Raw genomic sequence first — 461,373 nt, 5'->3', positions numbered from 1 at the left:
CGACTCCGCCTCCGGGCCCTCGGGGCGCTTCACCGTCTCCGCCGCGACCGCGGGCGGCGGCTCCCAGAAGGTCTTCGGGGCGGCGTGCCGGTAGAGGGTCTGATTCAGCCGGTCGGCGACGCCGTAGGCCACGTCCTCGGCCCACGCGACCGGGGCTGGACCGACCACGGCGCGCACGCCGTCGGCGAGCGCCGGGCCGAAGCCGCGGATCTCGTGGATGCCGTACCAGAGCGCCTCGACGGCGATCGCGCAGATCGCCACGCAACGCAGCGCGCGCTCGGGCAAGCGTGGGCGGGATCGCCGCCTGCGCAGGGACCCGCTCGCAGAGGGGGGCGAAGGGTTGTCCAAGGCGACTCCGAGGCTACCCGATCGAACGGGCAGCCCCAAGTTTCGGGCTGCGAGCGAGCGCCGCAGGTCTCGTTAAGGCTGCCCGTGCGCCATCGTCCGGGGGCCGTCCTTGAACAGGATCTCGATCTTGCCCCGATCGATGACCTTCGCGACCACGCCGTCGCCGAACTTGCTGTGGTGGATCAGCTCGCCCTCGCCGAACGTCAGGGTGACGCGGTACGGCTTGAACGCTCCGGATGGCTGTCCCGCGATGGCGCGCTCCCACGCGAGCGTCTGATCGCGCTCGGCGCGCTGGGCGGCCGTGAGGCGCTCCACGCCGCCGCGCGGCGACGCCGACGCTGCCCTCGGCTCGCTGCTGCTCCGCGCGGCGACGCGCGCCGCCGCGCGGCTCTCCCGCTCGCTCTTCGGCTGGCGGTAAAGGTGGTGCGACATGCAGGTCTTGCACTCGACCTTCTTCACCACGTCGCCGACCATCGCGATGATCCGATGGGTGAGATCGAGGCGGCACTTCGTGCACCAGGCGTCGACTTCGCCGCCCGTCCTAAGCTTCTTCGTCGTCACTTCTCCTCGCGGCGCCGGTCTCGCCCGGTCTCTTTGCTTCGGTCCTTGACGTTCACCTGGGCGGTGACCTCCGGCTTCGGCAACCCGGTCCTCGGCTCGTCCTGGCTGTCGTCTCTCTTAGCCGCCTCGTTGGGAACGAAGCGGATCTCGGTCTTGATCTCGAAGGAGAGCTTCGTCAGCACCTTCGTGATCTCGTCCGCAAACTGGGTGTGCTCGAGCACGTCCCGGATCTCCTTCGCGACGACCCGGTAGAGACCGTTCTTGGTCTCGTCGATCTGGGTATAGAGGTAGTGGAGGACTTCTTTGGGCAGCTTGAGATCGCCCACGAAGTGTCGAAGGTTCTCGGGGCCCTCGCTGAGCTTGTCGATGCCGCTCTCGACGGCGCGCTCGACCACGCGCTTGAAGATCTCCGGAATAGCGCGCTCGAAGAGGCGCTTCTTCTCGCCTTCGCCTTCCACCTTGTCCCCTTCGTCCTCGCGGAGCGGCTCGGTGTCGTCGGCCATGGCTCGGGCTCCCCTAGCGGGACGGGGCGGCCACGTCAATGCAGGGGTGCGTGCAGGGTGCCGGCGTCGCGCCATGGTCCATGGATCTGCCGGATTTTGATGACGATGGGGAGCCTTTCGCGCGCGTCCAGCAGCCGGTAGAGCTCTGCCTTTGGCCTCTCCGTAGCGGACGCTGCAGTGACCCGGACGGAAGTCGCAGCGCCACGACGTTCGTGGATCGGCCGATGGGCCGCAGCGCCGCCGGCTCAGAGCTCCTCGTAAGCGTCCGGCTCGCTGTTCATTTCGTACGTGTCATCCGCGTCCGCGCCGGCGTCGCCTTCGCGGACGCGTTTGTAGGATTTGAGCATCCAGACCTCGGCGGCGAACCGGCCGCTGCCGCGGCGAGCGCTGATCTCCACGGTGGCGTTGTCGTCCTCGAGCGGGCAGAACGGCCGATCCGGCTGGACGATCGGCCATGCGTCCTCGGTGCCGTCGCTCGCGATCATCGTCCCGCGGCTGCTTCGCACGGCGACGTCCAGGTTGAGGACCCCCGGTCCGCCGACGGCGAACACCCGGTAACATGCGCCCCGGACCGCCTGCAGCGTCTCCGTGACGATCGCGCCGCCTTCGGCGACCTTCCCCTCGATCGGCTTGGGCGAGACGCGGCGCATGCCGTTCTCGGGGCCGCAGAGCAGCGACAGGCGCGTCACGTCCTTCAGGGGATCGCCGCTGATCCTGAAGTTCCCGTAGCAGCGCACCCAGGGACCGCCGACGCGCACCGGGAGGACCGGCAGATCGAGATCCGTGCGCGCTCCCGCGTCGCCCTCGCCCTGTCCCGCGTCGACGTCCGCGAGCCCGCTGGCCCCGACCGTGACGGCGGGGTGCGGCGGAGCTGCCGACAGCACGACCGCGGGGCCTGGCTTGCCCTCCCAGGGGCGCGGCTCGTCGCGACACCCAGGCGTGACGAGCCCGAGGAGCAGCGCGGCGCAGAGGCGCGCTGCCCGAGGGAGCAGCCGGGGTGGGCAGGGGCGCCGGGACGACACCGCGGTCGGCTCTTGCGCTAGAGTCCCGCGCGATGGAAGCGTTTTCTGAGCGCAGCGAGCGGCAGCCGCGCAACCTCAGCGATCCGCGCGATCCCGGCGATCCGTGCAATCTGTGTGGACAGCGTGGACAGCGTGGACTGCACCGACAGCGAAGGCCGCGCAGGGGTAGGGCCCTTCGCGCGTGAGCACCGCGTCCCGCCCGCCCGCGCGCGGCAGCGCGGGCACACGAGAGCGCGCCACGCGCAGCCGTGCGGGCGCGCGCCAGGACCCCGCGCGCAAGCGCGCGAGCGCGCTCGACGATCAGGATCAGCAGCGCTCCCCGCGCCGCCGCGCCTCGTCCGGCGAGCGGGGCGCGGGCGCTCCGCCGCAGGCAGCGCCGGAGCCGGGCGAGCGCGACCGGGAGATCGCGGCCGCCCTGGGGGCCTGGTTCGACCGCGTCGCGCGCGACCTGCCGTGGCGGCGGACGCGCGATCCCTACGCGATCTGGCTGAGCGAGGTCATGCTCCAGCAGACGCGCGTCGAGACGGTGATCCCGTACTACGAGCGCTTCCTCGCCCGCTACCCGACGATCTTCGCCCTGGCCGCCGCCGAGATCGACGACGTGCTCTCGCTGTGGAGCGGCCTCGGCTACTACCGCCGCGCCCGCGTGCTCCACCTCGCCGCGCGCGAGGTCACCGCGCGTCACGACGGCGCGCTCCCGCGCGACGTCTCCGCGCTGCTCGCCCTGCCCGGCGTCGGCGCGTACACCGCGGGCGCGATCGCGAGCATCGCGTACGATCAGCCGGTGCCGCTCGTCGACGGCAACGTCGCCCGGGTGCTCTCCCGCATCGACGGCATCGACGACGACATCCGCAGCGCCTCGGGCACGCGCAAGCTCTGGTCGGCGGCCGAGCGCCTCGTGCGGGGCGCCGCGGACAGCGTCCATCCCGGACGCTTCAACCAGGCGTTGATGGAGCTCGGCGCCACCGTGTGCACGCCCCGGAATCCCCGCTGCGATGCCTGTCCCGTCGACGGCGTCTGCGTCGCGCGCGCCACGGGGAAGGAGGCGGATCTGCCGGTGATCGCCCCGAAGCGCGACGTCCCGGCGGTCGCGATGGTCGCCGCGGTGGTGCGGTCGGGCGATCGCGTGCTCTTCGTCCGGCGCGCCGAGGGAGGTCTCTTCGGCGGGCTCTGGGAGCCGCCCATGGTCGAGGCGCGCGCGCTCGCGGACGCCCGCGCGCTCCTCGAGCAGGTCGGCGTCCCGGGTGACGCGCCGCTCCGCGAGGTGGGCCGCGTGCGCCACATCCTCACGCACCGGCGCCTCGACGTGACGGTGGCGCGCGCCGAGGTGGCGGCCCCCTGGCGCTTCCGGGCAAAGCTTGCCTCCCCCTACGAGAAGGCGGCGTGGCTCGATCCGGGTGCGCTGGATATCGGCGTTTCCAAGCTCGCGCGAAAGGTCCTGTCCGCGGCGTCGGCGCCGGACGCTGGAGCGGCGCGAAGACCGCGTTGAACGCGCGCGGGCGGGCTGAACGCCCGCGCGCCTCGGCCCTCGGAGAGGCCGGAGACCGCTCGAAATCGCGGCCTTGCGGCGCTCCGGGCGCGCCGCGCCAGAGCCGCGCTCCGCTGCGGGCGGGGAGCGGCGTCGCCTCCGGCTGAGCCGCGGCGACGCAGCGTCGCGGGCCAGGGCGAAACCCATATGTCGCCGTGGAACGTCGCGGGCTCCGGCACAGCTGCGCCAGCGTCGTGGCACGGAAGGCGCTTGGTGTGATGGCGGGCAGGCCCTCTAGCCTCGCAGCGCCGGCGGTGGCCGGAGCTCGATTCAAGCCTGGGAGCTCAAGCGACATGGATGCGCGACGACGGACCACAGAGACGCTGCCCACGGCGAGCGCACCTGTGCGATCCATGACGGTGATGGCGGACGACGGAGCGCTGTACGTGCTGCCGCTGTGCGAGCGGATCGTGCTCGACGTCCTGGCCTACGAGGACGAAGGCCTGCTGGCCTTCATCCGCATCGACGGAGAGGTGGTGGCGGAGCTGCCCGTGCTCGGTCAGGCGTGACCGGGTCAGATCTCCGCGCGCGCCACGCGTGGCGGCGCGCGGAGACCTCGCGCCGTCACGCGCGGCGCGCGCCGCCTGTCAGCCCGCGTGCCGCCGCATCCGCTGGGTCACCGGTTGCTCGTCCTCTGCTTCGACGTCCGGCTCTACGGACTCGACGTCCTCGTCTTCCAGGAGATAGGGCAGGTCGCCGTCGTCGTCGTCGTGGGACATCACGACGTCGCTGATGTCCTGGCCCCTCGTCGCGCCTTCCAGGAACTCCGCCCCGAGATCGCTCGCCAGATCGGCGGCCGCGTCGGCGGCGTCGGGGTTCACCTCGAACTCGGTGCTGCCGGCGTCGTTCGGGTGGTGGTGGTAGCCGCGGACCTCGTCGTCGAGCGTCGGGATCACGTCGCTGATCTCGCTGCGCGGGTTCACCTTGCCCCGCAGCGGGGGCGCCGCCGCCGCGTCGACCATATCGACGAACGGCTCGTCCAGCTCGCTCGCGCCGGCCCACGTCGCGTCTCCCGGCGCCGGCCTGCGCGGCCTTCCCGGATCGCTGAGATCTTCTCGTTCTCGACGCCGCGTCGCGCTGGGGCGCGACGCCCGCAGCGCCGACGAATGTGCGGCGGTGCCTTGCCTGCCTCGGGTGCTTGAATTGCTCACGGTGGTCTCACCATGCAGGGTCCGGTCCGCAGGTGAAGCGGGCGGATACGCAGCGGCGCCGAGCCCCGTGCCGACGGGTACGCGGTGCCGTCGCCAGGCGGCGGCGAGGCGGAGCGCTCCGCGCGGCGCGCGGGCGGGACGCAATTGAGCGTGCCAGCGGGCGCTGCCTCGGGGTAGAAGGCTCGTGGCAATGCTGGAACTCCGGACCGGGCTTGCGCTGGTGGCGGTTCTGCTAGGGGCATCCGCGGGGCGCGCCGCCGCGGCCCAGCCCGCTGCCGACCCAGGCCCGGGGGCGGTCGCGGCGCCGTTGCCCGGCGAGGATCGCGGCGACGCCGAGCTCGACGCCTACCGCGCGCTCGCGCGGCCGCCGGGGATGGCGGGGCGGGTCGTGTCGACCCTCGCGATGGGGAAGGGGATGCGGTTCAACAACCCCTACCGCTTGCAGGCGCAGCTCGGCGAGACGGCGGAGTCGCCCTCGCTCACCGCGGGGTACCTCGATCTCGGGATCGCGCTCGCGCTGGGGCCGGCCGACGGCGTTCAGCATGGCGGGGCGCTGCGCTTCTCGGTCGCGCTCGACGGCGTCCCGCAGGAGTCGCTCACCCCGAGCTACTTCGTCGCTTACCGCGGCCTCTCGCGCGTGCTCGGGTACGGGCGGCTCGGCGCGGCGATCCTGATCGAGCCCGACGCGAACGTCGGAGGCGAGCTCGCCCTGGGGCTCGGGTACTCCCTCCTCGCGGGCGTCGCGCTCTCGGGCGAGATCGTCGGGGATCTCTTCTATGGCGCCGCGACGTACGACGCGGCGTACACCGTCTACCCCGTCGTCTCGGCGCAGCTCGGGCTCATGATCGATCACGAGCTCCTGCCATGAGCCTGCCGGAGCGCGAGCTTCGACGCGGGCGCCTCCGGGCGAGTGAGATCGCGGGCGCCGCGGCGCTGCTGCTCTTCGTGGGCATCGCGCCGGTCGTGGGGGACATCGGCAGCTGCGGGCAGTCGCCGGAGGAGCTCGATCCCTACAAGTTCTTCGCCCTGAAGGCGCAGATCGACTGCGCCCAGTGCGACGGGTGCGGCCTGCGCACGCGCGCCTGCGACGCCGCCTGCGCCTTCGAGGCCGCGCCGGAGCTCCCGGCCGGCTGCTATCCGCTGATCCACGACGGCGAGGTGTGCCTGCGCAAGCTCAAGTTCGCGAGCTGCGACGAGTACCGCGGCCACATGGCCGACGAAGGCGCGTCGATCCCGACGGAGTGCAATTTTTGCCCATTGGAAGAGGCGCCGTGAGCGCGCGTGGCGCAGTCGCATCTTGGAGGCGCCTTGCGAGGTCCGCGCGGGGGTTCTCGTGCGCGGCGCTCGTCGCGGTCCTGTCCGGGTGCGCCTCGAAGCCGGCGCTCCTGGCGGGCTACGACGACTACGCGGCGTACCGGGCGACCCGCGTGTCGAGGACCTTCGAGGGGAGGCTCGCCGCGGCGTCGGCCTACCTCGATCGCCACCCGGACGGGGCCTTCGCCGGCGAGGTGCGCGCGTACCTCGCGCGGGCCGAGCCGATCTATTACGCCGCGAAGCGCGGGACCGCCGCGGGCCTCACCGCGTACCTCGCGACGCTGCCGAAGGGCGCGTTCCGCGGCGAGGCGACCCACCGGCTGCGCGAGCTCGTCCGCGAGCGCGACGCCGGCGATGTGCTCTCGCGCGCCGCTCAGCAGACGGAGGCGCACCTCGCGACGCAGCGCGCGGCGCGCGCGCGCGTCGGCGAGGAGGTCACCGCGTGGCTGCGCCGGTTCCTGGACAGGCGGGCCTGGGGGCGGCCCCTCGCAGAGGCGCCCGCGGAGATCATCGTCCCGTTCAGCCTGTCGCTGCCGCCTCCCCGGTGCGCGCCCGCCGACGAGCGCGCGGGCCCGGGCGCAGCGGTCTGCGCGAAGCGGATCGCGCTCTGGTTCGTCGTGACGGCCGAGGGCGAGAGCGCGCCGCGGCAGGCGGAGATCGAGGTCGCCGTCCTCGAGGACGCGGCGGGCCGTCCGGTCGAGGTCGCGATCCACGGGCCCGCGCTCTTCACGCGCCTCGAGGAGGCGCGCTCGGCGCGCGAGGTCGCGCCGGACGACGCGATGGGTCGCATCGGAGGGATCGCGCTGGCGGTCGAGCTCGCGCGCGGCGCCTTCGCGGCGCGCGTCTCCGGCGATCCGGCGTGCGGCCGCCAGGCGGTGGCGCCCGTCGTGCTCCACCTCGAGTGCGAGGGCGCCCGCCTCGTGGCGCGCGCCGGGATCGACGAGGGGGAGGACGACAGCGTGACGCTCACCGTCGCCCGCGTCGATCCTGGCGCGCGCTAGTCGTCCGCGGCGCGGAGGCCCGCCCCGCGCGCTAGCACCGCTTGTTGCTCTTCTTCCCCTTCAGCTTCGCCGTGTTCTTCGGGCACACGTCCTTGATGGCCGCGGAGCGCTCCTTGTAGAGCGCCTTCATCTCCTCGAAGACCGACGCCTGCGCTCGCTTGAGATCCTTCGTCTCCCCCGGATCCGCGACGACGTCGAACAGGTCGAACGCGTCGTCGTCCCCGTAGGCGATGAGCTTGTACTGCCCGTGGATGAGCGCCCTGCGCCGGTCGTTGTCGCTCGTGCGCGGAAGATCGACGATGACGTCGCGCGGCTCCGGCGTCGCGCCGTGGAGCTCGGGCACCAGGCTCTTGCCCGGGAACGACGGCTCTGGCGGGGCGCCGGCCAGCTCCAGGATCGTCGGCGCCAGGTCGATGGAGCTGCGAGGCACGTCGATCCGGCGCGGCGTGATCCCGGGCGCCTGGATCATCAGCGGCACGTGGGCGAGCACGTCCCACACCTCGAAGCCGTGGCGGAACATCTTGTGCTCGCCGAACGCCTCGCCGTGGTCCGCGGTGATGATGATCGCCGTGTCCTTCGCCCAGGGCTGCTGCGCGACGAAGTCGAGCAGCTTGCCGACGTGCATGTCGGTGAACCTGACCTCGCCGTCGTACTTGTCGCGGGCGCGCTTGCCGAACGGCGGGATCCCCTCGTGCGTCATGTACACGTCGTGCGGATCGAGGAAGTGGAAGAACGCGAAGAAGGTGCCCGACGTGTTCGCCTTGTCGGAGAGCATCTTGATCGCGAGATCGAGGTGCGCCGGGCTCGTCACGTTCCGGTCGGTCGTGTTGTCGGCCGAGAGCCCAGGCACGATCTCGTACACGTCGAAGCCCTGCCGGAAGCCCGCCTTCTGGTCGAAGTAGAAGTGCGCGTGCGCGCTCATCGTCCGCACCCCGGCCTTCTGCAGGAGCTCCGGGAACATGAGGACGCTGTCGGGGTAGTTGCCGAAGAAGTAGCCGCTGCGATCGACCTCGCTCGGGTACCGGCCGGCGAGGAAGCCGCCGATGCTCATCGAGGTGTACGACGAGATCGCGTAGTGGCGCGTGTAGCTGACGGCCTTCTTCTCGAACGCGGTCAGCGTCGGTGCGATGTCGCGCTCGTAGCCGTTCCACGGCATGTCCGCGCGCAGGCTGTCGATCGAGACCACGAGGACGTTCAGCCGCTGGCGCTGCCCTGCCGGCGCCGCCGCGGTGCTGTCTTTCTTGTCCGTCGCGGCGGCGGTCGTGGTGCCCTCCGTCGCTGCGGCCTGCGGCGCCGCCGCGGCGGGCTCCTGCCGTGCCGCGGGCTCAGGCGTGCGCGCGGGCGGGGGCTGGCCGTCGCCGTCGCGAGAGCAGCCCGCTCCGACGCTGGCGAGCGCGAGCGCGAGCGCCGCCGCGAGGCGCCGCCGGACGAGGCGCGGGGGCGTCATGGACGAAGGCGCCGACGGGGAGAGCGCCCGCGGGCCCTTCGGTTCCCAGGCGCACATAGGTGAAGCGACCGTGTGCATGGCCGCCGTCTTACTCCGACTCGCGCCGCTCCGCCAAAACCGCACACCGCCGGCGAGTTCCGGTATGCTCTCGGTTCATGGCCCCGGTCCCTCGGAACCCTCCGCCGCTGCCGCCCTCGGGCCGATCGCAACCGGGGGCGAGGCCGGGCGAGCGGACGGCGCCCGAGCCGTCGAGGCCGCTTCCGCCCGACGCGCCGCGCCGCGTCGGCGAGCACGTCAGCCAGGCGCTGAAGGACCACATCACCGAGATGGCGCTCGGCCTGCTCGAGGAGCAGATGCAGGCCCGCATCGTCCACTACCGCGCCGATCTCGAGACAAACCCGGAGCTCGACGCGGTCACCGCGCAGGTCGTCGCCCAGCTGAAGGTGATCCAGGCCTCGGCGAGCACGGCGGAGCGCGGGACGAAGAACCGCGACGCGATCCGCGAAGCGCACGAGAAGACGCTCTGCGCCCTGCTCGAGCGGGTCATCCGCGAGGACGGCATCTCGCTGCTCGTCGAGCGGCGGCTCAAGAAGATCCACAGGAACCTCGCTCGCCTGTTCTTCCAGTCCGAGCTCCACGAGAAGACGCGCGGCCGCGACGGCGCGCCGAAGGTGATCCACCACGGCGAGCAGGCGCTCTTCTACGTGCTGACCCGCTACAAGAACCGGATCGAGGCCGAGCTCGACGGCTTCGAGTTCGCGTCCGAGGACGCGCGGGAGCAGTCGTTCGAGCTGCTCGCGAAGCTCACGAAGGACATGCAGGACGCCTTCCTCTCGCGCCGATCGAGCGAGCTCAGGCGCATCGTCTCGGTGGTGCACGCCGTGCTCGTCGACTTCTTCAGCGTGCAGCTCGCCCAGAGCCTCGGCGAGATCGCCGCGCGGGTCGTGCAGGACGCCCGCACGTTCGAGGGCAGGGCGTACTCGTACAAGGTGACGAGCGAGACGTTCCCTCGCTTCCGCTCCGCGTTCGAGCGCCACCTCATGGTGATGCTCGTCGGCTTCGCCGAGGACGAGCTGGTCGCCCAGCTCGCGGACACGGCGGGCGCCGAGCGCGACGAGACGATCCGCTTCATCACCGATCCCCACCTCTTCAGCATGATCTGCGGCGAGGTCTGCGAGGGGCTCTACGAGTTCCTCTGCAACGAGGGCTTTCTCGACCTCCCGCCCGACTGGCGTCGCGCCTCGACGGCGCCCTCCGACAGCTGACGCAAGCGAACCTTAAGGGACATTCATGAGACGGTACGACGTCGCTCGGGCGGGCTCCGGCCTGCTCCTCGCTCTCACGCTGCTCGCCGGCTGCGTGCGCGGCCCCGATGTGGACGCATCGGGCCTCGCGCTGAAGCGCGTGGTCATCTACAGGAACGGCGTCGCGTATTTCGAGCGCCGGGGGCTCATCGACGCGGATCAGGTGACCTTCAGGGTCCGCAAGGAGAAGGTCGGCGATTTCCTCGCGACGCTCGCGGTCATCGAGGCCGGCGGCAGCAGCGTCCGGAGCGCGTCGTTCCCGGTCGAGGTCGACGACCGCTCCGGCGAGGACGAGGCGCCGCCGGAGCCCGGGCCCGAGGTGACGACCGCGCCGCCGCCGAAAGGCAAGGGCGCAGCGGCGGGCGAGAAGAAGCGGGACGAGGACGAGCTCGAGAAGGTGAAGCTCACGCTCGACGGGCGGGAGCACGATCTCGTGGTCGGCTACGTGGCGGAGACGCCGGTGTGGCGGCCCTCGTACCGGCTCGTGATGGGGGCGGGCGGGGCGCAGGGCGCCGCGCCGCGCGCGGACGCGAAGCAGGCGCACCTCCAGGCGTGGGGCATCGTGCAGAACCTCTCGGGCGAGGACTGGAAGGGGGTGAAGCTGTCGCTCGTGGCGGGCGCGCCGCTCGCCTTCCAGGCGACGCTCGACCAGGCGGCGATCCCGCCGCGCCCCGTCGTCAGCGACCAGGGCGAGGTGATCGCGTCCGTACCGACGAGCGAGACGACGCTGGCCGCCGAGGCCGCGCCGCCGCCGCCGCCGCCCGTCGCGCCCGCGCCCGCGGCGCCCGGCGACGCCGCCGAGACGTACGCGTTCATGGACGAGGCCGAGCCCGAAATGGAGGGGGGCGGCGGCAAGATGCGGTCCGCGAGGCGGAGCGCGACGGCGCCCGCCGCGAAGCCGAGCTCGATGGTGGGCGGTCGCGTCGGCGGGCAGCACGCCGTGCCGCAGATGAAGCGGATGCCGTCGGCGGAGGCGCCGGCGCCCATGGAGGAGAGGCCGATGAACCCATCGCCGCCGCGCAACATGAGCGCCCTCGCCGCGGTCGCGATGGAGGCCGGCACGACCCGCTACGACATCCCGTTCCCTGTCGACATCCCCGACAAGAGCGCGACGATGGTCCTGCTCCTGGCCAGGCAGGTCCCCGGCGAGTCGATCTTCCTGTTCGCGCCCGACGGCGGCGTGCCCGCGTCGAGCTCGCACCCGTTCCGGGTGGCGCGCTTCACGAACGACACGAAGGGGCTCCTGGAGCGCGGCCCCATCGCCGTCTTCGAGAACGGCGCGTTCCTGGGGCAGGGCATGGTCGAGCCGCTGCCGCCGGGGGCCACGACGACGGTGCCGTTCGCGCTGGAGCGGGGCCTCGCCGTCGACACGTCGCGCGAGGAGAACGCGGAGGGCGCGCGCCTCGCGAAGATCGAGGCAGGCGCGCTCGAGATCGAGCGCGACTGGGTCACGCACACGAAGTACGCCGTCCGCAACGGCGGCGACCTCGCCGCGAGGACGCTCGTGAAGCACCCCCGCCTGCACGGCACGCGCCTGCACGCGCCCCCGAAGGGCACGGAGGACAACGTCGGCACGGGCAGCGCGCTCGTGCCGATCGACGTGCCGCGGCGGGGGACGGCGGTGCTCGACGTGGACGAGCGGCGGCTCTTCCGGCAGCAGATCGACTGGCTCGACCAGCTCGCCGACGACGCGGTGCAAGGCTACCTGAAGGACCCGCGCGCCGACGCGGGCGTTGTCAAGCAGCTCGGTCAGGCCTGGGACATCCGGGGCAAGCTGCGCCCGGCGATCGACGAGCGCGACAGGATCCTCGCCGAGCAGCAGCGCCTCGAGCAGCAGAGCCACGAGCTCCGCCAGAACCTCCGCGCCATCGAGAAGAACAAGACCGCCGACGAGCTCCGCCGCGACCTCACGGATCGGCTCGCGAAGGCGTCGGCGCGCCTCGACGAGATCACGAAGCGCGTCATCGTCCTCGAGATGCAGATCAACGAGCAGCAGATCCGCTTCCGCGATCTCACGAACGAGATCAAGCTCCTCGCCCCGCTCGCCCCCGTGCGCGCGGCGCCCTGATCGCTCGGCTTCGGGTCGGCGTTTCCCGGTGAGAGGCGGCCCCGCTCGCGTGGGAGCGGCCTCGCCACCGGGCGCTCGACCCGGCTATCTGGCTGGTTTGCTCGCGCTGGGCGGCTGCCGCACGGTGCCTGCGTGGGTCCAGCTCCGCTCCATGCCGGTCGCGAGCCAGGCCACCTCGACGCGCTCGCTCCCGAAGATCGCCGCGACGCGATCGCCCCACTGCGCGGGGGCGGGGAGCTCCACGCTCTTCTGCTCCTTGATGCTGCCGAGCGCCTCCGTGCCGACGAGGAACGTGGCGATCCCCTCGCTCGCGAACGCTGACACCGCGGTGCTCGGGACGAAGGGCGCGACCACCGCGCGCACCGTCGAGAGATCGGTCGCGCGCTCCGCGACCGCCCGCACCTCGTCGAGCGTCGACAGGACGAGCGCCACGCCGCCGGCCGTCTTGCCCTCCGCCGGCGCGGCCTGTCCCTGCTCGTCCGCGGCGGCCGCCGCGGGCGCCTCGACCGGGGCAGCGGCCGCGCGCGCGCGCGCGCCGACCGCCGCGTGCCCGTTCACCTTCGGCACGCCGGCGAGCACGTCGAGCGTCAGCGGCCCCTTCCACGGCACCGCCGCGGGCGCCGGCGGCGGCTTCTTCGTGCTCACCTGCTCCCCCTTCTTGTCGCGGAGGATCAGGACGTCGTCGGTCGGCAGCGCCCGCGGCACGGTCACCCGCACCGGCCGCTTGAACGAGCGCGGATCGCCGACCGCGCCCGTGGCCACGGCGTAGGCCAGCGTCTCGGCCGAGGCCACGACGAACGACGGCGCCCCGGCGATGCGCGGCTCCGGATCGGCCGTGCGCAGCGACAGGCTGCCGGGCGGCGGCGGGTAGATCTCCGACGTGACGACGCGCCTGTCCGGCTCGACGATGCGGGCGCCCGTCGCGACGAGATCGACGAGCGCGCCCGACTGCGCGAGCACCTCGAGCACCTGCCGCGACGGCGGCGCGACGAGCAGATCGAGCCGCGACGGGACGCGCTTCGACTTGAGCAGCAGCGCCGCCGCGAGCATGTCGCGCAACGTCACGCCGGAGTCGCCCCCGAGCACGACCTGCGCGACGGGCTTGCCGGCGAGGTCGCGGACGGGCCGGACCACGCCGTCCTCGTCCATGAGCAGCGGATCGACCGTGCCGAGGTCGATCGAGACGACCTCCTCGCACGGCGCGCCCGGGTCCGGCACGAGCGCGCGGTGGGCCTTCGACCTGCGCTGATCGCGGAGGAAGACCTCCGTCTTCTCGTCGCTCACGAACAGCGCCGCCGCCGCGCCGACCTGCGGCGCGATGCCGCAGAGCACCGCGCGGTCGCCCACGGAGAGGAGCCGCGCGCTCGGCCCGGCGAACTCGAGGATCACCGGCGCGTGGTGCTCGCCTTCGATGCGCCGCACCACCTCGTCGAGGTTCCTGCGGAGCAGCTCGAGGGCGACGTCCCTGGCGCAGACGAAGGGCCGCACCCTGCCCGAGAGGTGGATCTGCACGCTGCGGGGCGGCCGGAGCCAGACCGAGCCCGTGGCGAGCGCCTGCCCCAGCTGGCTCGGCGAGACGACGAGCGACAGCATGCCGATGCCGCCGACGGTCGTGAGGCGCGGGTCGTCCGTGAGGGCCAGCCGCGCCGGCGCCGCGAAGCGCTCCAGGTGCACGGGCGCTGGAAAGCCGATCCCGGGCCGCGCGATCGGGATGTTGTAGGTCGGGAACTCGGGCGACACCGAGTGCGGGCTCCCCTCGTCGATGTCCGCGAGCGAGCTCGCGTCGGCCACGCAGGTGCCGTCGTAGGCGACGGCGACTTCGACCGGCGTCTTCTTCATGCCCGTGGCGATGGCCTCGGCCAGCGCGCGCGACGGCGCCCTGGAGAGGATCACCTGGTCGACCTTGACCTGGACGAGATCACCCCGCAGCTGAGGATCCGTCGCCCGCCCGGCGAGGATCTTCTGGGGCATCGTGCGGGGGGGATCCCCGGCTCGCGCACGCATAGATGTTGGGCCGTCCTTGTTTTTTCTTGATGAGATGGCGGATGCGGCGCGTGCCGCTCCCGACCACGTTTGACTTCGTCCCGCCGGTGAGATGCGCCGGCGGCATCCGCCTCGGGGCCTTGCCGCGAGGCGAAAGAACGGCCGCACGTTAGCCGCTCGCCGGGACGAGGGTCAAGGCGTGCTTTGGAGCGGGTCCCCTGGGGCGGGAATCGCCTGGCTGGGACCAGGATGCAAGAGGCAAAGCGCCCTCCCGGTTCAACGTTTGCCGCGCTTGGTCCCTCGCGCTTGTCCGCGCTGGCGGGCGGGCAGCGCGAGCCGCTTTCTCCGAGCTGCTGCGCCCCGCGCCGCCGCTCGCGCCGCCTGTGTCCGCCGCGCGCGGCGGGCTGGCGTCACGCCGGCCGCGCGCGGCCGGCCGGCTCGGGCGATGGTAACGAGCGCCGGCTCTCCCGGGCTGCGGCACGGGACGCCGACCCAGGTTCGTTTGTTTTCCCGATCGTGCCGCGCTTGGGTAATCTCGGCGCATGTTCCAGGCCGTGCTGAAGGAAGTCGTAGAGAACACCGAGGGCGGCATCGCGACCCTTCTCATGGATTTCGAGGGGATCCCGGTCGACAGCTACTCCAAGCCGGGGGCCGCGTTCGACATCACCACCATCGGCGCGGAGTTCAGCGTCGTGTTGAAGTCGATCCAGCGCGCCGCCGAGATGCTCGACGCGGGCAACGCCGCCGAGATCGCGATCCAGGCGGAGAAGGTCACGACCCTGATCCGCGTCGTGAACAACTCGTACTTCGTGGCCTTCTCGATGACGCCCGACGCGAACATCGGCAAGGCCCGGTACCTGTTGCGCACCAAGGTGCCGGTGCTGCTGAAGGAGCTCGCCTGAGCGCCTTCAGCGTCTCGGTCATCTCCGGGCCGAACCTCGATCGACTGGGCAAGCGCGAGCCAGCGATCTATGGCACGGCCACGCTCGATGACATCCACCGCGCCGTCGAGGAGGCCGCGAAGGCCCGCGGCGCCTCTGTGTCGTGCATGCAATCGAACTGCGAGGGAGAGCTCGTGACGGCGATCAGCCACGCTGGTGATCGCGGCTTCCACGGCATCCTCCTCAACGCCGGTGCTTACACGCACACCTCGATCGCGCTCTACGACGCGATCCGCGCGAGCGCGCTTCCTACCGTCGAAGTGCACATCTCCAACCCGGACGGCCGAGAACCTTTCCGCCGTCGTTCCCGGATCGCGCCTGCTTGCATGGCGCGCGTCGCGGGTTTCGGCCCGAGCTCGTACGTCCTCGGGCTGATCGGGCTGCTCGGGCATCTGGAGAAGCTGCGATCCGACGAAAGAGGTTGAACATGCGCCGTCACTCTGGTTGAAAGGCGGCAAACATCGATGGCCGAACGTCCTTCCATGAACATCAACCTTAAGCAGTTGCGGGCGCTGGTACGCATCTTAGAGAAGCGCAATGTGAGCGACTTCGAGTTCGAGGACGAACACGTTCGCATTCGCCTTACGCGTGGTGGCGTCGTCCCGCAGGGCGCGGCGCCGCACCTCGCGCCAGCCGCCTTCCAGATCCACAGCGCGCCGGTCGCGGCGCCGCCGCCCGCGGCGGCACCCGCGTCGGCTGCAGCGCCCGCGGCGCCTGCGGCCCCTGCCGCGCCCGCCGCGGCGAGCGACGAGGGGGTCTCCTACGTCACGTCGCCGTTCGTCGGCACGTTCTATCGGTCGCCGTCGCCCGATGCGCCTCCGTTCGTCGACGTGGGCAGCGCGATCCGCGTGGGGCAGGCGCTCTGCATCATCGAGGCGATGAAGCTGATGAACGAGATCGAGGCGGACGCTCCGGGCACGATCGTCGAGATCCTCGTCGACAACGGCAAGCCGGTCGAGTTCGGGCAGCGTCTCTTCAAGGTGCGGAGCAGCTAGCGCTGCCCGGGCGAGGGTGCCGTGTTCCAGAAGATCCTGATCGCCAATCGCGGCGAGATCGCGATGCGTGTCATCCGCGCCTGCCGCCTGCTCGGCATCCGCACGGTAGCCATCCACTCCGAGGCGGACGCCGCGGCGCTGCACGTCCGGTTCGCGGACGAGGCCGTGTGCGTAGGCCCGGCCGAGGCGTCGAAGAGCTACCTCAACATCCCGCAGATCATCGCGGCCGCCGAGGTCACGGGCGCCGACGCGATCCACCCGGGGTACGGGTTCCTCTCGGAGAACGCGAAGTTCGCCGAGCTTTGCAAGAAGTGCCGCCTCACCTTCATCGGGCCGACCGCGGAGGCGATGCGGACGTGGGGCGACAAGGTGTCCGCGCGCGAGGTCGCCAAGCGCTTCGGCATCCCGATGCTCAGCGGCACCGGCGTGCTCAAGAGCGCGGCGGACGCGGCCGAGCAGGCCGAGCGCGTCGGTTATCCGGTGATCCTGAAGGCGTCCGGCGGCGGCGGCGGCAGGGGCATGCGCATCGTGCGCGAGGCCAGCGAGGTGCAGCGCTCGTTCGAGATCGCGACGCAGGAGGCCCTCAGCGGCTTCAAGAACCCGGACGTCTACCTCGAGCGCTACGTCGAGGCGCCGCGCCACATCGAGTTCCAGGTGCTCGCGGATCAGCACGGGGGCGTGTGGACGCTCGGCGAGCGCGAGTGCTCGCTGCAGCGCCGGCACCAGAAGGTGATGGAAGAGTCGCCCAGCCCGGCGATGGACAACGAGAAGCGCTCGCAGATGGGCGACGTCCTCCGGAACGCGATCCTCGAGACCGGCTACACCGGCCTGGGCACGCTCGAGTTCCTGATGGATGAGCGCGGCGAGCTCTACTTCATGGAGATGAACACGCGCGTCCAGGTCGAGCACCCGGTCACCGAGATGGTGACCGGCGTCGATCTCGTCGCGCAGCAGATCCTCGCCGCTGCCGGCGAGCGCCTCTCGCTGCCCGACACGCGGCCGTGGAGCTTCCGCGGTCACGCCATCGAGTGCCGGATCAACGCAGAGGATCCTCGCTCGTTCGTGCCGTGGCCGGGCCTCATCACCGAGTACCACTCCCCCGGCGGCGTCGGGATCCGCGTCGACTCCGGCGTGTACGGCGGCTTCCGCGTCCCGAGCTCTTACGACTCGCTGGTGGCCAAGGTGATCGCGCACGGCTCGAACCGGGCCGAGGCGATCGCCAGGCTCCGGTGCGCGCTCGACGAGTTCATCATCGGCGGCATCCGCACCAACATCCCGCTGCACCAGGCGCTGCTGCGCGATCCGGACGTCGTCGCGGGCAACATCTCGACCCACACGATCGAGCGCGTCGTCTCGCAGGGATTCTGACGCGACGCACCGGCGGTCATCCTCGCCGATGAGCGCGCAGCCGTTGCGCGCGCGCCCCGCTGGTGAGCGCGGGGCGAGGCCGATGAATGTTGCCCGAGCGACAGGTCGCAGGTGCGGCCCGTGCTACTTTAGGTCGCTCTCGAGGCTGCGTGGGCAGGCCCCTCGTCGGGTGAGCTAACCACTTGAAATAGAAAGCATTTGCCGCGGGTATGGAAGCGAACGCTGGAGTGCAGGCTGACTTCTCTTCGTGGGTGCAGGCGACCTCCGATGCCTCCGAGCTCGAGCTCGGGCTCCCTGGTTTCGGCTACGCCGATCTCTTCGACCCTGCGAAGCTCGCCGAGCTGACGGAGCGCTTCGAGGAGTATTTCCACGCGGCGGACGAGGGCGCGTTCGCGCGCTTCGACGCGTACCGGGCCTCGCTGCGCGCGGCGCAGGCGGAGGGCTCCCGCGCCGAGGGCGGCGGCGCGGGCCGGCCAGCGCTCACGCCGGAGCAGGTCTCCGAGGCGCTCCTCGCGGCGGCGCCCCACGTCGGCCGCTTCGTGGCGATGCTCTTCCGGGTCGAGCGGGAGACGCAGGCGCAGATCGACGCGACGCTCGAGCGGAGCGCGCTCTGGGACTTCAAGCGCGAGTTCTCGAAGAAGCGGCTTTTCAAGCCGAGCCCCGGGAAGGCGTGGCGGGGCACGCACGTCGAGGCGGCGCACGCGGCGCGGAGGTCGCTCGCGGCCATGGGCGCGCCCGCGAGCCTGCTCGACGGCGGCTCCGCCGCGGAGGAGCTCGCGATCGCGCGCGCGACGCTCGCCCTGATCGAGGTCGACGAGATCGCGCGCAAGGCCGCGAAGGCGGGCGGCGCGAGGTGGACCGACGAGCTCCGCGAGCGGGCGGCGAAGGTGCGCGCGGCGCTGCGGGAGGACCCGGCGCTCGCCGAGAGCGTGGCGCCGGCGGCGGCGGTCGCTGGCGCGGAGCCGACGGAGGCCGAGGACGGGGCGGTCGTGGCGCTCGCGCTCGACGCCGTCGAGGCGTGGCTCGCGGCGCGCCGCGCGGACGAGCACGATCCGGCGCGGCGGTGGCCGACGCTGAAGGCGCCGCGCACGCTCGACTACCAGGAGCTCGTCCAGCTCCAGAGGAAGGGCGCGGACGGCGGCCCGGGCTCGGCCGAGCTCCTCGTCGGGCCCGAGCACGAGCGGAGGGAGCGCGACGGCTTCGTGCTGACCGACCGGCGCGCGCCGCCGCGCGAGGTCGAGAGCCAGGTCGACTACTGCCTCTTCTGCCACGATCGCGACAAGGACTCGTGCTCGAAGGGCCTGCGCGACAACAAGACCGGGGCGATCAAGGCGAACCCGCTCGGCGTCGAGCTGAACGGCTGCCCGCTCGACGAGAAGATCAGCGAGATGCACACGATGCGGGGCCGGGGCGAGTCGATCGCCGCGCTCGCGCTCGTCTGCGTCGACAACCCGATGTGCCCCGGCACCGGCCACCGCATCTGCAACGACTGCATGAAGGCGTGCGTCTTCCAGAAGCAGGAGCCGGTGGACATCCCGCAGATCGAGACCGCGGCGCTCACGGACGTGCTGTCGCTCCCGTGGGGCCTCGAGATCTACGGGTTCCTCACGCGGTGGAACCCGCTCGACGCGCTGCGGCCCCACGCGCTGCCGTACAACGGCAAGAACGTGCTCGTCGTCGGCCTCGGCCCGGCCGGCTACACCCTGTCGCACCACCTCACGCGGCAGGGTTTCGCGTGCGTGGCGATCGACGGGCTGAAGATCGAGCCGCTGCCGGTCGAGCTCACGGGCGACGAGGCGCGCCCGCCGCGGCCGGTCAGGGATTTCAAGCGGCTCTACACCGAGCTCGACGAGCGCGTCCTCCTCGGCTTCGGCGGGGTGAGCGAGTACGGGATCACGGTGCGATGGGACAAGAACTTCCTCACCGTCCTGTACATCACGCTCGCACGGCAGCGGCTGCTCCGGATCTACGGCGGCGTGCGGTTCGGAGGGACGATCGATCTCGACGACGCCTTCCGGGTCGGGTTCCACCACGTCGCGATCGCGGCGGGCGCGGGGCGTCCGACGATCATCCCGCTCAAGAACAACCTGGCGCGAGGCATCCGCAAGGCGTCGGACTTCCTGATGGCGCTCCAGCTCGCCGGGGCCTACAAGCGCTCGGCGCTCGCGAACCTCCAGGTGCGCTTGCCGGCGGTGGTGATCGGCGGCGGCCTCACGGCGATCGACACCGCGACGGAGCTCGCCGCGTACTACGTCGTGCAGGCCGAGAAGACGGCCGACCGGCTCGACGCGCTCGTCGCGGAGCGCGGCGAGGCGGCCGTGCTCGCGATGTTCGACGAGGAGGAGCGGGAGTTCCTCGCCGAGCAGCGGCGCCACGCGGAGGAGCTCCGCGACGAGCGCGCGCGCGCCGCGCGCGAGGGGCGTCCGCCGCGGTTCCAGGGCCTCATCGACGCCTGGGGAGGCGTCTCGCTGGTCTACCGGAAGCGGCTCATCGACTCGCCGGCGTACCGGCTGAACCACGAGGAGGTCGCCAAGTCGCTCGAGGAGGGGATCCGCTACGTCGAGAACCTCGCCCCGGTCGAGGCTGTGCTCGACGAGCGCGGGTGCGTCTCGTCGCTCGTCTTCGACCGGCAGGAGATCGTGGACGGCAAGTGGCGGAGCGCGGGGCAGGCGGTCTCGATCCCCGCCCGCACCGTGTGCGTCGCGGCCGGGACGAGCCCCAACGTCACGTACGAGAAGGAGCGCCCGGGCTCGTTCGTGTTCGACAAGTGGCGGCAGTTCTTCCAGCCGCACCGCGCCTACGTCGACGAGGGCGGCGCGCTCAAGGTGGAGCCGGCCAGGCCGAAGGAGGGCTTCTTCACGAGCTACAACGACGGCGAGCACGCGGTGAGCTTCTACGGCGACAACCACCCCCACTACGCGGGGAGCGTCGTGAAGGCGATGGCGAGCGCCAAGGACGCGTACCCGTCGGTCGTCGCGCTGTTCCGCCGCGACATCGCCCGGCTCGGCGAGGAGCCGCAGGCCGCGCGCGACGCGCGGCGGCGCGACCTGTTCGCCCGCCTCGATCACGACCTCTGCGCGGTGGTCGAGCGGGTCGAGCGGCTCACGCCGACGATCGTCGAGGTGGTCGTGCGCGCGCCCGCGGCGGCGCGGAAGTTCGAGCCAGGGCAGTTCTACCGGCTTCAGAACTACGAGGTGCGCTCGCCGGTGATCCGCGGCACGCGCCTCGCGATGGAGGGCCTCGCGCTCACGGGCGCGTGGGTCGACAAGGAGAAGGGGCTGCTCTCGCTCATCGCGCTCGAGATGGGCGCGTCCTCCCGCCTGCTCGCCGCGCTGCGCCCGGGCGAGGACGTCGTCGTGATGGGGCCGACCGGGACGCCCACGGACATCCCCGAGGGGGAGACCGTGCTGCTCGCCGGCGGCGGGCTCGGCAACGCCGTCCTGTTCTCGATCGCGAAGGCGCTGAAGGCGCGCGGCGATCGCGTGATCTACTTCGCCGGCTACAGGCGGGGCGAGGATCTCTTCAAGCAGGACGAGATCGAGGTGGCGACCGACCAGGTCGTCTGGTGCACGGACGGCGGCGCCGAGATCGCCCCGCGGCGCGCGACGGACCGCCACTTCCGCGGCAACATCGTCCAGGCGATGAGGGCCTACGCGGAGCGGCAGCTCGGCGGCGAGCTGGCGGCCCTCGCGGAGGTCCGGCGCATCATCGCCATCGGCTCGGACAAGATGATGAACGCCGTGCGCGAGGCGCGGCACGGCGTGCTGGCGCCGCACCTGGATCCGAAGCACGTGGGCATCGCGAGCATCAACTCGCCGATGCAGTGCATGATGAAGGAGGTCTGCGCGCAGTGCCTCCAGCGGCACGTGGATCCGGAGACGGGCAAGGAGACGCTGGTCTTCTCGTGCTTCAACCAGGACCAGCTCATCGACCACGTCGACTTCAAGAACCTCGCCGCGAGGCTCCGGGCCAACACGGTGCAGGAGAAGCTGTCGAACGCCTGGCTCGATCACCTGCTGGCCGAGCGCCCCACGCTCCGGCACGTGTGATGGTGCGCGGGGACCTCGGCGGTCCGAGGCCCCCGCCGCCGCGGGACGTGTGAAGGCGGCCTCGGCGGCGCCTCGTCCGATCGAGGCGCCCGAGGCCGCGCACGGGGCGGGCGTGCGCGGGCGCTCGCGGTCAGCCGCGCGCGGGCAGCGTGATCTTCGGCTCCTTGGGGTGGCGCCGGTACAGGAGGATCGTCCGACCCAGCGTCTGCGCGACCGCGGCGCGGAGCCGCTCGGAGAGGGTGTCGGCGACGTCGTCGAGCTCGTCCGGGCACTCGGTGCCCAGGCGTATCTTCACGAGCTCGTGCCGCTCCAGGGCGGCGTCGGCGGCCGTAACGACGCCGTCGGTCAGGCCGGCCTTGCCGAGCTGCACGACCGGGTCGAGGTGATGCCCCAGCGCGCGGAGGTGGCGGCGCTGCTTTCCTGTCAGATCCAAAGCGTTCGGCCTTTCTTGAGGCGCTCGCGCGATTCGGGCGCTCGATGGTCGATGGGACGCCCCTGTCGCGGTCGCGCGCGGGGTCATACCGGCCTCCGGGCCAAGCGAAAAGGGCGCGCCGCGCGGGCGCCGCATGCAACGTGCGAATCGCCCCAGGCACCGGAGCCGGCAGACCCGGGCATGCGTGAGTGATGGGTGGGTTTGCAGGGGTATGTGTGCGACAAGGCCCGGCGTGACGCAAGCGGGCGCGGCTCTCCAGGGGCTCCGGGCCGCTCTGGGTTTTGCTTGACGTGGCCGAGCAATAGGCATCCCCTTGATCTAGCGGCCGGCAGCTCGAGGGGAGCTCGAGCGCCCGGACGACACCGACATGGGCTCATCGAGCGAGCGAGATGCGGTAGCGGGGCAGGACGCCGAGCTCCTTCGGCCGGACGAGGGAGCAGACCCGATCGAGCTCACGGTCCACGACGAGGTGAGCCCCTGTCCGTACCTGCCCGAGGCCGAGGCGCGGATGCCGCTGCGCGTGCCCATCCGTCCGCTCACGCGCGCGGAGTTCGACCGGAGGCTCGTCGCGGGAAACCGTCGCCACGGCAAGCTGCTCTACCGCACCCAATGCCCCTCGTGCCGCGCGTGCGAGCCGATCCGGATCATCGTGCACGACTTCGTTCCCGGCCGGACGCAGCGCCGTGTGCTCCGCCGCGGCGAGCAGGTGGTCGACGTCGAGATCGGCCCGCCCGTGACCACGCGAGAGAAGATCACGCTGTACAACCGGCACAAGTACGGCCGGGGGTTGATGCGCGACGACGGCCCGCTCGGCGCCGCGGGGTACGAGGCGTTCCTCGTGGACAGCTGCTGCGAGACGTTCGAGATGCGCTATCGCGTCGGCGGCCGTCTCGTCGGGGTCGCCGTCGTGGATCGGGGGCTCGAGTCGCTGTCTGCGGTCTACTCGTTCTACGAGCCCGAGCTGGAGCCGCTCAGCCCCGGCGTGTTCTCGATCTTGAAGCAGCTCGAGCTGTGCCGTTCCTGGGGCCTCCGGTACCTGTACCTCGGCCTGTACGTCGAGCGTTGCTCGCGGCTTGTCTACAAGGCCCAGTACCTGCCGCACGAGCGGCTCATCGATGGCCGCTGGCGGCGCTTCGAGCGGCGGCCGCTTGCGGCGCCCTAAAAAGAGCTCGCCGCTGGATTTCGCGAGCGCTCCGCTTCAAGAAAGCTCCCATGTTGAATCGCGCGCTCGCGTTCACCTCGTGCGCTGTGCTCTGTGCCCTGCTCGCCCTCGCGTGCGGCGAAACGAGGCCGCTCTACGACGCCGTGGGCGGCGCCGGGGGAGCCGGCTCGCCGTCGAGCGGGGAGGGCGGAACAGGCGCTGGGTCGTCCGGTGAAGGAGGTCAGACCGGCGGCGGCGGTGTGGCCGGCAGCGACGGAACGGCGGGCGGCGGCGTGGCCGGCGGCGACGGAACGGCTGGCAGCGGTGGTGTGGCCGGCGGCGACGGAGCGGCGGGCGGCGGAGAGGGGTAGGCAGGCAGGCGCCGTGTCGCCCGCGGGCCGGTTGTGTCCCGGCATCGCCGGGCCTAAGCCGCTCGCGTGCATCCGCTCGCAGAGAAGGTCCTCGCCCGCGACATGCGCGCCACGGCGCGGGTCTGCCGGCTCGTCGACGACCGGGCCGGCGACCATGCCGTGATCCTGAAGGATCTGTTCCCTCATACCGGCCGCGCCTGGGTGCTCGGCGTGACGGGGAACCCGGGGGCAGGCAAGAGCACGCTCACGGATCGGCTGATCAGCGTGTTCCGGGGGCAGGATCGCCGGATCGCCGTGGTGGCGGTCGATCCCACGAGCCCGTTCACCGGCGGCGCCATCCTTGGCGATCGCATCCGCATGCAGGCCCACTTCGGCGATCCCGATGTGTTCATCCGGTCGCTGGCGACCCGCGGCGCCCTCGGCGGGCTGTCGCGCTCGGTCGTGGACGTCGTGCGGGTGCTCGACGCGTGGGGCGCGGACGTCGTGCTTGTCGAGACCGTCGGCGTGGGGCAGGACGAGCTCGAGATCACGCGCATGGCGCACACGACCCTCGTCGTCGCGGCGCCGGGGATGGGCGACGAGGTGCAGGCGATCAAGGCGGGCATCCTGGAGTGCGCCGACGTCTTCGCCGTGAACAAGGCCGACAGGGACGGGGCCGACGCGGCCGTGCGCGATCTGGAGCTCATGATCGCGCTCGGGGGCGAGGTCGCCGCGGCTTCCGGGCGGGCGCGCGGGCACAGCGCCGCGGCGCTCCACGCCCGCGCGCCGGGGTCGCCACCGCCGGGCAACGCGCCCGTCGAAGGGCCGTGGGAGCCGCTGATCGCCCGGACCGTGGCCACGCGGAACGAGGGCGTGGCCGCGCTCGTAGACAAACTGGAGGGGCACCGGGCGTGGCTGTTCGGGACCGAGGCCGGCGCGGCGCGCCGTGACGCGCGCCTGCGCGAGGCGATGCACGTGCAGCTCCGCGACGCGCTCACCGACGCCGCGGTCGCCGCGCTCGGTCCCGCGCTCGATGCGGCGGTGCACGCCGTCGCGCGGCGCGAGGTCGACCCCTACACGGCGTCGGAGCGGCTCGTCGAGGCGTTCCGCAGCGCGGGCGCCGTCACGCCCGCCGGCGCGGCGGCGCCGGGCGGCGGGACCTGAGCCAGCGGCGAGGGGGCCGGGTGGCTGTCACCGGGCGAGCGCGCGGCAGCTCTAGTCGATGCACCGATCCAGCGCCTCCCTCTCGTACTTGCAGGAGGTACTCCACTTATCGCCGTCGCAGCTCCAGGTATCGTCCTCGCAAGCGAGGAGATCGTCGTACCGGTCGACACAGTCGCGGCGATCGGCGTCTGCATACCTGTCATCGTAGCGATTGAGGCAGTCGCCGTACTCGCGGTCGCTGCACCCCTCGCAGTCGCATTTGTAGTCGCAGAGATCGTCCTCCTGAGGGCTGCACGCGGCAGTGAAGAAGCAGGCAAGGGCGAGGATCGTGTGCGAGGCCTTCATTCGCCCAAGGCTATCCCGCGTCGTCGGCGTCAGCGCGACAAACAGCTCGCTGGGCGGGCCGAGCGACGGTGAGCCGCGCTTGCCTGCTTCCACCGTCCGTCTGTGCGCTCGACACCCAGCAATGCGCACAGCGTGGATGACGCTCACGGCGCCGCGTCGCGGCGGCGCGGCGGCTTGCGCCCCACGTTCTCCGCGTGGAACGCGCTCGGGCACGCGTCGCTGATCCCGCAGCCTCCACACGCTGGCTTTCTCGCGAAGCAGATCCGGCGGCCGTGGAAGATCAGGGTGTGGGACAGCATGTCCCAGTCACGCCGCGGGAAGAGCGCCGCGAGGTCGCGCTCGATCTGGTCCGGCTTGTCGCTCGTCGTCCAGCCGAGCCGCTGCGACAGGCGCTGCACGTGGGTATCGACCACGACGCCCTCCGGCGCTCCGAAGGCGACGCCGAGCACCACATTGGCGGTCTTGCGCCCGACGCCAGGCAGCTTCACGAGCTCCGCGAGCGTCCTCGGCACCTCCCCGCCGTGCCGCTCGATGAGGCCCCGCGCGAGCCCCACGATGTTCCTCGCCTTCTGGTTGAACATGCCCATCCCGAGCCGCCTAAGGAGCGCGCCCACCTCGGCGGCATCGGCGCTGGCGAGCGCGCGGGCGTCCGGATACGCGCCGAACAGGTGGGGCGTCACCTTGTTGACGAGCACGTCCGTCGTCTGGGCGCTGAGCACCGTCGCGACGAGCAGCTCGAACGAGGATTTGTGATTCAGCTCGCAGTGGGCGTCGGGGTGCAGCGCGCGAAGCCGCGCGAAGGTGGCTTGCGGTGCGCTCGACCGCGCGCGGGCTGGCGTCGGCTGAGCCGCGTCGACGACCGCGGCCGCCTTCTTGGGCTTTGGCGCGCGCGTCTCTGCCGCCGCGGATGCGGCCTTGTTCGGCCGCTTCACCGGAGCGGCGCCGCGCTCGCCCCGGTGGCGGCCTGCGGCGCGGACAGCGCCGGATTCGGGCGGTCGGCGCGCGCCCCGCCCAGCCGGGACGAGGTCTCGCGCGCGACCGCCCTCCGCCGTCTCAGCTGACGAAGGCGCGCTTCCGCGTCTCATGCTCATCGAGGAGCTTCTCGACGCTTGCGAGCGCGTTTTCCACCGACTCTTGCACCATCTGCAGCACCGTCGTCGCCGAGCCCTTCAGCGCCTCGTAGTAGCGCTGCCGCTCGGTCGAGTGGATGATCGACGGAGGCAGGCCGGTGCGGAGCAGCAGCATGTTCATGAACAGCCTCGCGACCTTGCCGCTGTCGTTCGGGAACGGATAGACCCGCAGCAGATCGTAGTGCGCGCGCGCCGCGATCCGGATGCCGTTCCGCGTCTTGCGCGTCTCGGGATCGTTCAGCCAGTCGATGATCTGACGCACCTTGTAGGCGATCTTGTCCGGCGGAGCGTACTCGTGGAAGTAGAGCCGGTGCTGGGGGATATCCTTGCGGTATTTCACCGTCTTGAGATCCCCCTCCTCCGGATGGAGGATCAGGTACAGCTTCTTCATGCAGTCGAGCGTGATCGGGGCGCGCTTGTTCTCGCCCTGCTCGCGCACGTACGCGATGGCCTCCTTGTGCCGCCGGATGTCATCGTACGTCGGCTGAAGGCTCGAGTCCGTCACGAGCGGAGCCGGGCCGGCGAGGGCCGCGCGCAGCTCGTCGAACGTGTAGACCACCCCCTCGAGCGCGCTGTCGTGGTAAATCCACGACATATCGAGGCTGTCGATGTAGCGCCGCCGGAAGTCCTCGGACTGGGCGTTCAACCGCTGCTCGATGATCGCGCTGCGCTCCTCGATGGTGGCTCGCCGCGGCGGCGGCAGCATCGGCAGGGGCAGGGTGACGACCCGCGGCGCCTCCCGGAGCGGAACGCGGCGGCGCTCGATCGGCGCGCCCGCGCTCTTCCCCTTCGCCCCGCCCGGCCGCACGCTCTTCTTGTCGGCGACCGGCTTCTCGCTCGCGCGCTGCGGCCTGTCGCTCGCCCGGCGCGGGCGCTCGGCCTCGACCGGCTCGGCCTGCTCCCTGCCGTCCTTCAGCTTCAGCTTGTCCTTCAGCTTCAGCTTTTCCTTGAGCTTCGGCGGTTCGTCGAGCTGCAGCAGCTTCTTCTTGCGGAGCTTCGTCGGCTCCGCCGCCGGCGCCTCGATCGCCCTCTCGGAGCGGGCCGCGATCTTCCTCCTGACGAGCCTCGGCTTGGCGACCTTGACCCGCACGAGCCTCGGCTTCGTGGCCTTGACCCGCGCGGTCTTCGCCTTTGCGGCCTTCGCCTTGCGTGTCCGCCCGGCGACCGCTCTGGTCTTCGCGGCCCTGGTCTTCGCGGCCCTGGTCTTCGCCGCCTTCGGCTTCGCGACCCTGGCGCGCGTCACCCTGGCCTTCGTGGCCTTGGCCCTCGCCGTCTTCGCCCGCGTCGCCCTGGCCTTCGCCGCCCTCGCCTTGACCTTCGTCGCCCTGGCCTTCGCCCTGGCTTTGGTGGTCCTCAGCTTGGCGGCGGCGCGCGTCGACTTGGCCTTCGTCCTGGCCGCTGCCTTCTTCGCCTTGGAAGCGCTGGTTCGCTTGGCGGCCGCGCGGGTGGCCTTCTTCGCCCTCCCCACCGCCGCCTTTTTCCTCGCGCCCGTACGGGTTGCCCGCGCCGGTGTGCGCGCCGCCTTGCGCCGCGCCGGGGCCGCCGACTTGCGGGCGGTTGCCCGTTTCGTCGTGGTTTTTCGGCGCTTTGCCGCCTTTACGGCAGCGGTGCGTCGCGCAGCAGGACGAGAGGACGCGGCCTTCCGCTTCGGTTTGCGGGCAGCAGAGCGGGCGGCAGGCTTCGCCTTCCGCGTCCGCGCTGTCGAGGCAGCTCGCCTCGAGCTTGCCGCGCTCGCCTTTGTCGCTCTCTTCCGGTCTTTTTTCGAAGTTTTTCGGGTCTTCTTTGCCGCCATGGGCGTGCTTTCACACAATCGCTCAGGCTGCCCGCTGCCACGCTGCGGCGAGCTAACATACGATCGAAAGGGCCTAATGCCGGCCAGCAGCCTAGCAATTTGAGGATTTATCCGTCAACCAGTCCGGTGCGGAAGTGGGCAGGAAGCGACATGCCGCCGCTGGATCGTCGATGATCCAGTGCACCCGCCCCGCCAGGCCCGGCTCGCGGCGGTCCCGGCGCGTGTACCGCGTGATTCCCGAGCGGGAGCGAGCCCGAGGCGGCCGAGGCCCGGAGCTCAGCTGTCGATGTTGATGCCGAGCCGCCGGCGGATGGCGAAGTACTCCTCGCTGGCCGCGTAGAGCGTGAGCTCCTTGAGCCTCTCCTTCTGGGGCACGGCGGCGCTCGCCTCGTCGGCCGCCTTGATCATCTCCTGCGCCAGCTCGAGGTCGTTGGCGAGGAGGAACCCCGCGCGGTCGGCCGTCAGGTCGACGCCGGACACCCAGCGCTTCAGGTCGATGGCGCCGGCCTGGAGCAGCTTGGTCACGGCGCTCGCGAGCTGATCGCGCGCCGGCCCGACGAGGATGGGCTCCAGGACCGCCAGGTCGTCCATCACCGGCCCCTCCAGCTCCTTCGTGATCGGGAACGTGGGCGAGATGAGCTTGATCGCCGCGAACAGCCAGGCGCGCAGGCCAGTGCCCGTCGGCACCAGGTGGCGGAGGTACATGCCCGGCCGGTAGTACGTGAGGTGGCGGGCGGCGATGAACGCGGCGGCTTGCGTGGGCAGGTCCATCTGGAGCGCCGCGGCGCCGAGCACGATCGCCGGCACGTGCGCGTGGAGGAACGAGACGCCGCCGCCGTCGTTCGGGTCCTGGAACGTGAGCGGCGGCTCGAGGCCGAGGACACCCGCGGCGTAGTAGAGCGTCTGCGACATCGGGTAGGGGTGGCGCGAGAGATCGAGCTGGTAGGCGAGCTGGTAGCCGAGCGCCTCCAGCGGCTGCCCGTTCTTCCTGAGCACGGCCGGCTCGATGACGCCGAAGACCGAGGTCAGGAGCGGGTCGGCGTCGGGGTGGACGAGCCCGGTCGCCCATGCGTCGTCGTCGAGCGGCTGCTGCGCGGCCGCGGCCGTGTCGGGGCGCAGGCGCCGGAAGAAGCGCTCCTCGTCCGGCTCGGCGGCGCTCAGACAGCAAAGCACCTGGCAGAGGCAGAAGGCCGCGTCGGCCTGCTTCGCCTCCGTGTACAGCTTCCGCAGCAGCCGGTACGCGTCCGGCTTGTACGGGTTGCGCCTTACGATCGGGATCTGCGCGGCCACCGCCTTGTCCAGGTACTCCGCCGGGTTGCTCGCGTAGAGGTTCGCCAGGAGCTCGTTCCGCTCCTCGCTGTCCGGATCGAGCGTCTGCGCCGCCTCGTAGGCGTCGATCGCCTCGCTCGTCCAGCCGAGCTTGTCTTTGTAGAGGGCGCCCAGCCGGTCGAACGTCTCGAGCATCTTCGCCGTGTCGTTCTCCTCGGTCGCTCGGTCGAGCTCGACCTTGAGCAGGCGCTCCACCTCCTCGTGGTCGCCCTTCTCGCCGCGGAGCTCGATCGCCTCCGCGAGCGCCCGCGTGAGGGACGGGTCGAGCGCCAGCACCTCGTCGTAGAACGCGGCGGCCCGGTCGAGATCGCCGAGCTGCCGCGCGCTCACGATCGCCGCCGTGTGCAGGTACTTCGCCTTCTGCCGGCTGTCGTCGATCTTCGCGGCGAGCTTGAGGACGATGTCGATGAGCTTCGACCAGTCCTTCTCCTCGCTGTAGAGCTGCATCAGCTTGGTGAGGATCTTCCGGTCGTCCGGGCGCTCGTCGAGCGCGGCCACGTAGCTCTTCGCGGCGCGCGCGCGATCGTGGAGGTGCGCCGCGAGCAGGTCGCCGATCTCGAGCAGGATCGCGCTCCGCTCCTCGCCGGTCACCACGTCCAGCCGCCGGTGCTTGAGGCGCACGACCTCTTCCCAGTCCCCCTTGGCCTCGAAGACCCGGGAGAGCAGGGCGAGCGGGGCAGGGGACTCCGGGAGCAGATCGGCGGCGTCGTTCAGCGCGGCCACCGCGCCGTCCGGGTCGCCGGCCGCGAGCCTCGCCTCGCCGAGCCCGAGGAGCGCCTCTGCCCGCTCGCGACCCGGCAGGCCGGCGCCGAACCGGTCCACGAGGCGGCCGTAGAGCTCTGCGGCCTGCTCTGTCCGACCCGCGTCGAGGTTGACCTTCGCGGCCCGCGAGATCGCCGCGGGGTCGTCCGGCGCGAGCGCGAGCAGCGCCTGCACGGTGCCGATCGCCTTGCCGCTCGATCCTGTCTTGCCGAGCGCGTCGACGTAGCGGAGGAGCAGCTTGAGCCCCTGCTCCTTCGGCAGGGCGTCGACCCGGCTCGCCAGCAGCTCGTAGTGCCGCGCCGCCTCGAGGAAGCGACCCGCCTCGAACGCGAGATCACCCGAGATCACGAGCCCCAGCACGCTCGTCGGATCGAGGTCGACCGCCCTCGTCGCTGCCTCGACGGCGCGCGCGTCGTCCTTGAGGCGCTCCCGGAGCAAGAGCGCCATCTCGCCGTAGAGGCGGCCCTTGGCGAGGTTGCCCTCCGCGACCTCGGCCTCGCGCGCGATGAGCTCGACGGCGCTCGTCGCGTCGCCCCGCGCGAGGTACGCCGCGCGCAGCGCCGAGGACGCGCCCGCGTTCTGCGGCTGCGCGTCGAGGGCCATCTTGTAGCGCTCGATCGCCCCGTCCCGATCGCCCTTCTCCTCGAGCATCTTCGCCGCGCGGATCCAGAGATCGGCCCTGCTCTCGGCGGTCTTGGCCGCCGCCGCGAGCGACTCGATCGCGCTCAGCGCCGCCGCCGCGTCGCCCGTCGCCGCCCGCACGTGCGCCAGCGACTCCAGCGCCCCGGCGTGGTGCGGATCGATCGCGAGCACCCGCTCGTACGCCTTGCGGGCGCGCTCGGGCGAGCCGATCTGCTCCAGGAGCACGCGCCCCATCGCGAGCAGGATCTCCTCCCGGCGCTTGTCGTCCGGCACGATGCCGAGGTGCCGCTCGTAGAGGGCCACCACGTCCTCCCACCGATCGAGGGCGCGGTAGTGCCGCCCGAGCGCGGCGAGCGAGCCCTCGTGGGCGCCGTCGATCGCGAGGATCGCCTCGAGGGCCTCGGCCGCCCGCGCGTGGTCGAGGAACTCCTCGTCGTAGATGCCGGCGAGCCGCTCGTAGAGGTTGATCTTCTGGCGCGGCGTCGCGCTGACCTCGATCTGTCGCTGCAGGTTCTCGAGGAGCGCCGCGTAGCTCCCGGCGCGGCTGTGGATGCGATCGAGCCCGCGCAGGGCCGTCAGGCTGGCCGGATCGAGCTCGAGCGCCGCCTCGTAGCGGCGCGTCGCCTCGCCCAGATCGCCGAGGCGGTCCTCGTAGAGCTCGGCGAGCTTGCACATCGTGTCGACGCGCTCCTCGCCCCGCAGCGCCTCCGCGCGCCGCTCGAGGATCTTGGCGTAGCCGGCGTGGTCCTCGGCGCGCCGGTAGATCCTGAGCAGCGCCTCGCAGGCCCTCGTGTGCCCGGGGTCCTCGGTGAAGATCTGCTCGTACAGGTCGCGCGCGCGGCCCGCGTCGCTCAGCTTCGTCTCGAGGAGATCGGCCGCCGAGGCGCGGAGGTCGCGCGCCTCTCCCGGGGTCGCGGCGCGATCGGCCCGCGAGAGCAGGACCTGGACGAGCTCCTGCCACTGCTGGGCGCGGCGGTAGACCTGCGAGAGCCCCTCCAGCGCCTTCTCGTTCGCGGGGTCGAGCCCGAGCACGAACTGGAAGCACGGGATCCCGAGGTCCGCCCGCGCGACCTTCTCCGCATACCAGGGCCCGAGCCGGTTGAAGAGCGCGAGCTTCGCCTCGGCCGGCATCGCCTCGTCGGTGCTCGCCTGGCTCAGGATCTGGAGCGCCTCGGACCAGATCTTCATGTCGTTGCCGGCCGCGCGCTCCAGGTCGACGGCGTACGCGTCCTGCTCCGGATCCTGGGCGAGCGCCTGGGCGAAGGCGAAAACCCCCTGGTCCTTGTCGTCGAGATCGCGCACGTACAGGTGCCCGATCTCGTTCAGCGCCCGGGCGCGCTCCCCGGCGCCGTCGGCGCGCTCGCTCCGCTGGAGGAGCATCTCCACGAGCTCCTCGTGCTTGCCCAGCGCCTTGCGGAGCTCCTCGAGCGCGCTGAAGGCGATGTCGTCGCCCGGGGCGAGCTCGAGGAGGCGCAGGTAGACCGCCTCCGCCTTGTCGTGGAGCCGTCCCTTCTCGTAGATCCTGGCGGCCCGGAAGTGCAGGAGCTTCTTCGCCGCGGCCGCCTGGTCGTCGCCCTGGCCGGGCGCCGAGGCCGCGTCGATCTGCTCGGAGGCCATCACGAGCGCCTCGGCCACGCGCCCCGGGTCCGCCCCCCGATCGACCGCCGCCTCGACGGCGAGCGCGAGCTCCGTGTCCGTCGGGCTCGCGACGAGCCGATCGATGAGGTCGTTCAGCTGCGCGTCGTCGATCGCCGCCTCCTTCTGCTGCGGCTTGCCGAGCGGCTCGATCGCGTCGAGCGCCGCGCGCGCCCCCCTCGGCCGGGCGTCCGGCGATTTCGCGAGCAGGCGCCCCGAGAGCTCGTCGGCGTCCTTGCCCACCCAGCCGCGCGGCGCGACCGCGCTCGGCGACGGCGGCGGCTCGATGAGGTGGGCGACGGCGATGTCGACCGCGGCGGCGCCCGAGAACACGGGCTTGCCCGTGAGGAGCTCGAAGAGCAGCGCGCCGAAGGCGTAGAGGTCGGTCGCGGGGCCGACGCTCTCGCCGCGCAGCTGCTCGGGGCTGGCCGCCTTGACGAGCTCAGGGCTTGCCCACCCGGCGCCGAGGCGGTCGCCGCCGATGTCGACGAGGACGGGGTGCGGTTGCCCGTCTTCGCCGCGGGTCACGAGGACGTTCTCGAGCTTGAGCGCGCCGTGGACGAGGCGCTGCTCGTGGAGCGCGGCGAGGCCGCTCAGGACCCCGCGGAGCAGCGGCTTCGCCTCGTTGATGTGGAGCGGCCCCGAGCGCGCGAGGCGCGCCGAGAGCGGCAGCCCGTCGACGTGCGTGTACGCCACGAACGCCCGGCCGCCCACGATCCCTGCGTCGACGCCGCTCGCGAGGTTCTCGTGGTGCACCTGCGCGGCCAGGCGGACGTGGGTGAGGTACCTGCGCACCGCCCGGCCGTCCCGCGCCGCCTCGCGCCGGAGCACCTTGAGCGTCCGCGGCTCGGTCCCCCGGGTCGCCGCGTAGACGAGCCCCCGGGGACCCTCGCCGATTTTTCTCGTGATGATGTAGTCGCCGAACGCCTCGCCGGGCCCGATCTCCTCGGGCAGGCCGAGCCCATGGGCGCCGAGGGCGCGGACGCGCGCATCGACCTCCGCGCGTGAGGCGATGACGGCATCGATCAACGCGTCGATGGCGTCGAGCTCCACGCAATGATCCGTGAGCGCGCGCGCGAAGGAGGCCTTGGAGGCGCTACCCCCGATCTCGGCCGGGCTGAAGCCGAGGAGGTCGGACGACAGGGCCATCATTTCATCGAGCGAAAAGAGGCGCTCGAGCTCGCCTCGGACGATATCAAGGGACATGGGACTCCTCGGGCCGAGCCCTCGTGCCGGCGTTGCGCGCGCAGCGGACCTACCGGACGGCGGGACGTGGGTCATGCTAGCGAAGCTTGCGGCTTCCTGCGACATCGGGCGTTCCCCTGCTTTGAAGGGCGCTCCGGCGGCGCGCAGCGCGACGGCGGCGCTCGACGTGGGCGAAATCGCCGCGGCGCGCGGGGCTGTGCTCACCGCGCCTGCCCGGCCGCGAGGCCAGCTGAAAGATAACGCGGAGTTGCAGGAACCCTGGAGGAAAGTTGACAGGAGCGCAGGTGACGTGCGAGCGGATGTCTGTGCGTCGATTAGCGCAGTTCCTGGAGCGGACCCTCCCCATCGCGGTGCTCATCGTGGCCGTCGTGGGCGCCCCGATCATGATCTTCTCGCCGCAGGGGCTGCCTCGCTTGCGGGAGCTCGAGAGAGAGCTCGCCGACGTCGAGGAGGAGAATGCCGAGGTCGGGCGGCAAATCGAGGCGCTCCGCGGCAAGGTGGCGCGCCTGCGCGACGACCCGACCGCCGTGGAGAGGATCGCGCGCGACAACCTGGGTCTCGTGCGGCAGAGCGAGGTGGTCTTTCAGTTCTCCCGCTGACGACTCCGGGCTTCCTGCCTTCCCCAGCCTCGCTGTGACCTCGAGGCGGTGCGGCTCTCGGAACCCTCACGCCGCCGCTGTCTCCTCATGCAGGGGGCCTGCATCTCCTTACAGGCGGATCCGGCGAGCCGTCCTCGCGACGGCGCGGCGTCCGTCTCGACCGAACGCGGGGCGCAGCACGCTGGCAGCGTCCTTTCTGGTATTGTGCAGCGAGTGTCGCTAGACCTGGGCCGCCTCCTCATCTCCGCTGGCGCCGTCTCCAAGGCTGAGGTCGAAGCCGCCCTCTTCGTGGCGGTCCTGCGGGGCATCCCGTTCCCCCGCGCCCTCATCGATCGCGCCGCCATCAGCGAGCGCGCCCTCGAGGAGGAGCTCGAGCGCCACGGCGGCCTCGCGCTCCGGCAGGTCGTTGGCGCTCGCGAGCTCGTCGCGCGCTTGCCGCGCGCCATGTGCCGCCGCCTCGGCGCCGTCCCGATCCGCATCGATCCGGGCGCCGGCACCGTCGACGTCGCGGCGGCCGATCCGCTCGACCGCCACATCGCCGACGAGTTCAGCTTCCACCTCGGCGCGCCGGTGCGCATCTTCCGCGCGCCCGTCACGGCGATCGAGGAGGCCATCCGCGCCCTCGAGCTCGACGAGCGGGAGCAGGTCCCCTCCCGCGCGCGGCGCGCGACCCCGGCGTTTCCGCACGGCGCGCCGCAGTCGACCATCCCGCCGCCGCCGTCGTGCGACGTGCCCATCCCGCTGATCCGGCGCGCCTCGGTGCCCTCGTTCGACGAGCCGATCCTTGTCGAGACGCCGAGCGGCAAGCCAGGCCACCGCAGGGCGGCGCACAACGGGCACGCCCTGTCGGCGGACGCGCCTGCGGCGCAGGAGGACCCGATCCTGCCGCTCCGCCACGCCAAGGCGGCGCCTGGCGCGCGCGGCCCTCGCTCGAGCGCTCGCCGCCCACCGGACACCGAGCGCGGCGCGGGCGGAGGAGCGACCGGGCGTCAGGCGGCGGCTCTGCGCGCGCCGGCGGCCCCGCCGCCCGCCGTCTCGTTCCCGCCGCCTCCGCCCGTGGAGATCTCGCCGCCCTTCAAGCTGCTCGCCTCGATCTTGCCCCAGGCCTCGCCTGGTCCCGACCGCGCGCCGGACAGCGCTGGGAGGGAGCCGGCGCCCTCGACCCGACGCGTCGGTCGGCTGCCGCTCGACGCGCCCTCCGGCCTCGCGCCGCTCTCGCGCCGTCGCTCGGTCGACCCGCGCGCGGAGGTCCCGTCGCCTGGCGGTCCAGGAGGTCGCCCCGAGGGCGCCGCGCCCCCGTCGAGCAGGCGATCCGGGCGGCTCCCGGCGCTGCCCCCCGCGCCCGAGCCGGAGCTCACCGATGCCCTCGACGACGACCCGCCGCCGCAGCCGTTCGTCGACCTGAGCGACGTCATCGACGCCCTGTACCTCGCGCGCACGCGCGACGACGTCATCCGGCTCGCCCTCCGGGGGATGCGGCTGTTCGCGTTGCGCGTCGCCATCTTCGCCGCGCACCGCGGGGTCTTTCGTGGGTTCGCCTGCAACGCGGAGTTCGGCGACCAGGAGGCGCTGCGGAAGCTCACCCTCCCGATGGATCAGCCGAGCGTGCTCGCCACGGCCGTGGCGACCCACCTCTACGTCGGCCCGATCCCCGGCACCCCCACCCACGCGCCGTTGCTCGACGTCATGGTCAACCCGAGCCTCGACGTCGCCGCCGTCGCCGTACAGGTCGTCGGCCGGCCCGCGATGATCCTGGTCGCCGATCGGATCATCGACCCCTCGAGCGGATCGCGCCGGCTGGTCGAGCTCGCGGGCGCCGTCGGCGAGGCGTTCAGCCGGATCCTGTCCGCGCGCGGGTGAGCGTCCCGCGCGGCGCGCCGCGCGGGGTGTGATCTCGATCGGTGGCGATCCCGTCCACCGGGCAGGGCGCGACGGCGCAGGCGCTCGTCGTTTTCTTCTTCATCCCGCACGCCGCGGCGCTGCGCGCGCCAGGCTCGACCTGCGCGACACCGGCGGCGCGCAGCGATCGCTTCGTCGACCTCCGTCGCCGGCCGCGCCGGCGTTCGCGAGGTGGTCGCGCGTCTTCGGCCGCCGCTGCACCTGCGGCTGCACCCATGCGCCCGTGCCGCAGCCATGGCGTTGCAGGAGTGCGTGGCAAGGCTTTCATCCACGCAACATCGGCAGGGAGATCCTGATGCCTGTCGATGTGCAAGTGCGCGTTGCTGGAGCTCGCGGAGTATTATTTTCCAGTGTATCTGTTCGGTACGATCTGCTGATTTCGCGTGTGAAAAGAATTTTCCTGTGACGTGAGAACCTCGTCCACTCTCTTCGAAATTTTTTACATTCGTGAACCCTTTTTATGAACGGCGGTCAGATTTGGCTATCCGACTGAGGGTCAAATCGGGTTAAGGCATTTGGGTCTCATCGAGTTCGCGTGGACAGCGTGATTCGCCACCCCCGAAAGGAGCTCCAAATGCATCCTGCAAAGCCGCAAGAGAGCAATGTGATCACCCGTAAGCTCGCTCTGGTGATCGCTGGTTTGACCGCTGCCGCGGCCGGTTGCTCGGCAGACGTCGGCGGCGCCGACACCGAGGAAGTCGGCACGAATCAGCTGCAATTTGAGCGCTTCGAGCGGACGGTGTTCCGCGAGCCTGACACGGGCATCTACATTGTTAACGGGGACACGCCGGTCGTAGATATCAAGCATCTGCGCGAGTTCTGGGAGATGCATGTGCGCGATGGTGCGCTGATCGTCAACCAGGAGGGCGGGCAAGACGTCATCTGGACGGCGGAGCAGCGGCGCAACCTCTCCTACTGCGTGAGCCAGAGATTCGGGGGCAACTACGAGGCGGTGGTCACTGCGATGGCGGATGCCGTCAAGGCGTGGGAGGACGTCACCGACGTCGACTTCATCCATGTCGAATCTGCCGACTCGAACTGCACGGCGAGCACCAGCGGGGTCCTGTTCGACGTGAACCCCGTGAACACGGGCGGCCAGTACCTGGCGCGCGCCTTCTTCCCCGGCCAGTCGCGGTACTCGCGGAACGTGCTGATCGACGGGACCGCCTTCGACAGCACCCGGCCCACGCTCACGGGCATTCTCCGCCACGAGCTAGGGCACACCCTCGGCTTCCGGCACGAGCACACCCGTCCTGAGTCCGGCACCTGCTTCGAGGACGACAACTGGCGTGCCCTCACCGAGTACGACGGCGCGTCCGTCATGCACTATCCCCAGTGCAACGGCACCGGCGACAGCACGCTCGTCCTCACGGAGAAGGACATCGCGGGCGTCCAGTCGCTCTACGGCGCTTCGAGCGGAGACGGCGGAGGCGACGGAGGAGGCGACGGAGGAGGCGGCGGAGGCGGCGGAGGCGGAGGCGGCGAGCCGACTGGGAAGCCGACCACCGAGAACTTCAGCGGCCACCTCGACCGGGGAGCGTTCGAGACGGTGGGGCCCGCCGACGGGTTCGAGGTCGTGCCCGGGACGACCCTCACCGTCGCCATGACCGGGAGCGGAGACGCCGATCTCTTCGTGAAGTTCGGCGATGCGCCGACGGCGAGATCGTTCGATTGCCGGCCCTACCTCAGCGACGCCAACGAGACCTGCACGCTCGACGTGCCCGAAGGCGAGACGAGGGCCTTCGTCAAGGTGCACGGCTTCACGGCGTCGACCTATGAGATCGAGGTGCGCTACTCCGCGCCGGCGGCGCCCGAAGGCGGCGGCACCGCGACGTCGACGAGCTTCGAAGGCAGCGTCGCGCGGCGCGAGACGGCGTCCCACGGGCCGATCTCGGTCGTCCCGGGCACGACCTTCAAGGCCGTGATGAGCGGCACGGGGGATCCCGATCTCTACGTGCGGTTCGGCGAGCAGCCCACCCTGAGCAGCTTCGACTGCCGGCCTTACCTCGACGGCGCGGACGAGACGTGCGAGCTGACGGTCCCGGAAGGGCAGTCGGAGGCCTTCCTCCTCGTGCAGGGATACTCGGCCAGCACGTACACGGTGAAGGTCGACTTCACGACGCCGTGAAGCGGCGGCCCCTCGGCCCGCAAAGGCGGAGCGGGCGCCGGACCTGACAGAAACAGAAGAGATCGTCGCGGCGGAGAGGCACCGAGGTGCGTGGGCTCATACCCACTCTCCGCCGCGCGTCGTGCTTCTATCCTGCTCGCGTCCCGTTCACGGACCGGGCGGCCCGCGCGGGCGGCGTGAGCGCCGCAAGGGCAGACACGGACAGCCGGGCGCGCGGGGGGAACGAAGCGGCAGGCGGCCGCGATGGGAGCTGCTGCGCGAGGTGCGTGCGAGGAAGTCGACCCCGGCGCCCCGGTGGATGATAGGCTGCTGGCCCGGATCCTCTCCAGGCGCCGCCGCTTGCCCATGCCGAACAAGACCCCTCACGTCCTTCGCTTCACCTGGCTGTTGGCCGCGCTGCTCGTGGAGTCCATCACGCTCGCAGGGTGCGTTGGAGAGCCCTTTCACATCGGGAACGGCTCCGTGGGAACGACCGGCGGCGGCGGTGGCAGCGAGCCGATAGGCGGCGGCGGCAGCGAGCCGATGGGCGGTGGCGGCGCCGGCGGAGGGACGGGCGGAGGGCCGCCGCCCGTGCCGGTGACGTGGCCGGACTCGCCGACGACGCACTGCTCGGACGGGACGGCCGTGCTGGAGGTGTGCCCAGGACCCTCGGCGCCCTTCTTCGGGCAGGACGGGAACTACGAGATCGCCGTCCCCTCCTACACAGAAGCCGACGGCGCGGTGAAGGACTCGGTCACCGGGCTCACCTGGGAAAAGGTGGCGGAGAACGGGATGTTCACGCTGGTCGGCGCGCAGCAGCACTGCGAGGCGCTCGGCGCCCAGGGCATCGGCGGCCTCTCGGACTGGCGCCTGCCGACGCGGCGTGAGCTCGTCTCCATCGTGGATTTCGGCCATACCACGGCGTTTCCAGACATCTTCTTCACGTCCACCCAAGAGAGCTTCTACTGGTCCGTGACCGACGTCGCCGCGGACAGCTCGTTCGCATGGGGCGTGCTGGCCGGCGATGCATCCCTGGGCTTCTTCCCGAAGGACGATACGGCCGGCGCGCGGGCGCTGTGCGTCGGAGGCGTGAAGGGGATCACGCCGCCCGAGCTGTCGATCGGCGAGGACTCGGTGCTCGATCAATCGACGGGGCTCGTCTGGCAGCGCCACGCCTCCCAGACCCGGTTCATCTGGAGCGACGCGCTCGCGCACTGCGAGGAGCTCGCCATCGCCGGCAAGAGCGACTGGCGGCTGCCGAGCGCGAAGGAGCTGCTCTCGATCGTCGATGATCGGCGATCCGGGCCGGCGATCGACCCGGAGGCCTTCCCGGGGACGCCGTCCGACGTCTTCTGGTCGTCGACGCCTGCGATCGCCAGCGCGGAGAAGGCCGTCCTCGTCAACTTCGCGAACGGCGCATCGCAGGACCACACGGTCCGCGATCGGCGGCTCACCCGCTGCGTTCGCTCCGACGGGTGAGCGCCGCCCACGCCCCGAAGGGTGGACCGGATTCGCGAGCGCCGTCATCGCCCGCCCGCCGCCACGGATGAGCCAGGCCGCCGCGGCCGCTCAGCCCCCGGGCTTGACGAACTTCAGGACGAAGCGGTCGCTCGTGCCCCGCTTGTCGCCCGCCACCATGGGCGAGGCGTTCCAGTCGCGCGTGTCCGCGGCGCTCCGGAGGAAGGTCGCCTCGGCCGCGAGCCGGAAGCCGGCCCGCTCGATCTCCTCGCGCACGACCTTCTCCTCGATGCGGTGGAGCGTCTTCACCTCGGTGACGCCCGTCCCGTCGCGCCCGGCGTGATCGATGATCGCGAAGACGCCGCCGGGCTTGAGCGCGCGGAAGACCGCGCGGTTCATCGCGGCCCGATCGGCCTCCATCCACACCGTGTCGTGGTAGAAGAGGACGAGGAACACGGCGTCGAGATCTCGCGCCTCGGGCGGCAACGGATCGTCGAGCTCGCGGTCGACCCGGACCACCGGCTTCATCACGGGCTTCTTGAGCCGCTCGCTCCACGGCTTCTCGGCGAAGCGCTCGAGGACGAAGCGGTTGTTCTGCGCATAGACGATCCCTCCCGGTCCGACCGCCCGCGCCAGGAGCTCGGCCGAGTAGCCGCCGCCCGCCGCGAGCTCCGCGACCTTCATCCCGGGTTGGATGCCGAAAAATGCGAGCGTCTCCGCAGGCTTACGACCGGCATCGAGCGCCCGGTCGGCGTCGGCGCGATCGGCGGCATCGACGACGGCGCGCACGGCAGCAGGCACCTCGACCGAGGTGACCTGCGACGGCGCCGAGGCGACCGCGTCGCCTGGGGCGGCGGCCGCCGCGGCAGGCGCCGCGCTCGGCTGAGCCGGAGGTGCAGCAGGCGGAGGCGGCGGAGCAGCGGGCGGCGTGGCGCTGCACCCGGTGAGCGTGGCGAGGGCCAGGGCGAGGAGGGCGTGAGAGCGTCGCATGCCGCGCTGCTACCCGAGCGGGTCGAGCGCCGCAAGCGAGGGGAGGCTCACGGGGCGCCAGCGGCCGGCGCGGCGCCCGCGGTGGAGCCGGTGGCCGGCGCGGCGCCTTCGGTAGCGCCGGCGGCCGGCGTGGCGCCTTCGGTAGCGCCGGCGGCCGGCGTGGCGCCTTCGGTGGCGCCGGTGGCCGTCGCGGCGCCCGCGGCCGGCACGGCGCCCGCGGCGGGGCTCGCAGGGGAAGCCGCTCGTCGCAGCGGCAACAGCGCGGCATGCACCGCGGCGGCGATCTGCGGGTGCACCGCACGAGCGGCGCGCTGCGCTGCTGCGGAGGGAGCCACGCTCGGTCCGCCGCCGACGCGCACGCTGGCGACCGCGATTCCGGCGAGCGCGACGCAGGCGATCGCCCCCGCGAGCAGGCGCTGCCGCGTCGCCCCGGTGGGCGGCAGGACCGCGCCCGGCGCCGACGACGGCGGCCGCACCTCGTCCCGCGACCTCGGCGCCAAGGAGACCGCCCCCCTATGGCCCGACGCGAGGAGCGGATCGAGCGAGCTCTCCTCGCCGGACACCGGCGCCACCGCGTGGAACCCGCCGCTCAGCGGGGCGCTCGACGGCGCCGGGAGCGCCGCGTCCACGCCGTCGCGCGCATCGAGCGTCTCGCCCTCGGCGCCCAGCACCTGCTCGCCGCCGAGCCCCTGCGACGCTGCGCCGGGGCGCCGCGTCGCGCGCAGGGTGAAGGGGCTGTCCGCGTCGGCGCGCGTCAGCTCCCCGCCTTCCAGGTCGTCGTCGTCCTCGGGGAGCTCGGGCGTGTGGGGGCCCGGCGGCCGCGACTCCGGCGACTCCTTCAGCGCCGCGCTCACGAGCGCCCCGAGGTCCTCCGGCGTGCCGATCTCGTGGCCTGCCTCGCGCAGCGCGCCGATCGCCTCCAGCATCGCGCGCGCGTCGGGGAACCGGTCGTCCCGGCGCGGCGCGAGCGCGCGCGCGAGGATCGCCTCCAGCGCGGGGCTCACCTCGGGGCGCAGCTCGCTCGCTCGCAGCATCTGCCCCTCGCGCGCCGCCGCCATCCGCGTGGTGGCGCTGCTGCCGGCGAAGGGCCGCGTCCCGGTGAGCATCTGGAAGAGGACCACCCCGAGGGCGAACAGATCGGCGCGCGCGTCGACGCGCTCCCCATCGAACTGCTCGGGCGGCATGTAGCTCGGCTTCCCGACGAGATCGCGCCTGGCGGCGTTCCCCACGTCGCCCCGCGTGGCGATCGCCACGCCGAAGTCCGCGATCTTCACCGCGCCGTCCAGCGAGATGAGCACGTTTCCAGGGCTCACGTCGCGGTGCACCATCAGCCGCCCCTCGGCGGCCGAGCGCTCGTGCGCATAACCCAGCCCCTCGAGCACCTGGGCGGCGACGAAGAGCGCGACCGGCACCGGAACGGACTCCCCGCGTGCCCAGAGCCCCTTGCAGAGGCGCCCGAGATCCGTTCCGGACACGAGCTCGAGCACAAGGTAGAAGTCGCCCGCCTCGTCGACGCCGAAGTCGAGCACCTCATCGATGTTGGGGTGCTTGAGGCGCGTCATCATGCTCGCCTCGGCGATGAAGAGCTGCTTGAGATCGTCGCTGCCGGCGTGCATCGGGACGATTCGCTTGATGGCGACCGGGACCTCCTCGCCTTCCGGCCCCAGCGCCGCCGCGCGAAACACCTCGCCCATCCCGCCGCGCGCCACCCGCGGCCCGATGGCGTAACGCCCCAGAACAACTCCCCTCGATGGCGCGCTCTCCACGGTGCCCCGACTCTAGATGGCACCGAGGGGCGGGGTAAAGAGGCGACAGCGCTCCATCTTCCAGAGACGCTGCGGTCGATTGCACAAATCGACTCGTGGTGTTCCCCTCTGCACGAAACATTGCTGTCACGATCGCCGCGAGCGGCGGCGAAACGTCCACGACGAGCGCCCATCGCACACGTGGCCCGGGTGCTCCTGGAGGTAGAGCCAGGTGGATGTCGCTGGATCTGCGTGCGTCTGGTACAAGTCCGCTCAGGACATGATGCACGCTGCTTCGAACCATCCCGCGCCGGTCGTATTCATCACGGGCGCTTCCGCTGGATTTGGCGCCGCCATCGCCCGCCGCTTCGCCGGCCTGGGCGCCCGGCTCGTCCTCGCGGCGCGCCGCTACGAGCGCCTGGAGGCGCTCGCCGCCGAGCTCACGGGCGGAGCGGGCTCATCGAGCGACGACGGGCGGCCGCGGGCTGCAGCGGTCCACCTCGTCCGGCTGGACGTCCGCGATCGGGCCGCGGTGGACCGGGCGATCGCGGAGCTCCCGGCGGAGCTCTCGGAGGTGTCGGTGCTCGTCAACAACGCGGGCGGCGCGATCGGCCTGTCGCCGGCGCACACGGCGGATCCCGACGACTGGGAGCAGATGGTCGACACAAACATCAAGGGGCTGCTCCACTGCACCCGGGCGCTTTTGCCCGGCATGGTGGCGCGCGACCGGGGGCACGTCATCAACATCGGCTCCGTGGCGGCCGAGACGCCGTATGCGGGGAGCAACGTGTACGGCGCGTGCAAGGCGTTCGTGGCGCAGTTCTCGCTGAACCTGCGCGCGGACCTCCTGGGCAGCCGGGTGCGCGTCACCGACATCGAGCCCGGCCTCGCCGAGACGGAGTTCTCGCTGGTGCGCTTCAAGGGCGACCGGGACAGGGCCGCCGCCGTGTACCAGGGGGTGAAGCCGCTCTCGGCCGAGGACGTGGCCGAGGCCGTCGTCTGGTGCGCGACGCTCCCGGAGCACGTCAACGTGAACCGGCTGGAGCTGATGCCCGTCATGCAGGCGTTCGCCGGCTTCGCGGTCAGAAGGAGCTAGAGCGGGTGACCGCCGCTCGGCGGCGTGATTCAGAGCTCACGCCTGGTGGAGCAAGATCGCGAGGAGCCCGAGCGACGCCCGCTTGCGCTTCGCGTCGATGGTCTCGGTCGCGCCGACGCAGAGCGGACAGCCGGCCTCGTCGCAGCCGCACCCCGCGATGAGCTGCCGCGTGCGCGCGAGCAGCTCGTCGCGCTGCTCGTAGATGCGCTCGGCGAGCCCGACCCCGCCCGGCACGTTGTCGAAAAGGAACAGCGTCGGATCGAAGACCCCGGCCGCCTCTCCGCCGGCCGGGACCTCCCGCGCCTCGCTCCCGTCCTCGAGCGTCTGGCCGATGTCGCGCGGATCGCACATGAGCGAGAGCGTCGCGACCGTCTCGAGCGCCCGCGCGATCCCGCGCAGCCCGTCGATGGCCGTCGCGCGGCCGAGGCCGAGCTCCTCGCAGAGCGGCTCGGGCACGGTGAGCCAGAACGAGGTCGTGTGCATCTGGATGTCGGGCAACCGCACGTCGCCATACCCCGTGTTCTCGTGCGTGTAGAACTTGATCTTCTTGTACCCGACCACCTTCTCCACGATGCTCACCTCGCCGAAGGCGGCCGTCGCCCGGCCGAGCGGGGCGGCCGCGCTCTCGTCGAGGATGCTCACCTTCCGGTGGGTGAGCGCGGTCGTGAAATAGTCGGGGACGACCTTCGTCACGAAGGCCTTGTGGTTCTCGTAGTCGAGCCGCTCGACCTGGTACTGCTCGCCGTCGTGCTGGTAGATGGCCTGTTCGTGGAGCATCGTCGGCGCGGCGCGCCAGTCGAGCTCCGCGAGCGTCTTGCCATGGGCCTTGTCGATGATGACGAAGTTGTCCCAGCCCACCGAGCGCAGGCTCACGTGGTTCGCCGGGTAAGCGTCGGTCGCCCAGTGGAAGCGATCGTTCGACTCGTGGACGACGCCGTTGTCCTGCAGGAAGCGGAGCGCCGCCACGGTGTCGTCGGGCGGCATCGCGGCGTAGGGCTCCCCCTTGAGGAACGGCAGCTCGAACGCCGCGCACTTGAGGTGCTGCACCAGGATCTCGGTGTTCTGCGGATCGATCCGGGCCGACTCGGCCCCGCGCTCCAGCAGGTACGCCGGGTTCCTCGCGAGGTACTGGTCGAGCGCCGCGCTGGTGGCGCACAGGACCGCGATGCTCGTCTTGCCGCGCCGGCCCGCCCGGCCGAAGCGCTGCCACGTCTCCGCGACAGATCCGGGGTAGCCGGCGCAGATCACCGCGTCGAGCTCGCCGATGTCGATGCCGAGCTCGAGCGCGTTCGTGGCCACGACGCACAGGATCTCGCCCTCGCGCAGCCCCCGCTCGACACGCCGGCGCGTCTCCGGGAGGTAGCCGCCCCGGTACGCCATGATCGCGTCCTCCGCCCCGATCTCCTTGCCGACGCCCTCGCGCAGGTACTTCAGCATGATCTCGACCGAGTTGCGCGACTGGCCGAACACAAGCGTCGGCACGCGGGCGCGGGCGAGATCCCCGGCCAGGCGCACCGCGCTCTTCAGGGTGCTGGCGCGCACCCCGAGCTCCGCGTTCACCACCGGCGGGTTGTACAAAAAGAAGCGCCGCGGCCCGCGCGGGGCGCCTGACTCGTCGATGAGCTCGAGCTCGTCCTCGGCGACGCCGAGCAGGCGCGCGGCGTGCGCCCGCGGGTTGCCGATCGTCGCCGTCGCGCAGAGGAAGGTCGGGCTCGACCCGTGGAACGCGGCGACCCGGCGCAGCCGGGCGAGGACGTGGGCGACGTGCGACCCGAACACGCCGCGGTAGGTGTGGAGCTCGTCCAGCACGACGTAGCGCAGGCGCTGGAACGTCCGCGCCCAGTGCGCGTGGTGCGGCAGGATCCCCGCGTGGAGCATGTCGGGGTTGGTCATCACGATGGGGCTGCGCTCGCGCGCCGCCCGCCGGGCGTCGCCCGGCGTGTCGCCGTCGTAGACGATCGCCGGGATCGAGAGCCCGGCCTCGCGGATGAGCGCGTGCAGGCCGGCCTCCTGGTCCCGGGCGAGCGCCTTGGTCGGGTACAGGTAGATCGCGCTGCCGCCCTGGCCCGACGCGGCGCCCTCGGCGAGCGCGTCGAGCACCGGGAGATGGAAGCAGAGGCTCTTGCCGCTGGCGGTGGGCGTCGCGACGACGACGTGCCGCCCGGCCCGCGCCGGCTCCGCCGCGGCGCTCGGGATCGTGGGCGCCGCGCGGGCGGCCGCGAAGGCCCGCGCCTGGTGGTCGTAGAGCCGGGAGATGCCGCGCCGCTCCAGGGCGCCGCGGAGCGCCGGCGAGAGCGCGTCGGGCATCGGCGAGGTGCGCGCGTCGGCCGGCGGCAGCTCGCGATCCGCGGTGAAACAAGGGCGGACGTAGCCGGAGGCAAGCCACGACGAGATGACGGTCTCGACGCCGGTCTCGATCTTCCAGGGGGGCGACGGCATGACGCAGGCATACTAAACAGATGCGCCGTGTCGCTCAACCGGATCGGGCTCGAGGAGCACATCGTGTGGATCTTCGATGATCCATGCGTTCGGGATCGCGGCAGGCAGCCCGAGCCCGCCGGCGAGGGGAGGGCGGCACGCGGGTGAGGGGGCAGCACGCCGGTGAGGGAAGGGCGGTACGTGGGCGAAGGGCCGGCGCGGCAGGCGTGGCGGATCGGCGCGGCAGGCGGGCGTGGCGGACCGGCGCGGAACGCGGTCGCTGCGCGCCGCCGCGGCAGGCGGGCGTACAGCGAAGAGAGGGCCTCTCCCGTCCTCGAACGAGATCCGGTGTCTGGGGCTCTCCTGTGGTCCAGTCGCTGCTCGCGCCGCACACGGGCGCTCCGGCGAATGGCTCGTTTGCGCGCAACGGATGGGAAGCGCGGATACGGCGCGTGAGGTGCGGTCTCAGTGTCGTCGTGATGCCTCCTGCACCGACGGACGCAGGGCGGCGCCGCTCGCGGGCGCGCTCAGGCGCCGCCCCGGGGCCGTAAGACCTGGTGTGCTGGTTGCCTGAGGACGAGCCGATCGACGACGGAGATCCGGAGTCGGTGATCCCATCCGCTCTTTGACCCGCCTCCTCCGGGCGACCTCTCGCCCGGGGCTGGCAACGAGGTGTCGCACATGAGAAACGCAGTGTTCTTGGCGCTCGTCGGAGCGTCGGTGGCGGGGTGCGCCGCGCACGCTCCGAGCTTCGGCGAGCGTCTCGGCGCGTCGGAGGCGATGATCCGGGCTGCCGAGGAGGACGGAGCCGACGAGGACCCGCGGGCGGAAGCCCACCTCCGCCTCGCCCGGGAGCAGGTGCAGCGAGCGACGCGGCTGTCGGCCGACGGCGTGCCCGACCGGGCGCGGCGTATGCTCCTGCGCGCGCAGGCGGACGCGGAGCTCGCGCTCGCCCTCGCGCGCGAGGCGCGGGCCCAGGCCCGCACGCACGAGGCGCTCGAGGGGGTCGAATCCATCCATCGGCAGATCCGCTAGGGCTCGCGGAGGAGGCGCGGAATCATGCGAACCAATCACGGGACGGTGACCATTCTGCTCGTCGGCGGTCTCCTGGGGTGCGCGAGCGCTCCGCTCCCGCCGAAGGAGCTCATCGAGGCAAGGAAGAGCTACGAGCGCGCCCGGACGAGCGCCGCGGCAGAGCTCGCGCCCGCCGATCTGCGCGGCGCCGGCGAGGCGATGGAGCGCGCGGAGCGCGCGTTCGCCGGGGGGAACGAGCTCGCCGAGGCGAGGGATCTCGCGTACCTCGCGGGGCGCCGGGCGCAGCTGGCCGAGTCGCTGGGGCGCACGGCGGCCACGGAGCGGCAGCGCGGCGCGGCCCTCCAGGCATACGGCGAGGTGCACCTCGCGCTGCGAAGGAAGGGGGCTCCGGCGGTCGATCCGGAAGCTCCGGCCGATCCTCCCGGACGGGAGAAGGCGCCGGTGCGGTCGCGCGCCCCGGAGCGCCCGCTGGTGATCCTGAACCGGAGGTGAACCGGCGCGGCGTTCGGCGGCGGAGGCGCGGGCGACGGTGGAAAGCGGAAGAGGCGGAAGAGGGGGCGTCGCACCGCCCCAGGCCGTTTGCTCCGCGCCGCGCCATCGCGTAGAAGCGAAGACGATGTCCCCGGACGCACCGCAAGGGTCGCCCGCCGCGCACCTTCCCGACGACCTCCCCAGCGAGCAGCGCGCCTCGCTCGGCTTCTTGGCCGTCGTGGCGCTCGTCTCGTGCGCCGCCGACCTGGCGACGAAGGGGTGGGCGCACGCGCGCCTCGCCGGGTTCGACCCGAAGCGATCGGGCGCGAAGGTCGTCACGATCATCCCGGACCACCTGGATTTCATCTTCGCGCAGAACCCCGGCGGCGCCTGGAGCTTCTTGCGCGGGCTCCCGGACGGCCTGCGGCGGCCGTTCTTCCTGTTCGTCTCCGCCGCGGCGATGGTCTTCATCTTCTCGATCTACCGGCGCGTCCACAGGGACCAGACCGGGATGAAGTGGGGGCTCGCGCTGGCGCTCGGCGGCGCGATGGGCAACCTGGTCGACCGGATCCGCTACGGCTGGGTCATCGACTTCATCGACATGTATGTGATCCGCGGCGGTCGGGAGTTTCACTGGCCGACGTTCAACGTGGCGGACATCGCGATCGTCGCGGGGGTCATCCTGATGTCCAAGGACATGATCACCGCCACCCGAACGGCAAACGCGCCGTCTCCAGACGCTCGCGGCGCCTCGGAGGGCCCGCCAGGCGACCCCGCCCCTCCGTTATCGACGGAGGCCCCTCCGCCTGTACCGCCGGCCAGCTGAGCGACGCGAGCGGGCGGCTCGACCGGAGCAGAAGGCGCGCGGCTCGGCCGGTGCAGAAGGCGCGGTGTACGGCGCGGGCCGGGCGAGACGCGCAATCGGTGCAAGACGCGCAAGGCGCGCAAGACGTGAAAGACGCTCGAGGCGGCGCCTGCGGCGGGAAGCCTTTGCCGGAGCGCTCGGTTTGTCGTACAGGAACGCGCTCCGCATGACTGAAGACGCGACGCCGCGAGACGCTGCCGTTGAGACCGAAGGTGCCGATGCGGAGTCGCATCGCTCCGCCCCCGTGAACGCGCCGGCAGGCGAGCCGCTGGCCGCCGGCGAGCGCGACCACGACGGGCGCGGCGCCTCGCAGGAGGGGGACGCCGACGACGTGGTCGCGCCGGCCAAGCCGGTCTACCGCCCGTCGTACGTGTTCCTGCTCGCCGTCTCGGCCGTCACGCTGGCCGCCGATCTCGGCACGAAGTGGTGGGCGAAGGACCGGTTGGAGCCGCAGGCGCTCACGGATCTCGCCACCGCGCCGCGGCCGCTCGCGTTCCGGAAGATCGAGGTGATCAAGGATCACCTGAACCTGATCTTCGCGAAGAACCACGGCGGGGCGTGGGGCATCCTGGGCGACGAGAGCGAGGCGATCCGCCGCCCGTTCTTCCTGCTGGTCTCGCTCGCCGCGATCGCCTTCATCGTCTCGCTGTACCGCAAGCTCCACCCCTCCCAGGTCGCGCTCCGGTGGGGGCTGCCGCTCGTGCTCGGCGGCGCGCTCGGGAACCTCGTCGACCGGATCCGCTACGGGTACGTCATCGACTTCATCCAGGTCCGGATCACCTCGACGTTCGTGTGGCCGACGTTCAACGTGGCCGACATCGCGATCGTCGTGGGCGTCGGGCTGATGGCGATCGACATGTTCTCCCCCCACCGCCCCGAGCTCGCCAGGAAGGCGCCCGGCGCGAAGGCGTCCGCGGGCTGATCATGCGGCCCGAGCTGTTCCGCCTGCTCGACGTCGCGTTCCCCGCCTACTTCCTGCTGCTGCTGACAGGCTTCCTCTTCGCGACGGCGATCGGCGCGCTGTGGGCGCGGCGGATCGGCGAGGACCCGGACGTTGTCGTGGACCTGGGGCTCGCCTGCCTGCTCGCAGGCGTCGTCGGCGGCAGGCTCCTGCACGTCGTCGCCGACGGGTACTTCTGGGATTACGTGCACCTCTGCACCGACCCGTCGCAGGTCGACTGGAAGGTCGAGCAGGCGCTCTGCGCGTCGCGGTACCACGGCGTCTGGGACGCCGCGAAGGGCGTCTGCCACCCGACCGAGAGCGACTGCCTGGCGTGGGCGAAGTTCTGGGCCGGCGGCCTGACGTACTACGGCGGCTTCCTCGGCGCGTCGGCGATGGCGTTCTGGCTGCTCAAGCGCGATCGGTTCCCGTTCTGGAAGGCGGCGGACATGGCGGGCTTCGCCGTCCCGCTGGGCCTCGGGTTCGGCCGGATGGGGTGCCTGCTCGCCGGCTGCTGCTTCGGCCTGCGGACCGAGGGGGCGTTCGGGCTCTCGTTCCCGCCGAGCAGCCCCGCGAGCGAGGCGCAGTTCAAGCTGCACGAGCTCACGAGCCCGCGCCTGCCGTCGCACCCGGTGCACCCGACGCAGATCTACGAGTCGGCCATGTCGTTCGCCATCGCGGCGATCTGCATGCTCTACGTTCACGGGCGGAAGCGATACGACGGGCAGGTCTTCGCGACGTTCCTCGGCCTCTACGCGCTCGGGCGCTTCGTGCTCGAGTTCGCGCGCGCCGACGATCGGGGGGGCCTCATCGGCATGTCCACGTCGCAGCTCATCGGGCTCGCGATGGCCGGCGCTGCGATCGCGATCCACGTGGCGCGGAGCCGGAAGGCAGCGCCCGCGGCAGCCGCGCCCGCCGCCTGATCTGCGCCGCCGCCCAGGATGGCGCGCGGAGGAGGCAGCGCAGCGGTCTGCTATGCGCTGCGTCGCCGCCGGGTACTGGTCAAATTTGAACGGGGAGGCGGGAAGGCGGGGAGAAAACCTCAGTAACGCCCCGTCTCCCTGTGATCTTTCTCGGGCAAAGTTGACCACCGCCCGCCGCCGAGGGCTGCGCGTGGAGGAGGCGGCGCAGGCGGCGCGAGCTGGGCCGCGCCGCCCGTCAGCCCTTGGAGACTTCCTTTTCCTTGCGTGACTTGTACGCCGCGCGCTGGGCGTCCGTCGGCGGCTTGCCGAAGACGTACGCGAGGCCGATCGAGAGCACGTAGAGCAGGCACATCGGCACGGCCATGACGAGCTGGCTCGTGATGTCCGGCGGCGTCAGGACGGCGGCCACCACGAAGGCGGCGAACACGAACCAGCGGCCGAACATGATCAGCTGGAGGTAGTTGACGATGCCGGCGATGGAGAGAAAGAGCACGATGAGCGGGATCTCGAAGATGATCCCGAAGCCGAGCAGGAGCTGGGCGACGAAGTCGAGGTAGTCGCCCATCATCACGGTCGGCGTGATCGTCACCCCGTCGCCGCCGACCGTGCCGGCCAGGCTGAGGAAGTAGCCGAACGAGATCGGGAAGGCCGCGCGCCAGCCGAACAGGCCGCCGCCGACGAACAGGATCGTCGAGAACAGGACGAACGGGATGACGTAGCGCTTCTCGCGGGAATAGAGGCCGGGCGCGATGAACGCCCACAGCTGGTAGAAGATGATCGGCGAGGCCATCGCCGCGCCGCCGATCATCGACAGCTTGAAGTAGGCGACGAACGCGGCCGCGGGCGCGCCGAAGTGGAGCGAGGGGTTGCCCGGCAGGTTCTGCTCCCGCCACGCCTGCACGAACGGGATGGTCAGGTAGTGCAACAGCTCCTCGCGCACCTCCCACCCCACGATGCACGCCAAGAAGAAGGCAAGGATGCTCCGGACGAGCCGCTTGCGAAGCTCGTCGAGGTGCTCCCAGAACGACATCGGCTTGTCTTCGCCGGCGTCCTCCGCGGCGTCGCTGGACGCGCCGGTCGCCTCGGGGGAGCCGTTCTTCACCGCCGCCGCCTGCTCCTGGCTCATGACGCTGCTCCGTTCCCGGTCGCCACACCCTGCGCCGCCGCGACGGTCTCTCCCGCCACGATCCCTGTCGCCGCCGCGGACCCCGCGCTGGCCCCGCCAGCCGTGGCGTCCGCGCCGGCCACGCTAGCCGTGCTTTCCGCGCCGGCCACGCTAGCCGTGGCATCCGCGCCGGCCCCGCCAGCCGTGGCGTCCGCGCCGGCCCCGCCAGCCGTGGCGTCCGCGCCGGCCCCGCCAGCCGTGGCGTCCGCGCCGGCCCCGCCAGCCGTGGTTTCCACGCTGGTCGCGTCCGCCGCGTTCGTGGTCTCCGCGGTCTCCGCGGGGGGCGCGTTCTCCGGTGCGGCTGGCAGGGCGGGCGCGCCCTCCAGCTCCGCTCCATAGGCGTCGCAGCCGAGGACGGGGTACTCGCGCTCGCGGAGCGGCTGCACGTCCGGCGGCGGGGGCGGCTCGGGCTCCGGCGGCCTCACGCGAGGCGTGGAAGACATGACCGTACCGGCGGTCACGGCGCCCATGACGGGCTGCACCAGCGTCTCGATCACGTTGACCCGCGACAGGGCGCGCAGCTCGCGGAGCTCACGCTCGAGCCCCTCCTGGCGGATGAGATCGTCGATGCCGCTCTGCGTCCGGAGGTCCGTGGTCATGCGGCGGAGCTTGGCGACCCAGCTCCCTGCCGTTCGCATCATCGCGGGCAATCGCCGGGGACCGACCACGATGATGCCCACGATGGCGAGCACCATGATTTCGCCGAAGCTGAAGCCGAACACGCGCGCAAGCTAGCGCGCGCGGGAGCAGGGATCCATAGCGACGCTCACCCTGGCCCAGGCGGCGCGCTCGGCCCGACATCGGCCGCACCCGCTGTCGCCCCGGCGCGGGGCGACGCCCGGCGGCCGCCCGGCCGCTGCGCCTCCGCCGAAGGCCGCGCCAGCTGCCCGCACGCCGCGCCGACGTCGCCGCCGCCGGAGTAGCGCACGATCGAGCCGACCCCGGCGGCGGAGAGGACCGCGCGGAACGCGTCGAGCCGCGCCGAGCGCACGAACGGATCGGCTGACGCGCCGCGCTCGTCGTCGCCGCCGGGCGAGGGCAGGGGAGCGTCGGCCGCGCCGATCGCGTTGTAAGGAATGAGGCTGAGCCGGGGAGAGATGCCGTGCTGCGCCGCGAAGCCGCGGACGAGCGCGGCCAGGCACGCTGCGTCCTCGTCGGCGTCGTTCCGATCCGCGAGGAGGGTGTATGCCCACATGGGCGCGTGCCCGGTCGCGCGCGCGTGCTCGCCGACGGCGGCGAGGACCTCCTCGAGCGGGTGTGCGCCGTCGATCGGCATGAGCTGGCGCCGCTTGCCGGGGCGCACCGAGCCGAGCGACAGGCCGAGACGGACCGCGGGGACCTCGGCCGCGAGCCGCCGGATACCGGACGGGAGCCCCGCCGTGCAGACCGTGATGTTGCGCATGTCGATGGCCTGCGCGCTCGGCTCGGAGAGCACCCGGATCGCCTGGATGACCCGATCGGCGTTGGCGAGCGGCTCGCCCATGCCCTGGAACAGCACGCCGTGGACGCGCGCCCCGCCGCCCACGGTGGCGCCGAGATCGCGCCGGATGAGCCGCACCTGCTCGACGATCTCCCAGGCCTCCAGGTTGCGCGTGAGGCCCATGCGCCCGGTGGCGCAGAAGGCGCACGCGAGCGCGCAGCCGACCTGCGAGCTCACGCACGCCGAGTAACGGCCCGGCCTCTCGAGCGGGATGCGCACCGACTCGACCGTCGCGCCGTCCTCGAGGCGGAAGGCGTACTTCACGAACGGATCCTCGGCGCTGGCGCGGCGCTCGACGAGCGCGAGCGTCCTGATCTCGCCCGCCGAGCGTGCCGCCTCGAGCGCGGCGCGCCGTACGGTCGCGGGCGCGCGGGCAGGCAGCTCGCCGAGGCGGTGCGCCAGGGAGACGATGCGGCGCGCGTCGGTGAGGTCGATGCCGCACGCGCCGGCGAGCTCCTCGGGCAGCACGGCCTGGAGCGCGAGGCGGGGGCGGCGTTCGTCCGAGCTGCTTCGAGGGCTGAGATCCACGGCGGATACCGACTAGCGCGCCAGGGCGGCCCAGTCTACCGTCGCTCGCGCATGCTTCGCCGGATCCGCCGGAGGTGGCGCGGGTTCGCGCCGCTCTCGGCGGCGGGGCTCGCCCTCGCGCAGGCCGGCGCGGCGCAGGCGTCGCCGGAGGACGTGCTCGGCTTCGGCGCGCGCGCGAGCGCCATGGGCGCGACCGGCGCCGCGGTCGCGGAGGGCTACGAGGCCGTCCACGCGAACCCGGCGCTCCTGTCGCTGTCGCGCGAGCGCCGGCTCACGCTGGGGCTCGCGGGCGCGGTCTTCGATCTCCGCGCTGGCGACGGGAGGCTGTCGTACGCGCCGCTGCGCGGCAGCGTGATCGGCGCGACGGTGCCGATCCCGTTCGGCGGCTCGCTCGCGGATCGCGTGACGATCGGCCTCGGCTTCTTCGCGCCGTTCGACGTGGTGGTCCGCGGGCGGATCCTCTACCCGGAGACGCCGCAGTTCCCGGTGGCGGATCGCGTCCAATCGGTCGCGGTGCAGGCGGCGCTCGGCGCGCGGGTAGGCCGCGGCGTCCGGGTGGGCGCCGGGTTCGCCGCGCTGGCGGCGCTGTCCGGCGCGGTGACGGTCGCGACAGACGCCTCCGGCCGCGTGGGCACCCTCGTCGAGGACACGCTCGTCGCGAGCTACGGGCCGATCCTCGGCGCGAGCTACGACGTCGGCGCTTACCGCGTCGGGGCCACGTTCCGCGGCGCGCTCGTCGGGCGGTTCAACGTCGTCATCCACGCCGAGGATCTCGGGGGGATCGCCGTGCCGCCGCTCCACATCGCGGGGATCGCGCAGTACGATCCCGCGCAGATCGCGCTCGAGGTGGCGCGCGTGAAGGGCCCGTGGAAGGTGGCGATCGGCGCGACGTACAAGCGCTGGTCGGACTACCCCGGCGCGCTCGAGGCGACGGTGCGCTGCCCGGAGGTCGACCCCGAGACGGGCGAGCCGTTCGCCGGCTCGTGCGCGGCGCCGGCGGTCGAGGGCCCGGGGTACTCGGACACGGTCGTGCCGCGCGCCGGCGTGGAGCGCAGCCTCGCGCTGGGGCCGGGGGCCACGGCGCACGCGCGCGCCGGCGCGTTCTTCGAGCCGTCGCCCGCGCCCGAGCAGGCGGGCGCGTCGAACCTCTACGACAACGCGCGCGTCGCGCTCTCGCTCGGCTACGGGCTCGCCCTCGCCGCGCCGCTGCCTCGGCTCACGCTGGACCTGTTCGGCGAGATCCAGCTGCTCCTGCCGCGCGCGCACCGGAAGCAGGGGGAGGCGCCGGCGGGCGACGTGGAGCGCGGCGCCGGCGCCGTGCGCACGCGGGGGGTCCTCGTCGCGGGCGGGACGACGGTCGGGGTGGCGTTCTGATGCGCCGGCTCTCCTCTGGCGCGGCCGCGCTGCTCTCGCTGGTCGCCGCGGCGCCGGCGCGCGCGCGCGCGCCCGACGCGTACGGCTTCGGCTCGCGCGGCGCCTCGATGGGCGGCGCGCTCGTGGCGGACGCGACCGATTTCTCGGCGAGCTACTACAACCCGGCGGGCCTCGCCGGCGCGTCCGGCCTCGGCCTCTCGATCGGGTACGCCTACGCGTCGAACCGCCTGCGCACGAACGATCGCGACAGCGGCGTGCGCGACGTCCACGGGCTCGCGGGCGGCCTTGTCGCGCCCGGCGAGGTGCTCGGCGTGCCGTTCGCGCTCGGCCTGGCGGCGTTCCTCCCGGACGACGGGCTGTCGCGGATCGAGGCGATGCGCCAGGAGACGCCGCGCTGGGAGCTCTACGACGACCGGCTCTCGATCCTCTTCCTCGCCGCGTGCGTCGCGGTCCGCCCGCTCCCGTTCCTGGAGCTCGGCGGCGGCGTCGCGTTCCTGGCCTCGACGCGGGGCCGCTTTTCGGTCACGGGCCGCGCCGACGCGCTGTCGCCCTACGACTCGGCGCTCCGGCACGAGGTGGACGCCGATCTCACGTCGATCCGCGCCCCGCACCTCGGCGCCCGGGTGCGCGCCGGAGATCTCGGCTTCGTCGGCGTCGCCTACCGTGGGGAGGCGAAGCTCCCCCTCGCGATCGACGCGCGCCTGCAGGGGGTCGTCGACTTTGCGGGCATCGAGGTGCCGCTGCTGTACGAGCTCGAGTCGCGCACCGTCGACGCGTTCGTGCCGCGGCAGGTCGTGGTGGGGGCGAGCTTCCAGCGGATCCGCGGCCTGCGCGTGAACCTGGACCTGACGTGGGTGAACTGGTCGGCCTACGAGAGCCCGGTGGCGAGGACGCGGGCGCACCTCGAGGCGGCGCCTCCGCCGGAGGTGCCGATCGACCTGCCCGACGATCCGAGGCCGACGGCCGTGGTGCCGCTCCGGTTCGCCGATCGGGTCGTGCCGAGGCTGGGCGTCGAGTACGTCGTCCCGGCGGCGGGGGGTCTGCGCAAGGTGGCGGGGCAGGGCGAGCGCCGCGCGATCGAGATCCCGCTCCGCGCGGGCTACGTCTACGAGAGGTCCCCGGTGCCGCCGCAGGAGGGCGTGACGAACTATATCGACGCGGACCGGCACACGATGTCGCTGGGGGCGGGCGTCGTCCTGAACCGGCCGCTGGAGGAGCTGCCAGGGTCGCTCCGGATCGATCTGCACGGGCAGCTGTCGGTGCTGCCGGAGGTGGTGATCGAGAAGGACAACCCGGCGGATTTCGTGGGGGATTACCGGGCGGGCGGGACGATGCTGAACCTGGGGGCGACGGTGACGGCGGCGTTTTGACCCCGTCACGAGGACTCGAGCGAGAGAAGTCTGCGATGGAGGTACTCCATCGGGTCCTCACCCAGCGTGTCCACTTCATCCAGTATCCAATCGTGCCGAAAGAGGGTGCCCTCGGAATTCATGTAGAGCGTTGCTTCGACGTCGCTGCCGACGGGAATGAGCGGCTCGCCGTGGAAGCGTATGCGCGGCCATTCGGTGCCGTCCTCGAGCGTGGCGCTGTCCTTTGCCCATAGCGCGTGGTCCTGGGCCTCTCTCTCGAATGCGAGCAATTGGAATGCACCGAAGGACAGCGACGCGGCCCCCTCGCGCAGGGGACATAGGGGCCCTCCGAGCCGGAGCTCGAGCGCATGCACCATCGAGGTCGACGGCAGTCCATGGCGCGCGAGCAGCGCGTCGAGCTCCTCGACATGGCACGTGCGCCGCAGATCACGCCGAAACCCAAGTCGGATCAGTCGTGTCGTATCCTCATCTGGCAGACCTTCGACCCAAGGCGCTACGTGCTCGACGGCGCGCCCGCTCGGCCAGTCCGTCTCGCTGATCCGATACCCATCGATAGTGCAGACCGAGCGCGCCGCCACCGACGAAGCGGCCTACAATGACGACCGTCCCGCTGTCTCCGGGGAGCGTCGCCTGCGCGGCGCCCGTGGCCACGGTCCCGAAGCACGTGTCCGACAGCTCGAGCAGATAAGGGGACTCCACGGATCCTCCCTCGCCGAGCGAATGAAGAGCGCGCTCCCATGCGACAACGATCTCGGAGCAAGGAACGCCGCGCTCTTCGAGGAACCCGCGGAGCAGCGGCTCGTTCCACGAGCGGCTGAATTTGGCATGGTGCTGGATCCAGGAGAGGAGCGAAGAGGGGAATTCTTTTAGAGCACCGATCATGTTGGAGTCCCGAGGAAATCAACAGAAGGGAAGAGAAACCGCAAGGGCGCAAGGGGCGCAAGCGAAGGCAAGAAAATATCTCGTCTCTGGTCCCTTGCGCCCCTTGCGCCCTTGCGGTTTCTCTCTTTCCTGCATTCTTTGCCCTTGGAGCTCGCTTCCTGGCAGATCGGTCGGGCCTCGCAACCCATTGAATTCAGGCAACTTTCATCCTCGACTGGAGCCCCCGCCGACGTGCTCCTGCCGCGCCCGTGCGATGGATTCGGACTGCCGCCCCCGCTGCCCGGACCGCAGGAGCCGGCGCTCTTGCCGCCGCCCTGCGCCGCCTCGCCGCCACCACCCCCGTTCGCGCCTTGCCCGGCTCCACGCCCCCGACCTCCGCGCCCCCCACCGCCACCCCCACCGCCACCTCCGCCCAGGATCCACGTGCCGGGGTTCATGCCAGGTATCGCAGGGATGTTCGGAACCGGAGCCGTGCGCGCCATGGCGCCATGGTTTCCAGCAGGCGCGTGCAGTCAACCTCTCGGTGTGCGGGGAGGTGGCAGCCACCAGCGTAGGATGCCGTCGTGATAGACTCGGCACACACGTAGTGTCATTTCGCACGCAGATCTGTAAACGTTGGGGCACACGTAGTGTCATTTCGCATGCAGATCTGTAAACGTTGGGGCACACGTAGTGTCATTTCGCATGCAGATCTGTAAACGTCGGTACACACGTAGTGTCACAGGCCATCCAGGGTCTGGATTGCGCCAGGCGCTGCCCCTGTCGCTCCCGTCGTCGGAGCGCGCGCTCGCCCTCGCGGCCCTGGGGGTGCTCGCCTCCTGCGCGACGCTCCCGTCGGAGGGCGACGAGGGCAGCCTGCCGAACGCCCACGCCGGACCGTTCCGGGAGATCGCGGGGGAAGAGCTCGGCAACGCGCGGACGGCCCCGCACGTCATGGAGGACGACGAGCGCTCCGTGCGGGACGCCTCCGTCGTCGATCTCGACGGCGACCCCTCGACGCTCGCCGCCGCCGGCTTCTTCGCCGCCACGCTCCACCCCGAGGACGCCGCGCCAGACCCCCTCGCTCCGCCGAACGCCATCGTGCGTTACGACGCCGCGGACGGCCGCTCGTTCGAGCGATCGTCCGCGACGGTCCTCGCGCCGGAGCTGCCTTGGGAGGGCGGCACGGTGGCGGCCCCCTCGGCGCTGCTCGTGCGCGACGAGATCTGGCTCTACTACGCGGCGGCGGGCGGCATCGGGCTCGCGCGCAGCGCCGATGGGCTCGCCTTCGCGCGCGAACCGGCGCCCGTGCTCACGCCGGGCGCCGACGGCGACGGCTGGGAGCGCGGCGCGGTCCCGAGGAGCCCCGGTGTGGTCCGCCTGCCCGACGGCTCGCTGCGCATGTTCTACGAGGTCGCCGGCGAGGCGGGCGCCTCGTCCCTGGGCGAGGCGCGCAGCGACGACGGCCTCGTCTGGGAGCGCATCGGAGGCGGTCCGGTGCTCGCGCCGGCGTCCGTCGTCGGCGCCGGTGCGCCGGAGGGCGCCGGTGCGCCGGAGGGGGAGGGCGAGCCCTTCGACAGCGCGGCCGTCTCCGATCCCGCCCCGGCGCTCGCCGTCTCCGCCACGGGCCGACCGCTCCTTCGCGTCTACTACGCCGGAAGGGACAGCGCAGGGCGCTCGGCCATCGGCCTGGCCGCCCGCCTGGGCTACGACGGCCCGCTCCAGCGCGCCGTCGCGCCGGTGTTCGGCGCGTCGTCCGCGCTCTCGCCGCGCGCGCCCTCGGCGGCGATCTACCCCGGGTTCTCGCTGCTGTTCGTCACGCAGGCGGCCGGGGCGCGCGACGGCCAGGGCTACCCCGTGGTCGCCGCCGGCGTCGCGCCCGCCGACGCCGCGCTCCCGCCCCCCACGCGGTGAGCACGACCACGCGTTGAGCACGAGAGGCGCGCGCTCCTGGCCCGATGCCGTGCCGGAGCCGTCGACCCTCGAAGCGAGGCCTCCGGCGATCCGACGGCCAAGCGATGGGCAGGGGCCGCGATGGGCAGGGGCCGCGATGGGCAGGGGCCGCGCGCGAGGCCCCTCTTGCGAGAGCCTCGAAAGAGCTGGAAACTTAGGGCTCGGACGCCCAAGACGGAGCATAGAGAACACGAGCCTGACGAGCTCTCGCCCAAGAGACGAAAATGGCACTCAAAAGCGCGATCATCGGCCACACGACGCAGACAACCAGCAGGATCCTGGCCGTCTTCGAGAGGCCCAAGGCGAAGGCGAGGTTGGCGTTCGTGGATGACAACGGCGTTCACACGCTCGACGCGCCGATCACCAGCGCACCTCCGTACGGGCTCGCCACGTTCGAGCTGACGGGGCTGAGCGGCGAGAGGATCCGTTACGGCATCGTCGAGCACGACGCGGGAGATCCGCTCCCCACACCATCGGACAACCTGAGCATCAACTGCTCCTCCTTCCGCACCATCGCGAACGGGCCGATCCGGATCGGCCTCGTGAGCTGCAACGACATCGACAACCACGAGTTTCCCAAGGAGAGGCGCGGGGCGATGTGGCGCGCGCTCAGGGCGCTCGTCGACGAAGGCAAGGTGGACCTCCTCGTCCACGCCGGAGATCAGATTTACGGCGACGGCGACCCCACAGGGTGGTCGCCCTCGGAGGGACGGACCGCCGCGTACCGCAGGCACTACGCGCAGACGTGGTCGCACCCCGACGTGGCGGCGGTCCTCGGTAGCTGCCCGAACGTCATGATGTGGGACGACCACGAGATCTACGATGGCTGGGGGTCGAACAACAACGACGGCACGCCCCAGGCCGTGGAGCGCTACAGGGCTGCGGAGCAGGCCTTCAAAGAGTTTCAAATGGCGCTGAGCCCAAAGGACCGCCTCAGCAGCTCGGGGTTCGGCTGGATCGCGAAGTATGGAGACATGGCCATCCTCGCGGTCGATGGGCGGTCGCAGCGCTCGTGGAAGAACGGGACGATCCTGGGCAAGCAACAGCTCGACGACCTGGAGATCAAGCTCAACCAGCTCGCCAAGCTCGAGCTCAGGCACCTCCTTGTCGTGGTCGGCACGCCCGTCGTCTACGTGCCGCTCGCGGCCGCCGAGACGCTCACGAGCGTGTTCGCCAAGGCCGCTGTCGACGACATCCGCGACGGCTGGGCAGCCTCCAACAACCAGAACGAGTGCAGGCGCTTCCTGATGTCCCTCATGAATTTCGCTGGCTTCAGCCCTGGCACCCAGGTGACGCTCCTGGGCGGCGACATCCACGTGGGCACCATGGCGCATATCGACACGATCCTCGGGTTCGGGCAGCCTCGCTCGCGACCGCGCATCTATCAGGTGACCGCATCCGGCATCGCGCGACCCGCCCCCAAGGGGATACTCGCCATGGTCCTCTCGCTGTTGACCAACGGCGGGAGTCAGAACCTGTTCAACGGCGACATCAAGGGATTCCTCCGGGAGATCTCGGGGTCCGAGCACAAGTACTGCGTCACGCAACGCAACTTTGCGATCCTGGATCCGAGCGACGGCGGAGCAGACTGGGACAAGAACAACAACCTGGTGGTCCGCTTCCACGTGGAGAGGGACAACGGCACCGTCGGGGTCCTCGAACAGGTCCTCCCGAGGGTGCACACGTAGGCGGCACGCCACGCGCGACGAGCGGGCGGCACCGACCGGCCCGCGGTCACACGAGGTGACGGCGGGTGGTCGTGAGCATTTCCTGCACGCCTGTCAAACGGGCGGCCGCTCGTTGCCGCCTTGCCCGCCTTGCTCAGAGATGGTGTCTCTCCTTGCCACGGCAGTCGTCGCGGCGTGGCACGGCCGATGCTCCGGCGCTCGCGTTCGTCGCGGGGGTGCACGCAGCGCCGGCACCGGACCGGAGGCACAATGAACACGAGAACGCCGTCCCTTCTCTTCGCCGTCGCCCTCTCGCTGGTCGCCTGCAAGAAGGAGCCTCCCTCGCGCTGGGACGAGGCGGCGACCAAGGCACCCGCGCCTGCCGTGAGCGCCGCCTCCGACATCAAGCCAGGATCCGCGTTCAATGCGCTCTTCCCCTCGGAGGGGACCGAGGGGATGAGCCGCGTCTTCACCGCGGAGAAGCCTGGCTACGCGGAGGCCAAGCTGCGGAAGGACGGCGGCGACGTGGCCGTCCTATCCATCTCCGACACGGCGGGCGATCCCCAGGCCGTCGCCAAGTTCGCGAACGCTACGGATCACCTCGCCGGCATGCCGGTCGTGACCGTCGGGAAGAACCAATCCGCGCTCCTCGTCAAGGATCGTTATCAGGTAAAGGTGTCATCCCAGACCCTGGACCCCGAGGCGCGCAAAGCGTGGCTGAAGCGATTTGACCTGAATGGTCTCGCGAGCCTCTGAAAGGCCCCCCATGACGCGCGAATCGATTCACTCCATCCTCGAAGGCCTCCCGAAGTCGAATATGACCACGCGGCTGCTGGGGGCGCTCGACTACATCGTGCCGGGCGAGTGGCAGAACGTCACGAGCTTCGAGGAGATGATCAAGCTCGTCACCGGCGAGGAGGACCAGGGCCTCATCCAGCAGGTCGGCGAGCGCGCGATCGCCCTCTACGCGGGCTCGGAGCAGGGGTACCAGCGCGCGGTCCGCATCTTCCGGCTGGTCGACGACACGGGCGGCCTCGCCGGCGTGGCGACGATCGCACGCAAGATCGGCGATGCGTCGGAGTTCTTCTCCTTCCTGTCGAAGATCACGCCCAAGGCCGACACCACCCAGGCCATCGACGCGGGCGTGAAGCTCGTCGCCGAGCTCGCGGCGTTCTGCTCGATCAACGGGCTGCCGGGCGACAGCATCGGCGACTTTGCCGCCTCGCTCGCCAGCTACGAGAAGGACGACGCGATGCGCCTCGCCGCCTGGATCGTGTGCGACGGCATGATACCGCTCGGCCCCGACTTCCTCTCGCGGGTGCTGGACTCCGTTTCGAGCGCGACGAATGAGCAGCTCGGCCAGCAGAGCCGCTTTGCGCGCCTCCTCGGATACCTGCCGGGCGGGAGCGTCGATGCCAAGCGCGAGATCATGAAGGAGAGCCTCGGCGCGTCGCAAACGGCGATCGCCGGGTTCATCGCGAAGAGGGGCATCGAGCGGCAGGGCGCGCTCGAGCGGATCAGCGGACACCTCGGCGCGGTCGGCGGCAAGCTCGATTGCCTCGCCGCGGCGATCGATCTCGCCACCAATTACTTCGAGCACACCGGCATCCAATCCGTGGCTCGGCGGGTGATCTCGCGGGCCTACGGGGAGATCTGACGGGCGGGCGCGGGCCGCGCTGCAGGCCGGCGCCGGCACCCTGCTTCCGCGTACCGCGGGTCAGAAATCCTGCCAGGAAAGCCGGTCGAACCTTACGTGATCCGCGTCCGCCGCGACGTGGGCCTGCGCTCGGGCGGCGATCATCCGCACCGTCGTGCCGCCCCTGCCGTGATCCGCGAAGAGCAGCTCCGCGGCGTCCAGCTGCGCGTCCTTCGTACCCTTGGCCATGGGCTCCGTCCCGGATCGTAGCACACCGCCGTCGATTGAAACAGTTGTTTGATTTGGTTGCCCGAGACTCAAACAGGTGTCTGACTCCGACCGCTGGCGCCGCCCGCGGGTCCCCTGCGGCGCACGGAGGCGAAGTTGGTCGACTACCCGATCGGTTACCGGTCCTTTCACCGCGACGTGGCGCTCAACTACCAGCTCAACCGCTGGCTCCCGGTGATGGAGGAGGCGGAGGTCACGAAGCTCGCCGGGGAGGTGAGCTCCGCGGCCGACTTCAGCCGCGCGATGCGCACGCTCGCCGAGCGCACCGCGGCGGAGGGCCGGCACCTCCACGCCTCGAGCTACTTCCGCGCGGCGGAGTTCTACTTGCCCTTCGGCGATCCGGAGAAGGGTCGCTGCTACGACGCCTATCGGGAGCACTTCGATCGCGTGGCCGCGGCGCTGCCGCTGGAGCGGCGCGACGTCCCGTTCCGGGGCGGGGTCCTCCCCGCCGTGCGCTTCGCCGCGCGCGGGCCGGCGCGGGACACGATCGTGCTCCACGGCGGCTTCGACTCCTACATGGAGGAGTTCTTCTTCTGGGGGCCGGATCTCGCGGCCCAGGGCTTCGACGTGGTCATGTTCGAGGGGCCGGGCCAGGGCGCGGCGCTGCGCCGGCACGGCCTCACCATGAGTCCGGCCTGGGAGGAGCCGGTGGCGGCGGTGCTCGACCACCTCTCCATCGAGCGCGCGAGCCTGATCGGGCTCTCGCTGGGCGGCTGCCTGGGGATCCGCGCGGCGGCCCACGAGCCGAGGATCGAGCGCGTTGTCGCCTGGAACATCCTCTTCGACTTCTACGACTGCTTCGCCGCCCGCATGCCCCCGGCGCTGGCCCGCGCCCTCGCCGAGAAGAGCGACGCCGGGGACGACGACGCCGTGAACGCGACGCTCGCATCGCTGGCGAGCGCGGGCCCGGAGGTGGCGTGGGCCCTTGCGCACGGGCAGCACATCAGCGGCTCGCGGACGCCGGCGGACTTCGTGCGCTGGCTGCGCGCCATGAACACCCGCGCGGCCTCGCCGCGCGTGCGGCAGGACGTGCTCCTCCTGGCCGGAACCGCCGACCACATCGTGCCCCTCCACCAGCTCACGCAGCAGATGGAGGCGCTCACGGGCGCGCGGTCGGTGACGGCCCGCATCTTCACGGCCGCCGACCACGCGGCGAGCCACTGCCAGGTGGGGAACCTGCCGCTCGCGCACGAGGTGATCGCGCGGTTCCTCGACCTCCAGCTCCGCCCCCGCGACGAGCAGCGCTGACGGCGGGCGCGCTCGGGTCTCCCAGTCCGCGTCCCCTGGCGAAGACGTGGAAGCGGCCGTCGCCGCCGCGCGGGCTTGGATCATCGGGCGCTGGACGTCACGTCGCGGGCGGCCTGCTTCTAATAAGGAAAATCAGTTTCGAGTGACCCACGGCACGCGCGTACACGACTGTCAAGCGAATTCCGGTTCTGTCTCGGGTGTGCGTCGCTGGTGGGCCCGGGGACGGAGCGCGCTGGGCTCTCGCTTCTGCGTTGACATCCTGCGTGACGGGTGCAACGTGTCGCCCCGCCATCGGTGCTCGTCCGGCCAACACCTGGCGAGCTGAAAAGGGAACCCGGTGAGAATCCGGGGCTGCCCCCGCAGCGGTGAACGGGAACGACCATCACCAACAAGCACTGGGACGCACCCGAGCGGCCTGGGAAGCGGTGATCAGTAGGAGAGCGGCCGGCGACGGCCGCAGCGCCCGTGAGCCCGAAGACCTGCCGAAGGTGCGCGCGCCGGTGGTCTGGCGCGCGCTGACCTGAGCCTTCGAGGGGAAGGCGCGCAGGCTCTGGACCACCTCGCTCGCGCGCGGTGCCGCAGCCGTCACGCAGCCCCCTCGCTTCGGCTCTCAGCTCACCCGGAGCAGCGCTGGGTCGACGCGGGCAGGCGGCGTGTGAATGGTGGATTCCTCTGATCGTCGGTCGCATGGCCGCCGGAGCGCCGGCGCGGCGTGCGGGCTCGCGCTCGCGGTCGGCTGCGCCGTGGCAGGCCTGCGGGCCGCCCGCGCCGACGAGCTGCGCGGGCCGGAACCGGAAGGAGCGCAGGCAGGCGATCGCGCTGCCGCTCCGCCGCTGGAGGTGCGCGTCGAGGGGGACCGCGTGCGCGCGCCCGCGCCGCCCAAGGACAGGTCCGTCGCGGGGTCGGTGCTGAGCCGCGATCGCCTCACCGGCGCGGGGCTCGGGGCGGCGGACGTGCTCCGCACGCAGCCGGGCGTCCACGTGACCGAGACGGGCGGCTTCGGCGGGCCGGCGACCGCCGCCCTCCGGGGAGCGACCGCCACGCAGACGCCGGTGTACCTCGCCGGCGTTCGCCTGAACGACGACGTCGTGGGGACGGCGGATCTCTCGCTCGTGCCCCTCTGGCTCATCGAGCGCGTCGAGATCTACCGCGGCAACGCGCCCGTCGAGGCCGACCGCCTCGGCCCTGGCGGCGCGATCTTCTTCGAGCCGCGGCGGCCTTCCCGGACGACGGCCGGCGTGGGCGCGATGGCGGGCTCGTTCGGCGCGCGGCGCGGGTGGGCGTTCGCCGGCGCCAGCGCGGGCCCGGTGAGCGCGATCGTCGGGGTGAGCGCGGAGGCCGCCGAGAACCGCTACGCGTTCGCCAACGATCGCGGGACGCTCTTCGACGCGAGCGACGACACCCTGGAGCGCCGGCAGAACGCCGACGTGCGCACGATCGACGCCTGGGCGCTCGCGCGCGTCGAGCTCGGGGGCGGCGCGAGCGTCGACGTGATCGCGAACGGCACCGATCGCGAGCAGGGCATGCCGAGGCTCGCGCTCCTGCCGTCCCGGAGGGCGCGGGGGGAGTCGCGGCGCGCGCTCGCGTCCGTCGTGGCGCGGGTGCCCTTCGGCGGCGAGGCGCAGCACACGCTCGAGGCGCGCACCTCGTTCATCGACGCGCGCTCGGAGGTGCACGATCCCCTCTTCGAGCTCGCGCTCCTCACGCCGGAGCTCCGCCTCGCGGGCCGCCGCCTCGAGCAGACGCTCGGGGCGACGCTCGCCTTCGCCGACCGCCTCCGGGTGCGGCCCGTGGTCTCGGTCGCGCGCGAGGGCATCTCGCGCGCGCCGGACGATGTCCCGCTCGCGCGCGCGCGGCGCTCGTTCGCGCGCGGCGCCGTCAGCGCGGAGGCGCGCCTCGGCGAGGGGCTCGCGCTGCACGCCCTCGCGAGCGGAGAGTGCCACGCCACCGGCGCGGACCGGGAGCGCGCCTGCGACGTGCTGGTCCCGACCGGCCGCCTCGGCGTGGAGGCGGGGAGCGACCGGCTCCGGTTCCTCGCGACCGTGGGCCGCTACGTTCGCGTCCCGACGCTCGGCGAGGTGTACGGCGTCTCGGGCGTCGTCCACGGCAACGTGGAGCTCGAGCCGGAGTCCGGCGCGACGATCGAGGCCGGGATCCGGGCGCAGACGGGGCGCGGCGCCGTTGTGCGCGGCGCCTTCATCGACGTGTTCGCGTTCGGGAGCGCGGTGTCCGGGCTCGTCGCGTACGCGCGCTCCGGCCAGGGGTACGTGACCCCGTACAACGTCGGCCGCGCCCGCGTCGTGGGCGCGGAGCTCCTGGCCGGGGTCGAGGTGACCCCGTTCCTCCGCGCGGAGATCGCCGCGACGGCGCTCGATCCGCGGGACACGACGCCCGGGCGGACGATCAGGAACGACGTCCTCCCGTTCCGATCGCGCCTCGTCGTCGCGCCGCGCCTGCACGCCGAGTGGAAGCGCCCGGACGGCGCCGTGCTCTCGGGCGCGTCCGGCGAGCTCCGGGCCGTGTACCAGTCGAGCCGGTACGCCGACCCCGCCGGCCTCGGCGTGATCGCGGAGCAGGCGACCGTCGACGTCGACGCGGAGGCGATGTGGCTCGGCGGGCACCTCGCGGTGAGGGGTCGCGTCGCGGACCTGCTGGACGCGCGGCGTACGGATGCCGTCGGGTTTCCGCTCCCAGGACGGAGCGTGTTTTTCACACTGGAGTCAACATGGTGAAGGTCAGTCTATTTGCGATCGCGATCTCGATTCCGCTCCTCGGGTGCAACGTGGATTCGCCGCCGCCGTCGACGGGCGGCGTCCCCGGCGATGGTCCGGGCGCGTGTGAGAGCGGCGTCGTCATCGTGACGAGCGACTACGAGTCGACGAACATCGTGGTGTCGGAGCTCGACGGGACCACCCTGTCTCCCTCCTTCGTGTCGAGCGGCGCGGCGAAGCCGGGGCTCAGCCTCGCGCTGTCCGGCGACGTGGACGTCCCGGGGGCTGCGCCGGCGTCCGGCCGCGTCGTCCTGCTCGATCGGTTCGGCACGAACGTGATCACCTGGATGGATCTCGAGACCGCCGAGGTCCTCGCGCAGCTCCCGGTCGGGCAGGGGTTCGAGTCGAACCCTCAGGACTACATCGAGGTGGGCGCGGACCGCGCGCTCGTGTCGCGCTACGGGAGCAATCCGAGCCCGGGTGCGGAGCCGTTCGACGAGGGCGGCGATCTCCTGATCGTCGACATGAAGGACTACTCGATCGCGGGGCGCATCGCCCTGCCGGAGGAAGAAGAGGGGCTCCTGCCGCGCCCGTCGGGGATGGCGCGCGTCGGCGACGACGTGGTCGTGGCGCTCGGCCGGCTCGCCGCGGACCTCTCGACCGTGGGTGAAGGGCGCCTCGTGGGCGTCTCGCCGAAGGAGAGCGCCGTCGCGTGGACGGTCGACCTCCAGGGGCTCTACGGCTGCGGCCGTGTCGCCGTGTCGCCCTCGGGAGAGCGGCTGGCCGTCGCCTGCTCGAGCCGCTTCAACGCTGAAACGATGGAGTACGATCCGGCGACGAGCGATATCGTGATCTTCGACGCGCGCACGTCGCCGCCGGAGGAGCTCAAGCGGCTCGGCGTGGGCACGGCGCTCGGCGCCGCGGTCCAGCCCTCGCTCGACTTCGCCTCCGAGGACGTCCTCCTCGCGACGGCCTTCGCGGGCGGCGCGGCCGCCGGGGACCGCGCCTTCTCCGTGAGCATCGCCACGGGCGAGGTCACGCCGCTCGCCGAGGCGACCCAATCGTACGCCTTCGGCGGCGTGCATTGCTCGCCCGGCTGCGGCGACGTGTGCCTGCTGAGCGACGCGGAGAAGAACAAGCTTCGGCGCTGGAAGGTGACCGCGAACGGCGCGCTCGAGCCGCTGGAGGACGCGACCGTCGACACCGAGATCGGGCTCCCGCCGCGAGGGATCGGCGGGCTCTGATCGGCCCCTGCGGGCGGTACGTCGATCGACGTCAGAACGAGGCGTCGAGCACGACCTCCCCGGAGACGCCGACCTGATACGCGGAGACGCGGCGCTCGAAGAAGTTCGTGACCTCCTGGACGTCCTGCAGATCCATGAAGGAGAACGGGTTCTTCGCCCCGTAGCGCCTCTGCATGCCGAGCGTGGCGAGCCGCTGGTCGGCGCAGAACTCGAGGTAGCGGCGCACGTCGCGCGCCGACATGCCCGCCACGCCGGCGCCGAGGAGATCCTCGGCGAACCGGGCCTCGCAGGCGATCGCCTCATCCATCATGTCGAGGATCGACCGCGAGAGGCCTGCGTCGAAGAGCTCGGGCTCCTCGCGCCGCACCGTGTTCACGACCTCGAAGGCGAAGCGCATGTGCGCGCTCTCGTCGCGGAAGACCCAGCTCGTCCCGGCGGCGAGCCCATGGAGCAGGCCGCGCGAGCGCAGGAAGTACACGTACGCGAACGCGCCGAAGAAGAAGAGCCCCTCGACGCAGGCGGCGAAGCAGATGAGGTTCAGGAGGAACCGCCGCCGCTCGGCGCGCGAGTCCAGCCGCCCGAGCGATTCGATGGAATCGAGCCACTTCATGCAGAAATCGGCCTTCTGCCGGATCGAGGGGATGTTCTCGACGGCCGCGAAGGCGCGGTGACGGTCCTCCGGATCGGGGATGTACGTGTCGAGGAGCGTCAGATAGAACTGGACGTGGAGCGCCTCTTCGTAGAGCTGCCGAGACAGGTACATCCGCGCCTCCGGGGCGTTGATGTGCCTGTACAGGTTGAGCACCAGGTTGTTCGCCACGATGGAGTCTCCCGTGGCGAAGAACGCGACGAGGCGCTGCACGAGGTGCCGCTCGGCGTCCGTCATCCTCCGCAGGTCGCCCACGTCCGTGGAGAAGTCGACCTCCTCCACGGTCCACGTGTTCTTGATGGCGGCGCGGTACATCTCGAAGAAGGCCGGATAGGCCATCGGGCGCAGCGTGAGGCACTGGCCCGGATCCAGGAGGCGCGCGGGGCGGCTGACGCGGCTCACTGGCAAGCCTCGCACGCTTCGGGGTTCTCGAGCGCGCAGGCAACGTCCGCGGCCGCCTTCGCCGGCGGCGCGGTCACCCAGCCGCCCTGGCGGCGCGGCCCGGCGTCGCCCTCGGGCGCGCGGTCGGGCGCCGCCTCCACCGTGGCCTTGGCGATGCGCGTCGCGGGGCGCGATCGCAGGTAATAGGTCGTCTTGAGCCCCTTCTTCCACGCGTGGAAGTACATGCTCGAGAGCTGACCGATGGTGGGGTTCTCGACGAAGAGGTTCAGCGACTGGCTCTGATCGATGAAGGCGCCGCGATCCGCGGCCATGTCGATGAGCGAGCGCATCGGGATCTCCCACGCCGTCCGGTACACGGCGCGCAGCTCCTCCGGCAGCTCGTCCATGCCCTGGACCGAGCCCTCCGCGAGCTTGAGCCGGGCGCGCGCCGCGTCGTTCCAGGCGCCGAGCCGCTTGAGCTCCACGACCAGGTAGCGGTTCATCTGCAGGAAGTCCCCCGAGAGCGTCTCGCGCTTGAAGAGGTTGGACACCTGCGGCTCGATGCACTCGTAGCAGCCAGCGATCGACGCGATGGTGGCCGTCGGCGCGATGGCGACGAGCAGCGAGTTCCTGAGCCCCTCGGCCTGGACGCGCGCGCGGAGCGCGTCCCAGCGCGCCGTGTCCTCCGGGACGGCGTCCCACGCGTCGAACTGGAGCTCTCCGCGCGCGGCGCGCGTCTCGTCGAACGCCGGGTGTCGCCCCTTCTCCGCCGCGAGGTCCGCGGAGGTCGAGAGCGCGTGATAATATACCTCTTCCGAGATCCGCCTGGAGAGGTCCCGCGCGGCCGGGGCGTCGAAGGGCAGGCGCATCTGGAAGAACACGTCTTGCAGGCCCATGAGCCCGAGCCCGACAGGCCGCCAGCGGAGGTTCGATCGCCTCGTCGAGGCGATGGGGTAGTAGTTGAGGTCGATGACGCGATCGAGCTGCCGGACCGCGGTCTGCACCGTGCGCGCGAGCTTCTCGAAGTCGAAGCCGACCACGCAGCCTTCCCGCGCGATCGTGTGGCGAGCGAGGTTGATCGAGCCCAGGTTGCAGACGGCCGCCTCCTCGTTCGAGGTCACCTCCAGGATCTCGGTGCAGAGGTTCGAGAGGTGGACGACCCGTCCCGGCAGCGCCGTCTGGTTGCAGGCGCGGTTCGACTTGTCCTTGAACGTCATCCAGCCGTTGCCCGTCTGCGCGAGCGTGCGCATCATCCGCGCGTAGAGCTCGCGGGCCTTCATCGTCTTCTTCGCGATGCCCGCCTGCTCGGCCTCGACGTAGCGACGATCGAACTCCTCGCCGTAGAGATCGGGGAGATCGCGCACGTCCTTCGGGTCGAACAGGCTCCATTCGCCGTCGGCCTCGACCCGCCTCATGAAGAGGTCCGGGACCCAGCTCGCGAGGTTCAGGTTGTGCGTGCGCGCGGCCTCGTCGCCGGTGTTGTCGCGCAGCGAGAGGAACTCCTCGACGTCGGCGTGCCACGGCTCGAGGTAGACGCAGCAGGCGCCCTTGCGCTTGCCGCCCTGGTTCACGGCCGCCACGGACGCGTCGAGCGTCTTGAGCCACGGCACGATCCCGCTGGAGTGCCCGTTCGTGCTCTCGATGAGCGAGCCGCGCGACCGCACCCGGTGGTAGGCGAGCCCGATGCCGCCCGAGAACTTCGAGAGCATCGCGACGTCGGTGTAGCGCTGGTAGATGGTCTCGAGGTGATCCTCCGGCGAGTCGAGCAGAAAGCAGCTCGAGAGCTGCTCGTGGCTCGTCCCGGCGTTGAACATCGTGGGTGAGCTCGGCAGGTAGTCGAGCGACGAGAAGAGCCGGTAGAGCTCGATGGCCTGCGCCGCCGTCTCGGACAGCGCGCACGCGATGCGCAGAAAGAACTGCTGCGGCGTCTCGATGACGAGGCGCGCCTCGGGGTGCTTGAGGAGATAGCGGTCGTAGAGGGTCCGCAGGCCGAAGTACTCGAGCTCGTGGTCGCGCCCCGGTTCGATGGCGTCGTTCAGCTTGCGGGCGTTCTGCGCCACGAAGGCGTGGAGCCGATCGTTGATGAGGCCCAGCCGCCGACCCACGGCGATGGACTGCGAGAAGGCGTGGATCTCCTGATTGCGGACCTCCTTGTCGATGGTCGTGGCGAGCAGGCGCGCCGCGAGCTTCGCGTACTGGGGCTCATCCGCGATGAGCGACGCCGCGGTCTGGATCGAGAGCTGATCGAGCTCGCGCGTCGTCGCGCCGTCGTAGAGGCCGCTGATGGTCTTCGTCGCGACGCGGAGCGCGTCCACGTCGGACAGGCCGGCGCAAGAGCGGCTCACGGCCCGGACGATCTTGTTGACATCGACAGGCTCGCTCGCCCCGCTCCGCTTCTTCACCCGCATCGTCGTGTGCGGGAGCGTCTCCTCCGCGCCGGCGCTCCTCAGGGCGGGCGCGTGGAGCGCGCGCAGCGGCGCCGCGCCGTTGCTCTTCACCAACGGTTCGTTCAGCATGGCATCCTCCTCGTGCTCGTTCCGAGCGGTCCCGGACCGCTCGCGTCCATGCCGCGAGAGCGAAGAGGCCAGCCGATGCGCACGCGTGCGCCAGGCTCGTTGGAGGAGCCCTCGGACCGACCGCTCGCCCCCGCGGGCGAAAGGAAGACAACGCGGGAGGGGGTCGGAACCGGGACAAGCGCGAGAGTCTGCGCCAGCTCGGACCTACCCGCCTCCCTCGAGGCTTCCAGGTCAAACCCGCGCGGGATGTCTCCCCGACGCAGGATGTTGGCAGGTCTTCGGACTTGCGAGCGCTCCGGCTCTCGCCGGCTTCCTACGGTCCACCGCTTCCCAGCCCGAGGGCCAGTGCGCGTCGTGGAGATCGTTCTCGCTTACCGCTGCGGGGCAGCCCCGGATTCACACCGGGTTCCCTTTTGAGCCCCGGGCCGAGCCCGAGGCACCAACATGGGGCACTACATATGGTGGTGCGGTGAGCCGGTCAAGCGAGATGTTGTGGGGGAGCTCGTTGGCGTGGTCGCGTGGTCGCGTCGTCAAACGCTGGCGGTGCGCTCCGCGGCGGGCCACAACCCGGGTGTATGCCGCTCAGCGAAGCGCGCTCGGCCGATCCGCTCGACGACCTCGTCGCGCTCCTGCGCGGCAGGCGGATCGTGGCGCTGACGGGCGCGGGGTGCAGCACCGAGTCCGGCATTCCGGACTATCGAGGGCCCGAGACGCGGCGCCGCGCGCGGAACCCGATCCAGGGGCGGGAGTTCTCCCGCTCGGCCGAGATCCGGCAGCGCTACTGGGCGCGCGCCGTGATCGGCTGGGAGCGGTTCTCCAGGGCCGAGCCCAACCCTGCCCACCGCGCCCTCGCGCGGCTCGAGCACGGCGGGCCGCTCGATGGCCTCATCACGCAGAACGTCGACGGCCTGCACCAGGCCGCGGGCAGCCGCCGCGTCATCGAGCTGCACGGGACGCTCTCGGAGGTCGCCTGCCTCGAGTGCGGCGCGATGGAGCCGCGCGCGGCCGTCCAGGAGCGGCTCCTCGCGCAGAACCCCGGCTGGCTGCGCCTCGCGGCCGACCTCGCCCCCGACGGCGACGCCGATCTGCCCGCCGAGCACGTGGCCGGCTTCCGGGCGCCGCCGTGCCTCCGCTGCGAGGGGCTGCTCAAGCCGCGCGTCGTCTTCTTCGGCGAGAACGTGGCGCGGCCGATCGTCGACGCGGCGTTCGCGCTCGTGGACGCGGCGGACGCGCTCCTCGTCGTCGGCTCCTCGCTGGCGGTCTTCTCGGGCTACCGCTTCGTGCTGCGCGCCGCGCAGCGAGGCATCCCGATCGCGATGATCAACCTCGGCGCCGCGCGCGGCGAGGAGCTCGGCGCGCTGAAGATCGATGCCCTGGCGGGCGAGGTGCTGCCGCGCCTCGCCGACGCGCTCGGCGCCGCGCCCCGGTGAGGCGCCGCGCGGGCCGCGCTGGGCGTCACCCGCGCCGGTACATGACGTCGGAGCGGAGCACGTACTTGCTCCCCCGCGTCACCGGGGCGCCGCGGTGGAGCCGGCGGTGCTCGAACAGGAGCGCCATCCCGCGCCGGGGGGCGATGCTCTGGCCGCCCCAGAAATCGGTCGTGCCGCCCTCGAAGCCGTCGTTCAGGTAGATCATCGCGGTGAACAGGCTCCGCTCGCCGTCGGATCGCACGAACGACCCGTCGCCGTGCCAGTTGAAATATTCGCCCTCGGTGTACCGGTAGTAGCGGAAGCGCTCGTTCAGCCCGACGGCGCGGTGGAGGCCGAAGCTCGGCGGCGTCCACCGCGCGAGCCGCTCCCAGAGGCGCGCGGCGAGGTCCGCATCGTCGATGATGACGCGGCCGTTGTTGCGCACCTCGAGGTGGACGATCTCGGTGCCTCCGATCGGCGCCTGCTCGAAGCCTCGCGCCTCGGCGAGCTCGATGAAGCCTTCGCACTCGTCGGGCGACAGGACGTTCGTCACCGTGAAGATGCGGAGATCGTCGGTGTAGGCGGTGCGCTGGGCGGGTCGTTCGGCGTGCATCGTGCTCATGCCGGGAGCGTGTGTCCTGGCGGACCGGATCCGGAAGGGCGCGACCGGGCAGGACCGGGCAGGACCGGGCGGCGCGGTGGACACGAGAGCGCGGCATCGCCGATGATCGAGCGCTCGCACCGATGGCACGGGTCTCCAGGGCGGGCCGCGGCGTGGAGCCCGCGGTCCGCTTCAACCACACGCTCCTCCAGCGGGCGCGGCTCGAGCTCGACCTGACGCAGGAGCAGGTCGCCGCGTCGATCGGCGTCGACGTGCGCACCTACCGCCGTTACGAGTCGGGCGACGTCAACGATCCGCGGCTCGGCTTCTCGGTCCGGAGCCCGTCCCGGCGGCGCATCCTCGAGAGGATCGGCGCCGAGCTCGGCCTCGCCGAGGCGGAGCTGCTCGTCGTCGAGGCCGGGGTGGCGCCGGTGGATCCCACCGCTGAGGAAGCGGGTGCAGCGAGCCAGGGCGTGGAGGCGCCCGCCGGGGTCGAGAGGGCGCCTGCCGGGCCGGCGGAGGCGATCGCGGCGGCTGACAGGGCGCCTGCGCGGGCGGCGGAGGCGCTCGCGATGGCTGACAGGGCGCCTGCCGTGGCCGAGAGGACGCTTGGCGGGCCGGCAGCGGAGGCGACGGCCGGCGCGCCCATGGCGTCGCAGGGAGCCATCCCGGGCTGGCGCCCGCTGCACGCGCACACGCTCCAGCGAGCGCGGCACTTCGTCGGGCGCGTGGAGATCCTCGATCGGCTCGCCGCGTGGGCCGACGTATCACCGCCGTGCCCCCGGGTGATCGCGCTCCTCGGCGTGGGCGGGGCGGGCAAGACCGCGATCGCCGAGCGCTTCCTCCAGGGGCTCGGCGACGCCCCGCGGCCCGGCGGGGTGCTCGTCTGGAGCTTCTACGACGACCCCAGGACCGAGGCGTTCCTCGACCAGGCGGCGGCCTACTTCGCGCTGGGCGCGGGCGCCTCGGGCCCGGCGGCGCCGCGGCCGCCGGCGGCGCCCGGAGAGCAGCTCGCGCGGCTGAAAGAGGCGCTGGGGCAGGGGCCGCCGCACCTGATCGTGCTCGACGGGATCGAGACCGTGCAGGCCGAGGGGGGCGCCGGGCGCGCGCACGGCGAGCTCCACGACGCGCTCCTCCGGCGGCTGCTCTGCGCGATCGCCGCGGGGCTCGGCGGCGCGCGGGCGCTCGTCACATCGCGCTTCGAGCTCGCCGATCTGTCCGCCTGGGCCGAGGGCGGGCTCGCGACGATCCGGCCGGGGTCGCTCTGCGAGGGCGACGCCGCGTCGCTCCTGCGCCGCTGGGGCATCCGCGGTGACGACGGCGCCCTCGGCGCGCTCTTCGAGACGACGGGCGGCCACGCGCTCTCGGTCGCCGTCCTGGGCTCCTACGTGGGCGCGTTCCTCGGCGGCGACGCGCGCCGGCTCACCGCGGCGCACGCGGCGCACCTCGCCGAGGCCGAGCAGGACGACGTCCTCGCCCGCCGCCTGAGCTCGGTGCTCTCGGCCTACGCGCGCGCGTTGCCGCCGGGCGAGCGGGATCTGCTCGCGCGCCTCTCGGTGTTCCCTGGCGGCGCCGGCGAGGAGGCGCTGCTCCAGCTGATCCGGGCCGGCGGCGAGATCGCGGGCGCCATGGCGGGGTGGGGCGCCGCGGAGCTCGCCCGCGGGCTCGCGCGGCTCGAGCGGCTGGGGCTCGTGTTCGCGGCGCGCCCGGACGAGCGCTGCTACTCGACGCACCCCTTCGTGCGGCAGCACTTCAAGTCGCTGCTCGGGGTCTCGCCGGAGCGCGTCCACGCCGCGGGGAACGCCGCGCCGCCGCCGCGCCTCGACGAGGCGCCGCGCCGGGCGCCGCAGGAGGGCCGGGCGGTCGACGCGTACGAGGCCATCCTCACCGAGCTGCTCGGCGCGGGGCGGGCGCGCGAGGCGTACGAGATCTACGCGCTCGGCCTCGGGGGCTTCGCGCACCTCGGGCTCAAGCTCGGCGACATGGCCCGCGGCGCCCGCATCCTGCGCGCGTTCGCCGGCGGCGACGACCCCCGGGGCATGCCGGCCTCGCTGCCCGCGCGGGTACGCGCGTCCCTGGCCTACGACGCGGGGCTCTACGCGGGCGCGCTCGGCGACCTCGCGTTCGCCTGCGCCTGTTACGAGGCGCACAACGAGCTCGCCGGGGCGCTCGCCGACCCGGCGATGCTCGCGACCGGCCTGCGCACGCTCGCGTACACGGAGCGGCTTCGGGGCGGCCTGACCGGCGCGCGCGGCCTGCTCGAGCGGTCGGCGGCGATCGCGGAGCGCGCCGCGGATCGCGCCCACGCGGCGCGCGCGCAGGCGCTCCTGGGCGCAGTGCTGCACGATCTCGGCGAGGTCGACGCGGCGGGCGAGCGCTTCGCGATCCTGCGGCGGCTGGGCGACGCGCCGGTGGCGCGCCGTGCGCTCTGGGAGGCGGAGCACGACCTCGCGCTCGGGCGCCACGACGAGGCGCGCGAGGCCACGGAGCGGAACCTCGCCGAGTGCAGGCGGCGGGGCTGGGAGGGGCACGTCGCTCACGGCCACACGCTGCTCGGCCTCGCGCTGCTGGAGGGCGGCGGCGGCGTCGCGTCGGCCGAGGCGCACCTCGTCGAGGCGCGCCGCTGGGCCTCCGCGACGGGCGAGGTGGAGGTCGCGCTGCGGTGCCACGAGCTCGCGGCGCGGATCGCGCTCGCGGCCGGCCGGCTCGACGACGGCGCGCGGGAGGCGCTCTCGGGGCTGCACGCCGCGGAGGTGTGCGGGTTCGGCCCGTTCCGCGCGCGGCTCGCGATCGTCGCCGCGCGGTGCGCGCTGGCCCGCGGCGCGGGGGACGCGGCGTCCGCGGCGGCGCTCGCCGACGCGGCGGTGGCGTGGGCGGGTGAGGACGCGTGGGCGCGGGCGGACGCGCTGCACTGGGCGGGCGTGGCGCGCGCGGCGACGGCGCGCGGCGAGGAGCGCGCGCGAGGGCGGGAGCTGCTCGCCGAGGCGGCGGCGCTGCGGGAGCGCCTGCGCCACCCTGGGGCCGGAGCGTCGCGGGAGGCGCTCGCGCGGCTAGTAGGTTGATGAGGGCCCGGCGCGCGCGCCGGCGAACGGAACGGCGAGGGCGGACACTCCGCTGTTCACCGTCGGGATCGTGCCGGCGAGGGGGATTTCTGGGCTCCGCCTTACCAGCGCGGGATAACGTGGCGTCCAGTGAGCCGCGGGGTGTCCGCGAGCGGCCGCGTAGTTGTGCTGTCTCCCTTGCTCGGAGCGACAATGTTCCACCGACCTTCCAGACTGACGATCTCTTTCGTACTCGCCCTCTCCATTGCGCTGGGGGCATCGGGCTCCGCGAGCGCCGCGCCGGTGATCATCGCCGGAGATCCGGTAGCGCCGCTCCCCGCCGAGCCAGGCACCGGCCTGTGCGGCGCGCAGCGGTTATCGACGGACCCGGAGGGCGACTTCTACGCCCCGTTGGCCGGTGCCGCGGAGTTCATCGAGAAGATGACCACGTTCTTCGATGCGGGGCAGGAAGAGCTCGTGAGCTCCGTGGTGCGCACACCGCTCGATTTATCGAACAACTACGAAGCTGGGAGCGAGTGGCGCTTCGGCGATTTCCTTGATGCTGTCGACGGGTGCCCGACAGGAGGGTGCGCCTTCAATGCGAACGAACCCGACGTGTCGTTCGGCATGCGCTTGCGCGGCTACCTGGCCGTGCCGCCCGAGAACGTCGACAAGCCGGTCCACTTCGGCCTCTACGCCGACGACGCCGTGGCTCTGGTGATCTACGACGCGGCCCAGGCCGCCTATCCGGTGCTGGTGCAGTCCCCCGCGCTCGGCCGCCCGAGCTGGCGCATGACGAACACTGTCACGTTCGCCCGGGAGGGCCTTTACCCGGTAGAGCTCCTCTACGCCGGGATCGTCGAGCATTCAGAGCTCGAGATGTCTCTTCTGGTAGGCGAGTTCCAGGACTTTCAGCTCGGTGCCGGCGAGCTCGCCGGCACGAGCCTTGCGATGGCCGGCTTCACGCTCCTCGAGCCGGCGGCGTTCCATCGGAGCGTGGCGGGCGACGCCTCCGCGTCGGACGAGGACACGTGTTCGCAGTGCGGCCGCGATCAGGCCGGCATGGTTGGAGAGGCGACCGGCTGCGAGCCGGGCTCTTACTGCAACGACGCCGCGCTGTGCGCGCCGTGCGCCATCGACGCCTTCTGCGGGCCTTCGTGCAGCCCGTGCGGCGCCCAGACGCCGCGCTGCGCCCTCGTGGAGGGGACGCCGGCGTGCGTCGCGTGCGTGAGCGAGGCGGACTGCGGTGCCGGTGAGGTCTGTGACCCCGCGGCGCACGCCTGTGTGGTGCCGCCCGGCCCCGATACGGGCGCCGGCGGGGCCGGGGGCGGCGGCGGCGGCGCGGCGCCCGAGCCGGGCTCGACAGACGGCGAGAGCGGCTCCGGATGCCAGTGCCAGATCGGCGGCGAGGGGCGGCCGGGCGGCGGGCTCGCGTTCGCGCTCGCGGGGCTCGGGCTCGGGCTCGCGCGCGCTCGTCGCCGGACGCGCGCGGCCTGGCGGTGGAGCGCGCCCGCGGAGCGCGGATCGCGCTGAGCTCCGGCCGCGCAACCTCGCCGCGCGTCAGACGGCTGCCGGGCCGCGCCGCGGCAGCCGCTGCAGGATGTCCGTCGTCTCGGCGCTCTGCTTGAGCCCTGCGAGGCGCTGCTCGATGTCGCGCTTCAGCACGGCCGCCATCACCGGCTCCAGCACCGGGGCGAGGACCTGCGGGCGCGCGGTGAAGTTGTAGCGAAAGGTGACGCGCGTCCGCTGCGGCGACAGCGCCTTGAAGAGCCATGCGCCCGAGAACTGGCGGAAGATCCGCGGCCCCTCGACCATGGTGACGGCCACCTGCTCCGGCGGGTTCAGCGTGATGTAACGGGCCTCCATGGACATCCCGTTCTTCGCCCGCACCCACACCCTCACGCCGACGGCGGGCTCGGTCGCGCCGTCGCGGTAGCGCATCTCGCGGAGGAACGGGTCCCACTCGAGCCGGAGGTCGTAGTCCTGGGACAGCGCGAAGAGCTCGTCGGAGGCGGCGTCGATCTCGGCGGTGCTCTGGATCGTGGGCATGGCGCTGAGGATAGGGGCGCGACGCGCTGGCGTGGCATACTGCCGGACCATGAACGAGCCGGCGCGCGGGATCGTCCGGACATACGCCGAGTACCTCGAGCAGGAGCGGGCGAGCCCGACGAAGCACGAGTTCCTGAACGGCGAGATCTTCGCGATGGCAGGCGGAACGCCGGAGCACGCGCGCCTGTGCGCGTGCGTTGGCGCCGAGCTCGGGGCGCAGCTCCGCCAGGTCGCGGCAGCGGCAGAGGGGTGACCCCGTTGCCGTGATGATGAGCTCCCAGCCATCGGCTGGATGAGCAGCTTGCTCCGAGCGTCGTTGCGCCGCGCGCCGATGGGGGCTCGCGCATTCATCGACCCGGAGGCGGTCTGCGAGCAGTCGTGCCAGTGAGGGGGTCGCGGCAATCCGATGGGTTGCTCATTATGGCACGCATGGGGCGGCACACTTGCCCGTGGATCAGAATCCGGCAGGATTCAATGCGTGGTACTTATTTTGCGTAGCTCCGGAGGTGCCGAGCTGGGTGGCACATGATGGCAGCATTTCGCGGCCCTGCGACTTGCCCTCGGTAGCGAGGTCGCCTTGATCATCGTGAATCGAGCTCGCGCCAGGTGGCTGGCGCTTTCTGTGATCGCCGGGTCGGTTGCGCTGGCCGCCTGCAACGGCAGCACGACCGGGGGCACGACATCCACGGGTCCCTCCACGGACACCGATCTGACCGGGTTCATCTCGGCCAATCCATTGGCTCCCCTTCCGGCACCTCCTGGCGTCGACGCCACCGGCGGCGGCGCCGGTGGCGCCGCGCCCGCCGATGACGACGACGGCAACTACGTGGTCTACGTCATCGAGGCGGCGGATCTCGTCCAGGTGGACGGCGGCAAGCTCTACGCGCTCTCGCGTTACGGTGGGCTGAGCGTCGTCGACGTCTCCCGGCCCGAGCACCCGAGCCTCCTCGGTCAGCGCCGGTCGAGCGGCAGGCCGTTCGAGATGGTCGTTCGTGATGGCGTCGTCTATGCCCTGTTCTCCTCGGCGGAGGAGCGCGTTCCCGGTGACGGGTCGGAGGGGCCCCGCACCGTGAACGTGAGCCGTGTCGAGGCGCTGGACGTCGCCGACCCGACGGACATCCGGCCTCTCGGGTCGTTGGCCCTGCCGGGCACCCTCACCGACGTCCACCTCGTCGGCGACGTGCTCTATGCGGTCACGGCGCAAGACGGCGCGTGCTGGGGGTGCACCGGCGATCCGAATACAACCGTCACCTCCCTCTCGATCGCCGACCCGACCGCGATCCACGTCGTGGACGAGCTCCGCTACGACGTCGATGCCTCCGCGGGCTACCGGCGGGGACCCAGCACCGTGAGCGCCACCCAGGAGCGCCTGTATGTCTCCGGCGCGCTGCGGGGAGCCTCCAACCCGCGAGGGCGCTCCAACATCCAGGTCATCGACATCTCCGATCCTGGCGGCGATCTCGTCGGGGGCGCGATGGTGGGGGCCCACGGGCTGATCGAGAGCCCCTGGCAGATGGACGAGCACGCCGGCGTCCTCCGCGTCATCAGCCAGCCTGGGTTCCCCGCGGGCGAGAGGGTGCCCAGCGTGCAGACCTTCTCCGTCGCGTCCTCTGCGGAGCTCGCCCCCCTTGCGACCACCGAGCTTCGCTCGCCCCAGGCCGAGCGCCTGCTCGGCGTCCGCTTCGATGGCGATCGCGCCTACGCGGCCACGGCGCAGGCGGCGAAGACGTTGTTCACCATCGACCTCAGCGACCCGGCGAGCCCCGCGCTGCGCGGAGAGATCGCGCTGCCGGCCGGGGGCCTCTACCTGGAGCCGCGCGGCGACCGCCTCCTGACCGTCGGGCCCGCCGACCGCGACGCGGACGGCTCTCTCGGCGTCTCGCTCCTCGACGTCTCGGACCTCGCGGCCCCCACAGTGCTTGATCACGTCGCCTTCGGCGATCATCAAGCGAGCGTCGGTGATGACTGGACAAGGATCCACAGGGCCTTCGCCGTCCTCGACGCGCTCGGCGCCATCGTCGTGCCCTACGAGAGCTCCGAGGTCGTGAGCCAGGAGGGCGCGGAGTGCGACGTCCGCACGGGCGGCGTCCAGCTCATCGACTTCACGGGCGACACGCTCACGAAGCGCGGCGTCGCTCGCCACCGCGCGCCCGTGCGGCGCGCGCTCGTGCACGAGGGGCAGCTCCTCGCCTTTGACGGCGAGCAGCTCGCGGCCTTCGACCTCGCGGACCGCGACGCGCCGGCCGAGCTCGCGGAGATCCCGTTCGCGATGGACATCCGGCGCACGAGGGTGGTCGGTGACGTGGTGGCGCGGCTTGTCGCCGACTGGCCGTCATACCACCCGCGGCTCGAGGTGGTGCCGCTCTCCGACCCCGGCCGCGTCGAGCCGCTCGGCGCGCTCGACCTCACGTCCGTGCTCGTCGAGGCCGCGCCGTGGTCCTGTGGCAGCACCTTGTCCGTCGCCTTGCACATGTTCACGCACGGACAGCACCTCTACCTGCTCTGGTTGACGTCGCCGGGCGCGCAGGACAGGCGTGCGCGCCTGGCGGTCATCGACGTGAGCGAGCCGGCCGCTCCGCGCATCGCGAGCCAGCTCGATCTTCCGTTCGGCGAGAGCCCCCTCTACTTCGGACTTCCCGACGCGCTCCTCAACTCGGGCGACAGCGTGGTCCAGGCGGGCAGCACCCTCGTCCTCCTCCACGGCGGCGTCGAAACAGGCGTCGAGGGCTCGCCTGGGGGCGAGACGCCGTGGCTCACGATCGTGGACATCGCAAATCCTGCGCGGCCGACGATCTCCGCGAGGGTCTCGCTGCCGGCGGGGGCCGGCCGCACGAGGCTCCTCCTCGACGGCACCACCGTGCTGACCTCGCACTGGACGCCCCTGCCGGGCGACCCCTCGAAGGCGCGCTTCTATTTCGACCGGGTCGACGTCTCGGACCCGTCCTCGCCGGTCGTGAGCGCTCCGATCAACGTGCCTGGATCGCTCCTCCTGTTCGATCGCCCCTCGAGCCGGCTGCTCACGACCGACTACGAGCGGATCGAGCGCCCGGCGTCGACGAGCGGAGAGTGCTCGCGCAGCCTCGGAAACGGCGCGAAGTTCGTGCCGGCGCCCCGGGGCGACTCTTCAGGGGGCGGGGGCACCTGCCTGGGGTTCAGGCGGACGCTCAAGCTCGTGGACATCGACGGAGCGAGCGCGACGCTCCGGGACGCAAGCCCGATCGACGATGCCGCCTCCGGGTTTTATGCGCTCGTCGGCGACGATCGCGCCTTCATGCCGATCACGAGGGAGCGCGCGGAGAGCTCGGGCAACGGCGATCGTGACGGCACGGAGCGAGCGCTCCTGGTGGCCGGGGGGCTGCGGGACGGCGCGATCCGGCGTGCCGAGCGCAACATGGATGAGTTCGAGATCGACGACGCGCGCGCAGTGGACGGCGCGCGCCTCGTCCTCGTCGACGATGCCCCTGCCTCTCTCTCGGTGCTCGACGCGACGGACCTGGACAACATGACGCTCGGGACACCGATCGCTGTCTCCGGGGACGTGAGAGAAATCACGCTCCACGGGGGCGTCGCGATCTGCTCCCTCGGGATGTCTGGCGTGGAGGTGGTCGACCTCGGTCCGTGAGCCGCGGGCACCCTGTCGGGCGCGTTCAAACGTTCGTCGCCCGCCATCGGTGGCGTCCTGAAGAGAAATTTCGTCTCGGGACATGAACGATCCTCGCGAGCCCGGGAACAGAGCTCCGAAATCGAGCGGCGCTCCTCGATCGACATCGCGATGTGCGGCGGCGCGATCCGCCGGTTCGCGGCGGTGATCCGAGGAAGCCGGCGCGCGATCAGGAGCTGAACATGAAATCATCGCACCATCGCTTCGCTTCTCCGAGAACATCGATTGCCGGCGCAGAACCGATGCGCTTGCGAAGCGTGGTATCGATGTTCCTCGTTTCGGCCCTCCTCGGGTCCTCGACCCTGCTGGCGGGCTGCTCCGACGGCGGCGGGGCGCCGGTGAGGACGGAGGCCGAGAGCGGCGCGGGCGGTGGGGGCGCCGGGAGCGGCGCAGGCGGAGATGAGAGCGGCAGTGGCGGCGAAGATGCCGGCGGCGGCGGGGGCGGGGACGAAGGCGGAGGAAGACCCTCAGTCGAGTGCACCGGCGATCCCTCCCTCCTCGCCAACACCGATGCCGACGACGTCGTGCAGCAGGGCGCGGAACGTTTGGTGCGCGACGACAAGTTCCCTGCCGTCCTTGTCGCGGTCCGCGATCGCGATGGGCAGACCCGTCACTACACCGCGGGTGTCGGCGACCTGGAGACCGAGGCGAAGGTGCCTGTCGATGGGCAGGTGCGCATCGGGAGCAACAGCAAGCCTTTCACCGCGGTGGTCGTCCTGCAGCTCGTCGGCGAGGGCCAGGTCGATCTCGACGCGCCGATCGAGACCTACCTGCCCGACCTGATCCGCGGCGACGGCATCGACGGCCGAGAGATCACGGTGCGGCAGCTGCTGCAGCACACGAGCGGGCTGCCCGATTACGTCGGGCTGGCCCTGGGCGACGACGTCTTCGAGGTCCTGCACACCTACTTCCAGCCCCGCGCCCTGCTCGATCTGGCCCTGGCGCAGCCGGGGAAGGCAGCTGGCACCGAATGGGCGTACAGCAACACCAACTACATCGTCGCCGGCTTGATCGTCGAGAAGGTCACCGGCCGCCCTCTGGCCGAGGAGATCACCCGGCGGGTCATCGAGCGCATCGGGCTGCGCAGCACCTATATCCCCGACGTCGGCGAGCAGGGCATCCGGGGGTGCCACCCGAAGGGCTATCACGCGGCGCTCGGTGAGCCGCTGCGCGACGTCACGGAGCTCGACCCGTCCCAGGCGGGCGCCGCCGGAAACATCATCTCCACGCCGGGCGACGTGAACCGCTTCTTCACCGCCCTGCTCGGCGGTGAGCTCCTCGACGCGGCGCAGCTCGAGGAGATGCGCGCGACCGTCGACGCTTCCAGCATGTGGCCCGACTACCGGTACGGGCTCGGTCTGAGCAGCAGCCCGCTGAGCTGCGGCGGCGTCCTCTGGGGCCACGGCGGCGACATCTTCGGCTACGAGACCAGCGGCGGCGTCACCGAGGACGGCCGCGCCGTCACCGTCGCCGTCACGGCGCTGCCCTCCGCCGTGCCGAGCGTCCACACGCGCGACGAGGCCTACGCCGCCTACGCCAAGGTCCTCGCGCTCGTCGACGCCGCGCTGTGCGAGTGAGCCGCGGGCGCGCTCTGGCGCCGGTGGTCACGACCGCCGCGTCGGCACGATCCAGAGGATGAGTTCTTACGACAGACTCGTGGGAGGTATGAACGAACCTCACGAGTCAGGGAACAGCGTTACGAAAACGAGGGGCGCTCTCCGATGAACGCGGCGATGCCCGGCGGCGCAAGCTGCCGGCTCGCGGCGGTGAACCGAGGGCGCCCGCACGCGACCAGGAGCCGATCATGAGATCTCTGCACCGTCATTTCACTTCTCCGAGAACCCGGGCTGCCAGCGCAGCAGCGTTGAGCTTGCGAAACGTCTTCTCGATGGTCCTCGTCTCGGCGCTGCTCGGGTCCTCAGCCCTTCTCGCGGGCTGCTCCGACGCCGCCGGGACGCCGGAGAACACGGACGCCGGTGCCGGCGTGGGCGGAGACGCCGGCAGCGGGGGCCAGGACGCCGGCAGCGGGGGCCAGGGCGCCGGCAGTGGCGGTCAGGACGCCGGCAGCGGCGGTCAGGACGCCGGCACCGGCGGCGAGGACGCCGGCACCGGCGGCAGAGGCGAACCGTCGGGCGAATGCACCGATGATTCCACGAGCGGCGCCAACACCGATCCCGACGATCCGGTGCAGCAGGGCGCCGATCACCTGGTGAGCGATCGCGAATTCCCCGCCGTCCTGGTCGCCGTCCGTGATCGAGACGGGCAGACCCGTCACTACACCGCCGGTGTTGCCGACCTGGAGACCGAGGCGAGCGTGCCTGTCGACGGGCAGGTGCGCATCGGGAGCAGCAGCAAATCGTTCACCGCCGTGGTCGTCCTGCAGCTCGTCGGCGAGGGCAAGGTCGATCTCGACGCGCCGATCGAGACGTACCTGCCGGACCTTGTCCGCGGCGATGGCATCGACGGCCACGAGATCTCCGTGCGCCAGCTGTTGCAGCACACAAGCGGGCTGCCCGACTACGACGATGTGCTCCTGGCCGAGGGCGTCTTCAAGGTACAGCACTCCTACGTCGACCCCCACACTCTCCTCGATCTGGCGTTCACGCAGCCAGGCAAGGCACCCGGCACCGAATGGGCGTACAGCAACACCAATTACGTTCTCGCCGGCATGATCATCGAGAAGGTTTCCGGCCGCCCTCTGAACGAGGAGATCACGCGCCGGATCATCGATCGTATCGGGCTGCGCCACACCTATCTCCCCGGCGTCGGCGAGCAGGGCATCCGCGGGTGCCATCCAAAGGGCTATCACACGGACGTGCCCGGGGAGCCGCTGCAAGACATCACCGAGCTCGACCCGGGCTGGGGATGGGCCGCCGGACAGGTGATCGGGACCCCGAGCGATCTCAACCGCTTCTATAACGCCCTCTTCGGCGGCGAGCTCCTCGAGCAGGCGCAGCTCGAGGAGCTCCGTACCACGGTCGACGCCCCCGCCATGTGGCCCGGCGCCCGGTACGGGCTCGGCGTGGTCAGCACCCCGCTGAGCTGCGGCGGCCTCGTCTGGGGCCACGGGGGTGATATCCCCGGCTACCATACCCGCGGCGGCGTCACAGAGGACGGCCGCGCCGTCACCGTCGCCATCACGGTCCTGCCCTACTTCGTGTACGGCGAAGAGGGCGCCGAGCAGGCGTACCTGGACGTCCTCGACCTCGTCGACACCGCCCTGTGCGAGTGACCGCCCAGGCGAGCTCGCGCACGCCGGGAGGCGGCGAGCCGACGGGCGAGTCGGCGCCGGCCGCGCCGTCCGTTCGTCCGGCGCTCGCCCTCCCGCTGGTCGTCGCGGCACGCGGTTTGCGTTGCGTGCGGCGTGGGGGACGAGGCCGCCGCTCATGGCGGGATCGCTCGACCCTGGAGCAGGGCAATGGATGGCGCAGCCAGGGATATCTTCGTCATCAGCGATCTGCACCTCGGCGACGGCGGCGCGCGCGATAACTTCGACGCGGGCAGGAAGACGCCGCAGCTGCGGGCATTTCTCGACCACGTGGGCAGCGAGGGAGGCGAGCTCTTCGTCCTCGGCGACCTGTTCGAGCTCTGGCAGATGAACCTCAGCCTCCTGCTCGTGAAGCGGCGGGCGCTGCTCGACCAGCTCGCCACGCTGAGGCTGGTCTACGTGCCCGGCAACCACGACATCGACCTCATCCACTTCATCGAGACGGACTTCCTCCAACACCCCTTCTTCACGTGCATGCGCGCGCCGTTCGTCCGGGAGCTCGGGGGCAAGCGGTTCCGCTTCTGCCACGGGCACGAGACCGATCCGTTCAACGCCGGGGACCATCCCGGCTTCGGCCGCATGCTGACCATCTTCGCCGGAATCTTCGAGGACGAGAACGGCTCTCCCCTCCTCACGAGCGGCGAGAGCGTGGAGGACATCCTCGAGCAGTTCGGCGACTCGATGTTGGCGATCTGGAGACGCGCCCTGGCGACGATGGACCATCGCGGAATGAAGGGGGACGTGTGCCCCAAGGTGGCGCTCACGCCGGCGCAGAGCCCGGATCGGCTCGGCGAGCACGTGGACGGGATCCGAGCAGCGCTCGACGTGGGCGCCTATGACGTGACGGTGCTCGGGCACACCCACAAGGCAGGTCGTATCGGTGGCTGGTACTTCAACAGCGGCTCGTGGACCGGTCCCCGCAACTCGTTTCTTCGCATCTCTCCCGACGGACACGTTCGCTATCTCGAGTGGAAGGACGGTCGCGCCGTGGAGCGCGAGATGCCCGTCGTGCTCCCGGATGCAGCGCCTCGCCGCTCGCCCTCGGCGAACCCGGTGACCGCGGCCATCTCCGCCGTGAGGACGCTCTTCCCGAGGCCGACGCGCCCGGAGCGCTCCCGGTGGATCCTCCTCGCGCAAGGCGCCCTCGCGATCTCCCTGGGCGCCGGCGCCCTGACGATCTCCGTCGCACAGGGATCCTCCGCGGGATGGCGCCTCCTCGTCTCGGCCTTCGCTGCCTACGCGCTCATCGATGGCGCCCTGTCGCTCCTCGGCGCGCCGCGCGAGCCGCCCGTCCGACGTCTCCTCTCCCGCGTGCGCGGCGTGGCGAGCGTCCTGCTCGGCCTCGTCGTGCTCCGTCGCGGTTACGTGGTCGAGATGTTCGTGGTCCTCGTAGGGCTCTGGGCGTTCATCTCCGGCGCGCTGCGCGTCGCTGTGTCGGTCGTGCTCAAGGGAATGGTGGAGTCGAGGTGGCTCTTCGCCGCGGGCGCCGGCTCGATGCTCGCCGGCCTCGTCCTGCTGCTCTTGCCCGCGTCGGCGGTGCCGCTCAAGTTCGTGCTGGCCGGCTATCTCTGTTACTACGGCGCGGGGGAGCTCCTCGCCGGTGTCTTCGGACAACGGCTGCCCAGGACGGCAGGTGTCCGCCCCTCCGCATGAGGCCGCTCCCGCGCCGCTGGACAGCGCTCCTACCCGCGCGCAGAAACACCCCCTCTTCGCGCGCCGTTGATCTACGCTCCCGCACGTCTGGCAGTCCGGCGCGCCGGTCGCGCGGCGAGGCGTCCTCGCGGCGCGACAAGGGCGCCGGCCGCTCTCGCGGCGCGCCTCCTCTCGCTGGTCTCCCGGCCTTCCCGCGCGCCTCGTAGGTCAAGGGCCCCTCGGAGCTCCAGCCATGAAGATCCCCCTCCCGATCCCGCCGTCCCGCCGCGCCCCGCTCGCCGCCCTCGCCGGGCTCGCCGCCCTCGCCGCGTGCGCCGCTCCGCACCCCCCGCCGCCGGCCGAGCCGCCCCAGGTGGCTCCACCTGCGCCCACACCCGCCCAGGCCGCGACCCCGGCGCCGCGCTTCGATCAGATCCCCCGGCTCGACTTCAACCGCATCGCCGTGGAGCTCGATCTCCCGCTCTTCTGGATCTCCGACCGCAACGGCTCGGGCGCCGTCGACCCCGATGAGGTCTCCGCCCTCTGGTATCACACCCCGGCGCCAGCCTGGGTCGCGGCCGGGGCGTTCACCCCGGCGTTCACGTCGGCCTATGCCGCGATGTCCAAGGTCAAGGCCGAAGGCCACGTGCGCGCCGGCCTCGACGAGGCCGAGGCGCGCCGCCGCGATGCCGTGCTCGCGGAGCTCGCGGCCGGCCGCCCCTCGCTCCTCCGCTCCGATTTCCGCGGCGCGCCCGCCGAGGACCGCGCCATCGTCGGCCACCTGCTCAAGGTGGCGGAGCTCATCGAGCAGATCCACGCGAAGCAGCTCGGCTCTGCCGGCATGGCCGACAAGATCCCGCCCGACGACCCCGCCAGCCGGGCGCTGTTCTGGCGCAACCAGGGGCCCTGGTGCCAGCAGCCCAAGACGCGCAGCGATCCGAACTGCAGCGCGCTGCCGGACAGGCCGCCTCACATCACCGGCGTCTATCCGGCGCGCCTCCAGCAGGACAAGAAGTTCTGCGCCGCGCTCGAGGCGCGGCCGGATCAGCAGGCGCTCCTCTCCCCGTTCTCCGTGGTGGTCGAGGAGCGCGGCGCCCTCAAGGCCGTGCCCTACAGCGAGGCCTACAAGCCCGAGATGGAGGCGGTGAGCCGGGAGCTCAAGGCGGCTGCCGAGGCGATCCAGAGCCCGAATGAGGCCGCCTTCAAGGCCTACCTGCTCGCGGCGTCGCAGGCGTTCCTCGACAACCGCTGGGAGCTCGCGGACGAGCCCTGGGCGAAGATGAACGCCGAGAACTCGGCGTGGTACCTGCGCGTGGGGCCGGACGAGACCTACTGGGAGCCGTGCAGCCGCAAGGCGGGCTTCCACGTGAGCTTCGCGCGCATCAACCAGGAGTCGCTCACCTGGCAGCAGAAGCTCGACCCGGTGAAGTCCGACATGGAGGCGGCCTTCGCGAACCTCGCAGGCGCGCCGTACAAGACGCGCAAGGTCGCGTTCCACCTGCCCGACTTCATCGACATCGTCTTGAACGCCGGCGAGTCGCGCGCCGCGACCGGCGGGACCGCAGGGCAGAGCCTGCCGAACTGGGGGCCGGTCGCGACCGAAGGCCGCGGCCGCACCGTGGCCATGGTGAACCTGCTGCAGGACGACGACAGCCGCGCCGCGCTCCGGGAAGCCGCCTCATCGCTCCTCTGCAAGACCACGATGGAGAGCGTGTCCCTCGAGCGCCCCGTGGCCACGCTGGGGACGGTGCTGCACGAGGCCTCCCATAACCTGGGCCCGGCGCGGGGCTACAAGGTGCGCGGCAAGACCGACGAGGAGCTCTTCGGCGGGCCGCTCGCCGCGATGCTCGAGGAGCTCAAGGCCCAGAACGGCGCGCTCTTCTTCCCCGGATGGCTCGCGCAGAAGGGCGTCCTCGACCCTGCGCTCGCGCGCATGTCCGAGGTGAGGGACGTGATCTGGGCGTTCGGGCAGGTGGGGCAGGGGATGTACACCGCGGGCGGCGAGGCGCGTCCCTACGGCCAGCTCGCGGCGATCCAGCTCGGCAGCCTGCTCGACGCGGGCGCGCTCGGCTTCTACCGCGGCGAGACGGCGGCGAACGGCGCGGACAAGGGGTGCTTCGCGATCCAGGCGGACAAGATGCCCGCCGCGGCGGAGGCGCTCGCAAAGACGGTGCTCGGGATCATGGCGCGCGGCGACAAGGCCGGCGCGCTGCGCCTCCGTGAGACGTACGTCGACAAGGCCGGCGCCTGGAAGGCGCTCCGCGGCGTGATCGAGGAGCGCATGCAGCGCATGCCGCTCGGCAGCGTCGTCTACGCGATCGAGCTATAGGCGCCGCCGTGATCTCGGCGCAACCCCGCGAGACCGCCCCCGCGGGCGAAGCGGCGAGCGCGCGCGGCCGGCGCCGCGCGTTGGGCCTGCTCACCGTCCTCGGCCTGCCCGCGCTCGGCCTCGGAGAGCTCGGAGCGCACCTCTACTTCAGCCAGCGCGCTCCCGACTTCGACGCCTGGCGCGAGGTGAAGGCGCCCCTCACGGCGATGAAGCAGCCCGGGGATCTCGTGGTCGTCGCGCCCGGATGGGCCGATCCTGCCGCGCGCCGCGCGCTCGGGGATGAGCTGATGCCCCTGCGCGACGCCGCCCGCCCCGACGAGAGCCGCTATGTGGCCGCCGTCGAGATCAGCGTCCTCGGCCAGCGCGCCGAGGAGCTCGCGGGCTTCCGCGAGGAGGCGCGGCAGGAGCACGGCCGCTTTCTGCTCCGGCGCCTCGTGAACCCGTCGCCCGCGCGCGTCGTCTACGACTTCGTCGACAACGTCGCGCCGGCGTCGGCGGACGTGCGCGTCACGGATCCTCCGGCCGCGTGCCGCTGGAACCCGCGCGCGCCGATCGTCGCCGGCGGGCTCGGCGGGAACCCGACGTTCCCCGCGGAGCGCTTCGAGTGCCCCGGCGGCCCGTTCTTCAACGTGGGCGTCACGGTGATCGCGGACGAGGAGTTCCGCCCTCGCCGGTGCATCTGGTCGCACCCGCCGAGGGACGGCGAGATCGTCACGCGCTTCCACGGCGTCCCGCTCGGCTCGGTGATCCGAGGGCACGCGGGCATGTACTGGATCATCGAGCGGGAGCGGCGGGGCGCGCCGGTCACGCTGTCCGTGCGCGTGAACGGAGAGACCGTGGGCGAGGCGACGCACGCCGACGGCGACGGGTGGGCGGCGTTCGAGCTCCCGCTCGCGGCGCACGCGGGCGCGGCCGCGGCCGAGGTGGAGTTCGCCGTGAGATCCGCCGACTACACGCACCGCCACTACTGCTTCGAGGCGGACACCCGATGAAGCGAGCAGCGCCCCTCGCGCCCTCGGACGGCCTGATCGCGCTCGCGTTCGCGGCCGCGTACGTCGCCCTCCTGCTCGCGACCGCCGGCGATCTCGGCTACGCGCGCGACGAGGGCTTCTACTTCTTCGCCGCGAACCGCTATGGCGCGTGGTTTCAGGCGCTCCTCGACGCGCCGCGCGCTGCGCTCGATCCGCAGAGCGTGGACGCCGCGTGGTCGGTGAACCACGAGCACCCCGGCCTCATCAAGTCGCTCTTCGCGCTCTCCAACCTTGTCCTGCAGAAGCGGCTCGGGCTCTTCGCCATGGAGGGCACGAGCTACAGGTTCCCTGCGATGGTCCTGTCGGGCGCGGGGGTGGCGCTCGTGGTTCTCTGGGGCACCCAGGCGCGCGATCGCCTCGCCGGCGCGTCCGCGGCCGCGCTCTTCGCGATGCTGCCGCGGTACTTCTACCAGGCGCACCTCGCGTGCTTCGACGCGCCGATCGTGACCGTCTGGGCCCTCTGCGCCTACGCCTACTGGCGCTCGCTGCGGGACGGCGGCGCGCTGTGGCCCGTGCTCACCGGCGTCGCCTTCGGCCTCGCGCTCGACACGAAGCACAACTCCTGGTTTTTGCCGATCGTCTGCGTCGCGCACGCCGTCGGCCTGGAGCTCAGGGATCGGATCGTCGCGCGCGCGATCGCGGCGGGGGCCGTGCCGGCGGCCTGCGCCGCGGCGTCGCCTGAGCCGCCCGCCGGCGCCCGGCGAGCGGTGACCGCGCTCGCCGCGATGGCGACGATCGGCCCTCTCGTCTTCTACGCGCTCTGGCCGTGGATCTGGCGCGACACGCTCCCGCGCCTCCGCGAGTACGCGTCGTTCCACCTGAACCACGAGTACTACAACATGGAGTTCCTCGGCCGGAACTACTGGACGCCTCCGATGCCGAGGGCCTACGCGCCCGTGATGACCGCGGCGACGGTGCCCGTCGTGACGCTCTGCCTCTTCGCCGCGGGGCTGTGCGCGGCGGCGCGCGAGCGCCTCCTGTATCCGCTCGCGTGCGCCGCGGCGTTGCTCGCCCCGGCAGGCGGGCACCGCGCGCGCTCTCTCTCCGCGGCGCGGGCGCTCGCCGCGCGGCTCCGGCCGCCGGCGCACGATCCAGGCGGCACGGCGCTCCTCTGGTTCCTCGCCATCGCCGCCATGTACGGCGCCTGGCTCTCTCCCAGCACGCCGATCTTCGGCGGCACGAAGCACTGGATGACGGCCTACCCGTTCATCGCCCTGTTCGCCGGCGCCGCGTTCTCCGCCGCCGTGCGGCGCGCGCGGGTCGGGCTCCGCGCGCTGCTGCTCGCCCGGCGCGGATCCGACGCGCGGGCCGGCGCCGCCGTGCGCGCGGCCGCGCTCGCGCGCGGGCCGCTGGTCCCGGCGCTGCTCGGCGCGGCGGTGGTCGCGGCGCCCACCGCCGAGACGCTGCACGCGCACCCCTGGGCGCTCTCGAGCTACACGCCGCTGGTCGGCGGCGCGCCCGGCGCGGCGAACCTCGGGCTCAACCGCACCTTCTGGGGCTACACCACGGGCGCGGTCGTGGCGTACCTCAACGAGCACGTCCCGCCGCGAGGGACGGTGTACATCCACGACACCGCCGGCCAGGCGTGGGAGATGCTGCTGCGCGACGGGCGCCTGCGAAAGGACATCCGCGGCGTAGGGACGGTCGCGGGCGCGGACTTCGCCCTCTACCATCACGAGAAGCACATGCTGGGGCAGGCGTACCAGGCGTGGGTCGCGTTCGGGACCACGAGCCCGGATCACATCGCCGGGCCCGATGGCGTTCCGGTGATCCTGGTCTACCGCAACCGCGTCCGCTGAGCGCGATCAGCGCTTCTTCGCCGCTACCTTCTTGGCGGGGGCCTTCGCCGCCTTCTTGGCGGGGGCCTTCGCCGCCTTCTTGGCAGGGGCCTTCGCCGCCTTCTTCGCGGAAGCCGGCGCCGCGGCCTTCACCGTCGCGGACTTCTCTGCCGAGGCGCTCGCTTTCCTTGTCGTGGCGGCCGCCTTCTTCGCAGGCGCCTTCTTCCCACCTCGGACCGCCACGGCCGCGGGCTTGCTTGCCGCGGGCCGCTCCGCCGCCGACTCGAGCGGCTTGCTGGGCTTCGCGCGCGAGGCGGGCTTCTTGGCGGGCGCCTCCTCCTCGTCGAGGTCTTCAGCCTCGTCCTCATCGAGGTCTTCGTCCTCATCCTCGTCGAGGTCTTCGGCCTCCTCTTCGACGTCGAGGTCCTCGCCCTCCTCGCCGTCGAGGTCTTCGTCCTCGTCCTCGCCGTCGAGGTCTTCGTCCTCGTCCTCGTCGTCGAGGTCCTCGTCCTCGCCGTCGAGGTCCTCGTCCTCCTCCACCGCCACCAGAGCAGGCTCCCGGCGTCGCGACGCCGGAGCGTCCTGGCGCAGCGGAGCCGCGGCCGGCTTCCTGGGAGCGTCGACCTCGTCGAGCGGGTCGCCGAGCAGCGCGGCGATCTCGCGCTTGAAGTCGGTCATGTGGCTGTCGACCTCGAGCGCGTCCTGCTCGGACAGCGGCGTGAGCTTGAGCCTGAGGACGCGGTCGCCCGCGAGCTCCCACGACGCGGCGCAGCCGCCCTCGCGCAGCATCTTGGACGCGATGGAGTCGATCCGCTGGCGCAGGCCGCCGCGCGCTCCGGCCTCGATCCTGCGCTGCAGCTCGAAGCGGCGCTCCATCATCGGGAGCGTCACCACCTTCGCCTCGACGAGGTCGGAGAGCTCGTCGGCCACCGCCTCCTCGATCTCGAGCCGCGCGTCGGGATCGCTGCTCTCGAGCGAGAACGTCGCCTCGCGGAGCTCGGGATCGTAGCCCGTCAGCTTGCCGCCGGAGCTCTGGGCCGCGCGCGCCAGCGACTCGCGCAGCACCTGCACCGGCGCGCGCTTTCCGACCGTCGAGGCGACGTACCCGAGCATGTCCAGGCGCACGTGCACCGGGCCGTCGTCCTCCAGCCCGAGCTCGGGCCGCGGGCCGAGCAGCGCGTCGCGCATCACCCGGAAGACATCCCGCTTGATGACGTTGTCCTCGGTGAAGATGTCCTCGACGTGCTCGGACTCCATCAACGTGCTCGTGAGGCTCGCCACGAGCTCCTCGACCTGGTCGTCGATCTCGTCGGTGCCGAACGTGGTCGTGGGCTCTCCGTCGACGAGGGCCCACGGCTCGAGCCGGGGCGCGATGGCCGCGATGGCCGCGGACATCTTGTCCTCGAGCTCGCGCGCGAGCGCGGTCGCGCCGCCCCTGGCCACGAGGATGTGCCCGTGCGCCTTCAACGCGTCAACGATGCTCGTGGAAAGTCGGCGGGAGAGATTGCGCTCGTTCACGAGGCGCGCAGCTTACACGGTTTGCGCGGTATGGCGATATGAAGACCGCGGATCGGCCGTGCTCAGGGGTCGTTCTCGATCACCTTGATCAGCACGCCGCCGATGCGCGCCGGGATGACCGCGCGCGCTGCCTCGGCCCCTCCGGACCGGATGCTGACGCGGACGATGAAGCCGACCCCGTCCTCCCGCTCGACCCCGATGCCGACACACCACGGCTCGCCGCTGATCTTGGCCTTGAGCTCGTCCTTGGCCCGCCGGGCCGATCCCACGTCGCTCATCTCGTTCACCTCTCCTGAATTGGAGCGCGCAGCTGCAACCTCTCGCGCTCACTCGCTGATTCCGACCGCCAAGACCTGCCACGTCGCGGGCGCGTCGGCGATGCCCGCGGCGCCCGCTTCAGAGGTGCCTGCGCGCGATCTCGGCCCACGTGCCGGTCGGCTCGATCTCGAGGTACCTCCGCCAGCACGGGCGCGCCTTCGTCGGATCGCCGATCTGCTCGTACGCCATCGCGAGGTTGTAATAGGCGTCCGCGAAGCGCGGGTCGCTCTCGATGGCGCCGCGGAAATAGTTGATCGCCTCGGCCGCCCGGCCGCGCTCGAGCATCACGTAGCCGAGGTTGTACTGCGCCTCCGGCTGGGCCGCGTCGAGATCGAGCGCCTTCATGTAAAGCGCCTCCGCCTGCTCCTCGGCGTTGCGCCGGAAGCAGATGTTGCCGAGGTTCGTGTACGCGATAGCCAGCCAGGGGTCGATCTCGAGCGCGCGGCGGTAGAGCGCCTCGGCCTCGTCCATCGTCGCGGGATCCTCATCGAGCTGGCTGGCCTGCATGTAGAGCTCGTAGGCCGTGCGCGCGCGATCCCGGCCCACCTTCGGGCGGAGCACGCGCACGACGTCGTCGCGCAGGTCCTTCACCTCGAAGTCGAGCACCATCTGCCCCGTGAGCGGCTCGAACGCGCCGGACGCGCCCCGGACCACGACCGCCTTGCCGTCGAAGGCGACGCGGAGCTCGGCGAGGGGGCGCGTCACCTTGGGGAGCGCGGCGCGGATGTTCTCGATCGCCCGAGCGACGTCGCGCAGGCGCACCTTGCGGGCGATGAGGTCGCGCGCGGCGCGCAGCGCGATCAGGTCCGAGAAGGTGTACGCGCGCCGCCCGCGCCGCCGACCGCTCGGCGACGCGATGCCGGCGCGATCGAGCGAGCGCAGTCGCCCGGGCGAGATGCCGAGCAGGCGCGCGACCTCGGTGCCGGTGAACATGTCGGTGACCGGCTCACGGGCGCCCGGCGCAGGGAGCGGCGCCTCCGTCGCGCCCGCGTGCGGCGCGGGCGGGGGCTGCGACACCCGCCCGCCACCAGGGCCGAACACGACGTGGATCACCTTGTCGGAATTTTCCGAGGCGGAACGGTCCTTGTTGCTCATCGCAGCGTCACCGGCTCCGCGCCGAGGATCGGCGGAGGCAGAGCGCGTTGTGGGGAGCGTACCCCGGCTCGAGCCGGAGCGCTCCCGTTCTCCACGTGGACACGCGCGTCAAGAGGGCACGGCGCTGCGCGCTCGCGCTCGCGCTCGCGCTCGCGGCGCGCGCCGGCGAGCGGACTTCGGAAGGGGGGCGCATCACCATCACGCGCGCACCGTCCTGCCCGTCGTTACCATCACGCGCGCCGTGACGTCCACGGTCAGCGCGAACGAGACCACGGCCGCGCGCGGCGCGAGGCCGCAGCGGATCTCGGCCTGCATCGGCCCGAGCGGGCCCCCTGCGCGCGCGGCCGCCTCGCGCTGCGCCACGCGGAGCGCCCGCAGCCTGAGGTGCGGGTCGAGCGTGAGCGCCCGGTCGAGCAGCCCCGCCAGCGGCGCGTCCGGCGGCAGCGCGACGTGCAGGCTGGTCGACCCGTAGTAGACGAGCGCGCCCCCCTCGTGGCGGGTGCTGCCCTCGCTCAGCACGTCGGCGCTGTCGAACAGCGCGTGGAGGCGCCCCGTCGAGCAATTCACGAGCTCGATGTGCCTCCGCTGGAGGAGCGGGGGGCGCTGGACCTTCGCCAGACCGGGACCGGGTAGACGCTCGCTGCGCGACATGGCGATCGCGATCGTGGCACCGCTGCGCGCCGCTTCCCAAAAGCGCGCGGAGATCCGCACAAAGTTGCTGCGGCACCCGATTTCGTGCGGGACGCCGGGTGCCGCGCGGCCGCGACGAATTTGGCCATGCGCGGCGCGCCTTGCCACGATACGCGCCGCGCCGAAGGGCGCGAAGGAGCGACGAGCGAGCATGGACTACACGGGTACGGAGCGCCGCAGGCACCGGGTCTTCATCACCCGGAACACGGAGTATCACGTCCGCGACAACATCTGCGTCGCGGTCCGCGATCGGGCCGCGCGCAAATTCAGGCCAGCCCACCTTGCGCTGCACCTGAAGCTCCAGGGCGCGGTCCGGATCAACCCGAACGGCGTCGTGATCCCGGAGCCGCAGAACGCGCGCATCGGCTCCCCCATCTATTTTACCCAGATGGATCAGGACGGGATGGAGCGGCAGATCGTGACGAGCCGGGTGGAGGCGATCGAACGGCCCGAGAAGACCACGGTGCTCCAGTACCCCTCGTGACCCGGCGAAGCGCCCCCGCCGTGCGGCGCGGGCCCTCGTGATCGCGGTCGAGCGCGCGTCGCAGCGCGGGCGCTCGTTCCTCGAGCGCGCCGCGCCGGGTGTGTCCGCTCAGCCGAGCGTGCAGAAGCCTTCGTAGTCGATGTAGCTCGTGATGGTCGGCGACTCGCCGCAGGCGGGGCAGTTCTTGTCGCGGCGCAGCTTGAGCTCGCCGAACTTCATCCGCAGCGAGTCGTAGGTGAGGAGCCGGCCGATGAGCGGCGTCCCCTTGCCGAGGATCAGCTTGACCGCCTCGGTCGCCTGGATCATCCCGACGAGCCCCGGCAGGATCCCGAGCACGCCTGCTTCCTGGCAGCTCGGCGCGAGGTGAGGGGGCGGCGGCTCGGGGTAGAGGCACCGGTAGCAGGGGCCGACGCCCGGCATGAACGTCGTCACCTGGCCCTCGAAGCGGAAGATCGAGCCGTGGACGACGGGCTTCTTCTTGAAGACCGAGGCGTCGTTCACGAGGTAGCGCGTCGGGAAATTGTCGCACCCGTCGACGATGATGTCGAACTGGTCGAAGATGCGGTCGACGTTGCCGCTGTCGACGCGCTCCTGGAACTTCACGACCTTCACGTCGGGGTTCAGGTCGCGGATCGCCGTCTCGGCGCTGTCGACCTTGGGCATGCCCACGCGCGAGGTCGCGTGGAGGATCTGCCGCTGGAGGTTCGAGTTGTCGACGACGTCGGCGTCGACGAGGCCGAGCGTCCCGACGCCGGCGGCGGCCAGGTACAGGGCCGCCGGGCTGCCGAGCCCGCCGGCGCCGAGCAGGAGGACCTTGGAGGCGAGCAGCTTGGCTTGCCCCGCCTCGCCGACCTCGGGCAGGAGCAGGTGCCGGGAGTACCGATCCCGCTGCGCGTCGGTGAGGTTGGGCGGCATCTCGACCGGGAAGGCCATGTCCTTCCAGCGGGAGAACCCCGGGTTGGCGCTCTCGACGTTTGTGTAGCCGAGCTCCTGGAGCGTCTTTGCGGCGAGCGCCGAGCGCGTTCCGCCGGCGCAGTAGGCCACGATGTGGGCCGACTTGTCCGGCAGCCTCTGCTCCACTTGCATCTCCAGGAAGGCTCGCGGGATCGAGATGGCGCCCGGGATGAAGCCGGCGCGGTACTCCTCCTTCTCGCGCACATCCAGGAGCACCATCGGGACCTTGTCGTCGAGGCGGCGCTTAAGCTCAGTCAACGAGAGCTCGCGGATGGTCTTGCGGACGTCGGAGATGAGGTCGCTATAGGTCGTAGGCATCGTGGCTCCTCAGGGATGGAGAGACTTAGGTGCCCGGCGCTACGAGTCAACGACGGACGGCCGGCGGTCGATGATTGCTGCCTCGGGGGCAGCGCGCAGCGCCCCCGTCGGCGGAGGCGGGGCGGCTCGGTCTGGCGGCGCGGCGCAGCCAGCCGTGCGGCGGCGGCGGGAGGTCCGGCGGGGGGCCGCTCTAGCGGCTGCGGGGCAAGAGATCGGGCCGCGATCGGAGCGAGGCGAGGGGCTCCTCCTTCTGCATGCCCCCTTCGCACTGGATGCGCGCCACGCGGCCTGCGGGCGGCACGTCGACGATCGTCGCCAGCTCGTTCTCCGACTTGCAGAGGGCGAGGACCTTGGTGCCGGGGGCGAGGCGTCCGCTGCGGAGCTGCTTCCGCGGCAGCTTGATCTCCGCGTCGTCGGCGAGCCGTCGGACGGTGATGTCGGCCCCCTGGACGTCGCTCACGACGCCGAGCTCGAGCGTCGGCTGCTTCTCGCGGAGCGGGCCCCACACGCGCTCGCCCTTCAGCTGATCGTTCGGCAGGAGCCAGTCGTCGGTCGGCTCCTGGGCGAGTCGGGGCAGCGGCACCCACCCGATCGCGACGTCGAACGCGGCGGTGATCACGGCCGTGCCGGGATCGACCTCGGTCACCAGCGCGCGATCCTTTGTCTGGCCGATGACCCACACCGGGGTCGAGGGCGCGAGGCTCCTCGTCGGCTCGCCGTCGCTGTCCGACGCGGGCGAGACCGCGACGGTGCCGTGAGACCAGCGCTTTTCCGGCTTCTTCATGGGCTTCATCCGGACCTTCTGCGCCTCGACCCACGCCGCGAGGGCGGCGCGCTTCCGCGCGAGCGACTCGGGCAGCGCGCTGCTCCCCGGCAGCTCGGCCACGTCCAGCCCGAGCGCCTCCCAGCGCAGGAGCGCGATGGTCGCGTCGAGCTGCCCCAGCGTCGCCGCCGCGTTCTGGGTGCCGAGCGCCCTCCCGGCGAGCTCGGCCAGCCGCGGCGCCGCGGCCGCGCGGACCCGCCCGAGGATCGCGCGCCCTTGCTCCTCGGACGCGTCTCCACGTTTGACGGCGGCGTCGAGCTTCTCGACCACGCTCGCCCAGCGTCCGGCCGAGACGTCCGCCTCGACCTGGCCATAGAGGACCTCGGCGATCGTGGCGTCGAGCTCCTCGGTGAGCCGGTTCGCGGCGTCGTCGCCGAGGACCGTCCTCGTCGGCGGCGCCGCGAGGAACGCGCGCGCGTCCGCGAGCTTGCCGGCGATCGTCGCCTCGTCGACCTTCCCGCTCGCGCACGCCACCGCCTCCGACGCCAGGAGCCGCCGGATCTCGTGGGTGAACGCCTCGCTCTTCAGCTCGTCGATCCGCGCCGACAGCTTGTGGAACGCGGCCTCGCACTCCTTTTGGCCGAGCAGATCGGCGGCGTCGTTGGCCCAGAGCTTCGCCTCGCGCCTGTCGACCTTCTCGCGGAGCTCGCCGATCTGGTACCGGTGCGAGTCGACGCCGAGCGCGCTCGCCTTGTCGAGCAGCGCGCGGGCGTCAGCGTAGCGCTTGTCGGACAGCGCGCGGCTCGCCTCGTCGACGCGGCGCTGGCTCTCCTGGATGCGCGCCATCTCGGCCGTGACGGCGGGCTGTGGCGCTGGTCGCGCGGGGGCCTCGGCGGCGCAGCCCGCCGCGACGGAGAGCGCGGCGAGGACGAGGGCGATGGGGACGGGAGGACGGTGCAGCGGCCCTGCTGAGCGCATAGGAACAGGACTCTTCCACTTCCTCTGGAGGATCGTCAATGTCGCCTCTCCAGCGGCGTTTCTTGACCCTCGGTGGCTCACGCTTTACGTGGACGACCTGTGAGCGATGACGATACGCGCGGGACGGGTGCCCAGCGACCGGACGCCGTGGAGAGCGGCGGCGAGCGCGTCTTCAAGGCGCCGAAGATCACGATCAACCGCGTCTACACGCGGCAGGGGGACGGCGGGCTGACCCGGCTCGTCGGCGGGCAGCTCGTCCCGAAGGACGACGCGCGGATCGAGACCTACGGCACCGTCGACGAGCTCAACTCGCTGGTCGGCGCCGCGCGGCAGACGTTGATCGAGCTGCTCCCGGGCGCGCCGAGCGAGGGCGCCGAGGGGCTCATGGAGCTCGGGCGCACGCTGCTCCGCGTCCAGCACGAGCTCTTCAACCTCGGCTCGATCCTCGCGACGCTCCCGGAGGACGTCCACCCGCGGCAGCCCCGTGTGACGCAGGCGGAGATCGATCTCCTCGAGGCCGAGATGGACCGTTGCCAGGCCGACCTGCCGGCGCTGCGCTCGTTCGTCCTCCCCGGCGGCTCGCGGCTCAACACGGATCTCCATGTGGCGCGGACGGTGTGCCGCCGGGCGGAGCGCTGCTGCGTGCGCCTCGCCCAGGCAGGCCACGCCGATCCCGACGCGGTCCGCTACCTGAACCGCCTGAGCGACGCGCTCTTCGTCTGGAGCCGCTGGGGGGCCGCGCTCCTCGGCACGCCGGAGATCCTCTGGGAGCCCGACGCGTCGGCGAGCGGCGGCAAGGCGCCGGCCACCTGAGCTGGGCGGCCCAGGCCGGGTTCACAGGGGCGCGCTGGTGGCCTTGCCGCCGCGGAGCAGGCGCGGGTGCTCTCCGCCGGTGCGCGCGGTCGTCCTTGGCTCGGGCAGCTCGGGCAGCTCTGCCGCGTCGGCCGCCGCGAGCGTGGCGCGCGCGCGCTGGACGAGCCGCAGGCCCGCGGCGAGGCCGAAGCCCGCCACGAGGGCGAGGCAGGCGAGCGTGATCGGGAAGGGGAGGGCGCCGGTCAGCCGCGTGCTCGGCACGGCGGGGCCGAAGACGAGCGCCGCGACGAGGTAGGCGAGCCGCTCGTGCCGGCGCATCAGCCCGTTGGGCAGCGAGATCCGGTAGGCGTCGGCCTTGGCGCGCGCGTAGCTCACGAGCGACGAGGCGACCATCGCGACGAGCGGGATCGCGAGCGCGGCGGGGTGCTCGCGGTAGAAGACGGCGAGGCCGATGAGCGGCGCCGCGTCGGACAGGCGATCGAGGCACGAGTCGAGCACCGCGCCGGCGCGCGACGCCGTGCCGCCTTCGCGCGCCACCATGCCGTCCAGCGCGTCGAGGACGGCGCTCGCGACGAGCAGCGCGGCGCCGGACCGGAAGCGGCCGGTCGCGAGCAGCGGAGCGCAGGCGAGCGACAGTCCGAGCGAGAGGTAGGTGAGGGCGTCCGGCGAGACGCCTAGGCGCACGAGCGCGCGCGCGGGGGCGTGGAACGACCAGTAGAAGGCCTCGACCACCGGCCCGGGGAGCAGCGCGCTCCCGGGAGAGGCGCCGAGCCGCGGCATCGCGGGTCGGCCGCGGCGGGCGACGCGCACGGCGTAGGCGCCGAGCACGGCTGTGCAGATTAGGATCGCAACGACGCAGGGGAGGACGGCCACACCGAGGCGGTTGCAGGGTTCGATCCGGAACCGCCGAAGGCGACGCGCCGGGCCGCGCCCGCGACGTGGTGAAGGGCCGCGGAAGCGCGCGCCGGGCGGGCGGGCGGAGCTAGGGGCAGCTGACGCGCGAGAGCCGGATGCCCTCGTCTTGCTCCGCGTAGGCGATACCGAGCTCCTGGCCTGTCCAGGCCACCGCCGGGTACCGGCCGGTCGCGCCGCCGCTCACCTCGAGCTCGGCGCCCATGGGCTCGAGGTCCCGGCTCAGCAGCGTGACGAACACGCCCGGGGGGCCGTCGCGGAACTGGTAGTAGGCGACGGCCAGGCCGTGCCCGGTCCACGCGAGCGCCGGCCAGTTCGCGCTGCCCTCGCCGCGCGAGACGACGGTCTCGGGAGACACCTCGTCCTGCGCGGAGATACGGAGCGCGCGGATCTGCTCGGCGCCGCTGCGGATGTCCTCCCAGACGAGGAAGGCGTCGCCTCCGCCGAGCGCGACGCGCGACATCTTCGCGGTCACGCCCTGGTGCGCGATCGGATCGAGCGGAGCGCTCTCGTGGCCCGGCCTGGCGAAGCTGAGCGTGTCGCCCTCCGTCCAGATCAGCGCGGCCTTCTCGCCGTCCGTCGCGACGGCCGGAAATTGCGCCTGCTCCAGCGGCGTCGAGCTGCTGAGCGCGCCGCTGTCGAGGTGACCGAGCAGCGACCCGCCCGTGTCCATCCACGTGATGAGGGTCCCGTCCTCGCTCGCCGCCGCGATGGGCCAGGACTCGGCGGTTCCGCTCATGACCAGATCGAAGGCCGCGCCTTCGGCGGCGCCTTCCAGCGTCGCGTAGCGGCCGCGAACGACGCTGCCCGCGCCGTCCAGGTCCTGCCAGACGACGAGCAGGCGTTGCCCGTCGCGCTGAACGCTCGGGTGGCTGGAGACGCCTGGCCCGTCCTCGAGCACCTCTTCCCGCAGCATGTTGCCGTCTGCGTCGACGGCGGCGAGGTGGATGTCGCCCTCGTCGGCGTTGCGCTCTTGCCAGGCGATGGCGAAGCCCGACCCGGTCCACGCGATCGAGGGCGTGGTCCCGCGGCCGCTGCTCATCTTCAGGCCTTGCGCCGCGACCGTGCACGCTGCGGCATGGCTTCCGCTCCCTCCCTCTCCCGATGCGTGCCCTCCGCCTCCCGCCTCTTCTGCTTTGCCGCCTCGTTCTCCGGAGCCGCAGCCCCAAGCCGCGGCGACGATCGCCGCGCTGATCGAGCCAAGAACCCAGTGCCTCATTGTTCCCCCGTCGTGGTGATGGGAGGCGCTCGGCGCGGCGCGCGCCGGGCGGCGTTCACACCGAACGCCTCGATTCACGGGTCCGGCGCGGCGACGTCCTCCGTCTCGGGGACGGCGCGGAGCGGGTCGCCGTGCGGGACGACCGCGGTTTCTTTGTTCGATGTCCGGACGGGCGCTGGGTCGCGGTCGAGCCCCGCGCTTCGCGCAGATGACGCAGCGCGCGCCGTGTCTCCGGGCGCGAAGCGCCGCTCGCCCAGCGCGCGCGGGCCCGAGCGCCCTGCGCGCCTGCCAGGCGTTCACGGACCGCCGCTGCCCTGACTGGATCGCGCCCCGCGCGCGTCGATCCGACCGAACGCGCTACTCGTCGCCTTCCTGCGGCTGCAGCGCCTCGGCGACGGCCGCGAGCACGTCCTGCGCGGCGTCGAGCTTGCGTCGCGGCACCGACTTCAGCGCCTGTCGCACGGCCGCCTCGACCGTGCCGGTGCGGAGGCTGTCGAGCTCGCGTCCGCGCGCGGTGAGGCCCAGGAGCGCGCGGCGGCCGTCGTTCGGATCGACCCGGCGCTCGATGATGCCGCGCTCCTGGAGCCGCTTGAGCACGCCCGTGAGCGTGCTCGGGTGCAGCTGCATGATCTCGGCGAGCTGCCCGGCGGAGATGCCGGGGTAGCGCCCGACGATGCGGATGACGAGCCGCTGCGGGCCCGTCACGCCCATCTTCGCCTCCATGCGCTTCGACGTCGACTGCAGGCCGTGATCGACGGCCCACAGCAGCTTCATGAAGTCGAGCACCTCGCCCAGCCGAGAGCTCTTCTCTGAAGGGGATCCGGCTTGAGACGAGCGCATCGCCGATGCTTGCTAGCTCGCCCGGACGCAGGCGGCTAGTGCTGGGCGCACGGAGGGCGACCGGCGCCGGGGCGAACAGGGGGCGCGGCGCTCTTGGGGCGCGGCGCTCTTGTGGATCACCGATGAATGGGCCGGAGCGGGCAGCTCGCGGGGAGCCGCGGGCGCGCCGGGAAGCCGGGGAGGCGAGGAAGGTGAGGAGGGCGCGTGACGTCGAGCAGCGCACAGCGTGGCCGTCGTCTCCGCGCTTTGCCGTAGCGCTGGTGGGCGGTTTCGGAGCAAGATCCAGGTCCATGAGCAGGGCACGGCGAGCCGCTCTCTGGACCGGGCTCGGCGCGCTGCTGTGCATCTCCGGCGCGGCCGTCGGCCAGGTGCCGTCGGTGCGCGCGTCCTTCTCGGCGGCGTACCGCGCCTTCCGGGATCCCAGCCTGCTCGACCCCGCGCCGGCTGGCGCGGCCGCGGCCGACGCCTGCCCTCCGCCCATCGGCGACGCGCCGCCGGCCCTCACGGCGCTCGTCGTGCGCGAGTTCGAGCCCGCGTCGGACGAGGATCTCGAGGATCCCGAAGGGGCGGTGCTGGCCACGCTGGCGATGCCGGATCTCGACGTGCCCCTCACGCGCCGCACGATGCGGTTCGTCCGCTTCTTCGCGCAGTCCGACGAGGGGCGCGCGGTCTTCCAGCGGCGCTTCCGGCGCGCCGGCGCGTACCGCGAGATCATCGAGCGCTCGCTCCGCGACGCGGGCCTCCCGGAGGATCTGCTCTGGGTCGCGGCGATCGAGAGCGGCTTCGACCCGCGGGCGGTCTCGCCGGCCGGCGCGGCGGGGCTCTGGCAGTTCATGCCGAGGACGGGCGAGGCCTACGGCCTGGAGCAGTCCGAGTGGATCGACGCGCGCATGGGCCTGACGCGCGCCACGGACGCCGCGACCGCGCACCTGCGCGACCTGTACGAGCGCTTCGGCCGCTGGGACCTCGCGCTGGCGGCGTACAACCTCGGTTACGAGGGGGTCCTCCGCGCGCTGTCGAAGGTCGCGGCGACGCGCGATCTCGAGGCCCGCGGGCCCATCGGGCTCGCGGAGCTCTCGCAGGCCGGCGCCATCCCCAAGGAGACCTCCGACTACGTGCCGCAGATCATGGCGTTCGCGATCGTCGCGGCGAACCGCGGGCGCTTCGGGCTGGACCTGCCCGACGTCGCGCCCCTCCCGCCGCTCGATCTCGGCGAGGTCGCGGTGCCGCCGGGGACGCGGCTCCGCACCATCGCGCGCGCCGCGGGCGTCTCGACGGCCGTGCTGCGCGAGCACAACCCGGAGCTCCTGCGCGACCGCGTCCCTCCCGGCCGCGTCGACCACCTGATCTCGCTGCCCGCCGATCGCGTCGCGCGCGCCATGGCTCTCTTTCCCGCCTACCTCGCCCATGAGGAGCTCGACGCGGAGGAGGGCGACGGCGCGGCGGGCGCTGCGCCGTCGGGTCGGGACGAGCTCGGCGCGCTCGCGCTGGACGGCGCGTCGCTGCCGCCCCGCCCCGTGTCGCTCGGTCGGAACCGGCTCCCGTCCTTCACCCCGCCCGGCCAGGCGCCGGCGCCCATGCCGCTGCTCGGCAACCCGGAGGCGCTGGAGGCGAGGCTCCCGATCGTGATGATCGGCGGCGGCGGTGGCTCTCGCTCTGCCTTCGAGGACGACCCGCTCGGCATCAGGAGCGGGCGCCTCGTCCCGACGTCGCCGTTCGACGACGTCGAAGGCCCGAGCGCGCGCCGCGCCCTCAAGGGTCGCGAGGCGGCGATCGAGAAGCAGATAGGGCTCCTCGCTGGGCTCGGCCAGGAGCAGGTGCAGCGCTTCCGTCTCCCGAACGGCATCGCGGTCGACCTCCGGGAAGATCCCGCGGCGCCGCTCGTCTCGATCAGCGCGGCCGTCGCCGTCCCCGCGCGGTCCGCGAGCGACGCCGGCGCGGCGGCGCCAGCCCTTGCCAGCGAGGCGCGCGTCGCGATCACCGTGCCTCCGCGCGATCTCGAGGTCGGCGTCGATCTGGTCGCCGCGCGCCTCAGGATGCTGCTCGGCGAGGCGAGCGCGGCGCGCGTGGCCGAGCTCAGGAGGGAGGCCAGCGCGGCCTCGCGGCGCGCGCTCGAGCGGACGCCGTATGGCCCATCGTGGCTCGCGCTCGGGGACGCGCTGTTCCCCGCCGGCCACCCGCTGGAGGGCACCTTGATCGGGGCGCGCGGCGACGCGGGCGCGGCGAGCGAGCTCCTGCTCACCGAGTCGCTCCGGCGCGAGCGCGCGGCGGCCCAGGCGACGATCGCGCTCTCGGGCGACGTCTCCCGCGCGGCGGTCGAGCAGGCGCTCTCGCGCTCGCTCCAGCGCGTCGTCGTGGAGCCGGAGCGGCCCATCGGGCCCCACCCGCGCGAGGAGCGGATCGTCATCGAGGACGCGGTCCCAGCGCCGCGGCTGCTCTATGGCTGGATCGCGCCGCCGGAGGGGGGCGCGGACGAGGCGTCGCTCCGGGTGGCGATGGAGATCCTCACGGGCCCGCGCGTCGCGCGGCTCGCGAAGGCCCTCGTGACGGAGGGGCAGCTCGCGTCGGACGTGACGGGGCGGCTGTCGCTCGGCGCGCAGGCGAGCGTCGCGGCGGTGGAGCTCACGCCTGCCCCGTCGCGCAGCGCCGCCGAGCTGGAGCAGCGCCTCGACGCCGAGCTCGCGTCGCTCGCGGCGTCCGGGCCCACCTGGAAGGAGCTGGCCCTCGCGAAGGCCTTGCTCAAGCTCGATCTCGAGCGGGAGCTCACGCGGCGCGCCGCGGTCGCGCCGCCGCCTGCGTCTCCTCGCCCCGTCACGGATCTGCGGCTGCGCGCCGCGCTCGATCCAGGCAGCTTGCCGAGGCTGCTCCGCGCGCTCGAGGAGGTCGAGCCGGCCGACGTGCGCGCGGTCGTCGCGCGCACGTTCGGCCGAGAGCGAAGGGTGAGCGTCACGACATGGCCGCGCGGCGGAAGCACTGTTGCGACCGCCGCCCCCTCAACGCCCCCGCCGCCCGCTCCGTAACAGCGTCAACAACGTCCGCGAGGCCGCCGAGGCCTGTCGAACGCGGCCGGACGCGGCCAAACGCCGCTGAACACAGGCCGAACGCGGGCCGAACATGGCCGATGAGGACCCGCGTCGCCCGTTCAGCACCCCGCGTGCCAGCGGGCTTTCTTACCATGGACTTATGGACAGGTATGGACAGCTGGTAGCGATTGGAGATAGCACGGGAGAATGACGACCCCTGTAAAGCCGCTGATGGCTGCGGCACCAGCGAGCGAGCACGCCGCCCATTTCCAGGACGGTGTCTATCGGCCTTCCCTCTCGTCGCCGGCCGAAGCGCCGGGGCCGGCGCTCCGCGTGACGCGAAGCGGCGTCATGGAGCGCGCAGCGCGGCCCGCCACGAGGGCGAACTCCGGCGTGCGGTTCGTGGAGGCGTCCGAGCGGCCTTCGCTGCTCGACCAGGTGCACGCGGTCATCGCGCTGGAAGGGCAGCCGGTGCTGCGCAATCTGCTCATCACCCAGTGCTACTACGAGATCTCCGCGGAGCTCGTGGAGCTGCTCGGCGGGCGCAACGCTCACTGGTGCACCTTCGCCACGTGGGCCTCGAAGACCGCGGGGCGGTTCATCCGCAACGAGGAGGTGCCGGCGGTGCTCCGGCAGCTGATCCTCTCGGACGAGGACGAGCGGGAGGCGATCTCGCAGCGCGCCGGGCTCAACAGGGGGCGCGGCCAGGGCGAGCCCGAGCGGGAGCGCGCCCCGCGCATCAGCGGCATCGACCTGCTCACGCCCTGGTGGGGTCATGGGCTCGATCTGATGGAGATCCCGGAGCGGATCTTGCGCGAGCTGAGCTCGGACATCGCTATCGGCAACCTCAAGGTCTTCGAGGAGCTCGGACCGATGTTCGTGCGCATGATCCAGATCTATCGAGAGTGCCCGCAGCCCGGCGACGCGCAGCTCGCGGCCCTGCTCGATGGGCTGCAGCCAGGCCCGTCTCCGGAGGGCGGTCAGGGGCTGCTCCGCAGCGCCGCGGCGCACTACCACGCGGCGATGCTCACCGAGGACAAGGACAGGAAAGCGGAGCTGATCCTCCTCGCCAACGCGCGCGTCGGGCTGCACGAGCAGGTGCGGCTCCAGCCGTACATCGCGCGGGCGCTCAACGCGCCCGTCCGCTGCATGCTCGACTCGATCGGCCTGCGCGGGCGGCGCCTGCCCGAGGCGCTGGAGGCCATCGTCCTCGATCAGGTCGAGAAGGTGCAGGCGCTCTGGCGCCTCCTGGCCACGAAGGAAATGATGACGATGCGCTTGCCGGACGAGATCCTCGATCTCGGTCACGACCTGCCCGCGCCGCCCGGCTTGCCGCTCCACTGCGCGGAGCTCGCGACCATCGAGGATCGCGAGCTCCGCGAGCTCCTGAGCGAGTACGACGCCCACGACCAGACGACGGCCGGCTGCGGCGCCGAGGACTGGGCGTCCCTGCGCGAGCGCATGAGCTACATCCTCGAGCTGTTCCGCTCACGGCAGTCGTGCGCTCGGCTCCTCGAGCGGCCCTTCAGCAGCGAGCAGCACGCCGACATCGTCGCCTGGCGGGTGCCGATGCCCATCTACGGCGATCTCTAGCGCCGCGCTCCAGCGATCCGGCGGGGATCCCCGACGGCGGCCTCTTACCCTTCCGGCGCGTCGCCCGCCGCGTCGGGGCACGCCGCGCGGCGCTCGGAGAGCTGCGCCAGAAGGCCGAGCGCGCCCTGGCGCTCCGCGATCTCGCGCCCGCGCCGGAAGGACGCCTCGGCCCGAGCTCGCGCCTCCTCGGCCGTCGGCGTGCCGCGCGCGAGGGCGACCTCGCCCTCGAGGCGATAGAGCTCTGCCTCGAAGTAGCGCTCGTCGCTCTTCTCCACGAAGGCGAGCGTGTCGGCGAGGAGCGCGCTCGCCTCGTCGACGTTGCCCGCGCCCAGCTCGGCCTCGATGAGCGCTGACCGCCAGTAGGTGAGCGACACGCGGCTGCCGACGCCCGTCAGCATCGCCAGGCCTCCACGGATGCGCGCGGCGCCCTCCGCGAAGCGCGCGCGCGCCGCCTCGCCGGCCGGCCCGTCGGCGGCGTGCGCCGCCGTCGCCCAGCCGAGGTCGATCTGGCTGAGCGCCGTCCAGTGGGGCATGCCCACCTCCCCGGAGAGCTTGCTGAGCGCGTGCGCGTGCGCCTCCGCGCCAGCGAGATCGCCGAGCAGGCAGCACAGCACGGCGGCGAAGTGCTCGACGAAGCCGCGGCTCACGGGCTGGTTCAGCTCTTCGCACAGCGCGATCGCCTCGGCGATCGAGGACCTGGCGCGCTCCGGCTCGCCGAGGTGGAACGCGATCCAGGCGAGGTGGGACAGGGAGAACGCCGCGGCGTCCTGGCCGAAGAGGAAGGCGAGCGGCAGGTGACGCGCGGGATCGTAGAGCGCGAGCACCTTGTTGAAGTGCTCTCGGGCCTCGCGGAGGCGCCCTCGGAGGAAGCGCGTCGCGCCGAGCGCCTGGTGGGCGCCCAGCGAGATGCCGGCGTCGCCCGTGCTCTCGGCGAGCGCGAGCAGCTGCTCGCCGTGCTGCTCCGCCAGCGCGTAGTCGCCGCGGACGTGGAAGAAGATCCAGAGCCCCCACAGCGCGGGGAAGAGCTGCGGCGAGGAGCCCGCCTCGCGGCAGAGCGCGTGTGCGCGCGCGTACGCCGCCTCGACCTCCGGGGCGGCGTAGCCGCGCGTGATCATCAGCGGGACGCCGAGCGTGGTCTGGAGCGTGATCTCGTCGCGCATCCGCTCCTTGGTCTCGGGGAGCTGCTTGAGGAGCTCGAGCCCGCGGCTGAGCTGGATGATCGCCTCGGCGTGCGCGGACGAGAACAGCGAGGCCTCGCCTGCGCGCTGCCACGCGGCGACGGCAGGGCCGATCAGCGCGGCCTCGGTGTAGTGCCGCGCGAGCAGCTCGGGCGGCGTATCCCGGGTGCGCTCGGCGAGGACGGCGGCGATGCGCGCGTGGTACACCTGCCGGGTGCTGCGGAGCAGCGACTGGTACGCCGCGTCCTGCACCAGCGCGTGCTTGAACGTGTACGTCGCGCGCGGCGGGCGCCCTCGCTGGAAGAGCAGCTCGGCGTCGACGAGCTGCGCGAGCGCCTCGCGCAGCGACTCGGGGCTCGACGCCATGAGGAGCGGCTCGGCGCTCGCGCCGCCTGCCGCGCAGAGCTCGAGCGCCTCGTAGCCGAACGAGCGGCCGAACACCGCGCCGAGCTGCGCCACCTCCTTGGCCGGGCCGAGGCGATCGAGGCGCGACATCAGCGAGTGCTGGAGCGTGGTCGGGATCTCGAGCGCGCCCGTCCACTGTCGCGCCGCGCCCGGCGCCCCGGTCGACTCCCCAGCGGCCGCCTGCGCGGCGGCCGACTCGACCACCATGCGCGTGAGCTCCTCGGCGAACAGCGGGACGCCGTCGCTGCGCTCGGCGAGCGTCCGGATCACCTCGTCCGGCAGCGGCGCCTGCATGGCCGACGCGCCGCTCGTCGCGTAGGCGCCGGCCAGCTGCTGGACGAGCGCCCGCATCCGCTCGGCGCTGAGGGGGGCGAGGTAGATCTGGGTGAAGTGCGAGCGCACCGGCCACGGCGGCGCGAACGTGGGGCGCGCGGTCAGGAGCAGCAGCAGCGGAGACGGCCGCCCCTCGTCGATGAGCCGGCCGAGCAGCTCCAGGGTCGACGGGTCGGCCCAGTGCAGATCCTCGGCCGTGAGCACGAGCGGCTGTCGATCGGCGAGCCCGAGGAAGAGCTGAAGGAGCGAGGAGATGGTCTCCTGCCGCTGGCGCTGCGGCGTGAGCGCCGGCACGGGGTGGCGCCCCTCGGTCGGGATCGACAGCAGCGCCGCGAGCAGCGGCACGGCGAGCGGCCCCGCCTCCGCGTCGGCGAGCAGCTTCTCCAGCCGCGCGAGCCGGTCTTCGCGCGGCGCGATCCCCGCGCCGCGCTCGGTCGACGGCGCGGAGCCGCTCAGCGTGCTCGCGCGCTCGCGGTCGCCTGCGAGCAGCGCGTTGAGCAGCTCGATCACCGGATAGAAGGCGCTGTTCTGGAGCTGGGGCGAGCAGCGCGCCTCGAGCCACAGGTGAGGCGTCCCGGCCAGCCGATCGCGGAAGGCGCGCACGCTCCGCGACTTGCCGATCCCCGCCTCGCCCGTCATCAGCACGACCTGCCCCGCGCCGCCCGCGGCCCGCGTCCACCGGGCGGCGAGCTCGTCGAGCTCGCTGTCTCGCCCGACGAGCGGGGTGAGCCCGTGCTGCATCCTCGCGTCCAGCCGGTCCCGCGCGGTCGTGCGCCCGTGCACCGCGAAGACCTCGATCGGCTGGCGCGCCTCCTTCGGGCTGATCTCGCCGAGCGCGTCCACGTGATAGTAGCCCTCGACGAGCTTCAGCGTGGCGCGGCTCACGAGCACCGTGCCCGGCTCGGCGTGGCTCTTCAGCTGCGTCGCGGCGTTCAAGGTCGGCCCTGCGAGCGACGGCGCGGCGTCGCTGTCCGCCACGACGACGAGCCCGGTGTGCACGCCGACCTGCACGGACAGGGGCACGGACACGAGCTCGCGCGTGCTCAGGCGGGACATGTGCTCGACCAGATCGAGCGCCGCCTGCACGGCGCGGAGCGCGTCGTCCTCCCTCGCCACGGGGTGGCCGAAATAGGCGATCGTCTCCTCGCCGGGGGAGCGGAGGAACACCCCCTCCTGCGCCTCGATCACCTGGGCGCACACCGCCTGATACATCTGGACGAGCTCGTGGAACGCCTCGCTGTCCACCGTATCCGCGATGCGCTCGGCGCCGGCGAGCCCGCAGACCAGCACGGTGAGCTGGCGGCGCTCGCCGCGGCCGGTGGCCGCCACCGGCCGCGTTCCGGGCGCGACGCTCGGGCGGGAGCTGAAGCTCGCGGCCGGCGGCGCCTGCGGGCTCCCGGACGCGCCGAGGTGGATCGACGCGTCGCGGATCGGCCTCGCCGGCGCCGCGGCGGGCGCGAAGCTGCGGCCTGGGATCGCGAGCGTCGGCGCGGCGCCGAGCCGCTCGTCCTGCCGCTGCTGCTCGGGCGATTTGCGCACCGTGCCCGGCAGCGACTCGGGCTGCTCGGACGGCACGAGCTGGGTCTCCTGCTCGGCCTCGACCTGCTGCACCGCACGCGTCGCGATCGCCCGCTGCTCCACGCCGCCGCGCTCCTTCAGCGAGGCGGCGTGACCTGGGTCGAGCGGCAACGGCCACGGGATCGCCGACACGTCGCACTCCTCCAGCAGCTCGTAGGCCTCGCGGGCGGACCGGAAGCGGTGCGCCGGCGACTTGGCGGTCGCCTGCTCGAGCAGCGCGCCGAGGGGATGGCCGCGGAGGGCGCGGGGGATCGGCACCGGCTCGGGGCTCAGCTGGCGGAAGATGACCTCGGCGACCGTCGCCTCGTGCATCACGGGCGCGCCCATCAGGCACTCGAGAAAGGTCAGCCCCCATGCGTAGATGTCCGCCGCGGTGGTCGGGGTGGACTGCACGAGCTGCTCTGGGGCCATGTAGGCCGGGGTCCCGTTGAACTCCCCGGTGGGCGTGAGCGCGCGGTAGTCGGCGGATCGGGCCTCGCCGATGAGCGCGGCGATGCCGAAGTCGAGCACCTTGGCGTGTGTCCGCTTGCCGGATCCGGCGACCATGATGTTGTGCGGCTTGAGGTCGCGGTGCACGACGCCGCGCTCGTGGGCGAAGCCGATGGCGTCGAGCACCTGCAGCATCAGACGCTTCGCCTCGTTCGGCTCGACCCCCCTCGTGCGCTGGCAGCGCGCGGTCAGCGTCTCGCCGTCGACGTACTCCAGCGCAAGGTAGAGCTCGCCTTCCGGCAGGCGTCCGGCGTCGAGCAGGCGGACGATGTTCGGGTGGCTCAGCTGGGCGATGACCTGCATCTCCCGCTCGAAGCGCGCCTCCTGCGAGCTCGACTCGCGCGAGCGCCGCAGCACCTCGGGCCGCAGCAGCTTGAGCGCCACCCGCTGGGTGGTCACGATCTGGCGCGCCTCGTAGACGACGCTATGGCCGCCGCTCCCGAGGTGGCCGAGCACCTGATACCGGCCGTCCACGAGCGCGCCGACCTCGAGCAATCCATGGCGAGCGGACATCTCTTGATCTCTTACCGCCGAACGCTGCCGGAGTGGATCGTGAACGCCGCTGACGGCCCAGGTTGATCGCTCGCGGCGCCTCGAGCCCGGCTGAAGCGACACGAGGCAGGGCGGGGGGCTGGCCGGCTGCCGGGCCGACGCGGCGCACACCTCCACCAGCCTTGCCGCGGCCCGTTCCGCGGCACAGCGTGCTTCGCTGCCGTGCGCTGAGCGTGATGCAGGCAACCGGATCGCCACGGCTTGAGCGCGTGGTGCGGGAGGGAGAGGTCTGATACCCTCGCGATTGATGGGCAATGCCCCGCACTCCGGCAGCATGCCGCCACCTTCGAGTGGTCGGGGCCAAGGAGCCCTCCTTTACGCGGTAGACGATGAGGAGCTCAACCTGGACCTCATGGATCGGGCGCTCCGCTCCGGCTACCAGGTCCGCACCTTCGGGGATCCTCGCCGCGCGCTCGCGGCCGCCGTGAAGGAGCCGCCCGCCGTGGTCGTCGCCGATTATCGGATGCCTCACTTCAGCGGGCTCGCGCTGCTGCGCGAGCTGCGCCGGCAGGGGCTGAGCTACGTCCCGGTGCTCGTCTGCGCCCCGACGGACGTCGAGCAGATCCAGAAGATCTCCCGGGAGAGCGCGGCTTTCCGGATCATCACGAAGCCCTGGATCGCCTCGGATCTGCGCCGCCAGGTCGACCTGGCGGTGAGCCTCCACCAGCTCCAGGTCTCGCGGAACCCCCGCTGATCCGAGGGCACGCGGTGGCTTTGCGGCGCGCTGTCCGGGGTGACGCGACCGGATCGCCGCCGGGCGGCGCGGGCGCAGGGGCGCGGCGCGGGGGCGCCCGGTGCTGGCGTTGAGCGCTCGCTCCCTCGATGTGGTCGCGCTCGAGCTGCCGCAGCGCTTCGGCGATCGGCGGGGCGCGCTCGCCGAGATAGACGTCCTCCTGGGCTCGCCTGCGCTGGCGGGGGCCGAGCTCGTGGTCCTGCCCGAGCTCATCCTCACGGGCTACGTCTCGCCGAGGGGTGAGAGCGATCTGCGCCGCTTCGCGGAGCCGCTCGACGGGGAGTCGGCGGAGGGGCTCGCCGAGCTCGCGCGAAGGCACGGGATCGCGCTGGCCGGCCCCCTCGTCGAGGAGAGCCGGGGCCGCTTCTACAACAGCTTGCTCGTCTTCGACCGCGATGGCCGGCGCGTGGGCCATTACCGCAAGCGTCATCCGTGGTTCCCGGAGCGCTGGGCAGCGCCGGGCGATCTCGGCACCCCGGTCCTCGATCTGCTCGGCCTCAAGCTCACCGTCGCGATCTGCTTCGACGTTCACTTCCTCTCCGAGGACGCGGGCGACGCGCTCGACGAGGCCGATCTGCTGCTCTTCCCGACGGCGTGGGTCGACTCGCCAGGGGAAGGGGACGCGCGCGCCGACCTCTTGCCCGCGCTCGCGCGGCGCCATCGCCTCTCGATCGTGAACGCCAACTGGGGGCCGTCCCGCCCCGCGCTGGACGGCCAAGGCGGCTCGCGCATCCTCGACGCGCGAGGGCGATCGGTCGCGGTGGCGTCGCCCGGCCCGGGGCCGAGCGTGGTGCGCGCCACCTTGCGGTTCGGCGGAGACCGGCGCGCCACCTGAGGGCGATCCGGGAACGCGAGCGCGCCAGCGCCGGGAGGCTCGAACGCTCGGTGGCGCGGGAGAAGGATCGAGCCTCCCCGCGCGGGCGCAGCGCGGCTGGGGAGGCGGCGCGGCCCCCGCGAGCGCGCTCAGGTGAAGGGGAGCGTTGTCAGGTCGACGTTGCCGCCGCTCAGGATGACGCCGATCCGCGCCCCTTGGACCGAGCGCCGCAGGACCGCCGCGACCGGCACCGCCGCGCTCGGCTCGATGACGAGCTTCATCCGCTCCCAGACGACGCGCATCGCCTTGACGATGTCCTCTTCGCTCACGGTGACGATCTCGACCCCGCGCCCTCGCAGGACCGCGAAGGTGAGCTCGCCGAGCGAGCTGCGGAGGCCGTCGGCGATCGTGATCGGGTCGTTCGAGGGGATGATCCTCCCTTCGCGCAGCGATCGCGCGGCGTCGTCCGCGGCCTCGGGCTCGGCGCCGATCGTGCGGGCGCGCGACAGCGAGCCGGTCGCGATGGCGGTCCCGGAGAGCAGCCCGCCGCCGCTCACGGGCGCGACCACGGCGTCGAGGTCGTCCACCTGGGCGGCGAGCTCCAGCGCGGCCGTGCCCTGGCCGGCGATGACGCGCGCGTCGTTGTACGGATGGACGAGGATCGCGCCCGTCTCCGAGAGCACGCGGGCGATCGTCTCTTCGCGCGACCGCAGCGTGGGGGCGCAGCCCACGACCCGGGCCCCGTAGCCCTCCACGGCGGCGCGCTTCACGGCGGGCGCGTTCTCGGGCATGACGATGTACGCCGGGACGCCGCGGATGCGGGCCGCGAGCGCCAGCGCGGCAGCGTGGTTGCCCGACGAGTGGGTCGCGACGCCGCGCCGTGCCTCCTCGTCCGAGAGGGAGAGGACCGCATTGCACGCCCCGCGGAACTTGAACGCCCCGACCCGCTGCAGGTTTTCGCACTTGAAGAAGACACGCGCCCCCGCGATCCCGTCGATCGTCCGGCTGGTCATGACGGGCGTCACGTGGGCGTGCGGCGCGATGCGCGTCGCAGCGCCGCGGATGTCCTCGATGGCAGGCAAGGGGCTCATGGGACGAGCATCGGAGCGCGGCCGCGACCCGGCGTCCACCGCGAGCGCCGCGCGCCCGGGCGCCGCGCCGCTTCAGAACAGATCGGCCGCGATGCCGTCGGCGAAGACCCAGGCGGCTCGCGGGACGCTGAGCCTCCCGCCGGCCACCTCCAGGCGGCCTGCGCGCTCGAGCCGCTCCGCGGCCCTCCGCCGCGAGGGCGGCCACGCCGGCACCCCGAGCGCCTCTGCGGCGGCCTCGAGATCGAGCCCCTCGCGCAGCCGCAGCCCGAGCATGATCCGCTCGGACAGCCGCGTCTCCGGGCCGAGCCGCTCCTCGCTCTCCACGGCGATCGCCTCGCCGCCCTCGGCCATCGCGGCCATGTACCGCTCCGGGCTCACGATGTTCCGGTACCGGACCGCGGACGCCTCTCCGTGGCCCTCCGCGCCGGCCGAGCGGAGGCCCCAGCGCGGATCCGGGCGCGACACCGTCCCGTAGGCGGCGCACCCGAGCCCGACGTAGTCGACGCCTCGCCAGTAACCGAGGTTGTGGCGCGCCTCGTGGCCCGGCTTCGCGTAGTTCGACACCTCGTAGTGGGCGAGCCCCTCGGCCTCGAGGGCCGCGTCGATGGCGAAGAACGTGTCCGCCACTCCATCGTCCCCGGCCAGCGGCAGGCGGCCGCGCCGCGCGAGCTCTCCGAACGACGTGCCGGGCTCGACGGTCAGGCTGTACGCCGAGATGTGGGTCACTCCGGTCGAGGCCACGGCGCGCGCCTCGGCGGCGGCGTGCTCGGGGCGTTGCTCCCGCGCGGCTTCGGCCGTTCCGACCGCGACACCGTAGATGAGATCGCCGCTCACGCGCGGCATCCCGGACCGGAGGGCCGCCGAGAGCGCGCTGAGCCCACCGTCTGGGTCGTGCAAGCGACCGAGAAACCGGAGGCGCTCGACATCGAGGCCCTGAACTCCCACGCTCAGCCGGTTCACCCCGACCGATCGGAACGCTCGGGCCCGCTGCTCATCGAGCGAGGTCGGGTTGCATTCGACGGTCACCTCGAGGTCCGGCGAGAGCCGGCCAGCGGCCGCGGTGATGGCCGCCAGCACCCTGCCCATCTCGTCCGGCTCCCACAGGGACGGCGTCCCGCCGCCGAAGAAGATGCTCCGGAGCTCGCGCTCGCCCAGCACATCCGCTCGCTTCCGGAGCTCGGCCAGCACCGCGTCGGCATAGCCGCGATGATCGATCGCCTCCCGCGCCTTCGCGAAAGAGACGAAGTCGCAGTAGGGACACTTCTTGAGGCACCAGGGGAAGTGGACGTAGACGGTGATCGGCTCCATGTAATCCATGAATCCGTGACAACAGGGGACCCGATGCGAGCGGGCGAAGCGGAATAACTGAAATGAACCTAGGCGAGGACGAGCATGACGACGATGACGAGGTCACGCGGCGGAGCGCGCGTGCTCGGCGCCGGGCAACGCGCGTGGGCGCCGGGCGCGCGGCGCATGGTGACACAATTGCGGGGTCTAGATCTGGGTGTTAGCGTGCGAAAGGGAGGGGGCGCAATGCGCCCACCGAACTCTTCATGCTGACGTTGACGGAGCTTGTCGATCGGGTCCGGACCTATCAGCCGGCTGCGGACGTCGATCTCATCGCCCGGGCTTACGCCTACAGCTCTGACGCCCACAAGGGGCAGACCCGCAAGAGCGGCGACCCTTACTTCTCCCACCCGGCGAGCGTCGCCGCGATCATCACCGAGCTCAAGCTGGACACGGCGAGCGTCTGTGCCGGGCTCCTGCACGATGTCGTCGAGGACACCCTCGCGACGACCACCGACATCGAGAACAGCTTCGGCCAGGAGGTGGCGTTCCTCGTCGACGGCGTGACGAAGCTCTCGAAGATCAACTTCGCCTCCAAGGAAGATCGGCAAGCCGAGAACTTCCGCAAGATGCTGGTGGCGATGGCGCGCGACATCCGCGTGCTCCTCGTGAAGCTGTGCGACCGCCTCGACAACATGCGGACGCTCGAGTTCATGAAGCCTGAGGCGCAGGACCGGATCGCCCGGGAGACGATGGAGATCTACGCGCCGCTCGCGAACCGCCTCGGCATCGCGCGCTTCAAGAGCGAGCTCGAGGACCTGTCGTTCAGGTACATCGAGCCGGAGGCCTGGTCGGATCTCTCGCAGAAGGTCAAGACGACCGCGAAGGAGCGCGACAGGTACATCCACGAGGTCTCGAAGGTGCTCGCGGGCAAGCTGGCGGAGCAGGGCTTCGCGGTCGACGTCACCGGCCGCGCGAAGCACCTCTACTCGATCTGGCGCAAGATGCAGGCGCAGCAGTGCGACTTCGATCAGGTCTACGACGTCATCGCGTTCCGCGTCCTCGTCGAGTCGGTGGCGGACTGCTACGCGACGCTCGGCGTCATCCACTCGCAGTGGACCCCGGTCCCCGGCCGCTTCAAGGACTACGTCGCCCTGCCCAAGCCGAACATGTACCAGTCGCTGCACACGACGGTCATCGGGCCCGGGCGCGAGCGGATCGAGATCCAGATCCGCACCCACGAGATGCACCGCGTCGCGGAGCAGGGCATCGCGGCGCACTGGAAGTACAAGGAGAACAACTCCGGCGGCATCGACCCGAAGGACGCCGCGCGGTTCGGCTGGCTCCGTCAGCTGATGGAGTTCCAGAAGGAGCTCAAGGATCCGGCCGAGTTCCTGGAGAGCGTCAAGGTCGACCTGTTCCAGGACGAGGTGTACGTCTTCACGCCGAAGGGCGACGTGCGCGTCTTCCCTCGCGGCTCGACGCCCATCGACTTCGCTTACGCGATCCACACGCAGGTCGGAGAGCACTGCTCTGGAGCGCGGGTCAACGGCGCCATCGTTCCGCTCCGCTCGAAGCTCCGGAACGGCGACGTGGTCGAGGTGATGACCAACCCAGGCCAGCACCCGTCGAAGGACTGGCTCGATTACGTCTCGACTAGCCGCGCGCGCTCGAAGATCCGCAACTACCTGCGCACGGAGCAGCGGGAGAAGTCGCTCAAGCTCGGTCGTGAGCTCCTCGAGAAGGAGATGCACCAGCGGAGCATGAGCCTGACTCGCCTCACGAAGAACGAGGCTGAGCTGCGCAAGGTCATGGAGCGCTTCGGGGTTACCTCGGCCGACGAGCTCTTCATCTCTGTCGGCTACGGCAAGGTGAGCGTCCGCGCGGTGTGCGAGTTCCTGGCGCCCACGCCCAAGGAGAACGAGAAGGGCACGCCGACCCCGCCGCCCGAGTCGATCAAGGAAGGGCGCATCGAGTCGCTCGTCCGCAAGGTCACCGGGCGCGACAGCCACGGCATCCGGCTGAACGGCATCGACGACGTCCTCGTCCGCTACACGAAGTGCTGTAACCCGCTCCCAGGCGACGAGATCGTCGGCTTCATCACGCGCGGCCGCGGCATCACGGTTCACCGCCGCAACTGCGCCAAGGCGTTCGACACCGACCCGGAGCGCCGCGTGGAGATCTCCTGGGACGCGCGCGCGAAGATCAACCGCCCGGTGCAGATCAAGGTGATGACGGCGAACCGGCCGGGCATCCTCGCGACGGTCGGCCACACGTTCCACGAGCAGGGCATCAACATCAGCGAGGCGACCTGCCGGGCGGGCGACGACGGCCGGGCGATGAACACGTTCACGTTCCTCTGCTCCGACCTCGCGCAGCTGAAGAGCGTGATCCGGCGCCTCCAGCGGATCCCCGGCGTGATGGCCGTCGAGCGGACCTGAGCCGCGAGGCCGTCAGCGGCCGCGGCGAGAGCGCGCCGCGCTGCTCGCCCTGGGCGGCCCGCCCGCGGTGCTCGGTCCAGCCTCCGCCAGGGCGCGGGTGAAGGGACGGCCGAGGTCGCCGCCCGGTGCGTGCCTCGCGGCGATCTCCTGCACCTTGCGGACGAGCCCGGTCACGTCGTGGTGGCGCACCGGGGATCCGGCGGAGGCGCGATCGCAAAAGAACGTGCGGCACCCGAGGGGCCTCGCGGCGTAGATCGCGCAGCGGCCGGCGTCGGTGAGCATCGGGCACCGCCGCTCCGACGCGTGCGGCAGCGCGCGTCGCCGGCTCGGTTCGCCGCCGGATGCTCCCGGCGCGTGCGCACCGGCCCCGTCCGCCCGCACGATGCCTTCCAGCGCCCGGCGGCCCCCGCGAGCCGCGATCGCACGCTGGACGGCGGCGAGCTCGATGGACGTCACGTACGGCTCTCGGCCCGTGACGCCGAACCGACAGCACTCGGTCGAGGCCTCACACGTCCAGCCACTGAAGACCTCTTCCGCCTCTCGGTACACGGCCGAGAGCTCGGCGAGCAGATCGGCTTCACGGACGGGTGGATCGAGGGGCGTGGGTCGACGCATTCGTTCGGGGGCGCTGTCGTGGTGATCGCGCGTGCTGCCCGGCCCGAGGCGGCCGCAAAGCAGGGGCAGGGTCGGAGCGGGGCGGAGCTCCGAGGAGCGAGCCTAGTGCCACGTGGCGCCGCTGCGAAGCCGCAATTCGCGATCCTGACAGGCGCTCTGACGCGTGGCACCAGCGCTGTCCGTTCTGGAGCGAGCTCCCGCCGCGACCGCGGAGTTCGTCGGCGCCGTTCCGGGACGTGTGGTGCTGCGAGCTGGGCGACGAACGCGCACGCGCTATTCTCGCGCTGGATGTCGGTGCTGCGCCCGAAGCTGCGAGCTCTAGAGATCGTCGTCATCCAGGATGAGCGCCACGGCCGCGCGTTGATGCTGCGCGACACCGAGGGCATCGCGCCGTCTTCCGTCATCGTTCCCGCGGCGAGCTCTGCCGTGCTCATGCGCTTCGACGGGAGGCGATCGATCGACGAGATCGCGCGAGACGTCGCCCGGTCGACGGGCCAGGTCGTGGATGCCGCCCATGTGTCGCAGCTGGCCGACGAGCTGGAACGCGCGTGGATGCTCGACAGCCCGCGATTCCACGCGCGCCGGCGGAGCGTCGTGCAGTCGTTCGACGCGTCGCCGATCCGGGTCGCTGCCCACGCGGGCGGCGCGTACCACGGCGATCGGCGGAGGCTCTCCGACTTCATCGAGCGCCAGTGCCTCCAGGTCGCGCGTCCGCAGGGCGGAGCGACGCTCGCCGCGGCGCCGCGAGGCGCGCAGCAGCGCATGGTCGGGCTCTGCGCGCCGCACATGGATCTCTGGCGCGCCGCGGCGGGCTACGGGCACGCCTACGCCGCGCTCGAGCAGGCGCTGGCGGCGCCAGGCCTGGAGCAGGTCGACACGTTCGTTCTGCTCGGGACGTCGCACGCCGCGATGCGCCGTCCGTACGCCGTCTGCGAGAAGACGTTCGCGACGCCGCTCGGCCCGCTCGAGCCCGATCGAGCGATGATCGCGGAGCTCGCGGAGGCGAGCCGCTTCGACGTGCGCGAGGATCAGTACCTGCACAAGAACGAGCACTCGATCGAGTTCCAGGCCGTGTTTGTCCGGCACCTCCTCGGCGATCGCGCGGCGTCGATCGTGCCCATCCTCTGCGGCCTTTCGGAGTGCCAGGCGCGGCGTCGTGATCCCGCGCAGGACGACGGCGCCGAGTCGTTCCTGAGAGCGCTCCGCGACGCCCTGGCGAGGCGTCCCGGTCGCGTCCTCGTGATCGCAGGAGCGGACCTCGCCCACGTCGGCCCGCGCTTCGGTGATCCCGCGCCGCTCGACGAGCGCCAGCGGAGGGCGCTGCGCGACCGCGACCTCGCCTCCATCGAGCGCGCGACGTCGATCGATGCGCCGGGCTTCTTCGTCGACGTCGCTCAGGATCTCGCCACCCGCCGCGTCTGCGGCCTTGGCCCCATCTACACGTTGCTCCGCGCGCTCCCGCCGTCGTCGCGCGGCGAGATGCTCCACTACGAGCAGTGCGTCGATCCCGAGGAGGGATCGATCGTCAGCCATACGTCGCTCGGATTTTACGGTGGATGATCGGCGCCTGGGCGTCCGCCTGGCGCGCGCTGTCGCTTCGTCATGAATCGCGCCGAGCCGCCCCGCGGCGCTGGCGTACCGAGAGCCCGCTCGACGCTGGTGCGCCGCGAGGCTCCCGGACGTGCGACAGGCGCCAGCTCAGCCGCGCGGGACCCTGCGGCGCGCGATGTCGAGGCCGAGCCGGTCGGCCTCGCGGTAGATCGCCTGCCGCGACATGCCGAGGGCACGCGCCGCCGATGCGACGGAGCCGTTGGCCCGGGCGAGGGCGTCCTCGAGGCGGGCGCGCGCGAGCGAAGGATCCGTCGCGGGCGGGAGGTTCGGCTTCACGCGCGGACCGCGCGCGAGCGAGCCCGCGATCGGCGTGACGGAGAGCGGACCGTCCGGCGAGGCCTGGGCCGCGGTCACGATGGCGGACTCGAGCTGCGGCACGCCGCCCGGCCAGCCGGCGCGGACGAGCGCCTCGAGGAGCTGCGGGGTGAAGCGATCGAGGCCGATCGCGTTGCGCTCCGCGATGTCGCGCACGATGAGGGGCACGTCCTCGCGCCGCATCTCGAGCGTCGGGATCGTGATCCGCTTGCCGGAGAAGAGCGAAGCGAACCACGGCGCGACGCGCCCATCGCCGGCGGCACGGTCGAGCGGCTGCCCGGTCGTGGCGATGATGCTGACGCCGTTCGCGCGACCGACCGAGTGCGCGATCTCCAGCTGCTGCGGGCGCGGCAGCCGATCGGCATCGAGGACGAGCCAGGTCATCGGCCGCGCGCCCGGCGGGATGGCCGGCTTCGTCTCGGCGCTGCCGTCGACGACCAGGGTCTCCCCCAGGCCCTCGCGTACCGCGGCAGCGAGGCGGGCAAGCGTCCGCTTTCCGACCCCGGGTGCGCCCTCGATGCAAACGCTGGAGCCCGACTGAACGAGCTTCATCACCGGGTCGATCCAGTCCTTGCGCTGCTTCGTGCCGAACACCAGCGACCCGAGCCGAGACGGCGCGCCGTCGTACAGCGCGAGGTGCCGCTCGACGAAGATCGCGAGCTGCTGTCCGAGGCGCACCACGTCGCCGTGCATCACGCCGATGCGCCGGGCGCGGACGCCGTTCACCCACGTGCCGTCGTGGGTGTCCATGTCTTCGATGTAGCAGCCGTCCGAGCGGACGCTGATCTTGGCGTGCTCCGGCGCGATCCCGTTGCCCTCAATGCGTCCGTCGCGCGCGGCGCTGCCGATCACGGCGCCGTCCATGAGGCTTACGATCCGCGGCGGAGCGTCGAGACCGATCAGGACGAGCCCCCACCCGCCGTCGTCATCCTGTCGCTTGGCGTGGACTCCGGACCGGTAGTCTTTCTGAAGGACCGGCGCCGTTGTCTCCGCAACGTCCACTCGCAAAGCAGTCTGTTCGTTCATGCTCCCCCCCCAAGTCCAAAGGACCTGCCTGGTCGACCCAGGCCAACCAAGAGCGCGCCGAGTGGCGGGCACCCTTATGATGTAAGAGCCCCCCACACGGTGCCGCTGTCGCGAACGCGAAGGCTTTTGTGAGCGGCACCGTGCCCGGTGCTGCTTGGCGAGCCCCCTCGCTCGCAATGGCCACACAATACTCGACCAGAGCGGCCGTGCAACCTGCCGGCGACGGAAGTTTTGAGGTTTTGTTCTTGAGAGCTTGACTCTCACCACGCCGATTGGTACTCATCCGCCACGCATCGACGGAGCGGACCTCCGGTGATGACCGGGCGTGAATCAGGATTTTTCTGACAAACGCCCTCAGAAGTGGTTTCCTGAATTAAGTGATTGACATCTGCGGGAGTAACTCAGTGGTAGAGTGCAACCTTGCCAAGGTTGACGTCGCGGGTTCAAATCCCGTCTCCCGCTCCACAATATAAGTTCTGCGACAGCGAGCAGACCCTGCGAGGCCGGTGTGACCCACCGGCCTCTGTGTTTTGTTTCGCCTGTGTTTCGCTCAAGCGCTCGGCGTGGGCGTCGAGGGGAACGCACGTGGCGATGCGCCGATCGGTGCGCCGGGCGGCGGGCCTGTGATACGAGGATTCGCCTCATGTCGGCTCCGCTCCACGAGCGCCTGCGCCTGCTTGCCCATAGCCTCGAGCGGCAGTTCCTGGGCAAGGACGAGATCATCCGCCTGCTCATGATCGCGGTCGTCGCGGGCGAGCACTGCGTGCTCCTCGGCCCGCCGGGGACCGCGAAGAGCGCGCTCATCCGCACGCTCGCCGAGCTGATGCAGGCCCGGTACTTCGAGTACCTGCTCACGCGCTTCACCGAGCCGAACGAGATCTTCGGCCCCGTCGACATCGGTGCTTTTCGCGAGGGCGTCTACCGCCGGAACACCGCGGGGATGCTCCCCGAGGCGGAGATCGTCTTCCTCGACGAGGTGTTCAAGTCGAACAGCGCCATCCTGAACGCGCTGCTCACGCTGCTGAACGAGCGCAAGTTCGCGAGCGGCGGCCAGGTGCTCCGCTGCCCGCTCATCAGCGTCTTCGCGGCCTCGAACGAGGTGCCCGGCGACGAGACGCTGACCGCGATCTTCGACCGCTTCCTCCTGCGGGTGCAGTCCGACAACCTCGACGCCTACCACTTCAGCGAGCTGCTCCAGCGCGGCATCCAGCAGGAGATCCGGCACATGGCCGGTGAGCCGCTTCGCCCGCTCGTCGCGGCGCGCGAGCTCGCCGAGCTCGGTCGAGGGTTCGGCGCGCGGATGAACTTCGGCGATGCGTTCCTATCGGCCTACAAGGGGCTGGTGTTCCAGATCCGCGCGGAGGGGATATCGCTCTCGGATCGCCGTGTCGTGAAGATGCTCAAGCTCTTCGCCGCGAGCGCGTACCTCGATGGGCGCCAGACGACGGACGCGAGCGACTTCTTCGTGCTCAAGCACATCTGGAACAACCAGGATCAAGCGGCGATCCTCGAGGGCATCGTGCAGCCGGTGCTGGAGGCCTTCTTCCGCGAGCACCCGGATCGGCGCCGCGTCGGCGCGCTCGGCGTCGGCGTCGAGGCGCTCGCCGCGGAGATCGATCGGATCCGGCAGATCCTCACGGGCGGCGCCTCGCTCGGCGACGTCCAGCTGTTCAGTCAGCTGAAGGCGCTCGGGGAGATCAAACAGGCGCTCGCCGGAATCAACGACGCTCGCGCCCGCGAGCTCGAGGCGCGCGTGTCTCAGCTGCTCGAGGCTTCGTTTCGGAGCGGACGCTTCGCGCAGATCTAGCGGTGTCCGGTCCGGGCGCGCTCGGGCCAACGTCGGTCCTGGATCGAGCGCTCCGCCCACCCGGGCTCCTGGCAGGCGCGCTCGGGGCGACGTCGGTCCTGGAGCGAACGCTCCGCCCACCCGGGCCTCTGGCAGGCGCGCTCGGGGTGGCGTCGGTCCTGGAGCGGGCGCTCCGCCCACCCGGGCCTCTGGCAGGCGCGCTCGGGGCGGCGTCGGTCCTGGAGCGAGCGCTCCGCCCACCCGGGCCTCTGGCAGGCGCGCTCGGGGCGGCGTCGGTCCTGGAGCGAGCGCTCCGCCCACCTGGGCCCTGCCCAGGTGCGCTCGGGACGTCGGCGTCGGCTCTGGAGCGAACCCTCGGCTGCGCCGGGCCCCGGCTGCGCGCCGCCGGACCAGCTGTCTCCGGCGCAGGCCGAGGTGATGCCTTTGCACCCGAGCGGGCCGAGCTGGCAGCGCGTCGGTGGTCGACCGGTCCAGACGACGCGCCCATCACGGCGCCGCGGATCCGCTTGGGCACCCCGAACGCCTCGCGGATGCGGAGGAGCTCATCCACCGATAGGGCGCGCCACTCTCCCGGCCGGAGGCCCTCCGAGCTCACGCCGGCGAACGTCGTCCGGGCCAGGCGCATCACGGGCCAGCCGGTCGCCTCGCCCATGCGCCGGATCTGCTGGTTGCGGCCCTCGCGGAGGGTCACCTCCAGCCACGTCTTGTCGCCCTCGTGGCGGAGAAGCCGCGCCTCGGCCGGCAGGGTGACGCCATCCTCGAGGCGGATCCCCTCGCGCCACGGCGTGAGGTCGTCCTCGCTCATGACGCCCTGCACCTTCAGCACGTAGGTCTTCGGCACGCCGCCGCGCGGATGGAGCAGCGCGTTGGCGAAATCGCCGTCATTTGTCATAAGGAGGATGCCGCTTGTCGCGAAGTCGAGGCGACCCACGGGGTAGAGGCGCGCGGCCGCGCCGCGCACGTGGTCGGCGACCGTCGGGCGCCCCTCGGGATCGCGCAACGTCGAGACGACGTTCCGCGGCTTGTGCAGCGCGACATAGACCGGCGCCTCGGAGACAAGGCGCTTGCCGTCCACCTCGATCCGGTCCTTTTGCCGGTCTGCCTTCAAGCCGAGCTCGGTCACGACGCGCCCGTTCACGCGCACCCGACCGGCGAGGATGATCTCCTCAGATGCGCGGCGCGAGGCGACGCCGGCGCGCGCGATGATCTTCTGCAGACGTTCTTCCATGGTGTGCTCGGGACCTACGCCGACGCGGCGCTATCGGCCGACGGCTCTGATAAGCACGCCCCTCGCGCCGCGTCGACCGACCTCGGGGCGGCGCGCTGCTGGGACCCGAGGCCGACGCCGGTGCACCTGCGCGTCCGCCCTGGCGCGCGCCTGCGGCGGCACGAGCTCCAGGGCGCGTCAGGCGCCGTGAGGGCAGGGGGGCGAGACAGACCCCCCTCCTCGGTCGGAGGAGGCGCGCTCTATTTGTTCTTCTTGTCTCCGGAGGGCGCCGCGCTTCCGCTGTCGCCCACGTCCTCGTTCGCCTTCTCCGCCGCGGCCTGATCTTCCGCGGCCTTCTTCGCGGCCGCCGCGGCGGCTTCCTCTTCTTTCTTGCGCTCGTCGTCCTCGAAGCGGCGCTTCAGCTCGTTGTCGTGATCCCACCGATCGACCCGCTCGTCGGCGTCGACGTCCACGCCCATCCGCTCGAGCCGGCCCATGCGGTAGATCTCCCAGACGTCCGGCTTGCCGTCGCGGTTCGTGTCGCGCTTGATGCGCGCGAGCTTGCCGCCGCTGTAGTACTTCCACTCGTCGGGGTTGCCATCGCGATCGGAGTCGATCCTCACCTCGGCCAGCCTCCCGCCGGCGAACGTGAGCCACGTGTCGATCCGGCCGTCGTAGTTCGAGTCGGACTCCTCGTGAAGGCTCTCGCCCTTGTCGTTGTACTTGCGGACGACGTCCTTCACCCCGTCGAAGTTGGTGTCGATCTCGCGGCAGACGAGCGCCTTGTGACGGTCTTCGCCGGTGCCCACGATCTGCCAGACGCGCCTCACGTTGGGCTGGATCGCGCCCGGCCCCGCGGTCTCGCTCATCTCGCGATCTTCTTTGCCCTTCCAGTCGCACATCGAGCGATCGTCGATGCTGCCATCGGCGTTGCGAGCCGCCGCGACCTTCGGCGCCTTCGCGCCCTCGAACCCTGGATCCGAGCCGCACGCTGCGCCGAGCAGGCTGAGCGTGGCCAGCGCGATGAGCCCTTGTCTCCTCATGTCACGGTCCCTTCTTGGCGGCCGGCTGGCCCGGCGCGGACCCGGCAGGCGCGGCGCTCGTCGCCGTGGCCGCACCCGCGGCGCTCGTCGTCGTGGCCGCACCCGCGGCGGGGGCCGACGCAGTCGCGGCGCCTGGCGCCCCGGCGGCCGCAGGCTGCTCTGCGCCCGCCGCGCCCTCCGCGCCCTCCGCGGGCGCCGCGCCGCCCGGCGGGGGCACGGTCGCCTTCGGCGCGCCGTACGACTCGGCGCAGAGATCCACCACGCTGCCGGGATCGGCCTTGCCGTCGGCGTTCTGATCGCTCGCCACGACCGCGCACTTCGCGTCGTTCGGGTTGTTGAACTGCCACCACTGGTCGATGATTCCATCGCCGTCGGAGTCGCGCTCGCGGCGCACGAGGCGCGACCCCTCGTAGTGGTCCCAGGTGTCGAGCTTGTCGTCGAAGTTGGTCTCGCGCTCCTTCAGCACGACCACTCCTCGCTCGAAGTGCGCGATCTCGTCCGCCCGCCCGTCGCGGTCGAAGTCCGACTCGCGCCGCCGCTCCACCCCGTTGCCGTCGTAGTAGATGAAGGCGTCGATCGCGCCGTCCAGGTTGAGGTCGACGACACGACAGATCTCCCGGCCATCTTTCTTCACGTGGATGATGTCGGGTGTCCGGTCGCCGTTCACATCGACCTTCTCCGCAGAGGCGGAGTCCTTGTCGCAGGGCTCGTGGACGACCGCCGTGTCCCGCTCCCCAGCGTGGCTCTTCGCGCTCGAGGGCTCCGGCGTCGAGGACGCGCAGGAGGCGACGGCGACGGTCATCAGGGCGACGAACCAGCACCTGGACGACGGCCAGGTGAGCGGGAATCGCGTCATCAAGAGATTCCTCCGGCCAGCCCGTGACCCTCGGGACAGAAGCTCGACGCGCCGGACGAGCCGTCCCGACGCGGACCAGCTTCGGCCGCAGTGTAAACCGCGGTCCTCGCGCACATCAAGAAGACCCCTGGGCGCGCCCGGCGCCCGCCGCCCAGCCCGGCCGATCCCCGAACGCCCGCGCCGGCGAGGGCGTGGCGCCATTCCGATTGACATCATACGTACCGGCATCTAGGGTAACGTCTTGTCAGTCGTACCCTTCGAGACTGGCGGGTTACCCTCCCGGGCGTGACATGTCGCGGAAGAAAGTCTCGACGACCATCTACATCACGCCCGAGCAGGCCGAGCGGCTGAAGATCCTGCACGAACGCACCAAGGTCCCGATCGCCGTCTACATCCGCGAAGGGATAGATATGGTCCTCAAGCACTACGAGCACGTGCTGCCAGGGCAGATGTCCCTGGAGAGCTCGCCGGTCGCCGCGCCGACGACCCCGAAGAAATGACCGGCGCCGGGGGCCGTGAGGCTCTGGGCCCGGGAGACCGGTCGCGTGGGCGCCGGTCGCTGTCGGGGTGGATAGCTTCGCGGCGCGGGTCGCGCTAGGAGCAGGCGCGCCGCGGTCCACCATTTCCCTCGGCGCTCGTAGAGCCGCGTGCCGCGGCTCGCTCCCCGGAGGGGTGCGGACCTTCGAGTCCGCTCCCTCGCACCTCGGTCGAGGCCGCGCGCTGCGGCCGCTAACGCTGGTCAGGTCGCTGCGCCCTGAAGCTCGCTATGCCCGTTGATTCCAAGCTCATCCGCAACTTCTCGATCATCGCCCACATCGACCACGGCAAGTCCACGCTCGCCGACCGCATCCTCGACGTGACCGGGGCGCTCACCGCCCGGGAGCAGAAGGAGCAGTTCCTCGACAAGATGGACATCGAGCGCGAGCGGGGGATCACGATCAAGGCCCAGACCGTTCGCCTGGACTACACGGCGAAGGACGGGCAGACGTACCGGCTGCACCTCATCGATACGCCCGGGCACGTCGACTTCAACTACGAGGTCTCGCGCAGCCTGCAGGCGTGCGAGGGCGCGCTGCTCGTCGTCGACGCCACCCAGGGCGTCGAGGCGCAGACCCTCGCGAACGTCTTCCTCGCCCTCGACAACAACCTCGCGATCATCCCCGTCCTCAACAAGATCGACCTCCCCTCGGCCGACGTCGAGCGGACGACCCGCGAGATCGAGGACGTGATCGGCCTCGACTGCTCCGGCGCCATCCCCGCCAGCGCCAAGACGGGGATCGGCATCGCGGAGATCCTCGAGGCCGTGGTCGCGCGCATCCCCGCGCCGAAGGGCGATCAGAGCGCGGCGCCCCGCGCCCTCATCTTCGACAGCTGGTACGACAGCTACCGCGGCGCGGTCGTCATGGTGCGCGTCGTCGACGGCGTCATCAGGAAGGGCCAGAAGGTCCGCTTCATGGCGACCGGCCGCGACTACGAGGTCACGGAGATGGGCGTGTTCACGCCCCACGCGACCGCCATCACCGAGCTCGGGCCCGGGGAGGTCGGCTTCCTCGTCGGCAACATCAAGAGCGTGGTCGACACGAAGATCGGCGACACGGTGACGGACGCCGTCCACCCCGCGACCACGCCGCTGCCCGGCTTCAAGGAGGTCAAGCCGATGGTCTTCGCCGGGATCTTCCCGACGGACTCGGCCCAGTACGAGGACCTCCGCGACGCGCTGTCGAAGCTCCACATGAACGACGCGGCGTTCGTCTTCGAGCCCGACACGTCCGAGGCGCTCGGGTTCGGCTTCCGGTGCGGCTTCCTCGGCCTGCTCCACATGGAGATCATCCAGGAGCGGCTGGAGCGCGAGTACAACCTCGATCTCATCACGACCGCGCCGAGCGTCGTCTATCACTGCTACCTGAACGACGGCTCGATGAAGTCGATCGAGAACCCCGCGAAGCTCCCGCCGCCGAACCTCACCGATCGCATCGAGGAGCCGATCTTCCGCATGACCGTCCACGTGCCCTCGACGTACGTCGGCGCGGTCCTCGCCCTGTGCCAGGAGCGGCGCGGGGAGCAGAAGTCGATCCAGTACGCCTCGGCCGACCGCGTGATCATCACCTACGACATGCCCCTCAGCGAGGTGCTCTTCGACTTCCACGACAAGCTGAAGAGCGTGTCGCGCGGCTATGCGTCGATGGACTACGAGCTCATCGGGTACCGCGCCGACGATCTCATCAAGCTGGACATGCTGGTGAACGGCGACCCGCTCGACGCCCTGAGCGTCATCGTGCACCGAGACAAGGCGTACGCCCGGGGCCGGGACCTCGCCGTGAAGCTCAAGGACATCGTGCCGCGCCAGCAGTACGAGGTCGCGATCCAGGCGGCGATCGGGTCGAAGGTCATCGCGCGGACGACCGTGAAGGCGATGCGCAAGGACGTGACCGCCAAGTGCTACGGCGGCGACATCAGCCGCAAGCGCAAGCTCCTCGAGAAGCAGAAGGAGGGCAAGAAGCGGATGAAGATGGTCGGGAGCGTCGAGATCCCGCAGGAGGCGTTCCTCGCCATCCTGAAGATCGACTGAAGCGCGCGGCGCTCAGGTGGCCGCGCGCCGTGTGTGCGGCCACGCGAGCGTGGCGGCGCGCGGCGCTCGCTCGTATAAGCCGCCCATGCAGCCCGCCCCCGTCCGGCCGCGCGAGCTCCGCGCGGCGCACCCCGCCTTCGCCCTCGCCCTGGGCCTCGCCGCCCTCGCATGCGACGATCCGCGCCCCCCGGCGCCGGCAGCGTCCGCCTCGGCCGCCGCGACGCCGGGCGCGGACAGCGCCGCGGAAGCCCCGAGCGCCGCGGCGACCCCCGCGGCCACGGCGGCCGCGAAGCGAGAGATGCCGCCGCGGCCGATCCCGATCGGGTCGAGCGGGCCGATCCAGCCGAGCGCCCCGCCGGAGCAGCAGATGATGGCGATCCAATACACGCTCGCCATGGTGTCGCCGGGGCCGACCGACCCGCTCGTCGACAAGGCCTACCTCGAGGGCATCCTGCCGAAGCTCGCCACGGCGGTGCGCACCGCGGACAAGGGCAAGACCCCGCCGAACCCCGTGAAGGCCACGAAAGGGAACAGGAAGATCGAGGTCGACATGGGCAAGGGGTGCACCGAGCGCACCCCGTCCAACCTGCTCGCGCAGCGGGCAGGCTCCTCTCTGAAGGAGGCGTACGAGGCGGGGATCCTCGTCGTCTCCTGCCACGACGAGCGGTGGGAGTGCCACCAGTCGACGCGAGATCCGAGCGACGTCCTGTGCCACGCAGCGCCGCGGCGCTGAGCGTGGTATGGGCTGCGCCTGCCATGCAGGAGACGCTTGCCTACTCGGTCCCCGGCGCCAACGCGCTCCCTCGAATGGGTCCGCTCGCCGAGATGCTCGTCGAGCTGAACCGCGAACGCCCGCCGCTCGCCCGGCTCCGCCACGACGCCACCGTCGCGTTCGGTCCGACGATGCGCGTCGAGCGCTTCATCCTCGGGAACGGGCTCAAGGTGCTCGTGCTCGTCGACGCCGCGGCGCCCGTGGTCTGCCTGCAGACCTGGTTCGGCGTCGGCTCGCGCCACGAGCGCGTGGGCAAGACCGGCATCGCCCACCTCTTCGAGCACCTCATGTTCGGCGAGACGGAGAGCACCGCCCACGGCGCGTTCGACCGGATGCTCGAGGAGGCCGGCGCCGAGACGAACGCGGCGACGTTCCTCGACTGGACCTACTACCACACGAACCTGCCGAAGGACGCGCTCCACCTCACCCTCCGCCTCGAGGCGGAGCGCATGGCGCGGCTCGTCCTCCGTGACCCCCAGGTGTCGAGCGAGAAGGAGGTCGTCGCCAACGAGCGGAGGCAGCGGGTCGACGACGACGTCGACGGCGCGGTGAGCGAGCTGCTCTACAAGGAGGCGTTCACAAAGCACGCCTACGGATGGCCGACCATCGGGTGGATGGAGGACATCAAGGGCTTCACGACCGAGGACTGCGTCGAGTTCTACCGGACGTACTATGCACCCAACAACGCGGCGCTCGTCATCGTCGGCGACGTCGCGCTCGACGAGGCGCTGCGAGGGGTGCAGGACCACTACGGCGCGCAGGAGCCGTCGAGCATCCCGGTCGAAGAGGTGTCCCCCGAGCCGCCGCAGATCGCGGAGCGCCGCGCCGAGGTGGCGAAGCCGACGGCCACGCACAAGGTCGCGATCGGCTACCGCGCGCCGGCGCTCGGGGACTTCGACCACGCGCCCCTCACCCTGCTGAACGAGATCCTCTTCTCCGGGCGGTCGTCGCGCGTGCACCGCGCGCTCGTGCAGGAGCAGGAGATCGCGAGCGAGATCCGCGGCTGGGTCGGCTCGTTCCGTGACCCGGCGCTCTACGACATCTACCTCTCGGCCCGCGGCGAGCACACCGGCGAGGCGCTGCTCGCGGCCCTCGATCCTCTCCTGGAGGCGGTGCGGCGCACCCCCGTCACCGAGGCGGAGCTCGATCGGGCGAAGGCCCGCATCGAGCTCTCGGTCCTGCAAGGGCTCGAGACCGTCGCGGGCAAGGCAGAGCAGATCGGCTTCTACGAGACGGTGCTCGGCGATCCCGCGGCGCTGTTCGAGCGGCTCGCCGCCTACCGGCGCGTCACCGTGGGGGATCTGCTGCGCGTGGCGCGGCGCTACCTGGTGAGCTCGGCGCGGACCGTGATCCACGTGATCCCGGACGAGTCGAGCGCCGAGGACGACGAGGACGGGACGGACGCGGAGAGCGAGGAGGCATCGTGAGCCAGAGCGTGAAGAGCGGCCTCGCCTGGGACGCCGAGGGGCAGGGCAGGGGAGCGACGGGCGGGCGCGCGACGCCCCGCGACGGCGCGGTGCTCGTGGAGACGAGCCACGCGCTCCCCATCGTCAGCATCGTGGTCGCGTTCCCCTCCGGCTCGGCGCACGACCCGGCGGGGCGCGAGGGGCTCGCGCGCATCACGGCGCGCATGCTCCGCCGCGGCGCGGAGGGCTACAGCGCGAACGAGATCGAGGAGACGATCGACGCGCTCGGCGGGGAGTTCGGCACCGACGTGGCGACGAGCGCGACGACGGTGCACTTCGAGGTGATCAAGCGCTCGCTCGATCGGTTCATCGAGCTCGGATCCACGCTCCTCGCGCGCCCGACGTTCTCGCCGCCCGAGCTCGCGCGGCTCCTGCGCGAGGCCGAGGCCGAGCTCATCGAGGCGCGGGACAGCGATCGCTCGCTCTGCAGCCGCGCCTTCCGGCGGACCCTGTTCGCCGGGCACCCCTACGGCCGCCGCATCGCGGGCACCATCCCGACGCTGCGGGAGATCACGCGCGACGACGTCGCGGCGTTCTACGCGCGGCACTACACGCGGCGCAACGCGATCGTGGCCATCTCGGGAGACATCGAGCCCGACGAGGCGCACGCCGTCGCCGAGCGCCTCCTGTCGGGCCTGCCCGAGGGCGAGGCGATCCCCGATCCGGTGACGGATCCCGGGGCGAGGCCGGGGCGTTGCCTCGTGTTCGTCGACAAGCCCGAGCGGACGCAGACGCAGATGGTCATCGGCGGGCTCGGCACCGACGCCCACGACCCCGACCACATGGCGCTCCTGGTCGCGAACACCGCCTTCGGAGGCACCTTCTCGTCGCGGCTGATGCAGGAGGTGCGCGCGAAGCGTGGCTGGTCCTACGGCGCCTCGTCGCGCGCGGGCTTCGATCGGCACCGCGACGCCTTCACCATGTGGACCGCGCCCGCGGCGCAGGACGCCGCCGCCTGCCTCTCCCTGCAGCTCGGGCTGCTCGAGGCGCTGCGGCGCGATGGGATCACCGAGGATGAGCTCACGTTCGTGAAGCGCTACCTCGTCCGCTCGCACGCGTTCGAGATCGACACGGCCAGGAAGCGCGTGCACCAGAAGCTCGACGAGCTCCTGTACGACCTGCCGGAGGGGTACCACGAGACCTACCTGAAGCGGATCGAGGACGTCACGCTCGACGAGGCGAACGCCGCCGTGCGGCGCCGGATCTCCGAGGACGATCTCGTGATCGGCGTCGTCGGCACGCACGAGGAGATCGGCGAGGCGATCGCCGCGGCCGTCCCGAAGCTGGCCGAGGTGAAGGTCGAGCCGTACGATCTCGAGTAGCCGGCGCCCCGCCGCGGGGCGATCGCGTCGCGGCGCGCAGGCCGCGAGGCCTGGCCCGCCCGCCTCGGACGGTCTCGCGCCACGGCGGAGAGGCCTCGGCGCTGTCCGCAGCGGGGCCCGCGCGAGCGGTGTCGGGAGATCGTGAGCGCGATCGGAACCACCCGTCGGCCGCCGGCATCCAAGGCGCTGCTCCTTCACGAGATCGTGGCAGGGCGCGCGGCCCGCGCGAGGCGCTCCGGTGCCTCCGGCCGCGATCGCTCAGCGCGATGTCTGCTCCGGCGCCTCGCGCTGGCTCGCGGGAGCGAACGAGGGGAGCTCGCGATGAAGGCACGAAGCATCCACGCACCGGTCCTCGCGGCGGTGACCGCGCTGTGCGCGTCCGCTGCCGCGGCGGTCCCCATCACGATCACCCATCAGGGGCGCCTCTTCGATACGGAAGGCCAGCCCATCGACGACACGCTCGACGTCGTGTTCGCGTTCTACGACGCGCCCGACGCGACCGTGCCCGTCTGGAGCGAGGTCCACACGATCAGGTTCGACCAGGGGTATTTCTCCGTCGAGCTCGGCGAGGCCGCGCCCGTCGACAAGCCGGTCTTCGACGGCACGGCGCGGTACCTGGGGATCACCGTGGGGGACGACCCCGAGATGTTGCCGCGCGCCAAGATCACGAGCGTTCCGTATGCGCTCCAGGCCAGCAACGTCGCGGGCGACATCACGCCGAACTCGATCTCGATCGGCGGCCGCCTCGTCGTCGACAGCAGCGGCGTGTGGGTCGGCGATCCGGTCGGCCTGCAGGGCGCGCCGGGGCCGGCGGGCCCGCCCGGCGCGGTCGGCCCGATCGGTCCAAGCGGGCCAGCCGGGCCAGCCGGGCCAGCCGGGCCGCCCGGCGTCGCGGGGCCCGCTGGTGTGCCGGGGGCAGACGGTCCACAGGGACCCCCTGGCGTCATCTCGAGCACCTCCGTTACCGGCGAGGGCAACGATCCTCGGACAGCGCTGCAGTTCCTGGCGGTGCCCGCCGCCGTGAGCGTGACCGCCCCGGGGCAGCGCGTCGTCGTCACCTCCAACAAGGCGCTCGGCGCGGACTCGACCCCAGCGGATCGGCTCTTTCTCTGGATCTGCTCCCAGCCGCTCTCGCCCCTCGGAGAGATCAAGAGCGCGGGGACCGGCGTCTACGCCGTCCAGGTCCCGGCGAACACCAGCATCGTCATGGGGCTGAGCGCGGTGCTGTCGCCGCCCCCCGGCCAGTACAACGTCGGTCTATGTGGGAAGTCCGAGAGCCCCTTCTGGACCAACAACGATTATTCGTACACCTCCGCTGTCGTCACGATGCAGTAAGGTCGGGCTGGGCGGCCAGCCTCGCGCGCCGCGAGATCGCAGCGCCTGCCCTCCGATCGCCACCATGCAGAAGGAGCTGTTGACCCCCGCGGCGATCCTGCTCGGCAGCGTCGTCATCGCGGCAGGGCTCTACCTCGGGCTGCAGCGTCAACCGCCGCCCCCTGCGCGTCCATCGGCCAGCGTGGAGGCCTCGACAGCGCCCGCGGGCGCGCTGCCCGCGGCGGCGGCCGCTTCCGCCCCTTCGCAGCCCGCGCTTCACACGGCGCCGGCAGGGGCCTCGCCGCTGACGAGCGAGCTCTACAAGCGTGTCGAGGGGGACGCCGCCGAGGCGCTCGAAGCGCGCCGGTCGCTCTTCGTGAAGCAGTGCTGGGAGCCTTCGTTCAGGAAGAACCCATCTCCGGCGCGCGCCAGGTACATCTTCAACATGACCTTCGATGAGTCCGGTAAAGAGATCGCCCGCGGCATCAGCGAAGTGCGAGGGATGGACCGCCCCGACGCGGCGCACTGCCTCCGGATGATGCCGCTCGGGCTCGGCGTGCCGCCGCCTGGAACGCGGGTCTCCGTCGAGGTCGAGATGACGCTGCCGTGAGCGCCGTCGCCGTGAGCGCGCCCTCATCGCCGCGGCCGCGCTGGCGCCATGCGCTCGCCGCCGTTTGGTCCGCGATGAGCGGTGGGCTAAGGTCACGCCGTGCCTTGGCTTGCTGAGCTCGCCCTGCACCTCTGCCGCGCGCTGCACCTCCTGGTCCTCGCGATCGCGCCCACGTGGCTCTCGCCCGAGCCGCTCCCGCCGGGCGCGCTCGCGCTTGCGGGATCGCTCTCGGCGGCCGCGCTCGCCGCCGTGCTCGGCCTGTCGGCGTGGTTGGCCGCGCGCCTCGATACGCGGCTCGCGAGGAACGGCGCGGCGCTGCTGTGGGTCGCGATCGCGGCGGCGATCGCGGCTGCGCTCTACTACCGCGGGCCTCGCGCGCCGCTCGCGCAGGGGGTCGTGCTCGTGGCCGTGCCCCTGTGGGCGGCGCTCGCGACGCTCGCCGCCGCCGCCGCGGAGCGCTGGCTCGGATCGAGCTTCAAGCACCGGCGCATGGGGGCCGCGATCGCCGTGATCGGCCTCGGCGTCGTCCAGCTGAACGGGGCGGCGCCGCTGCTCGGGTCGCGCGAGCGGATGTGGTGGGCGGCGATTCGCCGCGACGGCGCGCACCTGCGCGCGATCGACGAGCTCGCGAGGCCGCTCCGCGAGCGGCGCAAGCTCGACGAGCTCGACGGTATCGCCGCGCGCTGCCTGAGGATGCACCCCGCCGCCGCCGCGCCCGCCGAGCCGGTCACGTGCGCGTGCCTCGCGCTGCGCGCCGAGGCGAGGCTGCACGCTCGCAACGCCGGCGCCGCCCTCCGCGACGCGGAGGCCGCGCGCGAGCGGTGCCCGGAGCAGCAGAGCGCGCGCGCCGTCCTGGCCGAGGCGCTCGCCGTCGCCGGTCGCCCCGAGCGCGCCGAGGCCGAGGCGCGGGCCGCGCTCGAGGAGGGCGGCGACCCGTCGCAGCTCCGCTACGCGCTAGCGCTCGCGCTCGAGCGCGCGGGTCGCATGGCCGAGGCCAGGGCCGAGGCAGATCGCGCGATCGACGCCGGCGCTGGCCGGAAGGCGCAGCTCCTCGCGGGAGCGCTCGCGATCCTGGCCGGGGATCTCGACGGGGCGAAGGCGCGCCTCACACCGCTCGCGGAGCAGGACCCCTCGGACGCCGAGGCGCTCTACAACCTCGCGCTCATCGCCGACAAACGCGGCGACTACAACGGCGCACGTCAAGGCTACCTCGCCGCCCTGAAGGCCGATCCCAGGAGCGCCGACGCGCGCTACAACCTCGCGCTCCTGACGTTCCGCGCGGGCATCACCGACGAGTCGCGCCACCACGTGCGCAAGTTCCTCGACGCTTTCCCGGACGACGCGCGGGGCAGCCAGCTCGCGCAGACGACGGGCACGCCGCTCGGCACGGCGGGAGGCGGCGCGCTCCCGGGCCGCTCCGGCGCGAAGCCGTCTGCGCAAGAGCCCCCCGCGAGCTCGGGCTCTCGCTGACCTCTGCCGCGAAGCGTCGCAAACGACGCCGACGTCGCAAACACCTGGCGACAGATGGTGCGACTTCTGCGCTACTTTGCGCTGGTGATCCGATTTCACTTTTGCACGGCGCGAACGTGACCCTGGACGGCGACCTGTGATAATTCAAAAGGTCTGGGAGGCTGCGTGACACCCGCCGCGGGGAACACCGTTGCCGATCGCTTTCGCCTGGTGCGTCCGCTCAGGCAAGGCGGGATGGGCTCGGTGTGGCTCGCCCAGCACATCGGCCTCGACATCCCGTGCGCGATCAAGTTCATGAACGCGCAGGGCGTCTCCAAGGAGGTGCGGCTCCGGTTCGAGCGGGAGGCGAAGATCGCCGCGCAGATCCGCAGCCCGCACGTCGTGCAGATCCTCGATCACGGCGTCTGGCAGGGGACGCCCTACATCGCGATGGAGTACCTCGAGGGGGAGGACCTCGATACCCGCATCCAGCGCGTGGGGCGGCTCGACCCGCACGACACGATGGCGATCACGGCGCAGGTGGCGCGCGCCCTCACCAAGGCCCACGCGAGCGGCCTGGTCCATCGCGATCTCAAGCCCGCCAACATCTTCCTCGTCCTGGACGACGACCGGGAGATCGCCAAGGTGCTCGACTTCGGCATCGCGAAGGACAGCACGCCGCAGGTCACCTCCACCACGAAGACCGGCTCGCTGCTCGGGACGCCCGCGTACATGAGCCCAGAGCAGGCCCAGGGGACCAAGAGCATCGATCACCGATCGGACCTCTGGTCGCTCGCCGTCGTCGTGTTCGAGTGCCTCACCGGCAAGCTCCCGTTCAACAGCGAAGCGTTCGGCGACCTGCTCCTCAAGATCATGGTCAAGCCGCTGCCCGTGCCCTCGCAGCTCGCCCCCGTGCCGCCCGGCTTCGACGCCTGGTGGGCCCGAGCCGCGTCGCGCGAGCCGGATGCGCGGTTCCAGAGCGCGAAGGAGTTCTGCGATGCGCTCGCGATCGCCCTCGAGATCGCGAGCGATAGCTTCGAGGCGAGGACGAGCATCGTCGGCCCGTTCCGCCCGTCCGGCGAGCGCATCTCGGTGGAGATCGGGTTCGCCCCTCGCTCGAGGGAGAGCGCGGCGCTCCCCGATGCGGGGCCGGACAGCGCGGCCCCGTCGTTCGGCGACGCGGTCACGCTGATCGCCTCGGCAGAGGCCGAGGCCGCGCGGACCTCGACCGGCCCCGGCATCCCCGGCATGACGGTGGCCTCGCCGGGAGCGGCGGAGGCCGCGTCCGCGATGGTCGGCCGCCAGATGCGGTCGCAGACCGCCAGCGCGCTCGTCTCGGTGGTGTCTCTTCCGGTCCGGCGGCCTGTCGTAGGACGCGCGCTCGCCGCCGCGGCGGCCGGCGCGGTCGTGCTCGTGGCCGTCGCGTTCTTCGCCCTGCGCGGCACGAGCCCTGACGCGACGGGGCAGCCGCTCGCACAGCCGGATCCCACGGCGTCGGCGTCCGATGCGCCGCAGGGGCCCGGCGTCGTGGCGCCGGCCACCGACGCCGCGAAGATGCCTGAGCCGCCCGCCTCGGTGACCCCCATGGCTCCGGCCTCTGCAACCCCTGCGGCCTCGGCGATGACACCTGCGGCCTCTGCGACGCCGCCTGGCGGCCGGCGTGTGCCTTCGGTGCAGCCCGCTCAGGCGAAGCCGCGTGTCCCGGCGCCGCCGGGGAGCGCGCGCCGCAAGCCGAAGCCGACGGACTTCGGCATCTGACGTTCACCTGCAGCACTTCGCACGGACCTCCTTCGTATGGCTCGTCGACTAGGGATCGCTTCCTTGCTGCTCGCCCTGACCTGCGCGCCCGCCGCGCTGGCGCAGGTCTCGGACGCCGATCGCGCGACCGCGCGCTCGCTCGCCGTGGAGGGGCAGGAGGCGCTTGAACAAAAGGACTTCGCGGCCGCGCTCGATCGGTTCAGCCGCGCTGACGCCATCATCCACGCGCCGACGCTGCTGCTCGGCGTCGCCCGCGCCCAGGTGGGCGTGGGCAAGTGGATCGCCGCCCAGGAGTCGTACAGCCGCATCCTCCGCGAGGGCGCGCCGGAGAAGTCGCCCGAGCAGTTCTTCGAGGCGATCGCGGCCGCGCAGCGGGAGCTCGACGCGCTCGCTCCCCGGATCCCGCAGGTGCTGATCTCGGTGCGCGGGCCGGACACCGCGACCGTCACGATCGACAATGAGGCGGTGCCGCGCGCAGCGCTCGGGGTCCGGCGGCCGGTCGACCCAGGCGACCACGTCGTCCGGGCGGCGGCCGCGGGGTTCGCTCCGGTCGAGGTGAAGGTGACCCTCGCCGAGGGCGCCAGCGAGACCGTCGCGCTCGAGCTCAAGCCGGTCGCGCCGCCGCCTCCGGTCAAGCCGCGCGCGCCGATCGCGCCGCCCGATCAGGGCCCTTCCACCTCCGGTTCGGGCGGCAGCAGCCGCACCGTGCTGGGGATCGTCGCGCTCGGGCTCGGCGGCGCCGGGCTCGCGGCAGGCGCCGTGGGCGGCGTGCTCGCGCTCGGCAAGCACAGCCACCTCTCGGAGCGCTGCCCTGGCGGCCGGTGCGACCCGTCGCTCAAGGGCGATGTCGACAGCTACCACGCGATGGGCACCCTCTCGACGATCGGGTTCGCGATCGGCGCGGTGGGCGTCGGCGCGGGGACGCTCCTGCTCCTCACAGCGCCGAGGTCGCCGCAGCGCGCCGGGATATCGATCACGCCCGTGATCGGGATCGGCTCCGCGGGAGCGAAGGGGAGTTTCTGATGCGCCAGGCGTTCGGAGTCGGCTCGATGCTCAGCGTTGCCATCATGACCACCGCGGCGTGCACCAGCGTGCTCGGCGATTTCACGGTGAGCGAAGCCGGCGCGAGCTCGACCGGTGGACCCGACGCATGCTCGCCCGGCTGGGCGGACTGCGACGACAACCCCGGCGACTGCGAGGTGAACCTGCGCGACGACCCCCAGAACTGCGGCGCCTGCGGCGCGGTGTGCCTGGACGGCGGGACGTGCGGCGCGACCGGCTGCAGCAAGGCCACGGAGATCGCGCGCGGGTACCCGACCACCGAGGCTCCGAACGCGAACCTCCTCACCGTCTACCAGGCCGAGGTCTACTGGACGGCGGGCGAAGGCACGGCTGGCAGCGTGCAGAAAGTGTCGGTCCTTGGCGGAGCGGTCACGACGCTCGCCGTCGAACAGAACCATCCGTACGGGATCGCCGTCAACAAGCACGGCGTCTTCTGGGCCAACCTCAACGACAAGGACGTCTTGATGGTGGATCGCGACGGAGAACGCACGCCAGAGGTGCTCTTCGACTCGGACTTCGCGACCCTCGGCGTGGCTGCGGACGATAACGCGGTGTTCTGGGCGCAGCGCGCGGCCGACGTCGGCACGCCGGGCGAGGGGAGCCTCATCGGCCAGATCACGATGCCCGACGGGGTGGCGGACGACAGGTTCCACGAGGACAACAATGCGTCGCCGCACCTCATCGCGATCGACCAAGAGAACGTGTACTGGGTCGATCGGAGCCTGCGCGGCTCGGTGAACCGGACGCGGCGGCAGAACCGGGACACGCGGCGACTGGCACGTGAGCAGCCGTTTCCGTACGCCATCGCCGTGGACGCCGACCACGTCTACTGGACCAACAGCCCGCGCAGCGATCTCGGCAGCGTGTCCTCCGCCGTGATGAGGGCGCCGAAGGACGGCTCGGCGGAGGCGGCGGTCGTCTGGACGTCCGCCGAGGACGACGACGTGGCGCATGCGTCTCCCGACTGCATCGCCGTGGATGCGCTCGATGATTTTGTCTACTGGACCGATCAGGGGTCGCCCCGCGTGATGCGGAAGCGCAAGGACGGCACCGGGAGGCCGCAGACGCTGTACAAAGGCGGCACCCCACGCGGGATCGCGCTCGCCGGCGGGTTCGTGTTCTGGACGGATGAGGGCAGCGGCACGATACGCAAGCTCCCCCGCTGAGGGGCGGCGCGCGTGCGCCGCGCGGCGTCGCCCCGCCGCTCAGCCTGTGGCGTCGCGCAGCTGCTCAGCCTGCGGCGTCGCGCACCCGGTCGACGTCGACGCCCAGCCGGCCTGAGGTGTCGTCGGCGGCCGAGACGACGCGCGCACCCTGGATGATGTCGCGCGCCATGAGCTGCGTGGAGAGGATCGCGCAGAACGCCATGTCGTCGGTGTTGCTCATCGACTTGCCGCCTGTCTTGCGGCACTTCGCGACGAGCGACGCGACGGGCTGCGCCTGCCAGATGCCGGCGTCCTTGATGGCGTCCGGCGACAGGCACGTCTCGACGTAGTCCGGCGACCCGCCCCCGAAGAACGGCTGCACCACGGGCGCGCGGTACGGCTGCTTCTTCCGCTCGAGGACGCCGGGCGGCAGGAGATCGCCCATCGCGCGCTTCAGCACGTGCTTCTCGTCGAGGGTGCGGAGCTTGAGCGCGTCCGGCAGCGCGTCCGCCACGTCCATCACGTTGGGATCGAGGAACGGAAAGCGCCCCTCGACCGAGTTCGCCATCATCATGCGCTCGCCCTGGGAGGAGAGCAGGTAGCCGGAGAGCAGCGTCGTGATCTCCAGGTACTGCGCGCGCGCGAGCGGCGTCCAGCGCATGAAATCGCGCGGCAGCTGCTCCCTCAGGCGATCGGCCGCGGCGGTGTCGCCGATGCCCTCGCGCATCGCGGGATCGAGCATCAGCTTGATGCGCGCCGTGGCATCCCACCGCGGGCGGTGGGAGTAGAACGGATCGTCCGTCTGGGCGAGGTTCCGCCCGAAGAAGGCCTTGGCCATCTCGACCTGCGCGACGGGCGACCGCTGCAGGTAGGGGTAGAGCCGGAGGAGGAGCTGCGGCCGGAGCTTGCTGCCCGGGTGGCGCGCCCAGAAGCGGCGCACCCGGTCCTCGCGGAAGATGTCGTAGCCGGCGAAGAACTCGTCGGCGCCCTCGCCCGTCAGCACCACGCGGTAGCCGCTCTGCCGGACGAGGCGCGCCAGGATGAACAGCGGCGCCGGGGCGGTGCGCAGGAGCGGGGACTCGGCATGGTAGACGACGTCCGGGAAGACGCCGGCGATGTCGGCGTCCCCGCACTGGATCGACGCGTGGGACGTGCCGAGGTGCGCGACGGCGGCGCGCTGGTACTCGGCCTCGTCGAACTCGCGCTCGGAGAACTCGACCGAGAACGTGCGCAGCGGCACCTCGCGGTTCGAGGCGATGAGCGCCGCGACGATCGTCGAGTCGAGGCCGCCGCTCAGGTAGCTGCCGACGGGGACATCGGCGCGCAGGCGGATCGTCGAGCCGCCGCGGACCGCCTCGCGCACGCTCGACACGAGGGCCGCCTCGTCGCCGCCGGGCGCGCGTCCGACGGGGAACTCGGGGCGGAAGCGGACCGAGACGCGCGGCGCCACGTCGCGATCGAGGTCGAGCGTCGCCACCGCGCCCGGCGGGATCTGCTGGATGCCCTCGTACGGCGTGAGCGGGGCGACCGGCGCCCAGAACGTCAGGGCCTCGTCGAGCCCCTCGCGGGAGATCGCGCGGGGGATGCTCGGGTCCTGGAAGAGCGACTTCACCTCGCTGGCGAACCGGAGGACGCCGCGGTGGACCGTCCAGAAGAGCGGGTTGATGCCGACGCGGTCGCGCGAGAAGAACGCGCGCCTCCGCTGGACGTCCCAGATGACGAACGCCCACTGGCCGTTCAGCCGATCCACCATGGCCTCGCCGTACTCGGCGTAGGCGTGGATCAGCGCCTCGGTGTCGCTCTTTGTCCGGAAGTGGTGGCCCTTCGCCGTGAGCTCCTCGCGGAGCTCGATGTAGTTGAAGATCTCGCCGTTGAAGCAGACCCAGAGCGTCTCCTCGGCGTTGGCCATCGGCTGCCAGCCGCCGTCGAGGTCGATGATCGACAGGCGCGAGTGGGCCAGCGCGACGTGGCGATCGCGGTAGATGCCGAAGCCGTCGGGGCCGCGGTGGCGGAGCGCCCGCGCCATCCTGAGGGCCAGCTCGCGGTCGGGGTTCGGCGCGTCGGTGAGTAGGTTGATGAGGCCGGCGATACCGCACATATCAGATGAGCTCGCTCTTCTTGACTTTGCCGCTCGCCGTCTTCGGGAGCGAATCCATGAACTCGACGAACTTGGGGACGGCGACCTCGTCGAGCTCGGACCGCACCTTCTTGCGGACGTCGTCGGCCGTCACCGCGGCGCCTTCGGCCTTCACCACGGCGGCCTTCACCGCGACGCCGAGCACCTGATCCGGCACGCCGACGACCGCCGCCTCGACGACGCCCGGGACCTTGCAGATCACGGACTCGACCTCGAGAGGGCTGACCTTCTCGCCGCGGGTCTTGATGATGTCGTCCTTGCGCGCGACGAAGTAGAGGTACCGGTCCTCGTCCATCTTGAAGAGGTCGCCGGTGTGGAGCACGACCTCGCCCGGGAGGGGCCCAGGCCGGAGCGCGCGCGCGGTCGCGTCGGGGTTCCTCCAGTAGCCGCGCATCACGTTCGGCCCGCGCACGACGAGCTCGCCCACCTCGCCCGGCTCCGCCTGCGTGCCGTCTTCCCGCTCGATCCAGAGCTCCTCGTTCGGCATCGCGATGCCCACGGAGGACGGCCGCTCGAGCGCCAGGGAGGGCGGCAGGTAGCAGACGCGCGTGCACTCGGTCTGCCCGTACATCGCGAAGAAGGAGACGTTGGGCAGGAGCTCGCGGAGGCGCAGGAGCTGCGGCGCCGGGAGCCCGTACGCGGCGTTCGTCATGTACCGGAGCGCCGAGAGATCGGCCTTCGCGAAGTTCTTGAGCGAGAGCATCGACGCGAAGATCGTCGGCACGCCCGCGAAGCCGGTCGCGCGCTCCTCGGCCATCCGCTGGACGATGGGCCAGGGCATGGAGAAGCCCTTCTCGAGCACGACCGTCCCGCCGAACGCGTGGGTCACGAGCAGCTGGAAGAGCCCGTAGGTGTGCGACAGCGGCAGCACGCAGAGGATCACGTCGTCGGCCGTGTGCTCGAGGTACGCGCCGATGGCCGCGGTGCTGTTGCGGAGGTTCTGGTGCGTCAGCATGACGCCCTTCGACTCGCCCGTGCTGCCGCTCGTCCAGCAGAGCGTCGCCAGATCGAGCTCGATCGCGCGGCGGGCGGGGGGCTCGCCGGGCGCGCCCGCCAGGGCCTCCTGGAAATCGCGCCCGTCCGGCGCAGGGCCGGCCGCCGCCGGGGGAGCCGCGCCGCTCAGGAACGTCGCGGCCGGCCTCGCGCCGGGCGGGAGCTCGGCCACGGCGGCGAGGGCTTCGCGCATGCCGCGCGCCGCCACGAGCACGCGGGGGCCGGCGAGCTCCATCACCTGGCCGAGGCGCCGCGGTCGCATCGCGGTGCCGAGCAGCGACGGCACCCCATCGGCCCGGAGCGCGCCGTAGTACGCGACGACCGCGTCCACGCCGTTGTCGAGCGCGACCATGACGCGATCGCCGCGCTGCACGCCCGCCTCGCGGAACAGGGCGGCGCAGCGATCGGCCAGCGCGTCGAGCTCCCGGTACGTGAGCCGCCGCCCCTCGGAGACCAGCGCGATGTGGTCGGGGCGCGAAGCGGCGAACGATCGCAGCCCGGAGTCGATAAGGAAGCGATCCGAGCGCGGATCGCGACGAGCGGTGTGCTGCGTGCTCATGCGCCCCCCAGGGGTTCGGGCTAGTTGCTGCTCTTCTTCCCGCTCACGTAGGTCACGAGCCGGGCGATCGAGCCGAAATTCTCCGGCACCATCTCCTCATCGGCGACCTGGATGCCGAGGTCCTGCTCGAGGAACTGAACGATCTCGAGGACGGCCGTCGAGTCCAGGATCCCTTGATCGAGCAAAGCGACCTCGGACCCGAGATCGGCGGTAGCGCCCCGGTATCCGAACGAGGTGACCAGGAAATTGCGAATCGTCGATTCGATGTTGGAAGTGCTCATGGAGGTAGTCTCCACGTCTATCACCCCCCCGGCTTTCCTGTCGAGGACACTCCGCGGAGCGATGGTCAACGCGCGGATCGCGGCAGGACGCGCTGTTTGTCGTCCGCGCCGTCCGCGCCGTCCGCGCCGTCCGCGTTGGTGTTTGCGTCCCGCGTCCCGCGTCCGAAGGCGCCGTCAGGGCGCGTCGCTGAGGTGAGATTGGCGACTCGCGATCTCGCCGCGAGCCCGTCGGTCATCGTCGCATCGTCGCATCGTCGCATCGTCGTCGATGTGAGCGAAGGTCAGCGCGGGTCCACGCTGTTTCCGGTGGGTTTCACGCCCGGGGGACGGCGTCGCACGCGGCCGATGCTGTTGACATCGGCGCGCGTGGTGCGACTGCGCGGATCGTCAGGCGTGACCCTGCTCGCGGACGAGCTGCGGCTGCGCGTGGAGGTACTGCGCCACCCGGCGCTTCGCTTCGATGTCCTTGAATACGCGCTCGACCTGCTGCGGCGTGATGCCGACGGCGGGCGCCGCCTCCGCCGCCGAGACGTTGTTGTTGTAGGCGTACAGGCAGAGGTCCATCTTGTCGTACGGGAGCGCGAAGTAGAACTCGTCCTGCCCCTGCGGCATCGAGAACGTGTCCGTCGTCGGCGCGCGCCTGCGGATATCGGCGGGGACGCCGATGTACTCGGCGAGCGCGTAGACCTGGCTCTTGTACAGGTGCGCGATCGGCTTGAAATCCGCGGCGCCGTCGCCCTGCTTGACGAAGAAGCCCTGATCGTACTCGAGCAGGTTCGGCGTGCCGGCGACGGCGTAATTGAGCCTGTCCGCGTGGTAGTACTCCATCATCTTGCGGATGCGCTGCTTGAAGTTCGTCGCCGCGACGAGCTGCAGGTAGGCGTTCAGGGGCATCCGCTTCACGCGCGGCTCCTCGCCGGGCGGCTGCGCCGTCAGCTGCGAGACGTTCAGCCTGTCGCTCTCGAGGATCGAGGGGAGCGTGATCTTGAACTTCCAGCTCTCGTCGTAGTCCGGGTAGACCATCCGGATCGCCTCGTCCTGCCGCTCGTAGCAGCGGAGGCCGGTCAGCGCGGGCTTGATGTTCTCGATGACCGCCTCGATGCCGAGCTGCTCGGCGAGCATCTTGCCGAGGCGGAGCGCGTCATCGGAGGTGTCGCGCTCGGGCATGAAGATGCCCAGCACCTTGTCCTTGCCGAGCGCGCGGACGCACAGCGTCGAGACGACGGAGCTGTCGATCCCGCCCGAGATCCCGACCACGGCACCGCGCCGCCGAAGCGTACCGAACACCTGATCCCGGATGGCCTTCTCGATCTCTTGCGCTATCGCCGGGGCATCGATCCTGAGGACGTCTCGCGAAAACATGGTTGCTCCACCCTTTCAGAAAGATGGACCAGCCTATTAAAACGGGGCCCGACAGGGAACCCCGTTCGCTGTGGGCGGCCGCGCGCGCGGATAGCTGGGTGGGTGGGAGCCGTGACCGGGCGCCTCGGCACACACGGGCCAAAGCGCCCGTTCGCGCCGTCTGTCTACGAACCGCCGCGGCGCGCTCGGGCGGTCGGGCGGTCGTCAGGGCGCTGGCCGCGGCTCGCCGGTCGCGGAGAACTCGTTGGCCTCCGCGGCCAGGATCCAGAGCACGGCCATCCTGACCGCGACGCCGGCCTCGACCTGGTCGAGGATCACGCTCTGCGCGCCGTCTGCGACCCGCGGATCGATCTCCACGCCGCGGTTCATGGGGCCCGGGTGCATCACGATGGCATCCGGCTTGGCGAGCGCGAGCCGGGCCGGGTTCAGCCCGAACGTGCGGCTGTACTCGCGCGTGCTGGGCAGGAAGCTGCCGCTCAGCCGCTCGCGCTGCACGCGCAACATCATCACGACGTCGGCCCCCTCGAGGGCGGGCTCGATCCGATCATAGAGGGTCGCGCCGAGCGACTCGCCCGCGATCGGCAGCAGCGTGCGCGGGCCGGCGAAGCGGACCCGCGCGCCCATCGTCGTGAGCAGGTGCGCGTTCGAGCGGGCCACGCGGCTGTGGACGATGTCGCCGCAGATGGCGACCTCCAGCCCCTCCAGGCGGCCCTTTGCGCGCCGGATCGTGAACGCGTCGAGCAGCGCTTGCGTCGGGTGCTCGTGCGTGCCGTCCCCCGCGTTGACGACCGCGGCCCGGGTGTGCGCGGCGACGTGGTGCGGCGCGCCCGACGCGGCGTGCCGGATGACCAGCAAGTCCGGCTGCATCGCCTGGAGGTTCTGCACCGTGTCGAGCAGCGACTCCCCCTTGACGGCGCTCGAGGTGGAGACGCTGATGTTGATCACGTCGGCGCTGAGCCGCTTGCCCGCGAGCTCGAACGACGTCCGCGTGCGCGTCGAAGGCTCGTAGAACAGGTTCACGACCGTCTTGCCGCGGAGCGTGGGCACCTTGCGGACGCTGCGCCGGGAGACGTCGAAGAGCGACTCGGCGGCGTCCAAGAGGGCCACGATCTCGGTGCGCGAGAGCCCCTCGATGCCGAGCAGGTGTCGGTGCGGGTAGATCCTCCTCATGCGCTGGCTTACATTCCTTCCGGTGGCGAGGGGGGCTCCGAGAGCTTTGTGCCGGCGGCGGTGACGAGAGCCCAGAGCTCGCCCGCGCGCTCCACGACGTCGATGCGCTGCCCGGGGGCGAGATCGACCGCGCGGACGATGTAGTCGGGGTGAATCGGCAATTCCCTGCCGCCGCGATCGACGAGCGCGACGAGCTCGATCCGCTGCGGTCGCCCGTAATCGAGCACGGCGTCGAGCGCCGCGCGGATGGTGCGACCGGTGTAGATCACGTCGTCGATCAGCACGATGCGCTGCCCGTCGACGGGGAAGGAGATGTGGCTTGGGCCGATGCGCGGGTTCGGCAGGGCGGTCGCGGCGTCATCGCGGTAGAGCGTGATGTCGACGGCGCCGACGGGCGGCGCGTGCCCCTCGATCTCGAGGAGCAGCGCGGCGAGCCGCTTGGCCAGCGGCTCGCCGCCGCGCCGGATTCCGATGAGCGCCAGATCGTCGATGCCGCGGCCGCGCTCGGCGATCTGGAGCGCGATGCGCCGCAGGCCGCGCCCGATGGCGGCCGGGTCGAGCAGAGCTTCCATGGCGCGGCGAGGGCTAGCACGGCGAGCGCCCTGCACCCAAGGCCCGCGTGCGTCGCCCGCTCGATCGCCCGCGCGCGCGGGCGATCGAGCGGAGCGCGCCCCTCTCCGGTCGAGCTGCCGGGGAGGAGCGCGCTCCGCCGGGCGCGCGGCGTCCCGGCGGCGACCGGCGACGCGGTCGGCCTCAGTCGGGCTGGTGCAGGACGCGCTGGGTGCGCTCGACGAAGTAGAACCGCTCGAAACCCGCGCGCTGGAACGTGAGCGCGCCGAACCCGTTGACGGCGATCGCGGCCGCGCCGAGGGCGTAGAACGGCACGCCGAAGCGGCGGCCCGAGACGGCGATCATGGCGAAGAGAAACGGGGCGAAGTCGTTGGAGAAGCGGTAGCCGAACTGGAGCCAGCCGGTGTTCTGGTAGAGGAGGCTCGGCAGCGCGACCGCGGACGCCGTGACGGCGAGCGCCCAGAACGGGGGCAGCGTGCGTCGGGGCCAGAGCGCCCACGCGTAGATCGGCGTGGTCACCCAGAGCGCGAGCCCGTGGGCGTTGATCTGGAAGGGCGCGCCCTGCACGTGGGTGTACGGCAGGCCGGTGAGCACCACCGCGAGGTTGCGCGGCAGGTAGTGGTACGAGAAGAGCCCCCACCTCTCGATCCGCGCGCGCCAGGCGATGTTGAGGTATCGATGACCGAACTCGGCCGCGTCGCCGAAGCGCGCGTGGTTGTGCCAGAGCAGCGCCGAGAGCACGAGCGCCGCCGGCGCGGCGAACAGGGCGAGCCGGCGCAAGAGGGCGCGCGGGTCCGAGCGATCCACGCGGAGCGCCTCCAAGATGAAGAGCGGCAGGGCGAAGCCGAGCGGCGTGCGGGTCGCGAAGCCGAGGCCCAAGGCGAGGCCCGCCGCGAGCGGGTGGGCGGCGTCGAGCGCGCAGTAGAGATAGACGCACGCCAGCGCGACGCCGACGACGTGCGCCGCGAACCACACCGTCCCTTGCACCGCGCTGAACCAGTAGACGCTCCCGAGCGCGAAGAGCAGCGAGAGCGCGACGTTCTCGGCCTGCGTGCGGCGGCTGCGCCGCGAGGCCGAGAGCTTCTCCAGCGCGAGGAACAGGACCGCCGGTCCGACGCCGGCGAACGCCAGGAAGAACTGCCCGTCGCGCACGCGCTCGGCGCTGCCGGCGAGCTGGACGAGCGGCGCGATGAGGACCGCGGGGAAGGGGGGGAAGCTGACGTAATAACGGTCGCCGAACACGGCGAAGTCGTTGCCGCCGGCGTATGCCGGAGGCGGTCCGCCGAGATCGAGGCGGCCGTGGAGCCACGCCTCCGCGAGCAACGCGTAGTGGTTGTAGGGCGTGTGGGCGGCGAAGATCTCGCGGGAGGAGCTCGCGGCGTACGCGAGCGTCACGAGCGCGTAGAGGGCGATTGCGACCGCCGCTCGGCGGCCTGCTCGCCGCGCGTCCCCTGAAGGTTCCGGCCGCCGATCGGCGGCGCCCGCGGCCGGGGCCTCGGGCGTGGCGCTACGGTCCATGCGCGGGCGACGCTACCATGCGGCCTGATGCGACGGCGGCCGTGAGTCGGTCTTGCGAGCCAACGCACCCCGCGCTAAACGCTCCGCTTTCACTGGCTCGGAACCCATGTCCCAGTTTGCCGTTTCCGCCAACGACATCGACATCTCCGGCATTTCGCTGGACACAGCGCTGCCGATCGACTGGATGAACTCGGCGCTCGCTGACGCCGACGTCACCGGGCGCGCGCCAGGCCACCTCTCGGCCCGACTCTCCCGAACGGGGAACGAGATCGTCGTGCGCGGCCGCGTCAAGGCGCCTGTCGCCACGCCCTGCGCGCGGTGCCTCGCCCCCGCCGCGCTGGACATCGACGCCGAGCTCTCGCTCCTCTTGCGTCCGGCCCCGAAGGCCGACGGCCACGGCCACGGCCACCGGCGGGACGACGCGGCCCGCAACGGCGCGGCGAAGTCCGTGGCCGCCAAGGTCAAGGAGCCCGAGTACGAGTTCACGTCGGAAGAGGCCGACGTCGACACGTACGATGGCGAGACGGTGGAGCTCGATCCGTTCATCCGCGAGGCCATTCTCCTCGAGATGCCGAACTTCCCCTTGTGCTCGGAAGCTTGCCCGGGTATCGGTCCTGCCGCGTCCCGAGAGGACCGCGAAGGCGGCTCCTCGACCCTCGCCCACGGGGCGGCGGAGGAGGATGAGGTCGCTCCAGGCCTCGACCCGCGGCTAGCGCCGCTCAGCGCGCTCCGAGAGAAGCTTGGACAGAAGCCCAGCGGCTCTGACAAGCGCGCCCAACCTACCTCGACCTCCCCGGCCAAGGCCGGGACACCGAAGAAGAAGACCAAGAAGGAGTAGCTCCGTGGCCGTCCCCAAGAGGAAAACCACCCCCAGCAAGCGCGACATGCGGCGCGCCAACCACGACAAGGTGACCCCCGTCCAGCTCGTCTCTTGCGAGAACTGCGGGGAAGCCCGTCTCCCGCACCGCGCCTGTGGCGCCTGCGGGCACTACAACGGGCGCAAGGCCAAGGCGACCAAGGCGACCGCGGCCACATGACGGGCGCAGGTGCGCCGGCGCGCGCGAACGCTGCGCCCGCGCACCTGGGCGCGGCGCCCGCTCGCGCGGACGCGCGAGAGGCCATCGCATGAGCTCCGCACAACCGAGGAGCCGCATCCTCGGGACGGGCAGCTACGCGCCCGCCCGGGTTTTGCACAACACCGATCTCGAGAAGATCGTCGACACCTCCGACAGCTGGATCAGCGAGCGAACGGGGATCCGCCGACGCCACATCGCTTCCGAGGGAGAGCTCACGAGCGACATGGCCGCCGCGGCCGGTCGCTCTGCCCTGGACGCCGCTGGGCTCTCGGCGGCCGACCTCGACATGATCATCGTCGGGACGATCAGCGGCGACATGCCGATGCCCTCCTGCGCCGTGTACGTGCAGCAGAAGCTCGGCGCTCAGGAGATCCCCGCGTTCGACATCTCGGCGGCCTGCGCCGGCTTCGTCTACGGCCTCACCATCGCCGATCAGTTCATCGCGAACGGCGTGGCCCGCCACGTCCTCGTGATCGGCGTCGAGCTGCTCTCGCGCATCCTGAACTGGAAAGATCGCACGACGTGCGTCCTGTTCGGCGACGGCGCGGGCGCGGTCGTGCTCGGGCCTGCGTCCGGCGACGGCAGGGGCATCATCTCGACGCGGATCTTCAGCGACGGCGCGCTCGCGAACTCGCTGGTCATCCCGGGCGGCGGCACGGCCGAGCCCCTGACCACCGAGGGCATCGAGCAGAACCGCAACAAGGTCCACATGGTGGGGCAGGACATCTTCAAGGTCGCCGTGAAGAACCTCTCCAGCGCCTCGCTCATCGCGCTCGACGCGGCGGGCGTGGCGGCCACCGATCTGGACTGGGTCGTCGCCCATCAGGCGAACCTGCGGATCATCAGCCAGGTCGCCGCGCGGCTTAGCCTTCCGTTGGAGAGGTTCGTGCTCAACATCGAGGAGTACGGCAACACATCGAGCGCATCGATCCCCATCGCCCTCGACGAGGCGGTCCGAGACGGGCGCATCAAACCGGGGCACAACGTGCTGTTCTGCGCGCTCGGCGCCGGCATCTCCTGGGGCGCGTCCGTCATCCGGATGTGAGCAGGCCATGCGCGTGTGCCCGCGTCGGGGTCGAGGTCTGCGCGTCCTGGCGGTCGCGCTCGCCGCGCGATCCGGCCTGAGGTAGTCTCGCGCGCGCCGGTCGGTGACGTGGTGCGGGGGGACGGACCACGTCCGCCTCCCTGGCTTGGAATTGAGGGCAAACGTGAAAATCGCTTGGCTGTTTCCAGGGCAAGGGGCGCAAGAGGTGGGGATGGGCAAGGCCCTCGCGGAGGTCTCTGCGGCCGCGCGCGGCGCGTTCGCGCGAGCGGACGCGGCGCTCGGCGAGCCGATCTCGCGGCTTTGCTTCGAGGGGCCGATGGAGGAGCTGACGCAGACGAGCAACACCCAGCCCGCCATCGTGGCGACGAGCTGTGCCGTGGCCGCGGCGCTCATCGAGCACCTGCCCAACATCGATCCGCCGCTGTACGCGGCTGGCCACTCGCTCGGCGAGTACAGCGCGCTGGTCGCCGCCGGCGCGCTCGAGATCGAGGATGCGGTGAGGCTCTGCCGGATCCGCGGCAGCGCCATGCAGGAGGCCGTGCCGGCGGGCGAGGGGGCCATGGCGGCGCTCATCGCCCTCGACCAGGAGGTGGTGCTCGCGATCTGCGCCGAGGCCGCGCAAGGCGAGGTGGTCGCGCCGGCGAACTACAACGGGCCCGGGCAGATCGTGATCGCCGGGCACTCCGGCGCGGTCGCGCGCGCGGGCGAGCTCGCCGTCGCCCGCGGCGGCAAGGCCATCCCGCTCAAGGTGAGCGCCCCGTTCCACTGCGCGCTGATGCGACCCGCGGCGGAGCGGCTGCGTCCCGAGCTCGAGCGCACGCAGCTGATGCCGCTCGCTTTCCCGGTGATCGCGAACGTCGACGCCACCCCGAACGCCGATCCGGAGCGGGTCCGATCGCTCCTCCTGCGTCAGATCGACGGCACCGTGCAGTGGATGAGGACGATCGAGCGCATGGCGGAGGATGGCGTGACGCACGCCCTGGAGATCGGCCCTGGCAAGGTGCTCGCCGGGTTGGTGAAGCGGATCACGAAGCAGATCAAGGTGCTCAGCGTGAGCGACATGGCGGGGATAGAGCGCGTGAGCGCGTTCCTTTCGGAGGCATAGGCATCGATGTTCGACCTTACGGGCAAAGTTGCGATCGTCACGGGTGGATCGCGGGGAATCGGGCGTGCCGCGTCGGAGGCGCTCGCGGCGCAGGGGGCGCACGTGATCGTCAACTACGTGCGCGGAGAAGCCGAGGCGCGCGCGGTCGTCGAGGCGATCACCGCGCGCGGCGGCAAGGCCGAGGCGCTCGGCTTCAACGTCGCGGATCTGCCGGCGACCGAGGCCGCCATCGCCGAGGCGGCGAAGCGCCTCGGCCGGCTTGACATCCTCGTCGCGAACGCCGGGATCGCGATCGACGGCCTGCTCCTGCGGATCAAGGAGGAGGACCTCGACCGCCTCTTCGCCGTCAACGTGAAGGGCTCGATCGCGTGCGCGCGCGCCGCGACCAAGGTCATGATGCGCGCGCGCACCGGCCGCATCGTCTTCCTCTCCAGCGTCGTGGCGGAGATGGGCAACGTGGGCCAGACGGCGTATGCCGCGACGAAGGCGGCCCTGCTCGGCGTGACGAAGTCGCTCGCCCGCGAGTACGCGGGGCGCGGCATCACGGTAAACGCAGTGGCGCCCGGATACATCGACACCGACATGACGACGACGATCAGCGCGGAGATGAAAGAGGGGCTGACCAAGATGGTCCCGCTCGGGCGCACGGGCCGAGCGGAGGAGGTCGCCGCGGCGATCGCATTCCTATGCTCCGACGAGGCGAGCTACGTGACGGGCGAGACGCTGCGCGTCAACGGTGGGATGTACGTGTGAGAGCGCTGGTTTGAAGACCCCGGCTGCCAGGCGTCACGCACAGCGGCAAACCAGGCGCACACGAAAAAAGCGGTCGCAGGTAATTCGATGGTGCAACGCTGATGGCGATGGGCTACTAGGGATTCCGTTTTCCCGGGAGGAATACCATGGCTGAAGGTCGCGACATCACGGCCGAAGTAAAGCGGATCATCAAGGAACAGCTCGACGTCGACGAGAAGGACATCAAGCCTGAGGCGAGTTTCATCGACGATCTGGGCGCCGATTCGCTGGGCCTGGTGGAGCTTGTCCTCGCGTTTGAGGAGGCGTTCGAGATCGACATTCCGGACGAGGACACGGAGAAGATCCGGACTGTCCAGGACGCGATTGACTACATCGAAAGGAATGCCAAGGACAAGAAGTAGCGTCCCCACCGCCCTACCGGACGCGGCGTCACCATGGAGGTGGGTTGGCGCGTGAGCCAGCGAAGGGTCTGTTCTTCGCCGATGCACGTGCTCTCACCTCTGTGGTGGCGCTAGGGCAAGAAGAGCCATGGAACGCGTTGTCATCACCGGCCTCGGGCTCGTCACGCCCAACGGCCTCGGGACGCAGGCCACCTGGCAATCTTTGCTGGCTGGTCAGTCTGGTATTGCCCCTATCACCCTCTTCGACGCGAGCACGTTTCCGACGCGCTTCGCCGGCGAGGTGAAGGGCTTCGTGCCCGAGGAGTACATCCCCAAGAAGAAGGTGAAGGAGATGGGCCGCTTCGCCCAGCTCTCCGTCGCTGCGTCGCAGATGTGCATGCGGGACGCGGGGATCGAGCTCACCGACGAGGACCGCGATCAGTGCGGCACGTTCATCGGTGTCGGCCTCGGGGGCCTCGAGTACCTGTTCCAGCACTCGATCACGCTGCACGAGAAGGGCCCTCACAAGGTCAGCCCCTACTTCATCCCGACGGTCATCGCCAACCTCGCCGCAGGACAGGTGGCGCTGGCGCTCGACCTCCGGGGCGCGAGCTACTGCAACACGAGCGCGTGCTCGTCGAGCGCGCACTCGCTCGGAGAGGCGTTCGAGTGGATCCGCCGAGGTCGCTCGCACATCATGCTCACGGGCGGCGCGGAGGCGACGATCACCGGCCTCGGCATCGGCGGCTTCTGCGCGATGTTCGCGCTCTCGCGGCGCAACGAAGAGCCGCAGCGGGCGAGCCGCCCCTGGGACAAGGGGCGCGACGGCTTCGTCTGCGCCGAGGGCGCCGGGTCGCTGCTGCTCGAGTCGCTCTCCCACGCGAAGAAGCGCGGGGCGAAGATCTACGCCGAGGTCGTCGGGTACGGCGCCTCGTGCGACGCGTACCACATCACGAAGCCGGCGCCCGACGGCGCCGGGGCGCAGCGAGCGATGAAGATGGCGCTCGGGGACGCCAAGCTCGCGCCGGACGCGATCGACTACATCAACGCTCACGGCACCTCGACCCCGCAGGGAGACGTCGAGGAGACCCGGGCGATCCTCAAGACCTTCGGCGATCACGCGGCGTCGAAGCGCCTCTGGGTGAGCTCGACGAAGTCCGCCATGGGTCACCTGCTCGGGGGCGCAGGTGGTGTCGAGGCGGCGCTCTGCGCCCTCGCGTTGCACCACGGCGCCGTGCCGCCGACGCTCAACCTGGACGATCCCGACCCCGAGTGCACCCTGGATTACGTGCCGTTCACCTCCCGTGAGCGCCGCCTGAAGCACGTGATGTCGAACTCCTTCGGCTTCGGCGGGACGAACGTCTCGCTCGTGCTCTCTCAGTTCGACGGCTGATCGCGCGCTGCGCTGGATGGCTCGATGAAGTGCCCATTTTGCGGCCATCTCGAGGACCGGGTCATCGATTCCCGCGCGGGCGGCGCGGGTGAGGTGATCCGGCGTCGGCGCGAGTGCGCCTCGTGCGAGCGCAGGTTCACGACCTACGAGCGCGTCGAGGACATTCTGCCGACCGTCGTCAAGAAGGACGGTCGGCGCGAGACGTTCGACCGACAGAAGCTCGTGCGTGGGCTCCGGATCGCCTGCAACAAGCGGCCCGTGTCCACCGACCAGATCGAGGCCATCGCCGACGCCATCGAGCGCGAGGCGCAGGAGTCCGAGCGGCGTGAGATCTTGTCGACCGAGCTGGGCGAACGGGTAATGAACCACCTGCGCACCCTCGATGAGGTCGCCTATGTCCGGTTCGCAAGCGTTTATCGTTCCTTTCGGGACATCGACCAGTTCATGGTCGAGCTTGGCAAGCTTGTGAAGGCCAAGGCGCCCTAGTAGATCCGGCACTTCCGATGTCTGCGAAGCCCCCTAGCCCAGATCCCGAGCTCGACGCCTCGATGATGCGCCTCGCCATCGAGGAGGCGCACAAGGCGATGCCGTCGCCGAACCCCCCTGTCGGCGCGGTGGTGGTGAACGCCGCGGGGGAGGTGGTCGCCGTCGCGCACCACGCGCGCGCTGGCGAGGAGCACGCGGAGGGGCTGGCGCTCGCGGCCGCCGGGGACGCGGCGCGCGGGGGGACGCTCTACGTGACGCTGGAGCCGTGCAATCACGAGGGGCGCACGCCGCCCTGCGTGGACGCGGTGCTGAGCGCCGGCATCAAGCGCGTCGTCGTCGGTGCGCCCGATCCGAACCCCGCGGTGGTCGGCGGCGGCGCGCAGCGGCTCAGCGATGCCGGGCTCGCCGTCGAGCTCGGCGTCGCCGGCGCCGAGGCTCGCGCGCTGATCGCGCCCTGGACCAAGTTCATCACGACGGGCATCCCCCACATCGCGCTCAAGCTCGCCCTGTCGCTGGACGGTCGCATCGCGACCCGCACGGGGGCCTCGAAGTGGGTCACCGGCCCCGAGGCGCGCGCCAAGGTGCAGGAGCTCCGCTCGCGCCACGACGCGGTGGCGATCGGGATCGGCACCGCGCTCGCCGACGACCCTCGGCTCACCCTGCGCGAGCCTGGGCTCGCTCCTGGGGGGCGGAGCCCCGTCCGGCTCGTCTTCGACACGCGGCTCAGGCTGCCGCTCCACACGCGCCTGGCGCAGACGGCGCGGGAAGTGCCGACGTGGGTGCTCACGGGCGCCGACGCGCCAGAGGCGGCGGAGCAGGTCCTCGTCGACGCGGGCTGCGTCGTCCTGCGCGCGCCGACCTCGGCGGAGGGCCGGGTCGACGTGACCGCCGCGATGCGCCTCTGCGCCTCGCAGGGGATCGTCTCCATCCTGGTCGAGGGCGGCGCCGAGCTCGCCGGCAGCCTGCTCGCGTCGCGCCTGCCGGACGAGCTGCACGCCTTCGTCGCGCCGATCCTGCTCGGCCCCCGCGGCCGGCCGGGCGCGGTCGACTGGGCGGGCCCGGACACGCCGGGCGACGCGCCCCGGATCGTCGATCCGCGCTGGGAGCTCTGCGGCCGCGACGCCTACGTCAGCGGCCCTCTCGCCTTCCCGGCGCGCAGCTGAGCGGGGCGGCCAGGCCGGTCAGCTCGCGGCTTCTGCGCCGCGCTTCTGCATCTTCCGCTGGACGATGCGCTTCTTGAGCGTGCCCATCCGGTCGATCATCAGCACGCCGTCGAGGTGATCGAGCTCGTGCTGGATGGCCACGGCGAGCAGGCCGTCGGCCGCGATCTCGAACGTCGCGCCGTCGCGCCCACGGGCGCGGACGGTGACGCGCTCGGCTCGCTTGATGTCCTCGCTGACGCCAGGAAACGAGAGGCACCCTTCGGGGCCGGTCTGCTGCCCGTCTTGGCGCACGATCTCCGGGTTGATGAACACGAGGAGGTTGCTCGGCTCGTTGTCCGCGGCGATGTCAACGAGGAAGATGCGGTGTGGCTCCCCGATCTGCGTGGCCGCGAGGCCGACGCCGGGCGCCGCGTACATGGTCTCGGCCATGTCGTCGATAAGCTTCGTGATTTCGGGCGTGATGTCCCCGACCGGCTGCGCCTTCTGGCGCAGGCGCGGATCGGGATAGTGGAGGATGGTGCGGATGGCCATGGCTACTCAGCATCATAACCTCCGTTCCTAGCTGACGCCCGTCAAGACGCTCTCGTCTCGCGGGTTGCGCGGGTTGCGCGGGTTGCGCGGGGTGCGTGTCTGGCGCGCGGTCGCACGCGAGAGATCCTCCCGGCTTTCTGGGCGAGCGCGCTGCGCCCGGGCTCGTCCCGCCTCGGAGCTCGGAGCGCCGCTGCGCGCCCTCTCGCCCGCTGCGCGCCCTCTCGCCTGCTGCGCGCCCTCTCGCCCGCTGCGCGGCCGCCCCTCGTGCGGCCTGGCGTTAGCGATTTCGGCGGAAGGAGGTCGATGTATCGACGCTGAGCCCGCGGGACTGAAGATCTTCCACGATGTCCGGCACCAGCCCGGAGGGGTGGAACGTCCCTTCGAGCGCGCCGCCGGCGGCCGTCCGCTCGACCACGAACGTGAAGACGTCGCGAATGGCGATCTGCCCGCCCTCCACCGCGAGCTCCGCGATGCGGAGCACCCGGTGGCGACCGTCGCGGAGCAGCGCGATCTCGATCGCCAGATCGAACGACGAGGCCAGCCATTCGCGCGCCGTCTCCGGCGTGATCCCCGGGCGGGTCGCGGCGATGTCGGCGGGGAGCCTCGTCACGGCCTGCCGCAGCGTCGGGGCCCGGGAGGCCGCGAGCACTCCGTCCATGCCGCCGCCGATGGCGTCCACGATCTCGGCCGCGACAGTGCCCGAGAACGAGCTCACAACGACCCGCTCCGGCCGGATGCGCACGGCCGCCCGCACCGCCCTGGTGCGTTCGTCCGCCGTGGCGCCGAGCGCGATGGACAGCGTGTTCGGCTGATCGAGGGCCAGCTCGTCCTCCTCCTGGAGCACCACGACCCGGTCGTCGGGCTGCGCCGCGGCCGCGAGCGCGCCGAGCAGCCAGCCCGTCCCGGCGTCCCGCGTCCCCGTGACGAGGAGGTTGCCGCGCCCGAGCACGCACTGGGAGAGCAGCCCGGCCATCGCGCGCGAGATCGTCCCGTTGCGCACCAGGTCATCCAGCGTGACGTCGGGGCGCTGCGGCTTGCGGATCACCAGGGTGGAGGTCGCGGCCGGGGGCAGCACGGCGAACAGCCGCCGCCCCTTCGGCAGGGTCCGCTCGATGAAGCTCGCGCCCGCCTCGATCGGCTGACCGGCCATCATGCAGAGCCGGCGGATGGCCCGGCCGACCGCGCGCTCGCTGCTGAAACCGACCTCCGCGATGACGCGCCGGCGCCCGTGCATCGCGATCACGTGGTCGTAGCGGAACACCTGGATCTCGCTCACCTCGGCGTCGTCGAGCAAGCGATCGAGCGGGCCGAGCGTGAGGAGCTCCCGCTGCGCGTCGGCCATGAGCGCCTCGGCGTCGACCTCGGGGGTGAGCTCGCCCGCCGCGCGCAGCGCCTCAACGCCTGCGGCGATCGCCTGCGCGATCCGCTGGGCGAGCGCGCTGTCCGGCGGAGCGCCGCTGTCGAGCGGCGTGAAGTCGATCACATCGGCGAGCCGATCCATGAGGCGCCCGAGCGCCCGGCGGTGCGCCACGGCTTGCGCCGAGTCGCCCTGTCCCCGGTCGACCCGATCCGAGACGGGCGGGATGGCTCGCCGGCTCGGAATGGGGACCACGCTGGGGTGGACGGCGACGTTCGCGGCGCCCTGCGGCGACACCGCGGAGGTGCTCGTTGCGCTCTGCGCCGGCAGCGGGGTCGCGGTCGCGTACGGGCGCGCCGGCTGAGGGGGCGGGATGGCGGCGTTGACGGCGCGGCCGTCGCGCGCCGGCGGCGCGGTGGGCATCGCCGGGTGCGCGAGCAGCGGCGGAACGGACGCGCCGCCCTGCGAGCCCGGCGAGAGGGGCGGGCGAGGCGAGGGGATGCGCGGCGGACCGGGGACGGGAACGGCCGCAGCCGCGTCGACCGACTCGTCAGGATCGTTCTCGAGGGGGAAGTGGCTGATCACCCCCTGGCTGGTGCGCGACGGCTCGCCCCTCTCGTTGATCAGGGGCAGCGGCGCCGACCGGTGCAGCCCCTTCTCGGCGGACGGCGGTGGCCCGCGATCGGGCAGAGGCCCCGGCTCGCCGGCCATCTCCTCCGGCAGGCGCGGAGGTGCCGTGCTGTCCGGCGGGGCCGTCCCGGCCGCCGCCGTCTCGATCCGCAGCACGAAGTCGCCGATGTAGATCTTGTCGCCCTCACGAACGATCGTCGCCTGGGCGATCTTCCGGCCGTTGACGTACGTGCCGTTCGTGCTCTTGAGATCGGTGACGATGAAGCGCCCGTCGCGGAAGAGCAGCCGAGCGTGCCGCTTCGACACGTTGCCCTTCGGCAGCATCAGGTCGTTGCCCTGCACGCGGCCGACGTTGATCTCTGTCCGGTCGAAGGTTTCGCGGCGCTCCGCGCCCCCCTTCTCGCTGATGATCACCGAGAACATCTCGTCGCCTCGCGGGGCCAGGGCGGAGGTGAGACCCGATGCCCTCGCCACGCCATACGAGCAAGCTCGAACAGACATGTCAACGAGATGCCTTCAGTTCCTGTCCTGCCTCCCGGGGCAGCGAGCGGGCTCGAGGTGGGGGCTGCGCCGGCCGCGTTCCATCGGCACGTCGGCGGCACGTCGGCGGCACGTCGGCGAGCAGGCTGAGCCGGCCGCCTCCAGGTGCGTGACGTCCTCCACGCGGGTCGCCTGCTCAGCCGCGGCGCTCGATCGATGGTGTCGGTAAGTCGCTCGGTAAACGCCTGGCCCGCGCTCGGCGAGCGCCAGGCGCGCGCTGCGTCGCTCGCTCCCCGCCGCGCGCAGCGAGGAGCGCGCCCGAGTCGCCGCGCCGTCCCGCCGGACGCCAGGACATCGCCGCGCGCAGCGCGACGCCCGCCGCACGGCGAGGCCCTCACGGAGCGCGCGACGCCCTGCGCGGGCCAGGAGGACAAGGCTCTTCGATAAGAGCGCAAATCTTGACGGTCGCGCGAATTCTGCTTCGCACCGCGCGGCGCGCCTTCATCGCTCCTGCTGGCGTACTCGCCGTCGGGATCCGCTGTACGGCGGGGAAATGTCATCGGAAGCTGCTGCAACGGGAGATTGCCGGTGAAGCGGCACTGCCTTCCGCAAGCTCCGCCGATCCATCATCGCTGCTTGACCTTGGCGTATCGAGCCGTTTACGTTGGCGCCCGCTCGGACCGGGGAGAATCGTCGAAGTCGCCGCGCATGCACATCAACCAGCGGCTGGGCAGCCGCCCTGCGCAAGCTGGATTTGTCTACGAGGGGGGTTTGCTGCATGCAGCCAAGCCCGCATCGGAATCAGGGATCGCGACCGCAGCCGTCGTCTTCCCCCGACTGCCAGCCTGCGCGCCTCGGGTATCGACGAGCTCTGAAGTGGAGGAAATATGGCAGTTGGCAAGGTAAAGTGGTTCAACGACGAGAAGGGTTGGGGATTCATCAAGCAAGAGACTGGCCCCGACGTCTTCGTTCACTATTCGCAGATCAACGGGGAGGGGCGCCGTCGTCTGTTCGAGGACGAGACCGTTGAATTTGAGATCAAAGAAGGTCCCAAAGGTCTGCAGGCGGTCAACGTGATCCGCGCCACCGCCTGACTTTCCTCCTGACCAGAGCCCCACCGGACTGCCCGCGCAGCGTCCCCCGCTGCGCTCGAGCCACTGCATCACCGAGCCCCGATCATCGCGCGCCCGCATGGAGGGCCCTGCGTGTGACGGATGGATCGCGCGCGGCTCCGGTGGGGCGCTCGGCGGAGCGCCGAGCGCGCGGCGAGCTCATCGCTCCGGGACCGGGACCTCGCGGAACGCGTCTTGACCGGGGACGTAGCGGTGGGACGTGATGCCCTCGATCGCCCCCGCGTCGTCGATCTCGTACACGTTGAACCCGGCCATGCGTTCGTCGCTGTCGTGAAGCAGCGACGCGCTGGTGGCGCCCACGGCGTCGATGTGACCCCGCTCGGTGTGCAGCTTGCGGTGAATGCGCCGGTGCAGGTGGCCGTGCAGCAGCAAGCCGCGGCGCACCTGCCGCAGCAGCCGCTCCTCGTCCGCGGCGTCGCCCAGGCCTTCCAGCAAGGTCTTCGCCCGGCTCGCCGGGTTGTGGAACGGGTGGTGCTGGAGCACGACCGGCGTTCGCCGTCGCACCTCCGGGTGCGCTAGCGCTCGCTCGAGCGCGCGCAGCTGGACCGAGCCGAGCCGCCCCGACGCCACGAGCGGGGGACGCGGCCACGCGGTCGAGAGGCCGATGATCGCGACCGGCCCGCGCAGGTGCACGAAGGGGAACGCCGAGCTCCCGCCGTCTCGGCCGGCCCCGCCGTCGTCGCTCTTCCCCGGCGCCTCGAGGGCGAGGTCGGAGCGCAGGTACGGCGCGAAGTACTGAGAGAACCGCTGCGAGCGGTGCGCGCCCTTCGTGTACGCGTCGTGGTTCCCCGGGACGATGCTGACCCGGTCGGGAGGAAGCCCGAGATCGTTCTGCAAGAGGTCGCGGACAAGGACGAACTCTCGTTCGAGCGCGAGGTTCGAGACATCGCCCGTGATGACGACGTGGTCCACGCCGAGCCGCCGTATCTCCCTCGCCGCCGCGTGCACCGCGTGCGGCTTGTGGATGGCGCGGCGCCGGAAGCGGAGGTTGAGGTAACCCGTGAGACGCTTGTTCAGGAGCCGGAACGGGATGGCCCCCTCGAGGGAGAGGAGGTGCAGGTCAGAGAGGTGCGCGATCCTCACGGACGCAGTATGGGCTCTTCCCGCGCGGCGGCCAACCGCCGCGCGCTCATCGCGCGGCTCGGCTCGGGCCTCGCGCGGCGGACGAGCCGCCTCGGCTCAAGCGTCGCGCGCGCAGCGGAAGCCGCGCCACGCGCGGCGGCTGACCGGCGAGTCGTGGCCCCGCGCGGCGCCGCGCAGCCAGGGCCGCCCCAGGACGTAGCTGCCGCCCCGCAGCACGCGCTCCTCCCCCATGTCGGGCCCCCGCGGGTTCTTCGCGCTGCCGCTTGGATACTCGGGATGGTAGTAATCGGCGACCCACTCCTCGACGTTGCCGGCGAGGTCGTCGATGCCGTCGGGGGTCCGCCCGGCCACGAGCGAGCCGACGGGCGCGAGCTCGAGGAAGCCGTCGCCGTCGTCGAGCTCGTCGAACGACAGCCTGCCGTGGTTCGCGTGGAAGGGGTTGTACACATGGCCCCACGGGTAGCGGCGCCCAGCGACGCCGCGCGCCGCCCGCTCCCATTCGGCCTCCGTGGGGAGGCGACCTCCGGCCCAGGCGCAGTAGCGCTGCGCGTCGCTCCAGGAGACGAGCACCACCGGAACCTCGGGCCGATCGAACCGCTGCCCGCCGGAGGCATAGGGGGGCTCGGTGCAGACGCCGGCCGAGACGCACCGACGGTAGCTCGCGACGGTGACCTCCGTTCGGTCGATCCAGAAATCCGACAGGTACACCTCGTGCGGCACGAGCTCGTTCGCGAAGCCCGCCTCGGTCTCGTCGACGCACAGCTCACCGGCCGGCTCGAGCTTGCAGAGCGTCACCGCGTGCGCGATCTCGGCCTCGCTCGAGCCCATCATGAAGCTCCCCGCGCGCACGAGGACGGCGGCCGGGCCGGGCGCGCGCAGCGCGACGACGCTCGCGGGCGAGCGCGCGCGCTCGCCCCCGGCGCCCGCCGAGAGCGCGGCGTCCGTGTGCGCAGGGAGGCGCGGGGCGCGGCGCGCGCGGGGGGGTGGAGCTGCCACGCCGGCCAGGGAGACGGCGACGATCGAGGCCAGCGTGGCCAGCGTGAAGAGAGCCGCCGGACGCATGTCGGAGACGTAGCATGCTCCAGCCTCGCGGACTGTTTCCGCCTGTTCCGGCTTCGCCCGAGGCGGCGTCGGTCGTCTGGGACGTCGCGTCTGGGACGTCGTGATCCGCGATCGCAGCGGGTCGCCTGGTCGAGCGCCTGACCTCGCGTCGCGCGGCGAGCTCCGCGAGGAGGAGCGCGCGACGCGCCGCAAAAGTGCGCCGGGCGGCGAGGAGCGATAGACTCGAGGGGCTCGATGTCAACCCTTATGGACAACGGGAACACGGTGAGCGCGGAGGTCGACGCCGCGGTGATCGAAGAGCTGCATGAGGCGCTCGAGAGCGGTGAGCTCGTGCTCTTCGTGGGGGGAGGCATCTCGGCCGCGGCCGGGCTGCCCACGTGGCGCCAGCTCGTCGACCTGCTCGTCGAGAGGGTACGCGAGCAGGCCGGCGACGAGGTCGCGATCGCCGAGGTCGCGGCGCTCGCGCGATCGCAGCGCTACAGCGAGGCGCTTGGCGCGGCCGAGCAAGCGCTCGGCGCAGCCGAGTTCAACGCGTTCGTCGAGGATGCCCTCGACGACGAGGGGCTCGAGCCGCCGCGGATCGCGATCGCGATCGCGGCGCTGCGAGACAAGCTGCGCGCCGTGCTCACCACGAACCTCAACCACCTGCTCGAGCGCGCCTTCGGCTTCGAGTGGGACACCATGTGGCAGGTCACCGATGAGGTCGCGTGGCGGCGGCGGTTCATCCTCAAGCTGCACGGCACCCTGAAGGAGCCGTACAGCTGGGTGTTCGCGCGCGAGCGCTTCCACGCGTCGATCGCGGCGCCCGACGTGCGCAAGTCGCTCACGGCGGTGCTCTCGAAGTGCCCCGTGCTCTTCATCGGCTTCGGGCGCGCCGACAGCAACTTCGACGAGATGCTGTCGGACATCCACGCGCTCTCGGGCAGCTCTCCGCCGCCCCGCTTCGTCATCGCCCCGGGCGCGAGCCTGACGCCGCACCGCCGTGAGGCGCTCTCGGAGATGGGGTTCCAGCTCCTGCCCTACGACACCGCCGACGGCAGCCACGACAGGGTGCTCGCGATCCTCGATCGCATGTGCGCGCCCCGCCCGCGCGCGGTGACGTCGCACGCTCGCTCGATCCTCCCGCCCCCGATCCCCGATCTGGAGCTCCCGCCCGCCTCGTCGCCCCTCGGCCCGTCGTACGACCTCCGCCCCGACTCGGCTGCGTACGACGACGCGGTCGCGATGCCGGGCGTGTTCGAAGCGTCGCGGCGCGAGCGCGCATCGGAGCCTCCGGCGAGCCCGATCGAGGTGTTCTTCTCGTACTCGGAGAGCAACCGCGAGCTGCGCGACAAGCTCGAGACGCACCTCGCGATCCTCAAGCGCAAGGGCGTCATCCGCGGCTGGCACGACGGCGAGGTCGGCGCGGGCGAGGAGCGCGAGAGGATGCTCGCCGAGCACCTCGAGACCGCGAAGGTCATTCTCCTGCTCATCAGCGCGGACTTCCTCGCGTCGGACTTCTGCTACGACGTCGAGATGCAGAAGGCGATCGAGCGCCACAACCGGGGTGAGGCGCGCGTCATCCCCGTCATCCTCGACGCCTGCGACTGGGAAGGCGCGCCGTTCGGCAAGCTGTCCAGCCTGCCGCGCGGTGGGCGCCCGGTGACGAGCTGGGTCAACCAGAGCGAGGCGTTCACCGACATCGCCAAGGGCATCCGAAAGCAGGTCGAGCAGCTCACCCAAAACCCCCCGTAAGCTCACCGACCCCCGGCACCCAGCCGGTGAGCCATTCAGAGGTGCCACCACCGCCCGGGATCTGGAGCATCCCCGCGTCGACCAGCCGGAACCTGGCTGCGCGCGAAGATCTGCTCGCCGAGATCGGCGCCACGCTCGCCAAGCGCGGCGTCGCGCCGCTCTGCGGGCTCGGCGGCACAGGCAAGACCAAGCTCGCGATCGAGTACGCGTACCGCAACGCCAGCGCCTACGACACGGTCTTCCTGATCGACGGTCAGAGCCCGGCGACGATCGACTCCTCCTTCGTCACGCTCGCCGCGGAGATGCGCCTGCCCGAGCACGAACAGCCCGATCCGGCTCGCGTTGTCGCGGCGGTGCGCAGCAAGCTCGGGCGTCGCGGACGCTGGCTCCTCCTCTTCGACGGCGTGCGCGATCCGAGCGAGGTCGAGCCCTACGTTCCGAGCGTCTCCCACGGCGGCCACATCCTCACGACGTCGCAGAACCCGATCTGGCGCGGTCTCACGACGGTGAACGTCCGCGGCATCGAGCGCGCCGAGTCGGTGCGCTTCCTGCTCCGGCGCACGGGCGAGACCGACGCGGAGTCGGCCGACGCCCTCGCGGAGGAGCTCGGCGACCTGCCGCTCGCCCTGGCGCAGGCTGGCGCTTACATCGAGGAGACCGGGCGCCCGCTCGCGGAGTACCTCGCCCTGTTCCGCCAGCGGCCCGCCGCGCTCCTGGAGCGCCCCGTCAACTTCCCGGTCACGGTCGCGACCGCCTGGGAGAGCGCGCTGGCGGCCGTGTTCAGCCACCAGGCTGCGGCGGAGCTCCTCAGCCTGTGCTCGTTCCTCCCGATGGACGCGATCCCTCGGCGGGCGCTGAGCGAATACGATCCGCTCGCGCTCGACGACGCCATCGCGGTGCTGCGGCTGCACTCGCTGCTCGAGGTGCGGCCGCACGCGCTCAGCGTCCACCGCCTCGTGAAGATCGTCGTCCGCAACCAGCTGCGGCGGGACGATCGGCGGCGCTGGATGGAAGCGGCGCGCCGCATCGTCCAGGCTTCCGGCCAGGACTCCCTGAGCACAGAAGAGGATCGCGAAGGCAGGACGGAGCCGGAGTCGGGGTAAGCCAAGCCCCCGCGAGACGATGGAGGTTCGACCCGCATGTATCCGCCGAGAGCGTCAACTAGCGTCTCTTCCTGGGTCTTTCCCGACCGCGTATTCTCGTTGCGCGTCAGGTCCGTGGTGAGACTTTAAGGCCCGCGAGAGGAACTATGGTTGCCTTGGCGACGAGCCCCGCCGATGTGTTCTTCTCCTACTCTCCAAGGGACGAAGACCTGCGGCCCAAGATCGAGACCCACCTCGACGCGCTCAAACGGCAGGGGGTCATCCGGAACTACCAGGGTTTCGTGCTCGGCGGAGGGAGGGAGCGGAGAGAGGCGACCGCGGCGAGGCTGCGCGAGGCGCGGGTCGTGCTGCTGCTCGTGAGCGCGGACTTCCTCTCCGCCGACGCGTGGCTCTCTCCGGAGCTCCGGGAGGCGATCGCTCGACACGAGGCGGGCGAGTGCCGGGTCATCCCCGTCATCTTGCGGCCCTGCGCCTGGGAGAAGACGGCGCTCGGCAAGCTGCAGCCGCTGCCGAGCCGCGCGCGGCCCGTGACGAGCTACCCCAACCAGAGCGAGGCGTTCACCGAGATCGCAAAGGGGATCCGGAGCGCCGTCCGCGAGACGGAGCCGCCGACGCAGCGGCCGGCCGCGCGGCGACCGGCGAGCTCGCCCGATCTGGAGCCGCACATCAAGAAGCTGCCGCCGCGCAACCCGGGCTTCACCGGGCGCGACCAGCTCCTGAGCGAGCTGCGGAGCGCGCTCACGGCGGGTGGGCCCGCGACATCCACGCAGGCCATCAGCGGGCTCGGCGGCGTCGGTAAGACGCAGCTCGTCGCCGAGTACGCGCACCGGTACGCGAGCCAGTACAACGTCGTCTGGTGGGTCCGCGCCGAGGAGCCGGCCACGGCGGCCGAAGACTTCGCTCGCCTCGCCGCGGCGCTCGACCTGCCCGAGCAGTACGAGGCCGACCAGCGGATCGCGATCGAAGCGGCCAGGTCGTGGCTGTCGCGCAACGACAGGTGGCTCCTCATCTTCGACAACGTGAACGACCCGAGGGACGTCGCCCCGTACCTCCCGCACCCGCGGACCGGGCACACCTTGATCACCTCGCGCAACCCGAGCTTCCGCGGCATCGCCGCGCCGCTCACCGTGCCGGCGCTGGATCGCGCCGACTCGGTGAAGTTCCTGCTCGATCGGACCGGGCAGAGCGACGAGCGCGCCGCGGAGAAGCTCGCCGAGACGCTGGGCGATCTCCCCCTCGCGCTGGTGCAGGCGGCGGCGACCATCAAGGAGACGGGATCGTCGATCGCGACCTACCACGCCGCCTTCGGCGACCATCACCGCGGGCTCCTGCTCCGCGGCGTGCCGATGGACTACCCGACGCCGATCGCCACCACGTGGGGCCTCGCGTTCCAGGAGGCGCAGCGCTTCTCACCCGTCGCCGTCGACCTCCTGAGCCTGTGCGCGTACCTGGCGCCCGACGACATCCCGCGCGAGGGCCTCGCGGACGCCGCTCCGCACCTCCCGGCGGCGCTCGCGGAGGCGCTGAGCGACCCGCTGATGCTCGACGAGGCCGTGGCCGCGCTCCGCCGCTACTCGTTCATCGACGTGCACGAGGGCGCGCTCTCGGTGCACCGGCTCGTCCAGGCGGTGGTCCGCGATCGGCTCTCGCCCGAGGACCGGCGGGTGTGGGCCGAGGCGGCGGTCCGGCTCGTCGACCACGCGTTCCCCGAGAGCAGCGACGACGTGGAGACGTGGCCCTTCTGCGCCCGCTGGCTGCCGCACGCGCTCTCTGCCGCGGGCCACGCCGAGGCGCACGACGTCGCGAAGGACGTGCGCGGGCGGCTCCTCGCCCGGTTCGCCGTCTACCTGCAGGGGCGCGCCGCGTTCGCGGAGGCGAAGGGGTACCTGGAGCGGGCCCTCGCGCTCCACGAGGCGGTGTTCGGCCACGACGAGCCGAAGGTCGCGGCCGTGCTGCGCAGCCTCGGCAGCGTACTCCACGATCTCGGCGATCTCGGGGGCGCGCGGGCGCACCTCGAGCGCGCGCTGGCGATCGACATCGCGAGCTTCGGCCCCGATCACCCGGACGTCGCGCGCGACGTGAACGACCTCGGCAGCGTGCTCATGGATCAGGGCGATCTGCCCGGCGCCCGCAAGCACCTGGAGCGCGCGCTCGCCATCGACGAGGCGACGTACGGCCCCGATGACCCGAGCGTCGCGATACGGCTCAACAACCTGGGCGCGCTCTTCCGCGATCTCGGCGACTTCGCCGGGGCGCGCGTTCACCTCGAGCGGGCGCTGGCGATCGACATCCGCGCCTACGGACCCGACCACCCCACGGTCGCGATCGGGCGCACAAACCTCGGTCGGCTGCTCCACGATCTCGGCGACCTCAAGGGAGCGCGCGAGCAGTTCGAGGAGGCGCTCAAGATCGATGAGCACAGCTACGGCCTCTACCACCCGCGCTTCGCGCTCGCGCTGAACAACCGCGGCCGCGTGCTGCGCGATCTCGGAGACCTGGCCGGGGCGCGCGCCGACTTCGAGCGCGCGCTCGCGATCGTCGAGGACACCTACGGGCCGGATCACCCGGACGTCGCGCGGGACATCAACAACCTCGGCAGCGTGCTGCGCGACCTCGGCGATCTCGAGGGGGCGCGCGCGAACTTCGCGCGCGTGCTGAAGATCGCCGAGGCGACTTACGGTCCGGACCACCCGGCGGTGGCGATCGGCTGCAACAACCTCGGCAGCGTGCTGCAAGCGCTCGGCGAGCTGCCCGGGGCGCGCGAGCAGCTGGAGCGCGCGCTCGGCATCGCGCAGGCCACCTACGGTCCGGATCACCCGGTCGTGGCGAGCATCGTGAACAACCTCGGGCGCGTCTTGCAGGCGCTCGGCGACCTGTCGGGCGCGTGGCAGCAGATCGAGCGCGCCGTGGCGATCGCCACGAAGGCGCTCGGGCCGTCGCACCCCTCCGTGCAGATCTTCGCGCGGAACCTGGCGCGCCTCGGCGACGCCCTCGGAGGCGGCGCCGAGGCCACCTGAACGTCACGCGGCCGACGCGCGCCGCGGCTGGCAATGGCGAGGCCGTCGCGCGCTGCCGTTGACGAGACCGTCGCGCGCCACGCACGTGGACGCCAAGGCGAAAGCTGCCCGGCGTCCACTGCGTCTTGGCTGTTGCTTCAGCTTGGGTGTGGGGAGCTAGCCGAGGAGGATCTGCGTCGGGTGCTCCAGGAGCTGCCGGAGGACCTTGAGGAAGGTCGCGCCGACCGCGCCGTCGACGACCCGGTGATCGCAGGAGAGCGTCATGCTCAGGCGGCGGCCCGGCACGATCTGCTCTCCGCGCACCACGGGCTCGCGGCGGACCTGGCCCACGGCGAGGATCGCGCCCTCGGGCGGGTTGATGACCGCGCCGAAGTTGTCGATCCCGTACATGCCGAGGTTCGAGATCGAGAACGTGCCGTTCGCCATCTCCTCGGGCCGCAGCTTCTTCGCCTTGGCCCGCGCGGCGAGCTCGCGCACCTCGGCCGCGATATCGAGCACCGGCTTGCGATCGACGTCGCGCACCACCGGCGTGACGAGGCCCTCGGGGACGGCGACCGCCACCGAGATGTCGACGCGCTGGTGAACGAGGATCGCGTCCGCGGTGAACTGCGCGTTGCACTCCGGGACGCGTACGAGCGCGACGGCGCACGCCTTGACGAGGAGATCGTTGAAGCTGACCTTGGCCGGCTTGTCCCCCTCGGCGGCGGTCGCCGCGAGATCCGCGTTGATCTGCTCGCGCAGCGCGTTCAGCGGATCGGCGTCGACGTCGATCGAGAGGTAGAAGTGCGGGACCGTCTGCTTGGACTCGGTGAGGCGCCGGGCGATCGCCTTGCGCATCATGCTGAGCGGCCGCACCTCCGGCGCAGCGAGCTCGCCGGGCGCGGTCGCCTTGGCCGCCCCGGCGGCCGGCGCCGGCTTCAGCCCCTCGAGGTCGCGCGCGACGATCCGCCCGCGCGGACCGCTGCCTGCGACGCTGCTCAGGTCGAGCCCTCGCTCTCGGCCGAGCTTCCGCACGTAGGGCGACGCCTTCACGCGCCCGTTCGACGACGGCTGCGGCGCCGCCGGCTGCGTGGGCGGCGAGATCGCCTCGCCGCGCGCCGCGGGCGGCGGGCTCGTCGCGGGCGCCTCCGCGGCGCGCTCCGCCTTCGGCTGAGCCTCCGCCGCGCTCGGCTTGGGCGCGGGCGCGCCGCCCCCCCCGGCGAGGGCGCTTACGTCCTCGCCTGGGGCGCCGATGATCGCGACAGGCTGGCCGAGCTGCACCACGCTGCCCGCAGGCACGAGGATCTTGAGCAACGTCCCTCGATCGAAGGACTTGTACTCCATGGTCGCCTTGTCGGTCTCGACCTCTGCGAGCAGATCGTCGATGTCGATCGCGTCGCCTTCCTTCTTGTGCCAGGCGCTGATCTGCCCCTCCTCCATGGTCGGGGACAGCTTCGGAAGTTCCAGAACCTTCGCCATGGGTCTATCAACCTTGATCGGGGAGTTGGGTCCGCTCAGTCAGCTTTTGTAGAGAACGCGGTGAACATTTTCGATGATCCGCGACGCCTGCGGGATCACGTACTGCTCCAGCCGCGCGTTGTAGGGCATCGGGACGTCGAGCGTCGTCGCGCGTAGCACCGGCGCGTCCAGGTCGTCGAACGCGAGCCGCTGGATGCGATCGGCGATCTCCGCGCCGACGCCGCCGTACGGCCAGCCCTCGTGCGCCACGACCGCGCGGTGCGTCTTGGTGACGCTCTGCACGATCGTCTCCTCGTCGAGCGGGCGCAGCGAGCGCAGGTCGACGATCTCCGCGCTGATGCCCTCCTTCTCGAGCTCCGCGGCGGCCTCGAGCGCGACGTGGACCATCCGGCTCCACGCGATGATCGAGACGTCGGACCCCTCGCGGACGATCGAGGCGACCCCGAGCGGCACGGTGAAATCGGGGTCGTCGGGCACCTCGCCCTTCACGCCGTAGAGCGTCTCGCTCTCCATGAAGAGCACCGGGTTGTCGTCCCGGATCGCCGACTTCAGGAGCCCCTTCGCGTCCGCAGGCATCGCCGGCGCGAGGACCTTGAGGCCGGGGACGTGCGCGTAGAAGTGCTCCATCGCGTGCGAGTGCTGCGAGCCGACCTGCTTCGCCGAGCCGTTCGGCGCGCGCAGCACGAGCGGGATGCTGAGCTGCCCGCCGGACATCTGCCGCAGCTTCGCCGCGTTGTTGAGGATCTGGTCGAACGCCACGGCGGAGAAGTTCCACGTCATGTACTCGACGATCGGCCGGAGCCCGACCATCGCGGCGCCGATCGAGATGCCGGTGAACCCGCTCTCGGTGATCGGCGCGTCGATGACGCGCCTGCTCCCGAACTTGTCGAGCATCCCCTCGGTCACCTTGTAGGCGCCCTGGTAGTGCCCGACCTCCTCGCCGACGAGGTACACACGCTCGTCGCGCTCCATTTCCTCGACCATGGCGGCGCGAACCGCCTCACGGAATCTTAGGACGGTCATCGCGCAAAAGGTCCTGCATAGGTTGTGGGCTCGAGCACCTCGGGCCCAGGTTCGGGGCTCTCCTCGGCGAAGCGGATCGCGTCGGTGATCTCGTCTTCGACCTCTTTCTCGATCGCCTCGAGGGCGGCCTTGTGGCCCTTCTCCTCGAGCTCGACGCGCGAGCGAAGGAGGACGTCCTTCTTCTTGCGCTCCTCGAGCTCCTCCTTCGTCCGGTACTTGCCGGGATCGCTCATCGAGTGGCCGCGGAAGCGGTACGTCCTGATCTCGACCAGCGTCGGCTCCGAGTTCGTGCGCGCCCGCGCGACGGCCTCGGCCAGGCGGTCGCGCACCTGGAGGACGTGCTCGGAGTTGAAGCGATCGCGCTCCATCCCGTAGGCGAGCGCCTTCAGCGAGACGTCCTCGACCGAGAGCGTCCGGGAGAGCGGCGTCCCCATCGCGTACTCGTTGTTCTCGCAGACGAACACGATCGGCAGCTTCCACAGCGCCGCGAGCGACATCCCTTCGTGAAAGTCGCCGATGCTCACCGCGCCCTCGCCGAAGAACACCATCGAGACCCGGTCCTCGCCGCGGTACTTCGACGCGAACGCGGTCCCGACGGCGATGGGGATGTGCCCGCCGACGATGCCGTAGCCGCCGAGCATGTTGTGCTCTTTGTCGAAGAAGTGCATCGAGCCGCCGAGCCCCTTCGAGCACCCGGTGACCTTGCCGTAGAGCTCGGCCATCGCGGCGCGCGGGCTCATCCCGCGAGCGAGCGCGAGGCCGTGATCGCGGTAGGTCGTCATCACGTAGTCGTCGGGGCGAAGCGCAGCGGAAGCACCGACCGCGATGGGCTCCTGACCGATGTACAGGTGAAGGAACCCACCGATCTTGCTCTGCGCGTACGCGCGGGCCGCTTCCTCTTCGAAGCGGCGTATCTGAAACATCTTTCGATAGAGCGACAGATGGAGATCGTCGCCGTTTGTCAGGGTAGTCATCGCGGAGATCTCAAGGGGCAGAACAGCAATCGAGACAGTCGCCAGCGCGGCGGTCGGCGTGATTTCAGGGCGGCTCGCCGGGGCCTTTGATGGACCCGGCGCGCCGCTTGACGTCGGCCGTTCAGGGCAGCGGCGTTGCTTACCCGGGGTCCTTTACGGGAGTTTTTCCCGCGTGACAACGCATCCGCGATGTCAGCCGTTCAACGCGCAGCAGCATCGGCCACACCGGCGTCCTGCGCGCCCGGCTCGGTGGTCTCGGGCACGCCGAAGTCGTCGGTCTCCGGTGTCCCGGCGTCCGCGGCTTGCTCGTCCTCGGGGAGCGCGGTCGATGTGGGCGAGCTCGGGGCGCTGCCCGCCGGGGTCGCGCTGGGCTCCGCGGCGCTGGGCTCTGCGTTGACCGTCGCGCGCGTCGCGGGCGACCCGGTGTCGGTGGCGTCGTGCTTCGGGCGCGCAGGCCGCGTCGACGGCGCGGCGCGCGGCCGCGCCACCGTGGCTGCGGACGACGCGACGGGCGCTGCGCCGACGGCGGGCTCGTCGGCGGGCGCGTCTGCAGATCGCAGCGCCGTGTGGGCGAGCAGCGCGGCCGTGGCCACGACCACGACGGCGCCCACGACGATCTGCCCCGCCTTCCGCTCGCGGGGAGGGAAGTCGTTGTCGATCGGATGCGCGCGCGTCGCGTCCGGCTCGGTGGACAGCGTCGGCGTCGCCGTGACGGGGGTGTCCAGCATCCGCCTCGGCATCTGGCTGGACGCGGCCCACTCGAGGCTGCCGGCGAACGCGGCGCCGAACTCGTCGCAGCTCGCGTACCTGTCCTCGGGTCGCTTCGACAGGCCGCGCGCGAGCACCTGATCGAGCGACGGCGGAAGGCCGAGCTCCCTCGCGATCGGGAGCGGATCGTCGCTCGCGATCTTCGACGCGACCGTGACCGCGTCGTCGCCGGGGAACGCGCGGCTCCCGGAGATCGCCTCGTACATGACGGCGGCGAGCGAGAACTGATCGCTCTCGGGTGAGAACTTCCCGACGCGGAACGTCTCCGGCGCGCTGTACGCGGGCGTCCCCATGAGCCCGCCCTGGTGCGTCAGCGTCGAGTCCGGGATCCGCGCGATGCCGAAGTCGGCGATCTTGCCGCCGTTCGTGGAGAGGATGATGTTCTCCGGCTTGATGTCGCGGTGGACGATGCCCGCGCGGTGCGCGATCGTGAGGGCCTCGCCGAGCTCGCGCGCGAGGCGCGCCGCCTGCGCCGCCGAGAGCGGCCGCTCGAGGAGGTGCTGCTTCAGCGTCGGCCCCTCGACGTACTCGAAGACGAGGTAGAGCCCGAAGTCCGGGTCCTCGCCGACGTCGTGGAGCGTCACGAGGTTCGGGTGCGTCACGCGGGCGGCGGCGCGCGCTTCGTGGCGCATCCTCACGATGAGCTGCTCGCGGACGTCGCGCGGGATGCGGAGGTCGTCGCGCAGATGCTTCAGCGCCACGTCGCGATCGAGCAGCGGATCGTGCGCGAGCAGCACGCGCCCCATCGCGCCCTCGCCGAGGAGGCGCTGCACGTGGTAGCGGCCGAGGGCGGCGGGCAGCACGGAGCTGTCGCCCGGCTGTGCGAGCGCGCCGCCGCCATCGGAGGACGAGGATCGAGGCACGTCGCGTCGGTTCTATCCGTCCGGCGGCCCCGGCGGAAGGCCTGGCCTGCGTCCCGCTTCCGGTTATGCTCTGCGGCACCGTGCCCGGGGTCCATGAGCGGCGCTCGCGGCTCTGCGGAGGCGGTTTCCGCAGGGCCGTTCCGGCGTGCGGCATCCCAGAGAGGGCGCAGCGAGCAGAGATGAGCACCGAGAGCGCGTCGAAGCCGGTCCAGGTCGCCGGAGCGACAAAGAAGCGAGGCAAGGCCAAGTACATCGTGCTCCTTGGCCTCGTGCTCATCGTCGTCCTCGCCCAGCAGACGGGGCTCCTCGGCTTTGGCGTGGCGCACCTCCGCGCCGCCACGTTCCCGAGAGACGAGTCGCTGCTGGAGTACGTCCAAGGCAGCGTTCCTGGGGTGGTGATCGTCGACCCTCACCAGATCGACCTGAAGGCGCTCGGCGCGGAGGGGGGCTCGGTGCGGCAGCACATCGAGCGCACCCGCGACGACATCAAGAAGGCGACCGGCATCGATCTCGGGTTCGACGTCGACAAGCTGGTCGTCGCCCCGTCGCTCGTGGTCGCGCGCGGGCGTTTCAACGAGCAGAAGCTCGCGGAGCGCCTGGCGACGCACAACTACGTCCAGGCAGAGTACAAAGGCGTGAGGTACCTGCTCCGCGCCGGCGAGGACGCGATCGCCGTGCGCGACGGGTCGATCCTGCTGTATGGCGCCGAGCCGGAGATCCGCGCGAGCATCGACGCCGAGGAGGCCGGGACGTCGCTCGCGAGCCGGGACGAGGCGACGTCGCGCCTCGCCCACATCGGCTGGGATCGCCCCCTCCTGGGCGTCGCGCTGCTCTCCGAGAGCAAGCCGAGCCTCCGCGCCATCCTCACCGGCTCCACCGGCCCGCGCGCCGTCACCGTCGGCGTCTCGCTGAAGGGCGGGCTCTCGGCGACCGTCGCGATCGACGCCGCGTCGGCCGAGGCGGCCGAGGAGCTCCGGAAGCTCCTCGAGGAGAAGCGCGCGAACGTCGACGCGCTGAAGGCGCTCGCCGGCCCGGAGCCCGGGGCAGCGCTCGCCGAGATCGCGAAGCGCGCGACGCTCGCGGTGGAGCCGGCCTCCGGTCGGCTGACGGTGCAGGTGGACGTCCACCCCGAGGAGATCGAGCCGCTCGCGAAGGCCGGCCAGGCGGCGGCGGGCTCGCTCGGGGAGATGTACAAAAATGTGCGGTTGCTTCAGCTCCTCGCGCCGGGTCCCTGACGCCGTCGTCTGAGAGGAAGACGCGCTCTAGAGCTCGGCGCAGCGCGGGCACTGCGCCTCGACCCGATCGGTCGCGCTCTTGACCCGCGTGCGCGCGGCGTCGCACCGCTGGTCCGCATCGCCGGCGAGGCCGCAGAGGTGCTGCGCGGCGCGGCTCATCGACGCGAGCGCGCGGCACGCGGTCTCGCACGGAGGCGCGGACGCCGTCTCGGCTTCCATCTTCTTGGCAGGCCGCTCGCTGCCGGCGGCCGTCGGCCGCGGTGCCTGCGCGACGCGGCCGTCGGACACGTCCGGAGCTTTCGGTGAAGCCGCTGGCGCAGGTGCTGCCGGCGGCGCCGCCTCCGCCACGGCTCGGCCCTCGTCGCGCCGTGCGGGCGCGCCGAGGGCCTGATTGAGCTCGTCCTCCGCGCGCCCGAGCTCCGCGAGCGCATCATCGGCCGTCTCGATGGAGCTCCCCTCGTTCGACGCCGCGGAGGCCGCGCCGGCCGGCTCCGGGGACGCGGGGGCGTGCGCGACGGCGGCGCCGCCGCAGCCAGAGAGCGCGGCGGCGCTGATGAACAGGGGGGCGGCTGCAGCAGACCAGGCACGGTGTCGGTTCATCGGTCCTCCTGCGCCTGACGCCCGGCGCACGGCTTTCGGCTCATCGCGGCGCCGCGCGGTCGTTGCGCACCGCGCGCCGCGGTCGTTGCGCGCCGCGCGCCGAGGTCGTGCGCGCGGCGCGGTTGACCCGCTCGCCGTGCGCTATGCTCGCGGCGATGAATCTGCTTCGACCGATCGGCGCCCTCGTTCTGGCTCTCGGACTGGTCGCAGGCTGTCAGCGGGGCAGCTCGCGCCGGCCTCCGGCTCAGCCATCGTACGGCCAGGCCTATCCTCCGTATGGCGCGCCCCAGCAGGGAGCTCCTCAACAGCCCGGGTACCCGCAGCAGCCCGGGTACCCGCAGCAGCCCGGGTACCCGCAGCAGCCCGGCTATCCGCCGGCGCAGACCGGGCCTGTGCCCGCGCCTACGTTCAACGTTCCCACGCTGCCGGGGCTGCCGGTGCTCGGTGATCCCATCAACGACATCAACATCGGCTGGCTCCAGTCGGAGGCCGGCGTCGTCATGGGCGCGTTGATCGGCGCGCTGCCGTCGGCCGCGCAGCAGAAGGTGAGGGGCATCCCGTTCATCGCCGACCCGACGGTGGGCGAGGTGAACGCGTTTGCCGGCTGCGACGACCAGCGGATGCCGTTCATGGCGATCACCGACGGGCTGCTCGAGGTCCAGGCGCAGATCGCGCAGTTCAAGGCGACCGACGAGATCTTCGGGACGAAGAAGCTCGACGAGTTCCTGCGGATGCTCGCGCAGCAGCAGCGGCCTGGGCAGCCGATCGTCCGCCCGCCGATGGGCTTCGTCGATCCGGCGCAGCACACGGACGCGCGCAAGGTCCAGCGGCAGCGCCAGCTCTACGACGAGCAGCTCGCGTTCGTGCTCGGCCACGAGCTCGGCCACCATCACCTCGGACACACGGGTTGCGCGAACGGGCAGGGGGGGAGCCGGGGCGTCACGCCCGCGGATCTCGGGCGCTTGCTGTCGCGCACGCTCCCCCTCTTCAACCAGCCGAACGAGATCGCGGCGGACGTCGCGGGCGTGAACAACCTGCTCTCCGCTGGAGCGCGGCAGCAGGGCTACCGCTGGACCGAAGGCGGCGCGATGCTCACGCTCGGCTTCTTCGCGTCGCTCGATCAGCTCACGCCCGCCACGATCCTGTTCGCCTTCGAGCAGACGCACCCGCACCCGCTGCTGCGGCAACCTGTCGTCCAGCAGACCGCCAACACCTGGCGGATGACCGGGGGCGCGCCCGTGTTCACGTTCCCCGGGTTCGGCGGCTGAGCCTCGATTTCCCGAGAGCCTTTGTGCTCGCGGGCGCTCGTCCGGAGGGCTCGCCTGCTGCTTCGGCTTGACGCGACCGCGCCGCGCTCCTCCCATCGCGCCGAAAGGAGTCGACCATGCAAGCAGGGCTCGAGATCGAGGACCTCAAGGAAGGCACAGGCGCAGAGGCGAAGCACGGCCAGCTCGTGACGGTGCACTATGTCGGCACGCTGACCGACGGCAGCAAGTTCGACAGCTCGCGCGACCGCGGCCAGGGCTTCTCGTTCAAGCTGGGGGCCGGGCAGGTGATCAAGGGATGGGATCAGGGCGTCGCCGGCATGAAGATCGGCGGCCTCCGCAAGCTGACGATCCCGCCGGAGCTCGGCTACGGCGCTCGCGGCTTCCCGCCCGTGATCCCGCCGAACTCGACCCTCGTCTTCGAGGTCGAGCTGCTCGCGGTCAAGTGACGTGCCGCGTCGCCCCTCCGGCGCCGGCCGCTGAGCGCGATCAGCGCGCGGGCGGCGCCGGCGGGGGCGTCGCGCATCGCGCGTTGCCCCCCGGCGCGCTGCTCACGGCTTGATGGGAGCGCCGCACTCGACGCAGAACCGGTTGCCGATGAAGAGCTCGTGCTTGCAGTGCGCGCACCGCGCGACCCGCACCTCGGTCTGGCGCTTCGCGGGCCTCGACGGTGGAGCTTCCTTCACGGGGGGCCGCGCCGCCGTCGTGACCGCGGCGTAGCGGCCGGAGCCGGCGGCCGCCCGGGAGCGCCGATCCGTGAACGAAGCGGCGGCGGCGCGCGACACCGCGCCTGGCGCGCCGTGGGCCTGGCTCCGCAAGCTGCTGTCCCCGATCGCGTGGATTTGCTGCCCCGCGATGCGCTCGCCGCCCGACGAGGCGGCGGCGTCCAGATCGATCTCCTCGACCGGGAGCTGCGCCTCGTGGACCGCCGCGGGCGGCACCGTCTCGCCGAACTCGTCGACGTGGAGGGGCCGGGTGTCGTCGAGCTCGATGCTGTCCGGCTGCCGCTCGTCGTGTACCTCGGGCTGGATGCGGATGATCAACGCCGAGATGTTGTCGGTGCCGCCCGCCTCGTTGGCCATCTCGATGAGGAGCTCGCAGGCCTCGTGCGGATCCTGCGTGATGTCGAACACATCGAGCATCTGCTGCTCCGAGATCATCCCGCTCAACCCGTCCGAGCAGAGCAGGAAAACGTCGCCGGGCTGGGTGTGCTCCGAGCGGATGTCGACCTTCACGGCGTCCTTCATGCCGAGCGCGCGCGTGATGATGTTCTTCGGGAGCCTCGCCAGCTCGTCCTGGCTCAGGTCGGGCTTGAGCGCGAGGGCGTCGTTGATGAGCGAGTGGTCCTTCGTCAGCTGCTCGATCTCGCCGTGCCGGATCCGGTAGCAGCGGCTGTCGCCGACGTGTCCGACGTGGATCTGCGCGGTCTCGCACGACACGTAGGCGGCGACCACCGTCGAGCCCATGCCCTGGTGCTGGGTGTATGTGTTCGAGATGACGAACACATCGTGGTTCGCCTTGCGGATCGCCGCGACGATGCGCCGTGCTTCCGGATCGAGCTCCTGCTCGTCGGCCGGGATGGGACCTGGCAGGCTGCCGGCGCGGGTCGCCTCGAAGAAGTTGTCGAGCGATTTTGTCGCGAGCGCGCTGGCGACGTTGCCCGCGTTGTGCCCGCCCATGCCGTCGGCCACCACGAAGAGGCCGAGCTCGGACTTCACGAGGACGTTGTCCTCGTTGTGCTTTCGCTGGCGGCCTACGTCGGTCACGGCAGCCGCGACGGGTCGGGTGCGGCTGCTCGTCCTGAACTCGCCCATTCGCGGCAGATTATACCTGGCCCCCGCTCAGGACCGCCCACATTCCGGCTGCTTTACCGGCGGGCCGCTCGCTGGGAGCCGGCCGCCTGAGCGGTGATCCTCGGCGATGTACCGGCCGAGGCGGCGGGTGTACGCGTACCCCGAGGTAGGGGATCCAGCGCGAGGCGCACACCGAACTGGAAGAATCCGTAGGCCGTGGGATCGGAGCCCTCGCCTGGGCGCGAGAGGTAGGTGCCGGCGTCGAGCTCTGCGAACACGCCGACGCCGAGGGTCGACACCGGGTAGAAGTCGCCGCCCAGCGCGACGCGGGCGAAATCGAGCCCGTGGAACACATGATCGGTCCCTGTGGGGCCGGCGGCGGGGGCCTCCGACCATGTAAAGGCCGCTCGCCGGTATCCCACGCCGTAGCTGACCCAGGGGTCGAACGCGAGCCCCTGGGCGACGTGGTAGACGAACCCCAGGCCCAGGTCGAGGCTTCGGCCGGAGCAGTCGCTGCACCCTGACGCTGCCGAGAGCAGGGTGTACGAGCCGCTTGCTTCCAGTACGGTCACACGGCTCAAGCCGATGCCGAGGTTGGCGCCGAAGGCGAGCCCGCCCGAGACCTTGTCGCTGACCGGCTGACCGGCGGCCATGCCGCCGAAGGGGTAGCTGTACCCGGCCCGCCCCTGGAGCAGGAAGTGTCCGGTCCGCTCGTCAGGCCCGGCGGGGCGCTTCACGCCGGCTTCCGGTCCGGCCTCCTCTTCAACGTCGGCTGCGGCTTCCTCGGCTGCGGCCGTACCTGGATCTGCGGGCTGGGCGAGGGCCTGGTTGGCCGGGAGCACCCATGCCGCTGCCGCCACGCCGAGGGCCGGCGCGGTCCACCTTGTCGAGCGCGATCTCACGAACGGCCTCTAGAACAGCGCGCTCCCGAGCGCAAAGGGGGCGGCGTGTCGACGAGCAGGAATGTCACCCGGGCGGCGCGGACGACGCAACTGCGCCTCGCGCGCCGACGAGAGACCTCCTGGACATGGACAACGCACCGACCCGCTGCGACCTCGACAGCCGTTCCAGGCTCCTGACCTCTGCTCACGGCGATCCGGCGCCACCCGCGGGGTCGGTCACGCCGCCCGCCGCGCCGGCCACTCCGCTCGCGGCTCTTCCGGGAGAGCTCGTCGGATCGCCCGGCGATCGGTCGGGCCCTGGCGCCCGTGCCGGCGAGGCGCTCTCGACCCGGGACATCACGCTCGAGCTCGCGGACGATCGCGACGTGCTCGCCACCGTCTGGCTCCGCTGCGAGCACGGCAGCGGAGGCGCTCCAGCGCGCTTCGCCGTCGCGCCCGGGGCAGAGCTCATCCTTGGCAGCGCTCCGGATGCGGACATCCAGCTCGACGACGCCACGGTGAGCGCCCGGCACTGCCGCGTCGCGCACCGCGGCGCCTCGATCGAGGTGACGGACCTCGGCTCTCGCAACGGCGTTCGCGTCGGCGGCGTCCGCGTGCAGCAGGCGATGCTCGTTCCTGGCGGGTGCTTCGAGATCGGCCGCACGGCGATGTACGTCGAGGCGGCGCGGAGAGTGCCGGTGATCGAGGAGGATGGGCCGCCGCTCCCGGGGCTCATCGGCCGCTCGCGGCCCATGCGGCAGCTCGCCGCGACGGTGCGGCGGGTCGCGCCGCTCCACCTCCCCGTGCTGCTGCGCGGCGAGTCGGGTACGGGCAAGGACGTCGTGGCCCGGGCGATCCACGCGGAGAGCACCCGGGCCGACCGGCCGTTCGTCGTCCTGAACGCCGCGACGATCCTGCGCGAGCTCGCCGAGTCCGAGCTGTTCGGCCACCGTCGGGGCGCGTTCACCGGCGCGGTTCGGGAGCGTCAGGGGGCGTTCGTCGAGGCCAACCATGGGACGCTCTTCCTCGACGAGATCGCGGCGCTCTCGCTGGAGGTCCAGGCGAAGCTGCTGCGCGTGGTGGAGGAGGGGATGGTCCGTCCGCTGGGCGCGGAGAGGGCGACGCAGGTCAACGTGCGGCTCGTCGTCGCCACCTGCGAGCCCCTGGAGACCCTCGTCAGCGAGCGTCGCTTCCGCGCGGATCTCTACGAGCGCCTCGCGGTGTGCCGTATCCAGCTCCCCGCGCTGCGGGATCGGCCCGACGACATCCCGCTCCTGGCCGAGCACCTCCTGGCGAGCTCCGAGATCGGCCGGCGCCAGCTGTCCCCCGGGGCGCTCGCCGCGCTGAGGGCGCACCGCTGGCAAGGCAACGTCCGGGAGCTCCGGAACGTGCTCATTCAAGCCGCGCTGCGCGCGCACGGCGGTGTGCTGCCCGAGCACATCACGGCGGTCCTCGCCGATCGCGAGCCCCCGGTCCGCCGGAAGATCACGCCCGCCGATGCGCTCCGCGCCTTCGAGGAGGTGGGCGGCAACGTCAGCGCCGCGGCGCGGCTCGCGGATGTCCCGCGGTCGACGATGCGGGATCTGCTGCGCGTTGCGAAGGAGAGGTGAGGGCGGCGCTGGGGCGCTTTCCGGGGAGCACGCGCCGAGGGGAGGGTCTGCGCGGCGGCCGCGGGGGGGCGCTCGCCATCCGCCGAGGCGGGGACGGGGGAGCTCGCGCATGAAACACCACCCGGCATGTCTCCCTTCGGGCCATGCCACCTGGGACGTTTCGTCGCGCGCCACACAAGGCGCGCCTGAGACGTGGAGCCCGCTGGGACCTGATGGCACCTCGGTCGGTGCTGGATCGCGCCCACCCGCGGCCGCCGCGCAGACCCTCCCCTCGGCGCTACGGGCGTGGATGGGGGTCGGCGGGGCCCCTGCCGAGATCGATTGCGGGCGCCTTCACGCCACAATCCGCGGGCGCCGTGCACTCAGGGCGGCGAGGGCGAGCACGAAGAGCGCCGCCAGCGTCCGGGGCGAGCGGGGAGGGGTGTCGGGAGCAGCGAGGGCGCAGCCGCTGGTGTCGTGGTGGTATGCGTCGCGCGGCGCATCGGCGCATTGATGCGTCCGATCGCAGACCTTGCCGTCCATGCAATCGCGGGCCGACTGGCAGCGGGTCAGGCATTCTCCTGTGGCCTTGTCGCACGCATACGAGGCGCAGGTCTTCGGCTCGCCGGCCACGCACACGCCGTCCTCGCAGTGGTCGTCTGCCGTGCACGGGTCGCCATCGCTGTCGCAGCTGGCGCCCTCGTCCTTTGCCGGGTTGTCGCACGTCCCCGTCGACGGATTGCAGCTGCCCTGCCTGTGGCACGCATCGGGCGGCGGGCAGAGGACCGCGTCGAGCCCCGCGCAGATCCCGTCCTGGCACGCATCGCGTCGGGTACAGAGGCTGGCGTCATCGCAGATGGCGCCCTCGTCTTTGGGCGTCTCCGGCGAGCAGCGCCCAGTCGTCTCGTCGCACTTGCCCGGCTTGTGGCAGTCGTCGGATGGGGTGCACTCCACGGACGTGCCCCGACAGACGCCGCGCTGGCAAACGTCGCGCTGCGTGCACTTTTTGCCGTCGTCGCAGGGAACGTCGTCAAGCGGCTCGCAGGTGCCCGGGTGCCGGGCGCCAGTGGGGATGAGGGTGATGTCGGTGGTGGCCGCGCAGACGTAGCAAGGGCCGCCGTCGCAGGCCGTGTCGCAGCAGACGCCGTCGACGCAGAAGCCGCTCAGGCAGTCGGCCGCCTGGTGGCACAGCGTGCCCTTGGGGAAGAGCTCGAACAGCTCGGCGGTGGCCAGCGGGATCTCGCCCGTACCGGCGCCGCCGACCACGAGCACTGTCCCCTCGTCGAGCAAGAGCCCCGATGGCTCGCTCCGGCGCGTCCCTAACGGGCGGGCCTCGTGCCATACATTCGCGGTCGGGTCGTAGAGCTCCACGCTCGCCAGTGGGCCGCCGGCGTCGGTGCCACCCGCGACCAGCACCCGCCCGCCCGGCAGCTCCGTGGCCACATGGCCCGTGCGCGCATGGCGCATGGGCGCCGCCGGCGAAAAGGACAGGGTCGTCGGATCGAAGAGCTCGGCCCGGGCAAGAACGCCATCGCTGCTCGCGCCTCCGGCGATCAGTACCTGACCCGTCTGCAGAAGCGTGGCGCTGTGGCCGGTGCGGGCGTTGCGCATCGCTGCGGGAACCAGCTCCCAGCGGTCGGTGCTCGGGTCGTACAGCTCTGCGTCCCTGCGAGCGCCAATGTGTCCCCAGCCTCCGACCGCCAGCACCTGACCGTTCGGCAGCCGCGTCACGGTGAACTGCCAGCGAGCCGCCTGCATGGCGCCGCCGGGTGTCCATCGGTCGGCGTCAGGGTCGTATCGCTCAACATCGCTGAGCGCGCCGCCGCTCCCCCAACCCCCGGCGACCAGCACCTGCTCGTTGTCGAGCCGGACCGCAGCGTGGTAGGTGCGGGCGCTGTTCATCGCGCCGGCGGGCAGCCAGGTTTCCTCCGCCGGATCGTACCGCTCCGCGCTCGCGAGAGGGCCGCCGGAGCTGTTGCCGCCCGCGACGAGCACCTGGTCGTTCGGCAGCAGCGTCGCGGTGTGAGCATGACGGGCGCTGTTCATCCCGGCGGCCGGGAGCCAGGTTCGGCTGGCTGGGTCGTACTGCTCCACGCTCGCCTCGTAGCCGGCGTTGCTGAGCCCCCCGGCGACCAGCACGCGATGGTCGGGCAGCGGCGTCACGGTGGGGTGGACACGGCCGGTGCGCATCGCCGCCGCGATCGCCCAGCGCCCAGCCGGGTCGTACAGCTCTGCGCTCGCGAGAAAACCCTCGAAGGCGTAGCCGCCCGCGACCAGCACCTTCCCGCTCGGCAGCTGCGTCGCGGTGTGACCATCGCGGGCGGTGTCCATCGAGCCGGCGGGCTGCCACCTTCCCGTCGCCGGGTCGTACAACTCCGCGCTCGCGAGAGAAACATTGAAGGCGTAGCCGCCGGCGACGAGCACCTTCCCGCTCGACAGCAGCGTCGCGGTGGGAAGAGCGCGGGTGGTGCCCATGGATTCGGCGGGCAGCCACGTTCCCGTCGCCGGGTCGTACAGCTCCGCGCTCGCGAGATAACCAGGGGAGGCGTGGTATTCAACGCCGCCCGCGACCAGGACCTGCCCGCTTGGCAGCAGCGTCGCGGTGTGATGATAGCGGGCGGTGCCCATGGAGCCGGCGGGCAGCCACGTTCCCGTCGCCGGGTCGTACAGCTCCGCGCTCGCGTCACCGGCGCCCGCGACGAGCACCTTCCCGCTCGGCAGCAGCGTCGCGGTGTGAGCAGTGCGGGCGGCGCTCATCGAGTCGGCGGGCAGCCACGTTCCCGTCGCCGGGTCGTACAGCTCCGCGCTCGCGAGAAGACCCCCGGAGGCGTAGTCATAGCCGCCCGCGACGAGCACCTTTCCGCTCGGCAGCAGCGTCGCGGTGTGCACCTGGCGGGCGGTGTCCATCGAGCCGGCGGGCTGCCACGTTCCCGTCGCCGGGTCGTACAACTCCGCGCTCGCGAGAGAAACAGTGAAGCCGTATTTATGGCCGCCCGCGACGAGCACCTTCCCGCTTGGCAGCAGCGTCGCGGTGTGATCATAGCGGGCGGTGCCCATGGAGCCGGCGGGCTGCCACGTTCCTGTGGCCGGATCGTACAGCTCCGCGCTCGCGTCACCGCCGCCCGCGACGAGCACCTTCCCGCTCGGCAGCAGCGTCGCGGTATGACCATGGCGGGCGGTGCCCATCGCGCCGGCGAGTTGCCACGTTCCCGTCGCCGGGTTCGGGTCGTACAGCTCTGCGCTCGCGACAGGACGCTCGAAGGGCCAGCCGCCCGCGACGAGCACCTTCCCGCTCGGCAGCAGCGTCGCGGTGTGCTCAGCGCGTCCGGTGCCCATGGATCCGGCGGGCAGCCATGTTCCCGTGGCCGGGTCGTACAGCTCCGCGCTCGCGAGAAAATCGTCGAAGATGTAGTCACCGCCGCCCGCGACCAGCACCTTCCCGCTCGGCAGCAGCGTTGCGGTGTGACGATAGCGGGCGGTGCCCATGGATCCGGCGGGCAGCCACGTTCCCGTGGCCGGGTCGTACAGCTCTGCGCTCGCGAGAAAACCCTCGAAGGCGTAGCCGCCCGCGACCAGCACCTTCCCGCTCGGCAGCAGCGTTGCGGTGTGACGATAGCGGGCAGTGCCCATGGATCCGGCGGGCAGCCATGTTCCCGTCGCCGGGTCGTACAGCTCTGCAGAACCATCGTAGATGTTGCCGCCCGTGACCAGCACCTTCCCGCTCGGCAGCAGCGTCGCGGTGTGACCATAGCGGACGGTGCCCACGGAGCCGGCGGGCAGCCATGTTCCCGCCGCCGGGTCGTACAGCTCCGCGCTCGCGTCACCGCCGCCCGCGACCAGCACCTTCCCGCTCGGCAGCAGCGTCGCGGTGTGACCATCGCGGGCGGTGCCCATGGAGCCGGCGGGCAGCCACGTTCCCGTCGCCGGGTCGTACAGCTCCGCGCTCGCGAAAGAAACACCGGAGGCGTATTCAGCGTATTCAGTGCCGCCCGTGACCAGCACTTTCCCGCTCGGCAGCAGCGTCGCGGTGTGACGATAGCGGGCGGTGCGCATGGAGCCGGCGGGCAGCCACGTTCCCGTCGCCGGGTCGTACAGCTCCGCGCTCGCGAGAGAACCATGGGAGCCGTATTCAGAGCCGCCCGCGACCAGCACCTTCCCGCTCGGCAGCAGCGTCGCGGTGTGACCACGGCGGATGGTGCCCATCCCCCCCGTCGCCTCCCATACCGGATCCACCAGCACCGCCTCCCCGCTGGCCTGCACCCACAGCTCGATCCGCTGCCCCCGCGCCGCGAGCCGCGCCGCGATCGCTCTCCCCCCTGCGGCATGCGCCTCGGGCGCCGTGACCCGCATCCGCGCGCTGCCGCCCTCGTCCACCACCGCCACCGCCTCGCCCTCTTGCCGCAACGCTGCCCCGTCCACCTCCCACACCGCGACGGGCGCATCGCTCGTCACGTGCTCGGCCTCGAGCAGCAGCCACTCCTCCGCGCCCCCGCCGGCCATCGCCGTCCAGTACGACCGACCTCCCGGTCGTGCATAGGTCACCGCGCTCCCTTCGAGCGCCGCGTCGCCCGCCGCGCCGAGCTCGCGCACCGCGAACGCAAACCCTCTCTGCCCGCGGAAGCGCAGCCCCTGCTCGCCCTTCACAGGCAACACCGCCTCGATCGTCTCTCCCGCGGGCCGGAACCGTCCCGGCATCTCCCCCTGCGACCTCGCCACAAACCCCTGACCGGTCGCCACGAACCCCGCGCCCGCCGCGAGCACCTGCGTCACCTGCTGCGGAAAGCGCGCGCGCAGCACCTCGCTCGGCCTCTGCGAAGGCTCGCCCGTGTCGCTGTCGCTGCATCCGACCAGCGCCCCGAGCGCCAGCACGAGCAGCACCACCCAGCAGCCAAGCAGCCCGCACCTCGGCAAGAACGCGAAACGCATGAGCCCTCCCGCAAGCATGTAAGCGTCAAAGATCGAACCGCGCCCCCACGGTCGGCGCCACGCCGACGACGACACCGCCCACGAGCGTCTCCGCGCTGAACCACCCATAGCCGTCGGGACCGGCGTGGATCCCGTCCGCCTCGCGCGACGCCGGCTGCGGCACTGCGAACATCGCCCGCGGCGCCCATCGCGCTGGAGAAGATGCTCTGGGAGCACGATCTCCACGTCACCCGCGTGGACCTCGCCGACATCATCGACATGCACTCGCATCGAAACGGCAGCCTTCACGCCACAGCGCGCGGGCGCCGTGCACCCAGGGAGGCGAGGGCGAGCACGAAGAGCGCCGCCAGCGTCCGGAGCGAGGGGGGAGGGGCGCCTGGATCAGCGAGGGCGCAGCCGCTGGTGTCGTGGTGGTACGCGTCGCGCGGTGCATCGACGCATTGATGCGTCCGGTCGCAGACCTTGCCGTCCGCGCAATCGCGGACCGACTCGCAGCGGGTCAGGCAGTGTCCTGTGGTCTTGTCGCACGCATACGAGGCGCAGGTCTTCGGCTCGCCGGCCACGCATACGCCGTCCTCGCAGCGGTCGTCTGCCGTGCACAGATCGCCATCGCTGTCGCAGCTGGCGCCGTCGTCCTTCGCTGGGTTGTCGCACGCCCCCGTCCGCGGATCGCAGCTGCCCTGCTTGTGGCACGCATCGGGCGGCGGGCAAATGATCGGGCTGCCCTTGCAGTCCGCGTTCTGGCACTCGTCGTCCAGGGTGCAGAGGTCGCCGTCATCGCAGCTGGCGCCCTCGTCCTTTGCCGGGTTGTCGCATGCCCCCGTCGACGGATTGCAGCCGCCCTGCTTGTGGCACGCATCGGGCGGCGGGCAAATGACCTGGCTGCCCACGCAGACCGCGCTCTGGCACTCGTCGTCCAGGGTGCAGAGGTTGCCGTCATCGCAGCTGGCACCCTCGTCCTTCGCCGGGTTGTCGCAGATCCCCGTCGACGGATCGCAGCGGCCCTTCCTGTGGCATGCATCGGGCTCTGGGCAGGGGACCGCGTCGAGTCCCGCGCAGATCCCGTCCTGGCACGCGTCGCGGCGGGTACAGAGATTATCGTCATCGCAGGTGGCACCCTCGTCTTTGGGCGTCTCCGGCGAGCAGCTCCCCGTCCTCGTGTTGCACACGCCTGGATCGTGGCAGCCGTCGGATGCCGTGCAGACCACGGGGTTCGTGCCCTGGCAGGCGCCGTCGTGGCAAACGTCGTTCTGGGTGCAGGCGTTACCGTCGTCGCAGGCGACGTGGTCGACCGGCTCGCAGGTGCCCGGGATCCGGGCGCCGGTGGGGATGAGGGTGATGTCGGTGGTGACCGCGCAGACATCGCAGGGGCCGCCATCGCAGGCGGCGTTGCAGCACACGCCGTCGACGCAGAAGCCGCTCCGGCAGTCGGCCGCCTGGTCGCACAGCGTGCCAATGGAGAGGAGCTCGAACAGCTCGGCCGTCGCCAGCCGGATCCCGCCCGCACCGACGCCGCCGACCACGAGCACCGTCCCATCGTCGAGCAAGAGCCCCGCGGGCTCGCTCCTGGGCGTCCTCAACGAGCGGACCTCGTGCCAGACGTTCTCCGCCGGGTCGTAGAGCTCCACGCTCGCCAGCGGGCCGCCGGCGTCGGCGCCGCCCGCGACCAGCACCCGTCCATCTGCCAGCTCCGAGGCCACATGGCCCGTGCGCGCATGGCGCATGGGCGCCGCAGGCGAAAAGGACATGGTCTCCGGATCGAAGAGCTCTGCCCGCGCAAGGACGCCATCGCTGCTTGCGCCTCCGGCGATCAGGACCTGACCCCTCCCCAGACGTGTGAGACGTGTGGCCGTATGGCCGGCGCGGGCGTTGTTCATCGCTGCGGGAACTTGTCCCCATCGGTCGGTGCTCGGGTCGTACAGCTCTGCGTCTCTGCGAGCGCCGACGTCGCCCCAGCCGCCGACCGCCAGCACCCGCCCGTCGGGCAGGAGCGTCGCGGTGAACTGCCAGCGGGCCGCCTGCATGGCGCGGAGGGTTGTCCATCGGTCGGTGTCCGGGTTGTATCGCTCGACATCGCCGAGCGCGCCGCCGCTCCCCCAGCCCCCGAGGACCAGCACCTCTTCCGTGGTGAGACTGACCGCAGCGTGGTAGGTGCGGGCGCGGTTCATCGCGCTGGCCGCCAGCCAGGTGTTCGTCGCCGCGTCGTACAACTCGGCGCTCGCGAGAGGACCGCTGGAGCTGCTGCCACCCGCGATGAGCACCCGGTCGTTCGGCAGCAGCGTCGCGGTGTGAGCATGACGGGCGCTGTGCATCGGGGCGGCCGGGAGCCAGGTTCGGTTCGCTGGATCGTACTGCTCCACGCTCGCCTCGTAGCCGGCGTTGCTGCGCCCCCCGGCGACCAGCACGCGATGGTTGGGCAGCGGCGTCACGGTGGGCTGGACACGGCCGGTGCGCATCGACGCCGCGCTAGCCCAGCGCCCAGCCGGGTCGTAGAGCTCCGCGCTCGCGACAAAACGGTTGGAGCTGGAGCCGCCCGTGACCAGCACCTGCCGGCTCGGCAGCAGCGTCGCGGTGTGCGCATAGCGGTCGGAGCTCATCGAGTCGGCGGGTTGCCAGCTTCCTGTCTCCGGGTCGTACAGCTCCGCGTCCGCGCGCGCGCGATAAGCATCAGCGGAGACGTAGTACAAGCCGCCCGCGACCAGCACCTGCCCGCTCGGCAGCAGCGTCGCGGTGTGGAAGCTGCGGGCGGAGCTCATCGAGTCGGCGCGCAGCCAGGTTGCCGTCGCCGGGTCGTAGAGCTCCGCGCTCGCGGGAACACCAAGGGAACCATAGCCGCCCGCGACCAGCACCTGCCCGCTCGGAAGCAGCGTCGCGGTGTGCGAAGTGCGGGCGAAGCTCATTGAGCCGGCGGGTTGCCAGCTTCCCGTCGCCGGGTCGTAGAGCTCCGCGCTCGCGAGAGAATCACCGGAGCCGTCGTCATAGCCGCCCGCGACCAGCACCTGCCCGCTCGGAAGCAGCGTGGCGGTGTGCGCAGCGCGGGCGGAGCTCATCGATCCCGCGGGTTGCCAGGTTGCCGTCGCCGGGTCGTACAGCTCCGCGTCCGCGCGCGAGAGAGGAGAATGAGCGGGGACGTAGTGCAAGCCGCCCGCGACCAGCACCTGCCCGCTCGGCAGCAGCGTTGCGGTGTGATACATGCGGTCGGAGCTCATCGAGTCGGCGGTCAGCCAGGTTCCCGTCTCCGGGTCGTAGAGCTCCGCGCTCGCGAGAACACCAAGGGAACCATAGCCGCCCGCTACCAGCACCTGCCCGCTCGGAAGCAGCGTGGCGGTGTGCGCAGCGCGGGCGGAGCTCATCGATCCCGCGGGTTGCCAGGTTGCCGTCGCCGGGTCGTACAGCTCCGCGTCCGCGCGCGAGAGAGGAGAATGATCGGGGACGTAGTACAAGCCGCCCGCGACCAGCACCTGCCCGCTCGGAAGCAGCGTGGCGGTGTGATACATGCGGTCGGAGCTCATCGAGTCGGTGGGTTGCCAGCTTCCCCTCGCCGGGTCGTAGAGCTCCGCAGGGCTGCCCCTGCCACCCGCGACCAGCACCTGCCCGCTCGGAAGCAGCGTGGCGGTGTGATCCGCGCGGGCGGAGTTCATCGGGCCGGCGGGTTGCCAGCTTCCCGTCGCCGGGTCGTAGAGCTCCGCGCTCGCGAGATTACCAAGGGAACTGCTGTCATCGCCGCCCGCGACCAGCACCTGCCCGCTCGGAAGCAGCGTGGCGGTGTGCCAATAGCGGGCGAAGCTCATTGAGCCGGCGGGTTGCCAGCTTCCCGTCGCCGGGTCGTAGAGCTCCGCGCTCGCGAGAGAACCAACGGAGCCGTCGTCATAGCCGCCCGCGACCAGCACCTGCCCGCTCGGAAGCAGCGTCGCGGTGTGCCTAATGCGGGCGGAGCTCATCGAGTCGGCGCGCAGCCAGGTTGCCGTCGCCGGGTCGTAGAGCTCCGCGCTCGCGAGAGAACCAACGGAGCCGTCGTCATAGCCGCCCGCGACCAGCACCTGCCCGCTCGGAAGCAGCGTGGCGGTGTGATAGCGGCGGGCGGAGCTCATCGAGCCGGCGGGCAGCCAGGTGTCCGTCGCCGGGTCGTAGAGCTCCGCGCTCGCGAGAACACCAAGGGAATTATCGCCGCCCGCGACCAGCACCTGCCCGCTCGGAAGCAGCGTGGCGGTGTGATAGCGGCGGGCGGAGCTCATCGAGCCGGCGGGTTGCCAGCTTCCCGTCGCCGGGTCGTAGAGCTCCGCGCTCGCGCGAGAATCACCGGAGCCGTCGTCATAGCCGCCCGCGACCAGCACCAGCCCGCTCGGCAGCAGCGTCGCGGTGTGAGCGCGGCGGGCGGAGCTCATCGAGCCGGCGGGTTGCCAGCTTCCCGTCGCCGGATCGTAGAGCTCCGCGCGCGCGAGAACAACACTGGAGGCTCCGTCGTAGCCGCCCGCGACCAGCACCAGCCCGCTCGGCAGCAGCGTCGCGGTGTGCTCCTCGCGGTAGGCGTCCATCTCCCCCGTCGCCTGCCACACCGGATCGACCAGCACCTCCTCCCCGCTGGCTTGCACCCACAGCTCGATCCGCTGCCCCCGCGCCACGAGCCGCGCCTCGATCGCTCTGCCCCCTGCGGCATGCGCCTCGGGCGCCGTCACCCGCATCCGCGCCCTGCCGGCCTCGTCCTCCACCGCCACCGCCTCGCCCTCTTGCCGCAGCGCCGCGCCGTCCACCTCCCACACGGCGACGGGCGCATCGCTCGTCACGTGCTCCGCCTCGAGCAGCAGCCACTCCTCCGCGCCCCCACCCGCCATCGCCGTCCAGTACGACCGACCTCCGGGTCGCGCATACGTCACCGCGCTCCCTTCGAGCGCTCCGTCGCCCGCCGCGCCGATCTCGCGCACCCCGAGCGCAAACCCCCTCTGCCCCCCGAAGCGCAGCCCCTCCTCGCCCCTCGCACGGAACACCGCCTCGATCGTCTCTCCCGCGGGCCGGAACCGTCCCGGCACCTCGCCCCGCGGCCTCGCAACAAACCCCTGACCGGTCGCGACGAAGCCCGCGCCCGCCGCGAGCACCTGCGTCACCTGCTGCGGAAATCGCGCGCGCAGCACCTCGCTCGGCCTCTGCGAAGGCTCGCCCGTGTCGCTGTCGCTGCATCCGACCAGCGCCCCGAGCGCCAGCACGAGCAGCACGACCCAGCAGCCAAGCAGCCCGCACCTCGGCAAGAACGCGAATCGCATGACCCCTCCCGCAAGCGTCAAAGATCGAACCGCGCATCCACTGTCGGCGCCACGCTGACGACGACACCGCTCACCAGCGTCTCGGCGCTGAACCACCCCTAGCCGTCGGGACCGACGTGGATCCCGTCCACCTCGCGCCACGCCAGCCGCGACACCGCGAACATCGCCTGCGGCGCACATCGCGCTGGAGCAGCTGCCCTGGGAGTACGACCTCCACATCATCCGCGTGGACACATCATCCGCGTAGACCTCGCCGACGTCATCGACATGCGCTCGCATCGAAGCGGCCGCCTTCACGCCCCAGCGCGCGGGCGCCGGGCACCCAGGGCAGCGAGGGCGAGCACGAAGAGCGCCGCCAGCGTCCGGGGCGAGGTGGGAGGGGAGCCGGGAGCAGCGAAGGCGCAGTCGCTGGTGTCGTGGTGGTACGCGTCGAGCGGCGCATCGACGCATTGATGCGACCGGTCGCAGACCTTGCCCTCCACGCAATCGCGGACCGACTCGCAGCGGCTCAGGCACTTCCCGGTGTGCTTGTCGCACGCATATGATCCGCAGATCTTCGGCTCGCCGGCCACGCACACGCCGTCCTCGCAGTGGTCGTCTGCTGTGCACGGGTCGTGATCGCGGTCGCAGCTCGCGCCGTCGTCCTTCGCTGGGTTGTCGCACGTGCCCGTCGACGGATCGCAGCTGCCCTGCTTGTGACACTCATCGGGCGGCGGGCAGGGGACCGCGTCGAGTCCCGTGCAGATCTGGCCCTGGCACGCGTCGCGCCGGGTACAGAGGTCGCCGTCGTCGCAGGTGGCGCCTTCGTCTTTGGGCGTCTCCGGCGAGCAGCTCCCCGTCCTCGTGTTGCACGCGCCAGGCTCGTGGCAGCCGTCGGATGCCGTGCAGACCACGGGGTTCGTGCCCTGGCAGGCGCTGCCATGGCAAACGTCGTTCTGGGTGCAAGCGTTGCCGTCGTCGCAGGCGACGTCGTCGATCGGCTCGCAGGTGCCCGGGATCCGGGCGCCGGTGGGAATGAGGGTGATGTCGGTGGTGACCGCGCAGACGTCGCAGGGGCCGCCATTGCAGGCGGCGTTGCAGCACACGCCGTCGACGCAGAAGCCGCTCCGGCAGTCGGCCGCCTGGTCGCACAGCGTGCCAATGGAGAGGAGCTCGAACAGCTCGGCGGTCGCCAGCCGGATCCCGCCCGCACCGACGCCGCCGACCACGAGCACCGTCCCATCGTCGAGCACGAGCCCCACCGGCTTGCTCCGGGGCGTCCTCAACAAGCGGACCTCGTGCCAGACAGTCGCGGTCGGGTCGTAGAGCTCCACGCTCGCCAGCGGACCGCCAGCATCGGCGCCGCCCGCGACCAGCACCCGCCCGTCCGGCAGCTCCGCGGCCACATGGCCCGTGCGCGCATGGCGCATCGGTGCCGTAGGCGAAAAGGATCCGGTCGCCGGATCGAAGAGCTCTGCTCGGGCAAGAAAGCCATCGTCGTTCGCGCCTCCAGTGAGCAGGACCTGACCCGTCCCCAGAAGCGTGGCGGTATGGCCGGCGCGGGCGTCGCTCATCCCCAAGGGAACCGGCTCCCATCGGTCGGCGATCGGATCGTACAGCTCCGCGTCTCTGTGCGCGCCGACGTCTCCCCAGCCTCCGGCAGCCAGCACCTGCCCGTTCGGCAGCAGCGTCGCGGTGAGCTGCCAGCGGGTCGCCTGCATGGCGGCGCGGAGTGTCCATCGCTCGGTGCCCGGGTCGTATCGCTCGACATCGCCCAGCGCGCCGCCGCTCCCCCAACCGCCGGCGACCAGGACCTGATCGTCGTTGAGCCGGACCGCTGCGTGATAGGCGCGGGCGCGGTTCATCGCGCCGGCGGGCAGCCAGGTTTTCTCCGCCGGGTCGTACCGCTCCGCGCTCGCGAGAGGACCGCCGGAGCTGTTGCCGCCCGCGACCAGCACCTGGTCGTTTGGCAGCCTCGTCGCGGTGTGAGCATGACGGGCGCTGCTCATCCTGGCGGCCGGTAGCCAGGTTCGGCTCGCTGGCTCGTACAGCTCCGCGCTCGCCTCGTCGCCGGCGCTGCTGAGCCCCCCAGCGACCAGCACGCGATGGTCGGGCAGCGGCGTCACGGTGGCGTGGACACGGCCGGCGCGCATCGACGCCGCGGCCGTCCAGCGCCCAGCCGGATCGTACAGCTCCACGCTCGCGAGCCGACGACCGACGGCGTAACCGCCTGCGACCAGCACCTGCCCGCTCGGCAGCAGCGTCGCGGTGTGGTCACCGTGTCCGGTGCCCGGCGAGCCGGCGGGTAGCCACGTTCCCGTCGCCACGTCGTACAGCTCCGCGCTCGCGAGAGAAGAGTTGTAGTCCGTGCCGCCCGCGACCAGCACCTGCCCGTTCGGCAGTAGCGTCGCGGTGTGAGCAGCGCGGGCGGTGCGCATCGAACCGGCGGGCAGCCACGTTCCCGTCGCCACGTCGTACAGCTCCGCGCTCGCGCGAATACCACCGAAGGCGAAGTCACGGCCCCCCGCGACGAGCACCTGCCCGTTCGGCAGCAGCGTGGCGGTGTGAGCAGCGCGGGCGGTGCGCATCGAGCCGGCGGGCTGCCAGGTTCGCGTCGCCACGTCGTACAGCTCCGCGCTCGCGAGAGAATCGCCGGAGGCGTCGTCCCAGCCGCCCGCGACGAGCACCTGCCCGCTCGGCAGCAGCGTGGCGGTGTGACGATAGCGGGCGGTGCGCATCGAGCCGGCGGGCTGCCAGGTTCGCGTCGCCACGTCGTACAGCTCCGCGCTCGCGAGAATACCACCGGAGGCGAAGTCACGGCCCCCCGCGACGAGCACCTGCCCGCTCGGCAGCAGCGTCAGCGTCGCGGTGTGACCATCGCGGGCGGAGCCCATCGAGGCGGCGGGCTGCCAGGTCCCCGTCGATGGGTCGTACAGCTCTGCGCTCGCGAGAGAACCATCGGAGGAGTCGTCCCAGCCGCCCGCGACGAGCACCTGCCCGCTCGGCAGCAGCGTCGCGGTGTGAGCAGCGCGGGCGGAGCCCATCGAGGCGGCGGGCTGCCAGGTTCTCGCCGCCGCATCGTACAGCCCCGCGCTCGCGAGACAATCGCCGGAGACGTGGTCTAGGCCGCCGGCGACGAGCACCTGCCCGCTCGGCAGCAGCGTCGCGGTGTGAGCGGCGCGGGCGGAGCCCATCGAGGCGGTGGGCTGCCACGTCCCCGTCGCCGGATCGTACAGCTCCGCGCTCGCGAGATACTCGCCGGAGGCCTCGTTCCAGCCGCCCGCGACGAGCACCTGTCCGCTTGGCAGCAGCGTCGCGGTGTGAACATCGCGGGCGGTGCGCATCGAGGCGGCAGGCTGCCAGGTCTCCGTCGATGCGTCGTACAGCTCTGCGCTCGCGTGAGCACCAGAGCCGTCGCCCCAGCCGCCCACGACCAGCACCTGCCCGCTCGGCAGCAGCGTCGCGGTGGAACCACGGCGGACGGAGCCCATCGAGGCGGCGGGCTGCCAGGTTCTCGCCGCCGCGTCGTACAGCTCCGCGGTCGCGAGATTACCATCGCCGCCCCAGCCGCCCGCGACGAGCACCTGCCCGCTCGGCAGCAGCGTCGCGGTGTGAGCGGCGCGGGCGGAGCCCATCGATGCGGCGGGCAGCCACGTTCCCGTCACCGGGTCGTACAGCTCCGCGCTCGCGAGACCATCGTTGGAGGTGTCGCCGAAGCCGCCCGCGACGAGCACCTGCCCGCTCGGCAGCAGCGTCGCGGTGTGACCAAAGCGGGCGAAGCCCATCGATGCGGCGGGCAGCCAGGTTCCCGTCTCCGCGTCGTACAGCTCTGCGCTCGCGTGAGCACCAGAGCCGTCGCCCCAGCCGCCCACGACCAGCACCTGTCCGCTCGGCAGCAGCGTCGCGGTGTGACCAGAGCGGGCGGAGCCCATCGAGCCGGTGGGCAGCCAGGTTCCCGTCTCCGCGTCGTACAGCTCCGCGCTCGAGAGAGAAGCATTGGAGGCGTCATAGCCGCCTGCAACGAGCACCTGTCCGCTCGGCAGCAGCGTCGCGGTGTGATAAGTGCGGGCGGAGCCCATCGAGGCGGTGGGCTGCCAGATCCCCGTCACCGGGTCGTACAGCTCCGCGCTCGCGAGAGCACGACCCTCGGCGAGGCCGCCCGCGACGAGCACCTGCCCGGTCGGCAGCAGCGTCGCGGTGTGCACACCGCGGGCGGCGCTCATCTCCCCCGTCGCCTGCCACACCGGATCGACCAGCACCGCCTCCCCGCTGGCCTGCACCCACAGCTCGATCCGCTGCCCCCGCGCCGCGAGCCGCGCCGCGATCGCTCTCCCCCCTGCGGCATGCGCCGCGGGCGCCGTGACCCGCATCCGCGCGCTGCCGCCCTCGTCCACCACCGCCACCGCCTCGCCCTCTTGCCGCAACGCTGCCCCGTCCACCTCCCACACCGCGACGGGCGCATCGCTCGTCACGTGCTCGGCCTCGAGCAGCAGCCACTCCTCCGCGCCCCCGCCGGCCATCGCCGTCCAGTACGACCGACCTCCCGGTCGTGCATAGGTCACCGCGCTCCCTTCGAGCGCCGCCTCGCCCGCCGCGCCGAGCTCGCGCACCGCGAACGCAAACCCTCTCTGCCCGCGGAAGCGCAGCCCCTGCTCGCCCTTCACAGGCAACACCGCCTCGATCGTCTCTCCCGCGGGCCGGAACCGTCCCGGCATCTCCCCCCGCGACCTCGCCACAAACCCCTGACCGGTCGCCACGAAGCCCGCGCCCGCCGCGAGCACCTGCGTCACCTGCTCCGGAAAACGCGCGCGCAGCACATCGCTCGGACCCTGCGAAGGCTCGCCCGCGTCGCTGCATCCGACCAGCGCCCCGAGCGCCAGCACGAGCAGCACCACCCAGCAGCCAAGCAGCCCGCACCTCGGCAAGAACGCGAAACGCATGAGCCCTCCCGCAAGCGTGCAAGCGTCAAAGATCGACCCGCGCCCCCACGGTCGGCGCCACGCCGATGACGACACCGCCCACCGAGCGTCTCGGCGCTGAACCACCCCTAGCCGTCGGGACCGGCGTGGATCCCGTCCGCCTCGCGCGACGCCGGCTGCGGCACTGCGAACATCGACCGCGGCGCCCATCGCGCTGGAGAAGATGCTCTGGGAGCACGATCTCCACGTCACCCGCGTGGACCTCGCCGACATCATCGACATGCACTCGCATCGAAGCGGCCGCCTTCACGCCCCAGCGCGCGGGCGCCGGGCACCCAGGGCGGCGAGGGCGAGCACGAAGAGCGCCGCCAGCGTTCGAGGCGAGGGGGGAGGGGCGCCTGGATCAGCGAAGGCGCAGCCGCTGGTGTCGTGGTGGTACTGGTCGCGCGGCGCATCGACGCATTGATGCATCGGGTCGCAGACCTTGCCGTCCATGCAATCGCGGACCGAGTCGCAGCGGGTCAGGCAGTGTCCTGTGGTCTTGTCGCACGCATACGAGGCGCAGGTCTTCGGCTCGCCGGCCACGCATACGCCGTCCTCGCAGCGGTCGTCTGCCGTGCACAGATCGCCATCGCTGTCGCAGCTGGCGCCGTCGTCCTTCGCTGGGTTGTCGCACGCCCCCGTCCGCGGATCGCAGCTGCCCTGCTTGTGGCACGCATCGGGCGGCGGGCAAATGATCGGGCTGCCCTTGCAGTCCGCGTTCTGGCACTCGTCGTTCAGGGTGCAGAGGTCGCCGTCATCGCAGCTGGCGCCCTCGTCCTTCGCCGGGTTGTCGCAGATCCCCGTCGACGGATTGCAGCCGCCCTGCTTGTGGCACGCATCGGGCGGCGAGCAAATGACCGGGCTGCCCACGCAGACCGCGCTCTGGCACTCGTCGTCCAGGGTGCAGAGGTCGCCGTCATCGCAGCTCGCGCCGTCGTCCTTCGCTGGGTTGTCGCACGCCCCCGTCCGCGGATCGCAGCTGCCCTGCCTGTGGCACGCATCGGGCGGCGGGCAAATGACCGGGCTGCCCACGCACACCGCGCTCTGGCACTCGTCGTCCAGGGTGCAGAGGTCGCCGTCATCGCAGCTGGCGCCGTCGTCCTTTGCCGGGTTGTCGCACGCCCCCGTCCGCGGATCGCAGCTGCCTTGCTTGTGGCACGCATCGGGCGGCGGGCAAATGACCGGGCTGCCCACGCAGACGTCGCTCTGGCACTCGTCGTCCAGGGTGCAGAGGTTGCCGTCATCGCAACTGGCGCCCTCGTCCTTCGCCGGGTTGTCGCACATCCCCGTCGACGGATCGCAGCTGCCCTGCCTGTGGCACGCATCGGGCATAGGGCAGCGGACCTCGTCGAGTCCCGTGCAGATCCCGACCTGGCACGCGTCGCGCCGGGTACAGAGGTTGTCGTCATCGCAGGTGGCGCCCTCATCTTTGGGCGTCTCCGGCGAGCATCTCCCCGTCCTCGTGTTGCACACGCCCGGCTCGTGGCAGCCATCGGATACCGTGCAGACCACGGGGTTCGTGCCCTGGCAGGCGCCGTCGTGGCAAACGTCGTGCTGGGTGCAGTCGTTGCCGTCGTCGCAGGCGACGTCGACGACCGGCTCGCAGGTGCCGGGGAACCGGGCGCCAGTGGGAATGAGGGCGATGGCCGTGGTGACCGCGCAGGCGTCGCAGGGGCCGCCGTCGCAGGCCGCGTCGCAGCAGACGCCGTCGACGCAGAAGCCGCTCCGGCAGTCGGCTGCCCAGCGGCACAGCGTGCCATTGGGAAGGAGCTCATACAGCTCGGCGGTGGCCAGCGGGATCCCACCCGCACCGGCCCCGCCGACCACGAGCACCGTCCCATCGTCGAGCAAGAGCCCCGCGGGCTCGCGCCTGGGCGTCCTCAACGAGCGGACCTCGTGCCAGACGTTCTCCGCCGGGTCGTAGAGCTCCACGCTCGCCAGCGGGCCGCCGGCGTCGGCGCCGCCCGCGACCAGCACCCGTCCATCTGCCAGCTCCGAGGCCACATGGCCCGTGCGCGCATGGCGCATGGACGCCGCAGGCGAAAAGGACATGGTCTCCGGATCGAAGAGCTCTGCCCGCGCAAGGACGCCATCGCTGCTTGCGCCTCCGGCGATCAGGACCTGACCCCTCCCCAGACGTGTGAGACGTGTGGCCGTATGGCCGGTGCGAGCGTCGTTCATCTCCAAGGGAACCGGTTCCCATTGGTCGGCGATCGGATCGTACAGCTCTGCGTCTCTGAGAGCGCCAACGGGTCCCCAGCCTCCGGCAGCCAGCACCTGTCCGCTCGGCAGCAGGGTCGCGGTGAACTGCCAGCGGGCCCTGTGCATGGCGCCGTTGCAGGGAATCCATTCGTCGGTGCTCGGGTTGTATCGTTCGGCGTCGCCCAGCGCGCCGCCGCTGCCCCAACCCCCGGCGACCAGCACCTGCTCGTTGTTGAGCCGGACCGCAGCATGGTAGGCGCGGGCGCGGTTCATCGCACCGGCGGGCCGCCACGTTCCCGGCCACGGGTCGTACAGCTCCGCGCTCGCGAGAGGGCCGTCGGAGCTGTTGCCGCCAGCGACGAGCACCTGGTCGTTCGTCAGCAGCGTCGCGGTGTGATGATGACGGGCGCTGTTCATCCTGGCGGCCGGGAGCCAGGTTCGGCTCGCTGGATCGTACTGCTCCACGCTCGCCTCGTAGCCGGCGTGGCTGAGCCCCCCGGCGACCAGCACGCGATGGTCGGGCAGCGGCGTCACGGTGGGATGGACCCGGCCGGTGCGCATGGACGCCGCGGTCGCCCAGCGCCCAGCCGGGTCGTACAGCTCCGCGCTGGGGCCGCCGGAATCGTTGCCGCCCGTGACGAGCACCTGCCCGTTCGGCAGCAGCGTCGCGGTGCGAAGATAGCGGACGGTGCCCATCGAGCCGGCGGGCTGCCACGTTCCCGTCGACGGGTCGTACAGCTCCGCCGCTCTCGCGTTATGGCCGCCCGCGACCAGCACCTGCCCATTCGGCAGCAGCGTCGCGGTGTGACCAGCGCGGTCGGTGCCCATCGAGCCGGCGGGCTGCCACGTTCGCGTCGACGGATCGTACAGCTCCGCGCTCGCGGCAGAAACTTCGGAGGCGTAGCCGCCCGCGACCAGCACCTGCCCGTTCGGCAGCAGCGTCGCGGTGTGATAAATGCGGTCGGTGCCCATCGAGCCGGCGGGCAGCCACGTTCTCGTCGACGGGTCGTACAGCTCTGCGCTCGCGAGAAGAAAGGCACGGGAGGCGTAGTCGGCGCCGCCCGCGACCAGCACCTGCCCGCTCGGCAGCAGCGTCGCGGTGTGATGCGCGCGGGGGGTGCCCATCGAGCCGGCGGGCAGCCACGTTCTCGTCGACGGGTCGTACAGCTCTGCGCTCGCGAGAGAAACATGGGAGATGTAGTCGGCGCCGCCCGTGACCAGCACCTGCCCGCTCGGCAGCAGCGTCGCGGTGGGATCACGGCGGGCGGTGCGCATCGAGCCGGCGGACAGCCAGGTTCCCGTCGCCGGGTCGTACAGCTCCGCGCTTGCGAGATAAACACCGGAGAAGGGGTCATAGCCGCCCGCGACCAGCACCTGCCCGCTCGGCAGCAGCGTCGCGGTGTAACCACCACGGGCGGTGCCCATCGAGCCGGTGGGCAGCCAGGTTCCCGTTGCCGGGTCGTACAGATCCGCGCTCGCGGAGGTGCTGCCCGCGACCAGCACCTGCCCGTTCGGCAGCAGCGTCGCGGTGGAACCACCACGGGCGGTGCTCATCGAGCCGGCGGGCAGCCAGGTTCCCGTCGCCGCGTCGTACAGCTCCGCGCTCGCGGGAGAAACACCGGAGGTGTGGCCGCCCGCGACCAGCACCTGCCCGTTCGGCAGCAGCGTCGCGGTGTAACCACCACGGGCGGTGCTCATCGAGCCGGCGGGCAGCCACGTTTCCGTCGACGGGTCGTACAGCTCTGCGCTCGCGAGACGGGCAGCGTAGGCGTAGTCGCCGCCGCCCGCGACCAGCACCTGCCCGCTCGGCAGCAGCGTCGCGGTGTGAGAAGCGCGGCCGGTGCTCATCGCACCGGCGGGCAGCCAGGTTCCCGTCGCCGGGTCGTACAGCTCCGCGCTCGCGAGAGAAACATCGGAGGCGTAGTCGCCGCCGCCCGTGACCAGCACCTGCCCGCTCGGCAGCAGCGTCGCCGTGTGACCAAGGCGGGCGGTGCTCATCGAGCCGGCGGGCAGCCAGGTTCCCGTCGCCGGGTCGTACAGCTCTGCGCTCGCGAGACGGGCACCGGAGGCGTAGTCTCCGCCGCCCGCGACCAGCACCTGCCCGTTCGGCAGCAGCGTCGCGGTGTAATCACCACGGGCGGTGCTCATCGAGCCGGCGGGCCGCCAGGTGCCCGTCTCCGCGTCGTACAGCTCCGCGCTCGCGAGAGAATCACCAGCGTAGGCGCCCCAGCCGCCCGCGACCAGCACCTGCCCGCTCGGCAGCAGCGTCGCGGTGTGAGAAGCGCGGCTGGTGCTCATCGCACCGGCGGGCAGCCAGGTTCCCGTCGCCGGGTCGTACAGCTCCGCGCTCGCGAGAGAATCACCGGAGATGGGGTCATAGCCGCCCGCGACCAGCACCTGCCCGTTCGGCAGCAGCGTCGCCGTGTGACGCGCGCGGGCGGTGCTCATCGCACCGGCAGGCAGCCAGGTTCCCGTCGCCGCATCGTACAGCTCCGCGCTCGCGAGAAAACCACCGAAGAGTAAGTCAAGGCCGCCCGCGACCAGCACCTGCCCGTTCGGCAGCAGCGTCGCGGTGTGACCACGGCGGCGGGCGCCCATCGCCCCCGTCGCCTGCCATACCGGATCCACCAGCACCGTCTCCCCGCTGGCCTGCACCCACAGCTCGATCCGCTGCCCCCGCGCCGCGAGCCGCACCTCGATCGCTCTCCCCCCTCCGGCATGCGCCTCGGGCGCCGTGACCCGCATCCGCGCTCGGCCGCCCTCGTCCACCACCGCCACCGCTTCGCCCTCTTGCCGCAGCGCCGCGCCGTCCACCTCCCACACGGCGACGGGCGCATCGCTCGTCACGTGCTCGGCCTCGAGCAGCAGCCACTCCTCCGCGCCCCCGCCCGCCATCGCCGTCCAGTACGACCGACCTCCCGGTCGCGCATAGGTCACCGCGCTCCCTTCGAGCGCCGCCTCGCCCGCCGCGCCGAGCTCGCGCACCGCGAACGCAAACCCTCTCTGCCCGCGGAAGCGCAGCCCCTCCTCGCCCCTTGCAGGCAACACCGCCTCGATCGTCTCTCCCGCGGGCCGGAACCGTCCGGGCACCTCCCCCCGCGACCTCGCCACGAACCCCTCGCCGGTCGCCACGAAGCCCGCCCCCGCGACGAGCACCTGCGTCACCTGCTCCGGAAAGCGCGCGCCCAGCACCTCGCTCGCCCCCTGCCAAGGCTCGCCCTCGCCGCTGCACCCGACCAGCGCCCAGAACGACAGCACGAGCAGCACCACCCAGGAGCCACGCAGCCCCCACGTCGGCAACAACGCCAATCGCATGACCCCTCCCGCAAGCGTCAAAGCTCGAACCGCGCACCCACGGTCGGCGCCACGCCCACGACGACACCGCCCACCAGCGTCTCCGCGCTGAACCACCCATAGCCGTCGCGACCTGCGTGGATCCCGTCCGCCTCGCGCCACGCCGGCCGCGGCACCGCGAACAGCACCGGCACCTCCAGCCCCGCGTTCAGCTCGACATGCTCGCCGAGCGACCACCCGACGCGCACCTCCGGCGCGACGAACACGAAGCGCGCCGCCTGCGTCCCGACGACCGTTCCCACCCCATAATCCGCCGCGCTCGCCGTGCGCGCGTCGAACGATCCGCGCCGCGCGTCGGACATCGACCCGAAGACGCCGCCCGCGCCGAGGCGGACGTGGATCGGCAAGCCCGCGTCGAGCGCGTAGCCGACCCACGCGCCGAGGATCAGGCCGCGCAGCCGGAGCACGTCGTCGACCTGGCCAGCGGCGGTTGTATCGCCCGCGGCGCCCATCGCGCTCGTCGCGCGCGCTGGGTCCCCGACGAGGTTGAGCGACGTGCTCCGCCCGCGCATCGTCTGCGTCACCCAGAGCGCGCCGAATGACGCCCCGAACCCGATGCCCGAGCTCAGCTGGTACCCGCCGCGGAGCACGCCGTAGCTCCCGGCGCCCACCCCCGCGCTGCACCCCGTCCCGCACGTGCCCGCCACGTCACCCCCGAAGCCCGGCACGATCAGCATCGCCGTCCCCAGCTCCACGAGGAAGCGCGGCGGCGGCGGCGGCTTGCGCCAGAACGGCGACCCGGGATCGCGCTCGAGCTCCACCGAGAGCTCCTCCCGCCCGCCGCGCGCGAGCGCGATCGCGCGCGTCGCGGGCAGGAACCCCTCGGCCGTGGCCTCGACGGTGTGCTTCCCCGCGCGGACCTGCCCTTCCCACGGACCCCGGCCGAGCGACACGCCGTCGAGCGACACGAGCGCGTCCACGGGCACCGGCGCGATGCGCAGCGCGACGTCCAGCTCCTCCGCCTCGAGCCGCAACTGCTCGACCTCATCCACCCGGAGACTCACGCGGACCGGCGCGGTGCCGAGGCGGCCCGCGCCGCGCAGGAGCACCACGTGCGCGCCGGGCGCGAGCGGCACCGAGAGCGGCGCCGCCGAGGTCTTGCCGACCTCGACGCCGTCGACGACCACCGAGAGCTCCCGCCCGCGCGCCTCGACGACCCGGAGCGTCCCCACCTGCTTCAGCCGGACCAGGCGCGCCGCGACGCGCGCGGTCTGCCCGCCCGCGACCTCGACGCGCGTCTCGAACGGCTCGAAGCCCTCCTTGTACACGCGCACGCCGTGGCTGCCCGCCGCGACCCGGAGCGGCGCGACCAGCGGAAAATCCCCCCGGCGCTGCCCGTCGACGGTGATCGTCGCGCCAGGCTCGGCCTGCGCGATCTCGACGGTGCCGACGAGCCCGCGCAGCGCGATCACCTCGCGCTGGATCGCGTCCCGCCTCGGCGCCTCCAGGGCCTCGGAGAAGTCGCGCAGCACGACCTCGAAGAGATCGAGCGCCTCGTCGAAGCGCTGGAGGCGCTTCAGGCTCTCGGCGGCGCCGACCGTCGCGCTCTCGTTCGGGTAGAGCGTCCTCGACGCCTGGAACTCCGCGAGCGCGGCGCTCCAGGCCCCCTCCTGGTAGAGCTTCCTGCCCTTGAAAAAGCGCGCCCTCGCTTCGTCCTTCGCGTCCTCGGGCGGCGCGCTCTCGCCGGCCGGCGGCTCAGGCTGAGCGAGCGCAAACCCCGGCGACACGAGCGAGGCAGCGAGCAAGACCGCTATCGCTCTGGCTCGGCGTCTAAACACGGTGGGGGAGAATACAGCTTATCGGAAGGTGTCGGGGATCAACGACCCCGCCGTGGGGGACGCATTCGGGGGCGCGGGCGCCGCTGTCGCCTTCGGCGCTCCCGTCGCCTTCCCGACCGGCGGCGCCGCAGGCCTCGGCTTTGCCGTGTCGAGCTGCATCCTGGACGGAGAGGCGCCGGCCTCGGTCAGGATCACCTCGCCCCGCACCTCGTCCTTGCCCTTGAAGAGCCGGACGCGATGCCGGCTCCCGGGCGCGCCCTCGATCGTCACCTCGCCGCCGTCGACCTTCGCCGGTGCCCCGTCGATTTCCACCGATACGTCGGCCGGAGACACGGCGAGCCTCGCGTGCTGGAGGGCAGGGGGAGGCGCGGCGGCGATGGACGCCGTGCTCTCCGGCAGCGCGGCCGGCGCCGGCGCCATCGCAGGGACCGAGGGCGCCGCGGCCTCGCCGGGCGAGACGCTGTCCTGCTGGTTCGCCGCCCTCGAGAGGGTGAAGGCGATGACCCCGGCGGCCGCCGTGACCCCGAACACTGCGACGCCCACGCGGCGCGCGCGAGCGCGAGGATCGCTCCGGCCGTTCGACCGCGCCCTCGCGTCGCCGCTACCCGTGGTGACGGTCGACTGCGCGGTCGTCGTGGAGCCGGCGGCGGCGGTTTCTCGCGGCATCCCAGACGCATCCTCGGTCGTCGCCGACGCGGAGGCCGGGCGCCCTACGCGCACCGCGAGGCGCGTGATCATCTGCCGGCGTGCGTCGCCCGGTGGGAGCGATAGGGGGCGCTTCGGCGCGATCACGGCGCACGTCGCCTCGCTGATCGGGACCAGGTGCTCCTCGCGGAGCGAAGAGCCGTGGGGGAGGAGCGGTCGGATCGCGTCGAGCATCGCCGCCGCGCTCGGGAAGCGATCGCCGGCGTCGAACTTCAGCGTGCCATGGACCACGGCCGCCACCTCGGGGGCGACCCAGGGCGCGAGATCCTGGATCGGCTCGGGGCTCACCGAGCAGATCGCCATGATCAAATCGCCGAACGCCTCGATGTGCTCGTGCGGAACCCTCCCCGAGAGCGCGCGGTAGAGGACCATGCCGAGCGACCAGAGATCGGTGCGGTAGTCGATGTCGCTGACGCCCCGCGCCTGCTCGGGCGACATGTAGAGCGGCGAGCCGAGGATCCCTCCGGTGCGGGTGAGGCCCGTGGTGGGGCCGCCCTGGTGCGGCTCCGGCTTGATCTTGGCGATGCCGAAATCGAGGATCTTGACCACGACCTCACCGTCCCCGCGGCGCGCGAGGAAGAGGTTCCCGGGCTTGATGTCCCGGTGGACGATGCGCGCCTCATGGGCCTTCTGGAGGCCCACGCAGACCTGCGCCGCGATGCGAAGGGCGGTGTCGGGCTCGAGCTTGCCGACCCTGTCGAGCAGGCGCTGGACGTCTTCCCCTTCCAGGAGCTCCATCACCATGTAGGGCGCCCCCGTCGCAGGATCGGTCCCTGCGTCGCGCACCCGGACGATGTGCTCGGTGTCGAGCGCTCCCATCGCCCTCACCTCGCGCTGGAAGCGCCCGACGCTGCTCTTGCTGCGGCTCAGCAGCTCGCTCTCGACGCACTTGAGCGCCAGGCGCTCGCCGGTATCGACCAGCTCGACCTCATAGACCGACCCCATCCCCCCTTGGCCGAGCAGGCGGAGCACCCGGTACTTGCTGTTGAACAGCTCCCCGATCAAAGCCCACGCAGCATACGCGATGGCTGAATGTCGGGGAACGAGGGGACGGCAGACTGGCAACGCCCCATCGTCCCCGCGCTCCTCGCCGTCCTGAGCGAGCTCCCCCCTGCGATGCGCCCGCAGGTGCTCGCCGCGCGGCGCGCGAGCGAGGCGTCGATGGCCGCGCGGCGCTCGAGCGGGTAGGGGTCGCGGCGCAGATAGGCGCGCTGTCGGAGCGCGCCCCCTGGAGGTGCTGGGGCGACGCGTCCATCCATCGCTCGCAGCCAGACACAATCAGCACACGTCTGGCCGTCGGAGCGCACCGCCCGGCGCAACGCTGTGCCCTGCCAGCACCTCCCGGCGCCGCGCCAGCGCCTCCTAGCGGCTCCCCAGCAACCCCGGGATGCCTGCCGGCACCCGCTGGTACGGCTCCTCGGAGCTGCTGGTACGGCCCCTCGGAGCCGCTGGTACGGCCCCTCGGAGCCGCTGGTACGGCTCCCTGGAGCTGCTGGTGCAGCTCCTCGGAGCTGCTGGTACGGCTCCCTGGAGCTGCTGGTGCAGCTCCTCGGAGCTGCTGGTACGGCTCCTCGGAGCTGCTGGTACGGCTCCTCGGAGCTGCTGGTACGGCTCCCCGGCGCTGCGGACACGATCCCCGGCCGTCTCGGCGGCGCGGGCCGCGTTCCCGGGCCGCTGGACTCTCGCGCCGGTCGGCTGGGGCGCGCTCCGGGCGCGCTGGCGCAGCTCCATCACGACACAACCGTGCTCTCCGGATCGCCAGAGCCTGCGCGCACTGCGGCGAGCTCTGCCGTCGTGCTACGCCTGTCCGATCGCCACCCCACTGGAGGTAGGTTATGCGAATCGAACTCTCACAAGAGCAGCACGCCGTTCTGAAGGAGACCCGCGCGGTCGCGACCCCCGCGGAGTTTCAGGCCCTCCTCGATACCGCGCGGCCCGAGATGGATCGCATCGTCCGCGAGGTCATGGAGCCGAGCCAACCCATCTCGACCACCCTCACGGAGCTCCGGGACCTCTATCTGGCCGTCGTCCAGTACGAGGCGCAGCTCGCCAGCAAGGCCTACGGCCCCGAGCGCCGCGCGCTGCTCCGCGGCGCCATCCAGCTGCTCGACACCGCGAACCTCTGGTTCGGCGAGGGCAAGCGCACCGGCGCCTATCAGGTGCGGCCCATCGACCAGGTGATCAAGGCGAGCCGGCCGTGGCGCGCGCGGCTCAAGGCGTTCGCCGATCAAGCGTTCGCGTTCGAGCCGGACGTCGCCGAGCAGTTCGCCGACGTCAACACGAGCGGCACGCTCACCGAGGAGACGAGCGATCTCGCCATGCTGCTCCGGCTCGCCAAGCAGCACCAGGCCCGCCTTGCGCCCGTCGGCCTCACCGAGGACTTCCTGCGCGAAGGCGGCACCCTGCTCGACGAGGTGAGCGGCCGCGACCTGCTCGGCATCCTCGGCCTGCGGAACCGGGAAGAGGCGATGGTGCTCCGCAACTCCATCGTGACGTATGCGACGCTGCTCGGGAACGAGGCGCGCGCCGCCGGCGTCAACGCCTGCTGGGACATTCCCGAGGCGAAGCGCCGCTTCAGCGCCACCTCGTTCCGCAACGCTCTGCGGAGGCTCCGCCCGAAGCGCCGCGGCAGCGCCGCCGCGCCGGACGAGCTGGCGCCCGTCGAGGCCACGCCCGCGGAGCCGAAGCCCGTCGAGCCGAAGCCCGTCGAGCCCGCGCCGGTCTGAAGCCACTCCCGATCGAGCCGAAGCCCGTCGAGCCCGCGCCGGTCTGAAGCCACTCCCGATCGAGAACGCGGCGTGCCAGCGCTGCGGACGCACCGTAACCCCGCTGTCACGCTGGCAGGACGCCCGACTCAACCGGTCGCGCTCCGCCAGGGCTGGGCTCTCTGCCGGGAAGACCCGATGCATGGCTCGATGCGCTGGCTCATGCGCATCAGGTATCGCTGCCCCTCCGTTGTTCCACGAGACCATGCGACCATCCCCGGGCCGCTGATCGCACACCTGGATCAAGCGGGCGAGGTCGTCCTCGAGGGCGCATCCAGTGGGCCTTGCTCTCGCGATCCGCGCGTCAATGGGCGGTGCCCCGGAGGCGCTTCTTGATCGTCTCCTGAACGTCGGCGGGGAGCGAATGGAGATGCTCCTCGGAGAGCATGCGCAGCACCTCCACCGGGAGCGCGAGGATCACCTGCTCGGGGGCGAGCCCGGCGAGCCGCTGCTCGGGGGCGAGCCCGGCGAGCCGCTGCTCGGGGGCGAGCCCGGCGAGCCGCTTTTCCACAGGCATCGCCTCGACCAGCTTCTGGAACATCTCCTCGTACCCCGGGAGCTCCTCGATGTCCGGCTGCTTCATCCTCGTGTCCCTCATCCACTGCTTCAGCCACCGTGCTGCCTCGCCCGGCTGGGCGGGCCGATGGCTGAAGAGCCGCAGGTAGTCGTCGCGTTCCGCCTCGGTCACCTCGTCCGTGCTGGCGAGGTACGTATCGTACATCGGCCCGTCGATACGCGCATACCCTCCGCCGAGCGGGCTCAGAGTCCAGCCCTTGCGCGTCAGATCCTCGCGCAGCGTCGGCGTCACCGACGCGACCACCAGCACCAGCGTTAGGTCCCCTGGCGCCGGTAGCTCGTCGAGGTGGGCCGTCTCGTACAGTCCGCCATAGGTCACGAGCCGCACCAGATCGCCGGGCCGGAACGACGACTCGACGGGGCTCTTGTACTCCACGATCGCCGCCCGCCCGAGCCGCGCCCAGAGCGCGCGCAGCACGAGCGCCTGGTCATCCTTCCGCTCGGCGCCGACCCGGCGAAGGAGCAAGAGGTCCGCGCGCTGAGGCTCGATCGTGAGCCGCACCTCGGACAGGACCTCGAAGTTTGGCGGAGCCCGGTCCGCGACGAGGCTCACGAAAGCCAGATGCGAGAGGTCGAATCGCAGCTCCACCGACGGCGAGGCTACCTAGCGACGAACACAGGTCAACCGAAGTGGACGGCTTGCGCGGCGGTCCGCTGCGCGAGCTGCCCTACGCGCTGAACGTCCCGCTCCAGGCCCACGTCATCGTCACGCCCGGCGGGCGCTACGCCGCCGTCCTCGAGTAGGTAGCGACCCGGGCCGGGCTCCTGGGGGTCGAGCTAAAAGGTGCCCGCGACGCTGAGGCTGGCCTGGCCGGGCGCCACGAACGGCGCGATCGCGGTGACGCGCGGACCTGTGGCAGCGGCCTGCTGTTTGTTGGGGTACCAATCGATCATCGCATACGTCGCGGTGCCGACGACGCCGACGCCGAACAGCACCCACCCCGTGATCGCCCAGGGGACCGCGCCGTCGAAGCTGTCGAGCTCCTCGCGGAGGCGTCCGCAGGCGTTCCTGAAGTCGGGGAGGTCGCCCGAGGGATCTTCGCGCGCGCCGCAGGGCTGAGACCTGCGGTTCGCGGGGATCCCGCCCTGGTGACCCGCGACGTACGCCTCGATCTGCCGCCCGATGTCGTCCGCGTTGCCGCGCGCGTTCAGGGTGATGGACGAGCCCACGATCCCCATGACCAGGCCGACGCCGGCGACGCCTGTCCCCGCCCAGGCGAGCGGCTTGCGCGCGTACCAGTGGAAGAACGGCTCGCGCCCGCCCGAGGCCTGCGCTGGGCCCATCGAGCCCAGCGTGCCGCTCGTCGAGACGCTGAAGCCGCCGGTGCCCGTCGGCGCCGCCGGTGCTGGGCTCGGCGCGGCCGCGCCAGGAGCCACCGCGCCGGGAGCGGCCGCGCCTGGCGCCGGCTGCGGGGTCGCCGTCGCTGGAGGTTGGGCTGGCTGCGGCGGAACGGCGGCCGGGGAGGCTCCGGTGGGCGCCGTGGGCGGCACGGCCGGCGTCGGCGCGCCGACAGCCGGCGCCGCGGGCGTCGCGCCGGTCGTTCCCAGGGTGAGCGTCGCGGGCGTGGGCGTGCCGACCTTCGCGTCCACCTGGGTGGTCGCCGATCGGTCCTGGTAGGTCGCGAACAAGGTGTGCTTGCCCGGCGTCACGAACACCGGATCGAGCAGCGGCGCCTTGCCGACGAGGACGCCGTCCACGCTGATGTCCGCGCCGTTCGCGTCGGCGGTCACGACGATGAAGCCCGTCTTCCGCTTCACGTCGGCGATCGCCTTCTCCGCCGCGACGCGCTGATCCGGGGTCGCCGCGGCGTGCTCGCGCAGGAACTGCTGCAGGTGCTTGCCGGCGTCCGCGAGGTGATTGGAGCGAAGCTCGCTCTGTCCGAGGTTGAGCAGCACCGCCGGGTGTTGCTTGAGCGCGTAGACCTGAGCGAAGGCCGTACGCGCCTCCTCGAAGCGACCGGCGTCGAACGCCTTGACCCCTTCCTCGTAGCGCTGGCGCGCGACCTCCGTCACGGGATCGGACGGTTGCGCGAGGCACAGCGGCTCGCCGAGGAGAGAAGGAGGGAGCCCGGCCTCTGTGAGCACGGCAGGACCGATCAGCGAGAGCAGGAGGACTGGGGCGCAGGCGCGTGTTTTCATGGCTCCTCAGAGCGGGCTTCGCCTCGTCGGCGTCCGCGGAAGGTGACGACTGCAGCAGGCCTCGCTGCCGAGGCGGGAGAGAGGTGCGCTTCAGAACGGAGCATCGCGGATGATGCCGCCGCTCTTGCTGCCTCCGGTCGAGCTCGTGCCGCGGTGCGCCGGTGCTGGAGGCGCGGGCTTCGGTGCAGGGGGCGCCGCCTTTGGCTTGGCCGATGGTGCCGCGGGCGTCGCTGCGCTCCCGGTGGAGGCGGCGGATGCCGCGGCGGCAGATGTCGGCGCCGTCGCACCAGGTGTCGTCGCCGCGGGAGACGGAGGAGGCGCCGTCGCGGAGGCGCTCGGCGCCACGGAAGCGCCGTCGTCCGTAGCCGCGGCAGCAGGCGAAGCCGCAGGGAGCGCCTGTGAAGCGGCCGTGGGGAGCGTGGGCGTGGCGGCAGCGGGCGGTGTCTCCGCTGCCGACGAGGCAGCCGGCTTGGGATCGGCCCCACCGTCGTCTTGGAGCAACGTGCGAACAACGAAGAGCAGCAGGGCCACGCCCGCGAGGGCGATGACGACCCGCACCGCCGTCTTGCTCGACGTGGACACGGGGATCTCGATCGGATCCTGGTCTTCCGTGCGGGCGCCGGATGCGGCCACGGGCTCGCCGCTCTCCCTGGCCGGACGCCCCGCGCGAGAGCGCGTGCGTGCAGGCCGCGCCGACGGCGGTTCGTTTTCCGGGGGCGGGGAGGGGGCCCGGTCCACGCGGGTCTGCGGCTCAGCGGCACGTGCACCGGCCACGGCGTCCGGTTCGGCCGTCGACGCGCCAGCCAAGGCCGCCGGTTCACCCGTACCTGCCTTTGTTTTCCCGGCAGGCGCGGCGTGCTGGCCCTGCACCGCCGCGACGCCCGCCAGCGCGATCGGGGCGCTCGCATCGGCGGCGGCGCCGGTCGTCTGGACCTCCGTGGGCGGCTGAGGCGAGGGGCTGGCCTGCTCACGGGCAGTCGCTGCTCTTCCCGCATCGCGGGACGTCGTCCCCGCTGCGGGCGCTCCCGGCGGGTCGTCGCCGATCGCGATGGTCGGGACCCCCTCGATGACGGTGTCGGACACGCCGGACGCGCCGGCTGGGGGCGCCTCGAGCACGCGCGTCGCAGGCGCCGTCGGCGCAGCAGAGGTCGCAGGCGCCGTCGGCGCAGCAGAGGTCGCAGTCGCCGTCGGCGCAGCAGAGGTCGCAGGCGCCGTCGGCGCAGCAGAGGTCGTAGGCGCTGTCGCCGCCGCAGGGGAAGACGCCGCCGCGGGTCCAGGCCCTGCTGCCGGCGCTTCGACGGCGGCGGCCGGCTGGGCTGCCGGCGGCTTCGCAGCGGAGGCGCCGAGCTCCGGCGCCGGGGCGCTGCCGCGCGCGTCGCCCCGGCCGGCCGACAGCTCGTCGAACGCCTCCCAGGACGGCCGGATCGACGCCGCGATCCGCTCCGCTTCCTCAGCAGAGAGGGAGCGCTCACCAGGTTCCGCGGTCGTCGGTTGCTCCCCCGCACTCATCGCGGTGAGGAACTTACCATCCGCGTCTGCTGCACCGCAATCTCGCGACAGATCGGCGCATCACGGCGTGCCGCTCCACGGCGGGAGCGCGACCCCTGGCGCCCCGGGAAACCACAGCGAACGGGTCATCCGCCGCGCACTTCGCGCAGCAACGCGTCATCCCAGGTGTCGGCGACCTGGCTCACCGTCGCGACGATATCCTCGAACTCTTCGTACTCGAGCGCGCTGAGCCGTCGCAGGCAGCGCACCACGACCTCGTTGCGCGCCTTGTCGATCGCGAAGGCTGCATCGGAGGTGATGACGAAGCTGAGCTCCAGGAGGCGCCTGTAGAAGGCCTCGCGCCCGCTCAGGGGGACGGCCATGATGGGCGAGAAGACCATCAGCACGCCTTGAGCCTCCAGCACGTTGACGCCGATCGTCGCGCTCCCGTGCTGGAGCTGCGCGTACCCGGTCTCGTCGAGCGTGCTCGCGCCAGCGCCGCCCGGCGATCCGGCCCCGCCTTGGGAGCTCGCGGCGTACCGGGCGAGATACGCGTTGACCATGCTCGTCGCGTCGGCAAACCTCTCCCCCGACGCACGGTCCGCGTAGAGGGGTCCTGTGGATGAAGTGGGCGTGAGGTCGGGCACGTGAAACCTCCTGGACGCATCGCCAGTCGCTCGGCGCGCGGGGCTGAGCTGGCGAGCCGACAGCACTCCAGCCCGGCGCGGCTGCATCGTAACGCCCCGGCGTTCGCGGCGATCGCGCTTTTTGCAGTGGTGGCGCACGCTGCCTTCGGGTGCAGCGCCGAGGGCGACGCGCCGGCCGCGCCGGCCGCCGTCTCCGAAGAGCAGCGCGCCGCCGCGCTGCTCGATCCGGCCGCGATCCTCCCCCCCCGCGCCGAGACGGTCGCCCTGGCCGATGCCGTCGCCATCGCGTCGTCGCGGGCCGGGGCGCCGGCGCAGGCGGCCTCGCTCGCGGAGCTGGCCGGCGATCTTCGCGTGCGGCTCTTCCGCCTCGATCAGGCGGCCACCGACGCGCGCGAGGCGATGGAGCTCTACGGCGCGGCGGCGACCGCCTTCCGCGCCGTGGCCGATCCGGTCCACGTCGAGCGCGCGTGCCAAGCCGAGCGCCGCCGCGCGCTGCTCGCCGGCGAGCTCGCCCACGACGCGGCCGTCGCGTACCGCGAGCTCTACCTCGTCTCGCGGCGCTACGCCGCCCTCGCCCCGCCCGCGCCGTCCGGCGGCGCGCCCCGCTCGCAGTGCCTGGGCGCGATCGCGGTCGCGCTGGCGCAGGCCGCCGCCTACCGGCCCAGCGGGGACGCGCTGCGCGCGCTGGAGCAGGAGGGGCACCGCGTCGAGGGGGTTGCGCTCGCGCTCGCGCCGGGCTCCTCCGCCGCGCCCGCGAGCTCCGCGAGCTCCGCGAGCGCGGCGCCGGTGCAGGTGACGACCGCCGAAGCCACCGGCGATCTCGTCGTCGCTCCCCGCGCGCCGGCCGCGACGACCGGCCCGGTGAAGATCACCTCGATCGAGCGGCACGGCTCGGACAAAGGGGCGCGCGTCGTCGTCGAGCTCTCGGCGCCGACGACGTTCGACGTCGGCACGCTCGCGGCGGACCAGAGCGCCGGCAAGGACGCGCGCGTCTTCGTCGACATCGCGAGGGCGACGTCGCGCGGCATCGCTCGGGAGATCGAGGTCGGCGGCGTCCTGCGGCGGGTGCGCGTCGGCGTCCAGCCGAATGGAACGCGCGTCGTCCTCGATCTCGCCGCCAACCTGCACCGCCGGATCTTCTACCTCCCCGATCCGTTCCGGATCGTCGTCGACGTGACCACCCGCGCTCCGGTTCGCGACGACAAGGACAACCCCGGCGGCGCGCGGGAGGTCCGGCGTGTCGCGATCGACCCGGGGCACGGCGGCAACGACACAGGCGCCGTCGGCCCCACCGGGTTGAAGGAGAAGGACGTCACGCTCGACGTCGCCCACCGCGTCGCCCCGCTCCTCGCGCGCGAGCTCAAGATCGAGACGCTCCTCACGCGGGACAGCGACACCTACGTCCCGCTGGAGCTCCGCACCGCGCGCGCGAACGCGTTCCACGCCGACCTGTTCGTGTCGATCCACTGCAACGCGAGCGACAACGGCCGCGCTCGTGGGGTCCAGACGTTCTCGCTCGCGGCCCCTCACGACGGCGAGGCGACGTCGGCGCAGCTCGCGGCGCGCGAGAACGCCGCCCGCGCCCAGAGGGGAGGGCAGGGCGCCGACCTGGGTGATCCCGACGCCCGCCTCGAGGTGGCGGCGATCCTGTCGAACCTCAACGTCGGCGACATGGCGGCCCGCTCGCGCCACTTCGCCGAGCTCCTCCAGCGGTCGTCGCTCGCCTCGCTCTCGCCCCGCTACCCCGACACGAAGGATCAGGGCGTCCGGGGCGCGGGCTTCTTCGTCCTCGCGGGCGCCGACATGCCGGCCGCGCTGTTCGAGACCGCGTTCATCTCGAACCCCGAGGACGAGGCCCGCCTCGCCACCGCCGACTTCCGGCAGAAGATGGCGGACGCGGTCGTGAACGCGATCCGCGCCTACCGCGAGGGCAAGTGACGGGCGCCGCCGGCCTGCGCAGGCGTCGCCCGGGTCGGCGTCACCCGCGCTCGAGGCCCATGAGCCGCTCGAGCGAGTCGCGCAGCTCGCCGGCTTCGCCCTTCTTGATGAAGTCGTAGGCGCCGGCCTCGGTGGCGTTCTTCTTCATGTCCTCGTGGTTCGAGTACACGATGCAGCGGATGTGCGAGGTCGCGTCGATGGACCGGAGCCGCTCCAGGCACCGCACGCCGTCGAGGCCCGGCATCATGATGTCCAGGATGAGCGCGTCGGGCTGGAGGTTGCCCACCGCGACGAGCGCGTCGAACGGATCCTGGAACGTCGTGAGGTCGAACCTCCGCGACAGCGTCTTGCGGAGCGCGGCGAGGACGGAGGGGTCGTCGTCGACGACGACGACCTTCGGCTTGCCCATCCGCAGGATCTCCGGGATCGGGTAACCGTATTTTCGGAGGAAATCGAGCACGTCCAGCCGCCGGAAGCGGAGGTGCCGTCCGGGCGTGCGGAAGTGGCGGATCTCCCCCTTGTCCGCCCAGTTGTGGATGGTCTTGAGGTCCACCTGGCAAAAGCGCGCGACGTCGCTCGCGGTGAACAGCTCGGGCTGCGTCGTGTTCTCTTTCGGGTTCGTTTCCATGGCTCACTCCTCGAGATCAGGCGTCGCCGGCACGGAGGGGGCATTCGTCTGGGGGGTATCGAAGCGGGTCGGCACGGGTGGATCTGGCTCTCGTTCCTGTTTGATGTGGATCAGGGATCCATGTGCGCAGCATTCTTCGGCGACGAAGCGCCCGTTGCGCAGGACATAACGGGTCGGCCCCTCGGTGCGGCGATCGCGGGCCTCGTGCGAAGGGTCGCCTGGCAGCGCCAGGTAGGGCGGCTCGGCCCCATCGCCCGGGACGAAGCGCGGGCAGATCGGCAAGAGCGACTGGCTTTCCGCGAGCGCCACGGCGCTGCGCACGTCCGCGACCGTGGCGAGGAGCTCGAGCGTGCGTGAAGTCGGCGGAGCGAGAAAGATCTCTCCACGCTCGGCGCGCTCCAGGACCTCGGACGGCGCGGCCCAGAAGCTCATCGTCGTCTCGTGTCCGTCGTGCCGCCCGATCTGGCCGGGCGGCAGCGGCAGCAGGAAGAAGCGCGCGTCGAAGCGGCGTGTCTCCGCGGCGGGCGTGATCCAGCGGGCCCACGGGACGAGCGCCGCGAGAGCGAGCTTCAGGCCACGCCGCGCGAGCACCGCATCGAGCGGCGCCCCGGCGGCGAGCTCCCGCCTCGCCGCGTCGACCTCGTCGCCGGACAGCGGCAGATCGGTCGGCAGGATGCCCCCTTCCTCCAGCGTCTCGCGGCACGCGGCCACGCACAGCGCCCGCGCCGTCGTCTCGCCCGTCGCGAACGCAGCGGCGCGCGCCGGTGGCTCGGCCGCCCGATCCCCCCAGACTTCCGCGCCGTCCTGCGCGTCCACCTTCCCACCGGGGAACACAACGGCGCCCCCCATGAAGCTCGAGCTCGCGTGGCGGCGCACGCAGAACACCTCGATTCCAGCGTGACCGTCACGGAGGACGATCACCGTCGAGGCATCGCGGGGACGGATTGGGGTTCGGTTCTGATCGAAATCCAGCAATATGGGATAAATTTGTTCCACGTGAGCTGCCTTTCGTCAAACCGTCCGCTGCGTCTCATTTCCGGCGTGCTCTGGGGTCAGCATGCGGGTTTGAGGCCAAGTCCGCCGCCTTTTCCGGTGGCTCGGGGCCTTCCCGCAGATGCTTTCCACGCTCTCCCGACACCGATGCCGCAGCGTGCGCTCGGTCGCGGGCATGAGGGCGACCAACGACGAATCACGAGGCGATCGGCCGCAGTGATCACCGGGCGATCTCTGCCTACGACGGAGGTGTCGTTGACGGGCTCGGCTCCCACGCTTAGAATCCCGCGCCTCGCAATTTCGGGGGGCTATCTGGCCTCTCCGGACATGTCGCGGAGCCGTAAGCCCCGTCCCGGCAGCCGGGGTCAGCGCCCCGCGGCTTGCATGCGCCAGGGAGCTCAGACGGCAGCGCCGAACGGCGCATTCGACGCGAGAGGACCTATGAACAAGGCCCAGCTGAAAAAGTTCAAGACCCTGCTTGAGACGAAGCGCGACGAGATCGTCAAGAAGGCCAAGCAAACGCTGACCGAGGACATGATGCTCGACGCGAACGATCTCCCTGACGAGATGGACCTCGCGTCGAGCGAGTACCTGCAGTCGTTCACGTTCAGGCTCCGTGGCCGCGAGAAGTCGTTCCTCGACAAGATCCAGAAGGCGCTCGTGAAGATCGAGGACGGCTCGTTCGGCAAGTGCGAGGAGTGCGAGGAGGAGATCTCGGCGAAGCGCCTCGAGGCGCGCCCCGAGACGACCCTGTGCATCCGCTGTAAAGAGGACCAGGAGAGGGTCGAGAAGGACTACGGCTGACGTTGTGCTGCGCGCGGAGGCCTCCATCGGTGGCCTCCACGCGCGGTGGTGCCTCCGCGCCGTCGGGCGTGCGCTCCCGCTCCCGGTCCACGTCGCGCGGACCGGAGGGGGCCACGCCCGTTCTGCTATTTGCGGGCGGTTGCGCGGCCGCGGGGCTGCTGCGGGGCGCGGCGCTTCGCCGCCGTGAGCACGTCGCGCAGGTACGCGCCGGTGTACGACGCCTCCTCCTGCGCGATCTCCTCCGGGGTGCCGGCGGCGACGATCGTCCCCCCGCGCTCGCCGCCCTCGGGGCCGAGGTCGATCACCCAGTCGCTGCAGGCGATCACGTCGAGGTTGTGCTCGATCACGAGGACGGTGTTCCCGGCGTCGCGCAGGCTCATGAGGCTCGCCGTGAGCACCTCGATGTCGGAGAAGTGGAGGCCCGTCGTCGGCTCGTCGAGCACGTAGAGCGTGCGGCCGGTCGCCTTGCGCGCGAGCTCGCGCGCGAGCTTCACGCGCTGCGCCTCGCCGCCCGACAGCGTCGTCGCGGGTTGACCCAGCGTGATGTAGCCGAGGCCCACGCGCGCGAGCGCGGCGAGCCGCTCCCGGACGCGGGGGAGCGCCTCGAACTGGTCGATCGCCTGCTCGACCGTGAGGTCGAGCGCGTCGGCGATCGACATCCCGCGGTAGAGCACCTCGAGCGTCTCGCGGTTGTAGCGGCGGCCCCCGCACGTCTCGCACGTCACGAAGATGTCGGGCAGGAAGTGCATCTCGATCCGGAGCACGCCGTCGCCCTGGCAGGCCTCGCAGCGGCCGCCCTTCACGTTGAACGAGAAGCGGCCCGCCTTGTACCCGCGCGTCCTCGCCTCCGGGAGGCCCGCGTAGAGCTCGCGGAGGAGCCCGAAGACCCCCGTGTACGTCGCGGGGTTCGACCGCGGCGTGCGGCCGATCGGGGCTTGATCGATCGAGATGACCTTGTCGATGTGCGAGAGGCCCTCGATGCCGTCGCACGCGCCGATCGGGGCGGAGCTCCTGTAGAGCTCGTTCTTCGCGGCGGGCAGCAGCGTGTCGACGATGAGGCTCGACTTGCCCGAGCCGGACACGCCGGTGACCGTGCAGAAGAGGCCGACGGGGATCTCGGCCGTGACGTTGAGGAGGTTGTGCGCCCGCGCGCCGGTCACCCGGATGAAGCGCCCGTCGGGTCGGCTGCGCTTCGTGGGGATCGCCAGCTGCTTCTTGCCGCTGAGGTAGGGGCCCGTGATCGACGCCGGGTCGGCGCTCAGCTCCTCCGGCGTGCCCTGCGCCACCACGTTGCCGCCGTGCACGCCCGCGCCCGGACCCATGTCGACGACGTGGTCGGCCGCGAGGATCGCGTCGCGGTCGTGCTCGACGACGACCACGGTGTTGCCGAGGTCCACGAGCCGCCTGAGCGCCTCGAGCAGGCGCGTGTTGTCGCGCGCGTGCAGGCCCACCGACGGCTCGTCGAGCACGTAGAGCACGCCGACGAGCGCGGCCCCGATCTGCGTCGCGAGGCGGATGCGCTGCCCCTCGCCGCCGGAGAGGGTCTGCGCGGAGCGGTCGAGCGTCAGGTAGTCGAGCCCGACGTCGATGAGGAACCCGAGGCGGGCGATCACCGCCCGGAGCAGCGGCTCGGCGATCGCGCGCTCGCGCGGCGCGAGCGCCCCTTCGGCCGGGGCTTCGCCCGCGGCGGAGGCCCGCGGCGCCCCTTCCTTCGGCGGCATGAGGCCCTCGAGGAAGACGCGCAGCGTGCGCAGCGGCAGGGTGCCGACGTCCGCGATGTTGCGATCCCCGAGGCGCACGGCGAGCGCCTCCGGGCGCAGGCGCCTCCCGTCGCAGGCGTCGCACACCCGCGTGATGACGAAGCGGCCGATCTCGTCGGAGAGCGCGGCGCTGTCCTCATCGGGATCGGCCTCCTCCTCGTCGGCGAGGGCGGGCTCGCCGCTGCTCAGCAGGCGCTCGAGGCGCGGGATGATCCCCTCGTAGGCGGCCTTCTTCTTCCCCCGGCCGCCGGCGCCGTGGGCGTCGCTCCCCTCGAGGATCGCCTGCCGCACCGCCGCCGGCAGCTTCGCCCACGGGACGTCCGGATCGCAGCCGAGCGCGCTGACGGCCCGCTCCGTCTCCGTGGCGAGCGAGAGCGAGCCGCGGCGGCCCCAGGCCACCACCGCGCCCTCGCGGAGCGTTCGCCGAGGATCGGGGACCACGCGGTCCGGATCGATGCGGGTCCTCGCGCCGATGCCGTCGCAGGCCGGACAGGCGCCGTGCGGGCCGTTGAAGGAGAACATCCGCGGCTCGATGGGCGGCAGCGAGATGCCGCAGTCGATGCACGCGAAGCGCTCGCTCATCCAGAGCGGCTCGATCTTCATGCCATCGCTGGAGATGTCGACGAGCAGCCTGCCCTCGCCCAGCTTGAGGGCGAGCTCGACGGAGTCGGTGAGCCGGCCCTTGATGCCCTCCTTGACCACGATCCGGTCCACGACCACATCGAGATCGTGCGCGCGCGTTCGGTCGAGGACGATCTCGTCGCCCAGATCGACGATCTCGCCGTCGATGCGCGCGCGCACGAAGCCCTCGCGGCGCAGCCGCTCGATGTCGAGCTTCAGCTCTCCGCGGCGGCCTCGGGCGATCGGCGCCATGATCGTGACCCGCGTCTTGTCGCCGAAATCGAGGATGCGGTCGACGATCTGCTGGACGGTCTGGGCCTCGATCCGCTTGCCGCACGCGGGGCAGTGCGGGGTGCCGACCCGCGCGAAGAGCAGGCGGAGGTAGTCCGAGATCTCGGTCACCGTGCCGACGGTCGAGCGCGGGCTCTTGGCCAGCGCGCGCTGCTCGATCGCGATGGCGGGCGAGAGGCCCTCGATCGACTCGACGTCCGGCTTCGACAGCTGCTCGAGGAACTGCCGCGCGTAGGCGGAGAGCGACTCGACGTAGCGACGCTGCCCTTCCGCGTAGATGGTATCGAACGCCAGGGACGACTTGCCCGAGCCGCTCGGGCCGGTGATCACCACCAGGCGGTCGCGCGGAAGCGACACGCTGACGTTCTTGAGGTTGTGCTGCCGGGCGCCTCGAACGACCAGTCGATCCATAGGGGGAACCGGAGAGCTATCACACACGGAAGCGGGCGTGGCGCCGCTCCTGCTCGCCGCTCGCTGCTCGGTTGGCTCTGTCGCCTCTGTCGTCCCGGTTGCCCCAGCTGCCCCAGTTGCCCCCGTCGGCTCTGTTGCCTGTGTTGCCCCGCCTTGGCGCGTCGCGTGCGGTGTCCCTCGACGCGCCGCGCACAGCGCGGGCGAGGCCTTCCGGTTGTCTTGCAATTCTTCTCACGTCGCTGCGTTGCGAGCTGGACTATGAGAGGGCGCGCAGGGGTGATGTGGAAGCGCGTGCAAGGAGTGTCCTGATGGCGATCGGCGCCGGCGTTGCGCTCGGCGCGGTCGCGCTCCTGGCGCGGTACGCGCCTGAGCTCGACGCGCTGCTCCTCACGCCGCCGTCTCCGCCCGAGCGCTCCGAGCCCCGTCCCGCCGCGCCGCGCTCCACCGGGGCCGCGGCGCCGGCGTCCTCCACGCCAGCGCCCGCCACGACCGCTGGCCCGGGAGAGGCTGCAGCGCCCGCTCCGGGATCGCCTCCCGACGCGGTCCCGGTCTCGCGAAGCGCGAGCCCGCGGACCTCCGCGGCGGCCCCGCTGGTCGATCCCTTCGCCGCGGATCCGGTGGCGAGCGCTGCGTGTCCTGCCGACATGACCCTCGTGGAGGGCGATTTCTGTCCATCCCTCCCGTATGTCTGCGCTCGCAGCGGCGACGGGGCCGGCCACGGCTGCCCCGAGTACGCGCGCGGCGCCCGCTGCCGGGCCGCGGTGGATCACCGGCGCTTCTGCATCGACCGCCACGAGTGGCCGAACCGGGTGGGCGAGCTCCCGCGCGTCTACGTCGACTGGCACGAGGCGAAGTCGCTCTGCGCCTCGATCGGCAGGCGGCTGTGCCGGCGCTCCGAGTGGATGCTCGCTTGCGAAGGACCGAAGCGCCTGCCGTATCCTTGGGGCTTCGTGCGCACGCCCAGCCCTTGCAACATCGACCGCGCCGCGATCGCGTTCGACATCGACGCCATGGTCGACGAGACGACCCGCGAGGGCGAGATCGCACGGCTGTGGCAGGCCGATCCCATCGGATCGCACCCGAACTGCATCAGCGCTTACGGGGCGTACGACCTCTCCGGCAACGTCGACGAGTGGACCGACAACCTCGCCGATGATCCGGGCACGTCTCGCCCGGCCACGCTCAACGGCGGCTACTGGGGACCTGTTCGGAACACCTGCCGCCTCACGACCGGGGGGCACGGGCCGACGTTCAAGTTCTACCAGGTCGGCTTCCGCTGCTGCGCGGACACGGTCGACGGCGTCGTCACGCCGCCGCCGCGGCCCTTCATCGAGCGCGACCGCGAGAAGGACGGCGTGTACGACTGACATGCGCGAGCGCATCGCCTTCATCGCCGCCCTCGCCGTCGCCGCCCTGGTGAGCGCGCTCCTCTTCGCTCCCCGCTTCCAGATGGCGCCTGGGCCGCTCGACGCGGCGAGCGCGGCTCCTGCCGAGAGCGTCACCCCGCCGGAGCCGGCCCCGCCCGCGCCCGCGCTCGCGCCGCCGGCGCCTCCGCCGCTGCCCGCGTACGTGCGCGTCGACCCGGAGAGCGGCAAGGCGTGCCTCGGGGGGATGGTGCTCGTGGACGGCATCTATTGCCCCTACGTCGGGCACCACTGCGCCGCATACATCGACGAGGAGAAGGACATCTGCGCGCGGTTCGAGCCGGAGGTCCTCTGCGAGGGGCGCCTCCAGCACCGGCGCTTCTGCATCGACGTCTTCGAGTACCCGAACATCGAGGGCGTCCGCCCGGTGGTGATGGTCAACTGGCTGGAGGCGAAGCGCGCCTGCGAGATCGAGGGCAAGCGGCTCTGCTCCGGCGAGGAGTGGGAGTTCGCGTGCGAGGGCCCCCAGATGTGGCCCTATCCCTACGGGATCGCGCGCGATCCCGACGCGTGCAACATCGACAGGAAGATCTCGATGCCGGTGCTCGAGACGTTCGCTGATCCATGGAAGATCTCCGCGGAGGTCGAGCGGCTCGATCGCCGGGTCGCGTCTGGCGAGATGCACCGGTGCGTGAGCCCCTTCGGCGTGCGCGACATGACCGGCAACGTCGACGAGTGGGTGAACAACGAGCTCGGCACGCTGGACGAGAAGCCGTTCCGGTCGACGCTGAAAGGGGGGTACTGGGGGCCGATCCGCTCGCGATGCCGCCCGGTCACCTCGACGCACAACCGGTGGTTCCGCTTCTATCAGGTCGGGTTCCGGTGTTGCTCCGACGCCCTCGACGGGGGCAAGGCCGTCGCCCCGGCGGCCAAAACGGCCCGCATCCCGCGCCGCAGCCCGATGGTCGATCCGGGCGGGCGGCAGGGGCCGTGAGCTCCGCCGCCCGAGCGGGGACCTCTGGTGCGGCCTCTGGCGTCGGCGGTGTCGGCCAACCGCGCGCGCCGGCGCGATGTCCTGGCGCGACGTCCGGCGAGGCCGCCGCCGCGCTGAGCGCCGTCCGCGGACGGCGCTCCCTCTCGGCCGAGCCGCGCCACCCAGGGCCCAGACCGCCGTCGTGCGCGATCGTGAAACCGTGGAACCCGGTCCGGTCGAACCGCTCCCCTTCCAACTGCGCGCCGCTTGGACTACGTTGTCCGCCGGTGCGACAGTGGGCGGACCCGATCGGGGGTTCGCCCTTGTACCAGGGCCTATAGCTCAATCGGTCAGAGCCCCCGGCTCATAACCGGGCTGTTCCTGGTTCGAGTCCAGGTGGGCCCACGAAAGCCACGAAACACAAGGAGACAAGGAAGCACGTGAGCATCCGCGAGCAGATCGCATTCCTCGAAGAGCTGTCGGCCATCGACAGCGAGATCCGCCGCATCGATGAGCAGCTCGACAAACAGCGCGGCAGCCTGGAAGGGATGCGGTCCGACCTGAAGCGGCTAGAGGACCGGCTGAAGAGCGATCGGGAGACCCTGGCGGCGATGGAGAAGACGCGCTCCGAGCTCGTCGTCGAGCTCCGCCAGATGTCGAGCCAGATCGAGCGCTCGCGGGAGAAGCTGCAGCGCTCCCGGAACGAGCGCGAGTCCAACGCGGCCCAGCGGGAGATCGAGGAGCTCCGCAAGCTGCACCGCGATCGCGAGGAAGAGATCGAGCGGCTGAACTCGGCCTCCGAGGGGGCGCGCTCGGCGATCGACGTGGCAGAGGCGAAGCGCGTCGAGCTGGCGGGCGCGATCGACGGCAGCGCGCCGGGGACGCAGGCGTCGCTGGCCTCGCTCGAGGCCGAGCGCAGCCAGCGCGCCGACGCGCGCCAGCAGGTGGTCGGCAAGCTGCCGGTCGTCCTGTACCGCCGCTACGAGTCGATCCGGACGCGCAGGCCCGTCGCGATCGCCCGCACCTACGACGGCACATGCCTCGGCTGTCACCTGTCCGTCCCGCCGATGATGTTCCAGAAGATGCGCCGCCAGGACGAGTTCGAGCGGTGCCCGAACTGCAACCGGATCCTCTATTACATGCCGCCGGAGCCCGCGACGGGCAGCACGCCGGCCGCGGATCCCTCCCGCGCCTGATCCCGGGTGCGGCTTGAAGACGTGCTCCGCCTGCTTCAGGCTCTTCTCGCACGACAGCGGCTTCTGTCCGGTCGATGGGCAGCGCCTCATCCCGGTCGCTGAGGCATCGCCGCCGGTTCACCCGGAGGACCGGCGCGTCGGCGCGACGCTCTGCGGCGGGCGCTACCAGGTCTGGCGCATCGTCGCCGACGGGGGCATGGGGCGCGTCTATCAGGCGCTCGATCTTCGGACCGGCCGCAGCGTCGCCCTGAAGATCCTCCACCCCGAGGTCGCGCTCGACGAGGTGAGCGTCGAGCGCTTCCACCGCGAGTTCGAGGTCAGCGCATCGCTGCCCCACGAGCACATCGTCGAGGTGCTCGCCTTCGAGAAGACCGAGGACCACAGCTTCGCGCTGGTCATGGAGTACCTCGAGGGCGAGGAGCTGCGGACGGTCCTCAAGCGCGACAAGGTGCTTCCCCCGGAGCGCCTGGTGCGGATGCTGTCGCAGATCGCGCTCGGCCTCGAGGAGGCCCACAAGCGCAAGGTCGTGCACCGCGATCTCAAGCCGGACAACATCTTCCTGGTCGGCACGCACGACGGCGACACGGTGAAGATCCTCGACTTCGGCAGCGTGCGCGACAACAGCGAGGGCGCGAAGAAGCTGACCGTCGTCGGAACGACGATCGGATCGCCCTTCTACATGTCCCCCGAGCAGGCGCAGGGGCTGCTCGCCCTCGACCATCGCGCCGACGTCTGGTCGGTGGCGGCGATCGTGTTCGAGTGCGTCACGGGGAAGGTCCCGTTCCACGCGCCGACCGGCCCGATGATCCTCGTCGCCATCATGGGCAGCAATCCGTTGCCTCCAAGCGTGGCGGGCAAGGCCTACGGGGCGCCGGCCTCGCTCGATCCGGTGATGGAGGAGGCGTTCATGAAGAACCCGGAGGCGCGCCTTCCCTCGGTCGGTCAGCTGGCCGATCGCGTGGGGCAAGCGTACGGGCTCGTCGGATCGCACCGCGACTGGGCGTACCTACCGCAGAAGGAGCTCGCGGCCCGGATCCGTGCGGCGCCGCCGTCGGTCCTGTCCCGCCAGCAATACGCCCCCGCGAACATGGGCGCGAGCCCCGCCGCTGCGAGCGGCGCCGCCGCTGCGAGCGGCGGGCCGATCGCCGCCGCGGTCGCCGCGCCCTCGCCGGATGCTGCCGATGCGTTCGCCGAGGACATCGTGATGGGCGTGCCTCAGCGCCTGCCGCGGTGGGTCATCCCCGCGGCGGCGGGCGCGGCAGTTCTGCTCTGCGCGCTCGTCGCCCTGCTGCTCTCGCGCTGACAGCGGCGCCGGGCCGCGCGCTCGTGCGCTGTGCGCTGTGCGCAATCGATCGACCGCGCGCTACGCGACCGCGCTACGCCGCAACGCGTAGCGCGCCGAGGTGCCAGGCGCTGTCGTCCCGGGCGCCACGAGAGCCCCACGTTCGCGCTGGCGCCGCCCCTGTGTTATTTGTGTTGACCATGAGCACTGATCCTTCAACTCGGACCCGCAAGCCCCTCTCCGCCGCGATGTGCCTGATCGCGCTCTCCGGGCTCTCCCTCGTCGGAACGGGGTGTAGCCAGAGCGAAGCGGCGACCTCCCGCGGCGCAGCCGAGGCACCAGCGGCTCCACCCAAGGGCGGACAATCGAAGGTCGAGGATGCGGTCTACACCCTCGAAATGAAGCCGACGGGGACGTACAAGGCCGGCCAGGAGGGGCTCGTGGAGGTGTCGCTCCTGTCGAAGGGCGACTACCACATCAACGACAAGTACCCCATCAAGTTCAAGGTCGCTGAGGCGGCCGCCGAGGGCGTTTCGTACCCGAAGCCCTTGCTCAAGCGCGAAGACGGGGCGTTCGAGGAGAACAAGGGCGTCCTCAAGGTCCCGTTCGTGGCGGCCAAGAAGGGGAAGACAAAGGTGGCGGGCGTCCTCTCCTTCAGCATCTGCAGCGCCGCGAACTGCCTGATGCAGAAGCAGGAACTCGAGGCGGTCGTCGACGTGCAGTAGACAGAACGGTAAACTCAGCCCCACGTGAACAACGACACCTCCGGTTGCCGGGGGGGCCAACCCAGCGAGGTCGGCCCCAGCCAGACAGTCCAAGGCAGTGCGGCTGAGCGGGCCCGAAAGGCCCTCTCCGAGCTCGACGCCATCGCTACCTCGATGGCCCGGCGCTTCAACGAAGAGCAGCGGGTCCTCTCCTTCCAGCAGTACCTGGAGCTCTTCGCTTCCAATCCGGTCCGCTTCGGACGCGACGCGGCTCGCTACGTCCGCGACATGTTCGACCATTTCGGCACGCGGACGATCAAGAAGCCCTGGGGTGAGCTGACCCGATTCCAGCTCTTCGATTTGCCGTGGGAGCTCCCCGCGACCGAGGCCGTGCAGCAGGGCGCGCCGCCCGCGGCCTCCTACCACGGGCGGGATTTCGCGCTGGTCGGCCACGAAGAGCTCCAAGCCGAGGTTTACCGGGTGCTCTGCAACTTCGTGCGCGAGGGCAGGGCCAACCGGCTCGTCTTGATGCACGGGCCGAACGGGTCGGCGAAGAGCACGCTCGCCGCCTGCATCCTGCGCGCCCTGGAGCACTACTCGACCCTCGATGAGGGCGCGGTGTACCGCTTCCACTGGGTGTTCCCGAGCCGCAAGACGATGCGCGGGTCGATCGGCTTCGGCGGCGACGTGAAGGCGAGCGCCGCGGACGGGACGAGCTACGCCCACCTCGAGGACGACCAGATCGACGCCCGGCTCGTGATCGAGCTCCGGGATCACCCGCTGTTTCTGCTCCCGGTGCGCGAGCGGCGGGCGCTCATCCTGAAGCTCTACGAGGACGCCGGCGCGACGGAGCCGCCGCCCGAGTGGCTGATGAGCGGCAAGCTGTCCCACAAGAACCAGCAGGTCTTCGAGGCGCTCCTCGTGGCGAGCGGCGGATCGCTCGTCGAGACGTTGCGGCACGTCCAGGTCGAGCGGTACTTCATCTCCCGCCGCTACCGCGTCGGCGCCGTCACGATCGGCCCGGAGCTGTCGGTCGACGCCGGCGAGCGGCAGATCACGGCGGATCGCTCGCTCGCCTCGCTCCCGACCTCGCTCCAGGCGACGACGCTCTTCGAGGCGCACGGTGAGCTCATCGAGGCCGCCGGGGGCGTGCTCGAGTTCAGCGATCTCCTCAAGCGACCGCTCGACGCGTTCCGGTATCTCCAGCTCACGCTGGAGACCGGGGAGGTCAGCCTGCCGCAGCAGACGCTGCAGACGAACGTCGTCATGATCGGCAGCGCCAACGACGTGCACCTCAACGCCTTCCGGGAGCACCCCGAGTTCCCGAGCTTCCGCGGGCGCTTCGAGCTCCTGCGCGCGCCCTACCTCCGGAGCTACCTCGACGAGCAGGCGATCTACGACACGCAGATCGTCCCCTTCGTGACCCGCCACGTCGCCCCGCACGCGACGCGCGTCGCCGCGCAGTTCGCCGTGCTGACGCGCATGCGGCAGCCGGAGGCCAAGCGGTACCCCGACGCGCTCGCGCCGCTCGTCTCGAGCCTCACCGCCGTCGAGAAGATGGAGCTGTTCGCGACGGGCACGGCGCCGGAGCGGTTCGACGCCGAGGCGCAGAAGGTCCTGCGCGCGGGCATCGAGGCCATCTACCACGAGAGCGACGCGTCCGTGGACTTCGAGGGGCGCCTCGGCGTCTCGCCGCGGGAGGTGCGGACGCTCCTGCTCGACGCGGCGCAGAGCGAGGACCACGCGTGCCTCTCCCCGTTCGCCGTCCTCTCGGAGCTCGACGCGCTCTGCAAGCGGCAGGCGGAGTACGACTGGCTCAAGGAGAAGCAGCTCGCGGGCGGCTACCACGATCACCGGCTCTTCCGCGAGGTCGTGCGCACGCGCCTGCTCGACGCGACGGAGGAGGAGATGCGCACGGCCAGCGGCCTCGTCGACGAGACCCGCTACGCCGAGCTGTTCGATCGGTACGTCTCCCACGTCGGCGTCTGGGTGAAGGGGGAGAAGATCAGGAACCCGCACACGGGCGACTTCGAGAACCCGGACGAGCGCATGATGCGCGAGGTGGAGGCGCTCCTCGGGGTCCGCACGAAGCACGACGACCACCGGCGCGGCCTGATCTCGGCGATCGCGGCGTGGGCCATCGACCATCCGGGCCAGAAGATCGTGAACGCGGTCGTGTTCCCGCAGCAGATCCGCAAGCTGCGGGACGCGGTCTTCACGGAGCGGCGCAAGGGCGTGGCGCTCCTGGTCCGCGATCTCGTCGCGCTCCTCCGCGATGCGCAGGGCGACGGCAAGTCCGAGAAGGGCTGGGGCGAGCTGCGCGAGGAGGAGCGCAAGAACGCGACGCGCGCGCTCGAGCGGCTGCGCGGGATGGGCTACTGCGACCGCTGCGCGCTCGACGCCGCGAGCGCGCTGCTCCGCGCGCGCTTCGCGGAGCTCGTCACCTGAAGCGAAGCATGATCATCGACTCGCACTGTCACGTCGATCCGCGCCATTTCCACGAGGGAGCGGACGCCGTCCTGGACCGCGCGCGGGCCGCCGGCGTGGGCGCGTTCGTGGTCGTCGGCGTCGACGCGGATCTCTCCGCGGCGCGCTTCGCCGCGGATCTCGCGGCGCGGCGCGCCGACGTGCACGCCGCGGTCGGCGTCCATCCGCACGACGCCTCCGCCGTGGACGACAGGATGCTCGCGGAGCTCGAGGCCCTCGCGCGCCGGCCCGAGGTCGTGGCCGTCGGCGAGATCGGCCTCGACTACCACTACATGCACTCGCCGAAGGACACACAGCAGCGCGTCTTCGCCGACCTCGTCGCCCTCGCGCGGAGGGTGGAGAAGCCCATCGTCATCCACACGCGCGAGGCGCCGGAAGACACGCTCGCGATCCTGGAGCGCGCGCAGGCGAGCGACGTGGGCGGCATCATCCATTGCTTCTCCGAGGATCGCGCGTTCGCCGAGCGGGCGCTCGCGCTCGATTTCGACCTCTCGTTCTCCGGCATCGTGACGTTCAAGAGCGCGCGCGCGATCCAGGACGTCGCCGCCTGGGCTCCGGAGGATCGGATCCTGGTCGAGACGGACAGCCCTTACCTCGCGCCCGTGCCGTTCCGGGGAAAGCGATGCGAGCCAGGGCACGTGCTGCACACGGCCCGCTTCGTCGCGGAGCTCCGGGGCGAGCCGTTCGAGGCGCTGGCCGCGCGCACCGCGGAGAACACCCGCAGGCGATTGCGGCTCCCGCAGGGCGGCGCGCTCACCGGCTGAGGAGCGCCGCGCGGTCCGCGCCTCCGGGCTCGCCCCAGGCGCGTCTCGAGGCATAGTGACAGCACGATGGCGCAGAGGTCCCGCGACGGCCGCCGGATCGCCTCCGCGTGGGCGCTCTCCGTCGCGGCCCACGCCGGGCTGGTAGGCGCAGGAGCGCTGCTCGTCGCGGGCTCGCTCTCGAAGCGGGAGGTGGCGCTCGCGCGGACGGTCGCGTCGCCGGCCGCGATGAGCGCGCCGATCGAGATCGAGCTGCCCGTCGTCTCGGACGGCACGCTCGACGGCGCGGCGGCGACCGCGCCCGAGCTGGCTGCAAGCGTCTCGCGCGGGGGAGGGGAACACGCGCCGCGGCCGGACACGGGGACGAGCGGGCGCGGCGGCACCGATGCGGCGGAGCTGCCTGCGTTGAACCTCGCCGACAGGGACGATGCGGCGTTCCTCTCTCCAGAGGTCCGCTCGCGCCTCGACAGGAGCCAGATCCAGCGCATCCGCTCGTCGTCCCATCGTGCATCGCGCGAGGACTGGCGAGCCAGCCGGGAGCCGATGGAGCTCACGTTCCTCGCGGGCGGGCGGGTCGGCCATCGGGCCGAGCGACGCACGTCGGCCGAGCGCGATCCGTCGCTCGGGGCGCGCGACGGCGGCGCGCCCCAGCGCCGCGGCGTCGCGCTCGGCGCTGCGGCCCGGCCCGCGGGCATCGAGCGCGCGACCGACGCGACCGACGCGCCCGCTGCGCCCGGCGCCATGGTCGCCCCGAGCGCGACCCCGCGCGCCGCCGGCGGGGCCGTCGAGGGAGGCGAGCGCGCGTCCGCGGGGCTGGGCGTACGCGACAGGCGGGCCGGCGAGGATCACCGCGAGAGCGCGGCGGTTCCGCTGGCGCGGCCGATGGTCGCTCTGGGCACGCCGTCGGTCCCCGCCGACGCCGTCGGGCGCCCGAACGACATCGTGGACAGCGAGCAGGAGGTGGCGACGGCGATCCAGTCGCTCGTTCATGCCAGCTCGGCAGGAGGTCCGCGAGGACCCGGCCCAGGCGGACAGGCAGGACCGGGCCCGACCGGCTCGGGCGGCGTCGCGGGCCGCGGTGCGCGTTCCAGCGCGCTCGGCTCAGGGCATGGCCGGTCGCTCGACAACGATCCGCTCGATGGCAGGCGCAGCCTCTACATGCGGCAGGTCATGGCCAAGCTCAACCCGCTGTGGGCCGACGCGTTTCCCAAGTGGGCCGCAGGCGAGGGGCTTCAGGGGATCGTGATCGTGACCTTCGTGATCCGCGCGGACGGGACCGTGGGGAGCGCGTCGGTGACGCGGCCGAGCGGCATCCCCGAGTTCGATGAGAACTGCCGGCGCGCGGTGCTGCGCGGCTCACCGTACCCTCCGGTGCCGCCCGAGCTCGGCGAGAGCTTCCGGTGGTCGATGCCGTTCGAGGCGAGAAACCCCGCCGTCCTGCCGAAGTACAGAGATCGCGAGCGGTGAGCCCGAGCGATCTGTGGTGATGGTGATGAGGAGGCGACGAGATGGCGAAGATGGCGAAGATGGCGAAGACGACCGCGCGTCGCAACGCGCACGACCTCGCTTGACAGAGTGGAGACGGGGCGGTACTAGTCCGCCCTCACTTTTGCCGAAGTAGCTCAGCTGGCTAGAGCAGGCGTTTCATACGCGCCGGGTCGGGGGTTCGATTCCCTCCTTCGGCACCAGAAATGGTGACAGTCGGCCGCTGGCACTCCTTGGAGCGCCAGCGGTAGCTCACGCGATCGTCAAGGCCGAACGTGAACGACGGTTCCTTCCTCGTCGTTGCCGTACACCGCGTGCCAGCCCTCAGGTAGCTCCGGCTCGGCCCACAGGAAGATGCGCCGCGCGTCGATGGGCGTCAGCGCGATGTCGTGGAAGCCCTGTGCTTGGCCGACCCCGGCGCTCCAGTACATGCCGGTGATCGCCTGGCCCGGATCGAGGCTCATCACCCACGGGGCGTCGGTGACGTCGAAGCTGTCGGCGACCTCGCGCGGATCGATGTTGCGCGTCACGTGCTTGCTCCGCACGCGGAAGGTGCCGCGCGCGGTGGACGCGCTCGATTCCGGGTCGCGCAGCTGATCGCGCCCGGACGAGATCAGCGTGGCGTAGATCGGCTTCTGCCCCTCGTAGGCCGTCAGCGTCTGGTTCACCAGGCTGACGTCGAGCCAGCGCTGCGAGCCTTTGGCGAACTCGGGGAGCTTGGTGCGGCGCACGATGACGACGAGGTCCTGCGAGCGCATCCAGTAGCCGTCGCGCGCCTCCTCGAAGCGGACGCCGTCCACCGTCCTGAACTTGCCCGTGAGCGGCACGCCGGTGTGGCGCTCGAGCTCCTCGTCATTGGCGTTCGCCTTGCCGCGGCCGAGCGTCCACGTGTGAACGTCATGGCGATGGACGAACGCCACAGGCAGTCCGACCTTCTCGACATCGAGGCCGTGCCACGGCGATCCGAGGGCGGCCTGGAGCCGGTCCGTCGGGATGAGCCGTCCCTCCGGCGTCACGCCGAACCTGCGTCCGTCGGTCGCTCCCGCCGTGAACGTGCGGGTGATCGCGACCCCGCTGCCCTTGCGCAGCGCCGTCGTCTTCAGCGTGGCGCGCAGATCGACGCGAGCGCCGTCCCTTCCGCCGATGTCGATGCCGAGCGCGGCGAGGGGCGGGAGCGGCGCGATCGCGTCGGCGATCGGGAAGGCGAAGTATCCGGCCTCGGTCCTGCGCCCGTCCTCACCGACGCCGTCTCCTCGCGGCAGCAGCACCGGGGGCCCCGAGGAGACGCCGCGCGCGTCCAGCGGGACGTCGTTGGCCGACGCCCCGAGCTGCGCGTCGCTGCGCTGCACGCGCTCGAGATGGCGATCGAGATCGGGCTCGGCGTGCTGCAGCTCCTCGCGGCTCGGCACCCCGAAATACACCGGCGCGCCCTGGGTTCGCGCGCGGCCGTAGCGGTAGGGGAGGGCCTGCGACGTGTCGGGCGGAGCCGGCAAGAGCGCAAGCACGTCGGTGTGCAGCGTCGCGCCGTCGCCGGCGCAGACGAACCCGCGTGGGCGGACCGCATACCATCCGCCGCTGCACCCCGCGCGTCCGTACGGCTCCGCGGACCTCACGACGGCGGCGCCAGGATAGAGCTCGCCGAGCTTGCGCGCGCCCGCTTGCGGGCGCGCGAGCACGGGCGTCCCTGCGCGCAGCGCGACAAGCTTGGGACCATCCGCGGGCAGCGCGGCGACCTGCAGCGCGCCGTCGTCGCCCGCGCCCTCCTTCGACAGTTCCACCGTCGCGCCTGCCGGCTTGCACCCGCACACGGTCAGCGCGACGAGCAGGCTTGCGAGCCACCCATCGACGGCTCGTGAGCGGGGATTGTCGTCGGGGCGCCGCGACGCGCAGGGCAGGGGCGCCCGGAGACGCGGACGCGAAACCGACCGGGAGAGTTCCGTCGGCAGGAAAGCGGGCGGCATCTGCGGATGCATGCCCGGCCCGCGCGCGGCGGGCCAAGTTCCATGGGGCCCCAAGGGGACGCGCGACGCACGCGCATCCTCCGTTCCCGAGCGGCGCCTGCTCGGTGCGCGTGTCATGGGCGCGCGTGCCGCCCGGCCGCTGGCGCCGCGCCAGCGTCGACGCCATGAGGTGGGCGTGCGCCTTCGCCCTGCGCTGGTGTTTCTCCTGATCGCGCCGTATGCCGCTGTTTTCTATGCGTTCCTGGCGCTGCGCCGCGCCACCGCCTCGCTCCGGCCACGGCACCCGTGGCGCACGTGGGTGAGCCCGAACCTCCTGATCGGGGGGTTCCTTCTCCCCGGCGATGTCGCCGAGCTTCGTCGCCTCGACGTCCGCGCCGTGATCAACGTCTCGCGCGAGCTGTACGATCCGGTGATCGCGCTGCGCGCGGCAGGGGTCGAGTACCTGCGCATCCCCTGCTGGGACATGTGCGCTCCCACGCTCGAGGAGGCCGCCCGCGGCGTGGCGTTCCTCGAGCGGCATATCGTCGCTGGCCATCGCGTCCACGTCCACTGCGCGAGCGGCGTCGGCAGGAGCGTCACGCTCGCGCTCTGCTACCTCGCCACCCGCGGTGGCCTCGAGGTGGGCGAGGCGCTCGCCCTGATCGAGCGGCGGCGCCCGCGCGTCGCGCTGAACCGCGCGCAGCGCGAGTTCGTCGAGCGTTACGTCGCGTGGCACCGGACGCTCGCGGGGGGCCGTGCGCGCGCGGCGGCGCCCGCGATCACCGCCGGCGCAGCAGGGACTTCAGGCTGAAGAGGCCGAGCGCGGGCGCCGCGATGGCGAAGGCGCCGCCGCACGCAGCGAGGATCAGCGCCGCACCCCACGGCGTCGCGGCCATCGCTTCGGGCAGCGCCGCCCTCAGCGCCACGCCGCAGCCGACGGAGATCACCGCGAGCAAGGCCACGCGGCCGATCCGGATCTGATCCAGCCCGAGCCCGCCGATCTCGCGCCGCACGCGGCGCCCGAGGGCGATCGCCTCGACCCATCCCGCGATGACAGCGCCGAGCACCACGCCGAGCACGTCGAGCCACTGCATCAGGACCAGCGCGACGGCGGTGCTGACGACCACGCGATAGAGCGCGTAGCGGGCCGGGGTCTTCGTGTCCCCCAGCGCGAACGAGGCGGTGATCAGGACGCGTCCGGCGGCGTTCCCGAGCAGCGCGAGCCCGTAGGCGCACACCAGCGGCTCGACCCGCGCCGTCGACGCCCGATCGAACGTCCCGGTCTGCAGCAGCAGCGTGATGAGCTCGCGCCCGAGCACCATGAACACGGCCGTGGCCGGCAGGGTCAGCACCGTGATCCGCGCGAGCGACGCCCCGAGCCGGCGCGACAGCGCCTCGTTGCGCCGCGCGACGTCCGCCTCTGCCGTGTCGCGCGCCATCTCGGGCAAGGCGACCGCGGCCTCGCCGGTGCCGAGGATGCTCATCGGCAGGAGGTAGACCGTCTGCGCGTAGTTGAAGGCCGCGTTCGCGCCGGTGCCGAGGAAGCTCACGAGGAGCGTGTCGACGAGCCCGGACACCTGGATGATCCCGCGGCCGAGGAGCGCGGCGGGCAGCTTCTGGCCTGCCTCTCGGACGCTCGGGTCGCTCGCGTCGAGGCGCGGCGTGAGCCCGCCGAGCAGCGCGCGCGCCGACGGGAGCAAGAGCGCAAGCTGCAGCGCCGCGCCCGCGAGCGCGCTCCACGCGAGCGCCTCGGCGAGCGGCTCCCCGCGCATGCCGAGCCACGCCCCGCACGCGAGCAGCCCCGCGATCTGAGCGGCGCTCCACGCGACCGGCGCGGCGTACGGCAGGAAGAACCGCCGGTGCGCGTTCAGCACGCCGAGCCCCCACGCCGACAGCACGAGCAGGCCGGTCATCGGGAAGATGATCCGGACGAGCCGGGTCGTGCTGGCGAGCTTGTCCTCGTCGAAGCCCGCGGCGACCAGGAAGGACAGCCACGGCGCCGCGAGCACGCCCGCGAGCGACGCGGCCGCGGCGGCGACCAGCAGGATCCCGAGGGAGGAGAGGGCGAAGTGCGCCGCGCGTCGCGCGTCGCCGCCCGCGCGGAGGCGCGCGTAGACGGGGATGAAGGTCGCCGAGAGCGTCCCTTCGCCGAGGAGGTTCTGGGTGATGTTCCCCGCGCGGAACGCCGCTGCGAGCACGTCGGCGAGCTCGGATGTGCCGAAGAAGTGCGCCGTCACCCGCTGACGGAGCAGCCCGACGAGCCGCGAGAGGATGATCCCCGCGGTGACCATCGCCGACGAGCGCGCCGCGCTGGGCGCCGCCTCCTGCCTCGCCGCCGGCGGGCTCGCGCTCGCCGCCGGGGGTGCGCCCGGGGCTGCGCTCTCCGGCGTGGTCCCTGCCTTTAGGGTGGCGGGCGGATCGAGATGAGGCGGCACGGCGGCGCTTCTATCAGACCTCCCGCCCCCGGGCGACCTCGGCGCCGGCTGGCCGGTGGTGGTCGGCGCCTCAGTCCATGAGCCTCGCCGTGCCGAGCCGCTCCGCGTGCGCCAGCACCCGTCGCGCGATGTCCGGACCCTCGCTCCGGCGATCGAGGTGCCGCGGGATGAGCCCGCGCTCCGCGGCCTCCCACAGCTCCGGCTGGGAGATCCCTGTCTCGGGCCGCGAGCGCAGCCGCGACAAGGAGATCTCCATCTCGGGCAGGACGATCGGCCTCTGGGGATCGCGGAGCAGCGCCGGGTCGATGCAGCACGAGAGATCGTTCGCGCCAGCGGCGCGCGCGTTCAGCGAGGGGAGGCCGAAGCGCGCCTCCAGCGTGCGGATCACCGACGCGTGGTCGAGCACGGTGCTCACCGCGCAGCCCCTCCGGACGAACGGGCCCGCGACGATCGACGGCACCCGGAACCCGAGCTGGGTGAACAGCGGATCGTCATCCGCCGTCGTGGGCGGCGCGACGTGGTCGAAGAAGCCGCCGTGCTCGTCGTAGGTGATCACGAGGAGGCACTGGCCCCACTGCGGGCTCTTCGCCAGCGCGTTGTAGATGCTGGCGATGAGCACCTGCCCGAGTTGCACGTCGTGGTCCGGGTGATCGTCGTTCGCTGTGGCCCCGAAGAACTGGGGATCGATGACGGAGAACGAGGGAAGGTGCCCAGCGGTCGCGTCCTCGAAGAACCGCTCGATCCCGGAGACGCCCTTGAATCTGAAGTACGCGCCCGAGCACCACGGGACGTCGTGGAAGTAGTTCCTGCTCGAGATCCCTGCGTCGCTCAGCAGCTCGAACACGCTTGTGAACCCGGGGACCGGCACGTTCCTGGAGACGCCCCTCGACGTGGCGCCGTGCAGGTAGAACCGGTTCGGCCAGGTCGGGCCGAGCACCGAGGAGAACCAGCGCTCGCACACCGCCGACGCGTCTGCGAGCGCGTAAAGGACCGGTAGTTGCTCCCGCACGTGATAGCCCATGACGTCGCGCTGGTTCGGCCCCGCGTGAGCGATGACGAACCCGTCGTTCCTCCCTTGATTCCACTGCGTGCGGGCTGCGTCCCAGCTGTGCGGCGGGTCGGCGGGCGTGAAGTCGTCGAGCTTGAAGGATGGCACCGGTGTCCCATCGAGCGCTCGGTTCGATTCCGTGCCTCTCAGGCCGTCGATCTGCCGGCCCTCCTTCAGCAGCAGCGAGCCGAGGTAGTGGTCGAAGGAGCGGTTCTCCATACAGAGAACGACGATGGTGCTGATGGGCGCCAGCAGCTCCGCGGGGCTCAGGCCTCCTGTGTCGGCACAGCGATCCTCCAGCGCGCCGCCGGCCTCGCCATCGCCCGGCTGTCCTTCGCCGCCCGCTCCTCCAGCGCCGCCTGCCCCTCCGGCGCCGTCGCTCCCGTCCGCGCTGCCCGCGCTCGGCTCGGCATTCTCGAGCGACATCGCGCCCTCCGGGGTGCTGCATCCGAAGGTCGCAGTGCCGATCGCAGCGCCGAGCCCCGTCAGCACATGGCGGCGGGTCAGAGGATCACGTGTCGAACCATTCCGTTTGTTCATCACACACAGGATCCCCATGAACACGGGGCTGAGGAAGGAGTTTTGAGCTCCTCTTGGTGCGACAACCCCCGCTGCTCAATCGACGCAGCGGATGTAACGGACATAATCGATGTAAATGCTGTAACCAATGTAATTGGCATAACATTTATCAAGGACATGATCGACGCAAACAGGATCAGTTGAGCAAGCGGGAGCAGTGGGAACAGTCGATGTAACGGACGTAACCGATGTAACGGACGTAACGGACGTAACGGGCGTAGTGGACGTAAGTGGACGTAGCCGACAGGACTGACGTAATTGACGTAACGGAGAAAGCCATTCTTTTCGCGAGGTCAGCGGGGTGGTATGGGTAGAAAACGTGGGGGTCTACGTTTGCACCCTGTCACCTTCCGATGAGCTCGAATCCACTTCCATCTACGCCCGGTCAGGGAGCTACCGTCGTGAACGGTCGGCCGCTGCGGTTGTGCATCGTGGACATGAACAATGGCCACGTGAACCAGGCGATGCGCTGTCTACGCGGGCTCGCCATGGGGTTCTTCGAACGCGTCCAGGCTTACAATCCGGGCATGTCTTGCGAGATCGTCGAGGTGTCTCCCCGGGACACCAACGCACCCATCCCTACGGACTGCGATCTGTACCTCTCGTCAGGCGGGCCCGGCTCTCCCTTTGATGGGGAGGGCGAGCCCTGGACGCGTGACTTTGCGCGTTTCGTGGACGGCGTCGTCGAGTCGGCGATCCGGGGGGGCGCGCAGCGGCGAGCTCTCTTCGCGATCTGCTACTCGTTCGAGCTCGTCGTCCATCACTACAGGCTGGCCGACGTCGTGCCGCGCACCGATCGCAAGTTCGGCGTCATGCCCATCTATACGACCCCCGTCGGCCAGCAACACCCGCTGCTGGCGCCTTTCGGGGATCGGCTCTTCGCGTTCGAGCACCGCAACTGGGAGGCGGTGAACCTCGACGAGCGCCTGCTGAGCTCCCTCGGCGGCCAGCTCCTTGCCCGCGAGAGCCGAGACGGCATCTCCAAGGGCCGGGCGATCCTCGGGCTCCAGGTCGCGCCCGGCGTCGAGGCGGTCCAGTTCCATCCAGAAGCGGACCGCGCCGGCGTGATGAACTGGGTCGCGCGCCCTGAGCAGGCGGCCGCCTTCAAGGCGACCTATGGAGAAGTGACCTACCTCGCGATGCTGCGCACGCTGGACGATCCCCGGCGGCTCGCGCGCACCTACGCGCTCGTCATTCCAGGCTGGCTCGGGCGCTGCTTCAATGAGATTGCCGGCCCCCGCGGCTATGCGGAGCTCCCGCCGCTCGAGGACATGCCGTGCTCGCGCTTCAACGCGCACGGCAGCGCCGAGGAGTCATCGGCGCGATCACCGGGTTTGGGCGAGCAAGTTGCTCGCGAGATCTGAGCGGAGCGCCGGAGCCGGCCCGCAGAAGGTCGCGTTCGAGGATTTCATTTCTGAAACGAAGGAGACAGGACTGGGGGCGTTGCGTGCGTTGCGTGCGTTGCGTCAGCAGAGACGAAGCCCAAGCCGAGGCAGCGAGGCAGAGGGGCAAGACAAAGACGAGGAAACAGAGCGGGAGAGACGGGGAGAGACGGGGAGAGACGGGGAGAGACGGGGAGAGGCGGGGAGAGGCGGGGAGAGGCGGGGAGAGGCGGGGAGAGACGGAGTAGAGAGCGGTGTGGCCTGGTGTGCCGCTGACCGCTGGAGCGCCGACGAAGGGCTGCTCGCGCCTTGCGCGCTGGCCCACCTGCGGCATATGGTCATAGGATAACGGGACGAGCGCGAGCAGGGCTCGCGGGCCAGGATCCGGAGCCGGAGGCTCCTTGGGCACGCATGAGAGAAAACGCATGAACCACTCGCGTCCGGCCGCTCCGACGAGTCCATCTCCGCCGGACGTCCGCGAACCGGGCGCGTCTGAGGAAGGGAACGCTCGCGTCGACTCGTCCGTGGAAACCCCGCCCGTACGGTTCTCCACGCCGCACGACGAGCTCGCAGCGCCTGAGGTCCAGTACGAATCGGAGCTCGGCGTGACGGACCCGATCGCCATGTCCCAGGTCCGTGATGTGTTGACGCAGCTGAGCCGCGAGCGCGGGACGCAGCCGCAGGTGCTGCTCATCATCTACCACCAGCACGGCGCCGAGACGGTGCCGCTGACCGAGGGGATCGGCGTCGTCATCGGCCGCGATCCGAGCGCCGATGTCGCGATCCCCGAGCGCAGCCTGTCGCGACGCCACGCGCGCTTCACGTTCCAGCGCGGCGATGTGCTCATCGAGGATCTCGGCTCCACCAACGGCACCTTCCTGAGCGGACAGCGCATCGAGCAAGGCGTCTTGAAGCCCGGCGACGAGGTGATGCTCGGGGAGATCACCGCATCGCTGCGCGTCATCGCGAGCGCTGAGCTGCCTGTGCTCAACCTCGATGCGCTGGACGGGCGCCGTGACCTCCCGGAGCGGAGAAAGCTCCCAAGCATCCACAACCTGGTGGGCGGACCCACGCCGGCGGGCGGCGTGCGCGCGGTCAGCGACGACGGGCTCGTGATGCGCAGCCCCGCCATGCGGCCGGTGCTCGAGACCGCCATGCGCCTCGCGCGCTCGTCCGCCCCCGTGCTGCTCCAGGGCGAGACGGGTACCGGCAAGGACGTGCTCGCGCGGCTGATCCACGAGGCTGGCCCCCGCCACAAGAAGCAGATGATCCGCGTCGGATGCAGCGGTGTGCCGGCCCAGCTCCTGGAGAGCACGCTCTTCGGTCATGAGGCCGACGCCTTCCCCGGCGCGACCCACGCGGAAGAGGGCGTCTTCGAGACGTACGCGGGCGGCACCGTGGTGCTCGACGAGATCGGCGACCTCCCGCCATCCTCTCAGGCCGCGCTGCTGCGCCTCCTCGACACCGGTCGCATGGTCCGCCTGGGATCGACAAAGGAGATCGAGGTGGATGTGCGGGTCGTCGCGACGACCTACCGCGATCTCGAGGCGATGTGCGAGGCGGGCACGTTCCGTTCGGATCTGCTCTACCGCCTCAACGGGGTGCCGCTGCGCATCCCGCCGCTCTGCGAGCGGCGCGAGGACATCGGACCGCTGGCGCAGCGCTTCCTCAGGCAGGCGAACGAGGTGCACCGCAGGAACGTGCGCTCGCTCGATCCGGAGACGCTCGCGCTCCTCGAGCAGTACCCCTGGCCAGGCAACGTGCGCGAGCTGCGCAGCGCCATCGAGCGCGCCGTCGTCATCGCGCGGGGGCACGTCATCACCCCGCTCGACCTGCCGGAGAGCATCCACTCCCTCTCGGCGCGCAAACGCTCCACGCCGCCGCCGGATCGGCCTGTCGTCGAGCTCGCAGGGCCGCCCAGCTCCGCGTCGCCGATGGGCCTCAAGGCACAGATGGACCGCTTGGAGACGGAGATCATCCTCGATGCCCTCCGTGGCACGAACGGCAACCTGGCGATGGCCGCGCGGCGGCTCAGGATGCCGCTGCGCACGCTCCAGGAGAAGATCGCCAGCCACGGCCTGAAGCGCTCGGACTACCGCGACGGCCCGTCGTCGCGGTCGAAGTAGCGCTCCAGAGGGCGGTGCCCGTAGAGCGGGGCGCAGATTCGTGTGATACGGGCTCGGCCGTTAGGCAGGCGAGTGAGTGAGGCGTACGAAAGTCCGCCGGAGCGAGCTTCACTCTGCGGATGAGCCCGTAGCGCACGAAGATGCGCCCCGCTCTAGCCCTCGTCCTCGAGCACCGCCAGGGCCGCGTTGTGCCCGCATGCGCCGTGGACCCCGGCGCCCGGGTGCGCATACGACGAGCCCAGGTAGAGGCCGCGGACGGGCGTTCGGTAGCGGAAATAGGGGAACACCGGCCGGAAGATGAGCTGGTGACGGATGTCGGCCGAGCCTCCGCCCAGATCGCCGCCGATGAGGTTTGCGTCCATCGCCTCCAGATCCTTCGGCGACCAGATCGTCCTGGCGAGGATCCTCTGCCGGAAGCCGGGGGCGAGCTCCTCGATCCGCGCCTCGATGCGATCGGCGAAGCGCTCGCGCGAGCCCGCCCAGCCGCCCTCGATCGAGGAGGGGACGCGGGAGTAGGCCCACAGCGTATGGCGACCGGCCGGCGCACGTGTCGGATCGACCAGCGACTGCTGCCCGATCACGAGATAGGGGTGCTCGGGGAGCGCACCGGCGCGCACCTGGCGCGTGAAGGCCGAGAGATCGTCGAGGCTGTCGCCCGCGTGAACGACCGCCGCGCGCGCGGCGTCCTCGTGAGACCAAGGCGCCGGGCCGTCGAGCGCCCAGTCCATCTTGAAGGTGCCGAACCCCTGACGGAACCGGCGCATGGCGCGCTGCACCCGCGCAGGTACCAGCTCTGACGCGAGCAGGCGGAGGTACAGCGTCGGCGCTGCGAGGTCCGCGACGACGGCGCGGCGGGCGCGGATCTCCTGGCCGTCCGCGAGCCGGACCGCGACCGCCCGCCCCTGGCTGGCGATGATCTGGTCGACGCGAGCGCCGCAGCGGAGGGCGCCTCCGCGCTCCTCGACGCGCCGGAGCAAGGCGCTCGTGATGGAGCCGGCGCCGCCCTCCGGCACCGCGAAGCCGCCGCTCGAGGCGAGCAGGGTGAGCATGAAGCCGACGATCGCGCCGCAGGGATCGTCCGGGCCCACGTCGGTATGGAGGGCGAGCCCAGGGACCACGCGTCGAGCCGCCTCCGTCCGGAAGGTGCGCGTCGCGAAGCCACGGCCGCTCGAGAGCGCCACCTGCGCGAGGCGCAGCAGGTTGAGCGGCCCGAAGCGGAGCAGCGGCCCGAGGGCGGGCGGCGTGGACAGGAGCGCGTTCAGCAGCCGCTCGCGGGTGGCCGCGTGCCAGCCCGCGATCCGGCGCCACGCGGGGCCGTCTTCGCCGAGCGATCGCGCCGTCGCCTCGACGTCGCGCGCGATCGCGGCGCACGTCCCGTCGGGCGCCGGGTGGGCGCTGTCGACCGGCGCGTGCCGCCACACGAGGCCGGCCCCCGGCAAATCGAGCGGCAGCAGCGCGGGGCTCGTCTGCCCGAAGGGGAAGAACGCGGCGCCGAGATCGTGGCGGAACCCCGGGAGCGTCACCTCACGCGTGCGCACCGCGCCGCCCGGCTCTCCCTCGGCCTCCAAGACGAGCACCGAGAAGCCCGCGCGGGCGAGGTACGCCGCCGCCGTGAGGCCGTTCGGTCCCGCGCCCACCACGATCGCATCAGGATCTCCACTCTGCATCGTCGTTTGCGGCTCCTCAGCCCACGAGCTGCGCGCTCGGCATGGTGCGGTTCGACGCGATCGCCTGGCCGCTCCTCCCGACCACGACCACACCTATGGCGATCACGTCGGGGAACATCGCGACGCCGCGCTGCGCTGCGCGCGCTGGCGCGACGCCGTCGGCCAGCCAGTCATAGACCGTCCGCGCGAGGAAGCGGCGGGCGATCTCCTCGCCGACGCCGGTCGCCGCCACGGCGCCGTGCGGGCCGGCATAGATCCCTGCGCCCAGGATCGGCACGTCGCCTACGCGGCCGCGGAGCGCGTAGGTCGACCCACCCGTCGACGCCGCGGCGGCGAAGCGGCCGTGCGTGTCGCGGACGACGGCTCCGACGGTGTCGCACTCGATCGGCTCGGCGTCGAAGTTCCAGAACCGCGTCGCCGTGAGCGCATGGAAGCGCGCAGCGTCGTTCGTGTAGTCGTCGCCTTCGCCGCTGCCGCGCAGCGCGGCGAGGGCGCGGGCGTGCTTTCGGCGCGCCTCCTCCGTGACCGGATCCTGGTCGGCGAACCCCAGCCGGCGAGCGAACGCGGTGGCCCCGGCGCCGGCGAGGAGCAGGTGCGGCGTCTCCATCACTTTCGCGGCGACCAGGACGGGGTTCTTCACGCGCTCGATGCACGCGACGGCGCCGAACCGTCCGTCGCTGGCCATGACCGCGGCATCCATCTCGACCGTCTGCCCGTCGAGGCGGAGGTTCGAGCCCGTCCCGGCGTTGAAGCGTGGGTCGTCTTCGAGGCGCGTGGTCGCCGCGATCGCCGCGGCGAGCGCCTCTCCGCCCGCGTCCAGCGCGCCGCGCGCCTCGTCGGCGGCCCTGGCGCAGCTGTCCGAGCCGCTTTGCGGCGCGGTCACCCCGCCGTGCGTGAGGATGACGTACTCCACGTCGTTCCCCTGCGCGTACCACGGCCGCGCGCCGCCGCGAAGGCGGCCGGGCGCGTGGCGGCTCGTGACGCGAGCGGCGCCGCTCCAGCGAGCAAGGGGGCAGCGCGGCTCCGGGGCCGGGACCGCTGCGCTCGACACCCTGCCGCGCTCCTGATACGTCGCGCGCTCAGCCCGGAGCGGCACCGGCGCCAGCCGACCGTCCGCAGCGGGATCTAGGCGGCCAGATCGGAAGGCCGCCGGCCAAGCCGCCCATCGAGGAGAGCAGAGACCGTGGCCAAGAACGAAGCGCCGAAGACCGCCATTACGCCCACGCGCAACGAGGACTACCCGGAGTGGTACCAGCAGGTCGTGCGCGCGGCCGACCTCGCGGAGAGCTCTCCGGTCCGCGGCTGCATGGTCATCAAGCCGTGGGGCTACGCGATCTGGGAGAACATCCAGCGCGAGCTCGACAGCATGTTCAAGGCGACAGGGCACAAGAACGCCTACTTCCCGTTGTTCATCCCGAAGTCCTTCCTGGAGAAGGAAGCGGAGCACGTCGAGGGGTTCGCGAAGGAGTGCGCCGTGGTCACCCACCATCGGCTCGTGCCAGGCCCTGGCGGTGGGCTCATCCCCGACCCTCAGGCCCGGCTGGAAGAGCCGCTCATCGTACGCCCCACGTCCGAAACGATCATCGGCGCGGCGTTCGCGAGCTGGGTCCAGAGTTACCGCGACCTCCCCTTGTTGATCAACCAGTGGGCGAACGTCGTGCGCTGGGAGCTCCGGACGCGCCTGTTCCTGCGGACAGCGGAGTTCCTGTGGCAGGAGGGGCACACGGCGCACGCGAGCGAGGCCGAGGCGCGTGAGGAGACGCTGCGCATGCTCGGGGTCTACGCGACGTTCGCGCGCGACTTCATGGCGATGCCTGTCCTCGAGGGGCCGAAGACGGCGAGCGAGCGCTTCCCCGGGGCGGTCGACACCTACGCGATCGAGGCGATGATGCAGGATCGGAAGGCCCTGCAGGCCGGGACGAGCCATTTCCTGGGGCAGAACTTCGCGAAGGCGAGCGGCATCAAGTTCCAGACAAAGGAGGAGACCGAACAGTACGCCTGGACGACGTCCTGGGGCGTATCGACGCGCCTGGTCGGCGGGCTGATCATGACCCACAGCGACGACGACGGCCTGGTGCTCCCGCCGCGCCTCGCGCCCGCGCACGTCGTGATCCTGCCCGTTTACCGGGGCGACGACACGCGCACCAAGATCGACGAGTACATCGACGGGCTCGCGAAGGAGCTCCGCGCGCAGCGCTTCGGCGAGCGCCGCGTCGAGGTCGAGATCGATCGGCGCGACATCCGCGGCGGCGAGAAGCAGTGGGAGTGGGTGAAGAAGGGCGTCCCTCTGCGGATCGAGATCGGGCCGCGCGACGTCGACGGCGGGGTGGCCGTGGTGATGCGCAGGGACCGCTCGCCGAAGGACAAGTCGAGCATGGCGCGCGGGGAGCTCGCGGCGCGCATCACGGAGATCCTTGCCGACATTCAGGCGTCGCTCTACGCGCGCGCTCTCTCCATGCGCGACGCCAACACGCACGTGATCAACAGCCGCGCAGATTTCGACGCGTTCTTCGCGTCGACCGGGGGCAAGGAGTCGCAAGGAGGGTTCGCGCTGGCGCACTGGTCCGGCGATCCAGAGATCGAGGCGGAGGTGAAGGATGCGTACAAGGTGACCATCCGCTGCATCCCGACCGGTGGGTTCGAAGGGGCGCCGTGGGCCGACGCGGTGACGGGCGAAGGGCAGTGCATCTTCACCGGCAAGCCCAGCCCTCGGCGCGTGGTGTTCGCGAAGTCGTACTGATCCGCGGCGGTTCGCTCGGCGCGCGCCGGCCCATCGGCGCGTCCCCGCGCCGAGCAGACGCCGCGCGCCGCCTCGCAACAGCGGCGCCTCAGCGGTGGAGGGCCGGGAGCACGTGCTCCGCCAGGATCGCGGGGAGCAGCCGCAGCTGCGCGCAGTGCTCGCCGGGGCCCGCCCCGGCGTAGCCGCGCACGTAGAGGCTGCCGCCGTCATACATGCGCGTCAGCCGCAGCGCGTCTGCTGCTTGCTCTGCGCCGTTGCCAGGCGTGGCTGATGGGGCGTCGTCTGCGCTCGAGGTCACCGCGATGGGGGCCGCTCCGAGCTCGCGAAGCAGGAACGTGGCCGTCTCTTTCGTGGAGGCGTAGCCGCTCGTCGGGACCTCGGTGTGGGTCAGGTAGAAGACCGGCGCGCCGCGCGCGGCGGCGTTGGCCAGCGCCACGTAAGGGGCGAGCTGCCCCTGCACGAGCGACGTCTGCCCCGGCATGTAGGAGCCATAGAGCGAGTCGAGCAGGATCAAGCCATCGACCTGGCCGCTCCCGCGCTCGATGATCCTGCCGATCGCGCCGGACCCGGCGCTCCAGGACGACAGCACCAGGCGACGCGCGCGCGCGTCCGCGCTCCCGGTCGCGCTCTCGACCTCGCGATCGATCGCCTGGAGCAGCGCGTCCCAGCCTCCGCCCTCGAGGGCGCGCGCGTACTCGCTCGATCGGGTCCCCAGGTCGACCCCGGCGATGACCAGATCCATGCCCTTGGGAGCCAGCAGCTTCCGGACAGGCTCGGCGCCGTGGAAGTGGATCAGAAGATCGTAGCCGCCGTCTGCGCGAACGGCGCGTGCTGGCGGGACGAGGAGCCTGCCCAGGGGGAGGGGGCGCCAGCGTTCATAGACACCGAAGCCGGGGTCGGCGAAGTCGCACCCCGCTTGCGCATCGCGCTCGTCGGGCGCGCTGCGCTCGGGCTCGCCGCCTCTGGGCAGCGGCGACGGCTCCGTGGGCGCGCTCGCCTGCGCCGGGATCGGCGAGGCGCTGGACGCTCGGCTCCGGCGCAACAGCAGCGCGCCGCCGACGACGCCCAGGCTCGCTGCCAGGAGGAGCGCGTCGCGGAGCTGCCGTGCCCTGCGGCGGCTCAGAAGCCGGGATTTGTCACGGTCGGTACCCACTTCGTCGATGGACGCTTGCCCGGGGTTGTTCTGCGCGCGCTGGCGGCGCTTGATCCAGCGGCCGTCGCGCCCGGCGCCGCAGCGCTCGGCATTGCCGCGGCCGTCGCGCCCTTGGCCGTGGGGTCCGGAGCGCTCGCCCCGCGCGCCTCGGGACCTGTGCCGACGTCGCTCGCTCCAGGGGTGGATTGGGCGCGGACGCCGACGCCGTTGGCCAGGAGCGCGGATGCGCCGCCAAGACCCGGCGGCGCGCCCGGCGCGGCGGTGGCCGCCTCCGCGCCAGCGCCGCGGGCGTGCATCGTGAGCTGCTCGGACGAGCTCTGCTGAGGCGCGGGCCGCTGTAGCCACATCACCCCGGCGCCGAGCATCGTGACGAGCGCGAGCGCGGCCGCTGCCACCAGCGTTCCCGAGCGACGCCGCGCCGCCGGGACCTCGATCGGGCCCAGCTGCGTCTCGTGGCCAGGCCAGCTCGGGATCCGCGACTCGGACGGCAGCGGCGGTCGCGAGGGCACGGGGGCGCTCCGACGCGACGGGGGGAGCTGGGCGCTCGGGTGACCGGGGGGGAGCTGCGTGAAGAAGAGCTCGCTGATGCTGTCGCGAACGAGCATCACCTCGGGCGGGTTGGAGGCGCGCTCGTCGAGCATGCGGACCGTGTCGCGCAGCGCGGCGCGCCGGCGCTGGTTGCGCTCTCCCAGGAGCCCGCGCACGAAGGCTCCGACGTCGTGGTCCGTCACCGGAGGCTCCTTGGCAAGCACAGCCTCCAGCGCGTTCTCCAGATCGAGCATCGTCTGATACCGGCGATCCGGGTCCTTCTCGAGACACGTCATCAGGACCTGCTCCAGATCGGGCGGGAAATCCGGGTCCTTCAGGCGAGGCGAGAGCGCTGGCCGCGAGGTGATGTGCTTCAGCGTGAGGAGGTCGTTCTCTGCGGCGAACGGGTGCTCTCCGGTCGTCAGCTTGTAGAGCACGATCCCCATCGCGAAGACGTCGGTGCGCCGATCGACCCGCTCGCCGCGCGCCTGCTCCGGGGACATGTACGGCACCTTGCCCTTGAGCTGCCCCGCGGTCGTGTCGTTGCACGCCCGGTTCGTCGCCTTGGCGACCCCGAAGTCCACGAGCTTCACGTGGCCGTCGTACGTGACGAGGATGTTCTGGGGCGACACGTCGCGGTGCACGAGCCCGAGCAGCTGGTCGTCGTTCTGCGGGTCCCGGAGCTCGTGCGCGGCGTGCAAGCCGAGGCAAGCGCGGCCGAGGACGCGGAGCGCGATGCGCAACGGGATGGCCACGCCGCTCTTGTTCGCCGCCTTGGTGACGACCGACAGCGCCTCGCCGTCGACCCACTCCATCACGATGTAAAGGACGTCGTCCTGCTCCCCGAGGTCGAGGATCTCGGCGACGTTCGGGTGATGGATCCCCGAGGCGAGCCTCGCCTCTTCGAGGAACATCTTCTCGAACTGGGGATCATCCGACAGCGACGGCAGCATCGTCTTGATGGCGACCGTCTTCTGGAAGCCGCGAAGGCCCTTGCGGCGCGCGGCCCACACGGTCGCCATCCCCCCCTGAGCGATGGGCAGGAGGAGCTCGTAGTGCCCGAGCTCCTTTCCCGGCAACAGGTGGGGTTGGCGGATCATGACGTCGTGCGGCGCGCTCCTGACCCATCTCTGGGACCTCGGGAGCGCGACCGAGTCTAGCATCCGGGCCGTGAGGTCACGATATGTGGTGCTGATTACAAATCAGCCGGCGGGTGTGCTCGCCGCGGCAGGGGATCACGCGCCGGGCGGGACCGCCTGTCCCCACAGCTGCTGGTAGATCTCGCTGAGCTTCTGGTGGGTCTCGGACGAGAAGCCGTTTGTCGCGTAAGGCCAGCGGAAACCGTCTCCCATGGCCTGGTTGCACGAGAAGGAGATGAGCAGATCGACCGGCGTGGGGTTGTTGGGCCGCACCATCGAGATGCCCAGGCCGGGATAGAAGCAGTTGCCGCGGTCCGCGGTGAAGCTGCCCTCGTCGCCGAAGACGTCGAGGATCTGGTCCTTGAGCTCCTCGTCAGCGTCGCTGGTCGTGAGCTGACGCTGCTGGAGGATGACGAAGTTCTTGAACCGAGGCTGCGCTGGCAGGACCGGCGTGCTGGCGGTCTGCCCCGGGATGAGGTTGGGAGGGATGAGCCCGGGGATCGCCTGCTGCAGCCCCTGCAGGGCCGCTTGCCCCATCTGCTGGAGCTCGGGCGGGATGCCCGGAATGAGGGTGGGGGCCCCGGTCGTCGCCACGGGGGTCGGGGCCAGCTCCTGCCCCTGGAGGCGGAGGACCGTGATCTGGGCCTTGTCCATTTCGTCGAACGGCGCCGTACGGGCCGCGCAGCCGAAGACGAGGGGGGCCAGCAAGGCGATGCCTGCGAATGTACGGGTGGTGAGGTTCATGTTCACTTTGACGGTCGTCTAGCACGGCTATGCGCCGGAAGGTGAACAGCGACCGCACACGGCAGGCCCTCGCGCCAGGTCCTCCCCCAGGGGGCTTTCACATGGTGCTCGCGCCGAACTCGTAGAGGGCCCGGATCTCGGTAAGGCGCGCCATGATATCGGCCCGCGTCACCGTCGCGATCCGGCGCGTGCCGACCGCTTCGACGCAGAACGACGCCGTCGCCGTCGCGTGGAGCATGCCGCGACGGAGCGCGAGCGGCGTGATCTCCGGCTGGCACGCCAGGTAACCGATGAGCCCGCCGGCGAACGCATCGCCAGCGCCCGTGGGATCGATGACGTCCTCGAGCGGGAAGCCGGGCGCGGCGAACACACCCTCCTCGTCGAAGAGCAGCGCGCCGTGCTCGCCGCGCTTGATGATCAGCCGGCGCGGACCACGGGACAGGATCTCCTTCGCCGCGCGGCGGATGTTGTACTTGCCCGAGAGCTGGCGCGCTTCCTCGTCGTTGACCACGAGCGTATCGATGCGGCGCAGCATCGCCGCGACCGCCTTCGGCTCTCCCTCGATCCAGAAGTTCATGGTGTCGGCGAGGACGAAGCGCGGCGCGCGGACCTGCTCGAGGACGTCGAGCTGGAGCGCGGGATGGATGTTGCCGAGCAGGAGGAAGGGCGTGTCGCGGTAGCTCTCGGGCAGCTTCGGCGCGAACGACGCGAACACGTTCAGCTGCGTGTCCAGCGTCGTGCGGTGGATGAGATCCACGTCGTAGCGCCCGGCCCAGCGGAACGTCTTCCCAGGTGCTCGCTCGACGCCCTCGATCGAGATCCCTCGGGAGCGCATCGCCGTGAGCGTCTCCTCGGGGAAGTCATCCCCCACCACGGCCACGGTGCGCACCGGAGCGAAGCACGAGGCAGCGAACGCCGAGTAGGTGGCCGAGCCACCGACGACGTCTCTTGCGTTGCCGGAGGGGAGCTCGAGGTCGTCGAAGGCCATCGAGCCGATGATGAGGATCGCGGATGAGGTCGTCACAGGGGGCCTCTTAGCCAGGTTTGAGCGTAGCCGCTAGCCGCGCGTTTCGTTTCTGTGGCGGCGCCGCCGCGACCCCGCCACACCGGATACCAGCGAGCCAGCGGAGGCCGATGTGGTCCCCCTGCTCGCCGCGCGGAGCAGCGGGCGCGGCGCCCCCGGGGCCAGCTCAGTCAGCCTTGCGCCGAGGGCCGATGAGCCACTCGAGGCGCGCCTCTGCGTCGGGCGACGACGCGCCGGGCGAGGTCATGATGCACTTCTCCAGCGCGTGGCGGGCTGGGCTCTGCGACACGTCGGGGAGGTTGCTGGCGAGGGACATCGCGACGTCCCGCGCGTGCACGATATTGCGGTTCAGCACGGCGATGACCGCCTCGACGCTCACCGCCTCCTCGCTCACGTGCCAGCAATCGAAGTCGGTGGTGAGCGCGAGCGTGGCGTAGGGGAGCTCCGCCTCGCGGGCGAGCTTCGCCTCCGGCAGGTTGGTCATCCCGATGACGTGCGCGCCGAGCGTCCGGAACATGCGGCTCTCGGCCCGCGTCGAGAATTGCGGGCCCTCGATGCAGACATAGGTGCCGCCGCGGTGGACGCGCGCACCGAGGCCGAGCGCGGCGTCATGGACCGCGCTCGCGAGGATCGGGCACACCGGATCCGCGAACGGCACGTGGGCGACGAGGCCATCGTCGAAGAACGTCGAGATCCGGCGCTTCGTGAAGTCGATGAACTGATCGACGACGACGAGGTCGCCCGGCGCGATGTCCTCGCGCAGGGAGCCCACGGCGCTCACGCTGAGAACGTGGGTGGCGCCGAGCATCTTCAGCGCGCAGATGTTCGCGCGGTAGTTGATCGTCGACGGCGAGAAGCGGTGCCCCCGGCCGTGGCGCGGCAGGAAGAGGACGGTCGCGTCGCCGCCCTTGACCCGGCCGCGGAGCACCGCGTCGCTCGGCAGCCCGAAGGGGGTGGACACCGAGACCTCCTCGACGTCCTCCAGCCACCCCATCTCGTAGAGACCGCTGCCGCCGATGATGGCGAGCACGTCGCGCGCCGCGCTGGAGCTCATCGCTCGAACCTCCGCTCGGACAGCAGCCGCTCGCAGAGGGCCGCGCGGCGCTGGCGGCGGCACCGCTCGGCGAAGACGAGCGACCGCAGCTGCTCGTAGGCGCGGTTGATCTCGTCGTTCACGATCACGTAGTCGAAGAAGCCGTAGTGCTCGATCTCGCCCTTCGCGTTGCGGAGGCGGCGGAGCGTCGTGGGCTCGTCCTCGGTGCCGCGCCCGCGCAGGCGCCGCTCGAGCTCGGCGAGCGACGGAGGGAGGATGAACACGGCGACCGCCTCGGGGAGGCTCGCCTTGATCTGCCTCGCGCCCTGGTGGTCGATGTCGAAGAGGACGCCGCGCGCGGTGGCGCGGGCGATCTCGATCTCCTTCAGGCTGGTGCCGTAGAGGTGATCGTGCACCCGGGCCCACTCGGCGAACGCGCCGATGCGGATCATCTGCTCGAACGTGTTCGGGTCGACGAAGTGGTACTCCCGGCCGTCGACCTCGTTCGGGCGCGGGCGCCGCGTCGTGTGGGAGACCGAGAAGCGCAGATCGGGGAACTCGCTGCGCAGCCTCCCGCAGAGCGTCGTCTTCCCCGCGCCGGACGGGGACGACACGATGAGGAGGAGGAAGTCGTCACTGAGTGCTTCGGTGGACATGCTCTCCTGTCACTCGATGTTCTGGACCTGCTCCCGCAGGCGTTCGAGCTCCACCTTCATCGCCACGACGTGATGGGAGATGGCGGCGTCCTGCGCCTTGGAGCCCAGCGTGTTCGCCTCGCGTACCATCTCCTGAAGCAGGAAGTCGAGCCTCCTTCCACAAGGGTCGCCGCTCGGCGCCGCGAGCGCGCAGCCGAACTGGTCGAGGTGGCTCCGGAGGCGGGTCACCTCCTCGGTGATGTCGCTGCGCTCGGCGAGCAGCATTACCTCCGCCTCCATCCGCGTCGCCTCGAAGCCGGCCTCGACCCCCTGGAGCAGGCGCTCGACCCGCTCGCGCAGGCGGCGCCTGAGCGCCTCCCGCGCCTCGTCCGCGCGCGCCACGACCTCGGACGCGAGCGCGCGCAGCGTCGCCACGCGACCGCGCATGTCGCTGGCGAGCGCCTCGCCTTCGCGGAGGCACATGCCCTCCATCGCGTCGATCGCGCGCTCGATGGCCAGCTTCAGCGCCGCGCGGACGGCCGCGATCTCGTGACCTCCTGCGGGGGCGAAGAGATCCGGCACGGCGCAGAGCAGCGAGAGCGGCACGTCGGCGCCGGGCGCGAGCTCGTCGCGGAGCTCGGCCAGCGCGAGGAACGCCGCGCGGGCCTTCGATTTGTCGAGCGTGCTCGGGGCCAGCACCGCGCCCTCGGTCCGCACGATGATCTCGATGCGGCCCCGCCGCAGGCGCTCGCGCGCGACCTGCTCGGCGAACATCGTCAGATCGACGAGCTCGCGCGGGAGCCGCGCGCGCACGTCGAGGAAGCGCTGGTTCACCGAGCGGATCTCGGCGACGACGCGCCCATCGGTGAGCGAAGCGTCACCGAGCCCGAAGCCGGTCATGCTCCGCACGAGCCGCCCCCGCTCTACCTAGTTGGCCTTCTGCCCGATGTCCGCGGCCGCGTGGGCCTTGGGCAGCGGAACCTTGCCACAGGTGACCGTGGCCGATGCGGCCGCGGGGCCCTTCTCGCGGAGCGTCCGCAGGTACGTGACCGTCGGGACGATGCCGTCCTCCCAGCGCACGCGGGGCTCGTACCCGATGAGCTCCGCCGCGCGCGAGATGTCGGCGAGCGAGTGGCGGATGTCACCCGCGCGCGGGGGGAGGTGCTCGATCGCCACGTCCCGCCCGAGGGCCCGTGAGATCTCCTTGCAGAGCTCGTTCAGCCCGATCCTGCGCCCGCCGGCGATGTTGATGACCTCCCCCTTGAACTTCTTCGGCGACGTCGCGCCGAGCAGGTTCGCGAGGACGGTGTTCTCGATGAAGCAGAAGTCGCGCGTCTGCTCGCCGTCGCCGTAAATCGGGATCGGCCGGTTCTGCAGGGCGGCGTCGACGAACCGCGGGATCGCCGCGGCGTAGGCGCCGTCCGGCGTCTGGTTCGGCCCGAAGACGTTGAAGTAACGCAGGCTCAAGGTCTCGATGCCGTAGATGCCCGCGAAGACCTTCATGTAGTGCTCGCAGGCGAGCTTCGTGACCGCGTACGGCGACAGCGGCATCGGATCCATGCCCTCGTGCTTCGGGAGGACGGGCGTCTCGCCGTACGCGCTGGACGACGCGGCGAAGAGCACGCGGCGCACGCCCTGCCGGCGCGCCACATCGAGCACCGTGACCGTGCCGCCGACGTTGACGGAGTTCGACTCGACCGGCGCCTCGACGCTGCGCGGGACCGAGCCGAGCGCGGCCTGGTGGAGGATGACCTCGACCCCCTTGGCCGCGGCCGCGACCGCCGCCGCGTCCCGGATGTCCCCGGTGATGCGCTCGATCAGCGACTGGTGCGGGAGCCCGTCGAGGTTCTCCCACCGGCCGGTCGCGAGGTTATCGAGGACGCGGACCCTCTCGCCGGCGGCGGTCAGCGCCGCGACGAGGTTGCTTCCGATGAACCCGGCACCGCCGGTGATCAAGTAGCGAGGCGTGGACATGTGCGTGCTCCCCCAGCGGGCGCCTACTTTTTCTTGAAAAGGTTGTCGAGCTTGGAGCGCGCATCCGCGATGCGCTTGGAGTTATCTTCCGGTACGCCGTTCTTGAACGTGAAGAAAGTACAATAATTCGCGCTTTCCCGATCCGGGATGTACTCGGCGATGTGCTCCTTGCACTGGTTGTGCGCGGCCGGGTCCCAGTTCTCGCAGTTCTTGCAGCAGTGCAGGTCGATACCGCAGTGGGGACAGGTGTCCGCGCGCTGGAGCTTCACCTCGAAGATGAGCTCGTTCTTGCATTTATGACAGAAGTGGCGCTTCGCCTCGACCTTCGGAATCCAGCTCATGATGTCCTCCGGTACCACGACGAAGCCCGATCCGGCAGTAAGGAACGCTCCGCGCAGGGTACGGTCGTAGATGGTGCGCAGCTATCCCACACAGGGCATTCCACAGGTCGGGTCGGGCCTGCTGGACTGGCGAACGCCGCAGATGGCTCGCTCGCTCTGGGGAGAACCCGCCAGCCTGATGGCGGCGATTACAGCAGCCCCTTGCGTCGCTGGATCTCGCCCATGACCCGCTGGTATTCGATTTCCCAGGTGCGGGAGCCTTCCTGTACGTGGCGGAGCTTGCCGCGCACCTCGGTGTCGAGCGCTTCATCCATCTCGAGGTACTTCCGAAGGATGGGCCTTATCCGTCGGCGCAGGTCGTGGTCCTCGACGAACACCTCCTCGACGTTGTTCGAGTGCATCAGCATCTCGAGCAGCTGGTCGAGGAGATAATCCATCGTTTCCTCGCCTGTCTTGATCCCCTTCTGCTCCGCGGCCAGGCGCTTGACCCGGTTGAACTCGCCTTGAGGCAGCCCGCGTGCCTGGAGGATCTCTTTCGCCCGCTCGCTCGCTTCCCGCTCTGCGTGTAGGTAGCTCGTGAACACCGACTCGACGTCGAGCGCGACCTCTTTCTTCGATTCGCACTCGATATCGCGGTTGTCCACAAGCGCGCGGACGATTTCTTCTGTGAGGGGAGTAATTTTGCCGCTAAAGAGGCGCATCCAACGTCCGTAGCTGGAGGAGCGGTCGAACTGGCTCCCCCGTGCAGGGGTTCATTCACGGGGCGTGCCCGGCTCAAACCGAAAGGTACGGGCCGCGTATCCAGGATGTCAACGCAAGTGGGAGGTTCCGGCACAAGTCGGGCCCCCCCGGCCGGTGGGGGCCCCCCGGAACAGTAGGACCGCGACACCGCAAACCGCAGGAGCAGCCGCGATGATGATGGGTAAGGATGCGATGGCACGGAGCGTCAGGGTCCAGCCTGGCGCGCTCGGGAACGACGGCGGACTCGACCTGGACTCCCGCAAACGGCGGGTTGTCCGTCGCGGCGCGATCGGCAACGCGGCCTCTCCGGCCACGCAGTCGGCGCTCGCGGACGGCGGAACAATCCAACGCGTCGCGAAAGGGCGTCACCTGGTGACGCAGGGCGACGCCGCGACCGCGCTTGCCATGCTCAGCCTCGGCCGAGTCCGGCTGGTGCGAGGGATGAGCGACGGGCGCAGCCTGTCGCTCGGCTACAGAGGGGCCGGCGACGTGCTAGGCGAGGCTGCGCTCGGGGGCGTCACGGCCCACCGGGAGAGCGCGATCGCCACGGAGGACGTCGAGGCGCTCCTCGTCCCCCTGGCGACGGTGCGCAACCTGATGGCGAGCGACGCCAACTTCGCCGCCGCGATCGTGACCACGCTGGTCGAGCGGCACACGGACACCGAGGAGCGCCTGGCGTCGATGCTCTTCCGCAACGTGGAGGCCCGCCTCTGTGAGTTCCTGCTCAAGGCCGCGACGCGCTGGGGCATCCCCGATCCCCGCGGGGTGCTCATCTCCGCGCCGTTCACCCACCAGGAGATGGCGAGCATGATCGGCTCCACGCGCGAGACCGTCACGCTCACCCTGGGCGATCTCCGTCGCAAGGGGGTGATCGAGATCGATCGCCGTCGGATTGTCGTCCTCGATCGTGACGCGCTGAAGGGCCGCATCTAAGCCCGCTCGCTCGGCGGCCTCGTTGAGGGGCTGGCACATCTCCTCGAACCGATCGCCGTCGGCCGCCGTCCAGGCTGCTCGCCCGGCGGCCCCTGCTCCGACAGCCCGACTGCTCCCGGCGTCGCAGCGGCGTCCGCCGCGCTGCTCACGCGCTGCGCCCTCCAAGGACCCGCATCCGGAGATCCTGCGGACCCCTCGGGTCTGCCCGCTCGATGCGTCGCAGCGCCGCCCCGCGTACCAGCCGCGGCCGTGGCCGTCTCCTCTGCGCGCTGCGGCCGTGGCCGCTCGGTCCGCGCCGCTCGGGCGCCCGCCTAGCGATCCCGCTTGGGTCCGCCGCTCGCCGGGTCGCGGGTGGAGCGGACACCGAGCTTGAGCCTGCGCATGACGGCCTGCTTCTGCCGTTCCTTGTACCTGGCGTGGCTCGCCTCGCCGATCTCGTTCGCCGCCTCGGTCTCGCGGTCGATCAGCTGGAACTCGCAGAGGACGAAGATGATCGGCCCGAGCGCCCAGGCCGCGGGCGGCGCCATGTCGAGGATCTCGGCGGGGAGGCGCACCGGCAGATCGACGACGAAGTGGATCACGCGGTAGCTCCGATCGCTGAAGCTGTTGTCGCCTGCCGTCAGCCCGTCGTCGACGTCTGTCTGTAACGCGTCGAGCATCGGCTGAAGGAACGGCCGCGTCTCGCAGTAGCTCCGGAACCGCAGGATCGTGTTGGTGCTCTCGCCAGGCACGACGTAGTTGAACGGAAACAGCCGCTCGGACAGGTACAGGAGCACGGGCAGCAGATCGTCCACCGTGCGGCAGACGATGCGGAAGCGGAGCTTGTCGTAGATGGCCGCCGCGGTCGTGTCGGTCTTCGACAGGAGCTTCGTGTAGAGCGAGTCCTTGTTCTTCCGCCCGCCGATGAACTCGGTGATCGGGAAGCCCGCCGCGAGCATGCCGCCGATCACCCGGTACACCTTCTCCTCGACGAGGTGGAAGACGTCCTGGTCCGACATGGGGATCGAGAAGAGGAGCTCGCGCCCGGCCAGGTGATGGATGATGTGCATCGCCTTGAGGATCGTGCAGGCGCACAGCTGACGGTGGCCCTTGCCGGAGGCGAGCAGCAGGATCTCCTCGACTGAGGCGCGCGCGACCGGGCTCGGGATCGGGAACTCGAAATGGCGTCGCAGGTACGCGATCGCTTCGTTCTTGACGCTCTCGAGATGGGCGCGATCCCCGGGCTCGTCAGGGCGGAACTCCTGCGCCAGCAGGAGATCGCGCGCGGCCTGCTCACCCTGCAGGTTGAGCCTCCGCCAGTCGATGACCGATTCGCCGCGCAGGATGAGGTGCACGGACTCCAGGTCCATCAGCGTGAACTCTTCGAGCCGCTTGAGCCGGCCGACGGAGGCGTCGTGCGTCATGACCTCACGCTCCCCGAGCGTAAGCGCCAGCGCTGTCGCGCGCTCGGGAAACCCTCGCGTCGAGGTGCGGCAGGCGGCAGCTGGGCGAGAAAGTCAGGAGACAGGGGCGTTCGGCGGGGCGGGGCGAGAGCTCGGGGTGCGGCCGAGCGAGAGGGTCCCGAAGAAGATGCCGATCGTCAAAGCGACAACGGTGGCGTGGCCGAGATACGCGCCACTGCAACCAATGGCGGCGAACGGGGCGAGCGCAGCCAGATACCACGGGGTGATCCTCATCGGTTCTCCTTCTCCGCCTCCAGCGGCACTGTACAGGCCGCATGGTCGCTCCCTCCGGGGGGGCACCACGATGCACCACGGTCGTCCCAGTCAGAGCGTGTAAGTGGTTGTAGGATAAGGTGCCACGCCCTGCTTCCGCGGGCCAAGAAGTAGCGGTTTCGAGGGGAACGCATCAAGGGAATTCGTTCTCACATTCCATTCCCACACGAAACGCTGTCACTGGAAGCGACAAAATATCAATAATAACAGTTATTTGGATGTAAGGCTTAAGGTCTTGCATCAAGGGGCAGGTGCGGCTGGCTGGACGCGAGGTGGTACCTCAGGGACACGCGTCCAACTCACGGTGCCGCCTGGCTTGTCGGTTTCCGGGCGTCAACGGTCTCGTGCACAGGCCGACCGCGGTAGGTGCCCCGCCGTCCGGACGCGATTGCGCGCACGCTGCGAGGCCCGCCGAAGCGCGCTCTGCGGGGCTCGTGGAGCGTGTTCTAGGAGGCCCCGCAGAGCGCGCGGGGCCGTTCAATGCGCGAACAGCGTGATCCGGGATGCGTCTGCGAGCGTGACGGCCCGGCTCGTCACGTCGTGCCCATCCTTCCTGCCGACCGCGATCTGCACCTGGTAGAGGCCGTCCGGGAGCGACACCTTCGTGAGGACGGCCCGTGGCGCCGTCCCCTCGGCGAACTGCCACGAGCTGTCGATGACCGGCTCGGCGTTGTCCGGGCGGTCGCCTGAAGAAGAATCCGTCCACGTCACGTCAAGCCGCACGACCGTTGCCGCATCATCGAGCCGCAGCTCGACCTCCCGCTCCTTGGGCAGGTTCTTGAACAGGACGCTCCCGGCGAACAGCGCGCCCAGCACGAGGATCGCGGGAGCGAGACGCCTCAGCCACGGAGGCCGCGCCTCCGGTTCCGTCGGCCTCTCCTCCGGCGCCTCATCGAGATCGTGCTGCGGCGTCGAGCTCATCCGGCTTCAGCGCGCTCGGTTGGTGCGGACTCGCTTCACCAGGCCCTCGATCACCGGCTGCGGCAGGTCGAAGGCCGGCATCTTGTTCTTGCCCTTCCTGATCGTCTCGGCCATCTGCGCGTCGGTCACCCGCTCCTGCCACGCCGCGTCGGTGAGGTCCGGGGCGCGGACCATCGGACCTTGCGGACCATCGCCGCGACCGGCCCTGCCATGGCACGTGGAGCAGTTGCGCTGCCAGGCGAGCTCGATCAGCCCCGGATCGGTCTCATCCGACGCGATCGGCCGAGCGGCTACCTTGCCGCCCTGCCCCTCGCCGGGGTTCGGCGGATCGTGATCGGCCGGCGCCCACTGGCGGACGTCGCCCGGCCCGGAGTCGCAACCGAAGAGGCCGACCGAGAGGACGGTTATGGAAAGGAGGCGACCCAGGGCCCTGTCGTGACGTCTCCGCATGTCGTGGAGACGTACGGATAGTGAAGCTGGCGGGGGAGGCAAGAAAAGAAGGATCGCAAGGCGGCGTCAGCGCCCGGCCCGCGCGGAAAGCAGGGCGGCACCGGCGGCCGGCGCGCCCCGAAGGGCGCCGCGCGCCGGCCACCGGGGCTCCGCCGTCAGCCGTCAGCGCGAAGGGCGCGCCCCGATCGAGCGCGCCCGCGGCGACCGCGGTGCGCCGCCCGGAGCGCGCCCGGGCGGCGCGGCGTCACTTGCAGGCGTCGCCGGCGACCTTGCCGCCGCCATCCACCGGCTGCTTGTCGACGGCCTTGCCCTTGATGGCCGCGATGAAGAACCCGGTGCGGCGGTTCTGGGCCTTGCCCTCAGGCGTGTTGTTGTCGGCGACCGGCTTGGTCTCGCCGAACCCGACGGCGATGAGGCGCTTGCAGTCGTTGCCCTTCGCGACGAGCCAGCGAGCGACCGACATCGCGCGCTTCTCGGACAGCGTCTGGTTCGCGGCGTCCTCACCGTCCGAGTCCGTATGGCCCTCGATGCGGAGCAGGGTCACGTCCTCCCGCTGCTTCAGGAAGTCGTTGACGAGGTTGAGGACCTCGTCGCTCTCGGGCAGGAGCTTGTCGCTGTTCGTCTCGAAGACCACCGGGCCGGGGAGAGCGACCTCGTTGCCCTTGAGCTTGAACGACAGCTTGAAGCGCGGGCGGGGCTTCTTCTCCTCCTTCGGCTCGGGCTTCGGCTCCGGCGGGGGCGGGGGCGGCGGCGCAGCCGCCGGCTCCTTGCCGGAGCCGAACGAGGCGCTGGCCGTGCAACCCGCCGTCGCGGCGGCAGCGCCAATCATCATCACGGCGCACAGAACGGAAGCGACGTATCTACGCATGGACCTTGTTCTCCTCTGAGGGGCACGAGCCAGAGCTCGCGTCGGCGACCCGCCGGGCTGACGCCCTTGGACGGCAGCTCGCCATGAATCTTCATCGCCCTCGGTGATTGCGTGGTGGACGCTCGAAGCGATGCCGCCTTCTAGCGAAAAGTCAGGACGAACGAAACCAGGAAGAGGGCGCCTCGCGGCCCGCCCACCAGCGGGCGGACCGAGAGGGCGCGTCGGCAAGGCCTCCCTCGCCTGAGCGCACACCCTGGACGGGTGGGGTCGCTCCTTGAGACGCTCGCAGGGGGCGCGACGGCTCAAGCGCGAGCACGATCTTCGCGGGTGGCCGGAGCAGGCTGAACGTCGCAGGTTGTGTGGATCCGGCGGGTGCGGACGCCCGGGAGGTGCCCGCGGAGCCCAGGAGGAGGGCTCCATGCTGCGGCTGCCGATCGATGAGAGTCGCGCGGCGCTCAGCCTCCGTCTGTGGGCGCCGACTGGCACGGCACGCCGGCCGTCTCTGCGGGCGGCGCGACGTCGCCCAGCTGGACCGCTTTCGCCGTGAACCCGATGCCGATGGAGATGGCGTCGCACTCCTTGCTCGGGTCCTGGCTGCCATCCTTCATGATGTCCGAGGCGCGGCGCACCTGGTCGAGGATCGTCTCCAGCCCCGCGCCCTCGCAGAAACTCGGCTGTACAGCGCCGATGACGCCGCGCAGCTCCTCGACGAGGACAGCCGTCTCGAGCACGCCCGCGATGGTGCCTTTGACCACCGATTTGTGATCGGGCGCGAGATCCATCGCGATCCTCACGTTGCGAATCGTGAGGCCGATGATGGTGTCCGAGACCGTCAGGTTCAGCTTGAATGTGACCCGCGAATCCGGGCCCGACACCCACGTGTCGTCGACGACGTAACTGGCCGGGAACACGACCTTGGCGCTCTCGACGTCCTGAGCATTATCGAGGAGCTCCGGTACGACCGGCCACCGGTCGCTCCCATCCCAGGTGGGCGCCGTGCCCAGCGTTGCACCGCCGTAGAGCTTCGCGGTGAGGGGGTTGTAGGACGATGCCGCGCCGAGCCCGTCGACCTTGAAAATCACCGTGAAATCGCCGTTGCCGATGGCGTCGGAGGCCCTGGTCGACGGGTCGGTCAGGATGTTGGAGATGAGGCTGACGAGCTTGTTGCCAAAGGAGTTGTCGATCCCGTCGGCGCCATCCGGATAGACCTCCGAAGGGGCGGTGTCGTCGACAGGCTTGCAGAGGTCCTGTGATGCGGTGCTGGACACCTTGCCGTCGAGGTTGAAGCCGTACTGCTTCCAGCTGCCGGCCACCTTCTTCCCGTCGCGATCGGTGTCGCCCAGGAAGAGCCGGTCGATCGCGAACGCGACGCCCTCGCCATCCCCGGCCTGCTCCGGCCCCGGCGCGGGCGGCTGACCGAGGTCGACGTCTTGAACAGCAGGCGCCGCGGCTTCGGAGCCACATCCGGAAACGGACAGGAGCGCGGTCGCCAAATACACCGCGACGGCGATACGGGATTGACGCATCATCGACCTCACTTTCTGGAAACCCCACCCCAAATCAGGCAAGTGCTCTCAGACGGGCGCACATGCTAGCGCCGGCCTGCGCGGCTCATCAAGGGCGATCCCCGCTGCGCAATGCGCTATATGTGAGCCCGCCGGCAAGCGCTGGTGGATCATCCCGACGCCTCCCGATCTCGCTCTCCGTACCCTCTCCTCGATTACCGGTCTTTCCCGACTACCACCACGATGAGAAGCCACCTGGAAGCCCGCTGTGACCGCTGAGTTCATCCACCTCCACGTGCACTCGCAGTACTCGCTCCTCGACGGCTCGCTGCGCGTCAAGGACCTCGCCGCGCGCGCCAAATCGCTGGGAATGCGCGCCGTCGCCCTGACGGATCACGGGAACATGTTCGGGGCCATTCAGCACTACAAGGCCTGCAAGGACCAGGGCATCGGCGCGATCATCGGCTGCGAGGTGAACGTGGCCCGCAGCTGGGGCGCGGCCGCGGGGCAGATGTCGCGCTCGGGCGTGGACGAGACGCCCGTCGACCACCTCGTGCTGCTCGCCTCGTCCGAGGAGGGTTACAAGAACCTCGTCCGCATCGTCTCCAAGGGGCACGTCGATCCCGCGAGCGGGCTCGCGCCGAGCGTGCGGCTCGACACGGTGGCGCAGTACAGCGCGGGGCTCATCGGCTTGACCGGGTGCATGGGCGGCGTGGTCGCCCAGCGGATCCTCGAGCAGGGCGAGGACGAGGGGCGCGAGGCGCTCAGCCGGCTCAGGGACTGCTTCCAGCCCGGGAGCCTCTACGTCGAGCTGCAGGACCACGGGCTGGTCGAGCAGTCGGTGCTCAACGGCATCCTCGCGCGGGCGGCCGGCGATCTGGGGCTGCCGCTCGTCGCGACCAACGACGCGCACTTCGGCGCGCGCGAGGACGGCGAGGGGCAGCTCTACCTGTCGTGCATCGCGGCCAACCGCACGTTCGCGGAGGCGAGCGACGCGCACCACGGCAGCTTCGAGATGTTCCTCAAGCCCGCCGGCGAGATGATGCACCTCTTCCGCGACTACCCGCAGGCGGTGCGCTCGACGCTCGAGATCGCCGAGCGGTGCTCGACGCTGAAGCTCAAGCTCGGCAAGCCGATGCTCCCGACGTTCCCGCTGCCGAGCGGGTTCACGGACTCGGGGTCGTACTTCCGGCACGTGGCGCACGACGGCCTCACGAAGCGGCTCGCCCAGATCGCGCAGACGGGCCGGAAGGTGGACGAGGCGACCTACCGGGCGCGGCTCGACATCGAGCTCAACGTCATCGTTCAGATGGACTTCCCAGGCTACTTTCTCATCGTCTGGGACTTCATCAAGTATGCCAAGGACCACGGCATCCCGGTCGGGCCGGGCCGCGGATCGGGCGCGGGCTCGCTCGTCGCATACGCCATGGAGATCACCGATCTCGATCCGCTCCCGTACAACCTGCTGTTCGAGCGCTTCCTGAACCCGGAGCGCGTCAGCATGCCCGACTTCGACGTCGACTTCTGCATGGACAGGCGCGACGAGGTCATCTCCTACGTCACCAAGAAGTACAGCAAGGAGGCCGACAAGCCGTCCGTCGGGCAGATCGCGACGTTCCACGAGCTGAAGGCCCGGAGCGTCATCAAGGACGTCGCCCGGGCGATGGCGTTCCCCGCGAACGAGGCGCAGAAGATCGCGAGCCTCATCCCGCAGAAGAGCCCGGGGATCATGTACACGATCCCCGAGGCGCTCGAGATCGAGCCGAAGCTCAAGGCCCTCAAGGAGAGCGACCCCACGGTCGCGGAGCTCCTGAAGCAGGCGCAGAAGCTCGAGGGGCTGACGCGGCACGCAGGCATGCACGCCGCCGGCGTCGTGATCAGCGAGGGGCCGCTCTGGGATCACGTCCCCTGCTTCAAGAACGGCGAGCAGCTCGTCACCCAGTATTACAAGGACGACGCCGAGCTGGCCGGGCTCGTGAAGTTCGACTTCCTCGGGCTGAAGACGCTCACCGTCATCGACATCGCGGTGCGGCTCGTGAACGCGCGGCCGGACCTCGCGGGCAAGGAGGGCAAGCGCTTCGACGTGAACACGGTGCCCCTCGATGACACCGCCACCTACGCGCTCCTCCAGTCCGGTGAGACCACCGGCGTGTTCCAGCTCGAGTCGAGCGGCATGCAGCAGCTCTTCAAGGACCTCAAGCCGGACGCCTTCGAGGACATCGTCGCCGCCGTGGCGCTCTACCGGCCCGGGCCGCTCGGCACCGGCATGGTGAAGGACTTCGTCGACTGCAAGCACGGCCGCAAGCCGATCGAGAAGATGCACCCGCTCGTCGACGAGCTCCTCCAGCCGACGTACGGCGTCATCGTCTACCAGGAGCAGGTCATGCAGATCGCGCAGAAGCTCGCGGGCTACACGCTCGGCGGCGCCGATCTGCTCCGGCGCGCCATGGGCAAGAAGAAGCCCGAGGAGATGGCGAAGCAGAAGGCGACGTTCGTCGACGGCTCGCTCAAGAACGGGGTGAAGGCCGAGGACGCCGAGCGCATCTTCGGGCTCCTCGAGTACTTCGCGGGCTACGGCTTCAACAAGAGCCACTCGGCGGCGTACGCGCTGCTCACCTACCAGACGGCCTACCTCAAGGCGCACTACCCGGTCGAGTTCCTCTGCGCGCTGATGACGGCCGACCGCGACAAGATAGAGAAGGTCGTGCGGATCATCGCGGAGGGGCGCGCGTGGGGGGTCGAGATCCTGCCGCCCGAGATCAACGAGTCCAAGACCGACTTCACCGTCGTCTACAGCGCAAAGCCGGTGACGAACGGCAAGCGCGTGGCCGGCACCCGGCGCGGGGGCTCGCGGGTGAAGGACCCGTACGACCCGAAGATCCGCTTCGGAATGGGGGCGATCCGCGGCGTCGGCGAGTCGGCGCTCGAGGCGGTCCTCGAGGCGCGGGACGCGGGCGGCGCGTTCGGGGATCTGTTCGATTTCGCCGAGCGGGTCGATCCGCGGCGGGTCAACAAGGGAGTGTTCGAGGCGCTCGTGCAGTGCGGCGCGTTCGACGCGAGCCTCAACGCGCGGGGCATCTCGCGGGCTCGGGCGTTCGCCGCCATCGACAGGGCGCTCGAACGCTCGCGCTCCGCGAGCAAGGAGCGGAACAGCGCGCAGATCGGGCTGTTCGCGGCGGTCGCGTCCAAGAGCGAGGTGCGGCTGGACGATTACCCGATGACCGAGGACTGGGATCTGCGCGAGACCCTCTCGCGGGAGAAGCAGTCGCTCGGGTTCTACGTCTCGGGGCATCCGCTCGATCGATACGGCGTCGATCTGAACCGCTTCGACGTCACCGCGGTGAGCGCCCTGGCCGGCATGGATCCCTGGTCCAGGGTGCGCGTCGGCGGGATGGTCGAGGGCTACCGCGAGCGCATCTTCAAGGGCGGCGGCGGCAAGATCGCGTTCTTCGTGCTCGAGGACACGACGGGCCGGGTCGAGGTCAAGGTGCGCGAGAAGCAGATCGAGTCGTACGCGGATCTCCTGAACCGCGGGGAGCCGGTCCTGATCTCGGGGAAGGTCAGCTTCCCGATGGTAGACGAGGGGGCCGAGGAGGCCGAGGCCGCGCCGCGCGAGCCGACCCTCCTGCTCGACGAGGTGCAGCCGCTCGCCGACGCCATCCTCGCGCAGACGCGCAGCGTGGCGATCACGTTGAAGTCGCGCAGCGCCAGGCGTGAACACATCGATCGGCTCGGCGCGCTCCTGCGGGCGAGCCCCGGGGTGTGCCCGGTGCAGCTCGTGATCCAGCTCGACGACGGGGCAGAGGCGGTGCTGTCGCTGGGGCGCGATCTCCGCGTCGAGCCGAACGACGCCATGCTCGGGCGGCTCGAGAAGCTGTTCGGCGAGAAGGTGGCCGAGCTCAGGTAGCCGGATCGCCCGCGCCGGCGTGCTCGGCGGCCCGCACGAGGGTGCCGAGCTTCGCCTCCGCGTCGCCGCGGTCGCCCTGGTGCTTGAGCAGGACGCCGAGGGTGTCGCGGGCGATCTCCGGCGTCACCGCGTGCTTGCCGAGCAGGAGCAGCGCGCGGGCCCAGTCGATCGTCTCGCTGATGGCGGGAGACTTCCGCAGATCCATGGCCCGCAGGGCGCCGACGAACGCCACGATCTGCGCGGCCAGGCGGGGCTCGATCCCCGGGAGGGCGACCTTCAGGATGGCGACCTCTCGCGACGGCGGCGGGTAGTCCAGGAACGCGTGCAGGCACCGGCGGCGCAGCGCCTCGGTCATCTCGCGCGTCGCGTTCGTCGTCAGCAGCACGAGCGGCGGGTGCGCGGCGCGGATCGTGCCGAGCTCCGGGATCGTGACCTGCATGTCGGAGAGCACCTCGAGCAAGAACGCCTCGAACTCCGGGTCCGCACGATCGACCTCGTCGATGAGCAAGACGACCGGGGCGGCGCTCCGCAGCGCCGCGAGGAGCGGGCGCGCGATCAGGAAGTGCTCGCTGAAGAACGACGCCTCGCTCCCCGCGATCGCGCGCGCGGCGGCGGCGAGGCTCGCCGCGCCGGCGATCTCCTTCGCGACGGCGTCGCGAAGGAGCTGCGTGTAGAGCATCTGCTTCGCGTAGTCCCACTCGTACAGCGCCTTCGCCTCGTCGAGGCCCTCGTAGCACTGGAGCCGGATGATCCCGCGGCCGAGCGCCTCGGCGGCGGCGCGGGCGAGATCGGTCTTGCCGACGCCCGCCGGCCCCTCGAGCAGGAGCGGCCGCTCCATCCGGAGGGCGAGCCAGAGCGCGAGCGAGGTCGCCGGATCGGAGATGTAGCGGGCCGCCGAGAGGCGGGCGTCGAGCTCGCCCGCGGTGGCCGGGGCGTCGTCGCGGGCGCTCCGTTCTTCGAGCGCGCCGCCGTCGTGATCCGGGGGAGGCGTCACGGCGGGACGGTAGCACGCCGCCCGACGGACGCGCGCCGCGCGGCGCGCCAGAGGCCGCTAGCCTTCTCCGCGCAGCTCCGCGAGGATCTCGGAGGCCAGCAGATCGAGGCGCGGCGCCGCGCGATCGGGGCAGGGGAGATCGGCCTCGCCGCGGAGCGGGCACAGCTCGCAGCGGCGTCGATCCATGATGAGGCCCGCCCGCATGCCCGCGGCGCGCGCGGCCGCCACGTCGCTCGGCGAGTCGCCGATCATCCAGCTCGCCGAGACGTCGAGATCGAGATCGCGCGCGAGCGCCGTGAGCATGCCTGGCTGAGGCTTCCTGCAATCGCACGGCCCGATGAGCGTCGGATCGCCGCCAGGCCCGCCCTCGGGGTGGTGCGGGCACACCGCGAGCGCCGCGATCGCGACGCCGGCCTCGCGGAGCCGATCGAGGAGCGCGCGGTTCGTGCGCTCGATCGCCCCCCAGGGGACCTGGCCCTTCGCCGCGCCCGGCTGGTTGGTCGCGATCGCGAGCAAGTAGCCGGCGTCCGCGAGGCGCCGCAGGCCCTCGAGCGCGCCGGGGAGGACGCGGATCTGATCGGGGTGAAACGCCGTCACGACGACGCCGAGCTCGGGATCGCGCACCACGTCGATGAGCGTGCCGTCGCGGTCGAGGAGGATCCCGCGCCTCGCCACGCGGCGCTCAGCTCTCTGCCACGAGCTGGAGGAGCCGCTCGCAGATGAGGTGGTGGTAGACCTCGTGGAGGCCCTCGACGTGCGGCGTCGACGTGTAGCCCGCCCGCGTCCTTGGCACGATCACGCTGGCGTCGGCCATCTGGCGCAGGGCGCCGCCGTCGTAGCCGACGAGCGCGACCACCTTGGCCCCCGCCTTCTTCGCGAAATCCGCGGCGGCGACGAGGTTCTGCGACCACGGGCCGGCGCGATCGGCGCCCGAGCCGCCGTGCACGCTCAGGCACACGAGCACGTCGCCGGCGACGATGCGGCCGTCGAGCTGCTCGAGGAAGATCCGGTTGAAGCCGACGTCGTTGGTGAGGGCGCTGAGGAGGGCCGCGTTGTCGCAGAGCGAGGTGCACTTGAAGCGCCGCTTGCCCTCGACCCACGTGAACTTGGCGATGTCGCAGGCGAGGTGGCTCGCGTTGGCCGCCGAGCCGCCGTTGCCGCACGTGTAGATGGTGCGATCGCTCCGGTACGCATCGAACAGGATCTCGATGACGCGAGCCATGTCCTCGGGGCTCGTCGCGAGGGCGATCTCGGACGTCTCGCGGAGGTACTTTTCGACGAAGTCGTGCGTGCTCTGAGGCATGGCCGATTTATAGCCAGAGTCCCGTTGAAATGCCCAGCGGGAGGGGCGCGCTCGCGCGCCCGCTCACGATCGGTGCAGGTTCGCGACGATGCGCGCGCCGTCGAGATCGAAGCGGAAGCGCAGCACCCGCAGGCCCTTCGCGGCGAGCGCCTCCAGCACCCGGCGCCGCTCCGCCGGGCGGACGTAGAACATGAAGAAGCCGCCGCCGCCGGCCCCCATCAGCTTGCCGCCGAGCGCCCCCGCTCCCCGAGCGATCTCGTAGATCTCGTCGAGGACCTCGTCGGTCATCTTGGACGCGAGCTTACGCTTCTGGGTCCAATGGGCGTGGAGGAGATCGCCGTAGTCGTCGAGCCTGCCCGTGACGAGGATGCGGTGCACGTCGCGGCCGATCTCCTTGATGCGGTGCATCCGCTCGATCACCTCGGGCTCGAGGTCTTGCAGCCGCCGGCCCTGCTCCGAGAGCACGACTCTGGCCGGCCTCTCGACGCCGCTCCACACGATGAGCAGGTTGCTCTCGAGCTCGTCCAGCACCTCGTCGCGGACCGGGACGGGCTCGACGTGCACCGAGCCGTCCGGAGAGAACGTGAACGCCGTGACGTTTCCGTACGCGGCGATGTACTGGTCCTGCTTGCCGATCGGCTCTCCGAGGCGCTCGATCTCGATGGAGCAGGCCTCGCGAGCGAGCTGCTCGGACGACACGAAGTCGCGCTTGTACGTGTGCAGGGCGTTGAGGAGCGCGACCGTGAACGAGCTCGACGAGCCGAGGCCCGAGTTCGCGGGGAGATCGGCGACGCTCGTGAGCTCGATCGAGTGCTCGATTCCCAGCATCCGGAGCGCTTCCCGGAAGATCGGGTGCTCGATCGCGTCGACCGAGGGGACGATCTCGGTCTTGGAGTAAGCGAGGCGGATGTCGCGGTGGAAGCGCTTGTTGGCCGTCACGTAGATGTACTTGTCGATGGCGGCCGACACGAGGTAGCCGCCGAAGCGGCCGGAGTAGGCGGGCAGATCGGTCCCGCCGCCGCCGAGGGAGAAGCGGACCGGGGCGCGGGAGACGATCATCCCTGCTCCTTCGCCGCGGGCGCGGTCGCGAGGGCGGCCTCGAGATCGCGGAGCCCCTGCTCGGAGCCGATCTCGTAGAAGCGCTCCGCGACCGCGAAGGCCCGGAGGCGGCCGCGCGACGCGAGGTCGCGCTGCACCACCTCGAAGCCGATCGGCGTGTCCGCTGGCAGCGCCTCGATGACCTCGCGGCGGAGCGCGGTCGCGCCGTAATCGATGTGGTCGAGGGCAGGGTCGGGCGGGGCGTCCGCGCGCCGCTTCTCGTAACGCAGCACCAGATCGCCCGAAACCGAGGTGTTCGACGCGTCGAACCGGCCCTCGTTCCGGTACACGGCCATCGTGCCGAGCGCGCCGAGGTGCATGCAGAGGTCCCGAAGCGGGGCAAGGTAGTTGAAGGGGAGATAGGAGTCGCCGTAGGTCATGAGGAACACGGGAGCCAGGTGGGGCAACGCGCGGCGCAACGCGCCAGCCGTGCCCAGGAGATCGGGGCCGTCGTCGGCGTAATGGAGCGACAGGCCCGCGAACCGGTCGCCCATCGCTCCTCGAACGGCGTCGCCGAGGTGACCTACACAGAGGACGACGTCGCCGAAGCCCGCGGCGGCGAGCCGCTCGAGCAGCCACGCCCCGAACGGCCGTCCGGCCACGGGGAGAAGGAATTTCGGGGTGCGCTCCGTCCGCGGGCGCATCCGGGTGCCGAGCCCGCCGGCGAGGATGATGGCTTGAGGAGGCGAGTCGCCAGCGTGCACGAGGAGGACCTACCACAGACGACGGCTGCGTTCTGGGCGCCTCCAGCGCTTCAGCAGGCGGCCCGGAGAAAAACGGCGCCACAAACTGTACGGCCGTTCAGGCGCCGGTTACGGTGCGCGCCATGACCAACAAGGACCTCGCTCCGCATCTTCTCCGGACGCTGGTTGCCCTCCAGAGCGAGGGCAAAACGGTGACCCTCGACACATTGACCACGGCCCTTCAGGTGCGTCGGACCGACGTCCGCCGGGCGCTCACCGCCTTGCACCGCGAGGGCTATCTCGACGTCCTCCGCATGCGGCTGACGTTCCGCGGGCTCGCCCTCGGCGCGGCCTTTGCGGCGGCGCAGCTCCGCCCGCTGCGCCGCGCGTCGCTCCGCGCGGTCAAGGCTGCTTGAGCACTCCCGCAGGACCTCCCCCCGGTGCGGCCGCGAGCGGCGAGTCGACCTCTGCCCGAGCGTGAGGCCCACGCGTGCGGACGGAGGGGCCCGACATGATCTGTCGATGCGTTTCAGATCTTGCCAGCATTTCATTTGATAGAGCGGCAAATTCACAGCGGACGCGCGCCGCCCCAAGCCAGGGATCCGGACCCCGGTCGCGAGCGCCGACAGGTGCAGGAACGCCTGGTTTCTCCGGCCTGTGCGGGCCACTGTGCGTGGAAGACGTTGACATTCCGGGGGATTCATGAGACGGCGGCTGCGTGATATCCGATGTCGAGATCGAGAATGAGATTCGTGCTTCCGTGGCCAAGTTCCTGGAGGGCATGAGAGCGGTGGTCCGTAAGGACGTTCTCCGGACCGCTGCGCGGTACCTGGAAGTCGACATCAGCGCCGCCGGGATATCGACCGCGCCGGCCGCGACTCTCGCCAAGCCGGTCCGCAAGGCCGAGCGCGCTCCGGCGCCGAGCCGCCCGGCCGCGCCTGTCCGCAGCGCCCCGTCGCAAAAGGCCCCGAAGCGCGTTGCACCGCGCAAGAAGGCGCCCGCGGCCGCGTCGCGGACTACCGGAAGCGCCTCGCGCGCAGCGGTCGCGCCGACGAAGACGAAGGCGCGCGCCGGACGAACCCCGGCGCCCGCCGTCGCGGCGCCTGGGAAAGCGGCCGAGCAAGCGGTCCCGGCGAGCCCCGCGAGCCTGGCGAGCCCGTCCGGAAGCTCCGCGGACGAGATCGCCGAGGCGCTGCTCGCCCACGTGGAGATCGAGCCAGGGCAGGGGATCGACGACCTTGCGTTGGCGATGGGAACCCCTGCAGCGGAGCTCCAGGAGCCGCTCAAAAAGCTTCTCGAGGAGAACAAAATCACCGAGGAGCTGCGTCAAGGCCAGGCGTCGTACTACCCCGCCTGAACGACATCGGTGAGCCGGGCACGAGCATTGCTTGGCACCGGCCGCATGTTGGCTGGTACCGGCTGCAGGCTGTGCGGTCTGCGCTGGTGCGGGCTGGGAAGCGGGCGCGGGGCGGCCGACGCCCTGCGTGATTCGGGGCATCACCGAGCGAGCCCTGCTGGAGCCGTCTGGCCGGAACTTAGCGTCTTCAGCGTGACAGCTGGCGAACCCGGCGATGCCGTCGCCGCGCCCTCGACGCGGACCCGGGGCCCCGGTACCCTGCCGGTCCAGGCTCTTCTCGGATGACTCCCGCGCACGAACAGATTCTCAACGTCCTGCTTGGCTATCTCTCGGCGATGAACGCCGAGGGAGTCCTGCTGCGGGCCATGCGGGAGGCGGAGATCCAACCGGAGGAGTTCTCGCTCGACGACCTCCCCGACATCCTTCCGAGCATCGAGCGCCGAGCCCGCCTCTATGTCGATCCGGCGCGGCTCGGTCGGCTCAGATCGGAAATTTCGTCGATCGGCGGCGACCGCCCCTCGCGGCGCTCGAAGGTCATGATGATCAACGTCGAGGCGGACATCAGCGAGGCGCGCCTGAGCGCGAAGGCCGTTTGCGACGCGGCCGGCGCGAAGAGCTTCACGTCGCACAAGGTCGCGACCATCGTCAGCGAGCTCGCGCGAAATATCGTCCATTATACCCCAGGCGGGACGATCGAGCTCGCGGTGCAGCGCGATAGCCCGGTCCGCTTCCTCATCGTCGCCGTGGACGAGGGCGGCGGCATCCAGAACCTGCAGGAGATCCTCGCGGGGCGCTACAAGAGCAAGACGGGTATGGGCCGCGGCATCATCGGGGTCAAGCGGCTGGCTGATCGCTTCCACATCGACTCGGGGCCGAAGGGCACGCGGGTGGAGATCGAGGTCCACCTGTGAAGCTCTCGGTGGAGTACACGATCCTCCCCAAGGACGGAGAGCTCGTGAGCGGCGACGCCGCGTTCGTGCGGGCCGGGGAGGACGGCGTGCTCTTCGCGGTCATCGACGCCCTGGGCCACGGCGAGCACGCGGCGGCCGCGGCGAACGTCGCGCTCAAGGCGCTCGCCGACGCGCCGAGCGGCGAGGATGTCCGCGCCCTCATCGATCGCCTCCACGTGCGGCTCCGCGGCACCCGCGGGGCCGCCGGGATGATCTGCCGCTTCCGGGAGGGGCGGCTCCAGGGCTGTGGCATCGGCAATGTCGAGCTGATGTCGCAGGGCACACGCGTGCAGTGGCTCCAGAGCCCGGGCATCCTCGGCGCGTCGCTCAGCAAGGTTCGGATCTTCGACGCGCAGCTCGCGCGGGGCGACCGGCTCGTCGTGTTCTCCGACGGGGTCTCCCCTCGCTTCGATCTCTCGCTGTTTCGTGGGATGAAGGCCGCCGATGCCTGCCGCGCCCTCATGAGCCGACACCGGCGCTCGCACGACGATTCAACGGTCTTGATCGCCGACATCGAACCTTAGGATGACCATGGAGCTCAAGCGCCTTCCCATCATCAACCTGTGGGACCGGATCCTGGTGCCCATCCAGGGGGACGTGACCGACGACCTCGCGGAGCAGTTGAACACGGAGGTGCTGCGGGCCATTCACGAGAGCGGCGCGAAGGGGCTTGTCATCGATCTCACGGCCGTCTGGATCATGGATAGCCACCTGTGCGCCGTGCTCTCCAACCTGGCCTCCGCCGCGCGGCTCATGGGCACGCCGACCATCCTGTCGGGGCTGAGCCCCGAGATCGCGATGACGCTCCAGGCCATGGGGGTCGAGCTCGAGGCCGTGAAGACGGCGCTGACGCTCGAGCAGGCGCTCACGATGCTCGGGCTCGAGGTGCGCCGAGCCGAGGCGCGCGACGAGGACGACGAGGACGACGACGACGACCTGTTCGACGACGAGGACGACGAGGACGACGAGGACGACGGGTGGGAGGCGGACGACCGGGGCGACTCTCGCCGATCCCCGACGAACGGGCGGTCACCTCGGCCTACCGTGAGCACCGATCGGCGGCAGAGCGCGAAGAGCCGACTCAGCAGGCGCCGCTGAGGTCGCGCGGGCGCGCAGAAAACGCAGCGAACGCAGCGAACGTAGAAGACGGCGACATCGACACGCCGGACGCACCCTCCTGACAGCCGGGTGACGGCGATGGTCCGGGTGGGCAACGCCGTTGGTCCCTGGTATGCCTCACGACCGCTCTCCGGGCGATCACCATGGACAAGCTGGATTGCCTCACCGCCCCGCCGCCCAAGCAGCGGGGGATCTTCTGCAACCGGACGCTGAATCTCCGTTCGATCAAGGCGATCGGATACGACATGGATTACACGCTGATCCACTACCGGGTGGAGGCGTGGGAGCGTCGGGCCTATGAGCACCTCCGGCACCTCCTGGAGAGCGAAGGCTGGCCGGTCGGTGACCTGACGTTCGAGCCGGACCTCGTGATCCGAGGGCTCATCCTGGACACCGAGCTCGGCAATCTGCTCAAGGTGAATCGGTTCGGCTACGTCAAGCGGGCCTACCATGGCACGAAGCCGATCGACTTCGACACCCAGCGCGCGACCTACGCGCGGACGATCGTCGATCTCTCGGACGGGCGCTACGTCTTCCTGAACACGCTCTTCTCGCTCTCGGAGGGGTGCATGTACGCCAAGCTGGTCGATCTGCTCGATCAGCGCCGGCTGCCGGAGGTGCTCGGCTACAGCGATCTCTACCGCCGCGTGAAGGATCGCCTCGACGCGACGCACATGGAGGGGCAGCTGAAGGCCGAGATCATCGGGGATCCGGAGCGGTTCGTGCTGCTCGATCCGGAGACGCCGCTCACGCTGCTCGACCAGCGGGAGGCGGGGAAGAAGCTCGTCCTGATCACGAACTCGGAGTGGGTCTACACGCACGCGATGATGAGCTACGCGTTCGACCGCTTCCTGCCGGGCGGCATGACGTGGCGCGACCTGTTCGACGTGGTCATCGTCTCCGCGCGGAAGCCGGAGTTCTTCTCGAGCCGCAGCCCGCTCTTCGAGGTGGTCACGGAGGACGGCCTCCTGCGCCCGGCCGGCCGGCTGCGTGTGGGCGGGCGCTACCTCGGCGGCAACGCTGCGCTCGTCGAGCACCACCTCGGGCTGTCCGGGGACGAGATCCTCTATATCGGCGATCACATCTATGGAGATGTGCACGTGTCGAAGAGCGCCCTGCGGTGGCGTACGGCGCTCATCATCCGGGAGCTCGAGGAAGAGATCCGCGCGATCGAGGAGGCGCGCGGGGCCGAGGCGCGCCTCGATCTCTGGATGCGGGAGAAGGAGGACGCGGAGCGCGTTTATGCCAGGCTGCGCCTCGAGCTCCAGCGGATGCGCGCCGGCTACGGGCCGGTCGCCGGGGCGACGGAGGGCGAGATCCAGGCGAAGATGAACGAGCTCAAGGCGAGCCTCGCGGCGCTCGACGCGCGGATCGCGCCGCTCGCGAAGGCGTCGGCGGAGACGTTGAACCCGAGGTGGGGGCTGCTCCTCCGCACGGGCAACGACAAGAGCCATCTGGCCCGGCAGATCGAGCGCTCGGCGGACATCTATACGTCCCGCGTCTCCAATTTTCTCCTGGCGACGCCCCACGTGCTGCTCCGCTCCCACCGCGGGAGCCTGCCGCACGATCCCATGGGTGCGCCGCCGGGCGCCGAGCGGCACAACGGCGAGCCCGCCCCGGTCGACGACGCGACGCCCGTCGGCATGTAGGCGCCGCCGCCGGCAGGTCGCGCGGCGGCCTCAGGCTGCGAGCCGCTGCGCGGCGCTGTCGAGGATGTCGAGGCACCCCGCCAGGCTGTCGCAGAAGAGCAGCTCGCGCCGGAGGGCCGACGCGCCGGGGAGGCCGCGGAGATAGCCGGTGAGGTGACGGCGGGTCACGCGCACGCCGTGCGGCTCGCCGCGCGCCTCGGTGTTCGCGATGAGGTGCGCGCGGCACAGGGCGAGCCGCTCCTCGGTCGTCGGCGGCGGGAGGTGCACGCCGTCGTCGAGGAGGGCGCGGGCCTCGCGGAAGATCCAGGGGTGGTCGATGGCGGCGCGGCCGACCATCACGCCGGCGCAGCCCGTCTCGCGGAGGGCGCGGGCCGCGTCGTCGGCGGTCTTGATATCGCCGTTCACCACGACAGGGATGGACACGACCTCGCGCGCCCGTGCGGCCCAGCTCCAGTCGGCAGCGCCGCTGTGCCCCATCTGGGCCGTGCGGCAGTGGATCGTGAGCGCGGCGACGCCGGCGTCCTCGAGGCGGCGCGCCAGGTCGACGATCGGCATGTGGGACTCCGGTCCCCAGCCGATGCGCGTCTTCACGGTGACCGGGAGCGCGACCGAGCGCGTCACGAGGCGGGCCATCGCCACCATCGCCTCCGGATCACGCAGCCAGCCCGCGCCTGCGCCGCGGCCGGCGATCTTCGGCACCCAGCAGCCGCAGTTGATATCGAGGAACGCCGGTCCGGCCTGCTCGGCGACCAGCGCGGCCTCGGCGAGGCGCTCCGGGTTGGCGCCGTAGATCTGGATCGCCGTCGGCTGATCGCCGTCGGCCAGGGCGAGCTTGCGCCGCGCGGTCTTGCAGCCGCGCAGCAGCCCCTCGACGTTGACGAACTCCGTCACGCACAGCTCGGCGCCGAGCTCCCGGCCGATGCGGCGGAACACCGCGTCGGTCACGTCCTCCATGGGCGCGAGGACGACGGGGCGGCTTGCGAACAGCCGGCGAAAGCTTTCGGGCGAGAGCGGCACGGTGGCGAGCTTTCAAGCATGGATCCGGCCGGTTGACCAGGGCGACCGCCGTAGGCCGAGGCACAAGGGCCCGCTGAGCTCGAGCCCGCGGCGTCGCGCGGCGAGCGGCGCCGCGGCGGCTGACCGGCGCCGCCGTCCAGCGGCCGAGGCGCGAGCCGAGCCCCGCGCCCGGGGGTCACCCCGCCGGGCCCAGCGCCCCGTCGCGCGGCGCCGCCGAGGCCCGGCGAGGATTCATGACGTCGCGGGCGTTGGTGCGCGCGGCGCACGAACACGGCATGTGAGGCGGCGAACGGTCAACTTGGTATGACATCCTGGGTGGGAGGCCGCGGGCGGCGCAGCCCGGCATCGTTGCCGAGGAAACCGGTCGCATGAGAAGACAACAACGCTCGCTTGACGTTCGGCGTGGCTCTGGCGACCCTCGAGACGCCCATGAAGCGTGCGCTGGTCAGAGAGGCTCTCCGCGATGAGCGCTCGGCCGCGGCGCGCGCGCTCAGGGAGCGCGAGACTCGCCCGCTCGGCACGCGGCGCACCTCGCCGGGCGTCCACGACACGGAGAGCGTCCGTCGCGCGGTCCGCCGCGCTTTCCGGGTCGCGCTCTGGATATGGCCCGCGTTCACGCTCGTCGACATGTTCATGGCGACGGTGCTGTACCCCGCTGCGCCGGTGTGGCGCTGCATCGTCCTGCGCGTCGTCGAGCAGGCGCTCTCCTTCGCCGTCTACCGGCTCTCGGGGCGCCCGTCGCTCTCGGGGCGCGTCGTGCTCCTCGGGTACGAGGCCACGTTCCTCACCGCCGCGATCTTCATCTCGCTGATGGCGCTCGATTTCGGCGGCCTGACGAGCGCGTACATGCACGGGCTCTCCATCGTCGTGCTGCTCCGCACGGCGCTCGTCCCCGCGCCGTTCAGCAAGGCGTTCCTCGCCTCCGCGCCGATGTTCCTCGCCTTCCCGACGACGATGGGCATCGCCGCGATCTTCTCCCCGTCGATCCGGGCGGCGTGGATCGATCCGACGACGCTGCTGACGGCCGCGAGCCATTACATCTTCGTCCCCGCGTCGGGGGTGATCGGGGCGCTGTCGAGCCACGTCGTCTGGGCCGCGCAGCAGCAGGTGTATCAGGCGCGCAAGCTGGGCAGGTACCGGCTCGAGGCGCCGATCGGCAAAGGGGGGATGAGCGAGGTCTGGCTCGCCTGGGACGAGACGCTCCACCGCGACGTCGCCCTCAAGCTGCTGAGGACGCGGGACGCGCCGGATCCGGCGGTGCCGAAGCGCTTCGAGCAAGAGGCGCACGCGGCGAGCAAGCTCAGCGATCCGCACACCATCCGGATCTTCGACTTCGGCGCGAGCGACGACGGCATCTACTACATCGCCATGGAGCACCTGCGCGGCGCCGATCTCGCCGCGATCGTGCGCAGCTACGGCCCCATGCCCGTGGCGCGCGCCCTGCGCTTCGCGATGCAGGCCTGCCGCTCGCTCATCGAGGCGCACGAGGCCGGGATCATCCACCGGGACATCAAGCCGCAGAACCTCTTCGTCACCCGCGTGGGCGACGATCACGACTTCCTCAAGCTGCTCGACTTCGGCGTCGCGCGGATGGTCGAGGGCGGCCAGGACGCCGAGCTGACGAACAGCGGCATGCTCTGTGGGACGCCCGCCTATATGGCACCGGAGGTGTGTCGTGGTGATCGCGCGGACGCGCGCAGCGACATCTACTCGCTCGGCGGAACGCTCTACTTTCTGCTCACCGGGGAGCTGCCGTTCGAGGGGTCGTCGTCGGGGCAGCTCTTCGCCGCGCACATGACCAAGGCGCCCCTCGCGCCGTCGGTGCGGCGCGGTCCGACCGTCCCTCGCGCGGTCGACCGCCTCGTCCTGCGGTGCCTCGCGAAGGATCCGCGCCACCGTTTCCAGAGCGCACGCGCGCTGTTCGACGCGCTCCTCCCGCTGCTCGACGAGTCTGCGTGGACCGCGGCCGATGCGGAGCGCTTCTGGGTGACCGAGCGCGCGGAGAAGCTCGGCCGCCCGGAAGCGCCGCCCGAGCGCCCCGTCGTGACGCGGGGGGGCTCGACGCGGACCGCCTCCGCTCGATAGAGCCAGCGCCCCGTCCGGGTGAATTGATCGGGCTCCGGCCGCTCCGATTCGCCATGGTTTATCGTGGCATTGTCCCGATCTCGGTGAGGAGGACAGCTGTCGACTTTGATTGCCGAGTGGAACCCGGACGATGATGCGTTTTGCGAGAAGACAGGGAAGCGAATCGCCCCCGCGGTCATGGACTTCTTCGTTTTCTATCTCACCTGCATGGGCCTCACGTGGTGGTGCTACATGAGGACCCGCCTCCTCGTCCGCCGCATCCCGAGCCTCGCCGAGGCCGACGCCTGATCCAGCGGTGCCCCGGACCGCTCGCCAACCCGTGCGGGCGATCCTGGGGCGCCGCAGTGGCGGTCGAGGCTCCCTCCGCGGCCGCGTGAGGGAGCCTCGACCCGTCGGGGGCCCGTCGCTTCATCACCCACCCGCAACCCCTTGACGGCGCCCTGCCGGGGCGAGGACCGAGCCCCGGTGGCGCCTGCCAAGGGCGCAAAGCGGGCGTCAGCCGGGCTCCCTGTCAAGCGGGTAGCCGTGAGAGCGAGCGCGCCGTCCTACCAGCCCCAGCCGCCCCAGCCGCCGCAGCCGCCGCAGCCGCCGCCCCAGCCGCCCCAGCCGCCCCAGCCGCCCCAGCCGCCGCCCCAGCCGCCCCACCAGGGCCGGAAGCCCCAGCCGCCGCCCCAGCCGCCCCACCAGGGCCGGAAGCCCCAGCCGCCGCCCCAGCCGCCCCACCAGCGCGCTGCATCGGGCGTCTCGCTGACGCCCTCCTCGCTCGTCGGGCACGGCGAGCAGGGGTCCACGGCGGCGACATCCGCCGCGCCGGGGGCCGGCGCGCTGGCGCTTGCTGCGCTGGGGTCCGCCGCTCTCTCGTCCATCGCCGGATTCGCGCTCGACTCCTGATCAGCGGAGTCCGTCTCTTCGGCCTGGAACGCCTGCTTCGCCTCGTCGGTCTCGCTCATCACATCGTCGGTGGGCGCGTCCGACGCCGTCGCCTCGGCCATACAACCGGCCGCGGAGAGGGCCGTCGAGAGGGCGATGAGCGATGCGAACTTCGTCAATTGGCTCATGTTCCCGTTCTCCTGTGCACATCAATCCATGTCGAATGGAGTCATTGCTCGTCATGGAGACGAGCTTTGACACGCGGGGACTTGAGTTCCCCCGCCGCGCGATCATGTGTGGTGTTCGGGAGGTGATGTCGATTACCTCAGAAAGGACACCTGAGACACCATGGACGCTTTCTGCAAGGCCGTGGGCGCGCGGAGAGGGAAGCGTCGAGCGCTCCTTCCGCGAGGGCTCGAGACGCGGCCGCGCGGCGCTCACCGGCCCCTCGATGTCCTCCGGTGGCGTCGCGCGCTCTTCGCAGATCTCCCGCGTAACGCGCGGGCGTCATCGCGCTGGGTGACCAGCGCAGAGGAGCGTGAGCGCGCCGGACTGCGACGCTAGCGAGGACCGGGCGCGGGAAGGCCCATCCTTATGAGGCTGCCGCGGTGGTGTCCTGAAATGCGAACAGAGCCCGTCCACGACACATAAAGTCCCGTCCTGGTCGATGAACGGGTGCGCGCATGAAGTCCCGTCCTGGTCGATGAACGGGTGCGAAGAGCGATGGATTCGAGCGAGAAACGCGGTGGGCTGGAGCGTGGGAGTGACGCGTCGGAGCGGAGCCCGCGAAGGGGCCTTGTGCTCACGCGTCGATGGCCTTTGAGGGAAGGGGGTCGAGACGGGCGCGATCGCGTCGTCGACGCGCGCGGCGAGCCCTGGCAAGGGCTCGCCCTAGAGAGGGAGCGCTCAGCCCGCGAGCTTGGCGCGGACCGCCTCGCCCATCCCCCGGGTCGACAGCTTGCCGCCGAGGTCCGCCGTCCGCGCGCCGCCCGCGATGGCCTGCGCCACGGCGCGCTCGAGCACGGCCGCCTCCTTGTCGAGCCGCAGCGAGTGCCGGAGCAGCATCGCGGCGCTCAGGATCGTCCCGATCGGGTTGGCGATCCCCTTGCCGGCGATGTCGGGCGCAGAGCCGTGGATCGGCTCGTAGACCCCGCACGTCCCGTCGCCCAGCGACGCGCTCGGACAGAGCCCGAGCGAGCCGGCCAGCACGGCGGCCTCGTCGGTCAGGATGTCGCCGAACATGTTCTCGGTGACGATGACGTCGAACGCAGCGGCCGCGGTGATGAGCCGCATCGCGCACGAGTCGACGAGCTGGTGCTCGATGCGGATCTCCGGATGTCGGGCGGCGACCTCGGTCGCCACCGTCCGCCACAGCCGCGACGACTCGAGGACGTTCGCCTTGTCGACGGACGTGACGAGGCGCCTGCGCGGCGCCGCGAGGCGGAAGGCGAGCTCGACGACGCGCTCGATCTCCACGTCCGTGTACTCGAGCGTGTCGACCGCGCGCCGGCGCCCGTTGACCTCCTCGCGGAGGCGCGGCTTGCCGAAGTAGAGCCCGCCCGTCAGCTCCCGGACGACAAGGATGTCGACGTCCGCGAGCCGCTCCGCCTTGAGCGGGGAGGCCTGGATGAGCTCCGGGAACAGGCGGATCGGCCGCAGGTTGGCGTAGAGGCCGAGCCCCTGGCGCAGGGCGAGCAGCCCCTGCTCGGGGCGGACGCTCGCGCCCGGGTTGTCCCACTTCGGGCCGCCGACGGCGCCGAGCAGCACGGCGTCCGCCGCGCGGCACGCGTCGAGCGTCTCCTGCGTCAGCGCCGTGCCGGTCGCGTCGATGGCGCACCCGCCGATGAGGTGCTCCGAGTAGCTGAAGCTGTGGCCGAACTGGGCGGCGACAGCATCGAGGGTGGCGCGGGTTTCGGCGACCACTTCGACGCCGATGCCGTCGCCGGGCAAAAGAACGATATTGGCCTTCATGCGACCTCGCTGGCAGGCAACGTGGATGTGTACTGCTCTGGCTCTCTCGCTGCGAGCGTGAGCCCATACTCGATCCCGTCCGCGAGCGCATGCCAGGACGCATCGATGATGTTCGTCGACGCACCGACGGTGCTCCACTGGCGCTGCGCGTCGCGGCTGTCGATGAGCACGCGCGTCGTCGCCGAGGTGCCGTCGCGCCCGTCGAGGATGCGCACCTTGTAATCGACGAGCTGGATGTCGCGCACGGCCGGGAACACGGGCGCGAGCGCCTTGCGGAGCGCGCCGTCGAGCGCGTTGACGGGGCCGGACCCCTCGGCCGCCGTGATCACCACCTCGTCACCGACCGCGATCTTGATCATGGCCTCGGCGAAGGTGCCGACGCCCTCGCGCTGGCCCGCGATGACCTTGAAATCGAGCAGCCGGAAGGGCGGCTTGTAGCCCGGCGAGCTCCGGTGGAGCAGGAGCGCGACGGACGCCTCGGCCGCCTCGAACGACGAGCCGCGCGCCTCGCGCTCCTTGATCTGCTCCAGCACCTCGACCTCGGCGCCCGTTGGCACCTCGAGCCCGAACTCCTCGGCCTTGCTGAGGAGGTTGCCGCGGCCCGACAGCTCGCTGACCACGGTCCGCATCGCGTTGCCGACGAGCGCGGGATCGATGTGCTGGTAGGACGCAGGCTCCCGCCGCATCGCCGCGACGTGCACGCCGCCCTTGTGCGCGAAGGCGCTCCGCCCGACGTAGGCCATGTGATCGTCGGGGGAGAGGTTCGCCACCTCGGCGACGTAGTGCGAGAGCTCGGTGATCCCTCGGAGCGCCCCGTCCGGCAGCGCCCGGAGATCGAGCTTCAGCTCCAGGTTCGGGATGATCGCGCAGAGGTTCGCGTTCCCGCAGCGCTCGCCGTAGCCGTTGATCGTGCCCTGGACGTGGCGGGCGCCCGCGCGCACGGCGGCGATCGAGTTGGCGACCGCGCACTCGCCGTCGTTGTGGGCGTGGATGCCGAGCGGGTGGCCCAGCTTCGCCTTGATCTCGGCGACCACCGCCTCGATCTGCCACGGCATCGAGCCGCCGTTCGTGTCGCAGAGCGTGAGCGTCTCCGCCCCGCCGCGCACGGCGGCGCGCAGCGTCTCGGTCGCGTACGACCGGTCGAGCGCGAAGCCGTCGAAGAAGTGCTCGGCGTCGTAGATCACGCGGCGCCCGTGCGCGCGCAGGAACGCGACGGTCTCCTCGATCATCCGGAGGTTCTCGTCGAGCGTCGTGCGCAGCACCGCCGTCACGTGCTGGACCGAGCTCTTGCCGAAGATCGTGCAGACGCTCGTCCCGGCGGCGAGGAGCGCGCGCAGCCCGGGGTCGTCCTCAGGGGCCAGCGCGGCCCGGCGCGTCGAGCCGAACGCGGCGATCTTCGCGTGCTTCCACTCGATGTCCTTCGCCCGCTCGAAGAACTGCGCGTCCTTCGGGTTCGAGCCGGGCCACCCGCCCTCGATGAAGGTCACGCCGAACGCGTCGAGGTGGCGCGCGATCTGCAGCTTGTCCTCGCACGCGAGCGAGATGCCCTCGCGCTGGGTGCCGTCCCGTAGCGTGGTGTCGTAGACTTCTACGCGGTCCGAGGCGCGGGCGCCCTGCTCCGCGCCGTTGTGAGGCGGATTCATAAGGTTCGACTTCCTTGTGCAGCGAGGTCGGGTCGCCGAGCTCGTCGCCCCTCCTGGGGGGCCTCCTGCGCTCGGCGCACGGCCCTACCTCGCGGTATCGACGGCGGCGCCATGGCCGCTCTGGTTGCTCTCTGACGCCGCCGCGTCGTCCTTGGGCTCGACGCCGTAGGTCGCGAGGAGCCGGTTCAGGGCGGTGAGGTACGCCTTCGCGCTGGCCACCAGGATGTCGGTGTCCGCGCCGTGGCCGTGGAAGACCCGCGCTGCGGCGTCGTGCTGCGGGTGCCGCTTGCTCGACGTCGCGTCCGCCCGGACGCGGACGCTCACCTCGCCGAGCGCGTCGATGCCCTCGGTCACCGCGTGGACCGAGAACTCGAGCAGGCTGCTCGGCACGCGGACGATCTCGTCGATCGCCCGGTACGCGGCGTCCACGGGCCCGGTGCCGATCGCGGCGCGGACGTGCAGCGCCCCGTCCGGCCCGCGGAGGCGCACCGTCGCCGTGGGCATGCCGGTGGTCCCGCAGGCGACCTGGAGCGCGTCGAGCGTGTAGAGCTCCTCGACCTGCGCCCGCGTGGTCGAGACGATCGCCTCGATGTCGGGATCGGTGACGTGCTTCTTCTTGTCCGCGAGCGCCTTGAAGCTGGTGAACGCCGCCGCGAGCTGGGCCTCGTCGAGGTGGTAGCCGAGCTCCTCCAGCCGGTTGCGGAGCGCGTGCCTGCCCGAGTGCTTGCCGAGGACGAGCCGGGTCTGCGTCACCCCGACCATCTCCGGCCGCATGATCTCGTACGTCTCCTGGTGCTTCAGCATCCCGTCCTGGTGGATGCCGGACTCGTGCGCGAAGGCGTTGGCGCCGACGATCGCCTTGTTCGGCTGGACGTTGAAGCCCGTGGCCGCGCTGACGAGGCGGCTCACGGTGGCGATCTGGGTCGTGTCGATCCCGGTGCGCAGCCCGAAGACGGCCCGGCGCGTCGCGAGCGCCATGACGATCTCCTCGAGCGCCGTGTTGCCGGCGCGCTCGCCGATGCCGTTGATCGTCACCTCGGCCTGTCGCGCGCCCGCGCGGATGCCCTCCAGCGCGTTGGCCGTCGCGAGCCCGAGGTCGTTGTGGCAGTGGACCGAGACGATCGCGCGGTCGATCCCCGCGACGTTCTTGCGGATCCCGGCGATGAGCGCGCCGAACTCGCTCGGGATGGTGTACCCGACCGTGTCCGGGATGTTGAGCGTGGTGGCCCCGGCGGCGATCGCGGCCTCGAGCACCTGGTAGAGGAACTCCGGCTCGCTCCGGCCGGCGTCCTCGGGGCTGAACTCCACGTCGGCGCACAGATCGCGCGCGTACGCGACCATGGCCCGCACGCGATCGAGCACCTCGGCCCGGGTCATCCGGAGCTTGTGCTTGAGGTGGATGTCGCTCGTGGCGAGGAAGGTATGGATCCGCGGGTGCGCGGCCCGGGAGACGCCCTCCCACGCCTTGTCGATGTCGACCTTCGTGGCGCGGGCGAGGGCGCAGATGATCGGCGGGGTCGCGGCGGGGCGGCCCGAGACCGCGGCCGCGCCCACGCGCTCGGCGATCGTCTGGACGGCGAGCAGATCGTCGGGGGAAGCGGCGGGGAAGCCCGTCTCGATGACGTCGACGCCGAGCTTCGCCAGCGCGAGCGCGATCTCGAGCTTCTCCGACGACGTCATCGTCGCGCCCGGCGACTGCTCGCCGTCGCGCAGCGTCGTGTCGAAGATGCGGACGTAATCCGACGGGGGCATCGCTTGATTCGCAATCATCTCAGGCATGGTGTTCTCCGCCGCCTCCCACGAGTGGAGAGGCTCAGTCGCCGGGCTTGATGGTGACGGGATCGATGAACGGCATCATCTTGCGCAGGTTGGCGCCCACGATCTCGAGCCGCTGCTCCCGCTCCTTCGCCCGCGTCGCCTCGAACTTCGGCCGGCCCGCCTCGTTCTCCGCGATCCACTTGCGCGCGAACTCGCCGCTCTGGATCTCGGCGAGGATGCGCTTCATCTCCTCGCGCGTCTTGTCGGTGATGACCCGCGGGCCCGACACGTAGTCGCCGTGCTCGGCGGTGTCGCTGATCGAGTACCGCATGTAGTTGAGGCCGCCGCGGTACATGAGGTCGACGATGAGCTTGAGCTCGTGCAGACACTCGAAGTACGCGATCTCCGGCTGGTAGCCGGCGTTGACGAGCGTCTCGAAGCCGGCCTTCACGAGCTCGCTCGCGCCGCCGCAGAGCACCGCCTGCTCGCCGAAGAGGTCGGTCTCGGTCTCCTCCGCGAACGTCGTGACGAGCACCCCGGCGCGCGTCGCGCCGATGCCCTTCGCGTAGGCGAGCGCCTGGGCCTCCGCCTTGCCGCTCGCGTCCTGGTGGACGGCGAGGAGCGCCGGGACGCCGCCGCCGGCCTCGTACGTCTCGCGCACCCGATGGCCAGGGCCCTTCGGGGCGATCATCGACACGTCGACCGACGGGGGAGGCGTGATCGTGTTGAAGCGGATGTTGAACCCGTGCGCGAACATGAGCGTCTTGCCCGGGCCGAGGTGCGGCGCGATGTGCTCGTTGTAGATGCGCGCCTGCGACGTGTCGGGGGCGAGGATCATGATGATGTCGGCGGCCTTCGCGGCCTCGGACACCGTGGCCACCTGCAGCCCCGCGGCCTGCGCCTTGGGCCGGCTCTTGCTGCCCTCGGGCAGGGCGACGATCACCGTGACGCCGCTGTCGCGCAGGTTCAGCGCGTGCGCGTGCCCCTGGGAGCCATAGCCCACGATCGCGACCTTCTTGCTCTGGATGAGCGAAAGATCCGCGTCGTTATCGTAAAAAATCTTAGCCATCTCTCTCTCCTTCAACAGGGATCCGCACCTCGCGGCTCCCGTCCTTCACGTCTCTCCCGCCCTCTTTAACACCGCGGTCACGCCGTCAGGAGGCGCCGTTCTCGGCCGTGCGCACGGGGATCGAGTCGAACCTGGCCTCCGCCTCCTCGGCGCCGCGGGTCATCACGATCATCCCGGTCCGCACCATCTCGATGATCCCGAACGGGCGGAGCACCTCGAGCAGGCCCTCGATCTTGTCGCCGGTCCCGGTGATCTCGATGGTCAGCGCCTCCGGGGCGACATCGACGGTGCGCGCGCGGAACACCTCGCAGAGCTGGAGCACCTGCGCCCGGCTCGCCGCGTCCGCCTTCACCTTGATCAGCGCGAGATCGCGCGCGACGGAGGCGGTGTGGGTGACATCCCGGACCCAGAGGGTGTTGACCAGCTTGTACAGGTTCGCCTCGAGGCGCCGCGCCCCGTCCTCGTCCGCCTCGAGGACGAGGGTCAGGCGCGAGATCCCGGCGATGTGGGTGCGCCCGACGCTCAGCGACTCGATGTTGTAGGCGCGCCGCCGGAAGAGGGACGCGACGCGGTTGAGCACGCCGGGGCGGTCTTCGACGTAGGCGATGAACGTGCGCAGGATGGGTCGATCCATGGATGCCTCTTGAAAGTCCCTCTTGTCTGTGGTGCGCCCGGCTCCGGCCGGGGCGCGCTCGGGCGCGCCCCGCCCGTCCGACGGGCGCACGCTCGCTGGGGAGCGCGCGCCCTGGGCGCGTGGGGTTACGGGCGCGTTCACGGGTCCTCCCCGGTCTCCACGATGGGGCTCGGGCGCCGGATCATGTCGTTCAGGTCGGCGCCGGCGGGGACCATCGGATAGACGCTGTCCTCCTGCTCCACGCGGAAGTCGACCACCACCGTGCCCGGCGTCTCGCGGGCGCGGGCCACGGCCCCCGCGATCTCCTCGCGCTTCGTGACGCGGATGCCGGTCAGCCCGTGGGCCTCGGCGAGCTTCACGAAATCCGGGCTGCGCATCGGGGTCGCCGAGTAGCGCCGGTTGTAGAAGAACTCCTGCCACTGCCGGACCATGCCCAGGTAGCCGTTGTTGATGACGGCCACGTGGACCTTGAGGCCCTCCTGCGCGCAGGTCGAGAGCTCGCACGCGGTCATCTGGAAGCCGCCGTCGCCCACGACCACCCAGATCTCGTCCTCCGGCTTCGCGAAGCGCGCGCCGATCGCCGCCGGCAGGGCGAAGCCCATCGTGCCGAGCCCGCCGGACGTGACGAGCTTCCGCGGGTGATCGTGCTTGTAGTACTGCGCTTCCCACATCTGGTGCTGGCCGACGTCGGTTACCACAAGCGCCTTGCCGTCGGTGAGCCGCCAGAGGTCGTGCATCACGTGCGCGGCGTACAATTTATCGTTGTACGGCAATTGTTGAATGTCACGGACGGCCGAGTCGCCCTTCAGCAGGTTGATGCGCTCGATCCACGGGCCCCGGTTGCGCTGCTTGCACCCGGGGATGAGCGACAGGAGCGTGTCCCGGACGTCGCCGATCAGGCCGACATCGACCTTGACATTCTTGTTGATCTCCGAGCGGTCGATCTCGACGTGGATCTTCTTCGCCTTCACGGCGTAGGTCTTGAGGTTGCCGGTCACGCGGTCGTCGAAGCGCATCCCGAGCGCGATGAGGAGGTCGGCCTCCTGGATGGCGTGGTTCACCCACGCCTCGCCGTGCATCCCCATCATGCCGAGGCTGAGCGGGTGCGTCGCCGGGAAGCCGCCGAGGCCGAGCAGCGTGGAGGCGACGGGGATCCCCGCCTTCTCCACGAAGGCGAGGAGCTCGCGCGTCGCCTCCGCCCTGACGATGCCCTGACCGGCCAGGATGAGCGGCCGCTCGGCCTCGTCGATGAGGTCGATCGCCTTCTCGATGTCGGTCTGGACGGCGTGGTGCGAGGGCCGGTAGCCGGGCAGGCGGACCTCGCCCTTCGGCGGCTCGAAGTCGATCGACGCCTGCTGGGCGTCCTTGGTGATGTCCACGAGCACGGGGCCCGGGCGGCCCGAGCGCGCGATGTAGAACGCCTCGCGCAGGGTGGGGGCGATGTCCTCGACGTCCGTGACCAGGTAGTTGTGCTTGGTGATGGGCAGGGTGACGCCCGTGATGTCCGTCTCCTGGAACGCGTCGGTCCCGAGCAGCTTGGACGACACCTGCCCGGTGATACAGACGATCGGCGAGGAATCGAGCATCGCCGTCGCGATCCCGGTGACGAGGTTCGTCGCGCCCGGCCCGGAGGTGGCGACGCAGACGCCGACCTTGCCCGAGGCGCGGGCGTACCCGTCTGCCATGTGCGCCGCGCCCTGCTCGTGCCGGACGAGCACATGGCGGATCGGGTAGCCGAGGATCGTGTCGTAGGCGGGCATGATCGCGCCGCCCGGATAGCCAAAGACCACGTCCACGCCTTCGCGGACGAGGACTTCCCAGATAATCTGTGCACCGGTTCGTTTCATAATTCCCGACTCCATCGAGTCACGCGGGTGGAAGTGGGGCCCGTCAGGGCGCCTTGGCCGCGGGGTTCCGCCGTTTCTCAGAGGCTCAGCAACTTAGGCGATCGCGCGCTGCAGGTCCTCCCGAGGGCCGCCGCCGCTGCTCTCTTCGCGGCGGATCGCGTCGAGCACCCGGCGAGCGTCGTCGAGCGACACGACGCGCGAAGGGCTCGGCGCGCTCGCCTGCTCGCCGCGCTGATCCGCGCTGGCGTGCGCGGAGGGCGGGTCGGCATGGAACTCGAACGAGGCCTCCGCGGCGTCGCCGAGCGAGCGCGCGCCCATGAGGCGTGTCGAGGAACGCTGGGGCGCGCGGACGACGCCCCCGCCGACTCGGGCGCGGATCTCGTCGACGAGCGCCTCGAACTCCTCTCGCACGTCGCTCGACGCGACGGGCACCCCACAGCCCGCGGCGACGAGCTCGGCGAGCTCCGCGATGCGCTGGCCGACGGCCTCTGTCGAGGCGTCCTCCCGATTCTTCCTCGAATGTTCCTTGCTCACCTGATCCTCCTTAGACGACGGCTGCTCTCCGTGAACCCTCAGGCCGAAAAAAACGAAAGCCCCCGGACCATCTCGGTGCGGGGGCCTATCTCCATGCTCTTTCAGCTCAGAGCGGCGGCCCGCACCCGTTCCCGACGCGAATCAGCCCGACGATGTCGACTAGGCCGATGAGCGCAGGAATGGCTAGGCCCGCTAGGAGCCCGACGGACACGCCGCCCTCGACGAGCGAACGCTTCGACGACGACGCCGACGAAGCGTGGTGCACAACCTTCTCAGCGGGGGTCCCATCGCCGGAGGCGTGGGCGCTGGCGGTGCACATCTGCTTCTGCATGGCGTAGATGCTTCTACCCTACAGAGCTGCTGCGTCGCGTCAAGTTGTTTCTTTACACAACGCTTGTTTCTGCGGCATTTCGTGCAGTTTTTTGTTCGGCGTGCGCACGGGAACGGCGCGATGTTCAGCACGGACCGGCGCTGTCCGTGAGCTCCTCTGTCAGTGGCCAGTGGCCTCGCGAGCGGTGATGTCCGCGACGGCGTCGCGCTCGATGTGCACGGACGCGTCGCTCGAGCGCGACGCGGGCGAGTCGCGCGGAGCACGTCGTGGTGAGCGCGCGGCGAGGATGGCTGCGGCCGGGATGCTGCGTTGCCGGGGGTGATGTGCGCAAACACCGGATGTCGGCTCATGCGCGCCCGAGGTGCAGACTGCTGCCTTCAACCGACTGCCGCTGGATCGCGCGACGCACCCATGAACCCGGCATGCAAGCGCATCGCGTCGCGCTGACGCGCCCTGCCAGTCGGACGGTCTCGCCCTGTGGTTGCCGGCTCCGCCGCGCTTCCTCTCTCTCCGCGGTCGGGCTCCTCGCGCTGGGCGGCGCCTCGACCGGCGCAGCCGCGGCCCGCGCCGATCCTGCGCACCCAGGAGAGCCCACGGCGCTCGTGAGCGCACAGCCCACGCGGCCGGTGCCGATCGATCGTCCGCAGACGCCGCCCGCTGGGCCGGGGCGGCCCGCCGCTGCGGCGCCCCGGACTCAAGCGAAGGCGGCCGCCAACTTCAGCACGTTCCTCGAGCTCCGGGACGACTTCTCGCGCGGCCAAACCGGCTTCTCCAACGCCGCGGTGCTCCGGGGGGACTACGCCTTCACCTGGAACTTCTCGCTGCGCGGGGATCTGCCGCTCGCGTACGTGGGCGACACCGAGGGCCAGCGCGACGTGGGGCTCGGCGACATCCTGATCCGGCCGCTCGTCCGCGCGGTGGGCACGCCTCGATTCGCGCTGGTCCTCGGCACGGATCTCGTCCTCGACTCGGCGACGAAGCGCGCGCTCGGCTCGGGGAAGAACCTGGTGGCGCCCCTCGTCCAGGCGTATGTCCGCGTGGCGCGGCCTGCGCGGCTCGGGTTCCAGCTGCAGCACACGGTGTCGTTCGGCGGCGATCCGCGGCGGGACGACATCCAGTCGTCGACGATAAGGGAATTCGCGATCATCGAGCTGCCGCGCGGGTTCTGGGTGAGCCCGGACCAGGCGTTCTCGATCAACCACCTCCGCGCGCCCCGCGTCTCGTCGACGAGCGTGCTGGAGGTCGGCGCAGAGCTCAGCGACCGGGTGCAGGTGTACGTCGATCCCGGCATCCAGGTCGACAACCGAGGGGCGGTCACATGGATGGTGACCGGGGCGGTGCGGTGGGCCTTCCCGCAGCGACCGCGGGCGCCCGCGATCGCTGCCGCGCCGGTGCAGCGCGCGGGCGCGGTGCAGGCCGCGACCGTGGAGCAGGCCGCGGGCGAGTAGGCGGCGGCGAGCGCCCCCGGCGCACGAGCGGACGCCCGGCGAAGGCCGCGCGCTTAGGGCGCAGGCGAGGGCCGCGCGCGCCTCGCGCCCCGGATGGGGCGGGGGTGATCGGCGATCGACGGGCCCGGGGTGGCGGACCCTTGACCCGGGTCCTCGTCCCGCGCCTGATCCTCCGCCGTACGCATGCTGTCACGAGAACCGCTGCTCCTGCTCTCCGCGACCCGGCTCGCGGCGCTGATCCGCGAACGATCCGTGACGTCGGTCGAGGTCGTGGAGGCCCATATCCGGCACATCGAGCGCGTGAACCCGACGCTCAACGCGATGGTGGCCGACCGGTTCGAGGCCGCCCGCGCCGAGGCGCGCGCCGTCGACGCGCTCCTCGAGCGGGGCGGGGCCGCCGGCGCGCCGCCGTTCCTCGGCGTACCGTGCTCCATCAAGGAGAGCTTCGCCGTCGCCGGCATGCCGAACTCCGCGGGGCTCGTCGCCCGCGCCGGCGTGCGCGCGGAGGAGGACGCCGTGACGGTCGCGCGCCTGCGCGCCGCCGGCTTCATCCCGCTCGGCGTCACAAACGTCTCGGAGCTCTGCATGTGGATGGAGACGAACAACCGGCTCTACGGCCGGACGAACAACCCTTACGATCCGGCGCGCACCGCGGGCGGCAGCTCGGGCGGCGAGGCCGCGGTGGTCGGCGCGGGCGGCGCGCCGGTCGGGCTCGGCTCGGACATCGGCGGATCCATCCGGATGCCCGCGTTCTTCAACGGCGTCTTCGGCCACAAGCCGACCGGCGGGCTCGTGCCGACCTCGGGCCAGTTCCCGCTGCCGGGCGAGCGAGGGCTCCGCTTCATGACGACGGGGCCGATCGCGCGGCGCGCCGAGGATCTCATGCCGGTGCTCCGCATCCTCGCCGGCCCCGACGCGCGCGACCCCGGCTGTGCGCCGCTGCCGCTCGGCGATCCGGCCTCGGTCGATCTCGGCACGCTGACGGTGCTCTCGGTCGAGGACGACGGCGTGCGCCGGGTGAGCGCCGATCTCGTGGCCGCGCAGCGGAAGGCGGCGGAGGCGCTCGCCGCCTGCGGGGCGACGGTGATCGAGGCGAGGATCGACCTCCTCGCGAAGGCGCTCGACATCTGGACGGCGATGGTGGGCACGTCCGGGGGCGTCACGTTCCGGGCGTTGCTCGGCGACGGCCACCCGGTCAGCGTGCCGCGGGAGCTCGCCCTCTGGTCGATCCGCCGCTCACCGCACACGCTGCCCGCGCTCGGGCTCACGTTGCTGGAGGACGTCGGCGGGCTGCTGCCGGCGCGCGTCGAGCGCGCCCTCGAGCTCGGCAAGGCGCTGCGCGCCGAGCTCGTGTCGCGCATCGGCGAGCGGGGCGTGATGCTCTATCCGTCCTACCCGAGGCCCGCGCCGCGGCACTACGCGCCGCTCCTGCCGCCCTTCCAGTGGACGTACACCGCGGTGCTCAACGTCATGGAGATGCCGGCGACGCAGGTGCCGCTGGGCCTCAACGGCGACGGGCTGCCGCTCGGCGTCCAGGTGGCGGCGATCCACGGCAACGATCACGTGACGATCGCCGTGGCGGAGCACCTGGAGCGCTCGTTCGGCGGCTGGGCGCCGCCGTCTCTCTCGTGGTGCCGACGCTGACGTTCCCGCCCGCGGTCGTGGTATCAAGGCTGCCCCCATGACCAGCGACCGCGCGTACGACGTGATCGTCTTCGGAGCGACCGGCTTCACCGGTCGTCTCGTCGCCGAGTATCTCGCCACCAAGGGCAAGGACAGGTCTGCCGGTGGCGCGGCGGAGCGCCCCATCCGCTGGGCGATCGCTGGCCGGAGCGCGGCGCGCCTCGCCGGGGTGAAGGCGGCGATGGAGGCGATCGATCCGGCGTGCTCCTCGCTGGGCGTCATCGAGGCGACGTCGGAGGACGCGGCGTCGCTGGAGCGCATGGCCAGCCAGGCGCGCGTCGTCATCACGACGGTCGGCCCCTACACCACGCTCGGCGAGCCGCTCGTCGAGGCGTGCATCCGCGCGGGCACCGACTACGCGGATCTCACCGGCGAGCCGGGGTTCGTCGACCGCCTCATCGAGCGCCACCACGACGCTGCCCGCGCGCGGGGCGTGCGGATCGTCAACTGCTGCGGCTTCGACAGCATCCCGCACGACCTCGGGGTGCTCTTCACGGTGACGAAGCTCCCCGCGGGCGAGCCGATCGTGGTGGAGGGCATCGTGCGCGCGCACGGCAGCTTCTCCGGCGGCACCTGGCAGTCGCTGCTCGAGATCGTGGCGCACGCCGGCCCCAGGAAGCGCGCCGCGCGCGGCGAGGACGCGCGCGGGGCGCGGAAGGTCAGGGGGCTCAAGACGCGCATCCGCTACGAGAAGGGGCTGCGCGCATGGCTCTGTCCGATGCCCAGCATCGATCCGCTCGTCGTGCTGCGGAGCGCGCGGGAGCTCGACGCCTACGGCCCCGACTTTCAGTACAGCCACAACGTGCAGGTCAAGTCCGGGCTGCAGCTCGTGATGGGGATCGCCGGCTTCGGCGCGGTCACGGCGCTGGCGAAGGTGGGGCCGACGCGGGAGCTGCTCCGCAAGGTGCGGAGCCCGGGTGAGGGGCCGAGCGCGGAGGAGCGGGCGCGCGGCTGGTTCCAGGTGACCTTTCAGGGGAAGAGCGCGTCGCGCAAGGTGGTGACGCGGGTGAGCGGCGGCGATCCCGGCTACTCGGAGACGGCCAAGATGGTGGCGGAGTCGGCGCTCTGCATGGCGTTCGACCGCGAGCTGCTGCCGGCGCGCGCCGGGGTCGTCACGCCGGCCGTCGCGATGGGGGAGCGGCTGATCGAGCGGCTGCAGGCGGCGGGGATCCGGTTCGAGCTGCTCGAGGGGTGAGCGGCGGCTGACGCTGTCGCGCCGCTTCCATCGCGGCGAGCGCGCAGCTGGCGTCGGCCCGCGCCGTACGTGCGCTGCCGCTGCTGGCCGCCTTCGCGGTTTGGTACAATCCCCCCGTGGACCGCGAGGCGTGGATCTTCGGTTACGGGTCGTTGATCTGGCGGCCGGCCTTCCGCTTCGAGCAGATGGTGCCCGGGTACATCGCGGGGTGGGCGCGCCGCTTCTGGCAGGGGTCCACCGATCATCGGGGCGTCCCTGGGGCGCCCGGGCGGGTGGTCACGCTCATCCCGTCGCCTGGCGCGCGCTGCTGGGGGATGGCCTACCGGGTTGCCGAGGCCGAGCTCGACGAGGTGCTCCGCGCTCTGGATCACCGCGAGAAGGGGGGCTATGCGCGCCACGACGTCCCGCTCCACCTCGTGGACGGGGCGGCGGTGCGCGCGGAGATCACGGCCCGGTCGGCCATCGTGTACCTGGCCACGCCCGACAACCCCGACTACCTGGGCGCTGCGCCGCTCTGCGAGATCGCCGCTCAGGTGCTCGCGTCGCACGGTCCGAGCGGCTCGAACGTCGAGTACGTCCTGCGGCTCGCCGACGCTCTCGCGGCGATGGGTGCGGACGACGAGCACGTGACCGAGCTCGCGGCGCTCCTCAGCCCCCGCGCCCGTCCCATCGACCCCAGAACCTCGCTAGGGGCCGGCGCCCGAGCCCCGCGCCCGGTCGACCCCTAGTTGACCTCGCTGCTCCCGTTCGCGCCCCCGTGATCCGCGACCCCGTTGGTCCCGTCCGCGCCCGCCGCCGGAGGCGTCGACCCGCCCTCCTCGGCCTCGGCCGCCTCCGCCGCGAACGCCTCGACGGCGACGACCCGCTCGTCCTGGCCGACGTGCATGATCCGCACGCCCTGCGCGTTGCGCCCCGTCTCGCGGATCTCGCTCGTCTTGGTGCGGATCATCTGCCCGCGATCGGTCACGATCAGCACCTCGTCGCTCGGGCTCACCATGGCGACGCCCACGACCGGCCCGTTCCGCTCGCTCGCGTCGATCAGGATCACGCCCTTGCCGCCGCGGCTCTGGAGCCGGAACTCCTCGAGCGGCGTCTGCTTGCCGTACCCGCGCTCGCACACCGCGAGCACCCGGTCGCGCCCGTCGCCGCTCACGCCGAGGCCCACCACCACGTCGCCCTCGTCGAGCTCGATGCCCTTCACGCCCATCGTCGCGCGCCCCGTCGGGCGCACCTGATCCTCGGGGAAGCGGATGCTCATCCCGCTCCGCGTCGCGATCACGAGCTCGCGCTTGCCGTCGGTGAGCGCCGCCGTGAAGAGCTGATCGCCCTCCTCGATCCGCACGCCGATGATCCCCTTGTCCCGGTAGTTCTCGTACTCGTTGAGCGCCGTCTTCTTGATCTGCCCGCGGCGGGTCAACGTCACCACGAACGTATCGCCGTCGAAGCTCGGCACCGGCGTGATCGCCGCGACCTTCTCGCCCGGCTCCATCCCGACGAAGTTCACGATCGCCCGGCCCTTCGCGTTCCTCGGCGCCTGCGGGATCTCGTAGACCTTCTTGACGAAGACCTTGCCCTTGTCGCTGAAGAAGAAGACGTACGAGTGCGTCGACGCCACGAAGAGCTGGCTCACCCAGTCCTCCTCGCGCGCCTCCATCCCGACCATCCCCTTGCCGCCGCGGCGCTGCGCCCGGTACGTCGAGGTCGGCGTCCGCTTCAGGTAGCCGGCGTGCGAGATGGTCACGACCATGTCCTCTTCCTGGATCAGGTCCTCCATCTGGATCTCGGCCTCGGCCGGCACGATCTCGGTCCGCCGCTTGTCGCCGAAGCGCTCCTTGATCTCCTCGAGCTCCATCACGATCACGTTCATGAGCAGCCCCATGTCGGCCAGGATCGCCCGGAGCCGCTCGATGGTCTGCGACAGCTCGCCGTACTCCTTCGCGAGCTTCTCCCGCTCGAGGCCGGTCAGGCGCGACAGCCGCATCTCGAGGATCGCCTTGGCCTGCCGCTCCGACAGGAAGTAGTCGCCGCGCGTGTCGGCCTCGGCGCACTCGGGCTCCGGCCGGCCGGCACGCCGGAGGAACTCGCCGAGCCCGCGCAGCGGCAGCTTCTGCAGGTTCTCCCGCGCGTCGTCCGGATCGCTCGAGGCCCGGATCGTCGCGACGATGCGATCGATGTCGCTCGTCGCCATCCCGAGCCCCTCGACGAGCTCCCGCTGCGATTCGGCCTGACGGAGCTCGAACCGACAGCGCCGCGTCACGACCTCGCGCCGGTGCTCGATGAAGTGCGAGAGCGTGTCCTTCAGGCTCAGCACCGCGGGGCGGCCGTTCGCGATCGACAGGTTGATGACGCCGAACGTCGCCTGGAGATCCGTCAGCCGGTAGAGCTGGTTCAGGACCACCTGCGGGAAGATGTCCTTCTTCAGCTCGACGACGATCCGCATCCCCTCGCGGTCGCTCTCGTCGCGCACCTCGCTGATCCCCTCGATGCGCTTCTCCTTCATGCACTCGGCGATCTTCGCGACCAGCCGGGCCTTGTTCACCTGGTAGGGGATCTCGGTGAAGACGAGCTGCTCGCGGTCGCCCTTCATCGTCTTCTCGACCTGGCTGCGCCCGCGCATCGTGATCGAGCCGCGGCCGGTCGTGTACGCCTGCACGATCCCGCTCTTGCCGTAGATGAGGCCGCCGGTCGGGAAATCAGGGCCCGGGACGAGGTGGAGCAGCTCTTCCAGGGTGACGTCGGGGTTGCGGATGATGGCGATCGTGGCGTCGATGATCTCGCCGAGGTTGTGCGGCGGGATGTTCGTCGCCATGCCGACGGCGATGCCGCCGGAGCCGTTCACGAGGAGCTGCGGGAACTTCGCCGGCAGCACGCTCGGCTCGAGCTCCGAGTCGTCGTAGTTCGGGACGAAGTCGACCGTGTCCTTGTCGAGATCGGCGAGCAGCTCGACGGCCATCCGCGACAGGCGCGACTCCGTGTACCGCATGGCCGCGGGCGAGTCGCCGTCGACCGAGCCGTAGTTGCCCTGCCCGTCGATGAGCGGGTAGCGCAGGCTGAAGGTCTGCCCCATCCGGACGAGCGCGTCGTAGACCGCGAGATCGCCGTGGGGGTGGTACTTGCCGAGGACGTCTCCGACGACGCGCGCGCACTTCTTGTGCGCGCCGGTGGGGCCGATCTTCTGCTCGTTCATCGAGTAGAGGATCCGGCGGTGCACCGGCTTCAGGCCGTCGCGCACGTCCGGGATCGCGCGGCCGATGATCACGCTCATCGCGTAGTCGAGGTAGCTCGTCCGGAGCTCGTCCTGGATGCTGACCGGAACCTTCTGCTGGATGTTCGACGTCTCTTCCATGGGGGACCTGCACCCGAGGCGCGGGGGGCGGGCGCGGCGCGCGCTCGGCCCCCGTCGTAGAGGCCCATCCCAGCGCGGCTCGAGCGTCGAGCGGAGCGGCAGAAGCGGCTCTGGCCTCGATCGACGAGCGACGAGGTCGAGTACGGCCTTCGCCGCCCGCCCTATGACCCACGCTGTTCAGGGGATGCGACGGATGCGTTCAGGTACTCCAAGGGGCAGGCCGGCGCAAAGGGTTTGCCGGCCTCAGAGGCGTTGCTCCGCCGGGCGTGAGCCGGCCGTGAGGCCGGCGCGGATCGCGGCGCGCCGGCGGCTCCTCGGCGGACGTCGCGAGGGGCCGGCGAGGGTGCAGCAGGGGCGCCGGACGGCGCGGCGGGAGCGCCCTGGGCGGGCGCGCGCCGGGAGAGGGTCAGGGGGCGGGGAGGCGCTCGGCGAGGGGGGTCGCGCCGGGCGGATCGCTGCTCGCCGTCACTGTGGCGCCTGCTCGCACGGAACGGGCTCGGGCGGGGCGCACCCCTGGAGGACGACGTTGACGCCCTCCTTCGCCACGAGCGTGCCGGTGCCGTCCGGGGCGTCGGGAGCAGGGCACTCCCATGTCCAGCAGGGGTTCTGCTTCTTGCCCTCGAAGGTCATGTCGGGGCTCCCGGAGGTCTCGCCGCCGGCGGGCGTGAGCTCCTCGGCGAGCTGCGGGTAGCCGTCGATCCTGACCTTGTACTCGTGCCCCTCGACGACGGACGTGAACGACACGCGCCACGCGCAGGAGATCGGCGGCGACGAGGCGAGGGTGGACGGCCCGCCCTCCGCGCTCTCGTCGGTGAGCGTGGCGACGTAGCTCTGGATGGCCTCCGGATTCGGGATCGCCTCCGGCTCGTCCGGGGCCGGCTCGTCCGGGTCCGAGCACTGGACGTTGCCCAGGAAGGCGAGCGGGTCGATGGTCACCTTCGTCGTGAACTGCAGGTCGTCGCCGCTCGACCCGTCGTTGCAGGCCGCGAGCGCGAGCACGGCCAGCGCCAGGGCGCCCTGGCCGGCCCGGGGCCGCGGGGCGGGCCCGGGCGCGCGATCCGCAGCGAACAAGGTTCCGAAACCAGATCGAGCTCGGCCCATCGGCAGGGGGCACTAGTCCAAGCCGGGGAACGGCGCCACATGAAACGCGGCGCCGCTTCGCGGGTGCGAGGCGCGGCGCGCTGCCGAGCGAGGCCCGCGAGAGGAGGATGCCAGGGGCGGCGCTCACGGACGAGCTGCCGGACGCGCCGCTGGACCTCGCGGCAGGCGGCGCCGCGGGGGCCCGGTCGTGGCCGTTGCAAGGCTTGAAGCAAGCGTTGAAACGGGCGACTCGGCCGCCGAGTGAGCCGTTTCAACGCTTGAAATGGGCGACTCGGCGGCCGAGGAGGCGCTCGCAAGCCTTGAGGCGGGCGACTCGGTCACCGAGTGAGCCGTTTCAAGGCTTGAAATGGGCGACTCGGTCGCCGAGTGGGCCGTCTCAAGGCTTGAAACGGTCGACTCGGCGGGGGCGTCGAGGGGGGCAAGCGATGCGGGCGCGAGATCCGGAGCAAAGAGCTCCGATCACGCTGCGGGCGCGATTGCGCCGCCGCCATGGGCGGGCGCGGAGCGTCACGCGGCGCAGTGGTGATGCGTTCGCGGAAGCAGCGGGCACCCTCTACGGGAACCGACCCCGCAACGCCTCTTCACGTCGAATCTCGAGGACGAGAGGCCGATTCATCCGGAGCAGCGCGACCGTGGCGCGGCCTGTCGGCGTTTTTCCGGCGATCAACAGCTCGCCCGTGACGTCGAAGTGATCTTCCCAGCGACCCCAGCGAGGATGGAAGAGGCTCGCGTGGTCGCCCGTGGTCGGATCCTCTCCATGGGTCCGCGCTCCCTTGCGCAGGGAGCACGACACACACGCGAGCGCCAGGTTCTCCAGGGTGGTCAGGCCACCTGCGTGCCGCGGCTGGATGTGATCGACATGGAACGTGGCCTCCTGGCTGATCTGGGAGAGCCGGCAATACTCACATCGATCGGCGGCACGCTTGCGGACGCGACGCTGGAGCGCCGCGGGCACGCTGTCGCGGTTCATCCCGCCGGCACAGGCTCCTTCCGCGATGCGCGGAGGCGCAGCAAGCTGAGCAGCTCGGCGAGATCGACGAGCCCCTCGGCTTCGATGGCCTCATCCGCCGACAGCTTCTCCCCGCGATCCTGCTTGTCCAGGAGCGCCTGCAGCCTGCGATCGACCCCAGCCGGGAGGCGGAGCTGTTCAAGATCGGAAGGGAGCTCCACATTGACGTGGACTGTTGCCGGTGTGGCCATGGTCGAACTCCTCCCTGAAGCTAGCAGGTCGGGGCGAGGGCGGCGATCAACCCGAGAGCGCCCGTGGGGACCTCCCGCAGCTGGCTTAGGCCCCGCCGGAGCCGGCGCTGTCGCCGCCGGAGCCGGCGCTGTCGCCGCCGGAGCCGGCGCTGTCGCCGCCGGAGCCGGCGCTGTCGCCGCCGGAGCCGGCGTTGCTGGCGCTGCCGCTGCCGGCGGTACCGCTGCCGCCGCCGCTGCCGGCGGTACCGCTGCCGCCGCCGCTGCCGGCGGTACCGCTGCCGCCGCCGCTGCCGGCGGTACCGCTGCCGCCGTCGTTCGGGGTGGCCACGAACGCGCAAGCCCCGAGTGCCTGCGCCCGCGCGGTGATCACCTCGCAGGGGCTGATCGCGCGATCGACGCCCTCGGCGAGCGGCGCCGCGGGGCACTCCGCCATGGATGCGATCTTGGCGCTGGCGCAGGCGCGCGCCTCGCCGACGGCGGCGACGCAGGCATCGACCTGGGCGGTCGTCGGCTCTGCCGCGGTGTGGCCGCCGCCCGTGCCGTCGTTCTCGATGCCATGCAGGCACTGGTCCCAGTAAAACTCGACGCAGGTCTTCACCCGCTCGTCGGCGTCCCCGGAGCCGACCCAGGCCGGACATACGGCGGCCGCCTCGCATCGGGCCTGCTCGATCCGCCGGCAGGCGTCGACGCCGACAGCGTCGTTGCCACAGCTCGGCGCTGTGATGAGGGTCACGACCCCGAGGCCGAGCAACGCGGCCGCGGCCCAGGGCGCGGAGCCCCGCCTCGCGGCGGAGAGGACGGCGAGCGCAGACGAACCCACCCGGCGGAGCTACCACGCGGCCGCCGGAGGCGTCGAGTTTTCAGGCACGAGAGGTACCCACCCTACCTCCGGGGCGCGAACGGCGACCGGACAGGGCCCGGTCCGATCTATGCTCCCAGGGCCGCGATCACCCCATGGATCCGCCGAGCCTCACGCAGCTCAGAACCGATACGCCTTTCCATGGGCGGTACCGCGTCGTCCGCCCCATCAAGACGGGCGGGATGGGGGCGGTGTACGAGGTCGTCGACGAGGTCACGGACCGCCGCCGAGCGCTCAAGGTGATGCTCCCCGGATCCATCCAGGACCCGGCCCAACGCGCCCGGTTCGCCCAGGAGGCCAAGATCACGGGCGGGATCGAGAGCGATCACATCGTTCACATCTCCGATGCGGGCATCGACGCCGACTCCGGGATGCCCTTCCTCGTCATGGACCTGCTGCAGGGCGAGGAGCTCGCGAGCCTGTCGGCGCGCCGCGGCCCGCTGCCGCCGGCCGAGGTGGTGCTCTACCTGGGCCAGGTCGCGCGCGCGCTCGACAAGATGCACGCGGCCGCCATCGTCCACCGGGACCTCAAGCCGGCGAACCTCTTCCTGACCAGGCGGGACGACGGCTCCCCGTGCGTCAAGGTCCTCGATTTTGGGCTGGCAAAGGTCGTGGCGCACCGCGGCATGGCCGACCGCACGGCGGCGGTCGGAACGCCGCTCTACATGGCGCCCGAGCAGATCCGCGGCGACGTCGCCGTCGGGCCGAAGACCGATATCTATGCGCTCGCGCACGTCGCCTTCGCGTTGCTGATCGGCAGCCCGTACTGGCTGACCGAGGCCAACGTCCTGCCGTCGGTCTTCGCGCTCCTCCAGCGGATGGTGGCGGGGCTGCCCGAGCCGGCGAGCGTCCGCGCCGCGCGGCGGCGCAGCAGCATCAGGCTGTCGTCGGCCTTCGACGCCTGGTTCCAGCAGGCGACCGCGATCGATCCGAAGGACCGGTTCGAGCGCGCGACGGCGGCCGTCACGCTGATGGCGGAGGCGCTCGGCGCGCCCGCCCCGTCGACCCCGCCACCGGCGGCCGATCGGCCCACGAACCCACCGCCGTCATCCCGTCGCGGGGGCGAGACCCGCGGGGTCGAGACGGACGACCGGCGCGCCAGCGACGACCGGCGCGCCAGCGACGAGCGGCGCGCCAGCGACGAGCGGCGCGCCAGCGACGACCGGCGTGGCAGCTCGCCGTCGGACCCCGGGACCAAGCCTCCGGAGCCCGGGCCCAAGCCCGGCGACTCGCGCCACCGCGACGAGGACCTCGCCGCCGTCGTCCACGAGGAGCGGCTCCGGGCCTTTCTGAAGAAGGAGGTCCTGCGCGCCAAGGAGCAGCGGACGAGGCGGCTCTCGCTGCTGATGCTCGGCGTGGAGGGGCTCCAGGGCGTCGAGGAGACGCAGGGCCGGGCCGGGGTCGATCGCATCCTCGGCGACCTCGCGCGCATCGTCAGGATCTACGTTCCGGAAGGCGGGCTGCTCGGGCGCTACCGCCGCGACACCCTCGCGATCGTCTGCCCCGGGATCGGCCGGACACGGGCGTCCGCGTTCGCGAAGGTGCTCGGCGAGAAGGTGCGCCAGCACCGCTTCCGGCGAGCGGCCACGACGCCCTTCCGGATGACCCTCCGCATCGGCGTCGCCCACCTCGAGGAGGATGACGCGACGGGGCACGAGCTGCTCGAGCGCGCGGCGCGAGGGCTGATCGAGCGGGGCGAGTGAGCTGAACGAGGGATCGGGGCGCGGCGGCCCGATGGTCTCGATCTCGCCTGGAGCGGTTGCGCCGTCGCGCGGCTGTGCCGTTGCGCGGTTACGCCGCCGCGCGGTTGCGCCGTCGTGACCTCGATTTCTTGAACGTTCCTCGTGGAGGGGCGATCCTCGCGGCCATGGCCTCTGCCATGATCCTCGCGGCGGGGCTCGGGACCCGGCTCCGCCCGCTCACGGACGAGATGCCGAAGCCGCTCCTGTGGCTCGGCGATCGGCCGCTCATCGCGCACATCGCCGAGCGCCTCGCCGCGGGCGGCGTCGTTCGCGTCGCGCTGAACAAATCCCACCTCGCGGAGCGTTTCTCGCGCGATCTGCTCGCGGCGTTCCCCATGCCCGTCGAGGTCCTTCACGAGCCGGAGCCCCTCGGCACCGCCGGGGGGCTCGCGAACGCGGCGAGCGCGCTCGGCGTGGGCGACGTGGTCCTCTGGAACGGCGACATCCTGATCGACCTCGACGTGGCGGCGCTCTCGGCGGCGCACACGGCGAACGGCCAGCACGGCGCAGGCGCTACGCTCGCGGTCGCGCCGCGGCAGGCCGGGGAGGGGACGGTCGGCGTCGGCGCGCGGGGCGAGGTGGTGCGGCTCCGGGGCGAGCGTTTCGGCGACGAGGTCGCGGGCGGCGACTTCGTGGGTGTCCACGTCGTCGGCGAGGCGCTGCGGCGGAGGCTGCCGCAGCGCGGGTGCATGGTGGGGGACGTGTACCTGCCGTGGCTGCGCGAGGGGCGCTCGCTCGCGACGTTCGCGGCGCCCGCCGTGTGGCACGACATCGGAACGCTGGCCGCCTACCTCGCGGCGAGCGCGCGCTGGCTGTCGCAGCGCGGCCTGGAGAGCTACGTGGGCCCGGGGGCGTCCGTCGCCGAGGGCGTGGACGTGGCGGGCAGCGTCATCGGGGCGGGGGCGCGCGTCGAGGGGGCCGGCGCGCTGCGCGGGGGTGTGGTCTGGCCGGGCGCGCGGGTGGTCCTCGGCGCCGGCGCCCCGCTCGAGCGCGCGGTGGTGACGGCGCAGGGGACCATCGTGCGGACGGCCGTGTGAGCCATCGTGCGGACGGCCGTGTGAGCTCGTGGGTGGAGACGTCTCGGCGAGCAGAAAGGGGAGAGCTTCACCGCGCGGGTGAGTCGGGGCGATTCACGTACTCGGCCGCGAACCTTCGGATCTCATCCGCCTTCTGGTGCGCGGACAGCTCGGGGTAGACACCCCAGAGGATGTCCTTGATGAAGACGCCGTACTCCGGCGTGCCAGGTCGGATCGATGGATGATGTCGCTGCAGGTACTCGCGCAGGATCACCTCCGCCTCGCTGATCGGCGGCGCGCTCGCCGAGCCGTCTGGAGCAGGCGGCTCCCTGCTGCACCCGGCCACCACGGCGAGCGCTCCCATCGCCGAGAGACACCACTTCATCTCCCGAGGTCCGCGAGCGCGGCCTTGGCGGCGTTGTGCCCGGCCGCGCCGATGACCGACCCGGCCGGGTGCGTGCCCGCGCTGCACGAGTAGAGCCCGGCGAGCCCGAACCGGTAGGGCACGCGGTCGGCGAAGCCGAAGCTGTTGTCGATGTGGTGGATGTGCCCCTTCGTGATCCCGAAGTGCCGCTCGATGTCCGGCGGCGCGAGCGTGAACGTCTCCAGCACGAGATCGCTCATCCCCGGCGCGAATCGATCGCAGATCGAGAGCAGGTGCTTCACGTACCGCGGCGTGGCCTCGTCCCACGTCTCTCCGCCCGCGAGCGCGTAGGGCACCCACTGCACGAAGAGCGCCGCGTTGTGGTGGCCCTCGGCGTCGCGCAGGCTCGGATCGATCGGCGTGTGGAAGTACCACTCGATCGCGGGGAACTCCGGGAGGCGCCCGCTCATCGCGTCGCGGTGGGCCTGCCGCAGCGTGTCCATCACGACGTCCTCGTCCGGCAGGAGGTGGATGGTCGGCCCGAACTGCCCGCGGTCCTCGGGGAGACACGTGAACCTGGGCAGGCCGGTCAGCGCCATGTTGACCTTGAGCGTCGAGCCGTCCTTCGCGATCGCGTCGAGCCGCGCCGAGAGCGAGGCCCCGATCGCCGCTTCGCCGGCGAGCGCGCGGGTGCGGTACGGATCGGCGTTCGAGACGACCGCCTTCGCGACGATGCGCGAGCCGTCCTCGAGGAGCACGCCGGAGACGGCGCCCCCGGACGACTCGATCCGCGCGACGCGTGCGCCGGTGACGATCGTCGCGCCCTCGGCCCTCGCCTTGTCGGCGAAGAGGCGGGAGATCGTGCCCATCCCGCCCTCGACGATCATCCACGTCCCGTCGGCGCCGGGGAGGCGGCACATGTTGTGGATGAGGAAGTTCATGCCGGTGCCGGGCGAGTCGAAGCCGCCCGCGAGCCCCGAGAAGGCGTCGGTCACGGCGTACATCGCCTGGAGGAGGTCGCTCTTCCAGCCGAACCGCGCGAGGTAGTCGGAGATCGTGCCCCGGCAGAGCGCCACGAACGTCTGCCGGAGGGCGGGCCGCACGTAACGCTCCGCCGTCTCCTCGATGGAGAGCGGCTCCGCGAGCCAGGTCGGGGCGATGTCGTCCCGGAGCGCGGCGAGCTCGGCCTGGAGCGCGCTGTTCGCGTCCCAGTCCGCCTGGGAGAAGAACTCCAAGAACTGCCGCTTCATCGCGGCGTGGTCCGAGCCGAAGAGCAGGTAGCGCCGGTCCGTCGTCGGGAGGAAATAGTGCGGATCCCGCCGCCGGAGCGGGAGGGCGACGCCGACCTCGCGGAGCAGCTCGGGCGGGGCGAGCCCGAGCAGGTAAGCGCCGCTCGAGACGCCGAGGCCCGGTGCCTTCCGGAAGGGGTGCTCGGTCTTCACCGCGCCGCCGACCTCGTCCTTCTCCTCGAGCACCACCACGTCGAGCCCGCGGCGGGCGAGGAGGACGGCGGCGACGAGACCGTTGTGGCCGGCGCCGACGATCACGACATCGGCGCGGGCCGGAGCTTCACTGCGTTTCACTGGGCACCTCCAAGCGTGCTGTGCGCATCCTCTGCCGCGGCCGGCGCGCCGGCGCTCGGGCCGTGGCGCCCATGGTGTTGCACGGATGACGCGGCGAGGAGAGGCCTTTTCGCGCACCGTGAGCCCGGACGAGCACGCCGCTCCGGCCCCGAGGCCGCCTGCACGGCGCTCCCTTTCCCGTTCCCGCCTGTCCGCTTCGCGCGGCGGCGCTGGCGCGCGGCCACGAGCCTGGGCGCGCGCGTCGCGCTGGCCCGCTCCGTCCTGCCCTGGTCCGGCTCACCGGCCGGTGGGCGCCGTGGGCGCACGCCACGCCGCGGCGACCTCCTCGGCGATGGCGCGCACGGTGAGGGGCGCAGAGCCCTCGGCCTTGTTGTTCACGAGCGTGAAGCTCTCGATGCGCAGCGCCGCGGCCTCGCACAGGATCCGCGCGACCTCCGCGCGCATCTCAGGATCGGGCTCGACCACCCGATTGAACGGGTGGAACCGCTGCTTCTCCGCCTCGTAGCGGCGACCGGGCTTGAGCGAGAGCCGGACGACCGCGAACGGAGCGTTCGAGACGGGCACGACCTCCGCCTGGGCCCCGGGAGACGGCATGTTGCGCCAGTAGCTGTAGGCGTGGGCGACGCCTCGCGCGCCAAGGATCTCCCGGTACTCGCCGGTGAAATAGGCGCGCTCCCTGAGCTCGACGGCGCAGGAGAGCTCGGGCGGCAGCGCGCCGAGGAAGGCGTCGAGCCGCTCGAAGAACGCGCGCGGCGGGAGCCGGTGGGGCGGGCCGACCGGGGGCAGCTCGAGCAGCACCGGCCCCGCGTGCGCCCGGAACGCCGAGAGCAGCGGCGCGGCGACGCGCGAGAGGAAGAGCGGCACCGAGAGGAAGTCCGGGTTCGGCTCGAGGCGCGCGGGGCCAGCGCCGCGCCCTTCGTCCGCGCCCGGCGGCGTCTGCGATCGCTCCAGCGTCTGCGACACGACGGCGTGCAGCGCCTTCGAAACGCAGCGGAAGCCGTCCGGCAGCTGCGCTGCGTAACGGCGGAAGTCGCTGTCGGGGACGGGGGCGTAGAAGCTGCGGTCGATTCCGACCGTCGTGAGCAGCGGGTGCCGCGCATACTCGGCGAGGCCGTCCCGCGCGAGCTCCTCGGTGCTCCGCCGCGCGGCGTAGACGAGGCCCTGCCAGCCGGGGAAGCTCCACGAGCTCGTGCCGAGGTGGACCCCCGCCGGGAGCCGCGCCGCGAGGCGAGCGGCGTCGTCGTAGACCGCCGCCATCGCGTCACGCTCGCGCGCCGTCGTCGCGTCGCGCTCGCGCGCTGCCTCGGCAGCGGCAGGCTCTGGCGCTGGACCGAACAGCGAGAGCTGCGAGGGGTTGGGGTCACGGCGCCCAGGGGAGCGGCTCACGCGGTGGAGTCTACTGCTTCCCGCGCTCTCCGCGACACCGGCCGCGCTGGGACGGGGGGACGCCCGCCGCGCGGGCCAGGGCCGAACGGGGCGCGTCGCGCCGAGCACGAGCGGCAGCGTGGTTCATGCGCAGGATCGCGAGGCGCCTGTCCGCCCTGACCGCGACAGCAGCTCCTGGCCCGCCCGCTCTCCGCTGCAGGGCACACCGGAGAGGGCGCCGCGCGATCTTCCAGCGATCTACCGCAATTTCTTGCTCATCTACGCAAGGTGCCATGTCGCTGCGCGGCCGGCCATCTGGCCGGCCAGCTCATGGCCAGCGCGCCTGAGCCGACCAACGGTCGTGATTTCGGCTCTGACGCGCGATGGCTGCCGCGCGGGGAGAGCGGATGACTCCGTTGGTATATCGTGTGCACCGCGTAGAGGCGTAGAGCGATAGAGGCGTAGACTGGGGCGGAGCTCTCCTGGAGCGACGCCGCTTCTTTAGTGCGTCGTACGCGCGCAGGTAGCCGCGGCGGTCGCAGGCCGCAGGCGGTGGCGATACCGACTCTCCCCCTGGAGCGACGGAGCGCCGCCGTATGCTGGTATCACGCGACCGGCTGACGCGGGGCGCGGACGGCGCGGCCATGCAGAGACGCAGGGACGAGCTGGCTCGTCGCTGGCATGGCTGTCTTTGTCCTAACGAGCACCTGATCAAACACGATCGGAGGGATGAATGCGTAATTGCCGTGGATTGATAACTCTATTTCTTATGGGGCTTGGCGCGGGGATCGGCTGCGGGGGTGGGGACGACACCTCGGCTGTCACGCCTTTGGCCGCAAATCCCCCTCGTGCAGTGAAGACCTACGGCCGCGAGGTGAAGGGCGGCCGTGTACACAAGGGAAGGACGCTCTCGATCTCGCCGGCGCGGTCGCTGAGCGCGGCCGACGTGCTGCCGGCGCTTCAGGGCGAGCTGGAGAGCGCGCTCGGCCCGCTCGGGGCGGGCGACTTCGCCATCGCGAGCCAGCACGTCGAGCGCACGCCGGCCCGCGCCACCCTCGGGCATGTGAGCTACCGCCAGCTCCGCGACGGCGTGCCGATCCACGGCACCTACCTGAACCTGACCCTGCGCGCGGATGGCCGCGGCGGGAGCGCGCTCGTGGCGTCGAGCCACCACCTCTACCAGGACCCCCTCGTCGATACGCAGGATCTCCTCGGCGAGCAGCGCGCGCAGGCGCTCGCCCGGAAGGCGCTTCGCGCGCGGCCGGACGCGCCCGTGGCGAAGGCCGAGAAGGTGATTCGCTCGATCGCCGGCGCGCTCCAGATGGTCTGGGACGTGAGCCTCGCCGGACGCCACGAGCGCGTGCTCGTGATCGCCAACGGCCCGTCGGCCGGCCGGGTCCTCACGCTGGACGACCGGGTGTTCGATGTCGTCACCGGCTCGGTGTCGGCCTTCACCGTGAGCAGCGGCGCGCCGGGCGCGCCCGGCGGTACGCCGGCGCAGGCGAGCCTCCCTCATGCGCTCGTCTCGGGCATGGGCGCCTTCGTCCACGCCGACGCCGCCGGCGGCTTCAGCATCGACGCGCCGCCGGGCGCGCCCCTCACGGCGACCCTGAACGGCCGCGCGGCGATCGTGCAGAACACGGCGGGGCCGAACCTCGTGGCCACCGGCGGGGCGGTCGCGGGGGTCGGCCTCCTGTTCTCGTCGGCGAGCGCGGGAGAGCAGGAGCTCGCGCAGACCACCGCCTATCGTTACGTGGACGCGGCGCGCTCGTTCCTCGAAGCGAACGGCCTCGCGCCAGACGCGCTCGGCGAACCGCTGCCGACCAACGTCAACCTGAACGAGGCGTGCAACGCGTACTACGATCCGGGCGCGATCAGCATCAACTTCTTCCGCTCGGGCGGCGGTTGTAACAACTCCGCGATCGACAGCGTGATCGCCCACGAGTACGGGCATTTCGTCGACGACAGGTTCGGCGGCATCTTCGACGGCGGCCTCTCGGAGGGGTGGGGTGACACGCTGGCTTGCTTGCTGCTCAGGAACCCCGTCATCGCCGAGGACATCGCCCCGGGCGCCGGCCTGGGCCGCACGTGCGACAACGGGTACGTGTACCCGGCCGGCGGCTTCGACGAGGAGCACAACCTCGGGCAGGCATGGGCCGGGTTCGCGTGGCACGCCCGCGCCAACCTGATCGGCGAGCTCGGCGAGGACGCCGGCGACGCGCTCGCGCGCGCCCTGGTGCTGCCCTCCTTCGCGTCGAACGCCCCCGACATCCCCACGGCCGTGCGCGAGGCGTTCCTGCGCGACGACGACGACGGCAACCTGGACAACGGGACGCTCCACTGGGCTTCTCTCTGGGCTGCAGCCGAGACCCACGGGCTCACGTTCGCGCTCACCGCGGACATGACGCCGCCGGCGCAGGTCACGGATCTGGCAGCGCTCCAGGTCGAGGCCACCTCGGCGTCGATCCGGTTCACCTCGCCTGGCGACGATGGGTTCGACGGTACGCCGGCGGCCTACGAGATCCGCTGGTCGCTGTCCCCCCTCGACGACGGCACCTTCAGCGCCGGAAAGGCGGTGTCGGCGCCGGCCGCGCAGCCGGGAGGCTCGCCGGTGCAGGCCGTGATCGATGGGCTGCCGCCGTCATCGACCGTGTTCATCGCGCTGCGCGCCATCGACGAAGCGGGCAACATCGGGCCCGTGTCGAACAACATCCAGGTCACCACCGACGCCGGCGTCGTCGTGTTCTCGGAGGGCTTCGAGAGCGATCCGGGCGCGTGGAGCGTCGATGGCCTGTGGCACGTCACGACGCGCCGCGCGTCCGAGGGTGCTCGCTCGTTCTGGTACGGCCAGGAGGCGACCGGCAACTACGACACCGGCGGGGCGAACGCGGGCACGCTCACGCTGCCGATCGTCGATCTCTCCGGCGTGGAGAGCCCGCTGCTCGTCGTCGACCAGCTCATCGAGGTCGAGGGCGGCGGGTTCTTCGACACGACGGACGTCATCGTGACCGACGTGGACGACCCGACCCACACGGCGGTGTTCCCGACGTCCACCTCGTGGAGCAACGGCGTCTTCGAGCCGCGCATCGAGTCGCTGGCGAGCTTCCAGGGCCGGCGCGTCACCATCGCGTTCCGCTTCGACACGGTCGACGATGTCTTCAACGAGCTCGAGGGGTGGTACGTCGACAACATCCGCGTCGTCGGCGAGGTGGGGAGCGCCTGCACGCACGCGACGTGTGATGAAGGGGCGCCGCTCGATCCGGGGTGCGATCCGTGCGTCGCGGCGATCTGCTCGCTGGATCCGTTCTGCTGTCAGGGCGGCTGGGATGGAGCGTGCGTGAGCGAGGTCGAGATGGTGTGCGGCGAGGCCTGCACGATCCAGGGCTGCGGCGACGGCGGGTGCGGGCTGGGCGAGTCCTGCAGCAGCTGCCCCGAGGACTGCGGGGCGTGCCCGACGTGCGAGCAGCCGGTCTGCGAGCCGGGGGCGCCGCTCGACCCGACGTGCGGCGACCCGTGCGTGGGCGCGGTGTGCGCCGCGGACCCGTACTGCTGCACCAACGAGTGGGATCGGCTCTGCGTCGAGGCCGCCGAGCAGTCGTGCGGGGCCCGGTGCGACGAGGCCTGCTCGCACGACCTGTGCTCGCCGGGGGGGGCGCTCGACTCCGGGTGCGATCCCTGCGCTCAGGCGGTGTGCGCGGCCGATCCTTACTGCTGCGACCACTCGTGGGATCGGGCGTGCGTCGAGCAGGTCGAGAGCGTCTGCGGGCTGACCTGCGCGTCGTGCAGCCACGAGCTGTGCACGGCGGGCGACGCGCTCGACGCCGCGTGCGACCCGTGCGCCCAGGCGGTGTGCGCGCAGGATCCTTACTGCTGCGACAACGCGTGGGACGCGCGCTGCGTGGAGCAGGCGGGGGAGGCGTGCGGGCTCTCGTGCGGCTGCAGCCATGACGTGTGCGACACCGGCGCAGCGCTCGACGCCGCGTGCGACGGGTGCGTCGCGGCGGTGTGCGCGCAGGACGCCTACTGTTGCGGGAACGCGTGGGACGACCGCTGCGTCGCCGCGGCGAACGCGGTCTGCGGCTCGACCTGCTCGTTCGACCCCACCGTGGCCGCGCTCCCGCGCGAACCCGCCCGCCGGTGATCCCGGAGGCCGCGCTCCCGCGCGAACCCGCCCGCCGGTGATCCCGGAGGCCGCGCTCCCGCGCGAACCCGCCCGCCGGTGATCCCGGAGGCCGCGCTCCCGCGCGGCCTCCGCCGGCGGCGCGGCTGCCGGTGCCGGTCCGAATCCATCACAGTCGAACGCCGTCGCGGCGAGGGGCCCGGCTCTCTCGCCGCGATCGCCTCGCGGCGCGACCCTGGCATGCGCTTCCGAGGGGAAGATCCGGCCCGCCGTGGGGTACAAGCACGTGAGGTGCTGCGCCGCTTCGCCCTCGTCCTGCGCGTCCTGGTCTCGACGGCCGGCAAGGACGCCTTCGCCCGCGCCATGCCGCTCTACATGGGCATGGGCCTCGTCGCGGCGGTCGTGTTCGGCGGCAACGGGATGCACCCATCGCAGCTCACGGGCCTCGCGGCCGAGTCGCCCCCGTTCCGCGTCGGGCTGTGGGGGGCGTGGTTGCTCGTCGGGACCCCTGCGGCGCGCGCGCTGCTCCGCGCGCCGGCGACGTTCTTTCTCCGCGCGCTTCCGGTCCCGCGCCGCGCGCTGCTCGCGGCCCACGCGCTGCTCCTCGCGGTCGCCGAGCTCCCGTGGGTGGCGCTCTGGGCGCTCGGCGCCGGCGCGCTCGCCGGCTGCGCCGCGTGCATCGCGTCGCTCGCGGCGCGCTGCATGCTTCTTGCCCGGCCGCGCGGCGCGCGTGAGCTCGCGGCGCTCGCGCTGCTCGCGGGCGCCGTCGCGCTCGGGGCTCCGGCGTGGATCCTGCTCGCCTGCGCCGCGCCCGCGCTCGCCGTCGGGCTGCGCGCGGCCGTCGCTCGGGCGCCGGAGATCCCTGCCGGCCGCGAGCGCTCGATGATCCCGTCCTCCGCGCCCGTGCTCGGCGGCGCGCTCGTCGCGCTCTCGCTCGCCTACCTGGCGGCGCTCGTGCGCGGCTACCGCGCGGTGCTCGTGCGGTGCCTCGCGCTCGGGGCGATCGGCGCGCTCGCCGCGGCGGTCTGGTCCCGGAACAGCGGGCAGCTCGGGGGCGGGCCGCTCGCCGCGGCGTCGCTCGTCGCGCTCACGCCGGTCGCGCTCTGCGCGGGCGCCGGCCTCTCCGGCCCGGTGCTGCGCGAGGAGCGGCGGCTCGCGTGGCTCCTCGACGCGTGCGGCGCGGCGGCCGGGCTCCGGGCGGGCGCCGCCGCGGCGGCGGTCGCCGCGCCGCTCGTCGCCCTCGCGCTCGCGCACGGGGCGGCGGTCGGCGCGCTCACCCGCGCGGCGCCGTCGGTGGCGCTGCGCCTGCTCGGAGGCGCGGCGCTCGCGGGGCTGTTCCTCTCCGGGATCGCGCTCGGCTGCGTCCGGTGGTCCGTGCGGCAGGACGGACGCGACAGCAGCCGCGTGCTGCTCTCGGTGCTCGCCGCCCTCGCGGCGTCGATCGCGGCCGCGTGGACGCTGGGTGAGCTCGCGCTCGCGGCCTTCGCTCCGGCGGCGGCGCTGCCCGCGGCGCCCGCCGGCGCGCGCTGGCTCTCGTCGCGCCGGGAGCGCGGCGCGGCGGCGGGAGAGGGGAGGGCGCTGTGACGCTGGAGGCGACGGGGATCCACAAGCGGCTTGCGGGGAGGGACGTGCTCTCGGGCGTCGACCTCCGCTGCGGACCTTCGGAGGTGGCGGTCGTGATGGGCGAGAACGGCGCTGGCAAATCGACCTTGCTGCGCGTCGTCGTCGGGTTGCTCGATCCGGATCGCGGCGCCGTGACGCTGTCGGGGGAGGCCGTCCACGGCGGCGGGGCCGCGGCGCGGCGCCGGCTCGGCTACGCGCCCGACGCGACCGAGGCGCTGCCCGATCTCCAGGTCGCCGAGCTCTGCGCCCTCGTGCGCGCGCTCAAGCAGGCGCCGCCGATCGAGCGCGCGTGGATCGAGCGGATCGGCGCGGCCGCCTTCTACCGGCAGCGGCTCTCCGGGCTGTCGTTCGGTCAGCGCAAGCGCGCGCTCCTCCTCGCGGCGCTGGTGGGCGATCCGTGGCTGCTCGTGATCGACGAGCCGACAAACGGGCTGGACGCCGAGGGGGTGCGCACGGTGCTGGAGCTCATCGAGCAGCGCCGCGCGGAGGGGAAGGCGACGCTGCTCACGACGAACGACGCGGCCTTCGCGGCGGCGATCGGGGGGCACGTGCGCCGGCTGAGCGGAGGGCGGCTCAGCGCGGAGTAGGCGGCTCGTCGGTCCGCGAGGCGCGCCGCCTCGGGGCGCCGCCTACCTGCGGACGGGCTCCGTGTCGCCGCCAGAAGGGTGCGGCAGCAGCCGCAGCACGCGCGTCTCGCGCCGCTCGCGACCTTCGAGATCGAGCGACGTGGGGACCTGGTACCGCGCGAGCTCCTCGACGGCCTCCGAGGGGCAATAGGCGCGCCCCGGATCGCCGACGAGCACCGCGGCGGCGCGCGCGGCCTGGCGGCGCAGCCACGGGAGCACGCGCTCGACCATCGCGCGCTCGTAGCAGACGTCGCCCGCCACGATGACGTCCCACGCGCCGGCCTCGGCGCTCGCCGTGAGATCCTCGTTGATCACGTCGACATCGACGTCGTTCAGGGCCGCGTTCAGCCGGAGCGCCGCGGCGGCGAACGGATCGATGTCGGCGGCGCTCACGCGCGCCGCGCCCGCGAAGGCCGCCGCGATCGCGACGACGCCGCCGCCGCAGGCGAGGTCGAGCACGCGCTTGCCCGAGACCGTCGCGGGATGATCGAGCAGGAACCGCGCGAGCGCCTGCCCGCCCGCCCACGCGAACGCCCAGTACGGGGGCGGCACGCCCGCGCGCGCGAGCGCCGCCTCCGTCGCGTGCCAGAGCGGGGTGACCTCGGTCGCCAGGTGGAGCCTGACCTCGGGGACGAACGGCGGACAGGCGACGGCCGTCTCGCGCGCCACGAACGCCGCGGCGCGCTCGGCGGCGGCGGCGGCCTCCGCGTTCCCCCAGCTTGGCGCGGCCATGGCTACCGCTTCGCGGCACGCGCTTCCGCCGCGCGCAGCGTCGTCTCGAGCAGCGAGGCGATCGTCATGGGGCCGACGCCGCCGGGCACCGGCGTGATCCACGCGGCGCGCTCCCTGGCGGCGTCGTAGTCGACGTCGCCCACCAGCTTGCCGGCGTCGTCGCGGTTCATGCCGACGTCGATCACCGTGGCCCCTTCCTTGATCCAGTCGCCGCCGATGAGCTTCGCCTTGCCCGCCGCGACCACGAGGACGTCGGCCTCGCGGCAGAGCGCCCGCAGATCACGCGTCCGGGTGTGGGCGATCGCGACGGTGGCGTGGCGCGCGAGCAGCAGCTGCGCCATCGGCCTGCCGACGAGGTTGCTCCGCCCGACCACCACCGCGCGGGCGCCGGCCAGCTCGACGCCCGCCTCCGCGAGCAGGCGCATGCAGCCGACCGGCGTGCACGGCGCGAGGCCGCCCGGGCGGCCCATCGCGAGCAGCCCTGCGTTCACCGGGTGGAGGCCGTCGACGTCCTTCGCGGGATCCACGGCGTCGAGCACGATGTGCTCGCGCACGTGCGCCGGCAGCGGCAGCTGGACGAGGATCCCGTCGACGGTGTCGTCCGCGTCGAGCTCCGCGACGCACGCGAGCAGCTCCGCCTCGGTGGTCGCGGCAGGGAGCGTGCGGAGCCGGCCTCGCATGCCGACCTCGTTCGACATCCTCTCCTTGCTCCGCGTGTAGGCCACGCTCGCCGGGTCCTCGCCGACGAGCACCACCTCCAGGCCGGGGGGGCGACCGTGGGCGGCGACGAAGCGCGCCACCCCCTCCCGCACCTCGTCGCGGACCTTCTGCGCGATCGCCTTGCCGTCCAGGATCTTCGCTGCCACGGCGGCGGAGCTTAGACCAGCAACGGCCGTCGGGGGGGCGCTGCCTGCCAGGGACCCGCGGCGCGGGCGTGAGGACGACCGGACCACCGCCTCCCGCGACGCGATCTTCCGGTTGACCCGTACGTCCAGCGTCTCTAGCCATGAGCTGTGGACGCGCTGCACACGGATCTCTACCAGCTGACGATGGCGGCGGGCTATTTCCACCGCGGGATGGTCTCGCGCGTCGCGACGTGCGAGCTCTTCGTGCGGCGGCTGCCCCAGCACCGGCGCTTCCTCCTCGCGATGGGCCTCGAGCGGGTCGTGCGTTACCTCGAGGAGCTCCGCTTCACGGACGAGCAGATCGCCTACCTGAGCGCGCTCCCCGCCCTCGCGGACGCGATGACGCCGGCGTTCTGCAGCTACCTGCGGAGCTTCCGCTTCCACGGCGACGTCTGGGCCATCCCCGAGGGGACGGCGTTCTTCGCGAACGAGCCGGTCCTGCGCGTCACGGCGCCGCTCATCGAGGCGCAGCTCATCGAGACGTTCGCCCTGTCCGCCATCAACCACGCCACCGCGATCGCGTCGAAGGCCGCGCGCGTCGTCCTGGCCGCCGGCGACGCCGGGGTCATCGAGTTCGGCACCCGGAGGACGCACCCGGAGGCGGCGCTCGACGCGGCGCGGGCCGCTTACGCGGTCGGCTGCGTCGGCACATCGAACGTCGAGGCCGGGATGCGCTTCGGCATCCCGGTGCTCGGGACGGCCGCGCACATGTGGACGATGGCCCACCCGACGGAGCAGGCCGCGTTCGAGGCCTACGTCGCGGTCTTCCCGAGCGCGGCGATCCTGCTCATCGACACCTACGACACGCTCACCGGCGCGGCGCGCGCCGCGGCGATCGCGCGCGACAGGCTGAAGGGGGTCCGGCTCGACTCCGGCGACCTCGGCGCGCTCAGCGTGGCCGTGCGCCAGATCCTCGACGGCGCGGGGTGTACGTCGGCGAAGATCGTCGCCTCGGGCGATCTGAACGAGCACCGCATCGCCGAGCTCCGTCGCGCCGGGGCGCCCATCGACCTCTACGGCGTCGGGACGGACCTTGTGACGTCGATCGACGCCCCCGCGCTGGGCGGCGTCTACAAGCTCGTGGAGATCGGCGACGTCGAGCGGGGCGCGGGCGGGGAGCGCACGCCCATCGCGAAGTTCTCGGAGGGGAAGGCGACGCTGCCCGGCGCGCACCAGGTGCACCGGTTCCGCGATCGGTCGGGGAAGCTCGTCCGCGACGTGATCGCGCTCGAGGGCGAGCCGATGAGCCCCGAGGCCGAGCAGCTGCTAGCGCGCGTGATGGCGCGCGGCGCCCGCGTCGCGCCGCCCGAGGGGCTCGACGCCGTCCGGCTGCGCGCGCGCGCGCAGCTCGCCGGGCTGCCGGAGGCGCTGCTCTCCATCGACGACGGTCCCGGGCCGGGCGCGCCCTTCGCGGCCGAGGTGTCGCCGCAGCTCGGCGCGCTCGTGGAGGCGGTGCGCGCCCGGGTCGTCTCCGGCGCGGGAGAGCGGTAGCGAGCGAGGCCCCCTGGCGCGCGCCGGGATCGGCCGCGCGCCGCCACACGACAGGAGATCGAGGACATGGCGAGCGGCAAATCGACCCGGCAATCTTCGCCCCCGAGGGTGTTCGTCGACGTCGACGTCCAGCGGGACTTCTGCGAGGAGACCGGCGCGCTGTACGTGAAGGGCTCGCCGAACGCGCTGTTCCGGAGGCTCACGGAGCACGCCGTCGCGCACGGGATCCCCATCGTCGGCTCGGTCGACTCGCACGCGTGGGACGCGTGGGAGTTCGCGTCGAACGACACGCCGGCGCCCGAGGGCGGCAAGCCGGGCTTCCCCGACCACTGCGTGAAGGGGACGCCGGGCTGGCTGAAGGTCGAGGGCACGCTGCCGCCGCGCTATCGCTTCCTCCCGAACGTGGAGCGCGCGCCCGTCGACGCGGCGGTGCGCGAGCTCGCGGCGGGCGCGAGCCACGCCGTCTACTTCGAGAAGGAGGTCTACAGCCTCTTCGCGAACCCCCTCGCCGAGGGGTTCCTGCGCGAGCTCACCGCGGCGCTCGGCGGTGCGCCCGAGCTCGTCGTCTACGGCGTGGCGACCGACTACTGCGTCCGCGCCGCCGCCCTCGGCCTCGCCCAGCGCGGCTACCGCACGGCGCTCCTGACCGACGCCGTCGCCGGCATCACCGAGGCCGGCGTCGCCGCCGCGCTCTCCGAGATGCAGGCCGCCGGCGTCACGCTCACGACGTCGTCGGCGCTCCTCGCCTAGAGCGCCGCTCTGCGCTCGCGGGGCGCGGCCGGGCTACCGGGGCGACCGCGTCAGCGGCCCTCGGGCGAGCCCGTCGCGTCCGGATCGCTCGGGTCGCCCTGGGCGCGCAGGGACCCGCAGAGGTCGACGAGCGGCTGCGGCTTGTCGAAGTGCCACCCCTGCGCGTAGTGGATGCCCATCGACGTGAGCAGCTCGGCGATCTCCTGGTTCTCCACCTGCTCGGCGACGGTCTTGATGCCGAGCGTGTCGCCGATGCGGTGCACCGACTCCACGATCGCGCGGTGGAGCGAGTTGTCCTTCAGATCGCGGACGAACATGCCGTCGATCTTGACGTAGTCGACCGGCAGGCTCTCCAGGTAGCCGTACGACGCGTGCCCGCTGCCGAAGTCGTCGATCGCGAACCGGCACCCCATGGCGCCGAGCTCCTGCATGAACCACAGCACCTCGCCGAGGTTGGCGAGCGCCGCCGTCTCGGTGATCTCGAAGCAGATCTTGCTCGGCGGCACCTGCGCCCGGTGCAGCTGCTCGACGAGGAAGTCGAGCAGGCCCTCGCGCAGGAGCGACACGCCCGACAGGTTGATCGAGCACGTGTCGAGGCGCCTCAGCGCGTGCTGCGGGAGCGCGCCGATGAGCCGGAACGCCTGGCGCGCGACGTAGCGATCGATCACGTGGATCAGGCCGCTCTGCTCCGCCGCCTGGATGATGCCGACCGGCGAGTAGAACCGGCCGTCCTCGCCGAGCTGCCGCACGAGCACCTCGAAGTGCGCGCCGCGCGGGGTGTGCGCCGCGCCCGGCTTGACGAGCGGGTGGATGCCCTGCGAGTAGAGCCGGAGCCGCCCCTCGGCGAGGTGGCGCTGCAGGCTCGCGACCCACTGCATCGAGCGCCGGCTCGTCGTCATCTGCTGGTCGTCGAGGTAGACCTGCAGCCTCCCGCGCCCGTTCTCCTTCGCGATCCGGCACGCGTGATCGGCGGCGCCGAGCACGTCGACCGCCCGCTCGAAGTGCGGGGTCAGCACCACGAGCCCGATGCTCGCGCCGATCGAGAACGTCTTCTCCGCCCACCCGAACCGGAACTCGAGCAGGCAGATCTGCAGGTCGCGCGCGATCCGCTCCGCCTCGCGCTCGCTCTTGTCCGCGAGCAAGAGGACGAACTCGTCGCCGCCGATCCGCCCGGCCGCGTCCTTCGGGCCGACGATCTCGTGCACGCGCGTCGCGACCCACTGGAGCAGATCGTCGCCCGCCTCGTGCCCGCAGGTGGCGTTCACGAGCCGGAAGCGATCCAGGTCGATGTAGCAGAGCGCGTACGGCGTGTTGTTCACCCTGCAGTCGTTCAGCGCCTCCTCGATGCGATCGATGATCGCGTACCGGTCGAGGAGCCGCGTCAGCGCGTCGTAGCGCGGCTTGGCCGGGTGGATGGGCAACGGCCCCGGCGCGCCGAGCTCGCGGAAGAGGACGATCTGCCCGGGGGCGGGGGGCGGCGGCCTCGAGTCGCGCTGGCTCTCGCGCGTGGGTCGCCCTGTGAGCGTGCCGATCGTGTGGAGCACGGGGATGACGGAGCCGTCGCGGCGCTCGAGCAGCGCGGTGTACCGCCCGGACGTCGGTCTGCTTGCCGTCGCGGCCTCGGGCGCGGCGAGCGGCGCGCTCGGCGTGCGCAGCGCGCCCTCGTCGATGATCACCGGCGCGAGCGGCGCCACCGGCTCACGCCGCGGCGTGAGCGCGGGCGGCGGAGCGGCCTTCGCGGGCGCGCCCTCGTCGAACAGCTCGGTCATCTCTCCGACGTCGATGTCCGGATCTCCGCTCGTCGTCCCCGCCGCCGGGATCAGGCGGAGCACGCGATCGAGCAGCGCGCCGCGCGCCTCGACGATCGACCAGCCGGTCAGCCGCTCTGCCGCCCCGTTCACGCGCACCACGCGCTGCTCGGCGTCGACCTCGATCACGCCGACGTCGACCTCCGACAGCCACGCCGTGAGCTGCTTATCCGGCGAGCCGCGGTGCGTGTCCGAGCGATCGAACGCGGCATGCAGGCCCGACTCCGGCCGGTCATCGATCTTTGCCACCACCCCGTTATGGTAGTTGCATTCCCGGAGAAGCGGACTTCTTAAGCGCCGACGGCGAGGAAACTCGACGGTCGCAGACCCCCCTTCGGGGTAGGCTCGGGTCGTGGTGGTCACGAGGCGAGCAGGCGCTCCGGGCAGATGCCGGGCTACGGCGCTGCCGCTCGTCCCTTCGACGCCAGAACCCCGGACCTCCGGGCAATGAAGGTAGGTTTTAACGCAATGCGTTGCGGTGGCGGGTCAACAGCAGGCGGCGGAGAGTCGTACCTGCCGCTCCATGTCGGGGGCTGAGGCGCCGATGGGGATCGTCCTGTTCGGGCTGACCGGTGGCCTGGGATCCGGCAAGAGCACGGTGGCGGCTCATTTTCGCGCGCGAGGGCTTCCGGTCATCGACGCCGATGCGCTCGCCCGCGAGGTGGTGGCGAAGGGGACGGAGGGGCTCGACGAGGTGGCGCGCGCCTTCGGCCCGGAGGTGGTCTCGCCGGACGGCTCGCTCGATCGCGCGCGCGTCGCGGCGATGGTGTTCGCCGATCCGGGCAAGCGCCGGCAGCTGAACGCGATCGTGCACCCGCGCATCACGGCGATCACGCTGGAGCGCGCCGCCGAGCTCGAGCGCCGGGGCGAGCCGCTGGCGTGCTACGAGGCGGCGCTCCTCGTCGAGAACGGCGTCGCCGATGCGTTCCGCCCGCTCGTCGTTGTCGCTGTGCCCGAGGCGGTCCAGATCGCCCGCGCGATGGCGCGGGACGGCGCGACCGAGGACCAGGTGCGCGCCCGGCTCGCAGCGCAGCTCCCGCTCGCCAGCAAGGTCGCGGTCGCCGACTACGTCATCGAGAACTCCGGCGATCGCGCCGCGACCGAGCGGCAGGCCGACGAGGTGCTCGCCTCGATCCGGGCGAAGCACGGTGTCGGTCCGAGCGCCGCGCGCCAGGATCCCTGACGGAGCGCCCGCTGGACCACTGACTTGATGCGCAGTGCCCGGCGTGGAAACCTCGCGACCGGCCGATGACGTCGTTCAAGTCGAAGCTCGCGCGGCTCGGGCCGCTCCCGGCGGAGCGGCGCGGCGCCGCGCCGCTCGCCCCCGCGCCAGCGCCGCTCGACCGTGGTCCCTCCGTGGACGGCGCTCGCGCACACGATGCTCCCGCCGCGCCGTCGCCCGAGGCGCCGCCTCCGAGTGAGGCGGCACCTCAGGCGGCGCCGGCCGTTTCGGCTGCATCGCCCTCCACGGGCGGCGCTCGACCGTCGCTCGACGAGCTGCGCGAGCGCATCTCCCGCATCGTCGCCAGGGGCGCGCCGCCTACGCCCAGGGCCGATCCGGCGCGAGGCGAGCTCCCCTTCCATGTCGAGCAGACGCCCGGCGGGCCTCTCTATGCGAGCCGCACCCGCTCGCTCGCGGCGGCCCGCGTCGGCCGCGCGCCGCTCGTCGCCGCGCGCGACGCCGATCCGGCCATGCTCGCGCTCCTCTCGCTCGACCCGGCGCTCGCGGGCTGCGACGTGCGGCGGGCGCTGTTCCTCGACACGGAGACCACGGGCCTCGCCGGCGGTACCGGCACCGTGCCGTTCCTGATCGGCCTCGCCTGGTTCGACCCCGGGGCGGACAGCGCGGGGCCGCTCGGCGAGCCCTCGTCCGACGGCTTCGTCATGGAGCAGCTCCTTTTGCGCCGCCTCGGCGAGGAGGAGCCCATCCTGCGCCGCCTCGCCGAGCGCCTCGCCGACGCCTCGATGATCGTCACGTACAACGGCAAGGCGTTCGACATGCCGCTCCTCCGGACGCGCTACGTGATGAACCGCCTGCCGCCGCCGCCGGAGCTGCCGCACCTCGATCTCGTCCACGTCGCGCGGCGCATCCACAAGGCGCGCCTGAAGAGCCGCACCCTCATCGCCCTCGAGCACGACGTGCTCGGCCGGGTGCGGGTCGGGGACGTGCCCGGCGGCGAGATCGTCGCGTGCTACGCGCACTTCCTGCGCACCGGTGACGAGGAGGCGCTGCTCGGCGTCGTCGAGCACAACGCCGCCGACGTCCTCGCGATGGTCGCGCTGGTCGGGCTCTACGGCGAGCCGCTCGGCAGCCTCGCCGCCGACGATCTCGCCGGGGTGGCCGCGACGCTGCGGCGGGCGGGCGCGCTCGAGCGCGCGGCCGAGCTCGCGGACGCCGCCGTCGAGCGCGGCGGCGGCGCGGTCGCGCGCCGCGCGCGCGGCGACATCGCGAAGGCGCGCGGGGACAAGGCGCGGGCGCTCGCGGACTACGAGGCGCTCGCCGCCGAGATCGACGACGCCTCGGTGCGCCTCGAGCTCGCGAAGCTCTACGAGCACCACGTCCGCGCCTTCGCCCGCGCCCTCGAGCTGGCCGACCAGGGTACCGCCGAGCCCGAGCCCGCGCAGGCCCGTCGCCGGGCCCGCCTGCAGCGCAAGGTCGACCGGAGCGCCGCCGTGCTCACGCTGCCGTTCGGAGGGCCGGTCGACGCGGGCGCGGGCGATCCAGATTCAGCGCGGTCGCGCTCAGAGCCCGCTGCCGCGCCGCAGCGCGAGGGCGAGGAGTGAGCTGGCGTCCCCAGCGTCACCGCGCGCGCCGCGTGGCTCCGCGCCGGGTGTCTGCGGAGTCGCTTCCGGGGCGTCCGGGCGAGCCGATCGAGAAATCCATCGCTCTGGCTTCTCGCCAGCGCGCGCGTGGGCTAGGGTGGGGGCGATGATCACCGTCGGCTGCGCCGGTTTTCCCGTCCCAGCGACGCGCTATTTCCGCGAGTTCATGTTCGTGGAGGTGCAGGAGACCCATGTGTCCCTTCCGGGACCTGGAACGATCCGGCGCTGGCGGCGCGAAGCTCCAGGCGGCTTTCGCTTCGCTCTTCTTGGTCCGCGCGAGATCGGGCAGGAGGGTTTCCGGGACGGCAAGGTCATTGAGACGGCGCTCAAGAGCATCGAGGCCGTGGCGGACGAGCTCGAAGCGAAGCTCGCCGTCTTCGTCGGCCCCCCGGAGTTCACGCCGACGCGCGCGAACAAGGCCATCCTGCGCGACTTCCTCGTCAACGTGAAGAAGCGCTTCGAGCGCGTCGTCTTCGAGCCTCCGCCGGGGTGGGATCCGGACGAGAGCGACGAGCTCACCCAGGAGGTCGGCGCGCTCGCCGCGCGCGATCCGCTGAACGCGGGGCTCTCGCGGTTGAAGGTGGCCTACTACCGCCTGCACGGTCCGGCGGGGCACAAGTCGCGCTACGAGGATCCGGCGATCGAGCGGCTCGCGGAGATCGCGCGAGGCGCGAAGCACGACGACGCGACGTACGTGTTCACGAACGTCGACATGTTCGCCGACGCGAAGCGCTTCAAAAAGGCGATGAAGCTCTAGAGCGGCGGGCACCCGCTTCGGATACGGGCCCATCTCGACGTTTTCGGTGCTCGGCGTACTGGAGTACGCCTCCGCGCCGAAAACGCCGATCTGGGCCCGTCTCCTGTGCGGGGGACCGCCGCTCTTTGTCGCTCGAGCGTTCGCCGCGCCGCGAGCGGGCGGCGTCGGCGTGTACCGCTGGAATGCGCGCGAAGCTCAGCCTTCGCGGCGCCGGAGCCGTAGGCGCTTCGGCCGCGTGAACAGCGCCATCGCGGCGCTCACCACCGCGGCGACGTACCACGGGATGTCGTTCACAATCCCGTAGACGGTCCGCCCGTGCATGAACCTGGCCTCGCCGAGGAGCGACTGCTCCTTGAAGGTCTCGCTGTGCGTGACGACCCGCCCGACCGGGTCGACGATCGCGGAGACGCCGCTGTTGGTGGCGCGCACGAGGTAGCGGCGGTGCTCGATCGAGCGCATCTTCGCGAGCGCGAGGTGGATCCACGGCTCGGTCGAGTCGCCGAACCAGGCGTCGTTCGTGAGGTTGACGAGGAGGTCGGGGTCGCCCTCGGCGACCAGCTTGTTCACGAAGTGCGGCAGGATGTCCTCGTAGCAGATCATCGTCGCGAGCCTGTGGCCGTCCCACTCGAGCGGAGCGAGCGACGTGCCAGGGCTGAAGCGGCCCGAGTTCGGCGACAGCGTGTAGAGGTACGGGAGCATCTCGCCGAACGGGAGGTACTCGCCGAACGCGAGCAGGTACTGCTTGTCGTATCGACCGAGGATCTCGCCGTCCTTGTTGGCCATGAGCGCCGTGTTGAAGCTCACGCCGCGCTCGTTCCGGTTGGCCGGGAGCCGGTGGATGACCGTGCCGACGACGGTGGGGACGCCGAGGCGGCCCGTGAGCGACCGCTGGACCTCGGTCTTGTAGGCCGACTCGCGGAAGGCTTGCGGCACGCCCGCCTCGCTCCACACGACGAGCCCCGCGCCCTCCTTCGCGAGCTCCCGGGTCCGGGTCACGTGGATCTTGTGCGCGTTCCGGCGGTCGAAGAGCGCGAGGTTCGGCTGCACGATCCCGATCTTGATCGGCTCGGCCGCGGCAGCGGCCGCGTCCACGGCGCGCATCCGGACGACGCCGTACACGACCGCGAGGGCGGGGGCGGCGACGCCCACCGCGAGGACCGCCCGGTTCAGCGGGCGGCCGCGCAGCGGCGGTCCGGCGTCGCGGCCCGCCCCGCTCGGCGCGGCGCCTGCGGGCGCGCGATCCAGCCGGAGCATCACGAGCTCGGCGATCGCGAGGTTCGCCGCGACGAGCACCAGGCCGACGAGGTAGGGGCCGCCGAGATCCGCGACCTGGCCCATCACAGGCGCGTTGTGGACCGAGGCGCCGTAATACCAGGGGAAGAGCAGCGGATAGACGAGCTCGCTCGTCACGAACGCGAGCGTGAAGGCCACCGAGCCCGGCCATCCTCGCGCCTCGGCCCGCCCGTAGAGCCAGCCGCACAGGGCGATCCTCCCGGCCTGGTAGGCGCAGAGGATGGCCATGAAGAGCGCGCAGAGGATCGTGGGGAATCCGCTGAACACCCGGAGCATCTCGAGCAGCCAGTAGAAGCCGGTCATCGTCATGACGAAGCCGGCGATCCAGCCGAGCAGCGCCGCGCGCCCGGGCGTCTGTCCGCGCAGCGCCACGATCAGCGGGACGAGGCCGAAGAACGAGATCGGCCAGAGATCCATCCCAGGAAACCCGAGGAAGTAGAAGAACCCGGAGAGCGCCGCGAGCGCATAGGCGAGGCGCGCGGGCAGCGCCCGCGCCGTGCTCCCAGCGCTCGTGCGGGGGGCGTCCGGGGCGGTCGTCGCTCCAGGCAGCGGGAGGCTTGCGGCCTCTGCGCCCCCTGCGTCTGCGACGGCAGCCTCGCTCTCTTGCTGGTGCGCGGTCGTCATCGGGAGCGCTCGAGGAAGGGGAAGCGGCGCGCCGTCGCGACGGCGGGGTGGAACCTGGAAGGGCCGAGCATGGCGGCCCCCGTATTGAAGGGGCGCTGCCGCTCCGTCAACCCGCTCGGCGCGCGCCTGGCAACCCGCTCGGCGCGCGCGTGGCAACCTGCTGGGCGCGCGCGTGGCAACCTGCTGGGCGCGCGCCTGGCAACCCGCTCGGCGCGCGCGTGGCAACCTGTTGGGCGCAAACGAGCACCCGGAGCGGACGACCCCGGCCTTGGGGACGCCTGCGCAGCAAGGCGCGGCGGTGGAAGTTCGCGCAGAACGTGCCTGAACCCCCGCAATCGCGACTACTATGCGCACGCAGAGCCCATGTCGAAGATCCTTCACATCGAGGACGATCCCGCGAACCGCCTGCTCGTCCGCAAGCTGCTCCAGAACGCGGGCTACGAGGTCCTCGAGGCCGCCGACGGGCTCGAAGGCGTACGTCTAGCCTGTACCCAGCACCCCGACCTCGTCCTCGTCGACCTGAACATCCCGGGTCTCGACGGGTTCGAGGTCACCCTGCGCCTGCGCGGCGAGGCGTCGCTCGCCGGCGTCCCCATCGTGGCGATCACCGCCGAGGGCGATCGGGACACGAGCCTCGCCGTCGGCTGCGACGGCTTCCTTCAGAAGCCGATCGACGCGCGCTCCTTCCCGGCGATCATCGCCCGCTACCTCAGCGGCGCGCGCGAGGAGCTCCCCGCGTCCCAGGGGCCGCTCCGGCTGCGCGAGCAGAGCCAGCGCATCGTCGCCCACCTGGAACAGAAGGTGGCCGAGCTCTCGCGCGCCAACGCCCGGCTCCGCGAGCTCGACGCCGCGCGAACCGAGTTCTACCGCAACATCTCCCACGAGCTCGCGACCCCGATGACCCCGATCGTCGGGTACGTGAAGCTGCTCGCCGACGAGGAGCTCGGCCCGCTCAACAAGGCGCAGAAGAAGGCGCTCCTCGCGATGGAGGACTGCGTCCGCAGGCTCCGCTCGCTCATCGACAACCTCCTCGACGTCACAGGCATCGAGACGGGCCGGATGCGCTTCATGCACTCCGAGTACGACTTCCTCGACACCACGCGGCGCGCCCTCGCCCAGGTCGCCGACCGCTTCGCCGAGGGGAAGGTCCAGCTCGTCGAGGATCTGCCGCGCGGCCCGCTCCCCGCGTGGGGCGACGCGGGCCGCCTGCAGCGGGCGATGATCCAGCTGTTCGAGAACGCGGCGAAATTCACGCCGGCCGGCGGCACCGCGGGCGTGCGGGTCACCGTGCTCCAGTCGGGGCACTACGAGCTCTGCGTCGCGGACACCGGGCCCGGGGTCAAGGCGGACCGCCAGTCCCGTATCTTCGAGCCCTTCTATCAAGTCGACGGCTCGGCCACGCGCGCCTACGGCGGCGTCGGCGTCGGGCTCGCGATCGCGCGGCGCACCGCCCGGGGGCTCGGCGGCGACGTGCGCGTCGCATCCCCGAGCAACGAGATCATCGAGGGCGAGACGCTCACCGGGTCGGCGTTCTACCTGACGGTCGCCCGTCGAGCGCCCTTCCAGGACGACGGCAGCTCGCCCGGCAGGCTCGGCCCGCCCTCGTCACCGCCCACCGATCCCTCGTCGTCCGTGTGATGCGCCCGGCCGCTCGCGCCATCTACCTCGACTGGAACGCCACGACACCGCCGCACCCCGAGGTCCTTGCGGCGATGCAGGCTGCGGCGGAGGTGGCGTGGGCCAACCCGGCGAGCGTACACGGACCAGGGCGGCGAGCGCGCGCGTTCGTCGAGCAGGCGCGGGAGGCGGTCGCCCGGCTGACGGGCTTCGATGCGCGCGACGTGGTCCTCACCTCGGGCGGCACCGAGGCCAACAACCTCGCGCTCTGCCACGCCTTCGGCGAGGCCGGTACGCCGGCCGCCGCGGCAGGCGAGGCCGGTACGCCAGCCTCGAGGCAGCCGCAGGGGGCGCTCGTCGTCTCGCGGATAGAGCACCCGTCGGTGACCCGCGCCGCCGAGGCGCTCGCCGCGCGCGGCGTGCACGTCGCCTGGGTCGATCCCGAGCCGTCCGGCCGCGTCGCACCCGAGGCGATCGCGGCCGCCGTGGATCGGGCGGCGGCCGTCGCGCCCGTGCGGCTCGTGAGCCTCCAGGCGGTGAACCACGAGACGGGGGTCGTCCAGCCGATCGCGGAGGCGGCGGCGATCGTCCACGCCCGCGGGGCGCGCCTCCACGTGGATGCCGTCCAGGCGGTGGGACGCCTGCCGCCGGAGGCGTGGGTCGGGGCGGATCTCGTGTCGGTCGCGGCCCACAAGATCCGGGGGCCGAAGGGGATCGGCGCCCTCGCGGTCCGGCCGGGCATCCGGCTCCGCCCCGTCCTGCTCGGAGGCGCCCAGGAGCGCGGGCTGCGGCCCGGGACGCAGGACCCGCTCGCGGCGGCCGGCTTCGCCGTGGCCGCCCTGCGCGCGATCAGCGCCCCTGCCCGGTATGCAGCGCTCGCCCCGCTCCGCGATCGCCTCGAGGCCGAGCTCGTCGAGGTCGGACGCGCGGCCGGCGCAGCGCCGATCCGCAACGGGGACGAAGTCCGCGCCCCCCACGTCACGAACCTCTCCTGGCCCGGCTGGCGCGGCGACGAGCTCTGCGCCGCGCTCGACCTCGAGGGCGTCGCCGTGTCCAGCGGCTCGGCCTGCAGCGCCGGGACCGCCGAGCCCTCCCCGGTCCTCACGGCGATGCTCGGGCCAGAGCGCGCGGCGTCCGCCGTGCGCTTCTCGATCGGCGAGGACACCACCGAGGCCGACCTCATCGAGGCCGCGCGGCGCGTGGCCCGCGTGCTCTCCCGCCTGCGATCATTTCCAGCCGGAAGCTGAGCCGATCCAGCCGCTTACCGGGACCCCGCCGATTCTTGAACCATCCCTCGAGCCATTCCGGATAAGCGCGCAGAGAAGGGTGAGTCCACAGGGGTATCTCTTCGCAGAGATTGAGCTTTTTGAGGGGGCTGTGGATTCTTTTTGTCGATCCATTGAATGGAACGAATCGGTCGTCTTGCTGCGAGCCTGTTCAGCGTTGGACGGAGTGCTCGAACCTGCTTCATGTGTTGCTCGTAAGTGGCCAAATTTATTGCTTAATTTGTTGATGCGAAGGAGCGGCCTGCGGCGCTGCCCGATGAGCTCGCGGCGCGCGAACACGCCGGCTCCGGACGCATTGATGAAGGGCCGATCCAGGCCCGCTCTCTGGTGATCTCGCGCTCGATCTGCGGCGCTGTCCGACGGCGCGCGGCGCGCGAGCGCCTCGACGGCGTTGTTGACCCGCGCGGCTCGCGAGAGGCCGAGCGCGCTGGCGGACTACGCGCTGGACGCGCGGCGCTGCCGGACGACTTCGTAGAGCGCGATCGCCCCTGCGACAGAGGCGTTCAGCGAGGAGATGGGGCCGGTCATGGGGAGCCGGGCGACGTGCTGGCAGACGCGGCGGACCGAGCGGCGCGTGCCCTTGTCCTCGGCGCCGATGACGATCGCGACAGGGCCGGTCAGGGGAAGCTCGCCGAGCTCTACCGGACCCTGGGCGTCGAGCGCGATCGCGGCGACGCCACGGGCGGCGAGGGCCTCCAGGGCGTCGGGCAAGGAGGGGACGCGACACAGCCTCGCGTGCTCGATCGCGCCCGCGGACGCCCGGAAGGTCGCCGGGGTGAGCGGCGCTGAGCTGTGCTCGGGCCACAGGATGGCCCGGGCGCCCAGGGCGACGGCGCTGCGGATCACCGCGCCGAAGTTCTGCGGGTCCATCACGCCGTCGAGCGCCACCGTGATCGTGCCGGTGCCGGGCTGGCCCTCCTCGACGACCGGGATCGCGTCGACACCGACGATCTGAAGCTCGGGCGCCGCGGCCACGGCCCCCTGGTGGCGCCCGCCGGCGCTGCGGCGATCGAGCTCGTTGCGGGGCGCGCGCTCGGTCGGGATGCCCTGGCCCTCCGCGAGCCGCGCGAGCGCGTCGAGCTTCGGGCCGCCGTCGCGCTGGACGAGGACCCAGCTGACCCGGGCGCCGTGCGCGCGGATCGCCTCACGAACCGGCTGGAGACCGTAGACGAGGCGGCTCACGTCAGCGCGGGGGGTGGAGCGTGTGCGCGATCTCTTGGACGATCGAGCGCGCCGTGGCGAGCGGATCGGCCGCGTCGCGGATCGGCCGGCCGACAACCAGGAGATCTGCGCCGGCCGAGATCGCGGCCGAGGGGGTGGCGATGCGCTTCTGATCGTCGCCTGGCGCGCCGCCGGAGCTTGGACCGAGGCGGATGCCCGGCGTCACGATGAGCTCGCCCCGCCCGAGCGCCTCCCGCAGCGCGGGCACCTCGTGCGGCGAGGCGACGAACCCGTGGACGCCGGCGCTGCGCGCGAGCTGCGCCAGCCGGACCACGTGCTCGGACGCGGTCCCCTGGATGCCCTGCGCGGCGAGATCGCCATCGTCGAGCGACGTGAGCACGGTGACGGCGAGCAGGATCATCTCCTGAGAGCGCGCCGCCTCCTGGGCCGCGCGCTTCAGCATCTCGGTGCCGCCGGCCGCGTGCACCGTCAGGTACCGGACCCCGAGCGCGGCGGCGCCCGCCACCGCGCGCGCCACCGTCTCGGGGATGTCGTGCAGCTTCAGATCGAGGAAGACGTCGAGCCCGAGCGACTTGCCGATCTCGACCGCCCTCGCCCCCTCGCGGACGAACAGCTCCAGACCGACCTTGAGCACGCCGATCGAGGGGGCGATGCGGGTCGCGGCCGCCCTGGCCTCGTCGAGGCTCGCGTAGTCGAGCGGAAAGACGAGCCTGCGGCGCGCCTCGTCGAGCGAGCTGCTGCCGAGGCTCGTTCTCTGCCTGACGGAGCTGGTGTTGGCCATTCGGGGACCCCGTTCCGCGTCAGAGGCAGCTGCAGAGCGGATCGCCAGGGGCGCAGTTGCAGGGAGCCTTGGTGCCGCCGCCGCTCGCCGGCGCGCCGCCCGCGGCCGGGCGCCCGCCGCCGCCGCGGCGCAGCTGCTCCTGCTTCTGCTGCTCGGCCTCGAGCTGCTTCTGCAGGGCGAGGCGCGTCGCCTCGTCCTTGGCGGTCGCGAGCTGGTCGCGCAGCCCGGCCATCTTGCCCTCGGACTCCTTGAACTGCGCCTCGAGGCGCTTGTTCGCCTCCTCGAGCTCGCGCGCCCTCGCGGCCTCGGCCGCGATGCGCGCCTCGTTCTTCTGCGCCGAGTCGACGGCGACGATCGTGACGATGCCGATCACCAGCACGCTGGCGATGGCGCCGCCGATGAGGAGCTTGCGCAGCTTCTTCTTCCCCTCGTCTTGCTGCAGCGCCGCGAGCGAGCGCTCGTGGTGCTGCTGCGCGGCCATCGCCTCGAGCCGCGCCTTCTGCTCGGCCTCGACGCGCGCCTTCTCGATCTCGGCCTGCCGGATCGCCTCGAGCCGCGCCGCCTCCTCGCGGGACCGGCGCTCCTCGTTGCGACGGCGCTCCTCCTCGGTGCGGATGCGCGACTCCTCGGCCTCGCGCGCGGCGCGCTCCGCCTCGACACGCGCCTTCTCGGCGGCGGCGACGGCGGCGGCCTTCTGGGCCTCTTCGGTCTTGATGCGATCCTCCTCGAGGTTCATCAGCTCCTTGAGCGAGAACAGGACCGAGCTTTCCTTCTGTTCCGACATGACCTCGTGGCTCCTTCGATCGAGCGCGTGCGGTTTGGCTACCAAGGGGCGGTGCGGGGAACCTGCAGGTCGCCCTCGGAGGGGCCACCGAGCAGGACGATTCTGACCCGCCGAGCGGCTTTGACGCAATTATTCGCGAGCGCCGCGACCCTCGTTGTGTCGAGGCGCCGCGGAGCTGCCAGTCAGAGTATCGCCGTGGTGCACCGCGGGTACCAGCGGAAATCGTTGCGCTCCGTCCCTTCCACCTCTCCTCCACCTCTCCACCTCGGTTGGCCTTGGTTCCCCTCGATCCTCCTCGGTCATCCTCGGTCTTCCTCGGTTCCCCTCCGTCGTCACCGCGCGCGTGCGCCGTCGCCGGACGAACTGGTCCGTCGCGGAGGGCGCCCATGGGCGCCCAGGGCGTGCTGGAGAAGGAAACGCTTGAGAGCGGGGCTGCTGCTCACCCCACGGCCCCGTTGGATTCTCGGTGGCTCTCCGGTAGCGTCGCGCGCCCATGGCGAAACTCATCAAGGCGCACATCACCGGTACGGTCTGGAAGATCGAGGTCAAGCCGGGCGACAGGGTCGAAGAGGGGACCGTCGTCGTCATCCTCGAGTCCATGAAGATGGAGATGCCCGTCGAGGCCGAAGAAGAGGGGATGGTCGAGGAGATCCTCGTCACCGAGGGGGCAGCGGTCACGGAAGGCGCCCCGCTGATCAAGCTGGCCTGACCGGCCGCCCGATCCGGCGAGCGCGCGCCGCGCTCGCGCTCACCGCGCCCGCCGACCTGCACAGCGCTCGGGCCCGCCGCGGCGTCATCCCTTCGGCGCGCGGGGCTCGGCCGCGCGGAGCCGCGCCCCTTGCGAGGGCGCGGCGGCGCTCATTCGCGCCAGAAGAACTTCCAGGGGTTGTGCTTGAGGTCGCGCGCGAGTTCCTGCAGGTCGTCGAACAGCTGCTCATCCATCACGAGCGCGCCGACCGTCCCCTTGCCGCGCTTGACGTGGGCGAGGACCTCCTGGGCGTCGGCGGTCGCGGCCCTCGCCCTGCCCGCGATCTCGGCGATGTCGTCCAGCGTCTTCTTGATCTTGACCTGCTCCGTCTCGCCGCCCACGGTCGTCGAGAGGCGGCGCGCGTTCGCCAGCGTCTCGCGCGCGTCCGCCATGAGCGGCGGCAGATCGCGCGCGGCCGTCCCGCTCACCTGATCGGCGTTCGCGAGGATGCGATCGATCTGCGGGTTGTTCACGTACCGCTGCCGGGCGTCCTTCACGAGATCGGTGCCCTCGACGCTCATCTGCTCGACGTTCTCGGCGATGCGATCGAGCCGATCCTGGTTTCTGTGCATGAAGTCGCCGGTGCCCTTCAGCGTCTTCCGGAGCCCGTCGAACGCCTCCCCGACCTCTTCCCGGTGCTCGCGCATCGCGGAGACCGTCGCGTGCAGCAGCTCGTAGCCCTCGGCGAGGAGCATATCGAGGCGCGGCGGATCGAGCCCCCGGACGACGGCGTCCGGGGGGATCACCGGCCGATCGGTCGATCCGGGCTCGATCGCGAGGAACTGCTCGCCGAGCACGCCCTGCGTCGTGACATAGAACGTGGCGTTGTCGTGGATGCTCTCCCGGTAGCGCTCCTCGAGCCGAAGCTGGATCCGCACGAGCGGCTCGCGCTTGCCGTCCTTGCCGACCTTGCCGCCGCTGAAGTGGATCTCGCTCAGCTTGCCGATCTCCACCCCGGCGACCTTCACCGGCGCCCCGGTCTGGAGGCCGCCCGGGTTGTCGAAGTCGACGTAGATCGAATACTTCGGCTGGAAGTTGACCCCGCCCATCACGAGGATGAACGTGGCGAGGAGCCCGATCGCCGTCAGGATGAGGATCCCGACCTTGACCTCGATCGATCGCGGGCTTGCCATGAGTTCGTTATCTTCTCCGATCTGGCGGCGGCGGGGTGAGGGAAATAGGCCAGGATTCGCCTGCCGCAGCGCGATCGTCCGGTGTGCATCGTGACGCTTCGCGCAGCCATTGCTTTGACGCAACAGCGCTTCCCCTCCCAATCGCTCGGGCCCAGATGATTTCGTTCCGAAATGTCAGAAAATCCTTTGGACCCAAAGATGTCCTCAAGGATGTCTCGTTCGACGTCGAGGACGGCGAGGTGTTCTTCATCATCGGACAGTCGGGGGTCGGCAAGAGCGTGCTCATCAAGCACCTCGTGGGGCTGCTCTACCCGGACGGCGGGGAGATCTGGCTGGACGGCGAGGAGGTGAGCCGCTTCGACGAGGCCCGGATGTACCCGGTGCGGATGAAGTGCGCGATGGTGTTCCAGCACTCGACGCTGTTCGACTCGATGACGTGCGCCGAGAACGTCGCGCTCCCGCTCCGCAAGCACAAGGGGCTCAAGCCGAAGGAGGCGCTCGACGAGGCGCGGCGGCGGCTCGAGCAGGTGCACATGCGCGAGTTCGGCGACCGCTTCCCGCCGGAGCTCGGCGACGGGATGCGCAAGCGCGTCGCCATCGCTCGCGCGCTCACGCTCGATCCGCGCTACGTGCTCTTCGACGAGCCGACCACGAGCCTCGATCCCGTGAGCGCGCGGCGCGTCGACAAGCTGATCCGCGAGCTCAGCGACACGCTCGGCGTGACGAGCATCGTCGTCAGCCACGACCTCGTCAGCATCTTCACGATCGCCGACCGCATCGTCATGCTCTATCAAGGCCTCGTCCGCCTCCTCGGCGATCGCGCGGCGTTCCAGGGCTCACCGGATCCGATCGTGCAGCAGTTCATCACCGGCAGCGCCGAGGGGCCGATCGAGTGAGGCGCCGGCGCGGCAGGGCCGCCCGGCGAGCGGGCGGCCTGGCTAGCGGAAGATCAGGAACGCCGCCGCCGAGATCAGCATGTTGAGCACGATGACCGCGAGCGAGGAGTTCACGACGGCGCGCGTCGTCGCCCAGCCCACGCCCTCGCTGCCGCCGAAGGTCGACAGGCCGGAGTGCCCGGAGACCACCGGGATCGCGGCGCCGTAGGCCACGCACTTCGCGAGCCCGGTCGCGAGATCGCCCGCGTCGACGAGGCTCACGTTCACGAACGTCTCGGGGCTCACGTCGAACATGCTGTACGCGGTGATCATCCCGGTGGTGAAGGAGACCGCGGCGCTCCAGACGATGAGGCACGTGGTCATGAAGACGCTGGCGATGAACCGCGGCTTGATGAGGTAGTCGATCGGATCCGCCGCGCACATGCGGAGCGCGTCGACCTGCTCGGTCACCACCATCGAGCCGATCTCGGCCGCGATGCCCGCGCCGACCCGCGTGGCGAGCATCAGCGCGGCGATCGAGGCGGCGAGATCGCGGACGAGCAGCTCGAGGTAGGTCGCGCCGAGCATGGTCAGATCCGGGATGACCCGCTTCGCCTGCTGGCCGGCCTGAAAGACCATGATCATCCCGATGAAGCCCATCACGACCGTCAGGAAGAACAGCGATTTGTTGCCGATCTCGTACATCTGCAGGAGCACCGCGCCCGGCTCGCGGCGCCCCTTCGCGCAGTAATAAAGCGTCCTTACAAATACGGAGTAGAGCTCGCGCGCCGACCGGAAGAGGGACAGCGCGGCGGCGCCGAGCGCGGCGACGCCCGACGGCTCCGGCGCGAGATCCCGGAGCTCGCTCGAGGGGGGCCCGGCGCTCTGGCGATCGGGGGAGCTCTTGTCCATGGAGGGCATGCGCGGCGCCGCCGATCAGTTGAGCGTGAACGAGACGAAGTAATCGAGGATGAAGATGCCGGCGGCCGAGGCGACGACGGTCGCGTTGACGGCGCGGCCGACGCCGGGCGCGCCGCCGGTCACGCCGAGGCCGTACTGGCAGCTCGAGAGCGCGAGGACGACGCCGAAGACGACGCTCTTGACGAGGCCGCTCATGACGTCGCCGATGTCGAGGAGCCCGCTCGTGAGGCCGTTGTAGAAGACGGCCGGGGAGACGCCGAGGAGGAGATCGCCGGTGAACGCGGCGCCGAGCAGGGCGAGCGCGTCGGCGAAGATCACCGAGAGGAGCAGCGTCAGCACCATCGCGAGGAAGCGCGGCGCGATGAGGAAGCTCACCGGGTCGATCGCGAGGACGCGGAGGGCGTCGATCTGCTCGGTGACGACCATGGTGCCGAGCTCGGCGGTGTTGTTGGCGCCGACGCGGCCGTTGATCATGAGCGCCGTGAGCAGGGGGGCGATCTCGCGGAGCGTGCCGAAGCCGGCGCCCCAGCCGAGCAAGCCGTGCGCGCCGAAGCGCTCGACGAGCGGCGCCGCCTGGATGACCATGATCGCGCCGGTGAAGAGGGCGGTCACGACGACGATGGGCGTCGATTTCACGCCCATCCTGTAGAGGTTGCGCATGAACTCGGCGCCGTCGACGCGGAGCGTGGCCACGCGCGTCGCGATCTTTCCTGCCAGCACGGCCATGCCGCCCACCGTGGCGGCGATCTGGAGGAACGAGCCGCCGAGCTGGTGCAGCCCGGAGGGCTCCTGCGCGGACGGCGCGCGCGGCCGCCGCGGGGGCGGCGCGCCGGGCGAGGCGAGCGCCCCCGGCCGCGCGGCGGTGCCTGGGCCAGCAGGAGACGTCATCCGAGGCGGGAGCTTAGCCCAAGGCCACCGAGGAGCGCGGCGCGATCTGCCGCCCCGAGAGGTCGAGACCGCTACCCAAGCAGGAGATCGTCCTCTACCTGAAATGTGCCCACCTCGCTCCGAGGCCGTCCCGTGCGACGGCAAACGCGCGCTCCCGCGCGCAATGCTGGCTCGTCTCCCGCCGGAGGAGCGCGCCGGCCCGGAGGCGGGCTGTCGGTGACGATGTCCGGTCCTTGGCGGAGCGTGCCTGGTGAAGAGCAGAGAAGCGGATGCGATGTCCCATCACGAGAGCGTAGGCGCGTTGACCGGCGAGCTCCGGACTGGCCTCCTCGACGACGGCCGGACCTTCGCCGTCCTCTCGGCGGCGACGTTCGCGCTGAAGGCGATCTTCGTGAAGCTCGCGTACGCCGCGCACCCCGTCGACGCGGTGACGCTGCTCGCGCTGCGGATGGGCATCGCGCTGCCGTTCTTCCTGTGGCTCGCCTGGAAGGAGCGCGGCGCGGCCGAAGGGCCCCTCACGCCCCGCGCCTGGGGGGGTGTGCTGATCGTCGGGTTCGTCGGATATTACCTGTCCAGCCTGTTCGACTTCATCGGGCTCACGTACATCAGCACCGGCCTCGAGCGGCTGATCTTGTTCGTGTATCCGACGCTCGTCCTCCTGATCGGCGCCGTGTGGCTGAAGCAGCCGGTGCGCGGCAAGGCCTGGGGAGCGCTCGCCGTGTGTTATCTCGGCCTCGCGGCGGCCGTCTGGCACGATCTCGAGCAAAGCGGGGACGCGCGGATCGTCGCCGTCGGCGGAGCGTGGGTGTTCGCGAGCTCGGTGACGTACGCGCTCTACTACATCGGCGTCGGCAAGCTCGCCGCCAGGGTCGGCTCGACGCGCCTCGCCGCGTACTGCGGGGCGGCCTCGTGCCTGATGGTGCTCGCGCACTACCTGGCGACGGGGAGCCCGGCCCGGCTGGGCGAGCTCCCGGCCTCGGTGTGGGGGTACGCGGCGGCGATGGCGACGATCAGCACGGTGCTCCCCATCGTGCTGCTCGCGGCCGCCATTCGGCGGCTCGGCGCGGGCCGCGCGGCGACGTTCTCGACGCTCGGCCCGGTGCTCACGATCGCGTTCTCCTGGGTCATCCTGGGCGAGCCGGCCACGTGGCAGCAGGTCGTCGGGCTCGCGATGGTCGTGGGCGGGGTGACCTGGCTCGGCAAGTCACGCTGAGATCGAGCGCCGGGGCCGCGCCGCGGGCCCGGCGCGGGATCACGCGCCGCGCGCCGCGGGGTGAGGCTCTGGCGAGCCGCTGCCGAAGAACTCGCTCCGGACGCGCTCGCGCTCGCGTTCGACCTGCTCGCCCGTCGCGCCGAGCCGCACGAGGAGGCGCTCGGTCATCGAGAACGCGACCTCCGCCTCGCCGGTCACCACGATGTCCGCGCCCGCCTTCTTCAGCGCGGCCACCTCACGCAGGTAGAAGGCGCGGGCGAGGACGAACAGCCGCGGGTTCACGCCCTTCGCCTGCTCGATGACGCCGGCCCCGGGCGCGCCCGCCGCCGTGAACAGCAGGCTGTCCGCCGTCTCGACCCCGGCGCGCTCGAGGATCTCCCGCTGCGTGGCGTCGCCGTAGATCGCGCGGATGCCCTGGTCCTGCAGCTCCTTCACCGTGTCGAGGTTCAGCTCGACGACGGTCGGCGCGATGCCGTTCTCCCGGAGCAGCCGTGTCAGCGTCTTCCCGACCGGGCCGTAGCCCACCACGACCGTGCGGTGGGCGTGCTCGTCCACCGGCGCGGCCTCGGCCTCCGCGCGGGCCGCGGCGCCGCGCCGCAGGACGAGCGTCGACTTCCACCGCGCGACGCGGTTGAAGAGCACCGGGTTCAGCGTGATCGACACGATCGAGGCGACGACGAGCGCCTGCGCGGCCTCGACCGGCAGGACGCCGAGCTTCTGGCCGAGCGCCGCGAGGATGAACGAGAACTCCCCGATCTGCGCGAGCGAGACGGCCACGGCGAGCGCGGTCTGCAGGGGGCGGCCTAGCAGCAGGGTCACCGCGAGCGCGGCGATCGGCTTGCCGATCAGCACGACCGCGAGCGTCCCGGCGGCGATCGGCCAGCCCGCGGCGAGCTGCGTCGGGTCGAGGAGCATGCCCACCGAGACGAAGAACAGCACGGCGAACGCGTCGCGCATCGGGAGCGCCTCCGACGCGGCGCGCGAGCTGAAGTCGGACTGGCCGACGACCAGGCCGCCGAGGAAGGCGCCGAGCGCCATCGACGAGCCGAAGAGCATGGCCGAGCCCACGGCGACGCCGAGCGCGACGACGAGCACCGTCAGCGTGAAGAGCTCCCGCGATCCGGTCTTCGCCACGTACCCGAGCAGCCCGGGGATGACGCGCTGGCCGACGATGAAGATGAACGCCACGAGCCCGGCGAGCTTCAGGACCGCGAGCCCAACGGACACGGCGATCCCCGCCGCGTCCGCGTCCGGGCCGCCGTCCGTGAGGGCGGGGAGCAGCACGAGCACCAGCACGGTGAAGACGTCCTCGAGCACGAGCCAGCCGATGGCGAGGTGGCCAGCGGGGGTGTGCAGGACGCCGCTGTCGCTGAGGACCCGCGTGAGCACGACGGTGCTCGCCACCGAGATGGCAACGCCGAAGACGACGGCCGCGCCCCACGTCCAGCCCGCGGCGTGGCCGACCAGGGCGCCGAGCGCCGTGGCGACCGCGATCTGGACGAGGGCGCCTGGCACGGCCACCTTGCGCACGGCGAGCAGCTCGCGGACGTGGAACTGCAGGCCGACCCCGAACATCAGCAGGATGACCCCGATCTCCGCGAGCTGGTCCGCGAGCCCCTTGTGCGCCACGAACCCCGGCGTGAAGGGGCCGACGAGGATCCCGGCCAGCAGGTAGCCCACGATGGGAGACAGCCGCATGCGCTGGGTGACGAAGCCGAGCGCCAGGGCTGCCGTGAGCCCGCCCGTGATGGTGAGGATAAGGTCGAGTTCGTGCGGCATGTCCGGGTCTAGCGCTTTCCATCGTCAGCCGCCGCCTCGCAGTGCGGTGCTGCCCGCGTTATCATCGAGCGCGGCCCAGGCCGCGCTCGATGATAACGCGGGCTTGGTGGGCTTCGTCTACTTGCCCACGACGCCGATCGCCTCGTACTCCTCGATGATGTGCGGCTCCTCCTTGGCCTTCGCGACCCACGCCTTCATCGCGGGGAGCCCGAGGATCGACGCCACGTAGCGCCTCGAGACCGCGTCGAGCTCGACGCCGTACGTGTCGAACCGCGTCGCCACGGGCGCGTACATGGCGTCCGCCACGCTGAAGCGCCCGAACAGGAACTCGCCTCCCTGGCCGAAGCGCGACCGGCAATCGCCCCAGATCGCCTGGATGCGCTCGATGTCCTGCGCCGCCGCCTCGGTGATCGCCACGCCCTGGATCTTCCGCCGCACGTTCATCGGCAGCGCGGTGCGGAGCGCGGCGAAGCTGCTCGCCATCTCGGCGCTCACCGAGCGCGCGACGGCGCGCGCGTCGCTCGCCTCCGGCCAGAGCTTCGCCGCGGGGAAGATCTCCGCCGCGTACTCGGCGATCGCGAGCGACTCCCAGATCGTGAGCGCCCCGTGCTGCAGGGCCGGCACCTTGCCTGACGGGGAGTAGCGCTGGATCTCCAGCGCGCGTGTGCCCGGCGCCCCGAGAGGGATCACCACCTCTTCGAAATCGGCACCAGCCTGCTTCAGGAGGAGCCAGGCCCGCAGCGACCACGACGAATAGGTCCTATTTCCGATATAGAGGGTGAGCTCAGCCATCCGCGGAGTCTACCACCGCAGCCGACCCGCGCGGCAGCGCGCCGGCGCGCTCACGGCGCCGCCGCGTCGCCCCCGAACACCTCGCTCGCCAGCGCCTCCACCGCCCTCCGGACCGCCTCGTCGCTCGTGTGGCGCACCCGGAAGCCCAGCGCGGCCAGCTTGCCAGGATCCATCCGCGATCGGGGCACGTCGCCAGGCCACCCGCGCTCGCCTCCCTGATACCGGATCACCGCGTCCGGGTACGGCGACGCCGCCACGCACAGCTCCGCGATGCGTGAGACGCTCGTCGCGTCCTCGGGAGCGAGGTTGTAGATGTTCAGCCGCTCTCTGGCCCGATCGAAGCCGAACAGCATCCCCTCCGCGCAGTCCCGGACATCGAGGTACGGCTTCGACTGGCGTCCATCGCCGAGCACCTCGAGCTCGGTCCGCCGATCGCGCAGCTTCTTCAGGAAATCGAGCGCGGCTCCGTGCGTCCCGCGCGGGCCGACCACGTTGCCGAAGCGGAAGATCCACGCCGTGAGGCCGAAGCACTCGACATAAGCGCTGACGAGCGCCTCGCCCGCGAGCTTGCTCGCGCCGTAGAGCGAGATGGGCAACGCGCCGAGGTCGCCCTCCGCGCACCGCCGCGCCGTGTCGCCGTACACCGTCCCGGAGGACGAGAAGATCAGCCGGCCGACGGCCGTACGCCGCATCGCCTCGAGCACGTTGTACGTCGCGATCGTGCCCTGATCGAGGTCGAGCCGCGTCCGCGCGAGCCCCCAGCGCGCCTCGGGGTTCGCCGCGAGGTGGACGACGAGGTCGTGGCCCGCCATGGCCTCGGTGAGCCGCTCCAGATCGAGGGCGTCCGCCTCGACGAGCGTGGCGCGCCCGGAGGCGAGGTGCGGCGCGACGAACGCGCGGCGCCCGACCGAGAGGTTATCGTAGATCGTGACGGGGCCGCGCTCGACGAGGCGATCGGTGAGGTGGCTGCCGATGAACCCGGCGCCGCCGACGACGAACGACCTGAGCTCCGTCATCGCCCCTCTCCCGCGGCCAGGCGCTCGATCCGCGCCGCGAACTGGAGCCGATCCTGGGTCACGAGGCGGAACGGCAGATCGTGGATCCGGAGCGGCCACTCGAGGCCCGCGACGCGCGCGCCCGCGCCGCGCACGAGCTCGACGAGCCCGCCCGGCGTGAAGTAGGTGCCCCGCACCTCGACGCCAGGCGCGGCGTTTCCGGCGAGATCCATCCAGAGCAGGACGCGCTCCGAGACCGGGCCGAACCGGAAATGATCCTTGAGCGCGACGACGCGCGACGCGACACGGAGCGCCTCCGCGAGCAGCGCGTCGGGGCGCGCGGCGTGGTGCAGCACGTCGGAGAGGAGCACCGCCTCGAACGCCGCGTCGGGGAAGGGGAGGCGCTCGCCGTCATAGGGGATGACCGGCAGCGCGGCCCCAGGGCGCGCCTTCACGTCCACGCCGACGACGCGGAGCGCGCCCACCCGGCGCGCCACCTCCAGCGCGACCGTGCCGTCGCCCGCGCCCACGTCGAGCAGCGACGCCGCGGGGCCCACCTGCGCGGCCAGCGCCCGCGCGACGCGGCCCACGCGCGGCACGTGGACCAGGCGATGGTGCAATGAGAACAAGGCGTGCCCGAGGACCGTCATCGTGCGTCCGAGCCCCGGCGCGGCGCGCGCCGGAGAGCCGCGCCACGCTAGTCGAGCGCCCGAGGACCGGCAACGCCCGGGGCCGACCCGCGCCGCCGGAGGCCGTCGCGGCCTCGTGGATGCGACGAGCCGGGACGCCGCGGCATGGCAGGACAGAGACGACATCGCGAGATAACGACCACCCTCGATGGCGTCTATCGGGGCGCTCTGGACTCCGGGGCCGCCGCGCCCCCGTCGTGCGCGCCAGGGCGCGCGCGGCGCGCGTCTCGTTACGCCCGGCCCGAAAGGACGGCTGCTCTGAAACAACCACTCTTACAGGGACTGCGATAATGACAGCTCGCGGCGCCCGCCGCCCTACGTTATCGCCCCGCTCGCGCTTGACCGATTGGCGCCATCGAACATAGCTGAATCGATGAGCGACATGCGCGGGAAGGGGCTTGTGAGGCGTGGTGTATGCCGGCTCGGTCTGGCAACTCTCTGGTTCGCCATTTCAGGGTGCAGCGGAGAGATTGGAGACAAGGAGGCGGGCCAGGACACTGCGCCTCCGGGAGACGAAGAGCCAGGCGAAGCGACGTTCGCGCCGGAGGAGGCCACGGAGCTCTGGTTCGTGGAATTCGACCGAGCGCCGGTCGCGCGGGGCGCCGGGCGCGCCAGCGTCAAAGGCCTTATCGAGGAAGAGCGGGCGCTCTTCCGGCGAGCCGCCGCCGCGCGCGGGCTCCGGTACAAACAACGATTCTCGTTCGAGGAGCTCTGGAACGGCCTCTCCGTCCGGGTCGCCCCCGAGGGCTCCGCCGCGCTCCCGGACATGCCCGGGGTCAAGGCCGTGTACCCCGTGGTGCCGGTGGAGCTCGACGCCGTGCGCGCCGCGCCGGCGGTCGACCCGGATCTCGCCGTCGCCGGCGAGATGTCGGGCGCGGACATCGTGCGTCGAGATCTCGGCGTGACCGGCGAGGACGTCCGCGTCGGCATCATCGACAGCGGCGTCGACTACCAGCACCCCGATCTCGGCGGCTGCTTCGGCCCGGGCTGCCGCGTGGCGTTCGGCTACGATTTCGTCGGCGACGACTTCGTCGCCGGCGACGCGAGCAAGCCGCCCGCGCCCGATGGAGATCCCGACGATTGCCTGGGCCACGGCACGCACGTCGCCGGCATCATCGGGGCGAACGGGGTCGTGCAGGGCGTGGCGCCGGACGTGACGTTCGGCGCCTACCGGGTGTTCGGCTGTCACGGCGGCTCGCGCGCCGACCTCATCCTGAAGGCGATGGAGCGGGCAGCCAGCGACGGCATGCAGGTGATCAACATCAGCATCGGAACGCCGTTCCAGTGGCCGGATTACCCGACGGCGACGGCGGCGAGCGCGCTCGTCGCGCGGGGCGTCGTCGTCGTCGCGTCGATCGGCAACAGCGGCGAGAAGGGGCTCTGGGCCGCGGGCGCGCCCGGCGTGGGCGACGCGGTCATCGGCACCGCCTCCGTCGACAGCAGCCGCGCGACCACCCTGTCGTTCACCGTCGCGCCAAGCAACGCCACGATCGGCTACGTCCGCGCCCCCGGGAGCCCGCCCGCGCCGCTGTCGGGGAGCGCCGCCCTGGTGCGCACCGGGACGACCACCAGCGACCGCGACGCGTGCGTCGAGCTCCCCGCGCGCAGCCTCTCGGGCCAGATCGCGCTCATCCGGCGCGGCGGCTGTTCCTTCTACGTGAAGGCTGCGCGCGCGCAGGCCGCGGGCGCAGCCGGCGTGGTGCTCTACAACGACCGGTCCGGGCCGATGAACCCGTCCGTGGAAGGCGACGACCGGATCACCATCCCGGTCGTGGGGATCCTGCAGGCCGATGGCGAGCTCCTCAACGCGCGGCTCGACGCGGGGCCCGTGACCCAGAAGTGGACCAACCGGGCCGTGGCCGAGCGGAACGGCACCGCGGGCCTCGTCTCCCGCTTCAGCTCGCACGGCCTCAGCGCGGCGCTGTCCTTCAAGCCCGATCTCGCCGCGCCCGGCGGCACGATCTACTCGACGGTGCCGATCGAGCAAGGCTCGTACGACACGCTGAGCGGCACGTCGATGGCGGCGCCGCACGTGGCCGGGGCCGTCGCGCTCCTGCTCGCCGCGCGCCCGGGGCTGTCCGCGGCGAGCGTGCGCGACATCCTCCAGAACACCGCGGTCCCCGCGCCGTGGAGCGGCGATCTGGGCGCAGGCGTGCGGGAGAGCACGCACCGGCAGGGAGCCGGGGTGATCCGCGTCGACCGGGCGATCCGCGCGACCACGCTGATCACCCCCGGCAAGCTCGCGCTCGGCGAGAGCGAGGCCGGCCCCGCCGTGCGCGCGCTGAAGCTCGAGAACTCGAGCGCGCACGACGTCACCTACGACCTGTCGCACGTGCCCGCGGCGTGCGCGACGGGAGGCGATCACTGGGCGCCGACGAGCGCCATGGCCGGCGTTGCGAGCGTCGACTTCAGCCCCGCGAGCGTCACCGTGCCCGCGGCCGGGAGCGCGACCGTCTCCGTCACCGTCACGGCGAGCGACGCGCTCGCGGAAGGCAGCCTGTTCGGCGGCTACCTCGTGTTCACGCCGCGGGGCGGCGCCGCCGATGGCCTGCTGCGCGTGCCCTATGCGGGCTTCAAGGGCGATTACCAGAGCCTGCCCGTGCTCAAGCTGTCGGGTCAGGGGGCCCCGTGGCTCGGCAAGCTGAGCGGGACGCGCCTGACGCCAGAGCCGCGCGGCGCGGCCTACACGCTCGACGCGGACGACCTGCCGTACGTGGTCGTCCACCTCGATCACGGCGCGGAGCGCCTGACCCTCGACATCGTCGACGCCGCCACCGCGAAGCCGTGGGGGCGCGCGCTGATGCTGTCCCACGTCGGTCAGAGCTCGTCCGCGATGGCGGTCACGCGGTACGGGTGGAAGGGCACGACGAAGCTCGACGAGAGGCCGACCGTCGTCCCGAACGGGGAGTACCTGATCAAGCTCAGCGTGCTCCGCGCGCTCGGCGATCCGGGCAACGAAGCGCACTGGGAGACGTGGACGTCGCCGGTCGTCACCCTCAAGCGGCCGTGACGGGGCCGCTCACGGAGCCTTGTAGACGAGCACCGGCCAGAGCCGGCGGACGACGCGAACGAGGTCGCGTTGCGCCCGCATGACCGCGCCGATCTCCTTGTAGGCCGAGGGCGCCTCCTCGCGCAGCCGATCCGCGAGGCGGTGGTCGAACCACACGCCCTCGGCCTCGCGCAGCAGCTGCCGCGCGCCGATGCGCCGGCGCGCCTCGCCCCGCGGCAGCGCGCGCCCGGCGCCGTGCGCGGACGAGCCGAGCGCCTCGGGGTGGCCGCGCCCCTCGACGTGGAAGCTCGGGCTCCCCATCGACCCGGGCACGACCCCCGGCTCTCCCTCGCGGAGCCCCATGGCGCCCTTGCGGTGCACCCACAGCGCGCGCCCGCCGTGCTCTTCGCGCCGGACGTGGTTGTGATCGACCTCGAGGCGCGACGACGCGTCGGCGTCGACGCCGAACAGCTCGGCGAAGAGCGAGAGGGCCTCGGTGAGCATCCGCGCGCGGCTCGCCCGCGCGTACCTCGCGGCCCAGGCCGCGTCGTCGAGGTACGCGCGCCCGGCCTCGCCGTCGGCGTCGAGGACGCGGACACCCGACGGGTCGCGCGCCGCGAGCGCCTCGTAGTGCTGCCGGATCGCAGGCCCCATGGCGCGCGAGCCGCTGTGGAGGAGCAGCCACAGCGCGCCCTCCTCGTCGCGCTGCACCTCCAGGAAATGGTTGCCCCGTCCGAGCGTGCCGAGCTCCATCCGGCCCTCGCGGCGCTTCATCGCCTCCAGCCGTGGCGCGCCGAGCCGCGCCTCGACGAGATCGCCGGGCAGCGGCGGCGCGCCGGCGGCCGGGTGCAAGAGGTGCGGGACGCGGCGGTACAGCGCGGAGAGGAGCTGCGCCGCGCGATCGCGATCCGCGAGCAGATCGGCGTCCGCGCGGAGCCGCAGCGCGACCATGCCGCACCCGATGTCGCCGCCGACCGCCGCCGGCAAGAGGCGACGGGTCGTGGCGGTCACCGTGCCGACGCACACGTCTTCGGCGACGTGTGCGTCGGGCATGACCGCGATGTGCGCGACGTCCTCGGTGCGCGCGAGCCGCGAGAGCGACGCGCCGAGCGCCGCGCTCGCGCCGTCGGGGAGCCACGTGGCGATGCGCGCGCTCACGGCTCTCCCTCCGGCGGGAGCACCTGAAACGCGAGCGTCGGCGCGCGCTTGCGGGTGATCGCCCCCGCCACCTCCGCGCGCACGTAGCCCGCCACCTTCTCCAGCCGCGCCGCGACCAGCTCGGGCGGCGTGCCAGCCCTGACCTGCACGACCACCGCGAGCCGGCTCGCGTCGGGCGCCGGCTCCACGCCCATCACCCAGACGTCCTGGAGGACGTCATCGCGGAGCGCGGCGAGCGCGTCGCTCACCGCCTCCTGCACCTGACGGCAGAGCTGGCGCTCCTTGCGCTGCGCGTTCCGCGCCGCCGTCCCACCGAACAACGAACCTGCATCCACGACGGAGCGCGCGCGTTCGCGGCTCCGCGATCGATCTTTGCCCATGCCATGCTCCCGAGGGCGCAGCGACGCATCTACGCGTCGGCCGCGCGATTCCAGCGACACGCGAGATCCGCTCGGGGATGTGAGCCTCGTCCTTGTCGGCGCGCTCAGCGGCGCGTCAGGCCGAGGCTCGTCGATGCAATGGGGTGCATGGCGGGCCTCCTTCGCCGCGTAGGGTGCACGAGCGCGGGCGGGGGCGCAAGGCGCGCCCCCGCGGCGCCCGGGCGAGCCGCGCGGCCCGGCCCATGGCCGGCCGTCGACGCCGCGGGCGGCGCTACGTGGCCTGCTGGCGATAGCGCGCCGGCGCCGCGCACTGGCGCTCGGCGACCCTGGCGACGACGCGGAGCATCCGGTGCGTAACGAGCCTCCCGAGCGGCGCCGTCAGCACGTCCAGGAGGAACAGCCGCCGCCGCGTCCGCGTGTCGATGGCGCGGATCCGGCCCTCGTACGAGAGCAGCGTGCGGTTCTGGCCGTAGGGCATCACGACGAAGCTCGCCGCCGCCTTGACGTGCCCGGGGCAGTCGAACGCCTTGAACTCGTCGGCGGTCCGCCTCGTGAACTGGCTCTCCACGTTGAGCAGACGCGCGATCGAGCCGATGACGATCTCGGAACCCTCCCTCTCGGCCAGCTTGAACTCGCCGTAATCCTCGACGTTCTGGAGCGTTATCCGCGCGTGCGCCGGGAGCGCCGCGAGGCGGAGCCGGCGCCGGGCGCGCCGCACGCCGGCCAGGCGGAGCGCGAAGAGCGCGCGCAAGAGGAGAGAGCGGCTCCTCGCGAAATCCACCCTCTTCAGCGTGGCATACGTCACCTCCGGCGTCGCCATCACCACGATCTCGTGGTTCACGACGATGTCGGCTTCCGGCAGGAAATACTCGAGCAGCGTGGGGCCTGCGCCGGAGCGCTGCGGGCACTCGTGCGAGGCATTCGTCGTGGCTTGCTCTTCGCCCTGTCGGCTCTCACCCTGTTCCGTCGAAATGTTCTGCATGGCGAACTACCCCCTGAGGCAGTTCATTGGGCAGGTCCGACGGATCGCCAGCAGGGGACTCCTGCTCTCGACTCAGCCCTTCGCGCGCCGCGAGGACTCCGCCATACGGTGGGCGATGCGGAAGGCCATCTCGAGCGACTGGCGGTAGTTCAGCCTGGGATCGCACAGGCTCGCGTAGCGCCGGTCGAGATCGGACTCCGTGAGCCCCGCCCCGATGCACTCGGTGACATCGTCGCCCGTGAGCTCGAAGTGGACGCCGCCGAGGTGGGATCCCATGGACTCGTGCACCTCGAAGCTCGCCTCGATCTCGGTGAGGATATCCTCGAAATTCCGTGTCTTGATCCCGCCTGCCGTCGTCTGGGTATTGCCGTGCATCGGATCGGACATCCAGAGCACCTTGCGCCCAGCGGCCCGCACCGCCTCGATGAGCGGCGGGAGCCCGTCGCGCACGCGGCCCGCGCCCATGCGCACGATGAGCACGATCTTGCCCGGCTCGTCCGCCGGGTTGAGCCGGTCGAGGAGGCGGATCACGTCGTCGCGGAGCGTCTTCGGGCCGAGCTTGATGCCCAGCGGGTTCTCCACGCCGCTGAAGAACTCGACGTGCGCGCCGTCGGGCTGCCGCGTGCGCTCGCCGATCCAGGGCAGGTGGGTCGTCAGATCGTAGAAGCCAGGACGGCGCGCGACCTTCCGCGTCTGCGCGGACTCGTAGTGCAGGTGGAGCCCTTCATGGCTCGTGAAGAACTCGACCCGCGAGAGCTCCCCGACGGGCACCTCCGCGAGCGCCTCCATGAACCGAAGGGCCTCCCCGACCTGCTCCGTCATCCGCTGGTATCGCTCACGCAGCTCGCCGGGGAGATCCGCCCGCTCGAGGAAGCTCAGGTCCCAGTACTCCGGGTGGTGCAGATCGGCGAAGCCGCCCTCCAGGAGGGAACGGATGAAATTCAGGGTGATCGCCGCGTGCTGGTATCCCGCGATCATCAGGTTTGGATCGGGGCGGCGCGCGGCGGCGTCGAAGGGAGCGCGATTGATGAGATCCCCGAAATAGCTGGGCAACCTCACCCCATCGCGCGTCTCGATCGGGCTGGAGCGCGGCTTGGCGTATTGCCCGGCAAAGCGCCCGAGGCGCACCACCGGCCGGCGGGCGCCGTGCACCAGCACGAGCGACATCTGGAGCAGGATCTTGAGCTTGTTCGTGACGATGTTCGGGCGGCAGTCGTCGAGCGTCTCCGCGCAGTCTCCCCCCTGGAGCACGAACCGGCGGCCTAGCTGCGCCTCGGCCAGATAGCCTTTGAGGCGCTCGACCTCCCACGAGGTCACGAGCGGCGGCAGCGCCCTGAGCTTCTCGACGGCCGCCTGGACGGCCTCGGGATCGTCATAAGGGAGGGGCGCAGCGTTGGGCCGTTCACGCCATGAATCCGGTGACCAGGGTTGAGCAGGAACGTACATGAGTCGAGCCCTACTATGGCAAAGCTCCCACCTGCGCAACCCTCGGTCAACGTCATCGACTCGAGAGCGCGGTTATCGACGCGCAGGCGCGGTCATCGGCTCGCAGGCGCGGTCATCGGCTCGCAGGCGCGGTCATCGGCTCGCAGGCGCGTCGGCCGCCCTGGGCGATGGCCCGGTGCGCGCCTCGATCGCCTGGATCGCCGCCTTGATCTCCCCCGCGATCGAGGCGCACGCCGCCGTGCAGCGGCTCATCCCCAGAAAGCCGCACCCCTTGCCCTTGCTGGTGATGAGCGGCGCGAGGACGTCGATGGCGCGCCGATCGCCGTCCGTCGTCGCGCGCGCCAGCAAGGCCTGCCTCGCCTTGCAAGAGGGGGCGACGCGGAGCTCGTTGGCGACGCGCAGCGCGGGCGTCGCTCGCTCCAGGACCGCGGCCTCCGCGAGCCGCCGCGCGGCGCGCTCCTTCAGCGCGGAGCTGCCCACCGCGAGATCGTAGAGCAGATCCGCCCCGTGGCTCCCCATGCCGCTCGCCATCAGGTCGAGCGCGGCCGAGGCCGCCTCGGGCGGCCCGCCGGCGGCGCTCGAGACGATGCGCTTCACGTCGTCGTCGGCCGCCGCCCCCGGATCGAGCTCCAGCAGCCGCTTCGCCGCGGTGAGCGCGGCGGTGTGGTAGGGCGGCGGGAGCGCGTGGCGCAGCATCAGCGCACGGAAGATCGCCGGATCCTTGGGGTAGCGCGCGGCGAGCGCCTCGAGCGCGAGCACGCCGCCCGCGGCCGCGGCGGCGAGCTCGTCGGCGGGGACCGCATCGGCAGGTCGCGGCGCGACCGGGCGCCGGAGCGCGGCGCTCGAGCGCGGCGCGCGCTCGGCGAGCGACGCCGCCTCGAGCCGGGAGAGGGAGTCGCCGTCGCGCAGCAGGGCCGCGGCGAACACGACGGCCACGAGGGCAGCCGCGCCGGTGACCAGCCACAGCGCCGCGGGCGGCGTCCGCGCGAGCAGGGAGACGCGCGAGGCGTTGCCGCCTGCGCCCAGCACGGTGGTTGCACCCGCATGGGTGCCCGGCCTTTCGGGGGGGCTGGCCTGGCTGGCGCTCGTCCCGGGTGCCTGCGCTGGCATGCCCTGCTCCCCTAACACAGGCCCGGAGCGCGGCCCATGTCCGGCGTCCGGCGGCCCGGCCGCGGGCTCATCGCCGCTGGGCTCGCCACTGGAACAGGGCGGCGGCGCCCGCGGCGAGCACGCTGACCAGGAAGAGCAGCGCGTCCCAGACCGGCCAGGCGATGCCGATGGCGCGCTGCAGGAACACGGCCTCGACGAGCCGCACGAGCAGCGACGCGGCGCCGTAGGCCACGAGCGCGAGCACGACGGGCGTCGTGAGCCGCGGCGCGAGCGCGCTCAACCGGGCGTCGTCCCGCCAGATGTTGCGAAACACATAGAAGCCGCCGAGCAGCCCGACGCCGAACAGGGCGCACAAGATCCCGAGCGTGAGCAGCGTGGCGCCCTGGCCGGACAGCGCGGCCGCGTCGTCGCGCGCCGCGCGGGCGAAGCCGGCGAGGCAGCTGACGAGGCCCGCGCCCAGCCACCCGAGGCCGAGGCTCGCCGTGAGGAAGACCATCTGCCGCGTCAGGTACGCTTCGGACGCCGCCGAGCCGGGCAGGCCGAAGGCGTGTGAGAGCGCGTAAGGTCGCCCGAGCGCCACGGACGGGCGCGCGAGCGACAGGCGAGCGCTGGGCGGCCCCGGCGCGACCGCGTCCTCGAAGGGCGCGAGCTCGCTGGCGAGCTCGTGCATCGAGGCGTGGCGGCCCTCTTTCTCCTTCGCCATGGCGCGCTGGACGACGACCTCCAGGGCCGGCGGGATCTCCGGGTTGATCGACCTCGGCGGCGGCGGCTCCTCCGTCATGACGGCGAGGAGCACCGCGGTCGGGTCGCTGCGCTCGAAGGGGCGCTTCCCGGTGAGCGCGTGGTAGAGGACGGCCCCCACGGCGTAGATGTCGGCCCGGGGATCGATCTCGTCGCCCTTCGCCTGCTCCGGGGCCATGTAGGCCGGCGTTCCGAGCACCATGCCCGTCCTCGTGAGCGTGGACGGCGCGGCGGTCTTCGAGATGCCGAAATCGAGGACCTTCACGGTCGGGCACGCAGGGTCGCCCGTGAGGAAGATGTTCTCCGGCTTGATGTCGCGGTGCACGATCCCCGCGGCGTGCGCGGCCGCTATGCCGTCGCACACCTCGCGCGCGATCCGCGCCGCCGCGCCGGCCGGCAGCCGCCCCGACGCCGCGAGGACCTCGTCGAGGCCCTTGCCGTCCAGGTACTCGGCGATGATGCACGGCCGGCCGTCGCTCAGCCGGTTCACGTCGAAGATCTCGACGATGTGCGGGCTCCGGATCGACGCCGCGGCCTCGGCCTCGCGCTGGAACCGCGCGAGGACGGTGGGCTGCTGGGCGAGCTCGGGGAGGAGCGTCTTCAGCGCGAACCGCTTGCCCGGGATGCGGGTGTGGTGCGTCTCGTAGACGCGGCCCATGCCGCCCTCTCCGAGCAGGCGGATGACCTTGTACGCGCCCGCCACCGTGGTGCCGACGAGCGGGTCCGCCTCCGCCGGCGGCTCGACCGCTGCGCTCCCCGCGGGAGGAGCGGGCGGACGGACCGTATCGGCCGTCGCGTCCTGCGCCGCCGCCGCTGCGAGCGCCCTGGGAAGGGCAGCAGGGCGGACCGTCTCGGCCGCCAGCTCCTGCGCCGTCGCGCCCGCTGCGGGGGGAGGGGGTGGAGGAGGGCGAACCGTCTCCGCGGTCGTGGACGTGGAGGTGGCTGCTGCTGCGGCTGCCGCGGCCTGTGCGCCGCGGACGGCGGCAAGCGCGGCCTGCCGCTCCGTGTCGCTCATGACGCGGGTGGGTCCGTCGCCCTCCTCGGCTCCCGTGGAGGATGCACCCCCGCCAGAACGGGACGAAGGCACGGCAGGAGTGCCCGAGCGACCGGGCGAAAAGCTCGAATCCGACACGCTCAGGGCCTCGCTCCCATGGATCCGGGTCGACCCTCACCAGAGGCGGGGATCGACGAGTCGTCGCCAACGCACGGGCGAACACCGCGAGGCGACGCTACCACGGATCACGCCGCGCGAGGGCGCCGACCTGCGGAACCGTGATCGGCACGTGATTTCGAGGCGTTCGCGCGGCTGGTCTGGCTCGTGTCGCGCGGTTCGCGCGGCGTGCAGGGGGTCTGGCAGCCGTCAGCTCGCGGGCTGCTCGACCTGCACCGGCTTCTGCTTGGCAGCCTTGCGCTGCTCCGCATCGAGCAGGCCGATCCGCGCCTTCTGGCAGCGCTTGAGGCGCTTCTTCTTGAGCGGGGTGGCGAGCCATTCGTGACGCAGACGGACATTCCACTTCGGAGTATTGGCCATGATCGTAGGACTTTCTCTGCGAGGGCGGCGGAGACTACACAAACGTACGGGGGCGTCAAGCTACCAGTGGGGTCGCCCGCTTCGTATTTCTCGCGGTCGTCGCGAAGTCGCGAAGTCGCGAAGTCGCGTTGTCACGGGGGCACGTAGTCACGTAGGCACGTCGTCTTGTAGCGCCGTCATCTCTCATCTCGTAGCGCTTTCGTCTCGTAGCGCCGTCGTTGCTGTGCGCGGTGTTCTGCCCCTACCGTCCGTGTGGTGTTGGCGCTCCCGCTATCACGGCGCCGGCGGGGTGGGCCTTGCGGTGGCGGAGGGCTCGTCGAGCCGTTGCTGGAGGCGGAGCCAGAGCGCGCGCGCAACGGGCGCGGGGACGGGCGGGAACGCGTGCGCGGCGCGGAGCATGGATGGGGCGCCGGCGCGGAGCGTGCGCTCCGACGCGGTGAGGGCGCGCAGGGCGCTCCGGCGCTCGGCCGACTGACGCGCGACCGCGGCGCGGAAGTCCTCGCGCGCGAGGCGCAGGCGGGAGCGGACCGTGTTCTCGTTGAGCGAAAGCTCGCCGGCGATGTCGGCCACCGCGACGCCGAGGAGGTCGTACATGACGAGGATCACACGCCGCTCGGGCGCGACCTTCAGCAGCAGCGCCGTCACGATCGAGGCGCGATCGTCGCTCGCGAGCGACTGCTCCGGCGTCGGCGCCGGGGCGCGCCCGTCGAACGGCCAGGACGCGCCGGCCCCGGACGGGACCTCGCGGCGCCGGTGAGCGCGCGCGTGGTAGTGGCTCGTCTTCCTCCACGCGATCCCGAACAGCCACCGGTGCAGCGCCGCCTCGGGCGTGATGCGAAGGGGCGGCGGTCCCGCTGCGGAGAGCGCGCCCGCGGGGGCCGCATGGAAGCGCCACGGCTCGTAGCTGGGCAGGCCCCGATAGGCCGCCAGGAAGACCTCCTGCAGCATGTCGTCCAGATCGTTCGCCGAGACACCCAGCCAGCGGAGCGCGTGATGAAGGAACGGCAGACCCACGGCATAGACCGTCTCGAACGACGGGCGCGCCGGCGCGGACGGCGACGAGGGCGGCGGCATCATCCTGCACCTCGCGTCGCCGGGAGCTCCGCGCCGGCGCTGGCGGGGTAGGGGCGCGGCGCGGGCTGGCCCTGGCCCGCGGGCGGATCGAACGCGGGCGGCGGCCGGAGCCAGCGCTCGACCGGCTCGAGCTCGACGAGCATGTCCAGGGAGGTCCGGAGAGAGAGGCGGAAGTCGTCGTCCTCGGCAGCTCGAGCGCTGTGGAACGCGACGTAGAACAGCACGGTGCCCACCTGCATCGCCCGCGGATCTCCCCGGCGTTGCAGGAAGCGATCGGCGAGATCGCACAGGGCATGAAACAGGCGGCCTCCCGGACGGCAGCTCTCGGGACCGCACACCTCGAGGGTGGCGCACCGGCGGGCGCGACGGTCTGACTTGCTCATGGAAGGCGCGCGCGTCTCCGTCACGCGCGCCTTCGGACTGCTCCGATTCGGCATGTTCCAGTCCCCCGTAAGCTTGAGGTCGGGATGGATGCCGCGTGCACCCACCGTCATGGATTACGGAGACCGCTGGGAGATGATTTCGTCTCGTGCTGTCTCGCGCGCGCCGGTGGAGCTGCGGCGGCGCGAGGGCCGGAGGGGGATCCGCCGCGAGAGCGCGTCAATCCGGCACGGGCGTGAGCTGCACCTGGAGGTGGATCGGCGCGGCGCCGCTCTTGGCCTCGACGAGGCGGTCCCAGGCGAAGTAGCCGGCCTTCTCCACGGTGATCCGGTGCGCGCCGGGCGGCAGCGCGACGCCGTGGGCGGCGACGTAGGCGAGCGCGCCGATGTACTGATCGTCGATGGTGACCGACGCGTCGGGCACGTTGCCCTTCACCCGCAGCGAGACCGTCGCCGGAGCCCGCGCGACGCACGCCGAGAGCCCGAGCATCAGGAGCGCCGCCGTGGCGCGCGTCCGCTTGGCGCTCGCGCTGGCCATCGTCACTCCCACTCGATCGTCGAGGGCGGCTTCGACGACACGTCGAGCACCACGCGGTTCACGCCGCGCACCTCGTTGATGATACGCGAGCTCACCCGGGCGACGAGGTCGTAGGGCAGCCGCGCCCAGTCGGCCGTCATGCCGTCGGTCGAGTGCACCGCGCGGAGCGCGATCGCCTCGTCGTAGGTGCGCTCGTCGCCCATCACGCCCACGGAGCGCACCGGCAGGAGCACGCAGAAGCTCTGCCAGAGCGACTCGTAGAGCCCGGCGGCGCGGATCTCCTCGTCGAAGATGGCGTCGGCCGCCCTGAGGACGCAGAGCTTCTCCGGCGTCACCTCGCCGAGGCACCGCACCGCGAGCCCCGGGCCGGGGAACGGCTGGCGGTACAGGATCTCCCGCGGCATGCCGAGCGCCTCGCCGGCGGCCCGCACCTCGTCCTTGAAGAGCTCCCGCAAGGGCTCGATCAGGCCGAGGTTCATCCGCTCGGGCAGGCCGCCGACGTTGTGGTGGCTCTTGATGACGGCGCTCGGCCCCTTGAACGAGACGCTCTCGATCACGTCGGGGTAGAGCGTGCCCTGGACGAGCCACTTCGCGCCCTGGACCCGCTTCGCCTCCTCCTCGAACACCTCGATGAAGAGGCGGCCGATCACCTTGCGCTTCTGCTCGGGATCCACGACCCCGCGCAGCCCCTCGAGGAACCGCGCCGACGCGTCGACGGCGTCGAGGTTCATGTGGAAGTGGCCGCGGAAGGTCCGCTCGACGCTCTCCGCCTCGCCCTCGCGCAGGAGGCCGTTGTCGACGAAGATGCACGTCAGCCGGTCGCCGAGGGCGCGCTGGCAGAGGACGGCGGCGACCGAGGAGTCGACCCCGCCCGACAGGCCAAGGATGACGCGGTCGTGCGGCCCGGCCTTCTCGCGGACCGCGGCGATCGCCTCCTCCACGAACGACGCGGGCGTCCACGTCGGCGAGAGGCCGGCGACGTCGAAGAGGAAGGCCTGGAGGATCTCCTTGCCCCGCGGGGTGTGGACGACCTCGGGGTGGAACTGGAGGCCATAGAGCTTGTCGCGCTCGCGGGCGACGGCGCAGAGCGGGCTGCCGGTCGTCGTGCCGAGCGAAACGAACCCTTCCGGCATCGCGGTGAGGCGATCGCCGTGGCTCATCCAGACGTCGATGGCGTCGCCCTCCGCGAAGCGCGAGAAGATCCCCGTCGGGCGCTCGACGCGCACCGTCGCGGGGCCGTACTCGCCCCCCGTGTGCGCGCGCTCGACCTTGCCGCCGAGGTGGTACGCCATGAGCTGGAGCCCGTAGCAGATGCCGAGCGTCGGGACGCCGAGCTCCAGCACCTCGCGGGAGCAGCGGGGCGCGTTGTCTCCGTACACGCTGGCGGGGCCGCCCGAGAGGATGACCGCCCGCGGGGCGAGCCGGCGCAGCTCGGCGATGGGCACGTCGAAGCGGTGGATCTCGCAGTAGACGCCAGACTCCCGCACGCGCCGGGCGATGAGCTGCGTGTACTGAGAGCCGAAATCGAGGATGACGACGAAGTCCCGCCGGGGTGAGAGCATGGCTGCCGCTAGCATGGCGGTGCTGGATCCGCCAGAGTCGCGCGGCCGGCGCGCTCGCCGCACGCCCGCTCGCGGCGCCCGGCGCTACGGCTGCGTGGGCGGTGGCGGCGGCGTGGTGGGCGGCGGCTGCGTGGACGCCGGCGGCGCGCCCGGCGATGGGGCGAGCAGCGGCGCGCCCGGCGTCGCATCCGGCTCGTCCGGCGGCGCCGCTGGCGCGGCCGGCGCGTCGCCGACGCCGCCGTCGTAGGCGCGCGGGCGCTCGTACTCGGGCGGCGGACCTGGCGGGAGCGGCTTCGGGGAAGCGGAGGAGCACGCCGCGGCGAGGAGCGCGGCGAGCGCGGCGATCGGGGAGGCGTGGCGGACGCGGGTCATAGCTCCACTCCGCTCCCCTCGGTGTTGCCGGGAGGAGCGTGATACGGCGGTATTTCGGGAGGGCCGAACGGATCGGGAGGGACCTGGAGCCCCTCCGGATCGGCGAACGGCGAGGACGGGACGGAGGGGGCCGGCGGTGCCGTGTCGAGCGGCGCCCCCCGCGCGCCCGGCGCCGCGAGGGGGATGCCCGTGCTCGCCGGGGTGGGCGCGTCCTCGCCTGCATCCGAGCCGCCGCACGCCGGCGCGATCACGGCGAGGAGCACCCCCGCGAGCAGCGCCGCTCCGCGCCGCGGTCGGGCCGCGCGCAGCGCGCGCCGGGCCTCTCGGGAGCGGGGTGCGAAGGACGCCTGGCTCGAGCTTCGGAGATCGCCGGACACGACGGGTACGCTAGCACGGACGCGCAGGAGAACGGTTGGCCCGCGCAGGGAGGCGAGCTAGGTTCCCGCTGTGGAACAGAGCAACGTCGATCACGTCGATCTCGAGCGCGCGCTGCGCGCGCTCTGCCAGCGCGCTCGGACGGCTGCCCGGGCCCTCGCGCCCCTGGACCGGGCGCAGAAGGACCGCGCGCTGCGCGCCATCGCCGAGCGGCTGCGCGCCGAGGCCGGCGAGGGCAAGCGCTCCGCCGTGCTGGCGGCGAACGCCGAGGACGTGGCCGCGGCGCGCGCCGCGGGGGTCTCCGAGGCGCTCGTCGACCGGCTCGTGCTCGATGAGGCGCGCCTCGCGGCGATCGCAGGCGCGGTGCTCGAGGTCGCCGCCGCGAGCGATCCGGTCGGGCAGGTCGTCGGGATGGAGCGGCGGCCGAACGGGCTGCTCGTCGGGCAGGTGCGCGTCCCGCTCGGCGTGATCGCCATGATCTACGAGTCGCGCCCCAACGTGACGGTCGACGCCGCCGTGCTCTGCCTGAAGAGCGGCAACGCCGCGATCCTCCGCGGCGGCAAGGAGGCGGCGCGCTCGAACGCGGCGCTCGGCGCGCTGCTCTCGGACGCCCTGCGCTCGGTCGGGCTGCCCGCTGACGCCGTGCAGATGGTCCCCTCGCTCGACCGCGAGGCCACGCGGATCCTGCTCGGCCTGACCGGCATGATCGATCTGGCCATCCCGCGCGGCGGCGAGGGGCTCATCCGGTTCGTGGCCGAGAACGCGCGCGTCCCCGTGATCCAGCACTACAAGGGCGTGAACCACCTCTACGCCGACGCCGGCTGCGACGTCGAGATGGCCTACCGGCTCGTCGAGAACGGCAAGCTCCAGCGCCCCGGCGTCTGCAACGCGCTGGAGTGCCTGCTCGTCCACGAGAGCGTCGCAGCGCCGCTGCTCGGGCGCGTCGCCGCTCTCTCCGAGCGCGGGCTCGAGCTGCGCGGCGACGAGGCCACCTGCGCGCTCGTGCCGTCGGCGCGCAGGGCCGCGGAGGACGACTACGGGCGGGAGTTCCTCGCGCCCGTCCTCGCGGTGCGGGTGGTGAGGTCGCTCGACGAGGCGATCGAGCACATCACCCGCTACGGGTCGACGCACACGGAGGTCATCTGCACGCCCCGCTACGACCACGCGCAGCGGTTCCTGCGCGAGGTCGACGCGAGCTGCGTGCTCGTGAACGCGTCGTCCCGGTTCAACGATGGCGGCGAGCTCGGCCTCGGCGCGGAGATCGGCATCTCCACGACGAAGCTCCACGCGTACGGCCCGATGGGGCTCGCGAGCCTGACGACGCTCAAGTGGATCGCGTACGGCGAGGGCCAGACCCGCTGACGCGGGCGAGACGAGGGGCGCCGGTGATCGACCGGCGCAAGAAAGCGAGAGAACGTTGGCGAGCAAGAAGGACGCAGGCGAGGGGAGCAGCAAGCCGCGGGCGAAGTCGCGGCCTCCGGCGGGCGAGGGCGCAGAGCCTCGCCTGCCGGCGCGGAAGAAGGCGAGCACGACCAAGGCGACTACGGCCAAGGCGGGCGCCGCCGGGCGGGCGTCGTCCGCGGCGAAGCCGAAGCGGCCGGCGTCTCCCCGGATCCGCGCCTCCCACGCGGGCGTCGGCGAGGCCGGCGCGAAGAAGGTGGTCCGCTCGCGCCGCCCGAGCGGCGAGGGCGAGCCGCTGGAGCGCGCGGAGCGGCCGATCCCGGCGGATCGGCCGGCGACGAGGGCGCGGCGTCCCGCGCGGGACGACAGCGACGCGCCCGCGCCGCGGCCCACGCGGGGCGGCGGCGAGGGCGGCGCGAGGGCGGCGCTGCCGCTCGCGGGGCGTTCGCCCGCGCGGAGCAAGTCGCCGCTCGCCGGCCCGAAGCGCGCCGGCTCGCGCCGGAGCACGCCGCCGCCCGTCCCCGAGCCGTCGGCCCCTGCGCGCGAGCTCGCGCTGACGCTGGCCGCAGCGGGGCTCGACAAGAAGGCGATCGGCGTCGAGATCCTGGAGGTCGTGGGGCGCGTCGACTACGCGGACTACCTCGTGATCATGACGGGCCGCTCCGACCGGCACGTCCACGCGATCGCGACGGGCCTGGAGGAGGCGGTGCGCAAGCAGAAGCTCGCGCCGCTCTCGATGGAGGGCCTCGCCGCGGCGACCTGGGTGCTCATCGATTTCGGCGACGTGGTCGTGCACGTCTTCCAGGAGGACACGCGCCGCCTGTACGACATCGAGGGGCTCTGGATCGACGCGGGCCGCGTCCCGGTCCCGGAGGAGAGCCTGCCGCCGGGGGCGCAGCCCGCCCCGCGGTTCGATCCGAGCTGAGCGCGCCGTGCGACTCGTCGTCGCCGCCGTCGGGCGCGTGAAGGACAAGCCGCTGCGCGCGGCGATGGACGAGTACCTCGGCCGCGTCCGCCGCTATGTCGCGTGCGACGAGATCGAGATCCCGGACGGCCCGCCGGCGAAGGTCGGGCCGCTGCTCTCGCGCGCGTCGGCGGGGGCGAACGTCATCGCCATGGAGGTGGGCGGCAAGGCGCTCGGCAGCGAGGCGTTCGCGGCCGGCGTCGAGCGCTGGGGCTCGCGCGGCAAGGGCGTGGTCGCGTTCCTGATCGGGGGCGCGGACGGGCTGCCGCCCGACGTATCGGCCGCGGCCGACGACCGGTGGAGCCTGTCGCCGCTCACGTTCCCGCACCGCCTCGCGCGGCTCGTGCTGATCGAGCAGCTCTACCGCGCGATGACCCTGCTGCGCGGCGAGCCCTACGCCCACTAGAGCGGCGGTCACCCGCTTCGGATACGGGCCCATCTCGACGTTTTCGGTGCTCAGCGCACAGGAGTGCGCTTGCGCGCCGAAAACGCCGATCTGGGCCCGTCTCCTGTGCGGGTGACCGCCGCTCTGCGTCGCGCGCACGAGAGGCGGGTGGGAACCGCTCTAAGGCGGCGCCGTGCCCTGCGGATGCCGCGCGCCGGTCACTCCTTGGGCCAGTCAGGGCACGCGAGCTCCATCGGCCCGTTGAACCAGCTGGCATAGGCCGCCTCGCCGGCCTTGTTGTACCGGCCGAGCGTCCGCTCGAAGTACTCGCCCCAGTGGGGCCGCTGGCCATCGGCGTCGGTGAAGCCGTACTCCCGGGCGAGATCCCACGAGCTGAACACGCGGCCGGACTTCGCCGCGACGCGCGGATCGGCGGCGAGCGCCGCGACGGCGCGGCCCACGTAGAGCGGCGTCTCCGAGGCGATGAAGTGCGGCTCCTTCGCGGTCGCGTCGCGCCAGTTCGCCTCCGTGACGCCGAAGAGGTCGAGCATGGCCTCCGAGCGCAGGAAGCCCGGCGTCACCGCGAGCGCCGTCATGGCGGGGTGGCGGCGCAGCTCCCAGGCCATCGCGAAGGCCAGGCGGATGACAGACATCTTCGCCAGATCGTAGAAGAGGTTCCCCCGGTAACCGAAGTGGTCGCCGTCGGTGACCTCGACGATGAGGCCACGGCCCTGCTCGAGCATGAGCGGCACCGCGTGGCGGCTCGTGATGATGTGCGATGTGACGGCCCGCTCGAGCAGGATCTTCCCGCTCGGCAGGGAGAGCTTCCAGAACGGCTGGCCGAACTCGGTGAGCTCGTCGCCGCCCCAGACGTCGTTGACAAGGACGTCGAGCCGCCCCTGCTCCTGCCGTATCCGCGCGCAGAGCGCCTCGACCTGCTCCTCGGCGGTGTGGTCGACCTGCGCGGCGATGCCGCGGCCTCCGGCCGCGCTCACGAGCTCGGCGGTCTCCTCGATGGTCTCGGGGCGCTGGCCCGTGGCGGGCCGGCCGCGGACGCTGCGCCCTGTGCAGTAGACGGTGGCGCCGGCCTCGCCGAGCGAGCGCGCGATGGCGCGCCCCGCGCCGCGTGTGGCTCCGGCGACGAGGGCAACCTGTCCTTCGAGCGGTCTCATACGGTGTCTCCTTTTCTTGGGGACCGGCGTTGTCACGGGAGCGCGCGCGCTCCTGCGACGCGCGCCCACGTTGGCCGGCCTGTTCTGGTGTTCCGGCGACGCTATGGGAGGATTCCTGACGCCTCCTGTCATGAATTGCGCGTAGCCTCCTCGGGCGGGTCACGGCGGGGTCAGGAGCCACGGACGGTCATGCGCGCGGATCGGCTGCTCAGCGTGATGTTGCTCTTGCAGCGGGCGAAGGGCCGACAGCTGACGGCCGAGGATCTTGCGCGCCGCCTCGAGGTCTCGGCGCGGACGATCTACCGGGACCTCGACGCGCTGTCGTCCGCTGGCGTGCCCGTCTATGCGCAGCGCGGCCCGAACGGCGGCATCGCGCTGGCGGAGGGGTGGCAGACGAGCCTGACGGGGCTGACGCAGGCCGAGGCGCAGGCGCTCGCCGCGGTCGCCGCGCCGGGGGCCCTGGCCGACATCGGGCTCTCCGCGGCGCTGGAGCGCGGGCTGATCAAGCTGTCGGCGGCGCTGCCGGCCGTGCATCGCTCGGCGGCCGAGCACGCGCGGCAGCGGCTCCACGTGGATGCGTCGGGGTGGTTCCAGGGCAAGGAGGTGGTGCCGCACCTCGACGTCCTGCGGGAGGGGGTCTGGCAGGATCGCAAGGTGTGGCTCGCGTACCGGGACTTCGACGGAGAGGCGAGCGAGCGGGTGGTGGAGCCGTATGGCCTCGTGATCAAGGCCGACCGCTGGTACCTCGTGGCCGGGACGGAGCGGGGGCCGAGCATCTTCCGGGGAGCGCGGGTGGAAGGGGCTCGGCTCCTGGAGGCTGCGTTCGAGCGGCCGGAGGGGTTCGATCTGGCGGCGTGCTGGAAGGCCTTGAGCCGGCGGTTCGCGGAGCGCAGGGCGAGCTACGTGGTGACGTTGCGCGTGACCGGGGAGGGGGAAGAGGCGCTCCGGCGGGTCCGGCCCGGCGGCGAGCACGAGCGTTGGGGGCGCGGGAAGCGCGGGCGCGACGGGACGAGCGCCGTGACGGTCGACTTCGAGCGGGAGTCGATCGCGATCTCGCAGATCGTCGGGTTAGGCAGGGGCGTCGAGGTGGTCGAGCCGGCGGCGCTGCGGGCGCGGCTCAGGGCGATCGCGAAGGATCTACGAGCGGTTTACGGGGCGCGCGGCGCGGCGGCGTCCCCGAAAACCTACGGTAGCGCTCCGGCGGGCTCTCTAGCTCGGTCCAAGCGCGCTCGCTAGCTCGGTTCAAGTGGTCTCTAAGACCCCTCGACCAGATCTCGCAGCTGAGCCAGCTCTTGATCCACCCATTCTCTCTGCTCGTCGAAGGCCGCCTCGGAGCACCCCGGCGGCCTCTGGATGGTGAAGAGGAGCAGGCTCCCGGGGCCGTGCCGCACGATGCGCATGGGCATCCGCAGCTCTCCGCTGCCTGCCTCCGCGCAGTGCCAGACCACGCCAGCGGCTGGGTCGGCCTCGTAGCGGAAGCGCACGGCCAACGGGCTGCACACAGCCTCCGCGGAGAGAAAAAACTCTCGCCGGCGACTGTCGACAGCCTCCGCGGACCGCTCACTCCGGGAAGAACGTCTCGATCGTCAGCGCCGGCGTCCCGTCCGCGTGGACCCCGCCGAGCACCGCGAGCGTCCCGTTCGGCGCGGGCACCACGGCCGCGCCGCGCCGCGGCTCCCGCAGCGGCAGCTCCTCGACCTCCGCCGCCGCGACGTCGACGAGGAAGCTCCGCGTCAGGCCGGTCTCGCCGGCCTCGGAGCCCACCGCGAGGATGCGCCCCCCGGGCAGCGCGAACGCGGCGACGCCCCCGATCGCCGCGGTCACCACGGCGCCCTCGACCTCCACGGCCGCGCAGGTCGCGGCGCACCCCGGCGCGAGCCGCCGGGTCGGCGCCGCGGCGCCGCCCTGGACCCCGCCGACGAGCACGACCTCCCCGGGACCGGTCACCGCGGCGCCCGCCCCCTCGGAGGGATCCGGCGGAAACGAGGTCGGCGAGAACGCGGTCGCGCCGTCGCCGAGCAGCTCCAGCCCTGCACCTTCCGCGCTCCCGCCCGCGACGACAAGGCCCAGCCCTTCCAGCCACACGGCCGCGGCGCCAGCCCGCGCGTGGCGGAGCCTCGCCACGGAGAGCGCCCCGTCCGCGCCGACGACGAGCACCGCGTCCGAAGGCTCGCCCGGCGCCCCCGCGGCCAGGCCCGCGCGCGTTGCGCCGACAACGAACGAGCGCCCGTCCGAGGCCTCGACCGTCCGGCCGCCCGCCACCTCCGCGAACGAGCCGAGCCCCTCGGGCAGCGACGCCTCGGCGCTCTGCCCGGCCGCGACGTCGGTCCAGCTCGCGCCCTCGTCGTCCACGGTCAGCAGCAGGTCTCCCCGGACGACGAGCGACCGCGCCGCCCTCGGGAGCGCGCCCGTGGAGGAGCTCCCGCCCCACGTCGCGAGGTCGTAACCGTCGACGCGCGCCGGGTCGACGTCAGCCGCCGCGCCGCCCCCGGCCGCTGCCCCGCCGGTGAGGAGCAGGTACCGCTCCGCGAGCGCCGCCCCGGGAGCGCCGACGCGCGCCGCCGCCAGCTCGCCCGGTGGCCGCGCCCACCGGCCGGTCCGCTGGGCGAACAGCGGCAGCACATCGCCCGTCACCCCGGCGAGGTAGATGCCCGCCGCGGAGCGCCCTCGCACAACGGTCGCCCCGCCCGCGTCGAGGCCGCGCACCTCGAACGTGTACGCCCGCTCCGCCGGGATCTCGCCGAAATCGAGCTCGCCGCCCGGCGCCGCCGCCGCGGACACGGTCACGTCGCCATCGGCCGCCGTCGCGGTCACCTCGATCCGGGCGACGGGCGGGTCGTCCTGGAAGGCGGTCGCCTCGTGCCCAGGCACGACCTCGACCGTGAGGATCCGCGGCTCGGAGGCGCAGCCAAGGAGCGACAGGCCGAGCGCGGGCAGGACACGGCCCATGGGCGGGATCTTCATGAGGGCCGAGTCATAGCGCCTCGGGCGCGCGAAAGCCCAGGCGAGGTGAGCCGCCCACTACAGGTCGACCTGCACGCCGATCTCCACCACGCGCTCCGGCGGCAGCCTGAAGTAGTCGGGCACCGCGCCGGCGTTCCGCGCCATCACCGCGAAGATCGTCTCCGCGATCCTGCCCATCCGGCCCCTGTCGGTGGCAAGGATGGTCTCGCGGCCGAGGTAATACGCCACGTCCGCGAAATCGATGGGCAGCGCGTGCGCCGCCGCGGCCCGCCGCAACAGCGCCGGCACGTCGGTCGACTGCATGAAGCCCGAGCGGATGACGACCTGGTGAACCCCCTTGTCGAGGCTCGTCACGTCGAGGCGCTCCCTGTCGGCGACCCGCGGGACGTGCTCTGTCACCACCGTCAAGATCACCGCCGTCTCGTGGAGCACCTTGTTGTGCTTGAGGTGGTGCGTCAGCGCATAAGGCGTCTTGCCCGCGCGCGAGCTCAGGAACACGGCCGTTCCGGGGACGCGCGCGCGGCACGTCGCGTCGAGATCGCGCACGAAGGCAGAGGCCGAGGGGGCCGCCCGCGTGAAGCGATCGGCGAGGATCGCGCGGCCTCGCTTCCAGATGACCATCATGGTGAACAGGACCGCGGCGATGACCGCCGGCACGTACCCGCCGTCGAGGAACTTGATCAGGTTCGCCCCGAAGAACGGCAGATCGAACGAGAGGAACAGGATCAGGAGCGGCAGCGCCTTCGCGAGCGGGGCTCGCCACGTGTGCCGCATCACGACGAAGTAGACGATCGACGTGATCCCCATCGTGCCGGTCACCGCGATGCCGTAGGCCGCGGCCAGCCGGCTCGACGCCTGGAAGACCAGCACGAGCGCGAGGCACCCGACCGCGAGGGCCCAGTTCGTCAGAGGGATGTAGATCTGCCCCGCGGCTTCGCTCGATGTGTGGCACACCCGCGTCCGCGGCAGGTACCCGAGCTGGATCGCCTGGTGCGTGAGCGAGTAGGCGCCCGAGATCAGCGCCTGCGATGCGATCACGGTGGCCATGGCGGCGAGCGCGACGAGCGCGTAGGTGAGGGGGCCCTTCGGCACCATCGCGAAGAACGGGTTCGCGGCGGCCTCGGGCTCCTGCAGCAAGAGCGCCCCCTGACCGAAGTAGTTGAGCAGCAGCCCCGGCAGCGCGACCGCATACCAGGCGATCCGGATCGGGACGCGCCCGAAGTGCCCCATGTCCGCGTAGAGCGCCTCGCCGCCCGTGATCACGAGGACGACCGATCCGAGGATCGCGAACCCGTGGAAGCCATGGGCGACGAAGAAGCGCGCCGCGTACACCGGGCTCAGCGCGGCGAGCACCGCCGGGTTCCTGGCGATGTACACGAGCCCGAGCGCGGCGAGCGCGGTGAACCAGAGGACCATGACGGGGCCGAAGACCTTGCCGACGCGCGCCGTGCCCCAGCGCTGCACGCTGAAGAGCCCGACGAGGATGGCGCAGGTGAGCGGCACGACGAACGGCCTCAGCGCGGTCGTCGCCACCTCGAGCCCCTCCATGGCGCTCAGCACCGAGATGGCGGGCGTGATGACCCCGTCGCCGTAGAGCAGCGCGGCGCCGAGCACCACGAGCCCGGCGAGCCACCCGACGCCCTGCGCCCCGCTGGCGCGCAGCCGCTCCGGCACCAGCGCGAGCAGGGCGAGGATGCCGCCCTCGCCGTCGTTGTCGGCCCGCGTGATGAAGGTGACGTACTTGACCGTGACCACCATCATCAGCGACCAGAAGATGAGCGAGAGCAGCCCGAGGACGTTATCGGGCGTCGGCGCGACCCCGTGCGTCCCGCTCACGCACTCCTTCAGCGCGTAGAGCGGGCTCGTGCCGATATCGCCGAAGACGACGCCCAGCGCGGCCAGGGCGAGCGCGGCCTTGCCGCCCTGGTGGCCGTGCGCCGCGGTCGCGTCATGCCCGGACACCCCGCCTCGCGCCGGGTCGCGCGTCGCTCCCGGCCCCGACGTGGACGGCGCGGCGGGCCGCGCGCCGGGGGAAGCTCCTAGGTCATCCATGGGGGCCCAGTCATAGCGCCTCGGGTCCGTGAAGGCAGCGCCGCGTGCCTGCGCGCCCACCACGGCCGTCACCGTCGTGTCGCGCTGCGGGCGACACGGCGCTTCGAACGGCCAGACGCGAACGCGCCACGAGCGCGGGCGACACATGGTAGGCTCCGCCGGCGCGTGACCCGGCGACGAAGGCAACATCCCCGATCCCTGTGGACGCGGCGGCTCGTCCGGCTGCTCTCTGTGATCGTGCTCGCCTTCGTCATGAGCCAGCTGACCGTGGCGTACGCCTTCGTGGCCGTGGACGACTGCGGCGAGTCGTGTCCCGAGGACGACGACCATCGTGACTGCCCTTGTCCCCTGAATTGTGCCTCGGGCTGCTGCGCGGCGAGGGTCCCGGCGGTCCCGCCGTCGCCCAGCATTCCGGTCTTGCTCGCGCCCTCCTCCTCGGAGCTCCTGCGGTTCCTGCCCGAGCGCGCGCCGCCGTCGTCTGAGGCGCGCGAAGTGCTCCACGTCCCAAGGCTCCTCGCCTAGCGCGGCGCTGATGGTCGCTCGGCGGATCGAGCCGCCGATCGCGCTCCGAAGAGATCCATGTGGGCCTCGTCCGCCCTCGGTGGACTCAGGTGATCGCAGCGTGGTTCAGCGCCCTGCTAGGTCCGAGCGGAGCGCATGCTCGCGGCGCGTCGTCGCGCGTTCGTGCCAGCGCACCCGTTCAGCGCTGCTCTCGCCGGCGTGCGCATGACGCTCGCGGGTAGGTCGGCGGTGCGCTGGCGCGCGAGAGCGACAGCATGCCCGAGGCTCGTCCGTCACGTGACATTGCGAACCACAAGGAGAAAAGACCCATGACGTTTCGTTCCATCTCGCTCGTGATCTGCGTCTTCGCCCTCGGCGCTGCGTCGTGCTCGAAGGAGGCGCCGAGCGCCGGCAAGGCCGCGCCCGCGCAGACGCAGGCCAAGGCGGCGGACGCGCCGCACGCGCCGGCCGACGTGAAGCCCGGCTCCCACGAGGACTGGTGCGGAGAGCACCAGGTGCCGGAGTCCCAGTGCACCCGCTGCAACCCGGATCTGATCCCGGCCTTCAAGGCCACGGGTGACTGGTGCGCGGAGCACGGGCTGCCCGAGTCGCAGTGCCTCAAGTGCAACCCCGACCTGAAGATCGTCAGGCCGCCGAAGGGGAGCTGACATGCCCGCCCGCGTTCACCTCCTGGTGCTCCTGCTCCTCGCCGCTCTTCCAGGCTGCAGGGCCGAAGGGACCGACAACGCCGCGGCGGAGAGGGCCACGGCGAAGCCGAGCAGGGCGTCGGCCGTCGAAGGCGCCATGTGCAAGGAGCACGGCGTGCTGGAGGCGCTCTGCACGAAGTGCAATCCGAAGCTCGCCCCCGTCTTCCAGGCGAAGGGAGACTGGTGCAAAGAGCACGAGTTTCCGGAGTCCATCTGCCCCATCTGCCACCCCGAGCGCGGCGGCAAGCCGGCGGCCGACGTGGCGAGCGACGGCGCGCCGGCGGACGGGACGAAGGTCAAGCTCAAGGCCAAGGACACGGCCCGGCTGGCCGGGATCCTCACCGAGAAGGCCGTCGAGCGGCAGGGCGGCGGCGGCGTCCCCGCGACCGCCAGGATCGTCTACGACGCGCTCAAGGTGGCGGAGATCAACGCGCGCGCCGCGGGGGTCGTCCGGCAGCTCCACGTGGACGTGGGCGCGGAGGTCAAGAAGGGCGCCCCGCTCGCCGTCATCGACAGCGCCGACGTGGGCGCCGATCGCTCGCGGCTGGCCAGCGCGCTGTCGCGCCTCAAGATCGCCGAGGAGAACCTGCGGCGCGAGGAGCAGCTCGAAAAGGAGGGGATCGCGTCGCGCCGGAGCGTGCTCGCCGCGCAGCAGGAGCTCGACGCCGCGCGCGCCGACCGCGCCTCCTTCGCGGCCTCCTTGGCCGTCGTGGGCGCGAGCGCGGGCGGGAGCGGGGGCTACACGCTCACGACCCCGCTCGCCGGCATGGTGACGCAGCGCAAGGCCACCGTGGGCAGGCTCGTCGGCGTCGAGGAGACCCTGTTCGAGGTGGTCGACGTCTCGAGCATGTGGGCCGAGCTCGACGTGCCCGAGACCGATCTTCCGGCCGTCTCGCTGAAGCAGCCGGTGGTCATCGAGGTCGACGGGATCGAGGGACGCGAGCTCAGAGGGGAGATCACGTACGTGGCCCCGGCCATCGACCCGGCCACGCGCACGGCCAAGGCGCGCGTCCCGCTCACGAACCCCGACGGCGCGCTGCGGGCCAACATGTTCGGCCGGGCGCGCATCCTCGCCCCCTCGCGCGCCGCGGTCGTGGTGCCCCGCTCCGCGGTGCAGCGCGCGAGGACGGCGAAGCTCGTGTTCGTGAGGCTCGCGGAGGACCAGTTCGAGGCGCGGCGGGTCGAGATCGGGGCGACCGAAGGCGGCCTGATCGAGGTGGTCAAGGGCCTGCGCCCGGGCGAGGAGGTCGCGACCGAAGGGAGCTTCCTGCTCAAGACCGAGACGCTCAAGGAGAGCATCGGCGCCGGCTGCTGCGGCGAGGACTGAGGCGCGAGCATGCTGAACGCCGTCATCACCTGGTCGCTCCGCCACCGGTTCCTCGTGATCCTTGCCTCGATCGGCCTCTCCCTGGCGGGCGTCCTCGCGTTCCGCCGCCTGCCGATCGACGCCTTCCCGGACACGACGCCGGTGCAGGTGCAGATCAACACCGTCGCCCCTGCGCTCTCCCCCGTCGAGATCGAGCGTCAGATCACGGCGCCCGTCGAGCAGGCGATCTCGGGATTGCCCCGGCTCGAGGAGGTCCGCTCGCTCTCCCGCTTCGGCCTCTCTCAGGTCACTGCCCGCTTCGAGGACGACACGGACATCTACCTGGCCCGCCAGGTCGTCATGGAGCGGCTCCAGACCGTGACGCTGCCGCCGGGCATCGATCGCCCGCAGCTCGGCCCGGTCGCCACGGGCCTCGGCGAGGTGTTCCACTACGTCGTCACGGGCAAGGGCAAGCCGCTGAGCGAGCTGCGCACGGTCCACGACTGGGTCATCGCGCCGCAGCTCCGCTCGGTGCGGGGCGTCGCCGAGGTCAACGCCTGGGGCGGCGACGAGCGGCAGGTCCAGGTCCTCGTCGACCCGGCGGAGCTCACGGCGCGGGGGCTCTCGCTCCACGATCTGTCCGAAGCCCTGGAGCGCAACAACGCCAACGTGGGCGGGGGCAACCTGGACCAGGCCGGCGAGTCCGCCCTGATCCAGGGCATCGGCATCGCGACGCGCGTGAGCGACATCGAGGACATCGTGGTCGCGGCCAAGGGCGGGGCGCCGATCCGGGTCCGCGACGTGGCCCGGGTTGTCGAGGGGCGCGCGATCCGGCGGGGCGCGGTCACCGCGGACGGCCAGGGAGAGGTCGTGCTCGGCCTCGGCTTCATGCTGATGGGCGAGAACAGCCACGACGTCACGACGCGGCTCAAGGCGCGCCTTTCGGAGGTCGAGAAGACCCTCCCGCCAGGCGTCGACGTCGCCGTCGTGTACGACCGCACCGAGCTCATCGACAGGGTGCTTGGCACCGTAAGGAAGAACCTGCTCGAGGGCGCGCTCCTGGTCGTGGCGGTGCTCTTCGCCTTCCTCGGCAACCTCCGCGCCGGGCTCATCGTGGCCTCGGCCATCCCCCTGTCGATGCTCTTCGCGTTCGACCTCATGCTGCGCGCGGGCGTGGCGGGGAGCCTGATGAGCCTCGGCGCGATCGACTTCGGGCTGGTCGTCGACAGCTCGGTGATCATGGTCGAGAACTCGGTCCGGCGGCTCTCCGAGGATTCGAGCGACCGGAGCACGACGGACGTCGTGCGCGACGCCTCGATCGAGGTGCGCAAGCCGACGATGTTCGGCGAGCTCGTCATCATGATCGTCTACTTGCCGATCCTCGCCCTCGAGGGGGCGGAGGGGAAGCTGTTCCGGCCGATGGCGCTCACGGTGATCTTCGCGCTCGTCGGCTCGATGATCCTATCGCTCACGCTCATGCCGGTGCTCGCGAGCCTGCTCCTGCCGCGCCGCACGAAGGAGCGCGAGAACGTGCTCGTTCGCCTCCTCAAGCGGGCCTACCGGCCCGTGCTGCAGCTCGCGCTGCGGTGGCGCTTCGCGGTGCTCGCCGGCGCCGTGCTGCTCCTCGGCAACGCGGTCTTCCTCGCGACGCGGCTCGGCGCCGAGTTCGTGCCGCGCCTCCGTGAGGGCACCATCGTCGCCAACACCGTACGGCTCTCCGGGGTCTCGGCGGGCGAGTCGATCCGCTACGGCACCCGGCTCGAGCGGGTCCTCCTCGACAGGTTTCCGGACGAGATCGAGCGCGTCTGGACCCGCACGGGCACGGCGGAGGTGGCGACGGATCCGATGGGGCTCGAGCTCTCCGACATGTTCATCACGCTCAAGCCGCGAGAGGCATGGAAGCGCGCCGCCACGCAGGACGAGCTCGTCCAGGCGATGGAGTCGGAGCTCGCGGGGATGCCGGGCATGCGCGTCATCTACACGCAGCCCATCGAGATGCGGGTCAACGAGATGGTCGCAGGGATCCGGGCCGATCTGGGGGTGAAGCTGTTCGGCGACGACTTCGACACGCTCAAGCAGAAGGCGCGCGAGATAGAGGCCGCCCTCAAGAAGATCCCCGGCGCCGCGGACGTGGTGACCGAGCAGGTCACAGGCCAGCCCGTGCTCGAGATCGAGGTCGACCGCGCCGCCATCGCCCGCCACGGCATCGCGGCCGCCGACGTCCTGGATGTGGTCGAGGCCCTTGGGGCGCGGGAGGTGGGCCAGCTCCAGGAGGGCGAGCGCCGCTTCCCCGTGATGCTGCGCATCGACGATCGTTACCGGGAGGACCCCGCCTCGATCGGCCGCATCCTTGTCACCGCTGCCGGTGGGGAGCGCATCCCGCTCGCGAGGCTCGCGAAGATCCGCACGGCCGAGGGGCCGACCGCGATCAACCGCGAGTGGGCAAAGCGCCGGATCGTCGTGCAGGCGAACGTCCGGGGCCGCGACGTGGGCACCTTCGTCGAGGAGGCGAGGGCGAGGCTCGATCGGGAGATCGAGCTCCCGCCCGGCTATTACGTCCGTTTCGGCGGGCAGTTCGAGCACCTGGAGCGGGCGCAGGCGCGGCTGCTCGTCGTCGTCCCCATCGCGCTCGGGCTGATCCTGCTGCTGCTCTACCTCACGTACGGGCGGCTGCTCGACGCGATCCGCGTCTTCACGGGCGTCCCGTTCGCCGCGATCGGCGGCGTCGTCGCGCTCTGGCTTCGCGACCTGCCCTTCAGCATCTCCGCGGGCGTCGGGTTCGTGGCGCTGTCAGGCGTCGCGGTGCTCGGGGACATGGTGCTCGTCTCCACCATCCGGCAGCTCACCGCGGCCGGGTTGCCGGTGCGGGACGCCATCGAGCTCGCGGCCGAGCGGCGCCTCCGTCCGGTCCTCATGACGGCGCTTGTCGCCTCCCTGGGCTTCGTTCCGATGGCGCTCAACACGGGCGTCGGCGCAGAGGTCCAGCGCCCGCTCGCGACGGTCGTGATCGGCGGCGTGATCTCCTCCACGCTGCTGACGCTCGTCGTCCTGCCGGTGCTCTACAGCGTGGTGGGCGGGCGGCGCCGCGCGAACGCTGCCGGCGAAGCGGACGCCACAGATCACCCGGCGGGCTCCGGCCCGGCCCTGTCGCCCGCCGCGGAGTAGGCGATGCGCGTGGGATCGCGATTCCGCAGGATCGCCGCCACCGTGGGTGTCCTGGTCCTCCTCCAGGCGCTCGCCGTGGGGGTCTACCGGGCCGTGGAGCATCGCCGTGAGGCCGAGCGGCCAGGTCGTCGCCCCTTCGCGTACGAGGCGCTCGACGGCGCCCAGCCCGTGCCGGACGCCGCCTTCGAGCGACCGGACGGGACCTTGCTCCACGCGCGCGCCCTGCGCGGCCGGCCGGTGCTGCTGCACTTCTGGGCCACCTGGTGCGCCCCCTGCCGCGCCGAGCTCCCGCTCTTGCTGGAGCTCGGCCGAGAGATGGAGAAGGCCGGGAGGCTCCAGCTCGTGGCGGTGAGCGTCGACGAGAGCTGGGACGTCGTCCGCACCTTCTTTGGGGGCGAGGTGCCTCCCGGGGTCGTGCGGGCCGGATTCCCCGCGGTGCAGCGGCGTTTCGGGGTCTCGGCGCTGCCTGACACATTCCTTGTGAAGCCGGACGGCAGGATGGGTCTCCGCTTCACGGGCGCGAGAGACTGGCGAGCGCCCGAAGCGACGACGCTGCTGATGGGCCAGGAGCGGCCTGCACCCTGACCGCCGTTCTCCCTGTCGCGATCGTTTGCGCTCACGCCCTGGGACCAGCGGGTCGGCCTGTCGCGATTCACGCTGGTTCAGCGGAGCGTCGACGCCCGCCGAGAACTTTCCCCGCGCGCGCCGCGCGTGCGAGGCTGCCCGGCCCCGCCGAAGCGCGCGCTCGCCCGAGAGCGCTCCGCCCAGAGACCGGACCGTTCCGATCAATGTAGGATAAAGGAATACACGAAAGTTGTTGGTCGTCGGCCGGGCAGGGTAGACGGGACGAGGAGGAAGCATGAGGCGCAGCAAAGGCGAGAGCATGGACACCGGGGCGGTGCGGAACCTCGAGGAGATCCAGGAAGAGGATCCCGGGGCTCGCCCGTCGCGCGCGGGCGCGCTGGTGCTGGCCTCGCTCGGTGGGGCGTGCATCGTCTTCGCGGCGGTGGCGCTCCTGCGCGCTCCTGCGCGCGAGCGTCCGGTCACCGCGGATCCGCTCGGCGATCTCGTCGCGCGCACCCACCCCGCCGGCGTGAAGCCGGCCCCGCGCCCTGCCACGATCGGGGAGGACGTGACCTTCCCCGCGGTCCTGTCCGACGCGGAGCACCCGACGACCGCGCTCGAGGCGGTGCGCGATCCGCGGGCGGCCAAGGCGGCCGCCTCGGCCGAGGCATCCGCCGCGGAGCCCGGTCCGCCGCCCGCCGCGGATCGGCTCCCCGTGGTCCCGCTGCCGGCGCAGCACGTGCTCGGGCCCCCGGGGGGCGCGGCCCCGCCGAACGACACGCTCACCGCGATGGCCCGCCACGTGTCGCGCGAGGAGGGGCCCGAGACGGAGCGGGGTGGGCCTGGCGGCTACCAGCTCCAGGTGAGCTCGTTCAAGGACCCCGCCGACGCCGAGAGCTTCGCGGCGGCCCTGCGGCGCCGCGGGCACAAGGCGTATGTCGAGCCGGCGTACGTCAAGGGCCGCGGCCTCTGGCACCGGGTGCGCGTCGGCCCCTTCAAGTACAAGCGCTCGGCCGTGATCTACCGGCAGGAGTTCGAGGCCAAGGAGCGCCTCGTGACGTTCATCGTCGACCCGTCCAAGACCACCGTGAAAGTGGCTGACAGCCCTGGCGACGACGCATAGATCAGGAGCTCTGGAGAGCCCTGATCCAATGGTTGCACGAACGGTGCGGCGCCTGTCGTCGCCGCGCGCTGTGGCGTTCCTCGTGATGAGCCTCGGGGCGCTGGGCGGCTGCAACGCGCTCTCGGGGCTCGACGAGCTCCGGTTCGACGGCGCCGGGGCCGCGGGCGGCTCCGGGGGGGCCGGCGGTTCCGGGGGGGCGGGCGGCTCGGGCGGCGCCGGAGGGCTGGGCGGCGCCGGCGGCGCCGGCGGATCAGGAGGAGGCGGCGGGTGCCCGGCCGGCGTGTGCGAGCCCTTCCTCCTGGCCGAGGGGCAGAACCGGCCGATCAGCATCGCCGTGGACGCGACGCACGTCTACTGCGTGAACCGCGGCACCGCGGAGATGAAGGACGGCTCCGTGTTCCGGGCGCCGCTCGACGGGAGCAGCACCACGCCCCCGCCGCTCCAGGACGGGCTCGACGAGCCGGTCCGGATCGCCGTCGACGCGAGCTGGGTCTACTGGACGAACTACGCGGGGAACAGGCCGGACGAGGGCGCCATCATGAAGGTGTCGCTCGACGGAAGCGAGAAGCCGGACCCGGTCGTCCCGGGGCGGCACGGCCCCGTGGGCATCGCGGTCTCCGGCGGCGACATCTACTGGACGCACCGAGGGACCAACCACATCCAGGCGGTGCTGACCCAGATGCCTGGCGTGATCTATGTCTGGGAGGGCGCGAACGACCCGACCGGGGTCGCCGTGAAGGGCCAGAGCATCTACTGGGCGAACGCGGGGGACGACTCGATCCGGACGTGGTCCTTCGTCGACGAGGCGGCCCGCGACGTGGCCACCGGGCAGGACAACCCGGGGGCCATCGCGGTCGACGACAGCCACGTCTACTGGACGACCAGCGACGGAGGCACCGTCATGAGGGCGCCGCTCGGCGGCGGCGATCCGGTCGAGCTCGCGTCCGGCCAGGACCACCCCACGTTCCTCGCCGTGGACCGCGAGCACGTCTACTGGACGAACGCCGGGGCCGAGGGCTCGGCGAACGGCGCGGTGATGAGGGTGCCCGTCGCGGGCGGCGAGGCCGAGGTGCTCGCGTCGGATCAGGACGGCCCGCGCGGCATCGCGGTCGACGACAGCTATGTCTACTGGGCGAACGAGGGCGCCGGCACGGTGGTGAAGCTGCGCAAGTGACGGCGGGCGTCCCGCGCGCCGCCGCTCCTACCGGAGCGCCGCGGCCGGCGTGAGCGCGCACGACAGCACCCCCTTGGCCCCGGCGAGCTGCCCGGCGAGCTCGGACAGCTCGGCGCCGCGGCCCTTCAGCACCATCACCTGGAGCAGCCGGGCCTCGTCGAGGCGGACGAGCAGGCTGGAGACGACCGCCCCCGCGTGCCGCTCCTCCAGCTCGGCGATCCGCTGCACGAGCTCCCGCACCTCGGGCGCGTAGACGACCGTCAGCGTCGCCGCCACCTCGGCCCCCTCGTCCAAGGCGGCGCGCGTCAGGTCCGCGCGGACCAGATCCCGCAGCGCCTCCGAGCGGTTCTCGTAGCCCTGCGCGGTGATGCGCCGATCGAAATCGGCCAGCAGCGCGCGATCCATCGCGACGCCGAAGCGGACCAGGTCGCTCATCGCTCTCCCGCCCGCTCAGCTCTTGCGCCGATCGAGGTGCCGCCTCGCGGCGTCCTTCACCGGCGACGTCACGTTCTTGCTCTTCGAGATCCCCCGGAGATCGGACTCGCGGAGGTGCTGGACCAGCCGCGTCGCGACGAGCACCGGCGTCCTCGGGTTCTCCACGAGGTTCCGCTTCACCGTGTAGCTCTTCAGCCACTCGGGCGTCGTCGAGATGATCCGCAGCACCTCGTCCGAGATGTTCCGGTTGCGGCTGATGAGGACGACCTCCTCCTCCTGCATCTGCGGGCTGCGCACGGCGGCGCTGGCCACGAGGCGGTTCGAGTCGCGCACGAGCAGCATGCGCTCCTCGCGCGACCCCAGCATCGCCCGCCGGATCCGCTGCGATATGGTCATGTCGGCGAGGCGTTTGTAGAGCGGGACGTACTCCTCCTTGAGCTCCTCTTTGCCCTCCTCGTCCTCGACGTGGGTGTCGACCGCCTCGTCTGCCGCGAGCGCCTCCGACAGCTCCTGCGTCTCGTTGAACAGCACGTCGTCCGGCGTGGGCTCGGGCGACGGCTCCGCGATGAGCTCTTCCTTGATCGCGACGCTGACCTCGCGCCACGCCGGGATGCCCGTGAGCTCGACCCCGTTGCGGGCGGCGAGATCGACGAGGCGGTCCGCGGTCGACATCCGCGTGTGCTTGTTCAGGTAGAGCCGCTCGATGACGCGCGGGTTCCTGAGCAGCCGCTCCTCGTTGACGGCGATGAGCTCGGTCACCGCCTCGCCGCCGGTCCGCGCGAGCTCCTCGAGCGTGTCCGCGGCCATGCCCGGCATCGCGCAGAGCTTCTCGACGACCGGGACGCGGTCGGCGTAGATGCGGGCCAGCCGATCGATGACCGGCGGCTGCAGCTCCGCGCCGAGCGCGCCCTGGAGCAGCGGCTCGGGGAGCGCCGACAGCGTCTTCTCCGCGGTCTCGCGGGCCGGCTCCTCCTCGCGCGACGCGAGCAGCACGAGCAGCGTCACGACGTCGCCCGGCTTGAGGCCGGGGGCGATGCCGCGCGCCGCCATCTCCCGGAGCTTCTGCGGCGCGCCCGGCTGCGCCAGCTTCTGCGCGGGCGCCGAGAGGGCGCCGACGTCGATCGGCGCGGTCATCGGGTCGCCCTCGCCGGCGCGGCCCCGCGCTTGAGGGACGAGCGCTTCGACCGCCGAGCGGCGGGGCTCGGAACATCGGACGACGCGGCTGCCTCGGCTGACCCGAAGGGCGCCGGCGGTGGAGGCGGGGCAAGCAGAGGAAGCAGAGCAACGGGCATGCGGTCCTCCCCGGCGGGCATTGCTGCCCTGCGATCTGCGGATTATCCTGAGGCCGCTGTGTGCCTGAAAGGCGCGGCGATCGTCAACGGAGAACGAACGGCGCGGGACCTCTGCGCCATCTGCCGGAATGATCCGAGGTCCCGGGGGGAGCGGACCGGCAGGTCCGTCCCACCCAGCCCACCGAAGAGGAGCGCGACATGGGGATTTTCGATTTCGTGAAGAACGGCGTCCGCGAGATGATGATCGCGCGCCCGGACGCTGCGAAGCATCTCATCGTCTACAAGCACCCGGACCAGAACGTCCCCTTCTGGTCGCAGCTGACCGTCGACAGCGATGAGTGTGCGCTCTTCTTCAAGGACGGCAGGTACGTGGGCTACCTGCCCACGGGGCGCCACACGCTCCAGACCCAGAACATCCCGTTCCTGAACAACCTCGTCAACAAGTTCACGGGCGGGGACGTCTTCATCGCCGAGATCTTCTTCGTCAAGATGCAGCCGGTCCGCGGCGTGCCGTTCGGCGGTCCGCTGGAGTCGATGGAGGACCCCGTCCTCTACGAGTTCGTGACGCCGCGCATCTTCGGCGAGTTCTCGCTGGTCGTCGTCGATCCGGTGCGGTTCGTCGTCGGCTACCACGGGCAGTGCGGCGGCAGCGGCGACAACGACGTCGTCCTGAGCTGGATCAAGGGCAAGTTCTTCATGAGCGTGAAGACCGTGATCGGCCAGGTCTGCGCGCAGCAGCAGAAGAGCCTGCTCAACCTCGGCGGCATGAGCATGGAGCTCGGCGCCCGCATCGTGCAGTCCGCGCCGAACCTCGAGGAGATCGGCTGCAAGATCCTCGAGATCGGGAACTTCAACATCAACTTCTCCGCCGAGGACCAGAAGCTCCTCCGCGAGGCGAACAAGGCGCGCGGCGAGGCGCGGCGGGGCATCGGCATCGCGCAGGACTCCGCCCGCGCGAAGCAGTTCGAGCTCGATCAGCGGTTCCAGCAGGACGCGCGGTACGTGCAGCAGCTGGCGGGCAACTGGCAGAACTACGCCGCCGGCCAGGCGATGATGGGCGCCGGCCAGGGCATGGCGCAGGGCGGCGACGGCAGCGGCGTCGCGGGGCTGGGCGCCCAGGTGGCGATCGGCGCCGGCCTGGCGCAGGCGATGAACCCCGCGTTGGCGGCCCAGGGCCAGCCCCAGTTCGTGCCGCCGCACATGCAGCAGCCAGGTGCGCCGCAGGGCTACCCGGGTGCGCCGCAAGGCTACCCGGGTGCGCCGCAGGGCTACCCGGGCGCGCCGCAGGCTGCCCCCGGCGGGGCGCCGTCGATCGAGCAGCGCCTGGAGCGCCTTGGGGAGCTCAAGAACAAGGGCCTCATCACCGACGAGGAGTTCCAGGCCCGCAAGGCAAAGATTCTGGAAGAGATCTGAGTCCTTCCAGGCGCGCCGTCCGCCGCGCGCGGCGCCCCTCCGGGGGGCGCGCCGCCGCGGACGCCAAACTGGCGCCATCTGTCCGAACCACTGAGCGCGCTTTCGGCTAGACTCGATGGGGTGCCAGTGACGCTCCGCATGGCCGGGGATGCTCAGCCCGAGATGACCGCCGGCGACTCCGAAGCAGCCGAGCTGTTCCATCGGGAAGAGATCCCGCGGTCGCACGGAGACGACGCATTCGCCCAGGCGCCGGCGCGGAGCGACGTGCCTCCACGGAGCGACGTGCCCCCGCGGCGCAGCGACGTGCCGCTGCACAGCGACGTGCCGCCGCGCGGGGATGCGCTGCCAGCGCACGTGGACGCGCGCCCGGCGATCCCGCCGCTGCCGGCGCGGTTCGACGGGCCGGCGCGCCGGGGGAGGGCGAAGCAGACCCCGCGCGCGCGGCGCTGCCCGACGTGCAACCAGACCTTCTCCGGCGACTCCCGCTTCTGCCCGTTCGACGGCGATCCGCTCGCCGACGCGCCCGACTGGAACCCGTCGGCCGATCCGATGCTCGGGCGCACCATCGATGGCCGCTACGAGGTGCAGGCGGTCGTGGGGGAAGGGGGGATGGGGACGGTGTACGAGGTGCGCCACAAGTCGCTCGGCCGCCTCTTCGCCCTGAAGGTGCTCCGGCGCGACATCGCGCAGGACGCCGAGCTCGTCGCCCGCTTCATCCAGGAGGCCAAGGCGGCCGCGGCGATCGGCCACCCCAACATCGTCGCGGTGAGCGACTTCGGCGCGATCGAGGTCGAGGCGGATCAGGCAGAGCTGCCGTTCTTCGTGATGGAGTTCCTCTCCGGGACCTCCCTCGCGTCGCTGCTGCGGAGCGAGAAGACGCTGCCGGCCGAGAGGGTGGGGCAGATCATGCTCCAGTGCGCCGCGGCGCTCGGGGCCGCGCACGCCGCGGGCGTCATCCACCGCGATCTGAAGCCCGACAACGTGTACCTCGTCCGCAACGGCGATCAGGAGTTCGTCAAGCTGCTCGATTTCGGGGTCGCGAAGGTGACCGGCGGCAAGCGGCTCACGCGCATCGGCATGGTGTTCGGGACGCCGCACTACATGAGCCCGGAGCAGGCGGAGGGGAAGCGCATCGACGCCCGCGCCGACATCTATGCGCTCGGTGTCCTCATGTACGAGTGCTTCGCGGGGCGCGTCCCCTTCGAGGCGGACACGTACATGGGCGTGCTGACCAAGCACATGTACATGTCGCCCGAGCCGCTCGAGCAGGTGATGCCCGACGCCTCCGCGCTGGGCGCGTTCGGCCCGATCGTCATGCGCTGCCTCGCCAAGAACCCCGAGGAGCGCTTCTCCTCGATGGCCAACCTCGCCGAGGCCATCGAGCTCGCCCTCGCGCCGCCGGGCCACGGGGCCGCGCCCCAGGACGAGCTGCCTCGCCACGAATCGATGCGGCCGCGCGCGGAGTCGATGCGGCCGCGCGCGGAGTCGATGCGGCCGCGCGCGCGCGACGAGGCGCTCGCGCCGTCCCAGGCGCCCAGGGCGCCGTCCGAGCCGCTCTCGATGAGCGCGCGCGTGGCGATCGCGCTCGCGGCGGTGCTCGTGCCCATCGCCATCGCCCTCGGCGTCCGCGCCGTGCGCGCCTCGACGCCCAAGGCGCCGCCCGAGGCCGCCGCCCCCGCCGCTCCCGCCGTCCTCCAGGCGGCGACCGCGCCCGCCAGGGCGATCGACGAGCCGCCCGCGACCGCGACCGCGGCGCCCGCGCCGCCCACGCAGGAGCCGCTCGCGCCGGAGCCGGCCCGCACCCAGGGGACGGCCGCCCCGATCCCGGCGAAGCCGACTGCAGCGACGGTCCGTCCGGCGGCGACCGCGGCGGCCACGGCCTCCGTGGTAAGGCCGCAAGCTACCGGCGATATCGTCGATCCCTGGAAGCGTTGATCGCCCGATCGGCGCTCGACGAAACCTGGCCTTCCACGCCGTCCTGTGTGCACGATGGACGCCGTCGAGCATCGGGCCCGCGGCCGCGGGACAAGCGATCGACGGCAGCGGCGACGCTCAGGGCGGAGCGCTTGACAGCGTCCGTTCGGGCTCGCCATCCTTCGCGAGGCGGAAACCTCTAGTGGCCAAGCAACAGCTCCTCCTGGTCGACGCGGATCCGCGCAGCGTTCGGGTCCTCGAGGTCAGCCTGAAAAAGGCCGGTTACAGCGTCACCACCGCGAAGGACGGAGCGGACGCTCTCGCGAAGCTGGAGGTCTCCACGCCGGACCTTGTCCTCAGCGACACGCGCCTGCCCAACGTGGACGGCTATGCCCTCGTCCGCAAGATGAAGGAGCACTCCGACTGGGCCGCCATCCCGGTCGTCTTCCTCACGAGCCAGCGGTCGATCGAGGACAAGATCCGCGGGCTGGAGCTCGGCGTCGAGGACTACCTGACCAAGCCGATCTTCGTGCGCGAGCTCATCGCGCGCGTGACGCTGCTCCTCGCGCGGCGGACGCGCGAGGGGATCACGACGCGCCACTTCTCGACGACCGGGCGGACCAGGTTCTCCGGATCGATCCTCGACATGAACGTCGTGGATCTGCTGCAGACGTTCGAGGTGAGCCGGAAGAGCGGGATCGTCCACCTGTCGAACGCGGACAACGAGGCGCAGGTCTACTTCCGCGAGGGCAAGGTCGTCGACGCGACGCTCGGCCGGCTCTGCGGCGAGGAGGCCGTCTACCGCGCGCTCCTGTGGAACGAGGGGACGTTCGAGGTCGAGTTCTGCAAGGTCGACAACCCCGACGTGATCGAGACGTCGACGCAGGGCCTCCTCATGGAGGGCATGCGCCGGGTCGACGAGTGGGGCCGGCTCCTCGAGGCGCTGCCGTCGCTCGCCACCGTCTTCGAGGTCGACAGCGAGGAGCTCCTGGAGCGGCTGAACGAGATCCCCGACGAGCTGAACGGGATCCTGCGCCTGTTCGACGGCAAGCGGACGCTGATGCAGGTGGTCGACGCGTCCCCGTTCGAGGATCTCTCGACGCTCTCGACCATCTCGAAGCTCTACTTCGAGGGGCTTTTGGTGCCCGCCGCCGCGCTCCCGCCCGACGACGTGGTGCCGAGCGAGCCGGAGGCGGCGTTCCCCGACGAGTTCTCGCCGCTCTCGTCGCCCCTGAGCGCGCGGCGCTCCAACTACCCCGAGGGCGTCGCGGGGAACGCCGGCTCGGACGATCTCGAAGACGCCGCGGTGGTCCCGGCGCCGCTCTCGAACCGGGTTTCTCCCGCGGTGCTCCCGCGCTCCCGGCCCGGGCACGAGCTGCACTTGCCGGCGGGGGACTCCGACGCGGAGGCCCCCGGCCGCCCCGTGACGACCCGCAGCGCGATGCACGGGGCAGGGGCCGTCGGCCGGGCGGCCAGCGCGAGCGCCGCGGTTGCGCGCTTCGCGCCGGAGGGGGCGCGCGCGCCGTCGGAGCCGCCGCGCAGCGCCGTGGCGGCGGCGACGGCGCGCTCCGGTGCGGCGGGGGGCCGAGCGCCGTCGGAGCCGCCGCGGAGCGCCGTGGCGGCCGCGGTGGCGCGCTCCGGCGCGGCAGGGGGCCGAGCGCCGTCGGAGCCGCCGCGGAGCGTCGGGGGGCACGCTGGCGTGGCAGGAGGCCGAGCGCCGTCGGAGCCGCCGCGGGGCGCCGGGTCGCACGCCGGCGTGGCAGGAGGCCGAGCGCCGTCGGAGCCGCCGCGGGGCGCCGGGGCGCACGCCGGCGTGGCAGGAGGCCGAGCGCCGTCGGAGCCGCCGCGGGGCGCCGGGTCGCACGCCGGCGTGGCAGGAGGCCGAGCGCCGTCGGAGCCGCCGCGGGGCGCCATGCCAGGTGCCGAGGCCGTCAGGGCTGCGCGGTCGCGCGCGGAGATCGAGCTCGAGAAGGACACCACGCTCGCCAGCAGCGACGAGGCCCCGCTCACGCGGCCGCTCGTGACGCCGCGCAGCTTCGCGCAGAAGCAGCGCTCCACGAGGAGCGACAGGCCCGCGGCCGCGGTCGCACCCGCCGAGCAGCGCCTTCGCTCGACGCCCCCCGAGGCGCCCACGGCTGCGCCTGCCGCGCCTGCGGCTGCGCCTGCTGCGCCTGCCGCGCCTGCCGCGCCTGCGGCGGCGCCCCCCGCGCCTGCTGCGCCTCCCGAGCCCGCGGCGGGCGTCGCGAAGCCTGCCGGCGGCGCCGCGCAGCCCGCCGGCGAGGAGCGCGCCGCGCTGCCGTCGACGAGCCCCACGCTGCGGCCTCGCCCGCCGAGCGACGCGCCGCCGGCCGTCGCCGTCCCGCGCGGGGCGCAGGCGCCGCAGCCCGTCGAAGCGAAGGCCGATGAGGCGCGCACGATCGAGTCCACCGCGCCGCAGCCGGGCGTCACGCCGGCGGCGAGCCTCGCGGCGGCGCCGGACGACGCGCCCCCGGGCGACGCCGGGCCGATCAGCGAGAGCGAGCGCTCCTTCTTCGGCGCCGACGCGGGCGCGCTGGGGCGGATGGCGGCCCAGCAGCATCCCTCGGCCGAGGACCCCGATACGACCGCGGGCGCGGTCGAGGCCACGCTCTCGGGGCCCCGTCAGGAGGAGCGCCGGGCCCGCATCACGCGGATCGTCGCCGGCCTGGTCACGGCGATCGCGCTCGGGGCCGGCGGCGTGTGGCTGGTCGGCCGGACGGGGCACCCCGTGCCCCCGGTGCCGGTCAGTGCGCCATCGCCGGAATCGCCGGAGGAGGCGCCCGGGGGGGATCGCTCCGCCGCCGCGACCGCAGCGGCTCCGGCCTCGTCGGAGCCGGAAGCAGAGCCGACCGCCGCTCCCGCGGCGGCGCTCTCCACGGCAAGCCCGGCCGACACCGTGGCGGGCCAGCCGGCCGCGCCAGCCGCCGCGAGCGCGCGGGCCAGACCAGCCGCGGCGAGCCCCGCGGCGTCGGCCGGAGCGCCTTCCGATCAAGGCCTGCCTGCGCCGGCCACCACCGCCGCGCCGGCGAGCCCCGCGGCGACCCCGGGCCACGCCGCCGCGCCGGCGCAGCCGGAGCGCTCGGCGACGGCGCCTGCGCATGCGCCTGCGTCCGCGCCCGCCGCGCCGGACGAGGAGGGCGTGCCCCTCTCGGCGCGCGTGATGCGCGCCCTGGAATCGGGGCAGACCGGCAAGGCGGTGCAGCTCGCGCAGCAGCTCACGGCCGCCTCCCCGGGCAGCGCCGCCTCATGGCACCTGCGCGGCGCCGCGGAGCAGGCGGCCGGGCGCGGCGGGCGCGCGTCGTTCCGCAAGTGCGCCGAGCTCTCCTCACCCGACTCGTCGCTCGGCGCCGAGTGCCGCGCGCTCGCCGGCATGCAGTGAGCGCGCGGCCCGCGCTCAGCGCGACCGCGATCGGAGCCGGGGATCGAGGGCCAGGGCCGCGAGATCGAGCGCCACGGTCGCGAGCACGATGGCGGCCGCGGAGAAGAGGACCGTGCCGACGATGAGCGGGCCGTCCCGGTTCTGGAGCGCCTCGACCGCCATGCTCCCGACGCCGGGCCAGCGGAAGAGCTTCTCCGTGACGATCGCGCCGCCCGCCAGCGCACCGAAATCGAGCGCGGCGAGCGTCGCGAGCGGCAGGAGCGCGTTGCGGAGCGCGTGGACGACGAGCGCGCGCAGGCGAGAGGCGCCCTTGGCCCGCGCGGTGCGGATGAAGTCCTGGCGGAGCAGCGTCCGGAGCTCCTCGCGGACGATGCGCGCGTAGAGGGCGCTGCCGAACACGCCGAGCGTCAGCGCCGGCAGGACGAGGGAGCGCAGGTGATCGGCCGCCGTGGTGCCGTACCCGTCGTAGGGCAGGAGCCGGAGCTTGTAGGCGAGCACGTACTGGAGGGCGGGGCCGATCACGAAGGTCGGCGCGCTGGCGCCGAGCAGGGTGGCGCCGAGCGCCGCGTCCTCCCAGGCCGTCCCGCGGCGGACCGCCGCGACGATCCCGAGCGAGAGGCCGAGCAGGAGCTGCACAAGCAGCGCGGCCAGCGCGAGCTCGACGGATCGCGGCACCTTCGCCTCGAGAAGGTCCACGACCGGCTTGCGGTAGTGGAAGCTGTACCCGAGATCGACGTGCAGGCCGAGCGGCCCCGCCGCGCAGCTGCGGTGCTCCGGGTCGGCGCGCGCGCCCGCGTGGGGGGAAGGGGCCGCGCCGTCGCCGCCCCGCGCGGGGCCGAGGTGGACGAGCCGCCCGACGAACCGCGCGAACTGCACGGGGACCGGGCGATCCAGCGCGTGGAGGGCCCGCACGCGCTCGAGGTCCGCCGCCGAGGCCTGCGGCCCGACGAGCATCCGCGCCGCGTCTCCTGGCAAGAGGTACGCTATCCCGAAGGAGACGGCGGTGACGCCGGCGATGAGGATCGCGGCCCAGCCGAGGCGCCGGAGCAGGCGCGCGAGCGCGGAGACCACCGCGGCGGCTCGGCCCGGGCGGGGCGTGGAGGCAGGGCGCGCGCGTGGGGTGCTCATCTCGGGAGGGCCGAGCGCGCGAGCAGCGCGCGGAGCGGCGTCGCGGATCGTGACGCGGCCCCGCGCGGCCCGCCGCCGGCGGCGGGCTGCGCGGACGGGTCGAGCCAGATCTCGTGGGCGTGGGACGTGAGCGTCGCGGTGCCCTCGTGGCCGCGCACGTACGGGTGCCAGAGCTCGAGCTGCCGCGCGGTGTACGTGGGCACCCAGGGCGCGAGATCGCGGACGATGCGCTCGGCGCGGTCGTAGAGCGCGAGGCGCCGCGCGCGATCCTGCTCGGCGTGGGCGGCGTCGAGCGTGCGGTCGAGCTCCTCGTCGCTGAAGAAGGCGTAGTTCTGCGAGCCCTCGTCGCTGATCGCGCGCGTGGAGAGCGTCGGCTCGAAGACGCTCGCCGGGTCGGGGAAATCGGCCTGCCATCCGACCCAGCCCATGGGGATGGCGCGGCGGCGCGAGGCCTCGGCGAGGTACGTCGCCCAGCTGACGAGCCGCAGCCGGACGCGGAGGCCGATCCTGGCGAGCTGCTGCTGGACGATCTCGCCGATCGACTGCTCCAGGGTGTCCGGCACCGCGATGTACTCGATGACGCCCGGGTAGCCGCCCCTCCCGGTCGCCGGGTCGTACGGGTAGCCGGCCGCGGCCATCTGCGCGAGGGCGCGCGGGAGGTCGTGCCGCCGCATCGGCGCGTCGCGCGGGGGGCCCGGCATCGACGGCGGCAGCACCCGGTCGAGGGCGAGCAGATCCGGGCGCACCTTCTCCAGCACGGAGGGGTCGAGCGCGAAGGCGACCGCGCGCCGGACCGCGAGCTTGTCGAACGGCGCGAGCTCCGTGTTGAGGAAGACGGCGTTGGTCCTGTTCCGGGTCACCCAGCGCCTGTGCCCCTCCCACGCTGGGGCGGCGCGGTAGGCCGCCGTGTCGATCGCGGTCAGCTCGCGCAGGGTGTCGAGCTCGCCCTCCTCGAACTTGTAGCGCTGGGTCGTCGCTCGTACGCCGGTCTGCCACTCGATGGCGTCGAGGTACGGCAGGCCCGGGCGGAAGTACCCCTCGTGGCGGGTGAGCCCGATGCCGCCGTCCTGATCCCACCGCGCGACGCGGAACGGGCCCGCGCCGCACGGCGGCGGGGGGCTCGCCGCGTCGACCGCCGCCCCGGACGAGGGGCACACCGGCGCCATGAACGCGAGCGTCATGCGGGGGAGGAACGTCGCGTCGGGCGCGCTCAGATCGATCGCGACGGCGTGGTCGCCGAGCACCCGCACGCCGGCGAGGTGCGGCGCCTCGCCCGCGTGGTACTCCGCGAAGCCCTCGATCATGTCGTACTGGCTCGCGCCGGGGCTCGGCGTCTTCGGGTGGAGCGTCCGCTCGATCGAGCGCTTCACGTCGGCGGCGCGCAGCTCCGCGCCGTCGTGGAACCGCACGCCCTCGCGCAGCGTGAAGACGAACGTCCGCCCGCCGCGCTCGACAGCGACCGCGCGCGCCAGATCGGGCGTGAGGCGGCCGTCCTTGTCCCACGTGACGAGGCGGGCGAAGACGAGGTCCGCGACGGCGCTCGAGAGCTCGTCGTAGGAGATCGCCGGATCGAGCGCGCGCACGTTGACCGTGGTCGCGAGGCGCAGCGTCCCGCCGCGCACGGGCGCGCTCGTGGACGCCGGCTCGCCGCCGAGGGGCGGGCGCACGCCGCGCGCCGAGCCGCCCGAGAGCAGGAGCAGCGCCGCGCCCGCGACGAGCAGATCCACCGGCAGGCGCCGGCCGCGCGGGAGCTCGGCGCCGGCCGGATCGAGCGCGTCGCGGAGGCCCTCGCTCGCGCGGTGGAAGCCGAGCACGGCGAGCATGATGGCGAAGCCCGGCGCGGCGACAAGGAGCGGCCTTACCCCGAGGTACGGCTCGGCCTCGTGCAGCATGCGGCCCCAGGTCGCGGTCGGCGGCTGCACGCCGACGCCCAGGTAGCCGAGGGCGGCCTCGGCGAGGATCATCTGCGCCGCGCTGATCGTCGCGAGCGCGAGCAGCGTCCCGCCGACGTTGGGCAGGACGTGCCGCCGGACGACGTGCAGCGGCCCTGCGCCGAGCGCGCGCGCGGAGGCCACGAAATCGCGCTGCGCGAGCTCCACCGTCTTGGCGCGGACGACCCGCGCCGCCCCCGTCCACCCCGTGAGGCCGAGCACGAGAAGGATCGTCCCCACGTCCGCGCGCCCCACGGCGACGCCGATCGCGGTCACGAACAGGAGGTAGGGCAGGGCGAGGATCACGTCGACGAGCCGCATGAGCGCGCTGTCGAGCGCGCCCGCCCGCGTGCCGGCGGCCATGCCGGCCGTGACGCCGACGAGCGCGCCGAGCCCCGTGGCGAGGGCCGTCGACGAGAGCGCGATGGCGAGCGAGAGCCGCGCGCCGTGCGCGAGGCGCGCGAGGAGGTCGCGGAAGAGCGGGTCCGTCCCGAGCCAGTGGGCGGCCGACGGTCCGGGCGGCGCGCCGGAGGCGTCGCGGGCCAGCGTGAAGTCGCTCGCGTTCGGGTCGTGGGCGATGACCACCGGCCCCGCCGCGGCGAACACAAGGAGCAGCGCGACGATCCCGAGGCCGAGCAGCGCCGAGCGGTCCTCAAGGAAGCGCCGCGCCGCGTCCTCGCCGAGGACGGCGCGGCCCGCGCGCCCGGCCGCTCGCGCCGCGCCGCGCGCGAGCCGGGCCCAGCGCGCCGTCACGATCACCGCTTCCCTTCGAGGAACTGCGTCGCGAGCGCGACGAACTCCTCCGGCCGCTCCTCGTGGGGCGAGTGCCCCGCGTCCATGATCTCCAGCATCGCGCCGGAGATCTCGCGGGCGAGCCGCTGCGCGCTCGCGGCCGGGAAGATGCGATCGTCGCGCCCCCACACGACGAGGGTCGGCGCCGTGATCCGGGTGAGGCGCGCGACGACGGGGCGCGCGTCGAGCACCGCGCGCATCACCGCGTGGGCGCTCTCGCGCGCCGAGGGCGCGTTGAAGAGGTCGTAGTGCCGGTCGATGCGCGACAGCGGCACGGCGGCGTCCGCCCGGAACACGTCGTCGCGGAAGTACGACCGGAACGTGCCCCGGCCGTGGAGCTGCTTGAAGACGATGCCGCCCACGACCGGGAGGAGCGGGAGCTTCATCTTGAAGCTCATCGGGAACGGGTAACAGAGCGCGTCCTCGAGGACGAGCCGCTGCACGAGCTCCGGGTGTTCCGCCGCCAGCGTGATGGCGACGGCGGCGCCCATCGCGTGGCCGACGAGGTGCGCCCGGCCGACGCCGAAGGCGGCGATGAGGTCGGCCACGGCCTCGGCGAACGTCTCGATGCCGTAAGCGTACCGGGCCGGGCTCGGCTTCTCGCTCTCGCCGAAGCCCGGGAGGTCCGGGGCGATGACGTGGAACCGCTGGGCCAGCGCGTCGATCACGTCGTCGAACTCCAGGTGGCTGACGAGGAAGCTGTGGATCAGCAGGAGCGCCGGGCCGTTGCCCGCCCCCGCGACCAGGACCCGCATCCTGACCCCCCGGGCGGTGACATCCCTGATGACGCGTTCGACGGGTCGGGGGGCGGCAGGGGAGGCCGCGCCCCGACCCTCGCTGGCGAGGGCCTTGGCCATGGTGGCGGCGAGACTATCAGCCCTTTTGTCTGAAAGGACCGATGTGTGTCAGGGTACGGGGCATGTCGCTCCACGAGCCCAGCTGGGTGTCGGGCACCCCCTTGCTCGCACCCATTGCACCGAGCGTCGCTCTTTTCCCGCCTCGACCCCCGGACCCCGACATGACGAGCGGACCGACGCGTCGCTCCGACGGACGGAAAATGTCCGAGGCATGTCAAGAACCCCGGCAAAGCACCGCGTCTCGCGACAGCCACACAATAATCGTAGTCGCGTCAATTGACTGTATTCCATTCAGTGGAATAGAGTCGCCCGCGTCGGTTGGGTAGGGCCTCCGGCAATCGATGGGAGGACCGGTGCAGAGGATCCCCGAGGAGGTGCTTGATCGCATCGAGCGGGAGCACGCCCAGGGGATCACTTCGAGCGATATCCTCGAGCTGTTCGCGGCTCATGGCATCAAGTTCAGCGAGGCGACGCTCCGGAAGTACGTGCAGCTCGGCTTGCTCCCGCGCAGCGTGCGCGTGGGCCGCAAGGGCAAGCACCAGGGCTCGCAGGGGATGTATCCGGCCACGGTAGTCCGCCAGGTTCAGCGCATCAAAGAGATGATGGCCCAGGACTACACCATCGAAGAGATCCAGCGTGAATTCCTGTTCGTGAGAGGTGATATCGAGGAGCTCGAGCGCACGATGGCCAAGGTCTTCAATGCGCTCAGGGATGCTGCCAAGGAGAGGCGGAGCGAGACGAGCGGCAGGGCGATAGCCCAGGACCTCGCGAGCGCGGAGTCGCTCGCGCGGGAGCTCGTCGCGAAGCTGGCGTTGATAGAAGAGCGCTTGATGGCGCAAGCGCGGCTCACGAAACAGGCGGCCTCCTCGTGAGGGGCCGAATCGCGGGGGCTTCGTCGTCGTGAAGTAACATGGGGCCGCTGGCGCGGCCCCACCTGGGTTTGACGCGATCGACGGGACGGGCATCGGCTCGTTTCGTCGCAATTTTTTCGGGACGGCATCCGGCGTTACGTCGGGCATAAGGAGCGGATCCCTCTGCGCTCGAGCTGGGACTCGGACGTACGGGGAGAGACGCGCGCGCTTGAGAGCGGAGACGCTACCAAACGGAGGCAGCGCATGGCGACGGTGTCTGACAGCGAGCTCGAGATCTTCAGCCTAGACGGTGCGGATGCGGCGGGTGGCGATCGCGACCCAGGGGGCTCGACGGAGCCCGTCGTGGAGGGCGCGCTCGCGCTCCAGGCGGATCCCTCGGAGTCGGGGAACGCGATCACGCGCGAGCAGCGCAGGTCGCGCAGGAAGCGCGAGATCCGGGCGCGGACGATCAGCGTCAAGCGCATGACCAAGCGCGAGCTCGAGATCGGCCGGATGCTCTACCCCGAGACCGATTACTACAAGCCGCGGACCCGCGCCGAGTGCGTCGACGGCCCGAGGCCGTGCCCGTACGTCTCGTGCCAGCACCACCTCTATCTCGACGTGTCCGCCAGGACGGGCGCCATCAAGCTGAATTTCCCGGATCTCGAGGTCTGGGACATGAACGAGACGTGCGCGCTCGACGTCGCGGATCGCGGCGGCACCACGCTCGAGGACGTGGGGGCGATCATGAACCTGACCCGCGAGCGGATTCGCCAGGTCGAGGTGAAGGCGCTCGCGAAGCTCGAGGCGCTGAAGGACATGTCGGCGCTGCGCGATTACGTCGACGAGGGCCCGGTCGGCAAGCGCCGGCTCCCCGTGCTGACCCAGCCGGACGACGACGACGAAGAGGATGAGGTCGAGGTCGACGAGGACGAGGACGAGGCCACGCGCGCGGACGGAGACGCGGAGGACGAGGGCCTCGAGGCGACGAGCGCCGGGCGGGCGGCCGAGATCGAGGACGCCGGAGACTTCGACGGCGGGGAGTGATCAGTCGGGCCGGGCTTCGACGGTCACGATCGCGTCCGCGCCGAGCGCGCCCGAGAGGAAGGCGCGCCACGCGGTCAGCGTGGACTTCGCGACGGCCGCGCGGGAGGGGCGGCCGTTGAACAGGTAGATGAGCCGGCGCCTGGGCTCCGCGAGCGCGTCGCGCTCGCGCCGGGCGAGGTGAGCCTCGGCGCGGCCGAGGTCGGCGTCGGTCACCCGCTGGGCGAGGCCGGCGAGGAGCTCCTTCACGCGGGCCGAGGCCTCGTCGAGCTCGTCGGACGGCGCCCTGATCTCGACGGCGAGCGCCGCAGCGCGGGTCCCGCCGAGGACGCGCGCGCTCGCGCGGGCCGAGAGCGGCCGCTTCGCCGCCGCCGCGCTGGCCGGGCCTGGGGCCGCCGTGCTCGCCGCGGGAGAGAGCACGGCCGCGAGCAGGCCGCCTTCGCCGTTGAGGGCGGCGACGGTGAGCTCCGCGAGCTCGCGCGCCGCGGGCGCGGCCTCGCGCGCCCCGGGGAGCCGCGCGCCGATGACGGCCTGCGAGAGGGCCGCCCCGGCCGGCAGGCGGGCGTCGTGGTGACCGAGCCGGGGCACCACAGCGCCGTCCGGTGAGCCGCACCCGCGCGGGGCGAGGCGCGGCGCGAGCCAGCGCTCGGCGGCCTCCGCCGCGGCGGCCGCCTGGGAAGCGTCGGCGTTCGCGAGGACGGCGATCCGGAGCGGGCCGGTCGCGAGCGCCTGCCAGCGGAGCTGCACGGTCTCGAGCCCGCCGCTCGCCACCCGGTCCCAGACGCCGAACGGCTCGATCCAGGACGGGTGGTCGGGCGCGAGCGCGGAGGCGAAGGCCTCGAGCGCCGCGGCCCGCCCGCCGGAGAGGTGCTCCAGGTGCTGGAGCGCGGCGGCGCGCGCCTGCGTGAGCGCCTCGGGGCCCAGCGTGGTCGCCGCGACCGTGCGCGCGGCGGCGCTCGCGACGCGGCGCCCGAGCTCTGCCGGGGTCTCGCGCTCGTCGCGGAACGGCGCGTGCGCGATGACGCCGACGGCATCCGCCGTGACCCACGGCTCGATCGTGACGTCGAGCTCGCGCCGCCGCGTCTGCACGGCGGCGAGCGCGGCGAGCGCCGTGGCGCCGGCGTCGTACAGCCCCTCCTCCGCGACGCCGCACGGGCTCCCGAGCAGGACCCAAACCTCGCCTTGCCCCCGCTCGACCAGCGCCCGCCGCTCCAGGGCGGGCTGGGCTCCGGGCGCGAGCGCGCGCGCGAGCTCGGCCTCGAAGCGGCGCGCGCCGGCCTCGCCCGGCGCCGCGGGCTTCGGCGGGTCGTCGCTCGGAGGGACGCCGAGCGCCGTCGCCCACCGCTCCGGCGGCGCGCCCGGGGCGCTCCCCGAGAGCGCCCACCAGGAGGCGCGCGCGCCCGCGTCGCGCGGGTCCTGCGCGGTGAGGACCTGCCGCGTGGCGACGGCCGGGCTCGGCGGCGCCGTGAGGCCGCGGCGGATCTCCTGCCGCGCCACGGCGACAGCGAGCGCCGCCGAGGCCTCGACGGCGGGGGCCGCGGGCAGGTCGGCGGCCTCGATGGTGACGCTCACGCAACCGCCGCGCGGGCGGGCGACCCCGAGCACCTCGACCGTGCGGAACGGGGAGGCGAGCGCCGAGAGCCGCGCGCGGAGCGGGGACCCCGGCGCGCCGAGCCGCTCCGCCGCGGCGACCGCCGCCTGGGGGCTCGCGACGCGGGCGGCCACGGTGACGCGGGCGGCCCGTCGCGCGAGCTGGTTCGTCGAGTACACGCTGACCGTGTCCGCCGCCGGCCACGCGTCCGCGGGCGGGCCGCCCGCCGGCCACGCGTCGACGCCCTCCGCCGCGCGGGCCGCCTCCTCGCAGAACGTGGCGGGGCCCACCGCGGCGATCGAGGTGCGCCCGGCGTGCAGCGCCGCGGTCCGCCACGCTTCGAGCTCCCGCGCGCCCGCGGCCGTCGCCAGGTCGACCACGGGCTCGGCGCCAGCGAGGCCCAGCTGGCCGGTGCACGCCGCGATCGGCGAGAGCTCCGGCGCGTCGAGCGGGCTCGAGCGGAGCGCTTGCGTCCGCTCCGCCGCCCTGGCGACCTCCGGGCTGCCGGCCGCGATCGGCTGCGCGAACGCCGCCGAGAGCGCGCGCAGGAACGGCGCGACGCGCGCCGCGTCCCTGACGAGCATCCGCACGCGGAAGGCGCTGCGATCGATGCGCGCGTCCACGTCGAAGCCGGCGGCGAGCAGCCGCGCCTCGACCACGCTGGCGAGCGCCGTCGTCGCGACCGAGCCGAGATCGGTCGCGACGGAGACGACGAGCGCGGGCGCTGGATCGCCGTCGCGAGAGACGAGCGTGAGCCGCGGCCGGGCGTCGAGGTTGCGCACCTCGATGCGCCCGACGCTGCCCTCGGGCGTCGAGGCGAGGGCGTGCCCCGCCGGCGGGCCGCCGGGCGCGGCGCCGCGGCAGGCCGCGAGCAGGACGAGCGGAGAGAGGAGCGCGGGCCTCAGGGAGCGCATGCGTCGTCGGAGGGCAGCTGCGCGTCGTCCAGCCGGAAATCGGCCGGGCATCGCGGGGCGATCTTGAAGCCGTAGAAGTAGGTGAGCACGCCGGTGACGGACCGGAAGGCCGCGCCGTTCGCGAGGGGCGGCCCCTCGCGCTCGAGATCGTAGAGCTCGTTCGAGATGCTCGGCACGTCGGCGGGGGGCACGCCGGCCCCGACGTCGATCGACGCCGTGTAGCGGCCGCCGCGGCTCGACGGGTCGCCGGCGATCCTGACGCCCTCGACCCGCACGAGCATGCCGATGTACGGGCGCGCCGACGCGTAGCCTCTCAGCTCGTCGAGCGGCACGTGGATCGGGACGGCGGGGCGGTCCTCGAAGCGGAAGCTCATGGTCCCGCCCATCTGGGGCAGGGTGCGGCATCCGCCGAAGCGGCCCGCGGAGGGGCCGAGGAACTCGGTCAGCTCGCCCAGCACGTCGACAACGTCGCCGGGGATGAGCCGCAGCTCCGGCGGGCTGAAGGCGGGCTGGAAGACCGTCATCCCCGAGTAGGCGACCGGCTCGGCTGCGCTGTCTTGCATGTAGTGGTTGCCGCGCGCGCCCTCGCCCGTCTCGTCGAAGCTGTCGATGGCGACGAGCGTGGCGCCGGTGACGCGGGCGCGGCGGGCGCGCGGCGCGGCGCAGCGCAGGCTCTCCTCGTCGCCCGCGTCGAGCCACCCGGCGTCGCCGACGATCTCGGCGATGCGAGCGCCGCCGCCGCGCTCGTCGGCGAGGGGGATCGCGGAGGCGTCTCCGTTGCCGCCGCCGCACGCGCCGAGCAGCGGGGCGGCGGCCGCGACGACGGAGAGCGCGGAGGAGGTGCGGGGCGGGCGAGCCATCCACTCCGGCTCATACCACAGGGCCGCCGGCCGCCGAGCCCCCTTCGGGGGAGGGGACCGTCACGCCGCGAGGCTGACGCTCGACAGCATCGTCTCGAGGCGGCTCTGGATCTTGTGACGCTTCGAGTACACCGTCTTCACGCTGATCCCCATCCGCTCGGCGATCTGCTCCGGGGGCAGGCCCTCGCCGAAGTAGAGCGCGACGAACTCGCGGTCCTTGTCGGAGAAGCCGTGGAGCACGCTCCCCACGAGCGCGGCGCGCTCGCGGCGCTCGGCCTGCTCCTGCGGCGAGGGGCGCTCGCAGGGCAGCTCGACCGCCGCGTCGTCGATCGGGGCGCAGCGCGGCGCGCGCCTCCTCGAGCGCAGGTGGTCGTACGCGCAGCGGACGGCGAGCGTGCCGATCCAGGAGCTCAGCCGCGTGCCGCGGCTCGCGTCGAAGCTCCGCAGCTTGCGCATGTCGTTCGAGAGCAGCTGCACGAGCAGCGTCGCGTGGATGTCGCGGATGTCGTCCTGCGCGACCACGGCGGAGAAGCGGGTGATCACGCCGCTGATGCAGCGGTGGACGAGCCGATCGTAGCGGGCGTGGAAGGCGCGCCAGGCGCGCTCGTCCCCCGCGATCATCGCCTCCACAAGCACGCCTTCGACGATCTCGCCGAGGTCTTCCGAGCGTCCCTTGTCACAGAGAAGCAAGTCGTTGGGCATGCGTGGCGCCTGTGCACCCGACGTGCCAGGGAGGAGCGATGCGCAGCGGCCTCGCCCGGCGGGGGCCGTGATCGCGCGATGTGCCGCAGAGCGCAGGCGTGAACCGCGATCTCGGGCGCCGTGGATCCCGGGAGGTGAGCGCGCGTCGCAGCGGTCGTCACAGCGGCGGCGGGGGCGTCGTGGACCTGCGCGCGCCCGAGGCGCTGTTAACGCGGGTTCACGTGCCGTGCGCCGGGCGCGGCGCCGTTCCGACGACCCCTGGCGCATCGGCTCGGCGCGCGGGCCTGTTTCGGGTTATGGACGGATCGTGCTCTCTGGTCGTGCCCTGGCCCTCGCGGTCCTCGCGTGGTCGCTCCTCAAGGTCGCGGTGCGCCGTCTCTTCGACGGCCCGAGCGGACTTGCGCTCTTCCACGAGAACTACGACGCCGATCGCCTGCCGCCGCTCTCGCCGGCCGAGCGCGCGGCCCTTCCCCGCTTCTCGCGCTGCATCGCGTGCGGGCGCTGCGACCTCGGGGAAGCCGAGCGCATCGCGGCGTCCAGGGGGGCCTACCCCGGCCTCATGACGGTGGTGCTCGCGTCGTCGCGGAGCATGCCGGACTTCGACGCCGCGGCGCTCGCGCTCGCGCACGTGCCGGAGGAGGTGCTCGCCGCGAAGGAGCGGATCTGCCCGACCGGCGTGCCGTTCCGCGAGCTGGCCGGGTTCGTTCGGTCCAAGGCCACGGCCCAGGCGGCGCCGCCCTCGGACGGGGCAGGGAGCGGAGAGCCCGCCGCCCTCCTGGTCGCCGCGGTGACCCCGCCCGCGGCCGACCTCGACCCTTCGTCGGCCGATCGCGCCGCCCCCGAGGCCACGTGACGACGCCCGGGGGACGCCGTGGCGCGGCGAGGATGCTCGCCTTCCTCCTCCTCTTTTTCACCCCCGCCTGCTCGGCTCACCAGCCCGCGGCGCCCCGCACGGGAGCCGACGCGCCGATCGGGCTCGGCGTCGCGCCGAGCTCGCCGCCGGCGTCCCCGCGGCACCAGGCCGAGGACGACGATCCGGACGACGGCGACAGCATCACCACGCCGACCGCGCCCGCGAGCGCGCGGAGCGCGGCGAAGGGGACAGCGATCCAGCGCGGGCGCGCCACCTACTACGCCGACAAGTTCAACGGCCGCCGCACCGCGAGCGGCGAGCGCTACAACCCGCGCGCGCTCACGGCCGCGCACCGGACGCTGCCCTTCGGCGCCCTGGTCGATGTGGTCCGCCGGGACGGCCGCCGCGTGCGCGTGAGGATCAACGATCGCGGCCCGTTCAAGCGCGGCAGGATCATCGACCTGTCGCGCAGGGCCGCCGAGCGGATCGGGCTCATCGAGGACGGCATCACCCAGGTGACGCTCGAGCTCATCTGGAAGCCGGAGCGGCGGCCGCGCTGACGCGCGCGGCCGCGGCTGCTGGCGGCTACTGGACGAGGCTGAGCCGCGGGGCCGCGGCGAAGGCCGCGAGGTGGCCGCTCTCCTCGGCCACGTAGACGTCGCACCGCTCGTCCACCCGCAGGAGATCCGGGATGAGGTCCGTCGGCACCTTGCCGAGCAGCGCGCCGTCGCGCGGCCGGACGACGTGCACCTCGCTCTGCGGCACGAACAGCGCGCCCGAGCGGAGCACCGGCTCGAGGCGCCGCGGCCTGTCGCCCTCGACGCCGCCCGCGATGACGTGCCGGTACCGGACCGCGCCGTCGTGCGCGCCGACCCCGACGATCTCGCCCGCCTCGCTGTTCACCACGACCACGTCGTCCACCATGAGGCACGAGGCCGTCGCGGCGCACGCGGTCAGGTCGAAGCGCGTCGCCCCGGTGCGGCGATCGATCCCCACGAGCCCCGTGCCGCGCCGCCCGTGGGTGACCACGCACACCGTCTCGGGCCCGAGCAGCGGCGCGCCGACCGGCGCCACGTGCTTCGGCAGATCGACCGTCCACCGCGCCTCGCCGGACCACGGGTCGAGGTGGTGCAGCCGCGCGCCGCCGCGGCCGACGAACGCGCCGTCGCCGGCCAGCGCGAAGAGCGCGTCGTGATCGACCGCCACCGGCGACGCGAACGGGAGGCGGTCGCAGAAGCGCCAGACGACCTCGCCGCTCAGCACGTCGAGCGCCGCGAGGGCCGGCTCGCCGCTGCCCACGAGGACGAGCTTCCCCGCGCGGCGGAGCCGGAAGTTCTCGCCGCGCCGCGCGGCGTAGCGCCAGCGCACCTCGCCGGAGTAGAGGTCCACCGCCGCGAGGTGGCGCGTCCCCTCGCTCACGATGAGCATCCGCGGCAGCCCGGGGGCGCTCACCACCGCGCCCGAGGCGTTCGCGCCCACGCGCGGCGAGAGCCGCGTCGACCAGGCCACCTCGCCGCTCGACAGATCGTGCAGCTGCAGCGTGCCGTCCGGCAGGAGCCGCCCGAGCCCGACCGGCGTCATCACCGAGACCGCGCGCGGCGCCTGCTTGCGCCACAGGCACTCGCCGGTGCGCCGATCGAGGCAGGTCAGCTCGCGCGTCGAGCCCACCACGAGCACGTCGCCGCAGAGGAAGGTGGCGCGGAGGTCGACCGACGGGATCGCCGCGATCCACCGGGCCGTGAAGCGCAGCCGCGTCCGCCCGAACGTGTCCTCGGCCGCGGCCTGCGGGCGCGCCGCCGCCGCCGCGAAGGCGCGGTACGTCTCCGGCGCCACGTTGATCTTCGCGTCGTTGCGCGTGAGCTCCCGGAGCCGCTCGGCGAGCTCGCGGACGCGCGCCCGGAACTCGAAGAGGCGCAGGTTCGACGTCTGCCCGCGATCGCGGCGCACGAGGCTGCGCGCGAGCGCGCGCCCGAACGCGACGACGCCCTGGGCGAGCGCCGCCACGTCGACGGCCGGGAAGGTCCAGGTCTGCGCCCGCTCCTCGGCGGCCGCGAACGAGGGAGCGCGGCCCGGGCCGAGCGCGCGGGGATCGGCGGAGGGGACGCGGCCCACGCGGGGCACGCCGAGCGTGAGCGACAGCGCCCCCTCGCTGTGCAGCCGGACGCCGAGGATCGCGCCGCCGACGGTCAGCCGCCGGTGGTAGGGCTGGCGCCGCGCCCACGCGTCGAGCGACTCGAGCGACAGCGACGTGAGCTGCTCGGCGAACGGGAAGATGAAGACGTCGGGCAGCTCCCGCGCCTCCTCGCCGACGAGCACGCGGATCTTGCCCCGGAAGAGGAGCGAGAAGAGGTCGGCCCGGAGCACGGCCGGCTGCGCGAGCGCCGCGCCCTGCGACGTGCGCAGGAGCGCCTCGGCCGCGATGGCGATGGGGATCTCGCCGGTCGGCTCGACGCCCACGATCGCGGGCTCGCCTCCCGCCTCGTCGGGCGAGAACGGGAGGGAGGCGGCGAGGCACCTCCGCGCGGCCGGGAGCCGCTGCTCCCCGAGCCCGCCGAGGGCCGCGTCGTTGTCCGCGAAGGCGGCGTCGCGGCGAGCGCCGGGGCCCCTGTGCGCGGCGAACCGGTCCATGGCCGCGAGGAGGCGCGCGCAGAGCGCTTCGCCGTCGAAGCGCCGCTCGTGCAGGGCGACCTCGGGCACGTCCCCCCCGTGGAAGACGGTGACGAGGAGGTCGCGGCCCACGCGCTCCAGCCCGAGCTCCCAGGGGTCGGGCTCGAGGCACAGGCGCACGACCGCGCGCGCGCGGCGTCCGGAGGCGAGCTCCGCCGCGGCCTCGGCGAGCTCGCAGAGGAGCGGCAGCGCCTCGGCCTCGGCGCGTAGCGGCAGCGCCGCTCCATCGAGCGGAGGAGACGCGTTGCGCGCCCCCTCCAGGACGAAGTCGAGCACATCGTGCAGCGACGTGCGCTCGGGCTCCGGTGAGCATCGGGTGTTGTCTGCGACAAGTGACAGTCCGGGCATCCGCCGACGGATGCTAGGCAGCGCGCGGCCCGGTCCTAAGTTTTGTGCGCGGATCGCCGCGGAGTGGACAAGCACGTGCCACCTGGCTAGACGGCGCCGGCGCCGGGCGCGCCGCGGCTCGAGGTCCCTTGCGGCGAGGCGACGGCCCGGCGACGGCGACGTGCGCCGCGCAGATTGGTTGGAAATTCAACCGGACGTGCGACACTGCGCCCCCCGAGCGCCATGCCTCCCGAGAGACCGCCTCATTTCTCGATGCTCCGGTCGTTCGCGCTGGCCGATTTCGTCACGCTGGCGAACGCGGCGAGCGGCACGCTGAGCATCCTGCTTTGCCTGAACTACGTCGCCGAGCGCGAGCGCCTCTACATCTGGGTGGCCTTCGGGCTCCTGCCGTTCGCGCTGGCGTGCGACATCCTCGACGGCACGATCGCGCGCTGGCGCCGCAAGCACTCGCCGCTCGGCGCCGATCTCGACTCGCTCGCCGACGTCGTCTCGTTCGGCGTCGCGCCCGCGGTGCTCGGCTACGCGCTCGGCCTGCGCGGGCCGTGGGACGCCGCCGCCCTCGTCTACTTCGTCGCCTGCGGGATCAGCCGCCTCGCGCGGTACAACGTGACGGCGGCGGAGCTGTCGGACGAGCGCGGAAAGGTGCGCTACTACGAGGGGACGCCGATCCCCACGAGCTTGCTCATCGCGCTGCTCTTCGCGGTGCTCTTCGCCACGGAGCGCGTGCACGAGCAGCTCTGGCTCGGATCCATCGCGCTCGGCCCCTGGGCGTTCCACCCGCTCAGCCTGGTCTATGTCGTCAGCGGCAGCGCGATGGTCAGCGGCACGCTGAGGATCCCGAAGCCGTAGCGGGGAGGGGGCTCCGCGCCGCGGACTCGGTCGACTTTTTACCGAGGGATTCCAGCCGCTTACGGCTCGGTCGGCCGGGCATAGCAGAGGGGGTCGCCGCGGTGTCTCCGCCCTTTCCAGCGCCCTTTCCCCCGCCGGCCGCGGCGAGCTCGGGGATCGCCTCGTCCAGCGGGTGCAGCTCTCCGAGGCCGAGCTCTACCGCCGTGCGCGCCCACGCGCACGCATCGTCCGTCTTGTTCTCGTCGAGCATGATCACGCCGCGCTCGAGGTCGAGATCCGCGAAGGTGAGCCGCGCTGCCTCGCTCAGCCTGGGGCCCTCCCTGTCGAGGAAGCCGTACAGCACGCGCCAGCAGAGCGGCACGGCGGCGCACGCCATGAGCCGCGCGTCCTCGTCGGGGGAGAGCCAGCGCGCCGGTTCGTTCAGGCGTTCGGAGAACTCATGCGCTGGAGAGATGTCCTCGGACTCGCGGCCTGATGGCTCCACCGAGCAGCGTGCTTGCACTCATGCCCGGTGCGCGGCGGGTACTCCTACGGCTACGGCGAGGTGCGTGGTGCGGCGAGCTCTCCGCCGGGCTCGGCGTAGCACCCAGGGCGGCGACGTCGCGGGGGGCGCTCGCTACGCGACGCCCTGGCCAAGATCCTCGTCGCCTTGCCTCGCCGCCCGCCCCCGGGCAGGCTTCGCCCATGGGCCAGCCCGCCGAGAAGCAGCCCCGCGCGATATACGCCGACCTCGAGGCCGTGCCGCCAAACAAGGTGGCGGAGCTCATCGGGGGCACCTTGCACGTGTTCCCCAGGCCGGCGCCGCCGCATGCACGGGCATCGTCTCGCCTCGGGATTGAGCTCGGCGGGCCGTTCGATGCAGGGAAGGGCGGCCCCGGCGGCTGGTGGATCCTGGACGAACCGGAACTGCATTTCCCCGACCCGCACGCGCCTGGTGAGATCGACGCGCTCGTGCCCGACCTTGCCGGCTGGCGGATCGAGCGCATGCCCGAGCTGCCCGAGACGGCCTACTTCGCGCTTGCCCCGGACTGGATCTGCGAGGTCCTGAGCCCTTCGACAGAGGACGTCGACCGCGACGAGAAGATGCCGATCTACGCGCGCGAGGGCGTGCGGCACGCGTGGCTGGTCGATCCTGTCAAGAGGACGCTGGAGGTGTACGTGCTCGGCGCGGATCGCCGCTGGGGACCTGCGGTCGTCCACCGCGATACCGCGCGGGTCCGCGTCGAGCCCTTCGAGGCCATCGAGCTCGATCTCGCGGTCCTCTGGGCGAGGTAGCTGGCCGCCGCGTTGACCCGGGCGCTCCGCCCGCGGCGAGGGTGAAGACCGCCGCTGCGTCGTGGTAGCCACCGACGCGCACCGCCGCTGCATGTTCGGTTCCCGAAGCCGTAGCGGGGAGGGGGCGGCGGGGCGGCGCCGCCCGCCGAGGCGCGCGAGCGTTCGGGTTCCGGCGCCGCGCCTTGCCTCGTTCCGGGCCCCCGGGCAGGCTCTGGACATGGGCCAGCCCGCCGAGGAGCAGCGCCGCGCCACGTACGCCGACCTCGAAGCCGTCCCACCGAACAAGGTGGCGGAGCTCGTCCGCGGCACCCTGCACGTGTTTCCCAGGCCGGCGCCGCGGCACGCCAACACGAGCTCGGTCCTGGGCATCAAGCTCGGCGGCCCTTTCGGGCTTGGCGATGGTGGCCCTGGCGGGTGGTGGATCCTGGATGAGCCCGAGCTGCGCTTCCCCGACCCGGACGCGCCGGGCGAGATCGACGCGCTCGTGCCCGACCTCGCCGGCTGGCGTCGCGAGCGCATGCCCGAGCTGCCTGAGACAGCCTACTTCGCGCTCGCCCCGGACTGGATCTGCGAGGTCCTGAGCCCGTCGACGGCGGCCTTCGATCGCGACGAGAAGATGCCGGTCTACGCGCGCGAGGGCGTGCGGTACGCGTGGCTCGTCGACCCGATCGCGCGGACCCTCGAGGTGTACGTGCTCGGCCAGGATCGTCGTTGGGGGCCCGCGGTCGTCCACCGTGACGCCGCCCGCGTTCGCGTCGAGCCCTTCGGCGCCGTCGAACTCGAACTCTCGGTCCTCTGGGCGAAGTAGCCAGCGCGCGCCGCGCCTTGCCTCGCTCCGGGCCCCCGGGCAGGCTCTGGACATGGGCCAGCCCGCCGAGAAGCAGCGCCGCGCCACGTACGCCGACCTCGAAGCCGTCCCACCGAACAAGGTGGCGGAGCTCATCGGGGGCGTGCTCCACGTCATGCCCAGGCCGGCGCCGCGGCATTCCAGGGCTGAGAGCGCGCTGCAGGGGGAGCTCTTCGGCCCCTTCGACCGCGGCCGCGGCGGGCCCGGCGGCTGGACCCTCCTGGTCGAGCCCGAGCTGCACTTCCCTGATCCAGCGTCCCCCGGGGATGTCGACGCCGTGGTGCCCGACCTCGCCGGCTGGCGCGTGGAGCGCATGCCCGAGCTGCCTGCGACGGCGTACTTCGCGCTCGCCCCGGATTGGATCTGCGAGGTCCTTAGCCCGTCGACCGAGAAGCTCGACCGCACGGAGAAGATGCCCCTCTACGCGCGCGAGGGCGTGCGATACGCGTGGCTCGTCGACCCGATCGCGCGGACCCTCGAGGTGTACGTGCTCGACACAAATCGTTGCTGGGGGCCCGCGGTTGTCCACCGCGGCGCCGCGCGCGTGCGCCTCGAGCCCTTCGACGCGATCGAGCTCGATCTCTCTGTGCTCTGGTCGAAATAGCAGGCCGCCGCGTCTGCGGGGGCGGTCGGCTCCCGCGCCTCCCCCTCCAGGCCTCCCGCGGCGAGGCGGGCCGCGCACGGTCGCTCTCGATCGCGGGCGCCCGGCGGCGATAGACTGTCCCGATGCGGCCCTGCAGGAGCTGTGGTGCCTCGCTGGAGGCGAGTCGTGATGGGATCGCATGCCCGCGCTGCGGCGCCGACGCCCCCGGCGCGGCTGCGCAGCCGGAGGCGCCCGCGGCCGCGCCAGGGCCGACGCGGGTGACGAAGGTGCTCCTCGCCGCGGCGATGGCGGTCGTGGGGGTCGGCTTCGCGGTGATGTTCTTCGCGCGCGTCGATCCGCCGCAGGAGCCCGCGCCGCGAGCGCGCCCGCTCTCCACGAAGCTCGACGCCCTCTGCTTCGTGGACGCGAACGGCGACGACGCGCCCGACCCCGTGGTGTGGCAGGACGGCAAGACGCGCGGGCGCGTGGTGGTCGTCGACGGGCGCACCGGGCAGGGGATCTGGACCTCGCACGAGATCGAGGGGCCGGACGCGCTCGCCTGCGCGGACCCGAACACCGTGCTCGCCGGCGGGGGCGACACCGCGCTGCGCGCGCTCGACGCCCGCACCGGCAAGGAGCGCTGGGTGGCGAAGCTCCCCGGGGCCCCCGACGAGGTCGCGGGGGGCGACGGCTGCGCGACCGTGGTGATGAAGGACGGCGCGGCGACCGGGATCAAGCTCGAAGGGGGCGCGGCGGCCGACTGCCCGACGGCGCCGCAGCCATCGGCGATCACCGGGCAGTTCTGGGAGCGCAAGAAGAACCCCCAGGTGGTCCAGGTCGGCGGCGTGGAGGTCGTGCTCAGCGCGCCGACCGAGGGCCCGCCGCGGCTCACCGCCGAGGGGAAGCGCGGCGGCGAGTCGCTCTGGAAGAAGGAGCTCCCCGCGCGCGCGCCGCTCTCCGGCAGGCGGCCGGACCTGTTCCTCGTCGCGAGCGGCGGCGCCGCCGTCGTCCTCGGCGTCGACGCCGTGAACGGCACCGAGCCGCGGATCATCGCCCTCGATCCGGGCTCCGGCGCCATCCGCTACGAGCGCGCCGCGGGCTACCTCGGCGACCGGCTCTCGGTGGCGAAGGCGTCCGGCCCCTACGTGTACGTCGTGAGCGGCGCCGCGGTGAGCGGCGCCGCGCTGCGCGCGATCGATCCGGCGACCGGAGAGACAGCGTGGCGCGCGACCGGGCTCCCGTCGCCGTGAGCCGGTCGCCGACGTAGCCCGCGGCGCGCTCTCAGCAGAGGCAGCCCACGAACGTGCCCGAGAACAGCGGTCGCTCCATGACGGTGGCGCCGCACGTCGGGCAGGTATCGCCGAGCTTGAGCTCGCGGGGTGGAGGCGCCGGCTTCGCCGCCTGCGCGGAGGCGGAGGGACCCGCGACGACGAGCGGCTGGAACTCCACGATCGACACGCGTGAGAACCCCTGTCTCGGCGTGGCGCTGCGCTGCGGCGACGTCAGGAGATCGTGCTTGGTGCGGACCGGCACGATGGGTCGCGACATGTTGATGTACGCGAGCTCCGTCGTGTAGAGCGCCGGATCGAGCATGCGCGGGTCCTCGGGCTGGACGATCCCGTGCTGGAAGGCCTCGATGAGCATGTCGACATCCGTCCTGGCGTTGCGGTTGCGCGCGGCGTCGACCAGGAAGAGGCCATTGCCGTAGTAGGCGGCGTTGAGCCAGAAGCCGGTGCCCGCGGTGTGGTAGCCGCCGGTCGCCCACTTGTACCCGCGCAGCGCGCGGACATGCGCCGTCAGCGCGTTCGCCAGCGCGTAAGACGTCATGCCGAGGGGCAGGAGGCTCACGAGCGCCGCCGGGTGGAAGTTCAGGCAATCGCTGCAACAGACAGGCACCGTCGGCATGAGCGCCTGCGTCGGATCGATGCAGACCTGGACCTCCGATTCGCTGCGATAGCAGCCGGTAAAACACGAATGCCGCTCGACGGCGGCCAGGAGCGCGGCGGGGAGTGCCATGCGCGCAACTATACCGTCCACGAGGGCGCATGGCTGCCACGAGGCGCTGCTGCGTCGCCGCTGTCCGAGGCGTGCGCGCCGGGGCGAGCCCAGGTGTTCGCGACGTTCGCGCACGTGCCCGCGCGTCCGCGCATTCACGTTTCGCATCTCATGTGATTGCGAGCAGACGAGCGCAATTGCGTCCTTCGTGCGCCTGCCACAGGATCGCCGTGTGCTGATTGCCGTACACCCTGAGCGCTTGCTCCGCTGCCCGTGCGTCCTCGATGGAGATCGTGCAGAGCGGCGCGGGCTCCGGTCCAGCGCGGGCGTCAGCGCCTCGTGCCCGCCGGAATGCCGCGCGGACGCACAATCGGCGTGACGGGGCGCCGACGTTCGTTGCTCGTCGCGCTCGTCGGCGCGCTCTCGGCGCTGGTCCCGGCGCTCGCGCTCTCGGGGTTCACGGTCGACGACGCCCTGATCACGGCGCGTTATGCGCACCACCTCGCGCTGGGGCTGGGCTACCGCTTCAACGCGGCCGGGCCGGTGACCGACGGCGTGACGCCGCTCGGGTGGGCGTTCGTGCTCGCGCCGTTCGCGGCCGGCGGGCCGCTCGCCGCGCTCGCGGCCGCGAAGGCGCTCGGCGCCCTCGCGTGGACGCTCGCCGCCGGCGTGCTGGCGCTCGCGATCGACCGGGCCTCCGCCCGGCCCGCGCGGTTCGCGGCGCTGGCGCTCGTTCCGGCGTCGGCCCCGCTCGGCGCCTGGAGCGTGGCGGGCATGGAGACGGGCGTCGTCACGGCGCTCGGGGCGCTCGCCGTCGCGCTGCCGGAGCTCGGCGGCGCGCTCGCCGGCGCGGCCTGCGCCGGGGCCGCGGCGGCGCTCCGGCCGGAGCTCCTGCCGTTCGCGCTCGTCGTGGCGCTCTCGGCCCAGGCGGCCCCGCGCCGCGACGCCGCGGGGGGCGAGCCGCCGCGGCCCGTGAGGCCGGCGTGGGCCCGCGCGCTCGTCGCGCTCGCGCTCGCCGGCCTCCCCTTCGTGGCGGTGGCCGTGACGCGCCTCGCGATCTTCGGGCGGGCGGCGCCGCTCGCCGCGCTCGCGAAGGCGCCGGACGCGGCGCTCGGGGCCCGGTACGCGCTCGCGTGCTTCCTCCTGACCGGGCCCGTGGCGCTGATCGCGCCGTCCGCGTGGCGCGCGCTCCCCGCGTGGCCGCGCGGCCTGCTCGCGGCGATCGCGGTTCACTTCCTCGCGGTCGCGGCGGCGGGCGGCGACTGGATGCCGCTGTCGCGGCTCGTCGTCCCGGCGCTGCCCGCCGTGGCGCTCGCGGCGGCCCACGTCGCCTCGGTCGCGGACGCGCGCGTCACGGCCCTCCGGCTCGCGCTCGCGCTCGCGGGGCAGCTCTTCGTGATGGTCCGCGTCGGGCCGACCGCCGCGCGGGTGGGCGGCGACCGGCTGCGCGTCGTCGAGGAGCTCCGCGGCGCGCTCGCCGGGGCCGAGGTCGTCGCGGCGCTCGACATCGGCTGGCTCGGGGCCGCGACGGGCGCGACCGTCGTCGATCTGGCGGGGGTCACGGATCCGGCCATCGCGGCGCTGCCCGGCGGGCACACAACGAAGCGGATCCCCGGGGCGCTGCTGGACGCGCGCCGGGTGGACGCGCTGGTGCTGCTGCTCGCGGAGGGCGAGGCGCCCGCGTCGCCGTGGACCGCCTCGCGGTTCGCGCGCGGGGTGGAGCAGCGCATCGCGCGCTTGCCCGGCGCGGGCGACGCGTTCGCGCCCGTGGCGGTGAGCGGCGTCCCGCACCTCCGCTACGTGGTGCTGCGGCGGCGCGCAGGCGAAGCGCCCCTGGAGCGACAGGCGGATTGACGCCTCCTTGTGAGCCGGCGATGCGCGCCGGTGCGCCAGCGTGTGCGCCGCGCCGACGCGGGCGCCGGCGCGGCGACACGCGTCCCTCCAAGGCGCCTCGGTGAGATGATCCTCCGCGGTGAGCCGGCACGCACGCCGCGCGGCGTCGAGCGAGGTGACAGTGGACGGACGGCGCGCGCGGCTGGCACGCTGTGCAGAAGCGGCAGAGCGCCCGGAAGGAGCGCGTCAGCTCGATGCAGTCAGGAGAGGTCGTCGACGACCGGTTCGAGATCGAGGAGCACGCCGCCTCGGGGGCGACGGCGCGCGTGTACCGCGCGCGCGATCTCCGGTCCGGCGAGCTCGTCGCGCTCAAGCTCCTCCAGACGGCCGCGACGACGTCGCTGAGCGCCCTCGCGCGCGAGCACCTCGCCCTCGCGACGCTCGCGATCCCCGGCGTCGCCCGTTACGTCGCGCACGGAGCGACGAGCGGGGGCCGGCTCTACCTCGCGATGGAGTGGCTCGACGGCGAGACCCTCTCGGAGCGGCTCGATCGCGGCCCGCTCACGATCGCCGAGGGCCTCACGCTCGCCGCGCGCACCGCCGAGACGCTCGCCGCCGTCCACCGGCTGGGGTTCGTGCACTGCGACGTGAAGCCCGGCAACGTCATCCTCGAGGGCGGCGACCTCCAGCGCGTCCGGCTCATCGACTTCGGCGTCGCGCGCTTCTCCGGGGATGAAGAAGAGTTCCCCACGCTCGGCGAGATCCGCGGCACGCCGCAGTACATGGCCCCGGAGCAGGCCCGCGGCGAGCCGCAGATCGACGCGCGCGCCGACGTGTTCGCGCTCGGCAGCGTGCTCTTCGAGTGCCTCACCGGGCGCGCCGCGTTCGGCGGCAGCGACCCGCTCTCGGTGCTCATGAAGGTCCTCCTCGAGGAGCCGCCGAGGCTCAGGGAGCTCCGCGACGACGTCCCGACCTGGCTCGATCGGCTCGTCGCGCGGATGCTGTCGAAGGCGCGCGAGTCCCGGCCGCGCGACGCCGGCGTCGTCGCGGCGGCGCTCGCCTCGGAGGCGCTGGAGGCGCGCCTCGACGCGGGCCCGCCGTCGCTGCAGCCCCCGTCGTCCCACCCTCCGGCGCAGCGCGGCCGCGAGATCACGACGAGCGAGCGGAAGGTCATGTGCCTCCTCCTCGCCCGAGAGGGCCAGGCCGACGCGGAGGCGACGCTCTCCGACGTCGAGGGCGAGGGCAGGGCGCGGGCGATCCGCGAGATCGTCGAGCGCCACCGCGGCCGGATCGAGCTCCTGGAGGCGCGGTGGCTGCTCGTCACGCTCTCGGGCTCGGCCGCGCCCACCGACCTCGCGGCCCAGGCGGCCCGCTGCGCCCTCTCGCTCCGGGAGCTCCTTGGCGGCGCCCGCCTCTCGCTCGTCACCGGCCGGGCCGAGGTCGCGGCGCGGCTGCCGGTCGGCGCGGTGATCGATCGCCTCGTGCAGCTCGTCCAGGGCCGCGAGCCCCTCCACCCGGCGGCGATCCGCATCGACGACACGACCGCGGGCCTGCTCGGCGCCCGGTTCGACGCGACCCGGGACGCGTCGGGGTGCTGGCTCCACGGCGCGCGCGAGGAGCCCGAGACGCAGCCCTCGCTCCTCGGCCGGCCGGCGCCGTACGTCGGGCGCGAGCGCGAGCTCGAGCTGATCCAGGCCGAGATCGACGCCTGCATCCGCGGCGCGGCGCCCGGCGCCGTGCTTGTGACCGGCGCGGTGGGGTCGGGCAAGTCGCGGCTCTGCTACGAGCTCCTCCGCGCGCTCGGGGCGCGCGGCGAGCCGCTCGCGGTGTGGCTCGGCCAGGCGGATCCGATGAGCGCGGGCTCCGCCTTCGGCCTGCTCCAGCGCGCGCTCCGCCGCGGGCTCGGCCTGCGCGACGGGGAGCCGATCGACTCGAAGCGGCGCAAGATCCGCGCGCGCGTCGAGCGCCGCTGCGGCGCCGCGGCGGCCGCGCGCATCGCGCCGTTCCTCGGCGAGCTCGCGGGCGCGCCGTTCCCGGACGACGACGACGTGCAGCTCAGGGCGGCGCGGCGGCGCCCGCTCCTGATGAGCGACCAGCTCCGCCTCGCGTGGGAGGATTTCCTCGACGCCGAGTGCGCCGCGCAGCCGGTGCTCCTCGTGCTCGACGACCTGCACTGGGGCGATCTGCCGACCGTGACGCTCGTCGAGGCGGCGCTGCGCCACCTGAAGGGCAGGCGGCTCGCGGTGCTCGCGCTGGCGCGGCCCGGCGTGCACGAGCTCTTCCCGGGGCTCTGGGGGCCTCACCTCGTCCGGGAGGTCCGCCTCGCGCCGCTCGCGCCGTCGGGCGGCGAGCGGCTCGTGCGGGAGGCGCTCGGCGCCCGGGCGAGCGCGGAGCTCGTGAGGACGCTCGTCGAGCGCGCCGACGGCAACGTGTTCTACCTGGAAGAGCAGATCCGCGCCGCCGCCCGCGGCCGGACCGCGGCGCCGCCGGAGACGGTGCTCGCCATGGTGCAGGCCGGGCTCGACGCGCTCGACCCGGAGGCGCGCCGCGTGCTGCGCGCCGCGAGCGTCTTCGGCGAGGCGTTCTCCGAGGCGGGGGTCGCCGCGCTCGTGGGCCGGGCGGAGGTCGCGCGCGAGCTCGACGAGCTCGTGCGGCACGAGGCGATCGTGCGGATCGGGCCGCGGAGCGCGGCCGGCGACGCCGCGCTCCGCTTCCGCCACGCGCTCATCCGCGAGGCCGCCTACGGCATGCTGACCGAGGGCGACCGGCGGCTCGGCCACGCGCTCGCGGGCGGCTTCCTCGCCCAGCGCGGCGAGGCCGATCCCATGGCGCTCGCCGAGCACTTCGAGCGCGGCGGCGAGCCCGCGCGCGCGGCCACGGCGTACCTCGCGGCGGCGCGGCAGGCGCTCCGGGGCAACGATCTCGGCGCGGTGCTCGCGCGCGCGGCGCGCGGAATCGCCTGCGATCCGGCGCCCGCGACCGTCGGCGAGCTGCGCCTCCTCGAGAGCCAGGCGCACTTCTGGCGCGGCGATCTCGCGCTCGCCGAGGAGCGCGCGGCGGTCTCCGCGGAGCACCTCGCCGAGGGATCCGCCGCCTGGTTCGCCGCGCTGACCCGGATCGTCATCGCCGCGGGCGCCACGGGCGGCCTCGAGCGCGTCGAGCGCTGGGCCGCGGTCGCGCGCGACACGCCCGCGCCCCTCGAGGAGGGCAGCTCCGCGAAGAGCGTCTGCCTGAGCTCGGCCGCGCTCATGCTGGTCTTCGGCGGCCGCTACGCGCTGGCCGACGCGCTGATCGAGGGCGCGGAGCGCGCCATCGAGGGCGCCTCGGCGCCGGATCTCGAGGCGGTGGCGAACCTCCACGAGGTGCGGGCGATCCGCGCGCACGCGGCCGGCGATCCCGGCGCGAGCCTCGCGGGCATCGGGGCGGCGCTCGCGGCGTTCGAGCGGGCCGGCGACGTGCGGCGGGCGTGCATGGCGCGGATGAACCTCGGCTACTCCTACGGCCAGGTCGGTCAGCTCGACGAGGCCGAGGCGGCGCTGCGCCAGGCGCTGGCCGAGTCGGAGCGGATGGAGCTGCGCGGCACCACGGCGTACGTCCTCCAGAACCTCGGCCTTGTGCTCGCGCACCGCGGCCGGCTCGACGAGGCGAGATCCGTCGAGGAGACGGCGTGCGCGATGCTGGAGCGCCACGGCGACGTGCGCATGGAGGGCTGCGCGCGCGTCTACCTCGCGAGCATCCTGCTGCTCGCGGGCGATCCCGGCGCGGCGGCGCGCGAGGCGCGGGCCGCGGACGCGCTGCTCGAGTGCGCCCCGCCGATGCGCGCGTACGCCGCCGCGGTGCTCGGGCGCGCGCTGCTCCACCTCGGCCGCCCTGACGACGCGCTGGCGGCCGCGGAGCGGGCGCGCGCGCTGCTCGACGAGGTGGGCGTGGAGGAGGGCGAGTCCGTGGTGCGCCTTGTCCACGCCGAGGCGCTGTCGGTCTGCGGGCGCGGCGCCGAGGCCGCGCGGGCGATCGCCGAGGCCCGCGACCGCCTGCTCGCGCGCGCCGAGAAGATCAGCGACGGCGCGTTCCGGGCGCACTTCCTGGAGCGGGCGGAGGACAACGCGCGCACGCTCGATCTCGCGCGGGCGTGGCTGGGCGAGGCGGCGGAGTAGCAGAGCGCGCGCTGCTCCCGGCGAGGCGCGCTGCTCGGGCGGCGCGCCCGTCTCCGCGCCGCCGAGGTGGTCTGCGCCGGCGTTCTCCGGTCGACCGCGGGGTCGGATCCGGTAGCTTCCTCCTCGCCTGCGCCGGGGGTCGACAGGCCTGTTCTCGCGGGCGTGGGCTGCTACGGCGGGCAGGCGGACGGGCACGAACGAGAAAGGAGCTCGCGATGTCGCACCAGGAACCGCGGCCGTCTCCCGCGCTGTTGATGGATACGTTGAGCGCCCACGTGCGTACGGCGGCGCTGAAGGGGGCCATCGAGCTCGACCTGTTCACCGCGATCGCGGCGGGCAACGAGACCGTCGCGGACCTGGCTGGCGCCTGCGGCGCTTCGGGGCGCGGCGTTCGTATCCTCTGCGATTACCTGGTCATCCTCGGGTTCCTGACCAAGGACGAGCGGCGCCATTACCGGCTGACGGCCGACTCGGCTGCGTTTCTCGACCGGCGCTCGCCCCTGTACCTGGGCGGGGTCACCGAGTTCATCCTCTCGCCGATGGTGATGGAGGCCAACCGGGACATCGCCGCTGCGGTGCGCAAGGGCGGGACGGTGCTGCCCGATGACGGATCGGTGGCGCCCGAGCACCCGGTGTGGGTGAGGTTTGCGCGCGCCATGGCCCCGGTGATGAGGCTGCCGGCGCAGCTCATGGCGAACGTGGTCGAGGTGCCGGACGGCAGGCCGGTGCGCGTGCTCGACGTCGCGGCGGGCCACGGCGTCTTCGGGATCACGCTGGCGCAGCGCCATCCGAGCGTCGAGGTGGTGGCGCTCGACTGGCCCTCGGTGCTGGAGGTGGCGCGGGAGAACGCGCAGGCCGCCGGCGTGGCCGAGCGGTGGCGGCCGCTCCATGGCAGCGCGTTCGACGTGCCGTTCGGCGAGGGGTACGACCTCGTGCTGCTCACGAACTTCCTGCACCACTTCGACGTGCCGACGTGCGAAGCGCTCCTGCGCAAGGCGCGCGCCGCGCTGTCCGACGGTGGCCGGGTGGTCACGCTGGAGCTCGTTCCGAACGAGGACCGCGTCTCGCCCCCGAGCGCGGCGGCGTTCGCCATGACGATGCTCAGCCACACGCCGCGGGGCGACGCGTACACGGAAGCCGAGCTCGGCGCGATGTTCGGCCGCGCGGGGTTCTCGCGGACGGAGTTTCACCCGCTGCCTCCCTCGACGCAGCACCTGGCCATTTCCTACCGCTAGCGATCGGCCGGCGCGACCTCCTGCTCGCGGCGTCGTCGCGGGAGGCGCGCCGCTCCGGGGAGGCGGTGATCCACGCGTGGCGCGCGATGAAGCCGCTCGCGCCGGCGCTGTTCGCGGCGTACACGGCGCGCTGCGGAGGTGCGCTGCAGGGCGGGCGTGCTGCGGAGGTGCGCTGCTGGGCGGGTAGGGCGTGCTGCGGATGGGTGGGGCAAGCGCGCCGTCGCTCGCCGAGCGGCATGGGCGCCAAGCGGCATGGGCGCCCCGGTTGTCGGAGGGCGGTCGGCCAGGTTGGCTACACTGGGAGGCGGCGATGAGGAGCCGCCCTTTCATCACGCTGCGCCTGCCGAGGGTCGTGCATCCGGGCGAGGCGTTCGATATCGGGCTCTTGCTCGAGAGCGCCGCGGAGACGCCCGTCAACTTCGTGCGTGTGGCCCTGCGGCACACGCACGAGCTGGTGCTCCCGGGCGACGGCGGCTTCGAGGTTCGCGACCTGCTCCTCCTCAGCGAGGAGGTGGCTGGGGAGGGGCGGCTCGGCGAGGGGATTCACCGCTACCGGGTCTCGTTCGCGTTGCCCGGTGATCTCCCGCCGACGTTCGCCGGTGCCTTCCAGGCGTGCCGGTGCGAGGTCCGCGCGCACGTCTCGATTCCGTGGTGGCTCGACGCCCGGGAGAGCCAGGAGGTCCTCGTCCGCCCCAGGTCTGCTCAGCGGCCGGAAGACGAGCCGTTCATCGACGCGAGCCACCGGGGGCGCGGCGCCTTCGTCGAGGTGTCGCTGCCGGGCCGGACGCTCACCCCGGGCGAGGTCCTGACCGGGGCCGTCGCCTTCGGTGGTCTCCCGGGGCGCTACCCCTTCGGGCTCCGCGTCGCGCTTGTCGGCAGCGGGGTGGGGCGGGTGAACGCGCGCAGCGGGTTCTACGAGAGCTGCCCGAACGTGTTCTTTCAGGATGTCACAGGGATCGCCGAGGGAACGGAGGTGCCTTTCCGCATCTCTTTGCCGAGCGATCTCGCGCCGTCCTTCAGCCTCCGCGAGGTTGCCCTGGAGTACGCGGTGGAGGTGACGATCGAGCACCTGGCGGGCGGGGAGGTGGTGCGCCACCGCGTGCCGGTGATCGTCGGCCTCTTCGAGCCGCGGACCGGGCGCGAAGGGAAGCGCCCCCGGGTCGGCGCGGATCGCTGGCGCACGGCCTGGGCGCGCGCGGGGCAGCGGGTGGGGCTCTCGCTGGACCGGGGGCTGCGGCTCCGCGGCGAGCGCGCGGGTTGCACGGTGAAGGTGGCCTCTGCCGCGAAGGGGTTGAGGGCCGGCCTCGGCGCGACGGTGCGGTTCGCGGAGCCCTGGGGGCTGCGTCTCGACCTGCGGCTTCGGCGCGTGCTGGAGCTCGGCGGGCTGGAGACGGGGGAGGACGGCTTCGATCGGCGCTTCCGGGTGCTGGGACGGGAGGCGGCGCAGGTGCTGGCCGTCCTCGGGCCTGCGCTCCGGTGTGCGCTGCGCGCGTTCGATCGGGCCGAAGCGGACGACAGGGAGGCGTGGGTGTGGAGCGCCGCGGAGGCGTCGGACGAGCAGGCGCTCGACGCGTTCCTGGCGCAGGTCGACGCGCTCGCGCAGGCGCTCGCGGAGGCCGGCGCGGCGCTCCCGCCGCCGGCGGCGATGGCGGCGTGGCTGCCCGCGTGGCGCCGCTTCGCGGAGGAGAGCGACGGGCGGCTCCGGGTCGGTTCGATGCGGCTCTCGGGGACGCTCGAAGGAGGGCGGTTCGAGCTGGACACGCTGTTCAAGGGGGCCGTTCCGGCGAGGACGCGGGTCTCGTTGCGGCTGGATCCGCCGATCGAGGGCGCGTCGAGGCCGAGGAACGCGGCGGAGCAGGCGCTCGCGGCGGCGACCCTGGAGCAGGCGGCGCGCCTCGGGGGGGTCACGGATGCGGAGCCGGCGGTCGCGGTGGCGCCGGGCGCGATCGCGGTGGCGATCGGGGCGCCGCTCGCGGATCCGTCGGCGGCGCGGGAGGTGCTGCGGCCCATGCTGGCGCTCGCGCGGCAGATGCGGGGGGAGAGGCGGGGCGGGCCGTACCGGTGAGGGGGAGCGAGGGCGGGGATGGGAAGGCATGGCGGAAGCCCTCTTCAGAGCGGCTTGCGACCACGGGGTCGCCAAGGCCTGCTCCTTCCTAGAGGACCGATCAGTTTGATTTTGTGGTAATCCCGAGCGCTTCGATGGAAGGCTCGACGGCCTCGCCGGGCCATGATCTCGTCCGCGCCTGGAGGTGCACGGATGGAACGATGGTTGCCGCCGGTGGAGCTGTCGCGGCAGGAACAGGCGCTCATGAAACGGTTGAATCGGGTGCGAGCCCTGTTCGGCTTTCTCAGGCTGCACCGGCACGAGCTATTCGACGAGACGTTCCAGGAGCAGCTGGAGAGCATGTACCGGACCACGGGAGCAGGTGAGCCGCCGCATCCGCCGGCGCTGATGTGCATGGTCACGCTGCTCCAAGGCTACGTCGGCGCATCAGATGCCGAGGCGGTGGAGCTGTCGATCGTCGACCTTCGCTGGCAGATGGTGCTCGGTTGCCTGGGGGCGGCCACGCCCGCGTTCGCGCAGGGCGCGCTGCAGGCGTTCCGAGAGCGGATGGTCGAGCATGAGATGGACCGGATGCTGCTGGAGCGGACCGTGGCGCTCGTTCGGTCGGGCGCGATGACGGAGAGCGAGAAGCGGGCGGTGTCCAAAGCGCTGCGCGTGGCCATCGATAGCCGCCCTTTAGCGGGAGCCGGGCGGGTTGAGGACACGATCAACCTGCTCGGCCATGCAGCACGCAGCATCGTCCGCGTCGTGTCGAAGATCACGGAGCGCCCGCCCGAGGAGATCTGTCGCAAGGCGGGCATCCCGCTGCTTCTGGCTCCCAGCATCAAGGCCGGGCTCGATCTCGATTGGAGCGACCCGAGACAGAAGGCGGCGGCGATTCAGATCCTGGAGCGGCAGGTCTCGTCCCTGCAGCAGTGGGTGGACCGCCATCTGGACGACGTTGTCGAGCAGCCGCTCCGCTTCTATCTGGATGCGGTCACACAGGTTCGGGACCAAGACCTGGAAACGGTTGAGGATGGGACCGTTCGCATCCGTCAAGGTGTTGCAGCTGACCGCCGTGTCTCCATCGAGGACGCCGAGATGCGCCACGGAAGAAAGAGCCGCTCGAAGAGGTTCGATGGCTACAAGGAACATATCGCACGCGACCTGGACCTTCCCGTCATCGTCGCCTGCGCTGTCACGCCAGCGAATCGCCCCGAAGAAGAGGGGGCCGCACCGATCGCCAAGGACATCCAACGTCAGCGGCTGTGCCTCGGCGAGCTCCATATCGATCGCGCCTATGTGAACAGTCCCGTCGTTGACGACGTGATACGCGACGGTGGCCAGGTGTTCTCGAAGCCTTGGGGACAGCGTGCTCGCAGACCCAACCTGTTCAGCAAGCGCGACTTCAAGATCGACCTGCGCACCAAGACGATCACCTGTCCGGCGGGACAGGTCGAGGTATTCGAGCCGGGCGACACCGTCGAGTTTGATCCTGAGGAGTGCGGCGCGTGCCCCCTCCGAGCCAGGTGCACCCAAGCCGCCTCGGGACGGGGACGGACCGTGTCCATCGCGGAGGACGAGGCTTTGCAGCGCAAATTCCGGACGCTACAGCAGACGGGGGCAGGTCGCGCCGTGCTCCGCCAGCGGGTGGCTGTGGAGCATGCGCTCGCCCACATCGCGGCACGAAAGGGCCACACTGCACGCTACATCGGCGCCAGGAGAAATCTGTTCGACCTCCGGCGCGCAGCAGCGATCCAGAATCTCGAGGCGGCCCAACGCCTGATGCAGCAGGCAGCGTAACCTACCGCAATTTAATTGTTTTTCAATGTGTTTGCCGCTCTAGAGCAATCGGTCTCGTCGCAGGGGGAAGGAAAAGCAAACGATTCGAGCTTGAGCAGGTAAGCGTGCCCCGTTGGGCGACCGTGACAGGTACGAGCTGTTCAATGGAATGAAGGAATGCTAGAGCAGTACGTGCCCGACTTCCTCCACGAAGACTCAGAAGCATTACTCTTCCTGCCCGGCGCGGGCGGTGACACGACAATGTGGAAGCCGGTCAGTGACGGCCTCTCGCACCGAGGTCGGCGGAGATTTTTCAGCTGGCCGGGGCTTGCTGGGGCCACTGCAGATCCGGCGGTGCGTGGGATGTCCGACCTCGTCGAGCGCGTCGTGAACGAGATCACCGGTCCGGTGGTGCTCTTTGCGCAGTCGATGGGCGGGCTGATCGCATTGCGTGCGGCAATGGCGCGGCCGGAGCGTGTTCGAGCGATGGTCCTTTCTGTGACGTCCGGGGGCATTGATGTTCGTGCGTTGGGCGCGGTCGATTGGCGTCCACAGTTCGAGCAGCGGAACCCCGGTGCGCCACGCTGGTTCTTGGACGCGCGGGACGATCTCTCACCGCGGCTTCATGAAATTTCCACGCCGGTGCTGCTGCTTTGGGGGGATGCTGATCCGATCAGCCCGGTGGCTGTGGGTCGTCGGCTCGCGGAGTTGCTGCCACGAGCCGAGTTGATCGTCGTCCCGGGCGGCACGCATGATCTAATTTCCGAGCGCGCGGGCGAAGTTCTTCCGCATATCGAGCGGCACCTCGAACGAGCGCTGAAGTCCCCGGCGGGGTGACGCGCCGTTCGGAAAAACGCGGATCCGGCGGCGGCGTGGGAGGTGCTGCGGCCCATGCTGGCGCTCGCGCGGCAGATGCGGGGGGGAGAGGCGGGGCGGGCCGTACCGGTGAGACGAAGCCCACGGCGCGAGGGGACAGCAAAGCCGCGCAAGAGGACGCCGGTGCCGCGCAGCGGGGGCGGCGACCACGCGCAGGCGTCGAGCCATGGTCGTGCAGGGGGCCGATCGGGGCTGCGCGGGAGCCGCTGGGGGCGCGCAGGAGGGGGCCGGGGGCTGCGCAGGAAGGGGGCCGGGGCTGCGCAGGAGCCACAAAGTTGTGCGAAAGGACACCGGAACGGGTGCGCAGGAGGGCCGAAGGGACCGCGCAGGAGCCACGGAATTGTACGAAGGGACACCGAAGTGGGTGCGCAGGAGGGCTGCAGAGACCGCGCAGGAGGACGCCGGGGCTGCGCAGGAGGGTCGCGGGGGCTGCGCAGTAAGGCCGCCAGGGCCGCGCAGGAGGGCGCCCGGGCTGCGCAGGAGGGTCGCGGGGGTGAACGACCGGGAGCCCTGGTAACACTTCTGACCGGGAGCTGCGGTGACACTTCCTTGAGCTAAGGGCCCATGCTCCGGGAGGACTGGAAACAGGGACCGGATCCTCGTCGACGCGACACGCTCGCCGCACTTTCTCGGACCGCCAGGGGGAGTCACCCGGGGCCCCCTCGGAGCGCCTCGATTGCGCGCCGGATGCCAAGGGCCACGTCGTGCCACGCTTCGTCGCGGTCCTGCCAGAGGGTGACTGGCCTGGCACCCTTCGGGAGCGCCTGGAGCTTGGCGAACGGCGCGCTCTGCCAGTCGGTCTTCCGGAGGAGGACCGGGATGACGCAGGCCTGGCCGGCGTCGTGGCGCTCCAGGGCACGCATCATCTCGTGGTCGAAGCAGTAATCCGAGGCCATGAAGTCAGCGCTCACGAGGAGGAGGATTATGTCGGCTTCGTTGAGGTTCCTGTCGATCTGGCCCGCCGACTCGTCCCCGGCGGCGATGCGGCGATCATGCCAGCTCTGGAGGAGACCCTCGCGCTTGAGAAGGGCGAGATGGGTCTCCAGCTCGTCGCGGAGAGCCTCGTCCTCGTGTGAGTAGCTGAAGAAGAGACGAATGGGTGTCTTCGTGGGAAGGCCCTTCTCTTGATGTTCCGAGGCCGTGAAATGGAAATGCCAGAGGTTGCCGTTTGTGTCGCCTGCGCAGAGAATCTGTTGCGATACAGCCACGCTTGAGAATACGCCAACTCCGCGCACGGTGCCGAGGCATTCCCCTGTGGAATTGTCCCAGGCCTTGAGGGTTGTATCGCCGGAGGCGGAGACGATGCGCTGTCCATCGGGGCTGAGCGCGCAGGCATTGACCCCACCGGAGTGGCCTTCGAGGGTGGAGAGGAGCTCGCCGGTCGCGAGATCCCAGACCTTGAGTGTCCTGTCACCGGAGGCGGAGACGATGCGCTGGCCATCAGGGCTCAGCGCGCAGGCATTGACCCGACTGGAATGGCCTTCGAGGGTGGAGAGGAGCTTTCCGGTCGCGAGATCCCAGACCTTGAGTGTCCTGTCACCGGAGGCGGAGACGACGCGCTGGCCATCGGGGCTGAACGCGCAGGCATTGACCCGACTGGAATGGCCTTCGAGGGTGGAGAGGAGCTCGCCGGTCGCGAGGTCCCAGACCTTGAGCGTCCTGTCGTGTGAAGCGGAGACGATGCGCTGGCCATCGGGGCTGAGCGCGCAGGCCCTGACCCCAAAGGAGTGGCCTTCGAGGGTGGAGAGGAGCTCGCCGGTCGCGAGGTTCCAGACCTTGAGCGTCCTGTCGTTGGAGGCGGAGACGACGCGCTGACCATCGGGGCTGAACGCGCAGGCATTGACCTCACGAGAGTGGCCTTCGAGGGTGGAGAGGAGCTGGCCGGTCGCGAGGTCCCAGATCTTGAGCGTCCTGTCGTTGGAGGCGGAGACGACGCGTTGACCATCGGGGCTGAACGCGCAGGCACCGATCCAATCGGAGTGGCCTTCGAGGGCGGAGAGGAGCTGGCTGGTCGCGAGGTCCCAGACCTTGAGCGTCCTGTCGTTGGAGGCGGAGACGATGCGCTGGCCATCGGGGCTGAACGCACAGGCCTTGACCCGACTGGAATGGCCTTCGAGAGTGGAGAGGAGCTGGCCGGTCGCGAGGTCCCAGACCTTGAGCGTCCTGTCGTTGGAAGCGGAGACGATGCGCTGGCCATCGGGGCTCAGGGCGCAGGCCGTGACCCCAAAGGAGTGGCCTTCGAGGGTGGAGAGAAGCTCGCCGGTCGCGAGGTCCCAGACCTTGAGCGTTGTATCGCCCGAGGCGGAGACGATGCGCAGGCCATCGGGGCTGAGCGCGAAGGCAGTTACCCCACCGGAGTGGCCTTCGAGGGTGGAGAGGAGCTCGCCGGTCGCGAGGTCCCAGACCTTGAGCGTCCTGTCGTCCGAGGCGGAGACGATGCGCTGACCATCGGGACTGAGCGCACAGGCAGTTACCCCACCGGAGTGGCCTTCGAGGGTGGAGAGGAGCTCGCCGGTCGCGAAATTCCAGACCTTGAGCGTCCTGTCGTCCGAGGCGGAGACGATGCGCTGTCCATCGGGGCTGAGCGCGCAGGCCCTGACCCCACCGGCGTGACCTTCGAGGGTGGAGAGGAGCTTGCCGGTCGCGAGGTCCCAGATCTTGAGCGTCCTGTCGTCGGAAGCGGAGACGATGCGCAGACCATCGGGGCTGAGCGCGCAAGCCCTGACCCGGGTGGAATGGCCCTCAAGGGTGGAGAGGAGCTTGCCGGCCGCGAGGTCCCAGATCTTGAGCGTCCCATCGTCGGAGGTGGAGACGATGCGCTGACCATCGGGGCTGAGCGCGCAGGTCCTGACCCGGGTGGAATGGCCCTCAAGGGTGGAGAGGAGCTTGCCTGTCGCGAGATCCCAGATCTTGAGCGTTGTATCGCCGGAGGCGGAGACGATGCGCAGGCCATTGGGGCTGAGCGCGCAGGCATTGACTTTATCGGAGTGGCCGTACAGCGTGCGCTCCTCTCCAGTCCACATCCGTACCGGATGCCGTAGCCGGATCCTCGGCACGCTGCGCCGGAACTGCAGCGTTCGCGCGATTCGCTCCGCCTCCCATCCGGCCGAGCGCAGCCGGTTGTAGACCAGCTCCGGCAGCGCCTCTGGCGTCTCGCGGAGCCAGTGGGACTCGGCCCGCACCGCCCGGTGGAGCAGGTCGATCTCGCCGTCCCCGAGCTCCTTCGCGCTGAGGCTCAGCCCGTCCTCGAGCGCAGCCGGCCCCTCCTCGCGGCAGAGCGCCTCGAGCAGCCCGAGGTTCCGGCAGAGCCCCCGCACGTTCTCCCGCTCGCCCGCCGCGAGCGCATGCGCGATCGCGTGGCGTGCGGCATAGCGCCTCCGGAACTCGCTCTCCCCCTCCGCCACCGGCCACCGCGCCGTCGTCTCCAGCAGCCGCCGGTGCAGCTCGGCCATGCGCTTCGCACCGAGCTTCTCCGCGACAAAGGCGCGAAACGCCTCGTGGTGCGGCCGATAGGCCCGCGCGCCGCGCCACGACGCCGGCTCCTCCAGGAGCAGCGCCCGCGCTGCGCGCAGGAAGTCCTCCCCGGCCTCCATGTCCTGCCACCCCCACGCCGCCTCGATCTCCTCGAGCGGCAGCGCCTCGCGCGCCGCGCAGATCAGGCCCAACCCGTTCGTGACAAGCCCGAGCTGCTCGCGCGGCAAGCCCCGGAGCTGGCGCCAGATTTGCTCCAGGAACCCGCTCAGCCCGCGGGGCAGGCGCTCCACGCGCCTTTGTTCGACCGGCTGCTCTTCGAGCCATTCCCTGAGCTTCACCGCATAGAGCAGGTTCCCCCCCGCCCTGATGACCGCCTCCTCGACAAGCCTGGGATCAAGCCGCGGCGTGAACCGCGGCGCCTGATCGCCCCAGAAGGCGCGGCAGGCCTGCTCGTTCGAGCCCGCCCACGCGGGCGCGTCGAGGTCGATGCGCCGCACGTTGCCGCGGCTCTCCAGCCAGTCGAGGTGCGGGTACTGCGGGCGCGAGGCGCAGAGCGCGTGTACGCGCGGCGGCAGCGCATACGGCAGGAAGCTCGGCAGCGGGTTCTGTCCGGCACCGTCGCTCCGCGCCTCGTCGAGGCCGTCGACGACGAGCACGAGGCGCTCGTCTCGAGGGGCGAGCTCGTGCTTGGAGACCTTCGCCAGGAGCTCGATCAGCCGGCTCTCCGGCCGCGCGTCGGGGTCCTTCTGCGCCGGGAAGAGCGCCTCGATCTGCGCCGAGAGGGAGCGCGCGACCGCCTCGGGGCGATCCCAGTCCATGACGTCGCGCCGGAGGAAGTGGTGCGGCGCCCTGCGGCCGCGCTGCTCTTCCACGTCGAGCCATCGTGAGAGGATCGAGCTCTTGCCCATGCCGGGCCCACCCGTGACGAGCACCCAGCGGCCGGACGTCCCCGCGCCGTCGAGGTGGCGATCGATGGCGGCGAGCACGTCCTCTCGACCGAAGAAGTGCTCGTGGCGGCTGCGCTCGATGCCGAAGTCGATGAGGTCTCTCGCCACCACGCCAGTCTAACAGACGACCTCCTCGTGTCGCCGCGTGGTCGCCGCAGGCCGAGGATGGAGCAGGGGCGTGGAGCAAATGGACGCTAGTTCGTCGAGCTGGGCTGGACGCTAGTTCGTCGAGATGCGAGGCGAGGGGCAGGGCGGGCCGTACCGGCGAGCGGGGAGCGCGGGCGGGGACCGGGGCGGGGCTAAGGGGTGGACGGCAGGGGCAGGTCGTCAGGCTCCCGCAGGCGACCCCTCGCGACATGGCCATGGACGTGTCGGCGGGGACATGAGCGGGGAAACTAGCCGGAGAGCGCTCGGAACGCCTCGATTGCGCGCCGGATGCCAAGGGCCACGTCGTGCCACGCTTCGTCGCGGTCCTGCCAGAGGGTGACCGGCCTCGCATCCTTCGGGAGCGCCTGGAGCTTGGCGAACGGCGCGCTGTGCCAGTCGGTCTTTCGGAGGACGACCGGGATGACGCGGGCCTGGCCGGCGTCGTGGCGCGCGAGGGCGCGCGTCATCTCGTGGTCAAAGCAGTAATCCGAGGCCATGAAGTCGGCGCTTACGAGGAGGAGGATCACGTCGGCTTCGTTGAGGTTCTTGTCGATCTGGCCAGCCCACTCGTCGCCGGCGCCGATGCGGCGGTCATGCCAGCTCTGGAGGAGGCCCTCGCGCTTGAGGAGCGCGAGATGGGTCTCCAGCTCGTCGCGGAGGGCCTCGTCCTCGTGGGAGTAGCTGAAGAAGAGGCGGATGGGCTTCTTCGTCGGGAAACCTTTCTCTTGAGGTGCGTGGGTCGTGAAGTGGAGATTCCAGAGGTTGCCGGTTTCGTCGCCCGCGCAGAGAAGCTGTTGCGATACAGCCACGTGCGAGAATAGGCTGGTTCCATACACTGTATCCAGGTGTTCCCCTGTCGACATCTGGCAGACCCTGAGCGTCTTGTCGCTAGAGGCGTAGACGATGCGCTGGCTATCTGCGCTGATCGTGCAGGCGTTGACCCAACCGGAGCGGCCTTCGAGGGTGGAGAGGAGCTGCCCGGTCACCAGGTCCCAGACCTTGAGCGTTTCGTCCGAGGAGGCGGAGACGATGCGCTGGCCATCGGGGCTGATCGCGCAGGCAACGACCGTATTGGAGTGGCCTTCGAGGGTGGAGAGGAGCTGCCCGGTCGCCAGGTCCCAGACCTTGAGCGTCCTGTCGAGGGAGGCGGAGACGATGCGCTGGCCATCGGGGCTGATTGCGCAGGCCTCGACCTGGTTGGAGTGGCCTGGGAGGGTGGAGAGGAGCTGCCCTGTCGACATCTCCCAGATCCTAAGCGTATTGTCCGAGGAGGCGGAGACGATGCGCCGGCCATCGGGGCTGATCGCGCAGGCAGTGACCGACTTGGAGTGGCCTTGGAGGGTGGAGAGAAGCTGCCCGGTCGCCAGGTCCCAAACCTTGACCGTATTGTCGCTAGAGGCTGAGACGATGCGCTGGCCATCAGGGCTGATCGCGCAGGCATTTACCCAACCGGAGTGGCCATCAAGGGTGGAGAGGAGCTTGCCGGTCGCGAGGTCCCAGATCTTGAGCGTCCTGTCGTACGAGGCTGAGACGATGCGCCGGCCATCGGGGCTGATTGCGCAGGCAGGGACCCGACCGGAGTGGCCTTGGAGGGTGGAGAGGAGCTGCCCGGTCGCCAGATCCCAGACCTTGAGCGTTCTGTCGTCGGAGGCGGAGACGACGCGCTGGCCATCGGGGCTGAGCGCGCAGACACGGACCCGACCGGAGTGGCCTTGGAGGGTGGAGGGGAGCTGCCCGGTCGCCAGATCCCAGACCTTGACCGTATTGTCGCTAGAGGCTGAGACGATGCGCTGGCCATCCGGGCTGATCGCGCAGGCAGTGACCTCATCGGAGTGGCCTTGGAGGGTGGAGAGGAGCTGCCCGGTCGCCAGATCCCAGACTTTGAGCGCCTTGTCGTCGGAGGCGGAGACGATGCGCTGGCTATCCGGGCTGATCGCGCAGGCAGTGACCGCATCGGAGTGGCCTTGGAGGGTGGAGAGGAGCTGCCCGGTCGCCAGATCCCAGACTTTGAGCGTCTTGTTGGCGGAGGCTGAGACGATGCGCTGGCCATCGGGGCTGATCGCGCAGGCAAGGACCCGACCGGAGTGGCCTTCGAGGGTGGAGAGGAGCTGCCCGGTCGCCAGGTCCCAGACCTTGAGCGTTTCGTCCCAGGAGGCTGAGATGATGCGCTGGCCATCGGGGCTGATCGCGCAGGCACTAACCCAACTGGAGTGGCCTTGGAGGGTGGAGAGGAGCTGCCCGGTCGCCAGGTCCCAGATCTTGAGCGTCTCGTCGTTGGAGGCGGAGACGATGCGCTGGCCATCGGGGCTGATCGCGCAGGCAACAACCGAGTTGGAGTGGCCTTGAAGGGTGGAGAGGAGCTGCCCGGTCGCCAGGTCCCAGACCTTGAGCGTTTCGTCCGAGGAGGCGGAGACGATGCGCTGGCCATCGGGGCTGAGCGCGCAGGCACGGACCCGACCGGAGTGGCCTTGGAGCGTGGAGAGGAGCTGCCCGGTCGCCAGGTCCCAGACCTTGAGCGTCTCGTCGTCGGAGGCTGAGACGATGCGCTGGCCATCGGGGCTGATCGCGCAGGCAACGACCGTATTGGAGTGGCCTTCGAGGGTGGAGAGGAGCTGCCCGGTCGCCAGGTTCCAGACCTTGAGCGTCTCGTCGCCGGAGGCTGAGACGATGCGCTGGCCATCGGGGCCGACCGCGCAGGCCTTGACGCGATCGGAGTGACCGGCCAGCGTGCGCTCCTCTCCGGTCCACATCCGTACCGGATGCCGCAGCCGGATCTTTGGCAAGCCGCCCGGGAATTGCAGCGTCCGCGCGATGCGCTCCGCCTCCCATCCGGCCGAGCGCAGCCGGTTGTAGACCAGCTCCGGCAATGCTTCCGGCGCCTCACGGAGCCAGTGCGACTCGGCCCGCACCGCCCGGTAGAGCAGGTCGAGCTCGCCATCCCTGAGCTCCTTCGCGCCGAGGCGCAGCGTGTCCTCGAGCGCCGCCGGACCATCCTCGCGGCAGAGCCCCTCGAGCAGCCCGAGATCCCGGCAGAGCCCCCGCACCGTGTTCCGCTCGCCCGCCGCGAGCGCATGCGCGATCGCGTGCCGCGCGGCATATCGCCTCCGGAAATCGCTCTCTCCTTCCGCCACCGGCCAGCGCGCGGTCGTCTCCAGCAGCCGCCGGTGCAGCTCCGCCATGCGTTTGGGCCCGAGCTTCTCCGCGACGAACGCGCGAAACGCCTCGTGGTAGGGCCGGTACGCCCGAGCGCCGCGCCATGCCTCCGGCTCCTCCAGGAGCAGCGTCCGCACGGCGCGAAGGAAGTCCTCGCCGGCCACCACGTCCTTCCACCCCTCCGCCGCCTCGAGTTCCTCGAGCGGTAGCGCCTCGCGCGCCGCGCAGAGCAACCCGAGCCCGTTTGCGACGAGCCCGAACTGCTCGCGCGGCAGGCCCCGGAGCTGCTGCCAGATCTGCTCCAGGAACCCGCTCAGCCCGCGGGGCAAGCGCTCCACGCGCCGCTGCTCGACCGGCTGCTCCTCCAGCCACTCCCTGAGCTTCACTGCATAGAGCAGGTTCCCCTCCGCCCGCGCGACCGCCTCCTCGACGAGCCTCGGATCGAGCCGAGGCGTGAACCGCGGTGCCTGATCATCCCAGAACGCGTGGCAGGCCTGCTCGTTCGACCCTGCCCATGCGCGCGCGTCGAGGTCGATGCGCCGCACGTTGCCGCGGCTCTCCAGCCAGTCGAGGTGCGGGTACTGCGGGCGCGAGGCGCAGAGCGCGTGCACACGTGGCGGCAGCGCGTACGGCAGGAAGCTCGGCAGCGGGTTCTGCCCGGCGCCGTCGCTGCGCGCCTCGTCGAGGCCGTCCACGACGAGCACCAGGCGCTCTCCACGGGGGGCGAGCTCGTGCTTCGAGACCTTCGCCAGGAGCTCGATCAGCCGGCTCTCCGGCCGCGCCTCGGGGTCCTTCTGCGCCGGGTAGAGCGCCTCGATCTGCGCCGCGAGAGAGCGCGCGACCGCCTCGGGGCGATCCCAGTCCATGACGTCGCGCCGGAGGAAGTGGTGCGGCGCCCTGCGGCCGCGCTGCTCTTCCACGTCGAGCCATCGTGAGAGGATCGCGCTCTTGCCCATGCCGGGCCCACCCGTGACGAGCACCCAGCGGCCGGACGTCCCCGCGCCGTCGAGGTGGCGATCGATGGCCGAGAGCACGTCCTCTCGACCGAAGAAGTGCTCGTGGCGGCTGCGCTCGATGCCGAAGTCGATGAGGTCTCTCGCCACGGCGCCAGTCTACCAGCGCGCATGACCCGCCCGGCGAGCGCCGCGCGATGCGGACCAGGCTTCGAGCGGCGTGTCCACGCTCCCGGCACCCGTCCGCCGGTGGCGCAGGACCCGCAGGGCCCCGCTCCTCAGTCCCAGCGGTCGAGCTTGTAGGTGACCCGCCCGTTTTTCGTGGTGACGCGGAAGAGGTAATCCCATTTGCCGGCGTTCTTCCGGAGCTTGATGCCGCAGGCTGACGCCTCCTTGGCTCCCGCGATGATCGCGTTCTTCGCGTACGCCTCGATGGTGGCGCGGATGCCGTGGTACTCGCTTCGCAGGTCTTCCGGAAAGAGGCCACCGCTGCGCTCGTGGTTCACGTCGTGCGCGCCATCGAGGAGGAAGAAGACCGACTGGCCCTGGTGCGGGTACTTGTCCGGGCCGTCCCACATCGTCGGCTGCAGCGCGATCGCCGTGACCTGTTGGAACTGCCCCGCCTTCAGGTTCCACGCGCTCGCCAGCGAGCCCTTGACGTACATGTACCAGCTCACCTGGTTCCGCTTCTCTTCGCGATCCCACTGGAGGATGGGCGGCGAATCGGGGTTTGCGGCCGTCACCAGCGCTGCGTACGGCGCGTTCTGCTCGGGCACGAAGAACTCGATGCGCTCCGCGTCCGCGAGCACGGTCCGCTGGAACTTCTCCCAGGTCATGACGACCGGCGGCTGCTCCACGGACACTGCGGGCGTGGAGCTCTTGGGCTTCAGGTGGGCGAAGACGCCGCCCCGCTCCTGCGCCCCTACCGCCTTCGGCTTCCACAGCGCCTGAATGTCTTCCAGCCTGGCGAACCGGCGTTCCAGTGCGCCGGCCGAGCCGAGCTTCTGCACGATGGCCTCGGCCTGCGCGATGTTGCCGGCGCTCGGCGCCGCCTGGGGGCGCTGGTAGAGGAGCGGGTTCATCTTGGCGTCGAACTTCGCCTTGATCTCGGCGAAGCCGAGCCCGGCCTGGATATCCTCCAGGAGGGTGCCGATCATGCCGCTGCGCACGTGGCAGAACCCCGCCGGCGCGGTCGCCACGGCGAGCCATGTGATGTTGTCGCGGGTGACGGGGTTCTTCGTCGCCGCGCGCGCCTCGTGCAGATCGACAAGCCACGTCGCCACGCCGATGCACTTCTCCGATCGGTAGAGGTTCCCTGTGCTCAGGAGGGTGTGCGCCTGCCTCACGATCTCGAGCGGGAACTCGGAGAGCCCTCGGCAGAGGGTGCCGTAATCCTGGAGCTTCTCGGCCACGACCTGGGAGGTGGCCTGCACGGCGGACGGCTTGAAGACGAGCTCCCGCCCGGGCGCGACGGCCATGTGATTCCAGGAGAAGGGCGGCTTCTGGCTCTTGTTGCGCGGCATCCCCCACGTGCGCTCCTCGGAGAGGAAGACGCCGGTCACCTTCGCGCGCGCGACGAGGAGCGCCATGGCCTCGACGGAGGCCCGGAAGAACGGCGGTGCGGCCTCGGGGGCCCACGCGATCGACGTTGCGGTCCCATCGGGCGCGACCTTCACCAGCCCGCCGAAGCGCTCGACGAAGCGGCGGCACGCGCTGCATGTGTAGTGCTGGCGCCGCTCCGCACGGAGCCCGTCGAGGAACGCGTCGAAGAGGCCGGTGGCGTCCGTCGTGAAGAGGCGCGCGCCGCCGGCGGTCACCTCGCCGAAGCGGGTGCGGATGGCTTCGAGGAAGGCCGGGTACTGTTCGTCGTCGATCTGCTCAGCCTGAGACGTCGTGATCGCGTCGGACATCGCGTGCTCCTTGAAGGGCGTCGGTGCGCCCATCTTATCCGGCGCGCGCTCGGAGCGCCTCGACCGCGCGCCGGATGCCCTTCACCACGTCGGTCCAGGCCTCGTCGCGGTTCCGCCAGCTGGTGACCGGTCTCCCATCCCTGGGCAGCGCCTGGAGCCTGTCGAAAGGCGCGCCGTGCCAGTCGGTCTCCCGAAGGATGACCGGGATGACGCGGGCCTGGCCGGCGTTGTGGTGCTCGAGGGCGCGCCGCATCTCGTTGTCGAAGCAGTAATCGGAGGCAAGGAAGTCGGCGCTGACGAGGAGGAGGATCACCTCGCCCTCGTCGAGGTGTTTGTCGATCTGGCCAGCCCGTTCATCGCCGGGGGCAATGCGGCGATCATGCCAGCTCTGGAGGATGCCCTCGCGCTTGAGAAGGGCGAGGTGGGTCTCCAGCTCGTCGCGGAGAGCCTCGTCCTTGTGGCAGTAGCTGAAGAAGAGGCGGATCGCCTTCATCGTCGGGAAAGCTTGTTCAAGAGGCGCCGGAGTCGTGAAATGGAGATGCCAGAGGTTGCCGTTTGCGTCGCCTGCACAGAGAATTTGTTGCGATACAGCCATGCTGATGAACAAGCTGGTTCCGTACACTGTATCCATGTGTTTCCCTGTCGACATCTCCCAGACCTTGAGCGTCTTGTCGCTAGAGGCTGACACGATGCGCTGGCCATCCGGACTGATCGTGCAGGCCTTGACCGAATCGGAGTGACCTTCGAGGGTGGAGAGGAGCTGCCCGGTCGCCAGGTCCCACACCTTGAGCGTTGTGTCCCAGGAGCCGGAGACGATGCGCTGGCCATCCGGGCTGATTGCGCAGGCATTGACCGAATCGGAGTGACCTTCGAGGGTGGAGAGGAGCTGCCCGGTCGCCAGGTCCCACACCTTGAGCGTCTTGTCTTTGGAGGCGGAGACGATGCGCTGGCCATCCGGGCTGATTGCGCAGGCATTGACCGAATCGGAGTGACCTTCGAGGGTGGAGAGGAGCTGCCCGGTCGCCAGGTCCCAGACCCTTAGCCTCTCGTCCCTGGAGGCGCAGACGATGCGCTGGCCATCCGGGCTGATTGCGCAGGCGTTGACCCAATTGGAGTGGCCTTCGAGGGTGGCGAGGATCTGCTCGGTCGCCAGGTCCCAGACCTTGAGCGTCTCGTCGCTGGAGGCGGAGACGATGCGCTGGCCATCCGGGCTGATTGCGCAGGCATTGACCCAAGAGGAGTGGCCTTCGAGGGTGGAGAGGAGCTGCCCGGTCGCCAGGTCCCAGACCTTGAGCGTCTTGTCTTTGGAGGCGGAGACGATGCGCTGGCCATCCGGGCTGATCGCGCAGGCATTGACCCAATTGGAGTGGCCTTCGAGGGTGGCGAGGATCTGCTCGGTCGCCAGGTCCCAGACCTTGAGCGTCTTGTCGCTGGAGGCGGAGACGACGCGCTGGCCATCCGGGCTGATCGCGCAGGCATTGACCCAATTGGAGTGGCCTTCGAGGGTGGCGAGGAGCTGCCCGGTCGCCAGGTCCCAGACCTTGAGCGTTGTGTCCCAGGAGGCGGAGACGATGCGCTGGCCATCCGGGCTGATTGCGCAGGCTTTGACCCAATTGGAGTGGCCTTCGAGGGTGGAGAGGAGCGTGCCGGTCGCCAGGTCCCAGACCTTGAGCGTCTTGTCTTTGGAGGCGGAGACGATGCGCTGGCCATCCGGGCTGATTGCGCAGGCATTGATCTGTTCGGGGTGGCCTTCGAGGGTGGAGAGGAGCTGCCCGGTTGCAAGGTCCCAGACCTTGAGCGTATTGTCGCCGGAGGCGGAGACGACGCGCTGGCCATCCGGGCTGATTGCGCAGGCATTGATCTGTTCGGGGTGGCCTTCGAGGGTGGAGAGGAGCTGCCCGGTTGCAAGGTCCCAGACCTTGAGCGTCTTGTCGCCGGAGGCGGAGACGACGCGCTGGCCATCCGGGCTGATCGTGCAGGCATAGACCCAATTGGAGTGTCCGGACAGCGTGCGCTCCTCCGCAGTCCAGATCCGTACCGGATGCCGCAGCCGGATCTTCGGCAAGCCGCGCGGGAACCGCAGCGTGTGCGCGATTCGCTCCGCGTCCCATCCGGCCGAGCGCAGTCGGTTGTAGACCAGCTCCGGCAGCGCCTTCGGAGCTCCGCGGAGCCAGTGCGACTCGGCCCTCACCGCTCGGTGGAGCAGGTCGATCTCGCCATCCCCGAGCTCCTTCGCGCCGAGCCGTAGTGCATCCTCGAGCGCCGCCGGCCCCTCATCGCGGCAGAGCGCCTCCAGCAGCCCCAGATCCCTGCACAGCCCCCGTGCCTTCTCGCGCGCGCCTGCCGCGAGTGCATGCGCGATCGCGTGGCGCGCAGCGTACAGCCTCCGGAAGTCGCTCTGCCCTTCCGGCACCGGCCACCGCGCCGCCGTCTCCAGGAGCCGCCGGTGCAGCTCGGCCATGCGCTTCGGCCCGAGCTTCTCCGCGACGAACTCGCGAAACGCCTCGTGGTACGGCCGGTACGCCCGGGCGCCCCGCCACGACGCCGGCTCCTCCAGGAGCAGTGGCCGTGCATCGCGGAGGAAGGCTTCCCCGTCCTCCACGTCGCTCCGCCCCCACGCCGCCTCGATCTCCTCGAGCGGCAGCGCCTCGCGTGCCGCGCAGACCAGCCCGAGCCCGTTTGCGACCAGCCCGAACTGCTCACGCGGCAGGCTCCGCAGGTGCTGCCAGATCTGCTCCAGAAACCCGCTCAGCCCGCGGGGCAGGCGCTCCACGCGCCGCTGCTCGACCGGCTGCTCTTCGAGCCATTCCCTGAGCTTCACCGCATAGAGCAGGTTCCCCTCGGCCCGCGCGACCGCCTCCTCGACGAGCCTCGGGTCGAGCCGCGGCGTGAACCGCGGCGCCTGGTCGGCCCAGAACGCGCGGCAGGCCCGCTCGTTCGAGCCCGCCCACTCGGGCGCGTCGAGGTCGATGCGCCGCACGTTCCCGCGGCTCTCCAGCCAGCCGAGGTGCGGGTACTGCGGGCGGGAGGCGCAGAGCGCGTGTACGCGCGGCGGCAGCGCGTAGGGTAGGAAGCCCGGCAGCGGGTTCTGCCCGGCGCCGTCGCTCCGCGCCTCGTCGAGGCCGTCGACGACGAGCACCAGGCGCTCGCCTCGGGGGACGAGCTCGTGCCTGGAGACCTTCGCCAGTAGCTCGATGAGCCGGCTCTCCGGCCGCGCGTCGGGGTCCTTCTGCGCCGGGAAGAGCGCCTCGATCTGCGCCGAGAGGGAGCGCGCGACCGCCTCGGGGCGATCCCAGTCCATGACGTCGCGCCGGAGGAAGTGGTGCGGCGCCCTGTGGCCGCGCTGCTCTTCTACGTCGAGCCATCGCGAGAGGGTCGCGCTCTTGCCCATGCCGGGCCCGCCCGTGACGAGCACCCAGCGGCCCGACGCGCCCGCGCCGTCGAGGTGGCGATCGATGGCGGCGAGCACGTCCTCTCGACCGAAGAAGTGCTCGTGGCGGCTGCGCTCGATGCCGAAGTCGATGAGGTCTCTCGCCACGGCGCCAGTCTAACAGACGACCTCCTCGCCGCCGCCAGTCGGCAGACCGCCGCCCCGACCCCTCTCAATCCGGGGCAGCGCTGGCCCCACTGTGCCGCAGATCGTTCCGCCCCACATCCGACCCGCTGCGGGGTTGCTCCGGCTCCGGTTGCGCCTCGATCGACCGACGCGGCGTCGCGCTGATCCGTCCCGCTGCCGAGAGCGGTCGTGCAGACGAACCTGCCCGAACCGCTTCGAACGTCAACCCAGCGCGCCGAGAAGCGACAGTAGCCGCCGTGCTGAGCCCGCTGCGTCACCTTCGGGTCGGCGTGCTAGAAAGATCGCCCCATCCGCTCGTTCCGGAGGAGCCCCCTGCATGAACACCGTTCGCAAGCTGTACGAGAGCGACGGGCAAGGCACAGTGCACGTTGACCTGGAGGTCGGCGCCCCTCACCGTCGAGTCGAGGTCGTGCTCGTCTGGCAGGAGATCGATGGCGCCCAACCCCCGCCGGAGGCGGTGGAGAAGAAGCGGGCCGAGATCGAGGCGCTGGCCGGCGCCCTGTCAGATGATCCCCTCGTGCGTCCCGTACAGCCGCTCCTCGAGACCCGGCTGCCGATCGAATGAAGTACCTCCTCGACAGCAACACCTGCATTCGATTCCTCAACCAACGGTCGCAGGTGCTCATCGATCGGCTGACCGAGACACCCGATGAAGATCTCTGCGTGTGCAGTGTAGTCAACGCAGCGCATCCCGAGCCCGTTCACGCTTCTTCCGCTCCCGGCCACGAGCGCCGATCGCCACGGCGACCGTCGCGGCGACGAACGCGATCTGCATCAGCGTGCGCGGCCCGAGCGGCGTCACCGGGCTGCCGCCCAGCGTGAGCCCCGCGCGTGCCGCGTGCACGTTCGCAGGGAACATCGCCAGGAGCAGCACCGTCAGCCCCGCAGCCGCCCACGGCGCGAGCCGCGGGACCAGGAGCGCCGCCGCGCCCGCGATCTCCAGGACCCCCGTCGCGGCCACGAGGAGCTCGGGGTAGGGCAGCGCCGGCGGCACCATCGCCACGAGCTCGGCGCGCCGGCTCCCGAAGTGGGCCGATCCGGTCAGCAGGAACATCGCCGCGAGGGCGTACCGCAAGCACGTGACCCAGCTCCCGAGGTGCCTGACGCCGAGGCGCCCGAGGACGATGAACAGCGCGAACGAGATCGAGAGGACGAGGAGAGGTGCCATGTCCTCAAGGTGGCAACCCGCCCTTCACCCGTCTTGAACGAGCTGGCTACGGCGTCTCAGATCGGAGGGGCTCACCCCGAACATCCGGCGGAAGGTCCGGGTCATGTGCGCCGCGTCCGCGAAGCCGGCCGCGCTGGCGGCCTCCGAGAGCGCCGCGCCGCCGGCGATCGCCGCCCCGGCGCGCTCCAGCTTGAGCCACAGGAGGTACGGCCGCAGCGGCACGCCGACGCTCTCGGTGAAGGCGTGCATGAACCGCCCCGGCGAGAGCCGCGCGATGCGGGCCAGGGCCTCGAGCGACGTGTCCGCGTCTCCGGCGCCCGCGCGCAGGTGGCGCAGCACCCGCTGGACCCCCGGGTGCCTCGACCTCGGTGACGACGGCGGGACCGCGAGCCCCAGCGCCTCGAACACGCCGGGCAGCGCCGCCGAGAGCCCGGCCTCTCCACGCTCGGCGATGCGCGACCGCAGCCGGTCGGCCGTCTCGCTGCCCAGGACTTCGATCGTCGATGCCCCGAGCGCCTGGGCGAGCCCATCTCCAACGTCGCTCTCCGGCTCGATGAACACGATGAGCACACGTGTGCCCGACGCGTCGATCGCGTGCGCGGTGTCCGGGGCCGTGAGGACGGCGCTCCCGCGCTGGAACGCGCCCCTGTCGGCCGTCCCGATCTGGAGCTCGCCGTCGAGCGCCAGCACGAGGTGCCAGCAATGGTGGGCGTGCAAGGTGCTCTGCTCTCCTGGGCCCCACGTCGCCAGGACAGAGGGCCACGGGCGCAGGACGCCCGCGGGGGCGGCGAGGCCTGTCGTTCTCGGCGGGAGGAGCATCGGTCCCGGAGTCTACCCGGACGCAGCGGACGCGTTGGCTGGGCTCATCACGCAAGCGCCGCGACCTTTCGGGCGCGCTGTTCTGCTGCACGCGGTCCGCGGAGCTGCCGCCCTACCGTCCGATGCGCGCGCGGATGGCGGCGCGAGTCTCCTCCGAGAGCGTGTCGAGGTAGGCATCGGACAGAGCACGGAGCACGTCATCGGGCAAGGCGAGCAGCACCTGCTCGGGCGACAGCCCGGCCACGCGCTGCTCCGGCGGCAGCCCCGCCATGCGCTGCTCCGGGGCGTAAGCCGACAGCACCCGCTCCGCCGGGAGGGTGGCCAGGAGCTTGCGGACAACCTCGTCGAATCCCTCCAAATCGTGGATTTCCATGGCGATCTCCTCGGCTCCAAGCTGCTGCGAGAGCCACCTTCGGGCCTCGACGGTCCGGGCCTCGCCGTGCCCGAACAAGCGTAGCAGATCGTCGTCCTCCGCCTCGGCCGCCGTGTCGATCTCGACGACGAGCAGCGCGAACGCTCCACCCTCGAGCCGCCAGTAGCCGCCGCCGAGGTCGCCCCATTTCAGGCCGAGCTCGGCCACATCCCCGTCGAGCGACCTGGTGCGCGACGGGACGAGCAGCACGCCGCTCAGATCGCTCCGCCGCTCGATCCGTTCCGGCTCGTCGGCGCAGTACAGGTGCAGGTAGCTGCACAGCCGGTCGAGGTTGCGCCGCCGGTAGGGCCGGCCGATGCTCTTGAACTCGACGATGGTGTCCCTGGGCAACAGGTCCCAGAGCTTCTTCAGCGTGCCGGCCGGCTCGCTCGGCCCCGCGCTCCGGCGCAGCAGCAGGTAGTCGGCGCGGAGCGGCTCGTTCGAGAGCGGCACCTCGCTGCGCACCTCGAACCCGCGCGAGCCCCGCTGGTGGAGCAGCGCGACGAGCAGCACGTGCCAGGCCGTCCGGGTCGAGCCCATCGGCGCCGTCTACAGGCCTGTCCAGGCCGGGGCCAACAATCCGCGCTGCCAGCGCGGCGAACTTCCGCCGCGCGCCGCTCGGCGGGAGAGCCACCCGCGACCGCGCGACCACGGCCGCTGGACAACCGCCGTCGTCTCGGATTCTCTCGTCCCGGATGACAGCTCGCCGGTTCAAGCGCGGCAGCCCCGGGCTCGCCGTGGCCTACGTCCGCGTCTCCACCGACGCCGCGTGCGCCTCGGCTTCAGAGCAGCGCGATGCGATCGAGGCCTGGGCCAGGCGCGAAGGCGTCGAGATCGCGTCCTGGCACGACGATGGCGGGGCGGACACCGACGACCGGCCCGGCTTCGCGGCGGCGCTCGAAGCGCTCACCCTCGCCGGCGCCGGCCTTCTCGCGGTCGCGGGCGAGGACCGCGCCAGCATCGCGGGGCTCAGCGGCCCCTACCGGTTCGCCGCGGGCGAGCGCGGCGCGCGCCTCGTGACCGCCGACGGGAGCGGGACGCCGGACGGGACGCACCGCTGCCCGATCTGCGGCGATCCCTTGGAGCTGTGGCCACGCCACCCGCGCGCGGTGTGCGGACTCTGCAAGCATGAGGCGACGGACGAGGGCGGGCGGCCTCTCGAGTTCTTCAACACGTCGTTCGAGGGCGGCTTCGGTGCGCGCTACGCCGATACCGGCGAGCCTCGGGACAGCCACGCGTGCGTCATCCGGGGCGTGAGGTGCCGCGCCGGCGAGGGCCGGTTCGGCGGGATCGTGATCGAGGCGATCGGCGAGACAGCGTAGGAGGAGCTCGACGGCGCTCGCCGCGCGCCCCGCCGATCACCGAGGTCGGTCGCGGAGCGCGTCGACCGCGCGCCGGATGCCCTTGGCCACCTCGGTCCAGGCTTCGTCCTGGTTTTGCCAGGAAGTGACCGGCTTGCCATCGGCCGGAAGCGCCTGGAGCCGAGCGAAGGGGGCGCTGTGCCAGTCGGTCGGCCGGAGGAGGACCGGGATGACTCGGGCTTTGCCGGCGTCGTGGCGCTCCAGGGCACGCTTCATCTCCCTGTCGAAGCAATAATCGGAGGCGAGGAAATCGGCGCTCACGAGGAGCAGGATCACGTCCGCCTCTTCGAGGTTCCTGTCGATCCGGCCAGCCCACTCGTCGCCGGGCTCGATACGGCGGTCGTGCCAGCCCCGGACCAAGCCGTCGCGCTCGAGCGGGGCGAGGTGCTTCTCCAGGTCGTTGCGGAGCCCCTCGTCCTCGTGGGAATAACTGAAGAAGAGGCGGACGGGGGCGGGCGGCGCCGAGAGGCTATCCACGGGGAGCAGCGGCTCGTCGTCCGGGATGCGAAGGCCGGGGACCAGCTCATCGAGCTCGCCCGGCTCGAAGCGGCAGAGGTTCGCGGCGTGCCAGAAGCCTCCCGAGACGTTGCCGCCGAGCTTGTAGCGGCCATCGGGGCGAAAGGCGACCCAGCCCTCGGGGAGCTTGAGGAGCACGGCGAGGCACGCGCCGGTGCGGACGTCCCAGAGGCGGACCGTGTTGTCGGAAGAGCAGGAAAACAGCGTCGCGCTGTCAGGGCTGAACGCGACGTTCACGACCGCATCCGAATGCCCTGCCAACACGCGAACGAATTCACCGGTCGATGCATCCCAGAGGCGGATGGTCTCGTCGGAGGACCCCGAGGCGAGCAAGGCGCCGTTCGGGCTGAAGGCAACGCTGTTGATGTGGGCCGAGTGGCCCAGCAGCGTGCGGATCATTTCACCGGTATCCGCTCGCCGCAGGAACACCCGGCGGTCGGAGCCGCCGGAGGCCAACGCCTTGCCGTCGGCGCTGAACGTCACGCTCAAGACACTGCTATCATGTCCCCACAGCTCGTGGATCATGCCCCCGTCCGCTACACGCCAGACCCGAACGGTTCCATCGCCAGAGCCGGAGGCCAAGGCCGAGCTGTCAGGGCTGAACGCCACGCTCCTGATCCCGTGCATGGCGCCCGCGAGCACATGCAACAGGACGCCGGTCGTCGCTGCCCAGAGCCGCACGGTGCCGTCCTTCGAGCCGGAAGCGAGCGTCGCGCCATCTGGACTGAACGCGATGCTCGATACGAAGTTGGAATGCCCTTGAAATCGGCGCGCCAGCTTGCCCGTGGCCACGTGCCAGAGCTGGACCGTGTTGTCGTGCGAGCCGACCGCCATGAACACGTCGTCAGGGCTGAACGCGAGAGCCATTGAATAGGCGCGGTATCCCGGATGGACGCGCAACCCGATCCCCCTCGACACGCTCCAGAGCTCAATGCTGCCTTCGGCGGAGATGGTGGCGAGCGTCGCTCCGTCACGGCTCAGCGCCATGCTCACGACAAGTCGGGAGCGACCCTCGATCACGCGCAGCGTCGACGCCTGCCATAGCCGCACCGCTCCGTCGCGGGAGCCGAAAGCGAGCGTCGCGCTCTCAGGGCCGAACGCCACGCTCGACACACGATTCGAATGCCCGGTCAGTACGTGCAGCGATGTCCCGGTCGCCGCATCCCATAGCCGCACCGTTCCGTCACGAGAGCCGGAAGCGAGCGCCGAGCCGTCGGCGCTGAACGCCACGCTCGTCACCGAATCCGAATGGCCCTCGATCACGCGCAGCACTTCTCCCGTCGACGTCCTCCAGAGCCGCACCCTGTTATCGATGGAGCCAGAGGCGAGCGTCGTGCCGTCAGGGCTGAACGCCACGCTCGTCACCCAGCCTGCGTGCCCAGCGAGCTCCAGCAGCAGCCGCGCCGTCGCCGTATCCCATAGCCGCACGATGGTGTCGCTCGATCCCGAGGCCAGCATGTCACCCGAAGGACTGAAGGCCACGACCGACGGTCCAGGCGTCTGAATCTGGAGGAGCTTGATCTCATTGAAGGTCGTCACGTCCCAGAGACGGGCGTTCGGCTCCTGCGAGCCGGAGGCGAGCGTCGCGCCGTCGGGGCTGAACGCCACGCTGAGCACGGGGTGCGAATGTCCTTTCAGCACGCAGAGCGGATTGCCCGTCGAGACGTCCCATAGCCGAACTGCGCTGTCCTGGGAGCCGGAGGCGAGCGTCTCGCCATCAGGGCTGAACGCGACGCTCGTGACTGGGCCGGAATGCCCCTTCAGCATGCGCAGCGCGCGGCCTGTCGTCACGTCCCAGAGGGCGAGCCCGTCAGCATGACCGGAGGCGAGCAACGCGCCGTCAGGGCTGATCGCCACCGCCTTGCACTCGCCGACCTGAACCCAGGTCGGCTCGAACCTCGCCGTATCCGGCATCGCCGCGCCGAACGTGTCGCACCCGTCGAACCGCGCCCCCCGCGCCCCCACGAGCTTCGCCCCGCGCAGCCTCGTCGATGCGAGCTTCACCTCTGTCAGATCTGCGCGCACAAGCCGCGCCCGCACCGCCGTCGCGCCCGTCAGATCCGCCCCGCAGAGCGCCGCTCCCGAGAGGTCCGCCCCGTCGAGCAGCGCCCCCGCCATCTGCGCCCCGCACAGGTTGGCGCCCACGAGCTTCGCCTCCCTCAGATCAGCACCCCGCAGATCGCAGCCGCAAAGGTTCTTCCCCGACAGATCTTGCCCCCGCAGATCCGCCCCTGCGAGGTTCATCCGCTCGCACACCCCGAGCCCCGTCCGCCGGTCGATCCGCAGCGCGTTCGCTGCAGCCACGGTTCCCCACGCCCCGCCGAGCGCCGCCCGGACCCACGTCGCCGCCGCCTCTCTTCCCGCGAGCGCCCCGAAGAAATCGGCCATCAGATCGCTCACCTCCCGCTGCGCGAGCGCCCCCGCCTCCCCGGAGCGCTGCACTTCCTCGGCCGCCTTCCGCGCCACAAGCCACTCGAGCACCGACTGGTGGATGAACCGGAAGTTCTCCTGGTCGTCCCACACGAGCAGCGTCCCCGACCCGATCTGGTGCCTCGTCACATCCAGATCGAGCTCGTGCCGACCGAGCGCCTGCAGCGCCGCGATGAGCTCCGCCGGCAGCTCGCGGATGTTCACGCCCTGCTCCGTCCGCTGCCACAGCCACGTCGCGAGCTCCGTCACAGCGCGCCACCGCTGCGCCACCGAGAGTCCAGGCTGCGCGCCCTTCGGGTGCGCGCGCTCGTACTCCCAGACGAGCCACCAATCCAGGAGCAGCTTGTAGAGCCCCGCCGAGGTGATCTCGCCGTCTCCCGCCTTCGCTTGCCGCAGCTGCGCCGCCTCGATCTCGGCGATGAACCCCAGCATCCGCGGGTTCGCCGATAGGCCGAGCAGGTCCTTCACCTCTGCGAGCAGCTGAAGGCGCTCGTCAGCCGCCTCCTCGCTGTCGAGCCGGTTCACCAGGAACCTGCGGATCTGCGCCCCGGTGAACGGCAAGAGCCGCGCGAGCCGATAACCGGGCAGCAAGGCGGCCCGCTCCGCGAGCGCCGACCTCACCTGCTGCTCCGAGATGAAGTGCTGGCTCCGGCTCGTGACCACCACCTTCGCCGCCTTGCCCTGCGCCGCCTGGATCAGCGTGTCGAAGTGCTCGACCGCGCGGTCGTACGTCACGCGGAAGGCGAGCTCGTCGAAGCCGTCGAAGAGCAGCGCGATCCGGCCCTCGGCCAGCATGTGCCGGAACGCGGGCAGATCGATCTTGCCGAGCCCCGCGAGCGCCAGGTGCTGCGCGATGAGCGCGTTCAGGTCGCGCGCCTTCTCCAGCGCGCGCATCTCGATGAGCACCGGCGTCAGCGGGCCGCCCGCCTTGCCCAGCCGCCGCGCGAGCTCGTGCAGGAGGAACGTCTTGCCCGTGCCGAAGTCGCCGAGCACCAGCACGAACCGGCTGTGCTCCGAGTCGAGCAGCTCGGTAAACGCGTCGAGCGCGCGCTCGTGCAGCACCTCCTCCTGGCCCATCGTGAGCGCGACGCGCTGGTCGACGTAGAGCGCCGGCGGATACGTGGGGTCCCGCTCGAGGCTCGCGTTCTGCCACGCCAGGTAGCCGCGGAAGTCGATGAGCCCCTGGTACTCGAGGAACCGCACGAGGCGCACGCGCCGCGCGCTCGCGTAACGCACGAGCTCCTCCGGCGCGGGCTCGCCGCCGTAGACCAGCGTGGACACGAGGCCCGGATCCTCGCGCCGGTACGACGCGTCGATGCTCTCGATGAACGCGGAGACCGCCTCGGTCGAGATGCCGCTCTCGAGCGCCGCGAGCGGGGCGATCCGGACGATGCCGCCCTCGTTGACCGAGACGCGAAGGTAGACGCCGAAGGGGAGGGGCGCGTCGAACCACTCGATCTTGACGCCCTCGGGCTCGCGCAGCCTGCACACGCGCTCGACCCGCGAGAGGAAGTCGTCGCTGCGCCCTTCCCCCGGCAGGAGGATGTCGTCGCCGTGCGGATCCGCGTGGCCGCCCCGCACGCGCGCCGGGAAGCGGCGCAGCCTCGGGCCTCGGCCGGCCTGCTCGGCGCGCGCGGGCGCAAGAAACCGCCTGAGGAACGCGACAAGGAGCTCCGCTGACGCGCGGCACGCGAACGCGCGGAAGCTGTCGTCCTTGTCGTCGTCGCCGTGATCCGAGACCGCCTTCGCGATGATCGATCGCCGCCCGAGGCGCTCCGCGACGTAGCCGATCGCCGCGGCCTCCATCTCGACGCCGAGCACCTTCCGCCCGATCGGCTTCAGCCGCTCGAACAGCCCCGCGTCCTCTCGCACCGCCTTGCCCGTGGCGATCGGGCCGATGTGTACGCGGAACGGCCGGGCCGGCGGCGGGCCATCCGGGTAGAGCAGGCGATCCCGGCGGACCTGCGCCATGCCCGATTCCGTGAGCTCGAGGCCGCCGTCGCCGACGCGGAGCACGCCCGCCGCCTCCAGCTCGCCGATGCGCTCGGTCCAGCCGGGGCACCGCTCGGCGCGCTCCGGCCGCGAGACGGGCGGTGGTCCCCCTTCCACCTGGCTCTCGTAGAGCGCGTGCCGGAGCCACCACGCCTGCGACGGCTTCGACGGCGGGCGCTCGGCCACGAACGCTGCCTGCCGCTCGAACTCGCGCGCGAAGAGCGCGGCATCCATGTTCCACGTGCGCTCGAGGTTGTACGTCTCGATGTCGTGGAAGGACGCGCCCTCGCCGCCGCCGTGGGCGACGCGCTCGCCCTCGTCGTAGCTGTAGACCCGGTCGGCGACGATGACGTCGCCGAGCGACACCTCGCCGCGCTTGCCGGCGCAGGTGCCGCAGACCGCGAGGCACCCCGGGTCGAGCGCGTCGATGAGCCCCTGCGCCCTCGCCCTCGCCGCCGCAGCGCTCTCGCCCATCTGCCCCGACCACGCCGCGGCGACGCGGAGCAGCTCGCCGCGGTCGTTCGGGAGGTCGCGGACATAGTAGGGGAATCCGCCCGGATCCCGCGCCTCCCGCCAGCCATGTCGGCCGCCCTCGCCGAGCGCGAGGACCGCCTCGAGCTCGTCTTGCAGCGCGGTCACGATCAGCGCGTCGACGCGCGCCGTGAGGAGATCCGGTGGCACGGGGCCAGTCTAACCCTCCCGCCGCGTCACGATGGAGAGGCGCCGTAGTCGTTCAGTCGCCTTCGAGCTCTAGATCTTCCCACCAGATGGAGAGCTCGATCTCCATCTCCTCGAAGGGCTCGGCGCGCACCCGCTCCGTCGGGCCGTGGACGCCGAGCTCCAGCCACCTGCCGTCGACGAGACGGCTGACCGCGAGCGACCTCGCCTCGGGGTCCACGTACCAGAGGTGGCTTACCCCTATCTCGGCGTAGAAGCGCCGCTTGACGATGAGATCATAAGCGCGCGTCCGGGGAGACAGGATCTCGCAGACCCAGTCCGGCACGGCGCGGATGGGCTCCTTCTCGGGCAGGCGAGGCAGCCGTTCGCGCCGCCACCCGGCGACGTCCGGCGAGATCTCCGGGGCGCGAGGGAGCTCGATGCCCGGTTCGACGAGGATCCACCAGCCACCAGGACCGTTGCGGCGCTTCTGAAATGGGCCGTGGAGGTCGGAGGCGATGCTGGTCTCGAGGCTCCCGTGCACGGCGCGCGGGCGAGGGAAGGCGTAAAGGTCGCCGTCGATGATCTCGCCGCGCATCGTGTTGGGCAGCGCTTCGAGGTCCGCCCTCGTCGCGGGGCGATCCAGCTTCCGGGCAAGGCTCATCAGGATGCTCCAGGGTCCCACGGAGCTTACCCCAGCGAGCGCGGCTGCTCGCCACGCTCTGAGCTGGGTCCTCACGTGGCGAGCCCCTCGCTTTCAGCGTTCGGTCCAGATCGAAACCCGGCCGAGCGCTCGTCGCCAGCCCCTGACCAGGGTCCTGACCTGTCGGTCCCCTCGCTTTCAGCGTTCGGTCCAGGTCGAAACCTGGCCGAGCGCTCGTCGTCAGGCCCTGAGCTGGGTCCGGACCTGTCGGCCCCCTCATTATCCAAGGTCCGGCCCAGGTCGAGATGTAGCCGAGCGCTCGTCGCCAGCCGCCGAGCAAGACCCTGACCTGTCGGTCCCCTCGTTGTCGAGGCCCCATCCAGGCGGAGACCTCCTGCGAGGCTCCCGGCGGAGCCGCCGGCCGGATCAGCGCCCGGCCGCCCGCCGCTCCGGCCTTCGCTTTTCCTTGGACGACCGCCCTCCAGGGAGGCTTTCATCGCGCCCATGGCGAGGCTCGTCGAGGCGCTGAACCGGTTCTTCGGGCGGGTCGAGATCCTCGCCCTCGGCCTCGAGAACGAGCGCAGCGCCGCCGAGGCCGCGCTCGCGAAGGGCATGCCGCTCGAGGCCCGCGAGCACGCGCGCACCATCCTCTCCGTGCTGCCCGACTCGGCCGTCGGGCTCGCGCTCTGGGCCGACGCCGCGGAGGACGCGTGGCTCGATCAGGAGGTCGTCGCCGCGCTCTCGGACCTCGCGAAGCGCGTCCCGTGGCGCGCCGACGTGTGGCTCCGCCTCGGGCGCGCGGGGCAGCGCGTCGGCTGGGACGGCGCGCGCGACGCGATCGAGCGGGCCACGTCGGCGCCGGAGGAGCGCGACGCGGCCCGCCTCGCGCTGCTCGATCTCTCGGACCTCGACCTCGCCGCGGGCGACCCGGCCCGCGCGCAGCGCTGGCTCGACCGCATCCCGGCGCCGCTCACGACCGTGCCCGACCGCGACGTGGCCCTCCGCCGCGCCGAGTGCGCGCTCGCGTACGGCGATCTCGACGGCGCGCGCGCCGCCGCGGAGATCCTCGGCGAGCCCACCGCGATCGAGGGGCGCGCCGCCCTCGTGCTCGCCCGGCTCGCGCTGGCCGAGGCGAGCGCTGCGGCGGGCTCCTCCGCGGCGGCCCTGCCGCCCGCCGTGGTGGGGCGCGCGCTCGACCTCGGGCTGCGGGCGCTCGTGCTCGACGTCCCCGGCGCGGCGGAGCTCTGCGCCGCCCTCGTCGCCGCCTCCCGCGACGTGCTCGTCGTCGACCGCGTGCGCCGCGTCGTCCGCGCCGCGGGCGCGCTCGACGAGCCGACCTGGGCCGCCGCGTTCGCCTTCGCCGAAGGGCGGCGCGACGACGCGCGGCAGGCGCTCGCGCGCGGGCTCTCCGCGGGCGACCGCTCGGCCGCGGCGGCGCTGCTCCGCATGGCCGTCGAGACGCGCGACCTCGGCGCGCTCGACGCGCTCGTCGCGCGCGGAAAGGACACGGACAAGGAGGAGCGCGGCGCGGCGGCGCCGGCGCTGCCGCCCGACCTGGTCCGGCTGCGCGACGCCGCGGCGATGGCGTCCGCGGGGCAGGGGAGCGGCGCGCTCGACGCGCTCGACGCGGTGACCGGCGAGGGCGCGGCGTGGGCCGAGGACATGCGCCGCGCGATCGTGCAGGCGTGGTTGCCCCCCGCGGACGGCGCCGCGGGGGCCCGCGCCGCCGCGGCCTGGAGCGACGTGCTGCGCGAGCTCGCGCGCACGGCCAAGCTCCTCGACCGGCTCGACCTGCTCGCGGCGATCGAGGCCCTCGCCGTCGAGCGGGAGCGCCCGCTGCGCGCGGCGGTGGTGGGCGAGTTCAACGCCGGCAAGAGCACGTTCCTGAACGCGCTGCTCGGCGAGGACGTGGCGCCGACCGGCGTCCTGCCGACGACCGCGACGCTCCACTGGGTCGCCTGGGCGCCCGATCCGTTCGCGCGCATCGTCGTGCGCGGCGGCCAGGACCGCGTCGTGCCGCACGCGGCGCTGAAGGACACGCTGCGCGCGCTCGCGGCGGCCGGGGACAAGGTCGCGCGCGTGTTCATCTACGCGCCCATCGAGCGGCTCAAGCGCGTCGAGATCCTCGACACGCCCGGCTTCAACGCGCCCGACCCCGATCACATCGCCGAGGCGCGGCGGGCGTTCGACGAGGCCCACGTCGCCATCTGGCTGCTCGACGCGCCCCAGGCGATGAAGGAGTCGGAGCGGCGGGTGCTCTCCGAGATCAGCGCGCTCGGCGTGCCCGTGCAGATCCTCGCGAACAAGGCCGACCGGCTCAAGCCCGACGCCCTGGAGACGGTGCTCGCGCACGTGCGCGACAGCCTCGCGGCGAGCTCCATCGCCTCGCTGACGCCGCCGATCGCGTTCTCGGCGCGGCTCTCGCTGAAGGGGCGCCTCGGCGATGAGGCGGCGCTCGCGGCCTCCGGGTGGGCCGAGGTCGAGGCGCTCTTCGCAGAGCAGATCGTCGACGCGAGCGACGCGCTCCGCGAGCGCGCGCTCCGGCGCAAGGCGGGCCGCGTCGCGGCCGAGCTCGCGCAGGTGGCCTCGGCGCGCGCCGCGGAGGACCGCGAGGCCGGGCGGAGGGCGCGCGCCGAGGCCGATCGCCTCCGCGCGAGCGCGGCGTACCTGCGCCGCGAGCGGCGCGCGCTCGCCGCGGCGATCGACAAGGCGATCGAGCCCGCGCGCCGGGAGCTCGCGTCCGATCTGCGCCCGATCGCGGCGCTGCCCGAGGAGCGCAAGCGCACGGACGCGAGCGTGCGCGCCTACGTGCAGGAGCGGCTCGTGGCGCGGCTGAGCTGGCCGCTCTCCGCCGAGATCGCGAAAGCGGCCCGCGCCGGCGCGGAGCCGGGGGCGCGCGGCGCGAGCGGCGCCGCCGGAGGGGACGCCGCGCCGTCGCCGCGGGCGGCGGCCCACGTGCGCGCCGTCCTGATGGGCATGGTGGCGGTGCACGACGCCCCCCAGGAGCTCGCGGCGCGCCCGATCGAGGGCGTCGTCGAGGCGGCGATCGACGCGTTCGCGATGGCGCTGTCGGCCGAGGCCGAGGCGCCGGTCCCGCCGCCCGCGTCGGCGGCGGTCGAGCTGCGCGCGCAGGCGCTCCGGGCCGCGTTCGAGGCGCCCGCCGGCGGCTGAGGCGCGAGGCGTCGGCGGCTGACGAAGAAGGGGCCGGCGTCGAAGCGTCCGCCGCGTCTGCCGGCGCATAGAGCGCGAGGCGTCAGCGGCTTAGGAAGAAGGCGATCACCCCGAGCGCCAGCCCGATCACGAGCGCCAGCGGCACCACGAGCCGGACCATCCACATGTCCGTCGGGCGCGCCGGCGGGCGCCGATCGCGCCGGATCGGCGCCGGCGCGATCTCGATGACGCCCTCGGCCGCGGACCGCGACGGCGGCCGCGCGGCGGCGGGTGCGCCGGCGCCTCGCGGCGCCTCCGGTCGGGGCGACGGCGCGCGGGTGGCCGCGGCGGGGAAGAAGTCCTTGCGATCGTGGATCACGACGTCGCTCGCCGGCGGATCGCTCGTCGGCGCGATGAGCCGCCGCGCCTGCGGGAGCGTGCGCGAGAGGTCGTCCGACGTCGGTCCGGCCAGCGCGTCGCGCGGGAGGGCGTTGCCAGGGAGCGTCGCGGCGAGCGACAAGATCGCGCTCGACGGCGGGCCGTCCGTCAGCGACGCCTCGGGGAACATCGACCTCGCGAGCGCCTCGCCCCGCTGCGCCGGCGGCGGCAGGTCGCCCTCGCGCAGCGGCGGCGCGGCGGTCATCGTGCTCCGGAGCGAGGGCGGCATCGCCGCCTCGACGGTCGGCGCGTCCTCGGGCGCGCTCGTCCGCGCGGCAGGGAACAGCGCGTCCGACAGGTGGGGCAGGAGCCTCTCGAGCTCGTCGTGCAGCTCGCGCGCGCTCTGCTGGCGCTGGCTCGGCCACTTCGCGAGCGCGGTGAGGATGATCGCCTCGAGCGCAGGGTGGATCTGCGGCAGGAACTGGCTCGGCGCGGGCGGCGCCTTCCGGAGGTGATCCATCGCCACCTCCCACGCGACCGACGTGGGCGGGAAGGGGAGCCGGCCCGTGACGAGCAGGAACAGGAGCACGCCGCACGCGTACACGTCGCTTCGCCCGTCGATGAGGTCGCCTCGGCACTGCTCCGGGGACATGTACGCGGGCGTGCCGACGACCACGCCGACGGTGGTGACCGAGGCCCAGGCGCTCATGGGCGCGCTGTTCGGCCCGTCGTCGCCGCCCCGGCCGTTCCTCTCGACCATCTTCGCGATCCCGAAGTCGAGCACCTTCACGCGCTCGACCGACGGGTCCGCCGGATCGCGCACGACCATCACGTTCTCGGGCTTGAGATCGCGGTGCACGATGCCCCGGGCGTGGGCGGCGGCGAGGGCGTCGGTGATGCCGATCAGGAACCGCGCGGCGCGGGCCTCGGAGAAGCGGCGCTCGGCGAGCAGGACCTCGAACAGATCCTGTCCGGCGACGAGCTCCATCACGATGTACGGCAGGTGGCCTTCGACGCCGGAGTCGAGGATCTGCACCGTGTTCGGGTGGTGGAGGCGCGACGCCGCCTTCGCCTCCCGGTAGAAGCGGGTGACGAACGTCTCGTCGCCGAGCAGCTGCGGGTGCATGATCTTGATGGCGACGTCGCGCGGCTCCTCGTCCTGCTCGCCGCGGTAGACCGCCGCCATCGCGCCCTCGCCGATGAACCCGGTGACGCGGAAGCGCCCTGCGATCGTCTTGCCGATGAGTTGCGGGCCCGCGCTCATGAGCGAGACTTCACCACAAAGTCCACGGAAAGAGCTACCCCTGGCCTTCTCGATTTACGGCTTCGCCGGCGCGGGGCGAGGCTCGCCCTTCACGCCGAGGATCGCCTCCAGGACCGGCCGCGACCCCTGCACGGCGGTGCGCTGCGAGTAGAAGTGGAGCCCGCGAAGGCCGCCGAGCTCTTCGCCGCCGCCGGCGCGGCCCGGGCCGCCGTGGATCGTCTGAGGGAGCACGGTGCCGGGGCCGGGCGCCTGATCGGCGATCTTCTCGCTGCCGAGCAGGACGCGGCCGTGGTACGGCGCGACGCCGATCAGCACCTCCGCCGTGAAGGCGCGGTCGTCGCTGTAGACGGAGCAGACAAGGCTCCCCCGGCCGCGGCGGAGCAGCGCGACGGCGTGCGCCGCGCCGCCGTCGTACGGGAAGAGCGTGGCGACGGGGCCGAAGACCTCGTGCTCGTGCGCGGCGGGCGCGCCGTCGGGGCCGCTCGCGACGAGCAGCGTCGGCGGCACGAAGTACCCCTTGCCCTGGGGCACGCCGATCGCATCGAAGGGCCCGGCGCCGCCGAGCGCCACCGCCGCCCCCGCCGCGAGGCGCTCGATGCCCGCGCGCACGCCGCGGAGCTGGTCGGCCGTGGTCAGCGGACCGACCGTGACGCCGTCCTGCGAGGGATCGCCGACCCGCGCGTCGCGGAGGCGGTCGACGAGGTCGTCGCGGACGGCGTCGACGACGGCCGCGGGCGCGAAGATGCGGCGGATCGCCGTGCACTTCTGGCCGGCCTTCTGGGTGATGTCGCGCACGACGTCGCGCAGGAACATCGCGTACGTCTCGGAGCCGGGCGCGGCGTCGGGGCCGAGGACGGCGCCGTTCAGGCTGTCGGCCTCGACGTTCACGCGGACGCTCTCGCGCGCGAGGCCCGGCAGGAGGCGGAGGGCCGCGCCGGTGGCGCTGGATCCGGTGAAGGCGAGGACGTCGTCGCCGCCGAGGTGCGCGAGGAGATCGCCCGGCGGGCCGGCGACGAAGGAGAGGGCGCCGCGCGGGAGCGGGGCCCGCTCGGTGAAGAGCTTCATCAGCCGGAGCGCGACGAGCGCCGTGCTTGTCGCGGGCTTCGTGATGACGGGCATGCCCGCGAGGAGCGCGCAGGCGGCCTTCTCCGCGAGCCCCCACGCGGGGAAGTTGAAGGCGTTGATGTGCACGGCGACGCCGGGGCGCGGGACGAGGATGTGCTGGCCGAAGAAGCGCGGGGAGCGCCCGAGCTGCACGCCCTCGCCGTCCGTGAGCAGCCGCGCGCCGCCGAGCTGGGCGCCGAGGTCGGCGTAGTAGGCGAGCGTGCCGATCGCGCCGTCGACGTCGAACTTGGCGTCGCCGCGGGTGTTGCCGCCGTTCTGGATGGCGACGTCGATGAGCGCGTCGCGGCTCGCGTGCGCGGCGCGCGACATGGCGCGGAGCAGCTCGCCGCGCTCCGCGAACGTGAGCGCGCGGAGCGCGGGCCCGCCCTCGGCGCGCGCGAACGCCACCGCGGCCGCGAGGTCGAGCCCGTCCGTGCTCGTCTCGGCGAGCGGCTCCTCGGTCGCGGGGTTGACGAGCACGTGCGGCGTACCCTGACCGGCGCGCCACTGCCCTCCGACGTAGCTCTCGAGCCGCTCCATCGGGCGCGTAGCCTACTCGCGCGTTCGCTCGGCACAACCCCCGCGCGGGGGTTATGCCGCGCGCGTCGCGTTCGCCGCGCACGTCCTGCGCATACCTCACTTGCACGAGGCGGACGCGAGCAGGGCGGTGATCTTCGCCTTCACCACCTCGAACTCCTTCACCGCGAGATCGAGCTCGGCCTCGCGCTGCCTGCGGCCGGACTCGACGAGATCGAAGCTCGTCGCGGTGCCGGCCTCGAAGGCGACCTGCGTGAGGCGCGCGGTCTCGCGCGCGAGGTCGCGCGACTGCTCGGCGACCGCGCGCGACTGCTCAGCGACGGCGACGCCCCGGACCGCCTGCGTCGTCTCGAGCCCTGCGGTGCGCTCCACCGCCCCGAGGCGAACCCGCTGCTGCTCGACCGCGGCCCTGTTGATCTGGAGATCGCCGTAGCGCGCCCCGCCGTCCCAGATGGGGATGGTGAGCATGGCGCCGATGGTCCACTCCCAGGACCGCGCCCGGACGGTGGACTCGTCCCCGAGCGAGGTGCGGGCGCTCAGCGTGCTCGACAGATCGACATTCGGGGCGAACGCGAGCTTCGCGTCGGCGAGGTTGCGCTCCGCGATCTCGAGCTCGGCCCGGGCGGCGCGGACGTCGGCGCGCTGATCCGAGCGCGCCTCGGCGCACTGCGACTGCACCTCCGCCGCGATCGCGTTCAGCGAGAAGCCCTGCGGGACGCCGACCTCGCCGCGCTCGCCCAGCACGGCCCCGAGCGCCTCCCGCGCCCTGCGCAGCGCCTCGTCGCCGGACACGAGCGTCGCGCGGGCGAGCGCGACGTCCTGCTCCGCGCGGACGACATCGAGCTTCGTGCCGGTGCCGAGGCGCTCGCGCCGCCGGGTCAGCTCGAGCCGCTCGAGCGCGCTGCGCAGGCCGACCCGGTTGATCTCGCTGACCCGCTCGGCCGTGACGATCGAGACGACGGCGTCCGCCGCGGCGCCGACCGTGACGCGACGGCGATCTTCCAGGCTCAGCTTGGCGACGTCCACCGAGCGCCTGGCGGTGCCGATGCCGTACCAGGCGCGCGGGGCGAGGATGGGCTGGCGGAGCGTGAGCGCCGCCGACAAGGTCGTCGGTGCATTCTCGACATCCTGATCCTGGATCGCTCCCGCAGCCGGCTCCCCGGGGGCGGGAGGGGGGGGCGGCGGGCGCCTCACGGCGCTGCCGCCCGCCAGCTCGTGATTCACTTCACCGCGCGCATCGAGGCTCGGCAGCGCTGCGGCGAGCGCCCGCCGCGCGACTCCCTCGGCGCGGGCGACCTCCTGCACGGCGATGGCGAAATCGACCGACCGCTGTTCGATGAGCGCGCGCGCGTCGTTCCAGCTCGCCAGCGTGCGCGCCGGCGGTGGGACCGGCGCGAGCGCCGGGTCGTCCACCTCGATGCGCTGCAGCGTCGCCGCCGGCGCGGCCGCGGCCGGCGCCGGCGGGGCTGCCGCCGGGGCCGTCGCGGGCGCTCGCTGGCCCGGCCGCGCCTGAGCCTGCTGGCCCGGCCGACCCTGGGGGGGCGCCGGCTGCGCGAGGGCGACGCCTTGGCACAGGACGAGGAGGGCGAGGGTGCGGACAGCGACCATGCGGGGCCGGCGACGAGGCATGCGCGATTCGATGCGCCGGACAGGGCGCGACGACAAGCCCGAAGCGGGCCCGAAGCGGGCTCGAAGCGGACAGGGGCGCGCCCCCGCCCTGCGCGCGTGTGCGAAACCGTGGGCGCGGGGAGCCCGCGTGGGCCGGCCCAAGTCGTGGCGACGGACCCAGGATGCGCCACTATTCTGGACCACCGATGCCAAGCCGGTTGCCCCCGATCGACATCTGCCTCGGCTGCGGGAAGCGGCGGCGGTGCGGCCCCGCGGATGCCTGCGCCCGCTGCGGCGAGCCGCCTCACCGCGCCGTGTGGCGGCGGTCCGAGCCGCGCGGCGCGTCGCCGAGGATCGAGCTGTTCCTGAGCGCGATCACGAGCGGGCTGCTCTTCGCGTACGCGGGGCTCTACACGCTGCTCCTCTCGGGCCTGGCCGGGGCCGCGGGCGACTCCCTCGCGGCCGCGCTGCTGCTCGCGGTGAGCCTCCTGCTCGGCGTGAAGGTCGCGCGGTGGATCGTGCGATCGATGTTCGAGCTCTGGGGCACCACGTGGGCCTACTGCTCCGCCGACGGCGCCCGCCGGGGCACCGTGCGCGCGCTCCTCGGGTGGTACGGCGCCGGCGAGGGCGTGAGCCTGACGGGCTTCCACCCGACGAGCCCCGGCTCGACGCTCTTCTGCTCGTCGGACGCGATCGAGGCGGGGCTGCCCGTCGTCGCCGCGAACCTCTCGCGCATCGCGGGCGCGAAGGGCGGCGACGCGTTCTCGCCGTTCGAGGTGCTGATGCTCAGCGCCTTCACCGGCCTCGTCGCGCGCGGCGAGGCGACCATCAGCAGGGCCACGGCGGTGCGCTGGCGCAAGGGCTGGCTCGGCGTCGCGCGGCGCGGCGCGCCCCAGCCGATATTCACGATCGAGCGCTCCGGAGATCGCGAGGAGGGCAGCGCGCTCGAGCGCGAGATCCTCTCGGAGCTCCAGGCCAAGGCGGACGGCCTCGCGCTCCTCGCGGAGCCCGCGGCGCCGGGGGGCTACCGCGACGCGGCGTGGCGGCCGCCGCCGGCGCGGCTCTGCATCGAGGAGGTGCTGTGCCCCCGCGCGCTCGCGCTGGCGGCGAGGGCGCTCCGGAAGGAGCCCCGCGGCGGCGCTCCGGTCGCGGTCGCCGCGGCGCTCGACGAGTTCGGCAAGCGCGATCCCGCCCGGATGAGCCACCTCCGCGTGCTCCTCGCGGAGCAGGGCCGCCGCGCGCTGTCCGCGTGAGCTCTCGCGCGGCGCGCCGTGCCAGGCGCAAACGCCGGCGCGCTCGCCGTCGTCGCGAGCCTTCGCTCGGCGCTCAGTGCCAGACGCCGATGCCGGCGCTCACGCTGTCGTAGCGGGGCGCGAAGTCCATGGACGCCTGCAGCGTGAAGGCGGTGTCGGGGACGAGGCCCCAGAGGGTCGTCGACAGCACGCGGACGTCCGCGCCGAACGTGAAGTGCTGCCGGCCCACGCGCCCGCTCCCCAGGCGGCCGAAGCGGTTCGGCTCGTAGTAGCTGCCGAACCGCGTGTGCACGCGGCCCGGGATCGGCTCCGTCTCGATCCCGAACCGCGGCGAGAAGCTCACGTGCGCGCCCGAGGTGCCCACGGCCGACGGGCCGTGCTCGCTCCCGGGCTGCCGCTGCGCGAGGAAGCGCTCCAGGCTCACCCCGTTCGACACGGCGCCCGTGACGAGGAGCTCCGCCGTGATGAGCAGGTGCTCGCGCGGCCAGTTCCAGTACCGGGCGCGCCGCTCCTCCTCGAGGACGGCCGGCCCGGCGGCGAGCTCGCGCTCGTCGGCGGCGCGCTCGCGCGCCCGTTCCGTGGCGAAGATGCGCTCGCGCCGCGCGCGCTCCTCCGGATCGTCGATGGCGCCGAGCTCGCGGTCCCTCCGCTCCTCCCGCGCGGCCTGCCTGCGCGCGATCGCCCCGCGGAGCTCCCGCTCCTGGGCGCGCGGGTCGATCCACGCCGGGTTGAGCGGGCGCGGTCCGACCTGCACGGCGAGCCCGACCTCGAGCTCCCAGGGGAGCACGACCTCGTTCGGCAGGATCAGCCCGCCGGCGCGGCGGACCTGCCCGTCCATGACCACGCCCTCGCCGAGCAAGCGGCCGCCGTTCACCGGGAAGCGGAACGTGGCGCCGAGCCGGTAGGACGCCCAGTCGGGGCGCACGAGCAGGCCGAGCTCCGGGGAGATGCCCGCGATGGTCAGGTTGGTCTGCTCGGCGCCGAGGCCGAGCGTCACCGCGCGCGCGCCGGCGCCCAGCACGAGCGCGTCGCCGAGCACGCGGGCCCCGCCTAGGAAATGGTACGTGCCGATCACGACCACGGTCTCGGCGCCGGCCTCGTCCGTCAGGGAGTACCGCTGCAGCTCGGCGTTGACCCCGACGCCGAAGTCGCCCGCCTGGAGCTGGCCGCCGAGGGTCAGGTACACGAAGTTCGAGTAGTCGAGGTCGATGTCGCCGCTGTTGTCGAAATCGTTGTTCTCGAAGAGCTCGATGGGCAGCGAGATCGACGCGGCCACGTCCCACTCGAGCCAGCGCATGCTGAACGGCTCGCGGAGCGCGGGCGCCGCGGCGTTGGCCACCATGCCGGCGATCCCCTCGGCGTAGCCGGCGTACGCGCCGGCGATCCCGGTCACGCGCAGGGGCGCCAGGATGGGCCCCTGGAAGAGGTCGATCGTGTAGGCGTTGTCCTGGAGCGGCTGGGCCAGCGCGGCCTCGGGCAGGCCGACGAGGGCCAGCGCGGCGAGCGCCGCGGCGGATCGGCGGGCGATGATGCGGAGCGCCGCGGTCCTGTCGGTCACCTCGCGCTGCTCCCGTCCAACAGCATCTCGTCGCGCCCGCGGCGAGGTGATAGCACTGGCGCGCACGGAAGGGACCGCGGAAGCGGAGCCCGACCGGCTGAGGCGGCCGCGCACCCTGGCCGCCCGAGGAATCGCAGCTCCCAATGCCCGCTCAAGCTCCCGCGCCCATCGCTCCTGCCCCGGCCGTGCCAGGGACCGAGGCGCGAGCGCGCCCTCTGGGAGCGGGGCGCCGCCCCGGCGGCCCTCGCGCCCGTGGCCGGCGCATCGCCCTGGTCGCGTACTACAGCTTCGCCGCGCTCATCATCGCCTCGTGCACCCTCCAGCTGATCCGGCAGGTCTTCTTTCTGCCGAGCGCGCCGTCGCCCTACGGGAGCTGCGAGGAGGGGCTCTTGGCGCTCGTCCGGGCCGTCGAGCGCGCCCGGGAGGCGGCCCCCGGGACCGACGGGGAGGACGCCGCCCTCGGCCGGTTCAGGAGCACGCTCGCTCCGGCGTGGACCTACCGGGACGGAGTCGCCGCCTCGTGCCGGGGCTCGGCGGACAACGAGCGCGCTCTCGACGCCATCGAGCGGCTCCGCTATGCGGAGGAGCACGCAGCGCGGCGCGAGGCAGGCGATCTGGCTCCGCTACGGCGGCGGGTCCGGGCGATCGTCGATGGCCAGCTTGGGCCCGCGTCCCCGAGATAATCCCCCGACGCGGCGATCACGCAGGACGATATGACCGACATGACCGTTCCTTCTCCCCCTGCCGCAGTGGCGGGTGAAGCGCAGACCAGCGACAAGCCCCAGCCGCCGCCCACCTTCGACGTGCTGCCCCTGTCGTCCGAGCTGCGCGAGACGCTCGCGGAGATCGGGTACGTGCACCCGACGCCGGTGCAGCTCGCCGTCTGGGAGCCGGTCACGCGCGGCCGCGACGCGGTCGTGCAGGCGCGCACCGGCACCGGCAAGACGGCGGCCTTCGGGCTCCCGATCGTCGACCACGCGGTGAAGCGCTCGCTCGCCCAGGCGCAGGTGCTCGCGCTGTGCCCGACGCGGGAGCTCGCGCTCCAGGTCTCCGCGGAGGTCGAGCGCCTCGGCAAGCGCAAGGGCATCAAGGTGGTCGCCGTGTACGGCGGCGCGCCGATGCAGCGGCAGATCGACGCGCTCGCCGCGGGCGCGCAGGTCATCGTCGGCACGCCGGGCCGCGTGCTCGACCACCTGCGCCGCGGGACCATCGTCGCCAAGCACATCCGGCTGCTCGTGCTCGACGAGTGCGACGAGATGCTCTCGATGGGCTTCGAGCGCGAGCTCACCGCCATCCTCGCCGAGCTGCCGCCGGAGCGGCAGACGCTGCTGTTCTCGGCGACGCTCCCGCCCGACATCGAGCGCATCGCGCGCAGCAAGCTGCGCTCACCCGAGTTCATCACCCTCTCGGGCGACGCGGTCGGCGCGCTCCAGATCCAGCACTACGTCTACCTCATCACGGGCGACAAGCTGACGTCCCTCGTCCGCATCATCGAGGTCGAGAACCCCGAGAACGCGGTCGTCTTCTGCAACACCAAGGACGAGACCGAGGCGGTCGCCGGGGCGCTGAAGCGCCAGGGCTACGACGCCGACTGGCTGAACGGCGATCTGCCGCAGTCCGACCGCGAGAAGGTGATGAGCGCGACGCGCGAGGGGCGCCTGCGCTTCCTCGTCGCCACCGACGTGGCGGCGCGCGGCATCGACATCTCGCACCTCACGCACGTCATCAACTACGACTTCCCGCAGGACGCCGAGGCGTACGTGCACCGCACCGGCCGCACCGGCCGCGCGGGTCGCACCGGCACGGCGATCGCGCTGATCACGCCGCAGGACGTCGGGCCGCTCTACATCTTGCGGCTGACGTACAAGATCCGCCCGCTCGAGAAGCAGCTGCCCACGGAGGGGGAGCTCAAGACGCGCGCCGAGGCGGACCTCGTCGCGATGCTCGCCGAGGCCTTCCTGTCGAAGGGCACGCACCCCGACGATCTCTCGCTCGCGCGCCGGCTGCTCACGCACGACCAGGCCGAGGCGATCGTGGCGGGCCTCCTGCGCGACCACCTCGGCGCGCGGCCTACGGCGCAAGAGGAGGCGAGCGCCGCGCGGCGCGCCCAGCAGCCGCAGCGCGCGGCGGCGCGCGAGAGCGAGGGGCGCGGCGCGGATCCGTCGACCAGGCCCGAGCCCGGGGCGCGCGGGCGGGCGGCGCGGGACTCGAGCCCCCGAGCGGCCGACTCCGCCGAGCCGCGCTCGCCCGAGCCGCGCTCGCCCGAGACGGAGCGCAGCGAGCGCGAGCGTGAGCTCGCGCGCGAGGGCGAGCGGGACCGCGGGCGCGAGCGCGATCGGCGATCGCTGCGCCTCCGGCGGGACGAGGGGCGGCGGGGCCCTCGCGGCGCGGAAGCGCCTGGGGGAGACGAGCCGCGCCGGCCCGAGGGGGCGCGGGCGCGCGACGACGGCCCTGTCTCGGTCGAGCCGCTCACGCGGCCGGAGCCGCTGATGCGGATCGAGCCGCCGCGGGGCGAGGGCGCGCCGGGCCGCGGCCCGGCGGAGCGCCTGCGCGACCGGCCCGCTGCGACGCTGCTGTCGGCGCGCCGCGGCGCTGGCGCTGGCGCCGCCGGCGCCGCCGGCGCCGCGCCGGGCAGGCCTCAAGGCGGCGCGTCGGGCCAGCCGTTCTCGCGCCACGCCGACTTCACCATGTGGCAGCCGCCCGAGGAGGAGGGCGACGACGAGCCGATCCTCGGCGAGCCTCCGTCTCCGGCGCCCGGCTCGCCGGTGTCGCGCGGCGGCGAACGAGAGCGCGCGAGCGGCGCGGCGCCGTCGGCCCCCGGGGAGGCCGCGGTCGAAGTCGAGAGCGGCGAGGCCGGCGAAGCGCCGCGCGCCGAGCCCTCGCGCGACGAGGCGGACGGCGAGTTCGTCGAGGTCTTCATCAACCTCGGCCGCCGTGACGGCGCGCGCGCGGCCGATTTCCAGCGCGCTCTCATCGAGCGGGCCGGCATGGCGAAGGGTGACATCCGGCGCATCCGGGTGCGCGAGCGCAACGCGTTCGTCAGCGTGCCGAAGGCGGAGCTCGCGCGGGTCGTGGCGACGCTGAACGGCGCGACGATCGCGGGCAAGGAGGCGCGCGCGGAGCAGGCTCGGGAGCGCACGTCAAGCGCCGAAGAGGTGGCGGAGGACGCCTGATCGCGGGGCGCGCGGGTCGTGCGAGTCGTTGCCAAAGCGTCGGCCCGCCGCCACATGGCGGCTGACCGGGCTCCGCGCGGGCGTTTTATACCGTCCCGCGCGGCGCAAGACGCCGCCCGCCGGCGCGGCTCAGGCGCGGATGAGGCGCGAATGAGGCGCGAATGAGGCCCAGATGGCGCGCGGGTCGATGGTGCGCCGGTAGGGGCTCGCGTGCGACGCATCCAGGCGTCGCGCCTCGGCGCGCAACGCGCTAGCCAAGCTCGCCCACTGGTCGTATCACGGAAGGGATGGGGCGCAGTGGAGCGGAGGACATCGACCGGCTTCGACGGGACATCGATCGAGCGCTTGCAGACAAGCTCGATGCGGACAGGGTGCTCCCGCTGCTCGCGCGCCTGGCCCGCGCGACGGCGCCCGGGAGCGAGCCGTGGCTCTACGCGCACCGCCACCTCGCGGAGATGGGCGTGGAGCACGACCCGTGGCGCGCCGCGCTCTTCGCGCGCCGCGTGCTTCAGTTCCACGAGGAGGACGACGGCGCCTGGGCGGTGCTCGGCCTGGCGCAGTCGCTGCTCGGCAACTACCGCTATGCAGCGCGCGCGTACGAGCGCGCGCTGGCCATCGCGCCCGAGAACCCGTGGTACGCGCATAACCTCGGCCACCTCTACGACGTCGCGCTGAACCGCCCGCACGACGCCTTGCCGCTCCTGGCGCAGGCCACCGAGGCGCAGACGGGCGAGGCCGACATCGCCGCGAGCTACGCCCACGCGCTGGCCCGGTGCGGCAAGCTGGTGCTCGCCAAGAAGATCTTGAAGCGCGCCATCCGTCATGGGGCGACCGCCGACCAGATGGCGCTGTGGCGCTGGCTCGACGCCGGCGCCCCGACCACGGGCGAGAGCGGGCCGAGCCCTCAGCGCCCGGCCGATTCGAAGCGCAAGGCCAAGCGACGGCGCGCTCGCGAGCGCCAGAGCCTCGGCGATTGAGCTTGCGCGGCTCGCGAGCTGCTCTGGTCACGCAATCCGCGCTGGTGAAGCAGCGCGCGTCGTAGGGGAGGAATCTCACGTGAGCGCGGGCCCTCTGCATCCGCACATCCGAGGATCGGAAGCACAAGGTGCGCGCCGACCGAGCTCGGCTGCGCTGCGGCGCGGCATAGACGCGGCCGACGTGGACGATCGTGACGTGGGGCACGGGCGCGGTTGTGCGGACACGGGCTACCTCGGCTGGGCGACTGTGGATGCCGTCGCCACAAGCGACACGCACGGCCGACGCGAAGCTTGACGGTGGGTTGTCCGGTTGGCGATAAGCTGTGTTTCTCGACTGGTGCTGGACACGGTCCCCGTTGGGGACAGGGCACCCTGCGAGGAGAAGAAATGAGCGTCACGAGCGTGCAAAGGACGGACAGGACGGCGAAGCGCAACGCGCGCTCCGCGGCCGTCTCGTTTGGCCCGCGCGGCTCATCCTCCCGGCGCGCACGGCTCGATCGGTCCAGCAAGGGGATCCGCTGCGTCGCGCACCGGAGGGACGCGCTGCCTGGCGTCACGCACGGCGCGCGCGGGCTTAGGACGGAGAGTTCGCGATGAGCGAAGAAGCTCTGCGGCTAGAGATTGCGAGGCTCACGGAGCGCATCGCGACGCTCGAGCAGCAGATCGAGGGGCACGAGCGCGCGGCGAAGGAGCAGGCAGCGCAGCTCGATCGGGCGACGCTCGATGCGCGCGAGCGCGGCGAGCAGCTGGCCCGAGCGGACGAGGAGCTGCGGCGACAGGCGGGCATCTTCAAGCTCGTGCTCGACAGCATGGCGGACGGCGTCGCCGTCGTCGACGACAGGGGCGAGCTCCTCATGCGCAACCCGGCCGCGGAGCACATGCTCGGCCGCGCGCCGCTCGACCTCTCCTCGGGGGACGACGAGGGGCCCGGAGACGCCACGCTGTTCTTCCCCGATCGGACGACCCCTTGGCCGGTGTCCGAGCACCCGCTGTCGCGCGCGCTGCGCGGCGAGACGGTGGATCAGATCGAGCTCTTCGCGAGGAGGTCCGCCGAGCAAGACGGCCGGGGCGTCCGCCGATCCAACGGCGTGGCGGCCGGCTCGATGCAGACCCTCGCGCCCACCTCGGGGCCGCAGGGGGACGACGTCGAGCCGCGGTCGGTCCGCGTGCCGTCGGTGTTCGTCGAGCCGCGCATCGAGCACGGCCCGGTGTCCGGCCTGTTCCTGACGGTCAGCGCCAGCCCGATGCGGGGCAAGGACGGGTCGATCTCCGGCGCCGTCGCCGTGTTCCGCGACGCGACCGAGAAGAAGCGCCTCATCGAGGATCTCGAGGCGAAGAACCGCGACCTCGTCGAGAGCGAGAGCGCCAAGAGCGAGCTCGTCGAGCGGCTCCGTTACGCGATCGACGAGATCTCGACGCCCATCCTCGAGCTGTGGGATGACGTCCTCGCGCTGCCGATCATCGGCGTCGTCGACTCGCGCAGGAGCGCCCAGATCATGGAGCGGCTGCTCGACGAGATCGTCCGCCGCCAGTCGCGCTACGTCATCATCGACGTGACCGGCGTCGAGGTGATCGACACGCGGACGGCCGACCATTTCATGAAGCTCATGAAGGCGGTCGAGCTGCTCGGGGCGCGCTGCCGGATCACCGGGGTCAGGCCGGCCGTCGCGCAGACGATGGTGGAGCTCGGCATCAACCTCGGCACCGTGCGCGCCGCGCGCAACCTGAAGCACGCGCTGCGCGAGAGCATGGCGCTCGCCGGCCAGAAGCCGACGCCCGCGTCGCTCATGGGAGGCCGCCGCGGCGCGGCCAAAGACAACGAGAAGCAGACAGGACAGCCGTTCACCCCCGGCGGCCCGCGGGCCGCCTTCGATCCGTCGGGCAGCGGTGCCATGACCACGACACAGCTGCAGCTCAGCGCGAGGAAGGAGACGTCCACTTGATGCAAGCGGGTAGGGTCCCCATCGTGGGCCTCTTCGGGAACTTAATCGTCTCGGTGCAGGGCGGGCTCACCGACGGCCAGGTGGAGCAGCTGCGCGACGACGTGACCGGGTCGATCGAAGCGCGATCGCCCCGCGGCCTCATCGTCGACCTCTCCGGTGTCGAGATTCTCGATAGCTATCTGACCCGCGCCATCCGTGACATCGCGCTCACGGCTCGGCTGATGGGCGTCCGGACGGCGGTGTGCGGCCTGCGCCCCGCGGTCGCGATCGCCCTCGTGGAGATGGATCTCGAGATCCCTGGCGTGGTGACGGCGCTCAACCTGGAGCGCGCAGTCGAGATGCTCGCGCCGTCCGCGGAGGACGACATGGTGCCGCCGGAGCTCACGAACGAGGTGACGCATGAAGATCCCTCCTCGTGACGGACCGCCCTCCAGCGGCGGCGCCACGGGGCCGCCGTCGAGCCGGTCCGGCGGACCGGTATCGACGCGCATGCCAGGCTCGCCGCAGTCGGCGCGCGGCCCTGTGCCGTCGACTCCGCAGATCGTCGGCCGCTCGATCACCGATCAGATCGAGACGGTGCTGGCGCAGTTCCTCTCGCCTGCGGTGAGGAAGAGCGTCATCGACTGCGGGATCCGGCAGGCGAAGGTCGATCCGCTGGTCGCGCGCGAGGGTGATCTCCGTCGCCTCCTCGTCGAGGTCAAGCGCGGGGTGAAGCTGTTCGTCCGCGACCAGGCGCAGCTCGATCGGTGCATCTCCGAGCTCGGGGAGCTCGATCACGCCGCCCCTGCGCCGCGCGAGATCACCATCGATGTGCGCAACGAGGAGGACGTGCTGCGCGCGCGGTCTGCCGGCCGCGAGCTCTGCATCGAGCACCTCGTCAGCGACGTCCTGCAGACGAAGATCGTCACCGCGATCTCCGAGCTCGGGCGCAACATCGTCAGGTACGCGGGCAGCGGCCAGGTCGTCGTCCGCTCGCTCACCTCGCCGATGCGCGCGATCGAGATCGTCGCGCAGGACAACGGGCCTGGGATCACGAACCTGCCGGAGATCCTGAGCGGCAAGTACCGCTCGCGCCACGGCATGGGCGCGGGCCTCCGCGGCACGAAGGCGCTCATGGACGCGTTCGACGTCAAGACGGCGCCTGGCGCGGGGACGACCGTGACCGTCAGGAAGTACCTCGGATGACTGTAGCTATCGGGACCGCGTGCTGCGTCGCGGCCGGCGAGGAGGTTGCCGGCGACGAGGTGGTCGTGGTCCGACGGTCCCCCTGGGTGCTGATCGGCCTCGCCGATGGGCTCGGTCACGGCCCCCACGCCGCGCAAGCGGCCTCCGCGTTCTGTCGCTACGTCGAGGAGCACGCATCGATGCCGATCGAGGATCTCTTGACCGGAGCCGGGGAGCAGCTCGCGTCGACGCGCGGGGCGGCGGCTGCGCTCCTGCGCATCGACGAGAGCGTGGGTGAGCTCGAGTTCTCGGGCGTCGGCAACATCGCGATGAAGGCGATCACGCGGACGGCCATGCCGAGCTTCTGCTCGGCCGGCATCCTCGGGCGGCGCGTGCGGCGGCTCCGCAGCTTTCGCTTCCCCATATCGCCCGGCGACGTCGTCCTGCTTCACTCCGACGGGATCGCCAGCGCCTTCGATCTCGGGGCGTTCCGCGACCTCGATCCCGAGGAGATGGCGCGCCGGATCGTCGACGCCCACAAGAAGTCGTTCGACGACGCGACGTGCGTCGTCGCCGTGGTCCGCGACAGGGGCGCGGCGTGACGCAGAGGTCCCCGCCCGCGTTCAGCATTCCCGTCACGCGCGAGGAGGATCGCTTCGCCTGCGCGGCCGAGGGCGCGCACATCGCGCGCTGGGCGGGGCTCTCGGAGCGCGCCCAGCACGAGCTCGCGATCGCGATCGCCGAGCTCGTGTCGAACGCGGTGCGCCACGGCGGCGGCGGGAGCATCAGCATCCGCGCGATCCGAGACGACACGCAGGCGGGGAGCGGTCGGTGGGGCGTCGAGGTGATCGTGCGCGACTCCGGCCCCGGCCTGGACCCGAAGCTGGCGCTGATCGAGGAGGTCGGGCCGAAGAGCGATCGCGGCCCTTCCTCGTCGAACTCCGCGCGTCTGACGCCGAGGATGCCCGGTCAGGGGCTCGGCGTCGGGCTCGGCGCCGTGTACCGGCTGATGAGCTCCGTCATCATCCGCTCGTCACCCGGGATCAGCACCGAGGTGATCGCCGTCAAGTGGAAGTGAGCGGCGCCTCGCAGGCGGCGCCGGTCGCCGTGGAGCGGCGCGGGAGAGCGCCCGCGGCCGAGCCGTGAAGCGGCGCGGGAGAGCGCCCGCGTCCGATCAGTTGAGCTCTTTCTCGGTCCGCTCGTTCTGCTCGGCTTCGAGGAACGTCGCGGTGATCTCGCGCTCCAGCGCCAGGTTGATCTCGCGCTCCAGCGCCTCGATGCTGCCCGCGAGGCGCGCGACGTTGAGGGCGTAGACGAAGACCCGCGCGCACGGGTGGACGTCGGCGCTGCCGCGGAGGCCCCGCTCGCGCTCGTCGGCGTTGAGGCCGTCCAGGAGGACCAGCGCGCGCGGGTCGACGCCTTCGGCCACGAGCTCCATCCCGGGCACGTCGGAGATGTAGAGCTCCGCTCCCTCGACGTAGCGCCGGAGCACGGGGTTGAGCGCGGCGACCGTCTTCTGTGCCAGCGTCACGAAGCCGTCGCGGCTCGGCGCCCAGGGGGGCATGCCGAGCTCGACGTCGAGCTCGCGCGAGCGCAGGAAGGCCTGCGTCGCGCCGCGGACATCGCCCCGCTCGTCGCGGATGAGGCCGAGGTAGTAATGGGCCTCGGCGTGCCGCGGATCCTTGAGCGCCGCCTCCTCGATGAGCGTGGCGGCCTTGTCCGCCTGGCCGATCTCGTAGAAGGCGCGGCCCACGAGGAAGGTGTGGTTCGGGTTGTCGTAGGGGCCCTCGGGGATCTTCGCCGCGACCTGGGCCGCCTCGTCGAGATCGCCCTTGCCGAGGAGCGCGTCGAACTTCAAGAGGAGCGCGTCGATGATCTCCTCGTCGACCTCGGCCAAATCCAGCGCCTGGTCGCACATCTCGATCGCCTGATCGAAATCGCCGAGCGGGTGGATGTACACCTCGGCGGCGTTGAGCATCGCCTCCAGGTAGGTGTCGTCGAGGGCGATCGCCTGGCGGTACGCCTCGATGGCCTCCTCGCCCTCACCCTCGAGGGCGGCGACGAAGCCGAGCAGGTTGTGAGCCTCCGGCGAGTTCGGATCGAGCTCGAGCGCCCGCCGGGCCGACGCCTCTGCTCCGCGCGTGTCCCCGCGCTGGACGAGATCCCACCCGCGGTCGAGGTGCGCCGAGAACTGGTCCATGGCGGCTCCACAAGTGTGCGAAGGGGAGCCCCGAGTCAAGAGGGAGCCCCCTTAAAGCGACCGTTCAAGCTGTTCCGAGCATGACCCGCCCGGATTTCCGGCAGCTGGCGGAGGCAGGGCGGCAGGCGGGCGGGCTCGACGCGACCGGGAGAGGCGAGGCCCAGCGCAGGCGCGCGCTCGTCCCCATGCATCCCCATGCATCGTCGAGCGCCCGGTCAGGCCGCTCGTCCGCTCCGCGCGCGGCCCGCTCCGTGGGGCCGTACACGGCCTCGCGCCCTCGTCTGCGGCCGCTCCGCGTGCGGCCGCTCACTCGTGGATGGATACGAGCGTGCCGCGGTTCTCCGGGGTGGCCCAGACCCCGTGCCAGCCGCGCGGGAGCCTGGGCTCGCTCCAGAAGAAGACCTTCTTCGCGTCGAGCGGCGAGAGGTTCACGCAGCCGTGGCTCATCTCGCGGCCGAAGTTCCCGTGCCAGAAGGCGCCGTGGAGTGCGTACGAGCCGTCGTAGTACGCGACGAACGGCACGTCCTCGATGCTGTACGGCAGATCGCCCGCGACCGTGCCGTCGCCGTCCATCGTGGTCGCGATGTGCTTCTCGCGGATGCGGAACACCCCCGTGTGCGTCGGGTGGTCCTTCTTCTTGTCCTTCGAGCGCCTCCCCGGCGAGACGAGCGCCGCGAAGATGGGCTTGTCGCCCTCGACCGCGACCAGCGTCTTGCGCGTCAGGTTCACGTCGAGCCACTTCTCGCCCGGCGCGAGATCCGGCGGCGGGGCGCCGAGATCTGTGTACGTGCCGTCGGCGCCCTTCATCCACCAGCCCTCGGTGGTCTTCCGGTAGACCGTCGACTTGTGGGTGTGGCTCTCGCCCGTGAGGCCGAACGCCGCGAAGCGCTCGAGCGAGCCGGCGACGGAGACGGACTTCTTCTCGGCGTCGAACTGGTACTTGCTCGCCGACTTCGCGAGGATGAAGCCGACCGACTTCGCGCCCTCGGGGAAATCGATGCCCTGCGAGGCCGGCGGCTTGATGATGTACATGCGGTCGCTCGGCGCGACGAGGCCCGCGGTCGTCTTGTACCAGCTGCGGCCGTTCCAGCCGAAGGTCTTGTCGACCGCGACGAAGAAGCCCTTGACCATCCGCTTCGCGACCGTCGAGTCGGCGTCCTTGTCGAGATCGGCGAGCGTGACGTTGAGCGGCCTGCCCTTGTCGTCGACGTTCTCCCACCAGGGCTTCTCGGGCTCCTCCTCGGCCGGCGCCGGAGCGATGCCGAGCGACGCGGCCGCGGCGACGGCCGCCGCCTTGTCCTCGACCGCTGCCGGATCCGCGGCGACCGCGGCCACCGGCGCGGGGTTCGCGGCCGCCTCGGCGCGAGCGGCGGCCGCCGCGGCGACCTCCTTCTCGGTCTCCTCGTAGAGCGCCTCGGCGCGCTGCTTCTCCTCTTCCTTCCTCTTGCGCTTCGCGGAATCGAGGTACGGCTCGTAGCGCGTCATCTCGTCCTTCGAGGGGACCGAGCGGTAGAGCGGCGTGCCGTGCGTCGTGTTGAACGCGTACTTGTACGGGAGGACGTCGTCGAGGTTCGGCGGCGTGATGCCGAGGCGGACCTGCGGGTTCGACAGGTCCGTCGTGGCCGACCTCCCGCAGACGTAGCCGCCGTCGAGGAGGCGGTACCAGCCCTTGGCGCAGCTCCCGCCCTTGATCGGCTTCGGATCGACCGGCACCTTGCCGCCGAGCCGGATGTACCCGAGCCGCTGCTTGCTGAACTCCATCGTCGGATAGACCGCAGCCTGCGGCACGATCGAGCCGAGCAGCGGCCCCGTGTAGGGCTTGTCGGGCGCGGGCGGCTCCGGCGTCTCGGTGGGCGCGGCGGTCGCGGTCTCCTTGGGAGCCTCGGCGGACGCGGCGACGCGCGCGGAGGACGTGGGCGCGGGGCGGGGGAGGGACGTCGTCCGTTGAGGCGGCGCGTTGCCTTCGGTGGAGGGGCCGGGAGGGGCCTCACCCTGGCAGCCGCTCGCCCACGCCGCGGTGCCGGCGAAGGCCGCCGCGGCGATGAACCCGAGCGCGCTCGAGGCGATCGAGGTGCGCACGACGCCGCCCCCGGAGCGTCCGGCGCCCGGCGCAGGTTGCGGGTTCCGCAGGTCGTCGGTGCGGACATTGCCGCTGCCGTGCGATCGAGCGGGGTCCTTCTGCCCGCGGGGGCCGGGCGCCTGAGAGCGGTTCATCGCATCCACAGCGTTGGGCGAGGACCGGCCTTCCCGATCCTCGCGGTCTGATGATCGACCCGTAGGGTCGGGTCGGCTCGGCGGTCTTAGTACCTGGTCGCTCACGTGTCGATCCACTTCTCTGCGGAGCGCGCGCCCCTCAAGCTCGCGACAGCGGACGCCGGGGCAGGCGACATCGCATGATCATCGCCCGAGCGAACGACGTGCCACGCGGCCGCGACGCGCGGTGTGGCCGCGCTCCGGGCCTCGGATGCCGTTCGGACGGCTGCTGCTAGGGTACCGCCGTGGCGGAACGGACCCCGGGGCGTGGCTTGAACAACACGACGGAGGCCCAGCGCGTGGGCCGTGGCACCGGGGTTGTCCCGCTCGTTCGCGCCGCATCGAGGCGCGCGCTCATCACCGCGGCCTTCGTCGCTGCGCTCCTGCACCTGCCCCTGTTCCCGACCCCGCTGTTCGCGTGGCTCGACGCCATGTTCGCGCTCCGGGGCGAGCTGGCCGACTACGACGCCGGCGAGACGATCGTGCCGATCGATCTCGACCTCCTCGCGGACGACCCCAGCGCGGTCGCGGCGGCGCCCTCCGCGAGCGGCGGCGAGGCGGCGCCTTCCGGAGCGGGCGCAGCGGCGCCCGCGACGCCGCCGCCCGCGACGCCGCCCGCCGCGTCGGCGAGCGCCGCGCCGGAGGCGCCCGACGCGGGCGCGCCCGAAAGACCGCGCCGCAGGCCGCCGGGCGACGCGGGCCCGGACGCGTCAGGCGACGGGGGCACGGAGGACGACGGCGACCACCCGGACATCCGCACCCCGCTGAGCGCCGCGGGCGCGCCGGGCAAGCTCGCGTCGAAGGACCCGAACGTCCAGGTGCTCATCGCCGGCGACCGGCTCCGCAACCACGAGCTCGGCGCGTGGTTCGGCCGGATCCTGACGACCATCCCCCAGTGGCAGTCCTTCTTCAGCGACACCGCCGTCGACCCGATCCGGGACATCGACCACCTCCTCATCGCTGGGCCGCAGCTCCGCGACTCCAGCAAGGTCGTCGCCGTCATGGACTACCGCGCGCCCGAGGAGACGATGCGCGCGGCGGTCGACGTCATCGTGCAACGCTCGAACGGCGCGTGGATCGAAGACGCCCCCGTCCCCGCCGCCCGGGCCACCGCCGACCGCAGCAAGCGCATCTTCGCGATGGTCCCGAACCGGCGGCTCCTCGTGGTCCTTCCCGCTGCTGAAGAAGATCAGCTGTCCAAGTTGAAGTCCATGAAAGGCTTCAACAAATCTTCGGCCGCGGGCATCGTCATCTCGATGCTCACGCCGGCGAACGCCTTCCGTGGCGTCCACGCGGTCCCGCGCAGCCTGGCGTGGATGCGGCTCACGGTCACGCCGACCAAGGACGGGGGCGCGGACCTCGCCCTCACGGCGGGCGACGCAACCCCTGAAGATGCGCTGGCTCACGCGCAAGAGCTCACGAAGACCTTGAATGCGCTCCGGACCATCGACCTCGGGATCACGAGGATCGACGTGGTGGATGAGATCGCCTTCAGCACCGACGGGAAGGTCATCTGGTCGAAGCTCCACGTCACGAACCGGCAGCTCAAGCTGATCATGGGCTTCGTGGAGAAGGCGCTCGTGGAGCAGGGCGGCGCGCGGAAGCCGTAGCGCGCGGGTCCGGGGCGGGGCGGGGGCGGGCGCGCCGGGGGGCGGAGCGCCACCCGGGCCGCGCGGAACACTAGCCAAAGCGGCGGCGTTCAGTTAATCCGACCAGCCCGCGCCGATGACGCCCGAACACTCTCCTTACGCCGTGCTCGATGAGCTTGCCGGACACCCTCACGGCGACGACCTCGCGCGGGTCGTCCACACGGCGGCCTTTGCCGCCGCGGACGAGCGGCGGACGACCCTGGAGGGCGGGCTCGCGGAGCTCGTCGACCGGGCGGGCCTGTCGGTCGCCGACGCCGAGACCCGGTTCGGCAACGTGGTCCGGGCGCTCGAGCGCGGCACGAGCGAGGGCGCGGGGAGCGCGACCCGGGTGCTCCTGGCCACGCTCCTCGCGCGCGGGGTCGCGCTCTCGCCGCCCGACGGGCCGGAGGCGGAGGGGCGCGTCGCCGAGGCGCTCGTCTGGCTGGCGACGTACACGTCCGTCGACGCGCTGACCGCCCTGGATGCCGCGCTGGGCGAGCGCGCCGCGGGCCTCTGGCGCTCGATCGCCGCGCTGGTACGGCGCGCCGACCAGGGCGCGCTGCCGCTGCTCGGCCGGGCGGGCGCGATCATCGCCGCGGCGGCGCTGCGGGGGAGCACCTCGCCCGATGCGCGCGCCGAGGCTGCGGCGCTCGTGGACGAGGTGCGCGATCCGATCGTGCGCTCGCTGCTGCGCGACGCGCTGTCCGCCGTCAGGCGGCCGAGCCGCGCGCCGAGCGCCAGCGGGGCCGCGCAGGAGGGCGCCGGGGCGGCTGGGGGCGAGCGGTGGGCGCCGGAGCACGACGGCGGGGCGCCGGGGCGGCTCGCGGGCGAGCTGTCGTCGCCGCCGCGCGGGCCGGTGGCGCTCGTGCTGCTGGCGGCGACCGGCATCCTGCTCGTGATGCACGTCCTCCAGCTCGCCGGGCGCTTCCTCCTGCGGTACCGCCGGCCCGCCGCGCTGGAGATCAGCTCGAAGGGCGTGACCGTGCGGAGCCGGACCGAGCTGTTCGGCCGGACGCTGCGGGAGCGGGAGACGTACATCCCGGTCGAGGCGCTCCTCCGCGCGACGCGCGAGGTGCGCTACCCGCGGCTCGCCCTCTACGCGGGGCTCGTGGCGCTGGGGCTGGGGACGTACCTCGGCGTGTCGCTGCTCGTCGACGGCGCGCGCGCGGGCTCGCCGGAGCTGCTCGGCATGGGCGCGCTCGTCTTCGCCTTCGGCGCGGCGCTCGACTTCGGGCTGTCCCACCTGGAGACGGCGACCCGCGGCCGCTGCCGCGTGGTGCTCGTCCCACGCAAGGGCCCCGGCGTCGCGCTCGCGGGGATCGAGCGCGACGCCGCGGATCTCGCGCTGGGCAAGCTGCCGCGCGCCTGAAACTTGGCCAGATCGCGCCGCCCCCGCTAGGCCGATCGGGCGAGGTGATGGCGATGCGCTCGAAGACCGAAGCGATGGCGGGGCTCAGGCGGATGCTGCACGACATGCTGACCGCGCGGGAAGGCGGGGAGAGCGCTCCCCGCCTGGCGCGGGTGAAGGGCTGCGTGGACGGCGCGATGCGCGCGCTGCTCGAGAGCGGGCAGGCGACCCGGCAAGAGCTCCTCGAGCTCGTGGCCGCGGAGCGCGCGCGCGTGAGCGGCCCGGCGACGGCGGAGATCCGCGCGGTGTCCCTGAGCGCCTGACGGCGCTGCGGCGCCGATCACGGCTGCGGGCAGCTCGTGTTGCTGGCGAAATCCCAGCACGCGCCGCTCACCCCGTCCGTGCCGGCGCGGTCGTCGAGGCCGCCGGCCCCGGGGGAGCCGCCCTTGCCAGCCGTACCTGCTGTGAACGGCACCTCGGAGGCCGCGGCGATCGGCGTGACCTTGTAGGCGATGCCCACCGCGTGGCCGCCTCGGCCTCCGCCGCCCGCCCCGCCATCGCCGCCTGCCCCGCCATTGCCTCCCATGCAACCCGGAAGCGAGCCGGACACCGCGACACGGGCCCCTCCCTTGCCCCCGGTGCCGCCCTCGCCTCCGGGGCTTCCGCCTCCGCCCTCGCCTCCATTGCCCGCCTTGCCGACGGCGATGGTCACGTCGATCAGCGCCAGCTGGGTCCCCAGGCTGAGGATCCCGACGCTCGACCCGCCGGCCTTGCCGCCGCCGCCACCCTTTCCGCCGCAGCCGCCGGCCCCGCCGCCACCGCCGCTGGCGCCGACGCCGTCGATGCGGCCGCCACCGCCGGACATGCAGAAACGTCCTGCTTTCGCGCCACCGCCGCCACCGCCGCCTTGACCGCGCGACCCGCTGATGCCCGCGCCGCCGTCACCTCCGGTGATGGTCGCCAGCGTCAGCGTGGTGCTGACGCCCGCCGTGCCAGGTTCGCCGGCGGCGCCCCTTGCGCCGTTCGCACCGCCCCGGCACTCGGTCGTCTCTCCCGTCTCTCCCGTCTGTCCGTGTCCGATGCCGCCGAGGCCGAGCTCGGTCGGAGAGGCCGCCGGAGGCGTGCCGTCGCCACCGTTCTGCCCGCGCCCCTCATCTTCAGTGGGCTGTCCGCCCTCGCCGCCGACGCCGCCGCTCGTTTCACCGTCCTCGCACGTCGTCACGCCCGGCTGTCCGCTGTAGACCGCCACGAGGCACGCGCTCGAGACCTCCTCCAGCGCGTTCGCGCCACCCTGCGCGACCGGCGGCGTCTCGCCGTTCGCGCCGTCCATCCCGCTGCCTGCGATCACGTCGACGTCCGTCAGCGCGGCCTCGACGTTCGCGACCGCCACGCCGATCGACGACCCGCCCGGCACCGTCGCGCTGGCCGCGCTGATCGTGAAGCTCCGCACCTGTGTCCCGCCCGCGCTGTCCGTCAGCGTGAGCGCCACCTTGTTCGCGGGCCCCGCGATCGCGCTCCGCGCCGCCTGGCTCCACGTCCAGTCTGCGTCGCAGTCGAAGCCGCCGATCACCTCGACGGCCGCATTGATCGTGACGCTCTCCTCGAACGCTCTGCTCGCGCATGCCAGCACCCGCTTGCCGTTCGCGTTCGCGATCGCCTCCGAGAGCGACGCGTACGGCTGCGCCTTCGTCCCGTCTCCTCCGGACTCCGCGCTCGCGCTCGCGAACACCGCGCACCGGTCCACCACCGTGCTCGCATCCTGGGTCGGGTCCGGCTCGCACGTGGGGGCGGGGTCGCTGCCGCCGCCCGTCGTTTCGGAGGGGCAGTACCTCGGGTCTTCCTTGCAATCCTCGGCGTAGGACAGCGGCCAGCACCCGGCGAGGTGCAGCGCCACGACGGCCGACGCGGCGGGGAACAGCCACAGAGAGAGCGGGATGCCGATCCGCCGCCGGCGCGCGGCGCGCCGTGCGGGCGCGCCGGCCTCGTCCTGCGCTCCACCGGCCGGCGGAGGGGATGCGTTGCTCACCGCCTTGCTGCTCGTTCGTTCCGTCGCTCTCATCGTCCTAAGCCTTTCCTGTGACGCTCCGCTCTGCCTGCTGATCCTCGCAGAAGACGCACCCGCGCCCTGGTCGCGCCGAGCCGAGAGCATACCCAGTCGCAGGATCGCCTGCTCGACGGCGATCCGTCGGCCGGGCGCTCCACGGGAGACGCCGCGCACGGCGCCCCCGTCGTCCCGCGGCCCGGGGGCTCGCCCTCCGGCGCGCCCTTCAGGGAGCGACGAGCGCCACGTCCCCCTTCGTGGTCCGTCCGCCGACGCGCCACCAGTTCGCGATGAGCAGCTGCCCATCCACCTCCACGATCCGCGAGAAGGCGCCGGCGAACCCCTCCTGCTCGATCGCCTGGACGAGCCAGCTGTGGCCGTCGCCGCTCTTCGTCCCGATCGCGAGCCGCAGGGTCCCGCTCGTCGCGTCCTGGTAGCTGATGCGCACCTCACCGGCCGCCGTCACGAACACGTTCGCGTCGTCGCCGATGAGGTGCTGCCCGTCCTCGAAGGGGACGCCCTCGATCCCGAGCCCGTCGTCCGCCACCTCGGACGGCTCGACCTCCGTGCCGCCCTTCACCCGCGCGTAGCGCAGCCCCTCGGAGCGGCCGTCCGCGTAGGCGAGGTGCCAGTCCCCCGCGCGATCGATGAACAGCGACGTCCCCATGCCCACGTCGCCCGTGTCCGTCCCGTCCGGCGCCGCGCCGTCCACGATGCGGGTCTCCCACGCCCCCATCGACTTCGACGCGATCACCACGTCGCCGTGGATGCGATCGTAGAACGCAAGGCCGAACCCGCCCGCGGCGTCGGGCGCCATCGCGATGTAGTCGCCGATCGCCTCGGGGTACGTCTCCAGCCGGCTGCCGTCGGAGATCCCGGCGCACACCGGCGAGCCGCCGTCGTCGATGCACGCCTGCCCGGAGGCGCACCCCGGCTCGCAGTCGCCGCCCGCGAGCGGCGTCACGCAGCGCCCCGTGGTCCGGATGCACTTGGCCCCGGCGCCGCAGAGGAACGCGCGGCACGGCGTCGCCTCGTCCTTCGCCGCGTCCTCGAACCGCCATTCGCCCTCCCCGGGCGTGGCGCTCTCGCCGGTCGCGATCCGGACGCTCGACGTGACCGCGCCGTCCTCGCCCGGCTCCA

General features: G+C 72.0%; 348 protein-coding genes, 3 tRNA genes, 1 pseudogene and 2 riboswitches (2 of these 354 only partly in view). Of the genes and pseudogenes, 175 read left to right on the top strand and 177 right to left on the bottom strand.

Annotation, left to right across the window (positions count from 1 at the left end; translation table 11 throughout):
• The 4 genes from WME90_RS20410 to WME90_RS20395 all read right to left on the bottom strand — a co-directional run.
• Positions 1 to 261 carry the beginning of a phosphodiester glycosidase family protein gene (locus WME90_RS20410; RefSeq protein WP_437282834.1) on the bottom strand. Its footprint begins 930 nt before the window's first position, so only the first 261 of its 1,191 coding nucleotides appear in the window; the start codon lies at positions 259 to 261; its stop codon lies beyond the left edge, outside the window.
• A 159-nt stretch (positions 262 to 420) separates the two neighbouring features.
• Positions 421 to 909 carry a hypothetical protein gene (locus tag WME90_RS20405; protein WP_437282833.1) on the bottom strand — a complete coding sequence of 163 codons (489 nt, stop codon included), beginning with the start codon at positions 907 to 909 and terminating at the stop codon, positions 421 to 423.
• The gene (locus tag WME90_RS20400) at positions 906 to 1,412 is read right to left on the bottom strand and encodes a hypothetical protein (protein ID WP_437282832.1); all 507 of its coding nucleotides are present in this window, start codon (positions 1,410 to 1,412) and stop codon (positions 906 to 908) included. Before WME90_RS20400 ends, WME90_RS20405 begins: the two co-directional genes overlap by 4 nt.
• A gap of 245 nt (positions 1,413 to 1,657) precedes the next feature.
• Positions 1,658 to 2,434 carry a hypothetical protein gene (locus WME90_RS20395; protein ID WP_437282831.1) on the bottom strand — a complete coding sequence of 259 codons (777 nt, stop codon included), beginning with the start codon at positions 2,432 to 2,434 and terminating at the stop codon, positions 1,658 to 1,660.
• A gap of 181 nt (positions 2,435 to 2,615) precedes the next feature.
• Between WME90_RS20395 and mutY the strand changes: the two genes are divergently transcribed.
• Together mutY and WME90_RS20385 are read left to right on the top strand one after the other, a co-directional pair.
• A complete protein-coding gene (mutY, locus tag WME90_RS20390) occupies positions 2,616 to 3,923 on the top strand; it encodes an A/G-specific adenine glycosylase (RefSeq protein ID WP_437282830.1) in 1,308 nt (435 codons plus the stop codon).
• A gap of 332 nt (positions 3,924 to 4,255) precedes the next feature.
• A complete protein-coding gene (locus WME90_RS20385; protein ID WP_104981979.1) occupies positions 4,256 to 4,471 on the top strand; it encodes a hypothetical protein in 216 nt (71 codons plus the stop codon).
• Between the two features lie 78 nt (positions 4,472 to 4,549).
• Here the strand turns inward: WME90_RS20385 and WME90_RS20380 are convergent, their stop codons facing one another.
• Entirely contained in the window at positions 4,550 to 5,113 is a 564-nt protein-coding gene (locus WME90_RS20380; RefSeq protein WP_437282829.1) for a hypothetical protein, read from the bottom strand.
• A gap of 190 nt (positions 5,114 to 5,303) precedes the next feature.
• Here WME90_RS20380 and WME90_RS20375 point away from each other — a divergent pair, with 190 nt between their 5' ends.
• From WME90_RS20375 to WME90_RS20365, 3 genes are read left to right on the top strand one after another with little or no spacing between them, the layout of a single operon-like run.
• Positions 5,304 to 5,981, top strand: coding sequence for a hypothetical protein (locus WME90_RS20375; protein ID WP_437283629.1), 678 nt, complete (start codon positions 5,304 to 5,306; stop codon positions 5,979 to 5,981).
• A complete protein-coding gene (locus WME90_RS20370; RefSeq protein ID WP_437282828.1) occupies positions 5,978 to 6,388 on the top strand; it encodes a hypothetical protein in 411 nt (136 codons plus the stop codon). The genes WME90_RS20375 and WME90_RS20370 overlap by 4 nt, the downstream gene beginning before the upstream one ends.
• Entirely contained in the window at positions 6,385 to 7,428 is a 1,044-nt protein-coding gene (locus tag WME90_RS20365; RefSeq protein ID WP_437282827.1) for a hypothetical protein, read from the top strand. The genes WME90_RS20370 and WME90_RS20365 overlap by 4 nt, the downstream gene beginning before the upstream one ends.
• A gap of 31 nt (positions 7,429 to 7,459) precedes the next feature.
• Here the strand turns inward: WME90_RS20365 and WME90_RS20360 are convergent, their stop codons facing one another.
• Positions 7,460 to 8,875: a sulfatase-like hydrolase/transferase gene (locus WME90_RS20360; protein WP_437282826.1), complete on the bottom strand. Its 1,416-nt coding sequence runs from the start codon at positions 8,873 to 8,875 to the stop codon at positions 7,460 to 7,462.
• A 155-nt stretch (positions 8,876 to 9,030) separates the two neighbouring features.
• Here WME90_RS20360 and WME90_RS20355 point away from each other — a divergent pair, with 155 nt between their 5' ends.
• Positions 9,031 to 10,140, top strand: coding sequence for a hypothetical protein (locus tag WME90_RS20355; RefSeq protein ID WP_437282825.1), 1,110 nt, complete (start codon positions 9,031 to 9,033; stop codon positions 10,138 to 10,140).
• A gap of 25 nt (positions 10,141 to 10,165) precedes the next feature.
• Positions 10,166 to 12,247: a hypothetical protein gene (locus tag WME90_RS20350; protein ID WP_437282824.1), complete on the top strand. Its 2,082-nt coding sequence runs from the start codon at positions 10,166 to 10,168 to the stop codon at positions 12,245 to 12,247.
• A gap of 84 nt (positions 12,248 to 12,331) precedes the next feature.
• Here WME90_RS20350 and WME90_RS20345 read toward each other — a convergent pair whose 3' ends face one another.
• A complete protein-coding gene (locus WME90_RS20345; RefSeq protein ID WP_437282823.1) occupies positions 12,332 to 14,218 on the bottom strand; it encodes an aconitase family protein in 1,887 nt (628 codons plus the stop codon).
• Between the two features lie 566 nt (positions 14,219 to 14,784).
• Between WME90_RS20345 and WME90_RS20340 the strand changes: the two genes are divergently transcribed.
• The 5 genes from WME90_RS20340 (at position 14,785) to WME90_RS20320 (ending at position 21,583) form a co-directional block, all read left to right on the top strand.
• Positions 14,785 to 15,132: a roadblock/LC7 domain-containing protein gene (locus WME90_RS20340; protein WP_272099801.1), complete on the top strand. Its 348-nt coding sequence runs from the start codon at positions 14,785 to 14,787 to the stop codon at positions 15,130 to 15,132.
• Positions 15,129 to 15,596, top strand: coding sequence for a type II 3-dehydroquinate dehydratase (locus tag WME90_RS20335; protein ID WP_437283628.1), 468 nt, complete (start codon positions 15,129 to 15,131; stop codon positions 15,594 to 15,596). The genes WME90_RS20340 and WME90_RS20335 overlap by 4 nt, the downstream gene beginning before the upstream one ends.
• A 39-nt stretch (positions 15,597 to 15,635) precedes the next feature.
• Positions 15,636 to 16,166 (top strand): acetyl-CoA carboxylase biotin carboxyl carrier protein, encoded by a 531-nt coding sequence (gene accB, locus WME90_RS20330; RefSeq protein ID WP_437282822.1) that lies wholly within the window; start codon positions 15,636 to 15,638, stop codon positions 16,164 to 16,166.
• A gap of 21 nt (positions 16,167 to 16,187) precedes the next feature.
• On the top strand, positions 16,188 to 17,534 hold the full coding sequence (gene accC, locus WME90_RS20325) for an acetyl-CoA carboxylase biotin carboxylase subunit (RefSeq protein ID WP_437282821.1): 1,347 nt from the start codon (positions 16,188 to 16,190) through the stop codon (positions 17,532 to 17,534).
• A gap of 209 nt (positions 17,535 to 17,743) precedes the next feature.
• The gene (locus WME90_RS20320; protein WP_437282820.1) at positions 17,744 to 21,583 is read left to right on the top strand and encodes an FAD-dependent oxidoreductase; all 3,840 of its coding nucleotides are present in this window, start codon (positions 17,744 to 17,746) and stop codon (positions 21,581 to 21,583) included.
• 130 nt (positions 21,584 to 21,713) lie between these two features.
• On the opposite strand, the gene yhbY is transcribed toward WME90_RS20320, so the two are convergent.
• Positions 21,714 to 22,016 (bottom strand): ribosome assembly RNA-binding protein YhbY, encoded by a 303-nt coding sequence (yhbY, locus tag WME90_RS20315; RefSeq protein ID WP_437282819.1) that lies wholly within the window; start codon positions 22,014 to 22,016, stop codon positions 21,714 to 21,716.
• Between the two features lie 367 nt (positions 22,017 to 22,383).
• Here yhbY and WME90_RS20310 point away from each other — a divergent pair, with 367 nt between their 5' ends.
• From WME90_RS20310 to meaB, 3 genes are all read left to right on the top strand, one after another.
• On the top strand, positions 22,384 to 23,178 hold the full coding sequence (locus tag WME90_RS20310; protein ID WP_437282818.1) for an arginyltransferase: 795 nt from the start codon (positions 22,384 to 22,386) through the stop codon (positions 23,176 to 23,178).
• 50 nt (positions 23,179 to 23,228) lie between these two features.
• The gene (locus tag WME90_RS20305; protein ID WP_437282817.1) at positions 23,229 to 23,528 is read left to right on the top strand and encodes a hypothetical protein; all 300 of its coding nucleotides are present in this window, start codon (positions 23,229 to 23,231) and stop codon (positions 23,526 to 23,528) included.
• A gap of 66 nt (positions 23,529 to 23,594) precedes the next feature.
• On the top strand, positions 23,595 to 24,671 hold the full coding sequence (gene meaB / locus WME90_RS20300; protein WP_437282816.1) for a methylmalonyl Co-A mutase-associated GTPase MeaB: 1,077 nt from the start codon (positions 23,595 to 23,597) through the stop codon (positions 24,669 to 24,671).
• A gap of 51 nt (positions 24,672 to 24,722) precedes the next feature.
• Here the strand turns inward: meaB and WME90_RS20295 are convergent, their stop codons facing one another.
• The 3 genes from WME90_RS20295 to WME90_RS20285 all read right to left on the bottom strand — a co-directional run bounded on the left by WME90_RS20295 (position 24,723) and on the right by WME90_RS20285 (position 27,236).
• On the bottom strand, positions 24,723 to 25,016 hold the full coding sequence (locus WME90_RS20295) for a hypothetical protein (protein WP_437282815.1): 294 nt from the start codon (positions 25,014 to 25,016) through the stop codon (positions 24,723 to 24,725).
• Positions 25,017 to 25,159: 143 nt separating this feature from the next.
• The gene (nth, locus tag WME90_RS20290; RefSeq protein ID WP_437282814.1) at positions 25,160 to 25,948 is read right to left on the bottom strand and encodes an endonuclease III; all 789 of its coding nucleotides are present in this window, start codon (positions 25,946 to 25,948) and stop codon (positions 25,160 to 25,162) included.
• A gap of 121 nt (positions 25,949 to 26,069) precedes the next feature.
• The gene (locus tag WME90_RS20285; RefSeq protein WP_437282813.1) at positions 26,070 to 27,236 is read right to left on the bottom strand and encodes a Fic family protein; all 1,167 of its coding nucleotides are present in this window, start codon (positions 27,234 to 27,236) and stop codon (positions 26,070 to 26,072) included.
• Here WME90_RS20285 and WME90_RS20280 point away from each other — a divergent pair.
• On the top strand, positions 27,217 to 28,041 hold the full coding sequence (locus tag WME90_RS20280) for a hypothetical protein (protein WP_437282812.1): 825 nt from the start codon (positions 27,217 to 27,219) through the stop codon (positions 28,039 to 28,041). The two genes, WME90_RS20285 and WME90_RS20280, sit on opposite strands and share 20 nt — an antisense overlap.
• 173 nt (positions 28,042 to 28,214) lie before the next feature.
• Here the strand turns inward: WME90_RS20280 and WME90_RS20275 are convergent, their stop codons facing one another.
• Complete coding sequence (locus WME90_RS20275) at positions 28,215 to 33,512, bottom strand: protein kinase domain-containing protein (RefSeq protein ID WP_437282811.1); 5,298 nt, start codon at positions 33,510 to 33,512, stop codon at positions 28,215 to 28,217.
• Between the two features lie 299 nt (positions 33,513 to 33,811).
• Between WME90_RS20275 and WME90_RS20270 the strand changes: the two genes are divergently transcribed.
• The 4 genes from WME90_RS20270 to WME90_RS20255 all read left to right on the top strand — a co-directional run bounded on the left by WME90_RS20270 (position 33,812) and on the right by WME90_RS20255 (position 39,596).
• The gene (locus WME90_RS20270; protein ID WP_437282810.1) at positions 33,812 to 34,111 is read left to right on the top strand and encodes an FtsB family cell division protein; all 300 of its coding nucleotides are present in this window, start codon (positions 33,812 to 33,814) and stop codon (positions 34,109 to 34,111) included.
• A 213-nt stretch (positions 34,112 to 34,324) separates the two neighbouring features.
• Positions 34,325 to 35,971 (top strand): hypothetical protein, encoded by a 1,647-nt coding sequence (locus WME90_RS20265; protein ID WP_437282809.1) that lies wholly within the window; start codon positions 34,325 to 34,327, stop codon positions 35,969 to 35,971.
• A gap of 613 nt (positions 35,972 to 36,584) precedes the next feature.
• On the top strand, positions 36,585 to 38,138 hold the full coding sequence (locus WME90_RS20260) for a pre-peptidase C-terminal domain-containing protein (protein ID WP_437282808.1): 1,554 nt from the start codon (positions 36,585 to 36,587) through the stop codon (positions 38,136 to 38,138).
• A 345-nt stretch (positions 38,139 to 38,483) separates the two neighbouring features.
• Complete coding sequence (locus WME90_RS20255) at positions 38,484 to 39,596, top strand: DUF1566 domain-containing protein (RefSeq protein WP_437282807.1); 1,113 nt, start codon at positions 38,484 to 38,486, stop codon at positions 39,594 to 39,596.
• A 90-nt stretch (positions 39,597 to 39,686) separates the two neighbouring features.
• On the opposite strand, the gene WME90_RS20250 is transcribed toward WME90_RS20255, so the two are convergent.
• Entirely contained in the window at positions 39,687 to 40,565 is an 879-nt protein-coding gene (locus WME90_RS20250) for a class I SAM-dependent methyltransferase (protein ID WP_437282806.1), read from the bottom strand.
• A 47-nt stretch (positions 40,566 to 40,612) separates the two neighbouring features.
• On the bottom strand, positions 40,613 to 42,274 hold the full coding sequence (locus tag WME90_RS20245) for a protein kinase domain-containing protein (protein WP_437282805.1): 1,662 nt from the start codon (positions 42,272 to 42,274) through the stop codon (positions 40,613 to 40,615).
• Between the two features lie 316 nt (positions 42,275 to 42,590).
• Here WME90_RS20245 and WME90_RS20240 point away from each other — a divergent pair, with 316 nt between their 5' ends.
• Positions 42,591 to 43,406 carry an SDR family NAD(P)-dependent oxidoreductase gene (locus WME90_RS20240; RefSeq protein WP_437282804.1) on the top strand — a complete coding sequence of 272 codons (816 nt, stop codon included), beginning with the start codon at positions 42,591 to 42,593 and terminating at the stop codon, positions 43,404 to 43,406.
• A 36-nt stretch (positions 43,407 to 43,442) separates the two neighbouring features.
• On the opposite strand, the gene WME90_RS20235 is transcribed toward WME90_RS20240, so the two are convergent.
• Positions 43,443 to 45,845, bottom strand: a complete 2,403-nt coding sequence (locus WME90_RS20235) for a DEAD/DEAH box helicase (protein WP_437282803.1) — start codon at positions 45,843 to 45,845, stop codon at positions 43,443 to 43,445.
• A 660-nt stretch (positions 45,846 to 46,505) separates the two neighbouring features.
• Here WME90_RS20235 and WME90_RS20230 point away from each other — a divergent pair.
• The 5 genes from WME90_RS20230 to WME90_RS20210 all read left to right on the top strand — a co-directional run bounded on the left by WME90_RS20230 (position 46,506) and on the right by WME90_RS20210 (position 50,058).
• Complete coding sequence (locus tag WME90_RS20230; protein WP_437282802.1) at positions 46,506 to 46,859, top strand: DUF4398 domain-containing protein; 354 nt, start codon at positions 46,506 to 46,508, stop codon at positions 46,857 to 46,859.
• 24 nt (positions 46,860 to 46,883) lie between these two features.
• Positions 46,884 to 47,351 (top strand): DUF4398 domain-containing protein, encoded by a 468-nt coding sequence (locus tag WME90_RS20225; RefSeq protein WP_437282801.1) that lies wholly within the window; start codon positions 46,884 to 46,886, stop codon positions 47,349 to 47,351.
• Between the two features lie 124 nt (positions 47,352 to 47,475).
• Complete coding sequence (gene lspA / locus WME90_RS20220) at positions 47,476 to 48,156, top strand: signal peptidase II (protein WP_437282800.1); 681 nt, start codon at positions 47,476 to 47,478, stop codon at positions 48,154 to 48,156.
• Positions 48,157 to 48,439: 283 nt separating this feature from the next.
• A complete protein-coding gene (gene lspA, locus WME90_RS20215) occupies positions 48,440 to 49,117 on the top strand; it encodes a signal peptidase II (protein WP_437282799.1) in 678 nt (225 codons plus the stop codon).
• Between the two features lie 2 nt (positions 49,118 to 49,119).
• Entirely contained in the window at positions 49,120 to 50,058 is a 939-nt protein-coding gene (locus WME90_RS20210; protein ID WP_437282798.1) for a prolipoprotein diacylglyceryl transferase, read from the top strand.
• Positions 50,059 to 50,293: 235 nt separating this feature from the next.
• On the opposite strand, the gene tatC is transcribed toward WME90_RS20210, so the two are convergent.
• Genes tatC through rlmN form a run of 3 tightly spaced genes read right to left on the bottom strand, consistent with a single transcriptional unit; the run spans position 50,294 to position 53,231 of the window.
• On the bottom strand, positions 50,294 to 51,184 hold the full coding sequence (tatC, locus tag WME90_RS20205) for a twin-arginine translocase subunit TatC (RefSeq protein WP_437282797.1): 891 nt from the start codon (positions 51,182 to 51,184) through the stop codon (positions 50,294 to 50,296).
• Entirely contained in the window at positions 51,181 to 51,945 is a 765-nt protein-coding gene (tatB, locus tag WME90_RS20200) for a Sec-independent protein translocase protein TatB (protein WP_437282796.1), read from the bottom strand. The genes tatC and tatB overlap by 4 nt, the downstream gene beginning before the upstream one ends.
• Positions 51,946 to 51,989: 44 nt before the next feature.
• Complete coding sequence (gene rlmN / locus WME90_RS20195; protein WP_437282795.1) at positions 51,990 to 53,231, bottom strand: 23S rRNA (adenine(2503)-C(2))-methyltransferase RlmN; 1,242 nt, start codon at positions 53,229 to 53,231, stop codon at positions 51,990 to 51,992.
• A gap of 51 nt (positions 53,232 to 53,282) precedes the next feature.
• Between rlmN and WME90_RS20190 the strand changes: the two genes are divergently transcribed.
• Both WME90_RS20190 and WME90_RS20185 read left to right on the top strand, forming a co-directional pair.
• Positions 53,283 to 54,605 (top strand): OmpP1/FadL family transporter, encoded by a 1,323-nt coding sequence (locus tag WME90_RS20190; RefSeq protein WP_437282794.1) that lies wholly within the window; start codon positions 53,283 to 53,285, stop codon positions 54,603 to 54,605.
• The gene (locus tag WME90_RS20185) at positions 54,605 to 55,975 is read left to right on the top strand and encodes an OmpP1/FadL family transporter (RefSeq protein WP_437282793.1); all 1,371 of its coding nucleotides are present in this window, start codon (positions 54,605 to 54,607) and stop codon (positions 55,973 to 55,975) included. Before WME90_RS20190 ends, WME90_RS20185 begins: the two co-directional genes overlap by 1 nt.
• Positions 55,976 to 55,980: 5 nt before the next feature.
• Here the strand turns inward: WME90_RS20185 and WME90_RS20180 are convergent, their stop codons facing one another.
• A complete protein-coding gene (locus WME90_RS20180) occupies positions 55,981 to 56,553 on the bottom strand; it encodes a hypothetical protein (RefSeq protein ID WP_437282792.1) in 573 nt (190 codons plus the stop codon).
• A 1,045-nt stretch (positions 56,554 to 57,598) separates the two neighbouring features.
• Here WME90_RS20180 and WME90_RS20175 point away from each other — a divergent pair.
• From WME90_RS20175 to WME90_RS20160, 4 genes are all read left to right on the top strand, one after another.
• Positions 57,599 to 58,750, top strand: coding sequence for a hypothetical protein (locus WME90_RS20175; protein WP_437282791.1), 1,152 nt, complete (start codon positions 57,599 to 57,601; stop codon positions 58,748 to 58,750).
• A gap of 263 nt (positions 58,751 to 59,013) precedes the next feature.
• On the top strand, positions 59,014 to 60,477 hold the full coding sequence (locus WME90_RS20170) for an alkaline phosphatase D family protein (RefSeq protein ID WP_437282790.1): 1,464 nt from the start codon (positions 59,014 to 59,016) through the stop codon (positions 60,475 to 60,477).
• 249 nt (positions 60,478 to 60,726) lie between these two features.
• The gene (locus tag WME90_RS20165) at positions 60,727 to 61,212 is read left to right on the top strand and encodes a hypothetical protein (protein WP_437282789.1); all 486 of its coding nucleotides are present in this window, start codon (positions 60,727 to 60,729) and stop codon (positions 61,210 to 61,212) included.
• Positions 61,213 to 61,222: 10 nt separating this feature from the next.
• Positions 61,223 to 62,113, top strand: a complete 891-nt coding sequence (locus WME90_RS20160; protein WP_437282788.1) for a hypothetical protein — start codon at positions 61,223 to 61,225, stop codon at positions 62,111 to 62,113.
• Between the two features lie 60 nt (positions 62,114 to 62,173).
• Here WME90_RS20160 and WME90_RS20155 read toward each other — a convergent pair whose 3' ends face one another.
• The gene (locus tag WME90_RS20155; protein WP_437282787.1) at positions 62,174 to 62,341 is read right to left on the bottom strand and encodes a hypothetical protein; all 168 of its coding nucleotides are present in this window, start codon (positions 62,339 to 62,341) and stop codon (positions 62,174 to 62,176) included.
• A gap of 135 nt (positions 62,342 to 62,476) precedes the next feature.
• Between WME90_RS20155 and WME90_RS20150 the strand changes: the two genes are divergently transcribed.
• The 3 genes from WME90_RS20150 (at position 62,477) to WME90_RS20140 (ending at position 67,583) form a co-directional block, all read left to right on the top strand.
• A complete protein-coding gene (locus WME90_RS20150) occupies positions 62,477 to 63,628 on the top strand; it encodes an alpha/beta hydrolase (RefSeq protein WP_437282786.1) in 1,152 nt (383 codons plus the stop codon).
• 275 nt (positions 63,629 to 63,903) lie between these two features.
• A riboswitch (cobalamin riboswitch) is annotated at positions 63,904 to 64,129 on the top strand.
• A gap of 158 nt (positions 64,130 to 64,287) precedes the next feature.
• A complete protein-coding gene (locus WME90_RS20145) occupies positions 64,288 to 66,360 on the top strand; it encodes a TonB-dependent receptor plug domain-containing protein (RefSeq protein ID WP_437282785.1) in 2,073 nt (690 codons plus the stop codon).
• Complete coding sequence (locus WME90_RS20140) at positions 66,354 to 67,583, top strand: hypothetical protein (RefSeq protein ID WP_437282784.1); 1,230 nt, start codon at positions 66,354 to 66,356, stop codon at positions 67,581 to 67,583. The genes WME90_RS20145 and WME90_RS20140 overlap by 7 nt, the downstream gene beginning before the upstream one ends.
• A 31-nt stretch (positions 67,584 to 67,614) precedes the next feature.
• On the opposite strand, the gene WME90_RS20135 is transcribed toward WME90_RS20140, so the two are convergent.
• Positions 67,615 to 68,571: a ribonucleotide-diphosphate reductase subunit beta gene (locus WME90_RS20135; RefSeq protein ID WP_437283627.1), complete on the bottom strand. Its 957-nt coding sequence runs from the start codon at positions 68,569 to 68,571 to the stop codon at positions 67,615 to 67,617.
• Positions 68,572 to 68,630: 59 nt separating this feature from the next.
• Positions 68,631 to 71,129 carry a ribonucleoside-diphosphate reductase subunit alpha gene (locus tag WME90_RS20130; RefSeq protein ID WP_437282783.1) on the bottom strand — a complete coding sequence of 833 codons (2,499 nt, stop codon included), beginning with the start codon at positions 71,127 to 71,129 and terminating at the stop codon, positions 68,631 to 68,633.
• Positions 71,130 to 71,381: 252 nt separating this feature from the next.
• A riboswitch (cobalamin riboswitch) is annotated at positions 71,382 to 71,588 on the bottom strand.
• Positions 71,589 to 71,704: 116 nt separating this feature from the next.
• Between WME90_RS20130 and WME90_RS20125 the strand changes: the two genes are divergently transcribed.
• Positions 71,705 to 72,559, top strand: a complete 855-nt coding sequence (locus tag WME90_RS20125) for an NAD-dependent protein deacetylase (RefSeq protein ID WP_437282782.1) — start codon at positions 71,705 to 71,707, stop codon at positions 72,557 to 72,559.
• A gap of 25 nt (positions 72,560 to 72,584) precedes the next feature.
• Here the strand turns inward: WME90_RS20125 and WME90_RS20120 are convergent, their stop codons facing one another.
• A complete protein-coding gene (locus tag WME90_RS20120; protein WP_437282781.1) occupies positions 72,585 to 73,160 on the bottom strand; it encodes a prolyl hydroxylase family protein in 576 nt (191 codons plus the stop codon).
• 122 nt (positions 73,161 to 73,282) lie between these two features.
• On the opposite strand from WME90_RS20120, the gene WME90_RS20115 reads away from it, so the two are divergent.
• Together WME90_RS20115 and traA are read left to right on the top strand one after the other, a co-directional pair.
• Positions 73,283 to 76,201, top strand: coding sequence for a helix-turn-helix domain-containing protein (locus WME90_RS20115; RefSeq protein ID WP_437282780.1), 2,919 nt, complete (start codon positions 73,283 to 73,285; stop codon positions 76,199 to 76,201).
• 192 nt (positions 76,202 to 76,393) lie between these two features.
• Complete coding sequence (traA, locus tag WME90_RS20110; protein ID WP_437282779.1) at positions 76,394 to 77,713, top strand: outer membrane exchange protein TraA family protein; 1,320 nt, start codon at positions 76,394 to 76,396, stop codon at positions 77,711 to 77,713.
• Between the two features lie 27 nt (positions 77,714 to 77,740).
• Here traA and WME90_RS20105 read toward each other — a convergent pair whose 3' ends face one another.
• Positions 77,741 to 78,229 carry a type II toxin-antitoxin system RatA family toxin gene (locus tag WME90_RS20105; RefSeq protein ID WP_437282778.1) on the bottom strand — a complete coding sequence of 163 codons (489 nt, stop codon included), beginning with the start codon at positions 78,227 to 78,229 and terminating at the stop codon, positions 77,741 to 77,743.
• Positions 78,230 to 78,260: 31 nt separating this feature from the next.
• Here WME90_RS20105 and WME90_RS20100 point away from each other — a divergent pair, with 31 nt between their 5' ends.
• The 8 genes from WME90_RS20100 to WME90_RS20065 all read left to right on the top strand — a co-directional run bounded on the left by WME90_RS20100 (position 78,261) and on the right by WME90_RS20065 (position 91,949).
• Positions 78,261 to 78,482: a Uma2 family endonuclease gene (locus WME90_RS20100; RefSeq protein WP_437282777.1), complete on the top strand. Its 222-nt coding sequence runs from the start codon at positions 78,261 to 78,263 to the stop codon at positions 78,480 to 78,482.
• A 369-nt stretch (positions 78,483 to 78,851) separates the two neighbouring features.
• Positions 78,852 to 81,851 carry a beta-propeller domain-containing protein gene (locus WME90_RS20095; RefSeq protein WP_437282776.1) on the top strand — a complete coding sequence of 1,000 codons (3,000 nt, stop codon included), beginning with the start codon at positions 78,852 to 78,854 and terminating at the stop codon, positions 81,849 to 81,851.
• A 221-nt stretch (positions 81,852 to 82,072) separates the two neighbouring features.
• On the top strand, positions 82,073 to 83,467 hold the full coding sequence (locus WME90_RS20090) for a serine hydrolase domain-containing protein (protein WP_437282775.1): 1,395 nt from the start codon (positions 82,073 to 82,075) through the stop codon (positions 83,465 to 83,467).
• 227 nt (positions 83,468 to 83,694) lie between these two features.
• Positions 83,695 to 85,122, top strand: a complete 1,428-nt coding sequence (locus WME90_RS20085) for a serine hydrolase domain-containing protein (RefSeq protein ID WP_437282774.1) — start codon at positions 83,695 to 83,697, stop codon at positions 85,120 to 85,122.
• A 186-nt stretch (positions 85,123 to 85,308) separates the two neighbouring features.
• Positions 85,309 to 86,811: a metallophosphoesterase gene (locus WME90_RS20080; RefSeq protein ID WP_437282773.1), complete on the top strand. Its 1,503-nt coding sequence runs from the start codon at positions 85,309 to 85,311 to the stop codon at positions 86,809 to 86,811.
• A 232-nt stretch (positions 86,812 to 87,043) separates the two neighbouring features.
• The gene (locus WME90_RS20075; protein ID WP_437282772.1) at positions 87,044 to 89,119 is read left to right on the top strand and encodes a hypothetical protein; all 2,076 of its coding nucleotides are present in this window, start codon (positions 87,044 to 87,046) and stop codon (positions 89,117 to 89,119) included.
• Between the two features lie 8 nt (positions 89,120 to 89,127).
• Complete coding sequence (locus WME90_RS20070; RefSeq protein ID WP_437282771.1) at positions 89,128 to 90,111, top strand: hypothetical protein; 984 nt, start codon at positions 89,128 to 89,130, stop codon at positions 90,109 to 90,111.
• A complete protein-coding gene (locus WME90_RS20065) occupies positions 90,108 to 91,949 on the top strand; it encodes an ArnT family glycosyltransferase (RefSeq protein WP_437282770.1) in 1,842 nt (613 codons plus the stop codon). Before WME90_RS20070 ends, WME90_RS20065 begins: the two co-directional genes overlap by 4 nt.
• A 6-nt stretch (positions 91,950 to 91,955) precedes the next feature.
• Here WME90_RS20065 and WME90_RS20060 read toward each other — a convergent pair whose 3' ends face one another.
• From WME90_RS20060 to WME90_RS20045, 4 genes are all read right to left on the bottom strand, one after another.
• On the bottom strand, positions 91,956 to 93,446 hold the full coding sequence (locus tag WME90_RS20060; protein ID WP_437282769.1) for a hypothetical protein: 1,491 nt from the start codon (positions 93,444 to 93,446) through the stop codon (positions 91,956 to 91,958).
• 62 nt (positions 93,447 to 93,508) lie between these two features.
• Positions 93,509 to 93,724, bottom strand: a complete 216-nt coding sequence (locus WME90_RS20055) for a hypothetical protein (protein WP_437282768.1) — start codon at positions 93,722 to 93,724, stop codon at positions 93,509 to 93,511.
• A gap of 118 nt (positions 93,725 to 93,842) precedes the next feature.
• Positions 93,843 to 94,859 (bottom strand): tetratricopeptide repeat protein, encoded by a 1,017-nt coding sequence (locus WME90_RS20050; RefSeq protein ID WP_437282767.1) that lies wholly within the window; start codon positions 94,857 to 94,859, stop codon positions 93,843 to 93,845.
• 198 nt (positions 94,860 to 95,057) lie between these two features.
• Positions 95,058 to 95,510, bottom strand: coding sequence for a hypothetical protein (locus WME90_RS20045; protein ID WP_437282766.1), 453 nt, complete (start codon positions 95,508 to 95,510; stop codon positions 95,058 to 95,060).
• A 190-nt stretch (positions 95,511 to 95,700) separates the two neighbouring features.
• Between WME90_RS20045 and WME90_RS20040 the strand changes: the two genes are divergently transcribed.
• Entirely contained in the window at positions 95,701 to 96,033 is a 333-nt protein-coding gene (locus WME90_RS20040; RefSeq protein WP_437282765.1) for a hypothetical protein, read from the top strand.
• Between the two features lie 108 nt (positions 96,034 to 96,141).
• Here the strand turns inward: WME90_RS20040 and moeB are convergent, their stop codons facing one another.
• A complete protein-coding gene (gene moeB / locus WME90_RS20035; protein ID WP_437282764.1) occupies positions 96,142 to 97,305 on the bottom strand; it encodes a molybdopterin-synthase adenylyltransferase MoeB in 1,164 nt (387 codons plus the stop codon).
• Between the two features lie 190 nt (positions 97,306 to 97,495).
• On the bottom strand, positions 97,496 to 99,046 hold the full coding sequence (locus WME90_RS20030; protein WP_437282763.1) for a hypothetical protein: 1,551 nt from the start codon (positions 99,044 to 99,046) through the stop codon (positions 97,496 to 97,498).
• Positions 99,047 to 99,145: 99 nt separating this feature from the next.
• On the opposite strand from WME90_RS20030, the gene WME90_RS20025 reads away from it, so the two are divergent.
• A complete protein-coding gene (locus tag WME90_RS20025; protein WP_437282762.1) occupies positions 99,146 to 99,859 on the top strand; it encodes a cob(I)yrinic acid a,c-diamide adenosyltransferase in 714 nt (237 codons plus the stop codon).
• Between the two features lie 21 nt (positions 99,860 to 99,880).
• On the opposite strand, the gene WME90_RS20020 is transcribed toward WME90_RS20025, so the two are convergent.
• The 3 genes from WME90_RS20020 to WME90_RS20010 all read right to left on the bottom strand — a co-directional run bounded on the left by WME90_RS20020 (position 99,881) and on the right by WME90_RS20010 (position 102,830).
• On the bottom strand, positions 99,881 to 100,687 hold the full coding sequence (locus WME90_RS20020) for a CDP-alcohol phosphatidyltransferase family protein (protein ID WP_437282761.1): 807 nt from the start codon (positions 100,685 to 100,687) through the stop codon (positions 99,881 to 99,883).
• A 154-nt stretch (positions 100,688 to 100,841) separates the two neighbouring features.
• Complete coding sequence (locus WME90_RS20015; RefSeq protein WP_437282760.1) at positions 100,842 to 101,813, bottom strand: hypothetical protein; 972 nt, start codon at positions 101,811 to 101,813, stop codon at positions 100,842 to 100,844.
• Positions 101,814 to 102,347: 534 nt separating this feature from the next.
• Positions 102,348 to 102,830: a MarR family winged helix-turn-helix transcriptional regulator gene (locus WME90_RS20010; protein WP_437282759.1), complete on the bottom strand. Its 483-nt coding sequence runs from the start codon at positions 102,828 to 102,830 to the stop codon at positions 102,348 to 102,350.
• 290 nt (positions 102,831 to 103,120) lie between these two features.
• Between WME90_RS20010 and WME90_RS20005 the strand changes: the two genes are divergently transcribed.
• Together WME90_RS20005 and WME90_RS20000 are read left to right on the top strand one after the other, a co-directional pair.
• Positions 103,121 to 105,850: a transglycosylase SLT domain-containing protein gene (locus WME90_RS20005; protein WP_437282758.1), complete on the top strand. Its 2,730-nt coding sequence runs from the start codon at positions 103,121 to 103,123 to the stop codon at positions 105,848 to 105,850.
• Between the two features lie 210 nt (positions 105,851 to 106,060).
• Entirely contained in the window at positions 106,061 to 107,446 is a 1,386-nt protein-coding gene (locus tag WME90_RS20000; RefSeq protein ID WP_437282757.1) for a hypothetical protein, read from the top strand.
• Positions 107,447 to 107,490: 44 nt separating this feature from the next.
• Here the strand turns inward: WME90_RS20000 and WME90_RS19995 are convergent, their stop codons facing one another.
• Positions 107,491 to 111,942: a protein kinase domain-containing protein gene (locus WME90_RS19995; protein ID WP_437282756.1), complete on the bottom strand. Its 4,452-nt coding sequence runs from the start codon at positions 111,940 to 111,942 to the stop codon at positions 107,491 to 107,493.
• A gap of 286 nt (positions 111,943 to 112,228) precedes the next feature.
• Here WME90_RS19995 and WME90_RS19990 point away from each other — a divergent pair, with 286 nt between their 5' ends.
• Both WME90_RS19990 and WME90_RS19985 read left to right on the top strand, forming a co-directional pair.
• Positions 112,229 to 112,675 carry a response regulator gene (locus tag WME90_RS19990; RefSeq protein ID WP_437282755.1) on the top strand — a complete coding sequence of 149 codons (447 nt, stop codon included), beginning with the start codon at positions 112,229 to 112,231 and terminating at the stop codon, positions 112,673 to 112,675.
• A gap of 100 nt (positions 112,676 to 112,775) precedes the next feature.
• Positions 112,776 to 113,549, top strand: a complete 774-nt coding sequence (locus WME90_RS19985) for a carbon-nitrogen hydrolase family protein (protein ID WP_437282754.1) — start codon at positions 112,776 to 112,778, stop codon at positions 113,547 to 113,549.
• Between the two features lie 128 nt (positions 113,550 to 113,677).
• On the opposite strand, the gene WME90_RS19980 is transcribed toward WME90_RS19985, so the two are convergent.
• Together WME90_RS19980 and hemW are read right to left on the bottom strand one after the other, a co-directional pair.
• The gene (locus WME90_RS19980; protein WP_437282753.1) at positions 113,678 to 114,619 is read right to left on the bottom strand and encodes a pyridoxal-phosphate dependent enzyme; all 942 of its coding nucleotides are present in this window, start codon (positions 114,617 to 114,619) and stop codon (positions 113,678 to 113,680) included.
• Between the two features lie 72 nt (positions 114,620 to 114,691).
• Positions 114,692 to 115,936: a radical SAM family heme chaperone HemW gene (hemW, locus tag WME90_RS19975; protein WP_437282752.1), complete on the bottom strand. Its 1,245-nt coding sequence runs from the start codon at positions 115,934 to 115,936 to the stop codon at positions 114,692 to 114,694.
• A gap of 236 nt (positions 115,937 to 116,172) precedes the next feature.
• Here hemW and WME90_RS19970 point away from each other — a divergent pair, with 236 nt between their 5' ends.
• A complete protein-coding gene (locus WME90_RS19970) occupies positions 116,173 to 118,347 on the top strand; it encodes a RelA/SpoT family protein (RefSeq protein WP_437282751.1) in 2,175 nt (724 codons plus the stop codon).
• Positions 118,348 to 118,359: 12 nt separating this feature from the next.
• Here WME90_RS19970 and WME90_RS19965 read toward each other — a convergent pair whose 3' ends face one another.
• Positions 118,360 to 118,962 carry a YkgJ family cysteine cluster protein gene (locus tag WME90_RS19965; protein WP_437282750.1) on the bottom strand — a complete coding sequence of 201 codons (603 nt, stop codon included), beginning with the start codon at positions 118,960 to 118,962 and terminating at the stop codon, positions 118,360 to 118,362.
• A 288-nt stretch (positions 118,963 to 119,250) separates the two neighbouring features.
• Here WME90_RS19965 and amrB point away from each other — a divergent pair, with 288 nt between their 5' ends.
• Entirely contained in the window at positions 119,251 to 120,522 is a 1,272-nt protein-coding gene (amrB, locus tag WME90_RS19960; protein ID WP_437282749.1) for an AmmeMemoRadiSam system protein B, read from the top strand.
• Between the two features lie 138 nt (positions 120,523 to 120,660).
• Here amrB and WME90_RS19955 read toward each other — a convergent pair whose 3' ends face one another.
• On the bottom strand, positions 120,661 to 121,890 hold the full coding sequence (locus WME90_RS19955) for an FHA domain-containing protein (RefSeq protein ID WP_437283626.1): 1,230 nt from the start codon (positions 121,888 to 121,890) through the stop codon (positions 120,661 to 120,663).
• 414 nt (positions 121,891 to 122,304) lie between these two features.
• On the opposite strand from WME90_RS19955, the gene WME90_RS19950 reads away from it, so the two are divergent.
• A tRNA-Gly gene (locus tag WME90_RS19950) sits at positions 122,305 to 122,379 on the top strand.
• A 178-nt stretch (positions 122,380 to 122,557) separates the two neighbouring features.
• Positions 122,558 to 123,721, top strand: a complete 1,164-nt coding sequence (locus WME90_RS19945) for an AAA family ATPase (protein ID WP_437282748.1) — start codon at positions 122,558 to 122,560, stop codon at positions 123,719 to 123,721.
• Here WME90_RS19945 and WME90_RS19940 read toward each other — a convergent pair.
• The 3 genes from WME90_RS19940 to WME90_RS19930 form a co-directional block, all read right to left on the bottom strand.
• The gene (locus tag WME90_RS19940; protein WP_437282747.1) at positions 123,633 to 124,949 is read right to left on the bottom strand and encodes a pseudouridine synthase; all 1,317 of its coding nucleotides are present in this window, start codon (positions 124,947 to 124,949) and stop codon (positions 123,633 to 123,635) included. The genes WME90_RS19945 and WME90_RS19940 overlap by 89 nt on opposite strands.
• Positions 124,950 to 125,188: 239 nt before the next feature.
• Positions 125,189 to 125,971 (bottom strand): hypothetical protein, encoded by a 783-nt coding sequence (locus tag WME90_RS19935; RefSeq protein WP_437282746.1) that lies wholly within the window; start codon positions 125,969 to 125,971, stop codon positions 125,189 to 125,191.
• 1 nt (position 125,972) lies between these two features.
• Positions 125,973 to 126,827 carry a hypothetical protein gene (locus WME90_RS19930; protein WP_437282745.1) on the bottom strand — a complete coding sequence of 285 codons (855 nt, stop codon included), beginning with the start codon at positions 126,825 to 126,827 and terminating at the stop codon, positions 125,973 to 125,975.
• A 290-nt stretch (positions 126,828 to 127,117) separates the two neighbouring features.
• Between WME90_RS19930 and WME90_RS19925 the strand changes: the two genes are divergently transcribed.
• The 11 genes from WME90_RS19925 (at position 127,118) to WME90_RS19875 (ending at position 140,315) form a co-directional block, all read left to right on the top strand.
• Positions 127,118 to 127,327, top strand: a complete 210-nt coding sequence (locus WME90_RS19925; RefSeq protein ID WP_437282744.1) for a ribbon-helix-helix domain-containing protein — start codon at positions 127,118 to 127,120, stop codon at positions 127,325 to 127,327.
• 266 nt (positions 127,328 to 127,593) lie between these two features.
• Positions 127,594 to 129,396 carry a translation elongation factor 4 gene (lepA, locus tag WME90_RS19920; RefSeq protein WP_437282743.1) on the top strand — a complete coding sequence of 601 codons (1,803 nt, stop codon included), beginning with the start codon at positions 127,594 to 127,596 and terminating at the stop codon, positions 129,394 to 129,396.
• 85 nt (positions 129,397 to 129,481) lie between these two features.
• Positions 129,482 to 130,129 carry a hypothetical protein gene (locus tag WME90_RS19915; RefSeq protein WP_437282742.1) on the top strand — a complete coding sequence of 216 codons (648 nt, stop codon included), beginning with the start codon at positions 129,482 to 129,484 and terminating at the stop codon, positions 130,127 to 130,129.
• 23 nt (positions 130,130 to 130,152) lie between these two features.
• On the top strand, positions 130,153 to 131,595 hold the full coding sequence (locus WME90_RS19910; protein ID WP_437282741.1) for a M16 family metallopeptidase: 1,443 nt from the start codon (positions 130,153 to 130,155) through the stop codon (positions 131,593 to 131,595).
• Positions 131,592 to 132,956 carry a M16 family metallopeptidase gene (locus WME90_RS19905; RefSeq protein ID WP_437282740.1) on the top strand — a complete coding sequence of 455 codons (1,365 nt, stop codon included), beginning with the start codon at positions 131,592 to 131,594 and terminating at the stop codon, positions 132,954 to 132,956. Before WME90_RS19910 ends, WME90_RS19905 begins: the two co-directional genes overlap by 4 nt.
• A 321-nt stretch (positions 132,957 to 133,277) precedes the next feature.
• Entirely contained in the window at positions 133,278 to 134,291 is a 1,014-nt protein-coding gene (locus WME90_RS19900) for a collagen-like protein (protein WP_437282739.1), read from the top strand.
• A 64-nt stretch (positions 134,292 to 134,355) separates the two neighbouring features.
• A complete protein-coding gene (locus tag WME90_RS19895; RefSeq protein WP_437282738.1) occupies positions 134,356 to 134,880 on the top strand; it encodes a hypothetical protein in 525 nt (174 codons plus the stop codon).
• Between the two features lie 99 nt (positions 134,881 to 134,979).
• Positions 134,980 to 136,350: a tetratricopeptide repeat protein gene (locus WME90_RS19890; RefSeq protein WP_437282737.1), complete on the top strand. Its 1,371-nt coding sequence runs from the start codon at positions 134,980 to 134,982 to the stop codon at positions 136,348 to 136,350.
• Between the two features lie 165 nt (positions 136,351 to 136,515).
• A complete protein-coding gene (locus tag WME90_RS19885; RefSeq protein ID WP_437282736.1) occupies positions 136,516 to 138,087 on the top strand; it encodes a protein kinase domain-containing protein in 1,572 nt (523 codons plus the stop codon).
• 63 nt (positions 138,088 to 138,150) lie between these two features.
• The gene (locus WME90_RS19880) at positions 138,151 to 139,110 is read left to right on the top strand and encodes a hypothetical protein (protein ID WP_437282735.1); all 960 of its coding nucleotides are present in this window, start codon (positions 138,151 to 138,153) and stop codon (positions 139,108 to 139,110) included.
• 26 nt (positions 139,111 to 139,136) lie between these two features.
• Positions 139,137 to 140,315 (top strand): lipoprotein receptor, encoded by a 1,179-nt coding sequence (locus tag WME90_RS19875; RefSeq protein ID WP_437282734.1) that lies wholly within the window; start codon positions 139,137 to 139,139, stop codon positions 140,313 to 140,315.
• Between the two features lie 64 nt (positions 140,316 to 140,379).
• On the opposite strand, the gene asnB is transcribed toward WME90_RS19875, so the two are convergent.
• The 7 genes from asnB to WME90_RS19840 all read right to left on the bottom strand — a co-directional run bounded on the left by asnB (position 140,380) and on the right by WME90_RS19840 (position 148,884).
• Complete coding sequence (asnB, locus tag WME90_RS19870; RefSeq protein WP_437282733.1) at positions 140,380 to 142,392, bottom strand: asparagine synthase (glutamine-hydrolyzing); 2,013 nt, start codon at positions 142,390 to 142,392, stop codon at positions 140,380 to 140,382.
• Position 142,393: 1 nt separating this feature from the next.
• Positions 142,394 to 143,983 (bottom strand): class I adenylate-forming enzyme family protein, encoded by a 1,590-nt coding sequence (locus WME90_RS19865; protein WP_437282732.1) that lies wholly within the window; start codon positions 143,981 to 143,983, stop codon positions 142,394 to 142,396.
• Between the two features lie 20 nt (positions 143,984 to 144,003).
• A complete protein-coding gene (locus WME90_RS19860; RefSeq protein ID WP_437282731.1) occupies positions 144,004 to 144,264 on the bottom strand; it encodes an acyl carrier protein in 261 nt (86 codons plus the stop codon).
• A gap of 387 nt (positions 144,265 to 144,651) precedes the next feature.
• A complete protein-coding gene (nadE, locus tag WME90_RS19855) occupies positions 144,652 to 145,626 on the bottom strand; it encodes an NAD(+) synthase (protein WP_437282730.1) in 975 nt (324 codons plus the stop codon).
• Positions 145,627 to 145,830: 204 nt separating this feature from the next.
• Entirely contained in the window at positions 145,831 to 146,796 is a 966-nt protein-coding gene (locus WME90_RS19850) for an aspartate carbamoyltransferase catalytic subunit (RefSeq protein WP_437282729.1), read from the bottom strand.
• Positions 146,797 to 146,804: 8 nt separating this feature from the next.
• Positions 146,805 to 147,368, bottom strand: coding sequence for a bifunctional pyr operon transcriptional regulator/uracil phosphoribosyltransferase PyrR (gene pyrR, locus WME90_RS19845; protein ID WP_437282728.1), 564 nt, complete (start codon positions 147,366 to 147,368; stop codon positions 146,805 to 146,807).
• 181 nt (positions 147,369 to 147,549) lie between these two features.
• Positions 147,550 to 148,884: a hypothetical protein gene (locus WME90_RS19840; RefSeq protein ID WP_437282727.1), complete on the bottom strand. Its 1,335-nt coding sequence runs from the start codon at positions 148,882 to 148,884 to the stop codon at positions 147,550 to 147,552.
• A gap of 106 nt (positions 148,885 to 148,990) precedes the next feature.
• On the opposite strand from WME90_RS19840, the gene WME90_RS19835 reads away from it, so the two are divergent.
• The 9 genes from WME90_RS19835 (at position 148,991) to ribD (ending at position 156,285) form a co-directional block, all read left to right on the top strand.
• Positions 148,991 to 149,722 (top strand): YceD family protein, encoded by a 732-nt coding sequence (locus WME90_RS19835; protein ID WP_437282726.1) that lies wholly within the window; start codon positions 148,991 to 148,993, stop codon positions 149,720 to 149,722.
• 4 nt (positions 149,723 to 149,726) lie between these two features.
• Positions 149,727 to 149,921 (top strand): 50S ribosomal protein L32, encoded by a 195-nt coding sequence (gene rpmF, locus WME90_RS19830; protein ID WP_020736516.1) that lies wholly within the window; start codon positions 149,727 to 149,729, stop codon positions 149,919 to 149,921.
• A gap of 88 nt (positions 149,922 to 150,009) precedes the next feature.
• Positions 150,010 to 151,005, top strand: a complete 996-nt coding sequence (locus WME90_RS19825; protein ID WP_437282725.1) for a beta-ketoacyl-ACP synthase III — start codon at positions 150,010 to 150,012, stop codon at positions 151,003 to 151,005.
• 163 nt (positions 151,006 to 151,168) lie between these two features.
• Complete coding sequence (gene fabD, locus WME90_RS19820; protein WP_437282724.1) at positions 151,169 to 152,110, top strand: ACP S-malonyltransferase; 942 nt, start codon at positions 151,169 to 151,171, stop codon at positions 152,108 to 152,110.
• 6 nt (positions 152,111 to 152,116) lie between these two features.
• Complete coding sequence (locus WME90_RS19815) at positions 152,117 to 152,863, top strand: 3-oxoacyl-ACP reductase family protein (protein ID WP_437282723.1); 747 nt, start codon at positions 152,117 to 152,119, stop codon at positions 152,861 to 152,863.
• Positions 152,864 to 153,009: 146 nt separating this feature from the next.
• Positions 153,010 to 153,264 carry an acyl carrier protein gene (gene acpP, locus WME90_RS19810; RefSeq protein WP_012236444.1) on the top strand — a complete coding sequence of 85 codons (255 nt, stop codon included), beginning with the start codon at positions 153,010 to 153,012 and terminating at the stop codon, positions 153,262 to 153,264.
• A 127-nt stretch (positions 153,265 to 153,391) separates the two neighbouring features.
• Positions 153,392 to 154,636, top strand: coding sequence for a beta-ketoacyl-ACP synthase II (gene fabF / locus WME90_RS19805; protein WP_437282722.1), 1,245 nt, complete (start codon positions 153,392 to 153,394; stop codon positions 154,634 to 154,636).
• 24 nt (positions 154,637 to 154,660) lie between these two features.
• The gene (gene nrdR / locus WME90_RS19800; protein WP_437282721.1) at positions 154,661 to 155,122 is read left to right on the top strand and encodes a transcriptional regulator NrdR; all 462 of its coding nucleotides are present in this window, start codon (positions 154,661 to 154,663) and stop codon (positions 155,120 to 155,122) included.
• Between the two features lie 17 nt (positions 155,123 to 155,139).
• Positions 155,140 to 156,285, top strand: a complete 1,146-nt coding sequence (ribD, locus tag WME90_RS19795) for a bifunctional diaminohydroxyphosphoribosylaminopyrimidine deaminase/5-amino-6-(5-phosphoribosylamino)uracil reductase RibD (RefSeq protein WP_437282720.1) — start codon at positions 155,140 to 155,142, stop codon at positions 156,283 to 156,285.
• 18 nt (positions 156,286 to 156,303) lie between these two features.
• Here the strand turns inward: ribD and def are convergent, their stop codons facing one another.
• Together def and WME90_RS19785 are read right to left on the bottom strand one after the other, a co-directional pair.
• Complete coding sequence (gene def, locus WME90_RS19790; RefSeq protein ID WP_437282719.1) at positions 156,304 to 156,816, bottom strand: peptide deformylase; 513 nt, start codon at positions 156,814 to 156,816, stop codon at positions 156,304 to 156,306.
• A 277-nt stretch (positions 156,817 to 157,093) separates the two neighbouring features.
• Positions 157,094 to 159,226: an ATPase, T2SS/T4P/T4SS family gene (locus WME90_RS19785; protein WP_437282718.1), complete on the bottom strand. Its 2,133-nt coding sequence runs from the start codon at positions 159,224 to 159,226 to the stop codon at positions 157,094 to 157,096.
• Positions 159,227 to 160,170: 944 nt separating this feature from the next.
• On the opposite strand from WME90_RS19785, the gene WME90_RS19780 reads away from it, so the two are divergent.
• Entirely contained in the window at positions 160,171 to 160,377 is a 207-nt protein-coding gene (locus WME90_RS19780; RefSeq protein ID WP_012236438.1) for a cold-shock protein, read from the top strand.
• 177 nt (positions 160,378 to 160,554) lie between these two features.
• Here the strand turns inward: WME90_RS19780 and WME90_RS19775 are convergent, their stop codons facing one another.
• Positions 160,555 to 161,499 (bottom strand): metallophosphoesterase family protein, encoded by a 945-nt coding sequence (locus tag WME90_RS19775; protein WP_437282717.1) that lies wholly within the window; start codon positions 161,497 to 161,499, stop codon positions 160,555 to 160,557.
• Positions 161,500 to 161,595: 96 nt separating this feature from the next.
• Positions 161,596 to 162,561, bottom strand: a complete 966-nt coding sequence (locus WME90_RS19770; RefSeq protein ID WP_437282716.1) for a formylglycine-generating enzyme family protein — start codon at positions 162,559 to 162,561, stop codon at positions 161,596 to 161,598.
• 234 nt (positions 162,562 to 162,795) lie between these two features.
• Between WME90_RS19770 and WME90_RS19765 the strand changes: the two genes are divergently transcribed.
• From WME90_RS19765 to fxsT, 3 genes are all read left to right on the top strand, one after another.
• Positions 162,796 to 164,295, top strand: coding sequence for an SIR2 family protein (locus tag WME90_RS19765; protein ID WP_437282715.1), 1,500 nt, complete (start codon positions 162,796 to 162,798; stop codon positions 164,293 to 164,295).
• Positions 164,296 to 164,321: 26 nt separating this feature from the next.
• On the top strand, positions 164,322 to 165,398 hold the full coding sequence (locus WME90_RS19760; protein ID WP_437282714.1) for an ATP/GTP-binding protein: 1,077 nt from the start codon (positions 164,322 to 164,324) through the stop codon (positions 165,396 to 165,398).
• Between the two features lie 146 nt (positions 165,399 to 165,544).
• On the top strand, positions 165,545 to 168,415 hold the full coding sequence (gene fxsT, locus WME90_RS19755) for an FxSxx-COOH system tetratricopeptide repeat protein (RefSeq protein ID WP_437282713.1): 2,871 nt from the start codon (positions 165,545 to 165,547) through the stop codon (positions 168,413 to 168,415).
• 156 nt (positions 168,416 to 168,571) lie between these two features.
• On the opposite strand, the gene WME90_RS19750 is transcribed toward fxsT, so the two are convergent.
• The 4 genes from WME90_RS19750 to WME90_RS19735 all read right to left on the bottom strand — a co-directional run bounded on the left by WME90_RS19750 (position 168,572) and on the right by WME90_RS19735 (position 173,501).
• On the bottom strand, positions 168,572 to 169,873 hold the full coding sequence (locus WME90_RS19750) for a pyruvate dehydrogenase complex dihydrolipoamide acetyltransferase (protein ID WP_437282712.1): 1,302 nt from the start codon (positions 169,871 to 169,873) through the stop codon (positions 168,572 to 168,574).
• Between the two features lie 39 nt (positions 169,874 to 169,912).
• A complete protein-coding gene (locus WME90_RS19745; protein WP_437282711.1) occupies positions 169,913 to 170,896 on the bottom strand; it encodes a pyruvate dehydrogenase complex E1 component subunit beta in 984 nt (327 codons plus the stop codon).
• On the bottom strand, positions 170,893 to 171,870 hold the full coding sequence (gene pdhA, locus WME90_RS19740) for a pyruvate dehydrogenase (acetyl-transferring) E1 component subunit alpha (RefSeq protein ID WP_272099573.1): 978 nt from the start codon (positions 171,868 to 171,870) through the stop codon (positions 170,893 to 170,895). Before pdhA ends, WME90_RS19745 begins: the two co-directional genes overlap by 4 nt.
• 200 nt (positions 171,871 to 172,070) lie before the next feature.
• Positions 172,071 to 173,501 carry a protein kinase domain-containing protein gene (locus WME90_RS19735; RefSeq protein ID WP_437282710.1) on the bottom strand — a complete coding sequence of 477 codons (1,431 nt, stop codon included), beginning with the start codon at positions 173,499 to 173,501 and terminating at the stop codon, positions 172,071 to 172,073.
• A 179-nt stretch (positions 173,502 to 173,680) separates the two neighbouring features.
• Between WME90_RS19735 and WME90_RS19730 the strand changes: the two genes are divergently transcribed.
• Positions 173,681 to 174,736 (top strand): hypothetical protein, encoded by a 1,056-nt coding sequence (locus WME90_RS19730; protein WP_437282709.1) that lies wholly within the window; start codon positions 173,681 to 173,683, stop codon positions 174,734 to 174,736.
• Between the two features lie 27 nt (positions 174,737 to 174,763).
• Here the strand turns inward: WME90_RS19730 and WME90_RS19725 are convergent, their stop codons facing one another.
• The gene (locus WME90_RS19725) at positions 174,764 to 175,336 is read right to left on the bottom strand and encodes a hypothetical protein (RefSeq protein WP_437282708.1); all 573 of its coding nucleotides are present in this window, start codon (positions 175,334 to 175,336) and stop codon (positions 174,764 to 174,766) included.
• Positions 175,337 to 175,491: 155 nt separating this feature from the next.
• On the opposite strand from WME90_RS19725, the gene WME90_RS19720 reads away from it, so the two are divergent.
• On the top strand, positions 175,492 to 176,604 hold the full coding sequence (locus tag WME90_RS19720; protein ID WP_437282707.1) for a M48 family metalloprotease: 1,113 nt from the start codon (positions 175,492 to 175,494) through the stop codon (positions 176,602 to 176,604).
• A 116-nt stretch (positions 176,605 to 176,720) separates the two neighbouring features.
• Entirely contained in the window at positions 176,721 to 177,050 is a 330-nt protein-coding gene (locus WME90_RS19715) for an FKBP-type peptidyl-prolyl cis-trans isomerase (RefSeq protein ID WP_437282706.1), read from the top strand.
• A gap of 102 nt (positions 177,051 to 177,152) precedes the next feature.
• Here the strand turns inward: WME90_RS19715 and WME90_RS19710 are convergent, their stop codons facing one another.
• Together WME90_RS19710 and WME90_RS19705 are read right to left on the bottom strand one after the other, a co-directional pair.
• On the bottom strand, positions 177,153 to 178,415 hold the full coding sequence (locus tag WME90_RS19710; RefSeq protein WP_437282705.1) for a Stp1/IreP family PP2C-type Ser/Thr phosphatase: 1,263 nt from the start codon (positions 178,413 to 178,415) through the stop codon (positions 177,153 to 177,155).
• Positions 178,416 to 178,468: 53 nt separating this feature from the next.
• Positions 178,469 to 179,296 (bottom strand): hypothetical protein, encoded by an 828-nt coding sequence (locus tag WME90_RS19705; protein ID WP_437282704.1) that lies wholly within the window; start codon positions 179,294 to 179,296, stop codon positions 178,469 to 178,471.
• A 125-nt stretch (positions 179,297 to 179,421) separates the two neighbouring features.
• Here WME90_RS19705 and WME90_RS19700 point away from each other — a divergent pair, with 125 nt between their 5' ends.
• Positions 179,422 to 180,885 (top strand): sigma 54-interacting transcriptional regulator, encoded by a 1,464-nt coding sequence (locus WME90_RS19700; protein WP_437282703.1) that lies wholly within the window; start codon positions 179,422 to 179,424, stop codon positions 180,883 to 180,885.
• A 333-nt stretch (positions 180,886 to 181,218) separates the two neighbouring features.
• Here the strand turns inward: WME90_RS19700 and WME90_RS19695 are convergent, their stop codons facing one another.
• The 7 genes from WME90_RS19695 to WME90_RS19665 all read right to left on the bottom strand — a co-directional run bounded on the left by WME90_RS19695 (position 181,219) and on the right by WME90_RS19665 (position 205,032).
• Entirely contained in the window at positions 181,219 to 185,790 is a 4,572-nt protein-coding gene (locus tag WME90_RS19695) for a Kelch repeat-containing protein (protein WP_437282702.1), read from the bottom strand.
• A gap of 25 nt (positions 185,791 to 185,815) precedes the next feature.
• Positions 185,816 to 185,962: a hypothetical protein gene (locus WME90_RS19690; RefSeq protein WP_437282701.1), complete on the bottom strand. Its 147-nt coding sequence runs from the start codon at positions 185,960 to 185,962 to the stop codon at positions 185,816 to 185,818.
• Positions 185,963 to 186,074: 112 nt separating this feature from the next.
• Complete coding sequence (locus WME90_RS19685) at positions 186,075 to 191,000, bottom strand: kelch repeat-containing protein (protein ID WP_437282700.1); 4,926 nt, start codon at positions 190,998 to 191,000, stop codon at positions 186,075 to 186,077.
• Positions 191,001 to 191,341: 341 nt separating this feature from the next.
• Positions 191,342 to 195,922, bottom strand: a complete 4,581-nt coding sequence (locus tag WME90_RS19680) for a kelch repeat-containing protein (RefSeq protein WP_437282699.1) — start codon at positions 195,920 to 195,922, stop codon at positions 191,342 to 191,344.
• A gap of 330 nt (positions 195,923 to 196,252) precedes the next feature.
• Positions 196,253 to 201,505, bottom strand: a complete 5,253-nt coding sequence (locus WME90_RS19675) for a kelch repeat-containing protein (protein WP_437282698.1) — start codon at positions 201,503 to 201,505, stop codon at positions 196,253 to 196,255.
• A gap of 17 nt (positions 201,506 to 201,522) precedes the next feature.
• Positions 201,523 to 203,289 carry a PEGA domain-containing protein gene (locus WME90_RS19670; protein WP_437282697.1) on the bottom strand — a complete coding sequence of 589 codons (1,767 nt, stop codon included), beginning with the start codon at positions 203,287 to 203,289 and terminating at the stop codon, positions 201,523 to 201,525.
• A 51-nt stretch (positions 203,290 to 203,340) separates the two neighbouring features.
• Positions 203,341 to 205,032 carry a protein kinase domain-containing protein gene (locus WME90_RS19665; protein ID WP_437282696.1) on the bottom strand — a complete coding sequence of 564 codons (1,692 nt, stop codon included), beginning with the start codon at positions 205,030 to 205,032 and terminating at the stop codon, positions 203,341 to 203,343.
• Between the two features lie 27 nt (positions 205,033 to 205,059).
• Here WME90_RS19665 and WME90_RS19660 point away from each other — a divergent pair, with 27 nt between their 5' ends.
• Together WME90_RS19660 and WME90_RS19655 are read left to right on the top strand one after the other, a co-directional pair.
• Complete coding sequence (locus tag WME90_RS19660; protein ID WP_437282695.1) at positions 205,060 to 205,215, top strand: hypothetical protein; 156 nt, start codon at positions 205,060 to 205,062, stop codon at positions 205,213 to 205,215.
• 647 nt (positions 205,216 to 205,862) lie between these two features.
• Entirely contained in the window at positions 205,863 to 206,753 is an 891-nt protein-coding gene (locus WME90_RS19655; protein ID WP_437282694.1) for a hypothetical protein, read from the top strand.
• A 343-nt stretch (positions 206,754 to 207,096) separates the two neighbouring features.
• Here WME90_RS19655 and WME90_RS19650 read toward each other — a convergent pair whose 3' ends face one another.
• From WME90_RS19650 to WME90_RS19635, 4 genes are all read right to left on the bottom strand, one after another.
• Positions 207,097 to 207,921, bottom strand: coding sequence for a hypothetical protein (locus tag WME90_RS19650; protein ID WP_437282693.1), 825 nt, complete (start codon positions 207,919 to 207,921; stop codon positions 207,097 to 207,099).
• Positions 207,922 to 208,145: 224 nt separating this feature from the next.
• Positions 208,146 to 209,507, bottom strand: a complete 1,362-nt coding sequence (locus tag WME90_RS19645) for a hypothetical protein (protein ID WP_437282692.1) — start codon at positions 209,505 to 209,507, stop codon at positions 208,146 to 208,148.
• Between the two features lie 90 nt (positions 209,508 to 209,597).
• A complete protein-coding gene (locus WME90_RS19640) occupies positions 209,598 to 210,140 on the bottom strand; it encodes a hypothetical protein (protein ID WP_437282691.1) in 543 nt (180 codons plus the stop codon).
• A 1,001-nt stretch (positions 210,141 to 211,141) separates the two neighbouring features.
• Positions 211,142 to 211,558, bottom strand: a complete 417-nt coding sequence (locus tag WME90_RS19635) for a YbjN domain-containing protein (protein WP_437282690.1) — start codon at positions 211,556 to 211,558, stop codon at positions 211,142 to 211,144.
• A 213-nt stretch (positions 211,559 to 211,771) separates the two neighbouring features.
• On the opposite strand from WME90_RS19635, the gene WME90_RS19630 reads away from it, so the two are divergent.
• Positions 211,772 to 213,580: an N-acetylmuramoyl-L-alanine amidase gene (locus WME90_RS19630; protein WP_437282689.1), complete on the top strand. Its 1,809-nt coding sequence runs from the start codon at positions 211,772 to 211,774 to the stop codon at positions 213,578 to 213,580.
• Between the two features lie 40 nt (positions 213,581 to 213,620).
• Here the strand turns inward: WME90_RS19630 and WME90_RS19625 are convergent, their stop codons facing one another.
• Together WME90_RS19625 and WME90_RS19620 are read right to left on the bottom strand one after the other, a co-directional pair.
• Positions 213,621 to 214,208, bottom strand: coding sequence for a response regulator (locus tag WME90_RS19625; RefSeq protein ID WP_012236418.1), 588 nt, complete (start codon positions 214,206 to 214,208; stop codon positions 213,621 to 213,623).
• A gap of 3 nt (positions 214,209 to 214,211) precedes the next feature.
• The gene (locus WME90_RS19620) at positions 214,212 to 215,129 is read right to left on the bottom strand and encodes an NUDIX hydrolase (RefSeq protein WP_437282688.1); all 918 of its coding nucleotides are present in this window, start codon (positions 215,127 to 215,129) and stop codon (positions 214,212 to 214,214) included.
• A 513-nt stretch (positions 215,130 to 215,642) separates the two neighbouring features.
• Here WME90_RS19620 and WME90_RS19615 point away from each other — a divergent pair.
• The gene (locus WME90_RS19615) at positions 215,643 to 216,005 is read left to right on the top strand and encodes a TraR/DksA family transcriptional regulator (RefSeq protein ID WP_012236416.1); all 363 of its coding nucleotides are present in this window, start codon (positions 215,643 to 215,645) and stop codon (positions 216,003 to 216,005) included.
• 125 nt (positions 216,006 to 216,130) lie between these two features.
• Here WME90_RS19615 and uvrA read toward each other — a convergent pair whose 3' ends face one another.
• A complete protein-coding gene (gene uvrA / locus WME90_RS19610; protein ID WP_437282687.1) occupies positions 216,131 to 219,088 on the bottom strand; it encodes an excinuclease ABC subunit UvrA in 2,958 nt (985 codons plus the stop codon).
• 308 nt (positions 219,089 to 219,396) lie between these two features.
• Between uvrA and WME90_RS19605 the strand changes: the two genes are divergently transcribed.
• The 10 genes from WME90_RS19605 (at position 219,397) to WME90_RS19560 (ending at position 229,543) form a co-directional block, all read left to right on the top strand.
• Positions 219,397 to 220,455: a formylglycine-generating enzyme family protein gene (locus WME90_RS19605; protein WP_437282686.1), complete on the top strand. Its 1,059-nt coding sequence runs from the start codon at positions 219,397 to 219,399 to the stop codon at positions 220,453 to 220,455.
• Position 220,456: 1 nt separating this feature from the next.
• A complete protein-coding gene (locus WME90_RS19600; protein WP_437282685.1) occupies positions 220,457 to 221,446 on the top strand; it encodes a formylglycine-generating enzyme family protein in 990 nt (329 codons plus the stop codon).
• A gap of 310 nt (positions 221,447 to 221,756) precedes the next feature.
• Positions 221,757 to 221,830: transfer RNA gene (locus WME90_RS19595), tRNA-Ile, on the top strand.
• A gap of 35 nt (positions 221,831 to 221,865) precedes the next feature.
• Complete coding sequence (locus WME90_RS19590; RefSeq protein WP_437282684.1) at positions 221,866 to 222,621, top strand: zinc ribbon domain-containing protein; 756 nt, start codon at positions 221,866 to 221,868, stop codon at positions 222,619 to 222,621.
• A gap of 13 nt (positions 222,622 to 222,634) precedes the next feature.
• On the top strand, positions 222,635 to 223,924 hold the full coding sequence (locus WME90_RS19585; RefSeq protein WP_437282683.1) for a serine/threonine-protein kinase: 1,290 nt from the start codon (positions 222,635 to 222,637) through the stop codon (positions 223,922 to 223,924).
• 179 nt (positions 223,925 to 224,103) lie between these two features.
• On the top strand, positions 224,104 to 224,628 hold the full coding sequence (locus WME90_RS19580) for a hypothetical protein (protein ID WP_437282682.1): 525 nt from the start codon (positions 224,104 to 224,106) through the stop codon (positions 224,626 to 224,628).
• Positions 224,629 to 224,781: 153 nt separating this feature from the next.
• Positions 224,782 to 227,055 (top strand): PrkA family serine protein kinase, encoded by a 2,274-nt coding sequence (locus tag WME90_RS19575; protein WP_437282681.1) that lies wholly within the window; start codon positions 224,782 to 224,784, stop codon positions 227,053 to 227,055.
• A gap of 8 nt (positions 227,056 to 227,063) precedes the next feature.
• Entirely contained in the window at positions 227,064 to 227,858 is a 795-nt protein-coding gene (locus WME90_RS19570) for a TatD family hydrolase (protein ID WP_437282680.1), read from the top strand.
• 66 nt (positions 227,859 to 227,924) lie between these two features.
• Positions 227,925 to 229,322 carry an energy transducer TonB family protein gene (locus WME90_RS19565; RefSeq protein WP_437282679.1) on the top strand — a complete coding sequence of 466 codons (1,398 nt, stop codon included), beginning with the start codon at positions 227,925 to 227,927 and terminating at the stop codon, positions 229,320 to 229,322.
• Between the two features lie 144 nt (positions 229,323 to 229,466).
• Positions 229,467 to 229,543: transfer RNA gene (locus WME90_RS19560), tRNA-Met, on the top strand.
• A 60-nt stretch (positions 229,544 to 229,603) separates the two neighbouring features.
• Here WME90_RS19560 and WME90_RS19555 read toward each other — a convergent pair.
• Positions 229,604 to 231,118, bottom strand: coding sequence for a L,D-transpeptidase (locus WME90_RS19555; RefSeq protein WP_437282678.1), 1,515 nt, complete (start codon positions 231,116 to 231,118; stop codon positions 229,604 to 229,606).
• A gap of 358 nt (positions 231,119 to 231,476) precedes the next feature.
• On the opposite strand from WME90_RS19555, the gene WME90_RS19550 reads away from it, so the two are divergent.
• Positions 231,477 to 232,091 carry a protein-tyrosine phosphatase family protein gene (locus WME90_RS19550; RefSeq protein ID WP_437282677.1) on the top strand — a complete coding sequence of 205 codons (615 nt, stop codon included), beginning with the start codon at positions 231,477 to 231,479 and terminating at the stop codon, positions 232,089 to 232,091.
• Here the strand turns inward: WME90_RS19550 and murJ are convergent.
• Together murJ and WME90_RS19540 are read right to left on the bottom strand one after the other, a co-directional pair.
• Entirely contained in the window at positions 232,060 to 233,715 is a 1,656-nt protein-coding gene (gene murJ, locus WME90_RS19545; protein ID WP_437282676.1) for a murein biosynthesis integral membrane protein MurJ, read from the bottom strand. The two genes, WME90_RS19550 and murJ, sit on opposite strands and share 32 nt — an antisense overlap.
• A 70-nt stretch (positions 233,716 to 233,785) precedes the next feature.
• A complete protein-coding gene (locus tag WME90_RS19540) occupies positions 233,786 to 235,189 on the bottom strand; it encodes an alkaline phosphatase family protein (RefSeq protein ID WP_437282675.1) in 1,404 nt (467 codons plus the stop codon).
• A 590-nt stretch (positions 235,190 to 235,779) separates the two neighbouring features.
• Between WME90_RS19540 and WME90_RS19535 the strand changes: the two genes are divergently transcribed.
• Together WME90_RS19535 and WME90_RS19530 are read left to right on the top strand one after the other, a co-directional pair.
• Positions 235,780 to 236,706: a hypothetical protein gene (locus tag WME90_RS19535; protein ID WP_437282674.1), complete on the top strand. Its 927-nt coding sequence runs from the start codon at positions 235,780 to 235,782 to the stop codon at positions 236,704 to 236,706.
• Positions 236,707 to 237,149: 443 nt separating this feature from the next.
• Positions 237,150 to 238,850, top strand: coding sequence for a sigma 54-interacting transcriptional regulator (locus tag WME90_RS19530; RefSeq protein ID WP_437282673.1), 1,701 nt, complete (start codon positions 237,150 to 237,152; stop codon positions 238,848 to 238,850).
• 152 nt (positions 238,851 to 239,002) lie between these two features.
• On the opposite strand, the gene WME90_RS19525 is transcribed toward WME90_RS19530, so the two are convergent.
• Together WME90_RS19525 and WME90_RS19520 are read right to left on the bottom strand one after the other, a co-directional pair.
• A complete protein-coding gene (locus WME90_RS19525) occupies positions 239,003 to 240,517 on the bottom strand; it encodes a phytoene desaturase family protein (RefSeq protein WP_437282672.1) in 1,515 nt (504 codons plus the stop codon).
• A gap of 16 nt (positions 240,518 to 240,533) precedes the next feature.
• On the bottom strand, positions 240,534 to 241,568 hold the full coding sequence (locus WME90_RS19520; protein WP_437282671.1) for an isoaspartyl peptidase/L-asparaginase: 1,035 nt from the start codon (positions 241,566 to 241,568) through the stop codon (positions 240,534 to 240,536).
• A gap of 132 nt (positions 241,569 to 241,700) precedes the next feature.
• Here WME90_RS19520 and proS point away from each other — a divergent pair, with 132 nt between their 5' ends.
• Complete coding sequence (proS, locus tag WME90_RS19515; protein WP_437282670.1) at positions 241,701 to 243,257, top strand: proline--tRNA ligase; 1,557 nt, start codon at positions 241,701 to 241,703, stop codon at positions 243,255 to 243,257.
• 88 nt (positions 243,258 to 243,345) lie between these two features.
• Here proS and WME90_RS19510 read toward each other — a convergent pair whose 3' ends face one another.
• The 10 genes from WME90_RS19510 to WME90_RS19465 form a co-directional block, all read right to left on the bottom strand.
• Positions 243,346 to 244,410, bottom strand: coding sequence for a hypothetical protein (locus tag WME90_RS19510; protein WP_437282669.1), 1,065 nt, complete (start codon positions 244,408 to 244,410; stop codon positions 243,346 to 243,348).
• Positions 244,377 to 246,038: a serine/threonine protein kinase gene (locus WME90_RS19505; protein ID WP_437282668.1), complete on the bottom strand. Its 1,662-nt coding sequence runs from the start codon at positions 246,036 to 246,038 to the stop codon at positions 244,377 to 244,379. The genes WME90_RS19510 and WME90_RS19505 overlap by 34 nt, the downstream gene beginning before the upstream one ends.
• Positions 246,039 to 246,173: 135 nt before the next feature.
• Positions 246,174 to 246,821 carry a hypothetical protein gene (locus WME90_RS19500; protein ID WP_437282667.1) on the bottom strand — a complete coding sequence of 216 codons (648 nt, stop codon included), beginning with the start codon at positions 246,819 to 246,821 and terminating at the stop codon, positions 246,174 to 246,176.
• 97 nt (positions 246,822 to 246,918) lie between these two features.
• Complete coding sequence (locus WME90_RS19495) at positions 246,919 to 247,845, bottom strand: PfkB family carbohydrate kinase (protein WP_437282666.1); 927 nt, start codon at positions 247,843 to 247,845, stop codon at positions 246,919 to 246,921.
• A 166-nt stretch (positions 247,846 to 248,011) separates the two neighbouring features.
• A complete protein-coding gene (mtnP, locus tag WME90_RS19490; protein ID WP_437282665.1) occupies positions 248,012 to 248,899 on the bottom strand; it encodes an S-methyl-5'-thioadenosine phosphorylase in 888 nt (295 codons plus the stop codon).
• A complete protein-coding gene (gene gmk, locus WME90_RS19485; RefSeq protein ID WP_012236392.1) occupies positions 248,896 to 249,534 on the bottom strand; it encodes a guanylate kinase in 639 nt (212 codons plus the stop codon). Before gmk ends, mtnP begins: the two co-directional genes overlap by 4 nt.
• A gap of 9 nt (positions 249,535 to 249,543) precedes the next feature.
• Positions 249,544 to 250,413, bottom strand: a complete 870-nt coding sequence (locus WME90_RS19480; RefSeq protein ID WP_437282664.1) for a YicC/YloC family endoribonuclease — start codon at positions 250,411 to 250,413, stop codon at positions 249,544 to 249,546.
• A gap of 27 nt (positions 250,414 to 250,440) precedes the next feature.
• The gene (locus WME90_RS19475) at positions 250,441 to 251,487 is read right to left on the bottom strand and encodes an SDR family oxidoreductase (RefSeq protein WP_437282663.1); all 1,047 of its coding nucleotides are present in this window, start codon (positions 251,485 to 251,487) and stop codon (positions 250,441 to 250,443) included.
• 23 nt (positions 251,488 to 251,510) lie between these two features.
• The gene (locus tag WME90_RS19470; protein ID WP_437282662.1) at positions 251,511 to 251,828 is read right to left on the bottom strand and encodes a hypothetical protein; all 318 of its coding nucleotides are present in this window, start codon (positions 251,826 to 251,828) and stop codon (positions 251,511 to 251,513) included.
• Positions 251,829 to 252,016: 188 nt separating this feature from the next.
• On the bottom strand, positions 252,017 to 252,529 hold the full coding sequence (locus WME90_RS19465) for a DUF507 family protein (protein ID WP_437282661.1): 513 nt from the start codon (positions 252,527 to 252,529) through the stop codon (positions 252,017 to 252,019).
• A gap of 232 nt (positions 252,530 to 252,761) precedes the next feature.
• Between WME90_RS19465 and WME90_RS19460 the strand changes: the two genes are divergently transcribed.
• Complete coding sequence (locus WME90_RS19460; RefSeq protein WP_272099495.1) at positions 252,762 to 253,502, top strand: Crp/Fnr family transcriptional regulator; 741 nt, start codon at positions 252,762 to 252,764, stop codon at positions 253,500 to 253,502.
• 311 nt (positions 253,503 to 253,813) lie between these two features.
• Here WME90_RS19460 and WME90_RS19455 read toward each other — a convergent pair whose 3' ends face one another.
• The 6 genes from WME90_RS19455 to WME90_RS19430 form a co-directional block, all read right to left on the bottom strand.
• Positions 253,814 to 254,905 carry a TIGR04552 family protein gene (locus WME90_RS19455; RefSeq protein ID WP_437282660.1) on the bottom strand — a complete coding sequence of 364 codons (1,092 nt, stop codon included), beginning with the start codon at positions 254,903 to 254,905 and terminating at the stop codon, positions 253,814 to 253,816.
• Between the two features lie 93 nt (positions 254,906 to 254,998).
• The gene (locus WME90_RS19450; RefSeq protein WP_437282659.1) at positions 254,999 to 255,178 is read right to left on the bottom strand and encodes a hypothetical protein; all 180 of its coding nucleotides are present in this window, start codon (positions 255,176 to 255,178) and stop codon (positions 254,999 to 255,001) included.
• A gap of 516 nt (positions 255,179 to 255,694) precedes the next feature.
• Positions 255,695 to 256,138 (bottom strand): hypothetical protein, encoded by a 444-nt coding sequence (locus WME90_RS19445; RefSeq protein ID WP_437282658.1) that lies wholly within the window; start codon positions 256,136 to 256,138, stop codon positions 255,695 to 255,697.
• Positions 256,139 to 256,144: 6 nt separating this feature from the next.
• The gene (locus WME90_RS19440; RefSeq protein WP_437282657.1) at positions 256,145 to 256,588 is read right to left on the bottom strand and encodes a c-type cytochrome; all 444 of its coding nucleotides are present in this window, start codon (positions 256,586 to 256,588) and stop codon (positions 256,145 to 256,147) included.
• A gap of 244 nt (positions 256,589 to 256,832) precedes the next feature.
• A complete protein-coding gene (locus WME90_RS19435; protein ID WP_437282656.1) occupies positions 256,833 to 257,456 on the bottom strand; it encodes an OmpA family protein in 624 nt (207 codons plus the stop codon).
• 455 nt (positions 257,457 to 257,911) lie between these two features.
• Positions 257,912 to 258,985 carry a hypothetical protein gene (locus tag WME90_RS19430; RefSeq protein ID WP_437282655.1) on the bottom strand — a complete coding sequence of 358 codons (1,074 nt, stop codon included), beginning with the start codon at positions 258,983 to 258,985 and terminating at the stop codon, positions 257,912 to 257,914.
• Between the two features lie 244 nt (positions 258,986 to 259,229).
• Here WME90_RS19430 and dnaE point away from each other — a divergent pair, with 244 nt between their 5' ends.
• The gene (gene dnaE / locus WME90_RS19425) at positions 259,230 to 262,868 is read left to right on the top strand and encodes a DNA polymerase III subunit alpha (RefSeq protein ID WP_437282654.1); all 3,639 of its coding nucleotides are present in this window, start codon (positions 259,230 to 259,232) and stop codon (positions 262,866 to 262,868) included.
• Here the strand turns inward: dnaE and WME90_RS19420 are convergent.
• From WME90_RS19420 to WME90_RS19400, 5 genes are all read right to left on the bottom strand, one after another.
• Positions 262,861 to 263,862 carry an AAA family ATPase gene (locus tag WME90_RS19420; RefSeq protein ID WP_437282653.1) on the bottom strand — a complete coding sequence of 334 codons (1,002 nt, stop codon included), beginning with the start codon at positions 263,860 to 263,862 and terminating at the stop codon, positions 262,861 to 262,863. The two genes, dnaE and WME90_RS19420, sit on opposite strands and share 8 nt — an antisense overlap.
• 57 nt (positions 263,863 to 263,919) lie before the next feature.
• Positions 263,920 to 264,537, bottom strand: coding sequence for a D-glycero-alpha-D-manno-heptose-1,7-bisphosphate 7-phosphatase (locus tag WME90_RS19415; protein WP_437282652.1), 618 nt, complete (start codon positions 264,535 to 264,537; stop codon positions 263,920 to 263,922).
• A gap of 7 nt (positions 264,538 to 264,544) precedes the next feature.
• A complete protein-coding gene (locus WME90_RS19410) occupies positions 264,545 to 265,165 on the bottom strand; it encodes a D-sedoheptulose-7-phosphate isomerase (RefSeq protein ID WP_437282651.1) in 621 nt (206 codons plus the stop codon).
• A 63-nt stretch (positions 265,166 to 265,228) separates the two neighbouring features.
• The gene (locus WME90_RS19405; RefSeq protein WP_437282650.1) at positions 265,229 to 266,224 is read right to left on the bottom strand and encodes a GHMP family kinase ATP-binding protein; all 996 of its coding nucleotides are present in this window, start codon (positions 266,222 to 266,224) and stop codon (positions 265,229 to 265,231) included.
• A complete protein-coding gene (locus tag WME90_RS19400) occupies positions 266,221 to 266,967 on the bottom strand; it encodes a nucleotidyltransferase family protein (RefSeq protein WP_437282649.1) in 747 nt (248 codons plus the stop codon). Before WME90_RS19400 ends, WME90_RS19405 begins: the two co-directional genes overlap by 4 nt.
• A gap of 122 nt (positions 266,968 to 267,089) precedes the next feature.
• Here WME90_RS19400 and WME90_RS19395 point away from each other — a divergent pair, with 122 nt between their 5' ends.
• From WME90_RS19395 to WME90_RS19370, 6 genes are all read left to right on the top strand, one after another.
• Entirely contained in the window at positions 267,090 to 267,362 is a 273-nt protein-coding gene (locus WME90_RS19395; RefSeq protein ID WP_437282648.1) for a hypothetical protein, read from the top strand.
• Positions 267,363 to 267,706: 344 nt separating this feature from the next.
• The gene (locus WME90_RS19390) at positions 267,707 to 268,303 is read left to right on the top strand and encodes a hypothetical protein (protein WP_437282647.1); all 597 of its coding nucleotides are present in this window, start codon (positions 267,707 to 267,709) and stop codon (positions 268,301 to 268,303) included.
• Positions 268,304 to 268,584: 281 nt separating this feature from the next.
• Positions 268,585 to 269,214, top strand: coding sequence for an ATP-binding protein (locus WME90_RS19385; protein ID WP_437282646.1), 630 nt, complete (start codon positions 268,585 to 268,587; stop codon positions 269,212 to 269,214).
• A complete protein-coding gene (locus WME90_RS19380) occupies positions 269,211 to 269,777 on the top strand; it encodes a SpoIIE family protein phosphatase (RefSeq protein WP_437282645.1) in 567 nt (188 codons plus the stop codon). Before WME90_RS19385 ends, WME90_RS19380 begins: the two co-directional genes overlap by 4 nt.
• Positions 269,778 to 269,784: 7 nt before the next feature.
• Positions 269,785 to 270,351, top strand: a complete 567-nt coding sequence (locus WME90_RS19375) for an STAS domain-containing protein (protein WP_437282644.1) — start codon at positions 269,785 to 269,787, stop codon at positions 270,349 to 270,351.
• Between the two features lie 164 nt (positions 270,352 to 270,515).
• Positions 270,516 to 272,021, top strand: a complete 1,506-nt coding sequence (locus WME90_RS19370; protein WP_437282643.1) for an HAD-IG family 5'-nucleotidase — start codon at positions 270,516 to 270,518, stop codon at positions 272,019 to 272,021.
• Between the two features lie 30 nt (positions 272,022 to 272,051).
• Here WME90_RS19370 and dusB read toward each other — a convergent pair whose 3' ends face one another.
• Positions 272,052 to 273,038, bottom strand: coding sequence for a tRNA dihydrouridine synthase DusB (gene dusB / locus WME90_RS19365; RefSeq protein ID WP_437282642.1), 987 nt, complete (start codon positions 273,036 to 273,038; stop codon positions 272,052 to 272,054).
• 429 nt (positions 273,039 to 273,467) lie between these two features.
• Between dusB and WME90_RS19360 the strand changes: the two genes are divergently transcribed.
• Positions 273,468 to 275,123, top strand: a complete 1,656-nt coding sequence (locus WME90_RS19360) for a serine/threonine-protein kinase (RefSeq protein ID WP_437282641.1) — start codon at positions 273,468 to 273,470, stop codon at positions 275,121 to 275,123.
• 545 nt (positions 275,124 to 275,668) lie between these two features.
• Here the strand turns inward: WME90_RS19360 and WME90_RS19355 are convergent.
• From WME90_RS19355 to WME90_RS19315, 9 genes are all read right to left on the bottom strand, one after another.
• On the bottom strand, positions 275,669 to 276,181 hold the full coding sequence (locus WME90_RS19355; RefSeq protein WP_437282640.1) for a hypothetical protein: 513 nt from the start codon (positions 276,179 to 276,181) through the stop codon (positions 275,669 to 275,671).
• 718 nt (positions 276,182 to 276,899) lie between these two features.
• Positions 276,900 to 277,964 (bottom strand): 3-isopropylmalate dehydrogenase, encoded by a 1,065-nt coding sequence (leuB, locus tag WME90_RS19350; RefSeq protein ID WP_437282639.1) that lies wholly within the window; start codon positions 277,962 to 277,964, stop codon positions 276,900 to 276,902.
• Positions 277,961 to 279,607: a citramalate synthase gene (cimA, locus tag WME90_RS19345; protein ID WP_437282638.1), complete on the bottom strand. Its 1,647-nt coding sequence runs from the start codon at positions 279,605 to 279,607 to the stop codon at positions 277,961 to 277,963. The genes leuB and cimA overlap by 4 nt, the downstream gene beginning before the upstream one ends.
• Before the next feature lie 84 nt (positions 279,608 to 279,691).
• Entirely contained in the window at positions 279,692 to 281,386 is a 1,695-nt protein-coding gene (locus WME90_RS19340) for a 2-isopropylmalate synthase (RefSeq protein WP_437282637.1), read from the bottom strand.
• Positions 281,387 to 281,420: 34 nt separating this feature from the next.
• Complete coding sequence (gene ilvC, locus WME90_RS19335) at positions 281,421 to 282,434, bottom strand: ketol-acid reductoisomerase (RefSeq protein WP_437282636.1); 1,014 nt, start codon at positions 282,432 to 282,434, stop codon at positions 281,421 to 281,423.
• Positions 282,435 to 282,519: 85 nt separating this feature from the next.
• Complete coding sequence (gene ilvN, locus WME90_RS19330; protein WP_437282635.1) at positions 282,520 to 283,068, bottom strand: acetolactate synthase small subunit; 549 nt, start codon at positions 283,066 to 283,068, stop codon at positions 282,520 to 282,522.
• Positions 283,069 to 283,205: 137 nt separating this feature from the next.
• Positions 283,206 to 284,915, bottom strand: a complete 1,710-nt coding sequence (gene ilvB, locus WME90_RS19325) for a biosynthetic-type acetolactate synthase large subunit (protein WP_437282634.1) — start codon at positions 284,913 to 284,915, stop codon at positions 283,206 to 283,208.
• Positions 284,916 to 285,008: 93 nt separating this feature from the next.
• On the bottom strand, positions 285,009 to 285,449 hold the full coding sequence (locus tag WME90_RS19320) for a hypothetical protein (protein WP_437282633.1): 441 nt from the start codon (positions 285,447 to 285,449) through the stop codon (positions 285,009 to 285,011).
• Positions 285,450 to 285,555: 106 nt separating this feature from the next.
• Positions 285,556 to 285,780 (bottom strand): hypothetical protein, encoded by a 225-nt coding sequence (locus WME90_RS19315; protein ID WP_437282632.1) that lies wholly within the window; start codon positions 285,778 to 285,780, stop codon positions 285,556 to 285,558.
• A gap of 422 nt (positions 285,781 to 286,202) precedes the next feature.
• Between WME90_RS19315 and WME90_RS19310 the strand changes: the two genes are divergently transcribed.
• From WME90_RS19310 to WME90_RS19295, 4 genes are all read left to right on the top strand, one after another.
• The gene (locus tag WME90_RS19310; protein ID WP_437282631.1) at positions 286,203 to 287,228 is read left to right on the top strand and encodes a hypothetical protein; all 1,026 of its coding nucleotides are present in this window, start codon (positions 286,203 to 286,205) and stop codon (positions 287,226 to 287,228) included.
• Positions 287,229 to 287,411: 183 nt separating this feature from the next.
• Complete coding sequence (locus WME90_RS19305; RefSeq protein WP_437282630.1) at positions 287,412 to 288,872, top strand: amidase; 1,461 nt, start codon at positions 287,412 to 287,414, stop codon at positions 288,870 to 288,872.
• Between the two features lie 37 nt (positions 288,873 to 288,909).
• Positions 288,910 to 290,106, top strand: a complete 1,197-nt coding sequence (locus WME90_RS19300; RefSeq protein WP_437282629.1) for a saccharopine dehydrogenase family protein — start codon at positions 288,910 to 288,912, stop codon at positions 290,104 to 290,106.
• Positions 290,107 to 290,222: 116 nt separating this feature from the next.
• Positions 290,223 to 290,834 (top strand): gamma-glutamylcyclotransferase, encoded by a 612-nt coding sequence (locus WME90_RS19295; RefSeq protein ID WP_437282628.1) that lies wholly within the window; start codon positions 290,223 to 290,225, stop codon positions 290,832 to 290,834.
• On the opposite strand, the gene gyrA is transcribed toward WME90_RS19295, so the two are convergent.
• From gyrA to WME90_RS19270, 5 genes are all read right to left on the bottom strand, one after another.
• Entirely contained in the window at positions 290,831 to 293,452 is a 2,622-nt protein-coding gene (gene gyrA / locus WME90_RS19290) for a DNA gyrase subunit A (RefSeq protein ID WP_437282627.1), read from the bottom strand. The two genes, WME90_RS19295 and gyrA, sit on opposite strands and share 4 nt — an antisense overlap.
• A gap of 465 nt (positions 293,453 to 293,917) precedes the next feature.
• Positions 293,918 to 294,523, bottom strand: coding sequence for a hypothetical protein (locus tag WME90_RS19285; RefSeq protein ID WP_437282626.1), 606 nt, complete (start codon positions 294,521 to 294,523; stop codon positions 293,918 to 293,920).
• 583 nt (positions 294,524 to 295,106) lie between these two features.
• Positions 295,107 to 295,523: an HNH endonuclease gene (locus WME90_RS19280; RefSeq protein WP_437282625.1), complete on the bottom strand. Its 417-nt coding sequence runs from the start codon at positions 295,521 to 295,523 to the stop codon at positions 295,107 to 295,109.
• The gene (locus WME90_RS19275; RefSeq protein ID WP_437282624.1) at positions 295,520 to 295,753 is read right to left on the bottom strand and encodes a hypothetical protein; all 234 of its coding nucleotides are present in this window, start codon (positions 295,751 to 295,753) and stop codon (positions 295,520 to 295,522) included. The genes WME90_RS19280 and WME90_RS19275 overlap by 4 nt, the downstream gene beginning before the upstream one ends.
• Before the next feature lie 85 nt (positions 295,754 to 295,838).
• Positions 295,839 to 296,573: a hypothetical protein gene (locus WME90_RS19270; protein WP_437282623.1), complete on the bottom strand. Its 735-nt coding sequence runs from the start codon at positions 296,571 to 296,573 to the stop codon at positions 295,839 to 295,841.
• Between the two features lie 134 nt (positions 296,574 to 296,707).
• Here WME90_RS19270 and WME90_RS19265 point away from each other — a divergent pair, with 134 nt between their 5' ends.
• Complete coding sequence (locus tag WME90_RS19265) at positions 296,708 to 298,315, top strand: protein kinase domain-containing protein (protein WP_437282622.1); 1,608 nt, start codon at positions 296,708 to 296,710, stop codon at positions 298,313 to 298,315.
• Positions 298,316 to 298,479: 164 nt separating this feature from the next.
• Positions 298,480 to 299,391, top strand: coding sequence for a sugar phosphate nucleotidyltransferase (locus WME90_RS19260; protein ID WP_437282621.1), 912 nt, complete (start codon positions 298,480 to 298,482; stop codon positions 299,389 to 299,391).
• A gap of 67 nt (positions 299,392 to 299,458) precedes the next feature.
• On the opposite strand, the gene WME90_RS19255 is transcribed toward WME90_RS19260, so the two are convergent.
• The 3 genes from WME90_RS19255 to WME90_RS19245 form a co-directional block, all read right to left on the bottom strand.
• The gene (locus WME90_RS19255; RefSeq protein WP_437282620.1) at positions 299,459 to 299,755 is read right to left on the bottom strand and encodes a hypothetical protein; all 297 of its coding nucleotides are present in this window, start codon (positions 299,753 to 299,755) and stop codon (positions 299,459 to 299,461) included.
• Positions 299,752 to 301,317: a phytoene desaturase family protein gene (locus tag WME90_RS19250; RefSeq protein WP_437282619.1), complete on the bottom strand. Its 1,566-nt coding sequence runs from the start codon at positions 301,315 to 301,317 to the stop codon at positions 299,752 to 299,754. Before WME90_RS19250 ends, WME90_RS19255 begins: the two co-directional genes overlap by 4 nt.
• Positions 301,318 to 301,593: 276 nt before the next feature.
• Positions 301,594 to 302,703 (bottom strand): DUF72 domain-containing protein, encoded by a 1,110-nt coding sequence (locus WME90_RS19245; RefSeq protein WP_437282618.1) that lies wholly within the window; start codon positions 302,701 to 302,703, stop codon positions 301,594 to 301,596.
• An 832-nt stretch (positions 302,704 to 303,535) separates the two neighbouring features.
• Between WME90_RS19245 and WME90_RS19240 the strand changes: the two genes are divergently transcribed.
• From WME90_RS19240 to WME90_RS19230, 3 genes are all read left to right on the top strand, one after another.
• A complete protein-coding gene (locus WME90_RS19240) occupies positions 303,536 to 306,823 on the top strand; it encodes a hypothetical protein (protein WP_437282617.1) in 3,288 nt (1,095 codons plus the stop codon).
• Between the two features lie 270 nt (positions 306,824 to 307,093).
• Complete coding sequence (locus WME90_RS19235; protein WP_437282616.1) at positions 307,094 to 308,386, top strand: hypothetical protein; 1,293 nt, start codon at positions 307,094 to 307,096, stop codon at positions 308,384 to 308,386.
• The gene (locus tag WME90_RS19230) at positions 308,383 to 309,012 is read left to right on the top strand and encodes an ATP-binding cassette domain-containing protein (RefSeq protein ID WP_437282615.1); all 630 of its coding nucleotides are present in this window, start codon (positions 308,383 to 308,385) and stop codon (positions 309,010 to 309,012) included. Before WME90_RS19235 ends, WME90_RS19230 begins: the two co-directional genes overlap by 4 nt.
• A gap of 42 nt (positions 309,013 to 309,054) precedes the next feature.
• On the opposite strand, the gene WME90_RS19225 is transcribed toward WME90_RS19230, so the two are convergent.
• Together WME90_RS19225 and folD are read right to left on the bottom strand one after the other, a co-directional pair.
• Positions 309,055 to 309,783 (bottom strand): class I SAM-dependent methyltransferase, encoded by a 729-nt coding sequence (locus WME90_RS19225; RefSeq protein WP_437282614.1) that lies wholly within the window; start codon positions 309,781 to 309,783, stop codon positions 309,055 to 309,057.
• Between the two features lie 2 nt (positions 309,784 to 309,785).
• Complete coding sequence (folD, locus tag WME90_RS19220) at positions 309,786 to 310,649, bottom strand: bifunctional methylenetetrahydrofolate dehydrogenase/methenyltetrahydrofolate cyclohydrolase FolD (protein WP_437282613.1); 864 nt, start codon at positions 310,647 to 310,649, stop codon at positions 309,786 to 309,788.
• Between the two features lie 147 nt (positions 310,650 to 310,796).
• Here folD and WME90_RS19215 point away from each other — a divergent pair, with 147 nt between their 5' ends.
• Both WME90_RS19215 and WME90_RS19210 read left to right on the top strand, forming a co-directional pair.
• Entirely contained in the window at positions 310,797 to 312,179 is a 1,383-nt protein-coding gene (locus tag WME90_RS19215) for a nicotinate phosphoribosyltransferase (protein ID WP_437282612.1), read from the top strand.
• A gap of 66 nt (positions 312,180 to 312,245) precedes the next feature.
• Positions 312,246 to 312,929 (top strand): cysteine hydrolase family protein, encoded by a 684-nt coding sequence (locus tag WME90_RS19210; RefSeq protein ID WP_437282611.1) that lies wholly within the window; start codon positions 312,246 to 312,248, stop codon positions 312,927 to 312,929.
• Positions 312,930 to 312,979: 50 nt separating this feature from the next.
• On the opposite strand, the gene WME90_RS19205 is transcribed toward WME90_RS19210, so the two are convergent.
• Positions 312,980 to 314,986 carry an EAL domain-containing protein gene (locus WME90_RS19205; RefSeq protein ID WP_437282610.1) on the bottom strand — a complete coding sequence of 669 codons (2,007 nt, stop codon included), beginning with the start codon at positions 314,984 to 314,986 and terminating at the stop codon, positions 312,980 to 312,982.
• 274 nt (positions 314,987 to 315,260) lie between these two features.
• Here WME90_RS19205 and coaE point away from each other — a divergent pair, with 274 nt between their 5' ends.
• The 3 genes from coaE (at position 315,261) to WME90_RS19190 (ending at position 318,317) form a co-directional block, all read left to right on the top strand.
• Entirely contained in the window at positions 315,261 to 315,920 is a 660-nt protein-coding gene (coaE, locus tag WME90_RS19200) for a dephospho-CoA kinase (protein ID WP_437282609.1), read from the top strand.
• 65 nt (positions 315,921 to 315,985) lie between these two features.
• A complete protein-coding gene (locus WME90_RS19195) occupies positions 315,986 to 317,521 on the top strand; it encodes a ribonuclease H-like domain-containing protein (RefSeq protein ID WP_437282608.1) in 1,536 nt (511 codons plus the stop codon).
• Positions 317,522 to 317,666: 145 nt separating this feature from the next.
• Positions 317,667 to 318,317, top strand: a complete 651-nt coding sequence (locus WME90_RS19190) for a DUF72 domain-containing protein (RefSeq protein WP_437282607.1) — start codon at positions 317,667 to 317,669, stop codon at positions 318,315 to 318,317.
• Between the two features lie 195 nt (positions 318,318 to 318,512).
• On the opposite strand, the gene lnt is transcribed toward WME90_RS19190, so the two are convergent.
• Positions 318,513 to 320,234: an apolipoprotein N-acyltransferase gene (gene lnt, locus WME90_RS19185; protein WP_437282606.1), complete on the bottom strand. Its 1,722-nt coding sequence runs from the start codon at positions 320,232 to 320,234 to the stop codon at positions 318,513 to 318,515.
• Between the two features lie 363 nt (positions 320,235 to 320,597).
• Between lnt and WME90_RS19180 the strand changes: the two genes are divergently transcribed.
• The gene (locus WME90_RS19180; protein ID WP_437282605.1) at positions 320,598 to 321,872 is read left to right on the top strand and encodes a hybrid sensor histidine kinase/response regulator; all 1,275 of its coding nucleotides are present in this window, start codon (positions 320,598 to 320,600) and stop codon (positions 321,870 to 321,872) included.
• Positions 321,872 to 323,098: a cysteine desulfurase family protein gene (locus tag WME90_RS19175; RefSeq protein WP_437282604.1), complete on the top strand. Its 1,227-nt coding sequence runs from the start codon at positions 321,872 to 321,874 to the stop codon at positions 323,096 to 323,098. The genes WME90_RS19180 and WME90_RS19175 overlap by 1 nt, the downstream gene beginning before the upstream one ends.
• A gap of 474 nt (positions 323,099 to 323,572) precedes the next feature.
• On the opposite strand, the gene rlmB is transcribed toward WME90_RS19175, so the two are convergent.
• Genes rlmB through WME90_RS19160 form a run of 3 tightly spaced genes read right to left on the bottom strand, consistent with a single transcriptional unit; the run spans position 323,573 to position 325,884 of the window.
• Entirely contained in the window at positions 323,573 to 324,319 is a 747-nt protein-coding gene (rlmB, locus tag WME90_RS19170) for a 23S rRNA (guanosine(2251)-2'-O)-methyltransferase RlmB (RefSeq protein ID WP_437282603.1), read from the bottom strand.
• A 1-nt stretch (position 324,320) separates the two neighbouring features.
• On the bottom strand, positions 324,321 to 325,100 hold the full coding sequence (gene pyrF / locus WME90_RS19165; RefSeq protein WP_437282602.1) for an orotidine-5'-phosphate decarboxylase: 780 nt from the start codon (positions 325,098 to 325,100) through the stop codon (positions 324,321 to 324,323).
• Positions 325,101 to 325,119: 19 nt separating this feature from the next.
• Entirely contained in the window at positions 325,120 to 325,884 is a 765-nt protein-coding gene (locus tag WME90_RS19160) for a hypothetical protein (protein ID WP_437282601.1), read from the bottom strand.
• 493 nt (positions 325,885 to 326,377) lie between these two features.
• Between WME90_RS19160 and WME90_RS19155 the strand changes: the two genes are divergently transcribed.
• Positions 326,378 to 326,593 carry an acetyl-CoA carboxylase biotin carboxyl carrier protein subunit gene (locus WME90_RS19155; protein ID WP_437282600.1) on the top strand — a complete coding sequence of 72 codons (216 nt, stop codon included), beginning with the start codon at positions 326,378 to 326,380 and terminating at the stop codon, positions 326,591 to 326,593.
• Between the two features lie 149 nt (positions 326,594 to 326,742).
• Here WME90_RS19155 and WME90_RS19150 read toward each other — a convergent pair whose 3' ends face one another.
• Positions 326,743 to 327,765, bottom strand: a complete 1,023-nt coding sequence (locus WME90_RS19150; protein WP_437282599.1) for an MlaD family protein — start codon at positions 327,763 to 327,765, stop codon at positions 326,743 to 326,745.
• 155 nt (positions 327,766 to 327,920) lie between these two features.
• Between WME90_RS19150 and WME90_RS19145 the strand changes: the two genes are divergently transcribed.
• Positions 327,921 to 328,661, top strand: a complete 741-nt coding sequence (locus WME90_RS19145) for an ABC transporter ATP-binding protein (RefSeq protein ID WP_437282598.1) — start codon at positions 327,921 to 327,923, stop codon at positions 328,659 to 328,661.
• Positions 328,662 to 328,703: 42 nt separating this feature from the next.
• On the opposite strand, the gene WME90_RS19140 is transcribed toward WME90_RS19145, so the two are convergent.
• Both WME90_RS19140 and WME90_RS19135 read right to left on the bottom strand, forming a co-directional pair.
• Complete coding sequence (locus WME90_RS19140) at positions 328,704 to 329,552, bottom strand: MlaE family ABC transporter permease (protein ID WP_437282597.1); 849 nt, start codon at positions 329,550 to 329,552, stop codon at positions 328,704 to 328,706.
• Positions 329,553 to 329,576: 24 nt separating this feature from the next.
• Positions 329,577 to 330,449, bottom strand: coding sequence for an MlaE family ABC transporter permease (locus WME90_RS19135; protein WP_437282596.1), 873 nt, complete (start codon positions 330,447 to 330,449; stop codon positions 329,577 to 329,579).
• A 274-nt stretch (positions 330,450 to 330,723) separates the two neighbouring features.
• Here WME90_RS19135 and WME90_RS19130 point away from each other — a divergent pair, with 274 nt between their 5' ends.
• Complete coding sequence (locus WME90_RS19130; RefSeq protein WP_437282595.1) at positions 330,724 to 331,662, top strand: DMT family transporter; 939 nt, start codon at positions 330,724 to 330,726, stop codon at positions 331,660 to 331,662.
• 39 nt (positions 331,663 to 331,701) lie between these two features.
• Here WME90_RS19130 and WME90_RS19125 read toward each other — a convergent pair whose 3' ends face one another.
• From WME90_RS19125 to WME90_RS19110, 4 genes are all read right to left on the bottom strand, one after another.
• Positions 331,702 to 333,441, bottom strand: coding sequence for a cation:proton antiporter (locus WME90_RS19125; RefSeq protein ID WP_437282594.1), 1,740 nt, complete (start codon positions 333,439 to 333,441; stop codon positions 331,702 to 331,704).
• A gap of 117 nt (positions 333,442 to 333,558) precedes the next feature.
• Positions 333,559 to 334,233 carry a glutathione S-transferase family protein gene (locus tag WME90_RS19120; protein WP_437282593.1) on the bottom strand — a complete coding sequence of 225 codons (675 nt, stop codon included), beginning with the start codon at positions 334,231 to 334,233 and terminating at the stop codon, positions 333,559 to 333,561.
• 50 nt (positions 334,234 to 334,283) lie between these two features.
• Positions 334,284 to 335,249 carry an NAD-dependent epimerase/dehydratase family protein gene (locus tag WME90_RS19115; protein WP_437282592.1) on the bottom strand — a complete coding sequence of 322 codons (966 nt, stop codon included), beginning with the start codon at positions 335,247 to 335,249 and terminating at the stop codon, positions 334,284 to 334,286.
• On the bottom strand, positions 335,246 to 335,878 hold the full coding sequence (locus WME90_RS19110; RefSeq protein ID WP_437282591.1) for a class I SAM-dependent methyltransferase: 633 nt from the start codon (positions 335,876 to 335,878) through the stop codon (positions 335,246 to 335,248). The genes WME90_RS19115 and WME90_RS19110 overlap by 4 nt, the downstream gene beginning before the upstream one ends.
• Positions 335,879 to 336,485: 607 nt before the next feature.
• Here WME90_RS19110 and WME90_RS19105 point away from each other — a divergent pair.
• Positions 336,486 to 338,927 carry a S8 family serine peptidase gene (locus tag WME90_RS19105; RefSeq protein ID WP_437282590.1) on the top strand — a complete coding sequence of 814 codons (2,442 nt, stop codon included), beginning with the start codon at positions 336,486 to 336,488 and terminating at the stop codon, positions 338,925 to 338,927.
• Positions 338,928 to 338,936: 9 nt separating this feature from the next.
• On the opposite strand, the gene WME90_RS19100 is transcribed toward WME90_RS19105, so the two are convergent.
• The 13 genes from WME90_RS19100 to WME90_RS19040 all read right to left on the bottom strand — a co-directional run bounded on the left by WME90_RS19100 (position 338,937) and on the right by WME90_RS19040 (position 350,557).
• Entirely contained in the window at positions 338,937 to 340,064 is a 1,128-nt protein-coding gene (locus tag WME90_RS19100; protein WP_437282589.1) for an RtcB family protein, read from the bottom strand.
• Positions 340,061 to 340,384 carry a ribosome-binding factor A gene (locus WME90_RS19095; protein WP_437282588.1) on the bottom strand — a complete coding sequence of 108 codons (324 nt, stop codon included), beginning with the start codon at positions 340,382 to 340,384 and terminating at the stop codon, positions 340,061 to 340,063. The genes WME90_RS19100 and WME90_RS19095 overlap by 4 nt, the downstream gene beginning before the upstream one ends.
• Positions 340,385 to 340,715: 331 nt before the next feature.
• A complete protein-coding gene (locus WME90_RS19090) occupies positions 340,716 to 341,426 on the bottom strand; it encodes a hypothetical protein (protein ID WP_437282587.1) in 711 nt (236 codons plus the stop codon).
• Positions 341,427 to 341,498: 72 nt separating this feature from the next.
• On the bottom strand, positions 341,499 to 342,872 hold the full coding sequence (locus WME90_RS19085) for a 3-deoxy-7-phosphoheptulonate synthase class II (protein ID WP_437282586.1): 1,374 nt from the start codon (positions 342,870 to 342,872) through the stop codon (positions 341,499 to 341,501).
• 132 nt (positions 342,873 to 343,004) lie between these two features.
• Positions 343,005 to 343,982 carry a hypothetical protein gene (locus WME90_RS19080; protein ID WP_437282585.1) on the bottom strand — a complete coding sequence of 326 codons (978 nt, stop codon included), beginning with the start codon at positions 343,980 to 343,982 and terminating at the stop codon, positions 343,005 to 343,007.
• A 67-nt stretch (positions 343,983 to 344,049) separates the two neighbouring features.
• Positions 344,050 to 345,738 carry a serine/threonine-protein kinase gene (locus WME90_RS19075; protein ID WP_437282584.1) on the bottom strand — a complete coding sequence of 563 codons (1,689 nt, stop codon included), beginning with the start codon at positions 345,736 to 345,738 and terminating at the stop codon, positions 344,050 to 344,052.
• Positions 345,739 to 346,083: 345 nt separating this feature from the next.
• The gene (locus tag WME90_RS19070) at positions 346,084 to 346,254 is read right to left on the bottom strand and encodes a hypothetical protein (RefSeq protein ID WP_012236312.1); all 171 of its coding nucleotides are present in this window, start codon (positions 346,252 to 346,254) and stop codon (positions 346,084 to 346,086) included.
• Between the two features lie 273 nt (positions 346,255 to 346,527).
• Positions 346,528 to 347,331: an RNA polymerase sigma factor gene (locus WME90_RS19065; protein ID WP_437282583.1), complete on the bottom strand. Its 804-nt coding sequence runs from the start codon at positions 347,329 to 347,331 to the stop codon at positions 346,528 to 346,530.
• Entirely contained in the window at positions 347,328 to 347,711 is a 384-nt protein-coding gene (locus WME90_RS19060; RefSeq protein WP_437282582.1) for a hypothetical protein, read from the bottom strand. The genes WME90_RS19065 and WME90_RS19060 overlap by 4 nt, the downstream gene beginning before the upstream one ends.
• A gap of 217 nt (positions 347,712 to 347,928) precedes the next feature.
• Positions 347,929 to 348,246, bottom strand: a complete 318-nt coding sequence (locus WME90_RS19055) for a PEGA domain-containing protein (RefSeq protein ID WP_437283625.1) — start codon at positions 348,244 to 348,246, stop codon at positions 347,929 to 347,931.
• Positions 348,247 to 348,248: 2 nt separating this feature from the next.
• The gene (guaA, locus tag WME90_RS19050; RefSeq protein ID WP_437282581.1) at positions 348,249 to 349,823 is read right to left on the bottom strand and encodes a glutamine-hydrolyzing GMP synthase; all 1,575 of its coding nucleotides are present in this window, start codon (positions 349,821 to 349,823) and stop codon (positions 348,249 to 348,251) included.
• 69 nt (positions 349,824 to 349,892) lie between these two features.
• Positions 349,893 to 350,180, bottom strand: coding sequence for a hypothetical protein (locus tag WME90_RS19045; protein WP_437282580.1), 288 nt, complete (start codon positions 350,178 to 350,180; stop codon positions 349,893 to 349,895).
• Complete coding sequence (locus tag WME90_RS19040) at positions 350,177 to 350,557, bottom strand: hypothetical protein (protein ID WP_437282579.1); 381 nt, start codon at positions 350,555 to 350,557, stop codon at positions 350,177 to 350,179. The genes WME90_RS19045 and WME90_RS19040 overlap by 4 nt, the downstream gene beginning before the upstream one ends.
• Positions 350,558 to 350,627: 70 nt before the next feature.
• Here WME90_RS19040 and WME90_RS19035 point away from each other — a divergent pair, with 70 nt between their 5' ends.
• Genes WME90_RS19035 through WME90_RS19025 form a run of 3 tightly spaced genes read left to right on the top strand, consistent with a single transcriptional unit; the run spans position 350,628 to position 353,326 of the window.
• The gene (locus WME90_RS19035; RefSeq protein WP_437282578.1) at positions 350,628 to 351,917 is read left to right on the top strand and encodes a glutamate-5-semialdehyde dehydrogenase; all 1,290 of its coding nucleotides are present in this window, start codon (positions 350,628 to 350,630) and stop codon (positions 351,915 to 351,917) included.
• Between the two features lie 55 nt (positions 351,918 to 351,972).
• A complete protein-coding gene (gene rsfS / locus WME90_RS19030) occupies positions 351,973 to 352,881 on the top strand; it encodes a ribosome silencing factor (RefSeq protein WP_437282577.1) in 909 nt (302 codons plus the stop codon).
• A gap of 7 nt (positions 352,882 to 352,888) precedes the next feature.
• A complete protein-coding gene (locus WME90_RS19025; protein ID WP_437282576.1) occupies positions 352,889 to 353,326 on the top strand; it encodes a 23S rRNA (pseudouridine(1915)-N(3))-methyltransferase RlmH in 438 nt (145 codons plus the stop codon).
• 197 nt (positions 353,327 to 353,523) lie between these two features.
• Here WME90_RS19025 and WME90_RS19020 read toward each other — a convergent pair whose 3' ends face one another.
• Positions 353,524 to 354,477, bottom strand: a complete 954-nt coding sequence (locus tag WME90_RS19020; protein ID WP_437282575.1) for an SDR family oxidoreductase — start codon at positions 354,475 to 354,477, stop codon at positions 353,524 to 353,526.
• Positions 354,478 to 354,666: 189 nt separating this feature from the next.
• Between WME90_RS19020 and WME90_RS19015 the strand changes: the two genes are divergently transcribed.
• Positions 354,667 to 355,713 carry a helix-turn-helix transcriptional regulator gene (locus WME90_RS19015; protein WP_437282574.1) on the top strand — a complete coding sequence of 349 codons (1,047 nt, stop codon included), beginning with the start codon at positions 354,667 to 354,669 and terminating at the stop codon, positions 355,711 to 355,713.
• Positions 355,714 to 355,730: 17 nt separating this feature from the next.
• Here the strand turns inward: WME90_RS19015 and WME90_RS19010 are convergent, their stop codons facing one another.
• From WME90_RS19010 to WME90_RS19000, 3 genes are read right to left on the bottom strand one after another with little or no spacing between them, the layout of a single operon-like run.
• Positions 355,731 to 355,979, bottom strand: coding sequence for a hypothetical protein (locus tag WME90_RS19010; protein ID WP_437282573.1), 249 nt, complete (start codon positions 355,977 to 355,979; stop codon positions 355,731 to 355,733).
• Positions 355,980 to 356,037: 58 nt separating this feature from the next.
• The gene (locus WME90_RS19005) at positions 356,038 to 357,441 is read right to left on the bottom strand and encodes a hypothetical protein (protein ID WP_437282572.1); all 1,404 of its coding nucleotides are present in this window, start codon (positions 357,439 to 357,441) and stop codon (positions 356,038 to 356,040) included.
• A gap of 57 nt (positions 357,442 to 357,498) precedes the next feature.
• Positions 357,499 to 359,493, bottom strand: coding sequence for a potassium transporter Kup (locus WME90_RS19000; RefSeq protein WP_437282571.1), 1,995 nt, complete (start codon positions 359,491 to 359,493; stop codon positions 357,499 to 357,501).
• Between the two features lie 165 nt (positions 359,494 to 359,658).
• Between WME90_RS19000 and WME90_RS18995 the strand changes: the two genes are divergently transcribed.
• From WME90_RS18995 to WME90_RS18965, 7 genes are all read left to right on the top strand, one after another.
• Positions 359,659 to 360,015 (top strand): hypothetical protein, encoded by a 357-nt coding sequence (locus tag WME90_RS18995; protein WP_437282570.1) that lies wholly within the window; start codon positions 359,659 to 359,661, stop codon positions 360,013 to 360,015.
• 308 nt (positions 360,016 to 360,323) lie between these two features.
• The gene (locus WME90_RS18990; RefSeq protein ID WP_437282569.1) at positions 360,324 to 360,662 is read left to right on the top strand and encodes a hypothetical protein; all 339 of its coding nucleotides are present in this window, start codon (positions 360,324 to 360,326) and stop codon (positions 360,660 to 360,662) included.
• A 1-nt stretch (position 360,663) separates the two neighbouring features.
• Entirely contained in the window at positions 360,664 to 362,028 is a 1,365-nt protein-coding gene (locus WME90_RS18985) for an efflux RND transporter periplasmic adaptor subunit (RefSeq protein WP_437282568.1), read from the top strand.
• 9 nt (positions 362,029 to 362,037) lie between these two features.
• Complete coding sequence (locus WME90_RS18980) at positions 362,038 to 365,172, top strand: efflux RND transporter permease subunit (protein WP_437282567.1); 3,135 nt, start codon at positions 362,038 to 362,040, stop codon at positions 365,170 to 365,172.
• A gap of 3 nt (positions 365,173 to 365,175) precedes the next feature.
• Positions 365,176 to 365,757 carry a thioredoxin-like domain-containing protein gene (locus tag WME90_RS18975; protein WP_437282566.1) on the top strand — a complete coding sequence of 194 codons (582 nt, stop codon included), beginning with the start codon at positions 365,176 to 365,178 and terminating at the stop codon, positions 365,755 to 365,757.
• Positions 365,758 to 366,031: 274 nt separating this feature from the next.
• Complete coding sequence (locus WME90_RS18970) at positions 366,032 to 366,859, top strand: SPOR domain-containing protein (RefSeq protein ID WP_437282565.1); 828 nt, start codon at positions 366,032 to 366,034, stop codon at positions 366,857 to 366,859.
• A gap of 28 nt (positions 366,860 to 366,887) precedes the next feature.
• On the top strand, positions 366,888 to 368,033 hold the full coding sequence (locus WME90_RS18965; protein ID WP_437282564.1) for a hypothetical protein: 1,146 nt from the start codon (positions 366,888 to 366,890) through the stop codon (positions 368,031 to 368,033).
• Between the two features lie 27 nt (positions 368,034 to 368,060).
• Here WME90_RS18965 and nikR read toward each other — a convergent pair whose 3' ends face one another.
• Together nikR and WME90_RS18955 are read right to left on the bottom strand one after the other, a co-directional pair.
• Positions 368,061 to 368,468 carry a nickel-responsive transcriptional regulator NikR gene (gene nikR / locus WME90_RS18960; protein ID WP_437282563.1) on the bottom strand — a complete coding sequence of 136 codons (408 nt, stop codon included), beginning with the start codon at positions 368,466 to 368,468 and terminating at the stop codon, positions 368,061 to 368,063.
• A 15-nt stretch (positions 368,469 to 368,483) separates the two neighbouring features.
• Positions 368,484 to 369,602: a hypothetical protein gene (locus WME90_RS18955; protein WP_437282562.1), complete on the bottom strand. Its 1,119-nt coding sequence runs from the start codon at positions 369,600 to 369,602 to the stop codon at positions 368,484 to 368,486.
• A gap of 356 nt (positions 369,603 to 369,958) precedes the next feature.
• On the opposite strand from WME90_RS18955, the gene WME90_RS18950 reads away from it, so the two are divergent.
• From WME90_RS18950 to WME90_RS18940, 3 genes are all read left to right on the top strand, one after another.
• Positions 369,959 to 371,173: an SPFH domain-containing protein gene (locus tag WME90_RS18950; RefSeq protein ID WP_437282561.1), complete on the top strand. Its 1,215-nt coding sequence runs from the start codon at positions 369,959 to 369,961 to the stop codon at positions 371,171 to 371,173.
• Positions 371,174 to 371,311: 138 nt separating this feature from the next.
• On the top strand, positions 371,312 to 373,108 hold the full coding sequence (locus tag WME90_RS18945) for a serine/threonine-protein kinase (RefSeq protein ID WP_437282560.1): 1,797 nt from the start codon (positions 371,312 to 371,314) through the stop codon (positions 373,106 to 373,108).
• A gap of 181 nt (positions 373,109 to 373,289) precedes the next feature.
• Positions 373,290 to 376,484, top strand: a complete 3,195-nt coding sequence (locus tag WME90_RS18940; RefSeq protein ID WP_437282559.1) for a response regulator — start codon at positions 373,290 to 373,292, stop codon at positions 376,482 to 376,484.
• A gap of 15 nt (positions 376,485 to 376,499) precedes the next feature.
• On the opposite strand, the gene WME90_RS18935 is transcribed toward WME90_RS18940, so the two are convergent.
• The 3 genes from WME90_RS18935 to WME90_RS18925 are packed head-to-tail and all read right to left on the bottom strand — an operon-like array spanning position 376,500 to position 381,090.
• Entirely contained in the window at positions 376,500 to 377,555 is a 1,056-nt protein-coding gene (locus WME90_RS18935) for an ABC transporter permease (protein WP_437282558.1), read from the bottom strand.
• 53 nt (positions 377,556 to 377,608) lie between these two features.
• Entirely contained in the window at positions 377,609 to 380,296 is a 2,688-nt protein-coding gene (locus WME90_RS18930) for an ABC transporter substrate-binding protein (protein WP_437282557.1), read from the bottom strand.
• Between the two features lie 2 nt (positions 380,297 to 380,298).
• The gene (locus tag WME90_RS18925; protein WP_437282556.1) at positions 380,299 to 381,090 is read right to left on the bottom strand and encodes an alpha/beta fold hydrolase; all 792 of its coding nucleotides are present in this window, start codon (positions 381,088 to 381,090) and stop codon (positions 380,299 to 380,301) included.
• 476 nt (positions 381,091 to 381,566) lie between these two features.
• On the opposite strand from WME90_RS18925, the gene WME90_RS18920 reads away from it, so the two are divergent.
• Together WME90_RS18920 and WME90_RS18915 are read left to right on the top strand one after the other, a co-directional pair.
• Positions 381,567 to 382,064 (top strand): MerR family transcriptional regulator, encoded by a 498-nt coding sequence (locus WME90_RS18920; protein ID WP_437282555.1) that lies wholly within the window; start codon positions 381,567 to 381,569, stop codon positions 382,062 to 382,064.
• 243 nt (positions 382,065 to 382,307) lie between these two features.
• Entirely contained in the window at positions 382,308 to 383,090 is a 783-nt protein-coding gene (locus tag WME90_RS18915) for a sigma factor-like helix-turn-helix DNA-binding protein (RefSeq protein WP_437282554.1), read from the top strand.
• Here the strand turns inward: WME90_RS18915 and WME90_RS18910 are convergent, their stop codons facing one another.
• The 3 genes from WME90_RS18910 to WME90_RS18900 are packed head-to-tail and all read right to left on the bottom strand — an operon-like array spanning position 383,091 to position 387,154.
• Positions 383,091 to 385,592, bottom strand: a complete 2,502-nt coding sequence (locus WME90_RS18910) for a hypothetical protein (RefSeq protein WP_437282553.1) — start codon at positions 385,590 to 385,592, stop codon at positions 383,091 to 383,093.
• A complete protein-coding gene (locus WME90_RS18905; protein WP_437282552.1) occupies positions 385,580 to 386,452 on the bottom strand; it encodes a hypothetical protein in 873 nt (290 codons plus the stop codon). Before WME90_RS18905 ends, WME90_RS18910 begins: the two co-directional genes overlap by 13 nt.
• A 60-nt stretch (positions 386,453 to 386,512) precedes the next feature.
• The gene (locus WME90_RS18900; protein WP_437282551.1) at positions 386,513 to 387,154 is read right to left on the bottom strand and encodes an RNA polymerase sigma factor; all 642 of its coding nucleotides are present in this window, start codon (positions 387,152 to 387,154) and stop codon (positions 386,513 to 386,515) included.
• A 307-nt stretch (positions 387,155 to 387,461) separates the two neighbouring features.
• Between WME90_RS18900 and WME90_RS18895 the strand changes: the two genes are divergently transcribed.
• Both WME90_RS18895 and WME90_RS18890 read left to right on the top strand, forming a co-directional pair.
• Positions 387,462 to 388,007 (top strand): hypothetical protein, encoded by a 546-nt coding sequence (locus WME90_RS18895; RefSeq protein WP_437282550.1) that lies wholly within the window; start codon positions 387,462 to 387,464, stop codon positions 388,005 to 388,007.
• A gap of 32 nt (positions 388,008 to 388,039) precedes the next feature.
• Entirely contained in the window at positions 388,040 to 388,567 is a 528-nt protein-coding gene (locus tag WME90_RS18890; protein ID WP_437282549.1) for a septal ring lytic transglycosylase RlpA family protein, read from the top strand.
• A gap of 25 nt (positions 388,568 to 388,592) precedes the next feature.
• On the opposite strand, the gene WME90_RS18885 is transcribed toward WME90_RS18890, so the two are convergent.
• Complete coding sequence (locus tag WME90_RS18885; RefSeq protein WP_437282548.1) at positions 388,593 to 391,022, bottom strand: PQQ-binding-like beta-propeller repeat protein; 2,430 nt, start codon at positions 391,020 to 391,022, stop codon at positions 388,593 to 388,595.
• A 222-nt stretch (positions 391,023 to 391,244) separates the two neighbouring features.
• On the opposite strand from WME90_RS18885, the gene WME90_RS18880 reads away from it, so the two are divergent.
• A complete protein-coding gene (locus WME90_RS18880) occupies positions 391,245 to 391,871 on the top strand; it encodes a CDP-alcohol phosphatidyltransferase family protein (protein ID WP_437282547.1) in 627 nt (208 codons plus the stop codon).
• Here the strand turns inward: WME90_RS18880 and WME90_RS18875 are convergent.
• Complete coding sequence (locus WME90_RS18875; protein ID WP_437282546.1) at positions 391,840 to 392,355, bottom strand: hypothetical protein; 516 nt, start codon at positions 392,353 to 392,355, stop codon at positions 391,840 to 391,842. The two genes, WME90_RS18880 and WME90_RS18875, sit on opposite strands and share 32 nt — an antisense overlap.
• A gap of 200 nt (positions 392,356 to 392,555) precedes the next feature.
• Between WME90_RS18875 and WME90_RS18870 the strand changes: the two genes are divergently transcribed.
• From WME90_RS18870 to WME90_RS18855, 4 genes are all read left to right on the top strand, one after another.
• On the top strand, positions 392,556 to 393,146 hold the full coding sequence (locus WME90_RS18870; protein WP_437282545.1) for a Uma2 family endonuclease: 591 nt from the start codon (positions 392,556 to 392,558) through the stop codon (positions 393,144 to 393,146).
• Positions 393,147 to 393,363: 217 nt separating this feature from the next.
• A complete protein-coding gene (locus WME90_RS18865; RefSeq protein ID WP_437282544.1) occupies positions 393,364 to 393,954 on the top strand; it encodes a Uma2 family endonuclease in 591 nt (196 codons plus the stop codon).
• A 52-nt stretch (positions 393,955 to 394,006) separates the two neighbouring features.
• The gene (locus WME90_RS18860) at positions 394,007 to 394,597 is read left to right on the top strand and encodes a Uma2 family endonuclease (RefSeq protein WP_437282543.1); all 591 of its coding nucleotides are present in this window, start codon (positions 394,007 to 394,009) and stop codon (positions 394,595 to 394,597) included.
• 122 nt (positions 394,598 to 394,719) lie between these two features.
• Positions 394,720 to 395,826, top strand: coding sequence for an outer membrane protein assembly factor BamB family protein (locus WME90_RS18855; protein ID WP_437282542.1), 1,107 nt, complete (start codon positions 394,720 to 394,722; stop codon positions 395,824 to 395,826).
• Positions 395,827 to 395,857: 31 nt separating this feature from the next.
• Here the strand turns inward: WME90_RS18855 and WME90_RS18850 are convergent, their stop codons facing one another.
• Positions 395,858 to 396,592 (bottom strand): hypothetical protein, encoded by a 735-nt coding sequence (locus tag WME90_RS18850; protein ID WP_437282541.1) that lies wholly within the window; start codon positions 396,590 to 396,592, stop codon positions 395,858 to 395,860.
• Positions 396,593 to 396,946: 354 nt separating this feature from the next.
• Between WME90_RS18850 and WME90_RS18845 the strand changes: the two genes are divergently transcribed.
• From WME90_RS18845 to WME90_RS18820, 6 genes are all read left to right on the top strand, one after another.
• A complete protein-coding gene (locus WME90_RS18845; protein ID WP_437282540.1) occupies positions 396,947 to 398,425 on the top strand; it encodes a hypothetical protein in 1,479 nt (492 codons plus the stop codon).
• Positions 398,426 to 398,658: 233 nt separating this feature from the next.
• Positions 398,659 to 402,558, top strand: coding sequence for a serine/threonine-protein kinase (locus tag WME90_RS18840; protein ID WP_437282539.1), 3,900 nt, complete (start codon positions 398,659 to 398,661; stop codon positions 402,556 to 402,558).
• A 215-nt stretch (positions 402,559 to 402,773) separates the two neighbouring features.
• A complete protein-coding gene (locus WME90_RS18835) occupies positions 402,774 to 403,793 on the top strand; it encodes a methyltransferase (protein WP_437282538.1) in 1,020 nt (339 codons plus the stop codon).
• A 310-nt stretch (positions 403,794 to 404,103) separates the two neighbouring features.
• Complete coding sequence (locus WME90_RS18830; protein WP_437282537.1) at positions 404,104 to 405,858, top strand: hypothetical protein; 1,755 nt, start codon at positions 404,104 to 404,106, stop codon at positions 405,856 to 405,858.
• Positions 405,859 to 406,050: 192 nt separating this feature from the next.
• A complete protein-coding gene (locus WME90_RS18825; protein WP_437282536.1) occupies positions 406,051 to 407,640 on the top strand; it encodes an IS1182 family transposase in 1,590 nt (529 codons plus the stop codon).
• Between the two features lie 156 nt (positions 407,641 to 407,796).
• Positions 407,797 to 408,456: an alpha/beta fold hydrolase gene (locus WME90_RS18820; protein ID WP_437282535.1), complete on the top strand. Its 660-nt coding sequence runs from the start codon at positions 407,797 to 407,799 to the stop codon at positions 408,454 to 408,456.
• A gap of 686 nt (positions 408,457 to 409,142) precedes the next feature.
• Here the strand turns inward: WME90_RS18820 and WME90_RS18815 are convergent.
• The 5 genes and pseudogenes from WME90_RS18815 to WME90_RS18795 form a co-directional block, all read right to left on the bottom strand.
• Positions 409,143 to 413,024 carry an AAA family ATPase gene (locus tag WME90_RS18815; RefSeq protein ID WP_437282534.1) on the bottom strand — a complete coding sequence of 1,294 codons (3,882 nt, stop codon included), beginning with the start codon at positions 413,022 to 413,024 and terminating at the stop codon, positions 409,143 to 409,145.
• A 287-nt stretch (positions 413,025 to 413,311) separates the two neighbouring features.
• Positions 413,312 to 417,319 carry a TIR domain-containing protein gene (locus WME90_RS18810; RefSeq protein WP_437282533.1) on the bottom strand — a complete coding sequence of 1,336 codons (4,008 nt, stop codon included), beginning with the start codon at positions 417,317 to 417,319 and terminating at the stop codon, positions 413,312 to 413,314.
• 128 nt (positions 417,320 to 417,447) lie between these two features.
• Positions 417,448 to 419,079: a hypothetical protein gene (locus tag WME90_RS18805; RefSeq protein ID WP_437282532.1), complete on the bottom strand. Its 1,632-nt coding sequence runs from the start codon at positions 419,077 to 419,079 to the stop codon at positions 417,448 to 417,450.
• Positions 419,080 to 419,113: 34 nt separating this feature from the next.
• Positions 419,114 to 422,059: a TIR domain-containing protein gene (locus WME90_RS18800; RefSeq protein ID WP_437283624.1), complete on the bottom strand. Its 2,946-nt coding sequence runs from the start codon at positions 422,057 to 422,059 to the stop codon at positions 419,114 to 419,116.
• A 45-nt stretch (positions 422,060 to 422,104) separates the two neighbouring features.
• A pseudogene (locus tag WME90_RS18795) lies at positions 422,105 to 422,617 on the bottom strand (ATP-binding protein); the annotation flags it as partial.
• A gap of 355 nt (positions 422,618 to 422,972) precedes the next feature.
• Here WME90_RS18795 and WME90_RS18790 point away from each other — a divergent pair.
• On the top strand, positions 422,973 to 423,221 hold the full coding sequence (locus WME90_RS18790; protein WP_437282531.1) for a hypothetical protein: 249 nt from the start codon (positions 422,973 to 422,975) through the stop codon (positions 423,219 to 423,221).
• 111 nt (positions 423,222 to 423,332) lie between these two features.
• On the opposite strand, the gene WME90_RS18785 is transcribed toward WME90_RS18790, so the two are convergent.
• The 3 genes from WME90_RS18785 to WME90_RS18775 form a co-directional block, all read right to left on the bottom strand.
• Positions 423,333 to 423,824, bottom strand: a complete 492-nt coding sequence (locus WME90_RS18785) for a DoxX family protein (protein WP_437282530.1) — start codon at positions 423,822 to 423,824, stop codon at positions 423,333 to 423,335.
• A gap of 24 nt (positions 423,825 to 423,848) precedes the next feature.
• Entirely contained in the window at positions 423,849 to 424,643 is a 795-nt protein-coding gene (locus WME90_RS18780; RefSeq protein WP_437282529.1) for a helix-turn-helix domain-containing protein, read from the bottom strand.
• A gap of 112 nt (positions 424,644 to 424,755) precedes the next feature.
• Positions 424,756 to 425,595 (bottom strand): hypothetical protein, encoded by an 840-nt coding sequence (locus WME90_RS18775; protein ID WP_437282528.1) that lies wholly within the window; start codon positions 425,593 to 425,595, stop codon positions 424,756 to 424,758.
• A gap of 155 nt (positions 425,596 to 425,750) precedes the next feature.
• On the opposite strand from WME90_RS18775, the gene WME90_RS18770 reads away from it, so the two are divergent.
• A complete protein-coding gene (locus WME90_RS18770) occupies positions 425,751 to 426,377 on the top strand; it encodes a recombinase family protein (protein WP_437282527.1) in 627 nt (208 codons plus the stop codon).
• A 36-nt stretch (positions 426,378 to 426,413) separates the two neighbouring features.
• On the opposite strand, the gene WME90_RS18765 is transcribed toward WME90_RS18770, so the two are convergent.
• Together WME90_RS18765 and WME90_RS18760 are read right to left on the bottom strand one after the other, a co-directional pair.
• Entirely contained in the window at positions 426,414 to 432,035 is a 5,622-nt protein-coding gene (locus tag WME90_RS18765; protein ID WP_437282526.1) for a pentapeptide repeat-containing protein, read from the bottom strand.
• Positions 432,036 to 432,087: 52 nt separating this feature from the next.
• Positions 432,088 to 432,675: a Uma2 family endonuclease gene (locus WME90_RS18760; protein ID WP_437282525.1), complete on the bottom strand. Its 588-nt coding sequence runs from the start codon at positions 432,673 to 432,675 to the stop codon at positions 432,088 to 432,090.
• A 483-nt stretch (positions 432,676 to 433,158) separates the two neighbouring features.
• Here WME90_RS18760 and WME90_RS18755 point away from each other — a divergent pair, with 483 nt between their 5' ends.
• Entirely contained in the window at positions 433,159 to 435,825 is a 2,667-nt protein-coding gene (locus WME90_RS18755) for a dynamin family protein (RefSeq protein ID WP_437282524.1), read from the top strand.
• A gap of 82 nt (positions 435,826 to 435,907) precedes the next feature.
• Here WME90_RS18755 and WME90_RS18750 read toward each other — a convergent pair whose 3' ends face one another.
• The 3 genes from WME90_RS18750 to WME90_RS18740 all read right to left on the bottom strand — a co-directional run bounded on the left by WME90_RS18750 (position 435,908) and on the right by WME90_RS18740 (position 440,716).
• A complete protein-coding gene (locus WME90_RS18750) occupies positions 435,908 to 437,446 on the bottom strand; it encodes a protein kinase domain-containing protein (RefSeq protein ID WP_437282523.1) in 1,539 nt (512 codons plus the stop codon).
• 54 nt (positions 437,447 to 437,500) lie between these two features.
• The gene (locus WME90_RS18745; protein ID WP_437282522.1) at positions 437,501 to 439,090 is read right to left on the bottom strand and encodes a 3,4-dehydroadipyl-CoA semialdehyde dehydrogenase; all 1,590 of its coding nucleotides are present in this window, start codon (positions 439,088 to 439,090) and stop codon (positions 437,501 to 437,503) included.
• Positions 439,091 to 439,186: 96 nt separating this feature from the next.
• A complete protein-coding gene (locus tag WME90_RS18740) occupies positions 439,187 to 440,716 on the bottom strand; it encodes a TolC family protein (RefSeq protein WP_437282521.1) in 1,530 nt (509 codons plus the stop codon).
• A gap of 185 nt (positions 440,717 to 440,901) precedes the next feature.
• On the opposite strand from WME90_RS18740, the gene WME90_RS18735 reads away from it, so the two are divergent.
• Entirely contained in the window at positions 440,902 to 441,948 is a 1,047-nt protein-coding gene (locus tag WME90_RS18735; RefSeq protein WP_437282520.1) for a hypothetical protein, read from the top strand.
• Between the two features lie 73 nt (positions 441,949 to 442,021).
• Here the strand turns inward: WME90_RS18735 and WME90_RS18730 are convergent, their stop codons facing one another.
• Positions 442,022 to 443,506, bottom strand: coding sequence for a hypothetical protein (locus WME90_RS18730; RefSeq protein WP_437282519.1), 1,485 nt, complete (start codon positions 443,504 to 443,506; stop codon positions 442,022 to 442,024).
• 143 nt (positions 443,507 to 443,649) lie between these two features.
• Between WME90_RS18730 and WME90_RS18725 the strand changes: the two genes are divergently transcribed.
• From WME90_RS18725 to WME90_RS18690, 8 genes are all read left to right on the top strand, one after another.
• A complete protein-coding gene (locus WME90_RS18725) occupies positions 443,650 to 444,189 on the top strand; it encodes a hypothetical protein (protein WP_437282518.1) in 540 nt (179 codons plus the stop codon).
• A gap of 39 nt (positions 444,190 to 444,228) precedes the next feature.
• Complete coding sequence (locus WME90_RS18720; protein WP_437282517.1) at positions 444,229 to 446,679, top strand: DEAD/DEAH box helicase; 2,451 nt, start codon at positions 444,229 to 444,231, stop codon at positions 446,677 to 446,679.
• 287 nt (positions 446,680 to 446,966) lie between these two features.
• Positions 446,967 to 447,656, top strand: a complete 690-nt coding sequence (locus WME90_RS18715; protein WP_437282516.1) for a hypothetical protein — start codon at positions 446,967 to 446,969, stop codon at positions 447,654 to 447,656.
• 593 nt (positions 447,657 to 448,249) lie between these two features.
• Entirely contained in the window at positions 448,250 to 449,599 is a 1,350-nt protein-coding gene (locus WME90_RS18710) for an STAS domain-containing protein (RefSeq protein ID WP_437282515.1), read from the top strand.
• Entirely contained in the window at positions 449,599 to 450,018 is a 420-nt protein-coding gene (locus WME90_RS18705; protein ID WP_437282514.1) for an STAS domain-containing protein, read from the top strand. The genes WME90_RS18710 and WME90_RS18705 overlap by 1 nt, the downstream gene beginning before the upstream one ends.
• Positions 449,999 to 450,784, top strand: coding sequence for an anti-sigma regulatory factor (locus tag WME90_RS18700; protein WP_437282513.1), 786 nt, complete (start codon positions 449,999 to 450,001; stop codon positions 450,782 to 450,784). The genes WME90_RS18705 and WME90_RS18700 overlap by 20 nt, the downstream gene beginning before the upstream one ends.
• Positions 450,781 to 451,365 (top strand): SpoIIE family protein phosphatase, encoded by a 585-nt coding sequence (locus WME90_RS18695; RefSeq protein ID WP_437282512.1) that lies wholly within the window; start codon positions 450,781 to 450,783, stop codon positions 451,363 to 451,365. Before WME90_RS18700 ends, WME90_RS18695 begins: the two co-directional genes overlap by 4 nt.
• Positions 451,362 to 451,841 (top strand): ATP-binding protein, encoded by a 480-nt coding sequence (locus WME90_RS18690; protein ID WP_437282511.1) that lies wholly within the window; start codon positions 451,362 to 451,364, stop codon positions 451,839 to 451,841. The genes WME90_RS18695 and WME90_RS18690 overlap by 4 nt, the downstream gene beginning before the upstream one ends.
• A gap of 96 nt (positions 451,842 to 451,937) precedes the next feature.
• On the opposite strand, the gene WME90_RS18685 is transcribed toward WME90_RS18690, so the two are convergent.
• Complete coding sequence (locus tag WME90_RS18685; protein ID WP_437282510.1) at positions 451,938 to 452,963, bottom strand: tetratricopeptide repeat protein; 1,026 nt, start codon at positions 452,961 to 452,963, stop codon at positions 451,938 to 451,940.
• Positions 452,964 to 453,269: 306 nt separating this feature from the next.
• Positions 453,270 to 455,177, bottom strand: a complete 1,908-nt coding sequence (locus WME90_RS18680) for a L,D-transpeptidase (RefSeq protein WP_437282509.1) — start codon at positions 455,175 to 455,177, stop codon at positions 453,270 to 453,272.
• Between the two features lie 284 nt (positions 455,178 to 455,461).
• Between WME90_RS18680 and WME90_RS18675 the strand changes: the two genes are divergently transcribed.
• The 3 genes from WME90_RS18675 (at position 455,462) to WME90_RS18665 (ending at position 458,515) form a co-directional block, all read left to right on the top strand.
• Positions 455,462 to 456,826, top strand: a complete 1,365-nt coding sequence (locus WME90_RS18675) for a hypothetical protein (RefSeq protein ID WP_437282508.1) — start codon at positions 455,462 to 455,464, stop codon at positions 456,824 to 456,826.
• Positions 456,827 to 456,941: 115 nt separating this feature from the next.
• The gene (locus WME90_RS18670; protein ID WP_437282507.1) at positions 456,942 to 458,213 is read left to right on the top strand and encodes a hypothetical protein; all 1,272 of its coding nucleotides are present in this window, start codon (positions 456,942 to 456,944) and stop codon (positions 458,211 to 458,213) included.
• Positions 458,214 to 458,266: 53 nt separating this feature from the next.
• Entirely contained in the window at positions 458,267 to 458,515 is a 249-nt protein-coding gene (locus tag WME90_RS18665) for a hypothetical protein (RefSeq protein WP_437282506.1), read from the top strand.
• A 17-nt stretch (positions 458,516 to 458,532) separates the two neighbouring features.
• On the opposite strand, the gene WME90_RS18660 is transcribed toward WME90_RS18665, so the two are convergent.
• Together WME90_RS18660 and WME90_RS18655 are read right to left on the bottom strand one after the other, a co-directional pair.
• Positions 458,533 to 460,218, bottom strand: coding sequence for a hypothetical protein (locus WME90_RS18660; protein ID WP_437282505.1), 1,686 nt, complete (start codon positions 460,216 to 460,218; stop codon positions 458,533 to 458,535).
• 241 nt (positions 460,219 to 460,459) lie between these two features.
• Positions 460,460 to 461,373 carry the 3' portion of a hypothetical protein gene (locus WME90_RS18655; protein WP_437282504.1) on the bottom strand. It continues 3,223 nt past the right edge of the window, so the window shows 914 of its 4,137 coding nt (coding positions 3,224-4,137); its start codon lies beyond the right edge, outside the window; the stop codon is at positions 460,460 to 460,462.

Origin of the sequence: Sorangium sp. So ce375, from assembly GCF_051473855.1 — a bacterium.
Taxonomy (GTDB): Bacteria; Myxococcota_A; Polyangia; order Polyangiales; family Polyangiaceae; genus Sorangium.
This window is presented reverse-complemented; position numbering and strand designations above follow the sequence as displayed.

Bases quoted from the DNA above. Each gene is read 5' to 3' on its own strand.
- WME90_RS19915 (WP_437282742.1), top strand. From the start codon at position 129,482: ATGCAGCCCGCCCCCGTCCGGCCGCGCGAGCTCCGCGCGGCGCACCCC.
- WME90_RS19770 (WP_437282716.1), bottom strand. From the start codon at position 162,561: ATGCGTCCGGCGGCTCTCTTCACGCTGGCCACGCTGGCCTCGATCGTC.
- WME90_RS19475 (WP_437282663.1), bottom strand. From the start codon at position 251,487: ATGTCCACGCCTCGCTACTTGATCACCGGCGGTGCCGGGTTCATCGGA.
- pyrF (WP_437282602.1), bottom strand. From the start codon at position 325,100: ATGGCCAACACCAGCTCCGTCAGGCAGAGAACGAGCCTCGGCAGCAGC.
- WME90_RS19825 (WP_437282725.1), top strand. From the start codon at position 150,010: ATGAGCTCCGCACAACCGAGGAGCCGCATCCTCGGGACGGGCAGCTAC.
- WME90_RS19375 (WP_437282644.1), top strand. From the start codon at position 269,785: ATGGAGCTCAAGCGCCTTCCCATCATCAACCTGTGGGACCGGATCCTG.
- WME90_RS19130 (WP_437282595.1), top strand. From the start codon at position 330,724: ATGTCCCATCACGAGAGCGTAGGCGCGTTGACCGGCGAGCTCCGGACT.
- WME90_RS19370 (WP_437282643.1), top strand. From the start codon at position 270,516: ATGGACAAGCTGGATTGCCTCACCGCCCCGCCGCCCAAGCAGCGGGGG.
- WME90_RS19465 (WP_437282661.1), bottom strand. From the start codon at position 252,529: ATGCGCCTCTTTAGCGGCAAAATTACTCCCCTCACAGAAGAAATCGTC.
- WME90_RS19355 (WP_437282640.1), bottom strand. From the start codon at position 276,181: ATGAGCCAATTGACGAAGTTCGCATCGCTCATCGCCCTCTCGACGGCC.
- WME90_RS18945 (WP_437282560.1), top strand. From the start codon at position 371,312: ATGGCCGGGGATGCTCAGCCCGAGATGACCGCCGGCGACTCCGAAGCA.
- uvrA (WP_437282687.1), bottom strand. From the start codon at position 219,088: ATGGATCGACTGGTCGTTCGAGGCGCCCGGCAGCACAACCTCAAGAAC.
- WME90_RS19060 (WP_437282582.1), bottom strand. From the start codon at position 347,711: ATGAGCAAGTCAGACCGTCGCGCCCGCCGGTGCGCCACCCTCGAGGTG.
- WME90_RS20360 (WP_437282826.1), bottom strand. From the start codon at position 8,875: ATGACGCCCCCGCGCCTCGTCCGGCGGCGCCTCGCGGCGGCGCTCGCG.
- WME90_RS18860 (WP_437282543.1), top strand. From the start codon at position 394,007: ATGGGCCAGCCCGCCGAGAAGCAGCGCCGCGCCACGTACGCCGACCTC.
- WME90_RS19075 (WP_437282584.1), bottom strand. From the start codon at position 345,738: ATGAGCGACACGGAGCGGCAGGCCGCGCTTGCCGCCGTCCGCGGCGCA.
- WME90_RS19470 (WP_437282662.1), bottom strand. From the start codon at position 251,828: ATGAGCTGGATTCCGAAGGTCGAGGCGAAGCGCCACTTCTGTCATAAA.
- WME90_RS19190 (WP_437282607.1), top strand. From the start codon at position 317,667: ATGATCACCGTCGGCTGCGCCGGTTTTCCCGTCCCAGCGACGCGCTAT.
- WME90_RS19125 (WP_437282594.1), bottom strand. From the start codon at position 333,441: ATGCCGCACGAACTCGACCTTATCCTCACCATCACGGGCGGGCTCACG.
- WME90_RS18745 (WP_437282522.1), bottom strand. From the start codon at position 439,090: ATGGAGCGGCTCGAGAGCTACGTCGGAGGGCAGTGGCGCGCCGGTCAG.
- WME90_RS20190 (WP_437282794.1), top strand. From the start codon at position 53,283: ATGCTTCGCCGGATCCGCCGGAGGTGGCGCGGGTTCGCGCCGCTCTCG.
- WME90_RS19840 (WP_437282727.1), bottom strand. From the start codon at position 148,884: ATGGACCGTAGCGCCACGCCCGAGGCCCCGGCCGCGGGCGCCGCCGAT.
- WME90_RS19065 (WP_437282583.1), bottom strand. From the start codon at position 347,331: ATGATGCCGCCGCCCTCGTCGCCGTCCGCGCCGGCGCGCCCGTCGTTC.
- WME90_RS19150 (WP_437282599.1), bottom strand. From the start codon at position 327,765: ATGGCAAGCCCGCGATCGATCGAGGTCAAGGTCGGGATCCTCATCCTG.
- WME90_RS19225 (WP_437282614.1), bottom strand. From the start codon at position 309,783: ATGGCCGCGCCAAGCTGGGGGAACGCGGAGGCCGCCGCCGCCGCCGAG.
- WME90_RS19945 (WP_437282748.1), top strand. From the start codon at position 122,558: ATGTCGGCTCCGCTCCACGAGCGCCTGCGCCTGCTTGCCCATAGCCTC.
- WME90_RS19455 (WP_437282660.1), bottom strand. From the start codon at position 254,905: ATGACGCACGACGCCTCCGTCGGCCGGCTCAAGCGGCTCGAAGAGTTC.
- WME90_RS18715 (WP_437282516.1), top strand. From the start codon at position 446,967: ATGGGGCGCAGTGGAGCGGAGGACATCGACCGGCTTCGACGGGACATC.
- WME90_RS18735 (WP_437282520.1), top strand. From the start codon at position 440,902: ATGCCAAGCCGGTTGCCCCCGATCGACATCTGCCTCGGCTGCGGGAAG.
- WME90_RS19780 (WP_012236438.1), top strand. From the start codon at position 160,171: ATGGCAGTTGGCAAGGTAAAGTGGTTCAACGACGAGAAGGGTTGGGGA.
- ilvN (WP_437282635.1), bottom strand. From the start codon at position 283,068: ATGGATCGACCCATCCTGCGCACGTTCATCGCCTACGTCGAAGACCGC.
- WME90_RS19675 (WP_437282698.1), bottom strand. From the start codon at position 201,505: ATGCGATTGGCGTTGTTGCCGACGTGGGGGCTGCGTGGCTCCTGGGTG.
- WME90_RS18790 (WP_437282531.1), top strand. From the start codon at position 422,973: ATGAACACCGTTCGCAAGCTGTACGAGAGCGACGGGCAAGGCACAGTG.
- nikR (WP_437282563.1), bottom strand. From the start codon at position 368,468: ATGAGCGACCTGGTCCGCTTCGGCGTCGCGATGGATCGCGCGCTGCTG.
- WME90_RS18970 (WP_437282565.1), top strand. From the start codon at position 366,032: ATGAGGCGCAGCAAAGGCGAGAGCATGGACACCGGGGCGGTGCGGAAC.
- WME90_RS18740 (WP_437282521.1), bottom strand. From the start codon at position 440,716: ATGCCTCGTCGCCGGCCCCGCATGGTCGCTGTCCGCACCCTCGCCCTC.
- WME90_RS19565 (WP_437282679.1), top strand. From the start codon at position 227,925: ATGGCGCAGAGGTCCCGCGACGGCCGCCGGATCGCCTCCGCGTGGGCG.
- WME90_RS19655 (WP_437282694.1), top strand. From the start codon at position 205,863: ATGCGAATCGAACTCTCACAAGAGCAGCACGCCGTTCTGAAGGAGACC.
- WME90_RS18820 (WP_437282535.1), top strand. From the start codon at position 407,797: ATGCTAGAGCAGTACGTGCCCGACTTCCTCCACGAAGACTCAGAAGCA.
- WME90_RS19055 (WP_437283625.1), bottom strand. From the start codon at position 348,246: ATGGCCAGCGCGAGCGCCAAGCGGACGCGCGCCACGGCGGCGCTCCTG.
- WME90_RS19935 (WP_437282746.1), bottom strand. From the start codon at position 125,971: ATGAGGAGACAAGGGCTCATCGCGCTGGCCACGCTCAGCCTGCTCGGC.
- WME90_RS19525 (WP_437282672.1), bottom strand. From the start codon at position 240,517: ATGCAGAGTGGAGATCCTGATGCGATCGTGGTGGGCGCGGGACCGAAC.
- WME90_RS19600 (WP_437282685.1), top strand. From the start codon at position 220,457: ATGCGCGAGCGCATCGCCTTCATCGCCGCCCTCGCCGTCGCCGCCCTG.
- WME90_RS19710 (WP_437282705.1), bottom strand. From the start codon at position 178,415: ATGGGCGAGTTCAGGACGAGCAGCCGCACCCGACCCGTCGCGGCTGCC.
- WME90_RS19280 (WP_437282625.1), bottom strand. From the start codon at position 295,523: ATGAACCGCGACAGCGTGCCCGCGGCGCTCCAGCGTCGCGTCCGCAAG.
- WME90_RS20385 (WP_104981979.1), top strand. From the start codon at position 4,256: ATGGATGCGCGACGACGGACCACAGAGACGCTGCCCACGGCGAGCGCA.
- WME90_RS18785 (WP_437282530.1), bottom strand. From the start codon at position 423,824: ATGGCACCTCTCCTCGTCCTCTCGATCTCGTTCGCGCTGTTCATCGTC.
- WME90_RS20120 (WP_437282781.1), bottom strand. From the start codon at position 73,160: ATGAGCACGATGCACGCCGAACGACCCGCCCAGCGCACCGCCTACACC.
- hemW (WP_437282752.1), bottom strand. From the start codon at position 115,936: ATGGATTACATGGAGCCGATCACCGTCTACGTCCACTTCCCCTGGTGC.
- WME90_RS20160 (WP_437282788.1), top strand. From the start codon at position 61,223: ATGACGCGCGAATCGATTCACTCCATCCTCGAAGGCCTCCCGAAGTCG.
- WME90_RS19175 (WP_437282604.1), top strand. From the start codon at position 321,872: ATGCGCCCGGCCGCTCGCGCCATCTACCTCGACTGGAACGCCACGACA.
- WME90_RS19930 (WP_437282745.1), bottom strand. From the start codon at position 126,827: ATGACGCGATTCCCGCTCACCTGGCCGTCGTCCAGGTGCTGGTTCGTC.
- WME90_RS19435 (WP_437282656.1), bottom strand. From the start codon at position 257,456: ATGCGTAGATACGTCGCTTCCGTTCTGTGCGCCGTGATGATGATTGGC.
- WME90_RS18990 (WP_437282569.1), top strand. From the start codon at position 360,324: ATGACGTTTCGTTCCATCTCGCTCGTGATCTGCGTCTTCGCCCTCGGC.
- WME90_RS18910 (WP_437282553.1), bottom strand. From the start codon at position 385,592: ATGCGCTCCCTGAGGCCCGCGCTCCTCTCTCCGCTCGTCCTGCTCGCG.
- WME90_RS20130 (WP_437282783.1), bottom strand. From the start codon at position 71,129: ATGCTGAACGAACCGTTGGTGAAGAGCAACGGCGCGGCGCCGCTGCGC.
- WME90_RS19980 (WP_437282753.1), bottom strand. From the start codon at position 114,619: ATGAGCCCCTTGCCTGCCATCGAGGACATCCGCGGCGCTGCGACGCGC.
- WME90_RS20055 (WP_437282768.1), bottom strand. From the start codon at position 93,724: ATGAGCGACGTGGGATCGGCCCGGCGGGCCAAGGACGAGCTCAAGGCC.
- WME90_RS19265 (WP_437282622.1), top strand. From the start codon at position 296,708: ATGGATCCGCCGAGCCTCACGCAGCTCAGAACCGATACGCCTTTCCAT.
- WME90_RS18965 (WP_437282564.1), top strand. From the start codon at position 366,888: ATGGTTGCACGAACGGTGCGGCGCCTGTCGTCGCCGCGCGCTGTGGCG.
- WME90_RS18855 (WP_437282542.1), top strand. From the start codon at position 394,720: ATGCGGCCCTGCAGGAGCTGTGGTGCCTCGCTGGAGGCGAGTCGTGAT.
- gyrA (WP_437282627.1), bottom strand. From the start codon at position 293,452: ATGGAAGAGACGTCGAACATCCAGCAGAAGGTTCCGGTCAGCATCCAG.
- WME90_RS19440 (WP_437282657.1), bottom strand. From the start codon at position 256,588: ATGCGGAGACGTCACGACAGGGCCCTGGGTCGCCTCCTTTCCATAACC.
- WME90_RS20345 (WP_437282823.1), bottom strand. From the start codon at position 14,218: ATGCCCCAGAAGATCCTCGCCGGGCGGGCGACGGATCCTCAGCTGCGG.
- ilvB (WP_437282634.1), bottom strand. From the start codon at position 284,915: ATGAAACGAACCGGTGCACAGATTATCTGGGAAGTCCTCGTCCGCGAA.
- traA (WP_437282779.1), top strand. From the start codon at position 76,394: ATGTTCCACCGACCTTCCAGACTGACGATCTCTTTCGTACTCGCCCTC.
- WME90_RS18670 (WP_437282507.1), top strand. From the start codon at position 456,942: ATGACGCCCGAACACTCTCCTTACGCCGTGCTCGATGAGCTTGCCGGA.
- WME90_RS19140 (WP_437282597.1), bottom strand. From the start codon at position 329,552: ATGGACAAGAGCTCCCCCGATCGCCAGAGCGCCGGGCCCCCCTCGAGC.
- lepA (WP_437282743.1), top strand. From the start codon at position 127,594: ATGCCCGTTGATTCCAAGCTCATCCGCAACTTCTCGATCATCGCCCAC.
- WME90_RS20000 (WP_437282757.1), top strand. From the start codon at position 106,061: ATGACGACCCCTGTAAAGCCGCTGATGGCTGCGGCACCAGCGAGCGAG.
- WME90_RS19835 (WP_437282726.1), top strand. From the start codon at position 148,991: ATGTCCCAGTTTGCCGTTTCCGCCAACGACATCGACATCTCCGGCATT.
- WME90_RS19360 (WP_437282641.1), top strand. From the start codon at position 273,468: ATGAAGCGTGCGCTGGTCAGAGAGGCTCTCCGCGATGAGCGCTCGGCC.
- WME90_RS19635 (WP_437282690.1), bottom strand. From the start codon at position 211,558: ATGGTCAACGCGTATCTCGCCCGGTACGCCGCGAGCTCCCAAGGCGGG.
- WME90_RS20375 (WP_437283629.1), top strand. From the start codon at position 5,304: ATGCTGGAACTCCGGACCGGGCTTGCGCTGGTGGCGGTTCTGCTAGGG.
- ribD (WP_437282720.1), top strand. From the start codon at position 155,140: ATGTCTGCGAAGCCCCCTAGCCCAGATCCCGAGCTCGACGCCTCGATG.
- WME90_RS20240 (WP_437282804.1), top strand. From the start codon at position 42,591: ATGATGCACGCTGCTTCGAACCATCCCGCGCCGGTCGTATTCATCACG.
- WME90_RS19540 (WP_437282675.1), bottom strand. From the start codon at position 235,189: ATGTCGCTCGAGAATGCCGAGCCGAGCGCGGGCAGCGCGGACGGGAGC.
- WME90_RS19260 (WP_437282621.1), top strand. From the start codon at position 298,480: ATGGCCTCTGCCATGATCCTCGCGGCGGGGCTCGGGACCCGGCTCCGC.
- WME90_RS19275 (WP_437282624.1), bottom strand. From the start codon at position 295,753: ATGGCCACACCGGCAACAGTCCACGTCAATGTGGAGCTCCCTTCCGAT.
- WME90_RS20320 (WP_437282820.1), top strand. From the start codon at position 17,744: ATGGAAGCGAACGCTGGAGTGCAGGCTGACTTCTCTTCGTGGGTGCAG.
- guaA (WP_437282581.1), bottom strand. From the start codon at position 349,823: ATGCTAGCGGCAGCCATGCTCTCACCCCGGCGGGACTTCGTCGTCATC.
- WME90_RS19965 (WP_437282750.1), bottom strand. From the start codon at position 118,962: ATGCGTCGACCCACGCCCCTCGATCCACCCGTCCGTGAAGCCGATCTG.
- WME90_RS19395 (WP_437282648.1), top strand. From the start codon at position 267,090: ATGACCAACAAGGACCTCGCTCCGCATCTTCTCCGGACGCTGGTTGCC.
- WME90_RS18695 (WP_437282512.1), top strand. From the start codon at position 450,781: ATGACTGTAGCTATCGGGACCGCGTGCTGCGTCGCGGCCGGCGAGGAG.
- WME90_RS19815 (WP_437282723.1), top strand. From the start codon at position 152,117: ATGTTCGACCTTACGGGCAAAGTTGCGATCGTCACGGGTGGATCGCGG.
- leuB (WP_437282639.1), bottom strand. From the start codon at position 277,964: ATGAAGGCCAATATCGTTCTTTTGCCCGGCGACGGCATCGGCGTCGAA.
- WME90_RS20145 (WP_437282785.1), top strand. From the start codon at position 64,288: ATGGTGGATTCCTCTGATCGTCGGTCGCATGGCCGCCGGAGCGCCGGC.
- WME90_RS18750 (WP_437282523.1), bottom strand. From the start codon at position 437,446: ATGAGCGCGGGCCCGCAACTCATCGGCAAGACGATCGCAGGGCGCTTC.
- WME90_RS19695 (WP_437282702.1), bottom strand. From the start codon at position 185,790: ATGCGTTTCGCGTTCTTGCCGAGGTGCGGGCTGCTTGGCTGCTGGGTG.
- WME90_RS18825 (WP_437282536.1), top strand. From the start codon at position 406,051: ATGGAACGATGGTTGCCGCCGGTGGAGCTGTCGCGGCAGGAACAGGCG.
- WME90_RS20075 (WP_437282772.1), top strand. From the start codon at position 87,044: ATGAAGATCCCCCTCCCGATCCCGCCGTCCCGCCGCGCCCCGCTCGCC.
- WME90_RS18915 (WP_437282554.1), top strand. From the start codon at position 382,308: ATGGCGACGGTGTCTGACAGCGAGCTCGAGATCTTCAGCCTAGACGGT.
- WME90_RS19305 (WP_437282630.1), top strand. From the start codon at position 287,412: ATGCTGTCACGAGAACCGCTGCTCCTGCTCTCCGCGACCCGGCTCGCG.
- WME90_RS18870 (WP_437282545.1), top strand. From the start codon at position 392,556: ATGGGCCAGCCCGCCGAGAAGCAGCCCCGCGCGATATACGCCGACCTC.
- WME90_RS20005 (WP_437282758.1), top strand. From the start codon at position 103,121: ATGAGCAGGGCACGGCGAGCCGCTCTCTGGACCGGGCTCGGCGCGCTG.
- WME90_RS19715 (WP_437282706.1), top strand. From the start codon at position 176,721: ATGCAAGCAGGGCTCGAGATCGAGGACCTCAAGGAAGGCACAGGCGCA.
- WME90_RS19115 (WP_437282592.1), bottom strand. From the start codon at position 335,249: ATGACGGAGCTCAGGTCGTTCGTCGTCGGCGGCGCCGGGTTCATCGGC.
- WME90_RS19155 (WP_437282600.1), top strand. From the start codon at position 326,378: ATGGCGAAACTCATCAAGGCGCACATCACCGGTACGGTCTGGAAGATC.
- WME90_RS18835 (WP_437282538.1), top strand. From the start codon at position 402,774: ATGTCGCACCAGGAACCGCGGCCGTCTCCCGCGCTGTTGATGGATACG.
- acpP (WP_012236444.1), top strand. From the start codon at position 153,010: ATGGCTGAAGGTCGCGACATCACGGCCGAAGTAAAGCGGATCATCAAG.
- WME90_RS19300 (WP_437282629.1), top strand. From the start codon at position 288,910: ATGACCAGCGACCGCGCGTACGACGTGATCGTCTTCGGAGCGACCGGC.
- WME90_RS18705 (WP_437282514.1), top strand. From the start codon at position 449,599: ATGCAAGCGGGTAGGGTCCCCATCGTGGGCCTCTTCGGGAACTTAATC.
- WME90_RS18830 (WP_437282537.1), top strand. From the start codon at position 404,104: ATGAGGAGCCGCCCTTTCATCACGCTGCGCCTGCCGAGGGTCGTGCAT.
- WME90_RS20045 (WP_437282766.1), bottom strand. From the start codon at position 95,510: ATGTCGCGCAGCGAGCGTCTACCCGGTCCCGGTCTGGCGAAGGTCCAG.
- moeB (WP_437282764.1), bottom strand. From the start codon at position 97,305: ATGCCTACGACCTATAGCGACCTCATCTCCGACGTCCGCAAGACCATC.
- WME90_RS19505 (WP_437282668.1), bottom strand. From the start codon at position 246,038: ATGATCCGCCAACCCCACCTGTTGCCGGGAAAGGAGCTCGGGCACTAC.
- WME90_RS19850 (WP_437282729.1), bottom strand. From the start codon at position 146,796: ATGAGGAGGATCTACCCGCACCGACACCTGCTCGGCATCGAGGGGCTC.
- WME90_RS18760 (WP_437282525.1), bottom strand. From the start codon at position 432,675: ATGAGCCTTGCCCGGAAGCTGGATCGCCCCGCGACGAGGGCGGACCTC.
- WME90_RS20210 (WP_437282798.1), top strand. From the start codon at position 49,120: ATGCGGCCCGAGCTGTTCCGCCTGCTCGACGTCGCGTTCCCCGCCTAC.
- WME90_RS19340 (WP_437282637.1), bottom strand. From the start codon at position 281,386: ATGCCTGAGATGATTGCGAATCAAGCGATGCCCCCGTCGGATTACGTC.
- WME90_RS18700 (WP_437282513.1), top strand. From the start codon at position 449,999: ATGAAGATCCCTCCTCGTGACGGACCGCCCTCCAGCGGCGGCGCCACG.
- WME90_RS19865 (WP_437282732.1), bottom strand. From the start codon at position 143,983: ATGAGCACGCAGCACACCGCTCGTCGCGATCCGCGCTCGGATCGCTTC.
- pdhA (WP_272099573.1), bottom strand. From the start codon at position 171,870: ATGACTACCCTGACAAACGGCGACGATCTCCATCTGTCGCTCTATCGA.
- WME90_RS20370 (WP_437282828.1), top strand. From the start codon at position 5,978: ATGAGCCTGCCGGAGCGCGAGCTTCGACGCGGGCGCCTCCGGGCGAGT.
- WME90_RS18980 (WP_437282567.1), top strand. From the start codon at position 362,038: ATGCTGAACGCCGTCATCACCTGGTCGCTCCGCCACCGGTTCCTCGTG.
- lspA (WP_437282800.1), top strand. From the start codon at position 47,476: ATGTCCCCGGACGCACCGCAAGGGTCGCCCGCCGCGCACCTTCCCGAC.
- pyrR (WP_437282728.1), bottom strand. From the start codon at position 147,368: ATGGAAGCTCTGCTCGACCCGGCCGCCATCGGGCGCGGCCTGCGGCGC.
- WME90_RS19255 (WP_437282620.1), bottom strand. From the start codon at position 299,755: ATGAAGTGGTGTCTCTCGGCGATGGGAGCGCTCGCCGTGGTGGCCGGG.
- WME90_RS19860 (WP_437282731.1), bottom strand. From the start codon at position 144,264: ATGAGCACTTCCAACATCGAATCGACGATTCGCAATTTCCTGGTCACC.
- WME90_RS19970 (WP_437282751.1), top strand. From the start codon at position 116,173: ATGCTGACGTTGACGGAGCTTGTCGATCGGGTCCGGACCTATCAGCCG.
- nadE (WP_437282730.1), bottom strand. From the start codon at position 145,626: ATGTTTTCGCGAGACGTCCTCAGGATCGATGCCCCGGCGATAGCGCAA.
- WME90_RS18840 (WP_437282539.1), top strand. From the start codon at position 398,659: ATGCAGTCAGGAGAGGTCGTCGACGACCGGTTCGAGATCGAGGAGCAC.
- WME90_RS20155 (WP_437282787.1), bottom strand. From the start codon at position 62,341: ATGGCCAAGGGTACGAAGGACGCGCAGCTGGACGCCGCGGAGCTGCTC.
- WME90_RS19450 (WP_437282659.1), bottom strand. From the start codon at position 255,178: ATGAGGATCACCCCGTGGTATCTGGCTGCGCTCGCCCCGTTCGCCGCC.
- WME90_RS19785 (WP_437282718.1), bottom strand. From the start codon at position 159,226: ATGTTCTCGGTGATCATCAGCGAGAAGGGGGGCGCGGAGCGCCGCGAA.
- WME90_RS18925 (WP_437282556.1), bottom strand. From the start codon at position 381,090: ATGCGGGTCCTGGTCGCGGGGGCGGGCAACGGCCCGGCGCTCCTGCTG.
- WME90_RS19145 (WP_437282598.1), top strand. From the start codon at position 327,921: ATGATTTCGTTCCGAAATGTCAGAAAATCCTTTGGACCCAAAGATGTC.
- WME90_RS19385 (WP_437282646.1), top strand. From the start codon at position 268,585: ATGACTCCCGCGCACGAACAGATTCTCAACGTCCTGCTTGGCTATCTC.
- ilvC (WP_437282636.1), bottom strand. From the start codon at position 282,434: ATGGCTAAGATTTTTTACGATAACGACGCGGATCTTTCGCTCATCCAG.
- WME90_RS19605 (WP_437282686.1), top strand. From the start codon at position 219,397: ATGGCGATCGGCGCCGGCGTTGCGCTCGGCGCGGTCGCGCTCCTGGCG.
- WME90_RS20255 (WP_437282807.1), top strand. From the start codon at position 38,484: ATGCCGAACAAGACCCCTCACGTCCTTCGCTTCACCTGGCTGTTGGCC.
- WME90_RS19500 (WP_437282667.1), bottom strand. From the start codon at position 246,821: ATGAACCTCACCACCCGTACATTCGCAGGCATCGCCTTGCTGGCCCCC.
- cimA (WP_437282638.1), bottom strand. From the start codon at position 279,607: ATGAATCCGCCTCACAACGGCGCGGAGCAGGGCGCCCGCGCCTCGGAC.
- WME90_RS19085 (WP_437282586.1), bottom strand. From the start codon at position 342,872: ATGTACGTTCCTGCTCAACCCTGGTCACCGGATTCATGGCGTGAACGG.
- WME90_RS20140 (WP_437282784.1), top strand. From the start codon at position 66,354: ATGGTGAAGGTCAGTCTATTTGCGATCGCGATCTCGATTCCGCTCCTC.
- tatC (WP_437282797.1), bottom strand. From the start codon at position 51,184: ATGAGCCAGGAGCAGGCGGCGGCGGTGAAGAACGGCTCCCCCGAGGCG.
- WME90_RS19720 (WP_437282707.1), top strand. From the start codon at position 175,492: ATGAATCTGCTTCGACCGATCGGCGCCCTCGTTCTGGCTCTCGGACTG.
- WME90_RS18680 (WP_437282509.1), bottom strand. From the start codon at position 455,177: ATGAACCGCTCTCAGGCGCCCGGCCCCCGCGGGCAGAAGGACCCCGCT.
- WME90_RS20015 (WP_437282760.1), bottom strand. From the start codon at position 101,813: ATGAGCAGCGGCCGCGGGACCACGCCCTCGATCGCGTGGACCGGGTCG.
- WME90_RS19625 (WP_012236418.1), bottom strand. From the start codon at position 214,208: ATGGAAACGAACCCGAAAGAGAACACGACGCAGCCCGAGCTGTTCACC.
- WME90_RS19410 (WP_437282651.1), bottom strand. From the start codon at position 265,165: ATGCCTCAGAGCACGCACGACTTCGTCGAAAAGTACCTCCGCGAGACG.
- WME90_RS19765 (WP_437282715.1), top strand. From the start codon at position 162,796: ATGTCAACCCTTATGGACAACGGGAACACGGTGAGCGCGGAGGTCGAC.
- lnt (WP_437282606.1), bottom strand. From the start codon at position 320,234: ATGACGACCGCGCACCAGCAAGAGAGCGAGGCTGCCGTCGCAGACGCA.
- WME90_RS18885 (WP_437282548.1), bottom strand. From the start codon at position 391,022: ATGCCCGGACTGTCACTTGTCGCAGACAACACCCGATGCTCACCGGAG.
- WME90_RS18950 (WP_437282561.1), top strand. From the start codon at position 369,959: ATGGGGATTTTCGATTTCGTGAAGAACGGCGTCCGCGAGATGATGATC.
- WME90_RS18725 (WP_437282518.1), top strand. From the start codon at position 443,650: ATGCCCGCTCAAGCTCCCGCGCCCATCGCTCCTGCCCCGGCCGTGCCA.
- WME90_RS18710 (WP_437282515.1), top strand. From the start codon at position 448,250: ATGAGCGAAGAAGCTCTGCGGCTAGAGATTGCGAGGCTCACGGAGCGC.
- WME90_RS20115 (WP_437282780.1), top strand. From the start codon at position 73,283: ATGGCACGGGTCTCCAGGGCGGGCCGCGGCGTGGAGCCCGCGGTCCGC.
- WME90_RS20275 (WP_437282811.1), bottom strand. From the start codon at position 33,512: ATGTCCCTTGATATCGTCCGAGGCGAGCTCGAGCGCCTCTTTTCGCTC.
- WME90_RS19445 (WP_437282658.1), bottom strand. From the start codon at position 256,138: ATGAGCTCGACGCCGCAGCACGATCTCGATGAGGCGCCGGAGGAGAGG.
- WME90_RS19700 (WP_437282703.1), top strand. From the start codon at position 179,422: ATGGACAACGCACCGACCCGCTGCGACCTCGACAGCCGTTCCAGGCTC.
- WME90_RS20225 (WP_437282801.1), top strand. From the start codon at position 46,884: ATGCGAACCAATCACGGGACGGTGACCATTCTGCTCGTCGGCGGTCTC.
- WME90_RS20080 (WP_437282773.1), top strand. From the start codon at position 85,309: ATGGATGGCGCAGCCAGGGATATCTTCGTCATCAGCGATCTGCACCTC.
- WME90_RS18985 (WP_437282568.1), top strand. From the start codon at position 360,664: ATGCCCGCCCGCGTTCACCTCCTGGTGCTCCTGCTCCTCGCCGCTCTT.
- WME90_RS19690 (WP_437282701.1), bottom strand. From the start codon at position 185,962: ATGTTCGCAGTGCCGCAGCCGGCGTCGCGCGAGGCGGACGGGATCCAC.
- WME90_RS19430 (WP_437282655.1), bottom strand. From the start codon at position 258,985: ATGATGCGTCAATCCCGTATCGCCGTCGCGGTGTATTTGGCGACCGCG.
- WME90_RS19110 (WP_437282591.1), bottom strand. From the start codon at position 335,878: ATGACGGTCCTCGGGCACGCCTTGTTCTCATTGCACCATCGCCTGGTC.
- WME90_RS19910 (WP_437282741.1), top strand. From the start codon at position 130,153: ATGCAGGAGACGCTTGCCTACTCGGTCCCCGGCGCCAACGCGCTCCCT.
- WME90_RS20185 (WP_437282793.1), top strand. From the start codon at position 54,605: ATGCGCCGGCTCTCCTCTGGCGCGGCCGCGCTGCTCTCGCTGGTCGCC.
- WME90_RS18775 (WP_437282528.1), bottom strand. From the start codon at position 425,595: ATGGGCTCGACCCGGACGGCCTGGCACGTGCTGCTCGTCGCGCTGCTC.
- WME90_RS20310 (WP_437282818.1), top strand. From the start codon at position 22,384: ATGGGCTCATCGAGCGAGCGAGATGCGGTAGCGGGGCAGGACGCCGAG.
- WME90_RS18900 (WP_437282551.1), bottom strand. From the start codon at position 387,154: ATGCCCAACGACTTGCTTCTCTGTGACAAGGGACGCTCGGAAGACCTC.
- WME90_RS19725 (WP_437282708.1), bottom strand. From the start codon at position 175,336: ATGAACCGACACCGTGCCTGGTCTGCTGCAGCCGCCCCCCTGTTCATC.
- WME90_RS19660 (WP_437282695.1), top strand. From the start codon at position 205,060: ATGTCGGGGAACGAGGGGACGGCAGACTGGCAACGCCCCATCGTCCCC.
- WME90_RS20085 (WP_437282774.1), top strand. From the start codon at position 83,695: ATGAGATCTCTGCACCGTCATTTCACTTCTCCGAGAACCCGGGCTGCC.
- WME90_RS19535 (WP_437282674.1), top strand. From the start codon at position 235,780: ATGAACAATGGCCACGTGAACCAGGCGATGCGCTGTCTACGCGGGCTC.
- WME90_RS20065 (WP_437282770.1), top strand. From the start codon at position 90,108: ATGAAGCGAGCAGCGCCCCTCGCGCCCTCGGACGGCCTGATCGCGCTC.
- WME90_RS18755 (WP_437282524.1), top strand. From the start codon at position 433,159: ATGGCGAGGCTCGTCGAGGCGCTGAACCGGTTCTTCGGGCGGGTCGAG.
- WME90_RS20170 (WP_437282790.1), top strand. From the start codon at position 59,014: ATGGCACTCAAAAGCGCGATCATCGGCCACACGACGCAGACAACCAGC.
- WME90_RS19745 (WP_437282711.1), bottom strand. From the start codon at position 170,896: ATGACCGTCCTAAGATTCCGTGAGGCGGTTCGCGCCGCCATGGTCGAG.
- WME90_RS19090 (WP_437282587.1), bottom strand. From the start codon at position 341,426: ATGCAGAACATTTCGACGGAACAGGGTGAGAGCCGACAGGGCGAAGAG.
- WME90_RS20090 (WP_437282775.1), top strand. From the start codon at position 82,073: ATGAAATCATCGCACCATCGCTTCGCTTCTCCGAGAACATCGATTGCC.
- WME90_RS18880 (WP_437282547.1), top strand. From the start codon at position 391,245: ATGCCTCCCGAGAGACCGCCTCATTTCTCGATGCTCCGGTCGTTCGCG.
- WME90_RS19020 (WP_437282575.1), bottom strand. From the start codon at position 354,477: ATGAGACCGCTCGAAGGACAGGTTGCCCTCGTCGCCGGAGCCACACGC.
- WME90_RS19615 (WP_012236416.1), top strand. From the start codon at position 215,643: ATGAACAAGGCCCAGCTGAAAAAGTTCAAGACCCTGCTTGAGACGAAG.
- nrdR (WP_437282721.1), top strand. From the start codon at position 154,661: ATGAAGTGCCCATTTTGCGGCCATCTCGAGGACCGGGTCATCGATTCC.
- WME90_RS20030 (WP_437282763.1), bottom strand. From the start codon at position 99,046: ATGCGCTCAGCAGGGCCGCTGCACCGTCCTCCCGTCCCCATCGCCCTC.
- WME90_RS18850 (WP_437282541.1), bottom strand. From the start codon at position 396,592: ATGGCACTCCCCGCCGCGCTCCTGGCCGCCGTCGAGCGGCATTCGTGT.
- WME90_RS20295 (WP_437282815.1), bottom strand. From the start codon at position 25,016: ATGAAGGCCTCGCACACGATCCTCGCCCTTGCCTGCTTCTTCACTGCC.
- WME90_RS19460 (WP_272099495.1), top strand. From the start codon at position 252,762: ATGGCACGGAGCGTCAGGGTCCAGCCTGGCGCGCTCGGGAACGACGGC.
- WME90_RS18975 (WP_437282566.1), top strand. From the start codon at position 365,176: ATGCGCGTGGGATCGCGATTCCGCAGGATCGCCGCCACCGTGGGTGTC.
- WME90_RS20400 (WP_437282832.1), bottom strand. From the start codon at position 1,412: ATGGCCGACGACACCGAGCCGCTCCGCGAGGACGAAGGGGACAAGGTG.
- WME90_RS18720 (WP_437282517.1), top strand. From the start codon at position 444,229: ATGACCGTTCCTTCTCCCCCTGCCGCAGTGGCGGGTGAAGCGCAGACC.
- WME90_RS18805 (WP_437282532.1), bottom strand. From the start codon at position 419,079: ATGTCCGACGCGATCACGACGTCTCAGGCTGAGCAGATCGACGACGAA.
- WME90_RS19480 (WP_437282664.1), bottom strand. From the start codon at position 250,413: ATGACCGGCTTCGGGCTCGGTGACGCTTCGCTCACCGATGGGCGCGTC.
- WME90_RS19580 (WP_437282682.1), top strand. From the start codon at position 224,104: ATGAGCACTGATCCTTCAACTCGGACCCGCAAGCCCCTCTCCGCCGCG.
- WME90_RS19120 (WP_437282593.1), bottom strand. From the start codon at position 334,233: ATGGCTGAGCTCACCCTCTATATCGGAAATAGGACCTATTCGTCGTGG.
- WME90_RS20010 (WP_437282759.1), bottom strand. From the start codon at position 102,830: ATGCGCTCGTCTCAAGCCGGATCCCCTTCAGAGAAGAGCTCTCGGCTG.
- WME90_RS19015 (WP_437282574.1), top strand. From the start codon at position 354,667: ATGCGCGCGGATCGGCTGCTCAGCGTGATGTTGCTCTTGCAGCGGGCG.
- WME90_RS19045 (WP_437282580.1), bottom strand. From the start codon at position 350,180: ATGACCCGCGTCCGCCACGCCTCCCCGATCGCCGCGCTCGCCGCGCTC.
- WME90_RS18780 (WP_437282529.1), bottom strand. From the start codon at position 424,643: ATGCTCCTCCCGCCGAGAACGACAGGCCTCGCCGCCCCCGCGGGCGTC.
- WME90_RS20135 (WP_437283627.1), bottom strand. From the start codon at position 68,571: ATGGCCTATCCGGCCTTCTTCGAGATGTACCGCGCCGCCATCAAGAAC.
- WME90_RS20305 (WP_437282817.1), top strand. From the start codon at position 23,229: ATGTTGAATCGCGCGCTCGCGTTCACCTCGTGCGCTGTGCTCTGTGCC.
- WME90_RS20235 (WP_437282803.1), bottom strand. From the start codon at position 45,845: ATGCCGTCGCCCCCCTGGAAGATCGAGACCGGCGTCGAGACCGTCATC.
- WME90_RS19005 (WP_437282572.1), bottom strand. From the start codon at position 357,441: ATGAAGATCCCGCCCATGGGCCGTGTCCTGCCCGCGCTCGGCCTGTCG.
- WME90_RS20230 (WP_437282802.1), top strand. From the start codon at position 46,506: ATGAGAAACGCAGTGTTCTTGGCGCTCGTCGGAGCGTCGGTGGCGGGG.
- WME90_RS19995 (WP_437282756.1), bottom strand. From the start codon at position 111,942: ATGTCCGCTCGCCATGGATTGCTCGAGGTCGGCGCGCTCGTGGACGGC.
- WME90_RS19645 (WP_437282692.1), bottom strand. From the start codon at position 209,507: ATGAAAACACGCGCCTGCGCCCCAGTCCTCCTGCTCTCGCTGATCGGT.
- WME90_RS19405 (WP_437282650.1), bottom strand. From the start codon at position 266,224: ATGATCGTCTCCCGCGCCCCGGTCCGCTTCTCCCTCGGCGGCGGCGGG.
- WME90_RS18665 (WP_437282506.1), top strand. From the start codon at position 458,267: ATGCGCTCGAAGACCGAAGCGATGGCGGGGCTCAGGCGGATGCTGCAC.
- WME90_RS19160 (WP_437282601.1), bottom strand. From the start codon at position 325,884: ATGTCGGAACAGAAGGAAAGCTCGGTCCTGTTCTCGCTCAAGGAGCTG.
- WME90_RS18865 (WP_437282544.1), top strand. From the start codon at position 393,364: ATGGGCCAGCCCGCCGAGGAGCAGCGCCGCGCCACGTACGCCGACCTC.
- WME90_RS20125 (WP_437282782.1), top strand. From the start codon at position 71,705: ATGCCGCTCAGCGAAGCGCGCTCGGCCGATCCGCTCGACGACCTCGTC.
- WME90_RS18905 (WP_437282552.1), bottom strand. From the start codon at position 386,452: ATGGCTCGCCCGCCCCGCACCTCCTCCGCGCTCTCCGTCGTCGCGGCC.
- WME90_RS20165 (WP_437282789.1), top strand. From the start codon at position 60,727: ATGAACACGAGAACGCCGTCCCTTCTCTTCGCCGTCGCCCTCTCGCTG.
- WME90_RS20350 (WP_437282824.1), top strand. From the start codon at position 10,166: ATGAGACGGTACGACGTCGCTCGGGCGGGCTCCGGCCTGCTCCTCGCT.
- WME90_RS19990 (WP_437282755.1), top strand. From the start codon at position 112,229: ATGGGCAATGCCCCGCACTCCGGCAGCATGCCGCCACCTTCGAGTGGT.
- WME90_RS19530 (WP_437282673.1), top strand. From the start codon at position 237,150: ATGAACCACTCGCGTCCGGCCGCTCCGACGAGTCCATCTCCGCCGGAC.
- WME90_RS19925 (WP_437282744.1), top strand. From the start codon at position 127,118: ATGTCGCGGAAGAAAGTCTCGACGACCATCTACATCACGCCCGAGCAG.
- amrB (WP_437282749.1), top strand. From the start codon at position 119,251: ATGTCGGTGCTGCGCCCGAAGCTGCGAGCTCTAGAGATCGTCGTCATC.
- WME90_RS19180 (WP_437282605.1), top strand. From the start codon at position 320,598: ATGTCGAAGATCCTTCACATCGAGGACGATCCCGCGAACCGCCTGCTC.
- WME90_RS19900 (WP_437282739.1), top strand. From the start codon at position 133,278: ATGAAGGCACGAAGCATCCACGCACCGGTCCTCGCGGCGGTGACCGCG.
- WME90_RS18955 (WP_437282562.1), bottom strand. From the start codon at position 369,602: ATGACCGCGCCGATCGACGTCGGCGCCCTCTCGGCGCCCGCGCAGAAG.
- mtnP (WP_437282665.1), bottom strand. From the start codon at position 248,899: ATGAGCTCCAGCGCGGCGCGCGACGTGCTCGCCATCATCGGCGGCAGC.
- WME90_RS19875 (WP_437282734.1), top strand. From the start codon at position 139,137: ATGCTCAGCGTTGCCATCATGACCACCGCGGCGTGCACCAGCGTGCTC.
- coaE (WP_437282609.1), top strand. From the start codon at position 315,261: ATGTCGGGGGCTGAGGCGCCGATGGGGATCGTCCTGTTCGGGCTGACC.
- def (WP_437282719.1), bottom strand. From the start codon at position 156,816: ATGGCCATCCGCACCATCCTCCACTATCCCGATCCGCGCCTGCGCCAG.
- WME90_RS19080 (WP_437282585.1), bottom strand. From the start codon at position 343,982: ATGCCAGCGCAGGCACCCGGGACGAGCGCCAGCCAGGCCAGCCCCCCC.
- WME90_RS19195 (WP_437282608.1), top strand. From the start codon at position 315,986: ATGACGTCGTTCAAGTCGAAGCTCGCGCGGCTCGGGCCGCTCCCGGCG.
- WME90_RS20270 (WP_437282810.1), top strand. From the start codon at position 33,812: ATGTCTGTGCGTCGATTAGCGCAGTTCCTGGAGCGGACCCTCCCCATC.
- WME90_RS19940 (WP_437282747.1), bottom strand. From the start codon at position 124,949: ATGGAAGAACGTCTGCAGAAGATCATCGCGCGCGCCGGCGTCGCCTCG.
- WME90_RS20105 (WP_437282778.1), bottom strand. From the start codon at position 78,229: ATGCCCACGATCCAGAGCACCGCCGAGATCGACGCCGCCTCCGACGAG.
- WME90_RS20050 (WP_437282767.1), bottom strand. From the start codon at position 94,859: ATGAGCAACAAGGACCGTTCCGCCTCGGAAAATTCCGACAAGGTGATC.
- WME90_RS19570 (WP_437282680.1), top strand. From the start codon at position 227,064: ATGATCATCGACTCGCACTGTCACGTCGATCCGCGCCATTTCCACGAG.
- WME90_RS19135 (WP_437282596.1), bottom strand. From the start codon at position 330,449: ATGACGTCTCCTGCTGGCCCAGGCACCGCCGCGCGGCCGGGGGCGCTC.
- WME90_RS19895 (WP_437282738.1), top strand. From the start codon at position 134,356: ATGCAGAAGGAGCTGTTGACCCCCGCGGCGATCCTGCTCGGCAGCGTC.
- asnB (WP_437282733.1), bottom strand. From the start codon at position 142,392: ATGTGCGGTATCGCCGGCCTCATCAACCTACTCACCGACGCGCCGAAC.
- WME90_RS20355 (WP_437282825.1), top strand. From the start codon at position 9,031: ATGGCCCCGGTCCCTCGGAACCCTCCGCCGCTGCCGCCCTCGGGCCGA.
- WME90_RS19070 (WP_012236312.1), bottom strand. From the start codon at position 346,254: ATGGCCAATACTCCGAAGTGGAATGTCCGTCTGCGTCACGAATGGCTC.
- WME90_RS20260 (WP_437282808.1), top strand. From the start codon at position 36,585: ATGCATCCTGCAAAGCCGCAAGAGAGCAATGTGATCACCCGTAAGCTC.
- WME90_RS19730 (WP_437282709.1), top strand. From the start codon at position 173,681: ATGAGCACCGAGAGCGCGTCGAAGCCGGTCCAGGTCGCCGGAGCGACA.
- WME90_RS19315 (WP_437282632.1), bottom strand. From the start codon at position 285,780: ATGCAGAAGCAGATGTGCACCGCCAGCGCCCACGCCTCCGGCGATGGG.
- WME90_RS19575 (WP_437282681.1), top strand. From the start codon at position 224,782: ATGGCCCGGCGCTTCAACGAAGAGCAGCGGGTCCTCTCCTTCCAGCAG.
- fabF (WP_437282722.1), top strand. From the start codon at position 153,392: ATGGAACGCGTTGTCATCACCGGCCTCGGGCTCGTCACGCCCAACGGC.
- fxsT (WP_437282713.1), top strand. From the start codon at position 165,545: ATGGTTGCCTTGGCGACGAGCCCCGCCGATGTGTTCTTCTCCTACTCT.
- WME90_RS18770 (WP_437282527.1), top strand. From the start codon at position 425,751: ATGACAGCTCGCCGGTTCAAGCGCGGCAGCCCCGGGCTCGCCGTGGCC.
- WME90_RS20040 (WP_437282765.1), top strand. From the start codon at position 95,701: ATGGACTACACGGGTACGGAGCGCCGCAGGCACCGGGTCTTCATCACC.
- WME90_RS18890 (WP_437282549.1), top strand. From the start codon at position 388,040: ATGCTCGCCTTCCTCCTCCTCTTTTTCACCCCCGCCTGCTCGGCTCAC.
- WME90_RS19750 (WP_437282712.1), bottom strand. From the start codon at position 169,873: ATGGCGAAGGTTCTGGAACTTCCGAAGCTGTCCCCGACCATGGAGGAG.
- accB (WP_437282822.1), top strand. From the start codon at position 15,636: ATGGCCGAACGTCCTTCCATGAACATCAACCTTAAGCAGTTGCGGGCG.
- WME90_RS19210 (WP_437282611.1), top strand. From the start codon at position 312,246: ATGGCGAGCGGCAAATCGACCCGGCAATCTTCGCCCCCGAGGGTGTTC.
- WME90_RS20250 (WP_437282806.1), bottom strand. From the start codon at position 40,565: ATGCGACGCTCTCACGCCCTCCTCGCCCTGGCCCTCGCCACGCTCACC.
- WME90_RS19000 (WP_437282571.1), bottom strand. From the start codon at position 359,493: ATGGATGACCTAGGAGCTTCCCCCGGCGCGCGGCCCGCCGCGCCGTCC.
- WME90_RS19310 (WP_437282631.1), top strand. From the start codon at position 286,203: ATGCAAGCGCATCGCGTCGCGCTGACGCGCCCTGCCAGTCGGACGGTC.
- gmk (WP_012236392.1), bottom strand. From the start codon at position 249,534: ATGTCCACCGAAGCACTCAGTGACGACTTCCTCCTCCTCATCGTGTCG.
- WME90_RS18685 (WP_437282510.1), bottom strand. From the start codon at position 452,963: ATGGACCAGTTCTCGGCGCACCTCGACCGCGGGTGGGATCTCGTCCAG.